A 461373-nucleotide genomic window follows, 5' to 3' on the forward strand; every position below is an offset into this window, starting at 1 on the left:
ATGAGTTTTCCCCTGCCCCCGTGCAGGGGCTTTTTTTTGTCTCCTTAGCCATTGTGCATTACACTGCGCGCTGCAAAACTTTAGTCATTACGATCTGACAGGCGGTAACAGCGATGAACGGAACAATCACAACGTGGTTTAAAGATAAAGGCTTTGGATTTATCAAAGATGAAAACGGCGATAACCGCTATTTTCATGTGATTAAGGTCGCCAACCCTGATCTGATTAAGAAAGATGCGGCGGTGACGTTCGAACCGACGACGAATAATAAAGGCCTTTCCGCCTATGCGGTGAAGGTGATCCCCGAGAGTAAACACCTTTATATTGCGGGCGAGCGCGTGAAGCTCACCTCGATCAAATCCTTCGTGGTGTTCAGCGAAGAAGAGCCGGTTGAAACCAAAATCGACAAAGAAAACGCGGTGCTGTCGGTGGGTCTGCTGATGAACAGCATTAAACCGAAATCCGAGGTAAAATCGGGTGAAATGCGCACCGTGAAGAAGCTGGCGATCACGACCTTCCAGAACACGACGCTGATCTTTACCGAAGATGAAATTGACATTGACGCTACGGTCAAGCTGCTGAAGTGATTTGTTGCCGGGTGGCGGCGATGCCTTACCCGGCCTACGAAAAACCCTCAACGCGGCACGAAACGTAGGCCCGGTAAGCATCGCGCCACCGGGCACAGCCGCACCCGTTTACCCCATCCTGTGCTCGCCCCGTAACATCGCCTCCCGATCAAACACCTTCTGGATCTCCCCGTGTGCCATAAATGCCGCCCGGTCGGACATATGGGCAATCACGTCCGCATCGTGGCTCACCAGCAGATAGGTCATGTCGTGGGCGGCTTTCAGGCGGTTGAGCAGGTTCAGAATTTCCGCCTGCACGGACATATCCAGTGCCGAGGTCGGTTCATCCAGCAGCAGAAGCTGCGGGCGCAACAGCAGCGCACGGGCAATCGCCACGCGCTGACGCTGGCCGCCGGAAAGCTGGTGCGGATAACGTTTCCCCGCATCGGCAGACAGGCCCACCTGCTTAAGCGCATCCGCCACCTTTTCCGCAATATGCGTTTCGCCATGGATGTTCAACGGCTCCGACAGCGTGCGTGCAATGGTGTGGTTCGGGTGCAAAGACGCCCACGGATCCTGAAACACCATCTGCACGTTGCGACGCAGCGTGCCTTGAAAACGTCGCCCGGGCGTTAACGTCTCTCCCAGTAGCGTAATGTTCCCGCGCCACTCGCGCTGCAGCCCCGCCAGCACGCGCAGAAGGGTCGATTTCCCGCAGCCGGATTCCCCGATCAGGCTGAAGGTTTCGCCTTTCGCGATGGTAAAGCTGGCGGCAGAGACCGCCGTCTTTTCCCCGAAGGTGACCTGAACCTGGTTAACCTCAACGAGCGCCATCGTTCGCCTCCTTCCACGGCTGCGAACGGTCGAGCGTCGGCAGCATCTGCCCAAAGGTATTGGCATTTGGCCTGCAGGTCCACAGGGTGCGCGTATACGGATGCGTTGCCTGAGGGAGTTGGCTTGCCGCCATCTCATCTACCTTTTCGCCCTGATACATCACCAGCACGCGGTCGCAGTGTTCCGCCACCAGCGGCAGGTCATGGCTGATTAACAGCATCGCCATCTGGCGCGCTTCACACTGCTGCACCAGCAGTTCGAGGATCTGGTTGCGCAGGCGAGCGTCCAGCGCTGAGGTCGGTTCGTCGGCAATCAGCACCTGCGGGTTGTTGATGAGCGCAATCGCAATCATCACCCGCTGGCCCATGCCGCCGGAAAGTTCGCCGGGATAACGCTGAAGCACATGTTCGCTCAGTCCGACAGCGCGAATGATGTCGTGAATGCGCGCCACGCGTTCTGAACGGGGCAGGCGCTGATGCAGCGTGAGCGCCTCGTCAAGCTGAGCGGCAACGCTTTTCACCGGATTGAGCGCGTAGCGCGGGTCCTGCAAAACCATCGCAATCCCGTTGCCGCGCAGCGCTTGCCAGCGGCGGGCGTTCAGAGTCAGCAGATCGTTGCCCAGCACGTTAAGTTGCCGGGCGCTCACCATGCCGGGCTTACGTACCAGCCCCATCAGGGCGCGGGCAGACATCGATTTACCCGAGCCGGATTCACCCACCAGCGCCAGACGCTCGTTGCCAAGCGTAAAGCTCAGGTTGTTGACCACGCGTGCGGCGGGGTAGTCGATATTCAGCGCATCGACGATAACGCGGTGTTCAGTCATGTTGCGGCTCCAGTACGTCACGCAGGCCATCGCCTAGCAGGTTAAAGGCCAGGCTGGCAAACAGAATGGCTCCGCCGGGAATGGCGGCGATCCACCACTGGTCGAAAATCACCTGCATGCCGTCAGCAATCATTGCCCCCCATTCAGCCATTGGCGGACGGGCGCCAAGGCCGAGGAAACCGAGCCCGGCGGCGGCCAGAATAATGCCGGCCAGATCCAGCGCCAGACGCACAATCGCAGACGGCAGACACAGCGGCAGAATATGGCCGACCAGCAGGCGCGGGCCGCGAATTCCCATCATCTCGGCAGCGGCCAGATAATCGCTGTGGCGCAGACGCTGAATTTCGCTTCGCGCCTGACGTGCATAAGCAGGCCAGGTGGTTAAGGCCAGCGCCAGCGCGCCGTTGACCAGCCCCGGACCCAGCATCGCCACAAACGCGAATGCAAGGATGAGGCGCGGCATCGACATCACCACGTCGGTAAAGCGCATCAGGAGGCGCTCCATCCAGCCGCCGTAGTAGCCGGACAGGATCCCCACCAGCAGCCCGGTGGGCAGGGTAATGACCGTCACTAAGGCCACCAGCCCGAGCGCCGGACGGGTACCGTAAATCAGGCGCGAGAGCAGGTCGCGCCCGTAGCTGTCGGTGCCGAGCCAGTGCTGGCTATTCGGTGCCTGCAGGCGCGAGGCGGCGTCCTGCCAGTTCGGGTCAACCGGTGCAAGCCAGGGGGCGAACAGGGCGATCACCATCAGCAGCACGATGGCAATCAACCCGCAAAAGGCGGCAGGCGAACGGCGCAGGCGACGTATAAAGAGATAAAACGGCATCAGCGCACCCTGGGATTGGTTGCCTGCACAAGCAGGTCGGTAAGGTTATTGATCAGCACAAAACAGATGCCAATCAGCAGCGTGCCGCCCATGACGGCGGTAGTGTCTCCGGCGAACAGGGCGGTGGTGAGGTAGCGTCCGATGCCTGGCCAGGAGAAGACGGTTTCCGTTAATACCGCACCTTCCAGCATGCTGGTGTAGGCCAGCGCAATCACCGTCAGCAGGGTGCTGCAAATGTTCGGCAGCACGTGGCGCAGCAGAATAGTCATCTCCCCGGCCCCCTTGGCGCGAGCGAGCAGGATGTACTCTTTGTTCATTTCGCTCAGACAGGCGGAGCGCGTCAGGCGGGTAATGCTTGCGAGCGAGTAATAGGCCAGCAGCAGCACCGGCAGCACAAGGTGGCTGAGGGCGTTGCGAAACGCCTCGCGATCGCCAGAAAGCCAGGTATCCACCAGCGCAAAGCCGGTGCGTGGTTCTACGGTGAACTGCCAGATGTCATCCAGCCTGCCGGGACCCGCGCTCCACTGCAGCTTCGCGTAGAACAGGGCCAGCATCAGCAGGCCAAGCCAGAAAATCGGCACCGAGTTGCCGAGCAGGGTGAGCGTTCTGAGCGTTAAATCAAGCGGCGAACCGGCATAGCGGGCGCACAGCACCCCGGCAATCACGCCGAGCACGGCGCCGATGATTAAGGCCAGCGTAGCCAGTTCGAGCGTGGCGGGAAAAGCGTGCAGCAAGTCCTGCAACACCGGCTGGCCGGTGGCGCTGGCAGTGCCCAGATCACCGTGGGCAAGGTCTTGCAGGTAGTGCCAGAACTGCACGGGCAGGGGGCGATCTAACCCGAGCTGGTGGCGAACCTGATCGTAGGTGGACTGGCTGGCGTGATCGCCGACGATCTGCAGCACGCGATCGACCGGAGAAAATGCCGAGAGCGCAAACGTGACGAGCAGCAGCCCGAAAAGCGTGAGCAGCAGAGTCAGCAGAGCCTGAAGCACGCGGGTGGAAAGATGTGGCATGGGAGATCTCTTCATGCCGGGTGGCGGCTTCGCCTTACCCGGCCTACAAAACCGAGAACACAGGCCGGGTAAGCGCAGCGCCACCCGGCAACAAAGGCTACTTCGTGACGCGATCGTACCAGACCATGTCCGCGTTCAAGCCCTGCTGATATCCCTTCACGTTATCGCGCACCACGATCTGGGTTTTGCCCTGATCGACGAATACATACGGCGAGCTATGTTGCAGCTGTTCCTGCATTTTCTTGTACAGATCCAGACGTTTCGCCGGATCCGGCTCGGCAACCGCCGCCAGCGTGGCTTTGTTAAGCTCGGGAATTTTCCAGCTATTCAGACCGGCTACGGTACTGGATTTGCCATCGTTCCACGCAAAGGCGCTGGCGTTAGAGTGCGCATCAAAGTAGTCCGGGATCCACAGACGAATCGCCGCCTGATGCTGCTTTGCGCGCACGCGGGCATAGACCTGGCTCCCGGCAGCGGGCAGCAGATCGACCTTCACGCCCCCCTGAGCAAAGCTCGCCTGCATGGACTGGGCGATGGTGATAAACGGCGGCTTGTTCTCCACGTCCAGCGTGAAGTGCGCGTCTTTAATGCCCGCTTTGGCGAGAATTTCTTTCGCCTTAGCCGGGTCAAACGTGAATGGATTCGCTTCCAGCGCGCCCGGCAGACCGACCGGCAGGAAGCTCTGATGAACAAAATACTGGCCTTTCAGCAGGTTTTTGGTAATGCCTTCATAATCAACCAGCCAGCGTGAAGCCTCCCAGAACGACGGGTTGTTGAGCAGTGAGTTAGCGCTGTTGCCGGTGTTAAACACCAGATAATTTTGCTCGGCGGACGGAATGCTCAGCACCTTCACGCCCGGCTTGCCCTCCAGGGCGCTAATCTGATCTGCCCCCAGATCGCGCGCCACGTCGGCATCACCCTGCTGGATCAGCAGGCGGCGGGAAGCCGGATCGGGAACGTTTTTAATGATGATGCTTTTAAGCTTCGGCGCGCCGCCGGGAGCCGATTCGTTGGCTTCCAGCACGATAGCCTGATGCGGCTGATAAACGCGCATTTTGAACGCGCCGCTGCCTGCCGAGTGCATTTTCAGCCAGGCGTTGCCGAAGTCGTTGTCCTTCACGTTCGCCACCACCTGCTTTTCATCGACGATGGAGGCAATCGGCGTGGAGAGAATATTCAGCGCCACCGACGGGCTAACGTCCGCCGTCCAGTGAAGCTGGAGGGTATGGTCATCCACTTTTTTCAGCTGGCTGGCGATGTTGCTCGCGTCCCAGCCCAGCACGTTGAGGATAAACGCCGGGGATTTGTTCAGCGTCACGGCGCGGGTATACGAGAAGATCACGTCTTCCGGGCGCAGTGGGTTTCCGGAAGCGAATTTCGCATCGGGCTTAAGCTTGATGGTCAAGGTTTTTGCTGCCGCGTCGGCTTCCCAGCTTTCCGCCAGAATCGGGGTGATTTTTTCCGGGTTATCGCGGTCCGGTTGCACCAGACGCTGATACAGGCTCGGTACGGTCTGGATGCTGGAGAGCTCGTTGGCTTCGGCCGGGTCGAGGCTTACGATGTCATCAAGCCCCTGGGCAACCACCAGCGTATTCGGCGGAGTAGCGGCGTGGACTGCGTTTGAGAGCGCGGTCAGCACCAGTAACGGCAACAGTTTTTTTGTCATAGCGATCCCTGAAATAACTCTATTGTGATTGTTTTATGCTCCGCTACGTTAGGTCGACTAAGACATTCCGCAAAGTCGAAATTCAGCTTTGCTTATGCCTTCCGGGAATAACGCATACGCTAAGGCTATTAGAATGCGCTGCTTTTCGTCCGCTTTTTAACCTGCTATAACAAACTCCTTACCTTTCAGGGAGTCACCGCCGTGCCCGAAATCAATCAACATGGTCAAACCGTTAACGATATTGTTCCAGACTGGAAATGCGCCCAGATCTTAACCCGCACCCCACTTACCGGTCAGTATTGCCGACTGGAGCCGCTGGATACCGATCGCCATTCGGCTGATTTATACGAAGCCTACGCGCTGGGTGATGACAGTGACTGGACGTGGCTTGCCAGCACTCAGCCGGAAAGCGTTGAGGCCACTGCGCACTGGGTGCTGGGAAAGGTGATGGATGACGATCTGGTGCCCTTTGCCGTAATCGATTTACGCACTGAACAGGCGGTAGGGCTGGTGAGTTACATGGCGATTGAGCGGTTTCTCGGCTCGGTGGAAATCGGGCATGTCACCTGGTCGCGCAAAATGAAGGGCACGCGTTTGGGTACCGAGGCGGTGTGGCTGCTGCTGAAAAATGCCTTTGAGCATAAGTACCGTCGACTGGAATGGAAATGCGATTCAATGAACATTGCCTCGCGCAATGCGGCGGAGCGGCTGGGTTTTGTCTGGGAAGGTCGCCTGCGTCAGAAACTTGTGCGCAAAGGGCGTAACCGCGACAGCGATATGCTCTCCATTATTGATGGCGAATGGCCGCAAAGAAACGCGGAGCTGTGCGCATGGCTGGCTTCGGAGAATTTTGACGCAGAAGGGCGGCAGATTCAGCGGCTTGAGGCATTTCGGTTATAAGTCTTGTATGTAGGGTACAGCTGGAACGGATAATTACTCTGAGGAAATGGCAATTTCAATCAGGTTGGTTTCTCCGGACTGGACACCCATGGCGTGACCAGGACCGCTGGCTGTATGCAAATTGATAAAGCCCGTTTTGCCGGAGGCTTTGGCATAGCCGTCGGCAATGGCAACCACGCTGCTCTTCTGGAGTGCCAAATATATTTTCTACGTCTTCTCTTTCCAGAAGTTCAAGGAAAATATCGGCACCCGTCCGCATATTTCAATCTGATATAGACGTTAATGATTTAATCATGATGACTCCTCATTTAGCGTTATTTAAGGCATGCTAAAATTCTTCCTGCGTCGGACGAACCACAATTTCATTAATATCAACGTCGCCAGGCTGTTCAATGGCAAATAAAACGGCTCGGGCAATGGCGTCAGCCGGAATAGCCTGCTTATAGAATTCGTGCAAAAACGCCAGGCTGTCTTTATCAGAACTGCCGAACTGCAGTTCGCTTTCGACGGCGCCGGGGGAAATAAGCGTCGTGCGGATGGTTTTCCCCGCCTCCTGACGTAACCCTTCGCTCAGGGCGCGAACGGCAAATTTAGTGGCGCTGTAAACGACGCCGCCGGGGGCAAGCACTTTGATACCCGCAACGGAAGCCACGTTAATAAAGTGTCCGCTACCCTGACGCTGGAACACCGGTAACGCCGCGGCAATGCCGTACAGCACGCCCTTCAGGTTAGTATCAATCATCTTGTCCCACTCGTCGGTTTTGCGCTCGCTGATGGGGGCTATCGCCATGTAACCAGCGTTATTGATCAGTACGTCCACGCGCTGGTAGGCCGTCACAGCGGCATCGATGGCGGCCTGAACCTCTTCCTGACGGGTGACATCGGCCTTCACGGCAATCGCCTTGCCGCCCTGCTGAATAATCTGATCCACCAGGGCATTAATCCTGTCGAGGCGGCGCGCCACCAGCACCAGCGAAAAGGCCTTGTTCGCTAAATACAGGGCAATGGCCTGACCGATGCCGCTGCTGGCGCCGGTGATAACGACAACGTTGTTTGCACTGTTATTCATGATCTTATCTCGCTGTTGAGTAATGCAAAAAATAAAAGGCAGGGAGGTGTTAATGAATAATGACAAATTCATTAACGCGGATTTTTGATATATTGTGTATCGGAAATAAAATGATGGCTGTTTAAAACTTAATGGAGTGTGGAAGAGTCTGTCAATATCATATTTTTAATATTTAAACGGATTGCATGCCTAACGTTTATTTCTTATATGTAAGCGAGAATAGTATAAAAAGAAATGGGGTGACGCTGGAGGCCCTGCGAACAAGGCCTAAGGATTAGATTTTGCCACTATAAAGCACCGGGCCTGTTGGCAAGCCAGTGGGTGATCCGCCCTCTGGTTCAAGGCTTATCGCTATCGTGGCGCCAGGAGGAAGCGTTGTGTTCCTGAGGGTCACCTTCGTCGGTATGCTGCTATGCAGCAATCCCAGCGAGACAGGGTTCTGTCCGGTCGGAATCAGCCAAAGCTGCAGGCTGTGCTGCGCCGGGACGGCGGCAGGTCCGAGAGGAGCAATACTCAGCTGCTGACGGCGGCTGTCCGCACTCACGACCCACTGCCCGTGCTGTTGGGCATCGTTGAGCACCATCAGCGGTGCGAGCGTCGGCGCGCGGGTGGAATACCACGTCACGACGCTAAAGGCGGCAAGACCGGCTGCCACCATCCAGGCGAGGTAAGGTCGATGGTTGCGCAACGGCTGTTTAGACGGCAGTTCGAGGGCAATTTTTTTCCACACCGACTCAGGGGGAGGAATGGGGACAAGATGGCTATCGAGCGTGCTGAGCATTTCCTGCCAGTACGCTACGCGGGCGGCCAGAGCGGGCTCATTGGCAAGCCTTTTCTGGAACTGAAGCCGCGCGCCTCCCCGCAGGGTGCCGAGGGCATATTCTGCTGCCAGCATGTCGTCGCGTTTTTCTGCGTTATTCATAGCCCCACACACTCCCGGAGATGATCCATTGCGCGACGTATCCAGCTTTTCACTGAGCCTACAGGCTGCTGGAGCCAGTCGGCAATATCGCTGTGAGACATCCCCTGATAGTAGGCGAGCGTAATGCTCTGGCGCTGCTCGCTACTCAAATGTTCGAGGCAATGCCTGAGCCGTTCTGCCTGCACATCGTCGTGCCAGTTGTTCTGCTCGTCATTCTCGCTCGGCAGAAGCGCGTCGGTATACGGCGTCTCGCGGTCGGCTGCCCGGGTTTGCCCGCAACGCAGCCAGTCAATACAGCGGTTGCGAACAATATGCGTAAGCCAGGTCATCGGGGAACTGAGGGCGGCGTTATAGGTTTCGGCTTTACTCCAGACCGTGAGAAAACAGTCGTGAAGGATCTCTTCTGCCCATGCCCGGTCACGCAACATGCGCAGCGCGACGGCAAACAGATGCGGCGAGGTGAGTCGGTAGAGTTGTTCAAATGCACGGCGATCGCCTTTCGCGACCGCCTGCATTAATTTCTGCTGCTGTTCAGCCAGCGCGTTATCCATGTTTTTCCCGAAAGGCAACGGCACACTTCCGAAGTATAGACAACTACTTAGGCATCAGAACGGTATCAATGACATCGATTACGCCATTTTTTTGATGAACGTCGTAGGTGCTGATGTTTGCCACATTGCCCTGACCATCCTTAAGCTGAATATTGTGCAGGCCGTTGCTCATGATCCACAGCGGCTGACCGTTAACGGTCTTCAGCTCCGCGCGACCACCACCCTGTTTAATTTTCTGCTCCAGCGCTTTCATATCGTAATTACCGGCAACCACGTGATAGGTCAGGATGCTGGTTAGCAGTGCTTTGTTTTCGGGTTTGACCAGGTTATCGACCGTACCGGCGGGTAATTTCGCAAACGCCGCATTGGTCGGCGCAAACACGGTGAACGGTCCTTTGCTCTGTAGCGTATCCACCAGTCCGGCAGCTTTGACAGCGGCCACCAGAGTCGTGTGATCTTTCGAGTTCACGGCGTTTTCAACAATATTTTTGCTCGGGAACATTGCCGCTCCGCCCACCATCACGGTGTCAGACGTCATGGCTGCTGATGCGCCTGCACAGAAGAGTAAAGCGCTGGTTACGAATGCAACACGGGTTAGCTTTTTCATCATCATTCCTCGGATTGGGGAGCAAAGGGGTTGCTCACATACCCATATACGAAGGCAGGGTGGAAACTGGATGCAGGGAAATGAAAAAAAATTTAGGAGACGTTTATTCCCTCTCCCCTGTGGGGAGAGGGTAAGGGTGAGGGGGCACCCTCAGCGGCGAACCGGCGCCCCGTTCGCGACATAATACGCGGCCGTGCTCTTCGCCAGCGGTTCGCGCCCGCGAATGGCGTCTGCAATCTTCTCGCCAATCATGATGGTGGTGGCGTTCAGGTTACCGGTGATGATCTGCGGCATGATCGACGCATCCACCACGCGCAGCCCTTCCAGCCCGTGAACGCGGCCTTCGCCGTCGACAACCGCCATCTCGTCATTGCCCATCTTACAGGTACCGCACGGGTGGAAGGCGGTTTCGGCGTGGTTGCGCACGAACTCGTCAAGCTGTTCGTCGGTCTGGCACTCGACGCCCGGGCTGATCTCGCGACCGCGGTACTTGTCCAGCGCAGGCTGATGCATGATCTCACGGGTGATACGGATCGCGTCGCGGAACTCCTGCCAGTCCTGCTCGTGGGACATATAGTTGAACAGGATCGCCGGATGCTGATGCGGATCGCGCGACTTGATGCGCACGTGGCCGCGGCTCGGCGAGCGCATGGAGCCGACGTGGCACTGGAAGCCGTGCTCTTTTACCGCATTCGAACCGTTGTAGTTAATCGCCACCGGCAGGAAGTGGTACTGAATGTTCGGCCACGCGAACTCCTCGCGGCTGCGGATAAACCCGCCCGCTTCGAAGTGGTTGCTCGCGCCCACGCCGGTGCCGCCAAACAGCCACTCGGCGCCAATCTTCGGCTGGTTCCACCACTGCAGGGCTGGGTAGAGGGAGACCGGCTCTTTGCATTCGTACTGGAGGTACATCTCCAGGTGATCCTGCAGGTTTTCGCCCACGCCGGGCAGGTCGTGCACCAGCGGGATATCGAACTGCTTCAGCAGCTCCGCGCTGCCCACGCCGGAACGCTGGAGGATCTGCGGGGAGGCAATGGCGCCTGCGCTCAGCAGCACCTCTTTGTTCGCCGTCGCTTTCGACGGAATCGTGCTTTCGCCTTCCAGCCACTCGACGCCCACCGCGCGCTTGCCTTCAAAGAGGATGCGGTCGGTCATGGCGTGGGTACGGATGGTCAGGTTCGGGCGTTGCTTTGCCTGGTCCAGATAGCCGCGCGCGGTGCTGGCGCGTCGGCCCTTCGGCGTGACCGTGCGGTCCATCGGGCCGAAGCCTTCCTGCTGATAGCCGTTGAGATCGTCCGTGCGCGGGTAGCCCGCCTGCACGCCCGCTTCCACCATCGCCTCAAACAGCGGGTTCACGCCCGGTTTTGAGGTGGTAACGCTCACGGGACCGTCGCCGCCGTGGTAGTCGTTCGGGCCCACGTCGCGCCTCTCTGCCTTGCGGTAGTACGGCAGGCAGTTGAGATAGCTCCAGTGCTCCAGACCCGGCTCTTTCGCCCAGTGGTCGAGATCCATCGCGTTACCGCGGATGTAGCACATGCCGTTGATCAGCGACGAACCGCCCAGCCCTTTACCGCGCCCGCACTCCATGCGGCGGTTGTTCATAAACGGCTCTGGCTCGGTTTCATACGCCCAGTTGTAGCGCTTGCCCTGCAGCGGGAACGCCAGCGCGGCAGGCATCTGAGTGCGGAAGTCAAAGCGGTAATCCGGTCCGCCCGCCTCAAGCAGCAGCACGGTGGTATTCGGATCTTCAGTCAGTCGTGTTGCCAGTACGTTGCCGGCAGAGCCGGCGCCGATAATGATGTAGTCAAATTGCAAATAAACCTCCCGGTTAAAATATGGACTGGAATTTACCCATCTCAACCTGGATGGACTTCACCTGGGTGTAGCTCTGCAGCGTCATAACGCCGTTCTCGCGGCCAATGCCGGAGTGTTTATAACCGCCCACCGGCATCTCTGCGGCGGATTCACCCCAGGTGTTGATCCAGCAGATGCCCGCTTCGAGCTGATGAATGGTGCCGTGGGCGCGGTTCAGATCGGCAGTGACGATACCCGCCGCCAGTCCGTAGTCGGTATCGTTGGCGCGGCGAATCGCTTCTTCATCGGTTTCATAGGTGAGGATGGACATCACCGGGCCGAAGATCTCTTCGCGCACGATGGTCATCTCGTCGGTGCAGTCGGTGAACACGGTCGGGGCCACCCACGCGCCGTTATCAAACCCTTCGCCCTTCAGCACGTCGCCGCCGCACAGCACTCGCGCGCCTTCTTCTTTACCTTTGGCGATGTAGCGCAGCACGCTGTCGCGGTGCGGGAAGCTGACCATCGGGCCAAAGTTGGTTTTCACATCGAACAGATCGCCCGCGCGGATGCGGCCCACGCGCTCAACGATTTTCTGCTCAAACGCGGCCTTAAATTTCGCGGGCACGAACACGCGGGTGCCGTTGGTGCAGACCTGACCGGAGCTGAAGAAGTTGGCCATCATGGCGATGTCTGCCGCCAGATCCAGATCCGCATCGTCGAAAACAATCAGCGGCGATTTGCCGCCCAGCTCCATCGTCACCTCTTTCAGGGACGAGGCCGCCGAGTTGGCCATCACCTTTTTGCCGCTGGCAACGCCGCCGGTAAAGGAGACCTTCGCGATGCCCGGATGCTCGGTCAGGTACTGGCCGGTCTCCGCGCCTACGCCTGGCAGGACATTAAACACGCCGTCCGGCAGACCCGCTTCGGTATAGATTTCGGCAAGCTTGAGGGCGGTGAGCGGCGTCACTTCGCTCGGCTTGAAGATCATCGCGTTGCCCGCCGCCAGCGCCGGGGCCGATTTCCACAGGGCGATCTGGATCGGGTAGTTCCACGCGCCGATGCCCGCCACCACGCCCAGTGGCTCGCGGCGGGTGTAGACGAATGAGGTGTCGCGCAGCGGGATCTGGCTGCCTTCCAGCGCCGGGATCAGCCCTGCGTAATACTCCAGCACGTCCGCGCCGGTGACGATGTCCACGGTCGAGGTTTCGGAATACGCTTTACCAGTATCGAGGGTTTCCAGCTTCGCCAGCGCGTCGTTACGCTCGCGCAGGATATCCACGGCGCGACGCAGGATTCGTGAGCGCTCCATGGCGGTCATTGCCGCCCAGATTTTTTGCCCGCGTGTTGCGCTTTCCACGGCGCGGTCGACGTCTTCACGCCCGGCGGCCTGAACGCTCGCCAGGACTTCACCGTTGGCCGGGTTGATGGTCTCGAAGGTGCGACCGCTGGTGGCGGGTGTATAACCACCATTGATATAAAGCTGCTGTTCTGCCATTCGGGACATACTTTCTCCTCGGTTATTCGGTCGGTAAATGCTGGCTGATAAAGTGGCTGGTGAGCGACTGGGCCAGCGTTTTATCCAGCGGTTTGCCGCTCAGTGCGGCACGCAGCCAAAGCCCGTCGATCAGTGCCGCCAGCCCGTAGCCCGCTTCCTGCGCCTGCTCGCGCGGCAATTCGCGGCGGAACTCGTACACCAGGTTCGACAGCAGGCGGCGGCTGCTGACCTGCTGCAGACGGTAGAGCATCGGCTGGTGCATGCTGCTCGCCCAGAAGGCCAGCCAGGCTTTCATTGCCGCGCTGCTGATCTGGGTTTCATCAAAATTGCCGCCGACAATCGCCTGTAATCGCTGCTCCGCGCTGCCGTCCGGCAGGGCGTGCAAGCGGCTTAATACCGCATCGCGCAACTGCCCGGTGATGTCGCGCATGGTCGCTTCCAGCAGACCGTTTTTGTCTTTGAAATAGTGACTGATGATCCCCGTGGAAACGCCCGCCCGACGGGCGATCTGTGCGATGGTTGCGTCGTGCATTCCCACTTCATTTATTGCTTCCAGCGTGGCGTTAATAAGCTGCCTGCGCCGGATCGGCTGCATCCCCACTTTGGGCATTGTTGCCACTCCATTCATCAGCGTTGGTAATACATTAAAGCGGTTTTTGATTGGACGTTCAATATAAAATGTGTCTTAATTGTTGCTGATTTGGATTTTAATAGTTACAAAAACAGTGGGGATACTGGATGACAGACCTTTCACAAGACAGAGAAAAAGACAAAATCAACCCGGTCGTTTTTTATACTTCCGCCGGGCTGATTTTGTTGTTTTCCCTGACGACGATCTTCTTTCGTGATTTTTCCGCCGAGTGGATTGGGCGCACCCTGAACTGGGTGTCGAAGACCTTTGGCTGGTACTATCTGCTGGCGGCGACGCTCTATATTGTCTTCGTGGTCTGCATCGCCTGCTCGCGCTTCGGTTCGGTGAAGCTTGGGCCAGAGCAGTCCAAGCCCGAGTTCAGTTTGCTGAGCTGGGCCGCAATGTTGTTTGCTGCGGGTATCGGCATCGACCTGATGTTCTTCTCCGTGGCTGAACCGGTCACGCAGTATATGCAGCCGCCGGAAGGGGCAGGGCAGACGATGGAGGCCGCGCGCCAGGCGATGGTCTGGACGCTGTTCCACTACGGCCTGACGGGCTGGTCGATGTACGCCCTGATGGGGATGGCGCTCGGATACTTTAGCTATCGTTATAATTTGCCCCTCACTATCCGCTCTGCGCTGTACCCGATTTTTGGCAAAAAAATTAACGGGCCGATTGGTCACACCGTTGATATCGCAGCGGTGATTGGCACCATCTTCGGCATCGCGACCACGCTCGGTATCGGCGTGGTGCAGCTCAACTACGGGCTAAGCGTGCTGTTTGATATTCCGGATTCAATGGCGGCAAAAGCGGCGCTGATTGCGCTCTCTGTGATTATCGCCACCATCTCGGTGACCTCCGGCGTGGACAAGGGCATCCGCGTGCTCTCCGAGCTGAACGTCGCGCTGGCGCTGGGCCTGATCCTGTTTGTGCTGTTTATGGGGGACACCTCGTTCCTGCTCAACGCGCTGGTGCTCAACGTGGGCGACTACGTGAACCGCTTTATGGGGATGACGCTCAATAGCTTCGCCTTCGACCGTCCGGTGGAGTGGATGAATAACTGGACGCTGTTCTTCTGGGCGTGGTGGGTTGCGTGGTCGCCGTTTGTCGGCCTGTTCCTGGCGCGAATTTCGCGCGGGCGCACCATCCGCCAGTTTGTGATGGGCACGCTGATTATCCCGTTCACCTTTACCCTGCTGTGGCTGTCGATTTTCGGCAACAGCGCGCTGCACGAGATCATCCACGGCAATGCGGGTTTTGCTCAGGAAGCGATGGCGCACCCGGAGCGCGGCTTCTACAGCCTGCTGGCGCAGTACCCGGCGTTCACCTTTAGCGCCTCCGTGGCGACCATCACCGGCCTGCTGTTCTACGTGACCTCAGCGGACTCCGGCGCGCTGGTGTTGGGCAACTTCACCTCGAAGCTGAAGGACATCAACAGCGACGCGCCGAACTGGCTGCGCATCTTTTGGTCGGTCGCCATCGGTCTTCTGACGCTCGGCATGCTGATGACCAACGGTATTTCGGCGCTGCAGAACACGACGGTGATCATGGGCCTGCCGTTTAGCTTCGTCATCTTCTTCGTGATGGCCGGGCTGTATAAATCGCTCAAAGTGGAAGACTACCGCCGCGTCAGCGCCAGCCGTGATACCGCGCCGCGTCCGATGGGCGCGCAGGACAGGCTGAGCTGGAAAAAGCGCTTGTCGCGCCTGATGAACTACCCGGGCACGCGTTACACCAAACAGATGATGGAGACGGTCTGCTTCCCGGCGATGGAGGAAGTCGCACAGGAGTTGCGCCTGCGGGGTGCCTACGTGGAGCTGAAAAATCTGCCGCCGGATGAAGGCGAAAACCTGGGGCACCTGGATCTGCTGGTGCACATGGGCGACGAGCAAAACTTCGTCTACCAGATCTGGCCGCAGCAGTATTCGGTGCCCGGGTTTACCTACCGGGCGCGCAGCGGGAAATCGACCTATTACCGGCTGGAGACCTTCCTGCTTGAGGGAAGCCAGGGGAACGACCTGATGGACTACAGCAAGGAGCAGGTGATTACGGACATTCTGGACCAGTACGAACGCCACCTGAACTTTATCCATCTGCACAGGGAAGCGCCGGGGAATAGCGTGATGTTCCCGGATGTCTAAACAGATTCTTAAAACTTCATCATGCTGTATATAAATACAGTCAACTGACGCAATATTACTCATGGAAGAGTAATATTGCAGCGACAGCCTGCGCTGATGAGCCAGGCTGTTGTTGTTTTTCGGGAAGGAACCATGGATGAGTCACGCGATAGAATTTATCGAAACTTCACTTTTTACCCGCCAGATCAAAAGCATTGCTACGGATGATGAATTAAAGGATCTCCAAAAGGAACTCATTGCCCGGCCTGATAAAGGTGACCTGATTCAGCATACGGGGGGATTACGTAAAATAAGGCTGGCCGCAGGCTCAAAAGGAAAGAGAGGGGGAGCCAGAGTGATTTACTTTCTGGCAACGGAAGAGGTGATCTATTTCATCATGGCCTACCTAAAAAGCACCAGGGACAGCCTGACTGAGGCAGAGAAAGCTGAACTTAAAAAACTGACTTCTGTTGTGAAAAATACTACTTCCTATGCCATAAATGGTAGGTGTACTATGTACTCCATTCAGGCAGAAGGAGGCAGACAATGAGTATATTCGATGAATTAAAATCTTCGCTTGAAGAAGCCGTTGAGATTCATAGCGGAAGGAAGGCAGCTTCCAGAGTAACCCGCTATGAAGTTGCAGATGTTCGCGCAATCAGAGAACAGCTCAATATCACCCAAAGCGAAATGGCGAAGGCGCTTGGCACGAGCGTTGACACGATAAAAAGCTGGGAGTCTAAACGTCGCAACCCAACCGGACTGGCGGCGAAGGTACTGAATGTGATTCGGGAGAACCCTGCATTTTATAAGGCCCTTGCCGGGCATTAGGTAGCCCTCTTGCCGGGTGGCGCTGCGCTTACCCGGCCCACAAAACGAACCGCCTTCGTTGACATATCTTTAATGATAACTATTTTCATTTAAACATAGCCTGTGCTATACCTTATAGCACGGGCTAATTTTGCTTTGAATTTAATCACCTCGGGAGAGTTCTGCGATGCACCTACTGCAAGGATTGAAGCGTCTGTTGTTCAGCTCGCTGCTACTGACCGCGGCCACCACGGGCGCGCAGGCGGCTGAAAAATTCCAGGTCATCACGACCTTTACCGTTATCGCTGATATGGCGAAAAACGTGGCGGGGGACGCCGCAGAAGTCACTTCCATCACCAAACCGGGCGCTGAAATCCATGAGTATCAGCCGACGCCCGGCGACATCAAGCGCGCCCAGAAGGCGCAGCTGATCCTGGCCAACGGCATGAACCTTGAGCTGTGGTTCCAGCGGTTTTATCAGCATCTGAACGGCGTGCCGGAAGTGATTGTCACCAAAGGCATTACGCCGATGGGGATCGGGGAAGGGCCGTATAACGGCAAACCCAACCCGCACGCGTGGATGTCTCCGGATAACGCCCTGATTTACGTCGATAACATTCGTGACGCGCTGGTAAAGTACGACCCGGCGAATGCGCAGACCTATCAGCGCAACGCGGAAGCCTATAAGCAGAAGATCACCGCCACCCTCGAACCGCTGCGTAAGCAGGTTGCGGAGATCCCGGAAGATAAACGCTGGATGGTCACCAGTGAAGGGGCGTTCTCCTATCTGGCGCGGGATCTGGGCCTGAAAGAGCTTTACCTGTGGCCGATCAACGCCGATCAGCAGGGCACGCCTCAGCAGGTGCGCAAGGTTATCGATCTGGTGAAAAAACATCGCATTCCGGCGGTGTTCAGCGAAAGTACCGTCTCCGATAAACCCGCGCGCCAGGTGGCACGGGAAACCGATACCCATTACGGCGGCGTGCTGTATGTCGACTCCCTGAGCGCAGAAAACGGCCCGGTGCCGACCTATATCGATCTGTTGAACGTCACGACCCGCACGCTGGTGCAGGGCATCCGTGACGGCATGAAGGAGTAACCATGCAGAAGGGGATTGTCGTAACCGATTTGACCGTGACCTACCGTAACGGTCATACCGCATTGCGTGATGCCTCGTTCAGCGTGCCGGGCGGATCGATTGCCGCACTGGTAGGTGTGAACGGTTCCGGCAAATCTACGCTGTTTAAGGCGGTGATGGGCTTTGTACGGGCGGCAAGCGGCACGATCACTATTCTGGGATTACCGCCTCACCGGGCGCTCCGTCAGAACCTGGTCGCCTACGTGCCGCAGTCGGAAGAGGTTGACTGGTCGTTCCCGGTGCTGGTGGAAGACGTGGTGATGATGGGCCGCTACGGACATATGGGTTTTTTGCGTCGGCCAAAAGCGCTGGATCGGCAGATCGTCACCGACGCTCTGAAACGGGTGGATATGCTTGAGCTGCGCCATCGGCAGATTGGCGAGCTCTCCGGCGGGCAAAAGAAACGCGTGTTTCTGGCGCGGGCGATTGCCCAGCAGGGCGAGGTGATCCTGCTCGACGAGCCGTTTACCGGCGTGGACGTTAAAACTGAAGCCAGAATTATCACCCTGCTGCGGGAACTGCGCGATGAGGGCAAAACCATGCTGGTATCGACCCACAATTTAGGCTCCGTCTCCGGGTTTTGCGATTACACGGTCATGGTCAAAGGTACCGTGCTGGCAAGCGGCCCGACGGAAACTACCTTTACCGCCGAAAATCTGGAGCGCGCCTTCAGCGGCGTGCTGCGCCACGTGGTGCTCAGCGGCTCTGAAGATCGCATTATTACCGACGATGAACGCCCCTTCGTGACGCACCGTCAGGAGGTAAAATGAGCGTACTTCTGGAACCCTTCGGCTACGAGTACATGCTGAACGCGATGTGGGTTTCGGCGATGGTGGGCGGGCTGTGCGCGTTTCTCTCGTGCTATCTGATGCTAAAAGGCTGGTCGCTGATTGGCGATGCGCTCTCGCACTCCATCGTACCGGGCGTGGCGGGAGCCTACATGCTCGGGCTGCCGTTTTCGCTGGGGGCGTTCCTGTCGGGCGGGCTGGCGGCGGGCAGCATGCTGTTTCTCAACCAGCGCAGCCGCCTGAAAGAGGACGCCATCATCGGGCTGATCTTCTCCTCCTTTTTCGGTCTGGGGCTGTTTATGGTCTCACTCAACCCGACCTCGGTGAATATTCAGACTATCGTCCTCGGGAATATCCTCGCCATTGCCCCGGAAGACATCGTCCAGCTGGCGATTATCGGCGTGGTGTCGATGCTTGTTCTGCTGTTCAAATGGAAAGATTTGATGGTGACCTTTTTTGATGAGAACCACGCCCTCGCCATCGGTCTGCGTCCTGAACGTCTGAAGATCCTTTTCTTTACCCTGCTGGCGGTTTCCACCGTGGCTGCGCTGCAAACCGTCGGCGCATTTCTGGTGATCTGTCTGGTGGTCACGCCCGGCGCGACCGCGTGGCTACTGACCGATCGCTTCCCGCGACTGCTGATGATTGCCGTCGCCATGGGTAGCATTACCAGCTTCCTTGGCGCATGGGCGAGCTATTATCTCGACGGCGCGACCGGCGGTATTATCGTGGTCGCCCAGACGCTGCTGTTCCTGCTGGCGTTCGTCTTTGCGCCGAAGCACGGGCTGCTCGCCAGCCGCCGTCGGGCGCGCCGGGCGCAGGAGGTCCACCCATGATCGCGCTGCTCCTTGAACCCTTCCAGTTTGCGTTTATGAACAACGCGCTGCTGATTTCACTGCTGGTCGCCGTGCCCTGCGCGCTGCTGTCGGTTTTTCTGGTGCTCAAGGGCTGGGCGCTGATGGGCGACGCCATGAGCCATGCGGTGTTTCCCGGCGTCGTGCTGGCCTGGATGATGGGGCTGCCGCTGGCGCTGGGCGCATTTGTTGCCGGTCTGTTCTGCGCGGTCGCCACCGGATACCTGAAAGACAATAGCCGCATCAAGCAGGATACGGTTATGGGGATCGTCTTTTCCGGCATGTTCGGTGCCGGGTTGATCCTCTACATCGCCGTCAAACCCGAGGTGCATCTCGACCATATTCTGTTCGGCGATATGCTGGGTATTAACGGGATGGACATTCTGCAAAGCGGGATTGTGGCGGGACTGATTGCGCTGGTGATTGGCCTGAAGTGGCGGGACTTTTTGCTGTTCTGCTTTGATTATCAGCAGGCGCAGGCGAGCGGGTTGCGCACTCGCTGGCTGCACTATGGATTACTGTGCATGGTTTCGCTGACCATCGTGGCGACGCTGAAAGCGGTGGGGATTATTCTGTCGATTTCGTTGCTCATTGCGCCCGGCGCGGTGGCGGTGCTGATCACCCGGCGCTTCCACATGGCGCTGCTGGTGGCGGTAGCCGTTTCCGCGCTCGTGTCCGTAAGCGGCGTCTATGCGTCGTTTTATCTCGACAGCGCGCCTGCCCCGACCATCGTCGTGCTGTTCGCGGTCGTGTTTATCGTGACGTTTGTGGTCACCAGCGTGAAGGCCCGTCGACAGGAGAGTGTGACAGCAGGGTGATCGCCTGTTCGCCGTGCTGTTGCCAGTGAACGGTAAAGGCGGTGCCTTCGGGATAGCCCGCGCGCTGGCAGGTCAATGCCAGCGTAAGCGTCTTATCGACGAGCTGCGTGACGCGGGCGCTGTCAAAACCCATCCAGGCCTGCACCTGCGGAAAGAGGGCTTTGAACAGGCTCTCTTTGGCGCTAAACACCAGCGTCAGGGCGAGGGCGAACGGGTAACCCGAGCGGGAAAGGACGCTCTCTTCTTGCGCATCAATAATGCCGTCTTTGATTTCCCGGGCTTCGTTTTCGGGGAGGATCGTTTCGCAATCAATGCCGATAAGCGCAGGGTGGTCGTGCGTAACGACAGCCATGGCCTGCGTGCCGCTGTGGGTGATGCTGCCGGAAACACCCTGTGGCCAGCGCGGTTCCCCGCTGGGGCCGATGCCGGGTACGGTGTTTCCCGGTAAGGCATGCGCGGCGGCGATGCGCCCGGCAAGATGATCGGCTTTGCGTTTGCGTCCGGCGTTTGAAAGCTCTGCGTGATGGGGAAGCCAGAGGAGATCGGCGTCGGTAAAGGAGGTGGGGTCGAAGGTGACCCGGTGAACGGTGCGATCGGCGAGAATGAACGTGCTGTGGGTTGTGTGCATGGTTTTCCCTCACCCTGACCCTCTCCCCGGAGGGGAGAGGGAAGGTTTACTTCAGTGCCTTAAAAATGCGTATTCACACTCATATACCACGTGCGACCCGGCTCATTATACGTATACGCTCCCGCACCGTACATATACGCGCCGGTGGTGGCATTCCCCGTGGTTTGGGCATTACCCGCACGCCACTGGCGCTTGTCGAAGACGTTGTCCACGCCGCCGGTCAGGCTGACGTTTTTGGTCACGTCCCAGGTCGCGCTCAGGCCAACGATGCTGTACGGGCTAACTTCGTCTTTCTCAGACCCGCTCACCGGTTCACCCTTGTAGTTGTACTTCTTCGGCTGCTGCTTGCCGTACCAGGTGAAGGTTGACTGCAGCGACACATCCTGATGCACCTGCCAGCTCAGGGTCGAGTTTAGCGTGTACTCCGGAATGATCGACAGACGGTCGCCGGTCTCCTTGTTCTTACTCTGCAGCATGTAAGTGATGTTATTGGTCCAGTTGATCGTGTCGCTGACCGGCACGTTCAGGGAGCCTTCCAGCCCTTCAACCACCGCTTTCGGGACGTTTTCCCACTGGTAAATATCCGTCTGCACCTTACCGGAAGAGGTGTGGCCAATTGGCGCATAGCCCGCTTCAATCTTGTCGCGGTAGTCGTTGCGGAACCAGGTCACGCCCGCCAGCCAGCCGTCGCGTTTCCACTCCAGACCGATCTCTTTGTTGATGCTGGTTTCGGCTTTCAGATCGTCGTTGCCCATCATGTAGCAGCCGACGCCGTCGCCGCTTGCGTAGCAACCCTGGCCTTTACTGTAGAGCAGATAGTTCGGGTTGGTCTGATACAGGCTTGGCGCTTTGTAAGCCCGCGCAATACCCATCTTCAGCGTGAAGTCATCTCCCAGACCTTGCGACAGGTTAAGTGACGGGCTCCAGTTATTGCCGACGATGGTGTGGTGATCGAAGCGCAGGGCAGGGGTCAGCATGGTGCTGTCGGTCAGCTCCATGTTGTTCTCCGCAAACAGGGAGAAAATCTCCGCCGAGGTGTACGGACTACGGTCGTTGCTCATGCCCGGAATGGTGCCGCCCTGCTGGGTTTGCGTGAAGGAGGTCGAATCCTTCATGCGCTGCTGGTTCCACTCGGTGCCCAGGGTCAGATTCTGGTTAACGAGGAAATCAATCGGCAGATTGATTTCGCTGTGCAGCATCACGTCGGCCAGATCGGTGTCGGTGAATTTATCGCTATTAAACAGACCTTCCGTCCCGCCAGCCAGCCCTTCGCCCAGACGGGAGTTGCGGGTGTGTTCGTACTGCGCCCAGTTGCTGGTGGTAATGCCGTTATCCCAGCCGCCGTTCCAGGTCACCGCGAAATTCTGGCGATAAATACGGTTGGTCTCTTTGCCGTAGTTTTTCTTCACCAGCGCGTTGTCGTTATTGGTGTTCTGCGTGTCGCCCGCATAAAGGTTGTTCTGGCGGCTATAGCCTGCTTCAAACTCCAGGGACTGCATGGGGGCGAAGTCCCAGCGCACGACGCCGTTGATGTCTTTGTTCTCTACACCTTCACGACCTGCGGGCAGGGTGTTGGCGTAGGCGCCGGTACGGTCAGACTGATGGCCCTGGTTGATGTCCCACGCGTCGGCCTGGGTTTTGTCCAGGTTACCGAACATGCGGAAGCTGAAATCGCCGCCCAGCGGGCCGCTCAGGCTGAAGTTGGTGCGCTTAGTGGAACCTTCGTCTTTATGTTCCGGCGCATTCAGGTAGGTGTTCCAGGAGCCGTGCCACTGCTCGTCGAATTTTTTGGTGATGATGTTGACCACGCCACCTGCCGCGCCGTTGCCGTAGCGGGCGGCCGCCGGACCACGGATCACTTCGATGCGCTCGATCATCTCCGGCGGTACCCAGCCGGTATCGCCCCGGGTATCACGCTCGCCGCGCCAGCCCAGACGGATGGAGTTACGGCTGGTAACCGGTTTACCGTCGATCAGGATCAGGGTGTTTTCCGGGCCCATGCCGCGGATATCAATCTGACGGTTATTCCCGCGCTGGCCGCTGGTGGAGTTACCGGTGAGGTTCACGCCCGGCATGGTGCGGATGATTTCCGACACGTCGCGCGCGGGCGGGTTTTTACGGATCTCATCGGCGGTGATGGTCGATACGCCCGGCGCCTGCAAATTTTGCTCGGCGGCGGTGATCACCATCGTGTCTTCGTGCTGCGCGGAGGCGGCGTTGTCGTCTGCCATGGCGGGCAGCGCGACACCATAAATCCCTAAATTGACCAGCAAGGCCAGAGAGTGAATCTTCTTATTCATTGTACGTCCCGCTTTTATGGTTATTCATGAACGCGCTTCCCACAGCGCGGGCATTACGCTATTGCAAATGCAAATAGTTATCAATAATATTATCAATAAAATTTGTCCTGAAACAAAAAAGACTGTTAAACATGAGGTTATAAGGGTGACGGCGTTAACAACGGGCAGTGAAGCGTGGTGGCAGTCGAAAAGCGGGCCTGACTTGAAACCTGAAAACGGTAAATTTCGCGTCACGTTCTGGTGGCGCGATACGAACGGAACGCAGACTTCGTCACCGATTAAACACGTCTGGCTCAATATCACCGGCGTGACCGATCACCATCAAAATGCCCGCCCGCAGTCCCTCAAACGCATCCCGGATACCGACGTCTGGCAGTGGGAGGGAGAGTTCAGTCCCGCGTGGCGGGGGAGCTACTGTTTTATCCCTTCCGTGAATGAAAACGATTTTGCCGACGCGGTGTTTGAAGGCGAGAGTCCGGACCGTATGGCGCTGCGCGAAGGCTGGGGTAAATTGCTGCCGCACGCGGTTTCCGACCCGCTTAACCCGCAGAGCTGGCGCGGTGGTCGCGGTCATGCCGTTTCGGCGCTGGAAATGCCGGGCGCACCCGTTCAGCCAGGCTGGGATCGTCCTGATACGCCCCACCACGCGCCGGTCTGCATTGATTGGGAAAGCGCACGCCTGAAAAACCGCCGCCGAGTCTGGATTTTTACCACCGGGGAGGAAAACCCCGAGCGCCCGCTGGCGGTGCTGCTTGATGGCCAGTTCTGGGCCGAAAGCATGCCCGTCTGGCCCGCGCTGGCCGCGCTTACCCGTGAAGGCAAACTGCCCCCGGCGGTCTATGTCTTAATTGATGTGATTGATACCGCACACCGCAGCCGCGAACTGCCCTGCAACCCCGATTTCTGGCTGGCGGTGCAGGAAGAACTCCTCCCACAGATACAACGCATTGCCCCCTTCAGCGACCGCGCCGACTGTACCGTGGCGGCAGGTCAGAGCTTCGGCGGGCTTTCCTCCCTTTATGCGGGCCTCAACTGGCCGCAGCGCTTTGGCTGCGTGCTCAGTCAGTCCGGTTCCTACTGGTGGCCGCACCGCGGCGCACAGCAGGAGGGGCTACTCATCGGGCAGCTTAAAGCGGGTGAAAAAACCGAACGCGGACTGCGCATCGTCCTTGAGGCCGGGCGCAACGAACCGCTTATCTTCCGCGTGAATCAGGCGATTTACGCCGAATTGCACGCGCAGCAGGTTTACTGGCGTCAGGTTGACGGCGGACACGACGCGCTTTGCTGGCGCGGTGGGCTGACGCAGGGGCTGATGACCCTCTGGCAGCCGCTTATTCAATAACGGAGTCTGTATGGAATTCAGCAATCCTTTCGATAATCCGCAGGGACAGTTTGTCATTTTGCAAAACGACCAGGGGCAGTACAGCCTGTGGCCGCAGCAGTGCGAATTGCCCGCGGGCTGGCGCGTGGTATGCGAAGCGCAGTCTCAGGACGTGTGCCAGCAGTGGCTGGCGGAACACTGGCAGACGCTTGAGCCGTCGTATTTTGCGGGAGAAAACGCATGAGCCGTCTTCCGCTTGTCGCCGCCCAGCCGGGTATCTGGATGGCGGAGCAGTTGTCCGCGCTGCCAAATGCCTGGAGCGTGGCGCACTACACTGAGCTAAAGGGCGATATCGACGCGCCGTTGCTGGCAAAAGCCATTGCTGAAGGCATGATGCAGGCCGATACCCTGCGGATGCGTTTTGCCGAAGATAACGGTGAGGTGTGGCAGTGGGTAGATGAAACCGTCATGCTGCCGGAACCGTCCATCGTTCGCGTGGACTCTCATGATGCCGCCGTGGCGCTGATGGAAGCCGATCTCAACCAGAACCTGCGCGTCGACAGCGGTCAACCGCTGGCGTTTCATCTGCTGATTCAGGTGGGGGAAGAACGCTGGTACTGGTATCAGCGTTATCATCACTTAGTGGTAGATGGCTTCAGTTTCCCGGCGATTACCCGCCAGATTGCCGCCATTTATGCCGCATGGAAAAAAGGCGACCCCACGCCGCCATCTCCTTTTTCACCCTTCGCTGAGGTGGTGGAAGAGTATCAGCGCTATCGTGAAAGCGAGGCGTATGCACGCGACGGTGACTTCTGGGCAGCGCAGCGCAGACAGCTTCCTCCTCCGGTCTCTCTTTCTTCCGCGCCGCTGCCGGGGCGCGCCGCGACAACTGACATCCTGCGCCTGAAAATCGTCGCCGACAGCAGCGCGTTTAGCCAGCTTGCGCAGGCTGCAGGGCAGGCTCAGCGTACCGATCTGGCGCTTGCGCTGGTCGCGCTGTGGCTGGGCCGCCTGACCGGGCGTCTGGACTACGCCGCCGGGTTTATCTTTATGCGCCGCATGGGCTCCGTCGCGCTGACCGCAACTGGACCGGTGCTCAACGTCCTGCCGCTTGCGGTGAATATCGATCCGCAGGAGAGCCTGCCTGGGCTGGCGCTGCGTCTGGCGAGCCAGCTGAAAAAAATGCGCCGCCATCAGCGCTACGACGCGGAGCAAATTCTCCGCGACAGCGGTAAGGCGGCGGGTGATGAAGCCCTGTTTGGCCCGGTGCTGAACGTTAAGGTGTTCGATTATCAACTGGAACTCGACGGCGTAGAGGCCATCACCCACACGCTGGCGACCGGACCGGTGAACGATCTCGAGCTGGCCTTGTTCCCGGACGAGCAGGGCGGATTAAGCATTGAAATTCTCGCCAGCAAACAGCGTTACGATGAAACAACGCTGAAGGGTCACGTCGCGCGCCTGAACGCGATGCTGGTGCAGTTTGCCGCTAACCCGGACCTGCGATGTGGGGAAGTGGAAACCGTGTCAGAGCAAGAGTACGCGCAGCTTGCGCGCATCAATGACACCGGGCTGGCGCTACCCTCCACCACGCTCGCGGAGCTGGTGGCGGAACAGGCGAGCAGGACGCCGGACGCCCCCGCGCTGGCGGATGCGCACATCGAGCTGAACTACCGCCAGATGCGCGAGCAGGTGGTCGCGCTGGCAAACCTGCTGCGTGCGCGCGGCGTGAAGCCGGGCGACAGCGTGGCGGTGGCCCTCCCGCGTTCGGTATTCCTGACGCTGGCCCTGCACGGCATTGTGGAAGCCGGCGCCGCGTGGTTACCGCTGGACACCGGTTACCCGGACGACCGCCTGCGGATGATGCTGGAGGACGCAAAGCCGTCCCTGCTGATTACCACCGATGAGCAGCTTCCGCGCTTTAGCGAACTGCCCATAGCTTCGTTTAGTTACAACATGCTTTTGCCTGCTGCGGGTACTGAGCCTCTGCGCGTGGCGAAACCGGAGCAGACGGCGTACATCATTTTTACCTCGGGTTCAACCGGGCGTCCGAAAGGGGTGATGGTTGGGCATACCGCCATCGTTAACCGCCTGAAGTGGATGCAGAACCACTACCCGCTGACAGCGAATGACGTGGTGGCGCAGAAAACGCCGTGCAGTTTTGACGTCTCGGTCTGGGAGTTCTGGTGGCCGTTTATCGCCGGGGCGAAGCTGGTGATGGCCGAGCCGGACGCGCACCGGGACCCGCAGGCGATGCAGAGCTTCTTCGCCCGGTATGGCGTCACGACGACCCACTTTGTGCCGTCGATGCTGGCGGCGTTTGTCGCCTCGCTGACGCCGGAAAACGTCTACTGCTGCAGGACGCTTAAGCAGGTGTTCTGCAGCGGCGAAGCGCTGCCGACCGGGCTGTGCCGCGAGTGGCAACAGCTCACCCGTGCGCCGCTGCACAACCTCTACGGCCCGACCGAAGCGGCGGTGGACGTGAGCTGGTATCCGGCGTTTGGCCCTGAGCTGGCGGCCGTTGAAGGCAATAGCGTGCCGATTGGTTTCCCGGTGTGGAACACGGGGCTGCGCATTCTGGATGCAATGATGCGCCCGGTGCCGTTCGGCGTGGCGGGGGATCTGTATCTCACCGGCATTCAGCTGGCGCAGGGATATCTGGGGCGTCCGGATCTCACCGCCAGCCGCTTTATCGCCGACCCGTTCGCGCCGGGCGAGCGGATGTATCGCACCGGTGACGTCGCCCGCTGGCTGGATAACGGGGCGGTAGAATATCTGGGCCGCAGCGATGATCAGCTAAAAATTCGCGGCCAGCGTATTGAGTTGGGCGAAATCGACCGGGCGATGCTGTCGCTGCCGGACGTGGCGCAGGCCGTGGCGCATGCCTGCGTGTTCAACCAGGCGGCGGCAACGGGGGGCGATGCCCGCCAGCTGGTGGGATACGTTGTCTCCGAATCCGGTTTACCGCTGGATCGTGATGCGCTGCTGGAATCGCTGAAGGCGCAGCTTCCGCCGCATATGGTGCCGGTGGTGCTGCTGCAACTCAGCGCGCTGCCGCTCAGCGCGAACGGCAAACTCGACCGCAAGGCGCTGCCGCTGCCGGAGTTGACCAGCAAAACCACCGGACGCGCGCCGAAAACGGACACCGAAATCGCCGTGGCGCAGGCGTTTGCCGCGCTGCTGGGTTGCGAGGTGAACGATATCGAAGCCGACTTCTTTGCCCTCGGTGGCCACTCGCTGCTGGCGATGCGGCTGGCGGCGCAGCTCAGCCGCACGTTCGCCCGCAAGGTCACGCCGGGGCAGATTATGGTCGCCTCGACGGTGAGCAAGCTCAGTGCGCTGCTGGACTTAAAAAGGAACGACGAGCAGGTGCAGCGTCTGGGGTATGAAGCCGTTCTGCCGCTGCGTGAAAGCCATGGCCCGACGCTGTTCTGCTTCCATCCGGCGTCCGGTTTTGCCTGGCAGTTCAGCGTGCTGGCGCGCCACCTCAGCCCGCACTGGTCTATCACCGGCATTCAGTCTCCCCGACCGGAAGGGCCGATGCAGCAGTGTGCGGATCTGGATGGGGTGATTGATCATCACCTGAATACGCTCCGTAAGCAGCAGCCGCAGGGGCCGTATTATTTGTTCGGCTATTCCCTCGGCGGCACGCTGGCGCAGGCTATTGCCGCTCGTTTGCGCGCGCAGGGTGAAGAGGTGGCGTTCCTTGGCCTGCTGGATACCTGGCCACCGGAAACCCAGAACTGGGCGGAGAAAGAGGCCAACGGCCTCGACCCGGCAGTGCTGGCGGAAATTGAGCGCGAGCGGCAGGCGTTTATCGCTGCGCAGCAGGGGCAGGGCAGCAGTGAACTGTTTGGCGCCATCGAGGGCAACTACGCCGATGCGGTGCGCCTGCTCACCACGGCGCACAGCGCGCGGTTTGACGGCAAAGCGACGCTGTTTGTCGCCGAGCGCACGCGCACGATGGATCCGCAGGTCGCCTGGGCACCGTGGGTGGCGGAGCTTGAGGTGCATAGCCAGGATTGCGCCCACGTGGATATCATTTCGCCGCAGGCGTTTGAGAAGATTGGGCCGGTGTTGAGGGAAATGTTGGGATAGTGCAAATGCCCGGTGGCGCTGTGCTTACCGGGCCTACGGGAGCTGAATGTAGGCCGGGTAAGGCGTAGCCGCCACCCGGCAGTTACCGCCGACCCAATGGAACCACCAGCGGCGTCCCCGCCACCGGATCGTCAATAATCATGCAGCGCATACCGTAGATCTGCGCGATCAGATCCGGCGTCACAATCTCCTTCGGCGCGCCCTGCGCCACAATCTCACCGTCGCGCAAGGCAATCAGATGCGTCGCGTAGCGGCACGCCTGGTTCAAATCATGGAGCACCGCCGCCAGCGTATACCCTTGGGTGCGGTTCAGCTCGCTCAGCAGCTCCAGCAGGTCAATTTGATGGCTGATATCCAGCCACGTTGTTGGCTCGTCCAGCAGCATAATGGAGGTTTCCTGCGCTAACACCATCGCAATCCACGCGCGCTGGCGCTGGCCCCCGGAAAGGGTATCGACGCTTTGTTGGGCGAGAGCGGTAATCCCCGTCGCCTGCATCGCGCGGTTTACCGCTTCATCGTCCTCTTTACGCCAGCGGGTAAACAGCGGCTGGTGCGGATAGCGCCCGCGCGAGACCAGTTCCTGCACCGTGATGTCCCCCGGCGTGGTGGCGTTTTGCGCCAGCAGCCCGATGCGCCTGGCCACCTCTTTGCTGGCGAAGCGCTGGATCTGCTCTCCGTCCAGAAACACGCTGCCCTGAACCGGGGTCATCAGGCGGCTCAGCGTGCGCAGCAAGGTTGATTTGCCGCAGCCGTTCGGGCCGATAATCGCCGTGAAGTGGCCGTCCGGAATAGCGACGGTTAAATCACGGGCAATGATTTTTTTGCCGTAGCCAAGGGTAAGGTTTTCGCCGCGCAAGCGGGTTGTTGTGTCTGTCATTTCTTGCGTGACTCCTGAACGAGCAAGACGATGAGGTAAATCCCGCCGAGGCTGACGGTTACCACGCCCACCGGCAGTTGATAAGGCATAAACAGCCGCTGGGCGCAGAGATCGGCGGCCAGCAGTAACAGCGATCCGCACAGCGCCGCCTGGGTTAATCCCCAGCGCGCGGTGCCGCTAAGACGCCGGGCGATGTGCGGGGCGACAAGCGCAATAAAAGATATCGGCCCGGCGATGGCGGTGGAGGCGGCGGTCAGTATTACGGCCACCAGCATCAGCATCAGGCGCGAGCGCTCAACGCTCACGCCCAGCGCGCAGGCGCTGTCGTCGCCCATCTCCAGCAGCCGCATGCGGCGCACCAGCAGCAGCGCGCCGATAAACATCAGCAAAATCAACGGCGCGGCGGGCCAGGTTTTGCCCCACGTCAGGCCGTTGAGTGAACCGGCATACCACAGCCCGGCGGAGATCGCGGTGTCCAGCGTGGCCTGCAGTAACAGCCAGGTGTTAAAGGCCATCAGCATGGCGCGCACGCCAATACCGATGATGATCAGGCGGAAGGTATCGATGCCGTTGCGCCAGGCAAGGAGCCAGATAACCAGCGACGTCAGAATACCGCCCGCCATCGCCGTAAAGGTGATGGCTGTCAGGTGCTGGCCGAACAGCACCATCGCCACCAGTACGCCACTCCAGGCTCCGGTATTCAGGCCCATTACGTCCGGGCTGCCGAGCGGGTTGCGCATCAGCGACTGGAAAATCGCGCCGCTGACCCCGAGCGCTGCGCCCACCAGAATCGCCATCGCCACCCGCGGCAGTCGCCATTCGGTGACCACCAGGGTGATATTGCGCGGGGCGCTGCCCGTGAGGGCGTGGAAGACCTGCACGAAATCGAGCGTGACCGCACCGCTTTGCAGGCTCCAGACCGCCAGCATAACCGTGGCGATAACCAGCAGAGATACGCTGGTTATTAAACGACGGGACAGAACCCTCATGCGCCACCTCCGCGTCTGAGTCGTACCAGGACGATCAGCACCGGCGCGCCGATAAAGGCGCTGACCACCGAAACCCGCAGTTCGCCTGGCACCAGTAGACGCCCGAGCACATCGGCAAACAGCAGCAGGGCCGGGGTGGCAAGCAAGGTGACTGGCAATGACCAGCGGTGATCGGCCCCCACCAGCCAGCGCGCCATGTGCGGCATCATCAGGCCGATAAAGGCAATCGGGCCGACCACGGCGGTCGCGCAGCCGCACAGGACGGTGATGGCGAGCAGGCCAACCAGCTGCGTGCGCGCCACGCGGTTGCCGAGTGAGGTCGCGGTGTCGCTGCCAAGACTGAGGCTGTTGAGCGCCCGGCTTAACAACAGCGCCACGGCGGCGGCGATAATGACCGGGAGCGCCACCACTTTCAGCGTGTCGAGAGTACGGATATCCAGCGAGCCGGCCTGCCAGAAGCGCAGCTGGTCGTAGACGTCCGGGTTGAGCAGGGCTATGCCGTTGGATGTGCCTTCCAGCATCGCTGCGAGCGCTACGCCAGCCAGCGTCAGGCGTACCGGGCTTAGCTGTCCACCGCCCTGGCTTCCGGTAAACGCGACCACCAGCGAGGCGGCCAGCGCGCCGCAAAAGGCCATCACCAGTTGCTCAGAAGGTGACGTCAATCCGAACAGCGCCGCGCCGAGCACGATGGCAAAGCTGGCGCCAGAGTTCACGCCGAGAATGCCGGGGTCCGCCAGCGGGTTACGGGTGAGGGTTTGCATCAGGGCCCCGGCAAGACCGAGGGCACCACCGGCCAGCAGTCCGGCGAGGGTTCGGGGCAGACGAGCGTCTAGCACGATAACGCAGTCGGCGCTCTGGCAGCTTCCGGAGAGCGCATCGACAATAACGGATGCGGGCAGGGACTTCGCGCCAACCAGCAGACTGAGTGCAATCGCAAGGATCAACAGCAGCAATAATACGGGCACGGCAATGGCGCGCACCGCAGAAGAGGAAAACGACATAGCAACATCCATGATTTGATAATGATAGTGATTATCGTTATCTATCTTATTTGGCTATGTTAGCATGTGCGCCCATGGAATGGGTAGAAATAGACTCAAGGCTTTGTCATGAATCAAAAATCCTGGCTGCTCAACCTCAGCCTGCTCAAAACGCACCCGGCGTATCGCGCCGTTTTTATCGCGCGCTTTATCTCCATTTTGTCCCTCGGGCTGCTCGGCGTGGCGGTGCCGGTCCAGATCCAGGCCATGACGCACTCCAGCTGGCTGGTGGGGTTATCGGTTACGTTAACCGGCAGCGCAATGTTTATCGGCCTGATGGTCGGCGGCGTGCTGGCGGACCGCTACGAGCGTAAAAAACTGATCCTGCTGGCGCGCGGCACCTGTGGCGTGGGCTTTATCGGGCTGTGTATTAACGCTTTGCTGCCGGAGCCGTCGCTGATGGCAATTTACGCTCTGGGGCTGTGGGACGGTTTTTTTGCCTCGCTAGGCGTGACGGCGCTGCTGGCGGCGACGCCTGCGCTGGTGGGGCGTGAGAATCTGATGCAGGCGGGGGCGATCACCATGCTCACCGTGCGCCTCGGCTCGGTGATTTCGCCGATGGTGGGTGGCCTGCTGCTGGCCACCGGCAACGTGGCGTGGAACTACGGGCTGGCGGCGGCGGGAACCTTCATTACCACGTTGACGCTGCTGCGCCTGCCGTTGCTGCCACCTCCGCCGCAGCCGCGTGAGCATCCGCTGAAGTCCCTGATGGCGGCCATTCGTTTTCTGTTCAGCAACCCGCTGATTGGCGGCATTGCGCTGCTCGGTGGCCTGCTGACCATGGCGAGTGCGGTGCGCGTGTTGTACCCGGCGCTGGCGGGCGAGTGGCAGATGAGCGCCTCGGAAATCGGTATTCTCTACGCCGCCATTCCGCTCGGCGCGGCGTGCGGCGCGTTGACTAGCGGTCATCTGGCGCAGAGCGGGCGTCCGGGGCTGATTATGCTGCTTGCTACGCTGGCCTCGTTTGTTGCCATTGGCTTCTTCAGCCTGATGCCGGTGTGGGCGCTCGGGGTGATGTGTCTGACGATCTTTGGCTGGCTGAGCGCCATCAGCTCGCTTTTACAGTACACCCTGATCCAGACCCAGACGCCGGAGGGGATGCTCGGGCGCATTAACGGTTTGTGGACCGCGCAGAACGTGACGGGGGATGCGATCGGTGCGGCGATCCTTGGCGGACTGGGAGCCATCATGAGCCCGGTGGCCTCGGCGAGCAGCAGCGGGTTAGTGTTAGCCGTTGTTGGCGTGATTTTACTGGCGGTTTTGGTGGAGTTGCGTCGGTTCAGGCAGGAGAGTGCTCCGGTGTGATTTGCCGGGTGGCGGCTGCGCCTTACCCGGCCTACATTTTGCACCCGTAGGCCCGGTAAGCGAAGCGCCACCGGGCGCAGTTATTACCTGAAAATTGCCTCTAAACGCTGTAACACCAACATCGCGCTGTAATAATCCAGGCGGAACGTCTCCGTTCCCAGCGCCCAGACGCGCTTGTTCTGCACAGCTGGCAGATGCGCCAGCAGCGGGTTGGCGTAGATCGCATCCACGTCTTTCTGGTCGCCGGCAAAGACAAACAGCCCTTCGCCGTTTAGCCCCGTCGCCAGGTTTTCCCCGCCCAACTGAATAATGTCGTGGCGTTTCCCCTGGCTTTTCGAGGTATGCAACCCGGCAGGCAGGTCCGCTAGCGTAAAGCCCAGCTGGTGCAGAAGCTTGCCCTGGGCCGATTCCGTGGTCCACAGGTTCGCCGTGTGTGCGGCAGCGGTATAGACGATGGCGTTCACTGGCTGCGGCGGCAGCGTCATCTGCTGCTTCACCTGGGCGAGCTGTTCATCAAATGCGGCAATGCGCTCGGTGGCCTGCTTTTCGTGTCCGGTCATCGTGCCCAGCTGCGTCAGCAGTTCCTGCCAGCTTTTGTCGTCGTAGTTGATGATAACCGTGGGCGCGATGGCCGAGAGCTGATCGTACAGCGCCAGCGCCGAATCCCCTCCGGTGGCGCTGATCAAAATCAGATCCGGCATTTGGGCGGCCACCGCCTCTGCGCTGGGTTCACCAATATACAGCCGCGCAACCTTACGCTGTTTCGCAATGTCTCCCCACTGGCGCAGGAAACCCTGCGCATCCGCGACGCGGTTATTCGGCGTGGTCGCACCGCTGGCGATAACCGGCGCATCAATTGCCAGCAGGGAGCCGGTCAGGGTCACGCTGGTGGAGACAATGCGCGTCGGTTTGTGCTCAAGGGTATGAACGCCACGGCTGTCGGTGACCTGACGCGGCCAGTCGGCGGCAATCGATGAGGTAACGCCTAAAACAAATACGCCTGTTAAAAAAAGGGCATTACGGAAAAGGGCGGGAAGATTCACAGCTCGGCATCCTGTTTTTATTGAAGATAATGCTTCTCATTTTCATGGTTGCCGGGGAGTGATGCAAGCGTTTGTCGAACAAGTTATTTGTCCGGCGGTTGACAGCGGGACGCTGTGGGATTAGGTTAGCCGACGAAAATATAAATGATAATCATTATTGCTTCTTTTATCGTTTGTGGAGGATGATATGGACACGTCCCTGGCTGAGGAAGTTCAGCACACCGCGACCACGCTGCCATCAGACAGCTTTTTCTTTATGTCGCCTTACCGCAGTTTTACCACCTCCGGCTGTTTTGCCCGCTTCAGTGAACCCGCCGTCGGCGGCGACGATCCGGCAGGTCACTTCCAGCAAAAATTAGCCCAGGCTTTCCGGAATGCGAAAGCCAGCGGCATTGCCCATCCGGTGATGGTGGGGGCCATTCCCTTTGATACCCGCAAGCCGTCGTCGCTGTTTATTCCGCAACGCTGGCAGACCTTTTCCCGTCCTGCGCGTCAGCAATCCGCACGTTATTTCTCCGGTTCACAGGCGCTGAAGGTGCAACAACGCACCGAGATCCCTGCGCAGTCCGTGTTTGAAGAGATGGTCGCGCGTGCAGCGTCGCTCACCGCCACCCCGCGGGTGAACAAGGTGGTGTTGTCGCGCCTGATTGATATCGCGGCTGATAAAAAGCTGGACAGCGGTGCCCTGATGGAGCGCCTTATCGCGCAGAATCCGGCCAGTTTTAACTTCCACGTACCGCTGGAGGACGGGGGCGTGCTGCTCGGCGCCAGCCCGGAACTGCTGCTGCGCAAAGAGGGCGCGCACTTTAGCTCGCTGCCGCTGGCAGGCTCCGCGCGTCGTCAGCCGGACGATGTACTGGATCGCGAGGCGGGTAATAAGCTGCTGGCGTCCGAAAAAGATCGCCACGAGCACGACCTGGTCACCCAGGCGATGAAAGCGATTCTGGAACCGCGCAGCCATCACCTGAGCATGCCGTCTTCTCCGCAGCTCATTACCACGCCAACGCTGTGGCACCTGGCAACGCCGGTGGAGGGCGAGGCGCGTGAAAACGAGAACGCCCTGACGCTGGCCTGCCTGCTGCACCCGACGCCTGCCCTGAGCGGCTTCCCGCATCAGGCGGCGAAAGCGCTGATTGCCGAGCTGGAACCGTTTGATCGCGAGCTGTTCGGCGGCATCGTCGGCTGGTGCGACAGCGAAGGGAACGGCGAGTGGGTGGTGACCATCCGCTGCGCGCGGCTGCATAAAAATACCGTTCGCCTGTTTGCCGGCGCGGGCATTGTGCCTGCCTCCTCTCCGGTGGGCGAATGGCGTGAAACCGGTGTGAAGCTTTCCACCATGCTCAACGTGTTTGGTTTGCACTAAGGAAGACTGATGACCATTCCCTTTACCCGCTGGCCGGAGGATTTTGCCCGTCGCTACCGAGAAAAAGGCTACTGGCAGGATCTGCCGCTGACCCACATCCTGACGGACCATGCGGACAGCGATGCCGTGGCGATTATCGACGGCGATCGGCGTATCACCTATCGTAACTTTAATCAGGCGGTAAACAACCTCGCGTCCGCACTTCAGGCGCAGGGGCTGCACCGTGGCGAGACCGCACTGGTACAGCTCGGCAACGTGGCTGAGTTCTACATGACCTTCTTTGCGCTGCTGCACATTGGCGTCGCGCCGGTCAACGCGCTCTTTAGCCATCAGCGCAGCGAACTGAACGCCTACGCTATGCAGATCAAACCCGCCGTGCTGATTGCCGATCGCGATCACGCGCTGTTCGCGGGCGATGATTTCCTCAACACCTTCGTGGATGCGCATCGGTCGGTACGCGTCGTGCTCCTGCGCGGCGATAAGGGCGAACACGCCCTGGACGCGGCGATTACCCGCCCGGCGGACAACGTCATCCCGAACCCGACGCCCGCCGATGAAGTGGCCTTCTTTCAGCTTTCCGGGGGGAGCACCGGCACGCCGAAACTGATCCCGCGCACGCACAACGATTACGACTACAGCATCCGCCGCAGCAACGAGATTTGCGGCATTACCGCGAAGACCCGTTATCTGAACGCGCTGCCCGCGGCGCACAACTACGCCATGAGTTCGCCGGGATCGTTAGGCGTTTTCACGGCGGGTGGCTGCGTGGTGTTAGCGAGCGACCCGAGCGCCACGCTCTGCTTCCCGTTGATTGAACAACATCAGATCAACGTCACCTCGCTGGTGCCACCGGCGGTCAGCCTGTGGTTGCAGGCGATTGCCGACGGCGCGGGGAACGCACAGCTTAAATCTCTCAAGCTCCTGCAGGTGGGCGGTGCGCGCCTTTCCGCCACGCTTGCCGCGCGCATTCCGGCGGAAATCGGCTGTCAGCTTCAGCAGGTATTTGGCATGGCTGAAGGGCTGGTGAACTACACCGCGCTCGACGACGCCCCGGAACGCATCATCAATACCCAGGGCCGCCCGATGTGTCCGGACGACGAAGTGTGGGTGGCAGATGAACACGGCAATCCGCTGCCGCGCGGGGAAGTCGGGCGTCTGATGACGCGCGGGCCGTACACCTTCCGCGGCTATTTTAACAGCCCGGAACACAACGCCAGCGCTTTCGACGCTGAGGGTTTTTACTGCTCCGGCGATCTGATCGCCATCGACGAGCAGGGTTACATCACCGTGCAGGGGCGCGAGAAAGATCAGATCAACCGCGGCGGAGAGAAGATCGCCGCGGAAGAGATCGAAAACCTGCTGCTGCGCCATGAGTCGGTGATCCACGCCGCGCTGGTGAGCATGGAGGACAGCCTGCTGGGCGAAAAGAGCTGCGCGTATCTGGTGGTGAAAAAGCCCCTGCGCGCGGTCGAGGTGCGCCGCTTCCTTCGCGAGGAGGGCGTTGCCGAGTTTAAACTGCCGGACCGCGTGGAGAGCGTGGATGCGCTCCCGCTGACGCCGGTCGGCAAAGTCGATAAGAAACAGTTGCGCCTGTGGCTGGCTGAACGGGCACAGGGCTGAGGAACAGAGTATGGCCATTCCAAAATTAACCGCTTACGCGCTGCCGACCGCTGCAGAACTGCCAGCCAATAAAGTGAACTGGGCGTTCGAGCCAGAACGTGCCGCGCTGCTGATCCACGACATGCAGGAGTATTTCCTGAATTTCTGGGGCGAAAACAGCGCCATGATGCAACTGGTGGTGGCGAATATCGCCAGACTTCGCGCGTACTGCAAAGCGCACAATATTCCGGTGTACTACACCGCGCAGCCAAAAGAGCAGAGCGATGAGGACCGCGCCCTGCTGAACGACATGTGGGGGCCGGGCCTGACCCGCTCGCCGGACCAGCAGCGTATTGTGGCCGAACTGACGCCGGACGAAGCGGACACCGTGCTGGTGAAGTGGCGCTATAGCGCGTTCCATCGTTCGCCGCTGGAGCAGATGCTGAAAGAGACCGGCCGCAACCAGTTGCTGATTACCGGCGTGTACGCCCACATCGGCTGTATGACCACCGCGACCGATGCCTTTATGCGCGACATCAAGCCGTTCTTTATCGCCGACGCGCTGGCGGATTTCACCCGCGACGAGCACCTGATGTCCCTCAACTACGTTGCCGGGCGTTCAGGCCGCGTGGTGATGACCGACGAGCTGCTGCCGTCCATTCCGGCATCGAAAACGGCGCTGCGCGCGCTGATCCTGCCGCTGCTGGACGAGTCCGATGAGCCGATGGATGACGAAAACCTGATCGACTATGGTCTGGACTCGGTGCGCATGATGGCGCTGGCCGCCCGCTGGCGCAAAGTGCATGGCGATATCGACTTCGTGATGCTGGCCAAAAATCCTACCCTCGACGCCTGGTGGGCGCTGCTCTCCCGCGAGGTGAAGTGATGTCGGGATTTGATTTCAGCGGCAAAACCGTCTGGGTGACGGGCGCGGGGAAGGGGATTGGCTACGCGACGGCGCTGGCGTTTGTTGACGCGGGCGCGCAGGTGACCGGGTTCGATCTGGCCTTCCCGCAGGACGACTACCCCTTCGCGACTGAAACGCTGGACGTAGCAAATGCCGCGCAGGTGAGTGACGTGTGTGGCCGCGTGCTGGCTTCGCTTGAACGCCTGGACGTGCTGGTCAACGCGGCGGGTATTCTGCGTATGGGGGCGACGGACCAGCTCTCGCAGGAGGACTGGCAGCAGACCTTCGCGGTTAACGTTGGCGGCGCGTTCAACCTGTTCCAGCAGACGATGGGCCAGTTTCGCCGTCAGCAGGGCGGGGCGATCGTCACCGTCGCCTCTGACGCGGCACATACGCCGCGTATCGGGATGAGCGCCTACGGCGCCTCGAAAGCGGCACTGAAAAGCCTCGCCCTGACCGTCGGCCTGGAGCTGGCGGGCAGCGGCGTACGCTGTAACCTGGTGTCGCCGGGGTCAACGGACACCGATATGCAGCGCACCCTTTGGACAAACGACGATGCGGAGCAGCAGCGCATTCGCGGTTTTGGCGAGCAGTTCAAGCTTGGTATTCCGCTTGGCAAAATCGCCCGTCCGCAGGAGATTGCCAGTACCGTGCTGTTCCTTGCCTCCGATGCCGCCAGCCATATCACTCTGCAGGATATCGTGGTGGACGGCGGCTCCACGCTGGGGGCGTAAATGATCTGGAAACGTCATTTATCGCTCGACGAGCTGAACGCGACCAGCATGAACACCCTGGTGGCGCATCTGGGCATCGTCTATACCCGCCTCGGCGACGACACGCTCGAGGCCGAGATGCCGGTGGATGGGCGTACCCATCAGCCGTTTGGCCTGCTGCACGGCGGCGCCTCAGCCGCGCTGGCGGAAACGCTGGGGTCGATGGCCGGATTTCTGATGACCCGTGACGGGCAAAGCGTCGTGGGCACCGAACTGAACGCCACACACCACCGTGCCGTGGCGCAGGGGAAGGTGCGTGGGGTGTGCCAGCCGCTGCATCTGGGGAGAACCAACCAGAGCTGGGAAATCGTGGTTTTCGACGAGCAGGGACGACGATGCTGTACCTGCAGGTTGAGTACGATGGTGTTGGGGTAAGTCATTTAGCTGAAAGTGATCGGCTTAACACTGTGGTGTAAATCTCTGGTTTGACCACACATTATTGCGTTTCAGAGTTGTTAAATATTTGCCGTTGTTCTAGAAACAAAATGTAACATCTCACTGTTTCACAACAACGGATAACCACGATGAACAACTCAGGGAAATACCTTACATGGGCAGGGCTCTCCGTTGTGGGAGCTTTTGCCCTGGGCTATATCGCCCTCAACCGGGGGGAACAGATCAATGCGCTCTGGATCGTTGTCGCCTCCGTCTGCATTTATCTGATCGCGTATCGTTTTTATGGCCGCTATATCGCGAAAACCGTCCTGGGCGTTGATGCGACGCGCATGACGTCTGCCGTGCGTCATAATGACGGTCTGGACTACGTCCCGACCGACAAAAAAGTGCTGTTCGGTCACCATTTTGCGGCGATTGCCGGGGCGGGCCCACTGGTGGGGCCGGTGCTGGCTGCGCAGATGGGCTACCTGCCCGGGATGATCTGGATCCTCGCGGGCGTGGTGCTGGCGGGCGCGGTGCAGGACTTCATGGTGCTGTTCGTCTCCACCCGCCGCGACGGCCGTTCGCTGGGCGAGCTGGTGAAAGAGGAGATGGGGGCAACCGCCGGGGTGATTGCCCTGGTGGCGACCTTTATGATCATGGTGATCATCCTCGCGGTGCTGGCGATGATTGTGGTGAAAGCGCTGACCCACAGTCCGTGGGGGACGTACACCGTCGCGTTCACCATACCGCTGGCGCTGTTTATGGGAATTTATATTCGCTATCTGCGCCCGGGCCGCATTGGTGAAGTGTCGGTGATTGGCCTGGTGTTCCTGGTCTTCGCCATTATTTCCGGCGGCTGGGTGGCGGAAAGCCCGACCTGGGCACCGTTCTTCGACTTTACCGGTATACAGCTGACCTGGATGCTGGTGGGGTATGGCTTTGTGGCGGCGGTGCTGCCGGTGTGGCTGCTGTTGGCCCCGCGTGACTACCTCTCTACGTTCCTGAAAATCGGTACCATCGTCGGGCTGGCGATCGGCATTCTGATTATGCGTCCGACCCTGACCATGCCTGCGCTGACTAAGTTCATCGACGGTACCGGCCCGGTCTGGACCGGCAACCTGTTCCCGTTCCTGTTTATCACCATCGCCTGCGGTGCGGTGTCTGGTTTCCACGCGCTGATTGCCTCCGGGACCACGCCGAAGATGCTGGCGAATGAAAATCAGGCCTGCCTGATTGGCTACGGCGGCATGCTGATGGAATCCTTCGTCGCCATTATGGCGCTGGTTTCCGCCTGTATTATCGACCCGGGCGTCTACTTCGCGATGAACAGCCCGATGGCGGTACTGGCCCCGGCCGGGACCGTTGACGTCGTGGCGTCTGCTGCGCAGGTGGTCAGCGGCTGGGGCTTTGCGATTACCCCTGAAACGTTGACGCATATCGCTAATGAGGTGGGCGAGCAGTCAATTATCTCCCGTGCGGGTGGTGCGCCAACGCTGGCGGTGGGTATGGCCTACATTCTCCACGGTGCGCTGGGTGGGCTGATGGACGTGTCGTTCTGGTATCACTTCGCCATTCTGTTCGAGGCGCTGTTTATCCTGACGGCGGTGGATGCCGGTACGCGTGCGGCGCGCTTTATGCTGCAGGATCTGCTGGGGGTGATCTCCCCGAACCTGAAGCGTACCGATTCGCTCCCGGCTAACCTGCTGGCGACGGCGCTGTGCGTGCTGGCGTGGGGCTACTTCCTGCATCAGGGCGTGGTGGATCCGCTCGGCGGCATTAACACGCTCTGGCCGCTGTTCGGTATCGCTAACCAGATGCTGGCAGGCATGGCGCTGATGCTCTGCGCGGTGGTGCTGTTCAAAATGAAGCGCCAGCGCTATGCGTGGGTGGCGCTGGTGCCGACCGCGTGGCTGCTGATCTGTACCCTGACGGCAGGCTGGCAGAAAGCCTTCAGCCCGGATAACAAAGTGGGCTTCCTGGCGATTGCCAATAAGTTCCAGGCGATGATCGACAGCGGCAAGATCCCGGCGCAGTACACCGAGTCTCAGCTGTCGCAGCTGGTGTTTAATAACCGTCTGGATGCCGGGCTGACCATCTTCTTTATGGTGGTGGTCGTGGTGCTGGCGTTGTATTCTCTTAAAACCGCGCTGGCAGCATTGAAAGTGGATAAGCCAACGGCGAAAGAGACACCGTATGAGCCAATGCCTGAAAACCTGGAAGAGATTGTCACCCAGGCGAAAGGGGCGCATTAACCAGTGTGCCGGGTGGCGCTAGCGCTTACCCGGCCTACATTTTCTGTGAGACCAGAACGATGTTCGACACCCTCTCCAAAGCAGGTAAGTACCTGGGCCAGGCCGCCAAAATGATGATTGGTGTGCCGGACTACAACAACTACGTTGAACATATGCGCGTCAACCACCCGGACCAGACGCCCATGACCTACGAAGCCTTTTTCCGCGACCGCCAGGACGCCCGCTACGGCGGCAAGGGCGGGGCGAAGTGCTGTTAACCCTCTTTTGGTAAATAGAGGCTGATCTGCTCCTGCTTGCAGCCGTAAATTGCCGCCAGCTTTTCGCGGGTACGTTTTTGCGGGCGGGAGTCCAGCGCTTCCAGCTGTGAGACGGCGGACTGGGTGATGCCGAGTTTCTGCGCCACCTCCTGCTGGGATAACCCGCAATGGATGCGCCACGCGGCCTGCAGGCTGACGTTCTCGTTATGCATGATGTCGCACACTTCCCCCGGTAAACCTACGTCATCATAACAATCGTGTTCGACTTCAATATCCTCCAGATCATCGTCGGTTTCGTCGTCGATTTCTGCCATCTGTAAGCACATACGAAAGTATTCATCATAGGGAATAACCACGTACTGCGTTTTTCCGTCATCGTCCTTAATTAGCTGAACAGCCATAGGGGGCTTTCTCCTCGTGAAGGTAGGTCGTTGTTGTTCTGCGCTTGACGGCCAAAACATAACAATGTTTATCGGGATCGTCCCGAAGTGTAATCAGAATGCGGTAATCGCCAACGCGTAGCCGGAAATGATTTTCTGTCGCCGATATTTTTTTGATATCGGGCTGGGGAGCTGAGCGATCGTCTAGCTCAGAAAGTTTAACTTTGATTCTTCGCTGATATCGGCCATCGATTTTGGAAAACTCTTTCTTTGCATTCTTTGACCAGACAATCTTCATCCGTACCTCCACTGTACGCCCACACAAAATATAAGGAAATAATAAGACTATTAGATAAAATCCGAATTTCTAATGGGGTACTGTAGAGCGGCGAAAAACCGCGAGAAAGCGGCAAAACGCAAACCGTCGAGGCGGCCCGGAAGCGCCTCTGCCGGACGACAGAGGCTTGCAGAAAATATGCGATCAGGCGTTCAAACCGCCGTCCACGTCCAGACCGGTACCGGAGATCTGCCCGGCGGCCGGGCTGGCGAGGAAAGTGACTGCCGCCGCGATGTCTTCCGGCTGACCGTAATGGCCGACCGCAATCATCTGGCGCTGGGCTTCCGCCTGTTCCCCGTCCTCCGGATTCATATCGCTGTTGGTCGGACCGGGATGCACCAGGTTGACGGTGATGCCGCGCGGGCCGAGATCGCGCGCCAGGCCGCGGGTAAGAGAGTTGAGAGCCGACTTGGTCATGGAGTAAACGGCAATACCGGGCATGGCCACGCGGTTTGCCAGGCAGCTGCCGATGTTAATGATGCGCCCGCCGTCAGACATGTGCACCAGCGCTTCCTGAATGGCGATCACCACGCCGCGGATGTTGACGTTGATCAGGGCGTCAATGTCAGCCAGCGTCATGGACTCCAGCGGGCCACCGCGCGCGATCCCGGCGTTGTTGACCAGAATGTCCAGCCCGCCGAGCGCGCGCGCCGCATGGGTGACGGCATCCTGAATCGCCTGCGCGCTGGCGCTGTCAGCCTGTACGGCTTCACCGTATCGGCCAAGCGCTTTTATCTCATCGGCGACCGCCTGGGCTTTATCGGCTGATTTTTCATACGTTATAACCACATCGGCACCGGCGCGGGCCAGCGACAGGGCTATCGCACGGCCCAACCCACGGCTGGCGCCGGTAACCAGCGCTTTCTTACCTGTTAAATCGATCTGCATGATGACCTCGTTGCGAGAGAGTGGTGAGAATCATCATTAGGTATAGACGGTCGGCGCATTTAACGGGGGAATGTTTCCACCTTCTCAAACGCGGCGCGCAGAACGTCAGGGGTTAACTCAACGGGCAGATAATGAATCGACTCCACCGGACGCAGAGTGTGGGTAATAACCTTATCCAGCGCGTCGCGGTTATTAATATCAACGTCCAGTTCGCGTAGCCGGGTCGGCAGGTTAAAGCGTTGATAGGCCGCCACCAGCTGCGCCAGCACGTCGTCCTGGCCGAGCAGGGCGCTTTGCACCAGAATGCCGTAGGCCACCTTGGTGCCGTGCAGGTATTTTTCCGTCTGCGGCAGCACGGTTAAGCCGTTATGTACGGCATGCGCCGCTGCCACGCGGGTGTAGCGCTCGCCCAGACCGCCGACCATTCCACCGCCGGCAACGATCGCATCCACTACGTCCCGGAACGCCTGCGATAACTCGCCACGCTGTTGGTCTGCCAGCGCTTCCTCGCTGCGTTCCAGCAGCACGTCGCGGATCGCCAGCGCGCTGTTGATGCCCAGCCGCACGGTCAGGGGCAGGTTTTCCGGCTCAGGTGCCAACACAACCGCTTCGTACCACTTCGCCAGCGTGTCGCCGATGCCCGCCAGCAGGTATTCCGCCGGGGCATTGAGAACGATCTGCGGCTCCACCAGCACCAGGAAGTTCGCGTCGTCGAAAATCTCAAACTGCAACGCCTGGCCTTCATCGTTGTACCAGACGGAGAGCGGGGTCCACGCCGCGCAGGTCGCGGCGATGGTGGGGATGCCCACGAACGGTACACCTGAACGGCGCGCCACGGCTTTGACGGTATCCATCACCGCGCCGCCGCCGATGCCTATCACCACGCTGACGTCGCTGCCGGCTTCATTCACCAGGTGGCTGACGTCGCGCTCGCTGCAGTGGCCCTTAAACAGCAGGTGTTTTGCCCCCGGCGCGTCAAAGCTCGCTGGCAGGAAAGGGCGCGCGGCTTCGATGGCGCGCTCGCCGTAAATCCACACCGCGCGGGAAAGCTGCTCTGGCGTGAAGAAATCATTGAGATGCGCAAGGCTGCCTGGGTGGGAGAAGTAGTTCGCCGGGCCGGGCACGACGCGGATATCGGTATTGCTCATGGTGTTGTCCTTTTTTAGCACGCGCTAACCCGATGTTATGTCTGGACATCCGGATGGCTAATAATATTTCGCTTTATCTTATGCCTTTTCCGTCGTTGTCAGTCAACCGGCGCTGTGAAAAATTCGATAAATCAGAAGAGTAATGAAGGATTTACGCGGATGGTTTCCAGTCGCCTTGAGATGCGTGGTATCAGCCTGGCCTTTTCCGGCTTTCAGGCGCTGTCACGGGTGGACTTTACCCTGAGCGGAGGGTCGGTGCATGCGCTGACCGGCGCCAACGGCGCGGGGAAATCGACGCTGATGGCGGTGCTGTGCGGAACGCACGATCGCTATGAAGGCGAGATTTGCATTAACAACCAGTCGGTGACGATCCGCGAGCCGCTGGACGCCAAGCGGCTGGGCATTCACCTTGTGCAGCAGGAAGTGGACGTGGCGCTGATCCCGGGGCTGAGCATTGCCGAGAACATCATGCTCGACCAGCTTGCGCAGCCCGTGCACCGCTTCAGCTGGCGTGCGGTTCGTCACCAGGCGAGACAGGCGCTGGCGCAACTGGACGTGTCCATGGATGTTCGGCGATCGGTCGACAGCTGCACGCTTGCTGAAAAACAGCAGATTTTGCTGGCGCGGGCGCTGTCCCATCATTGCCGTTTTTTAATTCTGGATGAACCCACCGCACCGCTGGATGCACACGAAAGCGAGCGCCTGTTTGCGGTGGTGAGACGCCTGCAGCAGCAGGGCATCGGCGTAGTGTTTATCTCGCACCGTATTCACGAGCTGAAAGCCATCTGCGACACCCTGACGGTGCTGCGTGACGGCAAGCTGATTGAGTCCGGCCCGATGGCCGATCTCAGCGGCGAAGCGATCGTTGAGAAGATGCTTGGCCACGTGCTGAGCGATATTTACCCGCCTGCTCGCCCCCCGCACAGCGACGAAACGTTGCTGCGCGTAGAGGGCCTGCACGATGACGCGCTGCTGAAAGATATCTCCCTTCACCTGCGCAAAGGCGAAATTCTGGGCATTGCCGGGCTGGCGGGCGCGGGTAAAACCGAACTTTGTAAGGCGCTGTTTGGCGCCACGAAAAGCCGGGTGGCACAAGGCGAATTGAATTATCAGCCCTGGAAACCGCACGACCCGGCCGACTCGGTGCTGCGCGGGCTGGCGCTGGTGCCGGAGGAGCGGCGCAAGGAGGGCATTTTTATCGACGAGCCCGTGAGCATGAACCTTGCCGTGTGCGCCGATAACAGCTTCTCGCGCTGGAGCCTGTTTGGTCATCGTCAGGCGTGGCGCTGGGCTGAAGAGGTGATCGCCCGCGTCGGCGTGCGTGCGCGGGGGCCGGGGCAGGTGCTGCGCCGTTTATCCGGCGGCAATCAGCAGAAGGTCGCCATCGGTAAATGGCTGCGTAATGATGCCAGCGTGCTGATTTTCGACGAGCCGACGAAGGGCGTGGACGTGAAAGCTAAAACCGATCTGTTCCAGCTGATTGACGGCCTGGCGCGCGAGGGCAAAGGGGTGATTTATGCCTCGGGTGAATTTGCCGAGCTGGTCGGGCTGTGCGACCGCATCTGCGTGCTGTGGGACGGACGTATCGTGGCGGAAATCGCCGGGGCCGAGGCCCGTGAAGAGACACTACTTTATTATTCAACCGGAGGATCGGCGTCGTGAGTAAGGCCCTTTCAGTGACTGCGGCGGCGTCAGGCCGTCAGCATATTTTCGATTTTCTCTACAAGTGGGGGATGTTGCTGACCGTCGTCGCGCTGGTGGCGGTGTTTGGCCTGGCCTCGGACAACTTCCTCGATCCGAACAACATCATCAACATATTGCGCGCGATCGCCATCGTGACGGTGATTGCCATTGGCGTATCGATTTCGCTGACCGTCGGCGGGTTCGATCTCTCCGTGGGATCCACCGCGTCGCTGGCAAACGCGCTGGTGATATCGCTTTTCGTCTGGCACGGCTTCGGCACTACCGAGTCGATTCTGATTACCCTTGCGCTCTGCACGCTGGTGGGGCTGTTCAACGCGTTTCTGATCGTCATCCTGCGTATTCCGGACATGCTCGCAACCCTCGCCAGCCTGTTTGTGATCCAGGGCGTGGCGATGACTTACAGCTATGGCGGGTCGATTACCGAAAACATGGTGCTGCCGAGCGGTGATATGGCGGAAGGGACCATTCCGGCGGCGTTCAGCCTGCTGGGGCAGGTGCCGACCATCGTCATCATCATGCTGGTGGTGACGGTTCTCGCGCAGCTGGGATTGTCCCTCACCACGCATGGCCGACGCATGTACGCCATCGGCGGCAACCCGGAAGCCGCGCGCCTCTCCGGTATTCGCACCACGCGCTACAAGGTGGCAGCTTACGTGATCGCCTCGCTGCTGGCGGGGCTGGGCGGGATTTTGCTGGCCTCGCGCATTGGCTCGTCGCAGGTGAATGCCGGGGGCGGTTATCTGATGGATGCGGTGGCCGCGGCGTGGATCGGCTTCTCGCTGGCGGGTTCCGGCAAGCCGAACGCGCTGGGGACGCTGGTTGGGGCAGTTATTCTCGGCGTGCTGTCGAACGGGCTGGTGATGCTCTCCGTGCCGTATTACGCCATGGACATTATAAAAGGGCTGGTGCTCGCGGTGGCGCTGGCGATGACCTACATACAAAAACGCTGATAACACAACAGGATAAAAAATGAAAAAAATTGCACGCTCATTGGTAGCACTTGGATTATTGACTGCGCTGCCAGGCTTCGCGGCCACGCCCGCACCGGTGCCGGCTGCCATTGCGAACCACGAGGGTCCGATCCGCATCGCGGTGATCCGCAACCTCGGCTCCGACGACAACACCACGCAGTTTGTGGCGGGGGCGATTCAGGAAGGGAAGAAACTCGGCTTTAAGGTCAGCACTTTTTTAAGCAACGGGGACGATGCCAAATTCCAGGACTTCGTGAACCAGGCAATCAGCCAGAAGTACGACGGGATTATCCTGTCTCAGGGGCGCGATCCGTACTCCACCGCGCTGGTGAAGAAGGCGGTGGATGCCGGGATTAAAGTCGCCGTGTTTGATACGGCGGTGAACGGCGAGATCCCGGGCGTAACCGTTACTCAGCAGGATGATGCTTCGCTGACGAACCTCTCCTTCGGCCAGCTGGCGAAAGATTTCAACGGCAAGGCCAATATCGTCAAGCTGTGGGTGGCGGGCTTCCCGCCGATGGAGCGTCGTCAGGCGGCGTACAAGGAACTGCAAAAACAGTATCCGGAGATCAAAGAGCTGGAATCCATTGGCGCGGTCTCCTCTGACGTGCAGGGGGATACTGCCAACAAGGTGGGCGCTATCCTGGCGAAATACCCGAAAGGAAAAATCGACGCTATCTGGGGCACCTGGGATGCCTTCAGCCAGGGCGCGTATAAGGCGCTGAAAGAGAACGGACGCACCGAGATCAAACTCTACAGCATCGATATATCTAACCAGGATCTGCAGCTGATGCGTGAGCCGGGCAGCCCGTGGAAGGTAAGCGTGGCGGTGGATCCGAAGCTGATTGGCGCAACCAACGTGCGTTTGATAGCCAATAAGATTGCCGGAGAAGCGACCCCGGCAACCTATGACTTTAAAGCCGCTGCCATTCCGCAGGGGCTGCTGACCGCCCAGCCGGGTGGGGTGAACGTGGCGTCGCTTGGGAAAATCATTCCGGGCTGGGGCCAGACGGACGATTTTATCGCGCCGTGGTTTGCGACGCTGGAAGCTAAAAATAAATGAGTGTGCTCCCTACGCCCGAATACAGCCGCAATATGCGGCTGATTGGCCATAGCGACCAGGGCGGTCGCCCGGACGGCGTGCAGCTGATGGTGCATCACGGTTTCGCGTATATCGGTCATATGGTGTCGCAGGGTTTTTCCATCGTCGATGTGCGCGACCCGAAAAACCCGAAAGCGGCAGGTTATGTTCCCGCGCCGCCCGGCACCTGGAACGTGCATTTGCAGGCGCATGACGATCTGTTGCTGGTGATCAACGCCCGGGATCTGTTTGCCGATGCCCGCTTTGCCGATGAGAAGGTTTACTACACCCGTCAGGTGGGGGAGACCGTCAGCGACGTGCGGGACAAAGGCTGGAGCGCCGGGCTGCGGGTGTTTGATATCTCTACCCCGGACAAGCCGCGTGAAATCGGCTTTCTTTCGCTGAGCGGCATCGGGATCCACCGCATCTGGTACGTCGGCGGGCGCTGGGCGTACGTGTCGGCGCTGATTGACGGCTTTACCGATTATATCTTTCTGACCATCGACCTGGCCGACCCGCGCAAGCCTGAAGTGGCGGGGCGCTGGTGGCTGCCGGGGATGAACCAGGCCGAAGGGGAAAAGCCCAGTTGGCCCGAAGGGAAGCGCTACGCGCTACACCACGCGATTATCGCCGGCGATACCGCCTATGGGAGCTGGCGCGACGGTGGCCTGACGCTGCTGGACGTGAAAGACCGCACTCAACCAAAGCTGATTAGCCATCGCAACTGGAGCCCGCCGTTTGGTGGCGGGACGCATACCGCGCTGCCGCTGCCGGACCGTTCCCTGCTGGTGGTGCTCGACGAAGCGGTGCTGGATAACCAGGAGGATGGGGAGAAGCTGATCTGGCTGTTTGATATCCGCGAGCCGTCGAACCCGGTGAGTATCTCGACTTTCCCGCAGCCGGATGAAACCGACTACGTGGCGAAAGGGGCGCACTTTGGGCCGCACAACCTGCACGAGAACCGGCCGGGGAGTTTTGTCAGCTCGACGCTGATTTTTGCCACTTACCAGAACGCGGGCGTACGCGCGTATGACATTTCCAACCCGTATCGCCCGGTGGAGACCGGTGCGCTGGTGCCAGCTGCGCCGGAAAGAATGATGGATACGCGGCCGAATCGCCCGCAGGTGATCCAGTCCTGCGACGTGTTTGTGGATGCTCAGGGGATTATCTACAGCACGGATTATAACGGTGGGTTGTCGGTGATTGAGTATTTGGGGTGAGTGCGGATTGGTGTCCTCACCCCGCCCTCTCCCACATGGAGAGGGAGAAAACCAGAAGCACTCAGCTGTACTGCCGCACGCGTGCCACCAGCTCTTCCGCGCTGTCGATGCGCTCGGCAATGACAATCAACGCCTTGCCGAGGGTAATCGCATGGCGCAGGCATTCGTGGCGCATGGCGTCATCCTGAATGGTGTCGATATCCGCGACGTGGGAAAGCCCGACGCTGCGGCGAATCAGTTCGGTGCCGCAGAAACCAATGGCGTCATGCCAGACCTTTTTCAGAAACGCGGAAGCATAGCCCGGCGCACTGAGCGCGGCGTCTCGCGTTTTTTCGTTTGCTAATGCCTGGAAGCGCTCCGCGAAGGTGTTCCACAGCGCCTGAATGTCGATCAGGCGCTGCTCGCGGGCGGCGGCGGCATCGCGAATACCCAGATGCCCCGGCAGGCCGCAGAAGTTGAGCAGCAGGTTGCCAATGGCCGTGCCGACGTCAAAGCCAATCGGGCCAACGTAGCCGAACTCGGCGTCAATGGCCTTCAGGCTGCCGTCCGCCACAAAAATGGAGCCGCTGTGAATATCCCCGTGCAGCAGCGCTTCAGCGTGTGAGAAAAAGCGATGCTTCAGGGAGGCCACGGCAATTTTCAACTGGGCATCGTCGCGCAGGGCGGCGACGTCATTTTCCAGCTCGACCGGGTAGTTGTTGCGTTCGTGGATCTGGTACGGATCGTTGAAGAACAGATCTTCGGTGATCTCACACATCTCCGGGTTGATGAATTTCGCTACCTGCGCTTTTTTCGCGTGCGGATGCAGGTAGAAATCGCTGGTGTGGAACAGCGTGTATGCGAGGTATTTACCCAGCTGACGCGCGGCCTGTGGATAGTGATTGTTTTTAATCAGCTCGCCGCGCCAGATGCGATGGCTGGAGAGATCCTCCATCACCATCACCGCCAGTTCCGGGTCAAAGTGGTGGATTTTCACGGTGTGCTGCGGGCTGTGCTGGTAATGCTCGACCAGGGTTTGTGCCTCCAGACGGGCGCGGTCCAGCGTCAGCGGCCAGGACTCGCCGACGCAGCGCACGTAGGGCAGCGCCTGTTTGACGATGACGCGGCTTGTGCCCTGGGCATCGAAAATTTTGAAGACCAGATTGAGGTTGCCGTCGCCCACTTCCTGCGCCTCCACCAGCGAGGAAGGATCGTCGAGTCCACCAAACTGCCTGGCATACTCCACGGCGTCCTGAGCGGTAAAGGTACGGTATTGCGACATGGCCTGCTCCTCACGAGTTTGCTAATAAAGACATGTAGACGTCTATACATCTGGATTTCATCCTGACACAATGTGCTACAACAACGCAACAGGGAATTAACGACATGCAGACATTACAGACGACCAGCCTGCGGGTGGCGGATAATCAGCTCTTTATTCTCGACCAGCAGGCGCTTCCGCAGGAGAAACGCTGGCTTGAGGCCTCCACGGTAGAGACGCTGGTCGGGCATATCCATGCTCTGCGCGTGCGCGGTGCGCCGCTGATTGGTCTCTCTGCAAGCCTGCTGCTGGCATTGCTGGCGGAAAGCGGCAAAAGCCGTGATGAACTCGCCGTGGCGCTGGAAACCCTGCGCGCGTCCCGCCCGACGGCGGTGAACCTGATGAACAACCTTGACCGTATGAAGCTGGCGCTCTGGCAGGAAGATTTCGTTTCGGCGCTGGTGTCTGAAGCGCTGCGCCTGATTTCTGAAGACAGGCAGTTGTGCGACGCTATCGCCCGCGCGGGCAGCGCGCTGGTGACGCCCGGTAGCCGCCTGCTGACTCACTGCAACACCGGCGGGCTGGCAACGGCGGGCGTGGGCACGGCGCTGGGCGTGATTGCCCGCGCCTATCAGGAGGGAAATGTCAACAACGTCTGGGTGGATGAAACCCGTCCGCTACTGCAGGGGGGCAGGTTGACTGCGTGGGAGCTGGGCGAGCTGGGCGTGCCGTATCGGCTGATTACCGACTCCATGGCGGCAAGCCTGATGGCCAAAGGACAGGTCGACGCCGTGTGGGTAGGGGCCGATCGCATTGCCGCTAACGGCGACGTGGCGAACAAAATCGGTACCTATTCCCTTGCGGTGCTGGCGAAATTCCACGGCATTCCGTTCTACGTGGCTGCCCCGCAAACAACCCTCGACCCGGAGTGCCCGAATGGAGATGCGATCCCGATTGAGCAGCGCGCCGCCAGTGAGGTGACGGGCGTTGCGGGAAGCTTTGGGGCGGTGCAGTGGGCGCCGGAAAACGCCCTGGTCTATAACCCGGCGTTTGACGTTACGCCAGCCTCGCTGATTAGCGGCTGGGTGCTGGATACGGGCGTAGTGACGCCGGAAGAGGTGGCAAACGGGAAATTCGCCTGAGTCCGGCTATCCTTTAAGGGGTTCCCTTTAGAGGACGATACCGTGACGCTTGATCCTGATACTGACTTAAAACTGGAGCGCGTGGTGGATGCACCGCGCGACCTGCTGTGGCTCTGCTGGACCACGCCCGAGCACATCAAAAACTTCTTCATTCCTGCTCCCCATAAAGTGACCGAATGCGACCTCGACCTGCGCGTGGGCGGTCGGTTCAATACCGTATTTGAGGTGGACGGACAGCGGATGGATAACCGGGGTGTGTTTCTTGAAATCGACCCGGGAAAAAAACTGGTCTTTACCGACGGTTATACGGAAGGCTGGAAACCGGCCGAGAAGCCGTTTATGACGGCGATTTTGCTGCTGGAGGAGGTGGGCGAGGGCAAAACCCGCTATACGGCAATTGCGCGCCACCCGACGAAGGAAATTCGTGAGCTGCATGAACAGATGGGCTTCCACGAAGGGTGGGGGATTGTGCTGGATCAGCTGGTGGGGTATGTGAAAGGGCTTAACGCGTAGTGCGCGTTAAGCCCTCACCCCAACCCTCTCCCACAGGGAGAGGGAGAAAAGATTATGCCAGATGTGGATACGCATCCGCGATCGCATCACCGGTAAACTGCGCAACCCAGCCTTCCGGGTTATCAAAAATACGGATCGCGGTAAAGTTCGGCTCTGAACCCATATCAAACCAGTGCGGCGTACCCGCGGGTACGGAGATCAGATCGTTTTTCTCGCACAACACCTGATAGACCTCATCGCCAATGTGCAGGCAGAACAATCCCGCGCCTTCCACGAAGAAGCGCACTTCGTCTTCGCCGTGAGTATGTTCGCTCAGGAACTTTGCGCGCAGCGCGTCTTTTTGTGGGTTATCGGCCCGCAGGCTGATGACGTCCCAGCTCTGATAACCTTTCTCTGCGACCAGTTTGTCGATCGCATGCTGGTAAGCCTCAATCACCGCCTCCGGGGCGGGATCCTGACCTAAATCGCGGTCCGCGTCCCAGCGTTCAAAACGTACGCCTTTGGCGTTGAGCTGCCGGGCGATCTCGGCGGCGTCGGTGCTGTGCCACTTTGGTTGACTGGCGTCTTTATCAGAATAGACAGTTAATGCGCTCATGAAGGGATCTGCTCCGGGTTTATCTCGTCAAACTGGTGGACCTGATGGTGATGGCTTGCCCCGTCATCATCGCCGCGAATCAGCTGCAGGGTACGAAAGCCTGCCTGTTCAGCCGCGTCCAGCTCCTGATGAATATCTGACAGGAACAGGATCTGCGACGGCGCGATGCCCGTTTGGGCCGCAATGTTCTGGTAAGACGCCACCTCGCGCTTGGCGCCGATGTGGGTATCAAAATAGCCGCTGAACAGATGAGTAATATCACCTTCGTCGCTGTAGCCAAATAACAGTTTCTGTGCGGCGACCGATCCCGAGGAATAAACATAGAGATCAATCCCTTGCGCTTTCCATTTTTCCAGCGCAGGCAGGACGTCCGGGTAGAGGTGGCCGGTAAAGTCGCCATTCACGTAGCCATCGTGCCAGATGATCCCCTGCAGCGCTTTGAGCGCCGTGGATTTACGGTCTTCATCCATAAAGGCAAAGAGGGCGTCAATAAGCTCGCTGACGCTGGCGAGCGGGTTACCGATTTCATCGCGCAGATTGTCCAGAATGGATTTGACCGGCTCGGCGTACTGCTGCGCGGTGACGAACGCCGCCAGCCGCTCATGCGCGTAGGGGAACAAAACATCGTGGACAAAACGGATATCGCTGGTGGTCCCTTCAATATCCGTCACAATTGCGCGAATCATACTCTCTCCAGTTGTCGTAAACGCATTTCGCATTCAAAAAGAAATTCCAGTCCCTCCAGATGACGGCGGGCCTCGGCCACATCGCGTCCCCAGCAGGTTAAGCCATGACCGCGCAGAAGAAAACCATAATTAAGCGGGCGTTCCTGCGCGTAATGGGCGATTCGCGAGGCGAGGGCGTCGATATCCTGGTCATTATCAAACACCGGGATGGAGACGGTATCCAGATGGGTGGCCTGTCCGGTAAGCGATTTTTGCATCTCAAAGCCGCTGATGTTCAGCTCGGTTTCCCTGACCAGACGTGACAGCACCGTCGCGTTGACGGTGTGAACGTGCAGGACAGCGTTGGCCTCGGGGAACAGGCGATAAATGAGGGTGTGTAGCCCGGTCTCTGCCGACGGCTTGCGGCCTGACGGCGCACGGTTTGTGGCGATCTCGACCTGCAGAAAATCCGCCGTGGTCAGGCTGCCTTTGTCTTTACCGGATTCGCTCAGCCAGCAGAGGTGTTCATCCTGTCGCACAGACATGTTGCCACCGGTGGCGGGTGCCCAGCCTTTGGCGCCAATCCAGCGGCAGGCGTCGACAAGTTGTGTGAGTTGCAGGTTGTCTGCCATTGCCTTTTACCTCTCGACCAGGAATATTGATATGGTATAGACGTCTAAGCGTCTTGATTGCCAAATGGTAACATCGTGTTATAGTGGCAGCAACATAAGTATTACATGCAGGCACCGCATAATGAGTAATAACGCATTGATTCCTCAGAGTAAACTTCCTAATCTCGGCACCACCATCTTTACGCAGATGAGCGCTCTGGCACAGCAGCACAACGCCATTAATCTCTCTCAGGGATTCCCGGATTTTGACGGACCGGCCTGGTTGCAGGAACGACTGGCGTACCACGTTGCGCAGGGAGCAAATCAGTATGCGCCGATGACGGGCGTGCAGGCGCTGCGGGAAGCCATTGCGGATAAAACGGCGGAATTGTATGGCCATAAACCGGATGCGAATAGCGACATCACGGTGACGGCAGGGGCGACCGAAGCGCTGTATGCGGCCATCACCGCGCTGGTGCGCGCGGGCGATGAGGTCATCTGTTTTGACCCCAGTTACGACAGCTACGCGCCTGCGGTTGAACTCTCTGGCGGCGTGGTGAAACGCGTGGCGCTGCAGCCGCCGCATTTCCGCCCGGACTGGCGGGCGTTCGCTGCGCTGCTGAGCGATAAAACGCGGCTGGTGATCCTGAATACGCCCCATAACCCGTCTGCGAGCGTGTGGCAGAAAGCCGATTTTGCCGCGCTGTGGCAGGCCATTGCCGAACGTGAAATTTATGTCCTGAGCGACGAGGTGTATGAGCACATCTGTTTTACTAAAGAAGGGCACGCCAGCGTGCTGGCCCATCCGCAGCTTCGTGAACGTGCCGTGGCCGTGTCGTCATTTGGCAAAACGTATCATATGACCGGCTGGAAGGTGGGGTATTGCGTGGCACCTGCCGCCATCAGCGCTGAGTTACGTAAGGTGCACCAGTACCTGACGTTTGCGGTGAATACCCCGGCTCAGCTGGCGCTGGCGGACATGCTACGCGATGAACCACAGCATTATCGCGACCTGCCGGATTTTTACCGTGCACGCCGGGATCTGTTTGTGACCGCACTGGCTCAAAGCCGCCTGGAAATTTTGCCTTCCGAAGGGACGTACTTCCTGCTGGCTGACTACAGCGCCATTTCCGATCTTGATGATGTCAGTTTCTGCCAGTGGCTGACAAAAGAAGTCGGCGTGGCCGCTATTCCATTGTCGGTGTTCTGCGCCGATCCTTTTCCGCATAAACTGATTCGTCTCTGCTTTGCGAAGCAGGAATCGACGCTACTGGCCGCGGCAGAGCGTTTGAACACGCTCTGATTATTTCACCGTCCAGGCTTCTGAGTAACGACGGTCTGCAAACAGTTCCAGCAGGCCGTTGATTTGTTTGAGACGCAGCACCTCGTCACCATCCATACCGAGCTCTTCGCTAATTCTTTCATTGCTCCAGCCAAGCTGCGCAAGTTCTCGAACGATTTCAGACATCGCGTTGATTTGATGCCGCCCGCGTGCGCGGTTGTGTCGGATGGTCGAGGCCATGCGGTCATATTTACCGAGTCGTTCCTGACGCAGGCACGTGACAGGCAGGTAACCCTTCAGCTTGCGCTTTAACGCAGCCCGACTTTTGCCAATCTCATGACGATGAAAACCATCCACAATTTCATAATGTTGTGGTTCGTTTTCTGTTACAACAATAGGCTGGGTGAATCCATCAAGTTCCAGCGACTTAATGAGCAACCGTTTTTCCGGTGGGGCCACATTATTGGGGTTGTAATCGTTAGCCGTGATAGCGTCCTGTTTGATCCACAATACGCAGTCGATGGGTTGATCGTTAAACGGGCTATATTTATGCAGTGCCTGGCGAAAGGCATTAATGGCGTTAATTTGGTCCTCTTCAGGAAGTGACTGAAGGTACGTTTCGATTTCGTTGATTATTCTTTGTCGCATAAAATGCCCCACTCCTTGCGTTTTGCCTTCACTCTGTCGCTGTAGCGCTGATAATGTTTGGGTTTGTTTGGGCTGAAAGACAGCGCTCTGCACCAGTAGTCGTTATTAAGTAAAACCTTACAAACGCGGCGCCATGAAGGGATGTCTTTGGCACCGATATCGCCCTCCTGGATATCGGGAATATCCTCCATGCCCCTCTTCTGGTACCAGTGCAGATATATGGCGATTTTATTGCGGTAATGCTCGGCCGTATTCTGCGGCATGCTATCGAGAAGCAGCAGGGCATATTCCCGCCAGCAAAGATGGTCCGGCTTGAGTATTTTGCGGTGGCCGTAAAAATGGTTGTCGTGCCCGGCGTAAATTCCGCCGCTGCGCGCGCCGCTGACGCGTGCACACATGGTCGCCCAGCGTTCGGGCTCTACAACATGATAGAGCCATAAGCCCTGACGCTGTTCCGGGCCAAAAGGTTCGCAGATGCGCATATAGCGCGGTGGTACGCCGGCCTGATACATAAGGTCATAGAGTGTGTTATAGCTATTGCCGGTTTTTGCAAACCAGGTCCAGATATCGGCGGTTTTCCAGTCGTAGAGAGGATAGATATACCAGGCATGCCCACCCGGGGCGACGGTCGTCCAGGGTTTATCATCGGCAAAGCGTTGTTTACGCGCTGATGCGATAGCCAGAAAACGGTTGTATGACTCATCGGCGCGTATCCCGACCATGACGGCGGCCGGGCGGTTGAGAGAGAACCAGTCCGAGAAACTGCGCACAAAGGTCTCAAAAGACATTCCCCCCTGGTAAAAGGGGAAAAAGGCGGGATCTGTTATGGCATCGTCAGGCGGTTGCCGTACCCACTCGGTATTGGGTTCCCAGCATTGCCACTCTGGCTGGAATTGCGACAGGGAATTTTGCGTGGTGAGGGGAAGCGCTACCCACCAGAAACGATCGATGACATCGCTGTATAAGGCGCGCATATGTTCGACATGATTAATGGTGTAAGTAAATTGCGCTTCCCAGTCTATAAAGAGAACGTCTATTTTGCGTTTCATTTTACGGGCGCATAATGCCGTCAGATGTAACATGACGGTGGAATCTTTTCCCCCTGAAAAAGAGACACACACCCTGGATAAATTCTCCAGGGTCCATTTTATTCGCTCTTGCGTGGCATCGACTACGTTTTGATTCAATGGAAATTTGTAAAGTGACATATCAATCCATTACTGAGTGATAATGATCAGATGGCGCATGAATAATGGGGATGATACTCTTAGAAAGAAGATAATTATAGGTAAAAATTAATCATATAATTACGCTAAATACATTTCCCTTGTGAATGCATTAAAAGTAACTGACTGCTGTAAACAGTCAGTTATAATTATTGGGGTAAGTTTAAGTCATCAATAAAATTGGAGAAGGAAGCATTATTCAGTGCTGAGCGATTGTACATCATATAAACCGGGACTGTCGGGAAGGTAATGTCAGTCTCAATCTTACGGAGATTTAATGCCGGGCCATACTGCTCAAAGGCTGGCGTAGGGGCTAATCCAATCAGATCGGAATTGCCTATCATCGACAGCAGTGAGATAAACGAGTCGCTGCGGAACAGGATATTTCGTTCGGGAAGCAGTTGCTCAGTATGCTCCTGAAAATTCTTTACGCTCAACTCATCACTCAGGAAGGCCGTAAATTTTTCCTGAAGAATTTCGTCACGCGTCGCCTGTAAACCCAGGCGGGGGTGATCCTGACGGCAAACCAGCGTAAAAGACATCTGCTGGAACAAGCAGCAGGCCGTTGAACGGCTATTCAGCGGGGCGAAAGAGAAGACAAGGTCCGCTTTCCGGTATGCCAGCAGGTCTTCTGCTGAGTCCGGGGCAAGGAAGACATCATGCAGCTCAACCTGATAGTTATACTTCTCGATCAGGATTTTCATCGGATCCAGCATGATTTTAGGCGTCATAAACTGCGGACCGTAAATGACAAAGCTCTTCTTCAACCCGTTGCTGTGCATCATATTGATGGTTTGCTCAAGCTGATTGAGGTTTTGTTCAAGATGATGATGAAGGTTGACGCCAACCGTAGTGGGGGTGATGCCCTTACCTGAACGAATAAACAAGGGATCGTTGAGTTGTCCGCGCAGACGCTGCAATGACTGACTCACTGCTGAGGGAGTAATATAGAGCGTCTCAGCCGCTTTACTGATACTCAAATGTTGATAGATACATTCAAAAATGACTAGCAGGTTGAGATCAAATTTTTTAAGATCGTAGAGATTTGCCATGTGTCGTCCTGATGATGTCGTGTTTGCATGAGTTATCACATCACTGATAACTATAGTTTGAAGTTAACCATTTACAATCCTTTCGGTTAACTCTCTTAATTTTAAATTAAACGCGTCTTAATATATCACGACGTCAGATTATTAAAATAGTACTTCATAGATGATTAAGATAATTTTATCTCACTAAGAGGCACTTTAATTGACAATTGTCATTTATATATTGAGTTATTTTTATAATAAAAATTAATTTATAACGCCCCGTCATTATGTTCGAAACTGCCTATCACAGCCATAGGCAGGAATGCCTCTCCCGTGGATTGCTCAAGCCTGGCACGGATGGTGTAATTAAACGGCTGTTACCACCTTGATGTTAAGGGCGTAGAGCGCAACGCAACGCCAGCTTAAGCTGGCACTGAATGTACCTGCGGGGAATTCAGGTAAAAGGGCCGCCCGTAGAGGCGGCCTTTTTACTTTTGGCGTTTCCTTTAAAAGGTTCACCTTACTGTCTTGTTGATGTTGTTAGGTATGGCTGATTGATTTGATAAAGCAAACGCATTAGCCCCGATGAGCAAAGTTAGTTACCTTACATCTCAACGAAAACACGGAGGAAGTACAGATGTCTTTGATTAATACCAAAATTAAACCTTTCAAAAACCAGGCGTTCAAAAACGGTGAGTTCATTGAAGTCACTGAGAAAGATACTGAAGGTCGCTGGAGCGTGTTCTTCTTCTATCCGGCTGACTTTACCTTCGTTTGCCCGACCGAACTGGGTGACGTGGCTGACCACTATGAAGAACTGCAGAAGCTGGGCGTAGACGTTTACTCTGTCTCTACCGATACCCACTTCACCCACAAAGCGTGGCACAGCAGCTCTGAAACCATCGCGAAAATTAAATACGCGATGATCGGCGACCCGACTGGCGCCCTGACCCGTAACTTCGACAATATGCGTGAAGATGAAGGTCTGGCCGACCGTGCGACCTTCGTTGTTGACCCGCAGGGCATTATCCAGGCTATCGAAGTTACCGCTGAAGGTATCGGCCGTGATGCGTCTGACCTGCTGCGTAAAGTGAAAGCCGCTCAGTACGTGGCTTCCCACCCAGGCGAAGTGTGCCCGGCGAAATGGAAAGAAGGCGAAGCGACGCTGGCTCCATCTTTAGACCTGGTCGGCAAGATCTAAGTCTGCAAAGCCTGGCGGCGCCGCGTTTGCACAGGCCTACAGTATCGTAGGGCGGGTAAACGAAGTGCCACCCGGCAATCCATGGGCGCGCCCGCGCCCATTTCATTAGCACCATGATGCAAGTTGCATTCAGGCCGCCCCTATAAGGCAGCTTGCATGATGACGTCTTAAGAGAGGGAAGAACAATGCTCGACGCGAATATGAAAACCCAGCTCAAGGCCTACCTTGAGAAACTGACCAAACCTGTTGAGCTGATTGCCACGCTGGATGACAGCGCGAAATCGGCAGAGATCAAGGAACTGCTGGCAGAGATCGCTGAACTGTCACCGAAAGTGACCTTCAAAGAAGACAATACGCTTGCAGTCCGTAAGCCTTCTTTCCTGATCGCCAACCCGGGTTCTGATCAGGGGCCGCGCTTTGCCGGCTCTCCGCTGGGGCATGAATTTACCTCACTGGTGCTGGCGCTGCTGTGGACCGGTGGGCATCCGTCTAAAGAAGCGCAGGCTCTGCTGGAGCAGATCCGCGACATCGACGGTGATTTCGAGTTTGAAACCTATTACTCACTCTCCTGTCACAACTGCCCGGACGTGGTGCAGGCGCTGAATCTGATGTCGGTGCTGAACCCGCGCATTAAACACACGGCGATTGACGGCGGTACGTTCCAGAATGAGATCACCGAGCGTAACGTAATGGGCGTGCCGGCGGTCTATCTGAATGGTCAGGAGTTTGGTCAGGGCCGCATGACGCTGACGGAAATTGTTGCCAAAGTGGATACTGGCGCAGAAAAACGCGCAGCAGAAGCGCTGAACAAACGCGATGCCTACGATGTGCTGATCGTCGGTTCCGGCCCGGCGGGCGCGGCAGCGGCGGTTTACTCCGCGCGTAAAGGGATCCGTACCGGTCTGATGGGTGAACGCTTTGGCGGCCAGGTACTGGATACCGTGGACATCGAAAACTACATTTCCGTGCCGAAAACCGAAGGCCAGAAACTGGCTGGCGCACTTAAAGCGCACGTCAGCGACTATGACGTGGATGTCATCGACAGCCAGAGCGCCAGCAAGCTGGTTCCTGCTGCGGTCGAAGGCGGTTTACACCAGATTGAAACGGCATCCGGCGCGGTGCTGAAAGCGCGTAGCATTATCATTGCCACCGGCGCGAAATGGCGCAACATGAACGTTCCGGGTGAAGATCAGTACCGCACCAAAGGTGTGACCTACTGCCCGCACTGTGACGGTCCGCTGTTTAAAGGTAAACGCGTAGCGGTGATCGGCGGCGGTAACTCCGGCGTGGAAGCGGCTATCGACCTGGCGGGGATTGTGGAACATGTGACCCTGCTGGAGTTCGCTCCAGAGATGAAAGCCGACCAGGTTCTGCAGGATAAAGTTCGCAGCCTGAAAAACGTCGACATCATCCTAAATGCGCAGACCACGGAAGTGAAGGGCGACGGCAGCAAAGTGACCGGCCTGGAATACCGTGACCGCATCAGCGGCGACGTACACAGCGTTCAGCTTTCGGGGATTTTCGTGCAGATTGGTCTGCTGCCAAACACCACCTGGCTGGAAGGCGCGATTGAGCGCAACCGTATGGGCGAGATCATCATTGATGCGAAATGTGAAACCAGCGTAAAAGGCGTCTTCGCCGCAGGTGACTGTACGACCGTGCCGTACAAACAGATCATCATTGCCACGGGCGAAGGTGCGAAAGCGTCCCTGAGTTCGTTTGATTATCTGATTCGCACCAAAACAGCATAAAAAAAAGTAAGACGATACCTGCAGTAGCCACCTCATCATGGGGTGGCTTTTTTATTGGTTTTTTTTATTCTCAATTATTGTCGTGATTGAACGCTTCATGCGTTAACTACCTGCTTCGATCAAAGAAATTAATAAGCCTGCTGATAATATCTCGTCGTTTTCTGTTGATAAATATTTATATTTAACATGAATGATAAAGATATATTCACACCTTCAATATATGAAGCGTTAACACCCTTTGAAATAAAGGGGTTGATGTTTCGTGATTTCTTCAACGCGGCGGATATGACCTCGCGATGCGCCTCGTTACGCTATTTTTTCCCTGAGAGTGAGTCCTGGCCGCAGGATGAGGCGTTAAACGTCGAGTATGACTTTAATGCGCTGTTTGTCGGCCCGGCAACGCTGCTGGCGCCACCTTATGCCTCGGTTTATCTGGACGACGAACCTCTGCTAATGGGGGCGACAACGCTGAGCGTGCGCGAATTCCTGCAGAGCATTGGGCTGTCCGTCACCGCGGAAAATAGCGTCCCCGACGACCATATCAGCTATGAAATTGAACTGGCCGTGATGCTATTAGTGCATGCCAGACATTCACCACAATATCATGAAGCACTTACCCGTTTTGTCCGCGCGCATCTCGAATTATGGCTCCCGGGATTTATCGCAAAAATAAAGGATTGTGCGAAAACAGCCGTAATTAAATGCCTCGCCGTGCTACTGACTAATTGGTTTGATGAATTAAAAACGAGAGTAATATTATGACTATTGATAAAGGGCAGCTTAACCGGCGCTCCTTTTTAAAAGGACTGATTGCGCTAGGGAAGGTGCGAACAAGTTCCTGATATGAGATCATCATATTCATCCGGAGCGCATCCCAGAGGGACATCATGAGCCATCAACTCACCTTCGCCGATAGTGAATTCAGCACTAAGCGCCGTCAGACCCGAAAAGAGATTTTCCTCTCCCGCATGGAGCAGATTCTGCCATGGCAAAACATGGTGGAAGTCATCGAGCCGTTTTATCCCAAGGCGGGCAATGGCCGACGGCCCTATCCGCTGGAGACCATGCTGCGTATTCACTGCATGCAGCATTGGTACAACCTGAGCGACGGTGCCATGGAAGATGCCCTGTACGAAATCGCCTCCATGCGCCTGTTTGCCCGATTATCCCTGGATAGCGCCCTGCCGGATCGCACCACCATCATGAATTTCCGCCACCTGCTCGAGCAGCATCAACTGGCCCGTCAATTGTTCAAGACCATCAATCGCTGGCTGGCCGAAGCAGGCGTCATGATGACCCAAGGCACTTTGGTGGATGCCACCATCATTGAGGCACCCAGCTCTACCAAGAACAAAGAGCAGCAACGCGATCCGGAGATGCATCAGACCAAGAAAGGCAATCAGTGGCACTTTGGCATGAAGGCCCACATTGGTGTCGATGCCAAGAGTGGCCTGACCCACAGCCTAGTCACCACCGCGGCCAACGAGCATGACCTCAATCAGCTGGGTAATCTGCTTCATGGAGAGGAGCAATTTGTCTCAGCCGATGCCGGCTACCAAGGAGCGCCACAGCGCGAGGAGCTGGCCGAGGTGGATGTGGACTGGCTGATCGCCGAGCGTCCCGGCAAGGTAAAAACCTTGAAGCAGCATCCGCGCAAGAACAAAACGGCCATCAACATCGAATACATGAAAGCCAGCATCCGTGCCAGGGTGGAGCACCCGTTTCGCATCATCAAGCGGCAGTTCGGCTTCGTGAAAGCCAGATACAAAGGGCTGCTGAAAAACGATAACCAACTGGCGATGTTATTCACCCTGGCCAACCTGTTTCGGGTGGACCAAATGATACGTCAGTGGGAGAGATCTCAGTAAAAACCGGAAATAACGCCAGAAATGGTGGAAAAAATAGCCTAAATAGGCTGATTCGATGTGTTTGCGGGAAAAAAATCGGCCCAGATCCGCGAAATTTTAATCAGCGAGTCAGCTTGGGAAGAAATGACCTGCTTATTCGCACCTTCCCTAGGTACCGTCGCCGCATTACCCGGCGGATTATTATCCTCCCGATGTGCCATGGCACAACCGCCCATTCCGTTTAACCCGAAAACCTACAAAATCTTCCGTAACGCCTGTCCGCGTAACTGCTATGACACCTGCAGCCTAAAAACGTGGGTGAAAGATGACGTGATTACCTTCGTCGAGGGGGCAAGCGAATCCACCTTTACCCACGGTGCGCCGTGCGTGAAAGGGCTGACCTACCCGCGCCGGGTCTACTCGCCGGACCGTATAAAATACCCGATGATTCAGGACGGACGCGGCAGCGGCAAATGGCGACGCATCTCCTGGGATGAGGCCATGCAGCGGATCGCCAGCAAGATGCTGGAGATCAAAAAGAAAGATGGCTCCCTGCTTGGCCTGGCGCTGACCAAATATTCCGGCAACCTGGGGGTGATGAGCTATGCCGTGGAGGGGATGATGTCCTCGCTCGGCTACACCACGCGTTTTGCCGGTACGCCGTGCTGGCCTGCGGGCATTGACGCACAGCACTACGACATGGGCGACATGTGGTGTAACGACCCGGAAGATCTGGTTAAAGCCAAATACATTATCCTCTGGGGGGCGAACCCGGCCTGGTGCTCCATGCACACCATGAAGTACATCTATCAGGCCCGCGAGAAAGGGGCGAAAGTGGTGGTTATCGATCCGCTGTTCTCGCAAACTGCCGCGAAAGCCGACCTCTATCTGCGCGTGCGTTCAGGTTCGGACGGTGCACTGGCGCTGGGTATGGCGCGCCATCTGGTGGACACCGGCCGCGTGGACCAGGAGTTCGTCAATCATTTCGCGCACGGGTATCCGGAGTTTGAGCAGTACTTGCTCAACAACATCACGGTAGAGTGGGCATCGGAAATTTGTGGTCTGGCGCCGGATGTGATTCGCCAGCTTGCCGAGGAGTTCACGGCGGTTAAGCCTTCCACCGTCTGGATTGGTTACGGTATGCAGCGCCACGTGAACGGCGGCGCGAACGTGCGTGCGATTGATGCCTTTGTCGCCATGACCGGCAATATCGGCGTAGAAGGCGGTGGCGCTCGCTACGGCCATCTGCAGACCTGGGGCTATAACTACCACGCAATGACGCAGACACCCCCGGTGGGTTCTGTAGGGATGGAAGGGGCATCAGGCCCGGTGGGCGAGTTTGTCAGCGATAGCGGCGAAAAGCGCAAGTACTCTGACCGCGCGCTCAACCTGAACCAGACTGCGCAAAGCATTCTGGACGCCAACGATCCCCCTATCCGCATGCTGTGGGTGGCCTGTAAGAACCCGTTTGCCCAGGACTTCGACCGCAACAAGATGAAAAAAGCGTTCGACAAGCTGGAAATGGTGGTGTGCGTGGATCAGTTCTTTAACGAGACGGTTCAGCACGCGGATATCGTTCTGCCTGTCACCACCACCTTCGAGCACTGGAGCGCCTCTTCGTCTTACTGGCACTACTGGCTGACGGTAAACGAACCTGCCATCAAGCCGATGTACGAATGCAAGAGCGACCTGGATATTGCCGTGTTGCTCTCCCGTACCATCAACAAAATGGAACCGGGCTCTTGCACCTTCCCACAGGATGTTGACCAGAAAAAATGGCTGGATCTGGAATTCAACGACGGGCTGGCGAAGCAGTTTGGCATCAGCTCCTGGGACGATCTGCTGAAGGGGCCGGTGAAGGCCAAAATGCCGAGCAGCGCAGCCTGGCACGATCGGAAGTTCAAAACGCCGTCAGGCAAGTATGAGTTTTTATCCGCGCGCTGCGAAGAGAACGGCCATAAAGCACTGCCGGAATATCTGCCAGCCGCAGAAGGTAAACTGCCGTTCCAGCTCTTTACGCCGCACCTGCAGTACGGCCTGCATTCGCAGTTCGTTAACCTTGACTGGATGCAGGTCTTCTGGCCGGAGCCCTTTGTCTATATCCACCCGGTTGCTGCGAAGAAAAAGGGGATCCGAGACCTGGCGACAGTGCGGGTATTCAACGAGATCGGCGAGGTTCAACTGCGTGCCAAAGTCACCACCAATGTACCGGAAGATTTCCTGGTCATGTACGAATCCTGGTTCAACAAGCTCAGCTATAACGTGCAGAACGTGGTGAAAGATACCCCGGCCGATATGGGTAAAATGGCCACCGGTGCACCGGGCGCGGCTATTCACGATCAGTTTGTCGATATTGTCCTCATTGCCAATGAAGGAGCGGACGCATGAGACGCGCATTTTTAGTGAACAGTGATAAATGTATTGGTTGCCGCGGATGCGCCATGGCCTGTAAGAGCTTCAACCAGCTCGAACCCGAACGTTTCTGGCGCTATGTCTACCCGCTGGATAAAGAAATTTACCCGCATGAGGAGCGTGCGTTCTTTTCGCTGGCCTGTAACCACTGTGAAAACCCCGCTTGTCTGGCGGCGTGCCCGGTGGAAGCCTACACCAAACGTGATGATGGCGTGGTGGTGCATAACCCTGAGCGCTGTATCGGCTGTAAAAACTGTATCCGCAATTGTCCGTATGGCGCTCCGCGCTTCAATGAGGAAACGCAGAAGGCCGAGAAGTGCAGCATGTGCTATGAGCGTCTGGATATCGGCTTGAATCCTGCCTGCGTGAACGCCTGTCCGGTTGGGGCGCTGACCCTGATCGATCTGGATGCCGATCCGCTGCCAAATAATGCCGTGCAGTATCCGCCGGGCTTCCCAAAAATGCCGCAGCTTAATCCGGGTACGCGCTTCATTCTGGCACGCCAGCCGAAACAGCCGGGGGACAAATAATGGAAAAGTACGAACTGCCGTTGGTGATTTTTACCGTGCTGAGCCAGATGTCCGTTGGGATGACGCTCCTGTTGAGCTGGCGCACGCTGCGTGGCGAAGTGCAGGGCAACCGTCTTCACTGGCTGATCACGGGGCTGATCCTGGGGGTTGCCTCCATCGCCGCGGTATTGCATCTGGCGCACCCGGAACACGCTTATAATGCGTTAATCAACCTGAAACATGCCTGGCTGAGCCGTGAGATTCTCGGCGCGACGCTGTATGGCGGCACAATTGGCCTGGCTTTCCTTACGAAAGGCAACAAAGGCGCAGCGCTGCTGGCGTCCCTGTTCGGGATACTGCTGGTGGTGGTGCAGGGGATGACCTACGCCGCGCCGGCGATGCAGGCCATTGCCAACGGCATCACCATGATGCTGTTCTTTGCCACCGTCTGGGTGCTGGGCTGTGCAGCTACACCGCTGCTCGGGATGAAAGCGTCAGCTGTCGCACTGCGTCAGGGCATTATCGCCCTGATGGCGCTGCTGATTGCCGCACCGGTACTCTGGCTCAGCGGCGGTACCATCATGAAAATGACCGCTCACGCCTGGTTAAGCTCGCCGCTCTATCTGGGCTGCCTGCTGTGCTGCGTCGTGGGGTTCACGTTGTCGCTAAGGCGCCATCCGATGCAGAAAGCCGTATTTGTTATCCTGCTGGTGGGCGTGGTGCTCAGCCGCCTGACCTTCTTCGGTGATACCGTCAGTACCATCGTCAATATTGGTCATCTGTACTGATAAACAAAACCCCGCGCAAGCGGGGTTTTTTATGGGCAGTTAACGGACCACCATCACCGGAATGTGGGTATGGCGGATCACGCTGGAGGCGTTTGACCCCAGCAGGTGAGTGGTGATGGAAGGATTGCGTGAACCGATCACCACCACGTCTGCATTCAGCTCCGCGGCCAGTTCATTGACGGCATCGCGTACGCTACCGAACCGGACGTGGGTTTTGATGCGCGACGGGTCGATGCTGAAATGCCCGACCATGGTTTGCAGGCGCGTCTCGGCTTCATGCTGTAAGTGCTCTTCGAAGCGACGCACATCGGCGGCAAAGCGGTGCAGACTCAGGCTGGCGGAGCCCGGCAAGACATGTAAAAGGTGAATAATACCGTCCTGCTGTGCGAGAAATTCCGCGTGACGCACTGCTTTGTCACTCAGTTCCATTTCAAAAACATCAACCGGCATAATGATTCTCTGATACATACCCGTTTCTCCTTGTTTATAAACGCTGAAATCATTCAACCACAAAATAGTTATGGATTCTGTAATCACTCCGTCAATTTTGATGACGATCGTGATGCCGCGAAAAAAATCATTGCGCAGAGTGCGGGGCAGAGCGGTGACGTGAGCGTTCACCAGTGGCGTTCAAGGTAAAGCACAGCCGAGACGATGATGGCCACAAAAAGTAAAAAAATGAATGTGATAACCACTATCTCACCCATGACCGTCCCCACGGCACCAAAACAGATTAAGCGTGTATTAAGGGGAATAAGGGTGATATAGGAAAATCAGGTGAATTTGCGGAAAGAGGATGCGGGTGCATCCTCTGTGCAAAGCGAGTGGGCGCTTGTTCAGAAGGGATTAACGCAGGTAATCGCCCGCAGCTTCTGGCTGGTAGAGCAGTTCCAGCACTTCCAGATGAGTGGAGGCCCCGCCCGGTAAATCCCAGTGGATGGTATCTCCTGTGCGCAGTCCCAGCAGTGCGGCGCCGACAGGGGCAAGAACCGAAAGCTGCGCGCTGCTGTCAGTCATCTGAGCCGGGTAAACCAGCGTGCGGGTCAGCTCTTCACCGGTGGTCAGGTTGCGGAATTTTACCCGGCTGTTCATGGTGACCACGTCATGCGGCATTGACTCAGGTGTGCACATCTGCGCGCGGTCGAGTTCCTCATTCAGGGCATCGGCCACCGGAAGTAAGGCGAATTCGGCTTTTTCCAGCAATCGGTCGATACGTTCTGCGTCGAGTTCATTGATGATAATGGTGGGTCTGGACATTTTTTACTCCATGTCGTTAATGCTGCGTCTAACGCAGAAACCAATCCAAAAGAAAACCCTCGCCGTCTGGCAGCGAGGGTTTAACTTACCCGATGATACTGGCTGAACGCTCAAGTTTGAAGTGATGAAGGTCACATTCATGTCCCATATGAATTTTCGCTGAAATTTATTCAGTCTTAATTCCAGGCGGATTGCGTTACGCTGAGTATCCTGAACCCGGGTGTTGCGCGAAGCATTATGCGTGTCTGCCCCATCAACGAGAGAGCACTATGTATTTCTATCAACCGTCTCAGGGGCACGGCCTGCCGCATGACCCGCTGAACGCCATTATTGGTCCCCGTCCGATTGGCTGGATCTCCTCTTGCGATCGGGCCGGTCAGTTGAATCTCGCGCCGTATAGCTTCTTTAACTGTTTTAACTATCGCCCGCCGATCATCGGCTTTTCCAGCAACGGCTGGAAAGACAGCGTGCGAAATATTCACGAGACAAAGGAGTTTGTCTGGAATCTGGCGACGCGCGATCTCGCACATGCCATGAATCAAACCTCGGCTACGCTTCCTCACGATCGGGATGAATTTACCTTTGCAGGATTAACCCCCGCCGCAAGCCAACTGGTGAGTGCTCCTCGTGTGGCGGAAAGCCCGGTCAATTTTGAGTGCCGCCTTTCTCAGTGCATTCAGCTTACCGGAGCCGATGGCACCCCGGTTGATACCTGGCTGGTGCTGGGTGAAGTGGTGGGGATCCATATAGCGGAAACGCTACTGGAAGAGGGGATATACCAGACGGCGAAAGCGCAGCCCATCCTGCGAGCGGGTGGGCCGACGGCGTACTATGGGATCAGTGATGAACACCGGTTCGATATGGTGCGCCCGGTGGTGGGTCAATAACCGGCTTTATCAATGACAAATTGTTTTCCGCAGTTACCAGGATGTGGCTGCGGGGCAAAGGACGTTGCGGAAAGCGGTTGGTTAATGGTGTCTGCTTTCAGGGAAATCTGCATCTCAGTGAGATACGCCGGGTTGCCATTGCAGGTCAGCTTAAAGGCTTTGATGTTTTCTTTGCCCCAGCTTTTGGCAATGGCGTTGTCAAAATCACGACGACTGACGGCTTTACCGTAGTTAGCCGCGAGGAATTGACCGACGGCACTGTTTTTCATTTCCTGATTCATTCTCACCATAGTGCCGAAATAGGCATCGGGATCAAAACCAAAACAGACGCCATGCTTGGCGTATTCGTACCGTTCCAGGCAGGAGTTTCCGCCCGCGCCCGGCATCACCTCGTTAAGTTTTGCCGCACCGGAAAGCGACAGCCCGGTTTCGGCAGCAGCACATTTGCGGCTGGCCTTTGCTTCCGGCATATTCGGGATGGGACGCGTGGCACAACCAAATCGCATCCATCGACGTTCATCCACGCCTCGTGCCGCTATCGATTTCGGCAGACCAGGCCATAACCCGTGGACGGTCAGAAAATCGGCTTTATTTTCGCTCTCTTTTTGCAGACGACATTCATCCGGTTCATTGCGGTTACGCTCAACCATGCTTTGACAAAACCCGGTTTGCCAGGACAGCGCCAGTACATAGCGATCGAAATCGCCATATTGCGTAGCGTTGAGCGGTTCTGCCTGTGCGGAGAAGACACTGAGTGCAAGCGCAACTGCGCCAGACGAGATAACGATATCCTTCCTGAACATGTGATTTCCTGATTGGTTGTGCTCGATTAATTTTTGTGAGTTATTAAAGCACAAAAAGCGCCAGCAGGCGCTTTTTGGAAATCAGGAATTTTACTTAGGCAGCGCCGGGAACCAGCACTTCGGTAGCAATAATGACGATGATCAGGCCAACCAGCACCGGGACTGACGTGCGTTTGACGACCTCAAACGGAGAGATTTTTGCCATACCGGCAACCGCAACGACCACGCCTGAAACAGGAGAGATGGTGCGACCCAGGTTTGAGGCCTGAAGCATAGGAATAGACAGGTAAGCCGGGTTGATGCCAGAGGAGTGAGCCAGCTTAGGGATCATCTCAACGAAAGCGTAAAACGGCGCGTTACCAGAACCGGTGGTCATCGCCGCCAGCATGGTCAGAACGACCAGCACCAGCATCAGGATAATACTGGCTGAGCCGAACGACGTGGCGATGGAGATCAGGCTCTGGATAAAGCCAATAGTGCTCAGACCCTGGGCAAACACGCCTGCCGCAACCAACAGCATCACCACGCCCGCGAAGGCATCCGCCATTCCACGATACGCTACTTCCAGGCCGGAGAAGACTTTTTGCGTGTTGAAACCGCGCACGAATTCCAGCACGGCAGCCAGCAGCATACAGATGACCAGAATAGTAATAATGTGCAGCTGTGGACCCCATTTGCCGTCAAAAATCAGCACGCCGATAATCGGTGTGAACGGCAAAATGGCGTAGAACGCTGGAGCGGTGGTGGTGATTTCGCTGACATCCATCATCTCATGGCTGATGTTCTCTTTTTTATCGAGATAGCGCTGCCAGAAGAAATGCGCGACCCCCATTCCCACAATGGCGACAATCGAGATCGGCAGCGTGGTCTTAAAGGCGAAGTCGATCAGCGACATCTCGGCTGCTTTGGCGGCCAGCACAACGTCGCCAGAGGTTGGGGAAAGAATAATGGCGGCCGGTGATGCGCAAATGGCTGCCGCTGCACCGCGGCTGATGCCCACGTTCACCATCACCGGGAACAGCGTGGCCATTAACAGTACGCCAAGACCGGTGGCCGATGAAACGGCCAGCGACATCAGACAGGCGAGGAAATAGGCGGCAACCATTAACAGATACGGGGAGTTAATATACTGCAGGGGTTTCGAGGCAAGCTTAACCACCATGTCATTAGCGCCGATATGGGTCATGTAGGCGGCAAAACCGCACAGCATCATGATCATCATACCGAGATCGCCGCCACGGCTCATGAGCAGTATTTTAATATATTCAACAATATCCGTGGCAGTATAACCCGTGCTGGCTGCGCTGGCAGGTAATACCTGATGCCCCATTAATGCGCTGACAATCAGGAGAGTTAAGCCGCCAACAAATAAAACGCCCGTGGCTGAGTACCCTTTAATGATGTAGCGGGCTACACCGACAATGACGACGACCCCAATAAGGAGTTCGATAAACGTAAGCATGATTTCCCCTGTATCCTATGCCCTGAGGTAGAAAAAAATTAATAAAATAAGAAGGATGAAAATGTGCCGAATTAATGGCCTGCCCTTGCTGATTAAAATCAATAAATAGACGACTAAAGAACAGTATCACAGCGTTTTTGCCATGGCCCAGGCATTTATGTCATCAGGAAGTTGACCGCCAGAAACAGCGTAACATGTCTCTTTAATGATAACAAAATGTTAAAATTATGTGTTTTCCGGCCTGTTAATCGGGATGGATGAAAATGTTATAGTCATACATATTGTGGGTTTATTTGGGCCAGCCTGAACGCTGCCTTAAGAATATTCCCGAAAAGAGGCCTGATATTTAGGAGTAGTGCTGATGCCGTTAAGACGTGGTTCAACTATTGTGTGGTAAACTTTGCTTCGAATATTAAGAATGGTAATTGCATTGTGAGCTTACGTAATACTTTTTTCTCTCTTTTATTGTTTATTTTTGGTCAGTTAACGTTTTCATCTGTTGCACAGGCAGAAGACAACGCGACGAATAAAGGCTGGTTCTCTACTTTTACGGATAATGTTTCGCAGACCTGGTCAGCACCTGAACATTATGATCTCTATGTACCGGCAATAACGTGGCATGCGCGCTTTGCTTATGACAAAGAGAAAACAGATAAATACAACGAGCGCCCGTGGGGGGCTGGTTTTGGTCAGTCACGCTGGGATGAGAAAGGAAACTGGCACGGCATCTATCTGATGGCCTTTAAAGACTCGTTTAATAAATGGGAACCGATTGGGGGTTACGGCTGGGAGAAAACGTGGCGCCCGCTGGCGGACGAGAATTTCCACGTCGGGTTAGGCTATACCGCAGGGGTGACGGCGCGTGATAACTGGAACTACATTCCGATCCCCGTGCTGCTGCCTTTGGCCTCGATTGGCTATGGCCCGGCAACGTTCCAGATGACCTACATCCCCGGGACGTACAACAACGGTAACGTTTACTTCGCCTGGATGCGTTTTCAGTTTTGACTGAAAAAAGGTTACCAGCTGGTGAAAAAACGCGCAGGCATTGATTCCTAAGCGATAAAAATCTGCCAGTGAAAATTAACGCGACTTTAGTCACTTTTTGTCAAAGATCCGCTGGACAAAAGGTCCCACAATTGTTGTACTGGTAACCGACACAGCATTTGTGTCGTTTTTTAATGTAAAGGTAATTTTGATGTCTAAGATTAAAGGTAACGTTAAGTGGTTTAATGAGTCCAAAGGATTCGGTTTCATTACTCCTGAAGATGGCAGCAAAGATGTGTTCGTACACTTCTCTGCAATCCAGTCTAATGGTTTCAAAACTCTGGCTGAAGGTCAGCGCGTAGAGTTCGAAATCACTAACGGTGCCAAAGGCCCTTCTGCTGCTAACGTAATCGCTCTGTAATTCAGACGCGTCAGCAAGAATTTCAAAACCCGCTCATTGAGCGGGTTTTTTTCGTTATGAATCAGCCAAGCAGGTACATTTTCAGGAAGCTGGCAACGATCAGTACGCTCAACAACACCATTCCTGCGCTCATCAGATTCTGTTTCATTCTGTCACCCTCGTTCAGTATGGCCTCCAGAGTGACAGAGAAAAATTAAGCCAACATTAACGCCCCGACGGTTAATGCGTGCTTACTGAGGAAAATAGCCAAAATGCGATCCCTGTCATCGCGAAGGATCCAAGCATGTTGATCGCGATATTCACCAGCGCCCAGCCGATACGGCCTTCCTGAAAGAGAAAAACCGTTTCCGCAGAAAAGGTTGAGAAAGTCGTTAAACCGCCACAGAACCCGGTGGTAATCAGGACCTTCCACATGGGATCGATGTGCGTCATCCGGTTAAACCAGGCCAGCCCCATACCAATGATAAAAGCACCAATCAGGTTGGCAGCCAGTGTCCCCATGGGAATCGCCTGGTGCAGGGGGTTAAACCGCATACTCAGGAACCATCTCGCAACGCTCCCTGTGCCTCCACCAATAAAAACAGCCAAAAGGAGTTGTAACACGCTAAATACCTGCTATTTGATGTGTAAGAGTAGCGAGTTTAACGCTGTTTATGATGAGGGGACAAATATGTATGTGGCGGTAGGGCAGTTTGCAGTCACGCCTGACTGGCAGGTTAATGCACTACAATGCGTGAACCTGATGACACAGGCCCGGCAGAAGGGCGCGTCGCTGTTGGTTCTCCCGGAAGCGCTGCTGGCAAGGGATGATAATGACCCGGATCTGTCCGTGAAGTCCGCGCAGCCGCTTGATGGCGACTTTTTACAGCCGTTGCTCACCGAGAGCGTGGGTAACGCGATGACGACCATCTTAACAGTGCACGTTCCTTCAGTGCCGGGGCGCGCCGTAAATACGCTGGTGGCTATCCGTGATGGCGTGATTATCGCGCGCTATGCCAAGCTTCATCTTTATGATGCGTTCAGCATTCAGGAGTCACGGCGTGTTGACCCTGGTGACCGCGTTGCGCCGTTAATTGATATTGACGGGTTTAAGGTTGGGTTAATGACCTGCTACGACCTGCGTTTTCCTGAGCTGGCATTGCATCTGGCCCTGCAAGGGGCAGACGTGCTGGTATTGCCTGCTGCATGGGTTAAGGGACCGCTGAAAGAGCAGCATTGGGCAACGCTGCTTGCGGCGCGCGCGCTGGACACGACCTGCTATGTCGTTGCTTCCGGGGAGTGTGGCAATAAAAATATCGGGCAGAGCAGGGTAGTTGATCCACTGGGAGTCACGGTTGCCGCAGCAGCGGAAGCGCCGGTGCTGCTGATGACGGAGATATTTTTAGAAAGAATTGCGCTTGCGCGTCAGCAATTACCTGTTCTTCGTAACCGACGCTTTGCGCCACCGCAATTAATGTGATGTTTTTTTCAACAATGCTTGATTCACCTTGTTACAGATTGCTATTGTGTGCACGCGCCAAATGACCGTTAATACAGTCAGGTTTTGGCGCTGAATGCAGCCTGTTTTATGTAAAGAAGGTATCTATGGGTGAGATTAGTATTACCAAACTGCTGGTGGTTGCCGCACTGGTCGTCCTGCTGTTTGGTACCAAGAAGTTACGCACGCTGGGTGGTGACCTGGGGGCTGCCATCAAAGGCTTTAAGAAAGCGATGAACGACGATGATGCCGCCGCGAAGAAAAGCGCTGAGGACATCCCGGCAGAGAAGCTTTCTCACAAAGAGTAATAGCAATGCCTGAGGGCTTGCGAAAAAAAACCGGCTCATCAGGCCGGTTTTTTTGCATTACTGTAAATGGATATTACAGCACTATTTGACTTCTTCGCCTTTTGCCTGCATATCAGCATGGTAAGAAGAGCGAACAAACGGACCGCATGCTGCGTGGGTAAAGCCCATCGCCAGCGCTTCGGCTTTCATCTCATCAAACTCATCCGGGCTAACGTAGCGCTGTACCGGCAGATGGTGACGGCTTGGCTGCAAATACTGGCCCAGCGTCAGCATGGTCACACCGTGGCGGCGCAGATCGCGCATCACTTCGATGATTTCGTCATTAGTTTCACCCAGACCGACCATCAGACCTGACTTGGTAGGGATATGCGGATGGGCTTCTTTAAAGCGCTCCAGCAGCTTCAGAGACCAGTTGTAATCCGCACCCGGTCGTACCTGACGATAAAGACGCGGCACGTTCTCCAGGTTGTGGTTAAACACATCTGGCGGCGTCGCGGTCAGGATATCCAGCGCACGGTCCATACGGCCGCGGAAGTCAGGAACCAGCGTCTCGATTTTAATGTTCGGGCTTTTCTCGCGAATAGCAGTAATGCAGTCAGCGAAGTGCTGAGCTCCACCATCGCGCAGATCGTCACGGTCAACGGATGTGATGACCACATAACGCAGCGCCATGTCAGCGATGGTTTGCGCCAGTTTTTGCGGCTCGTTAGCATCGGGCGCGACCGGGCGGCCATGAGCAACGTCACAGAATGGGCAGCGGCGGGTACAGATGGCACCCAGAATCATAAACGTCGCGGTGCCGTGATTGAAACATTCAGCAAGGTTAGGGCAAGACGCTTCTTCACAGACGGAGTGAAGGCCATTCTTGCGCATCGCCGCTTTGATCCCCTGGATACGCGAAGAGTCAGCCGGAAGTTTGATTTTCATCCATTCCGGTTTTCTTAACAGCGCCTCGCGCTCGGTAGCCACGTTTTTAACCGGGATAAGGGCCATTTTATCGGCATCGCGGTATTTAACACCGCGTTCCATCACAATGGGTTTACTCATAGCGTGCGTGTTCCAGTTGCGAATATCGAAGGAAAGCGTTTCAATTCAAGGGAATGTTGTATTTATCAACTATTTTTGAACGAACGACAGGCAGTATATCATTGAAACGGCCATGAAAGCAGCCTGCCACGTCGCCAATTTGTAAAATAGTTGTTGTTTTGTGCCTTTCGCCCTGCTTGTGGCAGGGGCTTGTGCTGACACTCGCTGTCAGAAGGCCTGACGGATAATGCGGATGACGTTTTCCAGTACCGGATCGCGCAAACTGAGTTTGTTGTAATGCAGTGAAATCTCGATAGATTCCGCATTGAGCTGGCTGAGCGGAATACTCTCCAGCGACCAGCATTTCCGCAGCAGGTGATACAGGCGTGAAGGCATGATGCACAGCATATCGCTGCTGCCAATCAGGGAGGCGGTGGTAAACATATTGTAACTGCTGAAACTGATCTGACGTTCCGGGAAAATTTCATCAATGCGCTGGCGCAGACCATGGTTGGACTGCCCTTCGGTCATGAAAGACGAGTGGTCGTAATTGCGCAGGTTCTCAATGGTTAACGGCTCGCTGAGCGCGGGATGCTGCTGGCGGCAAACCAAAACCAGATTATCGGCATAAAGCACGTTTTGCCCCAGCGCTCTGGCGCTGAAGCTGCCGCTCTCAATAACCAGATCCGTCTGGAACTGGGCAAGCTGAACGTCAGGTTCGTTGAGTGGTACATTGCGCAGCAGAAGCTGGGGAGCATGCTCTTTCACGGCCTGGTAGATGGCGGGCATGACCAGCACGCCCACTGAAGGAGAGCAGCCGATGGTGATCGTTCTTTGTTTGTCATAGCTCCCGGTTAAATCCAGCGCACCCAGAATCGACTCCAGCCCCTGGCTGATGTATTCGTGGAGGTGGGTCGCATAGGCCGTCGGCGTGACGCCCTGGCCTTTACGGATAAATAACGGGTCAGGAAATATAGCGCGTAGCTTTTGAATCGACTGACTTATTGCCGATGGCGTGAGATTAAGAATTTTCGCAGCGTTAACGATACCCTTATGGACATATACTGCCTCAAAAATAGTCAGTAAATTGAGATCAATATTACGTAAAGTCCGAAAAATTTGTGGCTTGTCTTCGCCACCGGGTTCATTCAGTCGTTTGGCTGGTAAATTAGTAGACTCCACGCTTTCACTCCGTATACATTCACAACATGAATGATAGTTGAATTTATTTATTATGCTTGTAGAGATTCGTAAAGTGTTGGTTTTGTTTCACTTGTTTATCAAAAACAAACAGTTGTGTGATTATCACTCACGTTACTTAGCCTGTGTATGCCGTGCTGTCCGGAGGCTAAATAATATGTAACGGCAATATTCGGGCGCTTCGAAAATATAGAATCTGCGGATTATTGTAAAGCGTAAAAGCGGTAAATAAATAGTTGCCCGTCAAATTAACGGGCTCCCCTGTATGATATATTAAGCAGGGATATATTCATGCGGTGGATTGTTAAGTAGCGCTAACACATTCTTCAGAAGAACAGGGCGTATATTATCTGGCGTGGCGGTATCTACCCACTGGCGCATCTGCGTCATTTCCATACCGGCGTAGCCGCAGGGATTTATGCGCTGGAAAGGCGTCAGATCCATATTAATATTCAACGCCAGACCATGGAAGGAACAGCCTTTACGAATACGTAGCCCCAGCGAGCAGATCTTCATTTCGCCAACATAGACGCCTGGTGCATCAGCCCGCGGATGCGCGTCAATACCATATTCCGCCAGCGTGTTGACGACGGTTTGTTCCAGCAACGTCACCAGCTCACGCACGCCAAGCTTTCTGCGCTTCAGATTAAGCAGGACGTACATCACCTGCTGGCCCGGGCCGTGATAAGTTACTTGTCCACCCCGATCGCTCTGGATCACCGGGATATCGCCCGTCATTAATAAATGTTCCGCTTTACCGGCCTGACCCTGGGTAAATACCGGCAGGTGTTCAACCAGCCAAATTTCATCAGGGGTCGTGTCATCGCGTGAATCGGTGAAGTCATGCATAGCCAGGGAGACAGGCTCATAAGGTTGCAGCCCGAGATGACGGACCAGAATTTTATCCTGATACAAAACAGCGTCTCCGAAGACGAGGAACCAATGATGAGGGGGAGTATATCACAGCGGGGGAGAGGGGTTACCCGGTAAGCCGGGTAACCGCAAAGGGACTACAGCACCATACGCACAATTTCGATATTGCCGAGTTCTTCGTAGAGCGTCTCAACCTGTTCGATATGGGTCGCGGTGATAGTAATAGAAACCGAGTGGTAGTTGCCCTTGCTGCTTGGTTTTACTGACGGAGAGTAATCACCGGGCGCATGGCGCTGTACCACTTCAACCACCTGATCAACCAGCTCAGGTTTCGCCAGACCCATTACTTTGTAGGTAAATGGGGTAGGGAATTCAAGCAGTTCGTTAAGTTTGGTTTTCATGTCAGCTCCGGCGTAACGTCAAAAAGAATAACTCCCACGTCAGGTGGGAGTTATCAGGATACTTAGTATATGGGGATCAAAATCACACTTTCAAGTGTTCGATTTTTAGCCAAACCAGTGATGGAACATCAATTTAATGTAATCAATGATTTTGCCGAAGAAATTGCCTTCAGGAATTTCCTGCAGAACAACCAGCGGACGCTGATCGATAGTCTTGCCATCCAGCTGGAAGTTGATGGTACCCACGACCTGATTTTTCTGCAGCGGGGCATGCAGTTCGGTGCTGTTCAGGACGTAGCTGGCCTTCAGATCCTTCATACGACCGCGAGGAATGGTCAGGTACAGATCTTTATCCACGCCGAGGGAAGCACGGTCGTTGTCGCCGAACCACACTGGCTCAGACGCGAACTCTTTGCCTGCTTTCAGCGGATTCACGGTTTCGAAGAAACGGAAGCCCCAGGTCAGCAGTTTCTTGCTTTCGGTTTCACGACCTTTAAAGGTACGACCGCCCATCACGGCAGAGATCAGACGCATCTGGCCTTCAGTGGCAGAGGCCACCAGGTTGTAACCGGCTTTATCGGTATGACCTGTTTTGATACCGTCAACGTTCAGGCTGTTATCCCACAGCAGGCCGTTACGGTTGGTCTGACGAATACCGTTGAAGGTAAACTCTTTCTCTTTATAGATGGAGTATTCGTTCGGTACGTCGCGGATCAGGGCTTGACCAATCAGTGCCATATCACGTGCAGAGCTGTACTGACCGTCTGCATCCAGGCCGTGTACGGTCTGGAAATGGCTGTTTTTCAGACCCAGCGCGGTGACGTAGCTGTTCATCAGGCCGACGAAGGCGTCCTGGCTACCGGCGGCGAAATCAGCCATTGCTACGCAGGCATCGTTACCTGACTGCAGGTTGATACCCCGGATTAACTGGGAAACCGGAACCTGCATACCGGGCTTCAGGAACATCAGAGAAGAACCTTTGAACACAGGGTTCCCGGTTGCCCACGCATCGTTACCAATGGTGACCAGATCCGTTTCTTTGAATTTACCGGCTTTCATGGCCTGGCCGATAACATAGCTGGTCATCATTTTGGTCAGGCTGGCCGGGTCACGGCGGGCATCGGCGTTCTGTTCTGCCAAAACTTTGCCAGAGTTGTAATCGATCAGGATGTAGGATTCCGCGTCGATTTGCGGAACGCCAGGGATCATGGTCTTGATATTCAGGTCATCGGCATGAGCAGCAGAGAGTGCTGCTGCGCAAAGGGCCGTGGTCAGCGCCATGCGCTGCACAAAACGAGCAGAAAAAGTGGTCTTCATGGTCAGAACTACGACATCCGTGATGGAATTAAAAAAAGTGCCTTACTATAGCAAATGCTATTCAGGCAGGCATCCGACTTTAAGCATGAGTTTGTGAATGCGTTTTACACAAACTGACATTTCGGATACCGCCGATTAATTATTTTGCAACAGTGACGAAGGACTGCAGTTGTGCTTCGCTCTGCAAACGCTGTTGCAGAGACGCTGCCTGCGATTTACTGGCAAAAGGCCCCATCTGAATACGCCAGACCGCGCCGTTCTGCTCAACGCGTCCAGGTACGCCAAACTGCTGGCTTAGACGCTGTTGATACTGCTGGGCTCGGGCCTGATCGCTCACTGCCCCCACCTGAACGACAAAGCCGCCGCTGGCTGCTGCTGGCGCAGCGGCTGCCGCGCTTTGCGTGGTCGCTGGCGCTGTTACCGGCGCTGGCTGCGCCACCGGAGCCGCAACCGGGGCTGGCGTCGGCTCACTGCCTTCCAGCACGCCCGTCGCTAAGGTCGTCGGTGCGCCTAAAAAGCCGCTACTTTTTACCGGTGCACCAGTGGAATCATCACTTTGCAGCGTATCATTGCTGATTGGACGTATTTCTCCCGCTGGCTGAGAAGGCTCTGCCGGAGAAGAGACGCTACCCATTCCGCCGTCAAGATTTGGGCGGTCTGGCAGGGCATAGGTCTGCTTCGCCACCGTCGTACAGGCGGTACCCGGCCCGGACATCGAGCCATCCTGCGCCACGATAATCGGGTCAATGCGAACTTTGGTGTTGTTCGACGTGTTCAGGCGATCGGCAGACGCGCGGGACAGAGAAATCACCCGGTCATTACCATATGGACCACGGTCATTAATACGCACGACGATCATGCGACCATTAGCCAGGTTAGTGATACGCGCGTAGCTTGGAATCGGCAGCGTTGGGTGCGCGGCAGTGAGCTGCATGGGGTCAAATGTTTCACCGGATGCCGTGAGGTTACTGCCCGGTTCTGCATCATAAATGGCAGCAAAGCCCGCCTGGCTGAAGCGGGAAGGGTCCTGCACGATTTTGTAGCTTTTGCCGTCGCGCTCGTAATCCTGATTCGCGCTGGCATTCAGCGGTTCATAAACGGGATCGGCCCCACTGATTTCAACGATCGGACCATTACACACCGCAGGCTGCGGCGGCGCGACGGTTGCCTGTTGCTGACCATCATCACTTGTGCAGGCCGCAAGTAAACTTGCCGCGATGCAGATCCCCAGCCACTGCTTACGCATTCCGATCCCCTTATTTTTAAACGCTTTTTGACAACATTTTTCTGTGGGTATGGATCGACATCACGATCCCAAACCCGGCCATCAACACGATCAGTGCCGAGCCTCCGTAACTGACCAGCGGCAGCGGTACGCCTACTACCGGCAGAATACCACTCACCATACCAATATTTACGAAGACATAAACGAATAAAATCAGCATCAATCCGCCTGCCATGACGCGGCCGAAGGTGGTTTGCGCCCGGGCGGCAATCCACAATCCTCGCATGATCAGCAGCACGTAGAGCGCGAGCAAAATCAGGATACCAACCAGCCCCAGCTCTTCAGCCAGTACCGCAAAGATAAAGTCGGTGTGACGTTCCGGTAAAAATTCCAGCTGCGACTGGGTACCGTGCAGCCAGCCTTTACCGCGCAGGCCGCCGGAGCCAATCGCAATCTTGGACTGAATAATATGATAGCCCGCACCGAGCGGGTCAGTTTCCGGGTCGAGAAGCATCATAACGCGCTGGCGCTGGTAATCATGCATCAGGAAGAACCAGAGGATAGGGATAAACGCCGCAATCAGCACCACAGCGATACCAATCAGACGCCAGCTTAAGCCCGACAGGAAAAGGACAAACAGACCGGAGAGCGCGATAAGGATCGAGGTGCCGAGGTCAGGCTGCGCAGCAACCAGCAGCGTCGGCAGGAAGATCAGCACCAGCGCGATCGCGGTGTTTTTCAGCGACGGCGGACAGACATCACGGTTGATAAAGCGCGCCACCATCAGGGGGACGGCAATTTTGGCAATCTCCGAGGGCTGGAAACGAACAACGCCCAGATCCAGCCAGCGCTGCGCCCCTTTTGAGATGGCGCCGAACGCGTCTACTGCCACCAGCAAAATAATACAGAAGATATAGAGATAGGGCGCCCAGCCTTCATAGACGCGCGGTGGGATCTGCGCCATCACCACCATGATGACCAGACCCATCGCGATCTGGCCGATTTTGCGTTCCATCATACCGATGTCCTGACCACTGGCGCTCCAGATAACCAGGGCGCTGTAAACCAGCAGAGCCAGCAGGATCAGCAGCATGGCTGGGTCGATGTGGATTTTATCCCACAACGATTTTTTGTTTGGATTATCCGTCATGATTATTGGTCCTCCGCCGCAGCGGCGGCCGGGTTTTCAGCCGGCAGTTCGGTGTTGTTATCACCCAGCATAATGTGGTCGAGGATTTGGCGCATGATGGTCCCTACCGCCGGGCCAGCGCCGCCGTTTTCCAGAATCATCGCCACCGCCACCTGCGGGTTATCGTAAGGGGCAAATGCCGTCATGAGCTTATGGTCACGCAGACGTTCAGCAATGCGGTGTGCGTTATAGGTTTCGTTGGCTTTCAGGCCAAAGACCTGCGCCGTACCGGATTTTGCAGCCACTTTATACGGCGTTCCGGCGAAATATTTGTGCGCAGTACCGTTCGGACGGTTTGCTACGCCGTACATACCGTCTTTCGCGATTTCCCAGAAGCCGGAATGAATGTCACCTACGGGCGCTTCATGGGGCTGTACCCACGGCACCTTTTTGCCGTCTTCAACGGTGCTTTGCAGCAGATGCGGGACTTTGACCACGCCATCGTTAATGAGGATCATCATCGCTTTGTTCATCTGAATCGGCGTTGCGGTCCAGTAGCCCTGGCCGATACCCACCGGAATGGTATCACCCTGATACCACGGCTTCTTAAAGCGCTTCAGCTTCCACTCGCGCGTCGGCATGTTGCCGGATCGCTCCTCTGAAAGGTCGACGCCGGTGTAGTGCCCGTAGCCGAACTTGCTCATCCATTCTGACAGGCGGTCAATCCCCATGTCATAGGCGACCTGATAGAAGAAGGTATCCGCTGACTCTTCCAGAGATTTGGTCACGTTCAGATGGCCGTGGCCCCATTTTTTCCAGTCGCGATAGCGTTTTTCAGACCCGGGTAGCTGCCACCAGCCCGGGTCAAACAGGCTGGTATTACGGTTGATGACACCCGCACTCAGCGCCGAGACCGCCACATACGGTTTCACCGTAGATGCCGGCGGGTAAACGCCTTGCGTGGCGCGGTTGACCAGCGGCGTATTGGGATCATTCAGCAGGCCGGAATAGTCTTTACTGGAGATGCCGTCAACAAAAAGGTTCGGGTCATAGCTAGGCATGGACACCATAGCCAGAATTCCCCCGGTACGCGGATCGGTGACCACGACGGCGGCGCGACTGCCCGCCAGCAGGGTTTCAATATACTGCTGCAGTTTGAGGTCGAGAGTCAGATAGACGTCATGCCCCGCCTGAGGCGGAACTTCTTTCAGCTGTCGAATGACGCGGCCACGGTTGTTAACCTCAACCTCTTCATAGCCGGTCTGTCCATGCAGGACATCTTCGTAGTAGCGTTCGATCCCGAGCTTGCCGATATCGTGCGTCGCGGCATAGTTCGCCAGCTTGCCGTCTTTATCAAGGCGGTCAACGTCTTTGTCGTTAATCTTGGAAACGTAGCCAATGACGTGCGTCAGCGCGGAGCCGTAAGGATAGTAGCGACGTTTGTAACCCTTCACTTCCACGCCGGGGAAGCGGTACTGGTTCACCGCAAAACGGGCCACCTGAACTTCCGTCAGATTGGTTTTCACCGGAATGGAGGTAAATCGGTGGGAACGGGCGCGCTCTTTTTTGAAGGCTGCGATATCGTCATCGTTGAGATCGACAACGCTTCTTAGCGCCTCCAGCGTGTCCTGAACATTATCGACCTTTTCCGGCATCATCTCGATTTGATAGATGGTGCGGTTTAGCGCCAGAGGGGTGCCGTTACGGTCGTAGATAATGCCGCGGCTGGGCGCGATAGGCACCAGCTTGATGCGGTTTTCGTTTGAACGCGTCTGGTAATCGGTAAAGCGGACGATTTGCAGATTATAAAGGTTGGCGATCAGCACGCCGGTAAGCAGCAAAATCCCCGTAAAGGCGACCAGTGCCCTGCGCACAAACAGCGCGGACTCAGCCGTATAGTCGCGAAAAGAATTCTGTAGTTTCATCCGCTGCTTAATCTACCCTGGTCAGTCATTACTCGCGGTGATAGGGGTGGTTGGTAGTAATGCTCCACGCGCGATACAGACTTTCTGCCACCAGGACCCGAACGAGCGGGTGGGGCAGCGTCAGCGCGGAGAGAGACCAACTTTGTTCTGCTGCCGCTTTGCAGGCAGGGGACAACCCTTCAGGTCCGCCAATCAGCAGACTAACGTCACGGCCATCCTGCTTCCAGCGCTCCAGTTCGTGCGCCAGCTGCGGCGTATCCCAGGGTTTACCCGGAATATCGAGGGTGACGATGCGGTTCTTGCCAGCGGCAGCCAGCATCAGTTCGCCCTCTTTATCGAGAATACGTTTAATATCCGCGTTCTTACCGCGCTTCCCGGCAGGGATCTCCACCAGTTCGAACGGCATGTCTTTTGGAAAACGACGCAGATATTCAGTAAAACCGGTTTGTACCCAGTCCGGCATTTTGGTGCCGACGGCGACCAGCTGCAACTTCACGCATTAACCCCAGAGTTTTTCCAGCTCATACAGGCGACGGCTCTCTTCCTGCATGACATGGACAATCACATCGCCGAGGTCAACCACCACCCAGTCAGCGGTCGCTTCACCTTCAACGCCAAGCGGTAACAGTCCTGCTGCACGCGATTCCTGAACCACATGGTCGGCAATCGAAACAACATGACGCGTAGACGTCCCGGTGCAGATAATCATGCAGTCGGTGATACTGGATTTACCCTTAACGTCGATAGCGATGATGTCCTGACCTTTCAGGTCATCAATTTTGTCGATAACAAAATCCTGGAGTGCTTTACCCTGCAAGTTTTCCCCCTGGGTGAATAAGATGGTGCAACTATGAATTTGTAGCCAGACAGTATACCTGAACTGGCGCCCTTGTCGGGACAAATGTCACCGGCCGGGATTTTGAAGGCGGGTATCATCCCACCCTCCGCCAGAGATTGCATCGCCATTTTTGTAAAACAATTTCTGTAAAGCAATGACTGGCGGGAAAGTCTGGCAGCGGAGGATAACAGTATGGCTTAACCTGTCAAGGCAGGAGAATCAATAAGCCGCTTTTTATGACGCCTGACTAAACATCTGCGCTTTTCTGATACAACCCGTGCGTATGAATATACGCCAGCACCGGGGCAGGCAGCAGATCGTCACACGTTAAACCGTGTTGTAAACGCTCACGAATAAGGGTGGCGGAGATATCGAACCACGGGGTTTCCGCCAGATAAATCTTCCCGGCGGGCTGGTTGTGAAGATCCTCTACGTTATCGGTAAGATGGTCTTCAAGCCACTGCTGATACTGCTCTTCACGCATGGTCAGCGGATAGCCTGGGCGGCGGCAAACGAGCAGGTGGCTGTTCTCCAGAATGGTTTCATACTTGTGCCACGTGGGAAAGTTGAGCAGAGAATCCTGACCAATGATAAACGCCAGCGGCTGGTCAGGCCCTTGCTCAGCTCGCCACTCCTGCAGCGTTTGCGACGTCCACGAGGGGGTGTCGCGACGCAATTCCCGTTCATCAAGCCTGAAAAGCGGTTTATCCGCAATGGCAAGCGTTAGCATCTCTTTTCGCTGCTCGCTGGTTGCCTCAGGCTGAGGGCGGTGCGGCGGAACGTTATTGGGCATAATGGTGACGCGCTGCAGGCCGATCAAATTCGCCAGAATTTCCACCGGCTTAAGATGCCCGTAGTGTACCGGGTCAAAGGTGCCGCCATACAGGGCCTGTAAAGAGTGCATACTATCCATCAATAAATACGTCAGCCAGCGCCTTGTGGCAGAGCAGCAGGGAAAGGCTTTCCAGCTCCGCCCAGACCGACTGGCCGTAATCTTGTTTTAAGGTGAGCTCAGCGCACATCAGAAGCTGGACAGCCTGACGAAGCTGTTCATGGCTCAGGCGGTTGACGGCCTCGGTGGTCATTGCGCGGCGATTTTGCCATACCCGGTGTTTATCAAACAGCGCGCGCAGCGGCGTATGGGCAGACTGTCGCTTGAGCGTAATCAGCAGCAACAGTTCACGCTGCAGCGTACGCAGCAGAATAACGGGCTCGCTGCCTTCCAGGCGCAGCTGCTGAAGGATATGCAGGGCGCGTTTACTTTTCGCGGCCAGCAATGCATCCACCCAGTGGAACGGCGTGAAGTGCGCGGCGTCATTAACGGCCTGCTCGACGCGGGGGAGTGTCAGTTTGCCATCCGGCCAGAGCAGGGAGAGTCTGTCCAGCGCCTGTGCCAGCGCCAGGAGGTTACCCTCATAGCAGTAGCAGAGCAGTTGATTTGCCGCATCATCCAGCTGAAGGTTGTTCTGCTTTGCTCTTGCGGCCACCCATTTTGGCAGATGCGCCTGCTCAGGTGTCTGACAGGTAACCAGCACCGCGTGGGTCGCCAGTTGAGTGAACCACGCGGCATTTTCCTGCGCTTTGGTGAGCTTATTGCCGCGGACAATTAACAGCAGATCGCTGTGTAACAGGCTCACCAGAGTGGCAAGCTGCTCATTGATGGCCGCGTTAGGGCCGTTTTCTGGCAGCAGGATCTGAATTGTCTGACGCGACGCGAAAAGGCTCATCGCCTGACAGAGTGAGAAGAGGGCGTCCCAGTCGGTATTGTTATCCACCTGGACGGTATGGTGTTCATCAAAGCCCTGAGCACCTGCAGTATGTCGCACGGCATCCAGGCTTTCCTGCAGCAGTAAGGGATCGTTTCCAAGCAGCAGATACGCCGCGCGCAGCCCTTCATTGAGCTGCGCGCGGAGTTGTTCAGGATACAGCCTGATCATCAGTTACCCATAGAGGTAGAAACCGGGGGCGTACTGGCATCCGGTTTTTCAATAATGTCAGAGCCTTCTTTTGTCGACGCGGCAATACCTGGCAGTTTACGGATCAGCTGTTCCGCTGCCTTGTCGTACATTTCGTTGATGATAATCTGCTGTTCGGCATCTTTCGCCAGCGCCGTTTGCGGGTTATCAAAGAACGAACGGTACACTTTTGTGCTGATCGGATAGATGTCTTTACCCGGGATCAGCACGGCTGCGTTAACAGTCATTACCATCTGATACTCTGCGGTACGGCCATCCTGGAAGATAGACGCTGTATCTTTGCTCAGGGTCGTCCCCAGAACGCGGAGAGACGGTACATCCTGGCGCAGCGTGTCTTTCTCAATGAGTTCAACACCGTTCAGGCGCAGCTGGTTACGAACTGCCCGGCTGAATGGGCCATTCGGATCTGATGAGTCGAAAATCATCGTTTTCATCTCAGCAGGCACTGCCGTGGTATTGCGCAGGTGCCAGCCACAGCCAGCGGTGACAAGCACCGCCAGTGATAAGAGTATTGTTGCCAGTTGTCGCACGTTTCCTCCCGCGCTTAGCCAACGACCAGATTGAGCAGTTTACCGGGTACGTAGATCACTTTACGTACGGTAACGCCCTCAAGATATTTCGCGACCAGAGGTTCCTGGCCTGCACGCTCGCGAACCTGTTCTTCGGTTGCGTCGACCGCCACGGTAATTTTACCGCGCACTTTGCCGTTGACCTGGACTACCACCAGCGTGGTGTTTTCCACCATTGCTGCTTCGTCCGCAACCGGCCACGGCGCGTTGTCGATATCGCCTTCACCTTTCAGTTCCTGCCACAGAGTAAAGCTGACGTGTGGCGTGAACGGGTTCAGCATGCGAACGACGGCCAGCAGCGCTTCACGCATTAAGGCACGATCCTGCTCGCCATCCTGCGGGGCTTTCGCCAGCTTGTTCATCAGTTCCATAATAGCCGCAATTGCGGTATTGAAGGTCTGACGACGACCAATATCATCGGTGACTTTTGCAATTGTTTTATGAACATCACGACGCAGCGCCTGCTGATCTTCCGTCAGGGCAGCAGCGTTCAGCGCCGGAGCATCACCCTGTGCGGTATGTTCGTAAACCAGTTTCCAGACGCGTTTCAGGAAGCGGTTCGCGCCTTCAACACCGGATTCCTGCCACTCCAGCGTCATGTCAGCCGGAGAGGCAAACATCATGAACAGACGCACGGTATCTGCACCGTAACGCTCAACCATCACCTGCGGGTCGATACCGTTGTTTTTCGACTTGGACATCTTGCTCATGCCGGTATAAACCAGCTCATGACCTTCAGCGTCTGTCGCCTTCACGATACGGCCTTTCTCGTCGCGCTCTACGATCGCGTCCACCGGAGACACCCAGTTACGCTCGCCGTTCGCGCCAACGTAGTAGAAGGCATCAGCCAGCACCATGCCCTGACACAGCAGCTGTTTGGCTGGTTCGTCAGAATTCACCATGCCAGCATCGCGCATCAGCTTGTGGAAGAAGCGGAAGTAGAGCAGGTGCATGATGGCGTGTTCGATGCCACCGATGTAGATGTCTACCGGCAGCCAGTAGTTGGCCGCGTCAGAATCCAGCATGCCTTCCTGATACTGCGGACAGGTGTAGCGTGCGTAATACCAGGAAGACTCCATAAAGGTGTCAAAGGTGTCGGTTTCACGCAGCGCAGGCTGGCCGTTAACGGTGGTTTTCGCCCACTCAGGATCGGCTTTGATCGGGCTGGTGATGCCGTCCATGACCACATCTTCCGGCAGGATCACCGGCAGTTGATCTTCTGGCGTCGGCATCACGGTGCCGTCTTCAAGGGTCACCATTGGAATTGGCGCGCCCCAGTAACGCTGACGGGAAACGCCCCAGTCGCGCAGACGGAAGTTGACTTTACGCTCACCTACGCCCAGCGAGGCCAGCTTGTCAGCGATGGCATTGAAGCCCTCTTCGAAGCTCAGTCCGCTAAATTCGCCGGAGTTGAACAGGGTGCCTTTTTCGGTCAATGCCTGCTCAGACAGGTCGGGTTCAGAACCGTCTGCGGCCAGGATCACCGGCTTAATAGTCAGGCCATATTTGGTGGCAAACTCGTAGTCGCGCTGATCGTGTCCCGGAACGGCCATCACCGCACCGGTGCCGTATTCCATCAGTACAAAGTTCGCCGCCCAGACAGGAATAGCTTCACCCGTCAGCGGGTGAATCGCTTTAAAGCCGGTATCAACGCCTTTTTTCTCCATCGTCGCCATGTCGGCTTCAGCCACTTTGGTGTTGCGGCATTCGTCGATGAAAGTTGCCAGTTCCGGATTGTTCTCTGCCGCTTTCTGCGCCAGCGGGTGACCTGCGGCCACGGCCAGATAGGTCGCTCCCATGAAGGTGTCCGGACGGGTGGTGTAGACGGTCAGCGTTTGGTCGTAGCTCTCAACGTTGAAGGTAATTTCCACACCTTCAGAACGGCCGATCCAGTTGCGCTGCATGGTCTTAACGGTGTCAGGCCAGTGATCCAGTTTATCCAGATCGTTCAGCAGTTCGTCAGCGTAAGCGGTGATTTTGATAAACCACTGCGGGATCTCTTTACGCTCAACTTTGGTGTCACAGCGCCAGCAGCAGCCGTCGATAACCTGCTCGTTCGCCAGAACGGTCTGGTCATTCGGGCACCAGTTAACTGCAGACGTCTTCTTGTACACCAGGCCTTTTTTGTACAGCTCAGTGAAGAATTTCTGCTCCCAGCGGTAATATTCCGGGGTGCAGGTCGCCAGCTCGCGGCTCCAGTCATAGCCGAAGCCCAGCATTTTGAGCTGGTTTTTCATGTACGCGATGTTGTCGTACGTCCATGGTGCCGGTGCCGTATTGTTTTTTACTGCTGCGCCTTCTGCCGGCAGGCCGAACGCATCCCAGCCGATAGGCTGCAGCACGTTTTTGCCCAGCATACGCTGGTAACGGGCGATCACATCACCAATGGTGTAGTTACGCACGTGGCCCATGTGTAGTCGACCAGAAGGATAGGGAAGCATCGACAGGCAGTAATACTTCTCTTTGCTCTCGTCTTCGGTTACTTCAAAGGTGCGCTTCTCGTCCCAGTGTTGCTGGACTTTTGATTCTATCTCTTCCGGGCGGTATTGCTCTTGCATGGCAGCCAGTGGTCCTGTTTTTAATACAGCTACAAATGTAGCCAATGGATGTGGTAATTCAGATCCGCATAGCATAGCCCAAACGTCCGCGTCAAAACAGCCTTTCGCACAAAAGCACTTTGCAGGAATTTACCGGGTCTGTGCTTCACCTGACAAAGCGGCGGTGAAATAAGGTCTATTATTAGAGTTAGTTACTTACCCGGGAGGCAAAATGATGAACAAGGTTGCTCAATTTTACCGCGAGCTGGTGGCGACACTGACGGAGCGGCTGCGTAACGGCGAGCGTGATATTGATGCGCTGGTCGAACAGGCGCGTGCCCGCGTGACGCAAACGGGTGAGTTAACGCGAACCGAAGTGGAAGAGGTGACGCGTGCGGTACGTCGTGACCTGGAAGAGTTTGCGCGCAGCTATCAGGAGAGCCAGGAAGAGGTCTCGGACAGCGTGTTTATGCGGGTGATCAAAGAGAGCCTGTGGCAGGAGCTGGCGGATATCACCGATAAAACGCAGCTTGAGTGGCGCGAGGTGTTTCAGGATTTGAACCATCACGGTGTGTACCACAGCGGCGAAGTGGTAGGGTTGGGAAATCTGGTGTGTGAGAAATGTCATCACCACATCGCGGTGTATACGCCGGAGGTGCTGCCCTTGTGCCCGAAATGCGGTCACGACCAGTTCCAGCGCCGGCCGTTTGAGCCCTAGGTAAAAGCAAAACGGCAACCCTGTTGCCGTTTTTAGTGTTTGCTCCCTCTCCCCGTGGGAGAGGGTTGGGGTGAGGGCATCAGGCCGCACTATAGTAAGCCAGTCTCTCCGCCAGCAAATCTACAAACGCTTCCCGGTCGATATCCACCATCACCGCAGTATTCGGCTCGTTCCCCGTCAGCGAGTAGTAATCCACCACCGTCATTCCCTGGGTATATTTCCCCTGCGTTTCCACACCAACCCAGCGGTCAACCGTGGTAAACATCTCAGGTTTCAACAGCCAGGCAATCGTGCACGGGTCATGCAGCGGCGCGCCATGGAAGCCCCATTTCTCGGCTTTGTGGTACTCCATAAAGAATTCGAGCAGTTCTGCCACAGTCGTTGCCACCGGATTACCCACAGAGCGGAAGCGTTCAATATCGTCTGCCATAATTTGGGCCCGATGCGTCACATCCAGCCCCGCCATCACAATCGGCAGACCGGACTGGAAAACGATCTCTGCGGCTTCAGGGTCAACATAGATATTGAACTCCGCGGCTGGCGTCCAGTTTCCGAGCCCCATTGCGCCGCCCATGATGACGATCCGGGCGATTTTACCGTGCAGTTCTGGATGGCTGTTAAGCAGCAAGGCCACGTTCGTCTGCGGACCTGTAGCCACCAGCGTCACGGGCTCTGCACTTTCGCGCAGCACCTTCGCCATCAACTCAACGGCGGTGCAGCCTTGTGGCGTGAAGCCCGGTTCCGGCAGTTCAGGGCCGTCCAGTCCACTTTCGCCATGAACGTTATCCGCAATGATCAGCTCGCGCATCAGCGGTTTCACGGCCCCGCCAGCGACAGGAATATCGGTGCGTTTGAGCAGGGTCAGCATGCGCAGCACGTTGCGCAAGGTTTTATCCGGCGTCTGATTTCCGGCGGATGAGGTAACCGCTTTTACGTCCAGTTCAGGGGAGGCAAGAGCGAGGACGAGAGCAATGGCGTCATCATGACCCGGATCGCAATCGAGAATAATAGGCTGTGCCATAGCGTTCTCCATACGTAGCGTTATTTTGTGACAAGGTTAACGCTGCAATGTGACGCCGACGAGAACAAGAGCGCGAAAGCGTGAGGCAGTGCGCAATCCGCAGATTGCGCACTGAGAAGATTAATGCAGGATTTTGGCGAGGAAATCTTTTGCACGTTCGGATTTCGGGTTCGCGAAGAACTCTTCTTTCGGCGAGTCTTCCACGATCTTCCCTTCGTCCATAAAGATGACGCGGTTGGCCACTTTACGGGCGAAGCCCATTTCGTGCGTCACCACCATCATGGTCATCCCTTCGTGCGCCAGCTCGACCATAACGTCGAGCACTTCGTTGATCATCTCTGGATCGAGTGCCGATGTTGGCTCATCAAACAGCATTGCCACCGGATCCATACACAGCGCGCGGGCGATCGCGACACGCTGCTGCTGACCACCCGAAAGCTGCGCCGGGAACTTATCGGCATGTGCAGAAAGCCCAACGCGCTCCAGAAGCTTAAGGCCTTTCTCACGCGATGCTTTTTTATCGCGCTTAAGCACTTTCACCTGCGCCAGCGTCAGGTTCTCGATGATGGAGAGGTGAGGGAACAGCTCAAAGTGCTGGAACACCATACCAACGTGAGAGCGAAGCTGGGCAAGGTTGGTTTTTTTGTCGTTCACTTTGGTGCCGTTAACAACAATTTCGCCCTGCTGCACAGGTTCCAGACCATTAACGGTTTTGATCAGCGTGGACTTACCGGAACCGGACGGGCCGCACACCACCACCACGTCGCCTTTTTTCACTTCCGTGGAGCAGTCGGTCAGCACCTGAAAGTGCCCATACCATTTAGAAACATTTTTCAGGGAAATCATTATACCGTCCTTTTCTTCAGCCAACTGACCAACAGCGACGCGCTTAAACTAATCACAAAATAGACCGCGCCCGCGAAGAGCACCATCTCGACCTGCGTACCATCACGTTCACCGATGGTTGACGCGGTACGGAAGAAGTCTGCCAGACTCAGGACATACACCAGCGAGGTATCCTGGAACAGCACAATGCCCTGGGTCAGCAGGAGCGGAACCATGGCGCGAAACGCCTGCGGCAGAATAATCAGCTGCATGGACTGCCAGTGCGTCATCCCCAGCGCCAGCGCGGCGCTGGATTGCCCGCGGGAGATGCTCTGAATGCCCGCGCGGATAATCTCTGAGTAGTAAGCGGCCTCAAACATTGAGAACGCCACCATCGCCGAGATCAGGCGGATATCGGTTTTCGGCGACAGTCCCAGCACGTTCTGTAAGAAGCCCGGAACAATCAGGTAAAACCACAGCAGCACCATCACCAGCGGGATGGAGCGGAACACGTTAACGTAGGCGGTTGCAAACCAGGCGAGCGGCTTAAAGCTCGACAGGCGCATCACCGCCAGCAGGGTGCCCCAGACGATACCAATGATGATGGCAATAACGGTGATTTTTAAGGTAATCACCAGGCCATCCAGCAGGTAAGGTAAGGAAGGAACGATAGAACTCCAGTCAAATTCGTACATTATTTGCCCCCCAGATTGCCCGGCAGGCGTACTTTGCGTTCAACCAGGTTCATCACCAGCATGATGAAAGCGTTAATCAGAACATACGCGAGCGTGATCGCGGTGAAGGATTCCCACGCGTGAGCGGAGTAATCCAGCAGCTTGCCCGCCTGGGCCGCCATATCGACCAGGCCGATCGTGGAGGCGATGGCCGAGTTTTTCACCAGGTTCATCATCTCCGAGGTCATCGGTGGCACGATAACGCGGTAGGCATTAGGCAGCAGCACGTAGCGGTAGGTTTGCGGCAGGGTCAGACCCATCGCCAGACCCGCATTTTTTTGTCCGCGGGGTAATGACTGAATGGCGGCACGCACCTGCTCACAAACGCGCGCAGCGGTAAACAGCCCCAGACACATCATGGAGGAGACAAAGAACTGCACATTTGGATCCAGCTCCGACTTGAACCACATGCCAATATTTTCCGGCAGCAGTTCCGGGATAACCAGATACCAGGTAAAGAATTGCACGATGAGCGGAACGTTACGGAACAGTTCCACATAGAGAGTGCCCAGTGTTGAAAGAAAACGGTTAGGGACGGTGCGCAGAATACCGAACAGCGAACCGACAAGAAACGCGATAATCCACGCTGTTATCGATAGTGCCACGGTGACCTGGAAGCCGCTCCACAGCCAGCCAAGATAGGTGGTGTTGCCGAACGGGGCTTGTTGCAGGAATATGCCCCAGTTCCAGTCTATTGACATAATAAACTCCAGAAAAAAAAGGGTAGCAGCGCTACCCTCGAAGATTGGTGAGAAGCTCATTTTTCGCGCTGAGTGGGGAACGACCACTCAACGTATAGTCTGTCCATGCTTCCCGACAATCGAGAGGGCAGGAGATCCCGCCCCTGTTGTTCTAATTAGTTAAGAGCCTTGTCATTTGGAGATTTGAACAGCGCTTTCATGTCATCAGACAGTTCAAAGTTCATGTTGAGATTTTTTGGTGGAATCGGGTTCTTGAACCATTTGTCGAACCATTTTTCCGCTTCGCCGGAAGTCTGTACCTGGGCGATAGTGTCATCGATCAGCTTCTTGAACTGCGGATCGTCTTTACGCAGCATGCAGCCGTAAGCTTCTTTTGACTGCGCGGTGCCGACGATATCCCAGTTGTCTGGTTTTTTCGCTTTCGCACGCTCACCCGCCAGCAGGGCATCATCCATCATAAACGCGACGGCACGGCCACTTTCCAGGGTGCGGAAGGAGTCGCCATGGTCTTTCGCGCTGATGATGCGCATATCCATTTTCTTCTCGTCGTTCAGCTTGTGCAGCAGCACTTCTGAGGTGGTACCGGACGTTACGACGACCGCTTTGCCTTTCAGGTCAGCAAAATCTTTGATATCACCGCCTTTCTTCGTCAGCAGACGGGTGCCCACGACGAAGATGGTGTCAGAGAAAGCGGCCTGTTTCTGGCGCTCGAGGTTGTTGGTGGTAGAGCCACACTCAAAATCAAAGGTGCCGTTTTGCAGCAGTGGAATACGGTTCTGTGAAGTGATTGGGATCAGCTTCACCTGCAGGTCAGGTTTGTTCAGCTTTTTCTTCACAGCTTCAACGATGGCGTTGGAGTAATCCTGTGAATAGCCCACGACTTTTTGCGTGTTGTCGTAGTAAGAGAACGGGACGGAAGATTCACGGTGGCCGACCACGATGACGCCGTTTTTGGCAATCTTGTCGAGAGTACTGCCTGCTGCTGGAGCATCTTCAGCGTGAACCACGCCGGCAGACATTCCCATAACCAGCATTGCTGTGGCCAGTTTACGTAATTGCATACCCAACTCCTTTCTTATCAGCGCCAGTGACGCATTGATACCCATTGTGATGTTGTTATATCTCGCGCGATGCGAGTGCAGTGTTATGCAAGCTTGTTAACATTTAGTCTGGCTTAATGTAAAGATTTTGCTGCGTTATTGTTTATTTTTGCGAAGCGCGCCGCACCATTCAGAGGCAAATATCTCCCGTTGCACCGTTTCGGTGCTACCGATGATCTACGCTGGTGCGACAAGGTTGCACGTTAAGCCAAACTGCGTTTGCGTGAATATACAAAGCAACTGGCGTGCCAGATTTGGCACTGGAAGGAATTTGTCGGGTGGCGGCTACGCCTTACGCGACCTACAGGAGTCAAAATGTAGGCCGGGTAAGCGTTAGCGCCACCCGGCAACAGAAGGTAAGATTAGCGACGACGCTGACGCAGGCTCATCAGCACGGCACCGAAACCGAACAGCGCGGTCAGGATCCACAGCGGCCAGTTACCGGTGCGTGCATACGGCGTCAGGCCGGTGGTTGGTGTGACTTTTGTGGTCAACACCTCACGGGTGAACTGCGGGATCATGGCCTGGATTTCACCCTGTGGACCAATCACGGCGGTGATGCCGTTGTTGGTGCTGCGCAGCAATGGGCGCGCCAGCTCCAGAGAACGCATACGCGCCATCTGGAAATGCTGCCACGGGCCGATAGATTTACCGAACCACGCATCGTTGGAGATGGTCAGCAGGTAGTCGGTATCCGGGCGGAAGTTATCGCGAACCTGCTCGCCGAGAATGATTTCGTAGCAGATGGCCGCCGTCAGGGCAAGGCCGTGCGCATGCAGCTGGGGCTGTACGTACGGGCCACGGCTGAAGGAGGACATCGGCAGATCAAAGAACGGAGCCAGCGGGCGCAGAATCGACTCCAGCGGAACAAATTCACCAAACGGCACCAGGTGGTTCTTGTTGTACCGATCCGTGGAGTTGTAGCTGTATTCGCTGTCTTTGCCGAGCGTAATGATGGTGTTGTAGGTGTCATAACGGTTCTGCTGATTCAGACGCGCATCGACAATCCCGGTAATCAGCGTGCTGCCGCGAGCCAGCAGCAAGTCGTTCATCATGTTCAGGAACGGCTGCTGATTGATCTCCAGATCGGGAATGGCGGATTCCGGCCAGATGATCAGCTGCGATTTACCCATCACCTCTTCGGTGGCGTTGGCGTAGATCTTCAGCGTGTTCAGCAGCTCTTTTTCATCCCACTTCATAGATTGCGGGATATTTCCCTGCACCATAGAAACCTGCATGGTGCGCTCGGGCTCAGGCGTGAACCACTGGATATACCGCAGCGGGAAGGGCAGGGCAAACAGCACCAGCGCCACAGCGAACGGTTTCCAGCAGCGCTGGACCAGCGCCAGCACCAGCAGGCCGCTGACCACCATTAGCAGGAAGTTGATTGCCTCAACGCCCATGACCGGGGCCAGGCCTTTCAGCGGGCCATCAATCTGGCTGTAGCCGAACTGCAGCCACGGGAAACCGGTCAGCACCCAACCGCGCAGGAATTCGGTGATTTGCCAGACCACCGGCGCGGCAATGGCGACGCGCAGCCAGGTGGTTTTAGGCCACAGGCGGGAAAGGATCCCTGCGAACAGACCGGTATACAGTGAGAGATATGCCGCGAGCAGGACGACCAGGAAGACGTTAACCGGGCCCGGCATACCGCCAAACTGGGCGATGCTGACGTAGACCCAGTTAATGCCGGAGCCAAAGAGCCCCAGTCCCCAGAAGTAACCGATGGCGGCAGCCTGTACCGGACGCCGGTTCAGGGTCAGACCCTGAAGCCCCATCAGGGAGAGAATAGCCGCAGGCCAGATATCGTAAGGAGAAAAAGCCAGCGTACCGCTGGCTCCGAGTAACAGCGCCAGCAGCAAACGGACGCGCTGGCGTTCAAGTAATGGGGCAAATGCCATTTACATTAATCTTCCAGTTTTGGCACCGGTGAGTCGTCCGGCGTTCTGACATGAACCTGTATAATACGGCGGCTGTCGGCCATTGCCACTTTGAACTGGTAACCGTCGATGTCAACGGTTTCACCGCGCGCCGGAAGGTGGCCAAAGGCCTGCATCACCAGCCCGCCAATGGTATCGACCTCTTCATCACTGAAGTGAGTGCCGAAAGCGTCGTTGAAGTCCTCAATCGAGGCCAGCGCGCGCACGGTCCAGGTGTGGCGGCTGAGCTGACGGAAGTCGATATCTTCCTCTTCGTCATACTCATCTTCGATTTCACCCACGATCAGCTCAAGAATATCCTCGATCGTGACCAGTCCGGAAACGCCGCCAAATTCATCAATAACAATCGCCATGTGGTAACGCTGAGAGCGAAACTCTTTCAGCATCCGGTCCACACGTTTACTTTCCGGCACAACCACGGCCTGGCGTAACACTTTTTCCATGCTGAAGGCTTCGGCATCACTGCGCATAAACGGCAGCAGATCTTTCGCCATCAAAATCCCTTCGATGTGATCTTTATCTTCGCTGATGACCGGGAAACGCGAGTGGGCGGATTCGATGATCACATCGAGGCACTCGTCCAGGGTCTGGTTACGTTTCAGGGTGATCATCTGCGAGCGGGGGATCATGATATCGCGAACACGCTGGTCAGCAATGTCCATCACCCCTTCGAGCATTTCGCGCGTATCTTCGTCGATAAGGTCGTTTTGCCCGGAATCACGAATCAGCTCCAGCAGTTCATCACGGTTCTTGGGTTCGCCGTGGAAAAGCTGGTTCAGAATGAGGGAGAAAAATCCCTTTTTAGTGTTTGTCGTGTCGCTACTGTGTGAATTGTCGTCGCTCATGGCGTTTGTTAAGGGTTCTCTTGTTAGTTCAACATTTACCGCCACGCGAATTCCCTGCGCGGCGGCATAGTCGTCAGTAAGTTAACTGACTATTCTTTCTCGGCAATGTACGGATCCTCATAGCCCAGAGCAAGCATTATCTCTGTCTCGAGGGACTCCATCTCTTCCGCTTCGTCATCTTCAATATGATCGTAGCCAAGCAGATGCAGGCTGCCATGCACCACCATATGCGCCCAGTGGGCTTCCAGCGGCTTTTGCTGCTCTTTGGCTTCCTGTTCAACCACCTGACGGCAGATGATCAGATCCCCCAGCAGCGGCATCTCGATACCCGGCGGGGCTTCGAACGGGAAAGAGAGCACGTTGGTTGGCTTATCTTTCCCACGGTAAGTCAGGTTAAGCTCATGGCTTTCTGCCTCATCCACCAGGCGAATCGTCACTTCTGATTCTTCCTGAAACTGGGGGATAACGGCATCCAGCCATTTCTGAAACTGTGCCTCATCTGGCATACCGGAATTGTCTTCACAGGCCAGCTGTAAATCGAGGATCACCTGACTCATTTCTGTTCTTGCTCCTGCGCGTCGCGCTTACGTTCTGCGGCCAGTTCGGCCCTGCGTTTTTGATCCGCCTCTTCCCAGGCTTCATAGGCGTTAACGATGCGCGCAACCACCGGATGGCGTACCACGTCTTCACTGTGGAAGAAGTTAAAGCTGATTTCATCGACTTCGGCCAGCACTTCAATGGCGTGGCGCAGGCCCGATTTGGTGCTGCGCGGCAGGTCGATCTGGGTAACGTCACCGGTAATGACCGCTTTCGAGTTAAAGCCAATACGCGTCAGGAACATCTTCATCTGTTCGATGGTGGTGTTCTGGCTTTCATCAAGAATGATGAACGCGTCGTTTAACGTGCGACCACGCATGTAGGCGAGTGGGGCCACTTCAATCACGTTACGCTCAATCAGCTTTTCGACCTTCTCAAAGCCGAGCATCTCGAACAGCGCATCGTATAAAGGACGCAGATACGGGTCGACCTTCTGACTCAGGTCGCCCGGCAGGAAGCCCAGTTTTTCACCCGCTTCCACCGCCGGACGGGTCAGCAGGATACGGCGGATTTCCTGACGTTCCAGCGCATCCACCGCCGCGGCAACGGCCAGATAGGTTTTACCCGTACCCGCCGGCCCCACGCCGAAGGTGATGTCGTGGTCGAGAATATTGGCGATGTACTGCGCCTGGTTTGGCGTACGCGGCTTAATGACGCCACGCTTGGTCTTGATGTTGATGGCCTTACCGTAGTCCGGCACACTTTCCGCGCTCTGCTCAAGCACGCGCGCCTCTTTAATGGCGAGGTGAATTTGTTCCGGTTCGATATCCTGAATTTCGCCGCGCATCGGGGCGGTATCGACATACAGGCTGCGCAGGATATCTGCAGCCGCATTGACGCAGATAGGGCGTCCGGTAAGTTTGAAGTGATTATCGCGACGATTGATTTCGATACCCAGACGTCGCTCCAGTTGTTTGATGTTGTCATCAAACGGTCCGCACAGGCTCAGCAGGCGAGCGTTGTCTGCGGGCGTTAGGCTGATTTCACGCGTATCTATGTTCAAACTGTTCCTCTTTGATTGGTTAGCTGACCCGCTGCCACCCGGCGTAATAAAACGGTCATTACCGAAATTATTCACGCCATAGAATAAAGGCGCAAGCATTGCAGATGATATTGGGGACGATGAGAGGAAATACAAGGCCTGCCGAAGCGGCAGGCCCGAAGGATTAAGGCTGGTAAATCCCCACGCCAGAATCGTTTTCTTTGCGGGTACGCGAAATGACGGATTCCGGTGACTCGGCAATACGCAGGCCCATTTCGTCTTCAGTGCGGACCACTTTCGCACGCAGTGAGTTGGTGAGCACTTCGACAATCTCAACGTCCACAAATTTACCGATCATGTCCGGGGTACCTTCAAAATTCACCACGCGGTTGTTTTCTGTACGACCGGAGAGTTCCATAATGCTCTTGCGCGAGGTGCCTTCTACCAGTATGCGCTGGACGGTGCCGAGCATACGGCGGCTCCAGGCGTTGGCCTGCTGGTTGATGCGCTCCTGCAGAATATACAGACGCTGCTTTTTCTCTTCTTCCGGCACATCGTCAACCATATCGGCCGCAGGGGTACCAGGACGCGCGGAGAAGATAAAGCTGTAGCTGACGTCAAAATTCACTTCACCAATGAGCTTCATGGTGCGCTCGAAGTCATCCGCGGTTTCACCAGGGAAGCCGACAATAAAGTCGGAGCTTATCTGGATATCCGGACGCGCTTCACGCAGCTTACGGATGGTGGATTTGTACTCCAGAACCGTATGCGGACGGCCCATCAGGTTCAGAACGCGGTCAGAGCCGCACTGAATCGGCAGATGCAGGAAGCTCACCAGCTCTGGCGTATCGCGATAGACATCAATGATGTCATCGGTGAATTCCATCGGATGGCTGGTAGTAAAGCGAATACGGTCGATACCGTCAATCGCGGCCACCAGGCGCAGCAGTTCAGCAAAGGTGCCGGTGGTGCCGTCGTAGTTTTCCCCACGCCAGGCGTTAACGTTCTGGCCCAGCAGGTTCACTTCGCGAACGCCCTGCGCGGCAAGCTGCGCGATTTCAAACAGAATATCGTCTGCCGGGCGGCTGACTTCTTCGCCACGGGTGTAAGGCACCACACAGTAAGTGCAGTATTTGTTGCAGCCTTCCATGATGGAAACGAAAGCGGTCGGGCCATCTGCGCGCGGTTCTGGCAGACGGTCAAATTTCTCGATCTCCGGGAAGCTGACGTCAACGACCGGGCTACGATTACCGCGAACCTGGTTGATCATCTCCGGCAGGCGGTGCAGGGTCTGCGGGCCAAAGACGATATCCACATAGGGGGCTCTCTGGCGGATCAGCTTACCTTCCTGTGATGCGACGCAACCGCCCACGCCGATGATCAGGTCCGGATTTTTTCGTTTGAGAAGTTTCCAGCGGCCTAACACGTGGAAGACTTTTTCCTGCGCTTTTTCACGAATTGAACAGGTGTTCAGCAGCAACACGTCGGCTTCTTTCGGATTTTCAGTCAGCTGGTATCCGTGGGTGGTGTCCAGCAGATCGGCCATCTTGGATGAATCGTATTCGTTCATCTGACAGCCCCAGGTTTTTATATGGAGTTTTTTAGTCATCGACTTGCTCAGCTCAGGATTGCAAGCCGCGTATTGTAATGCTTTGGTGGGGTTGTGACCAGTATGAAGGTTATGTGTCTCAGGACCGCAAAAATCCGGTAAACTTAAGGGATTCTCCAATAAGGAAAAATGACCATGACACTCCAACACACCGAAGTTGCCGTTGTCGGCGGCGGTATGGTCGGCGGCGCACTGGCGCTGGGGCTGGCGCAGCAGGGATTTGAGGTAACGGTAATTGAACAGGCTGCACCGCCGGCATTCGATCCCGCCAGCAAGCCGGATGTGCGCATTTCTGCTATCAGCGCGGCGTCGGTCGATCTGCTGCGCGGTCTGGGCGTCTGGGAAACGGTGCAGGCGATGCGTGCGCATCCCTACAGCCGTCTTGAAACCTGGGAGTGGGAAAATGCCCACGTTGCGTTTGATGCTGCGGAGCTGAAGCTGCCGCGCCTGGGCTACATGGTGGAAAACAATGTGCTCCAGCAGGCGCTCTGGCAGGCCCTGGAGGCGCACCCGAAGGTGACGCTGCGTGTTCCTGCGTCACTTAAGGCACTTCATACTCACGAAAGCGGCTATTTGCTGACGCTCGACAGCGGTGATGAGCTGGCTGTGAAGCTGGTCGTCGGGGCGGATGGTGCCAATTCTCAGGTCAGACAGATGGCAGGTATTGGGGTACATGCCTGGCAGTATGAGCAGTCTTGTATGCTGATTACCGTCCAGTGTGAGAATTCGCCGGGTGAGAGCACCTGGCAGCACTTTACGCCGAATGGCCCGCATGCCTTTTTACCGCTATTTGATCATTGGGCGTCACTGGTGTGGTACGACAAACCGGCGCGCATTCGCCAGCTACAAGGGCTTTCAATGGAACAACTGCAGCGCGAGATCCTGCAGCACTTCCCGAGCCGTCTGGGGCATATCACACCAGTCGCCGCTGGCGCATTCCCGCTCACGCGACGTCACGCTTTGCAGTATGCCCGTGACGGGCTGGCGCTGGTGGGGGATGCGGCACACACCATACACCCGCTGGCCGGGCAGGGGGTAAATCTTGGGTATCGTGACGTTGACGCGTTACTGGACGTTTTAAGTCATGCGCGCGGGCATGCGGAAGCGTGGTCCAGCCATCAGGTACTGAAGCGTTACCAGACGCGACGTATGGCGGATAATTTTATTATGCAGTCTGGAATGGATCTGTTCTATGCCGGGTTCAGCAATGACTTAGCGCCAGTACGTATTCTGCGTAACATTGGCCTCATGGCGGCGGAACGTGCCGGTGGGTTGAAACGTCAGGCCCTGAAATACGCTCTCGGACTTTAATCGCTGCTTCGACTATTCCCTCGCCCCTTTGGGGAGAGGGGTAGGGTGAGGGGGCATCAGGCCGCACAGACAACAACAACAAAAAAGCCCGCAGAGCGGGCTTATTTGTTTTTAAGTGGCTGGGGTGCAGGGATTCGAACCCCGGAATGCTGGTATCAGAAACCAGAGCCTTACCGCTTGGCGACACCCCAATTGCGTTAAACAAACTGCTTAACGACTTTTTAAATTGGCTGGGGTACGAGGATTCGAACCTCGGAATGCCGGAATCAGAATCCGGTGCCTTACCGCTTGGCGATACCCCAACAATTTGTCTTGATTACCGAAAAATCGACAATCTTAATTTGGTGGCTACGACGGGATTCGAACCTGTGACCCCATCATTATGAGTGATGTGCTCTAACCAACTGAGCTACGTAGCCAGTACTGCAATCTTCGATGGCTGGGGTACCTGGATTCGAACCAGGGAATGCCGGTATCAAAAACCGGTGCCTTACCGCTTGGCGATACCCCAATACCGCGGAGAACCGCAAAATCGAAGAAATATGGCTGGGGTACCTGGATTCGAACCAGGGAATGCCGGTATCAAAAACCGGTGCCTTACCGCTTGGCGATACCCCATCCGTGCAACGCTTACCTGGGAATGGTGCGGGAGGCGAGACTTGAACTCGCACACCTTGCGGCGCCAGAACCTAAATCTGGTGCGTCTACCAATTTCGCCACTCCCGCAAAAAAGATGGTGGCTACGACGGGATTCGAACCTGTGACCCCATCATTATGAGTGATGTGCTCTAACCAACTGAGCTACGTAGCCATCTTTTTTCGCGTTACCTTATCGGCGTTGCGGGGCGCATTATGCGTATAGACCCTTGCAGCGTCAACACCTTTTTCAACGAAAATAGCCGGAATGTGACTGTTTGGTTAGGTTGCGAACAGCGTGACCGAATATTCGGCAATTATTGGTTATTAATCGTTTTTCGAGAGTGAAATGCAAGGCAAAAAAAAGGCCCCAGAGGGGCCTGATTAGAATCGTCGCGATTATTTGTAGGCAGACTGGTGAACGCCTACCGCACGGCCTGATGGATCGTTCATCGCTTTGAAAGATTCATCCCATTCAATCGCTTTGGCAGACGAGCAGGCGACGGATGGGCCACCCGGAACACACTCTGCCGCACTCGGCACCGGGAACAGCTCTTCAAAGATTTCACGGTACAGATACGCTTCTTTCGAGCCCGGCGTGTTGTACGGGAAGCGGAAGCTTGCCGTTTCCAGTTGCTGGTCGGAAATCTGTTTTGCTGCCACCTCTTTCAGGGTGTCGATCCAGCTGTAACCTACACCATCAGAGAACTGCTCTTTCTGACGCCACGCCACGCTCGCGGGCAGGTATGATTCAAAACATTCGCGCAGGATATGTTTTTCCATTTTACCGTTGCCGCACATTTTGTCCTGCGGGTTGATACGCATCGCCACGTCGAGGAATTTCTTATCCAGGAACGGGACACGCGCTTCTACTCCCCATGCCGACATTGCTTTGTTGGCACGTGCACAGTCAAACATATGCAGTGCCTGCAATTTACGCACGGTCTCTTCATGCAGTTCTTTGGCGTTTGGCGCTTTATGGAAGTACAGGTAGCCGCCAAACACTTCGTCAGAACCTTCACCGGACAGCACCATCTTGATGCCCATCGCTTTAATCTTACGCGACATCAGGTACATCGGCGTGGAGGCACGAATGGTAGTAACATCATAAGTTTCAATGTGATAGATCACATCGCGGATTGCATCCAGGCCTTCCTGCACGGTGAAGTGAATTTCATGGTGCACGGTGCCCAGGTGGTTTGCCACTTCCTGCGCAGCTTTCAGGTCAGGTGCCCCTTCAAGACCCACGGCAAAGGAGTGCAGCTGCGGCCACCAGGCTTCGGAGCGCTCCTGATCTTCCACGCGGCGAGCGGCGAATTTCTTGGTGATCGCGGAGATCACGGAGGAGTCCAGACCGCCGGAGAGCAGCACGCCATAAGGTACGTCTGACATCAGGTGGCTTTTCACGGAATCTTCCAGCGCCTGACGCAGCTCGGCTTTATCCGTCACGTTGTCTTTAACCGCGTCATAATCGAACCAGTCGCGCTGGTAGTACGGACGGATCACACCGTCTTTACTCCACAGATAGCTGCCTGCCGGGAACTCTTTAATGGTGCGGCAGACCGGTACCAGAGCTTTCATTTCAGAGGCAACATAGAAGTTGCCGTGTTCATCGTGGCCCATGTACAGCGGGATAATGCCGATATGGTCGCGGCCAATCAGATACGCGTCTTTTTCGCTATCGTACAGGGCGAAGGCAAACATACCCTGCAGGTCGTCCAGGAATTCCGGACCTTTCTCCTGATAGAGCGCCAGAATCACTTCACAGTCAGACCCGGTCTGGAAGGCGTAGCGGTCGCCGTACTCGGCGCGCAGTGCCTGATGGTTATAGATTTCACCGTTAACAGCCAGCGCGTGCGTTTTTTTCTCGTTATACAGCGGCTGTGCACCGGCGTTGACGTCTACGATAGACAGACGTTCGTGAGCCAGAATCGCTTTATCACTGGCGTAAACGCCTGACCAGTCCGGGCCGCGATGGCGCATCAGGCGGGACAGTTCGAGTGCTTTTTTACGCAGTTCGCCCGCGTCAGTTTTAATATCCAGTACGCCAAAAATTGAACACATAACCTTCTCCGTTAACCCTGTTGCTTTGTAATGTTGCTTGCTTATGAAAATGCCGCAAAGGGAGAAGGGGCGCAAGAGATTTACGGGCGAAAACGGAAATAGTGCAATGGTGATTGCGGAATAGTGAAAAAAGAGTACGTCACGGACGCTTTTATTGATGATTATGCAATAAAGTGCACTTTTTGTTAGATATGGTTTTATTTGTAAGGGCTAAAAATGAAAAACCACGCCCTGAGCGTGGTTTGGTATCAGATAATGTCAATTTCATCGACGGAGGGGTAAATCCAGCTTGGTCGGAACGGCATCGAATCAATGTCATCAAGCTGCGAGACGCCGGACAGCACCAGAATGGTTTCCAGACCCGCCTGGAAGCCGGCCAGAATATCCGTACGCAGGTTATCGCCGACAATAACCGTTTCTTCCGAGTGGGCCTGCATTTTATTGAGCGCGGCGCGGATGATCCACGGGCTTGGTTTGCCGACATAGAATGGCTTGCGCCCGGAGATTTTTTCAATACCGGCACACAGCGCGCCACAGGCCGGATAAAAACCTCGACCGTGGGTATCCGGGTTGGTGGCAATGAAGCGCGCGCCGTTGGCAACGAAGAACGAGGCTTTATGCATCATCTCCCAGTTATAGGAGCGCGTTTCACCCACAATCACGAAGTCCGGATTGACATCGGTAATCGTAAAGCCCGCTTTATACAGCTCGTGGATCAGCGCGCCTTCGCCGACCACGTACGCTTTTTTGCCTTCCTGACGTTTCAGAAAATCCGCCGTTGCCATCGCCGAGGTATAAAACACACTGTCCGGGACGTCGACGCCCGCCGTCGCAAAGCGGTTTGCCAGATCCTGACCGGTCTGAGAAGGGTAGTTCGTGAGAAGAACCAGAGGCATTCCTTTGTCGATGATGCGGTGAAGAAACTCCGCAGCACCTGGTACGGCAACGTTGTCGTGCATCAGCACGCCGTCGATATCACAAATTACATTCTTAATGGTCATGGACGTTCCGACATCAAAAAAAGAAGGCGTTACTATAAGGTCCGATCAACTTTCCAGCAAATGCTGCAGCAGAATACCGTTGAGCATGGCGCGTTTCACCAGCGCAAAAGCACCAATTGCCGAGCGATGGTCAAGTTTTGAACGAACCACAGGGAGATTCTGGCGGAATGCTTTCAGCGCCTGGGTGTTAATACAGCCTTCAATCGCGGGGAGCAGCACCTTTTCCGCTTCAACAATTTCTCCGGCTATCACCACTTTCTGTGGGTTAAACAGGTTAATGGCGATGGCGATAGTTTTCCCCAGATGGCGCCCAACCTGCTCAATCACCTCACAGGCCAGCGCGTCGCCTTTATTGGCGGCTTTGCAGATGGTGCCTATCTTGCAATCAGCCAGCGTGACGCGACTCTGGTAACCTTGTTCAAGCAGATGGCGAACGCGCTGCTCAATGGCCGTGTTGGCGGCAATGGTTTCAAGGCAGCCGAAGTTACCGCAGTGGCAGCGTTCGCCCAGCGGCTCGACCTGAATGTGGCCGATCTCGCCGACGTTACCGTTGCGACCAATAAAAATCCGACCGTTAGAAATAATACCTGCGCCTGTCCCGCGGTGGACACGCACCAGAATAGAGTCTTCGCAGTCCTGACTCGCACCAAAGTAGTGCTCTGCCAGTGCCAGAGAACGAATATCGTGGCCGACAAAACAGGTCACTTTAAAGCGTTTTTCCAGCGCATCGACCAGCGCCCAGTTTTCCACCTGAATGTGCGGCATGTAGCGAATCACGCCGCTTTCCGGGTCGACCAGACCGGGTAAAATCACTGAAATTGCAATGAGCTCGCGGATCTTACGCTGACAGCTCTCAATAAAGTGCGCGATGGTATTCAGCAGCGCGTGCTCCAGCGTCTCCTGGGTGCGCTCGGGAAGGGGATAGTGCTCTTCCGCAATCGCTTTGCTGCTCAGATCGTAGAGCGTGAGCGTGGTGTCATGACGGCCCAGCCGAACGCCAATCGCCTGAAAATTGCGGGTTTCGGTAATAATGGAGATAGCGCGGCGGCCCCCGGTAGAGGCCTGCTGATCGACTTCTTTGATCAAACCGCGCTCAATAAGCTGGCGGGTAATTTTTGTCACGCTGGCGGGAGCAAGCTGGCTTTGTTCGGCTATCTGAATTCGAGAGATTGGCCCGTGTTGGTCAATCAGGCGATATACCGCCGCACTGTTAAGTTGTTTAACGAGATCGACATTACCGATTTGAGCTTGTCCGCCTGGTGTCATACTTTTACTTACTCAGTGACGACCTCGTTACCATTAACGATGGTCTTAATAATTTTATAATCGTGTGTGAATGCCGTCAGGTTTGCAACCATACCCGGTGCAATTCCGCCAAGCTGTTTATCCACGCCGATTGCGCGAGCCGGATAAAGGGTAGCCATACGCAGGACTTCATCAAGCGCAATCCCACAGTGCTCAACCAGGTTACGCACCCCTTCAATCATGGTTAAAGAGGAACCGCTCAGCGTACCGTTTTCATCGACACACAGTCCATTGCGGTAGTATATTGTTTTACCGGCAAAAATGAACTGCTCAATATTTGCACCTGCTGGTGCAGTGGCATCGGTAACCAGGCAAAGCTTGTCACCTTTCAGGCGCTTGGCATTACGAATGTTGGTGTAATCCACGTGCATACCATCAGCAATAATGCCGCAGTAGACGTCTGGCTCGTCCAGAATCGCCCCGACCAGACCCGGTTCGCGACCGGTGATATAAGGCATGGCGTTGTAAAGGTGCGTGGCGAAGGTAATGCCCGCGCGGAAGCCCGCTTTGGCTTCTTTCAGCGTGGCGTTTGAGTGCCCTGCTGAAACCACAATCCCGGCGGCAGCCAGTTTGCTGATCACGTCAGTGCCGGTCATCTCTGGTGCCAGCGTCACTTTAGCGATCACATCGGCGTTCGCACACATGTAGTCGACCAGTTCAGCGTCAGGCTTGCGCACGTAATCCGGGTTATGAGTGCCTTTCTTCACGATATTCAGCCATGGCCCTTCCAGGTGCAGACCGAGCGCCTGATTAGGGTGTTTGGCGAGGTATTCGCGCATCACACGGATACCCTGTTTCATCAGGTCATCACTGCTGGTGATGAGCGTTGGCAGATAGCTGGTGCAGCCCGATTTCTCGTTGGCTTTCTGCATGATTTCCAGCGTTTCAACCGTCACCGCCTCGGCAGTGTCATTGAATTGCACACCGCCGCAGCCGTTCAGCTGTACGTCGATGAAACCGGGGGAGATTACTGCTCCATTGAGTGAGCGCTGTTCAATCCCTGGCGGCAGCTCTGCCAGCGGACAAACACGTTCAATCAGGCCATTGGCGATAACAATCGCATGGTCATCCAGAATTTCGTGGCCGGTATAAATCCGACCGTGGGTTAAAGCGTACATAACGACCCCCGGTTAAAAAAAGCGGCCGCCTCTTAGAGAAGAGGCGGTTAATCAATTACAGACCTTTGATGTTCTCGGCTTCTAACTCGTTGAAGTATTTCAGCGTTTTCACTTTCAGCTCCATCGTGGACGGTTCGTCGCAGACGATGACTGATTTTGGATGCAGCTGCAGGCAGCTGATGGTCCACATGTGGTTAACGTTGCCTTCAACGGCAGCCTGGAGTGCCTGCGCTTTCACGCCACCCAGCACCAGAATCATCACTTCTTCGGCATCCAGCAGGGTGCCTACGCCAACGGTCAGGGCGTATTTTGGAACCTGGTTCACATCACCGTCAAAGAAGCGGGAGTTTGCCACGCGGGTGTCATGGGTCAGCGTTTTAATACGCGTGCGGGAAGCCAGGGACGATGCCGGCTCGTTAAACGCGATATGACCATCGTTGCCCACGCCGCCCATAAACAGGTGGATTTTACCGTAAGAACGGATTTTTTCTTCGTACTGACGGCATTCTGCGTCAATATCAGGCGCATTTCCATTCAGCAGGTTAATATTTTCCGCTGGGATATCAACGTGATCAAAGAAATTCCGGTGCATAAAGCTATGGTAGCTTTCCGGGTGGTCTTTTGGCAGGCCGACATATTCATCCATATTGAAGGTCACAACATGTTTGAAGCTAACCTGGCCCGCTTTGTGCATTTCAACCAGGGCTTTATACGCCGTCAGCGGAGTACCGCCGGTTGGCAGGCCAAGAACGAAAGGACGATCGGCGGTAGGCTTGAAGGCATTAATGCGGTTAACGATATGGCGAGCGGCCCATTTACCGACTTGTTCAGCAGTTGCCAGGGGAATCAGTCTCATTGTTCACCTCAAGAGTTAAAGTAGAAGAGTGGGCGGATGGCTACCGGAACCTGATACTTAAGCGTAACCTGGAACCTTTCAGGCTGGATCAATCCGTCTTGATTTTTTGAATGATAAAATAAGTTTTCGCTGTTAGCCAGTGAAAGGGAGGGCTTAATACGATATTTGGTGACAAAAATCACAAAAAATGGGTGTTTAATTTGCGATACGAATTAATTTTTCACACACTCACACTGCCAGTGAATTATCGACGGTACTTATCGTTAGCAACACAATAAAAACATAGTTAATGCGCGAGCCTGGAAAGGGTCTCGTAGGGGGAATAGGATGAATATTTTAGGTTTTTTCCAGCGCCTCGGTAGGGCTTTGCAGCTCCCTATCGCCGTGCTACCGGTTGCAGCGCTGCTGCTGCGATTCGGGCAACCCGATCTTCTCAACGTGCCGTTTATCGCCCAGGCTGGCGGCGCAATCTTTGACAACCTGGCGCTGATTTTCGCCATCGGCGTTGCTTCCAGCTGGTCTAAAGACAGTGCAGGGGCCGCAGCGCTGGCAGGGGCGGTTGGTTACTTCATCCTGACGAAAGCGATGGTAACGATTAACCCGGAAATCAACATGGGCGTACTGGCGGGTATCATTACCGGTCTGGTCGGCGGTGCGGTATATAACCGCTGGGCAAACATCAAGCTGCCAGACTTCCTCAGCTTCTTTGGTGGCAAACGCTTCGTGCCAATCGCGACCGGCTTCTTCTGTCTGGTTCTCGCCGCGATCTTTGGCTACGTCTGGCCGCCAGTGCAGCATGCTATCCATGCGGGCGGCGAGTGGATCGTCTCTGCGGGTGCGATGGGTGCGGGCATCTTCGGCTTCATTAACCGTCTGTTGATCCCAACCGGTCTGCATCAGGTTCTGAACACTATCGCCTGGTTCCAGATTGGTGAGTTTACCAATGCGGCGGGTACCGTTTTCCACGGCGACATTAACCGCTTCTACGCGGGTGATGGCACCGCGGGCATGTTTATGTCCGGCTTCTTCCCAATCATGATGTTTGGTCTGCCGGGCGCTGCGCTGGCCATGTACCTAGCTGCGCCGAAAGCGCGTCGTCCAATGGTCGGCGGTATGCTGCTGTCAGTCGCCATTACTGCATTCCTGACCGGTGTGACCGAGCCTCTGGAATTCCTGTTCATGTTCCTGGCTCCGCTGCTGTACCTGATGCACGCGGTGTTAACCGGTATCAGCCTGTTCGTGGCGACTCTGCTGGGCATCCATGCGGGCTTCTCCTTCTCTGCAGGCGCGATCGACTACGTGCTGATGTACAACCTGCCAGCGGCAAGCAAGAACGTCTGGATGCTGGTGGTGATGGGTGCGGCCTTCTTCGTTATCTACTTCGTTCTGTTCAGCGCGGTTATCCGTATGTTTAACCTCAAAACGCCGGGCCGCGAAGATACCACTGATGACGTCGTGACTAGTGAAGCCAACAGCAATACCGAAGAAGGTTTAACTCAGCTGGCAACCAGCTACATTGCCGCAGTCGGCGGTACCGACAACCTGAAAGCCATTGATGCCTGTATTACCCGTCTGCGTCTGACCGTGGGTGACTCCGCTCGCGTAAGCGATGCAATGTGTAAACGCCTTGGCGCATCTGGCGTCGTTAAACTGAACAAACAAACTATCCAGGTTATCGTGGGCGCCAAAGCGGAATCCATCGGTGACGAAATGAAGAAAGTGGTTGCGCGTGGCCCGGTCGCAGCGGCAGCAGCTGACAGCGCACCTGCGGCAACGGCGACTCCGACCGCGAAGCCACAGGCCGTGCCTAACGCCGTGACGGTGGCGGCTCTGGTCTCTCCGGTAACGGGTGAGGTCGTTGACCTTGAACAAGTGCCTGACGAAGCGTTCGCCAGTAAAGCGGTAGGCGACGGCGTGGCGGTGAAACCAACGGACAAAACCGTCGTCTCTCCTGCTGCGGGTACTATCGTGAAGATTTTCAATACCAACCACGCATTCTGCCTCGAAACCGAAAATGGCGCGGAGATTGTTGTCCACATGGGCATCGATACCGTTGCGCTTGAGGGTAAAGGCTTTACTCGTCTGGTGGAAGAGGGCGCTGAAGTGGTGGCCGGGCAGCCGGTTCTGGAGATGGATCTGGACTTCCTGAACGCCAATGCACGCTCCATGATCAGTCCGGTTGTTTGCAGCAACATCGACGACTTCAGTGGCCTGGTTATTCAGGCAACAGGTCAGGTGGTTGCAGGTCAAACGCCACTGTATGAGATTAAAGGCAAGTAATCGCTCCTGAGTAGAGTCATGCCTTAAGCGGCGGGGGATATCCTCCGCCGCTTTTTTTTGCAGCAAATGCCCCCATTATTTTCATCTGATACGTATTTTCCGTAACTAAGGGTTGTCACTACGTCCGGCTTATAAGATCATATGCCGTTATACGTTGTTTACGCTTTGAGGAATCCACGATGAGTGAGGCTGAAGCCCGCCCGAGTAACTTTATTCGTCAGATCATCGATGAAGATCTGGCCAGTGGTAAGCACACCACGGTGCATACCCGCTTCCCGCCGGAGCCGAACGGCTACCTGCATATTGGTCATGCGAAATCCATCTGCCTGAACTTTGGCATTGCGCAAGACTATCAGGGGCAGTGCAACCTGCGTTTCGATGACACCAACCCAGTAAAAGAAGACATCGAATACATTGAGTCCATCAAGAACGACGTGCAATGGCTGGGCTTCAACTGGTCTGGCGATATCTGCTACTCCTCTGACTATTTTGATCAGCTGTACGCTTACGCGGTTGAGCTGATCAACAAAGGTCTGGCGTACGTCGATGAACTGTCCGCGGATGAAATCCGTGAATACCGCGGTACGCTGACGCAGCCTGGCAAAAACAGTCCGTTCCGCGATCGCAGCGTGGAAGAGAACCTGGCGCTGTTTGAAAAAATGCGTGCGGGTGGTTTTGAAGAAGGCAAAGCCTGTCTGCGTGCCAAAATCGACATGGCTTCTCCGTTCATCGTGATGCGCGATCCGGTGCTGTACCGCATTAAGTTTGCTGAACACCACCAGACCGGTAACAAGTGGTGCATCTACCCGATGTACGACTTCACCCACTGCATCAGCGATGCGCTGGAAGGCATTACCCACTCGCTGTGTACGCTTGAGTTCCAGGACAACCGTCGCCTGTACGACTGGGTGCTGGATAACATCACCATCCCTGTGCATCCGCGTCAGTACGAGTTCTCTCGTCTGAATCTGGAATACACCGTGATGTCCAAGCGTAAGCTGAACCTGCTGGTGACTGACAAGCACGTTGAGGGCTGGGACGACCCGCGTATGCCGACCATTTCTGGTCTGCGTCGTCGTGGCTACACCGCTGCTTCTATTCGTGAGTTCTGCAAGCGCATCGGCGTGACCAAGCAGGACAACACCATTGAAATGGCGTCGCTGGAGTCCTGCATTCGTGAAGACCTCAACGAAAATGCCCCACGCGCGATGGCGGTTATCGACCCGTTAAAACTGGTTATCGAAAACTATCCTCAGGGTGCGAGTGAACTGGTTGCCATGCCTAACCATCCGAACAAACCGGAAATGGGAAGCCGTGACGTACCGTTCAGCGGTGAAATCTGGATCGACCGCGCTGACTTCCGTGAAGAAGCCAACAAGCAGTACAAGCGTCTGGTGCTGGGTAAAGAAGTCCGTCTGCGTAACGCCTACGTGATCAAAGCCGAGCGCGTAGAGAAAGATGCAGAAGGGAATATCACCACCATCTTCTGTTCATACGATGCCGAAACGCTGAGCAAAGATCCTGCCGATGGTCGCAAGGTGAAAGGCGTTATCCACTGGGTAAGCGCTTCTCACGCGCTGCCGGTAGAAATCCGTCTGTACGATCGTCTTTTCAGCGTGCCTAACCCGGGTGCGGCGGAAGACTTCCTGGCGACGATCAACCCGGAATCTCTGGTGATCAAACAGGGTTATGCTGAGCCATCGCTGAAAACAGCTGAAGCAGGTAAAGCGTTCCAGTTCGAGCGTGAAGGTTACTTCTGCCTTGACAGCCGTTACAGCACTGCGGAAAAACCGGTATTTAACCGCACCGTCGGTCTGCGTGACACCTGGACCAAGATCGGCGAATAATAACGCCGCTCTGGTCAATGAGAAACAAACGCCGCTTATTGCGGCGTTTTTTTTATTAATGATCATATCGTTAAAGTGGCGTTGTAAAAATGTCCGCCGTTATTTTTGGTCAATGTGGTGCTACTTATTTTTTTTAAAAAAGTTTGTCTGTTTTTGAAAATGGCAAATTTCGCAAAATACGCGATTTCTAATGTTCTAATACCCTGAAATACGCTGCTACACCCCCGCCAAATCACGCTTCCGGCCAAATGTTACAAAGCACTACCAATTATGTGCACTTCGTCATAATCCTGACTTTTGCCTGATGAAAAGCATTGATAATTCGCGTCGCGAAAAATAACCTAAAGACGGTAGTTAATTCGAGGGTATTTATAACTACCCCTGACCGCCTGGTCTTTTTTATTTTCGCCGTTTTAGGCGCTTTAATTCGTCAAAGAGGAATAATCTATGCGTACGTTCAGTGGCAAACGTAGTGCGCTGGCGCTGGCTATTGCCGGTGTGACAGCAATGTCTGGCCTGGTTGTTACACCTGAGGCGAAAGCTGCGGGTTTCATCGACGATTCTACCCTCACGGGCGGCATCTATTACTGGCAGCGTGAACGTGACCGTAAAGACGTCGCCGAAGACAAATATAAAACCAACCTTTCTCACTCCACATGGAACGCCAACCTGGACTTCCAGTCAGGCTATGCCGCAGATATGTTCGGCCTGGATATCGCTGCATTCACCGCGATTGAAATGGCGGAAAACGGCGACAGCGGCCACCCTAACGAAATTGCCTTCTCCTCCAGCAACAAAGCTTACGATGAAGACTGGTCCGGTGATAAGAGTGGTATCAGCCTGTACAAGGCCGCAGCGAAATTTAAATACGGCCCGGTCTGGGCGCGTGGAGGGTATATTCAGCCAACCGGCCAGACGCTGTTAGCACCACACTGGAGCTTCATGCCAGGTACCTATCAGGGCGCAGAAGCCGGGGCGAACTTTGACTATGGTGATGCGGGTGCGTTGAGCTTCTCCTATATGTGGACCAACGAGTATAAGGCTCCATGGCACATTGAAATGGACAAGTTCTACCAGAACGATAAGAAAACCAAAGTCGATTATCTCCACTCGCTGGGCGCGAAATACGACTTTAAAAACGATCTGGTACTGGAAGCCGCATTTGGTCAGGCGGAAGGCTATATCGATCAGTATTTTGCTAAAGCCAGCTACAAATTTGATATCGCAGGAAGTCCACTGAGCACCAGCTACCAGTTCTATGGTACGCGTGACAAGGTCAGCGATGGCGGCGTCAACGACATTTATGACGGCACCGCGTGGCTGCAGGCGCTGACTTTCGGCTATAAAGTGGGCCAGGTTGATTTACGCCTGGAAGGGACATGGGTGAAGGCGGAAGGGCAGCAGGGCTACTTCCTGCAACGTATGACGCCAACTTACGCGTCATCTAACGGTCGTCTGGATATCTGGTGGGATAACCGCTCAGACTTCAACGCCAATGGTGAAAAAGCGGTCTTCTTCGGCGCAATGTATGATCTGAAAAACTGGAACCTGCCGGGTTGGGCAGTGGGCGCTTCTTACGCTTACGCCTGGGACGCAAAACCTGGCGACATGGCCACACCGGATGCGTACTACGATCCAAATTATCGCCTGAAAGAGTCCTCCTACAGCCTGGATGCTATCTATACCCTGCAGGATGGGCGCGCGAAGGGCACGATGTTCAAACTGCACTTCACTCAGTATGACAACCACTCCGATATCCCGAGCTATGCGGGCGGTTACGGCAACATCTTCCAGGATGAACGTGACGTGAAATTCATGGTTATTGCCCCATTCACCATCTTCTGATGAACCTTCCGGCGGGTTAAGGCCCGCCGGACCGGAGACTGCATATGATGAAAAAAATCGTAATTGTCGCGATGCTTGCATCGGGGCTGGTGGCCTGCGCTCAGCCTCAGGCACCGAAGGAAGATTCCAGGCTGAAGGAGGCTTACAGCGCCTGTATTAATACCGCACAAGGCTCGCCGGAGAAAATTGAAGCCTGTCAGAGCGTACTGAATGTGCTGAAGAAAGAGAAGGCGCATGAGCAATTCGCGACGCAGGAGAATATTCGTGTGATGGATTATCAGGCCTGTATCCAGGCGCGTAAAACGGGTAACGATCAGGAAGTCGCGAAGCGTTGCGATAAGATCTGGAACGAGATACGCAATAACAATAATTAAGTTGCTTTACGCCCGGTGGCGCTGCGCTTACCGGGCCTACAAAGGCGTCATAGTCCGTAGGCCCAGGCGCAGCGCCACCGGGCTTTTTAAGGCAAAAAAAAGCCAGCCTTACGGCTGGCTCAGAGTATGAACGTGACTTATTTTGCGTCGTGCGCGTGTTCATTTTCGCGGCAATCACCTTCAGCGCAGTGACCATACAGGTACAGGCTGTGGTTGGTCAGGCGGATGCCATGACGAGCGGCGATTTCACGCTGACGCGATTCGATGGAATCATCGCTGAATTCAATGACCTTGCCGCAATCGAGGCAGATCAGGTGATCATGGTGATGCTGCTGGGTCAGTTCGAATACAGATTTACCGCCTTCGAAATTATGACGGGTAACAATGCCCGCGTCATCAAACTGGTTCAGCACGCGATAAACGGTGGCCAGACCAATCTCTTCACCCATGTCGATAAGACGTTTATAGAGGTCTTCCGCACTGACATGGTGGTTGTCTGGACCCTGAAGCACTTCGAGGATTTTTAACCGAGGAAGCGTTACTTTCAGGCCAGCCTTCTTTAATGCGGTATTGTTGTCAGTCATGCGGAATCTGTCCTGTTGCTAAACGATTCACTTCTGAAAGAAGTGACAGAAAATGCACCTTGGATATTGCGTCTCATTATAGAACTGCCACGGCTAAATGAAAACTGCAAGTCTCAGGCAAAGTATGCTTATAAAAATGGGGTATCACCGACAAACTTGTGAAATGAAAACCACATTTTACCAGGGAAACATTGTACAGGTCTGCGCGAAAAAGTTAAAAGTTTGTAGCAATTAATTTAATCGGTTTTACCTGGAAAACGGGCGCAACCGCCGTTGCGCCGCGAAAATCAGGCGTTGAGAATATCGTCCAGGTGCAGTTCTTCACGGATCTGCTTAACCCACTTCTCTACGCGCTCAGCGGTCAGCTCAGGCTGACGGTCTTCGTCGATGGCCAGACCCACGAAGTGATCGTCATCGGCAAGACCTTTGGAGGCTTCAAAGTGGTAACCGGCAGTGGGCCAGTGACCGACAATAACGGCGCCGTTCGGCTCAATGATGTCGCGGATGGTGCCCAGCGCGTCGCAGAAGTACTCGGCATAGTCTTCCTGATCGCCACAGCCAAACAGGGCAACCAGCTTGCCGTTGAAGTCCACCTCTTCCAGCGTTGGGAAGAAATCATCCCAGTCGCACTGTGCTTCACCGTAGTACCAGGTTGGAATACCCAGCAGCAGAATGTCGTAGCCCTCGAGATCTTCTTTGCTGCTCTTGGCGATGTCATGCACATCAGCAACGTCTTTACCGAGCTGTTTCTGAATGTTTTTTGCGATATTTTCGGTATTGCCGGTATCACTGCCGAAGAAAATGCCGATGATTGCCATGAGTAAAATAACCTCTTGAAACTTAATGGTATGGTGGCGCAATTCGGCCACGGATAAGGGCAATAATAGCAGAACAGGCAACCCTGCGGAAACCGCTATCGCGCAGGACTGCACTCTGTGCTACATGAAAAGGGTAAAAAAGGGGTTTTTCAGACTTATGCCTGGCTGCGCAATGTCTCAAGCTGGGCGATCAGCATCTCTTCAATGAGCTCGCTGCGGCTGATATTACGCGCTTCCGCCAGCTCGTTAAGCGCATCGACAGCGTCAGCGTTGAGCTTCAATTCGACACGCCTAAGCCCACGATTTTTATCGCGTTTAAGCTGGTTGCGTTTATTAATACGCAGCTGTTCGTCGCGCGAAAGCGGATTCGTTTTCGGTCGTCCCGGTCGACGCTCATTCGCGAACAGATCTAGTGTCGTACGGTCCGTTTGTTCTTTGGCCATGATTCAGAGACTTCGGGGGAAACACGCCGCCCTGCTAATGCCCGGGCGATAAGCGCGCCATCATACATCAGCAAAAACGGCACGCCAACGACTGGAAGCCCGTCGTCTTCCAGTCGCTCTCTTTTTAATCAATTTGCCGTATCAGTGAGATAGCGACGAATGGCGCGCAGGACTGCATCAGGTTTTTCCGCATGTACCCAATGCCCGGCACCGGCAATTACATGGGCGCGCGCCTGCGGGAATTGTGCCAGCAGCGTGTCGCGGTAAGCATCAGTAACGTAAGGCGAGTTACCGCCGCGAATGAAGAGGGTAGGATGCGGCCAGGCGGGGACGGCCTCCCAGCCAACGATGTTATTATACTGGTCCCACAGCACCGGGACGTTAAAACGCCATTGCCCCTCAACAAACGACTTCAGCAGGAATTGCACCACGCCTTCTTCATCAAGATGCTCACGCATCACGGCTGCTGCCTGCTGACGGGTGGAAACGCCGGCCTCCGTCACCGCATTAATTGCCGCGAAGATCTCATCGTGACGGCGAACGTCGTAATCCACTGGGGCGACATCAATCACCACCAGCCCGGAAATTCGCTCAGGTGCCAGTGCCGTGAGCGCCATGACCGCTTTACCACCCATCGAATGCCCGATGAGGGTCACTTTCTGCAGGTTGTGGGCGTCGAGCGTATCCAGGAGATCCTGCGCCATTGCCGCGTAGGTCATCTCGTCTGCGCGCCCGGAAAGTCCGTGGTTGCGCATATCGACCTGTAAAATATCGTGATCGGTAACCAGATCGCGCGCCAGCACGCCCAGGTTATCCAGGCTGCCAAAAAGTCCATGAACCAGTACGATGGGAGAATTATTGTTCGGCGATTGTGCAGTTTGCGCTCGGGTATTCAATTTCATGGCAAAGTTCTTTTTTTACGTTTGTCAGGTTAGGGTATCATGTTGACCATTCTGCCGCCCGGCCGCAAGGTTCCAGTTTAATCTGACTTTTGCCGCCAACCTGGTTTGACGCTATCCGCTGTTGGGATTTGACCTTATAATCCCAATGACTTGTATTCAGATAAGATATCGCACTGGATTAAGATGAAAACAATCGAAGTTGATGACGAACTCTATCAGTATATTGCCAGCCAAACGCGGCATATCGGGGAGAGCGCGTCCGACATTTTACGGCGCATGCTTAAAATTTCCGCCGCTTCACAGCCTGCTACCCCAGTCACCAAAGATGTCGTGTCTCAGCCGAGCGTTGTTGCACAAGCAAAGCCTGCCGTGACGCCGGTAAAAGATAAAGTACGCGCGATGCGCGAGCTGCTGCTGTCCGACGAGTATGCGGAGCAGAAAAAGGCGGTTAACCGCTTTATGCTGGTGCTGTCTACACTTTACTCCCTGGATAACAAAGCGTTTGCTGAAGCGACCGAGTCGCTGCACGGTCGTACTCGCGTCTATTTCGCGGGTGACGAGCAAACGCTGCTGCAAAATGGCAACCAAACCAAACCTAAACATGTCCCTGGCACCCCATACTGGGTGATCACCAATACCAATACGGGCCGCAAGTGCAGCATGATTGAACACATCATGCAGTCCATGCAGTTCCCGGCGGAATTGATTGAAAAGGTTTGCGGTACAATTTAACCCTTGCATCAGAAGGACCCGGTAATGGCAAATCACAGCCGTGCAGGCCAACCTGCACAACAAAGCGATTTGATTAACGTCGCTCAGCTGACCGCGCAGTATTACGTGCTGAAACCGGTCGTGGGCAACGCAGAACACGCAGTGAAGTTTGGTACATCTGGTCACCGCGGTAGCGCGGCACGCCATAGCTTTAACGAACCGCACATTCTGGCCATTGCTCAGGCCATTGCGGAAGAGCGCGCTAAAAACGGCGTTACCGGTCCGTGCTACGTGGGGAAAGATACCCATGCGCTGTCTGAACCGGCGTTCATCTCTGTGCTGGAAGTGCTGGCGGCAAACGGCGTCGACGTGATTGTGCAGGAGAATAACGGCTTCACGCCAACGCCGGCGGTGTCTAACGCTATCCTGGTGCACAACAAAAAAGGTGGCGCGCTGGCTGACGGGATTGTTATCACGCCATCCCACAACCCGCCGGAAGACGGGGGCATTAAATACAACCCGCCTAACGGTGGCCCGGCAGATACTAACGTCACCAAAGTGGTAGAAGACCGCGCAAACGCGCTGTTGGCTGACGGTCTGAAAGGCGTGAAACGCATCTCTCTGGATGCGGCAATGGCGTCCGGTCACGTAAAAGAGCAGGATCTGGTTCAGCCGTTCGTGGAGGGACTGGCGGATATCGTCGACATGGCGGCGATTCAGAAAGCAGGCCTGAAGCTGGGCGTGGACCCGCTGGGCGGTTCCGGTATCGAGTACTGGAAACGTATTGCCGAGCATTACAAGCTGGATCTGACCATCGTGAACGATCACGTCGATCAGACCTTCCGCTTTATGCACCTGGATAAAGACGGCGCGATCCGTATGGACTGCTCCTCCGAGTGTGCGATGGCGGGACTGCTGGCGCTGCGCGACAAATTCGATCTGGCGTTTGCGAACGACCCGGATTATGACCGTCACGGTATCGTCACCCCTGCCGGGCTGATGAACCCGAACCACTATCTGGCTGTGGCGATCAACTACCTGTTCCAGCATCGTCCGCAGTGGGGCAAAGAGGTGGCTGTCGGTAAAACGCTGGTCTCTTCCGCGATGATCGACCGCGTGGTCGACGCGCTGGGCCGCAAGCTGGTGGAAGTGCCGGTGGGCTTCAAATGGTTTGTTGACGGTCTGCACGACGGCAGCTTCGGCTTCGGTGGTGAAGAGAGCGCCGGGGCATCCTTCCTGCGTTTCGACGGCACGCCATGGTCAACCGATAAAGACGGTATCATCATGTGCCTGCTGGCGGCGGAGATCACCGCGGTCACCGGTAAGAACCCGCAGGAACATTACAACGACCTGGCGGCACGTTTTGGTGCGCCAAGCTACAACCGTATTCAGGCGAGCGCGACCTCAGCCCAGAAAGCGGCGCTGTCTAAACTCTCTCCGGAGATGGTCAGTGCTAGCACCCTGGCAGGAGATCCGATCACCGCGCGTCTGACGGCTGCACCGGGTAACGGCGCGTCAATCGGGGGGCTGAAAGTAATGACCGACAACGGCTGGTTCGCTGCACGTCCATCCGGTACGGAAGACGCGTATAAAATCTATTGCGAAAGCTTCATCGGCGCTGAGCACCGTCAGCAGATTGAGAAAGAAGCCGTAGAGATTGTCAGCGAAGTGCTGAAGAACGCGTAAGTGCGTTATCGGTGCGGGCTGATGCCCTCACCCCGGCCCTCTCCCACAGGGAGAGGGAGAAAACAATAAAAACGGCAACCCTCGGGCTGCCGTTTTGTTTTTACCTAACTATGCTTATTCTTCAATTCAAACCGTGGTGACACCAGACCGTACAGCGTCCAGCCCATAAAGGTCACCATTGCCCCATAGAGCATCGCTTCCTGACCGGAAGAGTAGAGCGCATAGAAGCTGTAAATCGCCCCAATGAGCGCCACGATATTCGCAGCTCGTGCTTTACGCGGATCCACCTTCGCGACCTTCTGAATAATCACCAGCGCGGCCATCGACAGAATGTACGGAATGATGTTCGTCACCACCGCCAGGTTGACCAGCACGTTGAACTGGCTGTTCAGCGACGGGCTAATGGTCATCAGCGACAATCCACTCTGGAAAATCACAATGGCCAGCATGCCCTGCACAGGTGCGTCCGCTTTGGTGACGCGGGAGAAGATTTTGGGGAAATAACCTTCGTCAGCCGAGGATTTAAACACCTGCGCGATGGTGAACTGCCAGCCGAGAAGCGAACCGCAGCAGGACATCACCATCAGACCCATAATCACCTTCCCGACTTCCGGGGTGAACATCTGGGCGAAAGCCAGCCCGAACGGTGCCGTGGAGTTAGCCAGATCCATATTCGGCACAATCCCGGCAATCACGTTGGTTGAGACGATATAGATCACCGCCGCCCCCAGCGTTCCGCCAAGTACCGCAATCGGCACGTTCTTTTCCGGGTTCTCAACTACTTCCGCGTTCGCGCAGGCCGATTCCAGTCCGAGAAAAGCCCATAGCGTCATGGCGATAGAAGAGCCCACGGCGGTAAAGAACGGCACATGATGCGGGTTCCAGGAGTTGGCGTAGAGCGTAGGACTAAACCAGAACCAGCCGATGATGCATAAACCGACGACCGGGATAATCACGCCCCAGACGGTGATGCTGCTCAGTTGTCCGGTGATACGCGCGCCGCCGAAGTTCGCCACGGTGCAGATCCACAGCACCCCGATGGTCGCCAGCCCAATTTGTACCGGGGTGAGCGTGGCGCCAAACAGTTCCGTCCCGTAACCCACGGCGGAAATGGCAATCGCCACGTTGGCGATCAGCAGCGATACACCATAGGTATAGTTGGCCATAAAGTTGCCGGACTTGCCAAAAGCGTATTCCGCATAGCCGCCCATCCCGCCGGACTTGCGGCTGAACATCCCGCATTTGGCGAATGCCCACGCCAGCGCCATTGACCCCACCGCCGTCACCAGCCAGGAGATAATCGAAATGGTGCCCACTTCGGCAAGCTTGGTGGGCAGCATGATGATCCCGGACCCCATCATGTTGACCATGGTGAGGATGGTCAGCTGCACCACGCCCATCTTATTGGATTTACTCATAATGTCTCTCCTTTCAGCAGCGCGGGCTGAGCAGCGGGTTGTTTGATGACGTTACAGCGAACCTGTTTGCGACCCTCACACTCTTCAACGTATACGCCCTGCAGCTCAGGCGCGAAGCCTGGTAGCAGGTTGATACCGTCTTCCAGCGCGGCAAAGTAGCGCAGCACGGAGCCGCCCCAGACTTCGCCCGGGACAACGCACAGCACCCCAGGCGGATAAGGCAGGGCGCCTTCAGCGGCAATGCGGCCTTCCGCATCGCGCAGGGAGACCAGTTCAACCTCACCGCGCAGATAGGCGTAGTTTGCGTCCTGCGGGTTCATCATCACGCGCGGGAAGTGAGACTTGCGGAACATCTCTTTCTGCAGCTGTTTCACGTTGTGGCGGGCGTACAGGTCATGCATTTCCTGGCAGATCTGGCGCAGGGTGTAATCCGCGTAACGTTCCGGATGTTGTTTGTAGAGAGAAGGCAGGACCTCTTTCAGCGGAACATCGCTCTCGAGCAGTTTTTCGAAGCGCACCAGCTGCGCCACCAGCTGCTGCAGTTTGCCCATATCTTCCGCAGGGGTGAGCAGGAACAGGATCGAGTTGAGATCGCATTTCTCCGGCACGATGCCGTTTTCACGCAGGAAGTTGGCGAGGATGGTGGCGGGCACGCCGAAATCCTCATACTCGCCGGTGCGGGCGTTAATACCTGGCGTGGTCAGCAGGAGCTTGCACGGGTCGATAAAGTACTGGTGCTCGGCATAGCCCTCAAAAGCGTGCCAGTTTTCACCCGGTACGAAGTGGAAGAAGCGCAGATCGGTGGCAATTTCCGCTGTGTCGAAGCTTTCCCACGGACGGCCATCCACCGTCTCCGGCACAAACGGACGAAGGTACTGGCAGTTCTCCAGGATCAGTTTGCGCGCTTCAATACCGTTAACCACGCAGTCCATCCACATGTTGCGACCGCTCTGACCTTCATGCATACGGGCGTTAATATCCAGCGCAGCAAACAGAGGGTAGAACGGGCTGGTTGAGGCGTGCATCATAAAAGCATTATTCAGCCGCTTGTGGGGTACATAGCGCTGCTGGCCTTTGATATGGCTGTCCTTTTTGTGGATCTGCGAGGTCTGCGAGAAGCCTGCCTGCTGTTTATGTACCGACTGGGTGACCAGAATTCCCGGGTCGTTTTCGTTCAGCTCCAGCAGCAGCGGCGAGCAATCTGCCATCATCGGGATAAACTGCTCGTAACCTACCCAGGCCGAGTCGAACAGGATGTAATCACACAGATGCCCAATCTTATCCACCACCTGACGGGCGTTATAGATGGTGCCATCGTAGGTACCCAGCTGGATCACCGCCAGACGGAACGGGCGTGCATCGCGTGCACGACCTGGCGCCACCTCGGCTACCAACTCGCGCAGGTAGCTTTCCTCAAAGCAGTGCGCGTCAATACCACCAATAAAGCCGTACGGGTTGCGCGCGGTTTCCAGATAGACCGGCGTCGCGCCAGCCTGAAGAAGAGCACCGTGATGATTCGATTTGTGGTTATTACGGTCAAACAGAACCAGGTCGCCAGGGGTGAGCAGGGCGTTAAGGACCACTTTGTTGGATGAGGAGGTCCCATTCAGCACAAAGTAGGTCTTATCGGCATTAAAGACCTTTGCGGCATGTTGCTGCGCAATGCACGGGGCGCCTTCGTGGATCAGCAGATCGCCCATCGCCACGTCGGCGTTACACAGGTCGGAACGGAAAAGCGTTTCACCAAAGAAATCGACAAACTGATTGCCCGCAGGATGACGGCGGAAGAATTGCCCCCCCTGATGCCCCGGGCAGTCAAATGCGCTGTTACCCTGTTTCACGTAGTCTACGAGGGCACGGAAAAACGGCGGTCGCAGCTGGGTTTCGTACTTCTGGGCCGCCGCTTCCAGCTGGCGGCCATAAAAATCGTTGCTGGTGTCTGAATGCTCAAATACGCCGTGAATGCGCGATAAATAATCTGCCGGAATGATCTCTTCTTTATGCGTTGCGACAAAGACGGGAATGCCAAATCCGGTGGCTTCTATTTCTTCCAGTATGCCGCTGGAAATATCGCTAACGGCCAGAACAATGGCTGCGACATCGATATAATCTGAAGCGCGGACATCCACAAGCTCACGCTGGGTGGTAAAGCAGTCCGGACATGCACGGCTGGCCGCGATTTTTAAACTTTTCATCTTTCTCTCTTTATTTTAGGTAATAAGCATCCTTCGATTTCTTGTCAGAAAGAAATCGATAATTTTCCGGAAAAAAAGCAAAGTGTGGCCGCTGATTAAAATCAGTAAATTGCTTTTTGATGATTGAAATTCAGTCCGCCCGGTTGCAGATGAGTCTGAATTAAGTGGAATGAGCGCACGACTTCACAGGCAATGGCCTGTAAAATAAGGTGTTTCAGGATAACCTGTAAGCGAGTGCGCCAGAAGTCGAAGGACTACCGGGCATTAAAGAGGTGAAAGTCAAAGCAGTTTCGGTGGGCAAACATCATGATATGTGTTGTCCGCCTTATATGGGGCATTAAGCGATTGTTGTTTTCCATGTTTCATTTTCCTTTCAGTAATTGAAAGCATGGTCATTTTATCCAGGAAAAAGGGATTAACTGTGAATCAGATCACCCTTAACCGATCATTTCAGAAATAATTAGTCGTTTTTGATGAATAACGCAGATCAAAATGCTGATTTGTTGTTGAAGTGTTAATGATTGGTTTTGTTAATGTTTTAAACGAGCAAAAATAATCCATTGAATAATGTATTGATTATTTTTTTAATATTTATCGGGAGGGTTTTTGATTATTTAGAAAATAATATGAATAGTTATTCAAAGCATAAACCGATAACCGATACCGGTTTCAGTTAATAAATGGCGAGGGCGAGCGGGGTCGACTTCCAGTTTCTGACGAAGGTGACCCATATATATGCGCAAATAGTGACTATGTTCCACCGCGTTGGGTCCCCACACCTGACTCAACAGCTGGCGCTGGGTGAGAACCTTGCCGTGGTTATTAAGCAGCACGGCGAGCAGGCGGAATTCGATGGGGGTAAGATGGATTTCCTCTTCACCGCGCACAATGCGCCGTGCGGCGAGGTCAACCCGAATATCACCAAACGTGTAGGTTGGGTCGGCAGGCGTGGTGGCGCTATGACGACGCAGCGCCACACGCAGGCGAGCCTGCAATTCGCCAATGCCAAAGGGTTTAATCAGATAGTCATCGGCGCCGGCATCCAGCGCGGCGATTTTATCCGTCTCTTCAGTACGCGCAGAGAGCACGAGAATCGGCATCTGGCTCCACTGACGAACCTCACGAATAAAATCGATGCCGTCGCCATCCGGCAGCCCAAGATCGAGGATCACCAGGTCCGGCTTGCGGGTGGCGGCTTCAATTAAACCCCGTTGAAGCGTACCCGCATCGTGAACGCGCAGACCGTCTCCTTCCAGCGCAGCGCGCAGAAAACGGCTAATGGCGATCTCATCTTCGACAATCAGAACGTTAATCACAAATCCTCGGGTAATTCATTCAGTTCTGGCGGGGTTTCCAGAGGAAGTGTAACACAAAAACGCGCGCCGCCTTCCGGACGATTCTCTGCGGAAATGGTTCCGCCATGGACGTCAACGATCGCCTGACAAATCGCCAGCCCGAGCCCAACGCCCGGAATGGCCGACTCCTTGTTCCCGCGCGCGAATTTTTCGAAAATAGCCAGCTCCTGCCCGGCAGGAATGCCCGGTCCGGTATCCCAGACGTCAAGGTGAAGCGTGCCATCCTCTACCATCGCATCCACGCCAATCCGGGCACTTGAGCCGGCATATTTACCGGCATTTTCCAGCAGATTGATCAGCACCCGTTCAAACAAGGGGCCATCGACGTGAATTAAGGTCAGGGGTTCAGGCATGTTCAGCGCGATATGCCGCCCACCGAGGCCGGGCTCCAGCATTTTCAGCGCGCTGCCTACCACTTCTTCCAGCGTGAGCCACTCTTTTTTGAGGTTAAATCCGCCCGACTGAATGCGCGCCATATCGAGCAGGTTATTCACCAGACGGGTGGTATTCAGCACGTGCTGGCGGATTTCGCTGGCCTGAAGGGCGTGTTTAGACCCTTCCGCGGCCAGGTCCAGCGTCAGGATTTCTGACTGACCAAACAGAACGGTCAGCGGTGTCCGCAGGTCGTGCGACAGCGCCGCCAGCAGCGAGTTACGAATGCTTTCACGCTCGCTGGCCAGTCGGGCCTGTTCTTCACTGGCGGTAAGCGCCAGCCGTTCCAGCGCGCTGGCAACCAGCAGCGTAAAAGTCTCCAGCAGCCGCTGCTGCTCGGGGATCATCAGCTGACGCAGGTTTGAGGGCTCAACAATCACCAGCCCCTGATTTTTATCGGCGCTGCGTAACGGCAGAATTTGATAGGGCACGCCGGGCAGGGTGTCGGTCCCTGCGCCCGCAGGTAACCCTTTATCAAAGCTCCAGCGCGCGATGGCTTCGTCCCAGGGCGTCATGCCGGAGGCCGAGGTTAGCGGGCGCAGCTTACCGTGTTCGTCCGGGAGTAAAATCAGGTTGCTGGCATGAAACGTCGAGCGAATAAACTGCTCGCTGGTCTGCACAATATCCAGCGGGGTCCGACCCACCGCCAGCGATTTCGACATTTCATACAGATGCCGCGTGCGCTGTTCGCGGTAGCGGGCGATGCGCGCCTGGTAGCGCACGCCCGCCGTCAGATTGCCGATCACCAGCCCGACGGTGAGCATCACGGCAAAGGTCAGGATGTACTGTACGTCCGACACGGCGAGCGTCCCGCGAGGGGCAATAAAGAACAGATCAAAGCTGATGACGTTAATCACCGTTGCCAGCACCGACGGCCAGCGTCCGTAAAAGAGTGCCACCACCACCACGCCAAGGAGGTAGATCATCACCAGGTTGGCTGCGTCGAAGGCAATCAGCCATTTGCTGGCAATGATCGTGATCAGGGCGCAGAGCACGACGGCCACCAGGCAGCCGCGAAGCTGAATGCGCCATTTATCACTGAAAGTACGGCTGTCCGGGGCGCGGCTGGGAAGGGGCGTGGGTTTATCATCCAGCGCCACGATCACCAGGTCCAGATCCGGCGCGCGGCGGGCCAGTTTGTCGGCAAAGGATTCACGGCTAAACCAGCGACGATGCTGGCGACGGCCAATGACGATTTTCCCCAGGTTATGCTCCCGGGCGTAGCGCAGAATGGCTTTATCTTCCTGAGGATCGGAAAGGGTGGCGGTTTCGGCACCCAGCTCCTGCGCCAGGCGCAGCGAACTCAGAATCGCGCGGCGCTGGTTTTCGGGCAGGGCATGAAGCTGCGGCGTTTCGACATACACCGCATGCCAGACGCTGCCAAATTTGGCGGCCAGACGCGCGGCGGTGCGGACAAGTTTTTCGTTACCGCTGCCGTGCCCCACGCACAGCAGGATGGCATCCCGCGTATGCCAGACGCGTTCCTGGCCCTGCAAATCGCGCCAGGCACGCATCTGATCGTCAACGCGATCGGCAGTACGGCGCAGAGCCAGTTCGCGCAGGGCAATCAGGTTGCCTTTGCGGAAGAAATGTTCGATGGCACGCTCGGCCTGTCCGGCAATATAGACTTTGCCTTCGTGCAGGCGCTGGCGCAAATCATCCGGCGGCAGATCGACCAGCACCACTTCGTCAGCGGAATCGAAGAAAGGGTCGGGCACCGTCTCGCGCACCTGAATGCCGGTCACGCCGCTGACCACATCGTTCAGGCTTTCCAGATGCTGCACGTTAACCGTCGTGAAAACATCAATGCCAGCTTCAAGTAATTCTTCCACATCCTGCCAGCGCTTGGGGTGACGCGAGCCTGGCGCATTGCTGTGCGCCAGTTCGTCCATCAGGATAAGCGCCGGACGGCGGGCGAGGGCGGCATCAATATCAAACTCAGTGACTAAACGACCCCGATGGCTGATGCGGCGGGGCGGCTGGGTGGCAAGCCCCTTCAGCAGCGATGCCGTCTCTTTACGTCCGTGGGTTTCAACCACGCCGATCAGTATATCGAGCCCCTGCGCCCGAAGCCGCTGGGCTTCCGTCAGCATGGCGAAGGTTTTCCCGACACCCGCGCAGGCGCCAAAGAAAATTTTCAGTTTGCCGCGATGGGCTTCAGCCGTCTGTTCAAGCAGCCTGTCCGGATCCGGGCGCATGGGCTCGTCGGTCATTTAGTTTTTCCTTAGCGCGTCCAGCGCCAGATTCAGCTCAACAATATTCACTACCGGCATGCCGATATAGCTGACCAGCGGCTTTTGTGTGTGTTCTGCCACCAGCTTGCTCACCTGTTCAATACTCAATTGACGGGCGGCGGCAACGCGCGGGATCTGCCACGCCACCGCTGCCGGCGTCAGGCTATAGTCCAGCCCGCTGGCTGAGGCGGTGACCAGCTCCACGGGAACCTCGCGGCTGGCCTGTGGGTTGGCGGCGCGCAGGGCGGCCACGCGCTCGGCGACGGCTTTGTCCAGCGCCGGGTTGCTGCCCGCCAGGTTACTGCCGCCGGATGCCATCGGATTATACGGGCTTTCGGCAGTGGCGGAAGGGCGTCCCTGGAAGTAGCGAGCGTCCGTAAAGCTCTGGCCAATCAGGCGCGAACCGCGGTTTTCACCGTTTTGCATAATCAGCGAGCCGTTAGCCTGATCCTTAAACCACCACTGGCCCAGGGCGGTGGTGACCAGCGGGTAGAGCCCGCCGGTAATCAGCGACAGCAGAATAAACAGAAGTATAGCGGGGCGTAACATCGTCATTTGATTCACCTTTTAAACCAGCCCGAACAGGGTCAACAGCAGATCGATAGCCTTGATACCGATGAAGGGCACCACCAGCCCACCCAGGCCGTAAATCCACAGGTTGCGGCGCAGCATGGCGGCCGCCGTGAGCGGCTTGTAGCTCACGCCTTTCAGCGCCAGCGGGATCAGGAAGACAATAATCAGAGCGTTAAAGATTACCGCGCTCAGAATGGCCGATGCCGGGGAGTGCAGGTGCATTACGTTCAGGGCGTTTAATTGCGGATAGGTCGCAGCAAACGCGGCCGGAATGATGGCGAAATATTTCGCCACATCGTTAGCGATGCTGAACGTGGTCAGCGAGCCGCGCGTCATCAGCATCTGCTTACCAATGTGCACGACTTCAATCAGCTTGGTCGGGTTAGAGTCGAGATCGACCATGTTGCCCGCCTCTTTTGCCGCCTGGGTACCGGAGTTCATTGCCACCGCCACGTCGGCCTGCGCCAGGGCAGGGGCATCGTTGGTCCCGTCACCGGTCATCGCTACCAGACGCCCTTCCGCCTGATACTGACGAATCAAGGCCAGTTTGGCTTCCGGTGTGGCTTCGGAAAGAAAATCATCCACGCCCGCTTCGGCAGCAATCGCCGCGGCGGTCAGGCGGTTATCCCCGGTGATCATCACCGTTTTGATCCCCATTTTACGCAGCTGGGCAAAGCGTTCTTTGATGCCGCCTTTGACGATATCCTTCAGGGCAATCACCCCCAGCACATTTGCGCCTTCAGCCACCACCAGCGGCGTTGCCCCCTGACGGGCCACGCTTTCCACCAGGCTATCCACTTCGGGTGGGAAGTGACCGTTATTAGCCTCAATGTGGCGACGGATGGCGTCAACCGAGCCTTTACGGATCATCCGGTCCTGAATATTAATGCCGCTCATCCGGGTCTGTGCCGTGAAGGGCACGAAAGTGGCATGCAGGCTCTGAACGTCGCGCTGGCGCAGGTTAAAGCGCTGTTTGGCAAGAATCACAATGCTGCGACCTTCCGGAGTTTCGTCGGCAAGCGATGAGAGCTGTGCGGCATCTGCCAGCGTTTTTTCATCCACGCCAGGTGCGGGTAAGAAGTCTGATGCCTGACGGTTACCGAGGGTGATGGTCCCGGTTTTATCAAGCAGCAGAACGTCTACATCGCCCGCCGCTTCAACGGCACGTCCGCTGGTGGCGATGACGTTGGCACCGAGCATACGGCTCATACCGGCCACGCCGATGGCCGACAGCAGGCCGCCGATAGTGGTGGGGATCAGACAGACCAGCAGCGCCACCAGCACCGTGATGGTGACCGCCGTACCGCCGTAGGCGGAGAACGGCCACAGGGTCGCGGTTGCCAGCAGGAAGACGAGGGTCAACGCGACCAGCAGGATGGTCAGGGCAATCTCGTTGGGGGTTTTACGACGCTGGGCGCCTTCCACCATGGCGATCATCCGGTCAAGGAAGGTTTCACCTGGGTTAACGCTACACTGGATCACCAGCCAGTCGGAGAGTATGCGCGTCCCCCCCGTTACGGAGGCGAAATCGCCGCCGGATTCACGGATAACCGGGGCGGATTCCCCGGTGATGGCGCTTTCGTCCACCGACGCGCCACCTTCAATCACTTCCCCGTCGCACGGGATAATATCGCCAGCTTCGACCAGCACCACATCGCCTTTACGCAGTTCATCCGCCGGAACGTGGTCCATCTGCGCACCGTATTTTGGTTCACGTAACTTGCGTGCGAAGGCGGTCTTTTTTACCCCTTTCAGGCTGTTGGCCTGGGCTTTACTCCGGCCTTCCGCCAGCGCTTCCGCAAAGTTGGCAAACAGCACGGTAAACCACAGCCACAGGCTAATGGCGCCGGTAAACATCGCATTTCCCGGCATGTGGCCCGTTCCCATGGCAATCGCCAGTGCGGTGGTCAGGACGCTTCCCGCCCAGACAATAAACATCACCGGGTTGTGCCACTGCACGCGCGGGCTCAGTTTTTTCACCGCATCCATGAGCGCCTGACGAACTAATGACGGTTCGAACAGGGCCAGTTGTTTACGACTCATGACAAATTCTCCGCAAAATCAGCGTAAAGAGAGGTATTCCGCGACCGGGCCTAACGCGAGGGCGGGGATAAAGGTCAGGGCACCAACCAGTAACACGGTGCCTGTGAGCAGGCCGATAAACAGCGCGCCGTGGGTCGGTAATGTTCCGGTGGTGGTCGGTTGAATTTTTTTATTCACCAGCGATCCGGCAATCGCTATGACCGGCACAATGATCCCGAAACGACCCACGAACATGCAGAACGCCAGCAGACAGTTCCAGAACGGTGAGTTGGCACTTAAGCCTGCAAAGGCACTGCCGTTGTTGTTGGCGGCAGAGGAGACGGCATACAGCACTTCGCTAAAGCCGTGAATACCCGGGTTAAAGATGCCGCTGCGTCCGGCCTCGGTCATCAGCGCTAGTGCGGAGCCGAGCAGTACGAGGGCAGGGGTTACCAGAATCGCCAGCGCGGTTAATTTCATCTCGCGAACGTCGATTTTTTTACCGAGGTATTCCGGGGTACGACCAATCATCAGACCGGCAATAAACACCGCCAGCATCACGAACAACAGCATGCCGTAAAGACCTGAACCCACGCCGCCAAATACCACCTCGCCAATCTGCATCAGCCACATTGGGATCATTCCGCCCAGTGCGGTGAAGGAGTCATGCATGGCATTCACCGCCCCGCACGAGGCCGCCGTGGTGACCACCGCATAGAGGCTGCTGGCGAGAATGCCAAAGCGGCTCTCTTTACCTTCCATATTGATATTGCTGTTAGCCCCAAGCTGCATGAAATGGCTATTGCCGTTCCATTCAGCCCACATCACCAGCGCAACGCAGACCACGAAGATTAACGACATGGTCCAGAGCAGGGTGCGCCCCTGCCGGCGATCGTTGACGACATCACCAAAGGCAAAGCAGAGTGCGGTGGGGATCAGGAAAATCGCCAGCATCTGCACAAAATTGGTCAGGGCAGTCGGGTTTTCAAACGGATGCGATGAGTTGGCGTTGAAGAAGCCGCCGCCGTTGGTGCCGAGCATCTTGATGGCTTCCTGCGACGCCACGGGCCCCATCGGCAGGAGCTGTTTTGCCCCTTCCAGTGAGGTATAAGGGGTGTATGGCAGCAGGTTTTGCAGGCTACCTTGCTGAATAAAGAACAGCGCGATCAGCAGCGCAATTGGCAGCAATATCCACAGCGTGATGCGCGTCAGATCCACCCACGCGTTACCCAGGGTACTGATTTTCTGACGAGCAAACGCGCGCGTCAGCGCGAAGATCACAGCGATACCGCTGGCAGCCGAGAGGAAGTTCTGGACGGTTAATCCCGCCATCTGGCTGAAATAGCTCAGCGTGGTTTCACCCGCATAGGACTGCCAGTTGGTGTTGGTGACAAAGCTGACTGCCGTATTCAGCGCAAGATGCCAGGACAGACCCGGTAATTGTTGCGGATTCAGCGGCAGACTCCCCTGCAGCATCAGCAGGGTAAAAAGTGCAATCAGCCCAACAATATTCAGCAGCAGAATGGCAAAAAGATATTCACGCCAGCTCATCTCGCGATCGTCTATTCCCAGTACACGCCAGATCCCTTTTTCAACGCTTCCCGTACCAGGCAGGGGGACGTTGTTGATAAGCCTTGCCAGCCCCATTCCCAGTGGCCTTGCCAGAACGAACAACGCCAGTAAGAAGCTGGCAATAAGCAAAAACGCCTGAGCAGCCATCAGAATGCCTCCGCATTAATCAGGGCATAAACCAGATAACCCAATAACAGGAACACCAGCACGATGCCGGCAATAAGACCTGCACTCACAATCCACCTCCGGGTGACTTTTGTTGTTGGGTTAACGGTAGGATTTATGGCGCAAAGATTTCGCAAAAATGAGGAGAGAGGGTGTAAAAAAAGTATAAAAATGGCAAAGCCCACAATTTAACTATTGGTAAGTAAATTGTTAACTTTTTTGTAACTAAATTACGGCGCGAGTGTAAATATTCACTAAACGAATGAAAATAAGTGGTCGGATGAGTAGTAAAATTACACGCAAAGCGATATTATTTTATCCAGGTCACAGATTTTGAATTTTCCGGATGACGTTTCCGGCCAACTATAGGGGAGAAAATATGGATCTTTATAAAGAGTTTCCGGCTCATATCGTGTTCATGCGTCGCACTTTCGCCGTAGTGGCTGGCGTGCTGGCCCTGCCGGTGATGCTGTTCTGGAAAGATCGCGCTCGTTTTTACAGCTATCTGCACCGCGTCTGGGCGAAAACCAGCGAGAAGCCGGTGTGGATGGATCAGGCCGAGAAAGCGACCTGCGACTTCTACTAAAAAAAGAAAGACTACACATAGCAATAAAAAAACCGCCAATAGCAATGGGTAATGCCAGTCAGTTACTTAACTGACTGGCATTACCACCCCCCCGGGCGGCCTTTTTTATTTCATCCCGTCTACACTTCATGGCAAAGTACAGTAAAAGCTCGCCACTTTTTCCTTTGGTGGCGTGCCCTTACGGACATAATGGATATTTGCCTGGAGTTTTATGCCCACCCATCTGGTTTGGTTTCGCGCAGATCTGCGCGTACATGACAACATCGCTCTCGCGGCAGCCTGTCGTTCTGAGGATGCCAGCGTGCTGGCACTGTTCATCGCCACGCCCGAACAGTGGCAGCAGCATGATATGGCACCGCGCCAGGCAGCTTACCTCAAATCACATCTGAACGTTCTGCAACACTCGCTTGCTGAAAAAGGTATTCCGCTAATCTACAAAGAGGTCAGTGATTTTGCCGCGCAGCTTCAGATGCTGCAGGCGATCTGTCAGCAAAACGGCGTCACACACCTTTTTTATAACTATCAGTACGAGCTGAACGAACAGCGGCGGGATCGCCAGCTGGAAAACATGCTGGACGGGGTAGTTTGTGAAGGATTTGATGACAGCGTCATGCTGGCGCCGGGCAGCGTCATGACCGGCAGTCACGAAATGTACAAAGTGTTTACGCCGTTTAAAAATGCGTTTGTTAAACGCCTGAAAGAGGCGCTGCCTGAGTGCGTGGCCGCGCCCGCTGTTCGGGGCGATGCCATAACCGATCTGCCTGAATTAACGTTTAACTATCCCCAACAGTCGTTCGACGATCTTCTGTTCCCTGCCAGTGAGAAATCGGCGATTGCGAAGCTGCGCCAGTTTTGCAAGCAGGGCGCGGGAGAGTACGACGCGCGCAGGGATTTCCCGGCGGTTGAAGGGACAAGCCGATTATCGGCCTGCCTGGCATTGGGCGTGCTCTCTCCTCGCCAGTGTCTGCATCGTCTCCTGGCCGAGCAGCCGCAGGCGCTGGACGGCGGGACGGGGTCGGTGTGGCTGAACGAACTGATCTGGCGTGAGTTCTATCGCCATCTGATGACTTATCATCCCGATCTCTGCAAGCATCGCCCGTTCATTCCCTGGACCGATAACGTAAAATGGCAGCACGACGAGGCGCGTTTACTGGCCTGGAAAAAGGGGGAGACGGGCTATCCGATTGTTGATGCCGCGATGCGCCAGTTGAATGAAACCGGGTGGATGCACAACCGTCTGCGAATGATTACCGCCAGCTTCCTGGTGAAAGATCTGCTTATCGACTGGCGTGTCGGGGAGCGTTATTTTATTTCTCAGCTGATCGATGGCGATCTGGCAGCGAATAATGGCGGATGGCAGTGGGCGGCCTCTACCGGTACCGATGCGGCTCCCTATTTCCGGATTTTCAATCCGACCACTCAGGGACAAAAATTTGATGCTAACGGCGACTTTATTCGTCGCTGGTTGCCCGCGCTCAGGCATGTTCCTGCGAAAGCGATCCACGACCCGTGGGCATGGGCGGATAAACAGGGCGTAAAGCTCGATTATCCCCGCCCGATTGTTGACCATAAACAGGCGCGCGTCGCCACGCTGGCGGCCTATGAAGCCGCCCGTAAAGCTTAAGAGAGTGATGATGAAAAACAGCGAACTGGAAAGCCTGATTAACGAAAAACTCAATACCGCCGCCTTCAGCGATTACGGCCCGAATGGGCTGCAGGTGGAAGGCCGTGAGACAGTGCAAAAAATCATCACCGGCGTGACGGCAAGCCAGGCATTGCTGGATGAAGCGGTGCGTCAGGAGGCCGATGCGATCATTGTTCACCACGGTTATTTCTGGAAAAACGAATCACCGATTATTCGCGGTATGAAGCGCAACCGCCTGAAAACGCTGTTGGCCAATGACATCAACCTGTACGGCTACCACCTGCCGCTGGATGCACACCCGGAACTGGGGAATAACGTCCAGCTGGCGCAGCTGTTGGGGATCACTGTGATGGGCGAAATCGAGCCACTGGTCCCGTGGGGAGAGCTGTCGATGCCGGTTCCGGGTCTGGAGCTGGCCTCGTGGATCGAAGCACGTCTCGGGCGTCGTCCGCTGTGGTGTGGCGACACGGGGCCGGATACCGTTAAGCGCGTTGCCTGGTGTACCGGCGGCGGTCAGGGCTTTATCGACAGCGTCGCGCGTTTTGGTGTTGATGCGTTTATTACCGGTGAAGTCTCTGAGCAGACGGTTCACTCAGCCCGTGAACAGGGGCTGCATTTTTACGCGGCAGGCCACCATGCCACCGAGCGTGGCGGTATCCGCGCCCTCAGTGAATGGCTGACGGAAAATACCGATCTGGATGTGACCTTTATTGATATCCCTAATCCCGCCTGATGAGAGGTGCCCGAGTGCAGAGAGCGCGTTGTTATCTTCTGGGTGAAAGCGCAGTTGTACTGGAACTTGAACCGCCGGTCACGCTTGCCACGCAAAAGCGTATCTGGCGGCTGACACAGCGTCTGGTTGACATCCCGGAAGTGGTAGAAACCATTCCTGGCATGAATAACATTACCGTCGTGCTGCGCAACCCGCAGACAAAGGCGCTGGATGCTATTGAACGTCTTCAGCGCTGGTGGGAAGAGAGCGAAGCGCTGGAGCCGGAATCGAGAATGATTGAAATCCCGGTCGTCTATGGCGGCACGGGTGGACCGGATCTTGGCGTGGTGGCGGATCACTGCGGATTAACGGAGAAGCAGGTTGTTGAGCTGCACAGTTCGGTGGATTACGTGGTCTGGTTTCTGGGGTTTCAACCCGGCTTCCCGTATCTTGGCGGATTATCCCCTCAGCTGCATACGCCGCGCCGGGCCGAGCCACGCCTGAGCGTTCCCGCGGGAACGGTGGCGATTGGCGGCGAACAAACCGGAATTTATCCGCTCACCTCGCCGGGCGGCTGGCAGCTTATTGGGCACACCGCCATGCCATTATTTGAACCGGGGCAGGAGGCACCCATTCTCCTTCGTCCTGGCGATACCCTTCGCTTTATCCCGCAGAAGGAGGGGGTATGTTAACGTTACTTCGCGCAGGGCTTTATACCTCGGTACAGGATGCCGGCCGCTTTGGCCTGCGCCAGTCTGGCGTGAGCTACTGCGGTGCGCTTGATCGTCCTTCGCTGGAGATTGCCAACCTGCTGGTGGGTAACGCAGGCAGCACGGCGGCGTTAGAAATTACGCTGGGTCAGTGCGTGATTGAGTTTGGTCAGGAAACCTGGTTTGCGTTGACCGGCGCAGGTTGTGACGCCACGCTAGACGGCAAAGCGGTGTGGACCGGCTGGCGGTTGCGGGCGAAAGCCGGGCAACGTCTGATGCTGAAACGGCCTCTGCACGGCGTGCGCAGTTACCTTGCGGTAGCGGGGGGCATTGACGTGCCGGAGGTGCTGGGGTCAGCCAGTACCGATCAGAAAGCGGGCATAGGCGGGCATGAGGGACGTTCGCTGCGCGATGGCGATCGTCTGGCGATTAAGCCGTCAACACGCGATTTCTCGACGACGCAGGGCGTAAAACAGTTGCTGTGGGGGAACGTGATCCGCGCCTTACCGGGGCCGGAATATCAGGAGTTCGATGACGCTTCTAAAGAGTCTTTCTGGCGTTCGCCGTGGAAGATTAGCCCGCAGAGTAACCGCATGGGCTACCGCCTGCAGGGGCAGCCGCTGACCCGCACAACCGACCGGGAGTTGCTCTCCCACGGCTTATTGCCTGGCGTCATTCAGGTTCCGGGCAATGGTCAACCCATTGTGCTGATGAACGATGCGCAGACGACGGGCGGTTATCCGCGCATTGCCTGCATTATTGACGCGGATCGCTACCATCTGGCGCAAATTCCCCTCGGTCAGCCGATCCATTTCGTGCAATGTTCGCTGGAGGAGGCGCTGAAAGCGCGGCAGGATCAGCAGCGTTATCTCGAACAGCTGGCGTGGAGGCTTGATGGTAAAGATTGATTTAAATGCCGATCTGGGGGAGGGGAGCCGCGCCGACGCAGAGCTGATGACGCTGGTCTCTTCGGTTAATATCGCCTGCGGCTTTCACGCGGGTGATGCGCAAACCATGCTGGAGAGCGTGCGCAATGCCATTAAAAACGGCGTGGCGATAGGCGCTCACCCGAGCTTTCCCGACCGGGAGAACTTTGGCCGTACGGCGATGGACCTGCCGCCGGAGACGGTCTACGCTCAGATGCTTTACCAGATTGGCGCGCTGGAGGCGATAGTGCGCGCTGAGAAGGGCGTACTGCGCCACGTGAAGCCGCACGGCATGCTTTACAATCAGGCGGCGAAAGATCCTGCTCTGGCGGACGCCATTGCCCGCGCGGTGCGGGATTGTGACTCTCAGCTGATTCTGGTGGGCCTGGCGGGCAGCGAGCTGATCCGCGCCGGGCAGCGCCTGGGGTTAACCACCCGCCAGGAAGTGTTTGCCGACCGGGGATATCAGCCTGATGGCAGCCTGGTGCCGCGAACGCAGGCCGGGGCGCTCATTACCGACGAAGGTAAAGCGCTGGCGCAGACGCTGGAGATGGTGCGCGCCGGGCGTGTCACCGCTGTGGATGGTACATCGGCAAACGTTCAGGCCGATACGGTATGCTTACATGGCGACGGCGAGCATGCGCTCCAGTTTGCGCGGCGCCTGCGGGCAGCGTTCTCTGATGAGGGTATTCTTGTCAGCGCAGAATAATCATTTAAGGACAATAACATGCCAGAAGGTCCGGAGATCCGCCGCGCGGCGGATAGCCTGGAAGCGGCGATAAAGGGCAAACCGCTGACGGATGTCTGGTTTGCCTTTCCGCAACTCAAACCGTTTGAATCACAGCTGCTGGGGCAGACGGTGACCCATATTGAAACGCGCGGGAAAGCCTTACTCACGCACTTTTCCCATAACCTGACGTTATATAGCCATAACCAGCTTTACGGCGTCTGGCGCGTGGTTAACGCGGGTGAACAGCCGCAAACCACCCGTGTGCTGCGGGTCAGGCTGCAAACGGCGGATAAAGCCATCCTGCTTTACAGCGCGTCGGATATCGAAATGTTAACGCCTGAGCAGTTGCTCGTTCATCCGTTCTTGCTGCGCGTTGGGCCGGATGTGCTGGATATGCGCCTGACGGCGGGCGATGTGAAAGCCCGTTTGCTGTCACCCAAATTTCGCAATCGGCAGTTTTCCGGTCTGTTTCTCGACCAGGCCTTTCTGGCCGGGCTCGGCAACTACCTGCGGGTGGAAATCCTTTGGGAAGCCGGGCTGGCGCCGCAGCATAAAGCTTCGCAGCTCAGCGATGAACAGCTGGAAGCGCTGTCCCATGCGCTGCTGGACATTCCGCGTTTATCCTACACGACGCGCGGCGTGGTAGATGAGAACAGGCATCACGGGGCGCTGTTCCGGTTTAAGGTGTTTCATCGGGCGGGGAAAAAGTGCGAGCGATGTGGCGGGATTATAGAGAGGACAATGCTTTCCTCAAGACCGTTTTACTGGTGTCCCGGGTGCCAGATGTAAAAAAGCCGGGTGGCGGCTACGCCTTACCCGGCCTACATTTCGCACTTGTAGGCCCGGTAAGCGTGAGCGCCACCGGGCTTGTTTTTAGCGCTTAATATCAGACTTAAAATCACGCTGCTCGTAGCCGGTATACAGCTGACGAGGACGGGCGATTTTCATGCCTTCGCTGTGCATTTCGTTCCAGTGCGCAATCCAGCCTACGGTACGGGCCATGGCGAAGATTACGGTGAACATGGAAGACGGAATACCCATCGCTTTCAGAATGATACCGGAGTAGAAGTCGACGTTCGGGTAGAGTTTCTTCTCGATGAAGTACGGGTCGTTCAGCGCGATGTGTTCCAGCTCCATCGCCACTTCCAGCAGATCATCTTTGGTACCCAGTTCTTTCAGCACTTCGTGGCAGGTTTCACGCATCACGGTGGCGCGTGGGTCATAGTTTTTGTAAACACGGTGACCGAAGCCCATCAGGCGGAAGGAGTCATTCTTGTCTTTCGCGCGACGCACGAATTCAGGAATGTGCTCAACGGTGCTGATCTCTTCCAGCATCTTCAGTGCCGCTTCGTTCGCACCGCCGTGCGCCGGTCCCCACAGGGAGGCGATGCCCGCAGCGATACAGGCGAACGGGTTCGCGCCTGAAGAGCCCGCGGTACGGACGGTAGAGGTGGAAGCGTTCTGTTCGTGGTCAGCGTGCAGGATCAGGATACGGTCCATTGCGCGTTCCAGCACCGGGTTCACTTCGTACTCTTCGCACGGCGTGGAGAACATCATGCGCAGGAAGTTACCGGCGTAGGAGAGGTCGTTACGTGGATACACAAACGGCTGGCCGATGGAGTATTTGTAACACATCGCCGCCATGGTAGGCATTTTGGACAGCAGACGGAACGCCGCGATATCACGGTGACGCGGGTTATTCACGTCAAGGGAGTCGTGGTAGAACGCCGCCAGCGCACCGGTAATCCCGCACATCACCGCCATCGGGTGAGAGTCACGACGGAACGCATGGAACAGACGGGTAATCTGCTCATGGATCATGGTGTGACGGGTGACGGTGGTTTTGAATTCATCGTACTGCGCCTGCGTTGGCTTTTCGCCGTTCAGCAGGATGTAGCACACTTCCAGATAGTTGGATTCGGTGGCTAACTGATCGATGGGGAAGCCGCGATGGAGCAGGATACCTTCGTCACCGTCAATGTAGGTGATTTTGGATTCGCAAGATGCGGTAGAGGTAAATCCAGGGTCAAAGGTAAATACTCCTTTGGAACCCAGCGTACGGATATCAATAACATCCTGACCGAGCGTGCCTTTTAGCACATCCAGTTCAATAGCATCACCACCGTTGAGGGTGAGTTTTGCCTTTGTATCAGCCATTTACGGTCTCCTTAGCGCCTTATGCTTAAGACTGCGCTTTACCGGATTTGCTTTCAGCTGTTAATCACCGTTACCAGATTGTTATTTGGCTTACCGCTCAGCTCACGAGGACAAACCAGGGTACAGAGCTATGGCGCCTTGCAGGTAAACGAATGAAATATCAGTGAAACAACAGCAAATCAGCGTTTTTGCAGTCCGAATTATTCAAACCTGTATATCACTAATAACTGTCCTGATAACTTCGGTCAATACCATCACACTGTTACATAACTATTTGTCAGGTGAAAGAGAGACCTCATAACTTTTGCGCATTATATGCCTTTTCTGATGACGTTTGTAACAATATTGTTTAACATTTGTCAAATCAGATGATTAAAAATTAAAAAGATGTTGTTATCGTGACCCTGATCACTGTTCCAGAGAAAACCCGACAAACTGTATGTAGGTTAATTGTAATGATTTTGTGAACGGCCTATACTGCCGCCAGGTCTCCGGAACACCCTGCAATCCCGAGCCACCCAGCGTTGTAATGTGTCGTTGAAGCATCTGGAAGCATTGTTTTGCATGACGCGCAGTTATAGAAAAGGAACGCTGCTTGACCCGCATCGCAGTCCGGAGGAAGGAAACAATAAGAACAGCATGTGGGCGTTATTCATGATAAGAAATGTGAAAAAACAAAGACCTGTCAATCTGGATCTGAAAACGATCCGGTTCCCCGTAACAGCAATAGCGTCCATTCTGCACCGTGTTTCAGGTGTAATTACGTTTGTGGCGGTCGGCATTCTGCTGTGGTTACTGGGTACCAGCCTCTCCTCCCCTGAAGGATTCCTCCAGGCCTCTGCCATCATGAACAGCTTCTTCGTGAAATTCATCATGTGGGGCATTCTGACCGCGCTGGCGTACCACGTCGTCGTGGGTGTTCGTCATATGCTGATGGACTTTGGCTACCTGGAAGAGACGTTCGAAGCCGGGAAACGCTCCGCTAACATTTCATTTGTGATTACTGTCGTGCTTTCACTTCTCGCAGGAGTTCTCGTATGGTAAGCAACGCCTCCGCATTAGGACGCAACGGCGTACATGACTTCATTCTTGTCCGTGCTACCGCCATCGTTCTCACCCTTTACATCATCTATATGATTGGTTTCTTCGCGACCAGCGGTACGCTGACGTGGGAAATCTGGAGTGGGTTCTTCGGATCCGCCTTCACCAAAGTGTTCACCCTGCTGGCGCTGTTCTCCATCCTTATTCATGCGTGGATTGGTATGTGGCAGGTGTTGACCGATTACGTTAAACCGCTGGCGATTCGCCTTCCTCTGCAGCTGGCCATTGTCGTTGCACTGGTGGTTTACGTTATTTATGGATTCGTTGTGGTGTGGGGTGTGTAATGAAACTGCCAGTCAGAGAATTTGATGCTGTTGTGATTGGTGCCGGTGGCGCAGGTATGCGTGCCGCACTGCAAATTTCCCAGAGCGGTCAGACCTGTGCGCTGCTCTCTAAAGTGTTCCCGACCCGTTCCCACACAGTATCCGCGCAGGGCGGTATTACCGTTGCGCTGGGTAACTCCCATGAAGATAACTGGGAATGGCACATGTACGACACGGTAAAAGGTTCCGACTACATCGGCGACCAGGATGCCATCGAATATATGTGTAAGACCGGCCCGGAAGCGATTCTGGAGCTGGACCACATGGGGCTGCCGTTCTCCCGTCTGGAAAACGGCACCATCTATCAGCGTCCGTTTGGCGGCCAGTCGAAAAACTTCGGCGGCGAGCAGGCGGCACGTACCGCAGCGGCGGCTGACCGTACAGGCCACGCACTGCTGCACACCCTGTATCAGCAGAACCTGAAAAACCACACCACCATCTTCTCCGAGTGGTATGCGCTGGATCTGGTGAAAAATGCCGATGGCGCAGTGGTCGGTTGTACCGCGCTGTGTATCGAAACCGGTGAAGTCGTTTACTTCAAAGCCCGCGCAACCGTGCTGGCCACCGGCGGTGCAGGCCGTATTTACCAGTCCACCACCAACGCCCACATCAACACCGGTGACGGTGTTGGCATGGCAATCCGCGCAGGCGTGCCGGTTCAGGATATGGAAATGTGGCAGTTCCACCCAACCGGTATCGCCGGTGCCGGCGTTCTGGTAACAGAAGGCTGCCGTGGTGAAGGCGGCTACCTGCTGAACAAACACGGCGAACGCTTCATGGAGCGTTATGCCCCGAATGCGAAAGACCTGGCGGGTCGTGACGTGGTGGCGCGTTCCATCATGATCGAAATCCGTGAAGGCCGCGGCTGTGATGGCCCATGGGGTCCACACGCGAAGCTGAAACTCGACCATCTGGGTAAAGAGGTGCTGGAATCCCGTCTGCCGGGCATTCTGGAGCTGTCTCGTACCTTCGCACACGTCGACCCGGTGAAAGAGCCAATTCCTGTTATCCCAACCTGCCACTACATGATGGGCGGTATTCCGACCAAAGTGACCGGTCAGGCGTTGACCGTGAACGAGCAGGGTGAAGATGTGGTTATTCCTGGCCTGTTCGCCGTAGGTGAAATTGCCTGCGTATCCGTTCACGGCGCAAACCGTCTCGGCGGCAACTCGCTGCTGGACCTGGTGGTATTCGGCCGTGCAGTTGGTCTGCATCTGCAGGAATCCATTGCCGAGCAGGGCGCGCTGCGTGACGCGACCGACGACGAAATTGATGCCTCTCTTGAGCGCCTCAACCGCTGGAACGGCAACCGTAACGGCGAAGATCCGGTGGAAATCCGTAAAGCACTCCAGGAATGCATGCAGCATAACTTCTCGGTATTCCGCGAAGGTGACGCAATGGCCAAAGGTCTTGAGCAGTTGAAAGCGATCCGCGAGCGTCTGAAAAATGCCCGTCTGGATGACACCTCCAGCGAGTTCAACACCCAGCGCGTTGAATGCCTGGAGCTGGATAACCTGATGGAAACCGCATTCGCGACCGCGATGTCGGCAAACTTCCGTACCGAGAGCCGTGGCGCGCATAGCCGCTTCGACTTCCCGGATCGTGATGACGAAAACTGGCTGTGCCATTCCCTGTATCTGCCAGAGTCGGAATCCATGACGCGTCGTAGCGTCAACATGGAACCGAAACTGCGTCCGGCGTTCCCGCCGAAGATTCGTACTTACTAATGCGGAGACAGGATAATGAAACTCGAATTCTCAGTTTATCGTTATAACCCGGATGTTGATGATGCTCCGCGTATGCAGGACTACACCCTGGAAGCGGAAGAAGGTCGCGACATGATGCTGCTGGATGCGTTAATCCAGCTGAAAGAAAAAGATCCGACACTGTCGTTCCGTCGCTCCTGCCGTGAAGGGGTCTGCGGCTCTGATGGCGTGAACATGAACGGCAAAAATGGCCTGGCCTGCATCACGCCCATTTCCGCGTTGCAGCGTCCTGGTCAGAAAATTGTTATCCGTCCTCTGCCAGGCCTGCCGGTCGTGCGTGATTTGGTGGTAGACATGGGGCAATTCTATGCACAATATGAGAAGATTAAGCCTTACTTATTGAATAATGGGCAAAATCCACCCGCTCGCGAGCACTTACAGTCTCCTGAGCAGCGTGAAAAACTCGATGGGTTGTACGAGTGTATTCTCTGCGCATGTTGTTCAACGTCCTGTCCGTCGTTCTGGTGGAACCCGGACAAGTTTATCGGCCCGGCCGGTCTGCTGGCTGCCTATCGCTTCCTGATCGATAGCCGCGACACCGAAACCGAGAGTCGTCTGGAAGGACTGAGTGACGCTTTCAGCGTATTCCGCTGCCATAGCATCATGAACTGCGTCAGTGTATGTCCGAAGGGACTGAACCCGACGCGCGCCATCGGCCATATTAAGTCGATGCTGCTGCAGCGCAGTGCGTAAGTAAAAACGCCGGATGGCGCTGCGCTTATCCGGCCTACGTAACAGTAGGCCCGGTAAGCGTAGCGCCACCGGGAAAATTGCAGAAACCTTTAAAAACTGCCCTGAAGTTTAGACAGTTTCTAAAGGTTCCTTCGCGGGCCAAATGAAAAGAGCTCGCAGGTGAACCCCGGCACGTACACGTGGTGTGCGTGGTAGTTTCTACGGCGAAAGTAAGCATAAAAATGCTTAAGGGATCACGATGCAGAACGGCGCAATGAAAGCCTGGCTGGACTCTTCTTTCCTTTCTGGTGCGAACCAGAGCTGGATTGAACAGCTCTATGAAGACTTCTTAACCGATCCTGACTCAGTGGACGCAAACTGGCGTTCCATGTTCCAGCAGTTGCCTGGCACAGGGGTCAAACCGGATCAATTCCATTCCAAAACACGTGATTATTTCCGTCGTCTGGCGAAGGATGCCTCACGTTACTCTTCTGCGATTTCCGACCCTGACACAAATGCGAAGCAGGTTAAAGTCCTGCAGCTTATCAACGCTTATCGCTTCCGTGGTCACCAGCATGCGAATCTCGATCCGCTGGGACTGTGGCAGCAAGAACGTGTGGCCGATCTCGATCCGGCGTATCACGATCTGACCGAGGCCGATTTCCAGGAAAGCTTTAACGTAGGTTCTTTTGCCATCGGCAAAGACACGATGAAGCTGGGCGAACTTATTGATGCGCTCAAGCAAACCTACTGCGGCTCCATCGGCGCGGAATACATGCACATTACCTCTACCGAAGAGAAACGCTGGATCCAGCAGCGCATCGAATCCGTAGCGGGCCATGCGAATTTCTCAGCAGACGAGAAAAAACGTTTCCTTGGCGAACTGACTGCAGCAGAGGGCCTTGAGCGCTATCTGGGCGCGAAATTCCCGGGCGCAAAACGCTTCTCGCTGGAAGGCGGCGACGCGCTGGTGCCGATGCTGAAAGAGCTGATTCGTCATGCAGGCAAGAGCGGTACCCGTGAAGTGGTACTGGGCATGGCGCACCGTGGTCGTCTGAACGTCCTGGTCAACGTGCTGGGTAAAAAACCGCAGGACCTGTTCGACGAATTTGCGGGCAAACATAAAGAGCACCTCGGCACCGGCGACGTGAAGTACCACATGGGCTTCTCGTCTGATATCGAAACCGAAGGCGGTCTGGTTCACCTGGCGCTGGCGTTTAACCCGTCACACCTGGAGATCGTCAGCCCGGTGGTTATCGGTTCCGTGCGTGCGCGTCTGGATCGTCTGGACGAGCCAAGCAGCAACAAAGTGCTGCCAATCACCATTCACGGTGATGCGGCGGTAACCGGGCAGGGCGTGGTTCAGGAAACCCTGAACATGTCGAAAGCGCGTGGTTATGAAGTGGGCGGTACCGTTCGCATCGTGATCAACAACCAGGTGGGCTTCACCACCTCTAACCCGCTGGATGCCCGCTCTACACCATATTGCACCGACATCGGTAAAATGGTTCAGGCGCCGATCTTCCACGTGAACGCGGACGATCCGGAAGCTGTCGCTTTCGTGACCCGTCTGGCGCTGGACTTCCGTAATACCTTCAAACGCGATGTGTTCATTGACCTCTTCTGCTACCGCCGTCACGGCCACAACGAAGCGGATGAGCCAAGTGCAACCCAGCCGCTGATGTATCAGAAAATCAAAAAACACCCGACGCCACGCAAAATCTATGCTGACAAGCTGGAAAGCGAAAAAGTGGCGACGCTGGAAGATGCGACCGAACTGGTCAACCTCTACCGCGATGCGCTGGATGCGGGTGAATGCGTAGTGAAAGAGCTGCGTCCGATGAACATGCACTCCTTTACCTGGTCGCCGTACCTCAACCACGAGTGGGATGAGAGCTACCCGAACAAGGTTGAGATGAAGCGTCTGCAGGAGCTGGCTAAACGCATCAGCACCGTACCAGACGCTATCGAGATGCAGTCTCGCGTGGCGAAAATCTATGCTGACCGTCAGTCCATGGCAGCAGGTGAGAAGCTGTTTGACTGGGGTGGCGCGGAAACGCTGGCTTATGCAACGCTGGTTGACGAAGGCATTCCCGTGCGTCTGTCCGGCGAAGATGCGGGCCGTGGCACCTTCTTCCACCGTCACGCGGTGGTTCACAATCAGTCTAACGGTTCAACCTATACCCCACTGCAGCACGTCCACAACGGTCAGGGCCAGTTCAAGGTCTGGGACTCCGTACTGTCTGAAGAAGCGGTACTGGCCTTCGAATACGGCTACGCCACCGCTGAACCACGCACCCTGACCATCTGGGAAGCGCAGTTCGGTGACTTCGCGAACGGTGCGCAGGTCGTTATCGACCAGTTCATCTCCTCCGGCGAGCAGAAGTGGGGCCGCATGTGTGGTCTGGTCATGCTGCTGCCGCACGGTTATGAAGGCCAGGGTCCGGAGCACTCCTCCGCGCGTCTGGAACGCTATCTGCAACTTTGCGCTGAGCAGAACATGCAGGTTTGCGTGCCGTCCACTCCGGCTCAGGTCTACCACATGCTGCGTCGTCAGGCACTGCGCGGTATGCGCCGTCCGCTGGTGGTCATGTCTCCGAAATCCCTGCTGCGCCATCCGCTGGCGGTATCCAGCCTGGATGAGCTGGCAAACGGCACCTTCCTGCCAGCCATCGGTGAGATTGACGAGCTGGATCCGCAGGCCGTGAAGCGTGTGGTGATGTGTTCTGGTAAGGTTTATTACGACCTGCTGGAACAGCGCCGTAAGAACGATCAGAAAGATGTCGCCATCGTGCGTATCGAACAGCTTTATCCGTTCCCGCATCAGGCGATGCAGGAAGTGCTGAAACCTTACGCTCACGTTCATGATTTTGTCTGGTGCCAGGAAGAGCCGCTTAACCAGGGCGCATGGTACTGCAGCCAGCATCATTTCCGTGAAGTGATTCCATTTGGGTCCGCTCTGCGTTACGCAGGTCGCCCGGCCTCCGCCTCTCCGGCGGTAGGGTATATGTCCGTTCACCAGAAGCAGCAACAAGATCTGGTCAATGACGCGCTGAACGTCGATTAATTAAAGGATACATAATGAGTAGCGTAGATATTCTTGTTCCCGACCTGCCTGAATCTGTAGCAGATGCGACCGTCGCTACCTGGCACAAAAAACCAGGCGATGCCGTTAAGCGCGATGAAGTGCTGGTAGAAATCGAAACTGACAAAGTGGTACTGGAAGTACCGGCTTCGGCGGATGGCGTACTGGACGCGGTGCTGGAAGATGAAGGTACGACCGTCACCTCTCGTCAGATCCTGGGTCGCCTGCGTGAAGGCAACAGCGCGGGTAAAGAGTCCAGCGCCAAGTCTGAAGAGAAAGCCTCTACGCCGGCTCAGCGCCAGCAGGCTTCTCTGGAAGAACAGTCTAACGACGCCCTCAGCCCGGCGATCCGTCGCCTGCTGGCTGAACATAGCCTTGACCCGGCTGCCATCAAAGGCACCGGTGTGGGTGGCCGTCTGACGCGTGAAGACATCGACAAGCACCTGGCGAAAGCACCTGCTCAGGCAGAAGCGAAAGCCCCTGCGGCAGCGCCAGCAGCAGCTCAGCCTGCTCTGGGTGCCCGCAGCGAAAAACGCGTCCCAATGACGCGCCTGCGTAAGCGCGTGGCCGAGCGTCTGCTGGAAGCGAAAAACTCCACCGCGATGCTGACCACCTTCAACGAAGTGAACATGAAGCCAATCATGGACCTGCGTAAGCAGTACGGTGACGCGTTTGAAAAACGTCACGGTATCCGTCTGGGCTTTATGTCCTTCTACGTGAAGGCTGTCGTTGAAGCGCTGAAACGCTACCCGGAAGTGAACGCGTCCATCGATGGCGATGACGTGGTTTACCACAACTATTTCGACGTCAGCATGGCGGTTTCTACTCCACGTGGTCTGGTCACCCCGGTTCTGCGTGATGTGGATACCTTGGGTATGGCTGACATCGAGAAAAATATCAAAGAGCTGGCTGTTAAAGGCCGCGACGGCAAGCTGACCGTAGACGACCTGACCGGCGGTAACTTCACCATTACCAACGGCGGCGTATTCGGCTCGCTGATGTCTACCCCGATCATTAACCCGCCGCAGAGCGCGATCCTGGGTATGCATGCCATTAAAGATCGTCCGATGGCGGTAGACGGTAAAGTTGAGATCCTGCCAATGATGTACCTGGCGCTCTCTTACGATCACCGCCTGATCGACGGCCGCGAGTCCGTGGGCTTCCTGGTTGCCATTAAAGAGCTGCTGGAAGATCCAACGCGTCTGCTGCTGGACGTCTAGTTTTGCAGTCTTGCCCGGCGGCGTATGGCTGCCGGGCCACTAAAAGCACTACCTAACGATTACCTGAAGGATGGATAGAACACATGAACTTACATGAATATCAGGCCAAACAGCTGTTTGCCCGGTATGGCTTACCGGCTCCGGTGGGTTATGCCTGTACTACCCCGCGTGAAGCAGAAGAAGCCGCATCTAAAATCGGTTCCGGCCCGTGGGTAGTTAAATGTCAGGTTCACGCTGGTGGCCGTGGTAAAGCGGGCGGTGTGAAGGTTGTTAAGAGCAAAGAAGAGATTCGTGCGTTTGCTGAACATTGGCTCGGCAAACGTCTGGTGACCTACCAGACAGATGCAAACGGCCAGCCGGTTAACCAGATCCTGGTTGAAGCAGCGACCGATATCGCTAAAGAGCTGTACCTGGGCGCGGTTGTTGACCGTAGCTCCCGTCGCGTGGTGTTCATGGCGTCTACCGAAGGCGGCGTGGAAATCGAAAAAGTGGCGGAAGAAACCCCACATTTGATCCACAAAGTGGCGATCGATCCGCTGGCAGGCCCAATGCCTTACCAGGGTCGCGAGCTGGCGTTCAAACTGGGTCTGGAAGGCAAGCTGGTTCAGCAGTTCACCAAGATCTTCATGGGTCTGGCGACTATCTTCCTGGAGCGCGACCTGGCGCTGATCGAGATTAACCCGCTGGTGATCACCACCCAGGGCGATCTGATCTGCCTCGACGGCAAACTGGGCGCTGACGGCAACGCGCTGTTCCGCCAGCCGGATCTGCGCGAAATGCGCGACCAGTCTCAGGAAGACCCGCGTGAAGCACAGGCTGCACAGTGGGAACTGAACTACGTGGCGCTGGACGGCAACATCGGCTGTATGGTCAACGGTGCGGGCCTGGCAATGGGCACCATGGACATCGTTAAGCTGCACGGTGGTGAGCCAGCGAACTTCCTCGACGTGGGCGGTGGCGCAACCAAAGAGCGCGTGACCGAAGCGTTCAAAATCATCCTCTCTGACGACAATGTTAAAGCGGTTCTGGTTAACATCTTCGGCGGCATCGTTCGTTGCGACCTGATCGCCGACGGTATCATTGGTGCGGTAGAAGAAGTGGGTGTTAACGTTCCGGTGGTTGTACGTCTGGAAGGTAACAACGCTGAACTCGGCGCGAAAAAACTGGCTGACAGCGGCCTGAATATTATTGCAGCGAAAAGTCTGACGGATGCAGCTCAGCAGGTTGTTGCCGCAGTGGAGGGGAAATAATGTCAGTTTTAATTAATAAAGATACCAAGGTTATCTGCCAGGGCTTCACCGGTAGCCAGGGGACTTTCCACTCCGAACAGGCGATTGCCTACGGTACGCAGATGGTTGGCGGCGTCACGCCAGGTAAAGGTGGCACCACGCACCTGGGCCTGCCGGTGTTCAACACCGTGCGTGAAGCCGTAGAAGCGACGGGCGCAACCGCGACCGTTATCTACGTTCCGGCACCGTTCTGCAAAGACTCCATTCTGGAAGCGATCGACGCGGGCATCAAACTGATCATCACCATCACTGAAGGTATCCCGACGCTGGATATGCTGACCGTGAAAGTGAAGCTGGATGAAGCCGGCGTGCGCATGATCGGCCCGAACTGCCCAGGCGTCATCACGCCAGGCGAATGCAAAATCGGCATCATGCCGGGTCATATTCACAAGCCGGGCAAAGTGGGCATCGTGTCCCGTTCCGGTACCCTGACCTATGAAGCCGTTAAGCAGACCACCGATTACGGCTTCGGCCAGTCCACCTGTGTGGGCATCGGCGGTGACCCGATCCCGGGCTCTAACTTCATCGACATCCTGAAACTGTTCCAGGAAGATCCACAGACCGAAGCGATCGTGATGATTGGTGAGATCGGTGGTAGCGCGGAAGAAGAAGCGGCTGCTTACATCAAAGAACACGTGACCAAGCCGGTTGTCGGTTACATCGCGGGTGTGACCGCGCCGAAAGGCAAGCGTATGGGTCACGCAGGGGCGATCATCGCCGGTGGTAAAGGTACGGCTGACGAGAAATTCGCAGCGCTCGAAGCCGCAGGCGTGAAAACCGTTCGCAGCCTGGCGGATATCGGCGAAGCACTGAAATCCATCATTAAGTAAGTCCTCTCTGCTCCCCGACAGGGGAGCGTTGAAGTAAAAAAATGTCCGTTTCGACATGGTTGGCCGCTGAAAAGCGGCCTTTTTTATTGCCTGCGTTTGGCAACGAGCGTGAACTTGTAATCGTCGGTATTGAAGACGTTGCGACTGTATTCAAATACCCGTCCGTCCTTCAGGAAACCGCGGGAGGCTTTTTCCAGGATCGGTTTGGCCGGATCGAGCGCCAGCGCGGCGATCGCCTCCTCTGATGGCATGATCGGCACCAGCTCCTGCTCGCTGCGATCGATAACCATTTTTTTGATCTGCTCGACGTAGTGGTATTTCGAATTTTCCATCACGTCCCAGGTGAGGTCGGGGAACATTGCCAGCGGCATCCATGTCTCTTCCAGGTTAACCGGCTTCTGCTTGATGAAGCGTACGCGCTTCACGTGCCAGACTTTATCCTCCGGATTGATGGCCAGCGTTGCCGCAAGCCGCTCATCGGCTTTCACCACTTCAAAAATTTTAACATCACTGTGCGTATCGACGTTTCGGTCCGCCAGCTTTTCGTAAAAACCGGTGAGCTGGTAGATATCGTAATTTACGCGTTCCTCTTTTACATAAGAGCCGCTGCCCTGAATGCTTTCGATAATCTGCTCATCAGCCAGCAGTTTCAGGGCCTGCCGGACGGTGACACGGCTAACGCTAAACGTCTCCTGAAGGCTGGACTCCGTCGGGAGCGCGTCACCGGGTTTTAACTCCCCGGCGTTAATTTTCTCGCGAAACGCATCGGCTATCTGCCGGTACATCGGTTTATTACCCATTTGATTGCGCCTGCTTAATACCTTTTCAGGGAATTATGCATTCAACTGATGATTTGTAAATAATACAAATAAAATACAAATTGGCTTATTAGTGAAAGTGATCACATAAATGTATTATAAGATCTGCCAGAATCCATCCCAGACAATAACGATCTAAATGTGAGGATCCCTATGAACCTGACGACCCTGACCGATCCGCGTGCAGTTTGCGTTCAGGCGCGGTTTTCCTGCCGGGATGAGGCAATCCGTCAGCTTGCGACACGTCTGGTGGCGCTGGGCAAAATCGCTGATGCCGATGCTTTTCTTAAAGAAGTTTTCCATCGGGAATCGCTTGGCCCCACCGCCCTGGGCGAAGGGCTGGCGGTGCCCCACGGAAAATCAGCCGTCGTGAGAGAAGCGGCCTTCGCCGTGGCAACGCTGCGCGAACCGCTGGAGTGGGAAGGCGTGGACGGACCGGAAGAGGTTGAGCTGATATTTCTTCTCGCCATTCCTCCTGCCGAAGCGGGGTCGACACATATTCAGGTACTGACGGAACTGACGTCTCGCCTGGCGGATGACGATCTCCGGGCGCGCGTGATGGCAGCCACCACGGCGGAAGATGTGCTTGCTGCCCTGGAAGCGACCCCTGAAGCGCAAGAGGCCGCCGTTGCGGTGAATGCCCCGACGATCGTTTGCGTTACCGCCTGTCCGGCTGGAATTGCGCATACCTATATGGCTGCGGAATACCTGGAAAAAGCGGGACGCAGGCTGGGCGTCAACGTGGTGGTCGAAAAGCAGGGTGCGAACGGCATTGAGGGGCGCATCACTGCGCAGCAGTTGAAGGAGGCGAAAGCATGCATTTTTGCCGCAGACGTGGCGATCAAAGAGCGTGAGCGTTTTCAGGGGATCCCCGCGATTTCCGTCCCCGTTGCGGAGCCCCTGCGCCATGCTGAAGCGCTAATTGAGCGCGCGCTGGCGCTACGGCCTTCATCCGAAGCGGGTCATGAATACGTCGATACCGAAACGAAAACGGGCGTAAAAAGTGAGCTCAAACAGGCGCTCCTCAGCGGGATCTCCTTTGCGGTGCCGCTGATCGTCGCTGGCGGTACGGTGCTGGCCGTGTCGGTACTGCTGGCGCAAATCCTGGGCTTGCAGCACTTGTTCGACCAGGAAAACTCGTGGCTGTGGATGTACCGCAAGCTTGGCGGCGGCATGCTCGGAATTTTGATGGTTCCCGTTCTGGCCGCGTATACCGCTTACTCGCTGGCGGATAAACCCGCGCTGACACCGGGATTTGCTGCTGGTCTTGCTGCCAATATGATCGGCTCCGGTTTTCTGGGGGCTATCGTGGGCGGCCTGATCGCGGGTTACCTGATGCGCTGGGTAAAAAATCACATCCGCCTGAGTAGCCGCTATAACGGCTTTTTAACCTTTTATCTCTATCCGGTCATTGGCGTGCTGGGGGCGGGTAGCCTGATGCTGTTTGTGATCGGCGAACCGGTGGCCTGGCTTAATAACACGCTCACCGTCTGGCTTAATGGTCTGTCCGGTGCGAATGCGCTGCTCCTGGGGGCGCTCCTCGGCTTTATGTGTTCATTTGATTTGGGCGGGCCGGTCAACAAAGCCTCTTACGCGTTTTGCCTGGGCGCGATGGCGAACGGCGTATACGGTCCCTATGCCATCTTTGCCTCCGTCAAAATGGTCTCGGCCTTTACCGTGACGGCGTCAACGATGCTGGCTCCGGGACTGTTTAAACCGTTTGAAATTGAAACCGGTAAATCAACGTGGCTGCTCGGACTCGCGGGCATTACCGAAGGGGCGATTCCGATGGCGATAGAAGATCCCCTTCGCGTCATTGGCTCCTTTGTGCTCGGCTCCATGGTAACCGGCGCGATTGTTGGGGCGATGGGGATCGGGCTGTCTACCCCGGGGGCGGGTATTTTCTCTCTCTTTTTACTTCACGACGCAGGGCTGACCGGTGTGGTTGCCGCGGCGGGCTGGTTTGGCGCGGCGCTGCTGGGGGCCGCTATCTCCACGTTTATTCTGCTGCTCTGGCGACGCCAGGCGGTAAAAAAGGGCAAATACGTCACTGAAGACGCCATACGGTAAAAACTCACACACAGGAAACGAAGATGAAAGCTGTATCTCGCGTTCATATCACACCGCATATGCACTGGGACCGTGAGTGGTATTTCACCACCGAAGAGTCACGTATTCTTCTGGTCAATAATATGGAAGAGATCCTGACCCGCCTGGAGCAGGATGACGAGTATAAATATTACGTCCTTGATGGGCAGACGGCGGTGCTGGAGGATTATTTTGCCGTCGTGCCTGAAAACCGCGCGCGCGTGAAGGCCCTTGTCGAGCGCGGAAAACTGATTATCGGCCCCTGGTATACCCAGACTGATACCACCCTCGTCAGCGGCGAGTCGATCGTCCGCAACCTTATGTATGGCATTCGCGACTGTATGGCGTTCGGCGAGCCGATGAAAATCGGCTATCTGCCCGATTCATTTGGTATGTCCGGTCAGCTTCCGCATATTTATAACGGGTTTGGCATAACGCGGACCATGTTCTGGCGCGGCTGCTCGGAACGACACGGAACCGATAAAACGGAATTTCTCTGGCAGAGCCAGGACGGCAGCGAAGTGACGGCACAGGTGCTGCCGCTGGGCTACGCGATTGGTAAGTACTTACCGGAGGACGAAGCGGGGCTGCGAAAGCGGCTCGACAGCTATCTCGAGGTGCTGGAAAGCGCCTCCGTCACCAAAGAGATTTTGCTGCCCAACGGTCACGATCAGATGCCGCTGCAGCAGAATATTTTTGCAGTAATGGACAAGCTGCGAGAAATCTATCCCCAGCGTCAGTTTGTGATGAGCCGGTTCGAAGAGGTATTTGACCACATCGATGCGCACCGCGATGAACTGGCGACGGTAAAAGGGGAGTTTATCGACGGGAAATACATGCGCGTTCACCGGACAATCGGCTCTACGCGCATGGACATCAAAATCGCCCATGCGCGTATTGAGAACAAAATTGTCAATATCCTCGAGCCACTGGCGACCCTTGCCTGGACGCTGGGCTTCGATTACCACCACGGTCTGCTGGAGAAAATGTGGAAAGAGATCCTCAAAAACCACGCTCACGACAGCATCGGTTGCTGCTGCAGCGACAAAGTGCATCGTGAGATTGTCTCCCGCTTCGAACTGGCTGAAGACATGGCAGACAACCTGGTGCGTTTCTATATGCGCAAGATTGTCGACAACATGCCGCAAAGCGATGCCGATAAGCTGGTGATGTTCAACCTGATGCCCTGGCCGCGTGAAGAGGTGATGAACACCACCATCCGACTGCGTGCCAGCCAGTTCCGTTTGCGGGATGATAAAGGTAACGAGATCCCGTATTTCATTCGCAGCGCACGCGAACTCGACCCCGGTCTCATCGACCGACAGATTGTCCATTACGGCAATTACGAACCGTTTATGGAGTTTGATATTCAGCTCAGCCAGATACTGCCGTCGATGGGGTACCGTACGTTGTTTATCGAACCGAACGTGGCCGGGAAGCAGCGCGCAGCGGTGAAAAACACAGAATCCTTCCTTGAAAATGCGTTCTGGCAGGTTGATTTCAATGAAGACGGCACGTTGCGCCTGCGTGACAAAGAAACCGGGCTGATTTATGACCGCGTACTGGAAATCGAAGAGAGTTCGGATGATGGCGATGAGTACGACTACTCGCCTGCCCGGGAAGAGTGGAGGCTCACTTCAGCACAGGGTGAGCATCAGGTTGAGGTGACGCATGAAGGCTGGCAGAGCAGGGCGGTGATCCGTCATCGGATCGCTGTTCCGGCTAATCTGGCCGAACGCACGGCGCGTCAGAGGAACGGTTCTCTCAGCGCTGAGTGTGAAATCACGCTTAGTCACAACAGCAGACGCATTGATGTGGCGGTTCGTCTGGACAATCAGGCTGACGACCACCGCGTTCGCGTGCTGATCCCAACGCCGTTTACAGCCCAGGAGGTGTTAGCGGATACGCAGTTTGGTACGGTCACGCGTGCTGCGCAGGATCCCGCCATGCAAAACTGGCAGGAGGAGGGCTGGAAAGAAGCGCCGGTTCCCGTCTGGAACTTACTCAATTACGCCGTCCTGCAGGAGAAACGAAACGGGCTGGCGCTGTTCACCGAGGGACTGCGCGAATTTGAAGTGGTGGGCGAGGATAAAAAAGCCTTTGCCGTAACCTTGTTGCGTGGCGTGGGGCTACTCGGCAAAGAAGATTTGCTGTTGCGTCCCGGCAGACCATCAGGGATCAAACTGCCCGTTCCTGACTCCCAGGTTCGGGGCGCGTTAAGCTGTCGCTTTAGTCTCTTCAGTTTCAGCGGTACGCCGGAAAATGCGGGTGTCGCGCAGCAGGCTAAATCGTGGTTAACGCCCGTACAGTGCTACAACAAAATTCCCTGGGATGCCATGAAACTGAACCGCGCACCGTTTACCACGCCGGAAAGTTACAGTTTATTAGCGCTTTCGCCAACGGGATGTGTGCTCAGTGCTCTCAAAAAGGCGGAAGATCGTGATGAGCTTATTCTTCGTCTGTTTAACCCGTCAGCGTCCAGCGCATGTGATGCGACGTTATCTGTGAATCCGACGGTGAAACGGTGCTGCGAAACGGACATGAATGAACAGGTGTTAGCGCAGCATGAAGGCGAGGGCATTGCCGGGGTATTCAGGCCTGGACAGTCACGCACCTTTAGCGTGCTTGTCGGCTGAAAACAGTGATAAAAGGCTGCAGCGTTAGCGGCCTTTTTTCATTGAATAATCACACCGTGGTGTTAACTTATGGGGTGATAAAGGTAAATTAAATGTAATTTCTAAGGGTTGCAGAAAAGCAATGGAAAAATAATCTGGCTCGACTACGCTTTATTGTTGGTCGCGCTTGAAAAGGACAATTTCTCTCGCGTTAATAAAAATCACTTCTGTTTATATTTTTTCCTTCTTCGATAACCTATCACATCCTTGTATGTACATATCGTTAACATGGTTTTTACCATTCTCACCGCGATTAAACATGATTAACATTGCTGCTGGTTTTTGATTTAAATCAATGTTTAATCCTTGGAAAAAGGCGTTGAAAAGCGCTAAATTGTTCCCGATCAAAATGGCCGAAAAGTGGTAATTTTGCTATAAATTGATCGCCGTCGAAAAACGTAAATGTGATTCAATAAAAACCTGTTTATTGTAAGGGTTTTGCAGCGTATTATATTTGCGGGATCAATTTGAGTTTTTTATTAACCTATTTGTAACCTGACGTCATCGTTTTTATCCTTCTTCAGGGTAATAACGACGACCAGGATGCGAATAATTTGTATTGGGGCATGCGTGTGGATCTCTTCTGACGGGGTTCACTCTCGGAGTCTTCATGCGATGAGCAAGGAGTCATAATGTTAGACGTAGTCGAACTGTCGCGCTTACAGTTTGCCTTGACCGCGATGTACCACTTCCTGTTTGTGCCGCTGACGCTCGGTATGGCGTTCCTGCTGGCCATTATGGAAACGGTTTACGTCCTCTCCGGCAAACAGATTTATAAAGATATGACCAAGTTCTGGGGCAAGTTGTTTGGTATCAACTTCGCACTGGGCGTGGCCACCGGTCTGACCATGGAGTTCCAGTTCGGGACTAACTGGTCATATTATTCCCACTATGTAGGGGACATCTTCGGTGCGCCGCTGGCCATTGAAGGTCTGATGGCCTTCTTCCTCGAATCCACCTTTGTAGGTCTGTTCTTCTTCGGCTGGGACCGTCTGGGTAAAGTTCAGCATATGGCCGTCACCTGGCTGGTGGCATTAGGTTCGAACCTGTCCGCGCTGTGGATCCTGGTGGCGAACGGCTGGATGCAGAACCCCATCGCGTCTGATTTCAACTTCGAGACCATGCGTATGGAGATGGTCAGCTTTGCCGAGCTGGTCCTGAACCCGGTTGCACAGGTGAAATTCGTTCACACCGTGGCTTCTGGTTACGTGTGCGGCGCGATGTTCATTCTGGGCATCAGCTCTTACTACATGCTGCGCGGTCGTGACTTCGCCTTTGCTAAGCGCTCCTTTGCTATCGCTGCAAGCTTCGGTATGGCTGCCATCCTCTCTGTTATCGTTCTGGGTGATGAATCCGGTTACGAAATGGGTGACGTGCAGAAAACCAAACTGGCTGCAATCGAAGCTGAATGGGAAACTCAACCCGCGCCTGCTGCCTTTACGCTGTTCGGTATTCCCGATCAGGACGCGCAGGAAAACCGCTTCGCGATTCAGATCCCTTACGCGCTGGGTATCATCGCCACCCGTTCTGTTGATAAGCAGGTCACTGGTCTGAAAGAGCTGATGGTTCAGCACGAAGAGCGTATCCGTAACGGTATGAAAGCCTACTCGCTGCTGGAACAGCTGCGTGCCGGTTCGACCGATCAGGCGGTACGTGACCAGTTCAACGACGTGAAGAAAGATCTGGGTTACGGTCTACTGCTGAAACGCTATACCCCGAACGTTTCTGATGCGACGGAAGCGCAGATCCAGATGGCGACCAAAGACTCCATTCCGCGTGTTGCGCCACTGTACTTCGCATTCCGTATCATGGTGGGCTGCGGCATCATCATGCTGCTGATCATTGCGGCTTCCTTCTGGTCCGTCATTCGTAACCGCATCGGCGAGAAAAAATGGCTGCTGCGCACGGCGCTGTACGGTATTCCACTACCGTGGATCGCTATCGAATCCGGCTGGTTTGTTGCGGAGTATGGCCGTCAGCCATGGGCCATTGGTGAGGTACTGCCAACGGCGGTAGCGAACTCTTCCCTGACTGCAGGCGACCTGATCTTCTCCATGCTGCTGATTTGCGGTCTGTACACCCTGTTCCTGGTGGCTGAACTGTTCCTGATGTTCAAGTTCGCGCGCCTTGGCCCAAGCAGCCTGAAAACCGGTCGCTATCACTACGAGCAGTCCACTGCGACTACTCAGCCGGCACGCTAAGACAGGAGTCATCAAATGATCGATTATGAAGTATTGCGTTTTATCTGGTGGCTGCTGATTGGCGTTCTGCTGATCGGTTTCGCTGTCACCGATGGTTTCGACATGGGGGTGGGGATGCTCACTCGTTTCCTCGGTCGTAATGACACCGAGCGTCGAATCATGATCAACTCCATCGCCCCGCACTGGGACGGTAACCAGGTGTGGCTGATCACCGCAGGCGGCGCGCTGTTTGCTGCCTGGCCGATGGTCTACGCGGCTGCGTTCTCCGGCTTCTATGTGGCGATGATTCTGGTGCTGGCCTCTTTATTCTTCCGTCCGGTCGGTTTCGACTACCGTTCCAAGATTGAAGACACCCGCTGGCGCAACATGTGGGACTGGGGCATCTTCATTGGTAGCTTCGTTCCACCGCTAGTGATCGGCGTGGCGTTCGGTAACCTGTTGCAGGGTGTACCGTTCCACCTGGACGAATACATGCGTCTTTACTACACCGGTAACTTCTTCCAGTTGCTGAATCCATTTGGTCTGCTGGCGGGTGTGGTGAGCGTAGCGATGATCATCACGCAGGGCGCAACATACCTGCAGATGCGTACTGTGGGTGAACTGCACCTGCGTTCCCGTGCGACGGCTCAGGTTGCTGCACTGGTGACGCTGGTTTGCTTCGCACTGGCAGGCGTATGGGTGGTGTACGGTATTGATGGTTATGTCGTGACGTCTGCGATCAACCATACGGCACCGTCTAACCCGCTGACCAAAGAAGTGACGCGTCAGGCTGGCGCATGGCTGGTGAACTTTAATAACATGCCTGCGCTGTGGGCGATCCCGGCTCTGGGGGTACTGCTGCCGCTGCTGACCATGCTGACGTCTCGTCTGGAGAAAGGCGCGCTGGCGTTCCTGTTCTCCTCGCTGACCCTGGCGTGCATCATCCTGACGGCGGGTATTGCCATGTTCCCATTCGTCATGCCATCCAGCACCATGCTGAATGCTAGCCTGACCATGTGGGATGCAACCTCCAGCCATATGACGCTGAACTTAATGACTTACGTTGCTTGCGTGTTCGTTCCGATTGTTCTGGCTTACACCATCTGGTGTTACTGGAAAATGTTCGGTCGTATCACCAAAGAACATATCGAAAGCAACACCCACTCTATGTACTAAGTAAGGAGCTGAATATGTGGTATTTCGCATGGATTTTAGGGACGCTTCTTGCCTGTGCTTTTGGTGTCATCACCGCCCTGGCGCTTGAGCATGTTGAAGCGACGAAAGCGGGTGAAGAAAAACACTGATGAATATTATCGCGACGCTTTACGCGGTAATGGATAAGCGCCCGTTACGGGCGCTTTCTTTAGTGATGGCATTACTGCTGGCAGGCTGCATCTTCTGGGACCCGTCGCGTTTCGCGGCAAAAACCAGCGAACTGGAAATCTGGCATGGCTTCCTCATTATGTGGGCAGTGTGTGCTGGGGTGATCCACGGCGTGGGCTTTCGTCCGAAAGCGGTACACTGGCAGGGCATTTTCTGCCCGCTGATTGCCGATCTGGTTCTCCTCGCCGGTTTGATTTTCTTCTTCTTCTGAATAAGAAATGTCCTATAACGATATGGGCTTACCCGAGCCCATAAAAATTTACTCTCCGTTTACTTTCTCCCATTCCAAACCATCTTTCCCGCGCGTATAGTAGCGAAGTTTGAAAGCTCCAACTTTTCTTGTATTACTGGGATGTAAAGTGAATACAACGCTGTTTCGATGGCCGGTTCGTGTCTATTACGAAGATACCGATGCCGGTGGTGTGGTTTACCACGCCAGCTACGTTGCTTTTTATGAACGGGCACGCACAGAGATGCTGCGCCATCATCACTTTAGTCAACAGGTGCTGTTGGCTGAGCGAGTTGCCTTCGTGGTACGCAAGATGACGCTTGAGTATTTTGCGCCTGCCAGACTCGACGACATGCTCGAAGTCCAAACTGAAATTACATCAATGCGCGGGACCTCACTGGTTTTCACGCAGCGGATAGTCAACGCAGAGAACACCGTACTGAACTCAGCTGAAGTACTGATTGTTTGTGTTGATCCAACCATAATGAAGCCTCGTGCGCTTCCTAAGTCTATTGTCGCGGAGTTTAAGCAGTGACTGACATGAATATCCTTGATTTGTTCCTGAAGGCAAGCCTTCTGGTTAAACTTATCATGTTGATTTTGATTGGTTTTTCAATCGCATCCTGGGCCATCATCATCCAGAGAACGCGTATCCTCAATGCTGCTGGCCGTGAAGCGGAAGCGTTTGAAGATAAGTTCTGGTCGGGTATTGAGCTTTCTCGCCTGTATCAGGAGAGCCAGGGGCGCCGTGAAAACCTGACCGGCTCCGAACAAATTTTCTATAGCGGCTTCAAAGAGTTTGCTCGCCTGCATCGCGCAAATAACCATGCGCCGGAAGCGGTTGTGGAAGGCGCTTCTCGTGCGATGCGTATCTCCATGAACCGTGAGCTGGAAAATCTTGAAACGCACATTCCTTTCCTCGGTACTGTCGGCTCCATCAGCCCGTATATCGGCCTGTTTGGTACAGTATGGGGGATCATGCACGCCTTTATCGCGCTGGGTGCGGTGAAGCAGGCGACGTTGCAGATGGTTGCACCGGGTATCGCTGAAGCACTGATTGCGACCGCTATCGGTCTGTTTGCGGCAATCCCGGCGGTAATGGCTTACAACCGCCTGAACCAGCGCGTGAACAAACTGGAACTGAACTACGACAACTTTATGGAAGAGTTCACTGCGATTCTGCACCGTCAGGCGTTTACCAGCACCGAGAGCAACAAGGGGTAAACCATGGCCAGATCGCGTGGACGAGGTCGTCGCGAGCTCAAGTCCGAAATCAATATCGTTCCACTGCTGGACGTCCTGTTGGTACTGCTGCTGATCTTCATGGCAACAGCGCCAATCATAACCCAGAGCGTGGAGGTGGATCTGCCGGATGCGACAGAATCACAGGCGGTGAGCACCAATGACGATCCTCCGGTCATCATTGAAGTTTCCGGCGTAGGGCAGTACAGCGTGGTGGTAGAAAAAGATCGTATGGATCAGCTTCCACCGGAGCAGGTGATAGCTGAGGCGCAGCGTCGCCTGGAGTCAAATCCGAAAACGGTCTTCTTAATCGGTGGCGCGAAAGACGTACCCTACGATGAAATTATTAAAGCGCTGAACTTGCTACATAGTGCGGGTGTTAAGTCAGTTGGCTTAATGACTCAACCTATTTGATCATCCGCGTAGTTTTTGGGAACCGATAGTGTCAAAGGCAACCGAACAGAACGACAAGCTTAAGCGAGCGATAATCGTCTCCGCAGTGCTGCACGTGATTCTTTTTGCAGCGCTGATCTGGAGTTCGTTCGATGAGCATATTGATGCATCAGGCGGCGGTGGAGGGTCTTCCATCGATGCCGTTATGGTGGATCCCGGTGCGGTAGTGCAAAACTATAATCGCCAACAGCAGCAGAAGGCGAGTGCAAAACGGGCTGAAGAACAGCGTGAAAAACAGGCGCAACAGCAAGCGGAAGAGCTGCGTGAAAAGCAGGCCGCGGAGCAGGAACGTCTGAAGCAGCTTGAGAAAGAACGTTTGCAGGCGCAGGAAGCGGCGAAAGAGCAGGCGGAACAGCAGAAGCAAGCTGAAGAGGCCGCGAAAAAAGCGCAGGAGCAGCAAAAGCAGGCGGAAGAAGCGGCCGCTAAAGCCGCAGCGGATGCCAAAGCGAAGGCTGATGCCCAGGCAAAATTAGCGGCTGAAGCAGCGAAGAAAGCGGCTGCCGATGCCCAGAAAAAAGCTGAAGCCGAAGCCGCGAAGAAAGCCGCTGCTGATGCTCAGAAGAAAGCCGAAGCCGAAGCGGCGAAGAAAGCGGCTGCTGACGCTCAGAAGAAAGCTGAAGCCGAAGCGGCGAAGAAAGCCGCTCAGGAAGCAGAGAAGAAAGCAGCGGCTGACGCTGCGAAGAAAGCGGCTGCTGCCGAGAAGGCCGCGGCTGAAAAAGCGGCTGCGGCTGAAAAAGCTGCTGCTGATAAAAAAGCGGCTGCCGAGAAAGCTGCAGCAGATAAAAAAGCGGCTGCCGATAAGAAAGCTGCGGCTGAAAAAGCCGCTGCCAAAAAGGCCGCTGCTGATAAAGCGGCTGCGGCTGCCGGCGTCGACGATTTACTGGGCGACCTGAGTTCAGGTAAGAACGCACCAAAAGCGGGTGGCGGGGCGAAAGGGAACGGTCAGCCGTCTAAAGACAGCGGGACCTCCGGCGCCAACGGCGGGGCAACGGGTGCAGATATCAGCGCTTATGCGAAGCAGATTCAGGTGGCGATCCAAAGCCGTCTGTTTGATGCGGGCCTGTATCAGGGCAAACAGTGCGTGCTGCATATCAATCTTGCCCCAGATGGACGGTTGAAAAGCGTCACTTCTGAAGGGGGCGATCCTGCGCTTTGCCAGGCAGCGTTAGCTGCAGCAAGATCGGCGAACATTCCTAAACCGCCGAGTGAGGCTGTTTACGATAAGATAAAAGATGCCAAACTAGACTTTAAGCTGTGATCGTCTTTCCTTTGGGAAGTATAGAAAACCGACTATTGTCATAGCCAGGATCGTGTAGTTTTGTCTATTTGAGTTTGTTAACATTCTGCTAAATTATCGTGGGTAAGGTTACCCGGATAAGGGAGATATGATGAAGCAGGCATTACGTGTAGCATTTAGTTTTTTAATGCTGTGGGCAGCTGTGCTGCACGCAGAAGTACGTATCGAGATCACCCAGGGGGTGGACTCGGCACGCCCAATCGGTGTTGTTCCGTTCCAGTGGGCCGGTCCTGGCGCTGCACCTGAAGATGCCGGTGGCATCGTGGCGGCTGACCTGCGTAACAGCGGTAAATTCAACCCGTTAGATCGTTCTCGTCTGCCTCAGCAGCCGGGCAGTGCACAGGAAGTACAGCCTGCTGCATGGTCTGCGCTGGGTATTGATGCGGTCGTTGTGGGTCAGGTTACCCCTAACCCGGACGGCTCTTACAACGTGGCCTGGCAGCTGGTAGATACCGGCGGTGCACCGGGTACCGTTCTGGCACAGAACTCCTACAAGGTCACTAAACAGTACCTGCGCTACGCGGCTCACGCGGCCAGCGATGCGGTATTCGAAAAACTGACCGGCATTAAAGGTGCGTTCCGTACCCGTATTGCTTATGTGGTGCAGACCAACGGCGGTCAGTTCCCGTATGAGCTGCGCGTCTCTGACTACGACGGCTACAACCAGTTCCTGGTGAAACGTTCTTCCCAGCCGCTGATGTCTCCAGCCTGGTCTCCGGACGGTTCTAAACTGGCATACGTGACTTTCGAGAGCGGTCGTTCTGCGCTGGTTATCCAGACGCTGGCTAACGGTGCTGTGCGTCAGGTAGCGTCGTTCCCACGTCACAACGGTGCGCCTTCCTTCTCTCCGGACGGCTCTAAACTGGCCTTTGCGCTGTCTAAAACCGGTAGCCTGAACCTGTATGTGATGGATATTGGCTCTGGCCAGATCCGCCAGGTGACCGATGGTCGCAGCAACAACACCGAACCTTCATGGTTCCCGGACAGTCAAAACCTGGCGTTTACCTCTGACCAGGCTGGCCGTCCACAAATCTATAAAGTAAACATCAACGGCGGTGCTCCGCAGCGTATTACCTGGGAAGGTTCGCAGAACCAGAACGCAGACGTGAGCAGCGACGGTAAATTCATGGTAATGGTCAGCTCCAACGGTGGGCAGCAGCACATTGCCAAACAAGATCTGGTAGCGGGTGGCGTTCAAGTTCTGTCGTCAACGTTCCTGGATGAAACGCCAAGTCTGGCACCTAACGGCACTATGGTAATCTACAGCTCTTCTCAGGGGATGGGATCTGTGCTGAATCTGGTTTCTACAGATGGGCGTTTCAAAGCGCGTATTCCGGCCACTGATGGACAGGTAAAATCACCTGCCTGGTCGCCGTATCTGTAAATAATAATTAATTGATTACTAAAGGAATCATAGAAATGCAACTGAACAAAGTGCTGAAGGGGCTGATGATCGCTCTGCCTGTAATGGCAATCGCAGCGTGTTCTTCTAACAAGAACGCAAGCAATGACCAGAGCGGCGAAGGCATGATGGGTGCCGGTACCGGTATGGACGCGAACGGCAATGGCAACATGTCTTCTGAAGAGCAGGCGCGTCTTCAGATGCAGCAGCTGCAGCAGAACAACATCGTTTACTTCGATCTTGATAAATACGACATCCGTTCTGACTTCGCTGCGATGCTGGATGCTCACGCTAACTTCCTGCGTAGCAACCCATCTTACAAAGTCACCGTAGAAGGTCATGCGGACGAACGTGGTACCCCAGAGTACAACATCTCCCTGGGTGAACGTCGTGCTAACGCTGTTAAAATGTACCTGCAGGGTAAAGGCGTTTCTGCTGATCAGATCTCCATCGTTTCTTACGGTAAAGAAAAACCTGCAGTACTGGGTCACGACGAAGCGGCTTACTCCAAAAACCGTCGTGCCGTACTGGTTTACTAAGAGAATGGCATGAGCAGTAACTTCAGACATCATCTGTTGAGTCTGTCGTTACTGGTTGGAATAGCGGCCCCCTGGGCCGCTTTTGCTCAGGCACCAATCAGTAGTGTCGGCTCAGGCTCGGTAGAAGACCGGGTCACTCAACTCGAGCGTATTTCTAACGCTCACAGTCAGCTTTTAACCCAACTCCAGCAACAACTTTCCGATAACCAAAACGATATTGACTCACTCCGCGGTCAGATTCAGGAAAGTCAGTATCAGCTTAACCAGGTTGTGGAACGTCAGAAGCAAATCTTGTTGCAGATAGATAGCCTGAGCAGCGGTGGTGGTGCAGCAGCACAACCCGCAGCAGGCGATCAGAGCGGAGCGGCGACATCCGCGCCCGCGCCGTCTGCGGATGCTTCCGCCTCCACAGGCGCGCCTGTACAGAGCGGTGACGCGAATACGGATTACAATGCGGCCATTGCCCTCGTGCAGGATCAATCTCGTCAGGACGACGCGATTGCTGCGTTTCAGAACTTTGTTAAGAAATACCCTGATTCAACCTACCAGCCAAATGCCAATTACTGGCTTGGTCAGTTGAATTACAACAAGGGTAAAAAGGATGATGCGGCGTTTTATTTTGCCTCCGTGGTGAAAAATTACCCGAAATCGCCGAAAGCGCCAGATGCGATGTATAAGGTTGGCGTGATCATGCAGGACAAAGGAGACACTGCGAAAGCCAAAGCGGTTTATCAGCAGGTGGTCGCCAAATTCCCTGGTACCGAAGGTGCCAAACAGGCGCAAAAACGTCTGAATTCGATGGGATGATTATCGCATGACCAGAAATCGCGTTATTTCTGGTCGTGCAGCATGATTCGTAAGCAGTTAAGTGATCTTCATCGAAATTTTTGTTGCGCAGAATTCTTAAATCAGTAATATATGCCGCCGTTGCCACGGGATATCAAACAACGTGAAAACAGCGTAAAAGTGGGTCGTTAGCTCAGTTGGTAGAGCAGTTGACTTTTAATCAATTGGTCGCAGGTTCGAATCCTGCACGACCCACCACTTAAGCAGTTCCGGTAGTACAGAGTGGGTGATTAGCTCAGTTGGTAGAGCATCTCCTTTACACGGAGGGGGTCGGCGGTTCGAGCCCGTCATCACCCACCACTCGGGTCGTTAGCTCAGTTGGTAGAGCAGTTGACTTTTAATCAATTGGTCGCAGGTTCGAATCCTGCACGACCCACCAATTTTAATGTCTTACTCAGATATTAAACGTGAAGGATAACGTTGCTTTAGCAACGGCCCGAAGGGCGAGGCGAAGCCGAGTCATCCTGCACGACCCACCACTTAAACGTGGTACCGAGTAAAAATCTTCGAAGTCAGCACCCGAATGGGTCGTTAGCTCAGTTGGTAGAGCAGTTGACTTTTAATCAATTGGTCGCAGGTTCGAATCCTGCACGACCCACCACTTCGAAGAAAAAATCCCGCAAGGGGTCGTTAGCTCAGTTGGTAGAGCAGTTGACTTTTAATCAATTGGTCGCAGGTTCGAATCCTGCACGACCCACCAATGTAGAAAGGCGCCCTAAAGGCGCCTTTTTGCTATCTGCAATTCTATAAATGCTCCACACCTCTATTCCCGGTGACTTTTCACTCCAGATTCGCTATCTTGTTTAGTATACAAAACACAATTGCCATGCGTTTTGCTATGTCAGGCAAAAGAAAGGCAATATTGTTAAGCCCGTAAAACGAGAAGCCATAATGAGTGTGATGTTTGATCCCGAAGCCGCCATCTATCCGTTTCCGCCAAAACCTGTTCCGCTAAGCCAGGACGAAAAACAGTTCTACCGCGAGAAGATCAAACGTCTTCTGAAAGAGCGAGACGCGGTGATGGTGGCGCATTACTACACCGACCCGGAAATCCAGCAACTGGCGGAAGAGACCGGGGGCTGCATCTCTGACTCTCTGGAGATGGCGCGCTTTGGCGCAAAACATCCTGCTTCCACGCTGCTTGTTGCTGGCGTGCGTTTTATGGGCGAAACGGCGAAAATTCTCAGCCCGGAAAAAACCATTTTGATGCCGACGCTGAATGCCGAGTGTTCGCTCGATCTTGGCTGCCCGATTGACGCGTTCACCGCCTTCTGCGACGCCCATCCTGACCGTACCGTGGTGGTTTATGCCAACACCTCCGCGGCGGTAAAAGCGCGGGCAGACTGGGTCGTGACCTCCAGCATCGCCGTTGAGCTGATTGAGCATCTGGACAGCCTGGGGGAGAAAATTATCTGGGCACCTGACCGACATCTCGGCAATTATGTTCAGAAGCAGACAGGCGCTGACGTCCTCTGCTGGCAGGGGGCCTGCATTGTGCACGACGAATTCAAAACCCAGGCGCTGGCACGCATGAAGGCGCTTTATCCTGACGCCGCCATTCTTGTTCACCCTGAATCCCCCAGTCCATTGTCGACATGGCGGATGCCGTGGGTTCAACCAGCCAGCTTATCAACGCGGCCAGAACGCTGCCGCACAAGCAGCTCATCGTGGCGACCGATCGCGGTATCTTTTATAAGATGCAGCAGGCCGTGCCGGAGAAAGAGCTCCTTGAAGCCCCAACGGCAGGCGAGGGCGCGACGTGTCGCAGCTGCGCGCATTGCCCGTGGATGGCGATGAACGGTCTGAAAGCGATTGCCGAAGGGCTGGAGACGGGCGGCGCCGCGCATGAAATTCATGTCGATGCTGCGCTGCGCGAAGGTGCGTTAATTCCGCTTAACCGCATGCTGGATTTTGCGGCTACACTACGTACTTAATTCAAAACGTACCGGGGAAAAGATGGATTTTTTTAGCACACAGAACATTCTGGTTCATATACCGATTGGTGCAGGTGGCTATGACCTGTCATGGATTGAGGCCGTCGGCACGCTGGCGGGTTTACTCTGCATCTGGCTGGCAAGCCTGGAGAAAATCAGCAATTACGCGTTCGGGCTGATTAACGTTACGCTGTTTGCGATTATCTTCTTCCAGATCCAGCTGTACGCCAGCCTGCTTTTGCAGTTGTTCTTCTTCGCCGCCAATATTTACGGCTGGTACGCATGGTCGCGGCAGAACAGCCAGCAGGAGGCTGAGCTACAGATCCGCTGGCTACCCCTGCCGAAAGCCATTGCCTGGTTTGTCGCTTGCGTGGTTGCTATTGGTTTCATGACCGTTTATATCAACCCGGTGTTTGCCTTCCTGACCCGTGTGGCCGTTTCGGCTATGTCCGGTATCGGCCTGAGCGTAACGATGCCAGAACTACAGCCGGATGCTTTCCCGTTCTGGGATTCCTGCATGATGGTGCTGTCAATTGCGGCGATGATCCTGATGACCCGTAAATACGTTGAGAACTGGCTGCTGTGGGTCATCATCAACGTTATCAGCGTGGTCATTTTCGCGCTGCAGGGCGTCTATGCGATGTCGCTGGAATATCTGCTGCTGACCTTCATTGCCCTGAATGGCAGCCGTATGTGGATTAAGAGCGCGCGTGAGCGAGGCTCTCACGCGCTTTCCCGCTAATGGTGATGATGATGTGAATGGTCGGGCTGCGCCTCGTTAAGGTGGCAGTCCGGCCCGTTACAGGCCTGATACTCCATCTGGACGGTGGCGTGGCCAATCTCGTAATGATGTTCCAGGAAATGATGAATGCGTTCCAGTAATGCATCGTGATCGTGAGGTGGGATCACCTGAACGTGTAGCGTCATCACCGGTTTTTCACCTACCTGCCAGACATGCACATGATGAACATTGCGCACTTCCGGGACAGAACGGCGCAGGTTACGCTTCAGCTCGTCAATGTCCATGGATGCGGGTGCCCCTTCAAGCAGTTCATTGACGCTCTCCTTCAGCAGACTCCAGGCGCTACGTAAAACCAGACACGATACCAGCACGGAGAGAATCGGGTCGACTGGCGTCCAGCCGGTATAGAGGATCACCAACGCGGCGACTATCGCCCCGACTGAGCCGAGCAAATCCCCCAGCACATGCAAGGCAGCAGCGCGCACATTGAGGTTCTTTTCCCCGCTGCCGCGATGCAAAATCCAGAATGCCAGAATATTCGCCAGCAGCCCCGCGACGGCAATCACCATCATTGTCGTTCCGGCTATTGGCTGCGGGTGCCTGAAGCGTTGGATGGCTTCCCAGACGATAAGAATAGTAATGACCACCAGCGCGATGGCGTTAACAAACGCGGCAAGCGTAGTCAGCCTCAACCAGCCGAAGGTATGGCGTGCGTTCGGAGGACGACGAGCAAATTGCACTGCCAGCAGAGCGAAGAGTAGCGCTGCGGCATCGGTCAGCATGTGCCCGGCATCAGCCAGCAGCGCCAGCGAGCCGGAGACCAGACCGCCAATGACCTCGATAACCATAAACGTGGCCGTAACGCCGAAGGCCAGCATGAGTCGTTTTACGTTGTCATTTCCGGGAGAAGATGCGTGTGAGTGGGTGTGCGCCATGTCTGCTTTCCTGTTTCGTTATTTTTTAGTGTAGCGTTTTTAACAGGTTACTCCAAAAAGAAAGGAGAGCCTGGGCTCTCCTTTCGCATTTAAAGCACTGACGACTTACTGGGTTGTGCCATCGGTTTTGGTATTGGCATCGTTACCCACTTTGTCGTTAGGGTCGGGACATTTGCCGTCCTTACACATTGAGTTCTTATGAACTTCATCTGAACTCATATTGTCGTGATTCATGGTGCCGGAATCACTGCCGTTCGGATGCAGCATGGTGCCGCCGGTATTGGTGTTGCCGGTATTGATCTGGCTGTTATCGACATTATTTGGGGCGATATTCTGTTTCGCATCAGGGGCGACCTGGCCTGCTTCTGCTGCCGCATTGGCATCACCGTTGCTGTCTGAGGTGCCCGTTTCAGCAGCCAGGACGCTGCCGCTTGCCAGGGTGAGAGTGGCGGTCAGGAAGAGGGTAGCCAGTTTTGTCATTTTCATCATGGTGCTCCTGTTCTTGTCGTTACGCTGGATAACTTTCTCCAACAGTGCATCTTTTTAGAGGCGAAAGATTCCGCCTTACGGACTTACGTCAGTAGGGAATCGCGTTTAGGCGTATAAAATTGGTTGTTACAGTTAAAAAGCTTAGGTTAGATCTCATTTTTCGCTATTTTGTGGCGATTTTTAGGCGAATTCCAGGAATTATCTGCGTGAAGTGTAAAACCGTGTTTACACTTCCTGGTCGACAAGATAGATTGAAAGGATTGCTTTCATTACTAAAGATATGGCAGAGCTGGAAAGAAAATGAATTATCAGAACGACGATTTACGCATTAAAGAGATCAATGAGTTATTACCTCCTGTAGCGCTCCTTGAGAAATTCCCCGCCACTGAAAATGCCGCAAACACGGTTTCTCATGCTCGCAAAGCGATCCATAAGATCCTGAAAGGTAATGACGATCGTCTTCTGGTGGTGATTGGTCCATGCTCTATCCACGATCCTGCTGCGGCAAAAGAGTATGCGGCAAGGCTGCTTCAGCTGCGCGAAGAGCTGAAGGATGAGCTGGAAATCGTCATGCGCGTCTATTTTGAAAAACCGCGTACGACAGTTGGCTGGAAAGGGCTCATTAACGATCCGCACATGGATAACAGCTTCCAGATCAACGACGGTCTGCGTATTGCGCGCAAACTGCTGCTGGAGATCAACGACAGTGGCCTGCCTGCTGCCGGTGAGTTCCTGGACATGATCACGCCACAATACCTGGCTGATTTGATGAGCTGGGGCGCAATTGGTGCCCGTACCACGGAATCTCAGGTTCACCGCGAACTGGCATCCGGTCTCTCTTGTCCGGTTGGGTTTAAAAACGGCACCGACGGCACCATTAAGGTGGCTATCGACGCCATTAACGCAGCGGGTGCGCCGCACTGCTTCCTGTCCGTGACCAAATGGGGTCATTCCGCCATCGTGAACACCAGCGGTAACGGGGATTGCCATATCATTCTGCGTGGCGGCAAAGAGCCAAACTACAGTGCAAAACATGTGGCCGACGTGAAGGTCGGGCTGGAAAAAGCCGGGCTGCCACCGCAGGTGATGATCGATTTCAGCCATGCCAACTCCAGCAAGCAGTTTAAAAAGCAGATGGACGTCGGGGCTGATGTCTGTCAGCAGATTGCCGGCGGTGAGAAGGCGGTGATTGGCGTGATGATTGAAAGCCATCTGGTCGAAGGTAACCAGAACCTGGAAGGCAGCGAGCCGCTGGTGTACGGCAAGAGCGTCACGGATGCCTGCATCGGCTGGGACGATACCGACACCCTCCTGCGTCAGCTGGCGAACGCGGTGAAAGCACGTCGCGGTTAAGTCCTGAGGCAGAAATAAAAAAGCGCGGAAGGCTCCGCGCTTTTTTTATGTCTGGCGAAAATTACTTCGCTTTACCCTGGTTCGCGACAGCCGCGGCTTTCGCTGCGATTTCATCCGCGTTACCCAGATAGTAGTGTTTGATTGGTTTGAAGTTTTCGTCGAACTCATACACCAGCGGTACGCCAGTTGGGATGTTCAGTTCAAGAATTTCGTCTTCACCCATGTTGTCCAGGTATTTCACCAGCGCACGCAGGGAGTTACCGTGAGCGGCGATGATCACGCGCTCACCGCTTTTCAGGCGTGGCAGAATGGTTTCGTTCCAGTAAGGCACAACGCGGTCGATGGTCAGCGCCAGGCTTTCGGTGGTTGGCAGCTCAGCGTCAGTCAGTTTCGCGTAACGCGGGTCGTGGCCCGGGTAGCGCTCGTCATCTTTGGTCAGCTCTGGTGGGGTTACCGCGAAGCCGCGACGCCACTGTTTAACCTGCTCGTCACCGTATTTCTCAGCGGTTTCGGCTTTGTTGAGACCCTGCAGCGCACCGTAGTGGCGCTCGTTCAGTTTCCAGGATTTCTCAACCGGCAGCCAGGCCTGATCCAGTTCGTCGAGCACGTTCCACAGCGTGTGGATGGCACGTTTCAGCACAGAGGTGTAAGCAAAATCAAAGCTGAAGCCTTCTTCCTTCAGCAGTTTACCTGCTGCTTTTGCTTCGCTTACGCCTTTCTCAGACAGATCAACGTCGTACCAACCGGTAAAGCGGTTTTCGTTGTTCCACTGGCTTTCGCCGTGACGCACCAGGACCAGCTTAGTAATAGCCATCTCTTACTCCTCAAGCATTTTTAGAATGATAACAATTCTCATTATATTGCTGTGGCCAGGCCAGCAGCAACGCTTAACCCTAACCATAGCGAAAATAGTCTCCGAGTGTAAGATGCTTGTGAATCCAGGGTTATGATTTTGTCTGCGATCGGCGCTATTTTCAGCAAGGGGAGCAGAAAAAAGCCCTCGATGTGAGGGCCTGTCGTTAAGCGCGCGGAATGAAATGATACTCGGTGACGCTCACGTACTCTTCACCCGGGCGCAGAACGCAATCTGGCTGCGGCCATTCCGGATGATTCGGGCTGTCAGGCAGGAACTCGCTCTCCAGTGCCAGACCCTGCCAGTCGCTGTATTCATTGTGTTCGCGTGCCGTTGTGCCGCCTAGATAGTTACCTGAGTAGAACTGCAGGGCAGGGGCGGTGGTATAAACGGTCATCTGCAGCTTCTCGTCAGCAGACCAGACCTGCGCGGCTGGCTGGCTGAGATCGCCTTTGGCCTGCAACAGGAAAGCGTGGTCGTAGCCTTTCACCTTGCGCTGATCGTCATCACTCAGGAAATCCTGTGCGATAGCTTTCGCATTGCGTAAGTCGAAGCTGGTGTCGTTCACCTGCTTCAGGCCCTGATACGGTATGCCCATTTCGTCAACCGGCAGGTACGCGTCCGCAAGGATTTGCAGCTTGTGGTTGCGCACGTCGCACTGGTTGCCGTCCAGATTAAAGTAGGCATGGTTAGTCAGGTTAACCGGACACGGCTTGTCGACCGTGGCACGGTATTCGATGGCGATTCGGTTGTCGTCGGTCAGCGTGAAGCGTGCGGAGGCGATAAGGTTGCCCGGGAAGCCCTGATCGCCATCAGGTGAATCCAGCGAGAACAGCACTTCGCTGTCATTTTGACGGACAATTTTCCAGCGGCGTTTATCAAACCCTTCCGGTCCGCCGTGAAGCTGGTTCTCACCCTGACTTGGAAGGAGAGGGTACGCCACGCCGTCGAGTTCGAAACGGCTTTTAGCGATGCGGTTGGCATAGCGGCCGACGGACGCTCCCAGAAAAGCCGATTGGTTAACATACTGCTCAGGCGATGCACAGCCGAGCAGCGTTTCACGCACGCTGCCGTCCGGCATCGGTACGCGGGCGGAGAGCAGGGTTGCACCCCAGTCCATCAGCGTAACCACCATCCCTGCGCGGTTGCGCAGGGTTAACAGGCGATACGGCAGACCATCCGGTGCGAGAGTAGGTGTTTCGTTTAGCACTGTCCGGCTCCTTGTGATGCTTTACATACATAGAAGGTTTCTTTAATACCTGTCTTTGCTTCGTACTGCTTCGTCACGGCATCCTGTACGGCAGGGACCAGCTCTTCCGGTACCAGCGCAACGATGCAGCCCCCGAAGCCGCCGCCGGTCATGCGCACGCCGCCTTTATCGCCGATGGTCGCTTTGACGATCTCAACCAGGGTATCAATTTGCGGGACGGTGATTTCAAAGTCATCGCGCATGGAGGCATGCGATTCAGCCATCAGTTCTCCCATGCGTTTCAGGTCGCCTTTCGCCAGCGCGGACGCGGCTTCAACGGTACGGGCGTTCTCCGTCAGCACGTGACGAACGCGTCTGGCGACAACCGGATCCAGCTCATGCGCAACCTTATTGAATTCATCAAGCGTCACGTCGCGCAGGGCGGGCTGCTGGAAGAAGCGTGCACCGGTTTCACACTGCTCGCGGCGGGTGTTGTACTCGCTGCCCACCAGCGTGCGCTTAAAATTACTGTTGATAATCACAACAGCCGCGCCTTTGGGCAGCGGAACGGCTTTGGTGCCAAGCGAGCGGCAGTCGATCAGCAGCGCGTGCTCTTTTTTGCCCAGCGCGGAGATCAGCTGGTCCATAATGCCGCAGTTACAGCCCACGAACTGGTTTTCTGCTTCCTGACCGTTCAGGGCGATTTGTGCCCCGTCCAGCGGCAGATGATAAAGCTGCTGGAACACGGTCCCCACGGCGACTTCCAGAGAGGCAGAGGAGCTTAAGCCTGCACCCTGTGGCACGTTGCCGCTGATCACTAAATCCGCACCGCCAAAGTTCTTGTTACGCTTCTGCAGATGCTTCACCACGCCGCGCACATAGTTAGACCACTGCTGGCTGTCGTGCGTCACAATGGGGGCATCAAGGGAAAACTCGTCGGTTTCGTTACCGTAATCCGCCGCTATTACGCGGACGTTACGGTCGTCGCGCTTTGCGCAACTAATAACCGTCTGGTAATCAATGGCACACGGCAGCACAAAACCGTCGTTGTAGTCAGTATGTTCACCGATCAGATTGACGCGGCCAGGCGCCTGAATAACATGGGTGGCAGGGTAGCCAAATTTCTCAGCAAACAGGGATTGTGTTTTATCTTTCAGACTCATTTTTTAGACTCCTGATTCGCGATAGTGGACGTCACTCACGGCACGCAGACGTTCGGCTGCCTGTTCCGCCGTCAGGTCACGCTGGGTTTCCGCCAGCATTTCATAGCCCACCATGAACTTACGTACCGTCGCAGAGCGAAGCAGTGGCGGATAGAAATGGGCATGCAGCTGCCAGTGTTGGTTCTCTTCACCGTTAAACGGTGCGCCGTGCCAGCCCATGGAATACGGGAAAGAGCACTGGAACAGGTTGTCGTAACGGCTGGTCAGTTTCTTCAGCGCCAGCGCAAGGTCGTCGCGCTGTGCGTCGCTGAGGTCGGTCATGCGCTGTATGTGCGCTTTCGGCAACAGCAGCGTTTCAAACGGCCAGGCGGCCCAGTAAGGTACGACGGCGAGCCAGTGTTCGGTTTCCACCACGGTACGGCTGCCATCGGCCAGCTCACGCTGGGTGTAATCAACCAGCATGGGTGAGCCGTTTTCCTCGAAATAGGCTTTTTGCAGGCGGTCTTCGCGTTCGGCTTCGTTAGGCAGGAAGCTGTTCGCCCAGATCTGGCCGTGCGGATGCGGGTTGGAGCAGCCCATCGCCGCACCTTTGTTTTCAAATACCTGCACCCACGGGTAAGTCTGCCCCAGCTCAGCGGTTTGTGCCTGCCAGGTGCCGATCACCTCTTTCAGTGCCTCAACGCTCAGCTCCGGCAGCGTTTTGCTGTGATCGGGCGAGAAGCAGATCACGCGGCTGGTACCCCGCGCGCTTTCACAGCGCATCAGCGGGTCATGGCTCGCGGGCGCGTCCGGCGTGTCGGTCATCAGCGCAGCAAAATCGTTGGTGAAGACGAAGGTGCCTTTGTAGTCCGGGTTTTTATCTCCGGTGACGCGCGTGTTGCCCGGACACAGGAAGCAATCCGGGTCATGCTGCGGTAGCGTTTGTTTCGCAGGCGTCTCTTGCGCCCCCTGCCAGGGGCGCTTGGCGCGATGCGGAGACACCAAAATCCATTGTCCGCTTAACGGGTTAAAACGACGATGCGGATGATCGACGGGATTAAACGAAGTCATGAAGGATCCTTAGTCCGGATAGCCTTGCGGGTGGCGTGACTGCCAGTGCCAGGTATCCTGTGCCATTTCATCAAGCGTGCGGGTCACACGCCAGTTAAGCTCTTTGTCGGCTTTAGTGGCATCCGCCCAGTAAGCGGGCAGGTCACCATCACGACGAGGTGCGAAGTGGTAGTTCACTGGCTTACCGCAGGCTTTGCTGAAGGCGTTAACCACGTCCAGCACGCTGCTGCCGACCCCGGCGCCGAGGTTGTAAATATGCACGCCCGGTTTATCTGCCAGCTGTTGCATGGCCGCAACGTGACCGTCGGCCAGATCCATCACGTGGATATAGTCGCGCACGCCGGTGCCGTCCTGGGTTGGGTAGTCGTTACCAAAAATCGCCAGCGACTCACGACGGCCTACCGCCACCTGGGCGATATACGGCATCAGGTTGTTCGGGATGCCCTGCGGATCTTCACCCATATCGCCAGACGGATGGGCGCCGACCGGGTTGAAGTAGCGCAGCAAGGCGATGCTCCATTCCGGCTGCGCTTTTTGCAGATCGGTCAGGATCTGTTCCACCATCAGCTTGCTTTTGCCGTACGGGCTTTGTGGCGTGCCTGTCGGGAAACTTTCAACGTAGGGGATTTTTGGCTGATCGCCATAGACGGTGGCGGAGGAGCTGAAGATAAAGTTTTTAACGTTCGCCGCACGCATGGCGGAGATGAGACGCAGGGTACCGTTGACGTTGTTGTCGTAATACTCAAGCGGCTTCGCAACGGATTCACCGACGGCTTTCAGACCGGCGAAGTGGATCACCGCTTCAATGGCGTGGTCGTGAAGGATTTCGGTCATCAGCGCTTCGTTGCGGATGTCGCCTTCCACGAAAGTGGGTTGTTTCCCGCCAAGACGTTCAATCACCGGCAGCACGCTGCGCTTACTATTGCACAGGTTGTCGAGGATGATCACATCGTGACCATTTTGCAGCAGTTGCACACAGGTATGACTTCCTATGTAACCGCTACCACCTGTTACCAGAACTCGCATGATTCGCTCCATTAGGCTTATGGTATGTAATAACCATAGCATAACAGAGACGCTAAAAGTGTGACATGGGATAAAATAGTGGAATCGTTTACACTCGTTTTCAAACTCGCTTTTTCAATCACTCAGACCATTCTAGATCAAAGAGATAGTGTTGTATTGATGCAAGTTATCTGAAAAGAGGAGGGCGGGGCCCTCCACGGTTAGTCGATGTGGCTGAGAAGGTAGCGATAGCGCTCGCCGTCCGGAATGAACTCAAGACGATGGGTGATACAGGAAGGGGCATCCTCGGCATGGTGTGAAACAAACAGCAGTTGGGTTTCACCCTCGGCAATGAGAATATCCACAAAGCGACGAATCAGCTGGCGGTTTAGCGGATCCAGACCCTGCAGAGGCTCATCCAGAATTAACAGTGTCGGGTGTTTTACCAGCGCGCGAACAATCAATGCCAGGCGCTGCTGCCCCCATGACAAACTGTGAAACGGCGCGTCAGCCACCCGGCTATCCATCCCCAGAATATCCAGCCACTGCTGGGCCAGCTTGTGCTGCTTGTCCGACACCGCCTGATAAATTCCGATGGAGTCAAAATACCCGGAGAGGATCACGTTACGTACCGTGGTACTGACCCGGTAATCCAGATGCAGGCTGCTGCTGACGTAGCCGATATGTTTTTTAATATCCCAGATGGTTTCACCGCTGCCGCGACGACGGCCAAACAACGTGAGATCGTTGCTATAGCCCTGCGGATGGTCGCCGGTGATGAGGCTCAGCAGCGTGGATTTTCCCGCGCCATTCGGGCCGACAATCTGCCAGTGCTCGCCCGGATTCACCGTCCAGCTAAGATGGTTAAGGATCGGGCGGTCGTCATAAGAGACGATACCATCACGCAGCACGATGCGTGGCTGGTGAGGATCGAGCGCGTGGCGGGCTGACGGGGCATCGGGTTCCGGAAGGGTGATGCCGTCGAGCTGTTCACTGTGCGCGAGCTGGGCAATCAGCGCCTGCTTAAGCAGCGCCGACTTTTCGCCCGTCTCGGTCAGATGACAGTCGGCCAGCACACCGGCATGCTGGACAAAATCCGGAATCTCATCAAAGCGGTTAAGTACCAGCACAAGGGTATATCCCTGCTGATTAAGCGAGCCCAGCAGATGCGCCAGCTGCGCCCTGGACTGGACGTCAAGGCCGTCGAACGGTTCGTCGAGGATAAGCAACTCAGGCTCGCTCATCAGCGCCTGGCAAAGCAGGGTTTTCCGCGTTTCGCCGGTAGAAAGATATTTGAAGCGTCGGTTGAGCAGGGCGGTAATGCCGAACTGTTCAGCCAGGCGCTGACAGCGGGCAGGATCTTTCACCTCATCCTGGATAATTTCCGCCGTTGTACGGCCGGTATCTTCTTCTCCAGGACTGAGTAAATCGGTATTGTTGCGCTGCCATTCGTCGCTCACCAGCTTTTGCAGTTGTTCAAAAGAGAGGCGCGTCAGGCGCGTAACGTCGCTCTGGTATTCCCCTTTGAGGAGGGTGAGTTCCCCCGCCAGCGCACGGGCCAGCGCGGATTTACCGCTGCCGTTAGTGCCAACAAACGCCCAGCTTTCAGCCGCGCGTATTGTCAAATCAGCAATCGCCAGCGTCCGGGTATCGCTAAGACGAAACGTACCTTGCGAAATATGCAATAATGCCATGATTTATCCCATTTTTTGCAGCAACAGATGTCAGGGATACTCACTGTCAGCGCGGTTGTCAATGCGCTCAGCACAATGTGGCGATAATCACCCGGTCTGCGTTGAAATATGCGGTGACGACAGCACCTTCTTCTAAGCCGTCCGCCTCGCTGCAAGGTACCGTCGCGCAGAGTGATTGTCCGTCCGCCAGCGTCATAAGCACTTCGCATTGCGCCTTGCCGCGTTCAATATGGCTGATTGCGCCCGATAGCTGGTTATCCGCTGCCTGTGCCGTGTCGGGGTTACGCGTGATATTGACCCATGGCGCTTTCAGTAACACCAGCACCTCTTTACCTTCATCCAGGCCAAGGCGCTCTGCACTCTGCGCGGTGATTGCGGCTTTCAGACGCGTTGTTCCATCGGCAAGCAGGATCTCAACATGCTGTTGTATCTGAAGATTATCGCGCGCCGTCACCGTACCAAACCACTGGTTGCGGGCGCTGGTTTGTAACGAGAAGCGGGAAATGGCGGCCAGCAAACTGTCCAGTGGAACGCTATCGTCATCACTCAGAACATCAAACGCTTTTTGCTGGATCTGGCCCAGAAGATCGTAAAGCTGAATCAGGCGCTGGCCGTAGCGCGTCACCCTGGCGCCGCCACCGCCCTTACCGCCCGTGGCTCTGTCCACCAGCGGGTGTTCGCTCAGGGTGTTCATTTCATTGATGGCATCCCAGGCGCTTTTATAGCTGATCCCGGCATTCTTTGCCCCCTGGCTAATCGAGCCCGTTTGTTCTATTTGTTTAAGCAGGGCTATACGTCTGGGGTCGGCAAAAAGCTTTTGCTGTAGTCGGAGAGTAAGAAGAATTTCGGCCTGCATAACAGTGTCCTGGCAAAAAGGATATTGTGACCCAAATGGTGCGGGGCGCAAAGGCTACCGCACAAAAGGGGATGTTTTTCTTACTTTTCAGGGTAGAATAAGCCCTTCACAATATCTGGAGAAAACCATGTTAGAGTTGTTGAAAAGTCTGGTATTCGCCGTGATCATGGTGCCAGTAGTGATGGCCATCATCCTCGGTGCCATCTACGGCCTGGGTGAAGTGTTCAACCTCTTTTCGAACATTGGTCACAAAGACCAGGCTAAAAAGCAGCATTGATTCCCTTCAAAACGCCCGGCTAGCCCGGGCGTTTTGCTCTCAAGCTTTTCTCATTTTCTCCGATAGTATTAAGAATCAGTCCAGCTTACCCCTTGAGCGGTACGATATAGCGCTGGGATCTCCATGAAGATATCGTTATATTATCGTCTATATAACGCTATATACAGGAGCTACAAATGGCACGTTCATGGGTACGTCTTTTCGCTGGGGCAACGCTGACGCTTTCACTTGCCGGGCAGGCGCTGGCGGACGACGGAAAAATTACGGTTTTTGCGGCGGCGTCGCTGACCAACGCGCTGCAGGATATTGCGGCGGCGTATAAAAAAGAGAAAAACGTCGATGTTGTCTCCTCTTTCGCCTCTTCATCTACGCTTGCGCGCCAGATAGAAGCGGGGGCACCGGCGGATCTGTTCATTTCAGCCGATCAGAAATGGATGGATTACGCGGCGGAGAAGAAATCAATTGATCCGGCAACCCGCGAAACGCTGCTGGGGAATAGCCTGGTTGTCGTGGCACCAAAAGCCAGCGCGCAGGCGGATATTACCATTAACAAAGAGACCAACTGGATGAGCCTGCTTAACGGTGGCCGTCTGGCGGTGGGCGATCCGGAGCATGTTCCGGCGGGGATCTACGCCAAAGAAGCGCTGCAAAAACTGGGCGCGTGGGAGACATTGTCGCCGAAACTGGCGCCGGCGGAAGATGTACGCGGTGCGCTGGCGCTGGTGGAACGCAACGAAGCCCCGCTGGGGATTGTATATGGCTCTGATGCCGTTGCCAGCAAGGGTGTGAAAGTGGTTGCAACGTTCCCGGAAGACTCCCACAAGAAAGTGGAATATCCTGTCGCGATTGTTGATGGACATAAAAACGCGACCGTGACGGCCTTTCGCGATTACCTGAAGGGGCCAGAAGCGTCCGCAATCTTTAAACGTTATGGATTTACGACTCACTGATGATATTGACCGATCCTGAATGGCAGGCTGTTCTGCTGAGCCTTAAAGTCTCTTCCCTGGCGGTTGCGCTGAGTTTGCCCTTTGGGATCTTCTTTGCCTGGTTACTGGTGCGCTGCCGGTTTCCCGGCAAGGCGCTGCTCGACAGCGTACTTCATCTCCCGCTCGTTTTACCCCCCGTGGTGGTCGGCTATCTGTTGCTGATTTCGATGGGGCGACGCGGTTTTATCGGCGAGAAGCTCTACGACTGGTTTGGTCTGACGTTCGCCTTTAGCTGGCGCGGTGCGGTACTAGCCGCGGCGGTGATGTCATTTCCGTTGATGGTGAGGGCGATCCGCCTCGCGCTGGAAGGGGTGGACATGAAGCTCGAACAGGCGGCCCGCACGCTGGGTGCCGGGCGCTGGCGCGTCTTTTTCACCATCACGCTCCCGCTTACGCTGCCGGGGATTATAGTTGGCACGGTACTGGCGTTTGCCCGTTCGCTGGGCGAGTTCGGCGCGACCATCACGTTTGTATCGAACATTCCCGGCGAGACGCGAACGATTCCGTCAGCCATGTACACCCTGATTCAAACACCCGGCGGAGAAGGCGCGGCGGCGCGACTGTGCATCATTTCAATCGTCCTGGCCCTGGCTTCGCTGCTGGTGTCTGAATGGCTGGCGCGGCTGAGTCGCGAACGGATGGGGAAATAAGGATGCTGGAACTGAATTTCACCCAGACGCTGGGGAACCACACGCTGACGCTTAACGAGACGCTGCCTGCAAGCGGCATCACCGCCATTTTTGGCGTCTCCGGTGCGGGAAAAACCTCTCTGATTAATGCGATTAGCGGCCTGACACGCCCGCAGTCAGGGCGAATTGTTCTGAATGACCGCGTTCTGAATGACGTGGAGAACAAAATATACCTCTCGCCGGATAAACGTCGCATCGGCTATGTTTTCCAGGACGCGCGCTTGTTCCCGCACTACAGCGTGCGCGGCAACCTGCGCTACGGTATGGCCAAAAGTATGGCCGGGCAGTTTGATAAGCTGGTGACGCTGTTAGGTATTGAGCCTCTGCTCGACAGGCTGCCTTCCTCTCTTTCCGGTGGAGAAAAACAGCGTGTGGCGATTGGCCGTGCCTTGCTGACCGCACCCGAGCTGCTGTTGCTCGACGAACCGCTGGCTTCGCTGGATATTCCGCGTAAACGTGAACTGCTGCCCTACCTGCAGCGCCTGACCCGCGAGATTAACATTCCCATGCTCTACGTCAGCCACTCGCTGGATGAGATCCTCCATCTGGCCGACAAAGTGCTGGTACTGGAAGAGGGCAGCGTAAAGGCCTTTGGCAACCTGGAAGAGGTATGGGGAAGCAGCGTGATGCATCCCTGGCTTCCAAAGGAGCAGCAGAGCAGTATCCTGAAAGTGAGCGTGCTGGAACACCACCCGCATTATGCGATGACCGCGCTGGCGCTGGGCGACCAGCATCTGTGGGTGAGCAAGGTCGACAAGCCGTTGCAGTCCGCGCTGCGTATTCGCATTCAGGCATCGGACGTCTCGCTGGTGCTGCAACCGCCGCTGCAAACCAGCATTCGTAATATTCTGCGCGCCAAAGTGGCGGAGTGCTTTGATGATAACGGTCAGGTGGAAGTGAAGCTTGAGGTGGGAAGCAGGACGCTCTGGGCGCGCATCAGCCCGTGGGCCAGGGACGAGTTAGGTATCAAGCCCGGCCTGTGGCTTTACGCGCAAATCAAGAGCGTCTCGATCACTGCCTGATTACAGCAGGTGGGTATAAATGTACTGCGCGATGCTATCGGTGGTGTTATCGCCAATCACCACGTTAGCGCGCGCTTTCACCGCGTCATCGGCGTTGCCCATCGCCACGCCGGTACCGGCAGCCTCCAGCATACTGATATCGTTATAGTTATCGCCAAAGGCAATCACGTCACGCATCGACCCTCCCTGAGATTCCACGTACTGCGTCAGGCGCTTGCCCTTGCTGTTGCCTTTACGGGCAATATCTACCTGATCGTGCCATGACCATTCACATTCCAGACCCAGGGTCTGTTCAACCTGTTTCGCGAAGGTATTCAGTTTGGTGGTGTCTTCATCCGTCAGGGCGAATTTCCAGATAGCGTCAACATCCTGAGCGGCCTGGCGCAGGGAGGACACCTGGGTAAAGACCGGACGCTGCGCTTCCGGCAGCGAAAGTGCCCAGTTACTGGTGCGCACCACATGGCCGGTAGGGCGCTCGTACAGCATCGCGTTGTCCACATACATCAGGCCATGAATGGCATGCTCATCCAGCAGATCAATCAGTTGCAGCGCCTGAGGAACCGGTAGCGGGTCGGAGGCTAAAACCTTTTTTGCCTGATAATCATACAAATAAGTGCCATTACAACAAATTGCAGGTGTATCTAACGCCAGTGCCTGATAAAAAGGATGAATGGCAACGTGATGTCGACCCGTTACGATAAGGAGTTGATACCCGGCTTCCTGGGCTCGTTTAAGCGCTTCAAGGGAGGAGGGGAGCAGGGTTTTCTGAGGGGTCAGTAATGTTCCGTCTAAATCCAGGGCAATCACACGCGAGGTCATTTGTTCTTCCGGGTTAATGTTGAATTTTAGGTCTCAGGCGATGTTACACCGAGAGTAAATCGCTGCAAAATTCCTGGCTAAAATTCAGCATTCACCGTTAAAAATAATCACTTTCACGCGCAGTGAGGAAAGGAGTATTCATGAAACAAACCGTTTATACCGCCAGTCCTGAAAGTCAGCAGATCCACGTCTGGCGTTTGAATGCAGAAGGTTCGCTCACGCTGGTTCAGGTTGTTGATGTTCCGGGGCAAGTACAGCCAATGGTCGTCAGCCCGGATAAACGTTTTCTGTATGTTGGCGTACGCCCTGAGTTCCGGGTGCTGGCCTACCGCATCTCGCCGGACGACGGTGCGCTGACCTACACTGCCGAAGCGCCGCTGCCGGGCAGCCCGACCCACATCTCGACCGATCGTAAAGGGCGTTTCATCTTTAGCGGCTCTTACAATGCGGGCTGCGTCAGCGTGACCCGCCTTGACGACGGCATTCCGGTCGACACTGTCGACGTGGTGGAAGGGCTGGAAGGATGTCACTCGGCGAATATCTCTCCGGACAACCGCACGCTGTGGGTGCCTGCACTGAAGCAGGATCGCATCTGCCTGTTTACCCTGAGCGACGATGGTCACCTGGTGGCGCAAAACCCGGCTGAAGTGACTACCGTTGAGGGCGCAGGCCCACGCCATATGGTCTTCCACCCGAACCAGCAGTATGCCTATGTGGTAAACGAACTGAACAGTTCGGTAGACGTGTGGGAGTTGAAAGATCCAAACGGTCAGATCGAATGCGTGCAGACGCTGGATATGATGCCGTCTGACTTCTCTGACACCCGCTGGGCGGCGGATATCCACATTACGCCTGACGGCCGTCATCTGTATGCCTGCGACCGTACCTCAAGCCTGATTACCGTCTTCAGCGTCTCCGAAGATGGCAGCGTGCTGGCCATTGAAGGTTTCCAGCCAACGGAAACTCAGCCGCGCGGCTTTAATATCGATCACAGCGGTAAATACCTGATTGCGGCAGGGCAGAAATCCCACCATATCGCGCTGTATGAAATCAAAGGCGTACAGGGTCTGCTGGAAGAAAAAGGACGCTACGCCGTAGGCCAGGGACCGATGTGGGTCCTGGTCAACGCTCACTAAGTGGCCTGAAACAAAAAACCTCGCGAATGCGAGGTTTTTTTATGCCCGGTGGTAGCCGGGTAGAGCACATCAAAACGTAACCAACCTGATTATCATAATGTTGACTTAAGACGATGTAAATTCATCACCAACGAAGAAAAGACGTTCTCAAGCGACGGTGCGCAAAAATAATTAATATAATCAATGAGATATTTGGTTTTTCTTTATAGATTCCTAAACTCTCCATAACTGTTTTTATATACAGTAATGGTTTGATATCATTCTGTTCGTTGGTTTGATGTGTTGCAGTTCCGCAATTCAGGATCCTTTTTAAGTCCTGGCTGTCGGGTGGTGCCGACAGTGCCTAAACTGCGGAGCACATCAAAACATAGCCAACACACCTCTGGTGACAGGCAGCGGAAAGGTAAGGCAGAGGAGAAGTACTCTATACCAAAGGAGTGGCGTATGAGCGGTGTGGAATGGGCAATTCTGTTCCTGCAACTCATGGTTGCAATTATGCAACTATTGGATGCGTATCTTAAGTTTGGTGCCTGACGCATTCAGTCGCAGTAAAAAGGGGGATTAAAATCCCCCTTTTACTCTCATCTTACTGCTTCGGCTCTGCAACCACCTTGCTACCCAGACCGCGGTTGTTGTATTCCCACATGCGGTTGAAGTTCGCGTCATTCAGATTGCGCTGCACGTTCCCTTTATCATCCACCGCACCGGTATTGCCGGAGAACGGACGCTTGGAGATCGCGGCATCAGCCCACGGCTTCGCCATGTTAAAGCCTTCGTTGATCACGCTGTCGCGGATCACGACCTGACCGTTAGTGGCAGAGTCCACATCCAGGGAGCGACCCAGCTGTGCCACGCCGTCGCCGGCAGCGTTAAAGCGGCTGTTAACGGCCAGGAAGCCGTAGAACAGGTTAGACTGTGTTGCTGGCGCAAACACGTAACCTTCCTGCTGAGTGCGCGAGTTCACCACGCGGAAATCGGTGTTTTCAAATACCACCGCACCACGACCGGACACCAGATCCACGTCACCTTCAATGTAGCTGTTGGTTACCAGCGTACGGGTCAGGCGGTTGTTCTGCAGCGTGTTCTTAACATCGCTGTTGGTCACGAAGAAGGTATTCTGACGGCCCAGAATGTTGACGTTGTTAATCTGCACCTTATCGCCATCACTACGCAGCGCGACGGCCTGGTGGGTACCGGCATCGACGCTGTCGCCGAGGGTATTTTGAATGGTCAGGTTTTGCAGCTGCAGACCATTATTTTGGGACCAGAATACCGCCGAGCACATCAGGCCAACGGTTGCGGAACGCTTGCTCTGGCAGTTATCAAACATGTACCACGCCGGTTTACCTGGCATATATTTACCGGCCGGGTTCACCAGGCGACGCCAGGTGGTGCTGTCGATTTCGGAATCAATCGCCAGGCCAATTTTCACGTCGATTGCTTTTTCGCCCAGACCGTAAAGGGTGATGCTGCCTGGTGCGGCCGGAACATACACGGTGCCTTCGTATTCACCCGGCAGGATCGCGATGTACTGGCGAGAGGCGCTGTGTTTGGTAATGGCCGCGTCAACCGCTGCCTGAATGGACGTGTGCGTTACGCCCTGGGCGCCAGCCGGGCCAACCACGAAGTCAGGCTGTTTCGGCAGGTTAATAGAAGACGGTGTCCACGGCGCAGCGTTAGGATCCATCGCTGAGAAGTAGTGGGCACGGTCGAAGTTCTTCGCTTCATCAGCGGACAAAATCGGGCGGGACGCGGTGCCCGGTGCTACCTGCTCAGAAGGCAGCTGATCCGGTGGTGTTGAACTGCATGCGGATAAGGTCACGCCAAAGGCGAGCGCTAACGCCAGACGGGAAATCCTGGAAATGTTCAAGGTGGAGCTCCTGGGTATGCAAGTCTTAAACGGGATAGACGAAATAGCCTGCTTTTTTATACTAAGTTGAGCGAAACGGGAAGATAAAAAGGGTAAAAGTTGCATTTTTTACCCCCGGGAGGCGGGAAAGTCATCACAAATAAATAACATTTTCTACCAGAACGGTTGACAGCAGACGGCGGATGAAAATAAATGTCTATACAACCTATGACAAGTGGAACGCCCATGCAGCTTCATCCTGACGATGTAATATGGCGAAATGCGCGACTGGCAACGATGGTTCCCGATGCCTCCGCACCCTATGGTCTGAAAGCGCAACACGCCCTGGTCGTGCGCGGTCAAACCATCCTGGCCGTGATCCCTGAATCTGACATTCCTTCCGGACACCGTCACTGCATCGATCTACAGGGGCGTCTGGTGACGCCGGGGCTGATTGATTGCCATACCCATCTGGTGTTTGGCGGCGACCGCGCGGCAGAGTGGGAGCAGCGCCTGAACGGTGTCTCTTATCAAACCATCAGCGCGCAGGGCGGCGGGATTAACGCCACCGTGACGGCGACACGCAACAGTTCGCCGGAAACCCTGTTGAAGCTGGCGCAGCAGCGGCTCCAGCGTCTGATGAATGAAGGCGTGACGACCATAGAAATTAAATCGGGATACGGACTTAACGCGGATGCCGAAGAGAAAATGTTGCTGGTTGCTCGCCAGCTTAGTCTGAGTAATCTGGTCGAGATTAGCCCGACGCTTCTGGCGGCACATGCCGTCCCTGCGGAATACCGACAGGATCCGGATGCGTATCTCACGCTGGTCTGCGAGCAGATCATGCCCACGCTGTGGCAAAAAGCGTTATTTGAAGCGGTAGATGTGTTTTGTGAAAACGTCGGCTTTACCCCGTCGCAAACCGAGCGCCTTTTCCAGGCCGCCACCGCGCTGGGTATTCCGGTGAAAGGGCATGTTGAGCAGCTGTCTAATCAGGGCGGTGCGGCGCTGGTCAGCCAGTATAAAGGGCTGTCAGCGGATCATATCGAATATCTCGACGACGCTGGCATTCAGGCGATGGCGCAAAGCGGTACGGTGGCGGTATTGCTCCCCGGCGCGTTCTATTTCCTTCAGGAGCGCCAGCGTCCGCCGGTTGAACAGCTCAGAAAACAGGGAGTGCCGATGGCGGTGGCCACCGACTATAACCCCGGCACCAGCCCGTTTGCGAGCCTGCACCTGGCGATGAATATGGCCTGCGTCCAGTTTGGCCTGACCCCTGAAGAGGCCTGGGCTGGCGTCACGCGACACGCCGCGCAGGCGCTGGGTCGCGGCGCAACCCACGGGCAATTGCAGGCGGGGTATGTGGCCGATTTTATCGTCTGGGATGCTGACCATCCGGTTGAGATGGTCTATGAACCGGGTCGCAATCCGTTGTATCAGCGTATTTTCCGTGGGGAGGCAGTATGAGGTTATGGCGGCCCGTAGCCGAAATGGTCTGGCAGGGGCGTGACGACAGCGCCGAGGCCAGCAATGCAAAGCGTATCTTTCAGACGATACAGCAGCAGGCGCAGTTTACGCCGCTTTCCTCTGGCATCGCGCTGATCGGGTTTGAATGCGATGCAGGGGTTAAACGCAATCAGGGCAGGCCTGGCGCCGTGCAGGCCCCTGATATCCTGCGCAACGCGCTGGCGAATATGGCCAGCCATCAGGGACACGAACGGCTTGCGGATATGGGATCCGTGTATGTCGAAGGTGATGAACTTGAAGCGGCACAGCGGGTTTTAAGCGATGCGGTGACGGCCTGCCAGCAGTCCGGGATGCGCACGCTGATCTTTGGCGGCGGGCACGAGACCGCCTGGGCGCATGGTCGGGGCATTCTCGATGCCTTCCCGAACGAGCGCGTGACAGTGATTAATCTTGATGCCCATCTCGATCTGCGCAAGGCCGAGCGTGCAACATCCGGTACCCCGTTTCGTCAACTGGCCCATTACTGCGAGGACCACGGTCGGGCGTTTCGCTACGCCTGCTTTGGCGTCAGCCGGGCAGCCAACACGCAGGCACTCTGGGATGAAGCGGAACGCCTGAACGTCACGCTGGTGGAAGACTGGCATTTCAGACGCGATGCGTTATCTGCGCTGGAAAAGGTGCTGGCGCAGGCCGATCGGGTCTACCTGACTATTGACCTCGACGTTCTGCCGGCGAGCGAAATGCCTGCCGTATCCGCCCCTGCGGCGTTAGGGGTACCGGCGCTGGATCTTCTGCCGGTTATCGAACAAATCTGTCGCAGCGGTAAGCTGCAGGCCGCCGATCTGGTAGAGTTTAACCCGCAGTACGACAGGGACGGACAGGGCGCGAAGCTTGCCGCTCGTCTGGCCTGGCAAATTGCTCACTGGTGGGCATAACCCTATTTAAGGAGTCATGATGTTTTCACGCTCGCCCCTGGCGCAGTCGAGCCCTCCTGCGCCTTTCTACGAAAAGGTGAAGCAGGCTATCAGCGAAAAAATTGCTACCGGTGTCTGGCGCCCTCACGATCGTATTCCGTCCGAGGCCGAACTGGTGGCGCAATTTGGATTTAGCCGGATGACCATCAACCGGGCGCTGCGCGAACTGACCGATGAAGGTCTTCTGGTGCGCCTGCAGGGGGTCGGCACTTTCGTGGCGGAGCCCAAAGGTCAGTCGGCGCTGTTTGAAATCCGCAGTATTGCCGATGAGATACACTCGCGAAATCATCAGCACCGCTGCGAGGTGCTGGTGCTCGAAGAGACCGAGGCGAGCGCCGAGCAGGCCGCCGAGCTGAATGTTAAAGAAGGGAGCCGTATCTTCCACTCCGTGATGGTGCATTTTGAGAACGACATTCCGGTACAGATTGAAGATCGCTGCGTTAACGCAGAGCGGATACCGGAGTATCTGAGCCAGGATTACACCCAAACCACGCCGCATGCGTACCTCTCGCTGGTCGCACCGCTGACGGAAGGGGAACACATTGTGGAGGCTGTGCGCGCCACGCCGCAGGAGTGTGAACGGTTGCGCATTAAAGAGCACGATCCGTGCCTGCTGATCCGCCGTCGAACCTGGTCATCATCGCAGATTGTCTCCCATGCCAGGCTGCTTTTCCCGGGTAACCGTTACCGGCTGCAGGGCCACTTTATGTCATAAGTTTTATAAGCGTGATCGCTAACGCAATATAACAAAATTGTATCTTTTTTGTTAAAACTGACCTTGTGTGTGCTTGTCTATACAAGTATATCTAAATGCATCATCTGTCCTTTATGAGGAGCACACAATGTCGTCAGGTAAATACCGCCAGCAGGATGTCCGCGCCGCGCGCGGCACCACGCTTACTGCCAAAAGCTGGCTCACCGAAGCCCCGCTGCGCATGTTGATGAATAACCTCGACCCTGAGGTGGCGGAGAACCCCCACGAGCTGGTGGTCTACGGCGGCATAGGCCGCGCCGCGCGTAACTGGGAATGCTATGACGCAATTGTAAAATCCCTGACTCATCTCGAACACGACGAAACCCTGCTGGTACAGTCCGGCAAGCCGGTCGGCGTATTCAAAACCCATAAAAATGCGCCACGCGTGCTGATCGCCAACTCTAACCTGGTGCCGCACTGGGCGACGTGGGAACACTTCAACGAGCTGGATGCCAAAGGGCTGGCGATGTATGGTCAGATGACCGCCGGGAGCTGGATCTACATTGGCAGCCAGGGGATTGTGCAAGGCACTTACGAAACCTTCGTGGAAGCCGGTCGCCAGCACTATAACGGCTCGCTGAAAGGCCGCTGGGTATTGACTGCCGGTCTCGGCGGTATGGGCGGCGCGCAGCCACTGGCTGCCACGCTTGCTGGCGCCTGCTCGCTTAACATTGAGTGCCAGCAGAGCCGCATTGATTTCCGTCTGCGTACCCGCTACGTCGACGAGCAGGCTGATAATCTCGACGATGCGCTGGCGCGCATCAAAAAATACACCTCGGAAGGCAAAGCGGTGTCGATCGCCCTGTGCGGCAACGCGGCAGAGATTCTGCCTGAACTTGTCGCCCGCGGCGTTCGCCCGGATCTCGTCACCGACCAGACCAGCGCCCATGACCCGCTGCACGGTTACCTGCCAAACGGCTGGACGTGGGAAGAATACCAGCAAAAAGCGGAAACCGACCCGGAAGGCACGGTACTTGCCGCGAAACGTTCGATGGCTGAACACGTCTCCGCGATGCTGGCCTTCAGCAAGATGGGCATTCCGACCTTCGATTACGGCAATAACATCCGCCAGATGGCGAAAGAGATGGGCGTGACGAACGCCTTCGACTTCCCGGGCTTCGTGCCTGCCTATATTCGCCCGCTGTTCTGTCGCGGCATTGGGCCGTTCCGCTGGGTTGCCCTGTCCGGTGACCCGGAGGATATCTACAAAACCGATGCCAAAGTGAAAGAGATCGTCGCGGATGACGAACATCTCCACCACTGGCTGGACATGGCGCGCGAGCGCATTAACTTCCAGGGCCTGCCGGCGCGTATCTGCTGGGTCGGTCTGGAGTGGCGGCAAAAACTGGGTCTGGCCTTCAATGAAATGGTGCGCAGTGGCGAAGTCTCCGCACCGATTGTCATTGGTCGCGACCACCTTGATTCCGGCTCCGTTGCCAGCCCTAACCGTGAAACGGAAGCCATGCGCGACGGCTCGGATGCCGTTTCAGACTGGCCGCTGCTGAATGCCCTGCTCAATACCGCCAGCGGCGCGACCTGGGTCTCGCTGCACCACGGCGGTGGCGTGGGAATGGGCTTCTCCCAGCACTCGGGGATGGTTATCGTTTGTGACGGTACCGATGAAGCCGCCGCGCGTATCGCTCGCGTGCTGCACAACGACCCGGCCACCGGCGTGATGCGTCACGCGGACGCGGGTTACGAGATTGCTATTGACTGTGCCAAAGAGCAGGGGCTAAACCTGCCGATGATCCCTGCCACACAAGGAAATCATGAATGAACGCCTTAACACTTACGCCCGGTTCCCTGACGCTTAAACAGCTGCGAAACGTCTGGCGTCAGCCGGTTACGCTCTCGCTTGATGAAAGTGCCCACGCCGCCATTAACGACAGCGTTGCCTGCGTGGAGGCCATTGTTGCCGAAGGGCGCACGGCTTACGGGATCAACACCGGCTTTGGTCTGCTGGCACAAACGCGCATTGCAACGCACGATCTGGAAAACTTACAGCGTTCACTGGTGCTGTCTCACGCGGCGGGGGTCGGCCAGCCGCTGGATGACGAGATTGTCCGTCTGATGATGGTGCTTAAAATCAACAGCCTGGCGCGCGGTTTCTCCGGCATTCGCCTGAGCGTGATCCAGGCGCTGATGGCGCTGGTTAATGCCGACGTCTATCCGTGGATCCCGGCGAAAGGTTCCGTCGGCGCCTCCGGCGATCTTGCGCCGCTGGCGCATATGTCGCTGCTTCTGTTGGGGGAAGGGCAGGCACGCTGGCAGGGCGAATGGCTTCCTGCCAAAGAGGCGCTGAAAAAAGCCGGTTTAGCCCCGATCACCCTGGCGGCGAAGGAGGGGCTGGCGCTGCTGAACGGCACGCAGGCGTCGACCGCCTTCGCGCTGCGTGGCCTGTTTGAAGCGGAGGATCTGTTTGCCTCGGCGGTGGTGTGCGGCGCGCTCACCACCGAAGCCGTGCTGGGTTCGCGTCGTCCGTTCGACGCCCGCATCCACGAGGTGCGCGGCCAGCGCGGCCAGATTGACGCCGCCGCCATGTATCGCCACGTGCTCACCGACACAAGCGAAATTGCGGATTCACACCACAACTGTGAAAAAGTGCAGGATCCGTACTCTCTGCGCTGCCAGCCGCAGGTGATGGGCGCGTGCCTGACGCAGCTGCGCCAGGCCGCAGAGGTACTGCTGATAGAGGCCAACGCGGTATCCGATAACCCGCTGGTCTTCGCCCAGGAAAACGAGGTGGTCTCCGGCGGTAACTTCCACGCCGAGCCGGTGGCGATGGCGGCGGATAATATCGCCCTGGCCATTGCCGAAATTGGCGCGTTGTCAGAACGCCGTATCGCGCTGATGATGGATAAACATATGTCGCAGCTGCCACCGTTCCTGGTGCGTAACGGCGGGGTCAACTCGGGCTTTATGATTGCCCAGGTGACGGCTGCCGCGCTGGCGAGTGAAAACAAAGCGCTGTCGCACCCGCACAGCGTCGACAGCCTGCCAACCTCGGCGAACCAGGAGGACCACGTCTCGATGGCCCCGGCTGCCGGACGTCGTCTCTGGGAGATGGCCGCCAACACCCGCGGCGTGCTGGCGGTGGAATGGCTGGCGGCAAGTCAGGGTATTGATTTGCGTGAAGGGCTGAAATCCAGCCCGCTGCTGGAGCAGGCGCGTCAGGCGCTCCGTGAGCACGTATCGCATTACGATGACGACCGTTTCTTTGCGCCGGACATTGATAAAGCGATGCAGCTTCTGGAAGAGGGACGGCTGGTAGGGCTGCTACCTTCCGTGCTGTGATTCGTGCCCGGTGGCGCTGCGCTTACCGGGCCTACGAGTGCAAAATGTAGGCCGGGTAAGGCGTAGCCGCCACCCGGCTTTTTTTACGAATACATCGCCGTAATCGACGCGCTACCAAGCGAATGGAAATGCACGTTAAAGCCTACCATCGCGCCACTCGCGCCTTCATCGACCTCAATCTTGTCCACATCCAGCGCATGCACCGTGAAGATATAGCGGTGGGTTTCCCCTTTTGGTGGCGCTGCGCCGCCGTAGCCCGCTTTACCAAAGTCAGTGCGCGTCTGAATAGCGCCTTCCGGCAGGGCGACCAGGCCGGAGCCGGAACCCTGCGGCAGCACGCGCGTGTCGGCAGGCAGGTTTGCTACGATCCAGTGCCACCAACCGGAGCCGGTTGGCGCATCCGGGTCGTAACAGGTCACGACAAAGCTTTTCGTGCCAGCCGGAACCTCATCCCACGCCAGGTGCGGGGAGATATTATCGCCCTGATACCCCATGCCGTTGAAAACGTGGCGTTCCGGCAGCTTTTCGCCGTCGCGCAGATCTTTGCTGATGATTTTCATACGGTTTACCCTCGTTAATCACTCGTTCTCGAAGTGTAACGCATAGGGCTAAATCGTGAAATGCGCGGGTATGTTGACCGCGTCGACTACCGCGGCGGTGAGCTTACGCAGCTGCTCAGCAGTGATGATATACGGCGGCATCAGGTAGATAAGCTTGCCGAAAGGCCGCACCCAGACGCCCTGCTCAACGAAGAAGCGCTGCAGCGCCGCCATATTCACCGGATGCGTGGTTTCAATTACCCCGATGGCGCCCAGCACGCGCACGTCCGCCACAAAATGGGCTCCCGAGGCGGCGCTCAGCTCGTCTTTCAGCTGCGCTGCAATCGCCGCGACCTGCGTCTGCCACTCGCCGCTCTCCAGTATGGCGAGGCTTTCACTTGCGACGGCGCAGGCCAGAGGGTTGCCCATAAACGTCGGACCGTGCATAAAGCAGCCCGCGTCGCCGTCGCTGATGGTGTCGGCAACATGACGGGTCGTGAGGGTGGCCGAGAGCGTCATGGTGCCGCCAGTCAGCGCTTTGCCCAGGCATAAAATATCCGGGGCGATACCCGCATGCTCACAGGCAAACAGCTTCCCGGTGCGGCCAAAGCCGGTGGCGATTTCATCGGCAATCAGCAGAATGCCCTCGCGGTCGCACATCTTGCGAATACGCTTCAGCCATTCCGGATGATACATCCTCATTCCGCCTGCGCCCTGCACAATCGGCTCCAGGATGACGGCGGCGATATCATGACGATGTGCCGCCATGAGTCGCGCGAAGCCAACCATGTCCATCTCGTTCCACTCGCCGTCGAAGCGGCTTTGCGGGGCAGGCGCGAACAGGTTTTCCGGCAGGTACCCTTTCCACAGGCTGTGCATGGAGTTATCCGGGTCGCAGACCGACATCGCCCCGAAGGTATCACCATGATAGCCGTTGCGGAACGTGAGGAAGCGCTGGCGCGTTTCGCCTCTGGCGTGCCAGTACTGCAGCGCCATTTTCATCGCCACTTCCACCGCCACGGAGCCGGAATCGGCCAGGAAGACACACTCCAGCGATTCAGGGGTCATTGCCACCAGGCGACGGCACAAATCCACCGCAGGTTGATGGGTGATCCCGCCAAACATGACGTGCGACATCTGGTCAATCTGGGCCTTCATCGCCGTATTCAGGCGCGGGTGGTTATACCCGTGAATGGCCGCCCACCAGGAGGACATCCCGTCGACGAGCTGTTCACCGCTGGCAAGGTGCAGCTCGCAGCCGTGGGCCGAGGCCACCGGATAGACGGGAAGAGGGCGGGTGGTGGAGGTGTAAGGGTGCCAGATATGCTGCTTGTCGAAGGCGAGATCGTCCTGGGTCATAATCGAATTGTAAACCATTTTGAAAAGTTTTAGGTTTACGAGTATAAACCGAACCGAAAATTAACAAAACCCTTTGGAGAAGCCCGATGGCTCACCACGCACGCTGGACGATGTCGCAAGTTACTGAATTATTCAATAAACCTTTCCTTGAGCTGATGTTTGAAGCCCAACAGGTGCATCGTCAGCACTTCGATCCGCGCCATGTTCAGGTCAGCACGCTGCTGTCGATCAAGACCGGCGCCTGTCCTGAAGACTGCAAATATTGCCCACAGAGCGCACGCTATAAAACCGGTCTTGAATCCGAACGCCTGATGGAAGTAGAGCAGGTGCTCGATTCCGCGCGTAAGGCGAAAAACGCCGGCTCGACCCGCTTCTGCATGGGGGCGGCGTGGAAGAACCCGCACGATCGCGATATGCCGTATCTGGAGCAGATGGTGAAAGGGGTGAAGGAGATGGGCCTCGAAGCCTGTATGACGCTCGGAACGCTGAACGAAGAACAGGCGCAGCGCCTCTCGGCGGCAGGACTGGATTACTACAACCATAACCTCGATACCTCGCCGGAGTTTTACGGCAACATCATCACCACGCGCACCTATCAGGAGCGTCTGGATACGCTGGACAAAGTGCGTGACGCGGGGATCAAAGTCTGTTCCGGCGGTATTGTGGGCTTAGGTGAAACGGTGAAAGATCGTGCGGGTCTGCTGCTGCAGCTGGCGAACCTGCCAACGCCGCCGGAAAGCGTCCCGATTAACATGCTGGTGAAGGTCAAAGGCACGCCGCTGGCGGATAACGAAGACGTGGACGCGTTTGATTTTATTCGCACTATCGCGGTGGCGCGCATCATGATGCCGACCTCTTATGTACGCCTTTCTGCGGGCCGTGAGCAGATGAACGAGCAGACCCAGGCAATGTGCTTTATGGCCGGGGCCAACTCCATCTTCTACGGCTGCAAGCTGCTGACCACTCCGAACCCGGAGGAAGACAAAGATGTTCAGCTGTTCCGCAAGCTGGGGCTGAACCCGCATCAGACCGAGGTGCTGACGGGCGATAACGAGCAACAGCAGCAGCTGGAGCAGCAGATTTTCAATGCCGACACCGACCAGTTCTACAACGCGGCAGCAGTATGACCTGGCAGGCACGTATCCAGTCGGCGCTCGACGAGCGTCGGGCGACTGATGCGTTTCGCGTACGCAAGGTGGTCGAAAACGGCGCAGGCCGTTTTCTGACCCGCGACAGTCGGCGTTACCGTAACTTCTCCAGTAACGATTATCTCGGTCTTAGCCAGCATCCGGCTATCGTTCGCGCCTGGCAGCAGGGGGCAGAGCGGTTTGGCGTGGGCAGCGGTGGATCGGGGCACGTTAGCGGCTACACCCCGGCACATCAGGCGCTGGAGGAGGCGCTTGCCGACTGGCTGGGCTACCCGCGCGCGCTGTTGTTTATTTCGGGTTTTGCCGCCAATCAGGCGGTGATTACCGCCCTGATGGGGAAGGACGACCGCATTGTCGCCGACCGCTTAAGCCATGCCTCGCTGCTGGAAGCGGCAAGTTTGAGTCCGGCTCAGCTGCGCCGCTTTGCCCATAACGATGCGGGGCAACTCGCTGCGCTGCTGGATAAACCGTGCGAGGGGCAACAGCTGGTGGTCACGGAAGGGGTATTCAGCATGGACGGCGACAGCGCACCGCTTGCCGTACTGCACGAGGCTGCCAGACAGCAACATGCCTGGCTGCTGGTCGACGATGCCCACGGTATCGGCGTGACGGGTGATGAAGGGCGGGGAAGTGTTCACCAGCAAGGCGTCAGGCCGGAGCTGCTGATAGTCACTTTCGGCAAAGGTTTTGGCGTGAGTGGCGCCGCCGTACTGTGCAGCGAGTCCGTTGCAGACTATCTGCTGCAGTTTGCCCGGCACCTGATCTACAGCACCAGCATGCCACCGGCGCAGGCCGTGGCGTTGTCTGCGTCCCTGGCCGTCATTCGTAGCGCAGAAGGGGAGGAACGTCGCCAGCGGCTGGCAGAGCATATCTGCCGCTTCCGTCAGGGACTGGCGGCGCTTCCTTTCCGCAGTACTGATTCGCAAAGTGCCATCCAGCCGGTGATCGTAGGGGAAAACGCGCAGGCGCTCTCCCTGGCACAAACGCTGCGCGATCGGGAGATGTGGGTCACGGCTATTCGTCCACCCACCGTACCGCCGGGCACGGCGCGTCTGCGGCTCACGCTGACGGCGGCGCACGAGACCGAGGATATTGCTGCACTTCTGGAGGCGCTGCATGTTGCCAGTCAATAAGCAGGCCATTGCGGCGGCGTTCGGCCGGGCCGCGCGCAGCTATTCACAGCACGATGAACTGCAGCGCCAGAGCGCACAGGGGCTGATGACGTTGCTCGGCGAGAGGCGCTTTACCCAGGTACTTGACGCCGGGTGCGGCCCCGGCGGGAATAGCCGACTCTGGCGCGAGGAGGGAAGTCACGTGACGGCCATCGACCTGTCTCCCGCTATGCTGGATGAGGCGCGCCAGCAGCAGGCTGCGCATCGTTATCTGGTGGCGGACATCGAGGCGATTCCGCTGGCGGACGCGCAATTCGATCTGGTCTGGAGCCATCTGGCGGTGCAGTGGTGCAGCAGCCTGCCGCAGGCGTTGAGCGAGCTTTATCGCGTCGCCTGCCCGGGCGGCAAGGTGGCGTTTACCACGCTACTGGAAAGCTCGTTACCTGAGCTCAATCAGGCCTGGCAGGCGGTGGATGAACAGCCGCACGCCAACCGCTTTTTGTCATATGAGCAGGTTACGCAGGCCCTGGCAGGCTGGCGCTATCGCAGTACGGTGCAGACCATCACTCTCGATTTTAGCGATGCTTTAAGCGCGATGCGCTCGCTGAAGGGCATTGGCGCCACGCATCTGCATGCCGGGCGCGAGAAAAAACCGCTGACCCGGGGCCAGCTGCAGCGCCTTGAGCTGGCCTGGCCGCAGCAGCGGGGCCAGTTCCCGCTCTCTTATCAACTTTTTCATGGGATTATTGAACGTGACTGAACGTTATTTTGTCACCGGGACGGATACGGAAGTGGGCAAGACGGTTGCCAGCGCTGCCCTTTTGCAGGCGGCGCGAAAGCTTTGGAAAAACACCGCCGGGTATAAGCCTGTGGCTTCCGGCAGCGAGATGACGGCGGAGGGGTTACGTAACACCGACGCGCTGGCGCTTCAGCGTAACAGCACGCTCGAACTCGCCTATTCAGCGGTGAACCCGTATACCTTTGCCGAGCCGACCTCGCCGCACATTATCAGCGCTGATGAAGGCCGTCCGATTGATTTTGCCGTGCTCTCTGCCGGGTTACGAACCCTGGAAAGCCAGGCCGACTGGGTGCTGGTGGAAGGTGCAGGCGGGTGGTTTACGCCGCTCTCTCAGGACCAGACGTTTGCTGACTGGGTGCAGGCCGAGCAACTGCCGGTCATACTCGTTGTCGGCGTCAAGCTCGGGTGTATTAACCACGCCATGTTGACGGCACAGGCCGTTCAGCAGGCAGGGCTGCGTCTCGCGGGCTGGATAGCCAACGACGTGGTCACGCCGGGCAAGCGACACCATGAGTATCTGACGACCCTCAAACGGGTGCTCCCCGCGCCATTCCTGGGGGAGATCCCCTGGCTTGCAGACGATGCCGAACAGGCCGAAACCGGTCAGTATCTTGACCTCAGCGTCTTGCTTCCAGCGACATCCAGTGGGCAATAAGCTCATCGTTGAGTTCGTTAACGTGGCCCTGTGCCACGTTACGTCCGCGGTAGAGCATGCAAAACCGATCCGCAACCCGGCGGATAAACGACAGCTGCTGTTCTGCTAGCAGCACCGTCATCCCAAGCTCCCGGTTTAGCCGTACCAGCAGTTGTGCAAGCTTATGGGCAAAGCCCTGGCCGGCACCGTGCATAGGTTCATCAAGAATCAACATACGCGGGCGATTGACCAGCGCATTTGCCAGAGCAAGCTGATACTGCGCCTCTGGCGAAAGGGCGTTGCCTCGCGTCTGACGCAGCGCGTAAAGTTCGGGAAAGAGCTCGTACACTTCACTTTTCGCTGCCGGGTCGGATTTATCCATCGCCCGCATGGCAATGTGCAAATTTTCCTCAATCGTCAGCTGAGAAAAAATCCGCCTGTCCTGCGGGACATAGCCAATCCCCGGTCCGGAACGTTGTTCGGCCGTCTGGCTGAGTAAATCACGCGGCGGTGCACCCGCTTCATGCCAGATGATGGTGCCGCTATCCACGGGCACTTTCCCGGCGATGCAATTCATTAGGGTGGTTTTTCCCATCCCTGGCAGGCCAACAACGCCGGTACACATCCCTTGCGGAAAATCTAAATCCACGTTCCATAGCGTATGTTGGCTTCCGTAAAACTGATTCACTGCACGCAGACTCAACATCTTTCTCTCCTTAAAAATGTGTCGGTGACGCTCGGTTTTTGATTGTGCAAAACCCCTGCCAGAAACCGTGAAGTGATTAAAAAAGCGGCTTTTTTAAGAATGTTCCACCACTAAGTGGGGTAAGGAAACCCGGAATTGCACATCGACGGTGCTGGCGGTGTTGAGTCGTGGTGCAGGGTAAAATGGCGGAAATGTGAGCAAGATCCCATCAGGTGGTTATGAATGACGCAACTATTTATCGACAAAAAATAGCGATAAAAATTTTTTGTTACCGTCTCGTGGGAAAATCCGGGAATTTGCCGAGCGGCAGTCTGCATGGGCTGGAAGCAGTTATCCACTATTCCTGTGGATAACCATGTGCATTAGAGTTAGAAAACACGCGATAAGCGAGAGAAGACGCGGCTTTCGCCCAAATTGACGCGAAACGCGGCTTTAGAAAATATCGTTTAAAATTTAATTGCTTAGATAAAAGCAATTACCGTAATGAAAGTGTCACGCGCTACCATAAAACTCTCATTACCTGGCTTGACAAATGTTAAAAAAGAAAAAGTTCTGGGGATAACCCACGTTGACTGGTTTTTTATCTCGTCAGAGTCGAAATTTTATCCATTAACGCGCTAATCCTTAAGCCGCTATGCTAAATATCCTGACATGCTACTGGTTTTTCATCCAGTGTTTTTTACTGGCATTCCTGGCAACAACGAGTAAAATTACTCACCTGCCGCTTATAACGTCATCAGGTCGTCGCCCATGAGTAAACCGTTCAAACTGAATTCTGCTTTCCGTCCATCTGGCGATCAGCCTGAGGCGATCCGTCGTCTGGAAGAGGGGCTGGAAGATGGGCTTGCGCACCAGACGCTGCTGGGGGTAACCGGTTCCGGTAAAACGTTCACCATCGCCAACGTGATCGCGGATCTGCAGCGCCCTACGATGGTGCTTGCCCCCAACAAAACCCTCGCGGCACAGCTTTACGGCGAGATGAAAGAGTTCTTCCCGGAGAACGCCGTTGAGTATTTCGTCTCCTACTACGATTACTACCAGCCGGAAGCCTATGTGCCGAGCTCTGACACCTTCATCGAGAAAGATGCCTCAGTGAACGAACACATCGAGCAGATGCGACTGTCGGCGACCAAGGCGCTTCTGGAGCGTCGCGATGTGGTTGTGGTGGCGTCGGTTTCGGCGATTTACGGCCTGGGCGACCCGGACCTCTATCTGAAGATGATGCTCCACCTGACGCAGGGGATGATCATCGATCAGCGTGCGATTTTGCGCCGACTGGCGGAGTTGCAGTACACCCGTAACGACCAGGCATTTCAGCGCGGAACGTTCCGCGTGCGCGGGGAGGTGATCGACATCTTCCCGGCGGAATCGGACGATATGGCGCTGCGCGTTGAGCTGTTTGATGAAGAGGTTGAACGTTTATCGTTGTTTGACCCGCTAACCGGTCACGTTGAGTCGGTGATCCAGCGTTTTACCATCTACCCTAAAACGCACTACGTGACGCCGCGCGAGCGTATCGTGCAGGCGATGGAAGAGATCAAAGTGGAGCTGGCTGAACGCCGTAAGGTGCTTCTGGCGAACAATAAGCTGCTGGAAGAGCAGCGCCTGAGCCAGCGAACCCAGTTCGATCTGGAGATGATGAACGAGCTCGGCTACTGCTCCGGTATTGAAAACTACTCCCGTTTCCTCTCCGGTCGTGGGCCGGGTGAGCCGCCGCCGACGCTGTTTGACTACCTCCCGGCCGACGGCTTGCTGGTGATAGACGAATCCCACGTCACCATTCCGCAGATTGGCGGGATGTACCGCGGTGACCGCGCGCGTAAAGAGACGCTGGTGGAGTACGGGTTCCGTCTGCCGTCGGCACTGGATAATCGTCCGATGAAGTTTGAAGAGTTTGAGGCGCTGGCGCCACAGACTATTTACGTGTCGGCCACGCCGGGCAACTACGAGCTGGAGAAATCGGGCGATGAGGTGATTGATCAGGTGGTTCGTCCGACCGGGCTGCTGGATCCGATTATCGAAGTGCGTCCGGTGGCGACCCAGGTGGACGATCTGCTCTCTGAGATCCGCAAGCGTGCCGCCATCAACGAGCGTGTGCTGGTGACCACGCTCACCAAGCGTATGGCGGAAGACCTGACGGAGTACCTGGAAGAGCACGGCGAGAAGGTGCGTTATCTGCACTCGGATATCGATACCGTGGAGCGTATGGAGATCATCCGCGATCTGCGTCTGGGTGAGTTTGACGTGCTGGTAGGGATCAACCTGTTGCGAGAGGGGCTGGATATGCCGGAAGTCTCGCTGGTGGCGATTCTGGACGCGGATAAAGAGGGCTTCCTGCGTTCCGAGCGCTCGCTGATCCAGACCATTGGCCGCGCCGCGCGTAACGTCAATGGCAAAGCGATTCTCTACGGCGACAAAATTACCCCGTCGATGGCGAAAGCGATTGGCGAAACGGAACGCCGCCGTGAGAAACAGCAGCGCTATAACGAAGAGCACGGCATTACTCCGCAGGGGCTGAACAAGAAAGTGGTGGATATTCTGGCGCTCGGTCAGAACATTGCGAAGACCAAAGCGAAAGGCCGCGGCAAGGCGCGTTCCGTGGTGGAAGAAGATACCGTCGTACTGACGCCGAAAGCGCTGCAGCAGAAGATCCACGAGCTGGAGGCGCAGATGATGCAGCACGCCCAGAACCTGGAGTTCGAAGAGGCGGCACAGATCCGCGATCAGCTTCATCAGCTGCGGGATTTGTTTATTGCGGCATCGTGAGTTGGTGATGTGTTTTCTCCCTCTCCCTGTGGGAGAGGGCCGGGGTGAGGGCAACAGGCCGCATAAAACGAACCTAACCCAGCGCCTGAATCGCCTTCTCCAGCGCTTCGCGCAGCAGATGGCGGTCGTGGCGGTATTTAATATCGCTGGCCTCCAGCGGCACCTGAATCACCACCCGCTCGCCGATACCGGAGACATCCACCTTAGGCCCAACCACCACGCCGTCGATGATTTTCTTGCCGACGTACTGCTCCATCAGGCTCAGTTTGTCTGCCAGCGACAGGCTTGCCGCCGCCGGGCTCAGCTCACGCCCCAGATTACCGATGTAAACCATCGGAGCAGGGGTGCGACGCAGCGCCTGCGCCAGCTCTTTGACCAGCAGGATCGGCATCAGGCTGGTATAAAAACTGCCCGGGCCAATCAGGATTAAATCCGCTTCGCCAATCGCTTCGACGGCTTCACGCGTCGCCGGTACGCTCGGGTAGGTCATCAGCTCTTTGGGCGGCAGCAGAAGCTGGTCGATATTCACTTCGCCGTACACTTCGTGATCGTCAGCATCAATGGCCATTAAATCCACCGGCTGTTCTGACATCGGGATCAGGAACGCATCCACCTTCAGCAGATTTCGTATCAAATTGATGGCTTCAAGCGGGCGCACGCTCAGGTGATCCAGCGCCTTAAGCATTAAATTTCCAAGGTTATGCCCGGAAAGTTCCCCGTTGCCGCCAAAACGGTACTCAAACATCGCTGATGCGACGCTCGGTTCGGTAATCAGCTGGTTGAGACAGTTGCGCATATCCCCCCAGGCGATGCCGCCTTCGGCACGTCTGATCCGCCCGGTTGAGCCGCCATTATCGGTGGTTGTCACTATCCCTGTCAGCCTTGAGCCCAGTGACGACAAAGAGGACATCACCCGGCCCAGACCGTGGCCTCCGCCAAGAGCGACCACTCGGTCAAGATCCGCAAAAGTGCGATTGCGCATACCAATTCCTTATCACGTTTGATCTGCGTAACACTACCTGAACTACCCCTAAAAGACGATGCCTCATACGAAGCAAAATGACGTATATCAATGCGAAAAGAGGGTTTTTAGGTATTCTGTAGCGAAAATGCACGATTGAGTCGCTATATACATAATTATATAGCGAAAGGCGATGATGGCGAAGTGAGAATTTCCGCGCTACTATCGCCATAACCACGTTTTCGAATTTGAAAACATACACTCTAGCCTTTGTGCCTGTGTCGAAAGATATGGCGCTCTGGCCGTGGCGGATCTGCCACCAGGGTACAGAAAGAAATGACTGTGCCTCCCGTATCTGGAAAGGTGTACATGGCTTCACAACTGACTGATGCTTTCGCGCGTAAGTTTTATTACTTACGTCTGTCGATTACCGATGTGTGCAACTTCCGTTGCACCTACTGCCTGCCCGACGGTTACAAACCGGGCAGCGTCACCAATAACGGCTTTCTCTCCGTGGATGAGGTGCGCCGCGTTACGCGCGCGTTCTCCGGGCTTGGCACCGAAAAGGTCAGGCTGACCGGAGGCGAACCTTCTCTGCGCCGTGATTTCCCCGACATCATTGCCGCCGTGCGTGAAAACGAACATATCCGCCAGATTGCGGTGACCACCAACGGTTACCGGATGGCGCGTGATGTGGCGACCTGGCGCGACGCGGGCTTAACCGCCATCAACGTCAGCGTGGACAGCCTCGATGCCCGCCAGTTTCACGCCATTACCGGCCAGGACAAGTTCCGCCAGGTGATGGACGGCATCGACGCGGCATTTGCGGCCGGGTTCGAGAAAGTCAAAGTCAATACGGTGCTGATGCGTGATGTGAACCATCATCAGCTCGATACCTTCCTGGCATGGATAAAATCCCGCCCCATCCAGCTGCGTTTTATCGAGCTGATGGAAACCGGTGAGGGCAGTGACCTGTTCCGCCGCCATCACATTTCCGGCATGGTGTTGCGCGACGAGCTGCTCAAACGTGGCTGGATCCGCCAGATCCGCCAGCGCAGCGACGGCCCGGCGCAGGTCTTCTGCCACCCGGATTACGAGGGTGAGATTGGCCTTATCATGCCCTATGAGAAAGACTTCTGCGCCAGCTGTAACCGTCTGCGCGTCTCCTCCGTGGGCAAGCTCCATCTCTGCCTCTTCGGCGACGGCGGCGTAGATCTGCGCGATCTGCTGGAAGACGATGCTCAACAGGAAGCGCTTGAAGCGCGCATTTCTGAAGCTCTGACGCACAAAAAACAGACCCACTTCCTGCATCAGGGCAACACCGGCATTACTCAGAACCTGTCTTATATTGGCGGGTGATCAGGCTTAAGAAGGAATCAGAAGATGAGTCAGGTAAGCGCAGAATTTATCCCGACACGCATTGCTATTCTTACCGTTTCCAACCGCCGTGGCGAAGAGGATGATACGTCCGGCCACTGGCTGCGCGAGGCGGCCCATGATGCGGGGCATCACATCGTCGATAAAGCGATTGTGAAAGAGAACCGCTACGCCATTCGCGCGCAGGTTTCGCAGTGGATTGCCAGCGATGAAGTGCAGGTGGTATTGATCACCGGCGGCACCGGTTTTACCGCAGGCGATCAGGCGCCTGAAGCGCTGATCCCACTGTTTGACCGCGAAGTGGAAGGCTTCGGCGAAGTATTCCGCATGCTCTCCTTTGAGGAGATTGGTACCTCCACGCTGCAGTCGCGCGCCGTCGCCGGGGTGGCCAACAACACCCTGATTTTCGCCATGCCGGGCTCGACCAAAGCCTGCCGCAACGCGTGGGAAAACATCATCGCCCCGCAGCTGGATGCCCGTACCCGTCCGTGTAATTTCCATCCCCATTTAAAGAAATAAGCTATGTCACAACTGACCCACATTAACGCCGCCGGCGAAGCGCATATGGTAGATGTCTCCGCCAAAGAGGAAACGGTGCGCGAGGCGCGCGCGGAAGCGTTCGTTACCATGCAGCCGGAAACGCTGGCGATGATTATCGACGGCAGCCACCACAAGGGTGACGTCTTTGCCACCGCCCGCATCGCCGGTATTCAGGCCGCCAAGCGCACCTGGGACCTCATTCCCCTTTGCCATCCGCTGATGCTTAGCAAGGTGGAAGTGAACCTGCAGGCGCAGCCGGAGCATAATCGGGTGCGCATTGAGTCCCTGTGCCGCTTAACCGGGAAGACCGGCGTTGAGATGGAAGCCCTGACGGCAGCCTCCGTTGCCGCGCTGACCATCTACGACATGTGTAAAGCGGTGCAGAAAGATATGGTGATTGGCCCGGTTCGCCTGCTGGCAAAAAGCGGCGGCAAATCCGGTGATTTTAAGGTGGACAGCCATGATTAAGGTGCTCTTTTTTGCCCAGGTGCGCGAGCTGGTGAATACCGACAGCCTGATGCTGGAGGGCTCTTTTGAAAATGTCGCCGCCCTGCGTGCGCATCTGGCCGCACAGGGCGAACGCTGGGCGCTGGCGCTGGACGAAAGTAAGCTGCTGGCCGCCGTGAACCAGACGCTGGTTGAGTTCAGCCATCCACTAACCGCAGGGGATGAAGTGGCCTTCTTTCCGCCGGTCACAGGGGGTTAAGATGGCTGAGACCCGAATTCTGGTGAGCCCGGCGCGTTTTAACGTGGGGGCAGAATATGACTGGCTGGCCGAGCGTGACGAAGACGGCGCGGTCGTGACGTTCACCGGCAAGGTGCGTAACCACAACCTCGGTGACAGCGTAAAGGCGCTGACGCTGGAGCACTACCCAGGCATGACGGAGAAATCGCTGGCGGCCATTGTGGAAGAAGCGCGAGGCCGCTGGCCGCTCGGGCGCGTCACGGTGATCCACCGCATCGGCGAGATGTGGCCAGGCGAAGAGATTGTTTTCGTGGGCGTGACCAGCGCGCACCGCGGCAGCGCGTTTGCGGCAGGGGAGTTCATGATGGATTACCTCAAAACTAAAGCGCCGTTCTGGAAGCGGGAAGCGACGCCGGAAGGGGAGCGCTGGGTGGAATCCCGCGATAGCGATAAACAAGCCGCCAGCCGTTGGTAGTCGGTTGACGTGGATGTGTTAATCTTAACGTGTGTGTCTACTTAATCTTAATCAGGAGTGAATCATGGACCGATTTCCGCGTTCCGATTCAATAGTACAGCAGACCCGTAGCGGCCTGCAGACGTATATGGCTCAGGTTTACGGCTGGATGACAGTTGGCCTGCTGCTTACCGCGTTTATCGCGTGGTATGCGGCGAACACGCCTGAACTGATGATGTTTATCTTCTCCAGCAAAATCACCTTCTTTGGGCTGATTATCGCGCAGCTGGCGCTGGTGTTTGTCCTCTCCGGGCTGGTGCAAAAGCTCAGTGCGGGGATGGCGACCACGCTGTTTATGCTCTATTCGGCGCTAACGGGGCTGACGCTTTCCAGTATTTTCATCGTCTACACCTACTCCTCCATTGCCAGCACGTTTGTGGTAACCGGCGGGATGTTCGGCGCGATGAGCCTTTACGGCTACACCACCAAACGTGACCTGAGCGGTTTCGGCAGCATGCTGTTTATGGGGCTGATCGGGATTGTGCTGGCGTCGCTGGTGAACCTGTGGCTGAAGAGTGAAGCGCTGATGTGGGCCGTGACCTACATTGGTGTGGTGGTCTTCGTTGGGCTGACGGCGTATGACACCCAGAAGCTGAAAAACATCGGCGAGCAGATCGACGTGCGCGACAGTTCAAACCTGCGCAAATACTCGATTCTGGGCGCGCTGACGCTCTATCTGGACTTCATCAACCTGTTCCTGATGTTGCTGCGTATTTTCGGCAACCGTCGTTAAGGTTGTTTTGCCGGGTGGCGGCTTCGCCTTACCCGGCCTACGAAACGCGAACCGTAGGTCGGGTAAGGCGAAGCCGCCACCCGACTTATTCACTTCGCTAACATCCTCTCATTCTTCGCCCGTAGTTTCTTCGCCCGACTCTCCAGCACCAGATAACAGACCGTGGCCAGCGCCAGCGGCAGGAAGTAATAGAGCATGCGGTAGGCGAGTAGGGCGGCAATAATCGCTCCCTGAGAAACATGCTCTCCGGCCAGAAGCGCAATGAACACCGCCTCCAGCACCCCAATCCCCGCCGGGATATGCACAATAACCCCGGCGATACTGCTCACCAGCAGCACGCCCAACACGAAGAAGTAATTCACGTCCTCGCCAATCAACAGCCAGATAATTGCTCCCATCGCCATCCAGTTAGCGCTGGATACCGCCATCTGCAGCATGGCAAACTTCCACGACGGCAATACCAGTTTCTGCCCTCTGAGGGTCATATGACGGCGTTTAGCAAACGCGCAGGCCCACAGATAAAAAGCGATAATCAGCAGCAGCACGATGCCGAGAATACGCAGCGTGGCTTCATCGATGTACCAGTGCGCGGGCAGCTGGACCACGCCGATGGTGAAAATCACCCCGCCGAGCAGAATATAGCCCAGCCAGTTAGTGGTGATGCTCAGGGAAAAAATGCGGGTTATAGTCCCGCCCGGCAGCCCGAGACGCGAGTAGAGGCGATAGCGCATGCCAATCCCCCCGACCCAGGTACTCAGCGTCAGGTTGAAGGCGTAGCAAATAAACGACACCAGCATCACCTGGCGTTTAGCCAGCTTGTGGCCGCAGTATGCCCGGCCCAGCAGGTCGTAGCAGCCGTACATCAGGTAGCTCACGATCACCAGCCCTGTCGCGCCCAGCAGCACCATCCGGTTGTAGTTGCGGATAACTTTCCACACCTCCTCCCAGTCAACTTTTTGGGCGTAAACCACCAGCAGCACGGCGACCGCAATAAAGAACACCCAGGTGAGAATTTTTTTCGCCAGCCGCCAGCGCGGATGTGATTTCGACATCAGGGTTTGCCTCCATCTTCCGCTTCAACGCGGTCCTGGGTTTCCATTTCGGGTTGTACCGGCGGGTCCACCTGCGCCAGCTTCGGCGTATGCGCTGGCAGCCAGCCGACCATCGCCGGGAAATGACGCAGGAAGTGGAACACCACTACGCTGATGCCCAGGTTCCACCAGGTGCGTTTCGGCACCATAGACTCATCCACGCGCACGCAGTCGTTAACAATCAGGGCCTGCAAATTATCCCGCAGGGTCTGATTAAACTGACGATCGTGGATGATCAGGTTAGCTTCGAGATTCAGCGATAAGCTCAGCGGATCCAGGTTGCTGGAGCCGACGGTGGCCCAGTGATCGTCCATCAGCGCGACTTTGCCATGTAGCGGCCGACGGCGATATTCGTAGATCTGAACGCCGCCTTTGACCAGATAGTTATACAGCAGCCGCGCGCCGACTTTGACTATCGGCATATCCGGCTCGCCCTGCACAATCAGCTTCACCCGTACGCCGCGCCGGGCCGCATTACGCATGGCATGCAGCAGGCGATAGCCCGGGAAAAAGTAGGCGTTAGCAATGATCACTTCGCGCTTCGCGTTGGCGAGCATCTTCAGGTAATGGCGTTCAATATCGTCCCGGTGCTCGCCGTTATCGCGCCAGACGAAAAGGGCCTGCGCTTCGCCGGGCTTGCGGTTCTCCTCCGGGCGATGGCGGCGTTTCCACCAGCGGCGAACGGCCTCTTTCCCCGGCAGGTTCTCCAGTTCGAATAATACGATGTCCTGTACTACCGGGCCCTCAATGCGAATGGCGTAATCCTGTTTTGCTTCCGGGCCGTAGTCGGACATATGTTCAGCGGAGTAGTTAATGCCGCCGACAAACGCCACCGCCTCATCCACCACCACAATTTTGCGGTGCATCCGCCGGAAAAGGTTGGTACGCATGCCAAACAGGCGCGGGCCGGGATCGTAGTAGCGGAACACCACGCCCGCAGCGGTCAGTTCATTCACGAACCCGTCGCTGAGGTCCGGTGAGCCATAGCCGTCCAGCAGCGCTTCAATTTTGACGCCGCGCCGGGCGGCACGCAGCAGTACGCTGTGTAACTGTTTGCCCACGTCGTCCTCGAACCAGATAAAGGTTTCGAGGATCACTCTCTGCTTAGCGTTATCAATCGCCTTAAAGACGGCCGGGTAATACTCGTCGCCGTTGACCAGCAGCGAGATCCGGTTGCCTTCCTGCCAGGAACATTTCATAAGTGGATCTCCGCGCTGAGCGGGGCATGGTCGGACAGATGTCGCCAGTTAAGTAAGGCCAGCGCCGTCGGGCTGCTGGCATGGGCATTTTTCACGTAGATACGGTCCAGGCGCAGCAGGGGAAAGCGCACCGGGAACGTCCGTGCCGGGCGACCATGGGCCCGGGTAAAAATCTCCTCCAGCCCTGCATTGACCTTCAGAGGATGGTTCGCGCGCTGCCGCCAGTCGTTAAAATCACCGGCCACGACCACGGGTTCACCGTCGGGAAGCGCATTGGTCCAGTCAGCCAGCATCTGTAGCTGCGCCTGACGGTGGGCTTCGCGCAGGCCAAGATGCACGCAACCGACATGAATGGGCACCGTGAGTGCCGGTGGCGCGATGCGGCAGTATAGCAGCCCGCGCTTTTCGCTCTCACCCACGGAAACGTCCCGGTTCTCATAATGTTCGATAGGAAAACGTGACAGCACCGCGTTCCCGTGATGGCCTTCCGGATAGACCGCGTTGCGCCCGTAGGCGTAATCACTCCACATCGTGTCGGCCAGAAATTCATAGTGCGGCGTATCGGGCCAGTTCTGGAAATGCATGGGATGCACCTCGTGCGCGCCCATCACCTCCTGCAGGCAGACAATGTCCGCGCTGACGGTGCGAACCGCGTCGCGCAGCTCCGGTAAAATGAAGCGGCGATTAAATGCTGTGAAGCCTTTATGAATGTTTATCGTCAGCACTTTAAGCGAGAAATGCTGCATTTTTTGAGTCATAAGCCCCTTCCTGAGTGACTATCCCAATGAAAATAAAGTGTAGTCGGCGTCACAAAAAGATGCGGCGTTACGGAATTTTCCGTAAAGTGCGGTAGTCTGATTAAGCAGATAAAAATCCTTCAGGAGATAAGCCATGAAGTGGCAACAACGTGTTCGTGTCGCAACGGGGTTAAGTTGCTGGCAGATAATGTTGCATTTACTGGTCGTGGCCGTACTGGTGATGGGCTGGATGAGCGGCACGCTGGTGCGTGTTGGCCTGGGGCTATGCGTCCTCTATGGCGTCACCGTGCTGTCGATGTTGTTCTTACAGCGCCACCATGAAGCGCGCTGGCGCGAGGTGGGTGATGTGCTCGAAGAGCTCACCACCACCTGGTACTTTGGTGCCGCGATGATTGTGCTTTGGCTGCTGTCACGCGTGCTGCAAAACAACCTGCTGCTGGCCCTGGCGGGTCTCGCAATCCTTGCAGGGCCTGCGGTGGTCTCATTGCTCACCAAAGAGAAAAAGCTACGCAATGTTGCGTCTAAACATCGCGTACGCCACTGACCCCGTCGTGGCCGCTATGACCAGTAGCGGCCACAAACTCCCCCAGACAATATCCAGACTCGCATCCTTCAGATAGATCTGCTTGGTAATGTCCGTAAAGTGGCGTATCGGGTTTATCCATGTGATGTCCTGCAGCCACACCGGCATGTTCTCGACAGGGGAAACGTACCCGGAGAGCAAAATCGCTGGCATCATAAAGACAAACACGCCGATAAACGCCTGCTGCTGCGTCGAGCACAGCGCCGAAATTAACAGCCCAAACCCCACCAGCGACAGCCCGTAAATCACCATCGTGAAGTAAAACAGCGCCAGCGAACCGGCAAACGGGATTTGATAGGCCCAAATTCCCACGCCCAGCACGATAGTGGCCTGAAATGTCGCGACAATCAGCGCCGGCACCGCTTTGCCAACAAAGATTTGCCAGGTCGCGAGTGGGGAAACCAGCAGCTGATCCAGCGTACCTTGCTCCCGCTCGCGGGCGACGGACAGGGAGGTGACGATCATCACCCCGATGGTGGTGATCATGGCGATCAGCGACGGCACCACAAACCATTTGTAGTCCAGATTCGGGTTGTACCAGTTACGCACCACCAGCTCGCTGTTGTTGGGCTTTGGTTTGCCGTCCATCAGCTCCTGCTGATAATTCTTCACCACCTGCTGCAGATAGTTGGCCGCAATCTGGGCGCTGTTAGAGTTGCGCCCGTCGAGGATAAGCTGCATCGGCGCGGTCTGGAAGGTATCCAGGTTACGGGAAAAATCTGCCGGGAAGCGCACCAGCAGCAGGGCTTTTTGCGTATCGATGGTCGGCTGGATTTCCTGCGGGCTTTTCAGCAGCAGGATATGGGTAAACGCTTTTGCACGGGCAAAGCGCTGCGTCAGCTCGACGGAATGTTTACCGTTGTCTTCGTTGTAAATGGCGATGGTGGCGTTGGTCACCTCAAGCGTCGCGGCAAAGGGGAAAAGCAAAACCTGGATCAGCACCGGCAAAACCAGAATGGCGCGGGTTTGCGGCTCGCGCAGCAGGGATTGCAGCTCTTTTCGTATTAACGTCCATAGTCGGTGAAACATGTTCGCTCCTTAATCCAGACGCCGTTTGGTTTTCAACCACGTCAATCCGATAAACATCACCGCTGACGCCATTAAAAACAGCGTGTTGATAATCAGCACCACCGGAATATTCCCCGCCAGGAACAGGCTTTGCAGCGTGCTCACGAAATAACGCGCCGGAATGATGTAGGTCACGGCGCGGATCACCGCTGGCATACTGTCTATCTGGAAAATAAACCCGGACAGCATAATCGACGGTAAAAAGGCGGCGTTGAGCGCCACCTGCGCGGCGTTAAACTGGTTGCGGGTGATGGTGGAGATGAGCAGCCCCATCCCCAGCGTGCTGAGTAAAAACAGGCTGGTGATAAAAAACAGCACCACCAGCGAGCCGCGGTACGGCACGCCGAGGATAAAGACGGCGACAAGCATACAGAGCAGCATCGCCAGCATGCCGAGGAAGTAGTAGGGGATGAGCTTGCACAGCAGCAGCTCGACGCGCGTCACTTCTGTGGAGAGCAGCGCCTCCATGGTGCCACGCTCCCACTCGCGGGCGATCACCAGCGAGGTCAGGATCGCGCCAATCACCGTCATGATAATCGTCACCGCGCCCGGAATGATAAAGTGCTGGCTGATGGCGGCAGGGTTAAACCAGTAGCGCGTTTGCACGTCGATGAGCGGTTCAAACGTCTCCCCCCGGTCTTCGGCGCGCTGCATCTGCCATAGCTGCCAGATCCCCTCCACGTAGCCCTGCACGAAGTTGGCGGTGTTCGGTTCGCTGCCGTCGGTAATCACCTGGATCGGCGCGTCGGCATTCGCCCGCGCCATATTGGCGGCGAAATCCACCGGGATGACCACCAGCCCGCGAATTTTCCCGGCCTGCATCTTCTGGATCAGCGCCTGCCGGCTATCGCTGATGGTGGCGTCAATGTACGGCGAGCCGGTCATGGCGTGGGTGAAGTCCAGCGCCTCTTCGCTCTGCTGCTCCAGCAAAATGCCGACCCGCAGCTTGCTAGAGTCGAGGTTGATGCCGTAGCCAAAGATAAACAGCAGCAGCAGGGGGATCACCACCGCAATCAGCCAGCTACTCGGGTCACGCACGATCTGCCGCGTCTCTTTTATGCATAACGCGCGCACCCGGCGCCAGGAAAGGGCGTTACTGCGCATGGGCATTCTCCTTATCCCAGTCGTGGATGAGGGTGATAAACGCCTGCTCCATGGTCGGGTCTGGCACGGCATCGTCGGCGGCCTGGTTTTTCAGGTCGTCCGGGGTGCCGTGGGCAATCAGCTTGCCGCGATAGACCAGCCCGATGCGGTCGCAGTATTCCGCCTCATCCATAAAGTGGGTGGTCACCATCACCGTCACCCCTTTCTCCACCATGCTGTTGATATGCAGCCAGAACTCGCGGCGGGTGAGGGGATCCACCCCGGAGGTCGGCTCATCGAGGAAAAGAATATCGGGCTCGTGCATCAGCGAGCAGGCCAGCGCGAGGCGCTGCTTAAAGCCGAGGGGCAGTTCGTCGGTGGCGTGGGAGGCAATATTCGTTAACCCGAAGGCATCGCTCATGCGGCGGATTTTCTCGTTCTGCGCGCGCCCACGCAGGCCGTACACGCCGGAGAAAAAGCGCAGATTCTGCTCGACGGTCAGGTTGCCATACAACGAGAATTTCTGTGCCATATAGCCCAGATGCTGGCGCGCCTTGCCGGAGCTGACTTTGAGATCCATATCCAGCACCAGCGCCTTGCCGGACGTCGGCACCAGCAGGCCACACATCATTTTAAAGGTGGTGGATTTCCCAGCGCCGTTCGGCCCGAGCAGGCCAAAAATCTCGCCGCGTTTTACCGCAAAGTTGACGTTATCGGTGGCGGCGAAATCGCCGAACTTTTTGGTCAGGGATTTGGCTTCAATCACCGTCTCGCCCGGCGTACCTTCAACCGTGTGGAGGATCGCGCCGAGAGGCGATTCCGATGTCCCCGCGCCGCCCAGCAGGTCGATAAACGCATCTTCAAAGCGCGGCGCCGTCTCTGCCATTTCAATTTCAGGCATGCCAGGCGCGCGGCGAATATCCTCGACGGTGGCCTCCTTTTTGAGGATTACGCGCACGGACCTGCCCTGAATCATCCCGTCGCTCACCTGCGGCAGTTTCAGCACTCTCTGCAGCAGCCTGCGGTTGGACTCCTGCGGGCTGTGGAGGAGGAAACTGCGTCCGGCCATGCTCTGCGTCAACGTCGTTGGCTCGCCCTGATAAAGCAGCTCGCCTTCGTTCATCAGCAGCACGTCCCGGCACTGTTCCGCTTCGTCGAGGTAGGAGGTGCTCCAGAGGATCAGCATCCCGTCGCCTGCCAGCTCGTGCACCATCTGCCACAGCTCACGGCGGGAGATGGGGTCCACGCCGACGCCGGGCTCGTCCAGCAGCAGGACCTTTGGTTCGCCGACGAGCGTACAGGCCAGCCCCAGCTTTTGCTTCATCCCGCCGGAGAGCTTGCCCGCCAGCCGGCCGGTGAACGGGCCGAGGGAGGTGAACTCAAGCAGGCGGGCGAAGGTTTTCTGCCGGGTTTCGCCGGTCACGCTGCGCAGGTCGGCATACAGGTTCAGGTTTTCCATCACCGTCAGATCTTCATACAGACCAAACTTCTGCGGCATATAGCCGAGCATGGCGTGGAGCGCGCCGTCGTCTTTGATAGGGTCAAGGCCAAGCACGCTGGCTGCGCCTTCATCCGGCTTCAGCAAGCCGGCCAGCATCCGCATCAGCGTGGTTTTGCCTGCGCCGTCCGGGCCGACCAGGCCGGTCACATAGCCTTTCTGAATGGTGCAGTTCAGCGGGGCGACCGCCGGTTTGTCCATCCCTGCGAAGCGTTTGACCAGATTGTTGAGCTGGATAACCGCGTCATTCATGTCGTTCCCCGTTGTCCACTTTTACGGTAACAGGCATGCCCTGACGCAGCGCGTCGTCCGCATCGGTGACGATGATGCGCAGACGGTACACCAGGTCGGTACGCAGGTCCGGCGTTTCAACGGTTTTCGGGGTGAATTCGGCGGTGGGGGAGACAAAGCCGACTTTGCCGTGATACGGCTTATCCGGACGACCATCGGTATAGAGCAGCAGCTCGCGGCCCGGCTGCATCTGGCCGAGATTTGGCTCGTCAATGTAGGCGCGCACCCAGACCGGGCGGGTCAGGGAGAGCGTTAATACGGTGCTGCCCGCGCTGAGCATGCTGCCCGGCTCCACGGCACGGGTCATCAGCGTACCGTCAGACGGGGCGATGAGGGTTGTATCATGCAGATCCAGCTCTGCCTGGGCCAGCTGCGCCTGCGCCTGTTCAAGGCTGGCTTTGGCCTGGGCAATGTCCTGCGGGCGGTTACCGGTGGTGTACTGGCTTAATTTATCCTGCGCGGATTTCAGCGTCGCCTGCGCCTGGTCGCGGGATGAACGCGCATTCTCCAGATCGTTGGCTGAAATGGTGCGGCTTTTCCACAGCCCCTGCTGACGGTTATAGAAATTCTGCGCGTAGTCGTAGGCAGCTTTCGCCTGCTTAACGGCAGCGGCGGCCTGGGCGATCTCTTCGTCACGATAACCCGCCAGCATCAGGTCATATTGCGCCTGGGCAACGGAAACGCCGGCTTTGGCCTGCATCAGGGCGTTCTCGTAGGGGGCTTTATCCAGCATGCCCAGCGTCTGCCCGCGTTTAATGGCATCGCCTTCGTCAACGCTCAGCGAGGCGAGACGGCCACCCACGCGGAAGCTCATATTCACGGTACGAATATCCACATTACCGTACAGCGTCAGGCCCCGGTCCTGATGGCTCTGATACCACAGCCAGCCACCGACGCCCGCGGCAAGCAAAACAACAACCACCAGAATGATGGCGACAGGTTTTTTCATGACTTCAGGCTCCTTTGCATTAAGCCTTGCAGGATCAGATCGAGATGACAGGTGATGACCTGGCTAATCTGCGCGGCTTTATCCTCATCGAATTGTGTCCAGCCGGTGCGTAACAGGATGGTTTCCCGCCCCAGACGAAAGGCAAGGATTTCACCCAGCAGGGCATGGGTATGCAAAATGGTCACGGTATCGCTGGCGTCCCGCCCAGTATAGGCGGCGATCAGGTGGGTCAGGTGGGTATGCATCGGAGCAATGACCTGATCGTGTACCAGCTGATAGGCAGTTGTAGGGGAGAGCTGCTCGCGGGAGATAAACTTACTCAGGTTGAGCGTATCGTCGTGCGTCAGCAGGCGGATCATATTATGGCAGGCATTCAGGATAAGCCGCCGGATAGCGTCACGATCCGGCGTCGGCTGGCTCAACAGCTCGCTGGCTTCTTCAACGTGCGGACGAAAATGTGTGCCGATAAAATCGGCAATCCACTGGGCGCAGGCGAGGTACAAATCCTCTTTTGAGCCAAAATAGTAGGTGATCGCCGCAATGTTTTGCCCGGCCTGGGCGGCGATATCTCGCGTGGTCGCGTGCAGGCCATACTCGCCAAACTGCGCCAGCGCGGCAGCAATCAGCTGGCTTTTGGCCTGTTCACCTTTGGTTGTCGTTGGGGTCGTATTCATGGCGGCATTAAAAATTAATCAATCGATTGATTAAAAATAGCCCCGAATTGCTGAACCGTCGAGCGTTCGTGCTGGGATATTTTATGCGCCACGTCACAAAAGCTGCTACACTCCGCACCTTCACGACATTGTGGTTTTTGTCCTTCCCCTTTTCGTTATATCTCCCTGAAAACTACACCTGTGATGGTCGGGGCGGTTCGGAGTTTTTATGTCTTTTGATTCCCTTGGCCTGAACCCGGAAATTCTGCGTGCCATCGCAGAGCAGGGCTACGTTGAGCCAACCCCCATCCAGCAGCAGGCGATCCCCGCCGTTCTTCAGGGGCGTGACCTGATGGCCAGCGCCCAGACCGGCACCGGTAAAACCGCGGGCTTTACGCTGCCGCTGTTAGAGCTGCTGGTAAAAAACCAGCCGCACGCCAAAGGCCGTCGTCCGGTTCGTGCGCTGATCCTGACCCCAACCCGTGAGCTGGCGGCGCAGATTGGTGAGAATGTGCGTGACTACAGCCGCTATCTCAACATTCGCTCGCTGGTCGTTTTCGGTGGCGTCAGCATTAACCCGCAGATGATGAAGCTGCGCGGCGGCGTGGACGTGCTGGTGGCAACGCCGGGCCGTCTGCTGGATCTCGAACACCAGAACGCGGTGAAGCTCGATCAGATTGAAATTCTGGTGCTGGACGAAGCCGACCGCATGCTCGACATGGGCTTTATCCACGACATCCGTCGCGTGCTGGCCAAGCTGCCTGCGCGTCGTCAGAACCTGCTGTTCTCTGCCACCTTCTCCGACGAGATCAAGGCGCTGGCAGAAAAGCTGCTGCATAACCCGCTGGAAGTGGAAGTGGCGCGTCGCAACACCGCCTCTGAGCAGGTGACACAGCACGTTCACTTTGTTGATAAAAAGCGTAAGCGGGAGCTGCTCTCCCAGATGATCGGCCAGGGTAACTGGCAGCAGGTGCTGGTCTTTACCCGCACCAAGCACGGTGCGAACCACCTGGCGGAACAGCTCAATAAAGACGGTATCCGCAGTGCCGCCATCCACGGTAACAAGAGCCAGGGTGCGCGTACCCGTGCGCTGGCGGACTTCAAATCTGGCGACATCCGCGTGCTGGTGGCAACCGACATCGCCGCGCGTGGTCTGGACATTGAAGAGCTGCCGCACGTAGTAAACTACGAGCTGCCAAACGTCCCGGAAGATTACGTTCACCGTATCGGTCGTACCGGCCGCGCGGCGGCAACCGGTGAAGCGCTGTCACTGGTCTGCGTCGATGAACACAAGCTGCTGCGCGACATCGAACGTCTGCTGAAGAAAGAGATCCCACGCATCGAAACCCCGGGCTACGAAGTGGATCCGTCCATCAAGGCGGAGCCGATTCAGAACGGTCGCCAGGGCGGCGGTGGTCGCGGTCAGCAGCCGCGTCGTGCTGAAGGCGGCGCGCCGAAATCATCCGGCAAACCCCCGCGTCGCAACAACGACAGCAAACCGGCCGGTGAAAGTCCGTGGCGCAGCGGTGAAGGGAAACCGGCAGGGGAAGGGCAGCGTCGACGCCGCCCGCGTAAACCTGCTAACCCGCAGTAATCTGGAAGCCCGGTCGTAAAGCCGGGCTTTTCTTTTTGCGGCAGCGAAGAGAAAGTGCCACAATAGTGGCTGTTTATACAGTATTTCAGGTTTTTCGATGGCTTTAACCGCGGCGCTGAAAGCGCAAATTGGCGCATGGTACAAGGCGCTACAACAGCAGATCCCCGACTTTATCCCCCGAGCGCCGCAGCGGCAGATGATTGCTGACGTGGCAAAAACGCTTGCCGGGGACGACGGGCGACATCTGGCGATTGAAGCGCCGACCGGCGTCGGGAAAACCCTGTCATATCTCATTCCCGGTATTGCCATCGCGCGGGAAGAGGACAAAACGCTGGTGGTCAGCACCGCCAACGTGGCCCTGCAGGATCAGATTTTCAGCAAAGATTTGCCGCTGCTGCGCAAAATCATCCCCGACCTGCGCTTTACCGCCGCCTTTGGGCGCGGGCGCTACGTGTGCCCACGTAACCTGGCGGCGCTCGCCAGCAGCGAGCCGAATCAACAGGATCTGCTCGCGTTTCTTGATGACGAGCTGACGCCGAACAATAAGGCCGAGCAGGAGCAGTGTGCAAAACTCAAAGCCGAACTCGACGGCTATAAGTGGGACGGCCTGCGGGATCACACCAGCCAGGCCATCAGCGACGACTTATGGCGCAGGCTCAGCACCGACAAAGCCAGCTGTCTGAACCGCAACTGCCACTACTACCGCGAGTGCCCGTTCTTTGTCGCCCGGCGCGAAATTCAGGAGGCGGAGGTGGTTGTCGCCAACCACGCGCTGGTGATGGCCGCGCTGGAGAGTGAGGCGGTGCTACCGGAGCCCAAAAATCTGCTGCTGGTGCTCGACGAAGGCCACCATCTGCCCGACGTGGCTCGGGACGCGCTGGAGATGAGCGCCGAGATCACCGCGCCCTGGTTCCGCCTGCAGCTGGATCTGTTCTGCAAGTTGGTGGCAACCTGCATGGAGCAGTTCCGCCCGAAAACCACGCCGCCGCTGGCGGTGCCGGAACGGCTAAGCGAGCATTGTGAAGAGGTTTACGGCCTGATCTCCTCGCTCAATAACATCCTCAACCTTTATCTTCCCGCAGCCCAGGAGGCGGAACATCGCTTTGCGATGGGCGAACTGCCGGAAGAGGTGATGGAAATTTGTCAGCAGCTGGCAAAGCACCTTGAAAAGCTGCGCGGGCTGGCGGAGATGTTCTTAAACGATCTGAGCGAGAAAACCGGCACGCATGACGTGGTGCGTCTGCACCGTATTCTGCTACAGATGAACCGCGCGCTGGGCATGTTCGAAGCGCAGAGCAAACTCTGGCGGCTGGCCTCAATGGCGCAGGCATCAGGCGCGCCGGTCACCAAATGGGCCACCCGCGACGTGCGGGACGGGCAGGTGCATCTCTTCTTCCACTGCGTGGGCATCCGCGTGGCCGATCAGCTGGAAAAGCTGATCTGGCGCAGCGTGCCGCACGTGGTGGTGACCTCTGCCACGCTGCGTTCTTTGAACAGTTTTTCTCGTTTGCAGGAGATGAGCGGGCTTAAAGAAAAAGCGGGTGACCGCTTTGTGGCGCTGGACTCGCCGTTTAACCACTGCGAGCAGGGCAAGCTGGTCATTCCGCGCATGACGTTTGAGCCGCTGATCGACAACGAAGAACAGCACATTGCGGAAATGGCGGCCTATTTCCGCGAACAGGTCGAGAGTAAAAAATACCCTGGCATGCTGGTGTTATTCGCCAGTGGACGCGCCATGCAGCGTTTTCTGGAACACGTCACCGATCTGCGTTTACTCCTGCTGGTGCAGGGTGACCAGCCGCGTTACAGGCTGGTGGAAACCCACCGTAAACGCATTGATAACGGCGAGCGTAGCGTGCTGGTGGGATTGCAGTCTTTCGCGGAAGGTCTTGACCTGAAAGGCGACTACCTGACGCAGGTCCACATTCATAAAATTGCCTTCCCCCCCATCGACAGCCCGGTGGTGATCACCGAGGGCGAATGGCTGAAAAGCCTTAACCGCTATCCGTTTGAGGTGCAGAGTCTGCCTGCGGCATCGTTTAACCTGATTCAGCAGGTGGGGCGTTTGATTCGAAGCCACGGCTGCTGGGGCGAAGTGGTGATCTACGATAAACGTCTGCTGACCAAAAATTATGGACAGCGGCTGCTCAACGCGCTACCGGTCTTCCCGATTGAACAGCCGTCGGTACCGGAGATAAAAAAACGCCCGGCAAAACAGGCTGCCGGGCGTCGAAAAAGCATCCGTGCTAAGGGGCGCGGTCCTACTGGTAAGTGAAGGTCACCTGAACGACGCTGCTGAACGTGCCTGCGGTAACAGGCATAGCGGTGGCGTAATAGCGTGCGGCCAGCGGGAAGGTGGCGGTATGGTCGTTCTGGTCAATCAGCGCGTTAAAGCTGGCCTGCGGTGCGATGAGTATATGGTCCTGGCTGTCCGCCAGCTCCAGCGCCAGCCCCTTCGCGCTGCCCGTGTTGGCAAATTTGGTTGGGTGCGTGGCATCCGCCTGACCGTAAAAGAAGGCAGTCGCCAGGGCGAGGGATTTCGGACAATGCGTTACCTTCAGGCTGAAGGTTTTCCACGCGCCGGTATCCCCCACGTCGTGGAATTCACTGGAAGCCGCCTGGCCTAAATCAACGGTTAAATCCTTACTGGCGCTGTCCACGAGGCAGGTGTTGGCATAAATGTTACCGACCATTTGCAGCTGAATATCGTCAGCCCGGGCCAGAAAGGTGAGCGTGCTGGCCAGCGCGGCCAGCACAAAGAGACGTTTCTTCATTTTCATCACTTATAGGCCAGAGTAATGGTGGCGACGGCGTTCGCCGGGCCAGGGGTGACTTCATCTGCCACCTGCAAATAGTTCAGCTTGACCGGGATATCCATCGTCTGGTTGGCATAGGCCAGGGTTTCAGTTGGGGTGTAGGTATCGAACGTTGCCAGCTCGTTGTCGATCACCATTTCAATCCCGACCCCCGTTGCCACGCCATCCTCCGGCGTGAGCTTAAGCACCCCCTGATAACCGGGTACGTAGCCGTCGCTGCTGGTGACCTTAAATTCCGGCTGAACGGTGGAGTTACAGTTCACCGTGATGTTGAACTCCTTCGCGGGCATCGCCAGCGTGCCGACCATGTTGAAATCGCTGACCGGGAAATCGCCCATGTTGACGGTCAGGCTTTTTGGCAGTACGGAGCAGGTGACGTTTTCAAGGTTTACGTTACCGGCATAGCTGACATTGTTGGGTGAACCGATGCCTTCGTGACCAAAAACGCCAATGCCAAAAACGGTCTGGCTTTGATTTAGCGTACCGGATTCTACGGCGGTATCCGTTTTTACCAGCTCCAGCGTGACGTTAAAATCGAACGTCTGGTTGCCGTCAGTTGAGACATAGCCAATTGGCGTGCCGCGGGAGTCACAGGTGACCCCGCCCGCACCGCTGATGCGCTGACCTTTGTCATTCATCAGCGCAATACCAACCCCCTTCACGCCGGATTCATAGACCCCGGAAAGGCCGGGAATTTCCGTGCCGTAGCCGTAGTAGCAGGAGACGATCTCCAAACCCTTATCTGCAGCATTATCACAGTGGCCCGCGACGTGTACCGTCTGTTCGGTGCCGGGGATGGTCGCGCCGACGGGAAGCGTGGTGGAGACGGAAACCGTGGACAGGTTAATGGTCTTTGGCATATCCGGCGACGTACAGGTGGCTTTTGCATGCGGCATAAACAGCGATGCGGTTGCCAGTATGAGTAAGAAAAAGCATTGTTTTACAAGCTGCATAGGTGAACCTGCTCGGTTGATTACTGACACTGCGCGGCAGCGTTAATAATGTCTGTTTTCTCTTTTTCATCCGTGAGCGTGTATTCCGCAACGCAGTGGTCGCTGGCTTCCTGTCCCCATGAGACGGAAAGCTTGCCGCGATCGGGCATTCCGGAAAGATAGGTTTGGCCATCAGTGCCGACGATAAATTCGCTGTCCTTATCCTCGGTGGTAACCGTTGCGCCGAAGGGCAGCGGCTTCCCGTTGTGCGTCAGCGTCATCAGGACGCGATGACCCACGCGGGTATTGAAGCTTGCCCGCACCACCGCACCGCGGGTTGGCGTGACGATCTGCGAAGCGTGCGTCACGTCAGCCTCGTCAGGCAGCGTTTCGGTATCCAGCGAAATCGTGTTGTGGCGATAGGCGGTGACAAAGGGCACCACGGTATAGCCGCGGAAGTCAGTTTCCACGCCCGTCTGGTTGGCGATGTGCGTGCCGCTGGCTCCGGGCGCTTTCACCAGCGCGATGGTCTCGCCCAGCGGCTGGCTCAGCGTCAGGCCGTTAGCGTGGGCTATCATGCCCCCCTGCAGACCGACGTTGGTGGTCCGCTGGTATTTGTCCTGGCTGAAACCGCCACTCACTTCCCCGTAGGTGGCTTTATAATCGGCGTTCAGACTGGTAGAGGTACCGTTCTCTGATGAGTCATAGCCTTCCTGCACGTTCCAGTTAAGGTTGTTCTCCTCCAGCGCCGTCCCGTTCAGGCCCAGCGTGTGCGTGGTGCCGTCTTTATTGTTATTCATGTTGTAGGAGGCCCAGGTGTTGCTCATCCAGCGATCCAGCGGTACCGACACGCTCAGCGCGAACAGGTTATCGTTACTGACCGAATCGCCTTCGTCATCACGGCTGTTGGTGTTTTTGTTGAGGCTATAGCTCATGCTGTAGGTGATTCCCTTCCAGCTGTTGTTATAGCTGACGCTCATCGAGGTCATGTCCTGACCCTGGTTCCAGTAGGTCTCTTTGACCAGGCTCAGCGTAAACGATCCCCAGCCTTCGCCGAGGGTTTGATCGATGGTGGCCTCGGTACGCGCGCGGCGCTGCTGCGGTGCTGACCAGTCATCGGCGCGGGTATAGGATTCCATGGTGTCTTCGAGGGTGTAAAACCCTTTACTGTTGTAGCGATAGCCAGCCAGAGCGAAGTTTGTACCCGTACCCGCGAAATCTTTGCTGTAGCGCAGACGCCAGGATTGCCCCTTGCTGGCCTGCTGTTTTTTGAGCAGCGCTTTGGCGCGCGTCACGTCGACAGAAAACGCGCCAAGATCGCCAAAGTTTTTACCGGTGCCCAGCGCCTGTGACTGATAATGGCTGCTTTGCTGCACGCCACCGTAGGCGGTGAATCCGTACGGCAGGCCATAAATGACACTCCCCTGAGCGAAGGGCGTTTTTTCCACGTCTTTGTCATAAGAGCGGTAGCGCCCGGCAGAGACGCTGTATTTCAGGTGCTTTTCGCGCTGGAGGACCGGAACGGAGGCGTAGGGCACCACAAAGTGACGTTCGCTGCCGTCCGTCTCTTTCACGGTGACCTGGAGATCGCCGCTGCTGCCGGTGGGATACAGGTCATTGATTTCAAATGCACCCGGCGCAACGGTATTTTGATAAATCACGTAGCCGTTCTGACGTACCACCACCAGCGCATTACTGTGGGCCGTGCCGCGGATGATCGGGGCATAGCCTTTTTCGCTGTCCGGCAGCATATCGTTGTCGGAGTTCAGCTGCGCGCCGGTATACGGAACGCTGTCAAATACGTCTGCCGGGGAGCTGCTTTGGCCTACGGTCAGATCGCTTTTTAACGCCACGATATCGCGCTGGGCATAGGTGTAGACCGAGTTAAAGGATTGCTCTTCTTCGTGACCGCTGGTGCTGCGACTCCAGGTGGAGTAGTTGCGCAGGCGCCACGCGCCGACGTTCAGGCCCGGACGCAGGTTAACGTACTGGCTGCTGTTGTCCTGCATGCCCTGCTGACGGGCGTGGCTCTGGCTGGCGCTGGCGCTGTAGTTGAGGATGCCCGCCGTGATCCCCTCATCAAATTCTGTTGGGTCAATATAGCCACGGGGAACCTGACCGAGCGCGGACTGCGGAATGCTCAACAGAAGTTGCTGGTTGCTGACGCGAAATGTTGCCGTCGCCGCCGGTATGGCGTGCAAATCCGCGCATGAGCCTTTCACGGCAAGCTGAGGATAGTCGTCAGTTTTAATACCCAGGCTTTTTAAATCGGACAGAGTAAAGCAGGGCTGAAGGGAATTTTCTCCATTATCCTGCTTTTGCAATATAAAGGTCACGTCGCGGGTATCAATTTTATTATTATTGATAAAGATCGTGACCTGATATTTCCCTGGCGCCTGTCCCGGGCCTTTTTCATAAATGGAGAGATCGGTTTTTCCCTGCTGTGGATTATCCACATCCAACAACGCTGGATTAAAATAATCATCCGCCCGCGTTTGCTGCGAAAAACCCACGGCCGCTAACCCGCATAGCAGGGTCAGCAGCGTAAGCATCCGATAAACGGAAGGCAATTGCCTTCTTGGGGTTGAAGAATAGGTAATCATAAGGTGCGTTATTGGGTACGGTATTAATGCACGGATGCAGAGAGCGTTTTGCTGATGCTGCCGTAATCAGTAATAATTGACCAGGACACGGTTGAACCGCCGGTATGTGCAGGCAACGCAAAATGGGTTTCGGTTTTTGGTACGGCCCAGGTCGCTTTATCGACCTTATGACCGTTAAGGGTGACCGACTGGAAATTCATATAAAACGGCGTCGGGTTGTTAACCACTAAATCATTGCCCTCGCGGTGCCACTCAAGCTGATCCGCGACCGTTTCCGGTTTACCCTTGACGGAGGCCGGGCGGTACATCAGCTTAATGCGCGTGTTAACCGCAATTTGCAGGGTATTGACACCCGCCACCTTTTTTGAGGAGGGGATGGCTTTTATATTCAGCCAGAACATCGACTCGCGATCTTCAGGCAAATTTCCGCCGGTACGTACGACGCGCAGAACGTTTTCCTGCTTTGCATCAAGACGAAACAGTGGCGGCGTAATCAGAAAGGGGGCTTTGGCCAGGTCTTTACCGCCAGAATCCGCCCAGGATTGCACCAGATAATCCGTTGCATCTGGGTTTGAAATACCGATAGAGGATTCCTTTTTGCCTCCCTGGTAGACCAGGCGCGTGCCGTTAATAATAACGCCTGCATGTGCCGTTGCAGCTACCAGTAAAAGGGTGCTGAGTAAATAACCGTGACGCATAGTTTTTTCTCAAAATAAGGCGGGACTATCTCTTTTTTGCAAAAGGAAATAGTCCCTGGTGAGCAATATCAGTTATAAATAACCGTGAATGTTGAAACAGAGTTTGCCGGACCCGCGGTAATAGCCGCACCGGTTTGAATATATCGCGCGGCAAACTGCAGATCGTTTACTGCGGTGCCGGAGGCCAGCGGATACTCTTTTGACGGAGTATATAAACTGACGGGCTGCTCAGAAGAGTCGATCAGCTGAATGGCTACGCCGGTTGCGGCATCTGCATCGGGGGTTAACGCCAGGGTGCTGTTGTTATTGGCATCCGGGGTTCCACCGAAGTTGATTGCCGCCGCCGTAACGGTTTCCGGGCAGTTTTTTAACTCAATATCAAACTTCGTGGCGGTGCTGGTGGAGCCGGCACCGGTAAAGACCGTCTTGGAGACTTTGCCTAATGTCACGTTCAACGGGTTACTTAAACCATTCACAACCTGACAGGCGGAATCGATGATTTCGCCCGTAAAGTTGATCTGTCCTTCACCGTCTGTTGCTGCAAAAGCGGATGCCGAGCAGCCAATCACCGACGCGATAAAAAGACCTAACGCAATCTTGTTCATAATAGTTCCTGGTGTGTGGGTAAAAACGTGCCTAAGGTTTTTGCCCGTTGTCCTCAATGATTTCCGTTCGTTATTTAATCAAAGAATGGATGGATAAGAATCTTCTATAGACATCACAAATAATTGAATCAGTGCTTGCATAATTTTTTTCTTCGGTAAAACAGATGGCTCTGGCGGTGGGGATAAAAAGCTACCTGGCAGGTTTCATCGGGGATATAGTGTTAACAAGGTGACGTTTTCAGGAGAGATACCGTGGATTATCGTAAAATTATCAAAGAGGTAGGGCGTGGAAAAAACCATGCCCGCGACCTGGATCATGAGACAGCGCGTGCGCTTTACACCCGTATGCTCAACGGTGAGGTTCCCGATCTCGAACTCGGCGGCATTCTTATCGCCCTGCGCATTAAGGGAGAAGGTGAAGCGGAGATGCGCGGCTTTTATGAGGCGATGCAGGCGCAAACGCTGCGTCTGACGCCACCTGTGGCAAAACCGATGCCGATCGTCATTCCCAGCTATAACGGCGCGCGCAAGCAGGCCAACCTGACGCCGCTGCTGGCTATTCTGTTACATAAGCTGGGTTTTCCGGTGGTGGTGCATGGGGTGAGTGAAGATCCGACCCGCGTGCTGACAGAAACGATTTTTGAACTGCAGGGGATCGAACCCACTCTCCACGCCGGGCAGGCGCAGGCGAAGCTCGATAGCCATCAGCCGGTCTATATTCCCGTTAAGGCGCTCTGCCCGCCGCTGGAAAAGCAGCTCGCAATGCGCTGGCGAATGGGCGTGCGTAACAGCGCGCATACGCTGGCGAAGCTGGCCACGCCGTTTGCCGAAAATGCCGTGCTGCGCCTTTCCAGCGTTTCGCACCCGGAATACGTGGGGCGCGTGGGGAAATTCTTTGAAGAGATTGGCGGCAACGCGTTGCTGATGCATGGGACGGAAGGCGAGGTGTACGCTAATCCGCAGCGCTGCCCGCAAATAATGCTGATCGACGCGGCTGGGACGCGTATCGCGCTTGAACGTGGGGAAGAGAACAGCGGCGTTATTCTGCCGGAGGCGAAAGATCCCTACATCACCGCGAAGTGGATTGAACAGTGCCTTGCCGGAAATGTGCCGGTGCCGCAGTCCATCAGGTTACAGATGGCCTGCTGCCTGCTGGCGACCGGGGAAGTTGACACGGTCGAGGCTGGCATGAAACGGGTTGAGGCGGCATTTTAGGCAAAAAAAAGCCCGTCCAGTGGCGGACGGGCAAGCAAGGGTAACAAACAACAGGGTCAATGAGGGTTGGAGCAGCTCACCAGAGGGTTTGGTGAGGGTACAGCATTCATTCAGGCGATTATTTGTAGATAACCGCAGTACCGCTCAGCTTGTTGTTGGTGTTAGCGGAGGTGATGGTGTATCCGCTTGCACCGGCAGCAGCCGCTTTCTCAGCCAGTTTGGCTTCCAGACCGTCCAGCGTGGTCGCGCCTTCTGCACTCACCACACCGATTTTATTCATGCTCTGCGCCTGAGTAGATGAAACAGGCTCTACAGCGAATGCGCCAAAAGACAGAGCGGACAGGGCAACAGCAGCAACAGCATATTTGATGGTTTTCATAATTAATCTCTCGCAGGTTATTCTGTTAAGGTGACGATGTTCCGTCGATGTGATAAGTATCACGTTTTTTCTGCAGAGATAAAATCGAAGAGAATTGACGTGGTTAATCAAAAAAATTGAATGACAAATAACTTATTGATTATTAATAAATTCAAATTACGGCTTTACACTTCTTGTTGATACGCTTTACAGAAGAAAGATGAATGGCACATTTTGCTACGCGGTTCGCTAAAAAGCGTGAGCGTAAAGGTAAGCATTCGGGCGGTTAACTTAGGTAAAGGAAAGTCAGCGTAACTGGCTGTCTTTCGATCCTCTGCGATTATATCCCGAATGTGAAGCGTTTTTTGAATCTTTATCCTGCTGACAGGTTATACATAACCTTACCCCGGGAATGGCTTTTTGCCGCGCCTCAGGAATGGGCTCTCCGCACTCTTCGCATTCCGTTAAACTTTCGCCGCGCGGAATTTCGCCGCGAGCGCGCGCAACCGCATCTTCAATCGTACTGTTGATCTGTTCGTTCACGGCATCATCATTTGCCCAACCGGAAGCCATCTTGCCCTCCTGATATCGGTTTAAGCCATAGCGTTAATATGGGGTTAAAAAATGCACAATCAAGGTGAGAGGGGAGACAAACTGCATCTGGCAGGCAGATGCAGTCGGGTGAAAGGAAACACGTTATTTATAGATAGTCGCTGTGCCGTACATATGGTTATCTCCACCTGCGGAGTTCACCACGAAGCCTTTAGCGCCTTCCTGGCGAGCTTTTTCAGCCAGTTTATCCTGAAGATCGTCAAGGTTGCTTGCGCGGCTTACCGAGACGGTACCGGCCGGGCGCAGCTGGCTGGTGTCCGTGCTTTGGGTCAGGGACTGAACGGCCATAGCGGAGAAAGAGGCGCTCGCCAGGGTACCGGCGAGAAGAGCAAGGGTTAGATACTTTTTCATAATCACATCCTCATGAGGAAACAACAGGTGATTCCCTATAAGTTTAGAAGCCTGACGAGTGTGATTTAGCGCAAATATTTGATGATGATCTGCTTATTTTTTGAACGATAAAAGCTGACAATCCGCTGACAGATCATAGACATAAAGGTGTTTGATTTATGGCGGTTTTTTAAGGGTTGCAGAGAAAGATTTACCGTAGAGCCAGCACAAGGTATCTTACGCCGCTGTTTAAAGGAGAATGCCATGACTTCCCAAAAGCCGGGATTGCACCCACGAAATCGCCATCGCAGCCGCTACGACATGAACGCACTGTGCCAGAGTTGTCCGGCGCTGCAGGACTATATTGTCGAGACCCCCGCGGGTGAACCGTCGGTTAACTTTGCCGATCCGCTGGCGGTGAAAACCCTGAACAAGGCGCTGCTGGCGCATTTTTACGGTGTGGCGCACTGGGATATCCCGGAAGGCTTTCTCTGTCCTCCTGTTCCGGGCCGTGCTGATTACGTTCATCACCTTGCCGATCTTCTCGCCGACGATCGTGACGGCGCGATCCCCCAGCAGGCTTCAGTCCTGGATATTGGTACCGGGGCAAACCTGATTTACCCCCTGATTGGCGTGCATGAGTACCACTGGCGCTTTACCGGAAGCGAAATCGGTGCCGAGGCGTTTGCCAGCGCGCAGGCGATAATCAGCGCTAACGCTGGCCTGAGTCGTTCCATTCGTTTGCGTCGCCAGAAGGAGGCGACGTCAATCTTCAACGGCATCATTCACAAAAACGAAAGCTATGACGCCACGATGTGTAATCCACCATTCCATGATTCGGCGGCAGCGGCCCGTGCAGGCAGCGAGCGTAAACGCCGCAACCTGGGGCAGGCCGAAGATGCCGCGCTGAACTTTGGTGGGCAGCAGCAGGAGCTGTGGTGCGAGGGCGGTGAAGTCGCCTTCATCCTGCGGATGATTGCCGAAAGCAAACAGTTTGGTCGCCAGGTGAAATGGTTTACCACGCTGGTTTCCCGCGGAGATAACCTGCCGCCACTCTACCGGGCCCTCACCGAAGCAGGCGCGGTGAAAGTGGTGAAAAAAGAGATGGCGCAGGGCCAGAAGCAGAGCCGCTTTATTGCCTGGTCGTTTATGGATGACAACAAACGCCGCAAATAAGGTGTCCCTCAGGCCGGGTAAGGCGAAGCCGCCACCCGGCAACACGGCTACAATGTCGGCTTCTGCGGTGGTGGCATCGATGCCGGTGAAGGCAATACCTGATACGTCTGCACCGGCATCCGCACGTTAGCCAGATCAAAATGTTTTTTCACCATGCTGTCGAGCGCAAAGCGCACCGTCCACTGCTTCAGCGGCTGGGTGGTGAACGACACGCGAAGCGTAAATGCCGTATTCGTCAGCCCGACGATCCCGGCAAATGACGGCTCGCCAATTACCAGGCCGCGAATATCCTCCATCTGCATTAACTCTTCTACTGCGTCCCGCAGCGCCTGCTTCGCTTTGTCCGCATTCTCATGACGATCCACATCGTAGTTCGCCACAACGGAGCCAATCCCGCGCACAAAGTTGGCGAAGGTGGTGATCGATGACCACGGAATAATGTGGTATGCCCCGGTATCCTGACGCACGCCCACCGAACGAATCGACATCCGCTCGACCGTGCCGGTCAGCGGCCCGATGGTTACCAGATCGCCGGTGTTCATTCCGTTCTCAAACTGGATAAAAATGCCGGTAATAATATCCTTCACCAGCGTTTGTGACCCGAAGGAGATCGCCAGTCCCAGCGCACCGGCACCTGCCAGCAGCGGAGCGATGTTTACGCCGATTTCCGACAGCACAATCATGATGGTGATGGTACTGATGATCACCGCCAGCGCATTGCGGAACAGGGTCAACAGCGTGCGCGCACGGGCGCTGGGGAGCGGTCTGCCGTGAATATCGGACACCAGACGGTTCTCGATAAGGCTCGCCAGCAGCGTCCAGCCTACGGCGGAGAAAAACAGAATCAGTGCGATACGAATTAAAATATCAACGGTCTTCTCACCTGCGCCGTTATGCAGCCAGTTCCAGAAATCAAACAGGTTCCACGCATTCAGCAGCAGCATAATCGCCACGCAGACGGTCAGAATGCGCGCCACTTTGAGGGAGACTGACATCCAGCCGTTCACGCGTTTTTGCAGTTCCGGATAATTACGCTGTACGTGCGGGGACAGGGTGATGGTTTTCGAAATCCAGCGCGACAACAGCCCCGACACAAATGCCGCGATGCCGATAATCGCCAGGCTTTTGAACGTTGCCCCCATCATAAATTTCAGGCTATTACCCGGGTCGAACAGCGAGAAGAAGCACAGCACTATGAAGTAAGCGCTTGCCAGCCAGTACCACACCAGCGCGAAGGCGCGAATGAAGAGGCTGAAGAACGACAAAGAACGATCGGCCAGATGCAGCAGACTCTCCGTGATCGCCTTTTTATTGTGGAAGATGAGGTACAGCGACCAGACGGTAATACAGAGCATGATCAACACGTTCGCCAGCGCGCCAAACTGCACGTTGACCTGGTTGGAGATGATCGGCACCGCGACCAGCAGGCCGTAGCCAATCAGGCCGCTGAGCACGCTGAGCCGCACGGCCCAGTATTTCGCGCTGTCATCACTGATATTAAACGGGCGGAGTTCAGGCACGCGCGGGCAAAAGATGACGCGCAGTACCGCTTTAAAAAATTCGATGAGCGCAAACGCGTTCAGAAAGAGCGCCTGCTGGAAGGCAATGGTTTTGTTGCCCGTATTGAGACGGTCCGCCAGCACCTGACCTACAAACAGCGTCAACGCCAGCAGCAGTAAATCAATAATAAAGGCTCCGGCGATCATGGCGGGGAGGTGCAGCCAGCTGTTTTTATGCTGGTTCTTTTTTCGGCCCCAGTAGCCCATCTTGCGGTAAAGCGGCCAGGCACAGAGGCGTACCAGCCAGTAAAAAATAAATACCGCGCCCGCCAGCATCAAAAACTGGGTGGCGGCGGCGCTAAAGGTTTGCGGGTTAAATGCCTTATGGGGCGATCCCATCAGGTTGCGAAAGAGCTGGGCAAAGCGTGTTGAGAGCGCTTCACCAAAGCGTCGGCTCACGTCGGTGACGTTTTCCAGTACGGTTTTTTGTTCCTCTACCTGCGGCGGGGTGAGGGTGGGAACGGTCTCCTTTGGCGGCGTGGCGGCGGCTTTACGCAGCTGATCGATTAACTCTTTTCGGGAGGCATCGTTTTCAAGCACGTCGGCAAGTGCGCCGTAAGCCGCTTTTTTTTGTTCAACATCCGGTTCCGGGGGCGGCGTACTTTGCTGGGACGCGGTCGTTCCGGTGGTCACGCCGGGGATCGCCACGGCGAGGGATGGCGCACTAAACAGGCTTATCAACAGCAGCAGGAACCACGGCACGGCGTCCTCCGACAAAATATCGTGCAAAATGATAAGTATAGAGGGCGCGGGGAGGAGGAGAGTTTTTGGGAACAATCTGGCGTAAAAAAGCCGGGCAAGCCCGGCTCAGCGTGAAGCGTAAGATCAGGAGACGTGCTGCAGGAACTCCTGCAAACGCTGGCTCGGCGGATTGGCAATCAGTTCCTGCGGGTTACCGTCTTCCGCGATACGACCTTTATCGATAAAGATCAGGCGGGACGCGACTTTCTCCGCAAAGCCGATTTCGTGGGTCACGATAACCATCGTCATCCCTTCCTCTGCCAGATCCTGCATGACTTTCAGCACTTCGTGGCGCAGCTCCGGGTCGAGTGCGGACGTTGGCTCATCAAACAGCATCATCTTCGGCTTCACAGCCAGCGCGCGGGCAATCGCGACGCGCTGCTGTTGACCACCGGAGAGCTCGGAAGGGTAGTGGTGCGCACGTTCTGCCAGACCCACTTTTGCCAGCAGATCTTTTGCCAGCGCTTCCGCCGCCGCTTTGCTGGCACCGCGCACGCGCAGCGGGCCGAACATCACGTTTTCCAGCGCCGTCAGGTGCGGGAACAGGTAGAACTGCTGGAACACCATGCCCGCTTCCTGGCGAATCAGGCGCTCGTCCACTTTCGGGTCATTGACCTTCAGACCGTCGACAATCAGATCGCCGCTGGTGATCTCTTCCAGTTTGTTAATGCAGCGCAGCAGAGTGGATTTACCGGAACCGGACGGTCCGATAATGACCACCACTTCACCCTGCGTAATATTCAGATCAATATTGTGCAGCACCTGGGTTGGGCCAAAGTGCTTGGAAACGTTTTTAAATTCAATCACAGGATTTTCATCCTTCTTTCAAGACGACGCAGAACGAAGCTCAGAACCAGAGTAATGATCAGGTAGACAACGGCTACCGCACTCCAGATTTCCAGCGCGCGGAAGTTGCCAGCAATGATCTCCTGCCCCTGACGGGTCAGCTCAGCCACGCCGATAACGATGAACAGCGACGTATCTTTAATACTGATGATCCACTGGTTACCCAGCGGTGGCAGCATGCGACGCAGCGCCAGCGGAAGAATGACGTGGCGGATCGTTTCGCGACGCGAAAGGCCCAGCGCCAGACCCGCTTCACTGAAACCTTTATGAATCGACAGCACCGCACCGCGGGTGATTTCCGCAATGTAGGCGCCCGAGTTGATCATAATGGTCACGACGGCTGCGCTGAACGGATCGATACGCAGGTCGGTGAAGGCCATTGGCAGGGCGAAGTAGATGAACATGACCTGCACGACAATCGGGGTGCCGCGGATCACTTCGATGAAAACCAGTGCGATGTGGTTTGCAATCCAGCCGCCGTAGGTGCGGGCGAAACCGGCGACAAGACCGATAATCAACCCGCCCACCAGACCCAGGACCGAAATCCACAGGGTCATTTTAGCGCCTTCAAGCAAGAGTGGAATGGCAGGCCAGATGGCGCTCCAGTCAAACTGCATGATGTATTCCTGTATACCGTGGTGAAAAACGAAAAATGTAGGCCCGGTAAACGTCAGCGCCACCGGGCGTTACAAACCTGATTTCAGGTGAAATTATTTAGGCTCAGTACCGAACCATTTTTTGTAGATTTCGTTATACGTGCCGTTCTCTTTAAGCGTTTTCAGCGCGCCGTTCACTTTCGTGCGCAGATCGTCGCTGCCTTTCGGGAATGCGATACCGTACTGCTGTGCTTCCAGAGAGTCGCCTACCGCTTTGAACTTGCCGTTACCTGCGGTTTTGATGAAGTACAGGATGTTCGGTGTATCGTGCAGAACAGCGTCAGCACGGTTGGTGCCGAGTTCCATGTACGCGTTGTCGATGTTCGGGAACTGACGCAGGTCTTTGGTTTTAATGTTCGCTTTTGCGTAATCCACGGAACCGGTACCGCCCTTCACTGCGACAACTTTACCGTCGAGGTCTTTCACGCTTTTGACGTCATTGTTATCGGCTTTGACCATGACCAGCAGACCACTTTTGTAGTAACCGTCAGAGAAGTCGATCGCTTTTTTACGCTCTTCGGTGATGGTGATACCCGCCAGGGCCAGATCAACGTTTTTGGTTTGCAGTGCCGGGATGATGCCGCTGAAGTCCATTGGCTTCAGGGTGTAATCCAGTTTGAGTTCTTTTGCGATAGCGGCCCACAAATCAACATCGAAGCCAACGTATTTATCACCCTGTTTGAATTCAAACGGAACGAACGCCGTGTCGGTCGCCACAACCAGTTTGTCGGCAGCCTGAGAGGACACCGCAAAAGCCAGGGTAAGTGCAGCCAGTGAAACTTTTAATACAGACTTCATAGCATTTCCTTTTATATCCACGGGGCGATCCCCTGAGAGAACGACAGGCACAATGAAAAAATCGTGCCAACTTTACAAGCTGTTGTTTTGCAAAGGGGATGGAGTCATGCATTGCACAAAAAACGGGGCAATGATGTTGTGTTGCACCATGATGGAGCACCATTTTGGTGCGCGTCGTTTGGCTCAACTGACGGGGAGATATTTAGCGTAAATTCTGACGAAAAAACAATCTTCCATTAACGGTTGTGTGAGGTGATTATTACAATTTCTTCACTTTTGCACCGTATCAGGCCAAAAGTGTGCACCATAGATGTGCAAAACCCTCACCGGAAGGCGAGGGTTCGATAGAAAAATCGTATGGATTACTCGATGTTAGATTCGATAAACCACAGGAACTGATCCAGATCGCGGGAGGCGGCGGTGAAGATATCTGCCGTATCCTCATCTTTGGCTTCGCTAATCGCTTTACGCACGTCATTGGCCACAATCGCGTAACGGTCTGCCAGCTCTTTCAGGTGATCCTGCACGGTATGGATATCCAGCGGGTAGCTTTTCAGTGGCGTTTTACTGTTAATCACCTGCGTGGTACCCAGCGCAACACCACCCAACTGTACGGCACGTTCAGCCATCGTATCGAGGTGTGTCACCAGTGCTGTGCGGAAGCCATCCAGCATTTCATGAACGGCAATAAAGTTTGCACCGCGCATATTCCAGTGGGCCTGTTTGGTGATCAGCGAAAGATCGATGAACTGGATCACCTGGCGATTCAGCAACTCAATGGTCGCTTTTTTGTCGCTATCCGATACATCGTTACGGGTATAAAGCAGATTAGACGCTTTCGTTTTCACCAGTTTAGCGGTACTCATAATCTCATATCCTCTTGATGTTAATGTCCCAGGTAATTACGGAACTAAGTATAGCACCGGATTTTTTCTCTGCGGTCTGGCTGTGCCTATCGGTTTAATAGCAAGAAGGAGGTTGATAATATAATTTACTGATATAAATAGATTATTTTAGAATTGATACAGATCAATCTTAATTGAGGACAGAGAAAAAAGGCCTGGCAGGATATTTCGATAATATGACAAAGTATGTAAGAAATTATAACGCCTGACGATCTGGCCTTTATTCTGCATGGCCAGAAAGCCATACAGAATATATGGCATCAGTTGATGTCGATTTTCTCAACTTTGGGTTCCGGGCGCATGGTGAGCGTTGACCCCATTGAGGCTGCAATAATAGAGCAGAGTGCCAGCGTCTGGGTAAACGTCAGCGTTTCGCCAAGGAATACCATTCCGGAGATTGCCGCCAGGGCAGGCTCCATGCTCATCAGGGTGCCAAAAATGCGTGTCGGCAGACGCGTCAGAGCGATCATCTCCAGAGAATAGGGGAGCGCCGTTGAGAGCACTGCGACCGCCAGTCCAATGGGCATAACTGACCATTGCCAGATAGACGCCGTGGCCTGCGCCATACCGATCGGCACAAAAACGATAGCCGCAATCACGGAACCCAGGGCGACCGTTGCCGGGCCATGTTCTTCGCCTGCGCGCTGCCCGGTGAGGATATAAACGGCCCAGCAGGCACCGGCTCCGAGAGCCAGCGCGGCACCCGTAAGATCAATCTCAGTGACATTCTGGCCGAGCGGCAACAGGAACCATAAGCCCAGCACCGCCAATACGACCCAGATAAAATCCACCGGACGACGGGAAGAGAAAAGTGCCACCGCCAGCGGACCGGTAAACTCCAGCGCGACGGCGATCCCGAGGGGGATGGTCTGGATGGAGAGGTAGAACATATAGTTCATCGCCCCAAGGGACAGACCATAAAACAGCAGGGGGAGACGTTGCTCTTTTTTGAAGCGCAGACGCCAGGGTTTGAAAATGGCAACCAGTATCGCCGTGCCCAGCACGATACGCAGGGCCGTCACCCCGGGTGCCCCTACCAGTGGAAAGAGCGATTTTGCCAGCGAGGCACCGCTTTGAATGGACAACATGGCAATGAGTATGACTGCTACCGGCAACCAGACCGACGACGTGCGGGATAACCCAGGCATCCTTTCTCCTGTCAGCTTCTGTCAAATGAAGTAAAGGTTGCAGTGTAAAGGAAATATACAGCGACGGTTGAGACTCTGTTGAAAAAAAAGCCCCATGAAAACCGTAAAATGGTTAACTACTGCTGGATTAATCATCTTAAAGATTAGGAATAATCTGGATGAATGTAACAGCACAGACGCGCAATATGGGCGTTTTGTAGGAAAAATCGTATGTGATTTGAAAGAGTTAGCTGAGGTTGGAAACGTTCTGTTACAGGAAAGACCTTGTTAGACATCACGAATCACAAAGAGTTTCGCAAAATTTTTTGATATATTTAAAACTTACGGACTTACTTGAAGCACATTTGAGGTGGTTATGAAAAAAATTGCATGTCTTTCAGCACTGGCCGCTGTACTGGCTGTTTCCGCAGGTACCGCTGTAGCGGCTACTTCTACTGTAACCGGTGGTTACGCTCAGAGCGATATGCAGGGCGTAATGAACAAAACTAACGGTTTCAACCTGAAGTATCGTTACGAGCAGGATAACAACCCGCTGGGCGTGATCGGTTCTTTCACCTACACCGAGAAAGATCGTACTGAAAACGGCGCGTACAACAAAGGCCAGTACTACGGTATCACTGCTGGTCCAGCTTACCGTCTGAATGACTGGGCAAGCATCTACGGTGTTGTAGGTGTTGGCTACGGTAAATTCCAGCAGACCGAAAACCAGGGTCTGAACCGCACTGCAAGCACCAGCGACTACGGCTTCTCCTATGGCGCAGGCCTGCAGTTCAACCCAATCCAGGACGTTGCTCTGGACTTCTCCTATGAGCAGAGCCGTATCCGCAACGTTGACGTTGGCACCTGGATCGCGGGCGTAGGTTACCGCTTCTAATCACTCCGGTGATCGAATAAAAAATCCGCCCAATGTGGCGGATTTTTTTTGTTTGTTCCCTCTCCCCGTGGGAGAGGGTCAGGGTGAGGGCATCAGTCTGACGGCAGAAATCACTTACTCTTAATATCAAAAATATCCGTACCCAGATGGTTATAGTCAACTTTCTGTAACTTGAAGTTGGTAACGTACACTGGGGGCGCTTTCTTGTTGGAGATAAACGGATACGCATTTTTTATCTCTTCGGCTTTAATCCCCGTCCACTGAGAGAAGAACTGCAGGAAATCATTCGCCGAACGGCGCGCTTTAATCACGCGATGCGTTTTATCATCACTCGACAGCACCATAAACGGTACCTGGAAGTTCTGCTGGAACTTGTCGTCATGGGCCAGGTATTGCACTTCTTTGCCACGCTCTTTAAACGCCAGCCCGTGATCCGAGAAATAGACCACAGAGAAACTGTCGCCCGTATTGCGCAACTGATCGTACAGCTTGCTGAGCAGATCGTCGGTTTGCGTCATGGTATAGAGATAACAAGAGGTCTCTTTGGACTGCACGAAATCCGCGTATTTCCCGTCAGTGCGATCGCAGGCCTGCGGGTGTGAGCCCATCAGGTGAAGGACAATCAGCTGAGGCTGGGTGCGTGGTGTGGCAAACACCTGCGCCGTCATTTTCAGCAACGCTTCGTCTTTCGTATTTTTGTCGGCCTCAAAGTCACCGCTCTTCAGGAACTGCACTTCGTCAGCACGCTTCGCGATACTGGCGATGGCCGTATCGTATTCGCCAATTTGCCCCTGATTAGAGAACCACCATGTCTGGAAACCTGCGCGGTTTGCCAGGGTAACAAAGTTATCCTGGTACTGGGGTTTGCCCTCTACCACACGGTTTAGCGTCAGACCCAGCGATTTCTGCGTCGAGCCACTGGCCGCGACATAATCAGTAAACAGGGTGCCATTGACCGAGCTGGCAAACGGCGTGTTATTCCAGTGTCCGCCGAATGCGCCCATTGCGTCGCGACGGGCACTCTCGCCGATCACTACCACGTAGGTATGGTATTTCGGCTTCACCGCCAGCACGTTCCAGGTGTCTTTCTTATTGGAAAGTTCAGCCATGCGGGCCTGCTCGTCGAGCACTTCTCTGTTATTCACGACAACGTCTTTCACGAAGCGGAAAACCGGATAGCCTACGTTAATGAGCCTTAACTTACCGTCCCAGGGAATATTCTGGATGGGGGCGACGAACGCCACGGCAATACTGAATACCAGACAAAGAATTTCGATCTTGCCCCAGGACTTTTTCTCAACTGACTGACGGCGGAGGGCAATAACCCCCAGCGCGAAGATAAAGAGCCCTACCACGTAGCTATACCACGGGAAGATGGTCAGGATCTCCGTCGACTCTTCCATATTGGTCGAGTGCAGCGCGAGCAGGGTATTAAAGTTTGGCGAGCCATAAGCCTGGCCAAACGGGAAATAGAGGGCAGCGACCAGCGAACAGATTCCAATCAGCGTTTTTTGCACGCGCGGAGCGGCCCGCCACAGCACATGCAGAATGCAGGTGAACGCCACCGCATACAGCAGACTGAAGGGATAGCCGAGTGCAAAGTTAATCAGCAATGACTGCAAAAAGTAAAACGCCGTCCACGGGCTTAAGGCCCGGCTACGGGTAACGACAGAATCTATCAGGGTTAAATTCATAGGTCACTATCATGGATAAAAACGCCATGTGCTCACCCTGGCGTCAAGGGTCATAACCTGCCTGACAGTGCGTAGAAAGGGAATGAGGGTCCGCTTCAGCGAGCCGCAAATAGTGCAGGGCTGCAAGAAGATAGTGCGAGCGCAAAATAATAGCAACAGTTGCTCAACAGATGTTTTGCGAAGAGGATTGCAAATCCGTAAAAAAGATCGGGAATAGGGCGGCCGGGAGCCAGTTTACAGCGGGAATGTGACGCAGAGATGAAGCGGCGTACCGCAACGCCGCTTAGTGGGAAGGTTTGTCGTCCTGATGCGGTTTGTTGTTAAACATATCGCACAGCATGTTCAACAGCATCAAGCGCACTTTAAAGGGAGAGTGGGTAAACACGGTCATACACCTCTTGAATTCGTTCATAAGACCTCCTGATTTTTGATCCCTTCGATCCGTGAAGGGTGACTGCATTACATACAGATATAGCACAGGCTATATTGTATAGCTACGGCTATTTCGTTAATTTTTTGTGCTTGCAGAGGGATGGTTTACAATGTGCGCTCTCGATACCGGGCGCTGGAAGCGTCACCCCACTGAGGAAGTACAATGAACCGTCGCGCAGGTAAGCCAACAATCAGAAAAACGACGCAGCTGGTGAATGTTGAAGAACATGTCGAAGGGTTTCGCCAGGTCCGTGAAGCGCACCGTCGTGAACTGATTGATGACTATGTTGAGCTGATTTCCGATCTGATCCGTGAAGTCGGGGAAGCGCGGCAGGTCGATATGGCCGCCAGACTGGGGGTATCACAGCCGACAGTGGCTAAAATGTTAAAACGTCTGGCTTCGGTGGGCTTAATTGAAATGATCCCCTGGCGCGGTGTATTTCTGACGCCGGAAGGGGAGAAGCTTGCACAGGAGAGCCGCGAGCGTCACCAGTTGGTCGAGAACTTTTTACTGGTACTGGGCGTTAGCCCGGAGATTGCCCGCCGGGATGCGGAAGGAATGGAGCACCACGTAAGTGAAGAGACGCTGGTGAAGTTTCGTGAATTTACCCTTAAATACGGTCCCTCCGCTGAATGAAAATCCCCGGACTGAATGCCCTGGCACGCGATCGTTTCTTCCATCTCTTATTAATCATTGGCGCAGGGTTAAGCCTCTTTGTGCCGTTTGCGCCCCGCGCCTGGGTTGCCGCCATTGACTGGCGCACCATCATTACCCTGAGTGGGTTAATGATGCTGACCAAAGGGGTTGAGCTGAGCGGCTATTTTGACGTGCTGGGCCGTAAAATGGTGCGCCGTTTTGCCACCGAGCGCAGGCTGGCGCTGTTTATGGTCTTCTCCGCTGCGGTGCTGTCGACGTTTCTGACCAACGATGTGGCACTGTTTATCATCGTTCCCCTCACGCTGACGCTACGCAGGCTTTGCGAGATCCCGGTCAGCCGGCTGATCATCTTTGAAGCGCTGGCCGTGAACGCCGGTTCTCTGTTGACCCCTATCGGCAACCCGCAAAATATCCTGCTCTGGGGGCGGTCCGGCCTGTCGTTTGCCGCCTTTACCTGGCAGATGGCCCCGCTGGCACTGGTGATGATGCTGTCGCTACTGGCGGTATGCTGGTTTGCTTTTCCGGATAAAAAACTGCAGTACCATAGCGGAACCGCGGGCCCGCAGTGGCAGCCGCGTCTGGTCTGGAGCTGCTTCGGGTTGTACATCGTCTTTCTCATCGCGCTGGAACTGAAGGTTGAGCTGGCGGGTGTGCTGCTGGTCGCCGCAGGCTTTGTCGTGCTGGCACGCCGGGTGCTGGTGAGCGTGGACTGGACGCTGCTGCTGGTCTTTATGGCGATGTTTATTGATGTGCATCTTCTTATCCAGCTTCCGGTGCTGCAAAACGTGTTGCACAGCGTCAGCACGCTGTCTCAGCCGGGTCTGTGGCTGACGGCCATTGGCCTGTCGCAGTTTATCAGCAACGTGCCTTCCACCATTCTGCTGCTCAACTATGTTCCGCCTGACACCCTTCTGGCCTGGGCGGTGAACATTGGCGGGTTTGGGCTGCTGCCCGGCTCGCTGGCAAACCTCATCGCCCTGCGTATGGCCAGCGATCGTCGTATCTGGTGGCGCTTCCATCTCTGGTCTCTCCCCATGCTGGTGTGGGCTGCGGCGATCGGTTTCGGATTATTCCTTCTCATATAGTGCGCAATTTGTCAGTTTTTCCTGGCAAACGTATAGCAACGTCCTAGCTTTAGTGAACGGCATAGTGTGATGCCGCTCACTGACAGGACCGTTGCTGAACTATGGCTGAAGATCAAAAAACGCCTGCTGACGAGCAGGAAAACAACAATAATGAACGTAAGCGAGCGGGCAAAAAACCGTTAATTATCCTCGGCATTGTCGTGGTAGTAATGGTTGTCGTGGCGCTGGTCTGGTGGTTTTTAACCCGTAACGAAGAGACAACTGACGACGCCTTTACCGATGGCGATGTGGTGACGATTGCCCCCAAAACGGCGGGCTATGTCACCGGGCTGCACGTGCGCGATAACCAGCGCGTGAAAAAAGGCGATCTGCTGGTGGTTATCGATCCACGCGATACCACCGCCCAGCGCGATCAGGCTCAGGCTCAGCTTGGACTGGCTATCGCGCAGCTCCATCAGGCCCAGGCGCAGCTGGCGCTCTCAAAAGTGCAGTATCCTGCCCAGCGTGACGAAGCGAAAGCGCAGGTACTGAAAGCGCAGGCCGATCTGGCGAACGCGCAGGCGGAGTACCGTCGTCAACGCGGCGTCGACCCGCGGGCGACCACGCAACAAAGTATTGATTCTGCGAACGCACAGCTGCGCAGCGCGCAGGCTGCACTGGCCAGCGCCCAGGCGCAGCTGGAAGTGGCGGAGCAGGTTCAACTGCAAATTCGCCAGCAGGAAACCAACGTTGAAGCGCGTGAGCGTCAGGTCGAGCAGGCGAAAGCGCAGCTCGAAACGGCCAATCTGAATCTCTCCTACACCGAAGTCCGCGCCCCGTTCGACGGCTTTGTCACCAAACGCAACGTGCAGCCCGGGACGCTGGTGCAGGCGGGCACCGCGCTGTTCTCACTGGTTTCCCCTAACGTATGGGTGGTGGCGAACTTTAAAGAGTCCCAGCTTGAACGCATGAAGCCCGGCGATAAGGTCACCGTCTCCGTGGATGCGTGGCCGGATATGGAACTTGAGGGCCACGTCGACAGTATTCAGCAGGGCAGTGGCTCACGCTTCTCCGCTTTCCCGGCGGAAAATGCCACCGGCAACTTCGTCAAAATTGTGCAGCGCGTGCCGGTGAAAATCGTGATTGATAAGGGACTCGACCCGAATAAACCGCTGCCGCTGGGGCTGTCGGTGGCGCCGAAGGTGACAGTGGAATGACGGATCATAGCCACGACAGCTGGAAACCCGCCAGTAACCCGTGGGCGGTGGCGATTGTTGTCACCCTGGCGGTGTTTATGGAAATTCTGGACACCACCATCGTTAACGTGGCGCTGCCGCACGTCGCGGGTTCGCTCTCCTCCAGCTATGACGAATCGACCTGGGTTTTAACCAGCTATCTGGTGGCGAACGGCATCGTGCTGCCCATCTCGGCGTTTCTGAGCCGGGTGTTTGGCCGCAAGCAGTTCTTCTTAATCTGCATTGTGATGTTCACCGTCTGTTCGTTCCTGTGCGGGATCGCCACCGAGCTGTGGCAGATCATCCTGTTCCGCGTGATGCAGGGTTTCTTTGGCGGCGGGTTGCAGCCTACCCAGCAGTCGGTGCTGCTCGACTACTTCAAGCCGGAGGACCGGGGCAAAGCGTTTGGTCTCTCCTCTATTGCGATTATCGTTGCGCCGGTGCTCGGCCCGACGCTCGGCGGCTGGATCACCGACAACTACTCCTGGCGCTGGGTGTTCTTTATCAACATCCCGGTGGGGATCGTCACGGTACTGGCGATCTATCAGCTGCTGGAAGATCCGCCGTGGGAGAGTAAATCGAAAGAGAAGCTAACCATCGACTGGACGGGGATCGGGCTGATCGCCTTAGGGCTCGGTTGTTTGCAGGTGATGCTGGACCGGGGAGAGGATGAAGACTGGTTCTACTCAAACTTTATCCGCACTTTCGCCGTGCTGACGCTGATCGGCATTATCGGCGCGATCTACTGGCTGGTGTATGCCAGAAAGCCGGTGGTGGATCTGCACTGTATGAAAGACCGCAACTTCGCGATCTCCAGCCTGTTAATGGCTGGGATGGCGATGATTTTATACGGCAGCTCGGTGGTGATCCCGCAGCTGGCGCAGCAGGATCTGGGCTATACCGCCACCTGGTCCGGGCTGGTGCTGTCGCCCGGCGCGGTGCTGATTGTACTCACCATCCCGCTGGTGCTGAAGCTCATGCCGGTGGTGCAGACGCGCTGGATTATCGCCTTTGGCTTTACCTGCCTGGCGGTGTCGTTCTTCTGGTCGCGCACGCTGACGCCGGATATCGACTTCGAAACTCTGGTGCTGTTCCGCAGCGCTCAGTCGATTGGGCTGGGGTTCCTGTTTGTGCCGCTCACCACGATTGCCTTCATCTCGATACCGAGACGGCTCAACGCCGACGCGGCGGCGCTGTTTACCATGTTCCGCAACGTGGCGGGCTCGATTGGGATTTCTCTCTCGACGGCGGCCATTACCGAGCGCTCGCAGGCCCATAGCGCGCATCTGGCGTATCACGCTTCGCCGTTTAACGAGCAGTTTCAGCAGGCGATACGCGAAAGCGCCCAGGCGATCCAGAACTTCACGACTCAGGTGGGTGACCCAACCGGCATTGCCACCGGGCGGATGTACCAGACCATGATCGAGCAGTCGCGCTTCCTGGCCTACATCGACGTCTTCACCCTGCTGAGCGTGGTGGCCTTGTTACTGATTCCGTTTTGTTTGTTGCTCTCGCCGGTTAAGAGCGAGGGGAGTGCAGGAGCACATTGATGATACACAGACGTTTACATCCTCTGATGATAATGCTGCTGCTGGCTGGCTGTGCCGTGGGACCAGATTACCAGCCACCCGCGCCGCCGGCCGTCACGCACTGGAACGATAAGGGCGACAGCGGCGTGAAATCGCAAACTATCTCCGCTGCGACCAACCCGCGCTGGTGGAAAACCTTCGGCTCGCCGCAGCTCGATAGCCTCGTTGAACGGGCTATTGCCGGAAACCTGACCCTGCAGCAAACGGTGCTACGCATTGCCGGGGCACGTGAACAGATTAATCAGGCAGGCGGAGCATTTTTCCCGTCGGTTAACGGCAATCTACAGGCGACGCGCCAACAGCTCGGGCTGGAAGGCGAGCTGAAATCCCACGGCGTGTATGACCAGCTGGATAATGTCGATCCAGCCCTGCGGGGCGCGTTAGGCCCGCTGACGCAGCCGATCAACCTCTACCAGGGCAGTTTCGACGCCCAGTGGGAAATTGACCTGTGGGGCAAGGTGCGCCGTCAGGTGGAAGCCGCGGAAGCCCAGCAGAAGGCGGCTATCGAGCAGCGTAACGACGCGCTGGTGTCGCTGGAAGCGGAAGTGGCGCGGGCGTGGCTACAGCTGCGCGGTGCGCAGAGCATTATCGCCACCCTGAATACCCAGATTGAGAGCGCGCAGCAGACGCTGGATCTCACCGAAAGCCGCCAGCGCGGCGGGCTCTCGCCACAGATGGACGTAGAAAATGCCCGGGCGCAGCTGGGTAATCTGGAAGCGCAACTGCCGCAATATCAGGCGCAGGCGCGGCAGGCGATGAACGGCCTGGCAATCCTCCTCGGCAAGCCGCCGGGCGCTTTGGATGCCGAACTCCAGTCAGCGCAGCCAATGCCTGCGCTGCCGGATATCGTGCAAACGGGCATTCCGTCAACGCTGGCGCGCCGTCGTCCGGACGTGCGTGAGGCGGAGGCGAATCTTCATGCCGCCACGGCGCAAATCGGCGTCTCGGTGGCCGAGCTGTTCCCGAGTTTTACCCTCTCCGGGCAGTTTGGCCTGCGTAACAGCGAAACCAACTGGCTGACCGACTGGAGCAGCCATTTCTACAGCTTCGGTCCGCAGGTTTCTATTCCGATTTTCCAGGGCGGACGACTGGTCTCCAGCGTGAAGGTGGCGCGCGCGCAGCAGGGGGCAGCGGTGCTGGACTATCGGCAGACGGTGCTCACCGCGCTCGGCGATGTTGAAAACGCGCTGGTCAGCTACCGCACCGACCAGCAGCGTGAAGCGGGCCTCGCAAAAACGATCGACGCCCTGCAAAACGCCTTTGACTTAGCCAGCGACAGCTACCGACAGGGCATCGCCAGCTTTATCGACGTACTGGATGCCCAGCGTCAGCTCGCCCAGGCTCAGCAGCAGCGCGCTCAGGCGCAGGTGCAAAGCGCGCTCGATCTGGTGGCGCTCTACAAGGCGCTTGGCGGCGGCTGGGAGCCGTATCAACAGGTGCAGCTCCCGGATTACAGCGTCTTTGGCGACGCCCCGCGCGGATAAATTCAGAGGATTGGGCAAGAAACGGACAGGAACGCCACATTCGCGATGACAGAGGGGCGGGTATAACTAACTGGCACCCATTCGACATGTGAGGAATGACTTATGCGTTATCAAAAACTGGGCAACACCGGTCTGTTTGTTTCTGAACTCTGCCTCGGGACCATGACCTTCGGCGGGGAAGGCGGCATGTGGGGCAAGATTGGCCAGCTGCAGCAGAGCGAAGCCGAACAGCTGGTGGGCCGCGCGCTGGATGCCGGGATCAACTTTATCGACACCGCCGACGTTTACTCGGAAGGGCGCTCGGAGGAGATCACCGGCCAGGCGCTGAAGAACCTGAAAGTTCCGCGGGAGAACGTGGTGGTCGCGACGAAAGTGTTCGGAGAAACCGGCACCGCGGGCGTGAACTCGCGCGGCAGCTCGCGGTATCACATCATCGGCAGCGTGAAGGAGAGTCTGCGCCGCCTGCAGCTGGATCATATTGATCTTTACCAGCTGCACGGCTTTGACCCTGCCACCCCCGTTGAAGAGACGCTCCGTGCGCTGGATACCCTGGTACAGCACGGCCACGTGCGCTATATCGGCGTCTCGAACTGGGCAGCGTGGCAGATTGCCAAAGCGCTTGGCATCTCCGAGCGTCTGGGGCTGGCACGCTTCGCGTCTTTGCAGGCGTATTACACCATCGCCGGGCGCGATCTTGAGCGCGAGCTAGTGCCGATGATGCAGAGCGAAGGCGTCGGGCTGATGGTCTGGAGCCCGCTGGCGGGTGGTCTGCTGAGCGGGAAATACGATCGCAACGGGCAGAGCGAATCGGGCGGGCGCCGTCTGGAGTTTGACTTCCCGCCGGTCAATAAAGATCGCGCCTTCGACTGCGTGGATGTAATGCGCACGATTGCCGAAAGCAAAGGCGTCTCCGTCGCGCAGATCGCGCTGGCGTGGCTGCTTCATCAGAAAGCGGTAACCAGCGTGATCGTGGGCGCGAAACGCGTCGATCAGTTGAATGACAATATCGCCGCAACCGGGATCCGCTTAAGCGAAGACGAGCTTAAACAGCTTGATGCCGTCAGCGCGTTGCCGGGGGAATACCCGGGCTGGATGCTTGAGCGCCAGGGGGAATATCGTCGTAACCAGCTTGCACAGCAATAACCGTCCTCTCCCCGGTGGCGCTTCGCTTACCGGGGCTACTTTCCGTAGGCATTATTTCAATCCATCTCACAAAAAACGATCCTCCCCTTTGATCTCCTTTTCATCTTCGCCTATATGACTAGTCATTAAATTTAAAATGACTAGTCATATAGGGAGAGAGCATGAATACATCGCTGCCAGCCAATTTTTTATGGGGCAACTCGGTCTCCAGCATGCAGACGGAAGGGGCATGGAACGAGGGCGGAAAGGGCATGTCGGTCTACGACATTCGTGAAGCCGGAGAAAATATCTCCGACTGGAAAGTGGCGACCGACTCCTACCACCGCTACAGGGAAGATTTCGACCTGATGCAGGATCTGGGCATGAACTGCTACCGCTTTCAGATCTCATGGAGCCGTGTCTGCCCGCAGGGCGATGGCGCGTTCAACGACGAGGGGATCGCCTTTTACGACCGCTTTATTGACGATCTTATCGCGCGCGGCATCGAGCCGATGATCTGCCTCTATCACTTTGATATGCCGTTGGCGCTGGCGCAGGAGTACAACGGATTTAACGACCGCCAGGTGATGGAGGCCTTTATCCGCTACGGCAAGAAGATGATCGACTGCTTTGGCGACCGGGTGAAGTACTGGCTGACCTTCAACGAGCAGAACATTTTCCATATGCCGGAAGCCTTCCGCATTTCCGGTTACCTGAAAGGGGAGCAAACCCTTCGCGAGCTCTATGAGTTACAGCACCATGCGATGGTGGCGCATATGTCGCTGACCGAGTATCTGCACCAGACCAAACCGGGCCAGCTGATGGGCGGCATGCTGGCGCACCAGCTGATTTACCCGGCCACCTGCAAACCGCGCGATATCTTCTGCGCCCAGCAGTACGATGAATTCCTCAACCAGAACCTGCTGCGCGTTTTTGCGGGTCAGGGTTACAGCCCGGCGGTGATGGCGGTGGTGGAGCAGGAAGGCTTTGGCGATATCTACCGCGACGAAGATTTAGCGCTGCTGGCGCGCACCAAAAACGACTTTATGGCCTTCAGCTATTACGCCAGCAAAACGCTGGACAGCGATGCCATCCCGGAAGGCACGCCGGTCAACTATTACCTGCTACACGGTGAGAAAAATAACCCGTACCTGAAAGCCACCGAGTGGAACTGGCAGATCGACCCTATGGGCTTTCGCACCATCATCACCCGCTACGCCAACGACTGGCGGATGCCGGTCTTCCCGATTGAAAACGGTATTGGCGTGATTGAGTCCTGGGACGGCGTCAACCCGATTGAGGACACCTACCGCATCGATTACCACCGGGCGCATATCGACGCAATGAAAGCGGCGATGTTCGAAGATGGCGCAGAGGTCATCGGCTACCTCGGCTGGGGGTTAATCGACATTCTCAGCTCCCAGGGCGACATGCGTAAGCGCTACGGCGTGGTCTACGTCAACCGAGAAAACCACGACCTGAAAGACCTGAAGCGCGTGCCGAAGAAAAGCTACGCCTGGCTGAAACAGGTCATTCATACCAACGGACGCGAGATGTAAGCCGTACGCTGCCGGGCCGTTTTTGTGACTGATTGATGGGAACTATCCGCTATGTCTGAAACAAAAATCACACCGCATATGCAGTCCTTTGTCGATAAATTTGTTGAGTTCTCGGCGCGCCTGGCAAACCAGGTGCACCTGCGCTCCCTGCGCGATGCCTTCGCCACGGTGATGCCGATTTTCATCCTCGCCGGTCTGGCGGTGCTGGTGAACAACGTGGTGTTCCCGTGGATTTTTGACGGCGACACGCTCACGCAGTTTAAGGTCTGGGGGGAGGCGATAATCAACGGCACGCTGAATATCGCCGCGCTGCTGCTGGCCCCGATGATTGCCTGGTCGCTGGCGCGCAATAAAGATTTCGACAATCCGGTCTCGGCAGTGGTTATCGCCGTCAGCAGTTTTATCATCATGATGCCGATGCGCCTGCAGTTGACGCCCGTCGGCAGTGAGACCACGGTGAACGTCACTCAGGTACTGACGTTCGCCAATATCGGCTCTACCGGGATTTTTGCTGGAGTGCTGATCGGGCTACTCTCAACGGAGCTGTTTATTGCCATTTCGCGGCTCAAGGCGCTGCACATTTCGCTGGGGGAAAATGTGCCTCCGGCGGTGAGTAAATCCTTTACCGCGCTGATCCCAACCATTCTGACATTGTCAGTATTTGCCGTGCTGGCAGCACTGCTGGCAAACGTGCTGCACACGGACCTGATCCATCTCATCACGACCTTTATCCAGCAGCCGCTGCGGCTGATCAACACCAGCCTGCCGGGAACGATTTTTATCTACAGCTTCGGTAACTTCCTGTTCACGCTCGGGATTCATCAGTCGGTGGTCAACAGCGTGGTACTGGAACCGTTCCTGCTGATCAACACCAACGAGAACATGCTGGCCTTTGCCAATGGCCAGCCCATCCCGCATATCATCAACAACATCTTCGTGCCGACGTTTGGCATGGTGGGCGGGACGGGCAGCACCATTTCGCTGCTGATCGCCATCTTTATCTTCTCCCGGCAGAAGTCGGCGAAGCAGGTGGCGCGCCTGTCGCTGGCGCCCGGTTTATTCAACATCAACGAGCCGGTGATTTTTGGCCTGCCGATTGTCTTTAACCTGCCGCTGATGATCCCGTTTGTGCTGTTGCCCGCGATTGGCATTTACGTTGCCTGGCTCTGCACTACGCTGGGGTTAATGTCGCGCTGCGTGGTGATGATCCCGTGGACCACGCCGCCGATTCTGAGCGCCTGGCTGGCCACGGCAGGGGACTGGCGGGCGGTGGTGGTGCAGTTGGCAATCATTGTTTTTGGTGTATTCTTCTACCTGCCTTTCCTCAAGATTGCCGAGCGAGTGGCGTTGAAAAACAGCGGGATAGAAAACTAACTGAAAGGAAGGACGATGGCGGCGAAGTACATCACCATAGCGCGGGAAATTAAAAAACGCATTATCAGCCAGCAGTACGCCGCCAATGAACCACTTCCGGACCAGTTTGCGCTGGCGGCGGAGTTCAGCACCAGCCGGATGACCATCCAGCAGGCGATGCGCCAGCTGATTGTCGAAGGTCTGGTTTATACCCGTCAGGGGCAGGGCACCTTTATCCGCAAAAACTTCCTTCAGCTTTCCCAGTGGGATCTCTCCGGCAGCGACTATTTTGGTGCCACCAAAACCTGGGAACATCTGGGTACGGTCACGAGCCAGGTGGTGCATTTTGAACTGCGCTTCCCGAACGAGAAAGAGCAGGCGTCGCTGATGATTAATGCCGATGCGCCGGTCTATGATTTTATTCGCCTGCGTTTATTAAACGGTGAACCGATGTCGCTGGATTCAACGGTAATGCCGATGACCCTGGTGCCCGGCCTGACGAAAAGCCATCTTGACGGTTCGGTGTTTCAGTATGTTCAGGAGACGCTGGGGCTGAAAATTATGGGGTCATACAGGGTGGTGCGGGCGCTAAAACCCAATGCGCTGGACAGGCAACATCTGGTCTGCGAGGAAACCGATCCGGTGCTGGAGGTGGAGCAGGTCATTTATCTGGAAGATGGCACGCCGCTGGAATATGCCCACTGCCACTATCGGTACGACCACGGCGGGATAGTTATCGTGAATAACGGGTAAAAAAAAGCGGGCATCGAAGCCCGCTTTTTTAATGCTCGTTATTAGTTCAAACGCACCGGCATACCGGAGCGGTTCTGCACGGCCTGGTCAACGATGGTCGTTTCCACGTCAGGCTGAGAGGTCACCGCCTGCACCGCGCTGTTCAGCGTCACAGGGACGACTTCGTTGTTGTTGATCTGGTCTTCGCTGGTAGACAGCGGGTTGTGCACTTCAATGTAACGGCTACCGTCTGGCTCAGTGGTCGCTTTTACCGGTTCGTTAATGAACTGCACGCGCGTACCGACCGGCACGTTTTCGAACAGGAACTTGATGTCGTCGTTACGCAGACGCACGCAGCCGTGGCTTACGCGCAGGCCGATACCGAAGTTGGCGTTGGTGCCATGAATGGCGTACAGACGGCCAATGTACAGCGCGTACAGACCCATCGGGTTATCCGGGCCGGCTGGCACAACGGCTGGCAGCGGTTCGCCGGCAGCGATGTATTCTGCGTGCATTTTGGCGGTAGGGGTCCAGGTTGGGCCCGCTTTCTTACGCTCAACTTTGGTGGTCCAGTTCATTGGGGTGTCTTTACCCAGCTGGCCGATGCCGATTGGCAGCACGATAACGGTGTTGGTGCCTTTCGGGTAGTAATACAGACGCATTTCGGCGCTGTTAATGACGATACCTTCATGAACGGTATCCGGCAGGATCAGCTGCTGAGGAATATTCAGTACGGTACCCGCTTTTGGCAGATACGGGTCAACGCCCGGGTTTGCTTCCAGCATGTTAGACAGGCCCAGCTGGTACTGTGCGGCGAAATACTCCAGCGGCTGAGAGTTACCTTCTGGTACCGTCACCACCTGGTTTTCGCCCACCAGACGGCTTCCGTCTGTCGGCAGGGGATACGTCACCGCAGACGCGGTCTTACAAAAACCTACTACGGCTAACGCCGCCGCAAAAAGCGTTGTTAATTTCATGTTCATGTTGTGCGAGGTATCTAAGCCATTCAGGCGATGAGTTGATAAGTCTGAATCTATGATGGGAGCGCATTATATGTGCATTCCCGCTCGCAGGGAATTCAGATGTGTACGAAATCACATTTTTTTCGATTTTGTTAAAGTTTAGTGGATTGCCGCAACACGGGATCTCAATTCGGAATTGTGGCATAATGCCGTGTTTATCACACTTTTCGCAGGAATCTCCCCGTGTTAGTTACCAGCAACGTCACTATGCAGTTTGGCAGTAAGCCGCTGTTCGAAAACATTTCCGTCAAATTTGGCGGCGGCAACCGTTACGGCCTGATTGGTGCCAACGGTAGCGGAAAATCCACCTTTATGAAGATCCTCGGCGGCGACCTGGAGCCGACGCTTGGCAACGTGTCGCTCGATCCGAACGAGCGCATCGGTAAGCTGCGTCAGGATCAGTTCGCCTTCGAAGAGTTCACCGTGCTGGACACCGTGATCATGGGGCACGCGGAGCTGTGGGAAGTGAAGCAGGAGCGCGATCGCATTTACGCCCTGGCTGAAATGAGCGAAGAGGACGGCTACAAAGTGGCCGAACTGGAAACGCATTACGGCGAGATGGATGGCTATTCAGCTGAAGCGCGTGCGGGCGAGCTGCTGCTGGGCGTGGGCATTCCTGTTGAACAGCATTACGGCCCGATGAGTGAAGTCGCGCCAGGCTGGAAGCTGCGTGTCCTGCTGGCGCAGGCGCTGTTCTCTAACCCGGACATCCTGCTTCTCGACGAACCAACGAACAACCTGGACATCGACACCATCCGCTGGCTGGAGCAGACGCTGAACGACCGCGACAGCACCATGATCATCATTTCGCACGACCGTCACTTCCTGAACATGGTCTGTACGCACATGGCGGATCTGGACTACGGCGAGCTGCGCGTGTATCCGGGCAACTACGACGAATACATGACGGCTGCGACCCAGGCGCGTGAACGCCTGCTGGCCGACAACGCTAAGAAGAAAGCGCAGATTGCGGACCTGCAATCCTTTGTCAGCCGCTTCAGCGCGAACGCCTCTAAGTCTCGTCAGGCGACGTCCCGCGCCCGTCAGATCGACAAAATCAAGCTGGAAGAAGTCAAAGCCTCCAGCCGTCAGAACCCGTTCATCCGCTTCGAGCAGGACAAGAAACTGTTCCGTAACGCGCTGGAAGTGGAAGCCCTTACCAAAGGCTTCGATGAAGGTCCGCTGTTTAAAAACTTCAACCTGCTGCTGGAAGTGGGCGAGAAAATTGCCATTCTGGGGCCAACGGCGTGGGTAAATCCACCATGCTGAAAACCCTGGTTGGTGAACTGCAGCCGGACAACGGCACCGTGAAGTGGTCAGAAAACGCGCAGATTGGTTACTACGCGCAGGACCACGAATACGAGTTCGAAAACGACCTGACCGTCTTTGACTGGATGAGCCAGTGGAAGCAGGAAGGCGACGACGAGCAGGCAGTGCGTAGCATTCTGGGTCGTCTGCTGTTCAGTCAGGACGACATCAAAAAGCCGGCGAAAGTGCTGTCCGGTGGTGAAAAGGGCCGCATGCTGTTCGGCAAGCTGATGATGGAAAAACCCAATATCCTGGTAATGGACGAACCGACTAACCACCTGGATATGGAATCTATCGAATCGCTGAACATGGCGCTGGAGATGTATCAGGGCACGCTGATCTTCGTTTCTCACGACCGTGAATTCGTCAGCTCGCTGGCGACCCGCGTGATCGAAATTACGCCAGAGCGCGTGGTGGACTTCACCGGTAACTACGAAGATTACCTGCGCAGCAAAGGTATCGAGAGTTAAAAAAAGCCGGGTGGCGGCTTCGCCTTACCCGGCCTACGTTCCATTCCCTCTCCCTGTGGGAGAGGGGCAGGGTGAGGGCATCAGGCCGCACTACACCACCCAATCACACCTTTCTTCACCATTCACCAGCAGCTTACGTTTTTCCCCCGTAGGTAACGACACCTTCAGCGCGTTCCATGCCGGACGATAATCACCGCGTGCACTGATGTTCAGGTTGACGGTTGCTCCGTCGCACACCATTTCCCACGCCACCCACAGCGCATTGCCTTTCTGGTAGCCCCAGGACTCGCCGTCATCTTCAAACAGCAGGCCGGACGTGGTGCCGACGCCTTTCACCGGGAACAGCTTCAGCTCGCGGATATCGTCTTTTTCGGCGCTCACGTGACGGATGCGCTCGCTGAGCGGCAGACCGGCACCGGCGCGCACCAGCAGCGGCAGTTTCTCCAGCGGCGCGTCGAGGACGATCGCTTGTCCGCCAGCGAACCATTCGTGAGTGTAGAAATCGTACCAGCCGGTTTCGTTATCCGGCAGCCAGACGTGGCGTTTACGCTGCCCGGCCTCGACGACGCTGGCGACAAGGAGGTCGCGGCCCAGCAGGAAGTCATCGCACTCTTCGAAGGTCCGCGCGTCGTGCTCGTGGTCGAGGAAGGTCGGGCGCAGCATCGGTTCGTCGTCGGCGTGCGCCTGCCAGAGCAGGGTGTAGAGATAGGGCAGCAGACGGTAGCGCAGCTCAATCGCACCGCGAATAGCGGGGGTGACGCCCGGGTACATCCACGGCTCGTTGACCGTGTGGTCATCGTTCCACGAGTGAATGGTAAAGCGCGGATGCATCACGCCGTTTTGCACCCAGCGCACGAACAGTTCGGCGTCTGGCTTGTCGCCGGAGAAACCGCCGACGTCGTGGCCGACGTTGAACAGCCCGGAGAGGCTCATGCCCAGCCCCATGCGGATGTTATAGCGCAGGGTATCCCAGTGAGTGCGGTTATCGCCGCTCCAGGTCTGGACGTAGCGCTGCATCCCGGCGCAGCCGGAGCGGGAAATGAGATACGGACGTTTTTCCGGCGCGAAACGCTGCTGCGCTTCCAGCGAGGCGCGCATCATCAGCAGCGGCATCACCGGGCGAATGTGTTTGATGGCAATCTCTTTGCCGAAGCCAAAACAGCGTGCTTCCCCGTCCCATACTTCATATTCGTTGTTATCGTTCCAGGTCGAGTCTATCCCCATCTCCAGCAGCTGCGTGGTCACGCCGTTCTGCCACCACTGCACCGTCTGCGGGTTGGTGAAATCGAGATGTGATCCTTCGTCATCCCAGAAGCTGGAACGTTCAGGTGCATCAGTTTCTGAGTCGCGAATGAACAGGCCACGTTCCGCCACTTCGTTATAGCGGGGATGATCCTGCAGCAGACACGGCTTGATGTTGGCAGCCAGCTTTAACCCGGCATCGTGGAACGCCTGGCTCATTACCTTCGGCTGCGGCACTTTGTCATGGTTCCAGTTAAAGACGTAGCGCTTGCCGTTAATGGAGGTATAGCCGGAGGAGAGCTGGAACGAGTCGCATGGAATCGCGTGTTCTTCACACAGGCGGATAAAGTTCATCAGCTGGTTTTGCGCGTCCGGCGCGTCGGTATAGTGCATGGTCGAGCCGCTGTAGCCCAGGCTCCATTTCGGTCCGAACAGCGTTTTCCCGGTCAGGCGCACGAAGGCTTTGGTGACGTCCAGTACGCGCTTGCCGGTAAAGATGTAGTAATCGATATCGCCCGCTTCCGCCTGCCAGCGCCGATAGGCGGTGTGGTAGTTGTCGATCTCGTTGCCCAGATCCAGCCAGCAGCTGCTCAGGTTATCGTAGAACAGGCCGTAGCTCACGTCGTCGCGACGGGTAAGGGTGAATGGAATGTGCTTGTACAGCGGGTCGGTGCTGGCGGCGTTGTAGCCCATCGCATCCAGGTTGCGCATCTCGTAGCGTTTACCGTTGCGCTGTAGATCGCCCGCTTTCTCGCCCAGCCCGTAGAAACGTTCGTCCTTGCGACGGCTCAGATAGTGCGCCACGCCGTCACCGTGGGCGTTCAGCAGGTACGCACTGGTCGGACGGTCATTGACCAGCGGCTGCCACTCGCCCGCGTCATTGCGGTAGTGCCACTCCAGCCACAGGGGCTGGTGGACGGTCACCCGAAGCTGCTCCGTCGCCACCGTCACGGTATTTTCCTGCCGCGTCAGCGTCCAGGCCGGGCAGGTAAAGCCACTGACATCGTCACGACGGCGACCTTCCCACGGCACGTCTTGCGCCGGGGCGATGCTCCAGGTGCGGTCCAGCGCCAGTTCACCTTTGCGTTTGATCAGCACGCGGAACAGGTTCTCTTCCAGCACATACAGGCACAGGCGGTGCTGGTTATCCACCAGCAGTTCCAGATGGTTTGCCGACTGCGTATCAACGGTCCAGTTTTTCAGGGTTTTCATATGCAATACATCCACTATCAGGCGCGCTTGGCGCGACGTTCAGCAATAAATGCTACCAGGAAGACAGCGCCAATCAGGTCAAAGAAGCCCATGGCAATAAAGAGCGGGTTAAAGCCGATTTTGTCGGCGGTCACACCGATTAACAGCGAGAACAGGAAGCTGGCGATCCACGCCGCCGAGCCGCGCATGCCGTTGACGGTCGCCATCTGGCCCTTATCAAACGACTCCACGACCAGGGCGCTGAGCATGCAGGAGATAATCTGGTGCCCAAAGCCGCCGATGGAGATCAGCACGATGGTGATATACGGGTCGCGGGTAATGGCGACAATGCCCAGAGAAATCATCAGAAACGCGCCGGTGACGGAGCTGGCGACGACCGAGTTAACGCGGGAGCAGCCGAACAGGCGGGTGTACAATCGCGTCAGGTAGCCACTTGCCACGCTGCCGAGGTCAGCGGCGAGGAACGGAAGCCAGGCGAACATCGCAATCTGCTTCAGGTCCATGCCGTGTTCTTTGGCGAGATACAGCGGCACCCAGAAGCTCAACACCGCCCAGGCCGGTTCCGCCATAAAGGCCGGGATGGCGATACCGTAGAAACGTTTGTTTTTCGAGACGGTTTTCAGCGCGGTCAGGAACGGCAGTTTGACCGCAGGCGGTTCGTTATCCTGCTTGATAAATGCCAGCTCATCCTTGCTCAGGTTCGGGTGCTGCTCCGGGTTGTGGTAGAACGCCCACCAGAGGATCACCCACAGCAGCGCCAGCACGCCGGTAAACATAAACGCACCCTGCCAGCCAAACGACGCGTGAGCAAAGTAGATAATAGGCGGGGCCAGCATCGCACCGATGGAGAAGCCCACGCCCGCCCAACCGGCGGCAACAGGACGTTCCGATTTCGGGAACCATTCACCGATGGTTTTGGCGTTCGCCGGGGTTGCGGCGGCCTCAGACGCCCCCATAAAGAAGCGCAGGATAGCCAGGTGCAGCCAGCTTCCGGCCCCCGCGTGGAAGATACACATCAGCGCCCAGATCCCGGCGCAGACCATAAAGCCAATCTTCAGGCCGATGACGTCAATCAACCAGCCGCACAGGGGCTGGAAAATGGTGTAGGCGATCTGGAATGCGCCGACGATCCAGGAGTATTGCTCGGTGGTGATCCCGAGGCTCTCTTTCAGTTCCGGCGCGAGGATCCCCAATGAGTTTCGGGTGATGTAGTTAACGGTGACGCCCAGTAAAAACAGCACCAGCACGTACCAGCGCAGGTTCTTGATGACGCGACGAGTTTTGCTTGTCGCAACGGTGTTATTGATGTCCTGACTCATTTTACTCTCCATAAGACGGACGCTAAGGGGACGGAGGTTCAGGTGTCACACAGATTGTTATGCCTTTGATTTCTATCCGTTTAGAATGCTTAAGTTGCTATACAACTAGTATGGAAGTTGTGTGACAAGTTCACCTTAAGGGAGAAAATGAGTGGGCAATAGTGGATTTTGTGCAAAGTTTCTCATAACGGGCGCAAACCCTCTGGCATGATGGCCGTTATGCCCTTTATTACCTGACGGATACGCTATGAAAATTTTTTCATTTCGCAAATGGAGCCAGATCACAAAATGGACAAAAGGCTAAAAATCACCGAAATCGCGGCCCGTACGCAACTCTCTATCAGTACCGTTTCCCGCGTGCTGGCGGGCAAAGCGAACACCAGCGAAAAAGCGCGAGCAAAGGTGCTGGCGTGCGCACGGGAGCTGGGGGTGATGGATGGCATGGCGGCGGGGCGTCTGCTGCTTAACAGCCTGGTGGTCTTTGCTCCCCAGCGAGCCTTTGACGAGCGGTCCGACATCTTTTACTACCGCGTGATCCAGAGCGTCAGCAAAGGGCTGGCTTCGCACGAGGTTCGGCTACGCTACTGTGCGCTGGAGGAGAACGACAGCGACGCACAGCTTTTTCTGGCACGCATGAACGAGCCGGATACCCAGGCAGCCATTCTGCTCGGTATTGACGATCCGCATATCCACGATCTGGCGGTGGACGTGGGAAAACCCTGCATGCTAATTAACTGCCGTGACCGCCACATGCGTCTGCCTGCCGTAGCGCCGGACCATCGCGCCATTGGCGAGCGGGCGGCGGAATACCTGTTCGAAATGGGACACCGCGACGTGATGAACGTGCTGTGCCTGCGCCGTTACACCATGGAGCTGCGCCTGGCAGGGATCCGCGACGCGTGGCACGCCCATAACCTGACGTTCAGCGACAAGCGCGATCTGCTGGTGGTGCCGAGCTTTAGCGCGCGCGAAACGGAACAGCTGGTTAGCGAGTGGCTTAACCAGCAGAAGGGAAAAGATCTGCCCACCGCGTTTTTGGTCGGCGGCGACTTTATGGCGGCGGGCACCATCAGCGCTTTGCAGAAACAGGGATTGCGGGTACCGCAGGACGTTTCCGTCATGAGCATCGACGGCTTTAATCTGGCGGCGATTCAGGATGTGCCCCTGACGGCAGTGCATGTCCCGCGTGATGAACTGGGAACGGAAGCGGTACATATGCTCCAGCAGCGGCTGATGCGCCCTGACGCGCCGGTGGGAACCTTGCTGCTGAACGGCACGCTGACCGTGCGGGAATCGGTACGGCGGATACGTCAGGGGAAACGACGTACCGCCGTTGAGCGGGAAGGGCTGTACGACAGTTAAACCATACCCAGCGCGCGCTTGCCGTGGATGTTGAGATCGTTCACGGTAAAGCGGTCCTGCCAGCTTTTTTCATAATCTTCACGCGGGAAATCTCCCGGTGACGCACCGGTTTCCAGCGCTTCCTTCACCTTTTTCGCGTAGTCGAGGTTCTTCTCGCACATCGGCGCGGCAGGGATGTACATCACGTTGCCCCAGCCCTGCTGATTTTCCACCGGAGCGACGGAGTGGATCACATCGCAGTGCCACCACACGGAATCCCCTGCGTCCAGCGCCGGTATGCTGGTTAATGCTTCGATGAGCAGCGGGTGCCATTTTTCCGAAATCGGCAGCACGCGGCCCGGCGCGACGCCGCAGAGTTCATCTTCCGGCACGTCGTCCAGCAGCGGACGCAGCAGAATGTACGCCATCGCTTCCGGGATGGGCACCACGTGCAGCAGTCCCTGGCCCGGGATCATGTCCGACAGCGCCGTCCAGCCCTGGAAAGTACGGAACACCGAACACTTGGTGGTGTTATCCACGGTGTACTCTTCCACTTCGGTGCGGTGCGCGGCGTTCCACGGATCGTACTTATCAATATTGCCGTCAAACACGCGGGCAAACACCTGCTGATAGGCAGGCAGCAGCCAGCGCTCCAGCGCGCCGGAATCGGTGTGCGCGCTCAGCCCTTTAGAGGTGGTGCCCGGTGGGCGGCGGCGAATACGATCCGGATAAATCACGCTGACATCCGGGTCGAACCACTGCTTGCCGTTGCTCTCGAATGTCCATAAACGGTTCAGGAACGACTGCACCTGCGCCATCTCTTCGCTCTGACGCGCCTGCATTTGCGCCTGCGACCAGTAGATCGGGTAAATCTCCGGACGAGAGGCGGTTAAGGTGCCGAAGAAGTTATCGCCCGGCCCTTTATACACCTCGTCAAACTTATTGAGATCGAGATAGTCGAGCATCGACTGATCCCACGCCAGCGCCTGTTCGCGCGGAAAATGACCTTTGATCACCGCGCAGCCCCGACGCTTAACCGCCTCGCGCTGTTCAGCGGTGATTGTGCCGTTTTTCACATCCGCGAACGGGATCGTCGGCCAGACGGGTTGGCCTTTATTCTTGAGGGCGTTGATCTCTGCCACGCGGGTGGCAATGTTGTCGCTGAGCTTGTCGAACACCGCCTGAACATCACCGATCTGGGCGCGTAGCTCGCGCTTCATCTGACGAATTGCCGCTTTGTGGTCCGCTGGCAAAGTTTCACTGGTAAAGGTCATAACTGCCTCGCATCTTTCATTCGAAAGTAAAAATATCTACAAGTGATACTTTAAGTTAAAAATAAGTTAATGCAAGTTTAAAAACTTGACGCAAGCCACAGGACGGAAAAAGAGTGAGAGGCCGGAGCGGGGCTCCGGCGGGAGAGAGATTAGGCGTCGAACGGGGAATGGTTATCGAGCACGGCCTGAATGACGTTCAGCGCGCCCTGATGGTTGTTGTCGTCGGTGCTGTAGCGGGCGATCTGTTTGATGCTTTCTGCCGCGTTGTTCATCGCAAATGAGTATTTCACCAGCTTCAGCATCTCCGCGTCATTGCCGCTGTCGCCAATGGCCACGCACTGCTGCGGGGAGAGCTCCCAGCGCTTCAGCAGGCGGCTGATGCCGTTGGCTTTATGCAGGCCAGGAATGATCAAGTCCACAAACCCAAAACCGCTGGTGACCGGTTTCATAATGCCGTCGAGAGAAACATGCAGCGCGTCGATCAGGTTCGGGATATCGCTGTCGGGCAGGTTCAGTGAGAACTTGAACAGCACATCGTCAATCTCGTGATAATCGCTGACGCGCGTTAAGCGATGGTAGTGCTTAGACATCAGCGCCACAAATTCGTCCGGGGCTTTATCGCTGACGTAAGCGCTCTCCAGTCCGCAGGCCACGAAGTTCAGCGCGTTATCTTTCAGCAGTTCGCCAATGACGATCTGCGACTCATGGCGAGTCAGTTCGCCGTGGAAAACGTGTTCCCCGTGATCGAACACCAGCGCGCCGTTTTCCGCCACGAAGGAGATTCGATCTTTAAGCTCAGGGAAGAAAGAGATGAGCTGATAATACTGATTGCCGCTGGCGACAACGAATTCAATGCCGCGGGCGTTAAGCTGCTCAAACTGTGCCTGGAAGCGGTCACGATCGTACTGCTTGGCATCATCAAGGAAAGTTCCGTCCATATCGGTGACGATAACTTTTACGGTCATACTGTGCTCCTGGGTCACTGCGTTTTGAAACATTCTAATAACAAGGTGACGGGGAGCACAAATTTAATTTCGAATGAAAGTCAGAAGGCCGGGTGGCGGCTTCGCCTTACCCGGCCTACGGGGGGGACAATGTAGGCCCGGTAAGCGCAGCGCCACCGGGCGTTTTTTTACAGCGTATGCTCGGTACGCGCAATAATATCGTCCTGCGCATCCGGCGACAGGGCGGTGAAGAACGCCGAGTAGCCCGCCACGCGTACCACTAAATCGCGGTACTGGTCAGGGTGTTTCTTCGCTTCCAGCAGCGTTTCGCGCGAGACGATGTTGTACTGAATATGCCAGCCTTTATGCACCTCGAAGAAAGTGCGCAGCAGCACCATCAGCTTCTGGCGATCGCTGTCGTTTTCCAGCGTCGACGGGTTCAGCTTCTGGTTCAGCAGCACGCCGCCCAGAATCGCCTCGGTAGGGAGTTTACCCACGGAGCCGATGACCGCCGTCGGGCCGAGGTGGTCGGTACCGGACGCCGGGCTTGCCCCTTCCGCCAGCGGGGTATGCGCCTTACGTCCGTCCGGAGTCGCCATCGTTGCCGCGCCAAACGGCACGTTTGCGGAAATGGAGGAGGTGCCCGCGTAGTAGTTACCGCCAATCGGACCACGACCATAGCGCGGGTTGTGGTACTGCTTCAGCTCTTCAATGTAGGTCTGGTAAGCACGCGTCAGCAGCATATCCACGCTGTCGTCGTCGTTACCGTACTTCGGTGCGCCGTTAATCAGACGCTGACGCAGCTGCTCGTGGGTCAGCCCGTCGAAATCATCCGCCAGCGCTGCCGCCAGCTGCTGTTGACCGATGACGCCCTGTTCAAACACCAGCTTCTTCACCGCCGCCAGACTGTTGCCGAGGTTGGCGATACCCACCTGCAGGCCGGAAACCCAGTCATACTTCGCGCCGCCCTGCTTGATGCTTTTCGCGCGTTCGATGCAGTCGTCCACCAGCGCCGAGCAGAGAATATCGTGCACGTTCTCTTCCAGCATGGTGTCCACCACGTACTCAATTTCGATGGATTTGCGGGTGTAGTAGCGAATCTGCATATCCCACGCCGCCATCACCTCCTCGAAGTTATCGAAGTTACCGGCAGAGAGCGCTTTTTCCTGCGGCAGGAATACCTTACCGCTGGTGGCGTCGCGGCCGCCTTCCAGCGCGGCGAGCATCACGCGGGCAAAGTTGATAAAGCTCATGCCGGTGCAGCGATAGCCCCACTTGCCGCCCACGGCGGTTTCGATACAGCCGATGGCCGCGTAGTCATAGGCGTCATCATGTTCAACGCCGAGCTTGATAAATTCCGGGATAACGATTTCATCGTTGTTGAACGCTGGCATCCCGAAGCCGCAGCGGATCACCTGTACGCAGGCGTCAAGGAAGTCGTTGCTCATGCCTGCGTGGTAACGCACGCTCAGGTTCGGCTGAGTGGAGCGCAGGCGACCGCAGGATTCCAGAATCGCGTAGGAGAGCGGGTTGACCGCGTCCATTGGCTCACCGTTGACCAGCTTCTGGCCGCCGATGGTGACGTTCTGGTACAGCGGGCTACCAGCAGAGGCCTTAGAGTGCGAGCCGGAGCGGATCTTGTTCACTTCCAGCAGCTTCAGCCAGCAGCTGTGCAGCAGCTCAATCGCGTGTTCGCGGTCGAGACTCTGGTTCAGCTCCACGTCGCGGCGGTAGAACGGATAGAGATACTGGTCCATACGGGCAAACGACACGGAGTGACCGTTAGACTCAATCTGCAGGATCAGCTGAATGAAATAGCACAGCTGCAAAGCCTGCCAGAAGGTTTTTGGCGGCTCGTGGGCAATCACGTCGCAGTTTTCCGCCATCGCCAGCAGCTCGTCGCGGCGGCTTTCGCGGGTTTCCGTGGCCGCCATTTCGCGTGCCAGAGCGGCAAAACGTTTGATGTGCAGGCTCACCGCGTCCAGCACGATATCGATCGCTTTCAGGAACTGGTCGCCGTGCAGATCGTCCAGCACCGTCAGGTTGATACGCGAGCGGCGCTCGGCGACTTTAGCGCGCAGGCCGTCGAGACCTTTCTCCAGCACCAGCGGGAAGTTCACCGCCAGGTGCGCGTCGCCGGAGGTCATGTTGCCTTCGGCTTTGATAATACCGGTTTCCAGCAGGCCTTTTTGCTCGTCGGTGAACATGCCGTAGCAGCGATCCTGCACCGTCTGGCCGCGCCACCAAGGGCAGATCGCATGCAGGACGCGCTTGTTCTCTTCGCTCACCGCAAAGCCCGCGCCCGGACGGTCCGCCAGATCGTCGATCTCTTTTTCAATCCAGGAGACGGTGTATTCCGGGAAGATCGGTGCGGCGCGAACTTCGCTTGCCTGGTTACCGATAATCAGCTCGTCGTGTTTGATCCAGATGGTACGCTCAGCCAGATGATGCGCCAGCGCCAGGGCGCGACGCACCGGGATCGGCTTGTCCATGTGCTGCTGGTACATTTCGGTGTAATGCTGCGCGCGCTCGGTACAGACCGGCGGCTTAACGATATGGACCAGCGCTGTTTTGTGCGCCTTGATGCGCTCGCTGAGGGTGTTGAGATTTAAGGTCGTCATAGATTTATCCTCGTAAGGTCGCGGTTAACCCTTTCTGGCAGGCGTACTGCTGCGCGAAGTCCAGCAGGGCAGGGTTATCCAGCGGTTTGTCAGGGGCAGAGTAGGGTTGGCCAAGCAGGGTGTATTTGTTCATGCCCAGCGTGTGATACGGCAGAAAATGAATATCATCGACGCCAAGTTCATCGGCGGCGAAGTTGGTAATGGCGGTTACGGACGCTTCATCGGCATTGAAGCCCTGAATCAGCGGTACGCGAATGGTGATTTTTTTCCCGGCAGCGGCAAGGCGCTTCAGGTTATCGAGGATCCGTTTGGCCGAGCCGTCCGTCCACTGTTTGAACACCTCAGGATCGACGTGTTTCAGGTCGGCGAGGAACAGATCGACGTACGGTAATGAAGGCTCGATATAGTGCCACGGCACGTGAAGACAGGTTTCAACGGCGGTGTGGATCCCCTGTTCGTGGCTGGCTTTAAACAGCGCGTGCGCCAGCTCCGGGTTCATAAACGGCTCGCCGCCGGAAAGCGTAATACCGCCGCCGCTGCGGTCGTAAAAGGGCTTATCGCGCAGCACGGTCGCCATGATTTCGCCCACCTGCTGTTCTTCACCACATACGGTCAGCGCCTGCGTCGGGCAGCAGTCGGTGAGGGCATTGAGCGTTTCTTCACGCAATTTTTCACGGTGGATGACGAGACCATTCAGCGCGCGTTCGATACAGCCCGGCGCCGCCTGCTGACACAGGTCGCAGCCGTCAAGGCACAGGCGCGCATCAAACAGCACGTCCCGGCTACGGGAACGGCTTTCCGGGTTCTGGCACCAGCGACAGCCCAGCGAGCAGCCTTTCAGGAAAACCACGGTACGAATACCGGGGCCATCGTGGGTGGAGTAACGCTGAATATTGAAGATCATGTTTTTACCCTCAGGTTGCATATGAAGATTAAATGACTTTCGAATGAAAGTTATCTTGATGCAGGTCAACTCCTGAGCAGGTTTTCCTGTGATAGGTTAAGTGCAGGCTAATTTTGAGGGTGACATCATGGAACTTTATCTCGACACATCAGACGTTGCGGCAGTCAAAAAGCTGGCGCGTATCTTCCCGCTGGCGGGCGTGACCACCAACCCAAGCATTGTGGCGGCAGGTAAAACGCCGCTGGATGAGCTTCTGCCCGCGCTGCACGACGCGATGGGCGGTAAAGGCCGTCTGTTCGCGCAGGTGATGGCGACGACCGCTGAAGGTATGGTGGAAGACGCGCGTAAGCTGCGCGCGATGATTAACGACCTGGTGGTGAAAGTGCCGGTAACTGCCGAAGGGCTGGCAGCCATCAAGATGCTGAAAGCGGAAGGCATTCCGACGCTGGGCACGGCGGTGTACGGCGCGGCCCAGGGTATGCTCTGCGCGCTGGCAGGAGCAGAGTATGTCGCGCCATATGTGAACCGCGTGGACGCGCAGGGCGGGGACGGTATCCAGACCATGGTTGAGCTGCAACAGCTGCTGACGCTGCACGCCCCGCAATCAAAAGTGCTGGCCGCGAGCTTTAAAACCCCACGTCAGGCACTGGACTGCCTGCTGGCAGGATGCGAGTCCATCACGCTGCCGCTGGACGTGGCTCAGCAGTTTATTACCTCTCCTGCGGTAGACGCAGCGATTGTGAAGTTTGAGCAGGACTGGCAGGGGGCGTTTGGTCGGACGTCGATCTGACGGGTGCGGCCTGATGCCCTCACCCCAACCCTCTCCCACAGGGAGAGGGAGCAAACACTAAAACGGCAACCTGAAGGTTGCCGTTTGCTTTAACCTCCACAAACCTCACACCCCGGATTACGCATCAGCTTCATCTCGCGGAACTGGCAGGTCATCGCGTCAAACATCACGATTTTTCCTGCGGCAGGCGTACCGTAATGTGCCAGCACTTTAATCGCTTCCATCGCCTGCAGCGACCCAATCACGCCGACGAGCGGCGCCATCACGCCCGCCTCAACGCAGGTTAGCGCATTCTCACCAAACAGACGGCTCAGACAGCGGTAGCAGGGGGCCCCCTCCGCATAGGTGAAGACGCTGATCTGCCCCTCCATGCGGATCGCCGCACCGGAGACCAGCGGGGTTGTGTGGGCAAAACAGCCTGCATTAAGCTGGTTACGAACGGCGACGTTATCGGTGCAGTCGAGCACCAGATCGTGCTGCGCAATCTGCGCAAATAACGCCTCGTCATCCAGCATCGCATCAAGCAGGGTGAACTGAACGTTGGGGTTGATGCGCGCCAGCGTAGCCCGGGCGGATTCCACTTTTGGCTGGCCAATGGTCGCGTCGCTGTGCAGCGTCTGGCGCTGCAGGTTAGACACCGATACGGTATCAAAATCCAGCAGCGTCATCCTGCCCACGCCCGCCGCGGCCAGGTATTGCGCAGCGGCGCAGCCGAGCCCGCCGAGGCCAACAACCAGCACGCTGGCCGCCTTGAGTGCTTCCTGTCCCTCGAAATCAAATCCGCGCAGGACAATCTGGCGGTTGTAGCGCATCATCTCCTGGTCGCTCAGTTCCACCGTCATGTCAGCCTCCGAACAGGTGGTTGAAGCGCTCTACCTCAACCCATTCACCCGCTTCCACGTTGCCGCGCTCGCGCTCCAGCACGATAAAGCAGTTGCCCAGGCTGAAGGAGCTGAAAATGTGCGAACCCTGGTGCCCGGTCGTGCTGACTTCCAGCTCACCGTGCGCGTTATGCGCCAGAATGCCGCGCTGGAAATCAAGCCGACCCGGCGATTTTTTCAGGCGCGTCGCGGCGCGCACGCGCAGGCGTTCCGGCAGCGGGCTGGCGGCGTTGCCGGAAAGCTTCGCCAGCAGCGGGATCACCAGCTGGTAAAAGGTGAGTGCCGCTGAGACCGGGTTACCCGGCAGACCGCAGAACCAGCTGTGCGGAAGCTTGCCAAACGCGAACGGTTTGCCCGGTTTGATTGCCAGCTTCCAGAAGGCGATTTCGCCCAGCTCTTCAAGAAGGGTTTTGGTGTAATCCGCTTCCCCCACGGAGACGCCGCCGGAGCTGATGACCACATCGGCGGATTGATCCGCCTCAATAAATGCCGCGCGCAGTTTTTCCGGATCGTCAGGAATGATGCCGAGATTAATCACTTCGCAGCCCAGCTGCTCCAGCATCAGGTGGACTGCCAGCCGGTTGGTGTCGTAAATCTGACCGTCCTGCAGCGGCTGGCCCGGAAGCTGCAGCTCGTCACCGGTGGAGAACACCGCGACGCGCACTTTCCGGATAACGTCAATGTCCGCGATGCCGAGCGAGGCCAGCACCGGCAGCTCCGCCACCGTCAGCTTCTGCCCGGCGGCAAAGACCGTTGCGCCAAGGGTAATGTCCTCGCCGGTACGGCGGATGTTCTGGCCCGCTTTGACGCTGGCGGTAAAACGCACGCCGTCGTCCGTCTGTTCGGTTTCTTCCTGCATCACCACGGCATCGCAGCCTGGCGGAACCGGCGCGCCGGTCATGATGCGCACGCAGGTGCCTACAGGCCATTCACCGCTAAACGGCTGACCGGCAAAGGCTTTACCCGCCACCGGCAGGGCGTTGCCCGTCTGGAGGTCCGCCAGGCGTACCGCATAACCGTCCATCGCGGAATTATCGAACCCCGGCACGTTAAGCGGAGAGACGATATCGCGCGCGGCGATTCGGCCAAAACAGCGCACGAGGGGCAGCGTTTCGACGTCTTGCAGCGGGGAAAGTCGGTCAAGCATCTGCGTGAGTGCCGTCTCAAGCGGCATCAGTCCGGCGGTAAAATCCATGGTGGGCTCCTGAGGAGTAACAACGAAAGCGTCCATTATGGCAGAAAAGTGCGGCTAACTGTATGACCCGATGGGTGTACGCTTTACATCACAGTTGCGTCTTTCTATATTCAAAAATCATCTGAAGTTTCATCGACGATAATGATATTTATAGAAAAAGCCGCGAATCAGGCTAACGGGTGATGCGAATGGTTAATGCGGTAATCGCAATTCATGGTGGCGCAGGGGCAATCACCCGTGCACAGCTCAGTCCTGAGCAGGAAAAGCGTTATATTGACGCGCTGTACGCCATTGTTGAAACAGGTCAAAAAATGCTGGAAGCGGGCGAGAGCGCGCTGGATGTGGTCACCGAGGCGGTGCGTCTGCTGGAGGAGTGTCCGCTCTTTAATGCAGGTATCGGTTCAGTCTTTACCCGGGATGAAACCCACGAGCTGGATGCCTGCGTGATGGACGGCGTCACCCTTAAGGCAGGCGCCGTGGCGGGAGTGAGTCGTCTGCGCAATCCGGTGCTGGCAGCGCGTCTGGTAATGGAAGAGAGCCCGCACGTGCTGCTGACGGGCTCCGGGGCGGAGGCGTTTGCCTTCGGTCACGGAATGGAACCGGTCTCGCCAGATCTGTTTTCCACGGACGCGCGTTTTCAACAGCTGCTGGAAGCCCGTTCGGCGGGCATGACGCAGCTTGACCATACTGCGCCGCTGGATGAAACCACCAAAATGGGCACGGTTGGCGCGGTGGCGCTTGATAAAGCCGGTAACCTCGCGGCGGCGACCTCCACGGGCGGCATGACCAACAAGCTGCCCGGACGCGTCGGCGACAGCCCGTTGCCGGGTGCTGGCTGCTATGCCAACAACGCCACGGCCGCCGTCTCCTGTACGGGCACCGGCGAAGTCTTTATTCGCGCACTCGCGGCCTACGACATCACCGCCCTAATGGACTACGGCGGTTTAAGCCTGAGCGAGGCCTGCGAGCGTGTGGTAATGGAAAAATTGCCTGCTCTGGGCGGCGTTGGCGGCCTAATTGCCGTGGACCGTGAGGGCAACGTGGCCCTGCCGTTTAACAGCGAAGGGATGTATCGCGCCTGGGGTTACGCCGGTGATGAACCGAGCACGGGCATCTATCGTGAATAAGGGGGCCGCGCGTGCCGCACAGTGAAGAGCTGGACAACGGCGAAGTACTGGCTGTCCATCAGCTGAATATTGCGTTTCAGGAAGAGCGGCAGTTCATCCCCGCAGTAGAAAATTTATCGTTCTCGCTCAGACGCGGCGAGACGCTGGCAATTGTTGGCGAATCCGGTTCCGGTAAATCGGTCACCGCGCTGGCGCTGATGCGTCTGCTGGAACAGACGGGCGGGCAAATCAGCAGCGAGAAGATGCTCCTGCGCCGCCGTAATCGTCAGGTCATTGATTTAAACGAGCTGAGCGGCGCGCAGATGCAGGGCGTGCGCGGGGCAGATATTGCGATGATCTTTCAGGAGCCGATGACTTCGCTTAACCCGGTTTTCCCGGTAGGGGAACAGATTGCCGAGTCCATCCGGCTGCATCAGGGGCTAAGCGGCGATGAGGCGCTCAACGAAGCCAGAAGGATGCTGGAGCTGGTGCGCATTCCCGAGGCGCAGGCCATTCTGGGACGTTACCCGCATCAGCTTTCCGGCGGTATGCGCCAGCGGGTGATGATTGCCATGGCGCTCTCCTGCCGTCCGGCGGTACTGATTGCGGATGAACCGACAACGGCGCTGGACGTGACGATTCAGGCGCAGATCCTGCAGCTTATCAAAGTGCTGCAGCAAGAGATGGAGATGGGGGTGATATTTATCACCCACGATATGGGCGTGGTGGCTGACATCGCCGACCGGGTGCTGGTGATGCACAAGGGCAACGCGGTGGAAACCGGCAAGGTCGAACAGATTTTTCATGCCCCTGTGCATCCTTATACTAAAGCGCTGCTGGCGGCGGTGCCGCGTCTTGGCGCGATGAACGGCAGCGACCTGCCGCGTCGTTTTCCGCTGATTTCCCTTGAAGCGACAGGGCAGCAGGAGGATGAACGCGAGCAGGATACCGTGGTGCCGGGCAAACCCATTCTTGAAGTGCGCGACCTGGTGACCCGTTTTCCGCTGCGCAGCGGGATTTTCAATCGCCTGAAGCGCGAAGTCCACGCGGTCGAAAACGTCAGCTTCGATTTATGGCCGGGCGAAACGCTGGCGCTGGTGGGGGAGTCCGGCTGCGGGAAATCCACCACCGGACGCGCACTGCTCCGGCTGGTTGAGACGCAGGAAGGGACAATCACCTTTAACGGCGAACGAATCGACACCCTGCCAGACAACAAATTACAGGCGGTACGCCGGGATATTCAGTTTATTTTCCAGGATCCGTATGCCTCCCTCGATCCGCGCCATACGGTGGGGTACTCCATTATGGAGCCGCTGCGGGTGCATAATCTGCTCGACGGCGAGGCGGCGCAGCGTCGCGTGGCCTGGCTGCTGGAGCGCGTCGGCCTCAAGCCGGAACATGCCTGGCGTTATCCGCACGAGTTTTCCGGCGGGCAGCGGCAGCGTATCTGCATTGCCCGTGCGCTGGCGCTGAACCCGAAAGTGGTGATTGCGGATGAATCCGTTTCGGCGCTGGATGTCTCAATCCGGGCGCAAATCATCAACTTATTGCTCGATTTACAGCGGGATATGGGCATCGCTTTCCTGTTTATCTCGCACGATATGGCGGTGGTCGAGCGCATCAGCCATCGCGTGGCGGTGATGTTCATGGGGCAAATCGTGGAGATAGGTCCGCGAAGGGCAGTGTTTGAGAACCCGCAACATCCTTACACTCGCAAGCTTATCGCGGCGGTACCGGTTGCTGACCCCGCGCATCGTCACGGCCAGCGCGTGCTGCTGCAGGATGAAATGCCGAGCAATATTCGCAAACGCGGCGAGGCCGTGGAGCGCGTGACGCTGCGCGAAGTCGGGCCGGGTCATTTCGTCGCTCCCCCGCGTCAGGACAATGCGTTTTCGCGGTTATAACTTACAACAGGCAGGAGAACACAATGGTTACTTTTGTAGCGCGTAGATGGTTGTTAGCCGCGAGCGTGACGGCAGCCCTGGCCGCTGCCCCCGCGTTCGCTGCCAAAGATGTGGTGGTTGCTGTCGGCTCCAACTTCACCACGCTGGATCCGTATGACGCCAACGATACGCTTTCCCAGGCGGTAGCGAAATCGTTCTATCAGGGGCTGTTCGGCCTGGATAACGAGATGAAGCTCAAAAATGTTCTGGCGCAGGGGTATACCGTCTCCGACGACGGTCTGGTCTATACCATCAAGCTTCGTTCCGGCGTGAAGTTCCAGGACGGTACCGATTTCAATGCGGAGGCGGTAAAAGTCAACCTTGACCGTGCCAGCAACCCGGAAAACAGCCTGAAGCGCTATAACCTTTATAAAAACATCGCCAGCACCGAGGCGGTGGATCCGACGACGGTCAAAATCACGCTGAAAGCGCCATTCTCGGCGTTTATCAATATACTGGCGCACCCGGCAACGGCGATGATCTCGCCTGCCGCGTTGAAAAAGTACGGCAAGGAGATTGGCTTCCACCCGGTCGGTACCGGCCCGTACGAGCTGCTCACCTGGAACCAGACCGATTTTGTGAAGGTGAAGAAATTCCCAGGGTACTGGCAGAAAGGGCTGCCGAAGCTGGACACCATCACCTGGCGTCCGGTGGTGGATAACAATACCCGCGCAGCGATGCTGCAAACGGGTGAGGCGCAGTTTGCTTTCCCCATCCCGTATGAGCAGGCCGCTATTCTGCAGAAAAACAGCAAGCTGGAGCTGGTGGCCAGTCCGTCGATCATGCAGCGCTATATCAGCATGAACGTCACGCAGAAGCCGTTTGATAACCCAAAGGTACGTGAAGCCATCAACTATGCGATTAACCGTCAGGCGCTGGTGAAGGTCGCTTTTGCGGGCTATGCCACCCCGGCGACCGGCGTGCTGCCTCCGGCCATTGCGTATGCGCAAAGCTATCAGCCGTGGCCGTACGATCCGGCTAAAGCGCGCGAGCTGCTCAAAGAGGCGGGCTTCCCGAACGGTTTCAGCACCACGCTGTGGTCGTCGCATAATCACAGTACCGCCCAGAAGGTGCTGCAGTTCACCCAGCAGCAGCTGGCGCAGGTGGGCATCAAGGTGCAGGTCACCGCGATGGATGCCGGTCAGCGGGCCGCCGAGGTCGAGGGGAAAGGGCAGAAAGAGAGCGGCGTGCGGATGTTCTATACCGGCTGGTCGGCGTCGACCGGTGAAGCCGACTGGGCGCTTGCACCGCTGTTTGCTTCGCAAAACTGGCCGCCAACCCTGTTTAACACCGCGTTTTACAGCAATCCGCAGGTGGACAACGATCTGGCCGATGCCCTGAAAACCACTAAACCGGAAGAGAAAGCGCGCCTCTACAAAGACGCCCAGGACCTTATCTGGAAAGAGTCGCCGTGGGTACCGCTGGTGGTGGAGAAACTGGTTTCAGCCCATAACAAAGCGCTGACCGGGTTCTACATCATGCCGGATACGGGCTTTAGCTTTGACGATGCGGATTTAAAATAACACTCATGCTGAATTATGTTTGTAAACGCTTGCTTGGGCTTATCCCGACGCTGCTGATTGTGGCGATACTGGTATTTTTGTTTGTGCATATGCTGCCGGGCGATCCGGCGCGTCTGGTTGCCGGGCCGGAAGCAGATGCCGCCGTCATTGAGCTGGTGCGCAAGCAGCTGGGCCTCGATCAGCCACTGTATATGCAGTTTCTTCATTACATTTGCAACGTTCTGCAGGGCGATTTTGGCATCTCGATGGTGTCGCGTCGTCCGGTAGCGGAGAAAATCGCCAGCCGCTTTATGCCCACGTTCTGGCTAACGATTGCTAGTATGAGCTGGGCAGTGGTGTTTGGGCTGGGCGCCGGGATTGTTGCGGCGGTCTGGCGCAACCGCTGGCCGGATAAGCTCGGTATGGCGCTGGCGGTCACCGGTATCTCTTTTCCGGCGTTCGCGCTGGGGATGCTGCTGATGCAAATCTTCTCCGTTGAGCTGGGCTGGCTGCCGACCGTTGGGGCCGATACCTGGAAGCATTACATTCTGCCCTCTATGACGCTGGGGGCTGCCGTCTCGGCGGTAATGGCCCGCTTTACCCGCGCCTCCTTCGTTGACGTGCTGAGTGAAGATTATATTCGCACCGCGCGGGCGAAAGGGGTCAGCGAGAAGTGGGTCATTCTTAAGCACGGGTTTCGTAATGCGATGATCCCGGTGGTGACGATGATGGGGCTGCAGTTTGGCTTTCTGCTGGGCGGCTCTATCGTCGTGGAAAAGGTCTTCAACTGGCCGGGGCTTGGGCGTCTGCTGGTCGATTCGGTCGAGATGCGCGACTACCCGGTAATTCAGGCGGAAGTCCTGCTTTTCTCCCTGGAGTTTATTCTTATCAATTTAGTGGTGGATGTGCTCTACGCCGCCATTAACCCGGCCATCAGGTATAAGTAAAATGCGATTGTTGAACTGGCGACGTCAGGCCGTTTTAAACGCTATGCCGGGGCTGAAACCGGAGCATATCCGCACGCCGTGGTCGGAATTCTGGCGGCGTTTTCGCCGTCAGCCGGTCGCCATGACGGCGGGGCTGTTTGTGCTGCTGCTGATTGCGGTGGCCATCGTTGCACCCTGGGTGGCGCCGTTTGATGCGGAAAACTATTTTGACTACGACCGCCTGAACGATGGGCCGTCCATGCTCCACTGGTTCGGCGTGGATTCCCTTGGGCGCGATATCTTCAGCCGCGTGCTGGTGGGGGCGCAAATCTCGCTTGCCGCCGGGGTGTTTGCGGTACTGATCGGCGCGGCAATCGGTACCGTGCTGGGTCTCGTCGCCGGATATTACGAAGGCTGGTGGGACCGCATCATCATGCGAATCTGCGACGTGCTGTTTGCCTTCCCCGGTATTCTGCTGGCCATTGCCGTGGTGGCCATTATGGGCAGCGGCATGGCGAACGTGATTATTGCCGTTGCGGTATTTTCGATTCCCGCCTTTGCCCGCCTTGTGCGCGGCAACACGCTGGTGCTTAAACAGCAGACGTTTATCGAGTCCGCCCGCAGCATGGGGGCCAGCGATGCCACCATTCTGTTCAGCCATATTCTGCCGGGAACGGTGTCGTCTATTGTGGTCTATTTCACCATGCGCATCGGCGTGTCGATTATTTCTGCGGCCAGCCTGTCGTTTCTGGGGTTAGGCGCACAGCCACCGACGCCGGAGTGGGGCGCGATGCTGAACGAGGCGAGGGCAGATATGGTGATTGCCCCGCACGTGGCAATCTTCCCGAGTCTGGCGATTTTCCTGACCGTGCTGGCGTTTAACCTGCTGGGGGATGGGCTGCGCGACGCGCTGGATCCGAGGATTAAGGGGTAGGGCAGTGGAATGTGCCGGGTGGCGGCTACGCCTTACCCGGCCTGGAAATGAGGTGCAGTGCGATTAAACCCGGCTACCCCACAGGTCATATTCGTCCGCGTTTTCAACCTTCACGCGAATAATATCACCCGGCTTAACGCGAGTTTCGCCGTTCAGGTACACCGCGCCGTCGATTTCAGGGGCATCCGCCATGCTGCGGCCAATTGCGCCTTCTTCGTCCACTTCGTCAATGATAACCATGATCTCACGGCCCACTTTCTCCTGCAGACGTTCAGCAGAGATCTGCTGTTGCAGCTGCATAAAGCGGTTCCAGCGCTCTTCTTTCACCTCTTCGGGCACCTGATCCGCCAGTTCGTTGGCGGTTGCGCCTTCAACCGGGCTGTACTTGAAGCAGCCTACGCGGTCCAGACGCGCTTCTTTCAGGAAATCGAGCAGCATCTGGAAATCTTCTTCGGTTTCACCCGGGAAGCCGACGATGAAGGTTGAGCGCAGGGTCAGATCCGGGCAGATTTCGCGCCACTGTTTAATGCGTGCCAGCTGACGGTCAACGGAGCCAGGACGTTTCATCAGCTTCAGGATACGCGGACTGGCGTGCTGCAGCGGGATGTCCAGATACGGCAGGATTTTGCCTTCCGCCATCAACGGAATGACGTCGTCAACGTGCGGATATGGGTAGACGTAATGCAGACGCGTCCAGATCCCCAGCTTCGCGAGCTGCTCGCACAGGCCCACCATGCTGGTTTTCACCGGCTCGCCGTTGTGGAAACCGGAACGGTGCTTCACGTCTACGCCGTAAGCAGAGGTATCCTGGGAAATCACCAGCAGTTCTTTCACGCCAGCATCGGCCAGACGTTTAGCTTCCGCCAGCACGTCGCCAATCGGACGACTCACCAGATCGCCACGCATGGACGGGATGATGCAGAAGGTGCAGCGATGGTTGCAGCCTTCGGAAATTTTCAGGTAAGCGTAGTGACGCGGCGTCAGCTTCACGCCCTGTTCCGGCACCAGGCTCAGGAACGGATTGTGCTTTGGTTTTGGCACGTAGTGATGAACATGTTCCAGCACCTGCTCGTAACTGTGCGGGCCAGTGATCTCCAGCACCTTCGGATGCACTTCGCGGATCTGGTCCTCTTTCGCGCCCAGACAGCCGGTCACAATGACTTTGCCGTTTTCCGTCAGGGCTTCACCGATGGCTTCCAGGGACTCCTGAACCGCGCTGTCAATAAACCCGCAGGTGTTCACAATCACCATATCGGCGTTGTCGTAGCTTGGCACCACGTCATAGCCTTCGGTACGAAGTTCGGTAAGGATGCGTTCGGAATCCACCAGGTTTTTCGGGCAGCCGAGGGAGACGAAGCCGATTTTCGGCGGGTGCGTAACATTGCTCATAGGTTAAAAATTGTTCGATTTTTGGAATGGTCAGGCAGGGATTCTACAGAGGTTGGGGGGAAATTTGTACTGAAGAATTGCGCTCGATGCAGGTTTTCGGTGCCAATCGATTTTTCTGGTTAAGAAACGATGTTTTGCTTAGAACAAATACTTGTTGAACGTATGGTTATTGCTTGTAAAATGACCGACAGGAGTGTTTTTTATAATAAGTAGAGTGACTTATGACAAAACGGCTGGCCAAAATGGGGGATAAGACTTCATACGGGAAGATAGTGTCAGCAACATCTGGGTGTATTGATGGTGTAGACCATCTGGTACTGGATGGGGATAAAGCATTTTGCAACCAATGCAAAGGGAGTTTTCCGATACAGGGGAGTGCAAGTGGCTGGCTGAATCCTGGCGCAAAATGTCATGTTGCGCACTGCGATAAGGTTCTATGCAAGTGTCCTGATAATTATGTATTTGCCTCTTCCAACTTTTTCACTGGTGGAGCAGGGTCCCAATCTGCTTCAAACGTCCATTCAGGCTTAACCAGTGTCTTGCAGGAACTAGCTAAGTCTTCTGTTTCCACGATTACTCCTGTTTACGCTAAATCTCGTCAGCGAGGCGAAGGTTGTACCGACGCAGGAACAGATCAGGAATCCGTTGATAATTTCGGTTATGCAGGCTATTTCCGGGCGAGTCCTCAACCGGAACAAACAGAATCGGAACCCGTCCAACACGCGCAGGCTGCAAAGAAACTCAAACCAGCCGAACCGACTCCACCACCAGAAGATAACCGCGCGTGGTATAAGCGCCTTTTCAGTTCCTCGGATGCCCCCAAAGCGTCTGCGACTGCAGGTATGGCAACAGCAAGGGCCGCGACTACAGCAGGGATCGCCACTGATGCAGCAATTGAGGCCGGATACGCAGCAGTGCAGAAAATTGGAGGAAATCTTTCGACGGCTGGTCGCTGGATAGCCCCGAGTCCTCCAACCGTTTTTCTGTTTGGCATGTTCTACTCGCCAAAGCTCAACAGTGGCGAACAGGACTACATTAATAAAATGCGCCTTGAGCAGGCCGCACGGAATAAAGAAGATGTTCCGACCCGTGTTCGCTTTCGCTGGGAGGCTGACCAGTTCGGCATTATGAGGCCGAAAGGCTTCCATGTAAGCGCCGGAGGCGGACTGGACCGAGTGCCAGTGCGCATGCTTCATAAGAACACCACCACCGGGAACTATGAGTTCTGGGAGGATGGCGCAGATAAGCCGATAGTCGTTTGGACTCCTGACGATCCGGGATATTCTTCCCCGACCAATACCGGCAGCCAGGACAACGTCTATATTCCTCCGAATGTACTGGTTTACCCGGAAAGTGAAATCAACAGCCTATGGTCAACAGTTACCCTAGCACCGGGAGAACGTTCATTCCGGGATTATATTCTGGTGCATCCAGCAGGGACCTTTGATCCGATTTATGTCTATCTGAATGCGGATCACAAATACCACACTGCACCAAAAGGGACCCCACCATTACCAGCATTCCCTGATGCGAAAAGAGCACCACGTAAGACAGCTATTCAAGGTGGCGGACAACTTCGGGCAAGATGGAAAGATGCCAAAGGTAAAATTTATGAATGGGATTCTCAACATGGCACAGTCGAAGTTTATGACCGTTCGGGCCGCAACCATTTAGGAGAGTTCAATCACATAACAGGTGAGCAAACCAAGCCAGCAGATCCAACCAGAAAGGTAGAAAAGTGATGGTAATCTATTCTGTGGAAGTCTTTGATAAACAAAGCGAAGAATTGGTTTTAGAGGTTGAGATCCCTAAGAGCAAACTGAAAGGAGTTGCTGCTATTATGGGGTGGGGGTCGGATGACGAAGAGGCATTTGTCAAAGGCATCGCAGGGTTCAATGTTAGCCAAACACAGGCATTGGATTTAGAAAATTTACTCGGCGAAAAATTCTATTCTAAAGACGTTATCGTGCAAATCGCTGGCGGAGAAATATCTTGAAGCGGTCATTTCGTGGCTACACAGAAAGTGAATTCTTGGAGTTTGTTCGTTCAGTCTAAAATGTTGCGGATACTTCAAAATGTGAAGATATCAAAAACATACTGGAGTTTAAGCGCCTGACCCAACATCCTGACGGCTCTGACATCATTTTTTATCCCCGAGATGACCGCGAAGATAGTCCTAAAGGAGTTGTTCAAGAGGTCTAAGGATGACGCAAAGCCAATGTTAAACCGGGCTTTCTTGAGAAATGAGCCTTTGACACTAAGCATTAAATGTTGATTAAAAGCGCCGGGTTTTTATCACGGCGTTTTTGCGTCAGGGTCAGAACTACCGGGGTTTAGAGCCAAGGCAGCAACGTATTATTTTCGCCCTTTAGGCAGCCGAGGGAGACGAAGCCGATTTTCGGCGGATGCGTAACATTGCTCATAGGTTAAAAATTCATCAATTATGGAGTTATCAGGCCGGGATTTTACAGCGTATCGCGTGGGATTTATACACTCTTTGCAAGCGGGATGTGCCGGGCAGAGGTTGTAACATTGTAAATAATGTTAATCAGTTAAGAATAATTGATCTCAGGCATTAAACTGTACAAAAAATGAACTTATTCTGACTGTGCAACATGGCTGACAGAGGAGGAAATAGCATGTCCGTTGACAGACTGAAACGCGATCTGCTTAACAAGCTGATCAACGCCCGAATCGACCTGGCCGCTTATCTGCAGCTCAGGAAGGCCAAAGGCTATATGTCAGTCAGCGAAAGCGAACATCTGCGTGATAATCTGTTTGAACTTTGCAATTTCATGCGTGAAAAAGCACCGATCCTGAGGGCGGAATACGATGAATGCGAGTTAATGGCGCTGCGTCGTGCCGCTGAGGTGCTCTCCATTGCCGGGGTATGTTTGATGAACGGACGCCACGACTGCCCGAATTTTATCGCTGTAAACGCGGAGAAGCTTGAAAACTGCCTGACAACGCTCTCTCTATGCATCATGTGTCTGTCCGAGCACGAGAAGCTTGAACAACACTGAGCCCGGGGGAGGCAACTCCCCCTTCTGATTAAGCTTTTGTAAAAGTGGTAACGCGCCCGGAGGTACTGGCTAATCTTTATGCCATATGCCGAAAAAGGAGCGCGTCATGCCACGATCCTCGTTGATTTTCCTTCCTGCGTTGTGCTTTTCCTTTTCACTTCTTGCGGCGCCAGAGGCGGTGAAGGTCGAGGTGCTGCAAAACCGACTCGATCACCCCTGGTCGATGGCGTTCCTGCCGGACAATAAAGGGCTTCTAGTCACCCTCAAGGGCGGGCAGCTCAAACACTGGCAGACCGGAAAAGGGCTTTCCGATCCCATTGTTGGCGTTCCGAAGGTCTGGGCGAACGGTCAGGGAGGACTGCTGGACGTGGTGCTGGCGCCGGATTTTGCAACGTCGCGCCGCGTCTGGCTGAGTTACGCCGAAGCAGGGCATGACGGCAAAGCCGGAACGACGGTGGGTTATGGCCGCTTAAGCGACGATCTTTCCCGCATCGAGGCATTCCAGGTCGTGTTCCGCCAGATGCCGAAACTCTCGACCGGTAACCATTTTGGCGGACGGCTGGTGTTTGACGGCAAAGGCTACCTCTTTATCGGACTCGGCGAGAACAACCAGCGCCCGACGGCGCAGGACCTGGACAAGCTGCAGGGGAAAGTGGTGCGCCTGACCGAGGACGGTAAAGTCCCTGCGGATAACCCCTTTGTGAACACCGCCGGCGCACGGCCGGAAATCTGGTCTTATGGCATTCGCAACCCGCAGGGAATGGCGATGAATCCGTGGAGCGACACGCTCTGGCTGAACGAACATGGCCCGCGCGGCGGGGATGAAATCAATATCCCGGAGAAAGGCAAAAATTACGGCTGGCCGCTGGCGACACACGGCATTAATTACAGTGGCCTGAAAATCCCCGAAGCCAAAGGTGAACACGTCGAGGGAACCGAGAAGCCGCTGTTTGTCTGGAAAGTCTCGCCCGCGGTCAGCGGCATGGCGTTCTACAACAGCGACGTTTTTCCGCAGTGGAAAAACAAACTGTTTATTGGGGCGCTAAAGGAGAAAGACGTTATCGTCCTGAGCGTGGAGGGCAACAAGGTCACGGAGGACGGGCGCATCCTGGGCGATCGAGATCAACGTATTCGCGATGTGCGGGTGGGGCCTGACGGGTATCTGTATGTGCTCACCGATGAAACGGACGGGCAACTGCTAAAAGTCAGCCCGTCCGGTGCGTAATCAGGTGACCGGAATCATCACCACGTTGCGATACGCCGGACGCTCGCTCAGTTGCTTGAGCCAGCGTTCAAGGTGAGGGCGCGGCGTCCAGTTCAGCCCCATATTGGTCAGGTTCCAGACAAACGGCGCCACGGCAATATCCCCCACGCCGAACGTCTCGCCGGAGAACCAGGCGTGCTTCGCCAGTTCGTCATCCATTATGGCAAACAGGTTTTCACAGGCATCCTGAGCGGCATGAATAGCAGGATAGTCGCGCTCGGCCTCGGGGGTTCTCACCAGTCCCATCAGGATCACCCGGTGAACAGGAGAGAACGTCTGGTTTGCCCAGTCCATCCACTTTTCACCCTGGGCGCGCTGCGCCGGGTTTTCAACCCACAGACGGCCAAGACCGTACTGGGCGGCGAGGTAGCGCACAATGGTGTTAGATTCCCAAAGCGTTGCGTCTGTTTCGTCATCGCGCAGCAGCGGCACCAGGCCGTTCGGGTTCATCGCCAGATAGTCGGCCTCTCTGTTTACCCCGAATGCCATGCCAGCCATGATTTGATTAAACGGTAAATCCAGCTCTTCCAGCGTCCAGAGCACTTTCTTCACGTTGGTCGAATTGTTCCTGCCCCACAGCGTAATCATATTTACTCCTGATGAGTTGTGAATCCGGGTCACCTTTTTCGCCATGGTGAGATAAACCTAACAATTACGCAACAGAAGACAAAAAAATCGCCTGAATCAAAGCGTAAATGAATGTTATTGCATAAACTTTAATAACTTTACCCTCGCTGGGTTTCTTTCACCGTTTTAGTGCGCTATTACTCATCGCTTCTTGCGACACGGTGATGTGACGTAATTTTTGAATGGACACTCGGGTGGCATTTATGACGCGAAAAATGACTTCTCTGCGCAGCCTGGCGGCAGGCTCTGCGCTCCTTTTCCTGTTTGCACCAACTCTCTACGCAGCAGAACAGGCTGCGCCCGAAGCGCCACCGGTGGATGCGCGCGCCTGGATCCTGATGGACTATGCCAGCGGGAAAGTGCTGGCGGAAGGCAATGCCGATGAGAAACTCGATCCGGCCAGCCTGACCAAGATCATGACCAGCTATGTGGTCGGCCAGGCCTTGAAAGCCGGTAAGATCAAGCTGGACGATATGGTCACCATCGGAAAGGACGCCTGGGCGACCGGCAACCCCGCGCTGCGCGGGTCATCGGTGATGTTCCTGAAGCCAGGGGATCAGGTGTCCGTTTCCGATCTGAATAAAGGGGTAATTATTCAGTCGGGAAATGACGCGTGTATCGCGCTGGCCGATTATGTGGCCGGCAGTCAGGATTCTTTCATTGGTTTGATGAATGGCTATGCGCAGAAACTCGGCTTAACCAACACGACATTCAAAACGGTTCACGGCCTGGATGCGCCGGGACAGTTCAGTACCGCGCGCGACATGGCGCTGTTGGGGAAAGCGCTGATCCACGACGTACCGGATGAATACGCGATCCACAAAGAGAAAGAGTTTACCTTCAACAAAATTCGCCAGCCGAACCGTAACCGTCTCCTGTGGAGCAGCAACGTTAACGTGGACGGCATGAAGACCGGCACCACGGCGGGCGCGGGCTATAACCTGGTGGCCTCTGCGACGCAGGGCGACATGCGTTTGATCTCGGTTGTGCTGGGCACCAAAACCGACCGCATCCGGTTTAACGAATCAGAAAAACTGCTGACCTGGGGCTTCCGTTTCTATGAAACCGTGACGCCGATTAAACCGGATGCCACGTTCGTCAGCCAGCGCGTCTGGTTTGGGGACAAGAGTGAAGTGAATCTCGGGGCGGGAGAAGCCGGTTCCGTGACCATTCCACGCGGTCAGCTGAAAAACCTGAAGGCCAGCTATACCCTGACCGACCCGCAGCTCACCGCGCCGTTGAAAAAAGGCCAGGTGGTCGGGACGATTGATTTCCAGTTAAACGGTAAGTCAATTGAACAGCGTCCGCTGATCGTGATGGAAGCGGTAGAAGAGGGTGGCTTCTTCAGCCGGATGTGGGATTTCGTATTGATGAAATTCCACAGCTGGTTTGGCAGCTGGTTCAGCTAATCCATCATGCTTTTCTCCCTCTCCCTGTGGGAGGGGTGAGGGCATCAGACCGCACCCCTCTCAATACATCAACTTCACCTGCTGCGCCTTCGCATGGGCCACAATTTCCTCATCCGGGCGGCAATCGCTGACGATGGCGTCAAACTGCGCCAGCTCGCCCATTCTTGCCGACCGCACTTTGCCAAATTTACTGTGATCGACCACCAGCACATGGTATTGCGCGGCGCTTAAAGCCCAGTGCTTTACCGGCAGCTCCTCCAGGTTAAAGCAGGTCGCCCCCTGACGCACATTCACGCCCGCGGCGGAATAGAACGCGATGTCCGGACATAAGTTGCTGAGCGTGTCCTGCAGGTTGAGCGGCTTAAAGATAGCGTTGCTGGCGTGAAACTCACCGCCGCAGAGGATCACCCGGCACTCGGGTTTCTCCTGCAGCGCCAGAAAGGTGTTCAGGGAGTAACACACGGCGGTAAAAGGAATACTGCTGTCGATGGCTTCGATAATCCACGGCGTGGTGGTGCCGCAGTCAAAAAACAGCGTCTGGTGCGGCTGTACCAGCGTGGCGGCCAGGCGCGCGGCTTTGCGTTTCTCTTCCACCAGACGCGTTTTCTGATCGCTTATCAGATAATGGCTGGCGCTACGCGGCTCAAGCACAATGTACCCGCCCAGCAGTACCACGGGAGCGCTGTCGCTGTTCAGATCACGACGAATGGTCATCTCTGAGACGCCGAGGAGGTTGGCGGCTTCCTTAAGATGCAGCTTATCACTACGCTTCAGCGCCTGAAGCAGCTGAGCTATGCGGTCATCGCGTCGTGTTTCCATAGTTCCTCAGGATAAAAAAAATGAGCCCCCGCAGGGCGGGGGCTCAGTGTAACCTTTCCGGTTGGGGTTAGTCACGTATCCAGCCTTTGCGGATCGGGAGGGCAAAAATGGCGCGATAAAGGGAAGAGAGCCCCCGGTAGAGCGCTTCACCGAAGAGATTCCACAGGATTGCCGCGCTCACGCAGCCAATCAGTCCTACCAGGAAACCGCCGACCATATCCAGCGGCCAGTGGACGCCAAGATACACGCGGGACCAGGCAATCGCCGCGGCTGCCACCATCAGCACCGCACCAGACCACAGGCGATGCCAGAACAGGAAAGCCAGCGCGAAGGTGAAGATAACCGTACCGTGATCGCTCGGGAAGGAGTCATCCGGCGCGTGGTGCAGGAAGGTATAACCGACATGGTCGACAAAAGGACGATCGTGCGGGAACGCATGGCCGAGAATATAACTAACCAGTACGCTGACCCCGAGCGCCATCGCGACTTTGATCACCAACTGGCGCTGTGCCTTCACCTGGCTGCGAGGGCCCCAGAGCCAGAGGATAGCGGCCAGCACAGGCACGATACTAATCAGATCTTTTGCCAGGAAGGTGGCGAAATCAATCATCCACTCTGGCGAGGCCGGTGTGGCGTTGATCAGATAAAACAGCTGATAATTCAGATTCTCTAGCATAGCGTTATCACTCTTTTGCAAACCGGGTGGAAACCAGCCCGTAGACGGCCACCTGGGAAAACCAAACCCACCACCCGGCCCACAGGTTGTGAGAGAAAAAATGTGCCCCGCGCATCACCTGACCGAAGCCCATCGCCAGACCCAGCAGCACGCCGAGGGCAACAAAGCTCCAGGCGAGACGTGGACGCTCGCGCCAGAAGGCAAAAAACAGCCCCATCACCATAAAACCGCTGGAGGCATGGCCGCCGGGGAAACAGCGCCCCGGACCGCTGTCTGTCGGGACGGCGCTAAACAGGGGGTAAGACATCGCCTTCCCGCCATACTCCACCAGATCCCACGGGCAGCTGTGGTGGCTAATGCTTTTCAGTACGCCCACTACCAGCGCGCCAAGCCCCATCAGCAGCGCCGCCGTAACCAGCCTGGCGTTACGTTTGTAAGCGCCGTAAAGCAGCGCCACGGCACCTAAGGCGATGGCGATGTACTTCGCCAGACGATGGTTGAGCAAATCCAGCAGGTGGTCTTTCTGCAGCGGGAAGCTCTGCGTCGCCGCGTCATACCAAAAACCGGTGATCCATCTGTCGAGCGCTTCATCGCGCGAAAGCCACGTAAACACCACGGCAAGGACTAACAGCACGAAAAGCTGATAACCATAAAAGCGGGAGGGTAAGCGGTAAAGTCGTTTTGTCTTATTTGTCTGTAAGTTAGACAATTCTGAACGGCTGGAAGTGAGTGCCATAATTTGGGATCGTTGACGAGTAATCGGGCTATCATAAATCTGTCAACTTAAGGAAACCTTAAACGAAGACGATATGTGCTTTATTTCTGTTTATCCTCGATAAATCACTATCTCGGGCTGCGGCATTTCATTACACTCGTCGCGATTTTGTCATTTTAAAGAGATTGCATGTTAAACCGTTCTTCTTCTGGTTCACGTCTGGGTCGTCAGGCGTTGCTTTTCCCCCTGTGTCTGGTGCTCTACGAATTCTCCACCTATATCGGCAACGATATGATCCAGCCCGGCATGCTGGCCGTTGTGGAGCAGTACAACGCGGGAATTGAATGGGTGCCGACCTCCATGACCGCCTATCTGGCTGGCGGCATGTTTTTACAGTGGCTGTTAGGGCCGCTGTCGGATCGTATTGGCCGCCGTCCGGTGATGCTGACCGGCGTGGTGTGGTTTATCGTCACCTGCCTCGCTACGCTGCTGGCGCAAAACATTGAGCAATTTACCCTGCTGCGTTTCCTGCAGGGGGTGAGCCTGTGCTTTATCGGTGCCGTGGGGTATGCCGCCATTCAGGAGTCGTTTGAAGAGGCGGTGTGTATCAAAATTACCGCGCTCATGGCAAACGTGGCGCTGATTGCCCCTTTACTCGGGCCGCTGGTGGGCGCCGCGTGGGTACATGTTGCGCCCTGGGAAGGGATGTTTATCCTCTTTGCGGTTCTCGCCGCTATCGCGTTCTTTGGCCTGCACCGCGCAATGCCGGAAACGGCGACCCGTCTGGGTGAAAAACTCTCGCTCAAGGAGCTGGGCCGGGATTACAAAGAAGTGCTGAAGAATGGCCGCTTTCTGGCGGGGGCGCTGGCGACCGGGTTCGTGAGCCTGCCGCTGCTGGCGTGGATTGCGCAGTCTCCGGTCATTATCATCAGCGGTGAAAAGCTCAGCAGCTACGAGTACGGTCTGCTGCAGGTGCCGATTTTTGGCGCGCTGATTATCGGTAACCTGGTGCTGGCACGTCTGACGTCACGCCGCACCGTGCGTTCACTGATTATTATGGGTGGCTGGCCGATTGCTGCAGGGCTGATTCTGGCCGCGGTGGCGACCGTTGCGTCATCCCACGCTTATCTGTGGATGACGGCGGGGCTCAGCCTTTATGCATTCGGGATTGGCGTGGCGAACGCCGGGCTGGTGCGCCTGACGCTGTTTGCCAGCGAGATGAGTAAAGGCACGGTGTCCGCGGCGATGGGTATGCTGCAGATGCTGATTTTTACCGTCGGTATCGAGGTGAGCAAGCACGCTTACGCGATGGGTGGCAACGGTCTGTTCAGTCTGTTTAACCTCGCCAACGGCGTGCTGTGGGTTGGCCTGATGATGGTGTTCCTGAAGGACAAACGCGTCGGCAACGCCCTGCAACCGTAATCTGTTTATTCCCTCTCCCACAGGGAGAGGGTTAGGGTGAAGGCACCAGACCGCACGATATCAATTAAACGGTGCCTCCCCGTTCAACACCTTCTCAATCACATCCAGCACACCTTCCTCGTTATTATGCGGCGCTTCAAACCGCGCCACTGCTTTAATATGCGGTCTGGCATTCGCCATCGCGAAGCTGAACCCGGACTGACGCAACATCTCCACGTCGTTGCCGCTGTCACCGAAGGCAACCACTTCACTGTCCTCTATGCCCCAGCGCTGTTGCAGGATCCGCAGACCGTTGGCTTTGTGCACGCCGGGGATAATCAGGTCGATACTGCCGTGGCCGGTTGTCACGGGCACCATAATGTCGTTAAGCTTTTCATGCAGCATCGCCTGGATGCGCGGAATTTCATGGTCTGACACGTTCAGCCCAAACTTGAAGAAAATGTCGTTCAGGTTGTCGAAATCACTCACCATTTCGAGCCGGTGATAGTACTTCGAGGCGATATCCTTAAAGTTATCGTCATAGCATTTCAGCGTATAGGCGCTGTTTTTTCCGCAGGCGATAATCTCAATGCCCGGAACGTCGTTTAATACATTTGCGACGGTCTCGAAATGGGCTTTCGACAATTCACCGTTAAAGACATCCTCTCCGGCGCTCACGACCCAGCCGCCGTTCTCAGCGACGAACGCAATTTCATGCGCAATCTCCGGGAAAAAGGAGATCAGCTGGTAGTACTGGTTGCCGCTGGCGACCACGAAGCGAATGCCTTGCGCCTTCATACGGGCGTACTGCGCCAGAAAGCGCGGGCGGTTATAGATCTTGGCATCGCTCAGGAATGTGCCATCCATGTCGACGGCGATCAGTTTAACGCTCATATCCCTTCTCCAGTGTCGTTTGTTTCGTTTCCGGCTTTGCCACCGCGCGCGCCACCAGCGCTGCGATGATCACCAACCCTAACACCACCAGCATGGCGCTGCGCAGCCCGTAGTGTTCACCCAGGAAGCCGAGCAGCGGCGGCCCCACCAGGAAGGCGAGGTAGCCCGTTGTCGCCACCACGCTGACGCGCGTCGGGGCATCGGGCCCGGTGTCGCTGGCGGCGGAAATGGTCAGCGGGAAGCCGAGTGACGCCCCCAGTCCCCAGAGGATCACCGAGACGCCGGCAATCCAGTCCACGTCCACAAAGATGATCATCGCAATTCCCAGGCCACCCAGCAGGGCGCTGGCGCGCACCACCGCCACGCGGCTGTAGCGGTCGATAAACCAGCCGCCGGTGAAGCGCCCGACGGTCATCCCCAGCGTAAACCCGGCGTAAATCAGCGAGCCGGAGGTCGGGCTAAAGCCGTGACCGTCCACCATCAGCAGCGGGAGCCAGTCGTTGGCGGAGCCTTCTGCAAACGCCATCGCCAGTACCACCACGCCGATCAGCATCAGCTGGAAATCGCGGTAGAAGGGGAGTCCTTTTTCGGCTGACGAGCGTTCGTCAGTGGAGTTATTACCGGTGCCGTCCGGGATGGCCCGGATGCCGGTGAGGATCGGAATGATGCACACCAGCGCCGCCAGCAGGATATGCAGATTGGCGGTCACACCCGTGGCCGTCAGCGCCATCCCCACGCCCGCACCGGCCAGCGTACCGAGGCTATAGAAGCCATGCATCATGGGCAGCACGGTTTTGTTCATCTCACGTTCGACCTCCGCCCCTTCAACGTTGATGGCTACCTCCGCAGAACCGAAGCTGCCGCCAAATACCGTCAGCCCCAGCGCGAACAACACCGGCGAGGCAAACCACAGCGCGATGCTCAATACCACCATCCCGAACACCGCGCAGCACATGGTGGTGCGGATCACTGCTCGCGTACCAAAGCGCTTCACCAGCCATGCGGAACAGAGAATGCCGCTCATGGAACCGATCGACAGGCCGAACAGCACGATGCCCATCTCAGCCGTAGAGACAGACAAAATATCGCGAATGGCGGGCGTGCGCGTGGCCCAGGAGGCCATCAGCAGACCGGGAATAAAGAAGAACATAAACAGCGCCCACATGCGGAGCTGCAGGGTTTTACCGGGAGATGTCAGCGTCATTGGGGTAGCACCAGAAGTACAACAATAGCGACAACACTAGCAAGTTTGTGTACATTTGTACACAAACCACGTGAGGAATTTATGAGCAGACCACCGAACGATCCGCATCGCCGGGAGAAGATCCTGCAGGCAACACTCGATACCATTGCCGAGCACGGTATTCACGCCGTCACGCACCGTAAAATCGCCGCCTGCGCGGGCGTGCCGCTGGGGTCGATGACCTACTATTTCGACGGTATGGAGCCACTGCTGGAGGAAGCGTTCACATGGTTTACGCAACAGATGTCGCAGCAGTATCGGGATTTCTTTGCGGGCGTCACCGGGCCTGAAATGGCCTGCGAGTCCATCACCACCCTGATCCACAGTTCGCAGGTGACGACGCCGCACAACATGGCGCTGATGTACCAGCTTTACGCCTTTATGCACCGCAGCGCGGCGCTCAAAACGGTGATGCAGGACTGGATGAAGATGAGCCAGACTACGCTGGAGCAGTGGTTCGATCCGGTTACCACCCGCGCGCTGGATGCGTTTATCGAAGGGATGACGCTGCACTATGTCACCGACCGTGCGCCGCTAACCCGGGACGAGATTCGGGCGATGGTGGGGAGGATTGCGGGTGAGGGAAACGCTTAGACATCGCTCGTTAAGCCTGGCATTACGTATGCCCACGTTTAGAAAAGCTGGATAACGGGCTTTGGTTATACTTTGTTGGGGTTAATTTAAGGCAACAAAAAACCCATCAACCTTGAACCAAAACGGCGGGGTTGATGGGCTCCACAAATTGGGGACATCAAAGAAAAGCAGTGGCACTAGTTATGACTGCCCCCTGATAAAAAAGTTCTGCGCGTAACAAAAATTTTTTCATTACGCGCAAACTTCAGAGTTATCCGAGTCCTGGCCAGATGATGATGATCAGCGTACCTGCCAGCGTCAGCAGTACGTTGGCGATAGCGTAGGTGCCTGCATAGCCCAGCGCCGGGATGTTGCTGCGCGCGGTGTCGCTGATAATTTCCATGGCCGGCGCACAGGTACGCGCCCCCATCATTGCTCCGAAGAGCAGGGCGCGGTTCATGCGCAGCACGTAGGCACCAAACAGGAAGCAAATCACCACCGGCACCAGGCTGACGATAAGGCCGGAAACCAGCATCTGCCAGCCCACGGCACCCAGGCTGTGTCCAATGCCGCTTCCGGCGCTTAAGCCGACACCCGCCATAAACACCATCAGACCGAACTCTTTTACCATGTTCAATGCGCCCTGAGGAATGTAACCGAACGTCGGATGGTTCGCTCGCAGGAAGCCCAGCATGATCCCGGCAAACAGCAGACCGGCGGCGTTACCAATGCCGAAACTGAAGTTGCTGAACTGGAAGGTGATCATCCCGATCATCAGGCCCACAATAAAGAAGGCGCAGAAAGCCAGCAGGTCAGTGACCTGGCTGTGAATGGAGATAAAGCCGATGCGGTCGGCAACGGTTTTTACGCGTCGCGCGTCGCCGCTGACCTGCAAAACGTCGCCTTTGTTGAGCACGACGTTGTCGTCGATGGGCATCTCAATCTGGCTGCGGATTACACGGTTAAGGAAGCAGCCGTGGTCGGTCAGCTTGAGCTGCGCCAGACGACGGCCAACGGCGTTATGGTTTTTCACCACGATCTCTTCGGTGACGATGCGCATGTCGAGCAGATCGCGGTCGAACACCTCTTTGCCGTTTCGGAAGCTTGGGTCGAGACGGGCGTGCGCGTCCGGGTAACCCACCAGCGCGATGTCGTCGCCCATCTGCAGCACCGCGTCACCGTCCGGGTTCGCCAGAATGCCGTTACGGCGGATACGTTCGATGTAGCACCCGGTCTGGCGGTAAATCCCCAGCTCGCGAAGATTTTTCCCGTCTGCCCATGCCACCAGCTCAGGTCCGACGCGGTAGGCGCGGATCACCGGGAGGTAGACTTTACGTTTGCTGTCGGTATCCAGCCCGCGCTCACGGGCGATTTGCTGGGCACTGGTCTGCAGATCCTGATGCTGCAGTTTTGGCAGATAGCGCGCGCCGACAATCAGGCTCACCAGACCAATCAGATAGGTCAGGGCATAGCCCAGGCTCAGGTGGTCGAGCGCGGTCGAAAGCTGTGCGCCAGCCATGCCCGAATGGCGCAGGGTATCGCCTGCACCTACCAGCACTGGCGTAGAGGTCATGGAGCCTGCCAGCATACCGGCCGTTAACCCGATATCCCAGCCAAACAGCTTACCCAGCCCTAAGGCGATCAGCAGTGCGCTGCCGACCATCACCAGCGCCAGCATCAGATAATTTTTGCCGTCGCGGAAGAAAATCGAAAAAAAGTTCGGTCCTGCTTCCACGCCAACACAAAAAATAAACAACATAAAACCTAAGTTGAGCGCGTCCGTGTTAATGCTGAAGTGCTGCTGGCCTAATAATAAGGAGACGACTAAAACGCCAATGGAATTACCGAGTTGAACCGATCCCAGGCGCAATTTACCCAGGCAAAGACCCAGCGCCAGTACCACAAATAATAACAGGATGTAATTCCCATTTAACAAGTCTGCGACGTTTATATTCACGGAGGCTAACTTCTTGTTTACCAGTAAGTTGTTGAATGAAAGGACTTTTTGGGCTACTGTTTTCTGGGTCAGGGAAAGGCGTTAACGCTCCCTGTTTCCTGCTTTATTCCCTAAAACATTAGCTGGCGTGTAGTTTAATCGCATTAGCTACTGACAGCTACTGATTATCGCATCACCCTGTGCGTACTTTGGCAAGGATTGCCGCATTGCTTTATCTGACTGGGCGTCTACCCGACGAAAGTGTATTTGATAGAGATAAGTCAGGAGGATTGTTTGAATATGAAACGAAACTGGGCGGGGGTGATCAGCTGCTTTTTGCTGTTCACGGTCGTATGCATGTCGCTCGCATTTAATGTGAAGGGCGCATTCAGGGCGTCCGGGCATCCGGAGCTGGGGTTGCTCTTCTTCACGCTACCGGGAGCCGCCGCCAGTTTTCTCTCCCGTAAAGGGGAAGTGGTGAAACCGTTACTGGGGGCGATACTTGCAGCGCCATTATGTCTGCTGCTAATGCGCCTGCTGTATGTTTCAACGCGGAGTTTCTGGCAGGAGCTGGCGTGGTTGCTAAGTGCCATATTCTGGTGCGCCCTTGGCGCGCTCTGCTACCTATTTGTGCGCAGCCTGATTCAGCACCGACGGCACCACAAATAAAAACGCCCTCAGTGTGAGGGCGTCCTTTCATTACTGCTCGGCAAACAGGCCAAGATGTTCTTTGGCGTAGGCTTCAAAGTCGGTGCAACCGCCGATGTGTTTCTGATCGAGGAAGATCTGTGGGACGGTTTCAACCGGCTTACCGACTGTTTTTTCCAGATCGGCTTTGGTGATGCCTTCCGCGTGGATGTCCACATAGCGGAAATTGAAGTCATCGCGTTCTGCGGTCAGTTTCTCTGCCAGCTCTTTTGCGCGCACACAGTAAGGGCACCCTGGACGACCAAAAATTACTGCAAACATTTCTCTCTCCTCAAAAAACAAGCCTGACGGCGAATGACACGTATAGTGCCCCATAACCTGTCGTCATTAAAGAAGGTTTCGCCTGTCGTTATAATACCTATGAGCTATGTTTCGCCAATTACACCGTGCAGATCATTGCCTATACTGGCTGCCATACGTTTTAAGCAAGCAAAGAGAGAGAAGATGACACCCACGATTGACCTGCTCCTTTCCCATCGTTCCATTCGCCACTTCACCGATGAGCCGATCACCGAGGCGCAGCGTACCGCCATTATTAACAGCGCAAGGGCGACCTCCAGCTCCAGTTTCCTGCAGTGCAGCTCCATTATTCGCATTACCGACCCGGCGATGCGTGAACAGCTGGTGACGCTGACCGGCGGGCAGAAGCATGTGGCCCAGGCCGCCGAGTTCTGGGTATTTTGTGCCGACTTTAACCGCCATCTGCAGATTTGCCCTGAAGCGCAACTGGGGCTGGCCGAACAGCTGCTGCTGGGCGTCGTGGATACCGCGCTGATGGCGCAAAACGCCTTTACGGCGGCGGAATCGTTGGGACTAGGCGGGGTCTATATCGGCGGGTTGCGTAACAACATTGAAAGCGTCACCGAACTGCTGAAGCTGCCAAAACATGTACTGCCGCTGTTTGGCCTCTGCCTCGGCTGGCCGGCGGATAATCCGGATCTGAAACCGCGTATTCCTGCGGCAATGCTGGTGCACGAGAACCACTACCAGCCGGTCGATCGTGATGTCCTGAATCACTATGATGAAGAGCTGGCGAATTACTATCTGACGCGTGACAGCAATAACCGCCGCGATACCTGGAGCGACCACATTCGCCGCACCATCATTAAAGAAAATCGCCCGTTTATTCTCGATTATCTGCATAAACAGGGCTGGGCGACGCGATAGTCCATTCTGTATGATATGAAGGCTTTTTCCATGTCTTCAGAGAGGTGCAGGGTGAAAATTGCCATATTGTCCCGGGATGGAACGCTCTATTCATGTAAACGCCTGCGAGAAGCGGCGGCAAAACGCGGACATCAGGTTGAGATCCTTGACCCGATGTCCTGCTATATGAACATCGACCCCGCCGCTTCATCTATACACTACAAAGGCCGCAAGCTGCCGCATTTTGATGCGGTGATCCCGCGTATCGGCTCCCAGATCACCTATTACGGCACCGCCGCGCTGCGCCAGTTTGAGATGCTGGGCAGCTATCCGCTCAATGAATCCGTGGCCATTTCCCGCGCCCGCGACAAGTTGCGCTCGCTGCAGCTGCTCGCCCGTCAGGGGATCGATCTCCCCGTTACCGGAATAGCCCATTCGCCGGACGACACCAGCGATCTGATCGACATGGTGGGCGGCGCGCCTTTAGTGATCAAGCTGGTAGAAGGCACGCAGGGTATCGGCGTGGTGCTGGCGGAGACGCGGCAGGCTGCAGAAAGTGTGGTCGACGCCTTTCGGGGACTGAATGCGCACATTCTGGTGCAGGAGTATATCGAAGAGGCGAAAGGGCGTGATATTCGCTGTTTCGTGGTCGGAAATGAAGTGGTGGCGGCCATTGAGCGTCAGGCCAAAGAGGGCGATTTCCGCTCTAATCTTCACCGCGGCGGCATAGCGAGAGTCGCTGATATTAGCGATCGCGAGCGGGACATTGCCGTAAAAGCCGCGCAAACGTTGGGGCTGGACGTGGCGGGCGTTGACCTCCTGCGGGCGACGCGCGGGCCGCTGGTCATGGAGGTGAATGCCTCACCGGGGCTGGAAGGCGTGGAAAAAACCACGGGGGTCGATATTGCAGGTAAAATGATCACATGGATCGAGCGTCATGCCACGCCGGGCTACTGTCTGAAAACGGGCGGTTAAATGGCATTGAACGCACTTTTTGCGTAATCTATGCGAAGTTTTTATTAGAGAGGCTGCACCGCGATGGATTTACAGGTCGTACCAACACTGGATACGTTACGTCAATGGCTCGATGATGCCGGTATTACGTTCTTTGAATGTGATTCCTGCCAGGCGCTGCATCTGCCTCATATGCAAAATTTCGACGGTATTTTTGATGCCAAAATCGATCTGATTAACGACGTGATCCTTTTCTCCGCGCTGGCCGAAGTGAAGCCGTCTGCGCTACTGGCGCTGGCCTCCGACCTGTCGGCCATCAATGCCAGTTCTTTGACGGTGAAAGCATTTCTCGATATACAGGATGATAATCTGCCAAAACTGGTCGTTTGCCAGTCTTTATTCTCCGGGGCAGGGCTCTCCTTTAAGCAGTTCGCCTGGTTTATGCGCTTGAGTGAAGAGCAAATTTCCATGGTCATGATGGAAGCCAATGCACACCATCTGCTGTATAGCGCGGAAGATGATGCAGAGAATAATGATGCATCTCCCAATTTTCTTCACTAAGGCTGCCTGACTTTTGCGCAGTCGCTGCCATGGCGGCTGCATTAGGCCATTTTTTCTGCTGCTTTTAACCTTTCTTTAAAGAATTTTTCACCTCCCCAAAGGCCGTTTCGGCTTATCACGTAGACTAAACCTGCATAAAAAATTGATAAAAGGCGTTTTTTCGTCTGGGCTATAGCCGGAGACACGGGCTACAGTTATTCTTGCGATGCTTCAAAAAGCGAGCGGATCCTGCCGGGTAAAGAGGTTTCTTTTTATTTTGAGCAGAGCGACAAACTATGCATGATTTTTGCATATATCCAGATTGGACAGTTTTAGTTCGTTTGTTAACGAGCTTTCAGAAGGAATAACACTATGATCGCCTTGAATAAAAAATGGTTATCGGGTCTGGTTGCGGGTGCTCTGATGGCCGTCTCTGCCGGCACGCTCGCTGCGGAACAAAAAACGCTGCACGTTTATAACTGGTCTGACTATATTGCGCCGGATACCGTGGCCAATTTTGAGAAAGAGACCGGCATTAAAGTGGTCTACGACGTTTTCGATTCCAACGAAGTGCTGGAAGGAAAACTGATGGCAGGCAGCACCGGGTTTGACCTGGTCGTGCCTTCCGCGAGCTTCCTGGAGCGTCAGCTGACCGCGGGTGTCTTCCAGCCACTGGACAAGAGCAAATTACCGAACTGGAAAAACCTCGATCCAGAAGTCCTGAAGCTGGTGGCTAAGCATGACCCGGATAACAAATACGCCATGCCTTACCTGTGGGCGACCACCGGTATCGGCTACAACGTGGATAAAGTCAAAGCGGCGCTGGGCCCGGACGTCAAGCTGGACAGCTGGGACGTGGTGCTGAAGCCGGAAAACCTTGAGAAGCTGAAAAGCTGCGGCGTCTCTTTCCTGGACGCGCCAGAAGAGATTTTTGCCACCGTGCTGAACTACCTGGGCAAAGATCCGAACAGCAACAAGGCGGATGACTACACCGGTCCGGCGACCGATCTGCTGCTGAAGCTGCGTCCAAACATTCGCTATTTCCACTCTTCCCAGTACATCAATGACCTGGCGAACGGTGACATCTGCGTTGCGATTGGCTGGGCCGGGGATGTGTGGCAGGCGGCGAACCGCGCGAAAGAGGCGAAAAACGGCGTGAATGTGTCCTACTTCATCCCGAAAGAGGGGGCGCTGGCCTTCTTCGACGTCTTCGCGATGCCAGCTGATGCGAAAAACAAAGACGAAGCGTATCAGTTCCTTAACTACCTGATGCGTCCGGACGTGATCGCCCACATCAGCGACCACGTTTATTACGCCAACGGTAACAAGGCTTCCGTGCCGCTGGTGAGTGAAGCGATCCGCAGTAATCCGGCAATTTATCCGCCAGCGGACGTGTTCGCCAAGCTCTTCACCCTGAAAGTACAGGATCCAAAAATTGACCGCGTACGTACCCGTGCGTGGACCAAGGTGAAAAGCGGTAAGTAACCCTTTGTCACAGGCCGGGCAAGCGAAGCGCCCCCGGCAACAGGCGCACCGTTCTGGTGCGCCTGCACCATGATTTGATTTCTGCCGGAGAGCACCCCGTGAATGACGCGATCCCCCGCCCGCAGGCGAAAGTCCGTAAAGCGCTGACCCCGCTTCTTGAAATTCGTAACCTCACCAAATCTTTCGATGGCCAGCATGCCGTGGACGACGTCAGCCTGACTATCTATAAAGGTGAAATATTCGCGCTACTGGGCGCATCGGGCTGTGGCAAATCAACCCTGCTGCGTATGTTAGCCGGTTTTGAACAACCCACGGCCGGGCAAATCATGCTTGATGGCGTGGATCTCTCCAGCGTGCCGCCGTACCAGCGCCCGATTAACATGATGTTCCAGTCCTACGCACTGTTCCCGCACATGACGGTGGAGCAGAACATCGCCTTTGGCCTGAAGCAGGATAAATTGCCAAAAGCCGAAATCACCGCGCGCGTGGCCGAGATGCTGAGTCTGGTCCACATGCAGGAGTTCGCGAAGCGTAAACCGCACCAGCTTTCAGGCGGCCAGCGCCAGCGCGTGGCGCTCGCCAGAAGCCTGGCAAAACGCCCGAAACTGCTGCTGCTCGACGAGCCGATGGGGGCCCTGGATAAAAAACTGCGTGACCGTATGCAGCTGGAAGTGGTGGATATTCTTGAGCGCGTCGGCGTGACCTGCGTAATGGTGACCCACGACCAGGAAGAAGCCATGACCATGGCCGGACGTATTGCGATCATGAACCGCGGGAAGTTTGTGCAAATTGGCGAGCCGGAGGAGATTTATGAGCATCCGACCACCCGCTACAGCGCCGAGTTCATCGGTTCGGTCAACGTCTTCGAAGGGCTACTGAAAGAGCGTCAGGAGGATGGCCTGGTCATTGAATCGCCGGGTCTGCAGCATCCGCTCAAGGTCGATCCTGACAGCGCCGTGGTGGACAACGTGCCGGTCTACGTCGCGCTGCGTCCGGAGAAGATCATGCTCTGTGACGATCCGCCAGCCGATGGCTATAACTTCGCCGTGGGTGAAGTGGTGCACATTGCTTACCTGGGCGATTTGTCTATCTATCACGTGCGTCTGAAAAGCGGTCAGATGCTGAGCGCCCAGCTGCAAAACGAACATCGCTACCGCAAAGGTCAGCCGACCTGGGGCGACGAAGTGCGCCTGTGCTGGGATGCTGACAGTTGTGTCGTGCTGACGGTATAAGGAGCGGCCAATGAGTACACTTGAACCTCCAGCCCGCGCAGCCAGCTGGCTGACGCGCCTTAAGATGAAGCACGGCCGCAAGCTGGTGATTGCCATGCCTTACGTGTGGCTGATCCTGCTGTTCCTGCTGCCATTCCTGATCGTTTTCAAGATCAGCCTGGCGGAGATGGCGCGGGCGATCCCGCCGTATACCGACCTGTGGGAGTGGGCAGACGGGCAGCTGACGCTGACCTTAAACCTCGGTAACTACCTGCAGCTCACCGAGGACCCGCTCTATATTGAAGCCTATCTGCAGTCGCTGCAGGTGGCGGCGATCTCGACGCTCTGCTGTCTGGTGATGGGCTACCCGCTGGCGTGGGCCGTGGCGCACAGTAAACCCTCGACGCGTAATATCCTCCTGCTGCTGGTGATTTTGCCGTCGTGGACCTCATTCCTGATCCGCGTTTACGCCTGGATGGGGATCCTGAAAAACAACGGCGTGCTGAATAACGTCCTGATGTGGCTTGGGGTTATCGATCAGCCGCTGACGATCCTGCACACCAACCTCGCGGTTTATATTGGCATTGTGTATGCCTATCTGCCGTTTATGGTTCTGCCGATCTATACGGCGCTGACGCGGATAGATTACTCGCTGGTGGAAGCCTCGCTTGACCTCGGTGCGCGTCCGCTGAAAACCTTCTTCAGCGTCATTGTCCCGTTGACCAAAGGCGGGATTATCGCCGGGTCGATGCTGGTCTTTATTCCGGCGGTAGGGGAGTTTGTGATCCCGGAGCTGCTCGGCGGGCCGGACAGCATCATGATTGGCCGCGTGCTGTGGCAGGAGTTCTTCAATAACCGCGACTGGCCGGTGGCGTCTGCGGTGGCGATTATCATGCTGCTGCTGTTGATCGTGCCGATCATGTGGTTCCACAAACATCAGCAGAAACAGATGGGAGACCACGGATGAATAACTTACCGGTAGTGCGCTCTCCGTGGCGAATTGCGATCCTGGCGATCGGCTTTACCTTCCTGTATGCGCCGATGCTGATGCTGGTGATCTACTCGTTCAACAGTTCCAAACTGGTGACGGTCTGGGCGGGCTGGTCGACGCGCTGGTACAGTGAGCTGTTCCACGACGATGCAATGATGAGCGCGGTAGGGCTGAGCCTGACCATCGCCGCACTGGCGGCAACGATGGCCTCTGTTCTGGGCACCATCGCCGCGCTGGTGATGGTGCGTTTCGGCCGTTTTCGCGGTTCGAACGGCTTCGCCTTTATGATCACCGCGCCGTTGGTCATGCCGGACGTGATTACCGGCCTTGCGCTGCTGCTGCTGTTCGTGGCGCTGGCGCATGCCATTGGCTGGCCGGCGGATCGCGGCATGCTCACCATCTGGCTGGCGCACGTCACGTTCTGTACCGCCTATGTCGCCGTGGTGATCTCCTCGCGTCTGCGCGAGCTGGATCGCTCGATAGAAGAGGCGGCGATGGATCTCGGCGCGACCCCGCTGAAGGTCTTTTTCATCATTACCCTGCCGATGATCATGCCGGCGGTGATCTCCGGCTGGCTGCTGGCATTTACCCTGTCGCTCGACGATCTGGTGATCGCCAGCTTTGTCTCCGGCCCGGGGGCGACAACGCTGCCGATGCTGGTCTTCTCCAGCGTGCGCATGGGGGTTAACCCGGAGATCAACGCCCTGGCCTCTATCATCCTCGGCGTGGTCGGAATTGTCGGATTTATTGCCTGGTATTTGATGGCGCGCGCGGAAAAACAGCGCGTGCGTGATATCCAGCGTGCAAGACGCGGCTGAAGCATTTAAAATTTCCAGTGATGTGCCGCGTATCACGCGGCACTGTTTTTCAGGGAAGTAAAACATTGGGATTATTAAAAAAATCACGGCTTACGCACGCTCGTCCTAACGTTCCTGCGCTGGTACAGGTGGCGGCGCTCGCCATTATTATGATCCGCTGCCTGGACGTGCTGATGATTCTGAATACCCTGGGCGTGCGCGGTATCGGTGAATTCATTCACCGCAGCGTGCAGACGTGGAATCTGACGCTGGTTTTTCTGAGCAGCCTGGTGCTGGTGTTCATTGAGATCTACTGTGCGTTTTCGCTGGTCAAAGGGCGCAACTGGGCGCGCTGGGTCTATCTGCTGACGCAGGTGACCGCCGCCAGCTACCTGTGGGCCGCCTCGCTGGGGTATGGCTATCCCGAACTGTTCAGCATTGCGGGCGGATCAAAACGCGAGATTTTGCTCGCGCTGTTTTTGCAAAAACTGCCGGATATGCTGGTGCTGTTCTTCCTGTTCGTGCCTGCGTCCAGTCGACGGTTCTTCCTGTTGCAATAATGTGTATAATCGCAGCCCCCGTTATTCTTAAGGTTTTCATATGCAGTGCGCACTCTATGACGCCGGACGCTGCCGCTCCTGTCAGTGGATAGAACAGCCGGTCTCTCAACAACTCACCGCCAAAATGGCCGACCTGCAACAGCTGCTGGCTGAACACGCGGTGGGGGAGTGGTGCGCACCCATCAGCGGACCGGAGCAGGGCTTTCGCAACAAAGCCAAAATGGTGGTCAGCGGCAGCGTCGAAAAACCGCTGCTGGGGATGCTGCACCGCGACGGCACGCCGGAAGATTTAACCGACTGCCCGCTGTATCCCGCGTCGTTTGAACCCGTCTTTGCCGCACTCAAACCGTTTATTGCGCGGGCAGGGTTAACGCCCTACCACGTCGCCCGCAAGCGCGGCGAGCTGAAATATCTCCTGCTGACGGAAAGCCAGCTAGACGGCGGCATGATGCTGCGTTTTGTGCTGCGCTCGGAAGCGAAGCTGGCGCAGCTTCGTGCGGCGCTGCCGTGGCTGCAGGCGCAACTGCCGCAGCTTAAGGTCATTACGGCAAACATACAGCCGGTGCACATGGCGATTATGGAAGGGGAGAAAGAGATCTTCTTCACCGAACAGCCTGCGCTGGCCGAAAATTTCAACGGCGTACCGCTGTGGATCCGCCCGCAAAGCTTCTTCCAGACCAACCCGACCGTCGCGAGTGCGTTGTATGCCACCGCCCGTGACTGGGTTCGGGCGTTAAACATTCATCATATGTGGGATCTGTTCTGCGGCGTGGGCGGTTTCGGCCTGCACTGCGCCACGCCTGAAATGCAGCTGACCGGGATTGAGATCTCGGCCGAAGCGATTGCCTGCGCGAAACAGTCCGCCGCCGGGCTGGGGTTAACGAATCTCCACTTCCAGGCGCTTGACTCTACCCAGTTCGCCACCGGCCAGGGCAATGTGCCGGAACTGGTGCTGGTCAACCCGCCGCGACGGGGCATCGGAAACGCACTCTGCGATTACCTGAGCCAGATGGCACCGGATTACATCGTCTACTCCAGCTGCAATGCGCAGACCATGGCGAAAGATATCGCCAGCCTGCCGGGCTACCGCATTGAACGCGTTCAGCTTTTCGATATGTTCCCGCATACCGCGCATTACGAAGTGTTGACCTTGTTAACCCGTAGGCCGGGTAAGGCGTAGCCGCCACCCGGCAAGAACCCGGCACAATGTTCAACAAAATGTGAACTCTTCCCCCGCTCGAAATCAGGTAAGCTTACGTCATAAGAAATGATTGAAGGCTGACCCATGAAGCACATCCTGCTGGTGGAAGACGACCACGATATCGCGGCGCTTCTGCGACTCAATTTAGAAGACGAAGGCTACGCCATCACCCACGAGCCCGACGGGGGCAACGCCCTGCAGCGCCTGGAAAAACAGCCGTGGGATGCGGTGATCCTCGACCTGATGCTCCCGAACGTTGACGGGCTGGAGATTTGCCGACGCATCCGTCAGATGACGCGCTACCTGCCGGTCATCATCATCAGCGCCCGCAGCAGCGAAACCGACCGCATTACCGGGCTGGAAACCGGTGCCGATGACTATCTGGCTAAGCCGTTTTCGGTGCAGGAGCTGATTGCCCGCATTAAAGCGCTGTTCCGCCGTCAGCAGGCGATGGGGCAGGCACAAACGGACGGGCAAATTCAGGCGCACGGTTTGACGATCGATCCGCTGGCGCGCAGCGTCCTGCTCCACGGACAGGTGGTGGATCTCACCCCGCGCGAATTCGAACTGCTTTACTTCTTTGCCCGCCACCCTGGCGAAGTGTTTTCCCGTCTGGCGCTGCTGGAGCAGGTCTGGGGTTATCAGCACGAAGGCTATGAGCATACCGTCAACACCCATATCAACCGCCTGCGCATCAAGATTGAGAAGGACGCTGCCGAGCCGGAAATCGTTCGCACCGTCTGGGGTAAGGGATACAAATTTGCGGAGCCAACGCCTGATGCGTCGCTTTAGCCTCAGCCAGCGCCTGACGCTGCTGTTCATTCTGCTGATGATGCTCTGCGCCACCGTCGCCTGCGCGGTACAGCTCTACACCAGTACGCAATACGGCAACGCCATGGTTCAACGGTTGTCGGGCGGACTGGCGCAGCAGATCGTCCAGCGGGAACCGATTCTCGACGCGCAGGGCAGGGTTGACCGCAGTTCGCTGAAACCGCTCTTTGACCGTCTGATGACCTTTAATCCGAGCGTGGAGCTCTATGTTGTCTCACCCGACGGCGACATCCTGGCCGATGCCGCCCCGCCGGGCCATATTCAGCGGCAAAAAATCGATCTGGCACCGGTTCAGACCTTCCTGAGCGGCACCGCCATCCCGGTACTCGGCGACGATCCGCGCAGCCAGAACAAAAAAGTCTTCAGCGCCACGCCGCTGCGTCAGGACGGCGAGCTTAAGGGCTACCTGTACATTATTTTGCAGGGCGAGGAGTCGAATGCGCTGGCGGACATGGCCTGGCATAAGGCGCTGTGGAGCACGGTGCTCTGGTCATTGCTGTGGGTTGCACTGTTCGGCCTGCTGGCGGGATTACTGGTCTGGTACTGGGTGACGCGTCCGGTTAAACGCCTGACGGAAGAGGTCACCGGGCTTGAGCAGGACAGCATTAGCGCAATCAGGCTGCTGGCAGCAGAGCCGCCGGACGTCGCGGCCAATGACGAAGTGGCACGCCTGCGCAACAGTTTTATCGAGCTGGCGCGCAAAATCACCCGCCAGTGGGATCAGCTGGCCGACAGCGATCGCCAGCGCCGGGAGTTTATCGCCAATATTTCGCACGATCTCCGCACGCCGCTGACCTCTCTGCTGGGTTATCTGGAAACGCTATCGCTGAAATCCACCACGCTGACGCCTCAGGAGCACCAGCAATATCTCGCCACCGCCCTGCGTCAGGGGCAAAAGGTACGCCATCTTTCCCAGCAGTTGTTTGAGCTGGCGCGTCTTGAACATGGCGGCATTAAACCGCAGCGCGAGCGTTTCGCGATGGCGGAGCTGATTTCCGACGTGGCGCAGAAGTTTGAGCTCACTGCCCGCACGCGAGAGGTCAATCTGCATATTGACGTGCCTGGGCCGTTGCCGCTGGTCAATGCCGATGTATCAATGATCGAGCGCGTGGTGACCAATTTGCTGGATAACGCAATGCGTCATACGCCGACCGGCGGGGAAATTCGTCTGGCGGTCTGGCAGGAGAATGAACAGCTTCAGGTCGAAGTGGCTGACAGCGGTACGGGCGTGGATGCGTCGCTGCGCGACGATCTGTTCCAGCGGCCTTCGGCGTTGAACACTCAGGCCTCGCGGGAGAACCGCGGCGGGTTAGGGCTGTTAATCGTCAAACGGATGCTGGAGCTGCACGGCGGTGGAATACGGCTGATGGAGTCGGTGAGTGGGGCACGATTCAGGTTCTTTGTGCCGTTGTGAGAATTGCCGGGTGGCGCTGTGCTTATCCGGCCTACAAAACCCCCCTCGTAGGCCGGGTAAGGCGAAGCCGTCACCCGGCAAAACACCTTACTGCGGGAACCACTGCTCGCGGATTTTCTGGTACGTACCGTCAGCTTTAATCGCTTTCAGCGCGCCGTTCAGTTTTGCAAGCAAGGCTTTGTTATCCGGACGTACCGCGATGCCGAGGCCGGTACCGAAGTACTGTGGATCGGTCACTTTCTCGGTCGCCGTGCCCAGCTGCGGGTTGGTTTTCAGCCACTCGTTGACCACGGCGGTATCGCCGAAGACGCCATCAATACGGCCATTTTTCAGGTCGATAATCGCATTCTGATAGCTGTCATAGGCCACGGTTTTCACTTCAGGATGTTTGTCCTGCAGGTATTTCTGGTGCGTGGTGCCGTTTTCCATCCCGATGCGTTTGCCTTTCAGCTCGTCGAAGGACTTATACGCCCCTTTCTTCGCAATCACTACCGCCGAGTTGGCGTAGTACGGGTCGGTGAACGCTACCTGCTTGCTGCGCTCTGGGGTGATGTCCATTCCGGAGATTACCGCATCGTATTTTTTGAACTTCAGCGATGGGATCAGGCTGTCAAAGGCGTGGTTGGTAAAGGTGCAGTCGGCCTGCATCTGTTTGCACAGCGCTTTCGCCAGGTCGATATCGAAACCGACGATCTGGTTGCTGGCATCCAGCGATTCAAACGGCGGATAGGTGGCGGACACGCCAAAATTGATTTTATCCGCTGCGGATGCGCCTGCGGCGAACGTTGCCAGTAATGCGGCCAGAACTAACTTTTTCATGGTAATGCTCCCGTCTGTCTTATTGATGCGCCGTGTCTGCGGCCTGGATGTACAATGCCAGTTAATGAATTTATATGCAATAAAAATGATTAAATATTGTTTTTATGGCACAAAAAAGCGGATAACCAGAAAGTTATCCGCATTGATTAATCACATTTATGCACTTCTTGCCGGGTGGCGCTGCGCTTACCTGGCCTACGATCTGCGCTCAAACGCTAAAGCTTTACGCTCAATCAGGCGCATCATCAGCGTTAACAGGCCGTTCACGACCAGATACACCACGCCCGCCGCGCCGAAGACCATCACGTCATAGGTGCGTCCATACAGCAGCTGTCCGTGGCCCATCACTTCCATCAGGGTGATGGTATAGGCCAGAGAGGTACTCTTGAACACCAGCACCACTTCGTTGGAGTAAGAGGAGAGCGCACGCTTAAAGGCGTACGGCAGCAGGATCGCCAGCGTGTCTTTCTTGCTCATGCCGAGCGCCCCACAGGACTGCCATTGCCCTTCCGGGATGGCACGAATCGCGCCGTAGAACAGCTGGGTGGTATAGGCCGCGCTGTTCAGGGAAAGGGCGATCAGGGCGCACAGCCACGGCTCAGAGAGCAGATGCCAGATAACCGGATATTCCTGCAGCGACGGGAACTGTCCCGGGCCGTAGTAAATCAGGAAGATCTGCACCAGCAGCGGCGTACCGGTAAACAGGGTGATGTAGCCGCGCACAATCCATACCAGTACCGGCGTTTTCAGCGTAAGGACGATGGTGAAGATGAGCGCCAGGATCAGCGCCACGATAATGGACGCCACGGTCAGCGTCAGGCTGGTATGCAGCCCTTTCATGAGCTCCGGGAAATATTCAAGCATCAGCCTGGTCTCCGTTCAAAGCGCGTCGCCCGCAGGTCAATACGCTTGAGGATGTACTGACTGAGCAACGTGATCACCAGGTAGATCGCCGCCGCCACAATGTACCAGGTAAAGGGCTCCTGAGTACGGGTGGCGATGCTTTTGGTTTGCAGCATCAAATCGTTAACGCTGATCAGGCTCACCAGCGCGGTATCTTTCAGCAGCACCAGCCACTGGTTACCAAGGCCCGGCAGGGCATGGCGCCACATCTGCGGCATGACCAGACGGAAGAAGATCGCTGATTTCGACATACCCAACGCCTGACCCGACTCCCACTGCCCCTGCGGCACGGCTTTCAGCGCACCGCGCAGGGTTTGCGACGCGTACGCCGAGTAGAGCAGGGAGAGGGCAATCACACCGCACAGGAACGGGCTGACGTCGAAGTTTTCAATCTGCATCTGCACCGGGATCTGCGCAAAGCCAAGATTGACAGTGAAGCCATCCGACAGCGTAAGCAGCAGCTGCGAGGAGCCGAAATAGATAAACAGGACCACCAGAATTTCCGGTAGTCCACGCAGCACAGTGACCAGCGCGGAGCCTGTCCAGGCGACGGGGAACCATTTCGCGGACTCCCACACCGCAAAGAACATCGCCAGCACCAGGCCGATAATCAGTGCGCAAACGGCAAGGCCGACGGTCATCCCGGCGGCGCTTGCTAAAGGAAAAATTTCATTCATCAGGAATTACTTCTGGAACCATTTTTTGTAGATGGTTTCGTAGGTGCCGTCTTTCTTCACTTTTTCCAGCGCAGCGTTGAACTTCTGCTGCAGCTCAGTGTTGCCCTGACGAACGGCAATCCCCAGACCGGTACCGAAGTAGTCCTTATCGGTCACTTTGTCGCCTACTGGCGCCAGTTTATCGTTCGCTTTCAGCCACTCGGTCACGACCGCGGTGTCGCCAAAGACGCCGTCAATACGACCATTTTGCAGATCCAGCTTCGCGTTCTGGTAGCTGTCATACGGAACGGTGGTGATTTCCGGATGCTTATCCATGATGAATTTCTGGTGCGTGGTGCCGTTCTGCACGCCCACTTTTTTGCCTTTCAGCTGATCAACAGAGGTGAATTTCCCTTTCTGACCAATGAACAGCGCCGAGTTGTCGTAGTAAGGGGTCGTAAACAGCACCTGCTTTTCACGCTCAGGGGTGATGTCCATACCGGCCATGACGGCATCGATACGGCGGAACTTCAGGCTTGGGATCAGGCTGTCAAACGCCTGGTTGCTGAAAGTGCAGGTCGCATCGATCTCTTTGCACAGGGCGTTTGCCAGGTCTACGTCAAAGCCAACAATTTTATTGTTTGCATCAATGGACTCAAACGGAGGGTAAGACGCTTCCGTGGCAAAACGAATGGTCTGGGCTGCGGTAGCGGAAAGGGTAACGCCAGCAAGCAGCACGGCAAGTAATACTTTTTTCATTATATTTCCCCTGACACAATCAATGAGATAAATAGTTTTTGAAGGCATCGGTTTGCGGGTTAGCGAAGCAGCTCGCATCACCTTGCTCAACGATATACCCGTTTTCCATGTAGACCACACGGCTGGCGGTTTTACGCGCCACTTCCACTTCGTGGGTAACGATGACTTGCGTGATATTGGTTTCCGCCAGCTCACGAATAATGCTGACGATCTGAGCGGTGATTTCCGGGTCCAGCGCCGCGGTCGGTTCATCAAACAGCAAAACCGCCGGTTCCATCATCAACGCACGGGCAATCGCCACACGCTGCTGCTGACCACCCGAAAGATGCAGCGGATAACGGTCACTGTAAGGCTTAAGGCGCAGACGCTCCAGCAGCTTTTCGGCACGGCCGATGGCCTGATCCTTACTTAACCCCAGCACGCGGCACGGGGCTTCAATCAGGTTTTGCAGCACCGTCAGATGCGGCCAGAGATTATATTGCTGGAAGACCATGCCGACGTTTTGACGCAGCTCGCGAATCGCTTTATCAGACGGCGTTTTCGCGAAATCAAAATGGTTACCGGCAATCGCCAGCGTACCTGAACGGGGCATTTCAAGCAGATTAAGGACACGCAGAAGGGAGCTTTTACCTGCACCGCTTGGGCCAAGCAAAACCAGCGTTTCGCCTTCCGGGCAGTTCAGCGTGATGTCAAACAGCGCCTGGTGTGCGCCGTAGAAGCAGTTAATGCCGTTTAGTTTAATACTCATCGGGGCAGTCTTTACTCATCCAGGCAATCTATAGCAATTGAGGCCGCAGATAGTACCGTTGACAGAATAGTTATGCAATATTTCTGCGTTAAAAGTTAAATATAACCCGTATTTCCTCTTAAACATAGCACAAAATAGCGAAGGGCAAAGGCGGCGAGTATAAATGTCGGCATTCCGCGAGAAATGCCGGACATTTTACGGGGGTAACATTTTTATAACTGATGATTTAGCGGTTCTCAATCGACTGGCGCAGCGTGCCTGCCGGGGCATGAACGCTGCCGCCAATGTAGCGTACGTCGTCGACAGCCCAGCACTGACCTTCACGGATCATCAGTACCTCATCCTGCCAGGACTGGGTCCCCTGGGTCAGCTTGACGCGCAGCGGAATGTTTCGCGCATCGGTGTTGGGAATGGTAGAAGCGCTGGCCACTTCCGCACTGTCCGGCAGCGTGGTACGGCTGGAGAACGGATCGGATTTAAGCAGGGTATTATGCTGCGGATCTCGGGTGGCGTCGTTGAGCAGTTTTGCCAGACCGTCGCTCAGGTAAGGGCGCAGGCCGGTGAGATCGTTGCTGCGGTGCTGAATGCGGTAATCATAGAACTGCTGCGCCACGGTGTCCGGGCCGCCGTCAATGCAGGGGCCGCTGCGGGTACCAATATCCTTAAAGGCTGGCGTGACCGTGGTGGTACAGGCACTGAGCACCAGCGCGCAGGGCACCAAAAGTGTTAAAGCAGAGTAGCGCATGTTGATTTCCTTATTTATTAACTATCCTTTCAATCATAGCGTAACGAACCGATAATGCTGTGCCTAAGGCATTGAACGCTAAAGAAGGAGAGAAACTATGCAGTTTTCAACAACGCCAACCCTGGAAGGGCAAACAATAACCGAGTATTGCGGCGTGGTGACCGGGGAAGCAATTCTCGGTGCCAATATCTTCCGCGACTTTTTTGCTGGCATCCGTGACATCGTGGGTGGACGATCCGGTGCCTACGAAAAAGAGCTGCGTAAAGCGCGAGAAATTGCCTTTAAGGAGCTGGGCGAGCAGGCCAAGGCGCTGGGTGCGGATGCGGTAGTCGGCATTGATATCGACTACGAAACGGTCGGGAAAGATGCCAGCATGCTGATGGTGAGCGTCAGTGGAACGGCGGTGAAAACCCGGCGATGAAGCGTTCGCTCTCCACTCTCCTGCTGGCGCTGTTGCTGGCAGGATGTACATCGGAAAAGGGCATTGTTGATAAAGGCGCGTACGCGCTGGATACCCGCCATCAGGCGCAGGCGGCCTACCCGCGAATAAAGGTGCTGGTGATCCACTACACCGCCGATGATTTTGACACGTCGCTGGCGACCCTAACCGATAAAAACGTCAGCTCTCATTATTTGATCCCCGCAAAGCCGCCAGCACCGGACGGCAAGCCGCGTATCTGGCAACTGGTACCCGAGAGCGAACTGGCCTGGCATGCAGGTATCAGCTTCTGGCGCGGTACCAACCGAATTAATGATACGTCTGTGGGCATTGAACTTGAAAATCGTGGCTGGCAAAAGTCTGCTGGCGTAAAGCATTTTACACCTTTCGAACCCGCGCAGATTGCGGCGCTGGTGCCACTCGCCAAAGACATCATTGCCCGCTACAACATCAGACCTGAGAACGTGGTGGCCCATTCGGACATTGCGCCGCAGCGCAAAGACGATCCCGGTCCGTTGTTCCCGTGGCGACAGCTGGCTCAGCAGGGGATAGGCGCATGGCCCGATCCCGCGCGCGTCGCATTTTATATCAACGGACGACCACGCTTTCAGGCGGTGGATACCGCAGCGTTACTCGATTTGCTTGCGCGCTACGGCTATGACGTACCGGCCAACAGCACCCCAGCGCAGCAAAAACGTATCATCATGGTATTCCAGATGCACTTCAGGCCTGACCTGTGGAACGGCGTCGCAGATGTCGAAACGATGGCCATTGCTGAAGCGCTTTTAGAGAAATACGGGCAGGGGTAATCCTTCGGATACCCCCGAAAGCGCCAATTACTCCTGATTTACTTGAGATTAATCTTAGGTACAAACTCAATTCATTTTTAGTTAATTGACTTAAAATTATCCGCATTTAAGATAGACACATAGCTTGCTAATTAATGCAGCAAATAAATATATCTCATTCATCTTTTATTTTTCTCCTTGAGCGTATCATCAGGAAAAATATTCTAAGGCCAAGGTTTTTTTTGCTTTGGTCTGCATACTAAAAATTAACATCTTAAATCGGGTATAACAATGTTAAGTATTTACGGTAAAAAGTTACGTCCACAGGACGAAATGAATAGTATTATTTCTGCAACCTCAGGTTTTGAAGAGAAAACCTTAAAGAAATGGCAGAAAATATCCACCTCTGATTCACAATATATTCATATTATCGTCAGCGGCGAAGTTGAATTCCGACGTGAATCCGACGAACTGTGTATGTTCACGGTTACCGGCCAGTGCATTTTTGGTCTCTCTTCGATGTACTACGACGCGACCCATATGTACGGCCTCGTTCGGGCCAATACCGTGGTGCGCTCAATTAAAAAAGAGACCTTCGCACAGCTCATGACGGATAACAATTTATGGCCTCAACTGACCAAAGTTCTCTCCTGGTATATTTGTATGTTGAGCAAACGTGACGATGTTCTGGTTGCCCGCAGTGCCTATTCAGTCGTACGTGAGTTTTTATACGAGATCAATGACCTGATTGTTCATCAGCAACGCGATATTAACGTTTATGATTATATTCAGGAGTACACCAACCTGGCTCGTAGCACCATCATTAAAATTCTTTCCGATCTGAAAAAAGGTCAATATATTGTTGTGGAAAAGGGAAGACTCCTTAACCTGACAGCCTTGCCTGAAAAATATTAACTACTCCAGCCGGTCTCCTTTCTCACTCAAAGGGGACCGGGCATCCACTTTATGATTCACATCCCTCTGCGAATTATCCTGCGTTTCGTCAACCGGCGGCGCGGGAATTTTGCCTTGCGAATAATCTTGCTCTTGTTCTTTTAACGCCTGCTTAAGTAACTCGCTTATAGAAGCGTCATCACTGCCTGTGCTGGCGGAGGCGGCTTCGTGTGCTTCGGTTCCGGGTAACGTATCCCGGGAAGTATCATGGGGCACGTCACCATCAGGTGCCTGCTGCCAGTCGGCATCATCGCTGTTGATGGGCAGATCCTGCATGGCAGGAACATCCGCCTGCACCGGAGCCGGTTTTGGCTGCGGATGCGGATGGGGATGCGGGAACGGCTTGCTCACATACACATAGTGCATATCTGAAAGCTGCGTTTCCGGTTTCGCGGCGCTTGCTTTGACCGGTTCCGGCGCCGGATGGCGCAGGTTCCAGTAAACATGCGCGTACAGCCCTGCCATGATCATGGCGCACAGAGCCACCATCCCTAAAAAGGCATGGCTAACGATGTTTCTCAGACGGGGGAGGCGGTATGAAAACCAGACCGCCTCGCCGGTGGTGTAACTGCGCTGAGCCGCAAGACAGATGGTAGACATTAGGAATGCTTCTCCTGCGTGTTGGCGTCGGGTGTGGCATGCGTGGTCTGGAGCAGTACGCTCGGCGCGGTATGGGTTTCACGCATCAACTGCATCAACGTATCTTCGCCAGGAATGCCATCCACATGCAGATGCATTTTTTGCTGGAATTCGCGGGTGCGTTTCATCATCTCCGCCGTCCAGGTCTGCGAATGGGTTTCTGGCTGGCCAAGCGCCAGGCTCAACTGCTGGTCAAGCCAGCCCATGTCTTTCGTGTCGCTGGCGGCACTGATAGCGTCTTTACCTTCCGGCGTCAGGCGATGCAACTGGGTAAAGTTGCCGGTCGCATGCTGGTTAAACCAGCGGCGACTTACCTGCCAGGTACGGTTATTCATCAGCAGGTCGAGTGACGTATCTCCGACGCGGGCGACCACGGCATAGTTAAGATGATCGCCGGTTTTCAGCTCGCTCACCCACGGATACCCCTCCTGGGCCAGCGCATCGGGTGAGGCATTCCCCTGTTTACACATCAGGTTCACCTTCGCGGCGTTCTGGCACAGGGCATCATCCGCCGAGGCGTCATACCCCCACATCAGGTAGAGCTGGTGCATGGCATCCGGCTGATTAACCATTTCGTTGTCGATGACCGGCACCACCGGTGCTTCAACTTTTGGCGCCTGCTGTTTCCAGCTGACGGGTACCGGGAGTTGAACCGGAAGTTTTCCGGCGATCGACGACGTTAAATACCAGCCGCAGGCGGCGAACAGCACTGAGGCAAAAAGCCCCACGGTTGCCAGGCGCTTACCGTGTTTTTTCGCCGGGAGGATCTCCCCTGCCGCCAGCCGTAAATGACGCGGGCTGACCTGGGCTGCACGTTCGGTCCAGGCAGCCAGCATCGACAGATGCGACAGTTCATTCAGTTTGCTGATATTCCCCTTGGTCAGCGCATGCATTTTACGCACGCGTGCCGGGGATAACGGTGCGTTCTCGCACCCGTGTTCTTCACACTGCGCCTGTACATAGCTGAGATATTCCCGGCAGGTAAGGGGACGCAAAGAGTGGCGAGTATGCGCATATTCACGCAGTTCAGATTGCTGCATCAGAACAACGTCCCGATCCGCCGCGCCCGTCAGCACCACCGACAGGCGAAACGCCAGCTCCTGGGCACGGGTGAGTAGCATCGCCAGCACCTCGTGACAGCTCTCTTTCATCGCCTCGCAATGGCTAACGATCAGTACCTTCGCCCGGTTTTTTTCCGCCTGCCACTGGTGCAGTACGGCATCCACCGCCTGAATCCGGTTCTTGTTCTCTGTGGTTCCCGGGCTGAGCTTGTACAGCAGGCTACTGGCACTCAGTTTTGGAAACGCATTAATAGCAAGCACGTCGGGGTGGGTAGATTTGAGGGCGTCACTGAACTGCCCCAGCAGAGGGGCATCGTCGGAAAAGAGCCCGATAATTCCCGCCTGTTGGGTTTTCTCCTTCAGCAGGTTGAAAACATCCTGATGATAAGGCACCAGAAAATCGCCGTTTGAGCGGACGATCTTCCGAAAGGGCGGATTTTTAAAATTAAAGTGCTTCTGATACATAACGACTTACCGTCTCTGATTGGGAATAGCAACAGGACGAGAAAGTAAAGCAACGTCAGGGTGTGGTCAATTTACACACAGGGTAAAAATATCCACTGGACGACGCCTAACATCTGGATTTTATACGGTCAATAGTTTTCTGTATGAAAGTTAGTGGCAAAGTCAGTGGTCGAATTTACAGCAGCTCATTACTATTTCCTCACATGTTAGCGCAGCACGACGCTGCTTATTTTCGCTTTGCTATAGGCCAGATGAAAAATGAGGTTCTCATTTCTGTCACGGTGGATAACCCCCTGTATTATGTTTGCGCTGTTGCTATTTTGCGGCCAACAAGGGTATCTGACGTTTAAAGATTATAAAAAAGTTACAAATAAGTTGGCTAATTCTGATGTGCAGCCGCTGAAAAAACGTCGCGAAGAAAAATCCTTCACGCTTTTCACGGCTGCTGTTCGCCAGGATAACGTCGAGATAGCGGCAAAAGCGCCGCTGGCAGCGGAGATCGAAGGTATCGTGCGCAGTGATGATGCCTGGCTCTCCTTCGCCGTCATTAAAACCCCCGGAGGGGCGAGAAGCTACCGCGAGGGCGAGCCGTTGACCGGTTTTACCGACGCGTTTGTTCAGGAAATTAATAAAGATAATGTGGTGGTTAATTATGAAGGTGCTACGCAGGTACTCGCATTAAATAAGCCGGATTATTTTAAGGGCGGCGTTGACAGCGGCCCGGTGACGAAATCGACGAAGGATGCAGGCGCGGAAAGCGTGCATCTGGATGATTATCTGGTGTTAAAACCTCTGATCGAAAAAGGCCAGCTGGAAGGCTACAACATTAATCCAAGGAACGCCTCCGCCTTCTTCAGTCATTCAGGACTGGAAAAGGGGGATGTGGCGGTAAAAGTAAACTCTGTCGATATGACCGATGAAGCAAAGGCAAAAAATATTATTGCCAACTGGTCGAAAATGAAAGAAGCGGAGGTCGTCGTCAGACGTCACGCTCACCTTGAAAATATTCGGATTAATGTTCTAAACAATTAACAAGTGTACAGCCATGAAGAAATTTCCTTGGGCGTGCGTGGCGCTGACCGCATTGTCGTTATATTCAGGTTCGCTGTTCGCGGCGAACTTTAGCGCGAGCTTTAAAAATACCGATATTCGGGAGTTTATCGATACGGTAGGCCGCAATCTTAATAAAACCATTCTTGTCGATCCGTCCGTTCAGGGCACGGTATCCGTAAGAACCTATAACGTGCTGACGGAAGATGAGTATTACCAGTTCTTCCTGAGCGTGCTGGACCTGTACGGCCTGTCGGTGATCCCGATGGACAACGGCATGGTCAAAGTGGTGCGTTCAAGCGTCGCCCGCACCGCCGGGGCGCCGCTGGCGGACAGCAGCAACCCGGGCAAAGGGGATGAAATCATCACCCGCGTCGTGCGCATGGAAAATGTGCCAGTACGCGAGCTTGCTCCGCTGTTGCGCCAGCTCAACGACGCAACCGGCATCGGTAACGTGGTTCACTTTGAGCCGTCCAACGTACTGCTGTTAACCGGTAAAGCCTCGGTGGTGAACCGCCTGGTGGATCTGGTTCAGCGCGTGGATAAAGACGGTGTTCAGCGCCGTGAAATTGTGCCGCTGCGCTTTGCCTCTGCCAAAGAGCTCTCAGACATGTTGAACAACCTCAACAACGAAGAGCAGAAAGGGCAGAACGCACCGCAGCTGGCCACGAAAGTGGTTGCGGATGACGAGACCAACAGCCTGGTGATCAGCGGCTCGGAAGCGGCGCGCACCCGCACCCGCTCTCTGATTCATGAGCTGGATCGCGAGCAGAACAACGAAGGGAATACCCGCGTGTTCTATCTCAAATACGCCAGCGCCACCAAGGTGGTGCCGGTGCTGACCGGGATTGGCGAACAGCTGAAAGACAAAGCGGGCGCGCCAAAGGCGAAAACCGCCGCCGCGTCCAGCGATCTGAATATTACCGCCGACGAGTCAACCAACTCTCTGGTGATCACCGCGCAGCCTAACGTGATGAACTCCCTGGAGAAGGTGATCGACAAGCTCGATATCCGCCGTCCGCAGGTGCTGGTGGAAGCCATCATTGCGGAAGTACAGGACGGTAACGGCATGGATCTGGGCGTGCAGTGGACCAGCAAGCACGGCGGCGTCCAGTTCGGATCCACCGGCCTGCCAATCGGGCAGGTCAAAAATGGCACGATGAAAGGGTTGTCGTATACCGGTCTGGCAACCGGCTTCTTTAACGGTGATTTTGGTGCGCTGATGACTGCGCTCTCCACCGGGTCCAAGAACGACATTCTTTCTACGCCAAGCGTGGTGACGCTGGATAACAAAGAAGCGTCGTTTAACGTCGGTCAGGATGTGCCGGTACTGTCCGGTTCGCAAACGACCAGTGGCGACAACGTCTTTAACTCCGTTGAGCGTAAGACGGTGGGGACCAAGCTGAAAATCGTGCCGCAGATTAACGACGGCGACATGATTCATCTGAAGATTGAACAGGAAGTCTCCAGCGTTGACGCTAACGCGACTGAAGACGCCAGCCTCGGCCCAACCTTCAACACTCGTACCATCAACAACGAAGTGATGGTACACAGCGGCCAGACCGTGGTGTTGGGCGGTCTGATGGAAAACGTCACCAAAGAGACCGTCTCCAAGGTGCCGCTGCTGGGCGATATTCCGCTGGTGGGCCAGCTGTTCCGCTACACCTCTGAGGATACCTCTAAACGTAACCTGATGGTGTTCATCCACACCACGGTGCTGCGCGACGACGACAACTACAGTGCGGCGTCGAAAGAGAAATATGACCAGATCCGTGCTCGCCAGCAGCAGCGCATGGAGGAGAAAAAGCTGGGCATCGTAACGAACAGCAATAACCCGGTGATGCCAGCATATCCGTCCGCGCCTTCTGCAGACGCGGTGCCGGTGAAAACCAGCGCAGCCGCAACGCGCAACCCGTTTAAACAGTAAGGCGGAGGGGCAACGTGGACGAACTGAGTAAAACCCTGTGTAGCAGCAGCTATGCAAAAGATAACGGCGTTTTATTTTACAACAATGACGTCTTTATCCGTGAAGACACCCCGGCATTTGCGCTGCTGGAAGTGCGCCGGGTGCTGGGACGCACGTTCGTCCCGGTGACTCTGACGCCAGAGGCCTTTGACGAGCTGCTGGCGAAAATCTGGCAGCAGAGCAGCGGCGTCTCTCAGCAGCTGGTGGACGATATGGACGCGGATATCGATCTGATGGCGTTAACCGAGGAGATCCCGGATAACGAGGATCTGCTCGACAACGACGAAAACTCGCCGGTGATCCGCCTGATCAACGCCATTCTTGGCGAGGCGGTCAAAGATGGCGCGTCGGATATTCATATCGAAACCTTTGAGCGCACGCTGAGCATTCGTTTTCGCGTTGACGGCGTGCTGCGCCCGGTGCTCCAGCCAGCGCGCAAGCTCGCGCCGCTGCTGGTGTCGCGCATCAAGGTGATGTCAAAACTCGACATCGCCGAGAAGCGTTTGCCACAGGATGGACGTATCTCCCTGCGCATTGGCCGTAAGGCAATCGACGTGCGTGTATCGACCATTCCTTCGCAGTACGGCGAGCGTGTGGTGATGCGTCTGCTCGATAAAAGCAATCTGAAGCCCGACATCAACAAGCTTGGCCTGATTGATGAAGAGCTGGAAAAGTTGAAAGGGCTGATTGACCGCCCGCACGGCATCATCCTGGTCACCGGGCCGACTGGCTCCGGTAAAAGTACCACCCTGTACGCCATTCTTTCGGCGCTGAACGGTCACGAACGCAACATTCTGACCGTAGAAGACCCGATTGAATACGAACTGGAAGGGGTGGGGCAGACGCAGGTTAACCCGCGCGTGGACATGACCTTTGCCCGCGGACTGCGCGCCATTCTGCGTCAGGATCCGGATGTGGTGATGATCGGGGAAATTCGTGACGGTGAAACCGCGCAAATTGCGGTGCAGGCGTCGCTCACCGGTCACCTGGTCATGTCTACGCTGCACACCAACAGCGCCGCGGGGGCGATCACCCGTCTGCGGGATATGGGACTGGAATCCTTTTTAATTGGTTCATCGTTGCTCGGTGTCATTGCCCAGCGTCTGGTGCGTCGGCTGTGTACGCACTGCCGGACCACCAGTCCGCTGGACGCCAATGAGAAAGCGCTGTTCAGCTTTATGGACACGCCGCCAAAAGCCATCTACCGCGCGGTGGGCTGTGAACACTGCCGGCAGAGCGGCTACCAGGGGCGCGCCGGTATTCATGAGTTTCTGGTGGTGGACAGCATCATGCGCCGCGCCATTCATGAAGATAAAGACGAAATGTCCATTGAAACGCAGCTCTTTAAGCAGGCCTACAGCCTGCGTGAGAACGGCCTGCTGAAGGTCATTAGCGGCGTGACCTCTCTCGAAGAGGTTATGCGCGTTACCGCCGAGCGTGGAGGAGATGCGTAATGGCCTTCTACGCCTGGACGGCAACGGATGCAGCGGGGAAAACCCAGCGCGGCACGCTGCAGGCTGAGGGGCAAAAGCAGGTTCGCCAGATGTTGCGCGAGCAAAAGCTGATGCCCGTCAGCATCAACGAAACCCGTGAGGCTGCGTCTGCCGGAAAAGCGAAAACCGGCGCAAAGCTCTCTACGCCGGTGCTGTCGATGTTTACCCGCCAGCTTTCCACGCTGGTCAACGCGGCGCTGCCGCTGGAGAGCGCGCTCAAAGCGATTTCCAAACAGACGGAAGACAAAAAGCTGGCGGCGATGGTGGTTGAAATTCGCGAGAAGGTGGTGGAAGGGCACACGCTGTTTGACGCCTTCAGCCAGTTTCCGCGCACCTTCGACAAACTCTACTGCACGCTGGTGATGGCCGGTGAAAAGACCGGTCACCTGGGCGACGTGCTGGAAAAGCTGGCCGAATACAACGAGCAGCGTCAGAAGATGAAAAGCAAGCTGACGCAGGCGATGGTCTACCCGATTACCCTGACGGTAGTGGCCATTGCGGTCATCAGCATTCTGCTGGTCGCGGTGGTGCCGCAGGTGATCGAACAGTTCACCCACATGAAGCAGCAACTGCCGATCACCACCCGCACGCTGATTGCGGTGAGTGATTTCCTGCAGGCTTACGGGATTTATATCGCGGGCGGCATCGGCGGGGGGATTGTCGGTTTCAAAGCCTGGGTCAGAAACGTCAAAAACCGCTTTCGCTGGCACAGCTGGCTGGTGAACGGTTCGCCGATCAAAAAACTGGTGTGCGCCATCAACAGCGCCCGCTATATCCGCACCCTGAGTATTCTGCAGGCCAGTAGCGTGCCGCTGCTGGAGGGGATGTATATCGCGATGGACGGTATCGAAAACCTCTACGCCCGGCAGGTGCTGGAGCAGGCGGCGGATACCGTCCGCCAGGGGGCATCGCTGTATGCCGCACTGGAGCAGGCGAGACTCTTCCCGCCGACCATGCTGTATATGATTGCCTCCGGGGAAGAGAGCGGCGAATTAGGTAATTTAATGGACCGCGCGGCGGAAAACCAGGAATCGGGATTACAGCATCGCATTACGTTAACGCTGTCGGTATTTGAACCGGCGCTGGTGGTATCCATGGCAACGATTGTTTTATTCATCGTGCTGTCAATATTACAACCGCTTCTGCAACTTAATAATATGGTAGGTTAAATCATGGCTTTAAAACGTAAAAACCTGGCTCGCCAGGCGGGCTTCACATTGCTCGAATTAATGGTGGTCATTGTTATTCTCGGCGTACTGGCGAGTATGGTGGTGCCCAATTTAATGGGTAATAAAGAAAAAGCGGATGCCCAAAAGGCGACCAGCGATATTGTCGCGCTCGAAGGTTCGCTGGATATGTATAAGCTGGATAACCACCGTTATCCGACAACCGAACAGGGCCTGCAGGCGCTGGTGACCAAGCCGGAAATCGCGCCAATCCCGAACGGCTACCGCGCGGATGGCTATATTCGCCGTCTGCCGCAGGACCCATGGGGTAATGATTATCTCCTCGTAAGCCCGGGTGAGCACGGTGCGGTTGACGTCTTCTCTTCCGGCCCGGACGGTGAAGCCAATACCGCCGATGATATCACGAACTGGTCTCTGGATAAGAAAGAGAAATAATGAAAAATCAACGCGGCTTTACGTTGCTGGAAATTATTCTGGCGCTGGTGATATTTGCCAGCTGCGCCATGATGGTGGTGTCAACAATACCTTCGCGCAGCGGTGCGGATATATTTGGCCAGCAATTAAAAGCCCTCGTTGATTATGGTTCAGACCGTGCGGTGATGGACGGAAATATCGTCGGACTGGTGATCACCACGGATAACTATCAGCTGGTGACGCTCGAAGATAAAGAGGGCGAGCGTCGCTGGGTACCGTTATCCGCGGGTCGTATCACCACCAAAGGTGATTTCCCGGAGGAGATGCACGTATCGCTCTCGCCGCAGCGCCTGGCCGCGACGCTGACGTCCGATCCGCAGGTGCTTTTTTTGCCGGACGGCGAAATCAGCCGCTTCACGCTGACGCTGCAAAGCTATGACAAAGAACACCATTTCCGCGTGGTGTCGCAAGGCGCGGCGCCCGTATCGGTAGAAAACGATGGCTAACGGTAAGAAAAAGCAAACGGGGATGACGCTGCTGGAGGTCATGGTGGCGCTGGTCATCTTCTCCACCGCCGCGCTGGCGCTGATGAACTCGGTGTCTCTGAACGTGCGTTTCACCCACGGCCTCGCCGATACGCTGCAGGCCAGCTGGGTGGCGGAAAACCAGCTGGCGGAAGTGCAACTGACTAAAAGCGACTTTCCCGATGCCGAAGAACGGGGAAGCGAAACCATGGGCGGGCGCGGCTGGACGTGGCGTAAACAGCGCATCAAAACGGCGGACAACCGCTGGGCAAACGCCATCAGCGTTTATGCGGAAGGCGACGACAGCCAGCCTGTGATATCGCTGCAGATTGTGCCGCCGGGAGAGATCAAGTGAACAAAGCCCGACGCCAGCGCGGATTTACCCTGCTGGAGATCATGATTGCGCTGACCATTTTTGCGGTGATCAGCACCCTGGCCTGGCAGATTCTGGACGGCGCGATGCGCACCAGTTCGGCAACCGACGCCAGCGCGGCGAAGCTCAATCAGCTTCAGCGCGCCTGGAGCCTGATGGAGCGCGATTTTTACCAGCTTCAGGCGCGCGCGCCGCGCAACGAGCCGGACCTGTTCCGTCAGGTCGATGATGCGCTGGAACTGACCACGCTCAACGGCGTGAGCGGTACGGTGCAACTCGAACGCGTGCGCTGGCGGCTGGAAGAGGGGCGTCTTTACCGCGATGTCTGGCCGGTCATTGACAGCCCGGCGGACGTTAAACCGGACGAAGTGCCGATCGTCAGCGAGGTGAAATCCCTGACGTGGCGTTTTTACCGTCAGGGCTGGCAGAAAAGCTGGAGCGACCCGGCGCATCTGCCGGACGGGGTTGAGCTGACGCTGACGATGGAAAACGGTGATACCTGGCGCTGGGTCTTCACGACCCCGGGCGATCTGCCTGCGGTGGCTGCATCGGCACCGGCACCTGCCACCGGGTCAGACGCCGCGCCTGCCGCCGCGCCAGAGGCAGGGACTGCGCCGCAACCCGCGCCACAACCTGCTCCGGAGGCGAAACCATGAGTGCCTTACGCAAACAGAAAGGGGTGGCGCTGCTGGTGGTGTTGATCCTGCTGGTGATGATGTCGGCCCTGGCCGCCAAAATCAGCCAGCAGTTCTGCCGCAACCTGCAGAAAACGCATTATCAGGTCAGCCAGCAGCAGCTGCGCTGGGCGATGCAGGCCCAGGAAAAAGTGGTCAAAGACCGTCTGCAGAGTGACGCCAGCGGCGAGAGCAACGCGCTGTCACCGGAAGGGGACTGGCAGCAGCCGCTGGAAACGCAGGGGGAAGATTACACGGTGGTAAGCCAGGTCGAAGATGCCCAGGACTGCTTCAACGTTAATAACCTGCTGGCAGCAGAAAAGCCTGCCCAGGGGCAAGCGCAGACTGCCGTGCCGGAAAAGCCGCGCAACGAGCGAATTGTTGAGCAGATCCTGACGCAGAGCGGGCTAAGCCAGTCCACGGCGGAAGAAGTTTACCTCCAGCTGGTGGACTACCTCGATGGCGACACGACGACGGCCAAAGAAGGCGCCGAGAGTGATGCCTGGGCAGGCGTCGTGCCTGCCCGTCAGCCGGCTAACCAGATGATGCGCACCATTGCGGAGATCAAACTGCTGCCTGCGTTCCCGGCGGCGGCATATCCGAAGGTAAGCAAACTGCTGTGCGCGTTACCGGACACCGCCAGCAAGGTGGATGTGAATACCCTGAAACCGGAGCAGGCCGCCTTACTGGCCGCCCTGTTCCCGGCGAAATTAACTGAAGATGACGCCCTTCGCCTGATTGAATCACGTCCGGAAAGCGGCTGGGAAAATATGGAGACCTTCAGCAAAGCGCTGGAGCAAACCTTCCCGCAACTGAAAGATGACCTTCCGCAGGTGGCAGAGCTTCTCTCAATAAATAGCCGGTATTTCCGCGTTAACTACACCGGCAATACCGATGAATTAACGCTTCGTGTGGTAAGCCAGCTTCAGGTTAATAACGAAGCCGGTGAGATCGTGACGTGGCAGCGTCGTTACCGAATGATTGAATAAGAAAAGTAGATCGCTATGAAACAGGTACTTTTTGTTCGTCCCGACAGCTTCGAGGGCGGGAAAATAATGTGGTGTGTCTCCGGCACTCAGCAGGTGGAAACCGTGGCTAGCCTGGAGGCACTGGCGGATCATCCGCTGGCGACGCGCGTATGTCTGCTGTTGCCGGCCAGCAGCATGATCTTCCGCCATTTTACGTTGCCGAAAAAGGTCGCTTCTCTGGCGACGGCGTTCTCGTGGATGGCCGAAGAGACGCTGATTGGTGACGTGGACGCGCTTCACTGGACCGTGCTTAGCAAAAAGGGCGCAGAGGTCGACGCGGTGGCGATCGATGCCGACAGTCTTCAGGCGTGGTTAACCCGCTGTCAGGAGGCGGGTCTGACGGTGGTGCAGGCGCTACCGGATGCCTGGCTGCTGCCCGTGACGGCGGGCGGCAGCACGCTGGTTGCCGAAGGTGAAACCTGGTGGCTGCGGTTATCCCCGCACGTCGCGGGTGAAATGGAGGCCAACCTGCTGCCGCTGCTGATGCAGAAAGCCGGAGAGGGTGAGGTCTGCTGCTACGGTGATGCACCTGCCGGTGTGGATGCCGATGTTGTGCTGCCCTGGCAGCATCCGCTGGTGCTGATTCAGCCCCAGTGGCAGGCCTGCCGCGTCACGCTTCTGCACGGGGCGTTCAGCGCCAAAGCCAGCAATGGCAAAGCCGCCAGACGGTTAAACGTGGCGATGGCCGCCGTAGGGCTGCTCTCCCTTAGCCTGCTGCTGGGGCCGCGCATTGCGATGGCCTGGATGCTGGTACAGCAGGAAAATCAGATCCAGCAGGAGATCCAGCAGGTCTACGAACACCATTTCCCGAGCATGCGTCACAAGACCAATATTAAGTACCACTTTGGTCAAAACATGAAGAAGCAGGGTAAAGGGATCTTTCTTCAGTTTGACGATCTGGAGAAAGCCCGACAGGCCGTTCCGGCAATGGAAATCGACCTGCTGGAATACGATGCGCGGCAGAATACGTTGACGCTGAGCGTCAGCGCACAAAACCAGACCGCATTACAGACGTTTGTGAACCAGGCCAGTGAGAAATTTGATTTCACCCTGCAGCCCGTGTCCACGTCAGCACCTTATACCGCCATGATCGCAGGGAAATATAAATGAAACAGCGAATTGCGCAGCTTAAGTCTCGTTACCAGAATTACAGCGCCAGGGAAAAAGTCATTTTAAAAATATGTGCCGCCGCCCTGCTGGGGGCCGCGGTCTATTACGCCGGGGTTATGCCGCTGGATAATATGATTCAAAATAGTGCTTCGACCCTGGCCAGACAAAAAGAAACCCTGAACTGGATGCGCAGTGAAATAGATAAAAACCATTTGCAGGTTCAGGTAACCAAAACAAATAACCCGCGTGCGCTGGTGGAAAATAGCGCCCAGGAGATCCATCTTCCCCTGACGGATGTGCATCAGGATGGACAAACGTTATCGTTCGTGGTCAGCCGCGTGAACGTTTATGAATTAAAGAACTGGCTGCGGGAAATTAACCAGACCTCCGGCGTCAGGCTGCAGAAAATGAACCTTACGCCGGTGGATCATCTCAGCGACGTGAAGGCTGAAGTGCAACTCACGTGGGGTAAAACCGCATGAACAGCGTTGCGCTGATGCGGGACGTCTACCCGGTGGGGTTCGCGATCGCGAGCGCGGTGTTAGGCGGCATGGTGGGCAGTTTTCTCGGCGTTGTCGCCGAACGCGTGCCGGCCATGGTAAGGGAAGAGGAGGGATGCGGAAACCTGCTCTTTCCGTCCTCGCACTGCCCGGTGTGCCAGCACGCGCTGGCGGCCTGGGAGAATATTCCGCTGGTGAGCTGGCTGCTTCTGCGCGGGCGATGCAGCCAGTGCAAAACCGCTATCCCGCTGCGAATCTTTCTGGTTGAGCTGGTTTCCGCCCTGTTTTTTGGCCTGACGGCGTGGTGTATGCCCGACGTTCAGGCGCTGTTTTCTCTGTGGCTGATGGCCGGCTTTTTAGTCCCGCTGACGATGATTGACTGGCGGCATCAATTGCTCCCGGATTGCCTGACCCAGCCGCTGCTCTGGGCGGGACTGTTGCTTCATGCGTTCGATCACCAACTGCCGCTACGCGACGCGCTGCTCGGCGCGGTGGCGGGCTATATGTCTCTTTGGTTGCTGTACTGGGCGTTTCGTCTGGCTACCGGGCGGGAAGGACTGGGATACGGTGATTTCAAGCTGCTGGCGGCATTAGGTGCCTGGTGCGGCTGGCAGGCTCTGCCCTCAATTGAACTCGCGGCCGCGTTGAGCGGTATCGTTGGGTATTTTGCCTTAAATAATTTAAATAAAAATAACCTCACTATTTCTTTCGGACCTTATCTTTCTTTTGCTGGAATAGTTGTGTTTATTGGGCAGCAGTTTGCTTTCATATTTTAAATATACAGGTCAAGCTTTTTTATAAATTTTTTCGGCGGTGGAAGAGAAGGACGTCTCTTTGCGCTCAGTGTATCGTAAAGGATATAAGCTACACGGAATTTGGGCTTGTATCTTTTTATGGAGGAATACAAAGCAGCAAAACGTTTTTTTGTCTCGGTTGTCAGGTTAGTTAAATACGCATTACGCGAAACACGCCATGTTCTCAAGGAAGGCATGGGTATTAACGTTACGAATAAATTTATCAGGAAATAAAAATGAATTTTATGAAGCCTAAATATCTGGCGCTCTTTATTGCGGCGGCAACCAGCTCCGCATTCGCAGCGGCACCAGGCGCACCGTCCATTGGTTCCGGCAATGACAAATTTGCGCTGGTTGAAGTGGATCAGGCCGCTCAGGATTATAACAGTCTGGTTAAAGTCCATAATGACGGCGTAGATGTCAAAGTCGAGTGGAACGTCTGGAGCGGCGATGCGCCAACTTCAGCCAAAGTGCTGTTGGACGGTAAAACCGTGTGGACCGGTGCCGGCGGCGCGGCAGGTTCCGCAACGTTCAAAGTGAAAAAAGGCGGACGTTATCAGGAGCAGGTTGAAGTCTGTAACAACAGCGGCTGTACGAAAAGCGCCAGCAAGCTGATCATCGTTGCGGATACCGACGGTAGCCATCTGCTGCCGCTGAACACGACAATGCACGAGAACAACAAATCCTTCGCGCAGCATACCGATAAAGTGGTTGCGGCCTACTTCCCTGAGTGGGGCGTTTACGACCGTAACTTCCCGGTTGACAAAATTCCTGCTGCGAACCTCAACCACATTCTGTATGGCTTTATTCCAATCTGTGGCGGTGACGGCATCAACGACGGCCTGAAAACCGTAGAAGGCGGCAACAGCTACGGCGTGCTGCAGCGCGACTGCCAGGGACGTCCTGACTTTACCGTGGCGATCCACGACCCGTGGGCTGCCCTGCAAAAACCGCAGGCTGGCGTGTCCAACTGGGACGACCCGTACAAAGGTAACTTTGGTCAGCTGATGGCGCTGAAAAAAGCGCATCCGGACCTGAAAGTACTGCCATCTATCGGTGGCTGGACCCTGTCCGATCCGTTCTTCCACATGGGCGATCCGGCTATCCGCGCACGCTTTGTCTCCTCTGTTAAAGATTTCCTGCAGACCTGGAAATTCTTCGACGGTGTGGATATCGACTGGGAATTCCCGGGCGGCGGCGGTGTGACCGAGACGAAAGGCAACCCGCAGCAGGATAAAGCGACCTATACGGCGCTGATGCACGATCTGCGCGCGATGCTGAACGAGCTGTCTGCCCAGACTGGCCGTACCTATGAGCTGACCAGCGCAATCGGTGCCGGTAAAGATAAGATTGAAGACGTGGACTACACCACTGCTCAGCAGTACCTCGACCACATCTTCCTGATGAGCTACGACTTCTACGGCGGCTGGAGCAACACCGAGCTGGGCCACCAGGCTGCGCTGCATGCGCCAGCATGGCGACCAGACACCAACTACACCACGGAAAACGGGGTTGATGCCCTGCTGCAGCAAGGAGTACAGCCTGGCAAGATCGTGGTCGGTGCGGGCATGTATGGCCGCGGCTGGACGGGTGTACACGGCTACACCGGTAACAATCCATTCACCGGTACCGCGACCGGTATGGTGAGAGGTACCTGGGAACCGGGCGTGGTTGACTATCGTCAGATCGTCAACGAGTACAAAGGCAAACCAGGCTGGGAATACGGCTACGACGCGGATGCAGAAGCGCCATACGTGTTCAACAAAACGACGGGTGACCTGATCACCTATGAAGACGCGCGTTCTACTGCTGCAAAAGGCAAATACGTGCTTCAGAAAAACCTGGGTGGTCTGTTCGCATGGTCTATTGACTCCGATACCGGCGACATCCTGAACGCCATGAACGAAAGCCTGCTGGGTGGCGGCTCTACGCCGGTTGATCCTGTTGTGACCAACCATGCGCCAATCGCCTCTTCTGCAGACCAGAACGTTTCTGGCCCGGCAACCGTTACGCTCGATGGTTCCGCGTCCAGCGATCCAGACGGCGATGCGATTACCTACAAATGGACTCAGGTTTCTGGCCCATCGGTCACCCTGACCAACAGCACCAAAGCGAAAGCGACGTTCAACGTTGCAGCTGCGACCAGCGATCAGACCATGGTATTCCGCCTGACGGTTACCGACGCTAAAGGCCTGAGCAACGCGATTGACGTGCAGGTTGTTAACAAGGCGCCGAAGGCTAACCAGGCACCGGTTGTGAACCCAATGGAAGCGGTGACGCTGCAGGCGGGTGAAACCTATGTTGTGCATGCGCAGGCTGCGGATCCAGACGGTGATAACCTGACCTATACCTGGAGCGTTCCGGCAGATATGCACGCGACCGGTACTGACACCGCGAACGTGACCATCACTGCGCCAGAAGTGGCTTCTACCTCTTCCTACACCCTGAGTGTGGTGGTAGGCGATGGTAAAACCAGCGTGCAGTCTAACGTCCAGGTAACGGTTAATCCGAAACCAGCCGACGTGACGCCGCCAGCTGATGATGTGACTCCGCCGTCTGACGACGTTACACCACCTGCTGATGACGTGACTCCGCCATCTGACGAAGGCACTGCAACCGGCAGCTGCGACGCACCGGTTGACGCCAACGCCGGCAACTACGCCGCGTGGGATTCCAGCAAAATCTACAACACTGGCGATACCGTAAGCTTCGACCATCTGGTGTGGAAAGCGAAGTACTGGACTCAGGGCAACCAGCCTGGCTTCGGCGTGGACGCATGGGAACTTGCGAGCAACGTGAAGATGAACTGGCGTTCTGATCTGGTGTACAACGGCGGCGAAACCACTACTTACCAGGGCAACGTTTACCGTGCCAAATGGTGGACCCGTGGTGACAACCCAGCGAACAGCGATGTATGGGTCAAAGAAGGCCCAGCGACAGATTGCCAATAATCTGAGCTGATAAAGACTCCCCCCGTATAAGGGGGGAGTAAATCAAAAATGATTTTACAGGATGTTGTTAAGGAGAAATAAACGAAACGGTCAGCAGGTAAAAATGAAAAAGTTAATTTTTTTATTATTGATTATCAGCCAAAGCGCGCTGGCAAACTGTTGGGATAAAGCGGCACATTATTATCACGTCGATCCTTATTTACTGTACGCCATTGCCAATGTGGAGTCGGGAATGAACCCGTATGCGGTCGGCAGAAACCATGACGGTACGCGTGACGTGGGGTTGATGCAAATTAACAGCTCACATTTTTCGGCACTGGAGAGCAGGGGGATAGATGAATATCGGCTAATAACCGAACCCTGTACCTCGATTATGGTTGGCGCATCGATTTTATCCAGCATGATTAAAGTGTATGGCTATAACTGGGAGGCGGTCGGCGCCTATAACGCCGGATTAAAGAAAGAGAATTATCCGCAACGCATGATATACGCCCACAAAGTGTGGAAAAAATATCAGGAACTGAAAGCGACAGCAAACGAATGAGTTTTTTATTTTTGAAGAATTCCTGAGGGTGTTCTTCGAAAAGAGAAAACAGCTGTCTGCGGTTTATTTATTAACGGATTAATACATAAGCCTGGATTGTTATTATTTAACTTAAATAAACAGGAATAGTGAAATGAACAAAAGGACGTTACTGAGTGTTCTCGTTGCCGACGCATGCGTAGCACCGTTTATGGCGCAGGCTGCCTCGCTGCAAGCGACCACCAGTGAACCATACACCATGAACGCCAGCGATCTGGCGAAGAAAGAGAAAGAGCTGACCAGCTTCCCGCTGATGGATGCCGTAAAGGAAACCATTAAGACGCTGGACAACGCCCAGGTTGAACTGATTGAACCTGGTCGTGCGGCGAACCCGGAGAACGTGAAACGCGTGGAAGGGATCGTGAAAGCCAGCGACTGGGAATATCTCTTCCCGCTGCGCGCGCAGGCGTACACCTACAGCAACTTCCTGAAAGCGGTTGGTAAATTCCCGGCGCTGTGTAAGACCTACAATGACGGTCGCGACAGTGACGCTATCTGCCGTAAAGAGCTGGCAACCATGTTTGCGCACTTTGCTCAGGAAACGGGCGGTCACGAAAGCTGGCGTCCGGAAGCCGAATGGCGTCAGGCCCTGGTTCACGTGCGTGAGATGGGCTGGAGCGAAGGCCAGAAGGGCGGCTATAACGGCGAATGTAACCCGGACGTCTGGCAGGGTCAGACCTGGCCGTGCGGTAAAGATAAAGACGGCGACTTCCTGAGCTACTTCGGTCGCGGTGCGAAGCAGTTGTCCTACAACTACAACTACGGCCCGTTCTCTGAAGCGATGTACGGTGACGTGCGTACGCTGCTCGACAAACCTGAGCTGGTGGCGGATACCTGGCTGAACCTGGCGAGTGCGATCTTCTTCTTCGCCTATCCACAGCCGCCTAAACCAAGCATGCTGCAGGTTATCGACGGTACATGGCAGCCGAACGATCACGATAAAGCCAACGGCCTGGTCCCTGGCTTCGGCGTGACCACTCAGATCATCAACGGTGGCGTTGAGTGCGGTGGTCCAACTGAAATTGCACAGTCTGAAAACCGTATCAAGTACTACAAAGAGTTCGCGAACTACCTGAAGGTCCCTGTTCCGGCGAACGAAGTGCTGGGCTGCGCGAACATGAAGCAGTTCGACGAAGGCGGTGCTGGCGCGCTGAAGATTTACTGGGAGCAGGACTGGGGATGGAGCGCGGATACGCCAAGCGGTGCAACCTACTCTTGCCAGCTCGTCGGCTACCAGACGCCGTTCAGCGCGTTCAAAGAGGGTGATTACAGCAAGTGCGTGCAGAAGTTCTTTAACGTGAACATCGTTAACGATGACGGTTCCGTTACGCCGGATGAAACCCCGGTAACGCCAACGCCTACGCCGTCAGAAGACGAAACGCCGGCGCCAGCGCCAGTTCCGGATGAAACCCCGGCTGAACCTGCTGTGGTGAACCACGCGCCAGTGGCGCATATCGCGGGTCCAATTGGTGCAGTTGACGCTGGTGCGCAGGTTTCACTGAGCGCGGAAGGCTCTACTGATGAAGACGGCAACGCGCTGACCTACACCTGGCGTTCCCAGGACGGCCAGACCGTAACCGGTCAGGATAAAGCGGTAGTGAACTTCAAGGCGCCTGAATCGGCAACGGCTCAGCAAATTGAAATCAGCCTGACCGTGAGCGACGGTGAGTTGAGCAGCACGACCTCTTATCTGCTGAACGTGAAAGCCAAAGCAGCACCGTCTCAGGACGAAGGTACGTCTGGCGATTACGCGGCGTGGAGCGCGAACAGCAAGTACAAGGCAGGCGATATCGTGAACAACCACGGTAAACTGTTCCAGTGCAAACCGTTCCCGTACAGCGGCTGGTGTAACAACGCCCCGGCATACTATGAACCGGGCGCTGGTCTGGCATGGTCTGATGCCTGGACAGCTCTGTAAAAGCAAACGGCAACCGAAAGGTTGCCGTTTTAGTTTTTGCACCCTCTCCAGCGGTACGGTGCAGTTGTAGACCCGGTAAGGCGAAGCCGCCACCGGGCAACAGGCTAGCGGTGCAGTTTCCCGTGATCCCGTAACCACGCCGCCGTGCGCATAATCCCTTCATCCAGCGTCACCACCGGCCGATACCCCAGTTCGTTCTCTGCCCGTGAAATATCCAGCGTGAAATCAAAGTTGAGTTTTGAGACACCGTAATGCGTCAGCGCAGGTTCTTTGGCCGCTTTACTGCCAAATCGCTCCATGCTGCGGGCAATCATGTCAAGCATGGGGTAGGGGACAGAACGGATGCGGCAGTCGATCTGCAGTTCATCAATCAGCCGCTGCACAATGCTGCGTAGCGTACAGGGTTCGCCGTTGGTGATATTATAGGCGCGACCAGAGATCAGCTTATCGCAGTCCGGCTGGCTGGCCAGCCACATGGCGTGGACGGCGTTTTCGTAATAGGTCATATCCACCAGCGCATCGCCACCGCGTGGCAGCAGCACGCTGCCGTAGTGATGCATCATCTGCGCCAGGCGCGGAATAAACACTTTGTCGTGCGGTCCGAACAGGCTCTGCGGACGCAGTACCGTAAAGCGGGTGTGCGGGTTCGACTGCGCCAGCAGGTCGATCACCTCTTCACTGGCCGCCTTGCTGCGCGCAAATTCACAGGCAAAGCGTGCCGGACGGAAATCTTCCTGCACATCGCGATGGTGGTGATAGTCGAAATAGAGCGACGGGGAGGAGATATGAATAAAGTTACGTACCCCCCAGGCAACGGCCCATTCGCCCAGACGGCGGGTGGCCCGCACGTTGGCGAGATCGAAGGCTTCCTGGGTCCCCCACGGAGAGGTAAAACTGGAGCAGTGCCACAGCGTATCGATTCCGGCGAGCATCACCTTCGCCTGCGAGGAGACCAGCTCCGTCAGGTCGGCATGGACGAACTCTGCGCCCATTTTTTGCAGCAGTTTTCCCATCGCCTCGTTGCGACCGGTAGCCCTGACGCTAATGCCCTTGTTGCGCAGAAATTCGACCGCATTTCGGCCTAAGCCGCTGGTCGCCCCGGTAACCAGTACCTTCATATCAATCCACTGTGTTGAAAAAGAATTTCGTGCGCATTCTTTCGTGAATTACGGCGCTATGCAATGGGAAAGGTGAAAGAAAAAGCGTTTTAATGAGTTATTTTCGTTTTTTGTTCTGCCAGTTGCGCAATTCGTTTCGCCATTCCCCGGAAGATAAAAAGATGGGCGGGGATCATGAACAGCCAGTAAAAAAGGCCCGGCATCCCGTGCGGGTGCCACCAGGCGCGGACGTCCAGTTCCCGGCGATCGCCTTTATCCTTGAGGGTGAAGCAGAGTCGCCCCAGCCCCGGCGCTTTCATACCGAACAACAACGCCAGCTGCTTTTCCGGCTCGACAATGATCACTTTCCAGCTGTCCACCGCGTCGCCCACCTCAAGATACGGTCGCGCCGGGCGACCTTTCGCCAGCCTGTGCCCCACCAGCAGATCCATTGTCCCCCGCGTTTGCCAGAGGAGATTGCCGAAGAAATAACGTTCTTTGCCGCCAATTTGGTTCACCACTTCCCACAGCGCCTCAAGGCTGGCAGAGGTTTTTACCGTGCAGCCCGCCTGTTTCGGGTAATAACCGTACTCCGGCCGCCAGCGGGCAAAGGCCTGCGCGTCATAACCCCAGTCGCTGGAGTTCACCAGCTGCTCTTCTTCTTTCAGCGTATTGCGTACCGCGTCGTCAAACCGGATCAGATCCTGAGGGATTAAGGCGCGCAGCTCGCGATCGTCCGCCAGCAGATCGTGTTTTAGCCCCTGAATCAGCGCCTTGGCGGTGGTCGGCGGCACGGAGGTGATCACATTTAAAAACCAGACTGAGATCCAGCGGGTCGGGAAGGGGATGGGGATCAGCCAGCGGCGGCGTCCGCTGACGCGCATGAAATGTTCGAACTGCTGCTGATAGCTCAGCACTTCAGGGCCTGCTGCTTCAAGCACCCGGTGTTGCTCCGCCGGGTGATCGAGCAATGCCACCAGATAGTGGAGCAAGTTCTCCAGCGCAATCGGCGTGGTGCGCGAGCGGACCCAGCGCGGCGGCGTCAGTACCGGCAGGTTGTAGACCATATCGCGCATCACTTCAAAAGCGGCTGAGCCCGCGCCGACGATGATCCCTGCGCGCAGTTCGGTGACGGGGATATTCGCCCCGCGCAGAGTGTCCGCCGTCAGCTGGCGCGCGCGCAGGTGATCGGACTGCTCGCTCTCAGGCGCCTGGAGCGAACTTAAAAAAATCACCTGCTTCACCGGCGTTTGCAGCAGGGCATCGCGGACGTTCAACGCCACCTGTCGCTCGTGGGCGATAAAATCGCCGCCTTCGCCCATGCTATGGACCAGGTAGTAAAGCGTGTCGACCCCTTCCAGCAGCGCGGGAAGCGTCTTCGGCCAGTTGAGGTCAACGTTGTGGCAGGTGACGCCCGGCAACGCCAGCTTTTGCAGGCGGTCGGTGTTGCGTGCCGCTGCCAGCACCTGATGTCCCCGCTGGCTCAACGCCGTGGTGAGATGCTGACCGATATACCCGCTGGCGCCCAGCACCAGAATGCGTTGCGGCACGTGAGGCTCCTTAGCGCTGTAAAAACGCCTGCCAGTGTTTCACCACCTCTGCCAGCTGTTCGCGGTTCACGTCGAGGTGCATGACCAGACGCACTACCGGAGAGGCGTTGATCAGCACGCCGCGCGCTTTCATAAATTCGCCCAGCGCAGCAGCATGTTCGTCGCCCACGCGAATGAACAGCATGTTGGTGTCGTGGCGCATCACGTCCGCACCGATCTCGCGCAGCTGTGTGGCCATCCATGCGGCGTTATCGTGATCGTCTTTCAGGCGCGCCACGTTATTTTTGAGAGCATACAGACCCGCCGCCGCCAGAATACCCGCCTGGCGCATGCCGCCGCCGGTCATCTTACGCCAGCGATTGGCGCGCTTGATGTAATCCGCATTGCCGACCAGCAGGGAACCCACCGGCGTACCCAGCCCTTTGGAGAGGCAAATGGTGAACGAGTCGCAATATTGCGTAATTTCTTTCAGCTCGCAGCCGTACGTCACTACGGCGTTAAAAATGCGCGCACCGTCAACGTGCAGGCCGAGCTTGCGCTCGCGGGTGAAGTCCCACGCCGCTTTCAGGTACTCGCGCGGCAGCACTTTTCCGTTGTGGGTATTTTCCAGACTGAGCAGTTTCGTGCGGGCGAAATGAATATCGTCGGCTTTGATTTTTGCCGCGACCTTATCGAGCGGGAGTGTACCGTCCGGCGCGGCGTCAATCGGCTGCGGCTGGATGCTGCCAAGCACCGCCGCACCGCCGGCTTCGTAGAGATAGTTATGCGCGCCCTGGCCGACAATATACTCTTCGCCGCGCTCGCAGTGGCTGAGCAGCGCCACGAGGTTCGCCTGCGTGCCGGTCGGCAGGAACAGCGCGGCCTCCTTGCCACTCAGCTCTGCCGCATAGCGCTGTAACGCGTTGACCGTCGGGTCATCGCCGTAGACGTCGTCCCCGACCGGGGCGGCCATCATCTCTTCGAGCATGGCACGGCTCGGGCGGGTAACGGTATCACTACGCAAATCAATCATTTCACATCCCTTTATTTTAAGAGGTCACGTGAAATGTTTTACCTGAGCCAGTTGGTTTTTGCCAGTTCGATCACTTCATCACCTCGGCCGCTGATGATGGCGCGCAGCATATAGAGGCTAAAACCTTTCGCCTGTTCCAGCTTGATTTGCGGTGGAATAGCCAGCTCTTCTTTGGCGACTACCACATCCACCAGCACCGGACCGTCGATAGAAAAGGCGCGCTGCAGGGCTTCATCCACGTCAGACGCTTTTTCCACGCGAATACCGGTGATACCGCACGCCTCGGCAATACGCGCGAAGTTGGTGTCATGCAGTTCGGTACCGTCCGTCAGATAACCACCGGCCTTCATCTCCATCGCCACAAAGCCCAGTACGCTGTTGTTGAAGACCACGATTTTGAGCGGCAGCTTCATCTGTACCACGGAGAGAAAATCACCCATGAGCATGCTAAACCCGCCGTCGCCGCACATGGCCACCACCTGACGTTCCGGTGCCGTCGCTTTTGCGCCCAGCGCCTGCGGCATGGCGTTGGCCATCGAGCCGTGGTTGAACGAACCCAGCAGGCGGCGTTTGCCGTTCATCTTCAGGTAGCGTGCTGCCCAGACGGTTGGCGTGCCGACGTCGCAGGTAAAAATGGCGTCGTCGTCAGCGAAATGGCTGATCTGCTGTGCCAGGTACTGCGGGTGGATGGCTTTGTCGCTTGGTTTGGCGAGATCGTCCAGCCCCTTACGGGCATCGCGGTAGTCACTGAGGGCTTTATCAAGAAACGCGCGATCCGTTTTCTCCTCGAGCAGCGGCAGCAGGGCGGCCAGCGTGGATTTGATATCGCCCACCAGCGCCATATCTACCTTGCTGTGCGCGCCGATGCTGGCCGGATTGATATCGATCTGAATGATTTTGGCATCCGTCGGGTAAAACGCGCGGTAAGGGAACTGGGTACCGAGTAAAATCAGCGTGTCGGCGTTCATCATGGTGTGGAACCCGCTGGAGAAACCGATCAGCCCGGTCATTCCCACATCGTAGGGGTTGTCGTACTCGACGTGCTCTTTGCCGCGCAGGGCGTGAACAATGGGGGCTTTTAGCTTACCCGCGAATTCAAGTAGCTCCTTGTGCGCGCCCGCGCAGCCGCTACCGCACATCAGGGCAATATTGCTGGAGTAACGCAGCAGCTGCGCCAGCTTTTTCAGCTCTTCTTCCGCAGGCGTCACCACAGGCTGCGGGGCGTGATACCAGTGGGTGCTGGCCCCTTCTGGTGCGGCCTTAAGGGCCACATCACCCGGGATAACGACCACCGACACGCCGCGGTTCAGCACCGCCTTGCGCATGGCGATTGCCAGAACCTGCGGGATCTGCTCCGGGGATGAAACCAGTTCGCAATAGTGGCTGCATTCACGGAACAGCTCCTGCGGATGCGTCTCCTGAAAATAGCCGCTACCGATTTCGGAAGAGGGGATATGGGCGGCAATCGCCAGCACCGGCACGTGGTTACGGTGGCAGTCAAACAGACCGTTGATCAGATGCAGGTTACCTGGCCCGCACGAGCCTGCACACACGGCCAGTTCACCGGTGAGCTGCGCTTCGGCTCCCGCGGCAAATGCGGCGACCTCTTCATGGCGGGTCGGCATCCATTCAATGGTTTTCATTTTGTTAAGGCTGTCGCTCAGTCCGTTCAGGGAATCGCCGGTTACGCCCCAGATACGTTTCACGCCAGCCTGTTCCAGGGTTTTCGCTATATATGCAGCCACGGTTTGTTTCATGGGTGTCCTTCTCCTTTTTGTGATATCGCTTACAAGCTTAGAAGAAAGTCGCTGTATTGCCTGCTCAATACCCCTCAATTAACAGGGTTTCCTTGCGCGATAATTCGGCATAATCTGGTGCTGACTCAGGTGAAAACAGGAATCATTTCAAATGGTTAAATCATTGTTAATTGCTGTTAATGAAAAGCTATCGTGCGACGATCTTGGCAAACTCTTGTTACGACTTGCCGTCGGTGGGTTGATGCTCTTTCACGGTTTGCACAAGTTATTCGGCGGCGTGGGCTTTATCAGCGGCATGCTGGTGGAAAAAGGGTTACCGGGGTTTATCGCCTATGGCGTGTTGATTGGCGAAGTGGTGGCACCGATGTTGATTATTGTCGGCCTCTTTACGCGCCCGGCCGCGCTGATGCTGGCGTTTACGATGATTGTGGCATGGCTGATGGTAGGAATGGGTGAAACGTTCGCCCTCGATAAGGTTGGGGCATGGGCGATTGAAAGCCTGGTGTACTTCTTTATTGGCTCGCTGGCGGTGGCATTTTTAGGGGCAGGGCGGTTTGCGCTGGGGAAAGCACCGGCGTGGCGTTGAGGTTTGGGCTCTGGTATGAAGGAAAGGGTCTATGGACCCTTTTTTATTGGCTGTTTGTAACTTATTGATTTTATTGTGCTGAAATGTATGTGAAGAAAAAAGGGATCGAGACGATTTTTTAGGTTATTTCTTTATCTGACAAAGTGATAGGTGTAGATTGTTCCAGTTCACTGCCGTACAGGCAGCTTAGAAAGAAAAGAGTTATGTCACGATGATTAAGAGTCGGTTCACTGCCGTACAGGCAGCTTAGAAAATCGCCGGGGCCGACTGCGTCATCGTCTGCTCGTTCACTGCCGTACAGGCAGCTTAGAAATCATGACGTGAAGGTGGTTTGTTGCCGTGTTGTGTTCACTGCCGTACAGGCAGCTTAGAAAGTTATGACCACTACTGGCCCACTCTTGCCCATCGTTCACTGCCGTACAGGCAGCTTAGAAAGATGACGATGAAGCGGATGCAGGCGGCGCAGCGTTCACTGCCGTACAGGCAGCTTAGAAAAGGGCGCACACGAAGAGAAGTGATTTCATGTTGTTCACTGCCGTACAGGCAGCTTAGAAAGCCGCCAGCGATAGTTGAGATGCCAGCGTTTAGTTCACTGCCGTACAGGCAGCTTAGAAATTTTTTTACGTAAAAAATCACGTAAGGAGTAAGTTCACTGCCGTACAGGCAGCTTAGAAAGCCGGGAACATCCGTCCGTGCGTAGGGTTCATGTTCACTGCCGTACAGGCAGCTTAGAAAGTATTCGAGATCGGCGTCGTAGCTCATAGCGCGTTCACTGCCGTACAGGCAGCTTAGAAACACGGTTCTATTCAAGCTGCGCAAGTTCCCCAGTTCACTGCCGTACAGGCAGCTTAGAAAAAAGTGAACTATGATCCAAATAGTATTAAACGGTTCACTGCCGTACAGGCAGCTTAGAAACACTCGCGAGAATGAGCAAGGCGGCAGTCTATGTTCACTGCCGTACAGGCAGCTTAGAAAATTGTTCCGATCATGGACAATATGAAATTAGAGTTCACTGCCGTACAGGCAGCTTAGAAATAAAACGTGCGAAAGAATATTTCCTTATAACCGTTCACTGCCGTACAGGCAGCTTAGAAAATACTCCGACTCCACCAGGTTGAACCACCATAGTTCACTGCCGTACAGGCAGCTTAGAAAGAACCACGGATGGATAAGCTCGCCCGGGCCGGGTTCACTGCCGTACAGGCAGCTTAGAAAGGAATACTTTCAGGATTCGAGCCGGGGATCCTGTTCACTGCCGTACAGGCAGCTTAGAAAGGTATCTTTCCGCGCACCACGTCGCGGGCGTAGTTCACTGCCGTACAGGCAGCTTAGAAAGTCTTTTGCCCGCATATGCGCGTTTTTATAATGTTCACTGCCATACACGCAGCAACCACATGTAGTTCGGCACAAACACTGTGCCGCCTGATTATAAGCCCGGTGGCGCTAGCGCTTACCGGGCCTACGACGATCCAGCCCCTACAAGGTAGGCCGGGTAAACGCAGTGCCACCCGGCAAAAACGGGGCACCGCGTCAGATTATGCGAGGACCAGATCCCCCTGCGGATGGCATGAGCACGCCAGCACGTAACCTTCGGCAATTTCCGCGTCGGAGAGCGTCATGGTACTGGTGACAGTGTATTCACCTGAAACCACTTTCGTCTTACAGCAACCGCATACGCCCGCACGGCAGGCGGCCACTACCGGCACCTTATTGCTTTCGAGTGCCTCCAGCAAAGTCGTTCCCACGCGGCCAAAGAAGGTCTGCGCAGGCTGTAGCTTAGTAAACTGAATCCCGCTGGTTGCCGCCTCCGCTACCGGCGTGAAGAATTGCTCCTTGAAGAAGCGGGTCACGCCAAGCGCCTTCACTTCTTTCTCGACGATATCCATGTAAGGCGCCGGGCCGCAGGTCATCACGGTACGGTGCGCAATATCCGGCACGCTTTGCAGCAGCTCGCGGCTCAGACGACCGGGCACAAAACCGTGGACCGCATTGTGTTCTGCCACCAGTGTTACCGGATAATTACGCCACTCCTCGGCAAAAATAACATCTTCCGGAGAGCGAACGCTAAAGATCACCTGCACGTCGGCCTGCGGACGGTTTTTCGCCAGCCAGCGGCGCATGGACATAATCGGCGTGACGCCACAGCCCGCCGCCAGCAGCAGGAATTTATCTTCCGCCTTGTCGTTACAGGTGAAATCGCCCTGGGCGTCTGACAGCCAGATATAGTCTCCGCGCTTAACGTCACGGGTCAGCCACTGCGAGCCGGCACCGTCATCAATACGGCGAATGGTAAGCGTGATGTATTCGCTCACGCCCGGCGTTGAGGAGATCGTGTAGGCACGCAGGGTGTCCGCCGAATGGCGGACACTGACCAGCGCATACTGACCGGCACGGTACGGATAGTAATCGTGGCAAATCAGTGAGAGCGTCCACACATCCGGCGTCTCCTGGTGGATGTGATGAACCTGCATCTGCCACGGACATTGTGAGGTTGGCATGGTCATGAATAACTCCTTACGCGCTCAGCAGCTGCTTCATATCATCTTCAACGTTGGTGACGGAGCGCAGGCCGAATTTTTCGTTCAGCACGGCCAGCAGGTCCGGCGTCAGGAAGCCTGGCGCGGTCGGGCCGGTCACGATGTTGGTCACGCCCAGAGAGAGCAGGGTCAGCAGGATGACGATCGCTTTCTGCTCAAACCACGAAAGCACCAGCGACAGCGGCAGGTCGTTCACGCCACAGCCCAGTTTCTCCGCCAGGGTAACCGCCAGAATAATGGCCGAGTAAGCATCGTTACACTGGCCCGCATCGATCAGGCGCGGCAGACCTTCGATATTGCCGAAGTCCAGCTTGTTGAAACGGTATTTACCGCACGCCAGGGTCAGGATCAGGCAATCGTCCGGTACGCTGGTGGCGAAATCGGTGAAGTAGTTACGCTCACCGCGCGCGCCGTCGCAGCCGCCGACGAGGAAGATGTGGCGCAGCTTTTCACGGCTGACGAGATCGATCAGCGAATCTGCGGCGCCGAGCAGGGTTTCTCGGCCGAAGCCGACGGTGATCAGATGCGGAATTTCGCTGTACGGGAAGCCCGCCATTTGCTGCGCTTGGGCAATAACCGGACCGAAATCGTCGCCTTCGAGGTGGCTCACGCCCGGCCAGCCGACGATGCTGCGGGTCCAGATGCGGTCGTCATACGCGCCCACGGTAGGGTCGATGATGCAGTTAGAGGTCATCACGATAGGGCCAGGGAAGCGGGCGAACTCCAACTGCTGGTTCTGCCAGCCGCTGCCGTAGTTACCGATCAGATGTTTGAATTTACGCAGCTCCGGGTAGCCGTGTGCAGGCAGCATTTCGCCGTGAGTATAAACGTTGACGCCAGTGCCTTCAGTCTGCTTCAGCAGGTTGTAGAGATCTTTCAGGTCATGACCGGAGATCAGGATACATTTACCCTCGGTCGCCTTCACGTTGACCTGCGTTGGCGTCGGGTGGCCGTAGGTGCTGGTTTCACCGGCATCCAGAATGCTCATCACGCGGAAGTTCATCTGGCCGATTTCCATTGAGCACTCAAGCAGGGCGTTCATATCGGCAGGCCAGGTACCCAGCCACGCCATGATTTTGTGGTACTGCGCGTAGATATCGTTGTCGTACTGACCGAGAACGTGCGCGTGCTCCATATACGCCGCTGCGCCTTTCAGACCGTACAGGCACAGCAGGCGCAGGCCGAGAATGTTCTCGCCAATCGCCGCTTTGTCTTTATTCGGGGTAAAGTCTGCCGCCTGACGCTGGAGGTCGCCCAGGTCATCACTCGCCAGCTGGAGTTCTGACATCGGGTTGTCCACGCGAGCGTTAGCATCAGCGTTCAGGCACTGCGCTTTCAGCGCTTCACGCAGGGCGATAGCTTCACGGGCATAGCCGACGATGCGAGGGGAATCAAAGTTAACGTTGGTCAGCGTAGAGAAGAATGCGCGCGGCGCGAAGCTGTCGACATAGTGGTCGACGATGCCGTATTCGCGGGCTTTGAATGCCCATGCGGAAAGGCCTTGCAGGGCAGCAATCAGCAGGTCCTGCAGGTCTGATGTTTCTGCGGTTTTGCCGCACATACCCTGCGCGTAAGAGCAGCCATTGCCTGCCGGGGTACGGATGGTTTGTTCACATTGCACACAAAACATAATCACACCTGTTAAAGTTATATTTGATATACATGTTTAAGATTATGCCTGTGCCAGAACGGTGAAAAGCGCTTTCTGCTACAAAATAGAGGGAGATTGATTTAGCGCAATTTTGGCGGCAGGCACCCTACCGCCAAAGAAGTATCAGGCAGAAAAGAAAGCCATCAGAATGGGAACCAGCAAACTCAAAATAAAGCCGTGCACGATGGCTGCGGGCACCATTTCCAGCCCGCCTGAGCGCTGAAGCACCGGCAGGGTAAAGTCCATCGACGTCGCGCCGCACAGACCCAGTGCGGTAGAGCGACTGCGGCGAACCAGCCCCGGGATCAGCATAATGGCAATCAGCTCACGCGCCAGATCGTTAAAGAAGGCGGCGCTGCCGATCACCGGACCGAATGATTCAGTCAGCAGAATACCGGAAAGGGAGTACCAGCCAAATCCGGAGGCCATTGCCAGGCCGGTTTTCAGCGGCAGATCGAGAATAAAAGCATTAATCACACCCGCCACCATTGAGCTGGCGACAACCATTACGGCAATAATCATTCCCCGACGGTTGAGGACAATCTGTTTCAGGGTCATGCCGTTATTTCGCAGCTGGATACCAATCAGGAACAGCAGGAAGATCAGGGTATATTCACTGGCTTCTGTCGCGTGCTGTAAAAATGCCCATCCGGTGAGACCCAGAAGAAAACCGAGCACCACGACGCCGCAGAGTTTTAATGACTCAAGTGCCATCGCAATACGGGAGGGCAGCTTTTCCTGGTGGTGATGGTTTTTCCAGGGAATAGTGCGTTCCAGCCACAGCAGTGCGGCAATATTGCACAGCAAAATAACCGTAACCGTGACGGCTGAATAATGCAAAATGGAGAGTAAATTCGCGGACAGGTTATCCAGGAAGGCCAGGCTGATCCCCATAAAGAAAAGAATGAGGTAAACAATCCCGCTGAGAAAACGGTTGATAAGCCGTAATGCGGATTCCTGACGCAGCGGAATAAGGTAGCCCGCAATCAGGGGCAGCAGAATAATGAGGAGTCCTGAAAACATGAACAGCCGGTCCTTTTGAGTGTCTGTTGAGCGCCAGAGACACTACCCAATAAAGGCTATTCAGTAAAGCGGCAAAAGAAAGCCGGGTGGCGGCTACGCCTTACCCGGCTTGTATGTGCGGTCTGTTGCCATCACCCCGTCCCTCTCCCACGGGGAGAGGGAGGGAAAGATTAATCGCGTTTTTCCAGCAGGGTGCGATACAGCACGCCGCCCAGAATACCGCCGATAATTGGCATCACCCAGAACAGCCACAGCTGCTCAAGCGCCCAGCCGCCCTGGAAGATGGCGACGGCGGTACTGCGTGCCGGGTTAACGGAGGTGTTGGTGACCGGAATTGAAATCAGGTGGATAAGCGTCAGCGCCAGACCAATAGCAATCGGGGCAAAGCCAGCAGGCGCGTGTTTGTCGGTGGCGCCGTGGATCACCAGCAGGAAGCCCGCGGTCAGCACTATTTCAATCACGATGGCAGACAGCATGGAGTAACCGCCCGGCGAGTGCTCGCCAAAGCCGTTTGAGGCGAAGCCGCTGGCGGCCGCGTCAAAGCCGGCCTTACCGCTGGCAATAACGTACAGAACGCCAGCCGCAATAATACCGCCCACCACCTGCGCCACGATGTAGCCAATGACGTCTTTAGCGGGGAAACGACCGCCCGCCTATAAACCTAACGTCACAGCCGGGTTAAAATGACCACCCGAAATATGCCCCACGGCGAAGGCCATGGTTAATACGGTTAAGCCAAACGCCAGCGCGACGCCGACAAAACCAATGCCTAATTCCGGGAACGCTGCTGCCAGAACGGCGCTACCGCAGCCACCAAATACCAGCCAGAATGTACCAAAACATTCTGCAGCCAATTTTCTAAACATAACCACCTCAAATAATTTCCGCGCGCTTTCCCGCGGGCGGGATATATCGCCATAAAGGGATGACGACTCAAAGAGCCCGTATTTTAGAAACCAACAACACCCCTTCGCCACTTAAATAAATTCGATAAATTTGATTTAAGGCAATGTGATGTCATTCCTTGTTCAAATGAGCGGTAAATAGAGCATAGACCAATTCTTCTCAGGGTGAATGTTATGCTGTCGTGACAAGATTCCTCCCGCTATACTGCTGATAACTTAAAGGAAAAAGTGTTCATTTCGCGGGGGATTTATGCTTCTCGAACGTGTGGAAATTGTCGGGTTTCGCGGTATTAACCGCCTGTCGCTGCAGCTTGAGCAGAACAACGTCCTGATCGGCGAGAACGCGTGGGGTAAGTCCAGCCTGCTCGATGCGCTGACGTTACTGCTTTCCCCCGAAGACGATCTGTATCACTTTGTCCACGACGATTTCTGGTTCCCGCCCGGGGACGTGACGGGACGCGAGAAGCACCTGCATATTATCCTGACGTTCCGTGAATCCGAGCCAGGCCGTCACCGCGTGCGTCGCTTCCGACCGCTGTCACCCTGTTGGGTGCCCTGTGACGATGATTTCCACCGGATTTTCTATCGCCTGGAAGGCGAGATGGCGGAAAACGAAGGGGTCCTGACCCTGCGCGAGTTTCTTGATGAAAAAGCCAACCCGATCCCACTGGACAACATCGACGATTTGGCTCGCCACCTGACCCGCCTGACGCCGGTATTGCGGTTGCGTGATGCGCGCTTTATGCGGCGTATCCGTAACGGCACGGTACCGAATATGCCGGAGGTGGAAGTCACCGCCCGCGAGCTGGATTTTCTGGCGCGTGAGCTGGTGTCGCGTCCGCAAAACCTGACCGATGGTCAGATTCGCCAGGGGTTGTCCGCGATGGTACAACTGCTGGAGCACTATTTTTCCGAGCAGGGGACATCGGAGTCGCGCCACCGGCTGATGCGCCGTCGCTCTCATGATGAACAACGCAGCTGGCGCTATCTCGACATCATCAACCGGATGATCGACCGGCCCGGCGGTCGTACCCATCGGGTGATTCTGCTGGGGCTGTTTTCAACACTTTTGCAGGCTAAAGGCACCGTGCGTCTTGACCGGGATGCCCGCCCGTTGCTGCTGGTGGAAGACCCTGAAACGCGGCTTCACCCCATCATGCTCTCGGTGGCGTGGCATCTGCTGAATTTGCTGCCGCTCCAGCGGATTACGACCACCAATTCTGGTGAGCTATTATCCATGACGCCGGTTGAGCATATCTGCCGTCTGGTGCGCGAGTCTTCGCGGGTCTCCGCGTACCGCCTCGGGCCTGGCGGTTTAAATGCCGAAGACGGGCGGCGCATCGCGTTTCATATTCGTTTTAATCGCGCGTCGTCACTTTTTGCCCGCTGTTGGCTGCTGGTGGAAGGGGAAACGGAGACCTGGGTCATCAACGAACTGGCGCGTCAGTGTGGGCACCATTTTGATGCGGAAGGCATTAAGGTGATCGAATTTGCCCAGTCGGGATTAAAACCGCTGATAAAATTTGCCCGCCGGATGGGTATTGAATGGCATGTGCTGGTGGACGGTGACGAGGCGGGTAAAAAGTATGCCTCGACCGTGCGTAGCCTGCTGAATAATGAACGCGAAGAAGAGCGCGACCATTTAACCATGCTCCCCGCGATGGACATGGAGCACTTTATGTATCGTCAGGGGTTTGACGATGTGTTCCACCGCATTGCGATGGTGCCGGTCGATGTTCCGATGAACATGCGCCGCGTGATCGCCAAAGCGATACACCGTTCGTCAAAACCGGATCTCGCGATTGAAGTGGCGACGGAAGCGGGAAGGCGGGGCATGGAGGCGGTGCCCACTCTGCTGAGGAAGATGTTCTCCCGCGTACTGTGGCTGGCACGCGGGAGGGCGGATTAACCTCGGGTCGCCTGATTCACCTGCTGAATCAGGCTGTCCAGCAGTTCGTAGCGACGGCGATATTCGGAACGTTTTTTGCTCGCGATCTCTTCCATCGGTTTACGCGGCATGACAAGCGGCAGCATAAAGTTACCGCTATCCTGCTTTTCACCGCCGAGGGAGAGCCAGAAGCTGTCATAATCAGCCAGCAGTTTTCCCTCTTTTTTCTTGCGGTAACGCCAGCTGCGATAAATATGGGTGTCGTTACTGACGGCGACAATCTGTTCGACCGGGAAAGCGGCGCCGAGCGTCATGGCGGTTTCAACCAGCAGACGTTTCGGGAACAGCCCATGACAGGCCTTCGTCGCTTTCTGGATCCGCTCATGGGGAACATGCGCTTTTGCGCCCTGCAAACCGCCAATGAACAGCGTCGATTTTCCGGCAAAAGGGCAGAGCGTGAAGGTTATCTCCGCCAGGACTGTGTTTTGATCGTCGCAGAAGACGAGGGTGGCTTCTCCCTCTTTATCCATAAACGCATCAGCACACAGGCGAACGGTAAAGTGCTGTTCATCTTTACCGGTTAAGGTCAGCAGCGTGGCACCCTGCTTCGAAAGATAGCCCTGCAGCAGCGTCGCCGGAAGCTGGCGGCTCATGATCTGATAGTGCCAGTTAAGAGACTCCAGCGCGTGCTGACGTTCCATGTTCACCGTCAGCCACGGGCGGTGCATCCGGCAGGGCAGCCCCGGCTGAGCTTGTAATATCTGCATCAGACGCGGCTGTTTTGCCAGGCGCGTCAACAGGCGAGAGGTGGTGACGGGAGCCGCAAGCGACCGTAACACGAACTTGCGCCGATAAGCCGGATTCTGCCATGCCAGTCCTGGGGTAAGCTTACCCAAAGCCAGGTTTTTGAAAAGCTGCCAGCCGGAGGCAGGCTGCGTCAGGGGGGAATAAGGCGTATCGACGATGGAAGACATGATAAATCCTGAATCTTTTGGAATATCACTATTTCAACAAGAGGAATATCAACATCTCGTCAACAAATTAGGACGATTTCGGAGAACAGGGGTTTCGTTAAGGAGTCGTTTAGATAGAATCAACATTTATTATTGCCAGAACATTTATTTGGAATATTTATGAACCTCAAGGGAAAACGCAGAACGCTATTTCTGCTGCTGGCGGTCGTGATTTTAGTCGGTGGATTCTGGTTATGGCAGGTGCTTAACGCACCGGTGCCGCAGTACCGGACACTGATCGTTCGCCCCGGCGAACTGCAGCAAAACGTCCTGGCGACGGGCAAGCTTGATGCATTGCGCAAGGTTGACGTTGGCGCTCAGGTCAGCGGCCAGCTGAAAACGCTGTCGGTAGAGATCGGTGATAAGGTAAAAAAAGGCCAGCTGCTGGGTGTTATCGATCCTGAACAGGCCGAGAACCAGATCCGCGAGGTGGAAGCCACGCTGATGGAGCTTCGCGCCCAGCGTGCTCAGGCGCTGGCTGAACGTAATCTGGCCCAGGTCACGCTGACCCGTCAGCAGGCGCTGGCAAAAACCCAGGCCATTTCGAAGCAGGATTTAGATACTGCCACGACGGAGCTGGCGGTCAAGCAGGCGCAGATTGGCACCATCGACGCACAAATCAAACGCAATCAGGCCTCGCTGGACACGGCGAAAACCAACCTCGACTACACGCAAATCGTTGCGCCGATGGCCGGTGAAGTCACCCAGATCACCACGCTGCAGGGGCAGACGGTAATTGCCGCCCAGCAGGCGCCTAACATTCTGACGCTGGCGGATATGAGCACTATGCTGGTCAAAGCGCAGGTTTCCGAGGCGGATGTGATCCATCTGAAACCGGGGCAGAACGCCTGGTTTACCGTGCTTGGCGACCCGCAGACGCGCTATGAAGGCGTGCTGAAAGACATTCTGCCGACGCCGGAAAAGGTTAACGACGCTATCTTTTACTACGCCCGTTTTGAGGTGCCAAACCCACAGGGCGTGCTGCGTCTGGATATGACTGCCCAGGTGCATATCCAGCTGACCGGCGTGAAGAACGTGCTCACCATTCCGCTCTCCGCGCTGGGCGAACCCGCCGGGGACAATCGCTATAAAGTGAAAGTGCTGCGCAACGGCGAGACGCGCGATCGCGAAGTGGTGATTGGCGCGCGTAATGATACCGATGTGGTGGTGGTGAAAGGGCTGGAAGAGGGTGAGGAGGTGGTTGTCAGTGAAAGCCTGCCCGGAGCCGCGAAATGACCGCGCTGCTTGAGCTGAAGGATATCCGTCGCAGCTATCCGTCGGGCGACGGTCCGGTGGAGGTGCTGAAAGGTATCTCCCTGCGCGTGGAAGCGGGCGAGATGGTGGCGATTGTCGGCGCGTCAGGCTCCGGTAAATCGACGCTGATGAACATTCTCGGCTGCCTGGATAAACCCACCAGCGGGACCTATCGCGTGGCCGGGACGGATGTCTCCACGCTCGACGGCGACGCGCTGGCGAAGCTGCGCCGGGAACATTTTGGTTTTATCTTCCAGCGTTACCACCTGCTCTCACACCTGAACGCGGCGCAAAACGTCGAAGTGCCCGCCGTCTATGCAGGCGTGGAGCGGAAGAAACGTCTTGAGCGTGCGAAGACGCTGTTAACGCGTCTCGGGCTGGCTGAACGCGTGGAGTACCAGCCGTCGCAGCTGTCCGGTGGCCAGCAGCAGCGCGTGAGTATTGCCCGCGCGCTGATGAATGGCGGGCAGGTGATCCTCGCGGATGAACCCACCGGGGCGCTCGACAGCCATTCCGGTGAAGAGGTGATGGCGATCCTCCACCAGCTTCGCGATCAGGGGCACACGGTGATCATCGTTACCCACGATCCGCAGGTGGCGGCGCAGGCGGAACGCATTATTGAGATCCACGACGGCGAGCTGGTCAGCAACCCGCCGCCGCGTGCGTCCAGAGCGGCAGCTCCGAAAGAAGCGCTGCCGGACTCAACCGGCTGGGGACAATTTTCCAGCGGCTTTCGTGAAGCGCTGAACATGGCCTGGCTGGCGATGGCGGCCAACAAAATGCGCACCCTGCTGACCATGCTCGGGATTATCATCGGTATCGCCTCGGTGGTCTCGATTGTGGTGGTGGGCGACGCCGCCAAGCAGCTGGTGCTGGCCGATATTCGCGCCATCGGTACCAATACCATTGATGTCTATCCCGGCAAGGACTTTGGCGACGACGAACCGCAGTATCAGCAGGCGCTAAAGTATGACGATCTGGCAGCGATTCAGAAGCAGCCGTGGGTAAATTCCGCCACGCCAGCCGTTTCGCAAAACCTGCGTCTGCGGGTAGGGAATGTTGACGTTGCCGCCAGCGCCAACGGCGTCAGCGGGGACTACTTCAACGTCTACGGCATGACCTTCAGCGAAGGGGCGACCTTTAATGCCGAACAGCTGGCGGGCAGGGCGCAGGTGGTGGTGCTGGACGCGAACTCGCGCAGGCAACTCTTCCCTAATAAAGCCAATGTCGTCGGTGAAGTGATCCTGGTCGGCAACATGCCTGCCACGGTCATTGGTGTGGCGGAAGAGAAACAGTCGATGTTTGGCAGCAGCAAGATCCTGCGCGTCTGGTTGCCCTACACCACGATTTCCGGGCGGATCATGGGGCAGTCATGGCTCAACTCCATCACCGTGCGCGTGAAGGAGGGCTACGACAGCGCGCTGGCCGAACAGCAGCTTGAGCGGTTGCTCACGTTGCGCCACGGGAAGAAGGATTTCTTCACCTGGAACATGGACGGCCTCTTGAAAACGGCGGAAAAGACCACACGTACTCTTCAGCTGTTCCTCACGCTGGTGGCGGTGATCTCGCTGGTCGTCGGCGGCATCGGGGTGATGAATATCATGCTGGTGTCGGTCACGGAACGTACCCGGGAGATTGGCATCCGCATGGCGGTCGGGGCCAGAGCCAGTGATGTACTGCAACAGTTTCTGATTGAGGCTGTGCTGGTGTGCCTGGTCGGCGGGGCGATGGGGATTGCGCTCTCGATGATGATTGCGTTCGCGCTCCAGCTCTTTTTACCCGGGTGGGAGATTGGTTTCTCGCCGGTCGCCATTATTACCGCATTTTTATGTTCGACCTTTACCGGCATTTTGTTTGGCTGGCTCCCCGCCCGCAACGCGGCGCGGCTGGATCCGGTGGATGCGCTGGCTCGGGAATAACCCGAAAATAAAAATGCCAGCCGATCGGGCTGGCATTTTGACTGCGGGATGTACACAATAAAACAGAGCGCTATGCAACCGTCTCTGCTTCAATGGGTACGATAAGGCTTGCATGATTGCCTTTTGGTCCCTGGTGTACATCGAACCGGACGGACTGCCCGGCTTTGAGCGTTCTGTAACCATCCATCTGAATGGTGGAATAGTGAGCGAAGATATCCTCGCCGCCGCCTTCGGGGCAGATGAAGCCAAACCCTTTGGCGTTGTTGAACCACTTAACAGTACCCATTTCCATGCTTCGACATCCTTCGTAAATCTTATAAGTTAAGATGGAATGAACCGGTGGTGGAGTGGGGGCTGTTCAAAACCTCGCCATCTCACGCTTGTACAATTTAGAGAAACGAAAGACGTCGTCAAGCGTTTGGCGCTGGAGATGGGACAATAATCAACCAAAGTTTGAAGCAGTTAACGCTATTGCAACGGTTTGTGACAGACATCGCGGATGACAGTAATAGATGATTGTTATCTAACATCTGAGGTAGATTCAAAGTGGTTATGCAAAATGGGTAAGACCAACGACTGGCTGGATTTTGACCAGCTGGCGGAAGATAAAGTGCGTGACGCGCTAAAACCGCCATCTATGTATAAAGTTATGTTAATGAACGATGATTACACGCCGATGGAATTTGTTATTGACGTGCTACAAAAGTTCTTTTCTTATGATGTAGAACGTGCAACGCAACTGATGCTTACCGTTCATTATCGAGGCAAAGCCATCTGCGGCATCTTTACGGCAGAAGTGGCGGAAACCAAAGTGGCGATGGTGAACGACTATGCGAGGGAGAACGAGCATCCGTTGCTGTGTACGCTGGAAAAGGCCTGATAAGGCATAAAATTGGGGGAGGTGCCTATGCTCAATCAAGAACTGGAACTCAGTTTAAACATGGCTTTCGCCAGAGCGCGTGAGCACCGACATGAGTTTATGACCGTCGAGCATTTACTGCTCGCACTGCTTAGCAACCCATCTGCCCGCGAAGCGCTGGAAGCCTGCTCCGTGGATCTGGTGGCGCTACGTCAGGAACTCGAAGCCTTCATCGAACAAACCACACCGGTGCTGCCAGCCAGTGAAGAGGAGCGCGACACGCAGCCGACGCTCAGCTTCCAGCGCGTGCTGCAGCGCGCGGTATTCCACGTCCAGTCTTCCGGACGTAGCGAAGTGACTGGCGCAAACGTCCTGGTCGCCATCTTCAGCGAGCAGGAGTCACAGGCGGCCTACCTGCTGCGCAAACACGAAGTCAGCCGACTCGACGTGGTGAACTTTATTTCTCACGGAACGCGCAAAGACGAGCCTAACCAGGCATCGGATTCCAGCAATCAGGTCAATAACAATGAAGAGCAAGCAGGCGGGGAGGATCGTATGGAAAACTTCACCACCAATCTTAACCAGCTTGCTCGCGTTGGCGGTATCGACCCGCTGATTGGTCGCGATAAAGAGCTGGAGCGCGCGATCCAGGTGCTGTGCCGTCGCCGCAAAAACAACCCGCTGCTGGTGGGTGAGTCAGGCGTGGGTAAAACCGCGATTGCCGAAGGTCTGGCCTGGCGCATTGTGCAGGGCGACGTGCCGGAAGTGATTGCCGATTGCACCATCTACTCGCTGGATATTGGCTCGCTGCTGGCGGGCACCAAATACCGCGGCGATTTTGAAAAACGCTTCAAGGCGTTGTTAAAACAGCTGGAGCAGGACACCAACAGCATTCTGTTTATCGATGAGATCCACACCATCATCGGCGCAGGTGCGGCGTCCGGTGGCCAGGTGGATGCCGCTAACCTGATCAAACCGCTGCTCTCCAGCGGCAAGATCCGCGTGATTGGCTCCACTACCTACCAGGAGTTCAGCAACATCTTTGAAAAAGACCGTGCGCTGGCGCGCCGCTTCCAGAAAATCGACGTGACCGAACCGTCCGTTGAGGAAACGGTGCAGATCATCAACGGTCTGAAGCCGAAGTATGAAGCGCACCACGACGTGCGTTACACCGCGAAAGCGGTACGTGCGGCGGTGGAGCTGGCGGTGAAATACATCAACGATCGTCATCTGCCGGATAAGGCGATTGACGTGATTGATGAGGCAGGGGCGCGAGCGCGCCTGATGCCGGCCAGCAAGCGTAAGAAAACGGTTAACGTGGCGGACATTGAGTCCGTGGTGGCCCGTATCGCACGTATTCCTGAGAAGAGCGTCTCTCAGAGTGACCGCGACACGCTGCGCACCCTCGGCAATCGCCTGAAAATGCTGGTCTTTGGTCAGGATAAAGCCATTGAAGCCTTAACCGAAGCGATCAAGATGGCTCGCGCCGGGCTGGGGCATGAGCACAAGCCTGTCGGTTCCTTCCTGTTCGCTGGCCCAACCGGCGTCGGGAAAACCGAGGTGACGGTTCAGCTCTCCAAAGCGCTGGGCATTGAGCTGCTGCGCTTTGATATGTCCGAGTACATGGAGCGCCACACCGTCAGCCGTTTGATTGGTGCGCCTCCGGGCTACGTGGGCTTTGACCAGGGCGGCCTGCTCACCGACGCGGTGATCAAGCATCCGCACGCGGTACTGCTGCTCGATGAAATCGAGAAAGCGCACCCGGATGTGTTCAACATCCTGCTGCAGGTGATGGACAACGGGACGCTGACCGACAACAACGGGCGCAAGGCGGACTTCCGCAACGTGGTGCTGGTGATGACCACTAACGCCGGGGTACGTGAAACCGAGCGTAAATCCATCGGCCTGATCCATCAGGACAACAGCACCGATGCGATGGAAGAGATCAAGAAGATCTTTACGCCGGAGTTCCGTAACCGTCTGGACAACATTATCTGGTTCGATCACCTGTCTACCGAGGTGATCCATCAGGTGGTGGACAAGTTTATCGTCGAGTTGCAGGTACAGCTGGACCAGAAAGGCGTATCGCTGGAAGTGAGCCAGGAGGCCCGCAACTGGCTGGCTGAGAAAGGCTACGACCGTGCGATGGGTGCCCGTCCGATGGCGCGTGTGATTCAGGACAACCTGAAGAAACCGCTGGCTAACGAGCTGCTGTTTGGCTCGCTGGTGGACGGCGGTCAGGTGACCGTGGCGCTGGATCAGGCGAAGAACGAGCTGACGTACGACTTCCAGAGTGCGGCGAAGCACAAGCCGGAAGCGGCTCACTGAGTAGTAAGGTAAAAGCAAAACGGCAACTTCGGTTGCCGTTTTTTATTGTTTGCTCCCTCTCCCTGTGGGAGAGGGCCGGGGTGAGGGCAACAGGCCGCAGAGGAATTTTGCGAGGCGCTTTCCAGTTTCTTTCGATGTCTGTTGCTGGATGAATCCACAGTAATAAAATGGCGGCGCACCTGCTAAATCAGGTGTCGGGATTGGCGTCCTGAAAGTGTGTGCACAGACAATCTTGCGTGCATAAAGGATCACATATGACCGATATTAATGGCTTCACCCAACTCTACACCGAACTCTCCCTCAATCCCGATCTCCCAACCCTTGCTGAGCGCTGCAAACTGCTCACCGAAATCCTCCTCGACTGCAAATCACTCCCGCAGACGAAGCCCGTATGCCGTTGCCTTGGTGCATACCTGGAAGAAATGAAAACCGGCCTCACAGAATCAATGCGTGACTTTCAGGTGGTGGAATTTGAGAACGAAGCCGAACAACCGCGACAAAAAGAGTGGCTGCTGGAAGATACAGAAACGAAATGCGACTACTGCCGGGCATTAAACCATGTGCTGCTGGTATCGCATTTTGACCGCGATATGTTGCCGCACCTGACGGGATTACTGCATGATATGGTTCATTCTATGGCGGTGGATTTAATCACTACTGTACAGCCGTGGATGACAATACATCTTCCGGTACAGCAACACTAGAGCCATAAATAAAAAAGGCCGGGATGATCCCGACCTTTTAAATATTCATCTGCCATTACAGGCGAAAACAATTAGCGACTACGGAAGACAATGCGGCCTTTGCTCAGGTCGTACGGGGTCAGTTCAACAGTCACTTTGTCGCCCGTTAAAATGCGGATATAGTTTTTGCGCATTTTACCGGAGATGTGCGCAGTTACCACGTGACCGTTTTCCAGCTCTACGCGAAACATGGTGTTAGGCAACGTATCAAGTACGGTACCCTGCATTTCAATATTGTCTTCTTTGGCCATCTAATCCTCTGGGGTATCACTACCAAGTTTTGAACCGGCAAGATAATGCCGAAATTCATCAATTAAGTAAAGAATTGCGCGTTTAAAACGCAGCAAAACAGTTTCGGCGCATTGCCCAAGCGTCACGGTACAACCGAACGGAAAGCGCATTCGTAAAGGGGATACAACAGGATAAACGTCAGGACGTTATCTGAAGCGAAGGTCCCAAACGGCGGCGGGGCAACAGGCAGAAGCTACTCTGCGGCATAATTATAACACCCTCACAAAAAATATGCGGAAAACATTTAGGCATTGGGCATAAAGAGCGTTCTCGGTATCCAGAAGTCGCGCGGGAGCTTCTGCTGGCGGCTGGCATCCAGATGCTCGATGTACTGGCGTCGCGGGATCTCAACGGCGCCGAGGGAGGCCGTATGCTCATTGAGGACCTGACAATCGATCAGGTTTCCGCCGCGTTGCGCGAATTCCTGGCAGAAAATGAGCAGCGCGGTTTTCGAGGCGTTCACCGCGCGAGAGAACATCGACTCGCCGCAAAACAGCGTCCCTTGCGCCACGCCGTACATGCCGCCGACGAGTATGCCGTCTTCCCATACTTCGATGGAGTGAGCGTAGCCAAGTTCATGAAGCTGGTGGTAGGCGGTAATAATATCGCGGGTTATCCACGTCCCTTCATGGCGGTCTTGCGCACAGCCTTCAATGACCTGACCAAACGCGTGATTGAGGGTGACGCGATACGGCGATTTGGTATGGAAACGCTTCATGCTGCGGCTGAGGTGAAACTGCGCTGGCCACAGCACGGCGCGCGGATCGGGCGACCACCATAAAATCGGGTCGCCGGGCGAAAACCACGGGAAGATGCCGCGCTGGTAAGCCATCAAGAGCCGTGCAGGGCTGAGGTCCCCACCCAGGGCCAGCAGCCCATTGGGCTCACGTAGCGCTCCCTCCGGCGACGGGAACGCAATGTTATGACGAGAAAGCTGGACCAGGCGCATGACAGCAAAACTCCAGTACGCGAGTGAGGACGCTACAAATATAGTCTACAGACGCTGTTTAAACTGGTAGTAGCGACCCTGTTTCGTCAACAGCTCTGCGTGACTACCTTGCTCAATAATGTGTCCGTTGTCCATCACAATTATCCGATCAAAACTTGCCAGTCCACGCAGGCGGTGTGTGACCATCAGCACGGTTTTCCCTGCCATCACATTCGCCAGTAAATCAAGGATTTGACTCTCAGTCGTCGCATCCAGTCCTTCAGTCGGTTCGTCGAGCAGCATCAGCGGTGCATCATGCAGCAGCGCACGCGCAATCGCCAGACGACGCAGTTCTCCACCGGAGAGCTGACGACCACCTTCACCCAGCCAGCTGTTCAGCCCGTCGTCCTCAAGCAGTTTTTGCAGCCCGACCTGTTCCAGCGTGGCGCGAAGCGCGTCGTCCGAAGCCTCCGGCGCGGCCAGTAACAGGTTATCGCGCAGGGTGGCGCTAAACAGATGCACACGCTGTGGAACGACGCTGACGGTCTTACGTAGCGCCTGCTCGCTGAAATCTGTCAGCAACGTATTATTGAAGCGAATCTGGCCGCGCTGCGGATCCCAGGCGCGGGTCAACAACTGTAGCAGCGTCGATTTACCGCAGCCGGTGCGGCCAAGGATCGCAATCCGCTGCCCCGCATCAACTGACAGAGTGATACCTTCCAGCGCATTCTGCGCCTGTTTGTCATAGGCGAAGGTCACGTCATCAAGCGTCAGCGTCACCTGCTCAGGCACCGCGGTCTGGGCTGCGCTGAACGTTACCTCAGGCTCCTGCTCGGCAATCTGGGTGATGCGCAGGGCAGAGGCGATCACCTGACCAAGATGCTGGAAAGCGCCCGTTACCGGTGCCAGCGCTTCAAAAGCGGCCAGTGCGCAGAAAACGAAGAGGGCAATAAGCGGACCTGGCTGAGGATTACCGCCAACTCCGCCGGAAGCCAGCCACAGCATGGCGATCACCGCCACGCCGCCGATCAACATCATCAGCGCCTGAGAGAAGGCCGTCAGTTCCGACTGACGGCGCTGGGCTTCGTGCCAGTTCAGCTCCGTACTTTCCATCCGGGCGCGATAGCGCTTGCTTGCGCCAAAAATGGTCAGCTCTGCCTGCCCATGAAGCCAGGAGGTCAGCTGCTGGCGGTAATCGCCGCGCAGACGCGTCAGGTTTTCCCCCGTGGATTTTCCGGCGCGGTAAAACAGCGGCGGCAGAATAATGAGCGTTAGCAGCATGATCCCGCCGAGCGTTAGCGCAACGGGAACATCCAGAACAGCCAGCCCCAGCGTGACCACCACAATCACCACAAACGCGCCCACGATCGGGGAGATTACGCGCAGGTAAAGGTGATCCAGCGTATCGACATCCGCAACGACACGGTTCAGTAATTCACCCTGACGAAAACGCGCCAGCCCGGCAGGGGAGAGGGGCAGCAGTTTGCTGAAGGTGTAGATACGCAGATGCTGCAGGACGCGGAACGTGGCGTCGTGGCTGACTAAACGCTCGAAATAGCGTCCGGCCGTGCGGGTAATGGCGGTACCGCGAACACCTGCCGCCGGAAGCATATAGTTGAAGCTGTATAATCCGGCGAACCCCGCCACGGCCGAGGCCGACAGGAACCAACCGGAAAGCGTGAGCAGGCCGATACTGGCGAGCAGCGTCACAATGGCCAGCACAATCCCCAGCGTCAGCATCCATTTATGGCGTTTATAGAGCGCAAGATAAGGCAGCAGAGCACGCATCAGATGTCCTCCTGACGGTTTGCCAGCAAGGCGGCAAACGGCCCCTGCGCGGCAACGAGTGAGGCGTAATCGCCTTGTTCAACAATACGTCCGTTTTCCATCACCCAGATCTCGTCCCAGTCAGCAATTCCTTCCAGCTGATGGGTAACCATCAGCGTGGTTTGTTGCAAGGAGGCGGCGTTCAGCGCCGCCATGACGCGCTGCTCACTGTGTGCGTCCAGACTGGCTGCGGGTTCATCCAGCAGCATCAGCTGGCACGGGTTAAGCAGTGCGCGGGCGACGGCCACGCGCTGCGCCTGTCCAACCGACAGCCCGGCAGACTGGTCGCCGACCACGGTATCTATACCTTGCGGGAGCATCGGCAGAAACTCGCTGACCCAGGCGCGGTCGAGAACCGATTGCAGTTCATCTTCACGCGCATCCGGGCGCGCCAGCAGAACGTTTTCACGCAGCGTAGAGGCAGGCAGTTGAGGATTTTGCCCCACCCAACTGAGCTGTTGACGCCAGGCGTCAGGATCGAGATGACGTAGTTCGGTTTTGTTGATCCGCAGTGAACCGGTGTAGGCCATAAAACCGGATAACGCATTCAGTAGAGAACTTTTCCCGGAACCGCTGGTGCCAACCAGCACCACGCGCTTTCCCGCCGGCAGGGTGAAGTTCAGCGGGCCTGCCAGCACTTTCCCTTCCGGCGAGAGGATGCAGAAATCGCTCGCGTCGAGGGTTACCGGCTCTTTGCTGTTCAGCGTCACGTCACCCCGATCCGGATGCGCCAGCGGCGTCTCCAGGAATGTTTTCAGGCTATCGGCTGCGCCAACTGCCTGCGCTTTGGCGTGATAGAACGTCCCCAGGTCGCGAAGCGGCTGGAAAAATTCCGGGGCCAGGATCAGCGCCAGGAAACCGGCGGAAAGGGTCACTGCCGTGCCGTAATGACCGAAATCCAGCGCGCCCAGATAGGAGAAGCCAAAGTAGACCGCCACGAGGGCAATAGACAACGAGGTAAAGAACTCCAGTACGCCGGACGACAGGAAGGCCAGGCGTAACACCTCCATGGTGCGCTGACGGAAGTCCTGCGATGCCCGACGAATGTTTTCGGTTTCCGCTTCACCACGACCAAAAATGCGCAATGTTTCCATGCCGCGAAGACGGTCCAGGAAATGGCCGCTTAAGCGCCCCAGTGCCAGGAAGTTACGGCGGTTGGCATCCGCAGCACCCATTCCGACCAGCGCCATAAAGAGGGGAATCAGCGGCGCGGTGCCCATCAGGATCAGCGCAGCCATCCAGTTCACCGGGAAGATGGCGATCACAATCAGCAGCGGAACGAAGACGGCGAGCGCCATTTGTGGCAGATAGCGTGCGTAGTAGTCGTGCATATCGTCAATCTGTTCAAGGATCAACGTCGCCCAGCTTCCGGCCGGTTTACCCTGGATCCACGCGGGCCCGGCTTCCTGCAGACGATCGAGCACCTGACGGCGGATCTCGTAGCGGATATGCTGTCCGGCATGGAAACCGACGCGCTCGCGCAGCCACACCACCCATGCGCGCAGGATAAAAATCAGGACCAGGACGATAAAAGGCATCAGGAGCGCTTCGCGCGGAATGTTCTCCATGATCATGTGGTTAAGAATGCGGGCCAGCAACCATGCCTGGGCAACAATCAACAGACCACTGACAAACCCCAGAACACGGGAGATCGTAAGCCAGCGGCGGGAAATAACGCTTTGCTGTTTCAGCCAGCGTGTTAACTCTTGTTGACGGGTTTTTTCCATTGCGTATTTTGCAGGTGACGTTATAAGAAATTAGACATCTGCATGTTACACGCGAGCAAAAATAAAGGCGACCTGTGGCCGCCTTTATTTACGTTTGTTACTGACTTGTAAAGATTATTTACCTTGTTCAGCCAGTCCATCAAGATAGCGTTCTGCGTCCAGCGCGGCCATACAGCCGGTGCCCGCAGAGGTGATCGCCTGACGGTAAATATGGTCCATCACGTCACCAGCAGCGAACACGCCAGGGACGCTGGTTTGAGTTGCATTACCGTGAATACCAGACTGCACCTTGATGTAGCCGTTTTCCAGTTCCAGCTGACCTTCGAAGATAGCGGTATTCGGGCTGTGACCGATTGCCACAAACAGGCCAGCCACGTCCAGCGTTTCGACGTTATCGGTGTTCTGGGTGTCACGAATGCGCAGTCCGCCAACGCCCATCTGATCGCCCGTTACTTCTTCCAGGGTGCGATTGGTGTGCAGCACGATGTTGCCGCTCGCCACTTTATCCATCAGACGTTTGATCAGGATCTTCTCGGCGCGGAAAGTGTCACGACGGTGGATCAGGTGCACTTCAGAGGCGATGTTTGCCAGGTAGAGCGCTTCTTCCACGGCGGTGTTGCCGCCGCCGATAACCGCGACTTTCTGGTTGCGATAGAAGAAACCGTCGCAGGTTGCGCAGGCAGAGACGCCGCGGCCTTTAAACGCTTCTTCAGACGGCAGACCGAGGTAGCGGGCAGAGGCGCCGGTGGCGATAATCAGCGCGTCACAGGTGTACTCGCCGCTGTCACCCGTCAAGCGGAACGGACGGTTCTGAAGATCGACCTTGTTGATATGGTCGAACAGGATTTCAGTTTCGAATTTCGCGGCATGCTCGTGCATGCGCTCCATCAGCAGCGGCCCGGTCAGGTCGTTCGGGTCGCCCGGCCAGTTTTCCACTTCTGTGGTGGTGGTCAGCTGACCGCCTTTTTCCATACCGGTGATCAGTACCGGTTGCAGGTTAGCGCGTGCAGCATAGACCGCCGCGGTATATCCCGCAGGTCCGGAACCAAGGATTAGCAACTTACTGTGTTTGGTCGTGCCCATGAGATCCCCATTGTTGTTGGCAGGCAATGGGCTGGATTGTAGGGAATTTGTTGCCGTAAAAAAAGAGCACTGGAGTTTTGCTTTCGATATATGCAATAGCTACGCCCGATGGATATGACGCAGTGTTATCACGTCTGCTGCTGAAAATCGCGCGTTTATAAGTCAGTAAAATGAGGATTAATACCCCTCCGTAATGAATATCCGGCATCTTGTACTAAAAATCGATGTTTTGCTTTGACAATCCCCTGCGCTTTTGCGAAAACATTCAAGGAAGAAAAAAAACCGCGTTAACCGTATGCCGCATAGGCATGCACGTAAATGCCATTTTTACCGTGTCAGTGAAATCTACGCATGGCGTGGACAGACGCCATACGTGATGTCGGTGACGGCCTTCGGGCAACGGTCTTCTTACCAATAGAACCCGAATCCGCATCGCGTCAAATACATAACCAGGCGATGTGATGACTAACGGGTACAGGCTCTGAACAGTGATGTGCACAGGGTCCAGGCAGGAGTAGGGAAGGAATACAGAGAGACAATAATAATGGTAGATAGCAAGAAGCGCCCTGGCAAAGATCTCGACCGTATCGATCGTAACATTCTTAATGAATTGCAAAAGGATGGGCGTATTTCCAACGTCGAGCTTTCAAAACGTGTGGGTCTTTCCCCGACGCCGTGCCTTGAGCGTGTGCGCCGACTGGAAAGACAGGGTTTTATTCAGGGCTATACGGCTCTGCTGAACCCGCATTATCTGGATGCCTCACTTCTGGTATTTGTTGAGATTACTCTGAATCGTGGTGCACCGGATGTGTTTGAGCAATTTAACGCCGCTGTACAAAAACTTGAAGAAATTCAAGAGTGTCACCTGGTGTCCGGTGATTTCGACTACCTGTTGAAAACCCGTGTGCCTGATATGTCCGCCTACCGTAAGCTGCTGGGGGAAACCCTGCTGCGTCTGCCAGGCGTGAACGACACCCGTACTTATGTGGTGATGGAAGAGGTCAAACAGAGCAATCGTCTGGTTATTAAGACGCGCTAACACGGAACAGGTGCAAAATCAGCGTAGTTTGATTACACTCCTGTTAATCCATACAGCAACAGTGCCGGGGAGTCCCGGCGCTGTTGTCCGTTTTAGCAAACAGGCAGGATATGCCTGATACCTGGAGAGCCTTTCTTGAGCCAGGAATACACTGAAGACAAAGAAGTCACACTATCGAAGCTAAGCAGCGGACGTCGTCTCCTCGAGGCTTTGCTGATTGTTATTGCCCTTTTTGCCGTCTGGCTGATGGCAGCCTTACTCAGTTTCAACCCTTCCGATCCCAGCTGGTCACAAACCGCATGGCATGAACCTATCCATAATTTAGGTGGTGTACCCGGTGCCTGGCTTGCGGACACGCTCTTTTTCATATTCGGTGTGATGGCCTACACCATTCCCGTCATTATCATCGGCGGATGCTGGTTTGCATGGCGTCATCGTCAGAACGATGATTACATCGACTATTTTGCGGTTTCCCTGCGCCTGATTGGCGCGCTGGCACTGATCCTCACCTCCTGCGGGCTGGCGGCGATTAACGCCGATGACATCTGGTACTTCGCCTCCGGCGGGGTCATTGGTAGCCTGCTCAGTTCTGCGTTACAGTCCATGCTGCACAGCAGCGGTGGCACGCTGGCGCTGCTGTGCATCTGGGCGGCAGGATTGACGCTGTTTACCGGCTGGTCATGGGTGAGCATTGCCGAAAAAATCGGCAGCTTTATTCTCACGATCCTGACGTTCGCCAGCAACCGGACCCGCCGCGACGATACGTGGGTCGATGATGACGACTATGAAGAGGAATACGAAGAGGAAGACGAGGCCCCGGTACAGCGTCGTGAATCTCGTCGTGCCCGTATTCTGCGCGGTGCCCTGGCGCGTCGCCAGCGCGTCGCGGAAAAATTTGCCAACCCGCTTGGACGCAAAACGGATGCCGCGCTCTTCTCCGGTAAACGTATGGATGAAGACGAGCAGGTTGAGTACCGCGCCGCGGGTGCCGCTGTCGATCCTGATGATGTGCTGTTCTCCGGCAGCCGTGCTACCCCGGGTGAATTTGACGAATACGATCCGCTGCTGAACGGCCATTCGGTCACCGCACCGGTTGCGGCAGCCGCAGCCGCCACGACGGCCGCGCAGGCGTATGCCGCGCCTGTCGAAGCCGTGATGCCATCCGCGCCGGTTCCACCACCAGAATCCGTTATTCAGCAGCCAAACGTTGCGTGGCAGACCGCGCCCGGTGTTCATACGCCGGAGCCCGTCATCGCGCCTGAACCTGAAAGCTATATTCCTGTGCAGCAGGAACCGTGGCAGCAGCCTTACCAGCCGCCGCAACCTGAGTATGAACCGCAGCACTATGAGCAGCCTGTGGCCCAGCCGTATCAGGAATATGTGCCTGAACCGGTTGAACCTGCGCAGCCATATGCAGAGCCTCAGCCTGAACCTGAGGTGATGGAAGAGGTGAAACCGTCTCGTCCGCCAATGTACTATTTTGAAGAAGTTGAAGAACGCCGCGCCCGTGAACGCGAGCAGCTGGCGGCCTGGTATCAGCCTGTGCCTGAACCCGCGCAGGAGCCCGTTACGAAGGCACCTTCAGTTTCGGTTCCGCCGGTCGACGCGACGCCTGCGGTTGCACCTGTCGCCGAAAGCGTGAAGCAGGCCACCGTGGCCGCTGCTGCTGCCGCACCTGTCTTCAGCCTGGCAACGGGTGGCGCACCGCGTCCTCAGGTGAAAGAGGGGATTGGTCCACAGTTGCCACGCCCTAACCGCGTTCGCGTTCCTACCCGTCGTGAACTTGCCTCTTACGGCATCAAACTGCCATCCCAGCGTATGGCCGAAGAAAAAGCACGTGAGTCGGACTACGAAGATGACGCAGATGACATGCAGCAGGACGAACTGGCTCGCCAGTTCGCGGCACAGCAGAATCAGCGCTACGGTGAAGAATACCAGCACGATGAGCCCGCTCTGGACGATGAAGATGAAGCTGCAGAGGCAGAGTTAGCGCGTCAGTTCGCGGCAACGCAACAGCAGCGCTACTCCGGGGAACAGCCAACGGGTGCCAACCCGTTCTCATTGTCTGATTTCGAGTTCTCACCAATGAAAGACCTGGTGGATGATGGTCCGAGTGAGCCTTTATTTACCCCGAGCGTGATGCCTGAAGCTGAACCTGTGCGTCAGCAGCCTGCTCCGCAGGCCTACGCGCAGCCGCAACAACCGGTTCAGCAGCCGTATGCTCAACCGCAGCAGCCACAACACCAGCCGCCGCAGTTTCAGCAGCCAGCGCCACAGCCACAGGAGAGCCTGATTCACCCGCTGCTGATGCGTAACGGTGACAGCCGTCCGTTGCAGCGTCCAAGCACGCCGCTGCCGTCACTGGATCTGCTGACGCCACCTCCTGCTGAAGTCGAGCCGGTTGATACTTTTGCTCTGGAGCAGATGGCCCGTCTGGTGGAAGCCCGTCTGGCTGACTTCCGCATTAAGGCGGATGTGGTGAACTACTCCCCGGGTCCGGTCATCACCCGTTTCGAACTGAACCTGGCGCCGGGCGTAAAAGCCGCGCGTATTTCTAACCTGTCTCGTGACCTGGCGCGTTCTCTGTCGACCGTGGCGGTGCGTGTAGTGGAAGTGATTCCGGGTAAACCGTACGTGGGTCTTGAACTGCCGAACAAAAAACGTCAGACCGTCTACCTGCGTGAAGTGCTGGACAACACCAAGTTCCGTGATAACCCATCCCCACTGACCGTCGTGCTGGGTAAAGATATCGCCGGCGATCCGGTGGTGGCAGACCTCGCGAAAATGCCTCACCTGCTGGTGGCCGGTACGACCGGTTCCGGTAAGTCCGTCGGGGTGAACGCCATGATCCTCAGCATGCTCTACAAAGCGCAGCCGGAAGATGTGCGTTTCATCATGATCGACCCGAAAATGCTCGAACTGTCCGTCTACGAAGGTATCCCGCATCTGCTGACGGAAGTGGTCACCGACATGAAAGACGCTGCCAACGCCCTGCGCTGGAGCGTCAACGAGATGGAACGCCGCTACAAGTTGATGTCTGCATTGGGCGTGCGTAACCTGGCCGGTTATAACGAGAAAATCGCCCAGGCGATGCGCATGGGACGTCCGATTCCGGATCCTTACTGGAAGCCGGGCGATAGCATGGATGCCCAGCATCCGGTGCTGGAAAAACTGCCTTATATCGTCGTGCTGGTGGATGAGTTTGCTGATCTGATGATGACCGTCGGTAAGAAGGTGGAAGAGTTGATTGCTCGTCTGGCTCAGAAAGCGCGTGCGGCCGGTATTCACCTTGTGCTGGCCACCCAGCGTCCTTCGGTGGACGTTATTACGGGTCTTATCAAAGCGAACATTCCGACGCGTATCGCCTTTACCGTATCAAGTAAAATTGACTCCCGTACCATTCTTGACCAGGGCGGCGCAGAGTCGCTGCTGGGTATGGGGGACATGCTCTATTCCGGCCCGAACTCCACCTCTCCGGTGCGTGTCCACGGTGCGTTCGTCCGCGATGAAGAAGTTCACGCCGTCGTGCAGGACTGGAAAGCACGCGGTCGCCCACAATATGTGGACGGTATTACCAGCGATACGGAAAGCGAAGGTGGCGGCGGTGGCTTTGACGGCGGCGAAGAGCTGGATCCGTTATTCGATCAGGCGGTTAATTTCGTCACCGAAAAACGTAAAGCCTCGATCTCTGGCGTCCAGCGTCAGTTCCGCATTGGCTATAACCGCGCGGCGCGTATCATCGAACAGATGGAAGCCCAGGGCATCGTGAGCGAGCAGGGGCATAACGGTAACCGCGAGGTGCTGGCGCCGCCGCCGTTTGATTAACCTTCAGCGATTGCAAAGAAGGGTAAATCAGCCAAAATTAAGCATTTTCTTCTGTCGCCTGCCTTCGGGCAGGTCCAGAATAGATGACGGAAACCCCATTTCGGGAAGACGTATTTTAAGGAATAACAATGAAAAAAATCGCCATCGCCTGTGCATTACTCACCAGTTTTGTTGCCAGCAGCGTCTGGGCTGATGCGGCCAGCGACCTTAAAAGCCGACTGGATAAAGTGAGCAGCTTCCACGCCAGCTTCACGCAGAAAGTGACTGACGGCAGCGGCAACGCGGTGCAGGAAGGTCAGGGAGATTTGTGGGTAAAACGCCCGAATCTGTTTAACTGGCACATGACTCAGCCGGATGAGAGCATCCTGGTCTCTGACGGTAAAACACTGTGGTTCTTCAACCCGTTCGTTGAGCAGGCCACGGCAACCTGGTTGAAAGATGCCACCAGCAATACGCCCTTTATGCTGATCGCCCGCAACCAGGCCAGCGACTGGCAGCAGTACAATATTAAGCAGAACGGTGATGAGTTTGTCCTGACGCCGAAAGGCAGCAACGGCAACCTGAAGCAGTTCACCATCAACGTCAGCACCAACGGGACCATCAATCAGTTCGGCGCGGTTGAGCAGGACGATCAGCGCAGCAGCTACCAGCTCAAGTCTCAGCAGAACGGCGCCGTGGATGCATCGAAATTCACCTTCACCCCGCCGCAGGGCGTAACGGTGGACGACCAACGCAATAAGTAAGAGGCATGAGTGAGCAATCTGTCGCTCGATTTTTCAGATAATGCGTTTCAACCTCTGGCCGCTCGTATGCGGCCAGAAAATTTAGCGCAGTACATCGGCCAGCAGCACCTGCTGGCTGCGGGGAAACCCTTGCCGCGGGCCATTGAGGCCGGGCATTTGCACTCCATGATCCTCTGGGGACCACCCGGGACCGGTAAAACGACCCTCGCTGAAGTGATTGCCCGCTATGCCAACGCTGACGTCGAACGTATCTCGGCGGTCACGTCCGGCGTAAAGGAGATCCGCGAGGCAATCGAGCGCGCGCGCCAGAACCGTAATGCCGGGCGCCGCACCATCCTCTTTGTCGACGAAGTTCACCGCTTCAACAAGAGCCAGCAGGATGCTTTTCTGCCGCATATCGAAGACGGCACAATTTTCTTCATCGGCGCGACCACCGAAAACCCCTCGTTTGAACTGAATTCGGCGCTGCTCTCTCGCGCCCGCGTTTACCTGCTCAAATCCCTGACCACCGAGGATATCGAAAAGGTTCTGACCCAGGCGATGGACGATAAAGCACGCGGCTACGGCGGGCAGGATATCGTTCTGCCTGACGAAACGCGCAGGGCGATTGCGGAGCTGGTTAACGGCGATGCACGCCGCGCGCTGAATACCCTGGAAATGATGGCCGATATGGCCGAAGTGGATGATGCCGGAAAGCGGGTGCTGAAGCCGGAACTCCTGACCGAAATTGCCGGTGAGCGCAGCGCGCGTTTTGATAATAAAGGCGATCGTTTCTACGATCTGATCTCGGCGTTGCATAAGTCCGTCCGCGGCAGCGCCCCGGATGCGGCGCTTTACTGGTACGCGCGCATAATCACCGCGGGTGGCGATCCGCTGTACGTAGCGCGCCGCTGTCTGGCCATTGCCTCAGAAGATGTCGGCAATGCTGACCCGCGCGCCATGCAGGTTGCCCTTTCTGCCTGGGACTGCTTTACCCGCGTGGGCCCGGCAGAAGGCGAGCGTGCGATTGCGCAGGCGATTGTCTATCTGGCCTGCGCGCCGAAAAGCAATGCTGTCTATACCGCGTTTAAGGCCGCGATGTCGGACGCACGTGAACGCCCGGATTACGATGTGCCGGTTCATCTGCGCAACGCGCCAACCAAACTGATGAAGGAGATGGGCTACGGGCAGGAGTATCGCTATGCACATGACGAGCCCAACGCCTATGCCGCCGGGGAGGAGTATTTTCCGCAGGAAATGGCACAAACCCGCTATTATCACCCTACAAACAGAGGTCTTGAGGGCAAGATTGGTGAAAAGCTCACCTGGCTCGCCGGACAGGATCAAAATAGCCCTATAAAACGCTACCGTTAGTTCGATCGTTGCGGTAATGTTGGCATAGTATCCTTGTGACCGCAGGCTGTGGTCACATTTTCCTATTTTAATTCGATAAGCACAGGATAAGCATGCTCGATCCCAATCTGCTGCGTAATGAGCCAGACGCAGTCGCTGAAAAACTGGCACGCCGGGGCTTTAAGCTGGATGTAGATAAGCTGCGCGCTCTTGAAGAGCGTCGTAAAGTTCTGCAGGTACAAACTGAAAATCTGCAGGCAGAGCGTAATTCTCGATCGAAATCCATTGGCCAGGCGAAAGCGCGCGGGGAAGATATTGAGCCATTACGCCTGGAAGTGAACAAACTGGGTGAAGAGCTGGATCAGGCGAAAGCCGAGCTGGACGTTCTTCAGGCCGAAATTCGCGATATTGCGCTGGCAATCCCGAACATTCCTGACGACAGCGTGCCTGTCGGCAAAGACGAGAACGACAACGTTGAAGTGAAACGCTGGGGTACGCCTCGCGAGTTCGACTTCGAGGTGCGCGATCACGTCACGCTGGGCGAAATGCACGCGGGTCTGGACTTTGCGGCCGCGGTTAAGCTGACCGGTTCTCGCTTCGTGGTGATGAAAGGCCAGATTGCCCATCTGCACCGTGCGCTGGCCCAGTTCATGTTGGATCTGCACACCGAGCAGCACGGTTACAGCGAAACCTACGTCCCGTATCTGGTCAACCACGATACGCTGTACGGCACGGGTCAGCTGCCGAAATTTGCCGGCGACCTGTTCCATACCCGTCCGCTGGATGAAGAAGCAGACAGCAGCAACTATGCGCTGATCCCTACCGCAGAAGTGCCGCTGACTAACCTCGTGCGTGATGAGATCATCGACGAAGACGAACTGCCGATCAAACTGACCGCACACTCTCCGTGCTTCCGTTCTGAAGCGGGATCTTATGGCCGCGACACCCGTGGTCTGATCCGTATGCACCAGTTCGATAAAGTCGAGATGGTGCAGATTGTTCGTCCGGAAGACTCCATGAACGCGCTGGAAGAGATGACGGGTCACGCCGAGAAAGTCCTCGAGCTGCTGGGCCTGCCGTATCGTCGTATGGCGCTGTGTACCGGTGATATGGGCTTTGGTGCCTGCAAAACCTTCGACCTGGAAGTGTGGGTACCTGCGCAGAACACCTACCGTGAAATCTCCTCCTGCTCTAACGTCTGGGATTTCCAGGCGCGCCGCATGCAGGCACGCTGCCGCAGTAAATCTGACAAGAAAACCCGTCTGGTGCATACCCTGAACGGCTCTGGTCTGGCTGTGGGGCGTACGCTGGTTGCCGTGCTGGAAAACTATCAGCAGGCAGATGGCCGTATTGAGATCCCTGAAGTGCTGCGCCCATACATGAAAGGTCAGCAGTACATCGGCTAAATATGTGCCTCAAAACAAAAAAAGCGCCTTCGGGCGCTTTTTTTATGCCTGTGAATTGATACGACGCAATACCCCCTGCCTCTAAAGTAGTAATACTCCTCCGAATGAAAGTCAGCAGAAAAAGCTGATAACGAATAATTTCGTTATATATAAAACTACATAGCGGTTTGTGCCGCCTCTCTTTTCTTTGTGAGCAACCAAAGTGAGTCTCTATGAAAATCAACGCGCCTGAAGAATTGCTGGCTGCCGAGGTCACTCGCCGTGGTTTGATGAAAACCACGGCAATAGGCGGCCTGGCTGTAGCCAGCAGCGCTTTCACGCTCCCTTTTACCCGACTGGCGTCAGCGGCGGATGCACTATCCCCGGTCTCAGTCCCGGAAAAAGTGGTGTGGAGTGCCTGTACGGTAAACTGCGGTAGCCGTTGCCCGCTGCGTATGCACGTAGTGGATGGCGAAATAAAATATGTCGAAACCGACAATACCGGGGACGATAACTACGAAGGGTTACACCAGGTTCGCGCCTGTCTGCGTGGCCGCTCCATGCGTCGTCGCGTCTATAATCCGGATCGTCTTAAGTACCCAATGAAGCGCGTGGGTAAACGTGGGGAAGGGAAGTTCGAGCGCATTAGCTGGGATGAAGCCTACGATATTATCGCCACCAATATGCAGCGGCTGATCAAAGAGTATGGCAACGAATCCATCTACCTGAACTACGGTACCGGAACGCTGGGCGGCACGCTAACCCGCTCCTGGCCACCGGGAAAAACGCTGGTGGCGCGTCTGATGAACTGCTGCGGCGGTTATCTTAACCACTATGGTGACTACTCCTCTGCACAAATCGCCGCAGGACTGAATTACACCTACGGTGGCTGGGCAGACGGCAACAGCCCGTCTGATATCGAAAACAGCAAGCTGGTCGTTCTGTTCGGGAACAATCCGGGTGAAACGCGTATGAGCGGCGGCGGGGTGACCTACTACCTCGAACAGGCGCGTGCTAAATCCAATGCCCGCATGATCATTATCGATCCGCGCTATACCGACACCGGTGCAGGACGCGAAGATGAGTGGATCCCAATCCGCCCAGGTACCGATGCCGCGCTGGTCTCCGCGCTGGCGTGGGTGATGATCACTGAAAATCTCGTCGATCAGCCGTTCCTGGATAAATACTGCGTCGGTTATGACGAGAAAACCCTGCCAGCCAGTGCCCCAGCTAATGGCCACTACAAGGCGTATATTCTCGGTCAGGGCAGCGACGGCGTGGCGAAAACGCCGGAGTGGGCGTCCACCATCACCGGTATTCCGGTCGAGCGTATTGTTCAACTGGCGCGTGAGATTGGCTCAGCCAAACCGGCCTATATCAGCCAGGGGTGGGGACCGCAGCGTCATGCGAACGGTGAAATTGCCACCCGCGCAATCTCCATGCTCTCCATTCTGACCGGCAACGTGGGTATTCATGGCGGTAACACTGGTGCGCGTGAAGGCTCATATGAAGTCCCGTTTGAACGTATGCCAACGCTGGACAACCCGGTGCAAACCAGCATTTCCATGTTTATGTGGACCGATGCGATTGAACGTGGCCCGGAAATGACCGCCTTGCGCGACGGCGTGCGCGGTAAGGACAAGCTGGACGTGCCGATCAAGATGATCTGGAACTACGCCGGTAACTGTCTTATCAACCAGCATTCGGAAATCAACCGCACTCATGAAATCCTGCAGGACGACAAGAAGTGCGAGATGATTGTGGTGATCGACTGCCACATGACCTCCTCGGCAAAATACGCCGACATTCTGCTGCCGGACTGCACCGCGTCTGAGCAGATGGACTTCGCGCTGGATGCCTCCTGCGGCAACATGTCTTACGTGATCTTCACCGATCAGGCGATCAAACCGCGCTTCGAGTGCAAAACCATCTATGAGATGACCTCCGAGCTGGCGAAGCGTCTGGGCGTTGAGCAGCAGTTTACCGAGGGACGTACTCAGGAAGGCTGGATGCGCCATCTGCATGAACTCTCCCGCAAAGCCATCCCAGACCTGCCGGATTTCGATACCTTCCGCAAGCAGGGCATGTACAAACAGCGCGATCCTGAAGGGCATCACGTTGCCTACAAAGCGTTCCGCGAAGATCCGCAGGCGAACCCGCTGACTACGCCATCGGGCAAAATTGAAATCTACTCCGAAGAACTGGCAAAAATTGCGTCTACCTGGGAGCTGCCGGAGGGGGACGTTATCGATCCGCTGCCGATCTACACGCCAGGATTCGAAAACTATAACGATCCGCTCACGGCGAAATTCCCGCTGCAGTTGACCGGTTTCCACTATAAAGCGCGCGTTCACTCCACCTACGGTAACGTCGACGTTCTGAAAGCCGCCTGCCGCCAGGAGATGTGGATCAACCCGATGGATGCGAAAGCGCGTGGCATTAACAATGGCGATCGCGTGCGCATCTTCAACGGCCGCGGTGAGGTACACATTGAAGCCAAAGTCACGCCACGCATGATGCCAGGCGTCGTGGCGCTGGGAGAAGGGGCATGGTACAGCCCTGATGCCAACCGCATCGATCAGGCAGGCAGCATTAACGTACTGACCACGCAGCGTCCGTCGCCGCTGGCGAAAGGCAACCCGTCTCACACAAACCTTGTTCAGGTTGAAAAGGTTTAAGGAGTAACCGATGACAACCCAGTATGGATTTTTCATTGATTCCAGCCGTTGCACCGGGTGCAAAACCTGCGAGCTGGCCTGTAAAGATTACAAAGATCTCACCCCAGACGTGAGTTTCCGTCGCATCTACGAATACGCCGGAGGCGACTGGCAGGAAGATAACGGTGTCTGGCATCAGAACGTGTTTGCCTATTACCTGTCGATTGCCTGTAACCACTGCGAAGACCCGGCCTGTACGAAGGTCTGTCCGAGCGGGGCGATGCACAAGCGTGAAGACGGTTTCGTGGTCGTGGATGAAGATGTTTGTATCGGCTGCCGCTACTGCCATATGGCCTGCCCGTACGGCGCGCCTCAGTACAATGCCGCCAAAGGGCATATGACCAAGTGCGACGGCTGCCACTCTCGCGTCGCGGATGGCAAAAAACCGATCTGCGTCGAGTCCTGTCCGCTGCGCGCGCTGGACTTTGGCCCTATTGAAGAACTGCGTCAAAAACATGGTCAGCTTGCTGCGGTAGCACCGCTGCCGTCTGCGCACTTCACGAAGCCAAGTATTGTGATTAAACCTAACGCCAACAGCCGTCCTACAGGTGATACCACCGGCTACCTGGCAAACCCGAAGGAGGTGTGAGATGGGAAGTGGATGGCATGAATGGCCGCTGATGATCTTCACGGTCTTTGGTCAGTGCGTGGCGGGTGGCTTCATCGTGCTCGCGCTGGCACTGCTGAAAGGTCAACTCACTGCTGAACAGCAGCAGCGTTTAGTGTTGAGCATGTTTGGCCTGTGGGTGCTGATGGGGATTGGTTTTATCGCCTCTACGCTGCACCTGGGCTCACCAATGCGCGCGTTTAACTCGCTTAACCGCGTGGGGGCATCGTCCCTCAGTAACGAGATTGCCAGCGGGGCGATTTTCTTCGCCATCGGCGGGCTGGGCTGGTTGCTGGCAGCGCTTAAAAAATTGCCTGCAGGTCTGCGTAGCCTCTGGCTGATCGTGACCATGGTGCTGGGCGTGGTGTTTGTATGGATGATGGTGCGTGTCTATAACACCATTGATACCGTCCCTACCTGGTACAGCGTCTGGACGCCAATGAGCTTCTTCCTGACGATGTTTATCGGCGGGCCGCTGCTCGGCTATCTGCTGTTGCGCGTGGCGGGGGTAGACGGCTGGGCAATGCGTTTGCTGCCAGCCGTATCGCTGCTGGCGCTGGTAGTGAGTGCAATCGTTGCTCTGATGCAGGGTGCTGAGCTGGCCACAATTCATAGCTCCATTCAGCAGGCCTCTGCGCTGGTGCCGGATTACGGTTCTCTGATGGCCTGGCGTATCGTGCTGCTGGTAGCGGCGTTGGTATTCTGGATCGCGCCTCAGCTAAAAGGCTACCAGCCTGCTCTGCCGTTGTTATCACTGGCCTTTGTGCTGGTGCTGGCAGGGGAGTTGATTGGTCGTGGCGTCTTTTATGGTCTGCATATGACGGTCGGTATGGCCATCGCCAGCTAATCTTATTTTTTGTTATAAAAAGCCGGGACATAGCGCCCGGCTTTTCTTTTTTCATTCATGAAATTTTTCGACTGATGTTTTGTTTTAATTTTTACCATTAATAAATAAAAACAGAGACATAATTAATATCTATAGCAGGCACTGCATTAGCAGGATAAGTTTTTTAAATCGACAGGGAACATATCGTGCGAGCCGGCTAAATCAGTGGATTGACTTTGTTTTTGCCAGTGGCATGATGCGCACGAAATCTGAACTTCCTCACGGTTTTTAATCCATGACCACCTATACCCGGCCAGTGCTACTGTTGCTCTGTGGCCTGCTTCTGCTGACCCTGGCGATTGCAGTGTTGAATACGCTCGTCCCGCTGTGGCTCGCCCATGAAAACTTACCAACCTGGCAGGTGGGTATGGTTAGCTCGTCTTTTTTCACCGGGAACCTGCTGGGCACATTATTAACCGGTAGTCTGATTAAACGCTTTGGCTTTAATCGCAGCTATTATCTGGCTTCGCTGATTTTCGCCGCCGGGTGTGCCGGGTTGGGCCTGATGGTCGGCTTCTGGAGCTGGATGGCGTGGCGCTTTATCGCCGGTGTCGGTTGCGCGATGATTTGGGTGGTTGTTGAAAGTGCGCTGATGTGCAGCGGTACGTCACGTAACCGCGGACGCCTGCTGGCAGCCTATATGATGGTTTACTATGTGGGCACCGTGCTGGGACAACTGATGGTCAGCAAACTGCCAACGGACCTGATGAGCGTGCTGCCATGGGTAACCGGTATGGTGCTGGCGGCGATCCTGCCGCTGCTCTTTACGCGTATCGTGAACCAGAAAAGTGAGCATCAGGAAGCGACCCACATCTGGCCGATGCTGAGGCTGCGCCAGGCGCGTCTGGGAGTTAATGGCTGTATTATCTCGGGGATTGTTCTGGGCTCGCTCTATGGTCTTATGCCGCTCTACCTGAACCATCAGGGCGTCAGCGATGCCGGGATTGGTTTCTGGATGGCGGTCATGGTGAGCGCGGGGATTGTCGGACAGTGGCCGATTGGCCGCCTGGCCGATCGCTTCGGTCGCCTGCTGGTGCTGCGCGTTCAGGTCTTTGTGGTGATCATGGGCTGTCTTGCTATGCTCAGCAACGCCGCGATGGCCCCAGCGCTGTTTATCCTTGGGGCAGCGGGGTTCACGCTTTATCCGGTCGCGATGGCGTGGGCCTGTGAGAAAGTTGAACATCACCAGCTGGTGGCGATGAACCAGGCGCTGTTATTAAGCTATACCATCGGCAGCCTGCTGGGACCAACATTTACCGCGATGCTGATGCAGAGTTATTCTGACAATTTGCTGTTTATCATGATCGCCAGCGTGTCGTTTATTTATCTCTTAATGCTGCTGCGCAAAGCAGGCGAGCATCCAACGCCTGTGGCGCACGCCTGATTAAATAAAAGCCTGTCAATGACAGGCTTTTTTGTCCCTGTCATATATAAGACTTTTACGTATTGTTTGTTTTCCCCGCCCGGCGATAATTCAAATGAGTTCTACCACTAAAAGGCAACAATCATGTCTAAACGTCGTTTTTCCACTACCGCACTTGCCGTAGTGTTGTCTTTAACGTTTGCAGCGGCTCCGGTCATGGCTAATCCAGGAAACGGGAATGGCGGTGGTCACGGCAACGGTGGCGGACAAGGTAATGGCGGCAATCATGGTAACGGGAACTCTGGTAACCATGGTAATAAGCAAAATAGCGGTCAGGATAACCCAGGGAAATCTGATAAGAGCTTTAAAAGCAGCAAAGATGTCGGCAATGATGTTGACGCTCGCGTGAGCTTCGATCATGCCCGTCACCTGGCACTGAATTACGGCTTAACGGGCTATGAGTCTCTGCCTCCGGGTATTGCGAAAAACCTGGCCCGCGGTAAACCACTTCCTCCGGGTATTGCGAAGAAAACCGTGCCAGCCTCTATGCTTGGCCAGCTTCCATCCTACCCAGGTTATGAATGGCGCGTGGTGGGTGACGATCTGGTCTTAATTGCGCTGAGTACGGCGATTGTGACTTCCGTTATTAACGGCGTCTTTAAATAGAATTTAAAAAGGCCCGGTTCTCACCGGGCCTTTTCTTTAATACATGACCTTGTGGCCATACTGCTCAAGAATACCTTTCACGCGCTCCATCGTCTCTTTTTTCGGTGGCTTCACGCCATCAAGTTTGTACTCTTCACCCATCGCCACCCATTTATGTTTGCCGAGTTCGTGATAGGGCAGAAGCTCAATTTTCTCGACGTTGCCCATGTCGCGGGTAAATTCCCCCAGGCGGTGCGCAGAGTCGTCATCATCTGACCAGCCGGGAACAACAACATAGCGGATCCAGGTTTTGATGCCTTTGTCGGCAATGTATTTCGCAAATTCCAGCGTACGGTGGTTGGAAACGCCAACCAGATTCTGGTGGATCTCATCATTCATCTGTTTGAGATCGAGCATCACCAGATCGGTCACTTCGAGCAGTTCATCAATAACCGGATCGTAGCGGCGCACGAAGCCGTTGGTATCGAGACAGGTGTGAATGCCTTCCTTGCGGCAGGCGCGGAACCAGTCGCGGACAAATTCAGCCTGAAGAATGGCTTCGCCGCCGGATGCGGTCACGCCGCCGCCGGACGCGTTCATAAAGTGGCGATAGGTCACCACCTCTTTCATCAGATCTTCCACGGTGACTTCTTTCCCACCATGAGTGTCCCACGTGTCGCGGTTGTGGCAGTACAGGCAGCGCATCAGGCAGCCCTGGAAGAAGGTAATAAAGCGGATACCCGGGCCATCGACGGTGCCACAGGATTCAAAGGAGTGAATGCGACCAATAGTTGACATTGCGGTGAGATCTCCGAATTTGGCCCATCCGGGGGCCTATGTAGTTGCACAGCTCAAAGGCTATGTCGAGTCTGTTTTGGCTGTTATCCATTCAGTATAGATAGCGGACAAAAGAGACTGATGAAGCGAGGGTGTTAAAAAGGCCCCACTTGCGTGGAGCCTTTATTGTACGCCTTTTAACGCGTGATTTCAGTCAATTCCACTTACATGGACTGAGTGAAAGTACGGGTGATAACGTCCTGCTGCTGTTCTTTAGTCAGGGAGTTAAAACGTACTGCGTAGCCAGATACACGGATGGTCAGCTGAGGATATTTCTCAGGATGTTCCATCGCATCGAGCAGCATTTCACGGTTCATTACGTTCACGTTCAGGTGCTGACCACCTTCGATGGACGCTTCGTGGTGGAAGTAACCATCCATCAGACCCGCGAGGTTAGTTTTACGCACTTCGTCATCTTTACCCAGCGCGTTTGGCACGATGGAGAAGGTATAAGAGATACCATCTTTCGCGTAGGCAAACGGCAGTTTAGCAACGGAGGTCAGAGAGGCTACCGCACCTTTCTGGTCACGACCGTGCATTGGGTTAGCACCTGGTCCGAATGGCGCGCCAGCACGACGACCGTCTGGGGTGTTACCGGTTTTCTTACCATACACAACGTTAGAAGTGATGGTCAGAACAGACTGAGTCGGGATAGCGTTACGGTAGGTAGTCAGTTTCTGAATTTTCTTCATGAAACGTTCTACCAGGTCAACCGCCATGTCATCAACGCGAGCGTCGTTGTTACCAAACTGCGGATACTCGCCTTCGATTTCGAAGTCTACAGCCAGGCCGTCTTCGTCACGAATTGGTTTAACTTTCGCGTATTTGATTGCAGACAGGGAGTCAGCAGCAACGGACAGACCTGCGATACCACACGCCATGGTGCGGATAACGTCACGGTCGTGCAGCGCCATCAGAGAGGCTTCGTAGCTGTACTTGTCGTGCATGTAGTGGATAACGTTCAGCGCAGTGACGTACTGTTTAGCCAGCCAGTCCATGAAGTGATCCATACGTTCCATGACTTCGTCATAGTTCAGCACGTCGCCTTTGATTGGCTCAGACTTAGGACCCACCTGCATTTTCAGTTTTTCATCAACGCCGCCGTTGATTGCGTACAGCATGGTTTTCGCCAGGTTTGCACGCGCACCGAAGAACTGCATTTGTTTACCAACAACCATTGGGCTTACGCAGCAAGCGATAGCGTAATCGTCGTTGTTGAAGTCCGGACGCATCAGGTCATCGTTCTCGTACTGCAGAGAAGAGGTGTCGATGGACACTTTAGCGGCGAATTTCTTGAAGTTCAGAGGCAGTTTTTCAGACCACAGAACGGTGATGTTCGGCTCCGGAGAAGGACCCATGGTGTACAGGGTGTTCAGGAAGCGGAAGCTGTTTTTGGTGACCAGCGTACGGCCGTCAACGCCCATACCACCGATAGATTCGGTTGCCCAGATTGGGTCACCAGAGAACAGTTCATCGTATTCTGGGGTACGCAGGAAGCGAACCATACGCAGTTTCATGACCAGGTGGTCAATCATTTCCTGAGCGTCTTGCTCGGTGATTTTACCTGCTTTCAGGTCACGTTCGATGTACGCATCCAGGAAGGTGGATACGCGGCCGAAGGACATTGCTGCACCATTCTGAGACTTAACAGCGGCCAGGTAGCCGAAGTAGGTCCACTGGATAGCTTCCTGGGCGTTGGTTGCAGGACCAGAGATATCGCAGCCGTATTTAGCCGCCATCTCTTTGATCTGACCCAGCGCACGGTGCTGTTCAGCAATCTCTTCACGCAGACGGATAGTTGCTTCCAGGTTTACGCCGTTTTCCAGGTCAGACTGCAGGGAAACAAACTGCGCGTATTTGTCTTTCATCAGGAAGTCGATACCGTACAGCGCAACGCGACGGTAGTCACCAATGATACGGCCACGGCCATACGCATCTGGCAGACCAGTCAGAACGCCAGATTTACGGCAGTTCAGAATGTCTTTGGTGTAAACATCGAATACACCCTGGTTGTGGGTTTTACGGTATTCGGTGAAGATTTTTTTCAGCATTGGGTCCAGCTCGCGGTTATACGCTTTGCAGGAACCTTCAACCATTTTGATACCACCGAACGGGATGATTGCGCGTTTCAGTGGTGCTTCAGTCTGCAGACCAACGATTTTCTCAAGGGCTTTGTTGATATAGCCAGCATCGTGAGAAGTGATGGTGGAAGCAACGGAGGTGTCAAAATCAACTGGCGCGTGAGTGCGGTTTTCCAGTTTAACGCCTTCCATTACGCTGTCCCACAGCTTGGTGGTCGCGTCAGTTGCGCCAGCCAGGAAGGATTCGTCACCTTCATACGGGGTATAGTTTTTCTGAATGAAGTCACGGACGTTGACTTCATTCTGCCAGTCACCTTTCGCAAAACCTTCCCAGGCTGTGGCTAACTTTTCATTAAGCTCGGACATGTAACACCTACCTTCTTAAGTGGATTTTTTATTTACTGCCTGAGATAACCATCAATGATGGTCGTCGCCACGCAGGTAAATGACCCAGTATGTCAACCCAACTAACAGACCCCCACCGATAATGTTCCCGATAGTGACGGGGATCAGGTTATCAGTAATGAAATTCATAATAGTCAGGTGAGAGAAACTTTCCGGGGATGAACCAATTGCGGTCCAGAACTCCGGGCTTGCAAAGTTGCGGATAACAATCCCCATCGGGATCATGAACATATTCGCAATACTGTGCTCAAAGCCGCTGGCAACAAACATCGCAACCGGCAGAACCATAATCATGGCTTTATCCATCAGGCTACGACCAGAATAGCTCATCCAGACCGCCAGGCAGACCATCAGGTTTGCAAGGATGCCGAGAGCAACGGCTTCGATAAATGTGTGGTGCATTTTGTGGTCGGCGGTTTGCAGGACGTTAAGCCCCCAGCCGCCGTTGGCGGTCATGTACTCGCCAGAAAGCCACATCAACAGAACAAAGAGCAGACAGCCAATCAGGTTGCCAACGTAGACGTTAAGCCAGTTGCGCGCCAGTTGACCCCAGGTAATTCTTCCGCTGGCTTTTGCCACGACAATCAGCACCGTTGAGGTGAAGAGGTCGGCACCGCAGATGACGCAAAGAATCAGACCCAGTGAGAAGCAAATGCCGCCAATCAGTTTGGCCATGCCGAAAGGCATTCCGGCAGTACCGGTGGTGGCGGTGATGTAGAAGACGAAAGCGATTGAGATGAACACACCAGCAGTAATCGCCAGATAGAACGTCTTCATCGGGTGTTTCGTTGCTTTATAGACACCCGCTTCTTCGGCAACTTTTGCCATCGCGGCGGGGAGTAAAAGATCAAAAGGGTTGTCAGCTTTCACACTAACTCTCTCTTTATTAAGTCGGCGACGAGATACTAACAAAGCATTATAGAAGAGAAATTGATATAGATCATATCTCGCCTGGCTTATAGGCCCGCAGTGTGTATGGTTTTACAGCAAATGCGGAGTAAGTGATTGATTATCCGTATAAAAATAAATTTTAAAAGTTATGAAAAGAGTTGAATTATTTCGTTCGGCCCCCTCCGAAACAGTTAATTAATATGGAGTATTTACCATAAAAAGTAACAATAAAGCCCGGGTAAAGATTATTATATTTACCCATGTTTAACTTTATTATTACAATCAGCAATCATTACCGAAAAAAATAAAAAACGGGGCAATGAAATTGCCCCGTAATATAGCCCAGACGATTGAATACGCCTACTGCTGCTAATGTTATATGCGCTTATTTTGACCAGTAAGCGGCTTTTGCTTTCTGCAGCTTTTCATAGGCCTTGAGCAGCGACTGATGCGCCGGGAAGGCTTTCAGATCGCTGTCCACGGCCTGCAGACCGTAGAATGGCTCTTCACCGCTGAGCGCCGCGCTGGCGGCTTCAACCGCTTCAGCACCGTACATACGCACGAAAGCGTTCAGGTATTGCAGTGGCTCGCGATCCTCTTCCTGCGAAAGCAGTAGCAGGGTTTGCAGGCAACGGTAATAGTTGGTGCGCTCGGCAGAGAAGACCGACTGGTTGAATTCCATCGTCCATTCCGTCCAGGCCAGGGCCTGATCCAGATCGCCGCCAGCCAGCGCCAGCATCGCTTTCAGCTCCCCGATACGCAGGGTATACCAGCCGTTGTCTTTACCCGTCGCCAGGCCCAGCAGTTCACGCACGCGAGTGAAATCATCGTGACCTTCTTCGTCCAGTTGGGCGATCAGGTTCAGATAATCCTCTTTTTCCCACTCGCTGCCTGGCAGAGCAAGCAGGGTTTCGCGCAGGTGCGCGCCCATGCTGTTGTTCGCCAGCCACAGATCTTCAGCAGGGTAGATGTCGGACATGCCCGGCACAATGATGCGGCATGCGTAAACGCCCAGGTGTTCGTAGTCGGCAATGTAGACTTCCTGATCTTCGGCGTTAAAGATGGCCATCAGCGTGGCGAACTCTTCTTCCGTGGTGCCGGCAAAGCTCCAGTCTACGAACGGATAGTCTGCGTCCTGCTTAAACATATCCCAGGAGATCAGGCCGCTGGAATCGATGAAGTGGGTTTCGAGGTTGGTATGCTCCGCCACTTCTTCATCGTCAAAGGTTGGCGGTGTGAAGACGTCGAGATCTTTCAGGCTACGGCCCTGCAGCAGTTCGGTGACGGTACGCTCCAGCGCCACGCCGAAGTCAGGGTGCGCGCCGAAGGAGGCGAAGCAGGTGCCGTTTTCTGGGTTAAACAGCACCACGCAGATCACCGGATATTTTCCGCCCAGTGAGCCATCGTAGGCGAAGATTGGGAAACCTTCCGCTTCGAGTTTGGCAATGGACTCCACCACGCCCGGGTAGCGCGCCAGCACGTCGGCCGGAATTTCAGGCAGGCTGATAGATTCGGCAATAATGCGGTTTTTAATGTGACGCTCGAACACTTCTGACAAGCCCTGAACGCGCGCTTCGTTGCGGGTGTTACCGGCGGACATGCCGTTAGACACATACAGGTTGCCGACGATGTTCATCGGAATATACACGGTCTGCTCGTCAGACTGGCGGGTGAACGGCAGGGCGCAGATACCACGATCTTCGTTACCAGACTGCAGATCGATCAGCATGCTGGCGGTCAGTTCGTTTTCTGGATCGTAGAACGCACGCAGGCGGGCGTCGAGAATACCTTCCGGCAGTTCATCGTCTTCGGTCAGCGGGAACCATTTTTCGTTCGGATAGTGAACGAATGGGCCGTTAGCGATGGTTTCGCCCAACCAGAAGTCAGCGAAGAAATAGTTGGTGGACAGACGCTCAAAATACTCACCCAGCGCGGAGGCCAGTGCCGCTTTTTTAGTCGCGCCTTTCCCGTTGGTAAAGCACAGGGCACACTCTTTGTCGCGAATATGGACGGACCAGACATGGGGCACCGGATTGAGCCAGGAGGCATCTTCGATGTTAAAACCCAGGTCGGTCAGTTTCTGCTGGAAGCGAGCGATGGAATCTTCCAGAGCGGCGTCTTTGCCGGGGATAAACGTTTGAGTCATGGCGTTCACTTTTATCGTACGTAAAGCGCGCAATGATACGGGTTTTGCGTGACGGGTGCTATCTTCGGCGAAAATAAAAGGCTGGGCTATGCTTAGTGGCAGTAACTGACTGTTAAGGCATAGAAAAATGAAAGCATTTGATCTCCAGCGGATGGCGTTTGATAAAGTTCCCCCCGAGTTTTTAGGCGAAGTGGCTTTGCGGAGCCTGTATACCTTCGTTCTTGTCTTTCTGTTTCTTAAGATTACTGGCCGTCGCGGTGTGCGGCAGATGTCGCTTTTTGAAGTGTTAATCATCCTCACGCTGGGGTCAGCGGCGGGGGATGTCGCCTTTTATGACGATGTGCCGATGGTGCCGGTCTTTATCGTCTTTGTCTCGCTGGCGCTGCTGTACCGCCTTGTGATGTGGCTGATGTCGAAGAGCGAAAAGCTGGAAGATCTGCTGGAAGGGAAGCCTGTGGTGATTGTCGAAGACGGACAGTTGGCCTGGGAAAATGTGCAAAGTGCCAATATGACCGAGTTCGAATTTTTTATGGAATTGCGTCTGAACAGCGTCGAACAACTCGGACAGGTGCGTCTGGCCATTATGGAAACGAACGGTCAAATCAGCGTGTATTACTATCATGATGACGAGGTGAAGCCGGGGTTATGCATCCTGCCGGATATGCTCATTGAGCGATACAAAACCGTCCCCGATACGGGCGAGTATGCCTGTATAAAATGTAGTCATGTGGTGGTGATGAAGGCAGGCGATCATCAATTATGCCCTCGCTGTACGAATCCAGAATGGACGAAGGTTAGCCGGGCTAAACGGATCACTTGACAGCCATTTTGTCGGTTTTGTCCTGGCGAGGCGGCAGATTGTTTTGTGTGATGTGAGCCACATTTCACGGGTCATAAGTTTTAGACATTGCGGCGCGTGTCACTGAATGATAAAACCGATATCCACAGTTATAACTTATGGCTTTTAGCGTGGTGAGGGGAAATGGCTCAAGTCTTTAATTTCAGTTCAGGTCCGGCGATGTTACCGGCAGACGTGCTTAAACAGGCTCAACAGGAACTTTGTGACTGGAACGGTCTCGGTACGTCGGTGATGGAAATCAGCCACCGTGGTAAAGAGTTTATTCAGGTGGCGGAAGAGGCAGAAAAGGATTTTCGCGATCTGCTGAATATTCCCTCGAACTACAAAGTATTGTTCTGTCACGGCGGCGGACGCGGCCAGTTTGCTGGCGTACCGCTGAATATCCTTGGCGATAAAACGACGGCTGACTACGTTGATGCGGGCTACTGGGCGGCAAGCGCCGTTAAAGAAGCGCACAAATACTGCACGCCGAACGTTATCGACGCCAAAGTGACCGTTGACGGTCTGCGCGCCGTGAAGCCCATGAGCGAATGGCAGCTTTCTGATAACGCAGCCTATCTCCACTACTGCCCGAACGAAACTATCGACGGGATTGCCATCGACGAGACGCCAAACTTCGCCAGCGATGTTGTGGTTGCCGCCGACTTCTCCTCCACCATTCTTTCTGCCCCGATTGATGTCAGCCGCTACGGCGTTATCTATGCAGGCGCACAGAAAAATATCGGTCCTGCGGGCCTGACAATCGTCATTGTACGTGAAGATCTCCTGGGGAAAGCCCATAAGTCTTGCCCGTCAATACTCGACTACACCGTGCTGAACGATAACGACTCCATGTTCAACACGCCACCGACGTTTGCCTGGTACCTCTCGGGCCTGGTCTTCAAATGGCTGAAGCAAAACGGCGGTGTGGCGCAGATGGACAAGGTCAATCAGCAGAAAGCTGAACTGCTGTACGGCGTGATCGACAAAAGCGATTTCTACCGTAACGATGTGGCGAAAGCTAACCGCTCCCGCATGAACGTGCCGTTCCAGCTGGCAGACAGCAACCTGGACAACGTGTTCCTGAAAGAGTCCTTCGCGGCAGGTCTGCACGCGCTGAAAGGTCATCGTGTGGTGGGGGGGATGCGTGCCTCTATTTATAACGCGATGCCGCTGGAAGGGGTTAAAGCTCTGACCGATTTCATGATCGACTTCGAACGTCGCCACGGTTAATCGCGCTGTTTCCACCCCCGTAGCCCTGCTGCGGGGTTTTTATTATGTTGAGTTGAGAGTTAAGTTTCATGGAATCCCTGACGTTACAACCTATCGCGCGGGTAGATGGCACCATCAATCTGCCTGGTTCAAAAAGTGTCTCGAACCGCGCTCTGCTGCTGGCAGCTCTGGCAAACGGCACCACCGTCCTTACAAACCTGCTGGACAGCGATGACGTACGCCACATGCTCAATGCGCTGAAAGCGTTGGGTGTTCATTACACTCTCTCTGACGATCGTACCCGCTGTGAAGTGACCGGCAACGGCGGCGCGCTGCGTTCGGGTGAAGAGCTCGAGCTGTTTCTGGGCAACGCGGGTACCGCGATGCGTCCATTGGCGGCGGCGCTGTGTCTGGGCAGCAATAACATCGTGCTGACCGGCGAGCCGCGCATGAAAGAGCGTCCGATCGGCCATCTGGTCGATGCCCTGCGTCAGGGTGGCGCGCAGATTGAGTATCTTGAGCAGGAAAATTATCCGCCACTGCGTCTGCGCGGGGGCTTTAGCGGCGGTGACGTCGAGGTGGACGGTAGCGTTTCCAGTCAGTTCCTGACGGCCCTGCTGATGACCGCGCCGCTGGCACCGCAGGATACGGTTATCACGATTAAAGGTGAGCTGGTCTCCAGACCGTACATTGATATCACGTTGCACCTGATGAAAACCTTCGGCGTCGAGGTCGAAAACCAGTCTTATCAGCGTTTTGTGGTGCGTGGGGCACAGCAGTATCAGTCTCCGGGTAATTACCTGGTTGAAGGCGATGCGTCATCGGCCTCTTACTTCCTGGCTGCGGGCGCGATCAAAGGCGGCACCGTGAAGGTGACCGGTATTGGCCGCAACAGCATGCAGGGCGACATCCGTTTTGCCGACGTGCTGGAGAAAATGGGCGCCACTGTCACCTGGGGCGATGACTTCATCTCCTGTACCCACGGCGAGCTGAATGCCATTGATATGGACATGAACCACATTCCGGATGCGGCGATGACCATTGCCACGGCTGCGCTGTTTGCCAAAGGCACCACCACGCTGCGTAACATCTACAACTGGCGCGTGAAAGAGACTGACCGTCTGTACGCGATGGCGACCGAGCTGCGTAAAGTGGGGGCTGAGGTGGAAGAAGGCGAAGACTACATTCGCGTCACCCCTCCGGCAAAACTGCAGTTCGCAGAAATTGGCACCTACAACGATCACCGTATGGCGATGTGCTTCTCGCTGGTGGCGCTGTCCGACACGCCTGTGACCATTCTTGACCCGAAATGTACGGCGAAAACTTTCCCGGACTACTTCGAGCAGCTGGCGCGCATCAGTACGCTGGCCTGATAGCGTTATGCCGCATCCTTCGATGCGGCATTTCCTTACGCTTCCTGACGAACACTTCCGCTCATTTCTTCTACACTCTGCTTCAATCATTCCGTAATTTGCACGCAAAGGTAACAGTTGCGCACGTTGGCGCGTATAATGCGCGGCGTTCATGTTAACGGTATGCCTTATTTAAGGAGAAAAAGATGACGGCAGTTGCCCCGGTAATCACCATTGATGGGCCGAGTGGCGCAGGGAAAGGTACCCTGTGCAAAGCGATGGCGGAAGCATTGCAATGGCATCTTTTAGATTCGGGCGCAATCTATCGCGTGCTGGCGCTGGCTGCGCTGCATCATCATGTCGATGTCGCCTCTGAAGAAGCGCTGGTACCGCTGGCTGCGCACCTGGATGTCCGTTTTGTGTCTACCGATGGCAACCTGGAAGTGATCCTTGAAGGGGAAGACGTGAGCGGTGAAATCCGTACGCAGGAAGTGGCGAATGCGGCCTCCCAGGTTGCGGCCTTCCCGCGTGTGCGCGAGGCGCTGTTACGTCGCCAGCGTGCGTTCCGCGAAGCCCCAGGGTTGATCGCCGACGGACGCGATATGGGCACCGTGGTATTCCCTGATGCGCCTGTAAAAATTTTCCTTGACGCCTCTTCAGAAGAACGTGCTCAACGCCGCATGCTTCAGTTGCAGGAGAAGGGGTTTAGTGTTAACTTTGATCGCCTTTTATCCGAGATAAAAGAGCGCGATGATCGCGATCGTAACCGCGCTGTCGCGCCACTTGTTCCTGCAGAAGATGCATTAGTTCTGGATTCAACCAGTTTAACTATTGAGCAAGTGATTGAAAAAGCGCTACAATATGCGCGCCAAAAACTGGCACTCGCGTAAACGCGACCGATTTAGCAGTACCCCCGCTGCAATGGATTGACGGCGGGTATGTGAAACAACCCCATCCGGCACGGAGCCAGGTGGACGTTAATATTAACCTGAAGATTAAACATGACTGAATCTTTTGCTCAACTGTTTGAAGAATCCTTAAAAGAAATCGAAACCCGTCCGGGTTCCATCGTTCGTGGTGTTGTTGTTGCTATCGACAAAGACGTAGTACTGGTTGACGCCGGTCTGAAATCTGAGTCCGCCATCCCGGCAGAGCAGTTCAAAAACGCCCAGGGCGAGCTGGAAATCCAGGTTGGTGACGAAGTTGACGTTGCGCTGGACGCAGTAGAAGACGGCTTCGGTGAAACCCTGCTTTCTCGTGAGAAAGCTAAACGTCACGAAGCATGGATCACCCTGGAAAAAGCTTACGAAGAAGCTGAAACTGTGGTCGGTGTTATCAACGGCAAAGTTAAAGGTGGCTTCACTGTTGAGCTGAATGGTATTCGTGCGTTCCTGCCAGGTTCTCTGGTAGACGTTCGTCCAGTCCGTGACACCCTGCACCTGGAAGGCAAAGAGCTTGAGTTCAAAGTCATCAAGCTGGACCAGAAGCGTAACAACGTTGTTGTATCCCGTCGTGCCGTTATCGAATCCGAAAACAGCGCAGAACGCGATCAGCTGCTGGAAAACCTGCAGGAAGGCATGGAAGTCAAAGGTATCGTTAAGAACCTCACTGACTACGGCGCATTCGTTGACCTGGGCGGCGTTGATGGCCTGCTGCACATCACCGACATGGCGTGGAAACGCGTTAAGCACCCAAGCGAAATCGTGAACGTGGGCGACGAAATCACTGTTAAAGTGCTGAAGTTCGACCGCGAGCGTACTCGTGTATCCCTCGGCCTGAAACAGCTGGGCGAAGATCCATGGGTAGCTATCGCTAAGCGTTACCCAGAAGGTACTAAACTGACTGGTCGCGTAACCAACCTGACCGACTACGGCTGCTTCGTTGAAATCGAAGAAGGCGTTGAAGGCCTGGTGCACGTTTCCGAAATGGACTGGACCAACAAAAACATCCACCCATCCAAAGTTGTTAACGTTGGTGATGTAGTGGAAGTGATGGTTCTGGATATCGACGAAGAACGTCGTCGTATCTCCCTGGGCCTGAAACAGTGCAAAAACAACCCATGGCAGCAGTTCGCGGAAACCCACAACAAGGGCGACCGTGTTGAAGGTAAAATCAAGTCTATCACTGACTTCGGTATCTTCATCGGCCTGGACGGCGGCATCGATGGCCTGGTTCACCTGTCTGACATCTCCTGGAACGTTGCAGGCGAAGAAGCAGTTCGTGAATACAAAAAAGGCGACGAAATCGCTGCAGTTGTTCTGCAGGTTGACGCAGAGCGTGAGCGTATCTCTCTGGGCGTTAAACAGCTCGCAGAAGATCCGTTCAACAACTGGGTTGCACTGAACAAGAAAGGCGCAATCGTAAACGGTAAAGTAACTGCAGTTGACGCTAAAGGCGCAACCGTAGAGCTGGCTGACGGCGTTGAAGGTTACCTGCGCGCTTCTGAAGCTTCCCGTGACCGCGTTGAAGATGCCACTCTGGTTCTGAACGTAGGCGACGACGTTGAAGCTAAGTTCACCGGTGTTGACCGTAAGAACCGTGCAATCAGCCTGTCTGTTCGTGCTAAAGACGAAGCTGATGAGAAAGATGCAATCGCAACTGTTAACAAACAGGAAGATGCAAACTTCTCTAACAACGCAATGGCTGAAGCTTTCAAAGCAGCTAAAGGCGAGTAATATCAGGTTCTCAGCATCATTTGAGCTGTAACGCATTTAAAGCGCGAAGGATGAAGAGCAAACTTGACAGATTACAGGATCCGTCCTGTAATCAATAACAAAGGGCGGCTACGGCCGCCCTTGTTTAATGAGCTGTTCAGCTAATTGGTTTGAAAGGAACCGGAGGAATCATGACCAAGTCAGAATTGATTGAAAGACTTGCCAGTCAGCAACCGCATATCCCTGCCAAGGCAGTGGAAGATGCCGTAAAAGAGATGCTGGAGCATATGGCCTCCACTCTTGCCCAGGGCGAGCGCATTGAAATCCGCGGTTTCGGTAGTTTTTCTCTGCACTATCGTGCTCCACGCACCGGGCGTAACCCGAAAACGGGTGATAAAGTCGAGCTGGAAGGTAAGTACGTTCCACACTTTAAACCGGGTAAAGAACTGCGCGATCGCGCCAATATTTACGGCAACTGAGTTTAGCCAGCCGGTTAAACTGGGTTCGAAAGAAAGCACCTGCGGGTGCTTTTTTTGTTCCTGTCGTTTTCTTCTGGAAGGCACCCCGCATTTCCCGCTGCGTTTTCTGCAACCTGTTAAAAACCTTGCTGCGCTTGCTGTAAATCCTTTTCTTCACAACTGACGAGCCGCATCACCCACGAGCATACTGCCCCCTGAAACAGGGAGGTAGCAATGGGAATTCCCGCTTTATGTATCTGCGCCATTCTGGCGATAGCCCCGTTACTCTGGTTACCTGAACTGCCATCACGCTATACCGTCTGGATAATGCTGGCGGGCGGGGTGGTTCTGGGCACATGTCAAAACGTGCGCCTGAAGTATGTGGGGACCGCGCTGTTATTTTGCGCGTGGGGCCTTCTGGCCGCGCAGGAGAGCGTCTGGCCGATGCAGCATTTAACCACGGGAGCCGTGCAGGCCGAGGTAGAGATCACCGCCACTGATGGTGCAACTCAGCATCAGGGAAAGATTCGTACCGTAAACGGCCGGCGCTGGTGGGCGTCCACTGGCGTAACGCTGTATGGCAATTATTTGCCACAGAGAGCATGTGCTGGCCAGCGTTGGGCGATGATGCTCAGGCTAAGACCTGCACACGGCGAGCTGAACGACGGAGGCTATGATCCCCAACGCAGCGCCATTGCCCGACACCAAACGCTGAGCGGGCGCTTCACCCATGCGGAACTTGTTGATGGACACTGCAGCCTGCGAGCGCAATACCTGATGTCGCTGCAAAACCGACTTTCTGATTATCGCTGGGGAGCGGTTATCCTCGGGCTGGGGATGGGAGAGCGTCTGGATGTCCCCCGAGAAATAAAAGACCTGATGCGTGAAACCGGCACACTGCATCTGATGGCGATTTCGGGCCTGCATATCACGCTGGCGGCATCCCTCGTCTGGTTACTCGCGCGTGCGATCCAGTTTATATTCCCCAGCCACCGGGTCCACTGGCAAATGCCACTCCTGGCCGGCTTGTTCTTCGCCGCTTTCTACGCCTGGCTTACCGGTCTGCAACCTCCTGCACTACGAACGGTCATCGCACTTGCCGTGCTGGCGGCGCTGCGAATCGGTTTTCGCCAATGGTCGCCGTGGCAGGTATGGTGTTGCTGTGTCGCGGCGATCCTGATAAGCGATCCCTTAGCCATACTTTCTGAAAGTCTGCTCCTGTCCGCATTTGCCGTCGCGGCGCTGATTTTCTGGTTTCAGTGGCTGCCTCTTCCTCGCTGGCAGTGGGCCCGACGCATACGGCCACTACTTAATCTGATCTATCTGCAGGTCGGCATGCTGGTGTTGCTCATGCCGTTACAGGTGCTGATTTTCCACGGCTTCAGTATCTCCTCTCTGGTCGCCAATCTCTTTGCCGTGCCGATAGTGACGTTTGTCAGCGTACCGCTGATTTTACTCGGTATGTTGCTCCATCTGTTACCGCTGGGGGGAATGGAAAGTGCCATCTGGTTTGCAGCCGATAAGTCCCTTGCCGGGTTGTTCTGGCTACTGATGCGCTTGCCAGACGGCTGGCAGAGTGTGGATCAGCGCTGGCAGTACATGACGCTACTGCCCTGGCTTATTATCATCGGCTGGCGTTTGCGAGCCTGGAAAACCGTTCCAGCCGTGTGTCTGGCTGGGAGTCTGTTACTGGCATTTCCCCTCTTGCGAACGGCTAAAAGTGATGCCTGGACGCTACATATGCTGGATGTGGGGCAGGGGCTGGCCATGGTCATCGAACGGCAGGGAAAAGCGATTCTCTATGATACCGGGCTCGCCTGGCCAGGGGGAGATAGCGCACAGCGGTTAATTATCCCCTGGCTGCGCTGGCACCATCTGCGGCCAGATGGCGTGATTCTCAGCCATGAACATCTTGACCATGCAGGAGGTCTCGCATCGCTGCAAAAAGCATGGCCGGAGATGTGGGTAAGAAGTCCATTACGTCTGGCGGGGCATCGGCCCTGCTTTCGTGGGCAGAGCTGGAGATGGCAGGGATTAACCTTCACCGTTCACTGGCCCCTGGAAAATGACCCGGCTCGGGGAAACAACCGCTCCTGCGTGGTGAAAGTGGACGATGGTGAGCAGAGTATACTGCTGACGGGAGACATTGAAGCGCCAGCAGAACAGGCTATGCTTAGCCATTACTGGCAACATCTGACGTCGACGTTAATCCAGGTTCCCCATCATGGGAGCAATACCTCATCGTCATTGGCGCTGGTACAACGGGTGGAGGGAAACATTGCGCTGGATTCAGCAGCCCGCTATAACGCCTGGCGGTTTCCGTCGGCGAATGTGGTCCGACGTTATCGAAAAGAGGGGTATATCTGGCAAGATACCCCCCATTCCGGGCAAATATCGGTGACATTCTCGCAACATCGCTGGCAAATCCGGCGCTTGCGGGATCAATTTTTACCACGTTGGTATCATCAGTGGTTTGGCGCGCCCGTAGATAACGGGTAGAATATGCGGCTATTTCAACAAATGCTGGTTTTTTGAATGCATAACGACAAAGATCTCTCCACGTGGCAAACCTTCCGCCGACTCTGGCCGATGATTGCACCTTTTAAAGCAGGCTTGATCGTGGCGGGTGTAGCGTTAATCCTCAACGCAGCCAGCGATACTTTTATGTTATCGCTCCTTAAACCGTTACTGGACGACGGTTTTGGTAAAACGGATCGCTCAGTGTTGCTATGGATGCCGCTGGTGGTTATCGGGCTGATGATCTTACGTGGTATCACCAGCTATATCTCCAGCTACTGCATCTCCTGGGTATCCGGGAAAGTGGTTATGACCATGCGCCGTCGTCTGTTCAGCCACATGATGGGCATGCCGGTCTCATTCTTTGACAAGCAGTCTACGGGGACACTGCTGTCCCGTATTACCTACGATTCAGAGCAGGTTGCGTCCTCCTCCTCAAGCGCGTTGATTACCGTCGTGCGTGAAGGGGCGTCGATCATCGGCCTTTTTATCATGATGTTCTATTACAGCTGGCAGCTGTCGCTCATCCTGATCGTTCTGGCTCCGGTTGTCTCCATTGCCATCCGCGTTGTGTCCAAGCGTTTCCGCAATATCAGTAAAAATATGCAGAATACGATGGGGCAGGTAACAACCAGCGCCGAACAGATGCTGAAAGGACACAAAGAGGTGTTAATTTTCGGTGGCCAGGACGTCGAAACCAAACGCTTTGACAAAGTCAGCAACAAAATGCGTCTTCAGGGGATGAAAATGGTCTCGGCCTCTTCCATCTCTGACCCGATCATTCAGCTGATTGCCTCGCTGGCGCTGGCGTTTGTCCTTTATGCGGCAAGCTTCCCAAGCGTGATGGAGACGCTGACGGCGGGTACCATCACCGTGGTCTTCTCCTCGATGATCGCCCTGATGCGTCCCCTGAAATCTCTGACTAACGTGAATGCCCAGTTCCAGCGCGGGATGGCGGCTTGTCAGACATTGTTCAGCATTCTGGATTCCGAGCAGGAAAAAGACGAAGGTACACGCGAGATTGAGCGCGCCCGTGGCGATGTTGAATTCCACAACGTGACCTTCACCTATCCGGGCCGCGATACGCCCGCTCTGCGCAATATCAACCTGACGATTCCGGCGGGTAAAACGGTGGCGCTGGTAGGCCGTTCTGGCTCCGGTAAATCCACCATTGCCAGCCTCATCACCCGTTTCTACGATATCAACGAAGGTGAAATTCTCCTGGACGGTCACGACCTGCGGGAGTACACCCTGCAGTCGCTGCGTAACCAGGTTGCGCTGGTTTCTCAGAACGTGCATCTGTTTAACGATACGGTCGCCAACAACATCGCTTATGCGCGCACTGACGAGTACAGCCGCGAGCAGATCGAGAATGCCGCACGCATGGCCTATGCGATGGACTTTATCAACAAGATGGATAACGGTCTGGATACCATCATTGGTGAAAATGGCGTGCTCCTGTCCGGTGGTCAGCGTCAGCGTATTGCGATTGCGCGCGCGCTGCTGCGTGACAGCCCAATCCTGATTCTGGATGAAGCGACGTCCGCACTGGATACCGAATCTGAACGCGCTATTCAGTCGGCGCTGGACGAACTGCAAAAGAACCGTACCTCACTGGTGATTGCACACCGTCTGTCGACTATCGAGCAGGCGGATGAGATCGTGGTGGTTGAGGATGGCGTCATTGTTGAACGCGGAAGCCACGCAGCTTTGCTGGAACATCGCGGCGTATACGCCCAGCTTCATAAGATGCAGTTCGGCGAATGATTGCACGCATCTGGTCCGGTGAATCCCCGCTGTGGCTGCTGCTTTTGCCGCTCTCCTGGCTTTACGGCCTGGTGAGCGGCATCATTCGTCTGCTTTACCGTCTGGGGATCAAGCGGGCCTGGCGTGCGCCAGTGCCGGTTGTGGTTGTGGGCAATCTTACGGCGGGCGGCAACGGTAAAACGCCGGTGGTGATCTGGCTTGTGGAACAGCTGCAAAAACGCGGTATCCGCCCGGGTGTGGTCTCGCGTGGGTATGGCGGTAAAGCGGCGCAGTACCCACTGCTGCTGGCAGAGAAAACCACCACTGCCGAAGCGGGTGATGAACCGGTATTGATTTTCCAGCGTACTGGCGCGCCGGTGGCAGTCTCCCCGGTTCGCAGCGACGCCGTGCAGGCGCTGCTTGCCGAACACGCGGTACAAATTATCATCACTGACGATGGTCTGCAGCATTACGCGCTGGCGCGTGATAAAGAGATTGTGGTCATCGACGGGGTTCGCCGTTTCGGTAACGGATGGTGGCTGCCAGCCGGCCCTATGCGTGAACGCGCTTCACGTCTGAAGTCCGTTGATGCGGTGATTGTAAACGGTGGTGAGGCAAAAGCGGGTGAAATCCCTATGCACCTGTTGCCGGGACTGGCGATAAACCTGGTGACGGGTGAACGCCGGGCGGTTGCTGAGCTGCCTTCGCTGGTAGCAATGGCAGGGATTGGTCATCCTCCGCGCTTCTTCGCAACGCTTGAGCAGTGTGGTGCCAGGCTTGAAAAACGCATTCCACTGGCTGACCATCAGGCGCTGGTGGCAGAGCAGGTTGATGCGCTCACGGCGTCGGGACAGACGCTCATTATGACCGAAAAAGATGCGGTGAAATGCCGTGCCTTTGCGAAAGAAAACTGGTGGTATCTGCCGGTTGACGCTGAACTCAGCGGCGAGCAGCCGGAACACTTGCTCAAGGAACTGATTGCGTTAGTGCAGTGAGGGCTTACGCGGTTCTGGTGGCGCTTTGACTGACAGGAAAACGCATGTCTTTACCGCAACTCTCGCTTACAGCTGCACGTCATTTACACCTCGCCGCGCAGGGGCTGCTCAAAAAGCCCCGTCGCCGCGCACAGCCTGCCGATATCCTCTCTGCCATCCAGCGCATGTCGCTGCTGCAAATCGACACCATTAATATTGTTGCCCGTAGCCCTTACCTGGTGCTGTTCAGCCGCCTGGGCCACTATCCCTCTCACTGGCTGGATGAGGCGCTCAGCAAAGGGGATCTCATGGAGTATTGGGCGCACGAAGCCTGTTTCCTGCCCCGCAGCGATTTTGCCCTGGTGCGTCACCGCATGCTTGCCCCTGAAAAGATGGGCTGGAAATACCGACAGGCGTGGATGCAGGAGCACGCGGCCGAAATAGAGCAACTGATCGGCCATATTCAGGAAAAGGGGCCAGTGCGTTCCGCTGATTTTGAACATCCGCGAAAAGGCACAAGCGGCTGGTGGGAGTGGAAACCGCACAAACGTCATCTTGAAGGGTTATTCACCTCCGGCCAGGTCATGGTGATTGAACGGCGTAATTTTCAGCGCGTCTATGACCTGACCCAGCGCGTGATGCCTCACTGGGACGACGAGCGTGACCTGCTTACCCAGGAGGCTGCCGAGGCCATCATGCTGGAAAACAGCGCCCGCAGTCTGGGCATTTTCCGGCCGCAATGGCTGGCAGATTATTACCGCCTGCGCCAGCCCGCGCTGAAGCCGCTGCTGGAGATGTGGCAACGCGAACAGCGCGTCATTCCCGTCACGGTAGAAACGCTGGGAGAGATGTGGCTGCATGCGGATCTCCTTCCTTTGCTGCCCCAGGCGCTGGACGGAAAGCTCCAGGCAACCCACAGCGCAGTGTTGTCGCCTTTCGACCCGGTGGTCTGGGACCGAAAACGCGCCGAACAGTTGTTCGATTTCAGCTACCGGCTGGAGTGTTATACCCCGGCACCAAAGCGTCAGTACGGCTATTTTGTTTTACCCCTGCTGCATAAGGGGCGGCTGGTCGGGCGCATGGATGCCAAAATGCACCGCAAAACCGGCACGCTTGAAGTCATTGCGCTCTATCTGGAAGAGGGGGTCAGGGTGACGGCGAGTCTGGAGAAGGGCTTAACGTCCGCCATTAGCGAGTTCGCCCTCTGGCAGGGGGCTCGCGACGTCACGCTGGGACGCGTTCCCGAAGGGTTATTTATATCCTGTCGAAGTGGCTGGGAAACAGACACGCCCTGAAAAAGGAATGTGTTAAGCTTTAGCGATTACCCATACGGAGGAACTATGGATCACCGTTTACTTGAAATTATTGCCTGCCCGGTGTGCAACGGCAAACTCTACTACAGCCAGGACAAACAGGAGCTGATTTGCAAGCTGGACAGTCTGGCTTTCCCGCTGCGTGACGGCATTCCGGTGTTGCTGGAAAACGAAGCCCGTTCCCTGGTGGCAGAAGAGAGCAAACCATGAGTTTTGTTGTCATTATTCCTGCGCGTTATGCCTCAACGCGTCTGCCGGGTAAACCGCTGGTGGATATCAACGGCAAGCCAATGATTGTGCACGTCCTTGAACGCGCCCGTGAATCCGGAGCCGATCGCGTGATTGTTGCCACCGATCATCCGGACGTCGCCCGTGCGGTTGAAGCCGCAGGCGGTGAAGTGTGCATGACCCGCGTCGATCACCAGTCCGGCACCGAGCGTCTCGCCGAAGTCGTTGAGAAATGTGGTTTCAGCGATGATACCGTCATTGTGAACGTGCAGGGCGACGAGCCGATGATCCCGGCCGTTATTATCCGTCAGGTGGCAGAAAACCTGGCGCAGCGTCAGGTGGGTATGGCGACGCTTGCGGTGCCTGTTCACCACGCTGAAGAGGCATTTAACCCGAATGCGGTGAAAGTGGTGATGGATGCCGAAGGCTATGCGCTCTATTTCTCCCGCGCCACCATTCCATGGGATCGCGACCGCTTTGCGCTCTCGAAAGAGACCATCGGGGATTCCTTCCTGCGCCATCTAGGGATTTACGGCTATCGCGCCGGTTTCATTCGCCGCTATGTCACCTGGGCACCCAGCCCGCTGGAGCATATCGAAATGCTGGAGCAGCTTCGTGTGCTCTGGTATGGCGAGAAAATTCACGTTGCTGTTGCCAAAGAAGTACCAGGCACTGGCGTTGATACGCCGGAAGATCTTGAGCGCGTTCGCGCCGAATTACGTTAATACCGCCTGCATCCCTCCTTTCGGAGGGATGTCCTCTCGCCACAATTTTCGCTTTTCTTTTCCCTGATTGATCTCTACCGGGTGACATCTTCATTCTGCGCGCTCATTATAAAAGCAGTAGCATTAATGGGGGTAATCTCATATGGAACAGCTGCGTGCCGAACTTAGCCATCTGCTGGGTGAGAAATTAAGCCGGGTCGAGTGTGTGAGTGAAAAGGCCGATACCGCGCTCTGGTCGTTGTATGACAGTCAGGGAAACCCAATGCCGCTGATGGCGCGAAGTTTCACGTCGCCGGGTGTTGCCAGGCAGCTCGCCTGGAAAATGTCGATGCTGGCGCGGGAGGGGACCGTCCGAATGCCGACCGTGTACGGCGTCATGACGCACGAGGAACACCCTGGCCCCGATATCCTGTTGATAGAGCGTTTACGCGGCGTGCCTGTTGAAGCACCCGCGCGCACGCCGGAACGCTGGGAGCAGCTGAAAGACCAGATTGTCGAGGCGCTGCTGGCCTGGCATCGCCAGGATAGCCGTGGGCTCGTGGGGCCTGTCGACAGCACCCAGGAGAACCTGTGGCCGCTGTGGTATCGCCAGCGGGTGGAAGTGCTGTGGGGAACGCTCAACCAGTTTAATAACACCGGTTTGACCATGCAGGACAAACGTATTCTTTTTCGCACTCGTGAGTGCTTGCCAGCGCTGTTCGACGGTTTTAATGATAACTGCGTGCTGATCCACGGCAATTTTACACTGCGGAGTATGCTGAAAGACTCCCGCAGCGATCAGCTGCTGGCGATGTTGGGGCCTGGAATAATGCTGTGGGCCCCACGTGAATATGAGTTGTTCAGGCTCAGCGACAGCGCGGCGGCAGAAGGGTTACTGTGGCACTACCTTCAGCGTGCGCCCGTTGCCGAAGCGTTTCTCTGGCGGCGCTGGTTGTACCTGCTCTGGGATGAAGTCGCGCAACTGGTCAATACCGGGCGTTTCAATCGCGCAAACTTCGATCTCGCGGCTAAGTCACTCTTGCCCTGGCTCGTCTGAGGAACCTTTCAGCCACTGCCAGAGACGGCCGAGCGTCTCGTAGCCGACGCGATCGCTATGCATCAGCCACATCGGGGAGGGGATCACGCGTTCCCATGGGTTAAGTGGCGCGTTGATTGCCATCTGGTTTGCCGGTGCGGGAAGCGGGTGCAGGCCCTGCTTTTCAAAGAAAATCATCGCCCGTGGCAGGTGTGAGGCGGAGGTGACCAGCAAGAATGGAACATCGCCAATCGCCTGCTTCACCGCAGCGGCTTCTTCTTCGGTATCTTTAGGACTGTCCAGGGTGATGATAGCGGAACGCGGTACGCCGAGGGATTCCGCAACTCTGGCACCCGCTTCAGCCGTACTCACCGGGTTCGTTTTTGCTGCGGCGCCGGTGAAGATCATTTTTGATCCCGGGTTCGCCTGCCACAGGCGAATCCCTTCGTTTAGCCGTGGCAGGCTGTTGTTGATCAGATTCGAGCTGGGGGCCCAGTCAGGATCCCAGGTATATCCACCGCCCAGCACCACGATGTATTCCACTTTCTGATTTCCCTGCCATGTCGGGTACTTATCTTCAATGGGGCGTAACAGGCCATCCGCGACCGGTTGCAGGCTCAGCAGCAGTAAGACAAGCCAGCCGAACGTGATGAGCGTTTTGCCACTTTTCTGAAAGCGGCTGAACCACACCAGCGCCAGCCCTAGCGCGATGATGATGAGCAGCAGCGGAAGGGGAAGCATCATCCCTCCAATGTATTTCTTAAGGGTAAAAAGCATCCTTTTTGGTTCCTTTTTTGACCATACAGCAGGTGATTACCGGTGATATTACACCAGAGAGGTTCATTCTCCGCGCGGGTGTGACAAAATAGCGGTTTTGCAGTTAGCGAGTGGAACTCTCCCAATGCGGGATCGCAATTTTGATGACATCGCGGAAAAGTTTTCGCGCAACATTTATGGCACCACAAAGGGGCAGCTCCGTCAGACGATCCTCTGGCAGGATCTGGACACCATTCTGGCCACTTTTGGCGACCAGACGTTGCGCGTGCTGGACGCCGGTGGCGGCGAAGGACAGACGGCGATAAAAATGGCCGAGCGCGGTCATCACGTCACGCTTTGCGATCTTTCGGCTGAAATGGTCGCCCGTGCGACGCGTGCTGCAGATGAGAAAGGTGTGAGCGACAACATGCATTTTATACAATGCGCCGCTCAGGACATCGCACAGCATTTGGAAACCCAGGTTGATCTGATATTGTTTCATGCGGTGCTGGAGTGGGTGGCCGATCCGCAAAGCGTGTTACAAACCCTGTGGTCGATGTTGCGCCCGGGCGGCACGCTGTCGCTGATGTTCTACAATGCTAACGGCTTCCTGATGCACAACATGGTTGCAGGTAACTTTGACTATGTGCAGGTCGGGATGCCTAAAAAGAAAAAGCGCACGCTTTCCCCGGACTATCCGCGCGATCCGCAGCAGGTTTACGGCTGGCTGGAAGAGATTGGCTGGCAGATTGTCGGGAAAACGGGCGTCAGGGTGTTTCATGATTATCTGCGTGAAAAACACAAACAGCGTGACTGTTTTGACACCTTAACAGAATTAGAAACGCGGTATTGCCGTCAGGAGCCATTTGTCAGCCTTGGCCGCTATATTCACGTCACCGCGCACAAGCCGCAGATGCAAGGATAACCTATGAGTGAATTTTCCCAGACAGTCCCCGAACTGGTTGCCTGGGCCAGGAAAAACGATTTCTCCATCTCGCTGCCGGTAGACAGACTCTCTTTCCTGCTGGCGGTTGCCACGCTGAACGGCGAACGGCTGGATGGCGAAATGAGCGAGGGTGAACTGGTGGATGCGTTCCGCCATGTCAGTGATGCGTTTGAGCAAACCAGCGAAACCATTAGCGTGCGTGCCAACAACGCAATCAACGATATGGTGCGTCAACGTCTGCTGAACCGCTTTACCAGCGAGCAGGCGGAAGGAAACGCCATCTATCGCCTGACGCCGTTGGGTATTGGCATCACCGATTACTACATTCGCCAGCGCGAATTTTCCACGCTGCGTCTTTCCATGCAGCTCTCGATCGTGGCGGGTGAGCTTAAGCGTGCCGCCGATGCTGCAGATGAAAACGGTGATGAATTCCACTGGCACCGCAACGTTTACGCGCCGCTGAAATATTCGGTGGCCGAGATTTTCGACAGCATCGATCTTACCCAGCGTTTGATGGACGAACAGCAGCAGCAGGTCAAAGACGACATCGCGCAGCTGCTGAATAAAGACTGGCGTGCGGCCATCTCCAGCTGCGAACTTTTACTGTCAGAAACCTCCGGTACACTGCGTGAACTGCAGGATACGCTGGAGGCGGCAGGGGATAAGCTGCAAGCCAACCTGCTGCGCATCCAGGACGCGACGCTGGCGCATGACGATCTGCATTTTATCGACCGTCTGGTGTTCGATCTGCAGAGCAAGCTCGACCGCATCATTAGCTGGGGACAGCAGTCGATCGACCTGTGGATCGGCTACGACCGACACGTGCATAAGTTTATCCGCACCGCGATTGATATGGATAAAAACCGCGTCTTTGCTCAGCGTCTGCGCCAGTCGGTTCAGACCTACTTCGATGCGCCATGGGCGCTGACTTACGCCAATGCCGATCGTCTGCTGGATATGCGCGACGAAGAGATGGCCCTGCGCGATGAAGAGGTGACCGGTGAACTGCCGCCGGATCTGGAGTTTGAAGAATTCAACGAAATTCGTGAGCAACTTGCGGCGATGATCGAAGAACAGCTCGCTGTCTACAAAACCAGACAAGCTCCGCTGGATCTTGGACTCGTGGTGCGCGACTATCTGGCGCAATATCCGCGCGCGCGCCACTTCGACGTTGCCCGCATTGTGGTAGACCAGGCGGTGCGCCTGGGTATCGCACAAGCAGATTTCACCGGACTGCCGCCGAAGTGGCAGCCAATTAACGATTACGGAGCCAAGGTACAGGCGCATGTCATTGACAAATATTGAACAAGTGATGCCGGTTAAGCTGGCACAGGCGCTGGCGAATCCGTTATTTCCGGCGCTGGACAGCCAGCTGCGTGCCGGTCGTCACATTGGCTTAGACGAGCTGGATAATCACGCCTTTTTGATGGACTTCCAGGAGTACCTGGAAGAGTTTTACGCCCGCTACAACGTGGAGCTGATTCGCGCGCCGGAAGGTTTTTTCTACCTGCGCCCGCGCTCCACGACGCTGATCCCGCGCTCCGTGCTCTCCGAGCTGGATATGATGGTCGGCAAAATTCTTTGCTATCTCTATCTCAGCCCGGAACGTCTGGCGAATGAAGGCATCTTCACCCAGCAGGAACTCTACGATGAGCTACTGACGCTGGCGGATGAGAGCAAGCTGCTCAAGCTGGTGAACAACCGTTCGACCGGATCGGATCTTGACCGTCAGAAATTACAGGAAAAGGTGCGCTCTTCCCTGAACCGTCTGCGTCGTCTGGGGATGGTCTGGTTTATGGGCCACGACAGCAGCAAATTCCGCATTACGGAATCAGTCTTCCGCTTCGGCGCCGATGTGCGTGCGGGGGATGACGCGCGTGAAGCGCAGCTTCGCATGATCCGTGACGGTGAAGCGATGCCGGTGGAAAACCATTTGCAGCTCAATGACGAGCATGAAGAGAATCTGCCGGATAGCGGGGAGGAAGAGTAATGATTGAACGCGGTAAATTTCGCTCACTAACGCTGATTAACTGGAACGGCTTCTTTGCCCGAACCTTCGATCTGGACGAGCTGGTCACGACGCTCTCCGGCGGTAACGGGGCGGGGAAATCCACCACCATGGCGGCGTTTGTGACGGCGCTGATCCCCGACCTGACGCTGCTTCACTTCCGTAACACCACTGAAGCAGGCGCGACAAGCGGCTCCCGCGATAAAGGTCTGCACGGTAAGCTGAAAGCGGGCGTCTGTTATTCCGTTCTGGACGTCATTAACTCTCGTCACCAGCGCGTGGTGGTGGGGGTTCGTTTGCAGCAGGTTGCCGGTCGCGACCGTAAAGTGGATATCAAACCGTTTGCTATCCAGGGGCTGCCAACCTCCGTGCAGCCGACCGCGCTGCTGACGGAAACCCTGAATGAACGCCAGGCGCGCGTGCTGACGTTACAGGAACTGAAAGACAAGCTCGAAGCCATTGAGGGCGTGCAGTTCAAGCAGTTCAACTCCATCACCGACTACCACTCCCTGATGTTCGATCTGGGCGTAGTGGCGCGTCGTCTGCGTACCGCTTCAGACCGTAGCAAATACTACCGTCTGATCGAAGCGTCCCTGTATGGCGGTATCTCCAGCGCCATTACCCGCTCCCTGCGCGACTACCTGTTGCCGGAAAACAGCGGCGTGCGTAAGGCGTTCCAGGATATGGAAGCGGCGCTGCGTGAAAACCGCATGACGCTGGAAGCGATTCGCGTGACCCAGTCAGACCGTGACCTGTTTAAACACCTGATCAGCGAAGCCACCAACTACGTGGCGGCGGACTACATGCGTCACGCCAATGAGCGCCGCGTCCATCTCGATCAGGCATTAGAATACCGCCGCGAACTGTTTACCTCCCGTAAACAGCTGGTGGCAGAGCAGTATAAGCACGTCGAAATGGCGCGCGAGCTGGGCGAGCACAACGGTGCTGAAGGCGATCTGGAAGCCGACTACCAGGCCGCCAGCGATCACCTGAACCTGGTGCAGACCGCGCTGCGCCAGCAGGAGAAAATCGAGCGCTACGAAGCGGATCTCGATGAGCTGCAAATTCGTCTCGAAGAGCAAAATGAAGTGGTGGCCGAAGCCGCCGAGATGCAGGAAGAGAACGAAGCCCGCGCCGAAGCCGCCGAGCTGGAAGTGGATGAGCTGAAAAGCCAGCTTGCTGATTACCAGCAGGCATTGGACGTGCAGCAGACGCGTGCGATTCAGTACACCCAGGCACTGCAGGCGTTACAGCGCGCGAAAGAGCTGTGCCATCTGCCTGACCTGACGCCGGAAAGCGCCGACGAGTGGCTGGATACCTTCCAGGCTAAAGAGCAGGAAGCCACCGAGAAACTGCTCTCTCTTGAACAGAAAATGAGCGTCGCGCAAACGGCGCACAGCCAGTTTGAACAAGCGTATCAGCTGGTGGTCGCCATTAACGGCCCGCTGGCGCGTAACGAAGCCTGGAACGTTGCCCGTGAACTGCTGCGCGACGGCGTCAACCAGCGCCATCTGGCCGAGCAGGTGCAGCCGCTGCGTATGCGCCTGAACGAACTGGAACAGCGCCTGCGTGAGCAGCAGGAAGCCGAGCGTTTGCTGGCTGAGTTCTGTAAGCGTCAGGGTAAACATTACGATTTCGACGAGCTTGAGGCGCTGCATCAGGAGCTGGAAGCGCGTATCGCTGCGCTTTCTGATACGGTCTCCAGCGCCAGTGAGCAGCGCATGACCCTGCGCCAGGAGCTGGAACAGCTTCAGTCCCGTTCTAAAAGGCTCCTGGAACGCGCGCCGGTCTGGCTGGCGGCGCAAAGCAGCCTTAACCAGCTCAGCGAACAGTGCGGCGAACAGTTCGAATCCAGCCAGCAGGTGACCGAATACCTGCAACAGCTGCTGGAGCGTGAGCGCGAAGCCATTGTTGAGCGTGATGAAGTCGGCGCACGTAAGCGTGACGTCGATGAAGAAATTGAGCGCTTAAGCCAGCCGGGCGGGTCAGAAGATCCGCGCCTCAATGCCTTAGCCGAGCGTTTTGGTGGCGTACTGCTGTCTGAGATTTACGACGATGTCGGCCTGGACGATGCGCCATACTTCTCCGCATTGTACGGCCCATCCCGTAACGCGATTGTGGTGCCGGATCTGTCGCTGATTTCTGACCAGCTCGCCGGGCTGGAAGATTGCCCGGAAGATCTCTATCTGATCGAAGGGGATCCGCAGTCGTTCGATGACAGCGTGTTTAGCGTTGACGAGCTGGAAAAAGCGGTGGTGGTGAAAATCGCTGACCGCCAGTGGCGTTACTCCCGCTTCCCGGAACTGCCGCTGTTTGGCCGTGCCGCTCGTGAAAGCCGTATTGAGAGCCTCCATGCCGAGCGTGAAACGCTGTCGGAACGTTTTGCGACCCTGTCGTTTGATGTACAGAAAACCCAGCGTCTGCATCAGGCATTCAGCCGCTTTATCGGTAGCCATCTGGGCGTGGCGTTTGAAGCCGACCCGGAAGCGGAAATCCGCAAACTCAATACCCGCCGCGGCGAGCTGGAACGCGCCATTGCCAGTCATGAAAGTGACAACCAGCAGAGTCGTGTCCAGTTTGAACAGGCGAAAGAGGGCGTCGCGGCCCTTAACCGCATCCTGCCGCGCCTCAACCTGCTGGCAGATGACACGCTGGCCGATCGCGTGGATGAGATCCAGGAACGTCTGGATGAAGCCCAGGAAGCCGCGCGTTTCGTGCAGCAGCACGGCAATCAACTGGCGAAGCTGGAGCCCGTGGTGTCTGTCCTGCAGAGCGACCCGGAACAGTTCGAGCAGTTAAAAGAAGATTATGCCTGGTCGCAGCAGGTGCAGCGCGAAGCGCGTCAGCAGGCGTTTGCCCTGACGGAAGTCGTGCAGCGTCGCGCACACTTCGGCTATTCCGATTCGGCTGAAATGCTGAGCGGTAACAGCGACCTGAATGAAAAGCTGCGTCAACGTCTTGAGCAGGCAGAAGCGGAACGTACCCGCGCACGCGAAGCGATGCGCAGCCACTCCGCTCAGCTTAATCAGTACAACCAGGTGCTGGCCTCGCTGAAAAGCTCCTTCGACACCAAGAAAGAGCTGTTAAACGACCTGCAGAAAGAGTTGCAGGACATTGGCGTGCGTGCCGACAGCGGGGCGGAAGAGCGCGCCCGTCTTCGTCGCGATGAACTGCATAGCCAGCTCAGCAATAACCGTGCGCGTCGTAATCAGCTGGAAAAAGCGCTGACCTTCTGCGAAGCCGAAATGGATAACCTGACCCGTCGCCTGCGCAAGCTGGAACGCGACTATCACGAGATGCGCGAGCAGGTGGTGACGGCGAAAGCGGGCTGGTGTGCGGTCATGCGGATGGTGAAAGACAACAACGTGGAGCGTCGCCTGCACCGTCGCGAACTGGCGTACCTCTCAGCCGATGAGCTGCGTTCAATGTCGGATAAGGCGTTGGGTGCGCTGCGCCTGGCGGTGGCGGATAACGAGCACCTGCGCGATGTGCTGCGCATGTCAGAAGATCCGAAACGTCCGGAGCGTAAAATTCAGTTCTTCGTGGCGGTTTATCAGCATCTGCGCGAGCGTATTCGTCAGGATATCATCCGTACCGACGATCCGGTCGAAGCCATCGAACAGATGGAAATTGAGCTGGGGCGTCTGACGGAAGAGCTGACTTCCCGCGAGCAGAAGCTGGCTATCAGCTCCCGCAGCGTGGCGAATATTATTCGCAAGACCATTCAGCGTGAGCAGAACCGTATCCGCCAGCTGAACCAGGGTCTGCAGAGCGTGTCGTTTGGTCAGGTGAACAGCGTGCGTCTCAACGTCAACGTGCGTGAAGCCCACGCGACGCTGCTGGACGTGCTCTCTGAGCAGCACGAGCAGCATCAGGATCTGTTCAACAGCAACCGTCTGACCTTCTCTGAAGCGCTGGCGAAGCTGTACCAGCGTCTGAACCCGCAGATTGATATGGGTCAGCGCACGCCGCAAACCATCGGTGAAGAACTGCTGGATTACCGTAACTACCTGGAAATGGAAGTTGAGGTTAACCGTGGTTCAGACGGCTGGCTGCGTGCGGAATCCGGGGCGCTCTCTACCGGTGAAGCGATCGGTACCGGGATGTCCATTCTGGTGATGGTTGTACAGAGCTGGGAAGATGAAGCGCGCCGTCTGCGCGGTAAAGACATCTCTCCATGCCGCCTGCTGTTCCTGGATGAAGCGGCGCGTCTTGATGCCCGTTCTATTGCCACGCTGTTTGAGCTTTGCGAGCGTCTTGATATGCAGCTCATTATTGCGGCACCGGAAAACATCAGCCCTGAAAAAGGGACCACCTATAAACTGGTGCGTAAAGTGTTCCAGAACAGCGAACACGTTCATGTTGTCGGGTTGCGTGGTTTTGCGCCGCAGCCTCCGGAGTCATTGCCGGAAACCACGGCAGACGCTTCCTGAGGCGTTTTGTTACAAAGAGCGGCGCAAAAGCGCCGCTTTTTTTATTCACTTAACTTGTGCTTAGGGCTGCGTTATCTTTAAACTTCTTTACATAAGGTAAGGCAACAGGTTTGCCGTCTACCTATAATAAAAGAAAACCCCACCGTGATGGGCATGTCGTGAAAACAGGGGGCAAGGGATGTTGCTAAAGAAAGAATGTGGTCGTCAGCTGTCTGCGCTGAGTTTATGCCTGGCAGTGATGTTTGCTCCACTGTTAACCGCCCAGGCCGACGAGCCTGAAATTGTGCCGACGGACAGCTCCGCAGCGACAGGCGCGCAGCCGACGTCATTGTCTCAGCCGCTGGAACAGTCTCCGGCGACCGCCGTCATGGCCGGCATTAAGCCGTTGCCGGAAGGCATCGATATCGAATCGCTTAGCCAGCAGCTCCTCTCAGGGTTGCCGTCAGGCTACACGCCCGCCTATATCAATCAGCTCACGCTGCTTTATGCAGCCCGGGACATGAAACCCATGTGGGAAGATCGTGATGCCGTGCGCGCGTTCCAGCAGCAGCTGGCAGAAGTGGCGATTGCGGGTTTTCAGCCGCAGTTTACGAAGTGGGTTGAGCTGTTAACCGATCCAGCCGTCACTGGCCAGGCGCGGGACGTGGTGCTTTCCGATGCCATGATGGGCTATCTGCAGTTTGTGGCGGGTATTCCGGTCAACGGCAACCGCTGGTTATATAGCGATAAGCCCTACAAGCTGGCGACGCCAGCGCTGTCGGTGATCAACCAGTGGCAGCTGGCGCTGGATAATGGCGATCTGCCGCGCTTTATTGCCAGTCTCGCCCCGGCGCACCCGCAGTATGCCACCCTGCATGAATCGCTCCTCGCGCTGGTGGGCGACTCGCGTCCCTGGCCGCAAATGCGGGGTACCGCGACGCTGCGTCCAGGCCAGTGGAGCAGCGATGTTCCTGCTCTGCGCGAAATCCTGAAACGCTCCGGTATTCTTGAGGACGGGCCGAAGATTGCCCTGCCGGGCGACGATCCGCAAAGCGCGGTTGTGAGCCCGTCAGCGCCGGTGAAAGAGAAGAAGGCCGCTCTCCTGAGCGATAAACCTGCGGCATACGATCGCGAACTGGTTGCTGCGGTTAAGCAATTCCAGGCTGCGCAGGGGCTGGGTGCCGACGGGGTAATAGGTCCGTCAACGCGCGACTGGCTTAACGTCTCTCCTGCGCAGCGGGCAGGGGTGCTGGCACTGAATATTCAGCGTTTGCGCCTGCTGCCGGGCACCTTGTCCACAGGCATTATGGTGAATATTCCGGCCTATTCCCTGGTCTATTATCAGGATGGCAGCGAAAAACTGGCCTCGCGCGTCATTGTCGGGCGTCCGGATCGTAAAACACCGATGATGAGCAGCGCGTTAAATAACGTGGTGGTTAACCCACCGTGGAACGTGCCGCCGACGCTGGCACGTAAAGACATTCTGCCAAAGGTCTGGAACGATCCGGGTTATCTGGAACGTCATGGCTATACGGTGATGCGCGGCTGGAACAGTAAAGAGGCGATTGATCCTTACATGGTCGACTGGTCGACGATTACGGCTTCCAACCTGCCGTTCCGCTTCCAGCAGGCTCCCGGGGCGCATAACTCCCTGGGGCGTTACAAATTCAATATGCCGAGTTCAGATGCTATCTATCTGCACGATACGCCGAACCACAACTTGTTCCAGAAAGATACCCGCGCCCTCAGTTCAGGCTGCGTGCGCGTAAACAAAGCCTCGGAGCTGGCCAATATGCTGTTGCAGGATGCGGGCTGGAACGATACGCGTATTTCTGACGCCCTGAAACAGGGGGATACGCGCTACGTGAATATTCGACACAACATTCCGGTCAATCTTTACTATCTGACGGCATTTGTGGGTGAAGACGGGCGCACTCAGTATCGTACAGATATTTACAATTATGATCTCACTGCGCGATCCGGCGCACAAATTTTGCCAAAAGCGGAACAATTAATCAGGTAAATGAAGTAGTTCGGGAAAAATGATTGTCGTAAGTTATGGTGAATAGGGGGCGATATCGCTGTAAGCCGCGTATTCACTGGGGTTGGGCGCCTTGACGTACCCCGTTTTGCCAGTTAAGGTGCCCTTCGTGCGCTAAGCATACTTACGATTTCATTGACCTGTAGACCTGATTATCATGGACAAATTTGACGCTAATCGCCGCAAACTGCTGGCGTTAGGTGGTGTTGCGCTTGGCGCAGCGGCCATCTTGCCGACGCCAGCATTTGCCACGCTCTCGACACCTCGTCCGCGAGTTTTAACGCTCAACAATCTTCATACCGGTGAGTCGCTAAAAGCGGAGTTTTTCGATGGCAGAGGCTATATTCAGGATGAATTAGCAAGACTCAACCATTTTTTCCGTGATTTCCGCGCGAATAAAGTAAAAGCCATCGACCCAGGATTGTTTGATCAGTTGTTCCGCCTTCAGGGCCTGCTGGGCACCAGGAAGCCCGTGCAGCTCATTTCTGGTTATCGCTCACTGGATACCAATAATGAACTACGCGCCCATAGCCGTGGGGTAGCGAAAAAAAGCTATCACACGAAGGGACAGGCAATGGATTTCCATATTGAAGGCGTTTCGTTAGCCAATATTCGCAAAGCTGCGTTATCTATGCGCGCAGGTGGTGTAGGATATTACCCCAGCAGCAACTTTGTGCATATTGATACCGGTCCGGTCCGGCACTGGTAATAACGAAACACAGGAGCAGTATGAACTATCGTATTATTCCGGTTACCGCGTTCTCCCAGAACTGTTCATTGATCTGGTGCGAGCAAACCAAACTGGCCGCGCTTGTTGATCCCGGCGGCGACGCCGAGAAAATCAAGCAGGAAGTCGCCGACAGCGGTGTGACGCTGATGCAGATTTTACTGACGCATGGTCATCTCGATCATGTTGGCGCAGCGGCAGAGCTGGCACAGCATTTTGGTGTGCCGATCATCGGTCCGGAAAAAGAAGATGAGTTCTGGCTGCAGGGGTTACCTGCCCAAAGCCGCATGTTTGGCCTTGATGAGTGTCAGCCTCTGACGCCCGATCGCTGGCTGAACGAAGGAGAGCGCGTTAACGTAGGGAATGTGACTTTAAAGGTGTTGCATTGTCCTGGGCATACGCCAGGCCATATCGTCTTCTTTGATGACCAGTCTCGTCTGCTGATTTCGGGCGACGTGATTTTCAAAGGCGGCGTAGGACGCAGCGATTTTCCGCGCGGCGATCACGGGCAACTGATTCAGTCGATCAAACAGAAGTTATTGCCGCTGGGCGATGACGTGACGTTTATCCCTGGACACGGTCCGATGTCGACGCTGGGCTATGAACGGCTCCATAATCCGTTCCTTCAGGATGAGATGCCTGTCTGGTAAACCTGGATAAATAAAAAAGCCTGCTGAACGCAGGCTTTTTTGTGGGCGTAAATTACAGTACGGCGACAATCGCTTCGCACAGAGGCGCCATGTTGTCAGGCGTCATCCCTGCCACGTTCACGCGACCGGAAGCCACGGCGTATACGCCAAACTCTTCACGCAGACGCAGAACCTGCTCTTTGGTCAGGCCGCTGAAAGAGAACATGCCGTTCTGTTTGATGATGAAGCTGAAGTCACGGTCTGCGCCTTTCTCGGCCAGAGTATTAACAAACAGCAGACGCATACGCTGGATACGCTGGCGCATATCGTTCAGCTCTTGTTCCCAGATCGCGCGCAGCGCATCGTTGCTGAGAATGGTTGCAACAACGGACGCACCGTGTGCCGGTGGGTTAGAGTAGTTCGCGCGGATAACCGATTTCATCTGGCTGAAGGCACGATCGACGGTTTCGTCGTTAGCCGCAACCAGCGTACAGGCACCTACGCGCTCATTGTACAGACCGAAGTTCTTGGAGTAGGAGCTGGCAACGATCAATTCCTGGTGCACGGCTGCAAAAGCGCGCAGGCCTTCTGCATCTTCTTCCAGTCCACGGGCGAAGCCCTGATAGGCGAAGTCAAACAGCGGCAGCCAGCCTTTCTCTACGGAGAGTTTAGCCAGCTGTTCCCACTGCTCAAGCGTCGGGTCGATACCGGTTGGGTTATGGCAGCAGCCGTGGAACAGCACCACATCACCCGCCTGCGCTTCGTTCAGGCTTGCCAGCAGGCCATCAAAGTCGAGAGCATGGTTTGCCGCATCGTAGTAAGCGTATTCGCGCACTTCCAGACCTGCAGAGTTAAAGACGCTCTTGTGGTTCGGCCAGCTTGGGTTGCTCACCCAGACACGCTTAACAGAGGTGTTTTTCGCAAGGAAATCCGCCGCCACACGCAGTGCGCCGGTACCGCCTGGTGTCTGTGCTGTACGCGCACGTTTGTCACTCACAATTGCGCTACCTTTACCGAACAGCAGCTCCTGCGTGCAGCGACCAAATTCAGGAATACCATCAATACCGAGGTAGTTTTTGGTGGTTTCATTTTCCAGCAGATACTGCTCAGCTTTCTTTACGCTGGTCAGTACCGGGGTTTTGCCGGTTTCATCTTTATATACACCAATACCCAGGTTGATTTTGCCAGGGCGGTCGTCGGCACGAAACAGATCGGCCAGGCCCAGAATTGGGTCGGCAGGAGCGGCGGTAATGTTCTCAAACATGACGAAGTTCCATTGTGATTACAGAAGTGAAATCCGCTATCAGGTTAACGGTAGATTTACAAAATGCCAACCGTTTGCGACGAAAAGCGTGCGGCTTTTCAAAAGTCGCCATTATTTTCTGTCAGGCATAAAAAAACAGGGCCGAAGCCCTGTTCATTAAGCATATAACAAAGTGGTGTTCTGATTAGAACTGGTAGGTTACACCCACAGCAGCCATATCGTCGTTGCCGTTCAGACCGCCAACTGCTTTCGCGTAGTCGGTGTCTTTGTCCAGCAGGTTGATGTAGTAGTCAGCCCACACGTTGAAGTTTTTGTTGAAGTAGTAAGTGGTACCCACCTGGATGAATTTAGCCAGGTCTGCATCGCCACCGCTGAAGCCGCCGACGGCAGCCAGGTCTTTACCTTTGGTCTGCACGTAGGAGATGGCTGGACGCAGGCCGAAGTCGAACTGGTACTGAGCAACCACTTCGAAGTTCTGCGTTTTGTTAGCAAAACCAGCATCACCGCTAGAACCGGTACGGGTGGTGTTACGGGTTTCTGCATAGGTGGTTGCCAGGTACAGGTTGTTAGCGTCATATTTCAGACCAACACCCCATGCTTCAGCTTTGTCACCCTGACCATCAGCTTTCTGGTTCAGAGTACGGTTAGCGTTGCTGTAAGATGCGATTGCACCGAAGCCTTCGCCGAAGTCGTAACCCAGGGAGTAACCTACGCCGTCACCGTTAGAGGTTTTAACGTCAGCACGGTCGTTTTTACCCTGGTACTGTACGCCCAGGCTCAGACCGTCAACCAGACCGAAGAAATCGCTGTTACGGTAGGTCAGCAGGCCGGTGCTACGGCTGGTCATAAAGTTATCAACGTAGTTACCGCCCCAGGTCATACCTGAGAAGGACGGTGCCATATCGGTGTATGACTCAACGTCGTAAACGATACCGTAGTTACGACCGTAGTCGATGCTGCCAGCGTCGCCCGCTTTCAGACCGGCAAAGGCCAGACGGTTTTTGTTTTTCTGTGCAGTGTTTTCCGCATCATTGGCCATGAAGCGGTATTCCCACTGGCCGTAACCGGTCAGCTGGTCGTTGATCTGAGTTTCGCCTTTGAAACCGATCTGCGCGTAAGTTGCGTCGTTGTTGTTAGTGTTATCACCAGAGGTCACGAAATCGTGCTCGGCGTTAACTTTCCCGTAGAAGTCCAGTTTGTTGCCGTTCTTGTTATAGATTTCTGCAGCGTTAGCTGCACCGGCTACCAGCAGGGCAGGGATTACCACTGCCAGAATATTGCGCTTCATCATTATTTATTACCCTCATTGGTTTTTTTATGACACTCGCCACTGCCGTCAATAAATTCTGTCAATAAATATTTCCGGAACTATTGATGAGAGTTAGGTGTCTTTATGTATCTGACAGGCATCTTTCCATTCACCGAAGCGTTTCGCTAGCCTGAAAGTGCTACAATTCTCAAGATTGAGTTACAAAAAGAAAATATGTGTAACTAAATGTGTATTTTTCGGAACTTTGTGAACCATCTCAAATTTCAGAACGCCCTGGCGAATTAAACAGCAGATTGTTTCTTATATATATGAATTCCTTATGATTAATTTGGATAAAGGCAATTCCTATAAACAGATGTTAAACGATTCGTTTTTTCTTATGACCGAAAAAAGACTTCTGGATGGCTGAAAAAGTGGTTGAAAATTGTGCTATTGCTTGAGGGTGTAATAATCGCAATAAGAATAGGGTTTATTTTTTGTGGCTAGATGTTTCTCGGAAACAAAACGTAACAGGTAGTGGTTGTGACGGGGTGGTGCTTTAAAAACACTGACTTTGCGCTGACGAAAACTGACAGTGCAGAATAAAATAATGGCCAGCAAATGCTGGCCATGGTCTGTTTTTTTGCTCTTAGAAGCTGGCGTTACGTGGCGTACGCGGGAACGGAATCACATCACGCACGTTCTGAACACCGGTAACGTAGGCGATCAGACGCTCGAAGCCCAGGCCGAAACCTGAATGCGGAACGGTGCCGTAACGACGAAGATCGCGATACCAGCTGTAGTCCGCAGGATTGAGACCCATCTCTTCCATGCGCGCGTCCAGCACATCCAGACGTTCTTCACGCTGAGAACCACCGATGATTTCACCGATGCCAGGCGCCAGGACGTCCATCGCTGCGACGGTTTTACCGTCTTCGTTAAGGCGCATATAGAAGGCCTTGATGTCTTTCGGGTAGTTTTTAACGACAACCGGCGCTTTGAAATGTTTCTCGGCCAGATAGCGTTCGTGCTCAGACGCCAGGTCAACGCCCCAGTAAACCGGGTTCTCGAACTTCTCACCGCATTTCTCGAGGATCGCAACCGCGTCGGTATAGTCCACCTGCGCAAAGTCGGCAGAGACAAAACGTTCCAGACGGGCGACCGCATCGCTGTCTACGCGCTCAGCGAAGAACTTCATATCGTCCGGACGCTCTTCCAGCACCGCTTTGAAGACGTACTTCAGCATCGCTTCTGCCAGACCGGCGACATCGTCGAGGTTAGCAAACGCCACTTCCGGCTCCAGCATCCAGAATTCCGCCAGGTGGCGGCTGGTGTTGGAGTTTTCAGCACGGAAGGTAGGGCCGAAGGTATAAATCTTAGACAGTGCACAGGCGTAGGTTTCGCCGTTGAGCTGACCGGATACCGTCAGGAATGCCTCTTTACCAAAGAAGTCTTTGTCATAGTCCACTTTACCTTCTGGCGTGCGCGGCAGGTTTTCCATGTCCAGCGTCGAGACGCGGAACATTTCACCCGCACCTTCCGTATCGGAGGCGGTGATCAGTGGGGTAGACACCCAGAAGTAACCCTGCTCATCGAAGAAGCGATGCAGCGCCTGAGCCAGCGTATGGCGCACGCGTGCCACCGCGCCGATCAGGTTGGTACGTGGACGCAGGTGCGCCACTTCACGCAGGTACTCAATGCTGTGACGTTTTGCCGCCATCGGGTAGGTGTCCGGATCTTCAACCCAGCCGGTCACTTCAATCGCAGAGGCCTGAATTTCGAAACTCTGGCCCTGACCCGGAGACGCCACAACCACGCCGGTCACAATGACGGAACAGCCGGTTGTCAGGTGCAGAACGTCATCATTGTAATTGGGCAGAGAATTATTAATGACGGCCTGTACAGGATCAAAGCAGGAACCGTCATAGACGGCGAGGAAGGAGATGCCAGCTTTAGAATCTCGGCGGGTACGCACCCATCCGCGCACGGTGACTTCCTGGTCAACGGCGACACGGCCCTGGAGTACGTCGGCTACAGGCACAACGCTCATAATATTCTCTCTGTTAATAGTCGGAAAAAATAAACACTTGTCCACCCTTATGGGGGGATATCTATGTTACCTGCCATCCGCTATCAGACAAGTAAATTTCGCAGTCAAAAGAGAAGAATTGAGAAATAAATAAGGGAAGGGAGCCCTTCAGGCTCCCGTAAGCGCTTAACTGGCTTTTTTGATCTGCGGGAGATCGAAGGCTTTGCGCAATGCGCGGACAAACGCTTTGTCATGGCAGATGGTTTTACCCGGGCTGTCGGAGAGTTTCGCCACCGGCTTGCCGTTACATTCCACCAGCTTTATCACAATATTCAGAGGTTTTACCTGAGGAATGTCGCAGGTCAAACGGGTACCAATCCCGAAGCTCAGGTTCACTCGGGTGTTGAAATGGCGATAAAGTTCAACCGCTTTCGCCAGGTCAAGATTATCGGAGAAAACCAGCACCTTGCTCATCGGGTCAATGCCGAGTTTTTGGTAATGGGCTATCGCCTTCTCGCCCCATTCAACCGGGTCCCCGGAATCGTGGCGTAACCCCTGATAACGCTCAGCAAACTCAGGTCCGAAGTCACGCAGGAAGGCATCCATCGTAATGCAGTCGGTGAGGGCGATCCCGAGTTGATTCGGGTACTCCTCAAGCCATGCGGCGAGGGCCGCGCGCTGGCTGTTAGCCAGATCCGGGCTGATTTGCTGATGCGCCTGGAACCACTCGTGCGCCTGGGTGCCCATCGGCGTCAGGTTGAGGCGACGCGCCAGGTCGTAGTTACTGGTGCCCACGAACCACGGCTCCTGCTGCAGACGTTTAACGATGGCCTGCTGAACCTCGCGAGAGAAACGGCGACGGGTGCCGAAATCCATCAGGCGGAAGCGGGACATATCCAGCCCTTCGGTCAGCGTGGTGAAGGCTGCAAGTTTATTTTCCAGCGAGGCGACCGCCTGGGCGACGCCCATTTCCGGCGAACGGTAGCGGTGAGCCAACTCGCTGATCACTGCCAGCAGCGGCACTTCCCACATGATCACTTCCCGCCACGGACCTTCAAGGCGAATATCCAGCTTGCCGTTCTCGTTGGTCACGGTGACCTGCTCCGGCTTATAGCGGAAATCACGCAGCCAGTTCAGGTAATCGGTTTTAAAGAAAGGCAGGCCAGAAAGCCACTGGTATTCATCGTCCTGCAGCGTCAGATGCTGCATCGCATCGACCTGTTCACGAATGGAGTCTGCGTAGATACCGAGCAAATCGTCACCACGGCAGCGGAATTCCGCCGCGACGTGAACGTCATAGTAATGGTGGAAAACGGCTTGCTGCATATGCAGTTTATACGCGTCGGTATCCAGCAACGTATGCAGAACCGGAGAAGCGAATTGAGTCATAGGTGCGCTGTAGCATCCTCTCACGGGAGCGTTTAGTACAATAAACAACTCCGGAGTATACCTTGTTTAGTGATTTATTGAACCCCGATCACAACATAAGCACACTTTATGGTCGAGGGCATTTTGTGCCCCGTGTTATACAAATGTAGCGAAAAAGGTGTTTCTGCCTGAAAAGATGAACATTCTGCATAGCGCGTTTTGCGCAACAGGAATATATTGAAACGTTACTCGACAAACGATGCATAAGGTTTTCTATGACACAACAGCCACAAGCCAAATACCGCCACGACTACCGTGCGCCGGAATACCTGATTAGCGATATCGACCTGACGTTTGACCTGGATGCCACAAAAACCGTCGTGACGGCGGTGAGTCAGGTGACGCGCCACAGTGCGACTGCCGTGCCGCTGCGTCTCGATGGCGAAGACCTGACGCTGGTCTCCCTGCATATTAATGATGAACCCTGGTCAGACTATAAAGAAGAAGGCAACCAGCTGGTCATCGACAACCTGCCGGAACGCTTTACGCTGCGCATCGTGAATGAAATCAGCCCTTCAGCCAACACGGCGCTGGAAGGGCTTTACCAGTCAGGCGTGGCTCTATGTACCCAGTGTGAAGCCGAAGGTTTCCGCCATATCACCTGGTACCTGGACCGCCCGGACGTCCTGGCGCGCTTCACGACGAAAATCATCGCCGATAAAACGCTTTATCCGTTCCTGCTCTCCAACGGTAACCGCGTCGGTGAGGGCGAACTGGAAAATGGTCGTCACTGGGTGCAGTGGCAGGATCCGTTCCCGAAACCGTGCTACCTCTTTGCGCTGGTGGCGGGTGATTTTGATGTGCTGCGCGATACGTTCAAAACCCGCTCCGGGCGTGAAGTGGCGCTGGAGCTGTTTGTTGACCGTGGCAACCTTGACCGCGCACCGTGGGCGATGACCTCGCTCATCAACTCCATGAAGTGGGACGAAGAACGTTTCGGCCTCGAATACGACCTCGACATCTATATGATCGTCGCCGTCGATTTCTTCAACATGGGCGCGATGGAGAATAAAGGTCTCAACATCTTTAACTCCAAATACGTACTGGCACGTACCGACACCGCTACCGATAAAGACTACCTTGATATCGAACGCGTCATCGGCCACGAGTATTTCCATAACTGGACCGGTAACCGCGTCACCTGCCGTGACTGGTTCCAGCTGAGCCTGAAAGAGGGACTGACCGTCTTCCGCGATCAGGAGTTCAGCTCCGATCTGGGCTCTCGTGCGGTAAACCGTATCAACAACGTCCGCACTATGCGCGGCCTGCAGTTTGCGGAAGATGCCAGCCCAATGGCGCACCCAATCCGTCCGGATAAAGTCATTGAGATGAACAACTTCTACACCCTGACGGTGTATGAGAAGGGCGCTGAAATTATCCGTATGATCCACACCCTGCTGGGCGAAGAGAACTTCCAGAAAGGGATGCAACTCTATTTTGAGCGTCATGACGGCAGCGCGGCGACCTGTGACGATTTTGTGCAGGCGATGGAAGATGCCTCTAACGTGGATCTCTCGCACTTCCGCCGCTGGTACAGCCAGGCCGGGACGCCGATTGTCACCGTTAAAGACGACTATAACCCGGAAACCGAGCAATACACCCTGACCATCAGCCAGCGCACGCCGCCAACCGCCGAGCAGGAAGAAAAACATCCGCTGCACATTCCGTTCAGCATTGAGCTGTATGACAACGAAGGCAAAGTGATCCCGCTGCAGAAGGGCGGTCATCCGGTACACCACGTACTGAACGTAACCCAGGCAGAGCAGACCTTTATCTTCGATAACGTCTATTTCCAGCCGGTGCCTGCGCTGCTGTGCGAATTCTCCGCCCCGGTGAAGCTGGAGTACAAGTGGAGCGATCAGCAGCTGACGTTCCTGATGCGTCACGCCCGCAACGATTTCTCCCGCTGGGATGCCGCGCAGAGTCTGCTGGCGACCTACATCAAGCTGAACGTGAACCGTTACCAGCAGGGCCAGCCGCTGACGCTGCCGGTGCATGTAGCAGACGCGTTCCGTGCGATCCTGCTGGATGAATCTATTGATCCGGCGCTGGCGGCTGAAATTCTGACCCTGCCGTCGGCAACTGAAATTGCCGAGCTGTTTGACATCATTGACCCGATTGCCATCGTGGCCGTGCGTGAAGCGCTGACCCGCACGCTGGCTGCTGAACTGGCGGACGAATTCCTCGCCATCTATAACACCAATAAGCTTGATGCTTATCGCGTTGAGCACGCGGACATTGGTAAACGTTCTCTGCGTAACACCTGCCTGCGTTATCTGGCGTTTGGTGAAACCGAGCTGGCGAACACGCTGGTGAGCACGCAGTATCATAAAGCGGACAATATGACCGACGCGCTGGCCGCGCTGGCGGCGAGCGTTGCCGCTGAACTGCCGTGCCGCGATGCGCTGATGCAGGAGTACGACGACAAGTGGCACCAGGATGGTCTGGTGATGGACAAATGGTTCATTCTGCAGGCGACCAGCCCGGCGGCCGATGCGCTCAGCAAAGTCCGCAGCCTGCTGAAGCACCGTTCGTTCACCATGAGTAACCCGAACCGCGTGCGTTCCCTGATTGGTGCGTTTGCCAGCAGCAACCCGGCCGCGTTCCACGCGGAGGACGGCAGCGGTTATCAGTTCATGGTGGAAATGCTGACCGAACTGAACAGCCGTAACCCGCAGGTGGCGTCGCGTCTGATTGAGCCGCTGATCCGTCTGAAACGCTACGATGCGAAGCGTCAGGCGAAAATGCGTGCCGCGCTTGAACAGCTGAAAGGGCTGGAAAACCTGTCCGGCGATTTGTACGAGAAGATCGCGAAAGCCTTAGCGTGATGTAAAAAAGCCCGGTGGGCAGGTAAAAGCAAAACGGCAACCCAGGTTGCCGTTTTTTGTGTTTTCGCCCTCTCCCTGTGGGAGAGGGCCGGGGTGAGGGCATCAGGCATTAGCCTTAACTCGCTGTAACTCCGTTCCCCCGCGCTTCATCACCCGATCCAGCACTTCTGCCTCCAGCTCCGCCAGCCTTGCCGAACCGACACGGCGTGGCCGTGGAAGGTCCACCGTCAGATCCAGACCAATTTTTCCGTCTTCTATTAACAGCACCCGGTCGGCCATCGCCACGGCTTCGCTGACGTCATGCGTGACCAGCAGAACCGTGAATCCATGCGTCTGCCACAGGGATTCAATCAGATCCTGCATTTCGATCCGCGTTAAGGCGTCGAGCGCGCCGAGCGGCTCATCAAGCAACAGCAGGCCCGGACGATGAATCAACGCCCGTGCCAGCGCCACGCGCTGCTTCTGCCCACCCGACAGCGCAGCAGGCCATTCACCGGCGCGGTTTTCCAGTCCGACGGCGGCCAGCGCCTGACGGGCTTCATCCCGCCAGTGTCCTTTGAGCCCCAGCCCGACGTTATCAATCACCGTCTTCCAGGGCAGCAGTCGCGCATCCTGAAACATCATGCGGGTATCGTCCTGAATAGTGGCCAGCGGCGTTGTCCCTGCCAGAATGTCGCCGCCGTTAGGGGATTCTAGTCCGGCCAGAAGGCGCAGCAGCGTACTCTTGCCGCCGCCGCTGCGCCCGACAATGGCCACAAACTGCCCGGCGGGAATATGCAGATCCAGAGCGTTAAGAATGGTGTTTTCGCCGTAGCGTTTGGTCACGCCGTTTAGCAGTAACGGTGTCCCCTGATTCAGTCGTGCCGTATTCATGCTTTCGCCTCCTGAAGGGTATACGCCGGGTTCCAGCGTAGCCAGCTGCGTTCCAGCCACTGGGCGCTGACGTCGGCCAGTTTGCCGAGCAGGGCATAAAGGATAATGGCAACCACCACGACGTCCGTTTGCAGGAACTCGCGGGCGTTCATCGCCAGGTAGCCGATGCCAGAGTTAGCCGAAATGGTTTCCGCGACAATCAGCGTCAGCCACATCAGGCCGAGGGCAAAACGCACCCCGACCATGATGGAGGGCAGGGCGCCCGGCAGGATCACGTGTAGAAAGAGCGAAAAACCCGACAAGCCATAGCTCCGCGCCATCTCCACCAGGCCGCGATCGATATTGCGGATGCCGTGCCAGGTATTAATGTAAATCGGGAACAGCGTGCCCAGCGCCACGAGGAAGATCTTCGCGCTCTCATCAATCCCAAACCACAGAATGACCAGCGGGATCAGCGCCAGATGCGGCACGTTACGCAACATCTGAATGGAGGTATCCAGCAGCCGCTCACCCCAGCGGGAAAGACCGCTGATCAACCCCAGCACCAGCCCGATGCTGCCGCCAATAGAGAACCCAATCACCGCGCGCCAGGAACTGATCGCCAGATGCTGCCACAGCTCACCGCTGACGCTCAGCGACCAGAACGCTTCTACAACGCCCTCAGGAGAGGGCAGAATACGGCTCGACAGCCAGCCGGTGGATGATGCGAGCTGCCAGAGAGCCACAATGCCGACGGGTAAAAACCACGGCGCGGCGCGCAGCAGCCATTTTTGTGAGGTGGCAGACATGGTCACTCCTTAGCTTTGCGCGGCTTTTCGAGGGATAAATTCGTTTGCCACCGCTTCTCCCTGCAGCTGAAGCTGCTGTGGCTGCGGTATTTCCGGGATGGCCACATCCAGATGCGGGAATAACAGCTCGCCCACTTTGTAGGCCTCCTCCAGGTGCGGATAACCGGAGAGAATAAAGCTGTCGATACCGAGGTCCGCGTATTCATTAATCCGCGCTGCCACGGTCGGGCCGTCCCCGACCAGCGCCGTGCCCGCACCGCCGCGAACCAGGCCAACGCCTGCCCACAGGTTCGGGCTGATCTCCAGCTTCTCGCGCTTGCCGTTGTGCAGGGATGCCATTCGGTGCTGTCCGACGGAGTCGGTTTTGGCAAACGCGGCCTGCGCCTTTGCGATGGTCTCATCGTCCAGATGGGATATCAGACGGTCTGCCGCCCGCCAGGCCTCTTCAGTGGTTTCGCGAACAATCACGTGCAGACGAATACCGAAGCGCACCTTGCGGCCATGGGCGGCCGCTTTAGCGCGCACCTGGGCAATTTTCTCTTTCACCAGCTCAGGCGGTTCGCCCCAGGTCAGATACAGATCGACCTGCTCGGCAGCCAGATCCTGGGCTACATCCGACGACCCGCCGAAATAGAGCGGCGGGCGTGGCTGTTGTACCGGCGGAAAATAGAGTTTCGCGTCACGAACGTGGATATGCTTGCCTTCGAAGGTGACGGTTTCACCTTCAAGCAGGCGCCGCCAGACGCGGGTGAACTCGGCAGAAGCCTCATAGCGCTCGGTGTGGTCGAGGAACACGCCATCGCCTGCCAGTTCCTGCGGATCGCTGCCCGTCACCAGGTTAAACAGGGCACGACCGTTGGAGAGTCTGTCCAGCGTTGCCGCCTGACGCGCTGCCACGGTGGGGGAGACCACGCCTGGACGTAACGCAACCAGGAACTTCAGACGCTGGGTGACCGGTATCATCGACGCGGCGACCAGCCAGGCATCTTCACATGAACGCCCGGTTGGGATCAGCACGCCGGTGAAACCGATGCGGTCCGCCGCCTGTGCAATCTGCTGCAGGTAGCCATGGTCAACCGGGCGGGAACCCTCTTCAGTGCCAAGATAGTGGCCATCTCCGTGGGTAGGTAAAAACCAGAAAAGATTCAGACTCATGATTTAGCTCCTTCTTTGCCTGCGGGTTGCCAGATGCGTTCGCGAATATCGACCTGTTTTGGCACCAGGCGGTTTTGATAGAAGAGGTCAGCGGTTTGTTGCTGTAGCGCGGCGACGTGCGCATCCACGGGTGAAATGGTGGTCGGCGGACGGTGGCTGAGGTAGCTCGCAATCACCGGTTCAGGTAAGCCCATGGTTTTCGCCAGCAGCGCTATGCTTTCCTGACGCTGGCTTTGGGTCAGCGTGTCGGCCTGCGTAAAGGTATCCAGTACGTTCTGAATAAATGCACCATTCTTTTCCGCGTAAGGACGCGCGGCAAGGTAGAACGAGCCGGTCTGTTTCAGCGTCGTGCCATCCTTCAGCACACGCACGCCTCCTTGCAGTAATGCTGCGGAGTAGTACGGATCCCAGATAGCCCAGGCATCAACATTCTTCTGCTGGAACGCGGCACGAGCGTCGGCTGGGGTCAGGTAAACAGGCTGAATGTCCGTGAATTTCAGCCCGGCCTCCTGTAAAGCGCGCAGCAGCAGGTTGTGTGAACTGGAGCCTTTCTGAAAAGCGACCTTATGACCTTTTAGGTCGGCAACGCTTTTAATCTCGCTGTTTTCAGGCACCAGAATCACTTCGGCCTTCGGTTTAGGCGGTTCAACGCCGACATAAACGAGGTCCGCCCCCGCAGCCTGGGCGAATATCGGCGGAATATCGCCTGTGCTGCCAAGATCGATACTGCCTACGTTTAAGGCTTCCAGCATCTGAGGGCCGGCAGGAAACTCGATCCAGGCAAATTTGGTGTCCGGGAAGCGTTTTTCCAGAAGCTGGTGACTTTTTGCCAGCACCATACTGACGCTGCCTTTCTGATAGCCAATGCGTAAACTGTCCGGCGCTGTTTCTGCGGCCTGAGCCAGCCCGGTCAAGGCCATCAGGCCAGCCAGCCCGAGGCGGGTTAAGGTTTTAAACATGTGCGACTCCTTGAGGCTGGCCAAACGCAGGTGCCTGGATATCCCGGCGATGCAGCGCGTGCCAGAAGGTTTCCAGCGCAGCATCGAGGCGCGTTTGCAGATTCGGCGTAAAGTGCGGCTTGTGTTGATAATCAATGACCTGCGAATCGTCCGCGAAAACCCCATGAAGAATCTCTTGTGCTTTCAGGGCATTCAGGACCGGTTTCAGGGCATAATCCACCGCCAGTAAATGGGCAACCGTTCCGCCCGTTGCCAGCGGCAGCACCACTTTGCCGTCCAGTGCGCGCTCCGGCAGTAGATCGAGCAGGGTTTTCAGTGCGCCAGAAAAAGAAGCTTTATAGATCGGTGTCGCCACAATTAAACCGTCTGCCTCTTTCAGTTGCTCTGTGAGGGTTTTCAGCGCAGGGCTGTCGAAACGGGCGTACAGCAAATCTTCGGGTTCGAAGTTATGCAGATTCCAGTGGCACACTTCCACATCCAGCGCATTGAGCTTTTCACGGGCATATTCCAGCAGGGCGCTGGAACGCGAAGGGAATCGTGGACTTCCGGCCAGGGTAATGACGCGCATACTTCCTCCTTATAACCAATTGTTTGCTTTTATCTAACATTCATAACAATTTTCAGGAGTGTGACACCGCGCGGTTATTCCACTAAATGATTTATCTGCAATTAAAATGCGAAAAAGTGCATAAGAAAGAGACCGGGAGGTAAACGTTTGCGTTTTACGCTGATTTTTTTGCCGCAGGTCAATTCCTTTTCGCCGCGGGATCGCCCATAATCCCCTCCCGGTTTGCACACCGGGAATCCAGGAGAGTTCATGTACTACCCCTTCGTTCGTAAAGCCCTTTTCCAGCTCGACCCTGAGCGCGCTCATGAATTGACATTCCAGCAATTACGTCGCATTACCGGAACGCCTCTGGCGGCTCTGGTGCGCCAGAATGTGCCGGAAAAACCTGTGCAGTGCATGGGTCTGACCTTTAAAAACCCGCTAGGTCTGGCGGCCGGTCTGGACAAAAACGGCGAGTGCATTGATGCCCTGGGCGCAATGGGCTTTGGCTCCATTGAAATCGGTACCGTTACCCCGCGTCCACAGCCGGGAAATGATAAGCCGCGTTTGTTCCGCCTGGTGGAAGCCGAAGGGCTAATCAACCGCATGGGCTTTAATAATCTCGGCGTTGATCACCTGGTCGAGAACGTGAAAAAAGCCCATTTCGATGGGGTGCTGGGCATTAATATCGGTAAAAATAAAGACACGCCGGTTGAGCAAGGTAAAGATGACTATCTGATTTGTATGGAAAAAGTCTACGCCTATGCCGGTTACATCGCGGTGAATATTTCATCGCCGAATACCCCGGGCCTGCGTTCTTTACAATATGGCGAAGCGCTGGACGATCTTCTCAGCGCCATTAAAAATAAACAAAATGAACTGCAGGCGATCCACCATAAATATGTTCCGGTCGCGGTGAAGATCGCGCCGGATCTTTCGCCTGAAGAATTGATCCAGGTTGCCGACAGTTTAGTTCGCCATAATATTGATGGTGTTATTGCGACCAATACGACGCTCGATCGCTCCCTCGTTCAGGGAATGAAAAACTGTGACGAAGCGGGTGGGTTAAGTGGCCGTCCGGTACAATTAAAAAGCACCGAAATTATTCGTGCTCTGTCTGCAGAATTAAAAGGGCGCTTGCCGATTATTGGTGTCGGCGGTATCGACTCGGTGATTGCTGCGCGCGAGAAGATGGCGGCAGGGGCATCGCTGGTGCAAATCTATTCCGGCTTTATTTTTAAAGGACCACCGCTGATTAAAGAAATCGTTACCCATATCTAATCTTTTCTCTTAATCAGACAACCAGGGCTTTATTTCCAGCCCTGGTTGTTTTATATTCCGTCACTGTTGCTTATTTAGACATTCTGGTCTTTTATTAATGGTGTTATAAACGAAGCGACAATCAGGACATTTTTAGTACAGGACGTTTGGGGACGGGAGAGAAACATGCGAATTAAACCTGACGATAACTGGCGCTGGTATTTTTGCGACGAGCACGATCGTATGATGCTCGATTTAGCCAATGGCATGTTGTTTCGTTCTCGTTTTGCCCGCCGAATGTTAACCCCGGACGCGTTTTCACCCTCGGGCTTTTGCGTTGACGATGCTGCACTTTATTTCTCCTTTGAAGAAAAATGTCGCGATCTGGTGCTCTCTAAAGAGCAGCGTGCCGAGCTGGTATTAAATGCGCTGGTGGCGATTCGTTTCCTGAAACCGCAAATGCCGAAAAGCTGGCATTTCCTGCCGCACGACATGAACTGGACGCCAGCAACGGGTGATGCGGCCAGCGTCAATCTGAGCGATACCGCCGAAGAGGTGAGTTTGTTAGTGGTGGAGCCGGGCGAAAATGCTGCGCTTTGTCTGCTGGCGCAACCCGGCGTGACGATTGCCGGGCGCGTAATGCAGTTAGGGGATGCGATCAAAGTTATGAATGACAGGCTGAAGCCACAGGTGCGTGTCGATTCCTTCAGCCTCGAACAGGCGGTTTAAGCTTCCAGCTGTACGGATGTTTTCGGTACGCAGCTACAGCACAGAATTGTGCCGTCGTTTCCCACTGCCGATTTCTTCAGCGCAGTCACTTCTCCCTCTACCAGCTTGATGCGACAGCATCCGCAGATTCCCGCACGACAAGAATACGGTACGCGAATACCGGCCTGTTCCAGTTGCTCCAGCAGCACCTGCTGATTGTTGCCACGAATAATTTTGCCCTGCCAGTGAATATCCACGGCAGAGGCGACGTTCGTCTCAACTTCAACGCTTTCTTCTTCCTGACCGGCGCCGTACACTCTCGCAGGCCCGCGGGCGAGGATTTCGACCTCATCGCCCACGCGGATCACACCGCTGGAGCGGGGGATCAGGTTCTGGCCGAAATCGACATCGCCGTTATCCTGGGCGGTGCGGAACGATTGCAGCGTTTTCAGCGGTTCGCCAGAGGGGTGCTTTTGCCCTTTTTCCGGACTCACGGTGGTAAAGATACAGCGGCTGCACGGCTTGACGACATCAAAGATGACGCTACCAATGCGGATCGTTTTCCAGGTGTCTTCTTCCCACGCATCGGCACCGGTTACCACCAGGTTCGGACGGAACTGCTCCATCTGCACGCTGGCTTTACAGCGGTTTTGTAAATCACGCAGCGACGCCTCGTTGGTCAGCAGGAACGGGAAGCCGTCGGCGAAGGAAAGCGGAACGGCATCGTGGCGCTTCACGCGGCGCGTCAGTTCAGGCCCCACCCAGCGCAGCTGCACGTCACGGGAAAAGAAGCCGCTTAGCCAGCGGTTAATCTCTTCCGGAGCGATGCGCGCGGTAAAATGGTTACCCCAGACTTCCGTTGGCGCGTCGACGGGCGCAAAATCAGCAAAGCGAATCACCGTGCTGGAACCGTCCGGCGCGGTCAAATGCAATCCGTCATGAAGCGGGGAAGGGGTAAAGCGAACCATCTGCGGGAACTGGCGCGCGGTGATGAACGTACCGTCAGGCTCGGTGACCATAAAAATACGATCGAAGGCAAATCCGCTCATGTCTGCCAGTGCGTGAGAAACGCCAATGCCGCGCATGGATTTCACCGGATGAATAAAAAGCCTGGATAACGTCGCCACTGCATACTCCCGCAAATGAAAATAAGCCTTCAACTTTATGACATACACGCCATATTAGCTATAATGCGCGACAATTTTCTAAGAGTAAAAGTGACGATATGAATTCTCTGTTTGCCAGTACGGCCCGTGGGCTGGAAGAGCTGTTAAAAACTGAACTGGAAGCCCTGGGTGCGCAAGAGTGCCAGGTAGTTCAGGGTGGTGTCCATTTTGAGGGCGACACGCGGCTTATTTACCAGAGCCTGATGTGGAGCCGTCTGGCGTCGCGCATCATGCTGCCGATGAAGGAGTGCAAGGTCTATAGCGACCTTGACCTCTATACCGGCGTACAGATGATCGACTGGACAGAGATCTTCACCCCAAATGCCACCTTTGCGGTGCATTTCAACGGCGTGAACGATGAGATCCGCAACAGTCAGTACGGTGCGCTGCGCGTGAAAGACGCCATTGTGGACTGCTTCACCCGTAAGAATAAGGAACGCCCTAATGTCGATCGCGAAAATCCGGACCTGCGTATCAACGTCTGGCTGAACGGCGACACGGCGAGCATTTCTCTCGATCTGAGCGGCGCGGGTCTGCATTTACGTGGCTATCGCGATCGCACCGGGATGGCGCCGATCAAAGAAACCCTTGCCGCAGCCATTGTGATGCGCTCCGGCTGGCAGCCAGGCACACCGCTGCTCGATCCGATGTGTGGTTCCGGTACGCTGCTGATTGAAGCCGCAATGCTGGCTACCGACCGTGCGCCAGGGCTGCACCGCGGTCACTGGGGCTTTAAAGGCTGGGCGCAGCATGATGAAGCCCTCTGGAAAGAGGTCAAAGATGACGCGCAGAGCCGTGCGCGTAAAGGCCTGGCAGAGTACACCTCGCATTTCTATGGTTCGGACAGCGACCCGCGCGTGATTGAACGTGCGCGAAGCAACGCCCGTCGAGCGGGTATCGGTGAGCTGGTCACCTTCGACGTGAAAGATGTCGCGAACCTGACCAACCCGCTGCCGAAAGGCCCGTACGGTACCGTCATCAGTAACCCGCCATACGGTGAGCGTCTGGACAGCGAACCGGCGCTGATCGCCCTGCACAGCCTGCTGGGCCGCAATATGAAAGACTATTTTGGCGGCTGGAATCTGTCTCTGTTCAGCGCGTCGCCGGAGCTGTTGAGCTGTCTGCAACTGCGCGCCGATCGCCAGTTTAAAGCGAAAAACGGTCCGCTGGACTGTGTGCAGAAAAACTACCATCTGGCAGAAAAAGCGGCGGACAGTAAGCCAACCGGCGTGGCGGAAGATTACGCCAACCGTCTGCGCAAGAACCTGAAGAAATTCGAGAAGTGGGCGAAACAGGAAGGGATTGAATGTTACCGCCTGTACGATGCCGACCTGCCGGAGTACAACGTGGCGGTTGATCGCTACGCCGACTGGGTCGTCATTCAGGAATATGCTCCGCCAAAAACCATTGATGCACAAAAAGCGCGCCAGCGTATGCTGGACGTGATTGCGGCCACCATCGCCGTGCTGGGCATTGCGCCGAACAAGCTGGTGCTGAAAACCCGCGAGCGTCAGAAGGGCAAAAACCAGTACCAGAAGATGGGCGAGAAGGGTGACTACATTGAAGTGGGCGAATATAACGCCCGCCTGTGGGTTAACCTGACCGACTATCTCGATACCGGTCTGTTCCTTGACCACCGTATCGCCCGCCGTATGCTCGGCCAGATGAGCAAGGGGAAAGATTTCCTCAACCTGTTCTCCTATACCGGCAGCGCGAGTGTGCATGCCGGCCTCGGCGGCGCGCGCAGCACCACTACCGTGGATATGTCGCGTACCTACCTGGAGTGGGCTGAGCGTAACCTGCGTCTGAACGGTTTAACCGGGCGCCAGCATCGCCTGATGCAGGCTGACGTGCTGGGCTGGCTGCGTGATACCGATGAACAGTTCGACCTGATCTTTATCGATCCGCCGACCTTCTCCAACTCTAAGCGCATGGAGGATAGCTTTGACGTTCAACGCGACCACCTGCGCCTGATGACCGACCTGAAGCGCCTGTTGCGTAAAGGCGGCACCATTATGTTCTCGAACAACAAACGCGGCTTCCGTATGGATCACGACGGTTTAGCAGCCCTGGGACTGAAAGCACAAGAAATTAGCCAAAAAACGCTGTCTCAGGACTTCGCCCGTAACCGTCAAATCCATAACTGCTGGTTGATTACCGCGGTCTGAAAGGAATAATAAATGTCTTTAATTAGTATGCACGGCGCGTGGCTCTCTTTCAGTGACTCACCGCTTCTCGATAATGCAGAGCTGCATATCGAAGATAACGAACGCGTCTGTCTGGTGGGCCGTAACGGCGCGGGTAAATCCACGCTGATGAAAATCCTCAACCGCGAGCAGGGGCTGGATGACGGCCGCATCGTGTACGAGCAGGATCTGATTGTCTCCCGCCTCCAGCAGGACCCGCCGCGCCATGTCACCGGCAGCGTGTACGACTTCGTGGCGGAGGGGATCTCTGAGCAGGCGGAATACCTGAAGCGCTATCACGAGATTTCGCATCTGGTCATGACCGACCCGAGCGACAAGAATCTCAATGAGCTCGCAAAAGTGCAGGAGATGCTCGATCACCACGGCCTGTGGCAGCTTGAAAACCGCATTAATGAAGTGCTGGCACAGCTTGGTCTGGAAGCGGATATGGAGCTGTCTGCGCTCTCCGGCGGCTGGCTGCGTAAAGCGGCCCTGGGCCGCGCGCTGGTCAGCGGGCCGAAAGTACTGCTGCTGGACGAACCGACGAACCACCTGGATATCGAAGCCATTGACTGGCTGGAAGGGTTCCTGAAAACCTTCAGCGGCACCATCATCTTTATCTCGCACGACCGTTCGTTTATTCGCAATATGGCGACCCGTATTGTCGATCTCGACCGCGGTAAGCTGGTCACTTATCCTGGCGATTACGATACCTATCTGCTGGAGAAAGAAGAAAACCTGCGCGTGGAAGAGCTGCAGAATGCTGAGTTTGACCGCAAACTGGCGCAGGAAGAGGTCTGGATCCGCCAGGGCATCAAAGCCCGCCGTACCCGTAACGAAGGCCGTGTGCGTGCCCTGAAAGCGATGCGCCGCGAGCGCAGCGAACGCCGCGAAGTGATGGGCAGCGCCAAAATGCAGGTTGAAGAGGCATCCCGCTCCGGCAAGATTGTCTTCGAAATGGAAAACGTTAACTATCAGGTTGACGGCAAAGTGCTGGTAAAAGATTTCTCTGCTCAGGTCCAGCGCGGCGACAAAATTGCGCTGATTGGCCCCAACGGCTGCGGCAAAACCACATTACTGAAGCTGATGCTGAGCCAGTTGCAGGCTGACAGCGGCCGTATTCACTGCGGCACCAAACTTGAAGTGGCCTACTTCGACCAGCACCGCGCGGAGCTGGATCCGGACCGCACGGTAATGGATAACCTCGCTGAAGGTAAGCAGGAGGTCATGGTAAACGGTAAGCCGCGCCATGTGCTGGGCTACCTGCAGGACTTCCTGTTCCATCCGAAACGTGCGATGACGCCGGTTCGCGCCCTGTCCGGCGGGGAACGTAACCGCCTGTTGCTGGCACGTCTGTTCCTGAAGCCAAGCAACCTGCTGATCCTCGATGAACCGACGAACGATCTGGATGTCGAAACGCTGGAATTGCTGGAAGAGCTGATCGACGGGTACCAGGGAACCGTGATGCTGGTCAGCCACGATCGTCAGTTCGTTGATAATACCGTGACCGAGTGCTGGATCTTCGAAGGGGAAGGGCGAATTGGACAGTATGTGGGCGGGTACCACGATGCAAAAGGGCAGCAGTCACAGTCTCTGGCGCAAAAACAGTCAAAGTCCAAAACAAGTGCTGAACCTGCTGTAACAAAAGCAGAAACAGTCAAGAAAAGCTCGGCTAAACTAAGCTATAACCTGCAGCGCGAACTGGAGGGGCTTCCTCAGCGTCTGGAAGAGCTGGAGGCGGCGCTTGAAGATCTTCAGGCACAGGTTGCTGATGCCTCATTCTTTACCCAGTCACATGACTATACTCAGAAAGTATTGGCTGAACTGTCCGCGGCTGAAAAAGCCCTGGAAGAAGCATTTGAGCGCTGGGAGTACCTTGAGTCTCTGAAGAACGGCGCATAAACAGGGATAACATATGTGTGACCAGCACCATGCCGACAGGCATATATTATGCTCGCAATGCGATATGCTCGTGGCGTTGCCAGAGCTGGGTCACGGACATAAAGCCCTGTGTCCACGTTGCGGCGCAACGCTGACGACCGAGTGGGACGCGCCAAGGCAGCGTCCCACTGCTTACGCACTGGCGGCATTATTTATGCTGCTGCTCTCCAATCTCTTCCCCTTCATCTATATGAAGGTGGGGGGGATGACAAGCCAGGTGGATCTGCTTGAAATCCCGGGCGTGATGTTCTCGGAAGATTACGCCAGCCTCGGCACCTTTTTTCTGCTGTTTGTCCAGATAGTCCCGGCGTTTTGCCTGGTGGTCATTCTTCTGCTGGTCAACCGCGTCAGGATGCCGACATCACTGAAAATCCGGCTCGCGCGTGTCCTTTTCCAGCTCAAAAGCTGGGGGATGGCTGAGATCTTTCTGGCCGGGATACTGGTCAGTTTCGTGAAGCTGATGGCGTATGGCGATGTCGGGATTGGCAGTAGCTTTGTGCCCTGGTGCCTGTATTGCGTCCTGCAGCTGCGCGCCTTCCAGTGCGTGGACAGGCGCTGGGCGTGGGACGATATCGCCCCGGCACCGACGCTTGCACAGACGGTGAAGGTCGGTGTGCCGGGTATCCGCCAGGGGCTGCGTTCCTGTCCGTGCTGTACCGCCGTGCTGCCCGCCGATCTCGACGTGTGTCCGCGCTGCGAAACGAAAGGCCACGTCCGTCGCAAGAACAGCCTGCAGTGGACAATGGCGCTGCTGGTGACATCCGTCATGCTGTATCTGCCCGCCAATATTCTGCCGATTATGATCACCGACCTGCTCGGCGACAAAATGCCCTCGACGATCCTCGCGGGGGTGATCTTGCTCTGGGGCGAAGGATCCTATCCGGTCGCCGGCGTGATTTTCATCGCCAGTATTATGGTACCCACCTTAAAAATGATCGCCATTGCCTGGCTCTGTTGGGATGCAAAAGGTCACGGAAAGCGCGACAGCGAACGCATGCATCTGATTTATGAGGTGGTCGAGTTTGTTGGTCGCTGGTCAATGATCGACGTGTTTGTGATTGCCGTTCTTTCTGCGCTGGTGCGGATGGGCGGTTTGATGAGTATTTATCCCGCGATGGGGGCTTTAATGTTTGCGCTGGTCGTGATTATGACCATGTTTGCGGCCATGACCTTCGACCCTCGTTTATCGTGGGATCGTGAGCCTGAATCAAGCCATGAGGAAGAGTAAGAGCATGGAAAATAAGAGTGGAGAGGCGAAAGTGCAGAAGGTCAAAAACTGGTCACCGGTGTGGATTTTCCCCATCGTGACGGCGCTGATCGGTGCCTGGATCCTGTTTTATCATTACAGCCATCAGGGACCGGAAGTGACGCTGATTACCACCAATGCCGAGGGGATTGAGGGCGGTAAAACGACCATCAAAAGCCGCAGCGTGGATGTGGGCGTGGTGGAAAGCGCAACCCTGACCGACGATTTAACCCATGTGGAGATCAAGGCGCGCCTGAATGCCGGCATGGAAAAACTACTGCATGGCGATTCTGTTTTCTGGGTGGTTAAACCGCAGGTGGGGCGTGAAGGGATCAGCGGCTTAGGAACGTTGCTGTCAGGTGCCTATATTGAACTCCAGCCGGGTACAAAAGGTAACCAGCCGGGGCAATATCAGCTTCTGGATTCACCGCCGCTAGCTCCGCCGGATGCAAAAGGTATCCGCGTGATTTTAGACAGTAAAAAAGCGGGTCAGCTTACGGCGGGCGATCCGGTGTTGTTCCGCGGTTATCGTGTGGGTTCGGTTGAGAAAAGCACGTTTGACCCACAGAAAAGGTCCATCAGCTATCAGCTGTTCATCAATGCACCTAACGATCGTCTGGTCACCAGCAATGTCCGTTTCTGGAAAGACAGCGGCATCGCGGTCGATCTAACCTCGGCAGGCATGCGAGTTGAAATGGGCTCCCTGACAACGCTGTTTGGCGGTGGCGTAAGTTTTGACGTGCCGGAAGGTCTGGATCTGGGACAGCCGGTTGCGGAGAACACCGCTTTCCGCCTGTTTGACGATCAAAAAAGCATTCAGGATGCGCTCTACACCGATCACGTTGACTTCCTGATGTTCTTTAAAGACTCCGTTCGTGGCCTGCAGCCGGGGGCGCCGGTTGAGTTCCGCGGCATTCGTCTCGGTACGGTTGGGCAAGTACCGTTCTTTGTGCCTGGTCTGCAGCAGGTCCTGGATGATGATTACCGCATTCCGGTGCTGATTCGTATCGAACCAGAGCGTCTGATCAACCAGATTGGCGAGAACCAGGATATTGCCACGCATATCTCTCAACTGATGGAACGTGGTCTGCGCGGGTCGTTGAAGACCGGCAACCTGGTGACCGGCGCGCTGTATGTGGATATGGATTTCTATCAGAAAGCACCGCCGATTACCGGCATTCGTGAATTCGGTGGCTATAAAATCATCCCAACTGTGAGCAGCGGACTGGCTCAGATCCAGCAGCGTCTGATGGAAACGCTGGATAAGATTAACAATCTGCCGCTGAACCCAATGATTGAAGCCGCGACAGGTTCGTTACATCAGAGCCAGGCGACGATGCAACGCCTGCAAACCACGCTGGATAACATCAATAAGCTCACTGCAAGCCAGAGCATGCAGCAGTTGCCGCAGGATATGCAGAAAACGCTGCGCGAGCTGAACCGCAGTATGCAGGGCTTCCAACCAGGCTCGGCGGCGTACAACAAGATGGTGGCAGATATGCAGCGTCTTGATCAGGTCTTGCGCGAACTGCAGCCGGTTCTGAAAACGCTCAACGAGAAGAGCAACGCGCTGGTGTTTGAAGCGAAAGATAAAAAGGATCCTGAGCCGAAGAGGGCGAAACAATGAAAAAATGGCTAGCGATTGTAGGAGCGATGGTACTCACGGCCTGTAGCTCAGGAAGTGAAACGAAAAGCTACTATCAGCTACCGCTGATGGCGCAGGCAGCTACCCAGAGTACCGCTTCGCAAGGCAACCGTCTGCTGTGGGTTGAGCAAGTTGCCGTGCCGGACTACCTGGCCGGCAACGGGGTGGTCTACCAGACCAGCGATGTACAGTACACCATCGCCAACAATAATCTGTGGGCCAGCCCGCTGGATCAGCAGTTGCGCAATACGCTGGTGGCAAATCTGAGCAGCCAGCTTCCGGGCTGGGTTGTCGCTTCCCAGCCACTGGGTAGCGATCAGGATACGCTGAACGTCACGGTAACGGGCTTCCATGGTCGGTATGACGGTGCCGTTATCATCAGCGGAGAGTGGCTGCTGAATCATCAGGGACAGCTGATTAAACGTCCTTTCCATCTGGAACTGAAGCAGCAGAAAGATGGCTATGATGAAATGGTGAAAGTCCTTGCTCAGGGTTGGGCGCAGGAGTCAGCCAGTATCGCCAGGGAGATTTCCCGGCTACCATAAGTAAAATTCATCATCAAAAACCGCAGTTAGCCTGTCGCTGATTGCGGTTTTTTTTTCGTTTTGGCTTCAGGTTGTTACTTGTGCCGGGTCACACTTTTTGTACAAATGATCTTCTGGCTAGCTCACAAATATGACACCCGTATGAATTTTGAACATTGACGCTGCAATGAATTCGGGGTATTCGTTATCTGTGCCTGTACATTTAGTGCAGACACTGTTTTCTTTCCACCAGACAAAAGAATGAGGGAAACGAGGCATGAAGAGACAGAAACGAGATCGCCTGGAACGGGCTCATCAACGTGGTTATCAGGCCGGCATCGCTGGACGTTCTAAAGAAATGTGTCCTTATCAGACGATAAATCAAAGGTCACAATGGCTTGGAGGCTGGCGAGAAGCCATCGGCGACAGGGCACTCATTGCCTGATAACGTCTCTTTAAAGAAAGAAACCTCCGCACTGCGGAGGTTTCGCCTTTCAGGGAGGGCTTAACGCAAAATCAGAATGCGGAAGTGTCCTGGAACAGGCCCACTTTCAGGTCGTTCGCGGTATAGATCAGACGACCATCTACCAGCACTTCGCCATCCGCCAGGCCCATAATCAGGCGACGGTTAACAATGCGCTTGAAGTGAATACGATAGGTCACTTTCTTCGCTGTAGGCAGAACCTGGCCGGTGAATTTCACTTCGCCCACGCCCAGTGCGCGGCCTTTGCCTTCACCACCCAGCCAGCCCAGATAGAAGCCAACCAGCTGCCACATGGCATCCAGGCCCAGGCAGCCAGGCATTACCGGATCGCCAATGAAGTGGCAACCGAAGAACCACAGGTCCGGGTTGATATCGAGTTCTGCTTCTACGTAACCCTTATCGAAGTTGCCGCCGGTTTCGGTCATTTTCACGACACGGTCCATCATCAGCATGTTCGGGGCCGGTAACTGTGGGCCTTTCGCGCCAAACAGTTCACCGCGACCAGAGGCAAGAAGATCTTCTTTTGTATAGGATTCGCGTTTATCTACCATGTTCTCAGTAAGCCTTATTTTAGTGAAGGACGCAGGATAGCTAACACGTGTACGCTGAACAAGTCCGATCAGTTTGAATTAAACCAGCCCAGCCAGCGTAACGGCCATGGATAACGGTGGCGAGCATCTTGCTGTGTCGCCTGAGCAATTCGCTCCTGGATGGTCTGCATCAGGGTCGTCTGCCCCTCGCCATCCCATACCAGGTTTGTCAGTAAGGGTAGTGCATCCTCAATCCCTTCGATGGCCCAGATGGCGAATTGTTCCTGCTCAACCGCGTCCAGAATAGCCTGGCTAAGGCTTAAATGGCGTACATTGGGTGCTGGAATAATCACACCCTGTTTGCCGTTTAAACCACGCTGCTGACAGATAGAGAAGAAGCCTTCAATTTTTTCGTTCAGACCGCCAACAGGCTGAGCACGACCGAACTGATCGACCGAACCGGTGATCGCGAGGTTCTGGTTGATCGGCACGTCTGCCAGGGCGCTGATCAAGGCGCAGAGCTCCGCCATAGAGGCGCTATCGCCATCCACTTCGCTATAGGATTGTTCAAACGTCAGCGAGGCGGAGAAGGGGATTTGCTGCTCAAGCTGCAGCTCAGACATCAAAAACGCCTGCATGATCATCATGCCTTTGGCGTGAATGTTGCCACCCAGCTCGGCTTTGCGTTCAATATCGGTGAACTCGCCATCGCCAACATGCACAACACAACTGATGCGTGAGGGTTCCCCGAACGCGCGCGGGTGGCCAGGGAATTCAATCACGGACAGGGCGTTAATCTGGCCGACGCGTTCACCTTCGGTCTCGACCAGAATTTGTTCCAGCAGAATTTCATCCTGCATACGGTCAGCAAGATAGCCTTCGCGCCACTCACGCTGCGCCAGCATCTGCGTGAGCTGTTCGCCAGTAAACGCACCTTTACCGCTGATCACACCCACTTCACGCAGCTGCTTGCCTATCCAGAGTGGACTAAGCGGCAGGGTTTCCTGGTCACCGGTATAACGAACCGCTTCGCGGATCAAACCCGGCCACGCGTCAGCGGCAGGCATTGGCAATGCAAAGCGTTCCGCAACGGCCAGCACCCACTGACACCACTGCGCCATGTCATCAGCATCGGCTACCTGGATGTTGTCTTCGTATTCGCTGTAAACCGCCAGCTCAGCCAGTTCCGGCTCCATTTCCTGGAAGTCAGCCAGCGATTCACGATCGCCCGTCAGCACGACGGTCAGCGACAGCGGCATTGACGGCACGGAGACCGGCAGAGGGCGAGACTCATCGTAACCGACCCAGTCAAAGCGTTGCTGGGTCACAATCGTTTTCAGGCGCATCCACAGCAGCGGCTGCGAGAGCAGGGTGCGCAGAGAGATGATCAGCACGCCGCCGTTTGCGCGATGTACCAGACCCGGTTGCAGTGAAAGCTCACCGTTGAACTGACGCAGACAGCCAAAGAGTTGTTCAGCCTCGACCCAGTTAGCGGTAATGACTTCACCTGTCGCTGCAAAACGGTCATCGGCCTGGTCCGCCGGTTCGAAGGCGATCTTATCTCCCGCGATACGATACTGGCCGCCAAAGACCGCGTTCGCTTCCGGGCGCAACTGGCGCATAGCGTCCCCGAGAAGCGTCAGATATTCCGCCTCTTCGGGGGCTTTCAGCAGCATGAAGGGCGATGTCGCCCATGGGCTTAACGCCTGCTCCAGCGCATAATGCAAACGGGGTTGCGTATCGCTAAGGATGAATGGATGTTCTGTTGCGAGTTCGGGCTGTGAAAACAGGTCCTGATAGCTCTCGGTATCCGGAACAAGGTCACGCCATGCAAGTTTCGTAATCGTCAAAGTTGATGTTTTTTAGTCAGATGTAAAAGCGTGGAGTATACCGTAAGCGGGGGGATCTACCCAAGCAGGATTGGGTATTTCGACAGCGGGAATGGCTGCATTGACTCACAGGATATGATTTCTTTTCAGCAGATTGCCAAAAAACTGATATTCTGAACAGAGTTACGTGGTAACACTGAGATCGCAATGAAATATCAACAACTGGAAAATCTCGAAAGCGGCTGGAAATGGAAGTACCTGGTCAAAAAGCACCGTGAAGGGGAGCTGATCACCTGCTACATCGAAGCCAGCGCTGCACAAGAAGCCGTGGATATTTTGCTGACCCTCGAGAATGAACCGGTACAGGTTAACGGCTGGATTGAGAAACACATCAATCCCGCGTTGTTAAACCGGATGAAGCAAACGATCCGCGCGCGACGCAAACGGCATTTTAATGCTGAGCATCAGCACACGCGTAAAAAATCAATCGATCTGGAGTTCGTGGTCTGGGAGCGTCTGGCTGGGCTGGCGCAACGGCGTGGTAAAACGCTGTCGGAAACCATCGTGCAGTTGATTGAGGATGCCGAACATAAAGAGAAGTATGCTAACCAAATGTCGTCGCTGAAAAACGACCTTCAGGCGTTGCTGGGCAAAAAGTAGATTTGTGTTTTTCTTCAGATAATAAAAAACCCCGCATTGCGGGGTTTTTTTATAAGACGATAACTTATGCCGCTGGCTGAGTTACAACGTCTTTAACGCCTTTAACTTCGATCTCTACGCGACGATCTGGAGCCAGGCAGTCGATCAGTGCAGCGCGAGCTTTCACGTTGTCACAGGTGTTGCCAGTAACTGGGTTAGATTCGCCCATACCACGTGGGGAGATCTTGTTAGCTGGGATACCTTTAGAGATCAGGTAATCAACAACAGACTGAGCACGTTTCTCAGACAGTTTCTGGTTGTAAGCGTCAGAACCGATACGGTCGGTGAAGCCCAGAACCACTACGGAACCGTCTTTAGGATCCAGGTTGCTCAGCTGGGTGTACAGCTGATCCAGTGCCTGCTGGCCTTCTGGTTTCAGAGTCGCTTTGTTGAAGTTGAACAGAACGTCAGACTTCAGAGTGAAGTGCTTGGTCTGTACTTCTGGAGCTGGAGCCGGCGCTGGAGCAACAACTGGTGCTGCATCTTCCTGCTGGCCGAAACGGTAGGAAACACCTACGCTCAGCATGCCGTTGTCTGGACGAACGCCAACGGTAGCACCGTCGCCGATGTTGTTAACCCACTGGTATTCCAGACGGGTAGCGATGTCACGGGTCATAGCCCACTCAACGCCACCAGCGAATACTGGGGAAACACCGGTGTCATGGTCGTCGCCAGCGATGCTGTTGCTGGAGTCAGCGCGCCATACCATACCACCCAGACGGGTGTACACGTCCAGATCGTCAGTTACTGGGTAACCCAGTTTAGCGGTCAGCTGTACGCCTTGAGCTTTAAAAGCGCCATTAACGTTGTCGCCTTTGTATGGCATACGACCTAACCAGTCGTAACCCATTTCAAAACCAACATACGGGTTAACCTGATAGCCACCGAACGCACCTGCACCAAGCTGGCTCTCGTGAGTAGGGCCATCATTGTTCAGGCTGCTGTTGTACCAGCCGGTGTCGTGGAACTGAGACCAGCCCAGTTTACCACCTGCATACCAGGTATTATCTTTCGGAGCGGCCTGCGCTACGGTAGCGAAGCCAGCCAGTGCCACTGCAATCGCGATAGCTGTCTTTTTCATTTTTTGCGCCTCGTTATCATCCAAAATTCGCCATGAATGTCTCAAGTAGAGAATCACGGTTAAATCCTTCACCGGGGGGCGTGGTCAAATATAAATCTACCGATATCTTCGGCTTAGGCCGAGCACCCCTGGCGATGTAAAGTCTACAACGTAGCTGAAAACTTACAAGTGTGAAGTCTGTCAGGCATATGAAAAAAAAAGTTCCGTATACCTATTATTTAACATTTTTAGAACGAATTTTGTGCAGTAAAATTAAGGAGAACCGCTCCAGACGCGCCTTGCCGCAATTTTGACGCCGGGAACTAAATCCGTATCTTGCGGTCAAAAAAAATTCCAGGAAAAATCTTAATTTCGCTCAATGATACAAATTTGAGTGAATTTTTAGCCCAGAAAGTTGTCCTCTGCGATAAGAATCTGGACGAACCGGGCGCATGATGAACCCGATCGCATTCCCTTCTTCAGCCGCTTCAGTCAGACGAAAATGTTCCTCTTCCGTCAGTTCTTCGGGTAACCAGCCGATCACCACGCTGTAATTTCCGGTGCGCAACGCGCGAACCATAGACTCAACGGTATCGCAGGGAGAGAGTTGGTTAATCTGCATCACCTTAGCCAGCGGCAGGCCTGCGGACTGAACCCATTCACGGCTCAATTTTTGCTGTGGCGTCAGCCAGAGCTGCCAGCGCGATTGCTGACCAAGCTGCTGTAATAAAGGCAGTAGCAGGAGTTGGGTCAACAGAGGCTGGTCTTCACGATAAACCACTTCACTAATAAGCCCCGTCGAAACACCCCCAACGGTGTTGTGCGCGACAGTGCCCGCGGTAGAGGAGAGAGAAGTTGAGCGATTTGCATAGCCTGAAGTGTACATATTCATTCCAGCTCTGTAGTTACTGTATGGATATACAGTAACCCCTGTATGCATAAAGATCAACCTCATTTTCGGAAAGCGACTCGCAAAATTCGTTCAATGTTGATGCCCCTCGAAAAATCATCTTGCTCAACGGCGCTAAGTTGCCTATTTTCCTGCTAACGGATCCGCTAGTAAGAAATTTCGCTGTTACCTTATGATTTAGAAGGGAAATATCATGAAAAAGATATCTTATGAACGGATTTATCAATCCCAGGAATACCTCTCACCGCTAGGAGAAATTCATCATCGCGCACTGTTCGGTGGCTATACCCTGGCGATAGATGACGCGGTTTTTGCCATGGTGTCAGATGGCGAGCTGTACCTTCGCGCCTGTGAAGAAAGCGCGAAATACTGTGTAAAAAATGCCGCCTCTTTTTTGACGTTAATGAAACGAGGCCGCCCGGTACTTCTCAACTATTACCGTGTCGATGATGGACTGTGGCAAGACAGGGAACGGCTGCTTCAGCTCTCCTCTTTCGCGCTCAATGCGGCGAGGAAAGAGCGCTGTCAGCGCCATCAACGAAACCGGCTTAAAGATCTGCCAAACCTGACCTTTCAGCTTGAGGTATTACTTTTTGAAGCTGGCATTACTAACGAAGAGACGCTGCGGGCACTGGGTGCCAGGGAGTGCTGGTTAAAGATGCGGGCTAAAAATAGGGCACTCGGTATTAGAGTGCTCTTCGCCCTTGAGGGGGCTATTGAGGGTTTGCATGAGGCGGCACTCCCGGCAGGCACTCGCCGGGAGTTGACGGAGTGGTTTAATGCGCTGCCTGAGCCACAGAAGAATCACTCCTCCAGGTAGCGATTTGCTGTTGTAACCGGCAAATTTCTGGCAGCAGAGCGATAAGCAGGCCAATCTGCTGTAGCACCAGCGGCGCTTTGCTGTCGTTTCCTGGCTCAAGACGCGCGATACGTTGAGTCAGTTCATCCAGCGACTGTCTCACTTTCGGTTCATCGGCTGGCCGGTGATGCAGTGCATCATCGACGTAGCAGACCGCGTCATCCAGCAGGTTGAGTATGCCCGGGTTGACCAGTTTCTCGCGGTGTGCACCCAGCGTGGAAATATAGCTGGTGAAGGTATGGTTGAGGCAGAGCAACCGGAAAGCCGTCTCACGCATCTCGGCCGTGGCACGAGGCTCCGTTGACATGTTAGAGACAACCGAAGCCAGTTCAGCATCACTGTTGTGCGCATCGCGGCGGGCTATCCGATAAGCCAGACGGTTATCGCGTCCCTGGTGGTACTGCTCAAGGATGGCATCCAGGTATCGGCAGTTGGCGTTCAATGCCCTGTCTAACACCCGCGGTAAATTACGGAAACGCCAGTCCGGCCAGATAAAGCTCACCGCTGCCCAGGCAATCGCACAGCCGATCAGGGTATCGAGCACGCGAGGCAGGGCGACCTCGAACCCTTCACCCAGCAGGTTAAAGCAGAGCAGCACCAGCAGCGTGATGAACATGGTGGCATGAGCGTACTGCACGTTGCGAAACGCGAAAAACAACACGCCGGTAATCACAATCAGCACCAGCTGCCCTTCAACAGAAGGCACGAAGTACAGCACGGGAAGTCCAATCGCGACACCGACCAGCGTACCGATAATACGCAGCGCAAGGCGGTGCCGGGTGGCGTTATAGTTTGGCTGGCAGACAAACAGGCTGGTCAGCAGGATCCAGTAGCCATGCTGCAAACCGGTTATCTGGATAAAGGCATAACCGACGCATAGCACCAGAGACATTCTCACCGCGTGGCGAAAGAGCGCCGACTCTGGCGTAAAGTTGCGGCTCAGCCGTAGCCACATATCGCTAAAGCTATGCACGCTGTCATCAGCCAGCTGATTTTCCACATCATTACCCGGTAGCGCCATCGCCTGTTCGGATTCGATGGTCGCCAGCTGAGCATCTATAGCCCGCAGGTTGTTGAGCAGAAAACCCAGCGCTTTGATATGTTCCGGTGATGTTCCGCTGGCCTGAACGCGGTCGAGCGCCGCATCAAGATGGCTAAACACGCGTTCGAAACGGGGGTCATGCTGATAGGGCGTGCGCAGCAGAATGGATCGCGAGAGCTGCTGGCAGGCCAGGGACTGCATGGACAGCAGGCGCTGGAAGCGGAACATCACGTCGCTGTAACGAAACTTTTCACGCAGGGCGGCGTACTGAACATGCGAGGAACTGGCGCGTTCATGAATGTCCTGGGCGGCAAAATAGTAGTGTAAGGTTCTTCGCGTTCCACGCTGACCGCGATCGCCGCGCAGACGGGTAAGCAGTGAGGCTTTCGTCTGGTTAAGGGTGGTGACCAGCTGACCGTTTGCCAGCGCCAGATCGTAAAGCGGCGCCTGGCTTTCTTCTTCAATATCCGGGTCAAACAGCCGGGATTTCAGTTCCAGATAATGGGCCAACTGCTCAAAGCTACGGGCAAGGTTATCCTGCAGCGGGCGAACCGGGAAGATAAGATGGCCGGTTAACGTCAGCAGGTTATACCAGATGGCGCCCAGCAACAGCAGTAGAGGTTGCTGGTACCACTGGTCGTAAAGTGACACGCCCAGCATGGTATAGATGGCGATCAGTAAGGCGCCGAAGGCGATGGTGGCATAGCGCTGCCCCAGTCCACCCAGCAAAATAAACCCGCTGGTCGAAAGCGTCAGGCCCAGCGCAAACAGCCACGGCCAGGGGAAGAGCAACTCAACGGACGCTGACGCAATAAAAAAGCAGACGAGCGTAATCACCAGATTACGCAAACGACCGGCCAGGCGATCGTCCAGATCCGCAAGCGCCCCGGCCACCACCCCCAGCGTGAGCGGGATGGTGAGTTTGACGTCATTCAACCACCACGGCAGGGCTACCGTGCCGCAAAGCGCGATAAAAATCCTGACGTTGTAAAGCCAGGAACTGTTCCAGGTATAACGGCGAAGCAGTGGGCTTAGCATAAACGCGGCCAGTCCTTATTTACTGAAAACGACGGCGTGCGTTCGCTTCACGCGCCGCCTGGGCCACTTCAACCGGAACAACTCTGCGCCCGACGGGCCAAAGGGCGATGGCGGCGATCTTAAAGTTTGCGAGCCCTACCGGAATCCCAATAATTGAGATGCACTGTGCAATACCGGCAAAAATATGCATGATGCATAGCCACCAGCCAAAGAAAATCAGCCACAGAATGTTCAGCAGGGTTCCACCCGTGTTCATCAGGGCGTTCTTACTTTCCGGGTTCAGTTCGTCAACGTGGATGGCTTCGTTACCGTAGGGGATTAACGAGAGTTTGGTGATTTCCCAGCAGGAGCGGGTCAGGGGGAGTGTGAAAATCAGGACGATGCTCACCAGTGTGGCAAAAAGCCAGGAAAGGGTGGTGGCAAAACCGCCCAGCACAAAATTCAACACATTCAGAACGGTACGCATAAACCCTCACTTCCTTTCGATAAAATTAACGCCCAATGATTGTAACGTTTTTTTAGGCTGGAGCACCTTAAAACTGGCAGTTAAACTGTCAGGTAAATTATCTCTTCGTGGATTTGGCGGGACATGGAACTGAAAGCAACTTCATTAGGCAAACGCCTGGCGCAACACCCTTATGACAGCGTTGTTTTGCTCAACGCCGGGGTGAAAGTCTCCGGAGAACGCCACGAATACCTTATTCCGTTTAATCAGCTTCTGGCCATCCACTGCAAGCGTGGGCTGGTATGGGGTGAGCTGGAGTTTGTTCTGCCAGACGATAAAGTCGTGCGTCTTCACGGCACCGAGTGGGCGGAAACCCAGCGTTTTCATCACCACCTGAACGCCCGCTGGCAGCAGTGGAGTCACGACATGAGCGTGATTGCCGCCCAGGTTCTGCACCAGGTGCTGGACGAGATCGCCCAGAGCAACGCGCAACAAACGTGGTTGACCCGCCAGCAGACTGCCGGGCTGCAGCAAAAGATTCGCCAGGCTCTCTCGGCCCTGCCGATTGCCGTAACGCGTCTTGATGAGTTCGACAACTGTCGCGACGCCTGGCGTCAGTGTCAGGCCTGGCTGAACGATAGGGATAAGAGTCGGCTGGCGCATAACCAGGCCTGGACAGATGCCATGCTGACCCAGTACGCCGACTTTTTCAGTACGGTGGAATCTTCGCCGCTCAACCCTGCGCAGGCTCGCGCGGTGGTCAATGGCGAGCAGTCGCTGCTGGTGCTTGCGGGGGCAGGAAGCGGCAAAACGTCGGTACTGGTGGCGCGTGCAGGCTGGCTTCTGGCGACCGGCGAAGCGGTTGCCGATCAGATTCTGCTGCTGGCTTTTGGCCGTAAGGCTGCTGAGGAGATGGACGAACGCATTCAGCAGCGTCTGCATACCCGGGATATTACTGCCAGAACCTTCCATGCCCTTGCGCTGCATATCATTCAGCAGGGCAGTAAAAAAGTGCCTTCCGTCAGTAAACTGGAAAACGACACGCAGGCGCGCCAGGCGCTGTTTATCAAAACGTGGCGTCAGCAGTGCAGTGAGAAAAAAGCGCAGGCGAAAGGGTGGCGTCAGTGGCTGGAAGAGGAGCTCAACTGGGCAGTGCCGGAAGGCAGTTTCTGGCAGGATGATAAACTGGCGCGTCGGCTGGGATCGCGTCTTGACCGTTGGGTCAGCCTGATGCGGATGCACGGTGGCTCACAGGCTGAAATGATTGAAGGTGCGCCAGAGGGGATCCGCGATCTGTTTTCGAAGCGGGTCAAACTGATGGCACCGCTCTTAAAAGCCTGGAAAGCCGCGTTGAAGGCGGAAAATGCCGTCGATTTTTCCGGTTTGATCCATCAGGCGATCGTCATTCTTGAGAAAGGACGTTTTGTCAGTCCGTGGAAACATATTCTGGTGGATGAGTTTCAGGATATCTCACCCCAGCGCGCAGCACTGCTCTGTGCGCTACGGGCGCAAAATAAACATACCTCGCTGTTTGCGGTGGGGGATGACTGGCAGGCTATCTATCGCTTCAGCGGCGCACAGCTTTCACTCACGACCGCGTTCCACCACTATTTTGGTGAAGGGGATCGCAGCGATCTGGACACCACGTATCGCTTCAACTCCCGGATTGGTGAAATCGCCAACCGTTTTATCCAGCAAAACCCGCATCAGCTGACCAAGCCGCTTAACAGCCTGCGGCCTGGGGATAAAAAAGCCGTCACCCTGCTGGCGGATGACCAGCTGGAACCGCTGCTGGACAAGCTCAGCGGCTATGCGAAGCCCGATGAGCGTATCCTGGTGCTGGCGCGTTATCATCACCTTAAACCCGCAGCGCTGGAAAAAGCCGCTACCCGCTGGCCGAAACTGCAGCTTGAATTTATGACCATTCACGCCAGCAAAGGGCAGCAGGCCGATTATGTGATTGTGATGGGGCTGAAAGAGGGCAGCGACGGTTTCCCGGCTCCGGCCCGTGAATCGGTGATGGAACAGGCCCTACTGCCGGTGCCGGAAGATTTCCCGGATGCCGAAGAGCGACGTTTGCTTTATGTGGCAATGACGCGCGCACGTCACCGCGTCTGGCTGCTGTTCAATAAAGCGGAGCCATCCGTGTTTGTCGATATTCTGAAGAGTATTGATGTGCCGGTAGCGAGAAAGCCGTAGCGACGACGGGCAAGGATGGGTAGGCCGGGTAAGGCGAAGCCGCCACCCGGCAAAAAAGCTACTTCAGTCTCTCAGAAAGATAACGCTGATAGTCCGGAATCAGGATATCAACTGGCGAATTGAACTGCGGTGATTCGATGATGAAATCCGCCGTCGAGAGGTTTGTCGCCACCGGAATATTCCACACCGTCGCCAGACGCAGCAGGGCTTTAACATCGGGATCGTGCGGAACCGCGTTCAGCGGATCCCAGAAGAAGATCAGCACGTCAATCTTCCCTTCGGAAATCTGCGCGCCGACCTGCTGATCGCCGCCCATCGGGCCGCTCAGCATCGCATTGACCTCCAGACCCGTTTCGCGCTGGATCAGGTTTCCGGTGGTGCCGGTCGCTGAAAGGGCATGCTTTTCCAGCAAAGACTGATGGCGGCGCACCCAGTTAAGCAGCATTTGTTTACAGTGATCGTGCGCCACCAGTGCAATGTGTTTGCGTTCAGGCAGCGTGCGTGTTGTCAGTTCCATAATCATATCCATCAGGTTAACTGACTACACGATGACGGGAAGCGCCTGACGCTGCAAGCGTCAGGCGAAAAAAATGTGGCTTAGGATGAAGGTTGTTGCTTTGCCCACTGTAAAAATCGGGCCCGCGTGTCGGGATCGGCCTGCTGGAACCAGAATTTCAGGCGCTGTTCCGTCAGCGTCTGGGACTGAGGCGGGATAACATCCAGTTCCGATACGCCGGAAAGCAGCGTACTGTCGTCGGCCATCAGGGTGGCAAACTGCGGAAGGGAGGCACGTTTACCGGCTTTGTTATAAACCTGCGTAGCCGCCTCGTAATCCGGGCCTTTCGGGGACGTGGTTAATGCCAGAATATCCAGCTTCACCGGGATCGGCATCGCATCGCCGTCCAGCAGTTCAATGCGCGGCGAGGCGTCAAAGGCCGCCGATTCCTTTTCTGTTTCAAGGCGAGGCAGGGTAATGTTCACCTGACTGATTTGCCGGGTATTAAAGCTGATAATCAGCGGCGGAGAGATGTACAGTCGTTGCTCATGGTTAGCCAGGCCGATCGATTTTTCTACCCGAAAGACCAGTTGATGGGGGCCGTTATCTAATTCGATGCTGTCAGCACCGCGTAATAATGAGCTGGACACTTTTTTTCCGTCCAGTACCAGAAGATCAATGTCGCCAGAGAGCCGAAGCGTGGTAGCAAATACGCAAACCGGCATCACTAACGCAATCAGAGCCGTGGCAATACCGGTTTTCATAGGAGGCTCCCGTCAGACATACTGTCGCCGCATTAATGTATCTAAATTTTTCGATAATCACGTTTACTAACATATAGACATATTTTGCCGTTTTGCCCTCATGCATCTGTATGGGATGGATGGTTGAGATGTGCGCTTTGGCATACACTTTTAAAAAAGCCAGGAGAAAAACCATGAAAGAGAATGATGTTGCTGAGATTTTGACATCCACGCGGACCATTGCGCTGGTGGGCGCGAGTGATAAACCCGATCGTCCCAGCTATCGGGTGATGAAATACCTTCTCGATCAGGGTTATCACGTCATCCCGGTCTCGCCAAAAGTGGCGGGGAAAACGTTGCTGGGCCAGCAAGGGTATGCGACGCTCGCTGACGTACCCGAAAAAATTGATATGGTCGATGTCTTCCGTAATTCCGAGGCCGCATGGGGCGTAGCGCAGGATGCTATTGCCGTCGGGGCGAAAACCCTGTGGATGCAGTTGGGTGTGATTAACGAGCAGGCGGCCGTGCTGGCGCGTGAAGCGGGTCTGAAGGTGGTCATGGACCGATGCCCGGCGATTGAGATCCCCCGTCTGGGGATGGCGAAATAATAAAAAAAAGCCCGTTATCGGGCTTTTTTTACACGCTTAGTTCCGCAGGCGCGGAGCCTGTAGCTGTTTACGGATGGTCTGAGCAAGTTCATCCATCGTAGGTTGCTCCGGATGCTCTTCCTGCAACTCACTACTCAGCTGCGCTTCGGCAAGGTAGGTATGAACGGGTTGTCCGTCGTCACCTTCCATCACCACATGGTACCAGGGCGCAGCGCGAAGCTCGGCGTTAACCGCCAGCTCGTCTGCTGACGGTTCATCAAGGGAATACTCCGGGTCGATATCGACGACCACACCCAAATACCCTAGCAAAGTGTGGCGGACCTGCTGGCCGATACCGAATTTGCTGGCAATCATAGTCACCTCCCGGGAAATACGACTTACACGTTATGTGTGGTCAATATTTCTCTTTTCAAGTTACATGACGCGACAGGCAAACCCTTTCAGATACAGCCCTTCCGGGTAGGTAGCAATCACGGGATGATCGGCTGCCTGACGGAACTGCTCTATAAATTGTACATCACGACCAGCATCTATTGCGGCATCGGCGATGATTTTCTGAAATAAATCTGTGGTCATCAGACCGGAGCAGGAGAACGTCAGCAGAACGCCACCCGGGTTCAGCAGCTGGATGGCCAGCATGTTGATATCTTTGTACCCGCGGCAGGCGCCCATCAGCTGGCTTTTATTCTCCACAAACTTAGGGGGATCCATCACGATAACGTCGAACTTCTCGCCCTGATCGCGATATTTACGCAGCAGCTTGAAAACGTCGTCGCGTACAAACTCCGCTTTGCTCAAATCCAGCTTGTTTAGCTCGACGTTTTGTTTTGCCACGTCAAGCGCTTCCTGTGACGTATCAACGCTGACGACCTGCGCACAGCCACCCATCAGCGCCGAAACGGCAAAACCGCCGGTATAGGAGAAGCAGTTAAGTACGCGCTTGTCGGCGACGTACTGGCGTGTCGCCAGACGGCTGTCGCGCTGGTCAAGGTAATAGCCCGTTTTGTGACCGCCCTGAATATCCACCAGCAGCTTCATGCCATGTTCTTCAATGGGCAGCAGGGCTGGCGGCAGTTCGCCCGTTACTGGCCCCTGAGTCAGCTCCATGCCCTCTTTTTTGCGCACTGCCACATCGCTGCGGTCGTAAATGGCACACTGCGGGAACAGCGTTTGCAGCGCGCTAATCAGCGCGGCACGCTGGTATTCCGCTCCGGCGCTCAGGAGTTGCAGCACCAGGAAGTTGCCGAAGCGATCGATGGTCACACCCGGCAGGCCGTCGGACTCACCGGCGATCAGACGATAGCTGTCCAGACCGTCACGCTTTGCCAGCCACTCACGCCACTGCTGCGCCTGCTGCAGGCGGCGAATGAAGAAGTCGATATCAATGGTTTCATCTTTGTCGAAGGTCCAGACGCGAGCGCGGATCTGGGACGCAGGCGAGTATGCGCCTCGCGCTAACCATTTCCCCTGATGGTCAACGATATCAATGGTTTCACCGAGGCTGGCTTTGCCTTCCATGCGGGCAACTGCGCCAGAAAAAACCCAGGGATGACGGCGCAGTAAGGATTTCTCGCGCCCTTTGGCTAACACTAAACGTACACTCATAATTTGCTGTTCTGTCGATTTCAGGGAAATGGCGCGTAGATTATCACATTCAGCAAGTCGCAATCATCTGTGGATGCCTTTGAGCGTTTCGGCACAAAATCAAATCGCTTAAGCACATTACGGTATGGCCGCGTGCCTTACATTGGGGCTTCCCGTTCAGCAAAGGACTCCCCCATGAAAAAGCGCAGTGTAATAGCAACAACCGCTCTGGCGGCGATAAGTTTTCAGGTTTTAGCGGCAACGCCTTTCAGTATCACCAGTCAGGATATCTCCGGGGAGCACCGTTTAGCGCAACAGCAGGTGTTCAACGGTTTTGGCTGCCACGGTGATAATCAGTCTCCGCAGCTTGCATGGAAACATCCGCCAGCCGGTACGAAAAGTTTTGCCATCACGGTATATGACCCCGATGCCCCCACCGGCAGTGGCTGGTGGCACTGGACAGTCGCCAATATTCCTGCGAAAACAATGGCACTGCCTGCGGGCGCGGGTAACCCAAAGAGTGAGAAATTACCCGCTGGCGCGGTGCAGGGGCGTAATGACTTCGGTTATTCTGGATTTGGCGGCGCATGTCCACCTGAGGGAGACAAACCGCACCGTTACCAGATTACCGTCTGGGCGCTGAACGTGGACACACTGCCCCTTGATAACAATGCCAGCGGCGCGCTGGTCGGTTATATGATAAACAGTCACGTTCTGGGAAAAACGCAGTTAACCGCAACGTACAGCAGATAAGGATGACCCGGTGCAGGAGTTTTACCTTCAACATAAACAGCTGACGGCGGGCGAAGTCAGTGCCAGCAAAATGCATCGCCTGCACCAGGTTAAACTTTTTTTTCCGGCCATTTGTCACATTACTCACGGCAGTAAGGTCATTGTTCAGGATGACAATCGCCTGGTGGCAACGAGGGATGCGCTGATTATTATCCCGGCCAACACGTCAATGGAGATTATTAATCAGCCTGCGAACGGCATGTTTCGATCGGACTTGCTGATGTTGTCGCCAGAGATCCTGGCCGAGTTTAGAGCACATTACCTGAAATCCTGGCCGGGCACGACGTTACATTCCCTTTGTGTCCCGTTGAGCGAAGGGCTGGCGTTTATGTGGGATAACCTGCTGCACGCCGTGCGTCAGGATTTACCGGAGGCGTTACAAAAACATCAGGCCTTCGGTCTTTTGCTGGCATTGCTGCATGAAGGCGTGGCAGGTCCGCTGCTTATTGAGCGAAGCAGTAACCTGACTGAGCAGGTGCGACAGTTCATCATGCTATCGCCGGCCAGATCCTGGACTGCGCAGGATATCGCAAGCCGTCTGGCCTTAAGCGTGCCGACGCTGCGCAGAAAGTTGCGTGAAGAGTCGCAGAGTTTTCGCCAGATCGTGGAAGAGGTGAGAATGGCCGTTGCGCTGTCACAGCTGCAATCGACCCGATTACCCATTGGCGAAATCGCATTACAATGTGGGTATCTTTCCAGTTCTCGTTTCACCGCCCGTTTTCGGCAGCACTACGGCTGTTTGCCGAAAACGCTACGTTAAGGAGAAGAAAAATGTCAAAAGTTTGCACTATTGCCTGGGTTCACGGCATCGTTCAGGGCGTCGGGTTCCGCTACAGCACCCAGCGTGAGGCTCTTCAGCTCGGGATCACGGGCTATGCGCGAAACATGGATGACGGCAGCGTTGAGGTGGTCGCCTGTGGCGACGCGGAGCAGGTAGAAAAACTGATGGTGTGGCTGAAAGCGGGTGGCCCGCGCAGCGCGCGGGTTGACAGGGTGCTAACAGAACCGCATCAACCCGGCCGGGAATACGAGAACTTCAGTATTCGTTATTAAATGCACTTCACCGGCTTTGGCAGGCCAGCAATTTTGGTGGCCTGTTTTGCCGGGCCTTTCGGAAACAGACGATACAGATAGCGGCTGTTGCCTTTCTCTTCGCCAAACTTATTGGCCATCGCTTTCACCAGCATGCGGATCGCCGGAGAGGTATTAAATTCGAGATAAAATTCGCGCACAAAACGCACGACTTCCCAGTGTTCGGGGGAGAGGGTGATACCCTCTTTCTCAGCAATCACTTCTGCCAGCGCTTCACTCCACTGGCCACTCTCTTTGAGATAACCGTCGTTATCGGTCTCGATCTCTTTGCCTTCAAAACTCAACATAGTCATTCACGCGTCAGTCAAAAACCGCAGCAGTGTAGCAAAAAACAAAGCCCCGCATAAGCGGGGCTCGGTTCACAGCGCTATGGATTAATCCCGGCTGGCGAAGCCCAGAATGCTCAGCAGGCTGACGAAGATGTTGTACAGCGATACATACAGGCTCACGGTGGCGCGAATGTAGTTCGTCTCACCGCCGTGAATGATGTTGCTGGTTTCATACAGGATCGCGCCAGATGACAGCAGGATAAACACCGCGCTAATCGCCAGATGCAGAGCAGGCAGCTGCAGGAAGATGTTAGCCACCATACCAATCAGCACCACCACGATACCCGCCATCAGCATACCGCCGAGGAAGGACATGTCCTTACGGGTGGTCAGCACGTAGGCCGAGCAGCAGAAGAACACCAGCGCGGTACCGCCCAGCGCCATGCCAATCACGTCGCCCATACCGGCAGACAGATACGCGTTCAGAATCGGCCCCAGGATATAGCCCAGGAAGCCGGTGAAGGCGAACGCGGACAGAATACCGACCGGTTTATCCGCGGTTTTGTAGGTCAGGAACATCAGCCCATACATCCCCACCAGCGTCAGGATCAGCCCCGGAGACGGCAGCATCAGCACGGTGCTGGCGGTGGCAGTGATCGCCGAAAACGCCAGCGTCAGGCTGAGCATGAAATAGGTATTGCGCAGCACCTTGTGGGTACTGAGTAGCGATGTGCGGTCGCGCGAAGAAGTAATAATACGATCCATGAGTCACTCTCTTATGACAGATGTAATTAGCGGAAAGAATAGGAAACGGCGAGCCAGTCTCAAAGTGGTTTTACCCATCTTTACTCAGCACGTTAGCGAAGGAGATGGTTATTTCTTCTGCAGAAATGCATTTCACCAGAATGAACAGCGGTTTGAGAAAATTTACCAGATCAACCTCTTATAGGTTACTGAAAAATATTGCGTTATTACCCTTAGGGCGCTAAGAGTTATCTCCGGATCGTCATAAAACAGACAATAAGGCGAAGGACATGAAACCACAAACACGCACGCGCTTTACACTCTCTTTACTTACCGCCGGGATCCTGTGCGCCAGTACGGCATCCTGGGCGGCCAACGTCCCGGCAGGAACCGCGCTGGCAGAGAAACAGGAACTGGTCAGAAATAATGGCAGTGAACCGGCTTCGCTCGATCCGCATAAAGTCGAAAGCGATGTCGAATTCAATATTATCAGCGATTTATTCGAAGGTCTGGTGAGTGTCTCCCCGACGGGTGAAATTCAGCCCCGGCTGGCGGAAAAGTGGGAGAACAAAGACAATACCGTCTGGACGTTCCATTTGCGGCCGGGCATCACCTGGAGCGACGGGACAGCGATTACCGCAGAAGATGTGGTCTGGAGCTGGCAGCGCCTGATCGATCCTAAAACGGCGTCACCGTATGCCAGCTATCCGGGCAACATGCATATTGCCAACGCGGCCGATATCGCCCAGGGGAAAAAAGCCCCCGATACGCTGGGGGTAAAAGCGATTAACGATACCACCCTGGAAGTGACGCTCACGCAGCCAAACGCGGCTTTCCTTGCGATGCTGGCGCACCCGTCGCTGGTACCGGTGGACAAAGTGCTGATTGGGCGTTTCGGCGATAAGTGGACCAAGCCGGAGCATTTCGTCAGCAGCGGGGCGTATAAACTTTCTCAGTGGGTGGTCAACGAACGCATTGTGGCGGAGCGTAACGCGCGGTACTGGGATAATGCGCATACCGTTATCAACAAAGTGACGTATTTACCCATCACCTCTGAAGCTTCAGATGTGAACCGCTATAAAGCGGGTGAAATTGATATTGTCTACACGGTCCCCATTAACCAGTTTGCCCAGCTGAAGAAAACCCTTGGCAGCGAGCTGGACGTTTCACCGCAGCTCGCGACCTATTACTACGAGTTCAACACCACGCGCCCGCCGTTCAACGACGCGCGCGTGCGTAAGGCGCTGAATATGGCGCTGGATAAAGACATCATTGCCGGGAAAGTGTTAGGGCAGGGGCAGCGTCCGGCGTGGCTGATTAGCCAGCCGGACATCGGTGGGGTCAAGCTGCAGAACCCGGATTACGCCAGCTGGCCGCTGGACAAGCGCATCGCGGAGGCGAAAAAACTGCTCAGCGAAGCGGGGTATAACGAAAGCCATCCTCTGCGCTTCAACCTGCTTTATAACACCTCTGAATCGCACCAGCGCATCGCGATTGCTGCCAGCTCCATGTGGAAGAAAAACCTCGGCGTGGACGCGAAGCTGCAAAATCAGGAGTGGAAAACCATGCTGGATACCATGCACACCCACAACTTTGACGCGGTGCGTTACGCATGGATTGCGGACTACGACGATGCAGCAACCTTCCTGAACAACTTCCGTACCGGCGACAGCGAAAATACCAGCCAGTACAGCAATCCGGAGTACGACCAGGCCCTGATCAACGCCGCGAAAGCGAAAACAGCCGGGGAACGGGGTAAGTTCTACCAGCAGGCGGAGGATCTGCTTGGCCGTGATGTGCCAGCCATTCCGGTTTATCACTACGTTCGTACCCACCTGGTCAAACCGTGGGTAGGGGGATTCACACCGGATAAGCTCGGGTACTATTTCACAAAAGACATGTACATCAAAAAGCATTAAGAGGGCGGGCTGAATGTTATGCTGTTAAAATCGCCGATATGTCGTCAGTTCAACCGATTAAACGCGTTTTGGCTATTTTTACAGCGAACGATTGCAGCCACTCTTTACAGCACGCGGTGAGGTGTTTATAGTTCGCCTCACTTAGGAAGTGTGGCCGAGCGGTTGAAGGCACCGGTCTTGAAAACCGGCGACCCGAAAGGGTTCCAGAGTTCGAATCTCTGCGCTTCCGCCAGATATAAACCCCAGCTTACTCGTTAAGCTGGGGTTTTTCTTTTGGCGTGAATTTAAAACCTGACGTTTATGAACGGATAAACGCAAGAATGTCCGCGTTGATGGTCTCCGCATGCGTGGTGTGCATCCCGTGCGGGAAGCCTGGATAAATTTTCAGCACGCTGTTCGCCAGCAGCTTGTCCTGCAGAAGGGCGGCATTCTTATACGGTACGACCTGATCGTCATCGCCCTGCATTACCAGAACGGGAACCGTGATGGCTTTTAAGTCCTCCGTCTGGTCAGTCTCTGAAAACGCCTTAATCCCCTCATAGTGCGCTTTGGCACTGCCAATCATTCCCTGACGCCACCAGTTCTGAATCGTACCCTGTGAAACCTCCGCGCCATCCCGGTTAAAACCGTAAAAAGGGCCGCTGGCTACGTCGAGGTAAAACTGCGCGCGATTGGCTGCCAGCGCACTACGGAAGCCGTCAAACACCTCGATGGGTGTCCCGCCGGGGTTATCCTCTGTTTTGACCATCAGCGGGGGAACGGCGCTGACGAGCACCGCTTTGGCGACGCGCCCCTGCGGCTGGCCGTATTTCGCTACATAGCGGGCGACCTGGCCGCCGCCGGTAGAGTGACCGACATGCACGGCATTGTGCAGATCCAGGCTTTCAACCACGGCCGACGCGTCGGCCGCATAATGATCCATATCGTGACCTTCACTGACCTGATCCGAACGTCCATGACCACGACGATCGATAGCGATAACGCGATAGCCCTCTGCAAGGAAGAAGAGCATCTGGTTATCCCAGTCATCGGCACTCAATGGCCAGCCGTGATGGAAAACAATGGGTTGAGCTTCTTTCGGACCCCAGTCTTTGTAGTAAATGTTGACGCCGTCTTTCGTTGTTACGAATGCCATACCGCAGACTCCTCTGTTAAAAACAACACGACCCCTAAAGTGTAGGAGAAATCATATCAGCGGTGGGTTTCATTCCCGTGAAAGGTATTCATTTTGCATTCAGGGCTCTGGTGCGGCGCGCCAGAGCCCCCAGGGCGGGGTCATACAGCGGGGCTTAGCGGTTCTCTTCAATATAGCGGGCGAGATCTGCCGGGGTCTTCAACACCGTCGCTACGTCAGTTGGCGGGATCATACAGCCGTAAACGTCCTGCACTTCCAGCACCATATCGACTGCCAGAATAGAGTCGAGAATATCAGATTCAATCAGTTCATCGTGAAAGCCCACTTTACGGGATAATACTTTTTCGAACAGGGCGAGAATTTCGTTTTCCATTATGTTTCCTGGATAATTAATGAGTGCGGGCGTAAGCGTCCAGCAATTTGCGGTCAATTTTGCCGTTAGGGTTCAGCGGCAACGCGTCTTTTACGATAATTTGTGAAGGCACCATATAGTGGGGAACCACTTTCGACAGCGAGGTTTTGATCGTGTCCGGTGCCATTTCCGTCACGCAGAACGCGGCAATACGCAGCACGCTGCCGCAGGGTTTCATCAGCGGCATCACTACCGCTTCATTAATGCCTGACATGGCCAGCAGACGGTTTTCGATCTCGTTGATTTCAATACGGTAGCCATTCAGTTTGACCTGACTATCGTTGCGACCCTGGCAATAGATCATCCCCGCTTCGTAACCCAGATCGCCGGTCCGGTAGCCGCGACACGCGTCATCTTCCCGATGCAGTAATTTTGCCGCGTTCTCCTGCGGCAGGCCGAGGTAGCCGCGCATGACGTTTTTACCCCAGATAATCAGCTCGCCCTCGGCGGAAATGTCCATTCTGCTCTCCGGCATCATGACCCCCACCGGCAGCACGGCGCTGTCCTGGTTGAGGATCTCATCCGTAATTTCAACCACCGTCGTCGCAATGGTCGCTTCCGTTGGGCCATAGGAGTTGATGATTTTGGCCTGCGGGAAACGGCGGCGCAGCTGTTTAACCAGCGCTTTATTGAGCACTTCACCAATGAAGATAAAGACGCCGAGTTCAGGCAAATACTCGCTGTTAAACTGCGGGGACAGCAGCTGCTGGTAGGCAAAAGAGGGCGTGGAGACCCAGGCGGAGACCGCGTTGCTTTTGAGTCGCGCCAGCCAGTTCTCTTTCTGAATAGCCTCTTTGGCGTTGAGCACGATGTGTCCGCCCATCGCCAGGTTCGCCAGCAAAGGGATCAGGGAGAGGTCAAAGCTGAACACCGCGTGGTTCATCAGCACCGGTTTTGCCGGCAGGGAAAAGTCCCGGCTGACCCATTTCATGAAGTGCCAGACGCTCTCGCGTCCAATCTGCACGCCTTTCGGTTTGCCGGTGCTGCCTGAGGTAAACATGATATAGGCGAGATCCTGCTCTTCCAGGACCTTGCCCGCTTCACCGGTGGCAATAAACTGCCGGGTTGCCACGTCGTAATAGTAAGGGACACTGGCCAGGCTACAAATCTCCCGGAGCCGCTCCTGCGGGTAGATGCAATCCACCGGGATGTACGGAATGTTGTGCAACAGGCAGCTATAAATCGCCACGGCGAACTCGGCCTGCTGATGACCATATAATACGACCGGTGTGCCTTCGATAGGCTTGCAGCGTTGATAGCGTTCCGCCCAGTCCATCACGGCGGCGGAAAGCTGTAGCCAGCTGAGGGTTTCGTCGCTACCAGTTATGGCCAGCTGCTGCGGGGAGGCGGGATCGCGCAATGCCGCACGTAAGAAATCCTGCAGTTCCTGCAGATCGGTGTGATTTTTCATAGAGGAGACATTCCACTAAAGATGTAAAGGGATCCTGCGGCGCTGCCCAGCGTCAGAATTCGCCCCAAAAACGCCACTGCCGGATACTGCAAACCGCGGTGTAATGCCGGGCTGCGTTTGGCTGACCACAGCAGCATGTTGTGTGCGACAGAAATGGCGCCAAACAGCGCGCCGCTGATGACATAATGGCGTTCCAGGCCATTCCATGCCCCCATGCAGAACAGGGTGCAAAAAATACCGATATTTTGCGCCAGCGTTTTGTTCTGACGGAAAAAGTTGAACTTCATCAGGTTCATATAGACGGGCATAAACACCACATCGCGCAGCCATTCAGACAGGCTGATGTGGAAGCGCCGCCAGAAGTCCTGAGGGTTCTTTGCAAGCAACGGCATATTGAAGTTTGCCGGAATATTCAGCCCGAATAAGCGCCCGGCACCGATGGCCATATTGCTGTAACCCGCAAAATCAAAGTACAGATAGGCGCTGTAAGCAATCGACATCACCACGCCGACGGTCAGCGAAAACGGCTTATGGCTCCAGGGCTGCACCACAAGCGAATCGATCAGCATGGCAAACAGGAACTTCTGGATGATACCGGTGACGATCTGCTCTAACGCTGTTAAACATTGTTCACGGTTAAGGGTGAATGCGGGTTTATTCACATCGCTCATCCATGTCCGCCAGCGGTACATCGGCCCGGCCAGAATAATAAAGGGCATAAAGAGGTAGCAGAAATAGTGCAGAATATTCTGGCCCTCTTTTTTACTGCGATACAACAGCACATCCACCGCGCGAAAGGTCATAAAAGAGAGACCGATCATGCCGAGATGGTGATTAAAATGTAATTTCACCAAAAACAGGGGCAGCAGCGTTAACACGATCGCCTGCCAGGTTTTTAACCATCCTTTTTCTTTTAACGCGGCGAAAAGATAAAAACAGCCAAATACGATCGCCGGAATACGATAATCGCCCTGAAAAATATAGCCCCAGCCCAATGTTGTCAGGACGGCCAAGGACGATAACCAGGTCAGGCGATGGCGCAGCAGGCGATTAATCAGCGCAAATACCAGTGCCGATGAAAATAAACAGACAAAAAACAGTCCTGAGCTGTACATCATTCGGCCTCAGAATTTCTGATATTCAAAATGCAGTTGCATACTCATGCTGTCATCGACAGCGGTCCACGCGACGATGGTGATCCCAAGCAGGAGATAAAGGAAAAACAGACGGATCGCGATTTTCATTATTTAAAACTCTGTGCAATAAAGCGAAGCATAGGCACCCAGGCCAGTTCAGTCGGGTGCAGTCGGTCCCAGTTCCAGCCATTCTGATAAGGCATAGCGTACATATCTAAATAAGGGATCTGGTTCTCTTTCAGAATGGATTGAATTTGCTTATCGTACGGGCGGAAAGTGTCGGTATGGTAAAGCGCCCACGGGTTAACCGGGTCGACGATAGCAATGACCTGCACGTTATGTGCCTTCAGCAGCTGGACGGTTTTCCTGAACGCAGCGAATTGGCCGGGCACCACCGGCGTGTCATCCCACTGCTGCGGCTTACCGTCCTCTTCGTAAATCGTTTTGTCCATCCACAGGGTCGCCGCGCTTTGCTGGCGAACTTTATTTAATTCACGGGCATTCGCCAGCTCTTTATTCCAGTCCGGAGTCATGTGGGTGGTTGGCTGTTGCGGCCAGGGTTGCGCCGTCTCAGGCCTGATATTGAGCAGCGACAGCCAGTCGTTTTTTATCAGGGTACAAAAATTAGCGAACTGGAAACCGATCTCATCCCAAATCAGATCGGGGTGCCAGCCGAAGACACGCATTTGCCCAAAGGTTAAATGGCTTATCTCTTTAGCATCAATATGTTTTAAATAATTCACGAGGATCGGACGTGCCTGCGGATCCTTCATCAGGGGATCAAAAACAGAGCCCGGAAAATTATCCGCATAGATAGCGGGTGGCAGACCTTTTGAGTAAAAGCTGTCAGGTGCCAACAATAAAACCACTTTACTGTTTGCGTTAAGGCTATTTTTAAAACGTGAAAACAGTAAAAATTGTGTTTCATCATCGACAAACGCATCGCCATACGCCACGACGGGTTGGTGTAATTGCTGATTAAAATAATGATAGACCGCGTAATGTTCATCTTCGGAGGTGGCAACTTCAGAGGCACCAATGAAGAAAATGGCATTCCCCTCCAGGGCATGGGAAATGGTGGCAATTTTTTCCGCTTGTTCTTTCGGTGTGCCCGCCATGGATTTGATCAGCGGCTGGAATTTAAGCGGCGGATCAAAGCTGGTCACCAGCGGATGAATGCTGAGGAATAAAATGGCCAGGGCTGCCATCAGGATATGTAAGCAAAACGTATTTTTGATTTTCATCATTAACCAGTAAGACTACATGGCGGCAATTTTCTAAAATCCGTTGATAACCGGCTTTATAACAATTACACAACAAATGGCCGTCTATTTTGGGGCATTCTATACCAGAGCGATTTAGAAGGATGAGCGTTGCCGTGTAACGGTATGTACAAGTGGGAGAGAGCGACGCGGGGATCGGGGAATGAGCGATTTTTTGCGCAGTTAAACGCCAGGGCGTAGAAATAGAAAAATTCCTGCTTTACAAGGCGCTAATAGATGTTTATAGTGCGCCTCACTTTGGAAGCGTGGCCGAGCGGTTGAAGGCACCGGTCTTGAAAACCGGCGACCCGAAAGGGTTCTAGAGTTCGAATCTCTACGCTTCCGCCAAATTCGAAACCCAGGTCGTTATGCGACCTGGGTTTTTGTTTGTTAAAACCGCCTTAACCGGGAATTCTGGTGCCGGAGTTACTCCGTCGATACTGCAGCGGCGTCTGACGCATCATCTTTTTAAAGCAGGTAATGAAATAGGTCACCTCGCTAAACCCCACTGCCAGTGCAATGGCGTCAACAGGCTCATCGCTGTACCGTAACAGATCGCAGCTGCTTTTAATCCGCCGGGTCAGCAAATATTCGTGGATGCTACCGCCGGTCTGCTGGCGGAAAATGCGTGAGGTATAGCTTCGCGAGAGCCCCAGGTCGTGCGCTAACCGATCGAGCGAAAACTTGCTGGCATAGTGGGCTTCGACCCAGCTCATTATCCGCGAGGCGACGGTCTGCTGGCGCGGCGGGTAGGGCTGCGGCTGCTCGGGCAGACATGTCATCAACTGCATCACCAGAAATGCCACCTCGCAGGCCTCGGTCTGCGCGTTGTCCTCCAGGCGCTGAAACTGTTCAAGTATTCTCTCAATAAACGCCGCGTGCGTGCTGAGATCGTAAATTTGTGCCGGGAGATTGCTGGCGGCCAGCGAGGCGAAGCGGGCCTGATGGCGCGGAAAGGTGCTGAGCGCACTTTCGACGACCGATTGCGCAATGTGCATGGTGGTGCGGTGGTAGGGGTTCTTATCGCTATGATCGACCTGCACTTTGTGCAAACGGAAGGGCGGGAAAACAAATAAACGCCCCGGACGGGCGGTGTAGTGCTGATTGTCCACCACCACGATGCCATAACCGCTGGAAATATAGAGCAATTCAACGCACTGATGCCAGTGGTAGTAAACCGCGCTGGTGGTGTACATGCGGTTAAATGAAATGGCCTGCCGATCGAGCGTAATGCGTTCCAGCAGTTGCGTTTCACCCATTTTCCCTCCAGGACAACAGATTTAAATTTTTAGACCATCATTTATAATTTATCCCTCTCTCGATCGACAAAATCCAGAAAAAATGAAATGCCGGTTTAATTTTGTGAGTCTGCTCACTCAGCACCGGGAATAAAAGCGGTTACTCTTCATTCAGACGTCGCACTCGTGGCTTTAAAAAGCCAAATAACAATAACTTATCTCTACCCTCGTGTTATGCGGGAGGACCCTGTGCAACCTGAAAATATTCATCTGGATAACCCACTGACGAGCCGTGATGAGGTACTGCGGCTGGTTAACGATATGCTGAACGCGGTGACGCCTTATTTTAAAAAAGACGCCAGCCGTATTGATTTAGCGAACTTTACCGCTCACTACGGCCAGCAGGTCGCGAGCATGGAAACCTTTTCCCGTCTGCTGTGGGGCATCACGCCATTGTTGGCTGGCGGCAGCGAGCCGCAACACTTCTCTTTCTATTTACAGGCGATAAAAAACGGCACCAATCCGCAGCATGCTGATTACTGGGGCGATGTCGGTCCTTTCGATCAGCGAATCGTCGAAATGGCGGCTTACGGGTTACTGCTGGCGCTGGCGGGCGAAACCGTACTGGCACATTTCACTGAGACGGAGAAAGAGAATCTATGGCGCTGGCTAAAGCAGTGCGAGACCCAGGATATCCCCGATAACAACTGGCACTTCTTTCCGATTCTGGTGCAGGTTGGCTTCCATTATTGTGGCATGCCGACCCATCCGCAGGCGCTGGAAAATCACTTCGCTGCCATGGAGCACTACTATCTTGGCGATGGCTGGTACTCCGATGGTCCGGGCCGGCCGCGCGACTATTACATCTCGATGGGCTTCCATTTCTATGGACTGATTTACGCGAAGCTAATGGCCGATGTCGATCCAACGCGGTGCGCAACCCTGCGCGATCGCGCCGCGCGTTTCTCCTCTGACTTCATTCATTTCTTTGCCGAAGACGGCGCGGCGATCCCGTTTGGCCGTAGCCTGACCTACCGCTTTGCCGAGGCGGCGTTCTGGAGTGCGGCGGCTTTCGCCGGGCTGGAGGTCTTTTCGCCGGGCGTGATTAAGGGCATCGTGCTGCGCCATCTGCGCTGGTGGCTGAAGCAGCCGATATTCGACCGTGACGGCATACTGAGCGTCGGCTACAGCTACCCGAATCTGGTGATGGCGGAAGACTACAACGCGCCGGGTTCACCGTACTGGGGCCTGAAGACCCTGCTGGTACTGGCATTAGATGAGGGCGACGCCTTCTGGCAGGCGGCCGAGCTGCCGCTGCCGCCATTGCCCGCGCAGCACACGATAGCCCACGCGGATCAGGTGGTGGTGCATCAGGCCGATCACCTGTGGATGCTGACGTCCGGCCAGCTGGAGCTGAACAACTTCGTGAATACCGAAGCGAAATACTGCAAATTTGCCTATTCCACCCGCTTTGGCTTCACCCTCGAACGCGGGCGCTACGGCCTGAACCATGCCGCACCCGATTCGATGCTGCTGCTGGCCGAAAAAGATAACTACTGGCGTGGTCGCCGTGAATGCCAGCACGTGGTCACCGCTGACGGCACCATTTACAGCCGCTGGCTGCCGTGGCGCGACGTGGTGATTGAGAGCTGGCTGCTGGCGCTGGGCGACTGGCAACTGCGCGTCCATCGTATCAATACTCAACGCGCGCTGGATTGCGCGGAAGGGGGCTTTAGCCTCGCGAACCGCCCACAGCCGCAGGCGCAGGAGATGGAAAGCGCCTGCTGGTTACGCAATGCCCAGGATGCCTCAGCCATTTTCTGTTTACATCCGCACGCCCGCCGTGGCGAAACGGTGGTGACGCCGCCAAACAGTAATCTGTTGTTTGCCGAGCGCGCGGCAGTGCCGCTGCTGCGCGGTGAACTCGATCCCGGCACGCATTTGCTGATAAGCGCGGTGTGGGCGGGAAATGCCGCAGGCTTCGATCCGCAACACTGCCCGCAGGCCTTCATTAGCGATGACGCGGTACGCTTCGTGATGGCACGACAAGAAACGACGCTCGTTCTGGCCCAGGAGACATCGCTATGAGCACATCATCGTCCGTACGCGCCGCACAGTACAAAATGAGTACCTTTATTTTTCTCTACTTCTTCACCTGGTCATCCAGCTTTGGCCTGTACGCCTTGTGGCTGAGCCAGAAAGTGGGCCTCGATAGCATCACTATCGGTAGCGTGTTCGCCATCAATGGCGTCTTTGCGGTGGTCCTGAAGCCGGTGTATGGCTACATCATGGACAAAATCGGCATGAGCAAGTGGCTGCTCTATTTTGTCTGCGCCATTTCTGCGCTGATGGCACCGTTTTTTGCGCTGGTGTACCAGCCGCTGCTGGAAAGCCATGCGATGGTCGGGATTATCATCGGCGCGCTGTATCTGAGCCTGGGCTGGTATGCTGGCGTGGCGGCGTCTGAATCTTACGCTGACCGCTTTAGCCGCCTGTACGGGCTGGAGTTTGGCCGCATCAGAATGTGGGGTTCGCTGGGCTGGGCGATGGCGGCTTCGGTCTCCGGGCTGTTGTTTAACGTCACGCCGCTGGCCAACTTTCTGCTCAGCAGCGGTACCTCGGTACTGATGCTGCTGGTGCTGATTAGCCTCAAAATCGGCGATGAGCAGCTGCGTAATAACAGCGTTATTTCCGCCAATAAGATTGTCTTCGCCGATGTGCTGATGCTCCTGAAAAACCGCAAATTCTGGATGTTCAGCCTCTACGTCGCCGGGGTGGCGTGGATGATGTTTATCGCCGAACAGCAATTCCCGCGCTACTTCGTATCATTCTTCGCCACCAAAGAGCAGGGAAATGCCTGGTACGGCTACCTGAGCACCGTCCAGTCGGGTATGGAATTCCTGATGATGATGTGTATCCCGTGGCTGGTGAATCACTACGGCGCCAAGCGCGGCCTGGTGTTCTGCGGCTGCGTGGTCGGGGCTCGGCTGATCGCCTCCGGACTCACCAGTGACCCGATAGTGATCTCTATCATCAAACCGTTTTATGGCGTCGAGATCGCACTGCTGCTGATCTCGGTCTTTAAATACATCGCCGAACACTTCCATCGTCGGGTTAACGCCACGATGTACCTGCTGGGCTACCAGGCGATGATTTACGTGGGGTCGATTGTGGTCGCCCCACCTGCTGGCTATCTGTACGACAGGATAGGCTTTGAGCATACCTATCTGCTGATGGGCTGCTGCGCCCTGATATTTACGCTGATTTCCGCCTTTACGCTGTCGCGCTGCCAGTCGAAGTGCGATGTCTCACGCCCCTTTGCTCCGGCATTAGATTCCGCCCCGGTTGAACCGGCCAAACATTAATTCAGGAGTTGTTATGACCAAATCTGTTATCACCGAAGCGCTGCGGCCGATCGAACTGTATCAGGTCGATCGCCTGGCCCTGAGCCAGAAGCTGGAAGCGGCGTTAACCCGCGTAACGCGCAAGCTCGACAAAAATATTGTTGCCTTCGGCGATAAATTCCCCGGCGAAGCCTGTGAGAAGGGCGTCTGGCCGCGCACCGATAACGTGGAATGGACCACCAGTTTTTGGCCAGGCCAGCTGTGGCTGGCGTGGGAGATGACGGGCAAAGCGCATTATCGCGACGCCGCCGAGCGCTATTTACCGTCGTTCGCCCGGCGTATTGAGCAGCGTATCGACACGGCAACGCACGATCTTGGTTTTCTCTATTCGCTCTCCTGCATCAGCGCCTGGCGCCTCACCGGCAACGAAGCCGCTCGCCGGTCGGCGCTGCTGGCAGCCGAGCGCCTGATGGAGCGTTTTAACCCAACGGCCAGGATTATCCAGGCATGGGGTGATTTAAACGACCCGGAGCAGCAGGGGCGAATGATCATCGACTGCAACATGAACCTGCCGCTGCTGTACTGGGCCAGCGAACAGACCGGGGATCCGCGCTATGCACAAGCGGCGACGGCTCACGCCGGACAGGCTGCGAACTATATCGTGCGGGAAGATGCCTCGACGTATCACACATACTATATGGATGTCCAGACGGGTGAGCCGCGCTTTGGTAATACCCATCAGGGCTACAGCGACACCTCGTGCTGGTCGCGCGGGCAGGCATGGGGCATTTACGGCTTCCTGCTCAGCTATCAGCACACTGGCGATAAGCAGATGGTTGAGCTGTCACGCAGCCTGGCACATTACTTCCTCAACCGTTTGCCGGAAGATGATGTGTGCCACTGGGATCTGGCGCTGCTCGGCACCGACGCCGTGCGCGACAGTTCAGCGGCGGCGATTGCCGCTTGCGGTCTGCTGGAGCTGGTCAAGGCGCTGCCGACGCTCGACGCAAACCGTGCGCATTACGAAGAGATGGCGCTGCGTATTGCGCTGTCGCTGACCGATAACTACCTTGCCCACGACGACGATCCGACCGAAGGGCTGCTGCAACACTCGGTTTATCATATGGGCAGCGGCAAGGGGGTCGATCAGTGCTGTAGCTGGGGAGACTATTTCTATCTTGAGCTGCTGGCGCGGCTGCGACAGATTTGGCACCCGTACTGGTAACCCTGAAGCCATGGAGAGCAAAATGAAAAGCGTAGCCGTGCTATTGGCCCCCGGTTTTGAGGAGGGGGAAGCGATCGTCACCATTGATATCCTGCGTCGCCTGAATATTACGGTGCAGACGATTGCCTGCGGCGAGAGCCGCGAAGTGGTGAGCTATCACGCCATCTCAATGGTGGCGGACAGCACCCTGAAGGCCAGTTTCGATTGCACCTTTGACGCCGTGGTGTTACCGGGCGGCCCGGAGGGCAGCGTTAACCTGGCGAAAAGCGCGGAGGTCATCGCCTTCGTCCGCCGCCACGATGAAATGGGCAAATATATCTGCCCGATTTGTTCCGCCGCCGCCCGTGTGCTGGGCGGTAACGGGCTGCTGAAGGGGCGCCGCTACGTCTGTTCCGGCGATCTGTGGAAAACAGTCAGCGAGGGCAGGTACGTCGATGCCGAGGTGGTGGAAGACGGCAATCTGCTGAGCGGTCGCGGCCTGGGTAACGTATTTGATTTCGCCTTTACCCTGGCGGCGCGATTACAGGGCGATGATGCCCTGGCGCGCGAGCAGGCCAGCCATATTGAGTACGCGTGGCAGGATAGCGATCCCGTTTACGGGCTGGCAAAAAGCGATGCGTGAGTTTCGCCCGGCGGCGCTACGCTTGCACGGGCCTACAATGAATAGTGCAATATATTGATATTGTTACGGATTGTAGGCCGGGTAAGCACAGCGCCACCCGGCAAGAAGGCCCGCTAAAATGTTGATGTCGTTTTACAGCCCAATCACCAGCTCCCCCGAATGGCTCCGCGAGCAGCACAGCGCCACCTGCTGGTTTGTTGCGCCTTTTTCCGCCTCCGACTGCACGCTGTCCCGGTGATCCACCACGCCGTCAATCACCGGCGTCAGGCAGGCGCCGCAGATCCCCATTTCACAGGACAGCGGTACGTCTACGCCGTTTGCCTGTAAGACCTGGGCAATGGTTTTATCCGCAGGCACCGGCCAGCGCTCCCCGGTGGAGGCCAGTTTAACGGTAAAGATCTCGCCGGTTTCATGACCAGCGGCAGGCGCAGCAGGCTGAAACGCCTCGCTGTGAATGTGGGCGTTATCCCATCCCTTCGTCGTTGCCACATTGCGGACTTTCTCCATAAAACCCGCAGGTCCGCACACCCAGGCATGCAGTCCCGCTTCCGGTATAGGGAGATGTTCTGCCAGCGCTGAGCGGGGGCTGAGGGTATGAATGATGCACTCACCGTACTTTGAGAGTTCCCGAACAAACGCCGCGCTTTCGCGATTTTTAACGTAATAATGCAGCGTAAACGGCGTTCCGGCCGCCTTCAGCTGCAGGGCCATCGCAAACAGCGGCGTAATGCCAATGCCCGCAGCCAGGAGTAAAACCCGCTCTGCCTGAACGAGCGGGAACAGATTGCGTGGGGCGGAGATCGTGAGTTTCTGTCCAGGCCGCAGCGTCTCGTGAACGTAGCGCGACCCGCCGCGCGAGGCGGTTTCGCGCCCCACGCAGATAAGATACCCTTCGTCCTCACAGGCTCCGGTCAGGGAATACTGGCGCACCAGGCCGCAGGGCAGGTGCACATCAATATGCGCGCCGGGCTGCCACGCCGGTAGCGCGGCGCCGTTTTCCGCCACCAGCCTGACGGCGAGGCTTTTATCCCCCTCACGCCACAGCCCATCAACGATAACGCTCAACATATTGGCCTCCGTCATACCAGGAAAAATTCGCCGAATCCCATCTTTTTCAGTCCCCGACGGTAGGCAATCGAGCTTTTATCCGCCGGGATATGGGCTTCGAGCGTCAGATCCAGCGGCAGGCTTTCCGGGCGCTGGGTTTCGACCATCAGACGGTCTTCTTCAAAAATGCGCAGATTGAAGGCATGCACATCTTCCACCGGAATATGCAGATCGAAGTTGCGCGCGATAGGGGCGAACATCCGGGTCACCCGCGATGATACCGGCGACGCGGCGTTCATAATCACCAGTCGGGATTCCCCCGGGAAATGGATCGTCAGCGTGGCGGTAAACGGCAGATGCATTTCAAAATGACGCAGCCACTGGAAGCCCTCCGGAGCCTGGACGTCTGAACTGGCGGGATAGTTGCTCACGGAACTCCAGTAATCGGCCACGAAACCGAACGGCGTCTCCTGCGGCTGATAGGTGGGAACCAGCTGATTATTGGGATCGGCAAAGGTATCGGTGTGGATCCAGGCAAAGTGCGCCACGTCCAGAAATCCTTCCACCTGGCGACCGGCGAAGCCATTCACCTCGAACGCCGGGCAGTTAATCTGCTGGAATCCGTCGTCATCCCAGTGCGGCATGGCGGGCAGCGGTACCGGATTGTCCGGGTCAAAGGCCAGACAGGTCCAGATCAGGCCAAAGCGCTCCTCCACGGCGTAGTTAATCAGGTTCAGCTTCGCCGGAACGGGCTGGTCGGGGCTGGACGGGATACGGTTGCAGCGCCCGTCCTCTCCGAAGCGTAAGCCGTGGTACGGACAAATAATGCCGTGCTCATCGTGAAAGCCCAGCGTCAGCGGCACGCCACGGTGCGGACAGACATCCCGGGCGACCACGACCTGGTCGTTAATCCGGTAAATGACCAGCTGTTCATCCAGCAGGGTTGCTTTAACCGGTGCCGGGCCGATGTCGCAGGCGCGTGCAACCGGATGCCAGCATTTCGCCAGGCGCAGCCAGTCCTCTGGCTCAAAGGTGCAGTGGGCGGGTGGAGTCGGTTCTCTTTTCATCGTTGTCCCTCTTGTTCAGCCTAACGGGCCGCCCTGAATGGTCTCGCACAGACCGTTGATGATGCGCTCCCCGGTCTCCTCTTTCAGCTCCTGATACCAGGCCTGCGTCAACGTCATGTCTTTGCCGTGGGTGACGTCGCAGCGTTTGCGCGCCTTCAGCACCAGGTCACGCACCCGGTCGCAGCGCAGCGCTTCGTACTGTCGCAGCGCCAGCGTAATGTTGTGGTTCTCTCGCAGGCATTCGCCCAGCACCACGGCATCTTCCATCGCCGCACAGCCGCCCTGGCCGATATCCGGCGTGGTGCTGTGCCCGGCATCGCCAAGCAGCGCGACGTTGCCGCGCACCAGGGTATCGAACGGTTCGATGTCGTGGATTTCAATCCGGTTAGTGGTGTCAGGATCGAGCGCGGCGATAAGCTTTTGCACCGGCGGCGCCCAGCCGCGGAAGTAGCCCGTGAGATCGGCACGCAGGGTGGTGCGATCTTCTGCCAGACCCGCAGGGAGCGGCACGTCAAAGAAGAAGTAGAAGCGTCCGCCGGAGACGGGCATCAGCGATACGCGTTTGCCCTCACCAACGAAGGTGGTCCACTGGTGCGCCGGGGCAATCTCTTCATCAATCTTCACCAGCCCGTTCCAGTTCACGTAACCGGCGTAGCGGCGCTCCGGCGTATAACCCAGCACATACGGACGAACCGCCGAGTGGCTGCCGTCGGCGGCAATCAGAAAATCCCCGGTTGCCGCGGTGCCATCGGTGAAGGTGACGCTCACGCCCGCGTCATCTTCCCGGACACGTTCGACGCGCTTGCCAAACTGCACGTTATCGCGCCCCCAGAAGTCCAGCATTTCGCGCTGAAGTTCCGCGCGCGAGACGGGGCAGGGACGCCCGCCGGTGCGCTCGACCAGCGGCGCGAGGCTAAAGCGGGTCAGGGTATCGCCGCGCCGGTAATCTTTGTAGGCCATAAAACGCATCGGCCCGCCGTACGTCTCGATGATGTCGCCCATGCCGAGGTGCTGCATGCATTTCACGCCGTTAGGCCAGATGGAGATGGCCGCCCCGACGGGCTTGATCGCTTTGACGGCTTCAAACACGGTACAGTCGATGCCCGCTTTCTTCAGCGCAACAGCGGCGCTCAGGCCGCCAATTCCCGCACCAATAACGATTGCTTTCATGCTTCTCTCCTTTTGCAGGGTGTAAAGCCATTCAGCAATTTGCGTACCAGGCTGCAACGGGGTGAAAACGGCGTTGTGAAGGGCAGGTTTGCACTGCTAAGGTGCGCAGACGTGGTGAGCTTGCCTTTTTTTGAATCAAAAATTTCCAGTTGAGCTATACGGAATCAACTGTTTCACGCTCAGGCAAAGGAGTGGCGTGGTTTGTGCAATGACCTGAAAGAGGATAATCAAGGAGATACTATGATCGCACTGCACGACTTTAATCGGCTTCCTGAGAAAGAGGCTCTCGCGCGGCTCCACCCCTGCGTGGCGATCCCCGGCTGGGCTGAAGCCCTGGTGCGCGGGCGGCCCTATTCCCGCCGGGAAGACGTGTTCAGTACGGCACTGGCGCTGGCGCAACGCTGGGATGAGACGGCGTTAACGCAAGCCCTGAGCGCCCATCCGCGTATCGGGGAAAAGCCAGCGGGTTCCCAGGCGGAGGCAGCACTGTCGCGGCAGGAACAGGGCGCGGTGAATGACCGCGATGCTGCCCTGACGCAGGCGTTACGGGAGGGTAACGCCCGCTATGAAGCCCGTTTCGGACGGGTCTTTCTTATCCGCGCGAAGGGCCGCAGCGGAGAAGAGATCTTACAGGCGCTGAACGCGCGGCTGGAAAACAACGATACGCAGGAAGTATTGACCGCGCTGGAAGAGCTGCGGGAAATTACGCTGCTGCGGCTGGAAGGAGTCATTAGCGAATGAGCACACTCAGCACCCATATTCTCGATATTTCAACGGGGAAACCCGCCGAGGGCGTGACGGTTCATCTTGAGCGGGACGGGGAGAACATGGCGACTGGCGTCACGAACGCCAGTGGGCGCATCACAGAATTCGTCCCGAACCTGGCAAAAGGCCGCTACCGGCTGGTGGCCGAAATCGGTAAGTGGTTTAGCGACACAGGCCGCGAGACGATCTATCCCTGCGCGCAGATTGAGTTTGTGACGGGAGAATCGGCAGACGAGCATTTCCATCTGCCGTTTGTGATTGCGCCCGGTGGCTGGTCAACCTACCGGGGCAGCTGACCACACCTGCACGCCGTTGACCCAGGTTTCGCTGATGTTGCGCTCATCGCCCAGGGTCATCAGCACAAAGAGCTGCTCGTAAATGTCCTGGCAGCGGCGATTGCGCAGGCGCTGCAGCGGCGTTACGTCCGGGTCGATGACGACGAAATCCGCCTCTTTGCCGGGCGTGAAGTTGCCAATCTTCTCGTCAAGCCGGAGGGCGTGCGCGCCGCCCAGCGTGGCGTGGTAAAACGCCTCGCTGGCGCGGAGACGGTAGCTCTGGAGCTGACCCACCTTGTACGCTTCCCCCAGGGTACGCAGCATGCTGAAGGTGGTGCCCGCACCCACGTCAGTGCCGATGCCCATCCTCACTCTGTGCTGCCAGCAGGCGGGCAGGCGAAACAGCCCGCTACCGAGAAACAGGTTCGAGGTGGGGCAAAACGCCACCGCCGAACCGGTGTCATGCAGGCATTGCCACTCGCTGTGGTGCAGGTGGATGGCGTGGGCAAACACGCTGCGCTCGCCGGTCAGGCCGTAGTGGTGATACACGTCCAGATAGCGTTCATGCTCCGGCCAGAGGTCGTTCACCCAGGCCACTTCGTTTGGGTTTTCGCTCAGATGGGTTTGCAGCCAGGTATCCGGAAACTCCTCTCTCAGCAGGCTGACCGCGGCGAGCAACTCGGGGGATGACGTCGGGGCAAAGCGTGGCGTAATGGCATAGCCCAGCCGCCCCCGGTGATGCCAGCGCTGGATCAGCTCACGCGTCTGCCGGTAGCTCTGTTTCGCGTCCTCGCTCAGGTAGTCAGGCGCGTGTCTGTCCATCATCACCTTCCCGGCGATAAGGCGCATGTTGAGGCGCAGCGCCTCAGTAAACAGCGCCTCGACCGATTCCGGATGCAGCGTGCAGAACACCAGCGCGGTGGTGGTGCCATTGCTCACCAGCTGGTTAATGAAAAATTCGGCGATCTCTTTCGCGTAGGCTTCATCGGCAAACTGGCTCTCCACCGGGAAGGTATAGGTGGTCAGCCACTCCAGCAGCTGCTCGCCAAAGGCGCCGATCATCTCCGTTTGCGGATAATGCACATGGGTATCGATAAAACCGGGCAGCAGCAGCTTGCCGCGCAGGTCAGTGTAGCCTTTGTGCGGGTCAAGATACTGCTCGCCCTCCTGCCACGCCATGTGCGCCAGAATGTGGCCATTCTGAATAAACAGCAGCCCGTCCTCAAGGTAGCGCGCGTGTTCGGCAATGGTGTCTGCGCTGTCGCAGACCTGGGCAATGTCAAAAAATGTACCGCGTATCGCAGTCTGGTATTCCATCATGGTTCCTGCCTTCGTGTTTGCGTAGCGGGGTGAGAAAGCGCAGCAAGAACAGTGCCAGAATGAACGGGCCGCAGTTACGCTGCGGCCAGAGGAGGAGGGAAGGGTTACTCTTTTTGCGTTGCCACGCGGGAGCTGAACGTCGTCGCGCCTGCCGTCTCGCGATCTTCCCGCGCCAGCCAGCGGTAGGTCACGCCGCCGAGGAAGACGCCGATAAACCAGCTGAAGTTCGCCACCTCATGCAGGGCCGGGATAAAGCTAATCACCAGGCCCACGGCAACGGACGGGATCAGCGCGCCGATGGCTTTCGGGTTAAAGCCGTTGCGATACCAGTATTTGCCCTTTGGCGTGTCATCGAACAGGTCGTCAACCGACACCTTGCCGCGTTTAATCAGGTAGAAATCGGCAATCAGTATGCCGAACAGCGGGCCGATAAACGCCCCGAGCACGTCCAGGGTGTAGTGGATTAACTCCGGTGAGTTGAACAGGTTCCACGGGGTGAGCAGGATCGAGCCGACGGCAGCAATCATTCCCCCGGTGCGGAAGCTGATCTTCTGCGGCGAGCAGTTAGAGAAATCAAAGGCTGGCGAGACAAAGTTCGCCACAATGTTAATCCCGATGGTGGCGGTGATCATCGTCAGCAGGCCAATCGCCACGGCCAGATCGTTACCCACGCGGCTGACGGTTTCAATCGGGTCGGTGATCATGCGGCCAAACAGCGACTGGGTACCGGAGACAATCACCACGGTGACGATGGAGAACAGCAGGAAGTTAAACGGCAGACCCCAGCGGTTACCGCGGCGGATCTCCCCCATGCTTTTCCCGTAGCGGGAGAAGTCACCAAAGTTGAGCAGCGGGCCGGAGAAGTAGGAGACCACCAGCGCGGTCGCGGTGATCATCTGCCAGGTTTGCTCGCCCGCGGTCAGGGATTTGCTGGCGAGGGTAAAGGAGATCCCGTCAAAACCGGTCTTGTATACAATCCAGCCCGCAAGGGCCAGCATCACTACGTAGACCGCCGGACCGGCGATATCAATGAAGCGCTTGATGGCGCTCATCCCGTGCCAGAAAACCATCGCCTGCAATACCCACATGATGGCGAAGCAGATCCAGCCCAGATGTGACAGGCCGAGGAACGCGCCGGTGGTGAGTGAAGAGAGCGACGGCCAGAACTTCAGTGCCACCAGCATCAGGGCGTTGGCGGCCAGGTAGGTCTGGATGCCATACCACGCAAAGGCGATAA

416 protein-coding genes, 14 tRNA genes, 3 pseudogenes, 1 CRISPR repeat array and 1 riboswitch (1 of these 435 only partly in view) are annotated in these 461373 nt (G+C 55.9%); of the genes and pseudogenes, 228 read left to right on the forward strand and 205 right to left on the reverse strand.

Annotation, left to right across the window (positions count from 1 at the left end; genetic code table 11):
* Positions 1–113: 113 nt before the first annotated feature.
* Positions 114–587, forward strand: a complete 474-nt coding sequence (locus G0034_RS05680; protein WP_014882920.1) for a cold-shock protein — start codon at positions 114–116, stop codon at positions 585–587.
* A gap of 108 nt (positions 588–695) precedes the next feature.
* On the opposite strand, the gene G0034_RS05685 is transcribed toward G0034_RS05680, so the two are convergent.
* From G0034_RS05685 to G0034_RS05705, 5 genes are all read right to left on the reverse strand, one after another.
* Positions 696–1400, reverse strand: a complete 705-nt coding sequence (locus G0034_RS05685) for an ABC transporter ATP-binding protein (protein WP_050862761.1) — start codon at positions 1398–1400, stop codon at positions 696–698.
* Positions 1387–2223 (reverse strand): ABC transporter ATP-binding protein, encoded by an 837-nt coding sequence (locus tag G0034_RS05690; protein ID WP_014882922.1) that lies wholly within the window; start codon positions 2221–2223, stop codon positions 1387–1389. Before G0034_RS05690 ends, G0034_RS05685 begins: the two co-directional genes overlap by 14 nt.
* Positions 2216–3049: an ABC transporter permease gene (locus G0034_RS05695; protein WP_023332327.1), complete on the reverse strand. Its 834-nt coding sequence runs from the start codon at positions 3047–3049 to the stop codon at positions 2216–2218. Before G0034_RS05695 ends, G0034_RS05690 begins: the two co-directional genes overlap by 8 nt.
* Positions 3049–4062, reverse strand: coding sequence for an ABC transporter permease (locus tag G0034_RS05700; protein WP_179120603.1), 1014 nt, complete (start codon positions 4060–4062; stop codon positions 3049–3051). The genes G0034_RS05695 and G0034_RS05700 overlap by 1 nt, the downstream gene beginning before the upstream one ends.
* A 97-nt stretch (positions 4063–4159) precedes the next feature.
* Complete coding sequence (locus G0034_RS05705) at positions 4160–5728, reverse strand: ABC transporter substrate-binding protein (protein WP_179120604.1); 1569 nt, start codon at positions 5726–5728, stop codon at positions 4160–4162.
* A gap of 201 nt (positions 5729–5929) precedes the next feature.
* On the opposite strand from G0034_RS05705, the gene G0034_RS05710 reads away from it, so the two are divergent.
* Complete coding sequence (locus G0034_RS05710) at positions 5930–6628, forward strand: GNAT family N-acetyltransferase (RefSeq protein WP_032637241.1); 699 nt, start codon at positions 5930–5932, stop codon at positions 6626–6628.
* A 33-nt stretch (positions 6629–6661) separates the two neighbouring features.
* Here G0034_RS05710 and G0034_RS23300 read toward each other — a convergent pair whose 3' ends face one another.
* The 8 genes from G0034_RS23300 to betI all read right to left on the reverse strand — a co-directional run bounded on the left by G0034_RS23300 (position 6662) and on the right by betI (position 13679).
* Entirely contained in the window at positions 6662–6826 is a 165-nt protein-coding gene (locus G0034_RS23300) for a hypothetical protein (protein ID WP_193971606.1), read from the reverse strand.
* Between the two features lie 130 nt (positions 6827–6956).
* Entirely contained in the window at positions 6957–7697 is a 741-nt protein-coding gene (locus tag G0034_RS05720; protein ID WP_023332331.1) for an SDR family oxidoreductase, read from the reverse strand.
* 274 nt (positions 7698–7971) lie between these two features.
* On the reverse strand, positions 7972–8619 hold the full coding sequence (locus G0034_RS05725; RefSeq protein ID WP_179120605.1) for an anti-sigma factor: 648 nt from the start codon (positions 8617–8619) through the stop codon (positions 7972–7974).
* A complete protein-coding gene (locus G0034_RS05730) occupies positions 8616–9170 on the reverse strand; it encodes an RNA polymerase sigma factor (protein ID WP_023332333.1) in 555 nt (184 codons plus the stop codon). Before G0034_RS05730 ends, G0034_RS05725 begins: the two co-directional genes overlap by 4 nt.
* 43 nt (positions 9171–9213) lie before the next feature.
* Entirely contained in the window at positions 9214–9777 is a 564-nt protein-coding gene (locus G0034_RS05735; protein WP_014882930.1) for a fasciclin domain-containing protein, read from the reverse strand.
* Between the two features lie 150 nt (positions 9778–9927).
* Positions 9928–11592 (reverse strand): choline dehydrogenase, encoded by a 1665-nt coding sequence (betA, locus tag G0034_RS05740; protein ID WP_179120606.1) that lies wholly within the window; start codon positions 11590–11592, stop codon positions 9928–9930.
* A gap of 13 nt (positions 11593–11605) precedes the next feature.
* On the reverse strand, positions 11606–13078 hold the full coding sequence (betB, locus tag G0034_RS05745; RefSeq protein ID WP_050862767.1) for a betaine-aldehyde dehydrogenase: 1473 nt from the start codon (positions 13076–13078) through the stop codon (positions 11606–11608).
* Positions 13079–13091: 13 nt separating this feature from the next.
* Positions 13092–13679 carry a transcriptional regulator BetI gene (betI, locus tag G0034_RS05750; protein WP_014882933.1) on the reverse strand — a complete coding sequence of 196 codons (588 nt, stop codon included), beginning with the start codon at positions 13677–13679 and terminating at the stop codon, positions 13092–13094.
* Between the two features lie 128 nt (positions 13680–13807).
* Here betI and betT point away from each other — a divergent pair, with 128 nt between their 5' ends.
* The 7 genes from betT to G0034_RS05785 all read left to right on the forward strand — a co-directional run bounded on the left by betT (position 13808) and on the right by G0034_RS05785 (position 20228).
* Positions 13808–15841 (forward strand): choline BCCT transporter BetT, encoded by a 2034-nt coding sequence (gene betT, locus G0034_RS05755; protein WP_032637235.1) that lies wholly within the window; start codon positions 13808–13810, stop codon positions 15839–15841.
* A 136-nt stretch (positions 15842–15977) separates the two neighbouring features.
* Complete coding sequence (locus G0034_RS05760) at positions 15978–16370, forward strand: type II toxin-antitoxin system RelE/ParE family toxin (RefSeq protein ID WP_179120607.1); 393 nt, start codon at positions 15978–15980, stop codon at positions 16368–16370.
* Positions 16367–16651 (forward strand): NadS family protein, encoded by a 285-nt coding sequence (nadS, locus tag G0034_RS05765; protein WP_014882936.1) that lies wholly within the window; start codon positions 16367–16369, stop codon positions 16649–16651. Before G0034_RS05760 ends, nadS begins: the two co-directional genes overlap by 4 nt.
* A 166-nt stretch (positions 16652–16817) precedes the next feature.
* A complete protein-coding gene (locus G0034_RS05770) occupies positions 16818–17729 on the forward strand; it encodes a metal ABC transporter substrate-binding protein (protein WP_269836577.1) in 912 nt (303 codons plus the stop codon).
* 2 nt (positions 17730–17731) lie between these two features.
* Positions 17732–18538 (forward strand): iron/manganese ABC transporter ATP-binding protein SitB, encoded by an 807-nt coding sequence (gene sitB / locus G0034_RS05775; RefSeq protein ID WP_063861205.1) that lies wholly within the window; start codon positions 17732–17734, stop codon positions 18536–18538.
* The gene (gene sitC, locus G0034_RS05780; protein WP_179120608.1) at positions 18535–19392 is read left to right on the forward strand and encodes an iron/manganese ABC transporter permease subunit SitC; all 858 of its coding nucleotides are present in this window, start codon (positions 18535–18537) and stop codon (positions 19390–19392) included. The genes sitB and sitC overlap by 4 nt, the downstream gene beginning before the upstream one ends.
* Positions 19389–20228, forward strand: coding sequence for a metal ABC transporter permease (locus G0034_RS05785; protein WP_014882940.1), 840 nt, complete (start codon positions 19389–19391; stop codon positions 20226–20228). Before sitC ends, G0034_RS05785 begins: the two co-directional genes overlap by 4 nt.
* Here G0034_RS05785 and entD read toward each other — a convergent pair.
* A complete protein-coding gene (entD, locus tag G0034_RS05790; RefSeq protein ID WP_087530052.1) occupies positions 20182–20856 on the reverse strand; it encodes an enterobactin synthase subunit EntD in 675 nt (224 codons plus the stop codon). The two genes, G0034_RS05785 and entD, sit on opposite strands and share 47 nt — an antisense overlap.
* 59 nt (positions 20857–20915) lie before the next feature.
* Entirely contained in the window at positions 20916–23156 is a 2241-nt protein-coding gene (locus tag G0034_RS05795) for a TonB-dependent siderophore receptor (RefSeq protein WP_179120609.1), read from the reverse strand.
* Between the two features lie 145 nt (positions 23157–23301).
* On the opposite strand from G0034_RS05795, the gene fes reads away from it, so the two are divergent.
* The 3 genes from fes to entF are packed head-to-tail and all read left to right on the forward strand — an operon-like array spanning position 23302 to position 28575.
* Positions 23302–24498 carry an enterochelin esterase gene (gene fes / locus G0034_RS05800; RefSeq protein WP_179120610.1) on the forward strand — a complete coding sequence of 399 codons (1197 nt, stop codon included), beginning with the start codon at positions 23302–23304 and terminating at the stop codon, positions 24496–24498.
* 10 nt (positions 24499–24508) lie between these two features.
* Entirely contained in the window at positions 24509–24721 is a 213-nt protein-coding gene (locus tag G0034_RS05805; RefSeq protein WP_047344421.1) for an MbtH family protein, read from the forward strand.
* Complete coding sequence (gene entF, locus G0034_RS05810; RefSeq protein WP_179120611.1) at positions 24718–28575, forward strand: enterobactin non-ribosomal peptide synthetase EntF; 3858 nt, start codon at positions 24718–24720, stop codon at positions 28573–28575. Before G0034_RS05805 ends, entF begins: the two co-directional genes overlap by 4 nt.
* 82 nt (positions 28576–28657) lie before the next feature.
* Here the strand turns inward: entF and fepC are convergent, their stop codons facing one another.
* The 3 genes from fepC to fepD are packed head-to-tail and all read right to left on the reverse strand — an operon-like array spanning position 28658 to position 31442.
* A complete protein-coding gene (gene fepC, locus G0034_RS05815; RefSeq protein ID WP_047027593.1) occupies positions 28658–29452 on the reverse strand; it encodes an iron-enterobactin ABC transporter ATP-binding protein in 795 nt (264 codons plus the stop codon).
* Positions 29449–30441 (reverse strand): iron-enterobactin ABC transporter permease, encoded by a 993-nt coding sequence (fepG, locus tag G0034_RS05820; RefSeq protein ID WP_047027592.1) that lies wholly within the window; start codon positions 30439–30441, stop codon positions 29449–29451. The genes fepC and fepG overlap by 4 nt, the downstream gene beginning before the upstream one ends.
* Positions 30438–31442, reverse strand: a complete 1005-nt coding sequence (fepD, locus tag G0034_RS05825) for a Fe(3+)-siderophore ABC transporter permease (RefSeq protein WP_179120612.1) — start codon at positions 31440–31442, stop codon at positions 30438–30440. The genes fepG and fepD overlap by 4 nt, the downstream gene beginning before the upstream one ends.
* A 108-nt stretch (positions 31443–31550) precedes the next feature.
* Between fepD and entS the strand changes: the two genes are divergently transcribed.
* Complete coding sequence (gene entS / locus G0034_RS05830; RefSeq protein ID WP_179120613.1) at positions 31551–32786, forward strand: enterobactin transporter EntS; 1236 nt, start codon at positions 31551–31553, stop codon at positions 32784–32786.
* A gap of 83 nt (positions 32787–32869) precedes the next feature.
* Here the strand turns inward: entS and fepB are convergent, their stop codons facing one another.
* Complete coding sequence (gene fepB, locus G0034_RS05835) at positions 32870–33829, reverse strand: Fe2+-enterobactin ABC transporter substrate-binding protein (RefSeq protein WP_179120614.1); 960 nt, start codon at positions 33827–33829, stop codon at positions 32870–32872.
* 187 nt (positions 33830–34016) lie between these two features.
* Here fepB and entC point away from each other — a divergent pair, with 187 nt between their 5' ends.
* The 7 genes from entC to G0034_RS05870 all read left to right on the forward strand — a co-directional run bounded on the left by entC (position 34017) and on the right by G0034_RS05870 (position 41358).
* Positions 34017–35192, forward strand: coding sequence for an isochorismate synthase EntC (entC, locus tag G0034_RS05840; protein ID WP_032637224.1), 1176 nt, complete (start codon positions 34017–34019; stop codon positions 35190–35192).
* Between the two features lie 9 nt (positions 35193–35201).
* Complete coding sequence (gene entE / locus G0034_RS05845) at positions 35202–36812, forward strand: (2,3-dihydroxybenzoyl)adenylate synthase EntE (protein WP_179120615.1); 1611 nt, start codon at positions 35202–35204, stop codon at positions 36810–36812.
* 10 nt (positions 36813–36822) lie between these two features.
* A complete protein-coding gene (locus tag G0034_RS05850) occupies positions 36823–37677 on the forward strand; it encodes an isochorismatase (protein WP_179120616.1) in 855 nt (284 codons plus the stop codon).
* A complete protein-coding gene (gene entA / locus G0034_RS05855; RefSeq protein ID WP_179120617.1) occupies positions 37677–38432 on the forward strand; it encodes a 2,3-dihydro-2,3-dihydroxybenzoate dehydrogenase EntA in 756 nt (251 codons plus the stop codon). Before G0034_RS05850 ends, entA begins: the two co-directional genes overlap by 1 nt.
* Complete coding sequence (entH, locus tag G0034_RS05860; RefSeq protein WP_023332361.1) at positions 38433–38846, forward strand: proofreading thioesterase EntH; 414 nt, start codon at positions 38433–38435, stop codon at positions 38844–38846.
* Positions 38847–38995: 149 nt separating this feature from the next.
* Positions 38996–41101, forward strand: coding sequence for a pyruvate/proton symporter CstA (gene cstA, locus G0034_RS05865; RefSeq protein WP_179120618.1), 2106 nt, complete (start codon positions 38996–38998; stop codon positions 41099–41101).
* Positions 41102–41160: 59 nt separating this feature from the next.
* Positions 41161–41358 carry a YbdD/YjiX family protein gene (locus tag G0034_RS05870; protein WP_179120619.1) on the forward strand — a complete coding sequence of 66 codons (198 nt, stop codon included), beginning with the start codon at positions 41161–41163 and terminating at the stop codon, positions 41356–41358.
* On the opposite strand, the gene G0034_RS05875 is transcribed toward G0034_RS05870, so the two are convergent.
* From G0034_RS05875 to G0034_RS05890, 4 genes are all read right to left on the reverse strand, one after another.
* Positions 41355–41759 carry a helix-turn-helix domain-containing protein gene (locus tag G0034_RS05875; protein WP_014882956.1) on the reverse strand — a complete coding sequence of 135 codons (405 nt, stop codon included), beginning with the start codon at positions 41757–41759 and terminating at the stop codon, positions 41355–41357. The genes G0034_RS05870 and G0034_RS05875 overlap by 4 nt on opposite strands.
* Positions 41740–42036, reverse strand: coding sequence for a type II toxin-antitoxin system RelE family toxin (locus G0034_RS05880; RefSeq protein ID WP_179120620.1), 297 nt, complete (start codon positions 42034–42036; stop codon positions 41740–41742). Before G0034_RS05880 ends, G0034_RS05875 begins: the two co-directional genes overlap by 20 nt.
* A gap of 183 nt (positions 42037–42219) precedes the next feature.
* Positions 42220–42963, reverse strand: coding sequence for an SDR family NAD(P)-dependent oxidoreductase (locus G0034_RS05885; protein WP_014882958.1), 744 nt, complete (start codon positions 42961–42963; stop codon positions 42220–42222).
* Between the two features lie 59 nt (positions 42964–43022).
* Entirely contained in the window at positions 43023–44111 is a 1089-nt protein-coding gene (locus G0034_RS05890; RefSeq protein WP_023336901.1) for an oxidoreductase, read from the reverse strand.
* Between the two features lie 159 nt (positions 44112–44270).
* Between G0034_RS05890 and G0034_RS05895 the strand changes: the two genes are divergently transcribed.
* From G0034_RS05895 to G0034_RS05910, 4 genes are read left to right on the forward strand one after another with little or no spacing between them, the layout of a single operon-like run.
* Positions 44271–45773 (forward strand): sugar ABC transporter ATP-binding protein, encoded by a 1503-nt coding sequence (locus tag G0034_RS05895; protein WP_179120621.1) that lies wholly within the window; start codon positions 44271–44273, stop codon positions 45771–45773.
* A complete protein-coding gene (locus tag G0034_RS05900; protein WP_023332366.1) occupies positions 45770–46765 on the forward strand; it encodes an ABC transporter permease in 996 nt (331 codons plus the stop codon). The genes G0034_RS05895 and G0034_RS05900 overlap by 4 nt, the downstream gene beginning before the upstream one ends.
* A 19-nt stretch (positions 46766–46784) precedes the next feature.
* Complete coding sequence (locus G0034_RS05905) at positions 46785–47849, forward strand: sugar ABC transporter substrate-binding protein (RefSeq protein ID WP_045268262.1); 1065 nt, start codon at positions 46785–46787, stop codon at positions 47847–47849.
* Positions 47846–49087 carry an LVIVD repeat-containing protein gene (locus G0034_RS05910; RefSeq protein ID WP_045268261.1) on the forward strand — a complete coding sequence of 414 codons (1242 nt, stop codon included), beginning with the start codon at positions 47846–47848 and terminating at the stop codon, positions 49085–49087. The genes G0034_RS05905 and G0034_RS05910 overlap by 4 nt, the downstream gene beginning before the upstream one ends.
* A 61-nt stretch (positions 49088–49148) precedes the next feature.
* Here the strand turns inward: G0034_RS05910 and mtnK are convergent, their stop codons facing one another.
* Positions 49149–50348 carry an S-methyl-5-thioribose kinase gene (mtnK, locus tag G0034_RS05915; RefSeq protein WP_179120622.1) on the reverse strand — a complete coding sequence of 400 codons (1200 nt, stop codon included), beginning with the start codon at positions 50346–50348 and terminating at the stop codon, positions 49149–49151.
* A gap of 104 nt (positions 50349–50452) precedes the next feature.
* On the opposite strand from mtnK, the gene mtnA reads away from it, so the two are divergent.
* Both mtnA and G0034_RS05925 read left to right on the forward strand, forming a co-directional pair.
* A complete protein-coding gene (mtnA, locus tag G0034_RS05920) occupies positions 50453–51469 on the forward strand; it encodes an S-methyl-5-thioribose-1-phosphate isomerase (RefSeq protein WP_179120623.1) in 1017 nt (338 codons plus the stop codon).
* Positions 51470–51511: 42 nt separating this feature from the next.
* The gene (locus tag G0034_RS05925; RefSeq protein ID WP_179120624.1) at positions 51512–51982 is read left to right on the forward strand and encodes an SRPBCC family protein; all 471 of its coding nucleotides are present in this window, start codon (positions 51512–51514) and stop codon (positions 51980–51982) included.
* A 52-nt stretch (positions 51983–52034) separates the two neighbouring features.
* Here the strand turns inward: G0034_RS05925 and G0034_RS05930 are convergent, their stop codons facing one another.
* From G0034_RS05930 to G0034_RS05940, 3 genes are read right to left on the reverse strand one after another with little or no spacing between them, the layout of a single operon-like run.
* On the reverse strand, positions 52035–52577 hold the full coding sequence (locus tag G0034_RS05930) for a 1,2-dihydroxy-3-keto-5-methylthiopentene dioxygenase (RefSeq protein ID WP_050863296.1): 543 nt from the start codon (positions 52575–52577) through the stop codon (positions 52035–52037).
* The gene (gene mtnC / locus G0034_RS05935) at positions 52574–53263 is read right to left on the reverse strand and encodes an acireductone synthase (protein WP_179120625.1); all 690 of its coding nucleotides are present in this window, start codon (positions 53261–53263) and stop codon (positions 52574–52576) included. The genes G0034_RS05930 and mtnC overlap by 4 nt, the downstream gene beginning before the upstream one ends.
* Positions 53260–53874 (reverse strand): methylthioribulose 1-phosphate dehydratase, encoded by a 615-nt coding sequence (locus tag G0034_RS05940; protein WP_014882969.1) that lies wholly within the window; start codon positions 53872–53874, stop codon positions 53260–53262. Before G0034_RS05940 ends, mtnC begins: the two co-directional genes overlap by 4 nt.
* Before the next feature lie 121 nt (positions 53875–53995).
* Between G0034_RS05940 and G0034_RS05945 the strand changes: the two genes are divergently transcribed.
* Positions 53996–55156, forward strand: a complete 1161-nt coding sequence (locus G0034_RS05945) for a pyridoxal phosphate-dependent aminotransferase (protein ID WP_014882970.1) — start codon at positions 53996–53998, stop codon at positions 55154–55156.
* On the opposite strand, the gene G0034_RS05950 is transcribed toward G0034_RS05945, so the two are convergent.
* The 3 genes from G0034_RS05950 to citR all read right to left on the reverse strand — a co-directional run bounded on the left by G0034_RS05950 (position 55157) and on the right by citR (position 58061).
* Entirely contained in the window at positions 55157–55783 is a 627-nt protein-coding gene (locus G0034_RS05950) for an IbrB-like domain-containing protein (protein WP_014882971.1), read from the reverse strand. It abuts the gene before it with no gap.
* Positions 55768–56991 (reverse strand): phosphoadenosine phosphosulfate reductase, encoded by a 1224-nt coding sequence (locus tag G0034_RS05955; protein WP_045268256.1) that lies wholly within the window; start codon positions 56989–56991, stop codon positions 55768–55770. The genes G0034_RS05950 and G0034_RS05955 overlap by 16 nt, the downstream gene beginning before the upstream one ends.
* Before the next feature lie 167 nt (positions 56992–57158).
* A complete protein-coding gene (gene citR, locus G0034_RS05960; protein WP_045134270.1) occupies positions 57159–58061 on the reverse strand; it encodes a DNA-binding transcriptional repressor CitR in 903 nt (300 codons plus the stop codon).
* A 616-nt stretch (positions 58062–58677) separates the two neighbouring features.
* On the opposite strand from citR, the gene ahpC reads away from it, so the two are divergent.
* The 7 genes from ahpC (at position 58678) to G0034_RS05995 (ending at position 66548) form a co-directional block, all read left to right on the forward strand.
* Positions 58678–59241: an alkyl hydroperoxide reductase subunit C gene (ahpC, locus tag G0034_RS05965; protein ID WP_014882974.1), complete on the forward strand. Its 564-nt coding sequence runs from the start codon at positions 58678–58680 to the stop codon at positions 59239–59241.
* 185 nt (positions 59242–59426) lie between these two features.
* Positions 59427–60992, forward strand: coding sequence for an alkyl hydroperoxide reductase subunit F (gene ahpF / locus G0034_RS05970; RefSeq protein ID WP_014882975.1), 1566 nt, complete (start codon positions 59427–59429; stop codon positions 60990–60992).
* A 186-nt stretch (positions 60993–61178) separates the two neighbouring features.
* Positions 61179–61754, forward strand: coding sequence for a TorD/DmsD family molecular chaperone (locus G0034_RS05975; protein WP_032645219.1), 576 nt, complete (start codon positions 61179–61181; stop codon positions 61752–61754).
* Between the two features lie 125 nt (positions 61755–61879).
* Positions 61880–62860 (forward strand): IS5-like element ISKpn26 family transposase, encoded by a 981-nt coding sequence (locus G0034_RS05980; RefSeq protein WP_000019473.1) that lies wholly within the window; start codon positions 61880–61882, stop codon positions 62858–62860.
* Positions 62861–62983: 123 nt separating this feature from the next.
* Positions 62984–65227, forward strand: a complete 2244-nt coding sequence (locus G0034_RS05985; RefSeq protein WP_179120626.1) for a molybdopterin-dependent oxidoreductase — start codon at positions 62984–62986, stop codon at positions 65225–65227.
* A complete protein-coding gene (locus G0034_RS05990) occupies positions 65224–65781 on the forward strand; it encodes a 4Fe-4S dicluster domain-containing protein (protein WP_014882978.1) in 558 nt (185 codons plus the stop codon). Before G0034_RS05985 ends, G0034_RS05990 begins: the two co-directional genes overlap by 4 nt.
* Entirely contained in the window at positions 65781–66548 is a 768-nt protein-coding gene (locus G0034_RS05995; RefSeq protein WP_014882979.1) for a dimethyl sulfoxide reductase anchor subunit family protein, read from the forward strand. Before G0034_RS05990 ends, G0034_RS05995 begins: the two co-directional genes overlap by 1 nt.
* A gap of 39 nt (positions 66549–66587) precedes the next feature.
* Here G0034_RS05995 and uspG read toward each other — a convergent pair whose 3' ends face one another.
* The 3 genes from uspG to rnk all read right to left on the reverse strand — a co-directional run bounded on the left by uspG (position 66588) and on the right by rnk (position 67805).
* Positions 66588–67016, reverse strand: a complete 429-nt coding sequence (gene uspG, locus G0034_RS06000) for a universal stress protein UspG (RefSeq protein ID WP_014882980.1) — start codon at positions 67014–67016, stop codon at positions 66588–66590.
* Positions 67017–67165: 149 nt separating this feature from the next.
* The gene (gene yldA / locus G0034_RS23525; protein WP_350028918.1) at positions 67166–67255 is read right to left on the reverse strand and encodes a small membrane protein YldA; all 90 of its coding nucleotides are present in this window, start codon (positions 67253–67255) and stop codon (positions 67166–67168) included.
* Positions 67256–67394: 139 nt separating this feature from the next.
* A complete protein-coding gene (rnk, locus tag G0034_RS06005; protein WP_071922484.1) occupies positions 67395–67805 on the reverse strand; it encodes a nucleoside diphosphate kinase regulator in 411 nt (136 codons plus the stop codon).
* Positions 67806–68074: 269 nt separating this feature from the next.
* Here rnk and G0034_RS06010 point away from each other — a divergent pair, with 269 nt between their 5' ends.
* A complete protein-coding gene (locus G0034_RS06010) occupies positions 68075–68692 on the forward strand; it encodes a flavin reductase family protein (RefSeq protein WP_023336911.1) in 618 nt (205 codons plus the stop codon).
* Here the strand turns inward: G0034_RS06010 and rna are convergent.
* Together rna and dcuC are read right to left on the reverse strand one after the other, a co-directional pair.
* Positions 68686–69495, reverse strand: a complete 810-nt coding sequence (gene rna / locus G0034_RS06015; RefSeq protein ID WP_032637201.1) for a ribonuclease I — start codon at positions 69493–69495, stop codon at positions 68686–68688. The genes G0034_RS06010 and rna overlap by 7 nt on opposite strands.
* Positions 69496–69589: 94 nt before the next feature.
* Positions 69590–70957 (reverse strand): anaerobic C4-dicarboxylate transporter DcuC, encoded by a 1368-nt coding sequence (dcuC, locus tag G0034_RS06020; protein WP_014882984.1) that lies wholly within the window; start codon positions 70955–70957, stop codon positions 69590–69592.
* A 432-nt stretch (positions 70958–71389) separates the two neighbouring features.
* Between dcuC and pagP the strand changes: the two genes are divergently transcribed.
* Together pagP and cspE are read left to right on the forward strand one after the other, a co-directional pair.
* Positions 71390–71965 (forward strand): lipid IV(A) palmitoyltransferase PagP, encoded by a 576-nt coding sequence (gene pagP / locus G0034_RS06025; RefSeq protein ID WP_014882985.1) that lies wholly within the window; start codon positions 71390–71392, stop codon positions 71963–71965.
* A gap of 190 nt (positions 71966–72155) precedes the next feature.
* Positions 72156–72365, forward strand: coding sequence for a transcription antiterminator/RNA stability regulator CspE (gene cspE / locus G0034_RS06030; protein WP_002439184.1), 210 nt, complete (start codon positions 72156–72158; stop codon positions 72363–72365).
* 219 nt (positions 72366–72584) lie between these two features.
* Here the strand turns inward: cspE and crcB are convergent, their stop codons facing one another.
* Positions 72585–72968 (reverse strand): fluoride efflux transporter CrcB, encoded by a 384-nt coding sequence (crcB, locus tag G0034_RS06035; RefSeq protein WP_014882986.1) that lies wholly within the window; start codon positions 72966–72968, stop codon positions 72585–72587.
* Positions 72969–73035: 67 nt separating this feature from the next.
* On the opposite strand from crcB, the gene G0034_RS06040 reads away from it, so the two are divergent.
* Together G0034_RS06040 and tatE are read left to right on the forward strand one after the other, a co-directional pair.
* Entirely contained in the window at positions 73036–73824 is a 789-nt protein-coding gene (locus tag G0034_RS06040; protein WP_050862828.1) for a deaminated glutathione amidase, read from the forward strand.
* 125 nt (positions 73825–73949) lie between these two features.
* The gene (gene tatE / locus G0034_RS06045) at positions 73950–74150 is read left to right on the forward strand and encodes a twin-arginine translocase subunit TatE (RefSeq protein WP_014882988.1); all 201 of its coding nucleotides are present in this window, start codon (positions 73950–73952) and stop codon (positions 74148–74150) included.
* Between the two features lie 81 nt (positions 74151–74231).
* Here the strand turns inward: tatE and lipA are convergent, their stop codons facing one another.
* From lipA to leuS, 14 genes are all read right to left on the reverse strand, one after another.
* The gene (gene lipA, locus G0034_RS06050) at positions 74232–75197 is read right to left on the reverse strand and encodes a lipoyl synthase (RefSeq protein WP_008501032.1); all 966 of its coding nucleotides are present in this window, start codon (positions 75195–75197) and stop codon (positions 74232–74234) included.
* Positions 75198–75404: 207 nt separating this feature from the next.
* On the reverse strand, positions 75405–76358 hold the full coding sequence (locus G0034_RS06055; protein ID WP_014882989.1) for a YbeF family transcriptional regulator: 954 nt from the start codon (positions 76356–76358) through the stop codon (positions 75405–75407).
* Between the two features lie 291 nt (positions 76359–76649).
* Positions 76650–77291, reverse strand: coding sequence for a lipoyl(octanoyl) transferase LipB (gene lipB / locus G0034_RS06060; RefSeq protein WP_179120627.1), 642 nt, complete (start codon positions 77289–77291; stop codon positions 76650–76652).
* A gap of 95 nt (positions 77292–77386) precedes the next feature.
* A complete protein-coding gene (gene ybeD / locus G0034_RS06065; protein WP_003858718.1) occupies positions 77387–77650 on the reverse strand; it encodes a DUF493 family protein YbeD in 264 nt (87 codons plus the stop codon).
* Positions 77651–77755: 105 nt separating this feature from the next.
* On the reverse strand, positions 77756–78967 hold the full coding sequence (dacA, locus tag G0034_RS06070; protein ID WP_014882991.1) for a D-alanyl-D-alanine carboxypeptidase DacA: 1212 nt from the start codon (positions 78965–78967) through the stop codon (positions 77756–77758).
* A 139-nt stretch (positions 78968–79106) separates the two neighbouring features.
* Complete coding sequence (gene rlpA / locus G0034_RS06075) at positions 79107–80213, reverse strand: endolytic peptidoglycan transglycosylase RlpA (RefSeq protein ID WP_063861172.1); 1107 nt, start codon at positions 80211–80213, stop codon at positions 79107–79109.
* A 16-nt stretch (positions 80214–80229) separates the two neighbouring features.
* Positions 80230–81342 (reverse strand): peptidoglycan glycosyltransferase MrdB, encoded by a 1113-nt coding sequence (gene mrdB / locus G0034_RS06080; RefSeq protein WP_014882993.1) that lies wholly within the window; start codon positions 81340–81342, stop codon positions 80230–80232.
* Positions 81343–81344: 2 nt separating this feature from the next.
* Positions 81345–83246: a peptidoglycan DD-transpeptidase MrdA gene (mrdA, locus tag G0034_RS06085; RefSeq protein ID WP_014882994.1), complete on the reverse strand. Its 1902-nt coding sequence runs from the start codon at positions 83244–83246 to the stop codon at positions 81345–81347.
* A 28-nt stretch (positions 83247–83274) separates the two neighbouring features.
* Positions 83275–83742 carry a 23S rRNA (pseudouridine(1915)-N(3))-methyltransferase RlmH gene (gene rlmH / locus G0034_RS06090; protein WP_003858701.1) on the reverse strand — a complete coding sequence of 156 codons (468 nt, stop codon included), beginning with the start codon at positions 83740–83742 and terminating at the stop codon, positions 83275–83277.
* 3 nt (positions 83743–83745) lie between these two features.
* Positions 83746–84063 (reverse strand): ribosome silencing factor, encoded by a 318-nt coding sequence (rsfS, locus tag G0034_RS06095; protein ID WP_003858696.1) that lies wholly within the window; start codon positions 84061–84063, stop codon positions 83746–83748.
* A 268-nt stretch (positions 84064–84331) separates the two neighbouring features.
* A complete protein-coding gene (nadD, locus tag G0034_RS06100) occupies positions 84332–84997 on the reverse strand; it encodes a nicotinate-nucleotide adenylyltransferase (protein ID WP_041163044.1) in 666 nt (221 codons plus the stop codon).
* Positions 84990–86021 (reverse strand): DNA polymerase III subunit delta, encoded by a 1032-nt coding sequence (gene holA, locus G0034_RS06105; protein ID WP_045268248.1) that lies wholly within the window; start codon positions 86019–86021, stop codon positions 84990–84992. Before holA ends, nadD begins: the two co-directional genes overlap by 8 nt.
* Entirely contained in the window at positions 86021–86590 is a 570-nt protein-coding gene (lptE, locus tag G0034_RS06110; RefSeq protein ID WP_014882997.1) for an LPS assembly lipoprotein LptE, read from the reverse strand. The genes holA and lptE overlap by 1 nt, the downstream gene beginning before the upstream one ends.
* A gap of 14 nt (positions 86591–86604) precedes the next feature.
* Positions 86605–89187 (reverse strand): leucine--tRNA ligase, encoded by a 2583-nt coding sequence (leuS, locus tag G0034_RS06115; RefSeq protein ID WP_014882998.1) that lies wholly within the window; start codon positions 89185–89187, stop codon positions 86605–86607.
* A 214-nt stretch (positions 89188–89401) separates the two neighbouring features.
* On the opposite strand from leuS, the gene G0034_RS06120 reads away from it, so the two are divergent.
* Positions 89402–89884, forward strand: a complete 483-nt coding sequence (locus G0034_RS06120) for a zinc ribbon-containing protein (RefSeq protein ID WP_014882999.1) — start codon at positions 89402–89404, stop codon at positions 89882–89884.
* A 79-nt stretch (positions 89885–89963) separates the two neighbouring features.
* On the opposite strand, the gene rihA is transcribed toward G0034_RS06120, so the two are convergent.
* The 10 genes from rihA to miaB all read right to left on the reverse strand — a co-directional run bounded on the left by rihA (position 89964) and on the right by miaB (position 100238).
* A complete protein-coding gene (gene rihA / locus G0034_RS06125; protein WP_071922478.1) occupies positions 89964–90905 on the reverse strand; it encodes a pyrimidine-specific ribonucleoside hydrolase RihA in 942 nt (313 codons plus the stop codon).
* Between the two features lie 120 nt (positions 90906–91025).
* Entirely contained in the window at positions 91026–91751 is a 726-nt protein-coding gene (locus G0034_RS06130) for an amino acid ABC transporter ATP-binding protein (protein ID WP_014883001.1), read from the reverse strand.
* A complete protein-coding gene (gene gltK / locus G0034_RS06135) occupies positions 91751–92425 on the reverse strand; it encodes a glutamate/aspartate ABC transporter permease GltK (protein WP_032637193.1) in 675 nt (224 codons plus the stop codon). The genes G0034_RS06130 and gltK overlap by 1 nt, the downstream gene beginning before the upstream one ends.
* Positions 92425–93165 (reverse strand): glutamate/aspartate ABC transporter permease GltJ, encoded by a 741-nt coding sequence (gene gltJ, locus G0034_RS06140; protein WP_014883003.1) that lies wholly within the window; start codon positions 93163–93165, stop codon positions 92425–92427. The genes gltK and gltJ overlap by 1 nt, the downstream gene beginning before the upstream one ends.
* Before the next feature lie 155 nt (positions 93166–93320).
* Positions 93321–94226, reverse strand: a complete 906-nt coding sequence (locus G0034_RS06145) for an amino acid ABC transporter substrate-binding protein (protein ID WP_014883004.1) — start codon at positions 94224–94226, stop codon at positions 93321–93323.
* Between the two features lie 401 nt (positions 94227–94627).
* Positions 94628–96166: an apolipoprotein N-acyltransferase gene (gene lnt / locus G0034_RS06150; protein ID WP_045281608.1), complete on the reverse strand. Its 1539-nt coding sequence runs from the start codon at positions 96164–96166 to the stop codon at positions 94628–94630.
* A gap of 5 nt (positions 96167–96171) precedes the next feature.
* Positions 96172–97050, reverse strand: coding sequence for a CNNM family magnesium/cobalt transport protein CorC (corC, locus tag G0034_RS06155; RefSeq protein ID WP_014883006.1), 879 nt, complete (start codon positions 97048–97050; stop codon positions 96172–96174).
* An 89-nt stretch (positions 97051–97139) separates the two neighbouring features.
* On the reverse strand, positions 97140–97607 hold the full coding sequence (gene ybeY, locus G0034_RS06160; protein ID WP_008501052.1) for an rRNA maturation RNase YbeY: 468 nt from the start codon (positions 97605–97607) through the stop codon (positions 97140–97142).
* Positions 97604–98650 carry a PhoH family protein gene (locus G0034_RS06165; protein WP_014883007.1) on the reverse strand — a complete coding sequence of 349 codons (1047 nt, stop codon included), beginning with the start codon at positions 98648–98650 and terminating at the stop codon, positions 97604–97606. Before G0034_RS06165 ends, ybeY begins: the two co-directional genes overlap by 4 nt.
* 163 nt (positions 98651–98813) lie before the next feature.
* Positions 98814–100238, reverse strand: a complete 1425-nt coding sequence (gene miaB, locus G0034_RS06170; protein WP_014883008.1) for a tRNA (N6-isopentenyl adenosine(37)-C2)-methylthiotransferase MiaB — start codon at positions 100236–100238, stop codon at positions 98814–98816.
* Positions 100239–100373: 135 nt separating this feature from the next.
* Here miaB and ubiF point away from each other — a divergent pair, with 135 nt between their 5' ends.
* Positions 100374–101549: a 3-demethoxyubiquinol 3-hydroxylase gene (gene ubiF / locus G0034_RS06175; RefSeq protein ID WP_179120628.1), complete on the forward strand. Its 1176-nt coding sequence runs from the start codon at positions 100374–100376 to the stop codon at positions 101547–101549.
* 116 nt (positions 101550–101665) lie between these two features.
* Here ubiF and G0034_RS06180 read toward each other — a convergent pair.
* The 12 genes from G0034_RS06180 to nagB all read right to left on the reverse strand — a co-directional run bounded on the left by G0034_RS06180 (position 101666) and on the right by nagB (position 108529).
* A tRNA-Gln gene (locus G0034_RS06180) sits at positions 101666–101740 on the reverse strand.
* Between the two features lie 36 nt (positions 101741–101776).
* Positions 101777–101851: transfer RNA gene (locus G0034_RS06185), tRNA-Gln, on the reverse strand.
* A 40-nt stretch (positions 101852–101891) separates the two neighbouring features.
* Positions 101892–101968, reverse strand: a tRNA-Met gene (locus G0034_RS06190).
* A gap of 17 nt (positions 101969–101985) precedes the next feature.
* Positions 101986–102060 (reverse strand) — tRNA-Gln (locus tag G0034_RS06195).
* Between the two features lie 32 nt (positions 102061–102092).
* Positions 102093–102167 (reverse strand) — tRNA-Gln (locus tag G0034_RS06200).
* A gap of 23 nt (positions 102168–102190) precedes the next feature.
* Positions 102191–102275 (reverse strand) — tRNA-Leu (locus tag G0034_RS06205).
* Positions 102276–102283: 8 nt separating this feature from the next.
* Positions 102284–102360 (reverse strand) — tRNA-Met (locus G0034_RS06210).
* A 224-nt stretch (positions 102361–102584) separates the two neighbouring features.
* Positions 102585–104249: an asparagine synthase B gene (gene asnB / locus G0034_RS06215; RefSeq protein ID WP_179120629.1), complete on the reverse strand. Its 1665-nt coding sequence runs from the start codon at positions 104247–104249 to the stop codon at positions 102585–102587.
* A gap of 248 nt (positions 104250–104497) precedes the next feature.
* Positions 104498–105250, reverse strand: coding sequence for a ribonucleotide monophosphatase NagD (gene nagD / locus G0034_RS06220; RefSeq protein WP_008501057.1), 753 nt, complete (start codon positions 105248–105250; stop codon positions 104498–104500).
* A gap of 45 nt (positions 105251–105295) precedes the next feature.
* The gene (nagC, locus tag G0034_RS06225; RefSeq protein WP_014883011.1) at positions 105296–106516 is read right to left on the reverse strand and encodes a DNA-binding transcriptional regulator NagC; all 1221 of its coding nucleotides are present in this window, start codon (positions 106514–106516) and stop codon (positions 105296–105298) included.
* 8 nt (positions 106517–106524) lie between these two features.
* Complete coding sequence (gene nagA, locus G0034_RS06230; RefSeq protein ID WP_032637190.1) at positions 106525–107673, reverse strand: N-acetylglucosamine-6-phosphate deacetylase; 1149 nt, start codon at positions 107671–107673, stop codon at positions 106525–106527.
* A gap of 55 nt (positions 107674–107728) precedes the next feature.
* On the reverse strand, positions 107729–108529 hold the full coding sequence (nagB, locus tag G0034_RS06235; RefSeq protein WP_008501061.1) for a glucosamine-6-phosphate deaminase: 801 nt from the start codon (positions 108527–108529) through the stop codon (positions 107729–107731).
* A gap of 327 nt (positions 108530–108856) precedes the next feature.
* Between nagB and nagE the strand changes: the two genes are divergently transcribed.
* The 4 genes from nagE (at position 108857) to chiQ (ending at position 114875) form a co-directional block, all read left to right on the forward strand.
* The gene (gene nagE, locus G0034_RS06240; RefSeq protein ID WP_179120630.1) at positions 108857–110809 is read left to right on the forward strand and encodes a PTS N-acetyl glucosamine transporter subunit IIABC; all 1953 of its coding nucleotides are present in this window, start codon (positions 108857–108859) and stop codon (positions 110807–110809) included.
* A 179-nt stretch (positions 110810–110988) separates the two neighbouring features.
* On the forward strand, positions 110989–112656 hold the full coding sequence (glnS, locus tag G0034_RS06245) for a glutamine--tRNA ligase (protein ID WP_179120631.1): 1668 nt from the start codon (positions 110989–110991) through the stop codon (positions 112654–112656).
* 447 nt (positions 112657–113103) lie between these two features.
* Positions 113104–114501, forward strand: coding sequence for a chitoporin ChiP (gene chiP, locus G0034_RS06250; RefSeq protein ID WP_047344393.1), 1398 nt, complete (start codon positions 113104–113106; stop codon positions 114499–114501).
* A 47-nt stretch (positions 114502–114548) separates the two neighbouring features.
* The gene (gene chiQ, locus G0034_RS06255; RefSeq protein ID WP_014883016.1) at positions 114549–114875 is read left to right on the forward strand and encodes a ChiQ/YbfN family lipoprotein; all 327 of its coding nucleotides are present in this window, start codon (positions 114549–114551) and stop codon (positions 114873–114875) included.
* 137 nt (positions 114876–115012) lie between these two features.
* Here the strand turns inward: chiQ and fur are convergent, their stop codons facing one another.
* From fur to ybfF, 4 genes are all read right to left on the reverse strand, one after another.
* Positions 115013–115459: a ferric iron uptake transcriptional regulator gene (fur, locus tag G0034_RS06260; RefSeq protein ID WP_003858655.1), complete on the reverse strand. Its 447-nt coding sequence runs from the start codon at positions 115457–115459 to the stop codon at positions 115013–115015.
* Between the two features lie 287 nt (positions 115460–115746).
* Positions 115747–116277, reverse strand: coding sequence for a flavodoxin FldA (fldA, locus tag G0034_RS06265; protein WP_008501067.1), 531 nt, complete (start codon positions 116275–116277; stop codon positions 115747–115749).
* Positions 116278–116432: 155 nt separating this feature from the next.
* Entirely contained in the window at positions 116433–116720 is a 288-nt protein-coding gene (gene ybfE / locus G0034_RS06270) for a LexA regulated protein (RefSeq protein ID WP_088127009.1), read from the reverse strand.
* Between the two features lie 128 nt (positions 116721–116848).
* Entirely contained in the window at positions 116849–117622 is a 774-nt protein-coding gene (gene ybfF, locus G0034_RS06275) for an esterase (RefSeq protein ID WP_032637188.1), read from the reverse strand.
* Between the two features lie 183 nt (positions 117623–117805).
* On the opposite strand from ybfF, the gene seqA reads away from it, so the two are divergent.
* Together seqA and pgm are read left to right on the forward strand one after the other, a co-directional pair.
* Positions 117806–118354 carry a replication initiation negative regulator SeqA gene (seqA, locus tag G0034_RS06280; protein WP_014883019.1) on the forward strand — a complete coding sequence of 183 codons (549 nt, stop codon included), beginning with the start codon at positions 117806–117808 and terminating at the stop codon, positions 118352–118354.
* 24 nt (positions 118355–118378) lie between these two features.
* The gene (gene pgm / locus G0034_RS06285) at positions 118379–120019 is read left to right on the forward strand and encodes a phosphoglucomutase (alpha-D-glucose-1,6-bisphosphate-dependent) (RefSeq protein ID WP_179120632.1); all 1641 of its coding nucleotides are present in this window, start codon (positions 118379–118381) and stop codon (positions 120017–120019) included.
* A gap of 104 nt (positions 120020–120123) precedes the next feature.
* Here the strand turns inward: pgm and potE are convergent, their stop codons facing one another.
* The 9 genes from potE to kdpF all read right to left on the reverse strand — a co-directional run bounded on the left by potE (position 120124) and on the right by kdpF (position 132056).
* Positions 120124–121437 (reverse strand): putrescine-ornithine antiporter, encoded by a 1314-nt coding sequence (gene potE, locus G0034_RS06290; RefSeq protein WP_022647448.1) that lies wholly within the window; start codon positions 121435–121437, stop codon positions 120124–120126.
* Positions 121434–123632 (reverse strand): ornithine decarboxylase SpeF, encoded by a 2199-nt coding sequence (gene speF, locus G0034_RS06295; RefSeq protein ID WP_179120633.1) that lies wholly within the window; start codon positions 123630–123632, stop codon positions 121434–121436. Before speF ends, potE begins: the two co-directional genes overlap by 4 nt.
* Before the next feature lie 254 nt (positions 123633–123886).
* Positions 123887–123991: a leader peptide SpeFL gene (gene speFL / locus G0034_RS06300; protein ID WP_003858645.1), complete on the reverse strand. Its 105-nt coding sequence runs from the start codon at positions 123989–123991 to the stop codon at positions 123887–123889.
* 279 nt (positions 123992–124270) lie between these two features.
* Positions 124271–124948 carry a two-component system response regulator KdpE gene (gene kdpE, locus G0034_RS06305; protein ID WP_008501074.1) on the reverse strand — a complete coding sequence of 226 codons (678 nt, stop codon included), beginning with the start codon at positions 124946–124948 and terminating at the stop codon, positions 124271–124273.
* Entirely contained in the window at positions 124945–127632 is a 2688-nt protein-coding gene (gene kdpD / locus G0034_RS06310; protein ID WP_023336921.1) for a two-component system sensor histidine kinase KdpD, read from the reverse strand. Before kdpD ends, kdpE begins: the two co-directional genes overlap by 4 nt.
* Positions 127633–128208, reverse strand: a complete 576-nt coding sequence (kdpC, locus tag G0034_RS06315) for a potassium-transporting ATPase subunit KdpC (protein ID WP_045281604.1) — start codon at positions 128206–128208, stop codon at positions 127633–127635.
* Positions 128209–128220: 12 nt separating this feature from the next.
* Positions 128221–130269, reverse strand: a complete 2049-nt coding sequence (gene kdpB / locus G0034_RS06320) for a potassium-transporting ATPase subunit KdpB (RefSeq protein ID WP_023332411.1) — start codon at positions 130267–130269, stop codon at positions 128221–128223.
* A gap of 18 nt (positions 130270–130287) precedes the next feature.
* Positions 130288–131967, reverse strand: coding sequence for a potassium-transporting ATPase subunit KdpA (kdpA, locus tag G0034_RS06325; protein ID WP_179120634.1), 1680 nt, complete (start codon positions 131965–131967; stop codon positions 130288–130290).
* A complete protein-coding gene (gene kdpF, locus G0034_RS06330) occupies positions 131967–132056 on the reverse strand; it encodes a K(+)-transporting ATPase subunit F (protein ID WP_014069365.1) in 90 nt (29 codons plus the stop codon). The genes kdpA and kdpF overlap by 1 nt, the downstream gene beginning before the upstream one ends.
* A gap of 308 nt (positions 132057–132364) precedes the next feature.
* Between kdpF and G0034_RS06335 the strand changes: the two genes are divergently transcribed.
* From G0034_RS06335 to nei, 7 genes are all read left to right on the forward strand, one after another.
* Positions 132365–132571, forward strand: coding sequence for a YbfA family protein (locus tag G0034_RS06335; RefSeq protein ID WP_028019445.1), 207 nt, complete (start codon positions 132365–132367; stop codon positions 132569–132571).
* A gap of 211 nt (positions 132572–132782) precedes the next feature.
* Positions 132783–134195, forward strand: a complete 1413-nt coding sequence (phrB, locus tag G0034_RS06340; protein WP_014883029.1) for a deoxyribodipyrimidine photo-lyase — start codon at positions 132783–132785, stop codon at positions 134193–134195.
* Positions 134196–134205: 10 nt separating this feature from the next.
* Positions 134206–134949 carry a type 2 GTP cyclohydrolase I gene (locus G0034_RS06345; protein WP_179121311.1) on the forward strand — a complete coding sequence of 248 codons (744 nt, stop codon included), beginning with the start codon at positions 134206–134208 and terminating at the stop codon, positions 134947–134949.
* 14 nt (positions 134950–134963) lie between these two features.
* Positions 134964–135620 (forward strand): 5-oxoprolinase subunit PxpB, encoded by a 657-nt coding sequence (pxpB, locus tag G0034_RS06350; RefSeq protein ID WP_023336926.1) that lies wholly within the window; start codon positions 134964–134966, stop codon positions 135618–135620.
* On the forward strand, positions 135614–136546 hold the full coding sequence (pxpC, locus tag G0034_RS06355; RefSeq protein WP_023332415.1) for a 5-oxoprolinase subunit PxpC: 933 nt from the start codon (positions 135614–135616) through the stop codon (positions 136544–136546). The genes pxpB and pxpC overlap by 7 nt, the downstream gene beginning before the upstream one ends.
* Positions 136533–137273 (forward strand): 5-oxoprolinase subunit PxpA, encoded by a 741-nt coding sequence (gene pxpA, locus G0034_RS06360; RefSeq protein ID WP_023332416.1) that lies wholly within the window; start codon positions 136533–136535, stop codon positions 137271–137273. Before pxpC ends, pxpA begins: the two co-directional genes overlap by 14 nt.
* An 18-nt stretch (positions 137274–137291) precedes the next feature.
* Positions 137292–138083, forward strand: coding sequence for an endonuclease VIII (gene nei / locus G0034_RS06365; protein WP_059372972.1), 792 nt, complete (start codon positions 137292–137294; stop codon positions 138081–138083).
* A gap of 84 nt (positions 138084–138167) precedes the next feature.
* Here nei and G0034_RS06370 read toward each other — a convergent pair whose 3' ends face one another.
* Positions 138168–139451: a citrate synthase gene (locus G0034_RS06370; protein WP_014883035.1), complete on the reverse strand. Its 1284-nt coding sequence runs from the start codon at positions 139449–139451 to the stop codon at positions 138168–138170.
* A gap of 639 nt (positions 139452–140090) precedes the next feature.
* Here G0034_RS06370 and sdhC point away from each other — a divergent pair.
* The 8 genes from sdhC to sucD all read left to right on the forward strand — a co-directional run bounded on the left by sdhC (position 140091) and on the right by sucD (position 149737).
* Positions 140091–140495, forward strand: a complete 405-nt coding sequence (gene sdhC, locus G0034_RS06375; protein ID WP_020684965.1) for a succinate dehydrogenase cytochrome b556 subunit — start codon at positions 140091–140093, stop codon at positions 140493–140495.
* A complete protein-coding gene (sdhD, locus tag G0034_RS06380; protein WP_008501088.1) occupies positions 140489–140836 on the forward strand; it encodes a succinate dehydrogenase membrane anchor subunit in 348 nt (115 codons plus the stop codon). Before sdhC ends, sdhD begins: the two co-directional genes overlap by 7 nt.
* Positions 140836–142602 (forward strand): succinate dehydrogenase flavoprotein subunit, encoded by a 1767-nt coding sequence (sdhA, locus tag G0034_RS06385; RefSeq protein WP_014883036.1) that lies wholly within the window; start codon positions 140836–140838, stop codon positions 142600–142602. Before sdhD ends, sdhA begins: the two co-directional genes overlap by 1 nt.
* Before the next feature lie 15 nt (positions 142603–142617).
* Positions 142618–143334: a succinate dehydrogenase iron-sulfur subunit SdhB gene (sdhB, locus tag G0034_RS06390; RefSeq protein WP_014883037.1), complete on the forward strand. Its 717-nt coding sequence runs from the start codon at positions 142618–142620 to the stop codon at positions 143332–143334.
* A gap of 238 nt (positions 143335–143572) precedes the next feature.
* Entirely contained in the window at positions 143573–146380 is a 2808-nt protein-coding gene (gene sucA / locus G0034_RS06395; RefSeq protein ID WP_014883038.1) for a 2-oxoglutarate dehydrogenase E1 component, read from the forward strand.
* A gap of 14 nt (positions 146381–146394) precedes the next feature.
* Positions 146395–147618: a 2-oxoglutarate dehydrogenase complex dihydrolipoyllysine-residue succinyltransferase gene (odhB, locus tag G0034_RS06400; protein ID WP_014883039.1), complete on the forward strand. Its 1224-nt coding sequence runs from the start codon at positions 146395–146397 to the stop codon at positions 147616–147618.
* Positions 147619–147701: 83 nt separating this feature from the next.
* The gene (gene sucC / locus G0034_RS06405) at positions 147702–148868 is read left to right on the forward strand and encodes an ADP-forming succinate--CoA ligase subunit beta (RefSeq protein ID WP_006809579.1); all 1167 of its coding nucleotides are present in this window, start codon (positions 147702–147704) and stop codon (positions 148866–148868) included.
* Positions 148868–149737, forward strand: a complete 870-nt coding sequence (gene sucD, locus G0034_RS06410; protein WP_008501094.1) for a succinate--CoA ligase subunit alpha — start codon at positions 148868–148870, stop codon at positions 149735–149737. The genes sucC and sucD overlap by 1 nt, the downstream gene beginning before the upstream one ends.
* Before the next feature lie 83 nt (positions 149738–149820).
* On the opposite strand, the gene G0034_RS06415 is transcribed toward sucD, so the two are convergent.
* Positions 149821–150537, reverse strand: a complete 717-nt coding sequence (locus G0034_RS06415; protein WP_014883040.1) for a GntR family transcriptional regulator — start codon at positions 150535–150537, stop codon at positions 149821–149823.
* A 171-nt stretch (positions 150538–150708) separates the two neighbouring features.
* Here G0034_RS06415 and mngA point away from each other — a divergent pair, with 171 nt between their 5' ends.
* The 20 genes and pseudogenes from mngA to pnuC all read left to right on the forward strand — a co-directional run bounded on the left by mngA (position 150709) and on the right by pnuC (position 167565).
* A complete protein-coding gene (gene mngA, locus G0034_RS06420; RefSeq protein ID WP_179120635.1) occupies positions 150709–152625 on the forward strand; it encodes a PTS 2-O-a-mannosyl-D-glycerate transporter subunit IIABC in 1917 nt (638 codons plus the stop codon).
* Between the two features lie 23 nt (positions 152626–152648).
* A complete protein-coding gene (gene mngB / locus G0034_RS06425) occupies positions 152649–155279 on the forward strand; it encodes a mannosylglycerate hydrolase (RefSeq protein ID WP_023336932.1) in 2631 nt (876 codons plus the stop codon).
* Positions 155280–155950: 671 nt separating this feature from the next.
* On the forward strand, positions 155951–157519 hold the full coding sequence (gene cydA, locus G0034_RS06430; RefSeq protein WP_014883043.1) for a cytochrome ubiquinol oxidase subunit I: 1569 nt from the start codon (positions 155951–155953) through the stop codon (positions 157517–157519).
* Positions 157520–157534: 15 nt separating this feature from the next.
* On the forward strand, positions 157535–158674 hold the full coding sequence (gene cydB, locus G0034_RS06435; RefSeq protein ID WP_023332425.1) for a cytochrome d ubiquinol oxidase subunit II: 1140 nt from the start codon (positions 157535–157537) through the stop codon (positions 158672–158674).
* Between the two features lie 14 nt (positions 158675–158688).
* On the forward strand, positions 158689–158802 hold the full coding sequence (cydX, locus tag G0034_RS06440) for a cytochrome bd-I oxidase subunit CydX (protein WP_003858598.1): 114 nt from the start codon (positions 158689–158691) through the stop codon (positions 158800–158802).
* Positions 158802–159092, forward strand: coding sequence for a cyd operon protein YbgE (ybgE, locus tag G0034_RS06445; RefSeq protein ID WP_010428735.1), 291 nt, complete (start codon positions 158802–158804; stop codon positions 159090–159092). The genes cydX and ybgE overlap by 1 nt, the downstream gene beginning before the upstream one ends.
* A gap of 148 nt (positions 159093–159240) precedes the next feature.
* Entirely contained in the window at positions 159241–159645 is a 405-nt protein-coding gene (gene ybgC, locus G0034_RS06450) for a tol-pal system-associated acyl-CoA thioesterase (protein ID WP_003858593.1), read from the forward strand.
* Positions 159642–160334, forward strand: coding sequence for a Tol-Pal system protein TolQ (gene tolQ / locus G0034_RS06455; protein WP_008501101.1), 693 nt, complete (start codon positions 159642–159644; stop codon positions 160332–160334). Before ybgC ends, tolQ begins: the two co-directional genes overlap by 4 nt.
* A 3-nt stretch (positions 160335–160337) precedes the next feature.
* Positions 160338–160766 carry a colicin uptake protein TolR gene (gene tolR / locus G0034_RS06460; protein ID WP_003858589.1) on the forward strand — a complete coding sequence of 143 codons (429 nt, stop codon included), beginning with the start codon at positions 160338–160340 and terminating at the stop codon, positions 160764–160766.
* Positions 160767–160794: 28 nt separating this feature from the next.
* On the forward strand, positions 160795–162063 hold the full coding sequence (tolA, locus tag G0034_RS06465) for a cell envelope integrity protein TolA (protein ID WP_014883046.1): 1269 nt from the start codon (positions 160795–160797) through the stop codon (positions 162061–162063).
* A gap of 130 nt (positions 162064–162193) precedes the next feature.
* Complete coding sequence (tolB, locus tag G0034_RS06470; RefSeq protein WP_013097529.1) at positions 162194–163486, forward strand: Tol-Pal system beta propeller repeat protein TolB; 1293 nt, start codon at positions 162194–162196, stop codon at positions 163484–163486.
* Positions 163487–163521: 35 nt separating this feature from the next.
* Positions 163522–164043, forward strand: coding sequence for a peptidoglycan-associated lipoprotein Pal (gene pal, locus G0034_RS06475; protein WP_003858578.1), 522 nt, complete (start codon positions 163522–163524; stop codon positions 164041–164043).
* Positions 164044–164052: 9 nt separating this feature from the next.
* Positions 164053–164850, forward strand: coding sequence for a cell division protein CpoB (cpoB, locus tag G0034_RS06480; RefSeq protein ID WP_023332428.1), 798 nt, complete (start codon positions 164053–164055; stop codon positions 164848–164850).
* Between the two features lie 161 nt (positions 164851–165011).
* Positions 165012–165087: transfer RNA gene (locus G0034_RS06485), tRNA-Lys, on the forward strand.
* Positions 165088–165113: 26 nt separating this feature from the next.
* Positions 165114–165189, forward strand: a tRNA-Val gene (locus tag G0034_RS06490).
* 3 nt (positions 165190–165192) lie between these two features.
* Positions 165193–165268 (forward strand) — tRNA-Lys (locus G0034_RS06495).
* A gap of 146 nt (positions 165269–165414) precedes the next feature.
* Positions 165415–165490 (forward strand) — tRNA-Lys (locus G0034_RS06500).
* 23 nt (positions 165491–165513) lie between these two features.
* Positions 165514–165589, forward strand: a tRNA-Lys gene (locus G0034_RS06505).
* 191 nt (positions 165590–165780) lie between these two features.
* Positions 165781–166823 (forward strand): annotated as a pseudogene (gene nadA / locus G0034_RS06510) (quinolinate synthase NadA).
* A 22-nt stretch (positions 166824–166845) separates the two neighbouring features.
* The gene (gene pnuC / locus G0034_RS06515) at positions 166846–167565 is read left to right on the forward strand and encodes a nicotinamide riboside transporter PnuC (RefSeq protein WP_014883049.1); all 720 of its coding nucleotides are present in this window, start codon (positions 166846–166848) and stop codon (positions 167563–167565) included.
* Here the strand turns inward: pnuC and zitB are convergent.
* Positions 167562–168500 carry a CDF family zinc transporter ZitB gene (gene zitB, locus G0034_RS06520; RefSeq protein WP_023332431.1) on the reverse strand — a complete coding sequence of 313 codons (939 nt, stop codon included), beginning with the start codon at positions 168498–168500 and terminating at the stop codon, positions 167562–167564. The two genes, pnuC and zitB, sit on opposite strands and share 4 nt — an antisense overlap.
* 105 nt (positions 168501–168605) lie before the next feature.
* Positions 168606–168986, reverse strand: a complete 381-nt coding sequence (locus tag G0034_RS06525) for a protein YbgS (protein WP_014883051.1) — start codon at positions 168984–168986, stop codon at positions 168606–168608.
* A 303-nt stretch (positions 168987–169289) separates the two neighbouring features.
* Here G0034_RS06525 and aroG point away from each other — a divergent pair, with 303 nt between their 5' ends.
* Positions 169290–170342, forward strand: coding sequence for a 3-deoxy-7-phosphoheptulonate synthase AroG (gene aroG / locus G0034_RS06530; RefSeq protein ID WP_014883052.1), 1053 nt, complete (start codon positions 169290–169292; stop codon positions 170340–170342).
* A 61-nt stretch (positions 170343–170403) separates the two neighbouring features.
* On the opposite strand, the gene gpmA is transcribed toward aroG, so the two are convergent.
* The 7 genes from gpmA to modE form a co-directional block, all read right to left on the reverse strand.
* Positions 170404–171156 (reverse strand): 2,3-diphosphoglycerate-dependent phosphoglycerate mutase, encoded by a 753-nt coding sequence (gene gpmA / locus G0034_RS06535; RefSeq protein ID WP_008501111.1) that lies wholly within the window; start codon positions 171154–171156, stop codon positions 170404–170406.
* A gap of 205 nt (positions 171157–171361) precedes the next feature.
* Positions 171362–172405: a galactose-1-epimerase gene (gene galM / locus G0034_RS06540; RefSeq protein WP_179120636.1), complete on the reverse strand. Its 1044-nt coding sequence runs from the start codon at positions 172403–172405 to the stop codon at positions 171362–171364.
* Positions 172399–173547, reverse strand: coding sequence for a galactokinase (gene galK, locus G0034_RS06545; protein ID WP_014883054.1), 1149 nt, complete (start codon positions 173545–173547; stop codon positions 172399–172401). Before galK ends, galM begins: the two co-directional genes overlap by 7 nt.
* A gap of 3 nt (positions 173548–173550) precedes the next feature.
* Positions 173551–174597, reverse strand: a complete 1047-nt coding sequence (gene galT, locus G0034_RS06550; RefSeq protein WP_023332433.1) for a galactose-1-phosphate uridylyltransferase — start codon at positions 174595–174597, stop codon at positions 173551–173553.
* 9 nt (positions 174598–174606) lie between these two features.
* The gene (gene galE / locus G0034_RS06555; protein WP_023332434.1) at positions 174607–175623 is read right to left on the reverse strand and encodes a UDP-glucose 4-epimerase GalE; all 1017 of its coding nucleotides are present in this window, start codon (positions 175621–175623) and stop codon (positions 174607–174609) included.
* Between the two features lie 200 nt (positions 175624–175823).
* A complete protein-coding gene (modF, locus tag G0034_RS06560; RefSeq protein WP_032637161.1) occupies positions 175824–177296 on the reverse strand; it encodes a molybdate ABC transporter ATP-binding protein ModF in 1473 nt (490 codons plus the stop codon).
* A 67-nt stretch (positions 177297–177363) separates the two neighbouring features.
* Positions 177364–178152 carry a molybdenum-dependent transcriptional regulator gene (modE, locus tag G0034_RS06565; RefSeq protein ID WP_023332436.1) on the reverse strand — a complete coding sequence of 263 codons (789 nt, stop codon included), beginning with the start codon at positions 178150–178152 and terminating at the stop codon, positions 177364–177366.
* Between the two features lie 127 nt (positions 178153–178279).
* Here modE and G0034_RS06570 point away from each other — a divergent pair, with 127 nt between their 5' ends.
* From G0034_RS06570 to modC, 4 genes are all read left to right on the forward strand, one after another.
* Positions 178280–178429 carry an AcrZ family multidrug efflux pump-associated protein gene (locus G0034_RS06570; RefSeq protein ID WP_014883059.1) on the forward strand — a complete coding sequence of 50 codons (150 nt, stop codon included), beginning with the start codon at positions 178280–178282 and terminating at the stop codon, positions 178427–178429.
* 176 nt (positions 178430–178605) lie between these two features.
* Positions 178606–179379, forward strand: coding sequence for a molybdate ABC transporter substrate-binding protein (gene modA / locus G0034_RS06575; protein WP_014883060.1), 774 nt, complete (start codon positions 178606–178608; stop codon positions 179377–179379).
* A complete protein-coding gene (gene modB, locus G0034_RS06580; protein WP_032637160.1) occupies positions 179379–180068 on the forward strand; it encodes a molybdate ABC transporter permease subunit in 690 nt (229 codons plus the stop codon). The genes modA and modB overlap by 1 nt, the downstream gene beginning before the upstream one ends.
* 2 nt (positions 180069–180070) lie before the next feature.
* Complete coding sequence (gene modC / locus G0034_RS06585; protein ID WP_014883062.1) at positions 180071–181129, forward strand: molybdenum ABC transporter ATP-binding protein ModC; 1059 nt, start codon at positions 180071–180073, stop codon at positions 181127–181129.
* Here modC and G0034_RS06590 read toward each other — a convergent pair whose 3' ends face one another.
* Positions 181130–181948: a pyridoxal phosphatase gene (locus G0034_RS06590; RefSeq protein WP_032637158.1), complete on the reverse strand. Its 819-nt coding sequence runs from the start codon at positions 181946–181948 to the stop codon at positions 181130–181132.
* A gap of 140 nt (positions 181949–182088) precedes the next feature.
* On the opposite strand from G0034_RS06590, the gene pgl reads away from it, so the two are divergent.
* Both pgl and tisB read left to right on the forward strand, forming a co-directional pair.
* Entirely contained in the window at positions 182089–183084 is a 996-nt protein-coding gene (gene pgl, locus G0034_RS06595) for a 6-phosphogluconolactonase (RefSeq protein ID WP_023338174.1), read from the forward strand.
* A 444-nt stretch (positions 183085–183528) separates the two neighbouring features.
* Entirely contained in the window at positions 183529–183618 is a 90-nt protein-coding gene (tisB, locus tag G0034_RS06600; RefSeq protein WP_023332440.1) for a type I toxin-antitoxin system toxin TisB, read from the forward strand.
* Positions 183619–183670: 52 nt separating this feature from the next.
* On the opposite strand, the gene G0034_RS06605 is transcribed toward tisB, so the two are convergent.
* A complete protein-coding gene (locus tag G0034_RS06605) occupies positions 183671–184954 on the reverse strand; it encodes a putative acyl-CoA thioester hydrolase (protein WP_014883065.1) in 1284 nt (427 codons plus the stop codon).
* Positions 184955–185179: 225 nt separating this feature from the next.
* Between G0034_RS06605 and hutI the strand changes: the two genes are divergently transcribed.
* The 5 genes from hutI (at position 185180) to hutH (ending at position 191422) form a co-directional block, all read left to right on the forward strand.
* Complete coding sequence (gene hutI / locus G0034_RS06610) at positions 185180–186400, forward strand: imidazolonepropionase (RefSeq protein ID WP_032637154.1); 1221 nt, start codon at positions 185180–185182, stop codon at positions 186398–186400.
* Positions 186397–187335, forward strand: a complete 939-nt coding sequence (hutG, locus tag G0034_RS06615; RefSeq protein ID WP_179120637.1) for a formimidoylglutamase — start codon at positions 186397–186399, stop codon at positions 187333–187335. Before hutI ends, hutG begins: the two co-directional genes overlap by 4 nt.
* A gap of 19 nt (positions 187336–187354) precedes the next feature.
* Positions 187355–188089 (forward strand): histidine utilization repressor, encoded by a 735-nt coding sequence (locus G0034_RS06620; RefSeq protein WP_014883068.1) that lies wholly within the window; start codon positions 187355–187357, stop codon positions 188087–188089.
* Between the two features lie 127 nt (positions 188090–188216).
* Positions 188217–189905, forward strand: a complete 1689-nt coding sequence (gene hutU / locus G0034_RS06625) for a urocanate hydratase (protein ID WP_014883069.1) — start codon at positions 188217–188219, stop codon at positions 189903–189905.
* Positions 189902–191422 (forward strand): histidine ammonia-lyase, encoded by a 1521-nt coding sequence (gene hutH, locus G0034_RS06630; protein WP_045281106.1) that lies wholly within the window; start codon positions 189902–189904, stop codon positions 191420–191422. The genes hutU and hutH overlap by 4 nt, the downstream gene beginning before the upstream one ends.
* Positions 191423–191505: 83 nt before the next feature.
* Here the strand turns inward: hutH and G0034_RS06635 are convergent, their stop codons facing one another.
* Both G0034_RS06635 and bioA read right to left on the reverse strand, forming a co-directional pair.
* On the reverse strand, positions 191506–191982 hold the full coding sequence (locus G0034_RS06635) for a kinase inhibitor (RefSeq protein WP_014883071.1): 477 nt from the start codon (positions 191980–191982) through the stop codon (positions 191506–191508).
* A gap of 48 nt (positions 191983–192030) precedes the next feature.
* Positions 192031–193320, reverse strand: coding sequence for an adenosylmethionine--8-amino-7-oxononanoate transaminase (gene bioA, locus G0034_RS06640; protein WP_072251790.1), 1290 nt, complete (start codon positions 193318–193320; stop codon positions 192031–192033).
* Between the two features lie 86 nt (positions 193321–193406).
* Between bioA and bioB the strand changes: the two genes are divergently transcribed.
* From bioB to bioD, 4 genes are read left to right on the forward strand one after another with little or no spacing between them, the layout of a single operon-like run.
* The gene (bioB, locus tag G0034_RS06645) at positions 193407–194447 is read left to right on the forward strand and encodes a biotin synthase BioB (RefSeq protein WP_008501133.1); all 1041 of its coding nucleotides are present in this window, start codon (positions 193407–193409) and stop codon (positions 194445–194447) included.
* Positions 194444–195601 carry an 8-amino-7-oxononanoate synthase gene (gene bioF, locus G0034_RS06650; RefSeq protein WP_014883073.1) on the forward strand — a complete coding sequence of 386 codons (1158 nt, stop codon included), beginning with the start codon at positions 194444–194446 and terminating at the stop codon, positions 195599–195601. The genes bioB and bioF overlap by 4 nt, the downstream gene beginning before the upstream one ends.
* Positions 195585–196340, forward strand: coding sequence for a malonyl-ACP O-methyltransferase BioC (gene bioC, locus G0034_RS06655; protein ID WP_045281105.1), 756 nt, complete (start codon positions 195585–195587; stop codon positions 196338–196340). The genes bioF and bioC overlap by 17 nt, the downstream gene beginning before the upstream one ends.
* Complete coding sequence (bioD, locus tag G0034_RS06660; RefSeq protein WP_045269738.1) at positions 196333–197034, forward strand: dethiobiotin synthase; 702 nt, start codon at positions 196333–196335, stop codon at positions 197032–197034. Before bioC ends, bioD begins: the two co-directional genes overlap by 8 nt.
* Here bioD and G0034_RS06665 read toward each other — a convergent pair.
* A complete protein-coding gene (locus tag G0034_RS06665; protein WP_023332449.1) occupies positions 196997–197719 on the reverse strand; it encodes an ABC transporter ATP-binding protein in 723 nt (240 codons plus the stop codon). The two genes, bioD and G0034_RS06665, sit on opposite strands and share 38 nt — an antisense overlap.
* 750 nt (positions 197720–198469) lie before the next feature.
* Between G0034_RS06665 and uvrB the strand changes: the two genes are divergently transcribed.
* The gene (gene uvrB / locus G0034_RS06670) at positions 198470–200485 is read left to right on the forward strand and encodes an excinuclease ABC subunit UvrB (protein ID WP_014883077.1); all 2016 of its coding nucleotides are present in this window, start codon (positions 198470–198472) and stop codon (positions 200483–200485) included.
* Between the two features lie 73 nt (positions 200486–200558).
* Here the strand turns inward: uvrB and yvcK are convergent, their stop codons facing one another.
* Positions 200559–201467, reverse strand: a complete 909-nt coding sequence (yvcK, locus tag G0034_RS06675) for a uridine diphosphate-N-acetylglucosamine-binding protein YvcK (RefSeq protein WP_045281104.1) — start codon at positions 201465–201467, stop codon at positions 200559–200561.
* Positions 201468–201693: 226 nt separating this feature from the next.
* Positions 201694–201828, forward strand: a riboswitch (molybdenum cofactor riboswitch).
* Here yvcK and moaA point away from each other — a divergent pair.
* The 6 genes from moaA (at position 201816) to G0034_RS06705 (ending at position 205295) form a co-directional block, all read left to right on the forward strand.
* The gene (moaA, locus tag G0034_RS06680) at positions 201816–202805 is read left to right on the forward strand and encodes a GTP 3',8-cyclase MoaA (RefSeq protein ID WP_045281103.1); all 990 of its coding nucleotides are present in this window, start codon (positions 201816–201818) and stop codon (positions 202803–202805) included. (Overlaps the previous riboswitch by 13 nt.)
* A 24-nt stretch (positions 202806–202829) precedes the next feature.
* Positions 202830–203342, forward strand: coding sequence for a molybdenum cofactor biosynthesis protein B (gene moaB, locus G0034_RS06685; RefSeq protein WP_179120639.1), 513 nt, complete (start codon positions 202830–202832; stop codon positions 203340–203342).
* Between the two features lie 3 nt (positions 203343–203345).
* Positions 203346–203831: a cyclic pyranopterin monophosphate synthase MoaC gene (moaC, locus tag G0034_RS06690; protein WP_179120640.1), complete on the forward strand. Its 486-nt coding sequence runs from the start codon at positions 203346–203348 to the stop codon at positions 203829–203831.
* On the forward strand, positions 203824–204069 hold the full coding sequence (gene moaD / locus G0034_RS06695) for a molybdopterin synthase sulfur carrier subunit (RefSeq protein WP_179120641.1): 246 nt from the start codon (positions 203824–203826) through the stop codon (positions 204067–204069). The genes moaC and moaD overlap by 8 nt, the downstream gene beginning before the upstream one ends.
* Before the next feature lies 1 nt (position 204070).
* The gene (gene moaE / locus G0034_RS06700) at positions 204071–204523 is read left to right on the forward strand and encodes a molybdopterin synthase catalytic subunit MoaE (protein WP_179120642.1); all 453 of its coding nucleotides are present in this window, start codon (positions 204071–204073) and stop codon (positions 204521–204523) included.
* Between the two features lie 64 nt (positions 204524–204587).
* Positions 204588–205295, forward strand: coding sequence for a Bax inhibitor-1/YccA family protein (locus G0034_RS06705; protein ID WP_014883084.1), 708 nt, complete (start codon positions 204588–204590; stop codon positions 205293–205295).
* Positions 205296–205384: 89 nt separating this feature from the next.
* On the opposite strand, the gene G0034_RS06710 is transcribed toward G0034_RS06705, so the two are convergent.
* The 3 genes from G0034_RS06710 to G0034_RS06720 are packed head-to-tail and all read right to left on the reverse strand — an operon-like array spanning position 205385 to position 208343.
* Positions 205385–206347 (reverse strand): lysylphosphatidylglycerol synthase transmembrane domain-containing protein, encoded by a 963-nt coding sequence (locus G0034_RS06710; protein ID WP_014883085.1) that lies wholly within the window; start codon positions 206345–206347, stop codon positions 205385–205387.
* On the reverse strand, positions 206347–207585 hold the full coding sequence (gene clsB, locus G0034_RS06715) for a cardiolipin synthase ClsB (RefSeq protein ID WP_023332453.1): 1239 nt from the start codon (positions 207583–207585) through the stop codon (positions 206347–206349). Before clsB ends, G0034_RS06710 begins: the two co-directional genes overlap by 1 nt.
* On the reverse strand, positions 207582–208343 hold the full coding sequence (locus G0034_RS06720; protein WP_179120643.1) for an endonuclease/exonuclease/phosphatase family protein: 762 nt from the start codon (positions 208341–208343) through the stop codon (positions 207582–207584). The genes clsB and G0034_RS06720 overlap by 4 nt, the downstream gene beginning before the upstream one ends.
* Positions 208344–208476: 133 nt before the next feature.
* Here G0034_RS06720 and G0034_RS06725 point away from each other — a divergent pair, with 133 nt between their 5' ends.
* Positions 208477–208887 carry a YbhQ family protein gene (locus G0034_RS06725; protein ID WP_014883088.1) on the forward strand — a complete coding sequence of 137 codons (411 nt, stop codon included), beginning with the start codon at positions 208477–208479 and terminating at the stop codon, positions 208885–208887.
* On the opposite strand, the gene G0034_RS06730 is transcribed toward G0034_RS06725, so the two are convergent.
* Genes G0034_RS06730 through cecR form a run of 5 tightly spaced genes read right to left on the reverse strand, consistent with a single transcriptional unit; the run spans position 208849 to position 214489 of the window.
* Positions 208849–209955 (reverse strand): ABC transporter permease, encoded by a 1107-nt coding sequence (locus G0034_RS06730; RefSeq protein ID WP_023332455.1) that lies wholly within the window; start codon positions 209953–209955, stop codon positions 208849–208851. The genes G0034_RS06725 and G0034_RS06730 overlap by 39 nt on opposite strands.
* A gap of 9 nt (positions 209956–209964) precedes the next feature.
* Positions 209965–211098: an ABC transporter permease gene (locus G0034_RS06735; RefSeq protein WP_014883090.1), complete on the reverse strand. Its 1134-nt coding sequence runs from the start codon at positions 211096–211098 to the stop codon at positions 209965–209967.
* Complete coding sequence (locus G0034_RS06740) at positions 211088–212827, reverse strand: ATP-binding cassette domain-containing protein (protein ID WP_058690464.1); 1740 nt, start codon at positions 212825–212827, stop codon at positions 211088–211090. The genes G0034_RS06735 and G0034_RS06740 overlap by 11 nt, the downstream gene beginning before the upstream one ends.
* Positions 212820–213815: a secretion protein HlyD gene (gene hlyD, locus G0034_RS06745; RefSeq protein WP_179120644.1), complete on the reverse strand. Its 996-nt coding sequence runs from the start codon at positions 213813–213815 to the stop codon at positions 212820–212822. Before hlyD ends, G0034_RS06740 begins: the two co-directional genes overlap by 8 nt.
* Entirely contained in the window at positions 213812–214489 is a 678-nt protein-coding gene (gene cecR, locus G0034_RS06750; protein ID WP_179120645.1) for a transcriptional regulator CecR, read from the reverse strand. Before cecR ends, hlyD begins: the two co-directional genes overlap by 4 nt.
* A 208-nt stretch (positions 214490–214697) precedes the next feature.
* On the opposite strand from cecR, the gene rhlE reads away from it, so the two are divergent.
* Together rhlE and dinG are read left to right on the forward strand one after the other, a co-directional pair.
* Positions 214698–216062 carry an ATP-dependent RNA helicase RhlE gene (rhlE, locus tag G0034_RS06755; protein WP_069601833.1) on the forward strand — a complete coding sequence of 455 codons (1365 nt, stop codon included), beginning with the start codon at positions 214698–214700 and terminating at the stop codon, positions 216060–216062.
* A gap of 97 nt (positions 216063–216159) precedes the next feature.
* Complete coding sequence (dinG, locus tag G0034_RS06760) at positions 216160–218337, forward strand: ATP-dependent DNA helicase DinG (protein ID WP_014883095.1); 2178 nt, start codon at positions 216160–216162, stop codon at positions 218335–218337.
* On the opposite strand, the gene G0034_RS06765 is transcribed toward dinG, so the two are convergent.
* The 5 genes from G0034_RS06765 to G0034_RS06785 form a co-directional block, all read right to left on the reverse strand.
* Positions 218324–218836, reverse strand: coding sequence for a fimbrial protein (locus tag G0034_RS06765; protein ID WP_041163089.1), 513 nt, complete (start codon positions 218834–218836; stop codon positions 218324–218326). The two genes, dinG and G0034_RS06765, sit on opposite strands and share 14 nt — an antisense overlap.
* A 5-nt stretch (positions 218837–218841) precedes the next feature.
* Positions 218842–219831, reverse strand: coding sequence for a fimbrial protein (locus G0034_RS06770; RefSeq protein ID WP_045134229.1), 990 nt, complete (start codon positions 219829–219831; stop codon positions 218842–218844).
* Positions 219832–219851: 20 nt separating this feature from the next.
* Positions 219852–222362 (reverse strand): fimbria/pilus outer membrane usher protein, encoded by a 2511-nt coding sequence (locus G0034_RS06775; protein ID WP_266073441.1) that lies wholly within the window; start codon positions 222360–222362, stop codon positions 219852–219854.
* A gap of 74 nt (positions 222363–222436) precedes the next feature.
* Positions 222437–223111, reverse strand: a complete 675-nt coding sequence (locus G0034_RS06780; RefSeq protein WP_047026667.1) for a fimbrial biogenesis chaperone — start codon at positions 223109–223111, stop codon at positions 222437–222439.
* Positions 223112–223179: 68 nt separating this feature from the next.
* On the reverse strand, positions 223180–223716 hold the full coding sequence (locus G0034_RS06785) for a fimbrial protein (protein WP_014883100.1): 537 nt from the start codon (positions 223714–223716) through the stop codon (positions 223180–223182).
* Positions 223717–223968: 252 nt separating this feature from the next.
* On the opposite strand from G0034_RS06785, the gene ybiB reads away from it, so the two are divergent.
* Positions 223969–224931, forward strand: a complete 963-nt coding sequence (ybiB, locus tag G0034_RS06790; RefSeq protein WP_179120647.1) for a DNA-binding protein YbiB — start codon at positions 223969–223971, stop codon at positions 224929–224931.
* A 118-nt stretch (positions 224932–225049) separates the two neighbouring features.
* Here ybiB and ybiJ read toward each other — a convergent pair whose 3' ends face one another.
* The 3 genes from ybiJ to mcbA form a co-directional block, all read right to left on the reverse strand.
* Positions 225050–225310, reverse strand: a complete 261-nt coding sequence (gene ybiJ / locus G0034_RS06795; protein ID WP_014883102.1) for a DUF1471 family protein YbiJ — start codon at positions 225308–225310, stop codon at positions 225050–225052.
* Between the two features lie 285 nt (positions 225311–225595).
* On the reverse strand, positions 225596–225862 hold the full coding sequence (locus tag G0034_RS06800; RefSeq protein WP_014883103.1) for a DksA/TraR family C4-type zinc finger protein: 267 nt from the start codon (positions 225860–225862) through the stop codon (positions 225596–225598).
* Positions 225863–225985: 123 nt separating this feature from the next.
* Complete coding sequence (gene mcbA, locus G0034_RS06805) at positions 225986–226252, reverse strand: DUF1471 family periplasmic protein McbA (protein ID WP_014883104.1); 267 nt, start codon at positions 226250–226252, stop codon at positions 225986–225988.
* 243 nt (positions 226253–226495) lie between these two features.
* Between mcbA and rlmF the strand changes: the two genes are divergently transcribed.
* Positions 226496–227407 (forward strand): 23S rRNA (adenine(1618)-N(6))-methyltransferase RlmF, encoded by a 912-nt coding sequence (gene rlmF, locus G0034_RS06810; protein WP_014883105.1) that lies wholly within the window; start codon positions 226496–226498, stop codon positions 227405–227407.
* Positions 227408–227454: 47 nt separating this feature from the next.
* Here rlmF and ybiO read toward each other — a convergent pair whose 3' ends face one another.
* From ybiO to rhtA, 6 genes are all read right to left on the reverse strand, one after another.
* Positions 227455–229668 (reverse strand): mechanosensitive channel protein, encoded by a 2214-nt coding sequence (gene ybiO, locus G0034_RS06815; RefSeq protein WP_179121312.1) that lies wholly within the window; start codon positions 229666–229668, stop codon positions 227455–227457.
* Positions 229669–229791: 123 nt separating this feature from the next.
* Complete coding sequence (gene glnQ / locus G0034_RS06820; protein WP_045134224.1) at positions 229792–230514, reverse strand: glutamine ABC transporter ATP-binding protein GlnQ; 723 nt, start codon at positions 230512–230514, stop codon at positions 229792–229794.
* On the reverse strand, positions 230511–231170 hold the full coding sequence (gene glnP / locus G0034_RS06825) for a glutamine ABC transporter permease GlnP (protein WP_003858462.1): 660 nt from the start codon (positions 231168–231170) through the stop codon (positions 230511–230513). The genes glnQ and glnP overlap by 4 nt, the downstream gene beginning before the upstream one ends.
* 93 nt (positions 231171–231263) lie before the next feature.
* Positions 231264–232007: a glutamine ABC transporter substrate-binding protein GlnH gene (gene glnH, locus G0034_RS06830; RefSeq protein WP_014883108.1), complete on the reverse strand. Its 744-nt coding sequence runs from the start codon at positions 232005–232007 to the stop codon at positions 231264–231266.
* A gap of 362 nt (positions 232008–232369) precedes the next feature.
* Positions 232370–232873, reverse strand: coding sequence for a DNA starvation/stationary phase protection protein Dps (gene dps, locus G0034_RS06835; RefSeq protein ID WP_008501171.1), 504 nt, complete (start codon positions 232871–232873; stop codon positions 232370–232372).
* Between the two features lie 299 nt (positions 232874–233172).
* Entirely contained in the window at positions 233173–234060 is an 888-nt protein-coding gene (gene rhtA / locus G0034_RS06840; RefSeq protein ID WP_014883109.1) for a threonine/homoserine exporter RhtA, read from the reverse strand.
* A 355-nt stretch (positions 234061–234415) separates the two neighbouring features.
* Here rhtA and ompX point away from each other — a divergent pair, with 355 nt between their 5' ends.
* Positions 234416–234934, forward strand: a complete 519-nt coding sequence (gene ompX / locus G0034_RS06845; RefSeq protein WP_014883110.1) for an outer membrane protein OmpX — start codon at positions 234416–234418, stop codon at positions 234932–234934.
* Positions 234935–235044: 110 nt separating this feature from the next.
* On the opposite strand, the gene G0034_RS06850 is transcribed toward ompX, so the two are convergent.
* Both G0034_RS06850 and mntS read right to left on the reverse strand, forming a co-directional pair.
* Positions 235045–236628, reverse strand: coding sequence for a phosphoethanolamine transferase (locus G0034_RS06850; protein WP_014883111.1), 1584 nt, complete (start codon positions 236626–236628; stop codon positions 235045–235047).
* A gap of 283 nt (positions 236629–236911) precedes the next feature.
* On the reverse strand, positions 236912–237040 hold the full coding sequence (gene mntS / locus G0034_RS06855; protein WP_014831181.1) for a manganase accumulation protein MntS: 129 nt from the start codon (positions 237038–237040) through the stop codon (positions 236912–236914).
* A 183-nt stretch (positions 237041–237223) separates the two neighbouring features.
* Between mntS and mntR the strand changes: the two genes are divergently transcribed.
* From mntR to G0034_RS06900, 9 genes are all read left to right on the forward strand, one after another.
* Positions 237224–237697, forward strand: coding sequence for a manganese-binding transcriptional regulator MntR (gene mntR, locus G0034_RS06860; RefSeq protein WP_014169260.1), 474 nt, complete (start codon positions 237224–237226; stop codon positions 237695–237697).
* Entirely contained in the window at positions 237694–238803 is a 1110-nt protein-coding gene (locus tag G0034_RS06865; protein WP_179120648.1) for an anion transporter, read from the forward strand. The genes mntR and G0034_RS06865 overlap by 4 nt, the downstream gene beginning before the upstream one ends.
* Positions 238804–238904: 101 nt before the next feature.
* Entirely contained in the window at positions 238905–239999 is a 1095-nt protein-coding gene (locus tag G0034_RS06870) for an HlyD family secretion protein (RefSeq protein WP_179120649.1), read from the forward strand.
* Positions 239996–241567: a DHA2 family efflux MFS transporter permease subunit gene (locus G0034_RS06875; protein ID WP_047624354.1), complete on the forward strand. Its 1572-nt coding sequence runs from the start codon at positions 239996–239998 to the stop codon at positions 241565–241567. Before G0034_RS06870 ends, G0034_RS06875 begins: the two co-directional genes overlap by 4 nt.
* Positions 241567–243090, forward strand: a complete 1524-nt coding sequence (locus G0034_RS06880) for an efflux transporter outer membrane subunit (RefSeq protein WP_023332473.1) — start codon at positions 241567–241569, stop codon at positions 243088–243090. The genes G0034_RS06875 and G0034_RS06880 overlap by 1 nt, the downstream gene beginning before the upstream one ends.
* A 102-nt stretch (positions 243091–243192) precedes the next feature.
* The gene (locus G0034_RS06885) at positions 243193–244233 is read left to right on the forward strand and encodes an aldo/keto reductase (RefSeq protein WP_048997236.1); all 1041 of its coding nucleotides are present in this window, start codon (positions 243193–243195) and stop codon (positions 244231–244233) included.
* Between the two features lie 161 nt (positions 244234–244394).
* Positions 244395–245771, forward strand: a complete 1377-nt coding sequence (locus G0034_RS06890) for a glycoside hydrolase family 1 protein (protein WP_179120650.1) — start codon at positions 244395–244397, stop codon at positions 245769–245771.
* 51 nt (positions 245772–245822) lie between these two features.
* Positions 245823–247145 (forward strand): PTS sugar transporter subunit IIC, encoded by a 1323-nt coding sequence (locus G0034_RS06895; protein ID WP_014883117.1) that lies wholly within the window; start codon positions 245823–245825, stop codon positions 247143–247145.
* Positions 247146–247160: 15 nt separating this feature from the next.
* Positions 247161–247877, forward strand: coding sequence for a GntR family transcriptional regulator (locus G0034_RS06900; protein WP_014883118.1), 717 nt, complete (start codon positions 247161–247163; stop codon positions 247875–247877).
* A gap of 41 nt (positions 247878–247918) precedes the next feature.
* On the opposite strand, the gene ldtB is transcribed toward G0034_RS06900, so the two are convergent.
* Positions 247919–248839 carry a L,D-transpeptidase gene (gene ldtB / locus G0034_RS06905; RefSeq protein ID WP_014883119.1) on the reverse strand — a complete coding sequence of 307 codons (921 nt, stop codon included), beginning with the start codon at positions 248837–248839 and terminating at the stop codon, positions 247919–247921.
* A 222-nt stretch (positions 248840–249061) separates the two neighbouring features.
* Between ldtB and G0034_RS06910 the strand changes: the two are divergent.
* A pseudogene (locus tag G0034_RS06910) lies at positions 249062–250656 on the forward strand (ABC-F family ATPase).
* A gap of 90 nt (positions 250657–250746) precedes the next feature.
* Here G0034_RS06910 and G0034_RS06915 read toward each other — a convergent pair.
* Both G0034_RS06915 and G0034_RS06920 read right to left on the reverse strand, forming a co-directional pair.
* Positions 250747–253110: a glycoside hydrolase family 31 protein gene (locus tag G0034_RS06915; RefSeq protein WP_179120651.1), complete on the reverse strand. Its 2364-nt coding sequence runs from the start codon at positions 253108–253110 to the stop codon at positions 250747–250749.
* Between the two features lie 17 nt (positions 253111–253127).
* Positions 253128–254429, reverse strand: coding sequence for an MFS transporter (locus tag G0034_RS06920; RefSeq protein WP_014883122.1), 1302 nt, complete (start codon positions 254427–254429; stop codon positions 253128–253130).
* 288 nt (positions 254430–254717) lie between these two features.
* Between G0034_RS06920 and G0034_RS06925 the strand changes: the two genes are divergently transcribed.
* The gene (locus G0034_RS06925; RefSeq protein ID WP_023332477.1) at positions 254718–255791 is read left to right on the forward strand and encodes a LacI family DNA-binding transcriptional regulator; all 1074 of its coding nucleotides are present in this window, start codon (positions 254718–254720) and stop codon (positions 255789–255791) included.
* On the opposite strand, the gene G0034_RS06930 is transcribed toward G0034_RS06925, so the two are convergent.
* The 4 genes from G0034_RS06930 to G0034_RS06945 all read right to left on the reverse strand — a co-directional run bounded on the left by G0034_RS06930 (position 255788) and on the right by G0034_RS06945 (position 261513).
* Entirely contained in the window at positions 255788–257044 is a 1257-nt protein-coding gene (locus tag G0034_RS06930) for a DUF1479 domain-containing protein (RefSeq protein ID WP_179120652.1), read from the reverse strand. The genes G0034_RS06925 and G0034_RS06930 overlap by 4 nt on opposite strands.
* 149 nt (positions 257045–257193) lie before the next feature.
* Positions 257194–258009 (reverse strand): Cof-type HAD-IIB family hydrolase, encoded by an 816-nt coding sequence (locus tag G0034_RS06935; RefSeq protein ID WP_032637121.1) that lies wholly within the window; start codon positions 258007–258009, stop codon positions 257194–257196.
* A gap of 167 nt (positions 258010–258176) precedes the next feature.
* Complete coding sequence (locus tag G0034_RS06940) at positions 258177–260609, reverse strand: formate C-acetyltransferase/glycerol dehydratase family glycyl radical enzyme (RefSeq protein WP_179120653.1); 2433 nt, start codon at positions 260607–260609, stop codon at positions 258177–258179.
* 4 nt (positions 260610–260613) lie between these two features.
* A complete protein-coding gene (locus G0034_RS06945; RefSeq protein ID WP_014883127.1) occupies positions 260614–261513 on the reverse strand; it encodes a glycyl-radical enzyme activating protein in 900 nt (299 codons plus the stop codon).
* 127 nt (positions 261514–261640) lie between these two features.
* On the opposite strand from G0034_RS06945, the gene fsa reads away from it, so the two are divergent.
* A complete protein-coding gene (fsa, locus tag G0034_RS06950; protein ID WP_179120654.1) occupies positions 261641–262303 on the forward strand; it encodes a fructose-6-phosphate aldolase in 663 nt (220 codons plus the stop codon).
* A gap of 89 nt (positions 262304–262392) precedes the next feature.
* On the opposite strand, the gene moeB is transcribed toward fsa, so the two are convergent.
* The gene (moeB, locus tag G0034_RS06955) at positions 262393–263145 is read right to left on the reverse strand and encodes a molybdopterin-synthase adenylyltransferase MoeB (protein WP_179120655.1); all 753 of its coding nucleotides are present in this window, start codon (positions 263143–263145) and stop codon (positions 262393–262395) included.
* 1 nt (position 263146) lies between these two features.
* On the reverse strand, positions 263147–264379 hold the full coding sequence (gene moeA / locus G0034_RS06960) for a molybdopterin molybdotransferase MoeA (protein WP_179120656.1): 1233 nt from the start codon (positions 264377–264379) through the stop codon (positions 263147–263149).
* Positions 264380–264567: 188 nt separating this feature from the next.
* Here moeA and iaaA point away from each other — a divergent pair, with 188 nt between their 5' ends.
* From iaaA to gsiD, 5 genes are read left to right on the forward strand one after another with little or no spacing between them, the layout of a single operon-like run.
* Positions 264568–265506: a beta-aspartyl-peptidase gene (iaaA, locus tag G0034_RS06965; protein ID WP_023336973.1), complete on the forward strand. Its 939-nt coding sequence runs from the start codon at positions 264568–264570 to the stop codon at positions 265504–265506.
* Positions 265507–265517: 11 nt separating this feature from the next.
* Positions 265518–267389 (forward strand): glutathione ABC transporter ATP-binding protein GsiA, encoded by a 1872-nt coding sequence (gsiA, locus tag G0034_RS06970; RefSeq protein ID WP_179120657.1) that lies wholly within the window; start codon positions 265518–265520, stop codon positions 267387–267389.
* Between the two features lie 23 nt (positions 267390–267412).
* Positions 267413–268951, forward strand: a complete 1539-nt coding sequence (gene gsiB, locus G0034_RS06975; protein WP_047026679.1) for a glutathione ABC transporter substrate-binding protein GsiB — start codon at positions 267413–267415, stop codon at positions 268949–268951.
* A gap of 5 nt (positions 268952–268956) precedes the next feature.
* Entirely contained in the window at positions 268957–269877 is a 921-nt protein-coding gene (gene gsiC, locus G0034_RS06980) for a glutathione ABC transporter permease GsiC (protein ID WP_179120658.1), read from the forward strand.
* A gap of 1 nt (position 269878) precedes the next feature.
* On the forward strand, positions 269879–270790 hold the full coding sequence (gsiD, locus tag G0034_RS06985; RefSeq protein ID WP_014883135.1) for a glutathione ABC transporter permease GsiD: 912 nt from the start codon (positions 269879–269881) through the stop codon (positions 270788–270790).
* Between the two features lie 63 nt (positions 270791–270853).
* On the opposite strand, the gene rimO is transcribed toward gsiD, so the two are convergent.
* Entirely contained in the window at positions 270854–272179 is a 1326-nt protein-coding gene (rimO, locus tag G0034_RS06990; RefSeq protein ID WP_045134211.1) for a 30S ribosomal protein S12 methylthiotransferase RimO, read from the reverse strand.
* Between the two features lie 221 nt (positions 272180–272400).
* On the opposite strand from rimO, the gene G0034_RS23305 reads away from it, so the two are divergent.
* The 5 genes from G0034_RS23305 to G0034_RS07015 all read left to right on the forward strand — a co-directional run bounded on the left by G0034_RS23305 (position 272401) and on the right by G0034_RS07015 (position 276427).
* A complete protein-coding gene (locus G0034_RS23305; RefSeq protein ID WP_200923393.1) occupies positions 272401–273921 on the forward strand; it encodes a colicin E3/pyocin S6 family cytotoxin in 1521 nt (506 codons plus the stop codon).
* Positions 273921–274175 (forward strand): DUF7683 domain-containing protein, encoded by a 255-nt coding sequence (locus G0034_RS07000; protein ID WP_023332492.1) that lies wholly within the window; start codon positions 273921–273923, stop codon positions 274173–274175. Before G0034_RS23305 ends, G0034_RS07000 begins: the two co-directional genes overlap by 1 nt.
* A gap of 101 nt (positions 274176–274276) precedes the next feature.
* On the forward strand, positions 274277–274381 hold the full coding sequence (locus G0034_RS23600) for a bacteriocin immunity protein (protein WP_487249874.1): 105 nt from the start codon (positions 274277–274279) through the stop codon (positions 274379–274381).
* 437 nt (positions 274382–274818) lie between these two features.
* Entirely contained in the window at positions 274819–275202 is a 384-nt protein-coding gene (bssR, locus tag G0034_RS07010) for a biofilm formation regulator BssR (protein ID WP_023332493.1), read from the forward strand.
* Between the two features lie 106 nt (positions 275203–275308).
* On the forward strand, positions 275309–276427 hold the full coding sequence (locus G0034_RS07015) for a PQQ-dependent sugar dehydrogenase (RefSeq protein ID WP_179120659.1): 1119 nt from the start codon (positions 275309–275311) through the stop codon (positions 276425–276427).
* Here the strand turns inward: G0034_RS07015 and G0034_RS07020 are convergent, their stop codons facing one another.
* Positions 276428–277054, reverse strand: coding sequence for a glutathione S-transferase family protein (locus G0034_RS07020; protein ID WP_179120660.1), 627 nt, complete (start codon positions 277052–277054; stop codon positions 276428–276430).
* Positions 277055–277296: 242 nt separating this feature from the next.
* Here G0034_RS07020 and dacC point away from each other — a divergent pair, with 242 nt between their 5' ends.
* Positions 277297–278502 carry a serine-type D-Ala-D-Ala carboxypeptidase gene (gene dacC / locus G0034_RS07025; protein ID WP_045268580.1) on the forward strand — a complete coding sequence of 402 codons (1206 nt, stop codon included), beginning with the start codon at positions 277297–277299 and terminating at the stop codon, positions 278500–278502.
* Positions 278503–278562: 60 nt separating this feature from the next.
* On the opposite strand, the gene deoR is transcribed toward dacC, so the two are convergent.
* The 3 genes from deoR to G0034_RS07040 all read right to left on the reverse strand — a co-directional run bounded on the left by deoR (position 278563) and on the right by G0034_RS07040 (position 280733).
* Positions 278563–279321 carry a DNA-binding transcriptional repressor DeoR gene (gene deoR / locus G0034_RS07030; protein WP_014883141.1) on the reverse strand — a complete coding sequence of 253 codons (759 nt, stop codon included), beginning with the start codon at positions 279319–279321 and terminating at the stop codon, positions 278563–278565.
* A 67-nt stretch (positions 279322–279388) separates the two neighbouring features.
* The gene (gene ybjG / locus G0034_RS07035; protein ID WP_023338185.1) at positions 279389–279997 is read right to left on the reverse strand and encodes an undecaprenyl-diphosphate phosphatase; all 609 of its coding nucleotides are present in this window, start codon (positions 279995–279997) and stop codon (positions 279389–279391) included.
* A 7-nt stretch (positions 279998–280004) separates the two neighbouring features.
* Complete coding sequence (locus G0034_RS07040) at positions 280005–280733, reverse strand: phosphatase PAP2 family protein (RefSeq protein WP_023332498.1); 729 nt, start codon at positions 280731–280733, stop codon at positions 280005–280007.
* Between the two features lie 168 nt (positions 280734–280901).
* Between G0034_RS07040 and G0034_RS07045 the strand changes: the two genes are divergently transcribed.
* Positions 280902–282134: an MFS transporter gene (locus G0034_RS07045; protein ID WP_014883144.1), complete on the forward strand. Its 1233-nt coding sequence runs from the start codon at positions 280902–280904 to the stop codon at positions 282132–282134.
* A 60-nt stretch (positions 282135–282194) separates the two neighbouring features.
* On the opposite strand, the gene G0034_RS07050 is transcribed toward G0034_RS07045, so the two are convergent.
* The gene (locus tag G0034_RS07050) at positions 282195–283007 is read right to left on the reverse strand and encodes a Cof-type HAD-IIB family hydrolase (protein WP_179120661.1); all 813 of its coding nucleotides are present in this window, start codon (positions 283005–283007) and stop codon (positions 282195–282197) included.
* Positions 282997–284211, reverse strand: a complete 1215-nt coding sequence (locus tag G0034_RS07055; protein ID WP_179120662.1) for an MFS transporter — start codon at positions 284209–284211, stop codon at positions 282997–282999. The genes G0034_RS07050 and G0034_RS07055 overlap by 11 nt, the downstream gene beginning before the upstream one ends.
* A gap of 81 nt (positions 284212–284292) precedes the next feature.
* Between G0034_RS07055 and G0034_RS07060 the strand changes: the two genes are divergently transcribed.
* On the forward strand, positions 284293–284844 hold the full coding sequence (locus G0034_RS07060; protein WP_014883147.1) for a TetR/AcrR family transcriptional regulator: 552 nt from the start codon (positions 284293–284295) through the stop codon (positions 284842–284844).
* Between the two features lie 250 nt (positions 284845–285094).
* Here the strand turns inward: G0034_RS07060 and G0034_RS07065 are convergent, their stop codons facing one another.
* Entirely contained in the window at positions 285095–286780 is a 1686-nt protein-coding gene (locus G0034_RS07065; RefSeq protein WP_014169303.1) for an aspartate:alanine antiporter, read from the reverse strand.
* Positions 286781–287059: 279 nt separating this feature from the next.
* Here G0034_RS07065 and G0034_RS07070 point away from each other — a divergent pair, with 279 nt between their 5' ends.
* Complete coding sequence (locus tag G0034_RS07070; protein ID WP_014883148.1) at positions 287060–287428, forward strand: inner membrane protein YbjM; 369 nt, start codon at positions 287060–287062, stop codon at positions 287426–287428.
* 30 nt (positions 287429–287458) lie between these two features.
* On the opposite strand, the gene G0034_RS07075 is transcribed toward G0034_RS07070, so the two are convergent.
* The gene (locus G0034_RS07075; RefSeq protein ID WP_014883149.1) at positions 287459–287728 is read right to left on the reverse strand and encodes a GrxA family glutaredoxin; all 270 of its coding nucleotides are present in this window, start codon (positions 287726–287728) and stop codon (positions 287459–287461) included.
* Between the two features lie 183 nt (positions 287729–287911).
* Between G0034_RS07075 and nfsA the strand changes: the two genes are divergently transcribed.
* The 11 genes from nfsA to G0034_RS07130 all read left to right on the forward strand — a co-directional run bounded on the left by nfsA (position 287912) and on the right by G0034_RS07130 (position 298597).
* Positions 287912–288634, forward strand: a complete 723-nt coding sequence (gene nfsA / locus G0034_RS07080; RefSeq protein WP_014883150.1) for a nitroreductase NfsA — start codon at positions 287912–287914, stop codon at positions 288632–288634.
* A 51-nt stretch (positions 288635–288685) separates the two neighbouring features.
* Positions 288686–289588: a 30S ribosomal protein S6--L-glutamate ligase gene (gene rimK / locus G0034_RS07085; RefSeq protein WP_032628797.1), complete on the forward strand. Its 903-nt coding sequence runs from the start codon at positions 288686–288688 to the stop codon at positions 289586–289588.
* Positions 289589–289651: 63 nt separating this feature from the next.
* Positions 289652–290128, forward strand: a complete 477-nt coding sequence (locus tag G0034_RS07090; protein ID WP_003858385.1) for a YbjN domain-containing protein — start codon at positions 289652–289654, stop codon at positions 290126–290128.
* 351 nt (positions 290129–290479) lie between these two features.
* Entirely contained in the window at positions 290480–291592 is a 1113-nt protein-coding gene (potF, locus tag G0034_RS07095; RefSeq protein WP_014883152.1) for a spermidine/putrescine ABC transporter substrate-binding protein PotF, read from the forward strand.
* Positions 291593–291690: 98 nt separating this feature from the next.
* Positions 291691–292824 (forward strand): putrescine ABC transporter ATP-binding subunit PotG, encoded by a 1134-nt coding sequence (gene potG / locus G0034_RS07100; RefSeq protein WP_023336982.1) that lies wholly within the window; start codon positions 291691–291693, stop codon positions 292822–292824.
* A 10-nt stretch (positions 292825–292834) separates the two neighbouring features.
* Positions 292835–293770 (forward strand): putrescine ABC transporter permease PotH, encoded by a 936-nt coding sequence (gene potH, locus G0034_RS07105; protein ID WP_014883154.1) that lies wholly within the window; start codon positions 292835–292837, stop codon positions 293768–293770.
* A complete protein-coding gene (gene potI / locus G0034_RS07110; RefSeq protein WP_014883155.1) occupies positions 293767–294612 on the forward strand; it encodes a putrescine ABC transporter permease PotI in 846 nt (281 codons plus the stop codon). The genes potH and potI overlap by 4 nt, the downstream gene beginning before the upstream one ends.
* A 20-nt stretch (positions 294613–294632) precedes the next feature.
* Entirely contained in the window at positions 294633–295151 is a 519-nt protein-coding gene (locus tag G0034_RS07115; RefSeq protein WP_059372056.1) for a YbjO family protein, read from the forward strand.
* Positions 295152–295191: 40 nt separating this feature from the next.
* Complete coding sequence (rlmC, locus tag G0034_RS07120; RefSeq protein WP_023336984.1) at positions 295192–296331, forward strand: 23S rRNA (uracil(747)-C(5))-methyltransferase RlmC; 1140 nt, start codon at positions 295192–295194, stop codon at positions 296329–296331.
* A 105-nt stretch (positions 296332–296436) separates the two neighbouring features.
* The gene (locus G0034_RS07125; RefSeq protein ID WP_023332505.1) at positions 296437–297144 is read left to right on the forward strand and encodes a response regulator transcription factor; all 708 of its coding nucleotides are present in this window, start codon (positions 296437–296439) and stop codon (positions 297142–297144) included.
* Positions 297128–298597: a sensor histidine kinase gene (locus G0034_RS07130; protein ID WP_045281115.1), complete on the forward strand. Its 1470-nt coding sequence runs from the start codon at positions 297128–297130 to the stop codon at positions 298595–298597. The genes G0034_RS07125 and G0034_RS07130 overlap by 17 nt, the downstream gene beginning before the upstream one ends.
* 87 nt (positions 298598–298684) lie before the next feature.
* On the opposite strand, the gene artJ is transcribed toward G0034_RS07130, so the two are convergent.
* The 6 genes from artJ to G0034_RS07160 form a co-directional block, all read right to left on the reverse strand.
* Complete coding sequence (gene artJ / locus G0034_RS07135) at positions 298685–299416, reverse strand: arginine ABC transporter substrate-binding protein ArtJ (protein WP_045134891.1); 732 nt, start codon at positions 299414–299416, stop codon at positions 298685–298687.
* Positions 299417–299611: 195 nt separating this feature from the next.
* Positions 299612–300280, reverse strand: coding sequence for an arginine ABC transporter permease ArtM (gene artM, locus G0034_RS07140; RefSeq protein ID WP_014883161.1), 669 nt, complete (start codon positions 300278–300280; stop codon positions 299612–299614).
* Complete coding sequence (gene artQ / locus G0034_RS07145; RefSeq protein WP_014883162.1) at positions 300280–300996, reverse strand: arginine ABC transporter permease ArtQ; 717 nt, start codon at positions 300994–300996, stop codon at positions 300280–300282. The genes artM and artQ overlap by 1 nt, the downstream gene beginning before the upstream one ends.
* Positions 300997–301002: 6 nt before the next feature.
* Entirely contained in the window at positions 301003–301734 is a 732-nt protein-coding gene (artI, locus tag G0034_RS07150; RefSeq protein ID WP_008500032.1) for an arginine ABC transporter substrate-binding protein ArtI, read from the reverse strand.
* A 19-nt stretch (positions 301735–301753) separates the two neighbouring features.
* Positions 301754–302482 carry an arginine ABC transporter ATP-binding protein ArtP gene (artP, locus tag G0034_RS07155; RefSeq protein ID WP_014883163.1) on the reverse strand — a complete coding sequence of 243 codons (729 nt, stop codon included), beginning with the start codon at positions 302480–302482 and terminating at the stop codon, positions 301754–301756.
* Positions 302483–302708: 226 nt separating this feature from the next.
* Complete coding sequence (locus G0034_RS07160) at positions 302709–303227, reverse strand: lipoprotein (RefSeq protein ID WP_014883164.1); 519 nt, start codon at positions 303225–303227, stop codon at positions 302709–302711.
* 97 nt (positions 303228–303324) lie between these two features.
* Between G0034_RS07160 and G0034_RS07165 the strand changes: the two genes are divergently transcribed.
* The 3 genes from G0034_RS07165 to G0034_RS07175 all read left to right on the forward strand — a co-directional run bounded on the left by G0034_RS07165 (position 303325) and on the right by G0034_RS07175 (position 305369).
* On the forward strand, positions 303325–303648 hold the full coding sequence (locus G0034_RS07165) for a heavy metal-binding domain-containing protein (protein ID WP_023332507.1): 324 nt from the start codon (positions 303325–303327) through the stop codon (positions 303646–303648).
* A complete protein-coding gene (locus G0034_RS07170; RefSeq protein ID WP_014883166.1) occupies positions 303645–304475 on the forward strand; it encodes an N-acetylmuramoyl-L-alanine amidase in 831 nt (276 codons plus the stop codon). Before G0034_RS07165 ends, G0034_RS07170 begins: the two co-directional genes overlap by 4 nt.
* Positions 304476–304745: 270 nt before the next feature.
* Positions 304746–305369, forward strand: a complete 624-nt coding sequence (locus G0034_RS07175; RefSeq protein WP_014883167.1) for a helix-turn-helix domain-containing protein — start codon at positions 304746–304748, stop codon at positions 305367–305369.
* Here the strand turns inward: G0034_RS07175 and G0034_RS07180 are convergent, their stop codons facing one another.
* Positions 305370–306008, reverse strand: coding sequence for a type II secretion system protein GspB, cryptic system variant (locus G0034_RS07180; protein WP_045268550.1), 639 nt, complete (start codon positions 306006–306008; stop codon positions 305370–305372).
* Positions 306008–307573 (reverse strand): ExeA family protein, encoded by a 1566-nt coding sequence (locus G0034_RS07185; protein WP_179120663.1) that lies wholly within the window; start codon positions 307571–307573, stop codon positions 306008–306010. Before G0034_RS07185 ends, G0034_RS07180 begins: the two co-directional genes overlap by 1 nt.
* 300 nt (positions 307574–307873) lie before the next feature.
* On the opposite strand from G0034_RS07185, the gene gspC reads away from it, so the two are divergent.
* The 15 genes from gspC (at position 307874) to G0034_RS07260 (ending at position 324138) form a co-directional block, all read left to right on the forward strand.
* Positions 307874–308605 carry a type II secretion system protein GspC gene (gspC, locus tag G0034_RS07190; RefSeq protein ID WP_014883170.1) on the forward strand — a complete coding sequence of 244 codons (732 nt, stop codon included), beginning with the start codon at positions 307874–307876 and terminating at the stop codon, positions 308603–308605.
* A gap of 13 nt (positions 308606–308618) precedes the next feature.
* Positions 308619–310550: a type II secretion system secretin GspD gene (gene gspD / locus G0034_RS07195; RefSeq protein ID WP_014883171.1), complete on the forward strand. Its 1932-nt coding sequence runs from the start codon at positions 308619–308621 to the stop codon at positions 310548–310550.
* Between the two features lie 14 nt (positions 310551–310564).
* Positions 310565–312043 (forward strand): type II secretion system ATPase GspE, encoded by a 1479-nt coding sequence (gene gspE / locus G0034_RS07200; protein ID WP_179120664.1) that lies wholly within the window; start codon positions 310565–310567, stop codon positions 312041–312043.
* A complete protein-coding gene (gene gspF, locus G0034_RS07205; protein ID WP_014883173.1) occupies positions 312043–313251 on the forward strand; it encodes a type II secretion system inner membrane protein GspF in 1209 nt (402 codons plus the stop codon). The genes gspE and gspF overlap by 1 nt, the downstream gene beginning before the upstream one ends.
* Before the next feature lie 3 nt (positions 313252–313254).
* Positions 313255–313704, forward strand: a complete 450-nt coding sequence (gene gspG, locus G0034_RS07210) for a type II secretion system major pseudopilin GspG (RefSeq protein ID WP_014883174.1) — start codon at positions 313255–313257, stop codon at positions 313702–313704.
* Positions 313704–314189: a type II secretion system minor pseudopilin GspH gene (gspH, locus tag G0034_RS07215; protein WP_014883175.1), complete on the forward strand. Its 486-nt coding sequence runs from the start codon at positions 313704–313706 to the stop codon at positions 314187–314189. Before gspG ends, gspH begins: the two co-directional genes overlap by 1 nt.
* A complete protein-coding gene (gene gspI, locus G0034_RS07220) occupies positions 314182–314562 on the forward strand; it encodes a type II secretion system minor pseudopilin GspI (protein WP_023332514.1) in 381 nt (126 codons plus the stop codon). Before gspH ends, gspI begins: the two co-directional genes overlap by 8 nt.
* On the forward strand, positions 314559–315236 hold the full coding sequence (gene gspJ / locus G0034_RS07225) for a type II secretion system minor pseudopilin GspJ (protein ID WP_179120665.1): 678 nt from the start codon (positions 314559–314561) through the stop codon (positions 315234–315236). The genes gspI and gspJ overlap by 4 nt, the downstream gene beginning before the upstream one ends.
* On the forward strand, positions 315233–316243 hold the full coding sequence (gene gspK, locus G0034_RS07230; protein WP_179120666.1) for a type II secretion system minor pseudopilin GspK: 1011 nt from the start codon (positions 315233–315235) through the stop codon (positions 316241–316243). Before gspJ ends, gspK begins: the two co-directional genes overlap by 4 nt.
* Before the next feature lie 15 nt (positions 316244–316258).
* On the forward strand, positions 316259–317392 hold the full coding sequence (gene gspL / locus G0034_RS07235) for a type II secretion system protein GspL (protein ID WP_179120667.1): 1134 nt from the start codon (positions 316259–316261) through the stop codon (positions 317390–317392).
* Positions 317389–317874, forward strand: a complete 486-nt coding sequence (locus G0034_RS07240; RefSeq protein ID WP_014883180.1) for a type II secretion system protein M — start codon at positions 317389–317391, stop codon at positions 317872–317874. Before gspL ends, G0034_RS07240 begins: the two co-directional genes overlap by 4 nt.
* The gene (locus G0034_RS07245) at positions 317871–318668 is read left to right on the forward strand and encodes a prepilin peptidase (protein WP_179120668.1); all 798 of its coding nucleotides are present in this window, start codon (positions 317871–317873) and stop codon (positions 318666–318668) included. The genes G0034_RS07240 and G0034_RS07245 overlap by 4 nt, the downstream gene beginning before the upstream one ends.
* Positions 318669–318922: 254 nt before the next feature.
* Positions 318923–321637 (forward strand): glycosyl hydrolase family 18 protein, encoded by a 2715-nt coding sequence (locus tag G0034_RS07250; protein ID WP_045134883.1) that lies wholly within the window; start codon positions 318923–318925, stop codon positions 321635–321637.
* Positions 321638–321740: 103 nt separating this feature from the next.
* Positions 321741–322181 (forward strand): type III secretion system invasion protein IagB, encoded by a 441-nt coding sequence (iagB, locus tag G0034_RS07255; RefSeq protein ID WP_014883183.1) that lies wholly within the window; start codon positions 321741–321743, stop codon positions 322179–322181.
* Positions 322182–322314: 133 nt separating this feature from the next.
* Positions 322315–324138, forward strand: a complete 1824-nt coding sequence (locus G0034_RS07260; protein WP_179120669.1) for a glycoside hydrolase family 19 protein — start codon at positions 322315–322317, stop codon at positions 324136–324138.
* A gap of 104 nt (positions 324139–324242) precedes the next feature.
* Here G0034_RS07260 and G0034_RS07265 read toward each other — a convergent pair whose 3' ends face one another.
* From G0034_RS07265 to poxB, 4 genes are all read right to left on the reverse strand, one after another.
* Positions 324243–325256: a 3-beta-hydroxysteroid dehydrogenase gene (locus tag G0034_RS07265; RefSeq protein WP_023338198.1), complete on the reverse strand. Its 1014-nt coding sequence runs from the start codon at positions 325254–325256 to the stop codon at positions 324243–324245.
* An 89-nt stretch (positions 325257–325345) separates the two neighbouring features.
* Positions 325346–326785 (reverse strand): SDR family oxidoreductase, encoded by a 1440-nt coding sequence (locus G0034_RS07270; protein ID WP_179120670.1) that lies wholly within the window; start codon positions 326783–326785, stop codon positions 325346–325348.
* 10 nt (positions 326786–326795) lie between these two features.
* Entirely contained in the window at positions 326796–327797 is a 1002-nt protein-coding gene (ltaE, locus tag G0034_RS07275) for a low-specificity L-threonine aldolase (RefSeq protein ID WP_014883187.1), read from the reverse strand.
* Positions 327798–327835: 38 nt separating this feature from the next.
* Positions 327836–329554, reverse strand: a complete 1719-nt coding sequence (gene poxB / locus G0034_RS07280) for a ubiquinone-dependent pyruvate dehydrogenase (RefSeq protein ID WP_050861602.1) — start codon at positions 329552–329554, stop codon at positions 327836–327838.
* 151 nt (positions 329555–329705) lie between these two features.
* Between poxB and G0034_RS07285 the strand changes: the two genes are divergently transcribed.
* Entirely contained in the window at positions 329706–330140 is a 435-nt protein-coding gene (locus tag G0034_RS07285; RefSeq protein ID WP_023338201.1) for a DoxX family protein, read from the forward strand.
* 165 nt (positions 330141–330305) lie between these two features.
* Positions 330306–331475: a CRISPR direct-repeat array (repeat unit 28 nt; unit sequence GTTCACTGCCGTACAGGCAGCTTAGAAA).
* A 200-nt stretch (positions 331476–331675) separates the two neighbouring features.
* Here the strand turns inward: G0034_RS07285 and hcr are convergent.
* From hcr to aqpZ, 4 genes and pseudogenes are all read right to left on the reverse strand, one after another.
* A complete protein-coding gene (gene hcr, locus G0034_RS07290) occupies positions 331676–332644 on the reverse strand; it encodes an NADH oxidoreductase (protein ID WP_179120671.1) in 969 nt (322 codons plus the stop codon).
* Positions 332645–332654: 10 nt separating this feature from the next.
* Positions 332655–334307, reverse strand: a complete 1653-nt coding sequence (hcp, locus tag G0034_RS07295) for a hydroxylamine reductase (RefSeq protein WP_179120672.1) — start codon at positions 334305–334307, stop codon at positions 332655–332657.
* Between the two features lie 144 nt (positions 334308–334451).
* Entirely contained in the window at positions 334452–335351 is a 900-nt protein-coding gene (locus G0034_RS07300; RefSeq protein WP_032637084.1) for a LysO family transporter, read from the reverse strand.
* A 170-nt stretch (positions 335352–335521) separates the two neighbouring features.
* Positions 335522–336217: pseudogene (aqpZ, locus tag G0034_RS07305) on the reverse strand (aquaporin Z).
* A gap of 289 nt (positions 336218–336506) precedes the next feature.
* On the opposite strand from aqpZ, the gene G0034_RS07310 reads away from it, so the two are divergent.
* Positions 336507–338165, forward strand: coding sequence for an ATP-dependent endonuclease (locus G0034_RS07310; protein ID WP_179120673.1), 1659 nt, complete (start codon positions 336507–336509; stop codon positions 338163–338165).
* Here the strand turns inward: G0034_RS07310 and G0034_RS07315 are convergent.
* Complete coding sequence (locus G0034_RS07315; RefSeq protein ID WP_023332528.1) at positions 338162–339118, reverse strand: VirK/YbjX family protein; 957 nt, start codon at positions 339116–339118, stop codon at positions 338162–338164. The genes G0034_RS07310 and G0034_RS07315 overlap by 4 nt on opposite strands.
* A gap of 159 nt (positions 339119–339277) precedes the next feature.
* Here G0034_RS07315 and macA point away from each other — a divergent pair, with 159 nt between their 5' ends.
* A complete protein-coding gene (gene macA, locus G0034_RS07320) occupies positions 339278–340393 on the forward strand; it encodes a macrolide transporter subunit MacA (RefSeq protein ID WP_179120674.1) in 1116 nt (371 codons plus the stop codon).
* Positions 340390–342330: a macrolide ABC transporter ATP-binding protein/permease MacB gene (gene macB, locus G0034_RS07325; RefSeq protein ID WP_179120675.1), complete on the forward strand. Its 1941-nt coding sequence runs from the start codon at positions 340390–340392 to the stop codon at positions 342328–342330. The genes macA and macB overlap by 4 nt, the downstream gene beginning before the upstream one ends.
* Before the next feature lie 70 nt (positions 342331–342400).
* On the opposite strand, the gene cspD is transcribed toward macB, so the two are convergent.
* The gene (gene cspD / locus G0034_RS07330) at positions 342401–342622 is read right to left on the reverse strand and encodes a cold shock-like protein CspD (protein ID WP_008499993.1); all 222 of its coding nucleotides are present in this window, start codon (positions 342620–342622) and stop codon (positions 342401–342403) included.
* 267 nt (positions 342623–342889) lie between these two features.
* Between cspD and clpS the strand changes: the two genes are divergently transcribed.
* From clpS to G0034_RS07345, 3 genes are all read left to right on the forward strand, one after another.
* Positions 342890–343210, forward strand: a complete 321-nt coding sequence (clpS, locus tag G0034_RS07335) for an ATP-dependent Clp protease adapter ClpS (RefSeq protein ID WP_006174393.1) — start codon at positions 342890–342892, stop codon at positions 343208–343210.
* A gap of 27 nt (positions 343211–343237) precedes the next feature.
* Positions 343238–345517 (forward strand): ATP-dependent Clp protease ATP-binding subunit ClpA, encoded by a 2280-nt coding sequence (gene clpA / locus G0034_RS07340; RefSeq protein ID WP_014831269.1) that lies wholly within the window; start codon positions 343238–343240, stop codon positions 345515–345517.
* 254 nt (positions 345518–345771) lie between these two features.
* Entirely contained in the window at positions 345772–346221 is a 450-nt protein-coding gene (locus tag G0034_RS07345) for a hypothetical protein (RefSeq protein ID WP_179120676.1), read from the forward strand.
* A gap of 71 nt (positions 346222–346292) precedes the next feature.
* Here G0034_RS07345 and infA read toward each other — a convergent pair whose 3' ends face one another.
* The 5 genes from infA to trxB all read right to left on the reverse strand — a co-directional run bounded on the left by infA (position 346293) and on the right by trxB (position 352116).
* Positions 346293–346511 (reverse strand): translation initiation factor IF-1, encoded by a 219-nt coding sequence (gene infA / locus G0034_RS07350; RefSeq protein ID WP_002211347.1) that lies wholly within the window; start codon positions 346509–346511, stop codon positions 346293–346295.
* Between the two features lie 284 nt (positions 346512–346795).
* Positions 346796–347500, reverse strand: a complete 705-nt coding sequence (aat, locus tag G0034_RS07355) for a leucyl/phenylalanyl-tRNA--protein transferase (RefSeq protein ID WP_179120677.1) — start codon at positions 347498–347500, stop codon at positions 346796–346798.
* A 45-nt stretch (positions 347501–347545) separates the two neighbouring features.
* Complete coding sequence (gene cydC, locus G0034_RS07360) at positions 347546–349267, reverse strand: heme ABC transporter ATP-binding protein/permease CydC (protein ID WP_179120678.1); 1722 nt, start codon at positions 349265–349267, stop codon at positions 347546–347548.
* Entirely contained in the window at positions 349267–351033 is a 1767-nt protein-coding gene (gene cydD / locus G0034_RS07365; RefSeq protein WP_023332534.1) for a heme ABC transporter permease/ATP-binding protein CydD, read from the reverse strand. The genes cydC and cydD overlap by 1 nt, the downstream gene beginning before the upstream one ends.
* Positions 351034–351147: 114 nt before the next feature.
* Positions 351148–352116 (reverse strand): thioredoxin-disulfide reductase, encoded by a 969-nt coding sequence (gene trxB, locus G0034_RS07370; protein WP_014883202.1) that lies wholly within the window; start codon positions 352114–352116, stop codon positions 351148–351150.
* Between the two features lie 544 nt (positions 352117–352660).
* Here trxB and lrp point away from each other — a divergent pair.
* From lrp to G0034_RS07420, 10 genes are all read left to right on the forward strand, one after another.
* Positions 352661–353155, forward strand: a complete 495-nt coding sequence (gene lrp, locus G0034_RS07375; protein ID WP_000228469.1) for a leucine-responsive transcriptional regulator Lrp — start codon at positions 352661–352663, stop codon at positions 353153–353155.
* A gap of 135 nt (positions 353156–353290) precedes the next feature.
* Positions 353291–356980: a DNA translocase FtsK 4TM domain-containing protein gene (locus tag G0034_RS07380; RefSeq protein WP_179120679.1), complete on the forward strand. Its 3690-nt coding sequence runs from the start codon at positions 353291–353293 to the stop codon at positions 356978–356980.
* 128 nt (positions 356981–357108) lie between these two features.
* Positions 357109–357723: an outer membrane lipoprotein periplasmic chaperone LolA gene (gene lolA, locus G0034_RS07385; protein WP_014883204.1), complete on the forward strand. Its 615-nt coding sequence runs from the start codon at positions 357109–357111 to the stop codon at positions 357721–357723.
* A 9-nt stretch (positions 357724–357732) separates the two neighbouring features.
* Positions 357733–359076 carry a replication-associated recombination protein RarA gene (gene rarA / locus G0034_RS07390; protein ID WP_023338207.1) on the forward strand — a complete coding sequence of 448 codons (1344 nt, stop codon included), beginning with the start codon at positions 357733–357735 and terminating at the stop codon, positions 359074–359076.
* Between the two features lie 92 nt (positions 359077–359168).
* The gene (gene serS, locus G0034_RS07395) at positions 359169–360461 is read left to right on the forward strand and encodes a serine--tRNA ligase (protein ID WP_179120680.1); all 1293 of its coding nucleotides are present in this window, start codon (positions 359169–359171) and stop codon (positions 360459–360461) included.
* A 212-nt stretch (positions 360462–360673) separates the two neighbouring features.
* Complete coding sequence (gene dmsA, locus G0034_RS07400) at positions 360674–363118, forward strand: dimethylsulfoxide reductase subunit A (protein WP_087529469.1); 2445 nt, start codon at positions 360674–360676, stop codon at positions 363116–363118.
* 10 nt (positions 363119–363128) lie between these two features.
* On the forward strand, positions 363129–363746 hold the full coding sequence (locus G0034_RS07405) for a DMSO/selenate family reductase complex B subunit (protein ID WP_014883208.1): 618 nt from the start codon (positions 363129–363131) through the stop codon (positions 363744–363746).
* Position 363747: 1 nt separating this feature from the next.
* Positions 363748–364611: a dimethyl sulfoxide reductase anchor subunit family protein gene (locus G0034_RS07410; RefSeq protein WP_014883209.1), complete on the forward strand. Its 864-nt coding sequence runs from the start codon at positions 363748–363750 to the stop codon at positions 364609–364611.
* A gap of 274 nt (positions 364612–364885) precedes the next feature.
* A complete protein-coding gene (locus tag G0034_RS07415; RefSeq protein ID WP_014883210.1) occupies positions 364886–366034 on the forward strand; it encodes an MFS transporter in 1149 nt (382 codons plus the stop codon).
* 123 nt (positions 366035–366157) lie between these two features.
* On the forward strand, positions 366158–366679 hold the full coding sequence (locus tag G0034_RS07420; protein ID WP_023332541.1) for an anti-virulence regulator CigR family protein: 522 nt from the start codon (positions 366158–366160) through the stop codon (positions 366677–366679).
* A gap of 36 nt (positions 366680–366715) precedes the next feature.
* Here the strand turns inward: G0034_RS07420 and pflA are convergent, their stop codons facing one another.
* The 4 genes from pflA to ycaO form a co-directional block, all read right to left on the reverse strand.
* Complete coding sequence (gene pflA, locus G0034_RS07425; protein ID WP_014883212.1) at positions 366716–367456, reverse strand: pyruvate formate lyase 1-activating protein; 741 nt, start codon at positions 367454–367456, stop codon at positions 366716–366718.
* Between the two features lie 203 nt (positions 367457–367659).
* Positions 367660–369942 carry a formate C-acetyltransferase gene (gene pflB / locus G0034_RS07430; RefSeq protein WP_023338210.1) on the reverse strand — a complete coding sequence of 761 codons (2283 nt, stop codon included), beginning with the start codon at positions 369940–369942 and terminating at the stop codon, positions 367660–367662.
* 51 nt (positions 369943–369993) lie between these two features.
* On the reverse strand, positions 369994–370851 hold the full coding sequence (focA, locus tag G0034_RS07435; protein WP_032637072.1) for a formate transporter FocA: 858 nt from the start codon (positions 370849–370851) through the stop codon (positions 369994–369996).
* Positions 370852–371257: 406 nt separating this feature from the next.
* On the reverse strand, positions 371258–373018 hold the full coding sequence (gene ycaO, locus G0034_RS07440) for a 30S ribosomal protein S12 methylthiotransferase accessory factor YcaO (RefSeq protein ID WP_286079236.1): 1761 nt from the start codon (positions 373016–373018) through the stop codon (positions 371258–371260).
* A 127-nt stretch (positions 373019–373145) separates the two neighbouring features.
* Here ycaO and G0034_RS07445 point away from each other — a divergent pair, with 127 nt between their 5' ends.
* The 13 genes from G0034_RS07445 (at position 373146) to G0034_RS07505 (ending at position 388071) form a co-directional block, all read left to right on the forward strand.
* Positions 373146–373838, forward strand: coding sequence for a DUF421 domain-containing protein (locus G0034_RS07445; RefSeq protein WP_023332544.1), 693 nt, complete (start codon positions 373146–373148; stop codon positions 373836–373838).
* Positions 373839–374000: 162 nt separating this feature from the next.
* Positions 374001–375089, forward strand: a complete 1089-nt coding sequence (gene serC / locus G0034_RS07450) for a 3-phosphoserine/phosphohydroxythreonine transaminase (protein ID WP_023332545.1) — start codon at positions 374001–374003, stop codon at positions 375087–375089.
* A 68-nt stretch (positions 375090–375157) separates the two neighbouring features.
* A complete protein-coding gene (gene aroA, locus G0034_RS07455; protein WP_045282258.1) occupies positions 375158–376441 on the forward strand; it encodes a 3-phosphoshikimate 1-carboxyvinyltransferase in 1284 nt (427 codons plus the stop codon).
* Between the two features lie 185 nt (positions 376442–376626).
* The gene (cmk, locus tag G0034_RS07460) at positions 376627–377310 is read left to right on the forward strand and encodes a (d)CMP kinase (RefSeq protein ID WP_013097305.1); all 684 of its coding nucleotides are present in this window, start codon (positions 376627–376629) and stop codon (positions 377308–377310) included.
* A 111-nt stretch (positions 377311–377421) separates the two neighbouring features.
* Positions 377422–379095, forward strand: coding sequence for a 30S ribosomal protein S1 (rpsA, locus tag G0034_RS07465; protein ID WP_008499966.1), 1674 nt, complete (start codon positions 377422–377424; stop codon positions 379093–379095).
* Positions 379096–379265: 170 nt separating this feature from the next.
* On the forward strand, positions 379266–379553 hold the full coding sequence (gene ihfB, locus G0034_RS07470; RefSeq protein ID WP_008499965.1) for an integration host factor subunit beta: 288 nt from the start codon (positions 379266–379268) through the stop codon (positions 379551–379553).
* A gap of 213 nt (positions 379554–379766) precedes the next feature.
* On the forward strand, positions 379767–382031 hold the full coding sequence (locus G0034_RS07475) for a ComEC family protein (protein ID WP_087529470.1): 2265 nt from the start codon (positions 379767–379769) through the stop codon (positions 382029–382031).
* A 36-nt stretch (positions 382032–382067) separates the two neighbouring features.
* A complete protein-coding gene (gene msbA / locus G0034_RS07480) occupies positions 382068–383816 on the forward strand; it encodes a lipid A ABC transporter ATP-binding protein/permease MsbA (protein ID WP_014883220.1) in 1749 nt (582 codons plus the stop codon).
* Complete coding sequence (gene lpxK / locus G0034_RS07485) at positions 383813–384790, forward strand: tetraacyldisaccharide 4'-kinase (protein ID WP_023332548.1); 978 nt, start codon at positions 383813–383815, stop codon at positions 384788–384790. The genes msbA and lpxK overlap by 4 nt, the downstream gene beginning before the upstream one ends.
* 44 nt (positions 384791–384834) lie before the next feature.
* Entirely contained in the window at positions 384835–386064 is a 1230-nt protein-coding gene (locus G0034_RS07490) for a winged helix-turn-helix domain-containing protein (protein WP_176260480.1), read from the forward strand.
* 45 nt (positions 386065–386109) lie between these two features.
* The gene (ycaR, locus tag G0034_RS07495; RefSeq protein ID WP_006174474.1) at positions 386110–386292 is read left to right on the forward strand and encodes a protein YcaR; all 183 of its coding nucleotides are present in this window, start codon (positions 386110–386112) and stop codon (positions 386290–386292) included.
* A complete protein-coding gene (kdsB, locus tag G0034_RS07500) occupies positions 386289–387035 on the forward strand; it encodes a 3-deoxy-manno-octulosonate cytidylyltransferase (protein WP_014883223.1) in 747 nt (248 codons plus the stop codon). The genes ycaR and kdsB overlap by 4 nt, the downstream gene beginning before the upstream one ends.
* 142 nt (positions 387036–387177) lie before the next feature.
* The gene (locus G0034_RS07505) at positions 387178–388071 is read left to right on the forward strand and encodes a YcbJ family phosphotransferase (RefSeq protein WP_179120682.1); all 894 of its coding nucleotides are present in this window, start codon (positions 387178–387180) and stop codon (positions 388069–388071) included.
* On the opposite strand, the gene elyC is transcribed toward G0034_RS07505, so the two are convergent.
* The gene (gene elyC, locus G0034_RS07510; RefSeq protein WP_047343761.1) at positions 388048–388827 is read right to left on the reverse strand and encodes an envelope biogenesis factor ElyC; all 780 of its coding nucleotides are present in this window, start codon (positions 388825–388827) and stop codon (positions 388048–388050) included. The genes G0034_RS07505 and elyC overlap by 24 nt on opposite strands.
* 124 nt (positions 388828–388951) lie before the next feature.
* Between elyC and cmoM the strand changes: the two genes are divergently transcribed.
* The 7 genes from cmoM (at position 388952) to G0034_RS07545 (ending at position 399590) form a co-directional block, all read left to right on the forward strand.
* Entirely contained in the window at positions 388952–389731 is a 780-nt protein-coding gene (gene cmoM, locus G0034_RS07515) for a tRNA uridine 5-oxyacetic acid(34) methyltransferase CmoM (protein WP_014883226.1), read from the forward strand.
* 3 nt (positions 389732–389734) lie between these two features.
* Positions 389735–391057 (forward strand): chromosome partition protein MukF, encoded by a 1323-nt coding sequence (gene mukF / locus G0034_RS07520; protein ID WP_014883227.1) that lies wholly within the window; start codon positions 389735–389737, stop codon positions 391055–391057.
* Positions 391038–391742, forward strand: coding sequence for a chromosome partition protein MukE (mukE, locus tag G0034_RS07525; RefSeq protein ID WP_008499954.1), 705 nt, complete (start codon positions 391038–391040; stop codon positions 391740–391742). The genes mukF and mukE overlap by 20 nt, the downstream gene beginning before the upstream one ends.
* A complete protein-coding gene (gene mukB / locus G0034_RS07530; protein WP_023332552.1) occupies positions 391742–396193 on the forward strand; it encodes a chromosome partition protein MukB in 4452 nt (1483 codons plus the stop codon). The genes mukE and mukB overlap by 1 nt, the downstream gene beginning before the upstream one ends.
* A gap of 178 nt (positions 396194–396371) precedes the next feature.
* Positions 396372–398195, forward strand: a complete 1824-nt coding sequence (gene ldtD, locus G0034_RS07535) for a L,D-transpeptidase (RefSeq protein WP_179120683.1) — start codon at positions 396372–396374, stop codon at positions 398193–398195.
* A 175-nt stretch (positions 398196–398370) separates the two neighbouring features.
* Entirely contained in the window at positions 398371–398922 is a 552-nt protein-coding gene (gene mepK, locus G0034_RS07540; protein WP_014883230.1) for a peptidoglycan L,D-endopeptidase MepK, read from the forward strand.
* A gap of 20 nt (positions 398923–398942) precedes the next feature.
* Positions 398943–399590, forward strand: coding sequence for an MBL fold metallo-hydrolase (locus G0034_RS07545; protein WP_179120684.1), 648 nt, complete (start codon positions 398943–398945; stop codon positions 399588–399590).
* 52 nt (positions 399591–399642) lie between these two features.
* Here the strand turns inward: G0034_RS07545 and aspC are convergent, their stop codons facing one another.
* The 4 genes from aspC to pncB form a co-directional block, all read right to left on the reverse strand.
* Entirely contained in the window at positions 399643–400833 is a 1191-nt protein-coding gene (gene aspC / locus G0034_RS07550) for an aspartate transaminase (RefSeq protein ID WP_014883232.1), read from the reverse strand.
* Positions 400834–401017: 184 nt separating this feature from the next.
* Complete coding sequence (locus G0034_RS07555) at positions 401018–402124, reverse strand: porin (RefSeq protein WP_014883233.1); 1107 nt, start codon at positions 402122–402124, stop codon at positions 401018–401020.
* Between the two features lie 607 nt (positions 402125–402731).
* Complete coding sequence (asnS, locus tag G0034_RS07560; RefSeq protein WP_014883234.1) at positions 402732–404132, reverse strand: asparagine--tRNA ligase; 1401 nt, start codon at positions 404130–404132, stop codon at positions 402732–402734.
* A 165-nt stretch (positions 404133–404297) separates the two neighbouring features.
* A complete protein-coding gene (gene pncB / locus G0034_RS07565; protein ID WP_023332556.1) occupies positions 404298–405500 on the reverse strand; it encodes a nicotinate phosphoribosyltransferase in 1203 nt (400 codons plus the stop codon).
* A gap of 254 nt (positions 405501–405754) precedes the next feature.
* Here pncB and pepN point away from each other — a divergent pair, with 254 nt between their 5' ends.
* Entirely contained in the window at positions 405755–408367 is a 2613-nt protein-coding gene (gene pepN, locus G0034_RS07570; protein WP_047028046.1) for an aminopeptidase N, read from the forward strand.
* 102 nt (positions 408368–408469) lie between these two features.
* Here the strand turns inward: pepN and ssuB are convergent, their stop codons facing one another.
* The 5 genes from ssuB to ssuE are packed head-to-tail and all read right to left on the reverse strand — an operon-like array spanning position 408470 to position 412710.
* Positions 408470–409240: an aliphatic sulfonates ABC transporter ATP-binding protein gene (gene ssuB, locus G0034_RS07575; protein ID WP_014883237.1), complete on the reverse strand. Its 771-nt coding sequence runs from the start codon at positions 409238–409240 to the stop codon at positions 408470–408472.
* On the reverse strand, positions 409237–410028 hold the full coding sequence (ssuC, locus tag G0034_RS07580; RefSeq protein WP_014883238.1) for an aliphatic sulfonate ABC transporter permease SsuC: 792 nt from the start codon (positions 410026–410028) through the stop codon (positions 409237–409239). Before ssuC ends, ssuB begins: the two co-directional genes overlap by 4 nt.
* 9 nt (positions 410029–410037) lie before the next feature.
* On the reverse strand, positions 410038–411183 hold the full coding sequence (gene ssuD, locus G0034_RS07585; protein ID WP_032637061.1) for an FMNH2-dependent alkanesulfonate monooxygenase: 1146 nt from the start codon (positions 411181–411183) through the stop codon (positions 410038–410040).
* Positions 411180–412142, reverse strand: a complete 963-nt coding sequence (locus G0034_RS07590; RefSeq protein WP_047626943.1) for a sulfonate ABC transporter substrate-binding protein — start codon at positions 412140–412142, stop codon at positions 411180–411182. The genes ssuD and G0034_RS07590 overlap by 4 nt, the downstream gene beginning before the upstream one ends.
* Entirely contained in the window at positions 412135–412710 is a 576-nt protein-coding gene (gene ssuE, locus G0034_RS07595) for an NADPH-dependent FMN reductase (protein ID WP_014883241.1), read from the reverse strand. Before ssuE ends, G0034_RS07590 begins: the two co-directional genes overlap by 8 nt.
* A 249-nt stretch (positions 412711–412959) precedes the next feature.
* Here ssuE and pyrD point away from each other — a divergent pair, with 249 nt between their 5' ends.
* On the forward strand, positions 412960–413970 hold the full coding sequence (gene pyrD, locus G0034_RS07600) for a quinone-dependent dihydroorotate dehydrogenase (protein ID WP_014883242.1): 1011 nt from the start codon (positions 412960–412962) through the stop codon (positions 413968–413970).
* A 165-nt stretch (positions 413971–414135) separates the two neighbouring features.
* On the forward strand, positions 414136–414678 hold the full coding sequence (gene zapC, locus G0034_RS07605; RefSeq protein ID WP_014883243.1) for a cell division protein ZapC: 543 nt from the start codon (positions 414136–414138) through the stop codon (positions 414676–414678).
* Here the strand turns inward: zapC and G0034_RS07610 are convergent.
* A complete protein-coding gene (locus G0034_RS07610) occupies positions 414675–415784 on the reverse strand; it encodes a YcbX family protein (RefSeq protein WP_032637058.1) in 1110 nt (369 codons plus the stop codon). The two genes, zapC and G0034_RS07610, sit on opposite strands and share 4 nt — an antisense overlap.
* A 98-nt stretch (positions 415785–415882) precedes the next feature.
* Between G0034_RS07610 and rlmKL the strand changes: the two genes are divergently transcribed.
* From rlmKL to rmf, 6 genes are all read left to right on the forward strand, one after another.
* Positions 415883–417991: a bifunctional 23S rRNA (guanine(2069)-N(7))-methyltransferase RlmK/23S rRNA (guanine(2445)-N(2))-methyltransferase RlmL gene (gene rlmKL / locus G0034_RS07615; protein WP_023332608.1), complete on the forward strand. Its 2109-nt coding sequence runs from the start codon at positions 415883–415885 to the stop codon at positions 417989–417991.
* A 12-nt stretch (positions 417992–418003) separates the two neighbouring features.
* A complete protein-coding gene (locus tag G0034_RS07620) occupies positions 418004–419911 on the forward strand; it encodes an ABC transporter ATP-binding protein (protein WP_014883246.1) in 1908 nt (635 codons plus the stop codon).
* A gap of 13 nt (positions 419912–419924) precedes the next feature.
* Positions 419925–421178 carry a membrane integrity-associated transporter subunit PqiA gene (pqiA, locus tag G0034_RS07625; protein WP_014883247.1) on the forward strand — a complete coding sequence of 418 codons (1254 nt, stop codon included), beginning with the start codon at positions 419925–419927 and terminating at the stop codon, positions 421176–421178.
* A gap of 4 nt (positions 421179–421182) precedes the next feature.
* Positions 421183–422823, forward strand: a complete 1641-nt coding sequence (pqiB, locus tag G0034_RS07630; RefSeq protein WP_014883248.1) for an intermembrane transport protein PqiB — start codon at positions 421183–421185, stop codon at positions 422821–422823.
* On the forward strand, positions 422820–423386 hold the full coding sequence (pqiC, locus tag G0034_RS07635; protein WP_179120685.1) for a membrane integrity-associated transporter subunit PqiC: 567 nt from the start codon (positions 422820–422822) through the stop codon (positions 423384–423386). Before pqiB ends, pqiC begins: the two co-directional genes overlap by 4 nt.
* 256 nt (positions 423387–423642) lie before the next feature.
* Positions 423643–423810, forward strand: coding sequence for a ribosome modulation factor (rmf, locus tag G0034_RS07640; RefSeq protein WP_013097261.1), 168 nt, complete (start codon positions 423643–423645; stop codon positions 423808–423810).
* A gap of 71 nt (positions 423811–423881) precedes the next feature.
* Here rmf and fabA read toward each other — a convergent pair whose 3' ends face one another.
* Together fabA and G0034_RS07650 are read right to left on the reverse strand one after the other, a co-directional pair.
* On the reverse strand, positions 423882–424400 hold the full coding sequence (gene fabA, locus G0034_RS07645) for a bifunctional 3-hydroxydecanoyl-ACP dehydratase/trans-2-decenoyl-ACP isomerase (RefSeq protein ID WP_000227926.1): 519 nt from the start codon (positions 424398–424400) through the stop codon (positions 423882–423884).
* A 68-nt stretch (positions 424401–424468) separates the two neighbouring features.
* Positions 424469–426229 carry an AAA family ATPase gene (locus tag G0034_RS07650; RefSeq protein WP_014883250.1) on the reverse strand — a complete coding sequence of 587 codons (1761 nt, stop codon included), beginning with the start codon at positions 426227–426229 and terminating at the stop codon, positions 424469–424471.
* 186 nt (positions 426230–426415) lie between these two features.
* On the opposite strand from G0034_RS07650, the gene matP reads away from it, so the two are divergent.
* Positions 426416–426868 carry a macrodomain Ter protein MatP gene (matP, locus tag G0034_RS07655; protein ID WP_179120686.1) on the forward strand — a complete coding sequence of 151 codons (453 nt, stop codon included), beginning with the start codon at positions 426416–426418 and terminating at the stop codon, positions 426866–426868.
* 64 nt (positions 426869–426932) lie between these two features.
* Here matP and ompA read toward each other — a convergent pair whose 3' ends face one another.
* Together ompA and sulA are read right to left on the reverse strand one after the other, a co-directional pair.
* Positions 426933–427988, reverse strand: coding sequence for a porin OmpA (gene ompA, locus G0034_RS07660; RefSeq protein ID WP_014883252.1), 1056 nt, complete (start codon positions 427986–427988; stop codon positions 426933–426935).
* A 355-nt stretch (positions 427989–428343) separates the two neighbouring features.
* A complete protein-coding gene (gene sulA, locus G0034_RS07665; RefSeq protein ID WP_014883253.1) occupies positions 428344–428853 on the reverse strand; it encodes an SOS-induced cell division inhibitor SulA in 510 nt (169 codons plus the stop codon).
* A gap of 217 nt (positions 428854–429070) precedes the next feature.
* On the opposite strand from sulA, the gene G0034_RS07670 reads away from it, so the two are divergent.
* Positions 429071–429697 carry a TfoX/Sxy family DNA transformation protein gene (locus G0034_RS07670; RefSeq protein WP_179120687.1) on the forward strand — a complete coding sequence of 209 codons (627 nt, stop codon included), beginning with the start codon at positions 429071–429073 and terminating at the stop codon, positions 429695–429697.
* Here G0034_RS07670 and yccS read toward each other — a convergent pair.
* Together yccS and G0034_RS07680 are read right to left on the reverse strand one after the other, a co-directional pair.
* A complete protein-coding gene (gene yccS / locus G0034_RS07675; protein WP_179120688.1) occupies positions 429654–431816 on the reverse strand; it encodes a YccS family putative transporter in 2163 nt (720 codons plus the stop codon). The genes G0034_RS07670 and yccS overlap by 44 nt on opposite strands.
* Positions 431817–431835: 19 nt before the next feature.
* Positions 431836–432282, reverse strand: coding sequence for a YccF domain-containing protein (locus G0034_RS07680; RefSeq protein WP_014883256.1), 447 nt, complete (start codon positions 432280–432282; stop codon positions 431836–431838).
* A 123-nt stretch (positions 432283–432405) separates the two neighbouring features.
* Between G0034_RS07680 and helD the strand changes: the two genes are divergently transcribed.
* The gene (gene helD / locus G0034_RS07685) at positions 432406–434460 is read left to right on the forward strand and encodes a DNA helicase IV (protein WP_179120689.1); all 2055 of its coding nucleotides are present in this window, start codon (positions 432406–432408) and stop codon (positions 434458–434460) included.
* A 58-nt stretch (positions 434461–434518) separates the two neighbouring features.
* Here helD and mgsA read toward each other — a convergent pair whose 3' ends face one another.
* Together mgsA and csgI are read right to left on the reverse strand one after the other, a co-directional pair.
* Positions 434519–434977, reverse strand: a complete 459-nt coding sequence (mgsA, locus tag G0034_RS07690) for a methylglyoxal synthase (RefSeq protein ID WP_008499922.1) — start codon at positions 434975–434977, stop codon at positions 434519–434521.
* Positions 434978–435057: 80 nt separating this feature from the next.
* Complete coding sequence (csgI, locus tag G0034_RS07695; RefSeq protein WP_023332617.1) at positions 435058–435720, reverse strand: curli synthesis inhibitor; 663 nt, start codon at positions 435718–435720, stop codon at positions 435058–435060.
* Between the two features lie 173 nt (positions 435721–435893).
* On the opposite strand from csgI, the gene G0034_RS07700 reads away from it, so the two are divergent.
* Entirely contained in the window at positions 435894–436307 is a 414-nt protein-coding gene (locus tag G0034_RS07700) for a CoA-binding protein (protein ID WP_179120690.1), read from the forward strand.
* 36 nt (positions 436308–436343) lie between these two features.
* Here the strand turns inward: G0034_RS07700 and hspQ are convergent, their stop codons facing one another.
* The gene (gene hspQ, locus G0034_RS07705) at positions 436344–436661 is read right to left on the reverse strand and encodes a heat shock protein HspQ (protein WP_008499919.1); all 318 of its coding nucleotides are present in this window, start codon (positions 436659–436661) and stop codon (positions 436344–436346) included.
* 60 nt (positions 436662–436721) lie between these two features.
* Entirely contained in the window at positions 436722–437912 is a 1191-nt protein-coding gene (rlmI, locus tag G0034_RS07710; protein ID WP_045134648.1) for a 23S rRNA (cytosine(1962)-C(5))-methyltransferase RlmI, read from the reverse strand.
* Between the two features lie 174 nt (positions 437913–438086).
* Here rlmI and G0034_RS07715 point away from each other — a divergent pair, with 174 nt between their 5' ends.
* From G0034_RS07715 to yccX, 3 genes are all read left to right on the forward strand, one after another.
* Positions 438087–438644, forward strand: a complete 558-nt coding sequence (locus tag G0034_RS07715; RefSeq protein WP_014883261.1) for a kinase inhibitor — start codon at positions 438087–438089, stop codon at positions 438642–438644.
* A gap of 70 nt (positions 438645–438714) precedes the next feature.
* The gene (locus G0034_RS07720) at positions 438715–439443 is read left to right on the forward strand and encodes an AraC family transcriptional regulator (protein WP_228037255.1); all 729 of its coding nucleotides are present in this window, start codon (positions 438715–438717) and stop codon (positions 439441–439443) included.
* An 11-nt stretch (positions 439444–439454) separates the two neighbouring features.
* The gene (gene yccX / locus G0034_RS07725) at positions 439455–439736 is read left to right on the forward strand and encodes an acylphosphatase (protein WP_045269356.1); all 282 of its coding nucleotides are present in this window, start codon (positions 439455–439457) and stop codon (positions 439734–439736) included.
* Here yccX and tusE read toward each other — a convergent pair.
* Both tusE and yccA read right to left on the reverse strand, forming a co-directional pair.
* Positions 439733–440062, reverse strand: coding sequence for a sulfurtransferase TusE (tusE, locus tag G0034_RS07730; RefSeq protein ID WP_014883264.1), 330 nt, complete (start codon positions 440060–440062; stop codon positions 439733–439735). The two genes, yccX and tusE, sit on opposite strands and share 4 nt — an antisense overlap.
* An 87-nt stretch (positions 440063–440149) precedes the next feature.
* Entirely contained in the window at positions 440150–440809 is a 660-nt protein-coding gene (gene yccA, locus G0034_RS07735) for an FtsH protease modulator YccA (RefSeq protein WP_013097244.1), read from the reverse strand.
* A gap of 269 nt (positions 440810–441078) precedes the next feature.
* Between yccA and G0034_RS07740 the strand changes: the two genes are divergently transcribed.
* Together G0034_RS07740 and G0034_RS07745 are read left to right on the forward strand one after the other, a co-directional pair.
* The gene (locus tag G0034_RS07740; protein WP_023338218.1) at positions 441079–442707 is read left to right on the forward strand and encodes an ABC transporter substrate-binding protein; all 1629 of its coding nucleotides are present in this window, start codon (positions 441079–441081) and stop codon (positions 442705–442707) included.
* Between the two features lie 144 nt (positions 442708–442851).
* Positions 442852–442939, forward strand: a tRNA-Ser gene (locus G0034_RS07745).
* Between the two features lie 66 nt (positions 442940–443005).
* On the opposite strand, the gene G0034_RS07750 is transcribed toward G0034_RS07745, so the two are convergent.
* The 5 genes from G0034_RS07750 to G0034_RS07770 form a co-directional block, all read right to left on the reverse strand.
* A complete protein-coding gene (locus tag G0034_RS07750; protein ID WP_023332629.1) occupies positions 443006–443842 on the reverse strand; it encodes an alpha/beta fold hydrolase in 837 nt (278 codons plus the stop codon).
* Between the two features lie 154 nt (positions 443843–443996).
* On the reverse strand, positions 443997–444215 hold the full coding sequence (locus tag G0034_RS07755) for an acyl carrier protein (RefSeq protein WP_023332630.1): 219 nt from the start codon (positions 444213–444215) through the stop codon (positions 443997–443999).
* A gap of 16 nt (positions 444216–444231) precedes the next feature.
* Positions 444232–445665, reverse strand: a complete 1434-nt coding sequence (locus tag G0034_RS07760; protein WP_176260492.1) for an AMP-binding protein — start codon at positions 445663–445665, stop codon at positions 444232–444234.
* On the reverse strand, positions 445662–446780 hold the full coding sequence (locus tag G0034_RS07765) for an MBOAT family O-acyltransferase (protein WP_179121314.1): 1119 nt from the start codon (positions 446778–446780) through the stop codon (positions 445662–445664). Before G0034_RS07765 ends, G0034_RS07760 begins: the two co-directional genes overlap by 4 nt.
* A gap of 128 nt (positions 446781–446908) precedes the next feature.
* On the reverse strand, positions 446909–448045 hold the full coding sequence (locus G0034_RS07770; protein WP_063861063.1) for a D-alanyl-lipoteichoic acid biosynthesis protein DltD: 1137 nt from the start codon (positions 448043–448045) through the stop codon (positions 446909–446911).
* Between the two features lie 278 nt (positions 448046–448323).
* On the opposite strand from G0034_RS07770, the gene G0034_RS07775 reads away from it, so the two are divergent.
* A tRNA-Ser gene (locus tag G0034_RS07775) sits at positions 448324–448411 on the forward strand.
* Between the two features lie 53 nt (positions 448412–448464).
* Here the strand turns inward: G0034_RS07775 and G0034_RS07780 are convergent.
* The gene (locus tag G0034_RS07780; protein ID WP_032637038.1) at positions 448465–449322 is read right to left on the reverse strand and encodes an AraC family transcriptional regulator; all 858 of its coding nucleotides are present in this window, start codon (positions 449320–449322) and stop codon (positions 448465–448467) included.
* Positions 449323–449550: 228 nt separating this feature from the next.
* Here G0034_RS07780 and G0034_RS07785 point away from each other — a divergent pair, with 228 nt between their 5' ends.
* Genes G0034_RS07785 through G0034_RS07800 form a run of 4 tightly spaced genes read left to right on the forward strand, consistent with a single transcriptional unit; the run spans position 449551 to position 454492 of the window.
* Positions 449551–451389 carry a DUF2264 domain-containing protein gene (locus G0034_RS07785; RefSeq protein WP_063861061.1) on the forward strand — a complete coding sequence of 613 codons (1839 nt, stop codon included), beginning with the start codon at positions 449551–449553 and terminating at the stop codon, positions 451387–451389.
* Positions 451386–452666 (forward strand): oligosaccharide MFS transporter, encoded by a 1281-nt coding sequence (locus G0034_RS07790; RefSeq protein ID WP_179120691.1) that lies wholly within the window; start codon positions 451386–451388, stop codon positions 452664–452666. Before G0034_RS07785 ends, G0034_RS07790 begins: the two co-directional genes overlap by 4 nt.
* Before the next feature lie 13 nt (positions 452667–452679).
* Positions 452680–453870 carry a glycoside hydrolase family 88 protein gene (locus G0034_RS07795; RefSeq protein ID WP_045134639.1) on the forward strand — a complete coding sequence of 397 codons (1191 nt, stop codon included), beginning with the start codon at positions 452680–452682 and terminating at the stop codon, positions 453868–453870.
* Positions 453871–453892: 22 nt separating this feature from the next.
* The gene (locus tag G0034_RS07800) at positions 453893–454492 is read left to right on the forward strand and encodes a DJ-1/PfpI family protein (RefSeq protein WP_045134638.1); all 600 of its coding nucleotides are present in this window, start codon (positions 453893–453895) and stop codon (positions 454490–454492) included.
* 132 nt (positions 454493–454624) lie between these two features.
* Here G0034_RS07800 and G0034_RS07805 read toward each other — a convergent pair whose 3' ends face one another.
* Genes G0034_RS07805 through hpxO form a run of 3 tightly spaced genes read right to left on the reverse strand, consistent with a single transcriptional unit; the run spans position 454625 to position 457776 of the window.
* The gene (locus G0034_RS07805; RefSeq protein ID WP_023332639.1) at positions 454625–455560 is read right to left on the reverse strand and encodes a PDR/VanB family oxidoreductase; all 936 of its coding nucleotides are present in this window, start codon (positions 455558–455560) and stop codon (positions 454625–454627) included.
* Positions 455561–455571: 11 nt separating this feature from the next.
* On the reverse strand, positions 455572–456606 hold the full coding sequence (gene hpxD / locus G0034_RS07810; protein WP_014883280.1) for a molybdenum cofactor-independent xanthine hydroxylase subunit HpxD: 1035 nt from the start codon (positions 456604–456606) through the stop codon (positions 455572–455574).
* A 15-nt stretch (positions 456607–456621) separates the two neighbouring features.
* On the reverse strand, positions 456622–457776 hold the full coding sequence (gene hpxO / locus G0034_RS07815) for an FAD-dependent urate hydroxylase HpxO (protein WP_023337051.1): 1155 nt from the start codon (positions 457774–457776) through the stop codon (positions 456622–456624).
* A gap of 240 nt (positions 457777–458016) precedes the next feature.
* Between hpxO and uraD the strand changes: the two genes are divergently transcribed.
* Together uraD and uraH are read left to right on the forward strand one after the other, a co-directional pair.
* On the forward strand, positions 458017–458517 hold the full coding sequence (uraD, locus tag G0034_RS07820; protein WP_179120692.1) for a 2-oxo-4-hydroxy-4-carboxy-5-ureidoimidazoline decarboxylase: 501 nt from the start codon (positions 458017–458019) through the stop codon (positions 458515–458517).
* Positions 458514–458837, forward strand: coding sequence for a hydroxyisourate hydrolase (gene uraH / locus G0034_RS07825; protein ID WP_179120693.1), 324 nt, complete (start codon positions 458514–458516; stop codon positions 458835–458837). Before uraD ends, uraH begins: the two co-directional genes overlap by 4 nt.
* Here the strand turns inward: uraH and guaD are convergent.
* The gene (guaD, locus tag G0034_RS07830; RefSeq protein ID WP_045269370.1) at positions 458817–460133 is read right to left on the reverse strand and encodes a guanine deaminase; all 1317 of its coding nucleotides are present in this window, start codon (positions 460131–460133) and stop codon (positions 458817–458819) included. The two genes, uraH and guaD, sit on opposite strands and share 21 nt — an antisense overlap.
* Positions 460134–460240: 107 nt before the next feature.
* Positions 460241–461373: the 3' portion of an NCS1 family nucleobase:cation symporter-1 gene (locus G0034_RS07835; protein ID WP_023332644.1), read on the reverse strand. It continues 364 nt past the right edge of the window; the window shows 1133 of its 1497 coding nt (coding positions 365–1497); its start codon lies beyond the right edge, outside the window — the gene reads right to left on this strand; its stop codon occupies positions 460241–460243.

The sequence above is a fragment of the Enterobacter sp. T2 genome, assembly GCF_010692925.1.
GTDB classification, from domain to species: domain Bacteria; phylum Pseudomonadota; class Gammaproteobacteria; order Enterobacterales; family Enterobacteriaceae; genus Enterobacter; species Enterobacter kobei.

What these genes read in the sequence shown, in the direction of transcription:
- G0034_RS05680 (WP_014882920.1), top strand. Translation starts at nt 114, where the DNA reads ATGAACGGAACAATCACAACGTGGTTTAAAGATAAAGGCTTTGGATTT.
- G0034_RS05685 (WP_050862761.1), bottom strand. Translation starts at nt 1,400, where the DNA reads ATGGCGCTCGTTGAGGTTAACCAGGTTCAGGTCACCTTCGGGGAAAAG.
- G0034_RS05690 (WP_014882922.1), bottom strand. Translation starts at nt 2,223, where the DNA reads ATGACTGAACACCGCGTTATCGTCGATGCGCTGAATATCGACTACCCC.
- G0034_RS05695 (WP_023332327.1), bottom strand. Translation starts at nt 3,049, where the DNA reads ATGCCGTTTTATCTCTTTATACGTCGCCTGCGCCGTTCGCCTGCCGCC.
- G0034_RS05700 (WP_179120603.1), bottom strand. Translation starts at nt 4,062, where the DNA reads ATGCCACATCTTTCCACCCGCGTGCTTCAGGCTCTGCTGACTCTGCTG.
- G0034_RS05705 (WP_179120604.1), bottom strand. Translation starts at nt 5,728, where the DNA reads ATGACAAAAAAACTGTTGCCGTTACTGGTGCTGACCGCGCTCTCAAAC.
- G0034_RS05720 (WP_023332331.1), bottom strand. Translation starts at nt 7,697, where the DNA reads ATGAATAACAGTGCAAACAACGTTGTCGTTATCACCGGCGCCAGCAGC.
- G0034_RS05725 (WP_179120605.1), bottom strand. Translation starts at nt 8,619, where the DNA reads ATGAATAACGCAGAAAAACGCGACGACATGCTGGCAGCAGAATATGCC.
- G0034_RS05730 (WP_023332333.1), bottom strand. Translation starts at nt 9,170, where the DNA reads ATGGATAACGCGCTGGCTGAACAGCAGCAGAAATTAATGCAGGCGGTC.
- G0034_RS05735 (WP_014882930.1), bottom strand. Translation starts at nt 9,777, where the DNA reads ATGAAAAAGCTAACCCGTGTTGCATTCGTAACCAGCGCTTTACTCTTC.
- betB (WP_050862767.1), bottom strand. Translation starts at nt 13,078, where the DNA reads ATGTCCCGAATGGCAGAACAGCAGCTTTATATCAATGGTGGTTATACA.
- betI (WP_014882933.1), bottom strand. Translation starts at nt 13,679, where the DNA reads ATGCCCAAAGTGGGGATGCAGCCGATCCGGCGCAGGCAGCTTATTAAC.
- betT (WP_032637235.1), top strand. Translation starts at nt 13,808, where the DNA reads ATGACAGACCTTTCACAAGACAGAGAAAAAGACAAAATCAACCCGGTC.
- G0034_RS05760 (WP_179120607.1), top strand. Translation starts at nt 15,978, where the DNA reads ATGAGTCACGCGATAGAATTTATCGAAACTTCACTTTTTACCCGCCAG.
- nadS (WP_014882936.1), top strand. Translation starts at nt 16,367, where the DNA reads ATGAGTATATTCGATGAATTAAAATCTTCGCTTGAAGAAGCCGTTGAG.
- G0034_RS05770 (WP_269836577.1), top strand. Translation starts at nt 16,818, where the DNA reads ATGCACCTACTGCAAGGATTGAAGCGTCTGTTGTTCAGCTCGCTGCTA.
- sitB (WP_063861205.1), top strand. Translation starts at nt 17,732, where the DNA reads ATGCAGAAGGGGATTGTCGTAACCGATTTGACCGTGACCTACCGTAAC.
- sitC (WP_179120608.1), top strand. Translation starts at nt 18,535, where the DNA reads ATGAGCGTACTTCTGGAACCCTTCGGCTACGAGTACATGCTGAACGCG.
- G0034_RS05785 (WP_014882940.1), top strand. Translation starts at nt 19,389, where the DNA reads ATGATCGCGCTGCTCCTTGAACCCTTCCAGTTTGCGTTTATGAACAAC.
- entD (WP_087530052.1), bottom strand. Translation starts at nt 20,856, where the DNA reads ATGCACACAACCCACAGCACGTTCATTCTCGCCGATCGCACCGTTCAC.
- G0034_RS05795 (WP_179120609.1), bottom strand. Translation starts at nt 23,156, where the DNA reads ATGAATAAGAAGATTCACTCTCTGGCCTTGCTGGTCAATTTAGGGATT.
- G0034_RS05805 (WP_047344421.1), top strand. Translation starts at nt 24,509, where the DNA reads ATGGAATTCAGCAATCCTTTCGATAATCCGCAGGGACAGTTTGTCATT.
- entF (WP_179120611.1), top strand. Translation starts at nt 24,718, where the DNA reads ATGAGCCGTCTTCCGCTTGTCGCCGCCCAGCCGGGTATCTGGATGGCG.
- fepC (WP_047027593.1), bottom strand. Translation starts at nt 29,452, where the DNA reads ATGACAGACACAACAACCCGCTTGCGCGGCGAAAACCTTACCCTTGGC.
- fepG (WP_047027592.1), bottom strand. Translation starts at nt 30,441, where the DNA reads ATGAGGGTTCTGTCCCGTCGTTTAATAACCAGCGTATCTCTGCTGGTT.
- fepD (WP_179120612.1), bottom strand. Translation starts at nt 31,442, where the DNA reads ATGTCGTTTTCCTCTTCTGCGGTGCGCGCCATTGCCGTGCCCGTATTA.
- entS (WP_179120613.1), top strand. Translation starts at nt 31,551, where the DNA reads ATGAATCAAAAATCCTGGCTGCTCAACCTCAGCCTGCTCAAAACGCAC.
- entC (WP_032637224.1), top strand. Translation starts at nt 34,017, where the DNA reads ATGGACACGTCCCTGGCTGAGGAAGTTCAGCACACCGCGACCACGCTG.
- entE (WP_179120615.1), top strand. Translation starts at nt 35,202, where the DNA reads ATGACCATTCCCTTTACCCGCTGGCCGGAGGATTTTGCCCGTCGCTAC.
- G0034_RS05850 (WP_179120616.1), top strand. Translation starts at nt 36,823, where the DNA reads ATGGCCATTCCAAAATTAACCGCTTACGCGCTGCCGACCGCTGCAGAA.
- entA (WP_179120617.1), top strand. Translation starts at nt 37,677, where the DNA reads ATGTCGGGATTTGATTTCAGCGGCAAAACCGTCTGGGTGACGGGCGCG.
- entH (WP_023332361.1), top strand. Translation starts at nt 38,433, where the DNA reads ATGATCTGGAAACGTCATTTATCGCTCGACGAGCTGAACGCGACCAGC.
- cstA (WP_179120618.1), top strand. Translation starts at nt 38,996, where the DNA reads ATGAACAACTCAGGGAAATACCTTACATGGGCAGGGCTCTCCGTTGTG.
- G0034_RS05870 (WP_179120619.1), top strand. Translation starts at nt 41,161, where the DNA reads ATGTTCGACACCCTCTCCAAAGCAGGTAAGTACCTGGGCCAGGCCGCC.
- G0034_RS05875 (WP_014882956.1), bottom strand. Translation starts at nt 41,759, where the DNA reads ATGGCTGTTCAGCTAATTAAGGACGATGACGGAAAAACGCAGTACGTG.
- G0034_RS05880 (WP_179120620.1), bottom strand. Translation starts at nt 42,036, where the DNA reads ATGAAGATTGTCTGGTCAAAGAATGCAAAGAAAGAGTTTTCCAAAATC.
- G0034_RS05885 (WP_014882958.1), bottom strand. Translation starts at nt 42,963, where the DNA reads ATGCAGATCGATTTAACAGGTAAGAAAGCGCTGGTTACCGGCGCCAGC.
- G0034_RS05890 (WP_023336901.1), bottom strand. Translation starts at nt 44,111, where the DNA reads ATGAGCAATACCGATATCCGCGTCGTGCCCGGCCCGGCGAACTACTTC.
- G0034_RS05895 (WP_179120621.1), top strand. Translation starts at nt 44,271, where the DNA reads ATGGTTTCCAGTCGCCTTGAGATGCGTGGTATCAGCCTGGCCTTTTCC.
- G0034_RS05905 (WP_045268262.1), top strand. Translation starts at nt 46,785, where the DNA reads ATGAAAAAAATTGCACGCTCATTGGTAGCACTTGGATTATTGACTGCG.
- G0034_RS05910 (WP_045268261.1), top strand. Translation starts at nt 47,846, where the DNA reads ATGAGTGTGCTCCCTACGCCCGAATACAGCCGCAATATGCGGCTGATT.
- mtnK (WP_179120622.1), bottom strand. Translation starts at nt 50,348, where the DNA reads ATGTCGCAATACCGTACCTTTACCGCTCAGGACGCCGTGGAGTATGCC.
- mtnA (WP_179120623.1), top strand. Translation starts at nt 50,453, where the DNA reads ATGCAGACATTACAGACGACCAGCCTGCGGGTGGCGGATAATCAGCTC.
- G0034_RS05930 (WP_050863296.1), bottom strand. Translation starts at nt 52,577, where the DNA reads ATGAGCGCATTAACTGTCTATTCTGATAAAGACGCCAGTCAACCAAAG.
- mtnC (WP_179120625.1), bottom strand. Translation starts at nt 53,263, where the DNA reads ATGATTCGCGCAATTGTGACGGATATTGAAGGGACCACCAGCGATATC.
- G0034_RS05940 (WP_014882969.1), bottom strand. Translation starts at nt 53,874, where the DNA reads ATGGCAGACAACCTGCAACTCACACAACTTGTCGACGCCTGCCGCTGG.
- G0034_RS05945 (WP_014882970.1), top strand. Translation starts at nt 53,996, where the DNA reads ATGAGTAATAACGCATTGATTCCTCAGAGTAAACTTCCTAATCTCGGC.
- G0034_RS05950 (WP_014882971.1), bottom strand. Translation starts at nt 55,783, where the DNA reads ATGCGACAAAGAATAATCAACGAAATCGAAACGTACCTTCAGTCACTT.
- G0034_RS05955 (WP_045268256.1), bottom strand. Translation starts at nt 56,991, where the DNA reads ATGTCACTTTACAAATTTCCATTGAATCAAAACGTAGTCGATGCCACG.
- citR (WP_045134270.1), bottom strand. Translation starts at nt 58,061, where the DNA reads ATGGCAAATCTCTACGATCTTAAAAAATTTGATCTCAACCTGCTAGTC.
- ahpC (WP_014882974.1), top strand. Translation starts at nt 58,678, where the DNA reads ATGTCTTTGATTAATACCAAAATTAAACCTTTCAAAAACCAGGCGTTC.
- ahpF (WP_014882975.1), top strand. Translation starts at nt 59,427, where the DNA reads ATGCTCGACGCGAATATGAAAACCCAGCTCAAGGCCTACCTTGAGAAA.
- G0034_RS05975 (WP_032645219.1), top strand. Translation starts at nt 61,179, where the DNA reads ATGAATGATAAAGATATATTCACACCTTCAATATATGAAGCGTTAACA.
- G0034_RS05980 (WP_000019473.1), top strand. Translation starts at nt 61,880, where the DNA reads ATGAGCCATCAACTCACCTTCGCCGATAGTGAATTCAGCACTAAGCGC.
- G0034_RS05985 (WP_179120626.1), top strand. Translation starts at nt 62,984, where the DNA reads ATGACCTGCTTATTCGCACCTTCCCTAGGTACCGTCGCCGCATTACCC.
- G0034_RS05990 (WP_014882978.1), top strand. Translation starts at nt 65,224, where the DNA reads ATGAGACGCGCATTTTTAGTGAACAGTGATAAATGTATTGGTTGCCGC.
- G0034_RS05995 (WP_014882979.1), top strand. Translation starts at nt 65,781, where the DNA reads ATGGAAAAGTACGAACTGCCGTTGGTGATTTTTACCGTGCTGAGCCAG.
- uspG (WP_014882980.1), bottom strand. Translation starts at nt 67,016, where the DNA reads ATGTATCAGAGAATCATTATGCCGGTTGATGTTTTTGAAATGGAACTG.
- yldA (WP_350028918.1), bottom strand. Translation starts at nt 67,255, where the DNA reads ATGGGTGAGATAGTGGTTATCACATTCATTTTTTTACTTTTTGTGGCC.
- rnk (WP_071922484.1), bottom strand. Translation starts at nt 67,805, where the DNA reads ATGTCCAGACCCACCATTATCATCAATGAACTCGACGCAGAACGTATC.
- G0034_RS06010 (WP_023336911.1), top strand. Translation starts at nt 68,075, where the DNA reads ATGTATTTCTATCAACCGTCTCAGGGGCACGGCCTGCCGCATGACCCG.
- rna (WP_032637201.1), bottom strand. Translation starts at nt 69,495, where the DNA reads ATGTTCAGGAAGGATATCGTTATCTCGTCTGGCGCAGTTGCGCTTGCA.
- dcuC (WP_014882984.1), bottom strand. Translation starts at nt 70,957, where the DNA reads ATGCTTACGTTTATCGAACTCCTTATTGGGGTCGTCGTCATTGTCGGT.
- cspE (WP_002439184.1), top strand. Translation starts at nt 72,156, where the DNA reads ATGTCTAAGATTAAAGGTAACGTTAAGTGGTTTAATGAGTCCAAAGGA.
- G0034_RS06040 (WP_050862828.1), top strand. Translation starts at nt 73,036, where the DNA reads ATGTATGTGGCGGTAGGGCAGTTTGCAGTCACGCCTGACTGGCAGGTT.
- tatE (WP_014882988.1), top strand. Translation starts at nt 73,950, where the DNA reads ATGGGTGAGATTAGTATTACCAAACTGCTGGTGGTTGCCGCACTGGTC.
- lipA (WP_008501032.1), bottom strand. Translation starts at nt 75,197, where the DNA reads ATGAGTAAACCCATTGTGATGGAACGCGGTGTTAAATACCGCGATGCC.
- ybeD (WP_003858718.1), bottom strand. Translation starts at nt 77,650, where the DNA reads ATGAAAACCAAACTTAACGAACTGCTTGAATTCCCTACCCCATTTACC.
- dacA (WP_014882991.1), bottom strand. Translation starts at nt 78,967, where the DNA reads ATGAAGACCACTTTTTCTGCTCGTTTTGTGCAGCGCATGGCGCTGACC.
- rlpA (WP_063861172.1), bottom strand. Translation starts at nt 80,213, where the DNA reads ATGCGTAAGCAGTGGCTGGGGATCTGCATCGCGGCAAGTTTACTTGCG.
- mrdB (WP_014882993.1), bottom strand. Translation starts at nt 81,342, where the DNA reads ATGACGGATAATCCAAACAAAAAATCGTTGTGGGATAAAATCCACATC.
- mrdA (WP_014882994.1), bottom strand. Translation starts at nt 83,246, where the DNA reads ATGAAACTACAGAATTCTTTTCGCGACTATACGGCTGAGTCCGCGCTG.
- nadD (WP_041163044.1), bottom strand. Translation starts at nt 84,997, where the DNA reads ATGGATAGTATGCACTCTTTACAGGCCCTGTATGGCGGCACCTTTGAC.
- holA (WP_045268248.1), bottom strand. Translation starts at nt 86,021, where the DNA reads ATGATCAGGCTGTATCCTGAACAACTCCGCGCGCAGCTCAATGAAGGG.
- leuS (WP_014882998.1), bottom strand. Translation starts at nt 89,187, where the DNA reads ATGCAAGAGCAATACCGCCCGGAAGAGATAGAATCAAAAGTCCAGCAA.
- G0034_RS06120 (WP_014882999.1), top strand. Translation starts at nt 89,402, where the DNA reads ATGAACAAGGTTGCTCAATTTTACCGCGAGCTGGTGGCGACACTGACG.
- rihA (WP_071922478.1), bottom strand. Translation starts at nt 90,905, where the DNA reads ATGGCACAGCCTATTATTCTCGATTGCGATCCGGGTCATGATGACGCC.
- G0034_RS06130 (WP_014883001.1), bottom strand. Translation starts at nt 91,751, where the DNA reads ATGATTTCCCTGAAAAATGTTTCTAAATGGTATGGGCACTTTCAGGTG.
- gltK (WP_032637193.1), bottom strand. Translation starts at nt 92,425, where the DNA reads ATGTACGAATTTGACTGGAGTTCTATCGTTCCTTCCTTACCTTACCTG.
- gltJ (WP_014883003.1), bottom strand. Translation starts at nt 93,165, where the DNA reads ATGTCAATAGACTGGAACTGGGGCATATTCCTGCAACAAGCCCCGTTC.
- G0034_RS06145 (WP_014883004.1), bottom strand. Translation starts at nt 94,226, where the DNA reads ATGCAATTACGTAAACTGGCCACAGCAATGCTGGTTATGGGAATGTCT.
- lnt (WP_045281608.1), bottom strand. Translation starts at nt 96,166, where the DNA reads ATGGCATTTGCCCCATTACTTGAACGCCAGCGCGTCCGTTTGCTGCTG.
- corC (WP_014883006.1), bottom strand. Translation starts at nt 97,050, where the DNA reads ATGAGCGACGACAATTCACACAGTAGCGACACGACAAACACTAAAAAG.
- ybeY (WP_008501052.1), bottom strand. Translation starts at nt 97,607, where the DNA reads ATGAGTCAGGTGATCCTCGATTTACAGCTGGCCTGTGAAGACAATTCC.
- miaB (WP_014883008.1), bottom strand. Translation starts at nt 100,238, where the DNA reads ATGACTAAAAAACTCCATATAAAAACCTGGGGCTGTCAGATGAACGAA.
- ubiF (WP_179120628.1), top strand. Translation starts at nt 100,374, where the DNA reads ATGACACTCCAACACACCGAAGTTGCCGTTGTCGGCGGCGGTATGGTC.
- asnB (WP_179120629.1), bottom strand. Translation starts at nt 104,249, where the DNA reads ATGTGTTCAATTTTTGGCGTACTGGATATTAAAACTGACGCGGGCGAA.
- nagD (WP_008501057.1), bottom strand. Translation starts at nt 105,250, where the DNA reads ATGACCATTAAGAATGTAATTTGTGATATCGACGGCGTGCTGATGCAC.
- nagC (WP_014883011.1), bottom strand. Translation starts at nt 106,516, where the DNA reads ATGACACCAGGCGGACAAGCTCAAATCGGTAATGTCGATCTCGTTAAA.
- nagA (WP_032637190.1), bottom strand. Translation starts at nt 107,673, where the DNA reads ATGTACGCTTTAACCCACGGTCGGATTTATACCGGCCACGAAATTCTG.
- nagB (WP_008501061.1), bottom strand. Translation starts at nt 108,529, where the DNA reads ATGAGACTGATTCCCCTGGCAACTGCTGAACAAGTCGGTAAATGGGCC.
- nagE (WP_179120630.1), top strand. Translation starts at nt 108,857, where the DNA reads ATGAATATTTTAGGTTTTTTCCAGCGCCTCGGTAGGGCTTTGCAGCTC.
- glnS (WP_179120631.1), top strand. Translation starts at nt 110,989, where the DNA reads ATGAGTGAGGCTGAAGCCCGCCCGAGTAACTTTATTCGTCAGATCATC.
- chiP (WP_047344393.1), top strand. Translation starts at nt 113,104, where the DNA reads ATGCGTACGTTCAGTGGCAAACGTAGTGCGCTGGCGCTGGCTATTGCC.
- chiQ (WP_014883016.1), top strand. Translation starts at nt 114,549, where the DNA reads ATGAAAAAAATCGTAATTGTCGCGATGCTTGCATCGGGGCTGGTGGCC.
- fur (WP_003858655.1), bottom strand. Translation starts at nt 115,459, where the DNA reads ATGACTGACAACAATACCGCATTAAAGAAGGCTGGCCTGAAAGTAACG.
- fldA (WP_008501067.1), bottom strand. Translation starts at nt 116,277, where the DNA reads ATGGCAATCATCGGCATTTTCTTCGGCAGTGATACCGGCAATACCGAA.
- ybfE (WP_088127009.1), bottom strand. Translation starts at nt 116,720, where the DNA reads ATGGCCAAAGAACAAACGGACCGTACGACACTAGATCTGTTCGCGAAT.
- ybfF (WP_032637188.1), bottom strand. Translation starts at nt 117,622, where the DNA reads ATGAAATTGAATACCCGAGCGCAAACTGCACAATCGCCGAACAATAAT.
- seqA (WP_014883019.1), top strand. Translation starts at nt 117,806, where the DNA reads ATGAAAACAATCGAAGTTGATGACGAACTCTATCAGTATATTGCCAGC.
- pgm (WP_179120632.1), top strand. Translation starts at nt 118,379, where the DNA reads ATGGCAAATCACAGCCGTGCAGGCCAACCTGCACAACAAAGCGATTTG.
- potE (WP_022647448.1), bottom strand. Translation starts at nt 121,437, where the DNA reads ATGAGTAAATCCAATAAGATGGGCGTGGTGCAGCTGACCATCCTCACC.
- speF (WP_179120633.1), bottom strand. Translation starts at nt 123,632, where the DNA reads ATGAAAAGTTTAAAAATCGCGGCCAGCCGTGCATGTCCGGACTGCTTT.
- speFL (WP_003858645.1), bottom strand. Translation starts at nt 123,991, where the DNA reads ATGGAAAACAACAATCGCTTAATGCCCCATATAAGGCGGACAACACAT.
- kdpD (WP_023336921.1), bottom strand. Translation starts at nt 127,632, where the DNA reads ATGACCGACGAGCCCATGCGCCCGGATCCGGACAGGCTGCTTGAACAG.
- kdpC (WP_045281604.1), bottom strand. Translation starts at nt 128,208, where the DNA reads ATGACGATGTTACGCCCCGCTATACTTCTGTTTATTCTGCTGTCGCTG.
- kdpB (WP_023332411.1), bottom strand. Translation starts at nt 130,269, where the DNA reads ATGAGTCGTAAACAACTGGCCCTGTTCGAACCGTCATTAGTTCGTCAG.
- kdpA (WP_179120634.1), bottom strand. Translation starts at nt 131,967, where the DNA reads ATGGCTGCTCAGGCGTTTTTGCTTATTGCCAGCTTCTTACTGGCGTTG.
- G0034_RS06335 (WP_028019445.1), top strand. Translation starts at nt 132,365, where the DNA reads ATGGATCTTTATAAAGAGTTTCCGGCTCATATCGTGTTCATGCGTCGC.
- phrB (WP_014883029.1), top strand. Translation starts at nt 132,783, where the DNA reads ATGCCCACCCATCTGGTTTGGTTTCGCGCAGATCTGCGCGTACATGAC.
- G0034_RS06345 (WP_179121311.1), top strand. Translation starts at nt 134,206, where the DNA reads ATGAAAAACAGCGAACTGGAAAGCCTGATTAACGAAAAACTCAATACC.
- pxpC (WP_023332415.1), top strand. Translation starts at nt 135,614, where the DNA reads ATGTTAACGTTACTTCGCGCAGGGCTTTATACCTCGGTACAGGATGCC.
- pxpA (WP_023332416.1), top strand. Translation starts at nt 136,533, where the DNA reads ATGGTAAAGATTGATTTAAATGCCGATCTGGGGGAGGGGAGCCGCGCC.
- nei (WP_059372972.1), top strand. Translation starts at nt 137,292, where the DNA reads ATGCCAGAAGGTCCGGAGATCCGCCGCGCGGCGGATAGCCTGGAAGCG.
- G0034_RS06370 (WP_014883035.1), bottom strand. Translation starts at nt 139,451, where the DNA reads ATGGCTGATACAAAGGCAAAACTCACCCTCAACGGTGGTGATGCTATT.
- sdhC (WP_020684965.1), top strand. Translation starts at nt 140,091, where the DNA reads ATGTGGGCGTTATTCATGATAAGAAATGTGAAAAAACAAAGACCTGTC.
- sdhD (WP_008501088.1), top strand. Translation starts at nt 140,489, where the DNA reads ATGGTAAGCAACGCCTCCGCATTAGGACGCAACGGCGTACATGACTTC.
- sdhA (WP_014883036.1), top strand. Translation starts at nt 140,836, where the DNA reads ATGAAACTGCCAGTCAGAGAATTTGATGCTGTTGTGATTGGTGCCGGT.
- sdhB (WP_014883037.1), top strand. Translation starts at nt 142,618, where the DNA reads ATGAAACTCGAATTCTCAGTTTATCGTTATAACCCGGATGTTGATGAT.
- sucA (WP_014883038.1), top strand. Translation starts at nt 143,573, where the DNA reads ATGCAGAACGGCGCAATGAAAGCCTGGCTGGACTCTTCTTTCCTTTCT.
- odhB (WP_014883039.1), top strand. Translation starts at nt 146,395, where the DNA reads ATGAGTAGCGTAGATATTCTTGTTCCCGACCTGCCTGAATCTGTAGCA.
- sucC (WP_006809579.1), top strand. Translation starts at nt 147,702, where the DNA reads ATGAACTTACATGAATATCAGGCCAAACAGCTGTTTGCCCGGTATGGC.
- sucD (WP_008501094.1), top strand. Translation starts at nt 148,868, where the DNA reads ATGTCAGTTTTAATTAATAAAGATACCAAGGTTATCTGCCAGGGCTTC.
- G0034_RS06415 (WP_014883040.1), bottom strand. Translation starts at nt 150,537, where the DNA reads ATGGGTAATAAACCGATGTACCGGCAGATAGCCGATGCGTTTCGCGAG.
- mngA (WP_179120635.1), top strand. Translation starts at nt 150,709, where the DNA reads ATGAACCTGACGACCCTGACCGATCCGCGTGCAGTTTGCGTTCAGGCG.
- mngB (WP_023336932.1), top strand. Translation starts at nt 152,649, where the DNA reads ATGAAAGCTGTATCTCGCGTTCATATCACACCGCATATGCACTGGGAC.
- cydA (WP_014883043.1), top strand. Translation starts at nt 155,951, where the DNA reads ATGTTAGACGTAGTCGAACTGTCGCGCTTACAGTTTGCCTTGACCGCG.
- cydB (WP_023332425.1), top strand. Translation starts at nt 157,535, where the DNA reads ATGATCGATTATGAAGTATTGCGTTTTATCTGGTGGCTGCTGATTGGC.
- cydX (WP_003858598.1), top strand. Translation starts at nt 158,689, where the DNA reads ATGTGGTATTTCGCATGGATTTTAGGGACGCTTCTTGCCTGTGCTTTT.
- ybgE (WP_010428735.1), top strand. Translation starts at nt 158,802, where the DNA reads ATGAATATTATCGCGACGCTTTACGCGGTAATGGATAAGCGCCCGTTA.
- tolR (WP_003858589.1), top strand. Translation starts at nt 160,338, where the DNA reads ATGGCCAGATCGCGTGGACGAGGTCGTCGCGAGCTCAAGTCCGAAATC.
- tolB (WP_013097529.1), top strand. Translation starts at nt 162,194, where the DNA reads ATGAAGCAGGCATTACGTGTAGCATTTAGTTTTTTAATGCTGTGGGCA.
- pal (WP_003858578.1), top strand. Translation starts at nt 163,522, where the DNA reads ATGCAACTGAACAAAGTGCTGAAGGGGCTGATGATCGCTCTGCCTGTA.
- cpoB (WP_023332428.1), top strand. Translation starts at nt 164,053, where the DNA reads ATGAGCAGTAACTTCAGACATCATCTGTTGAGTCTGTCGTTACTGGTT.
- pnuC (WP_014883049.1), top strand. Translation starts at nt 166,846, where the DNA reads ATGGATTTTTTTAGCACACAGAACATTCTGGTTCATATACCGATTGGT.
- zitB (WP_023332431.1), bottom strand. Translation starts at nt 168,500, where the DNA reads ATGGCGCACACCCACTCACACGCATCTTCTCCCGGAAATGACAACGTA.
- G0034_RS06525 (WP_014883051.1), bottom strand. Translation starts at nt 168,986, where the DNA reads ATGAAAATGACAAAACTGGCTACCCTCTTCCTGACCGCCACTCTCACC.
- aroG (WP_014883052.1), top strand. Translation starts at nt 169,290, where the DNA reads ATGAATTATCAGAACGACGATTTACGCATTAAAGAGATCAATGAGTTA.
- gpmA (WP_008501111.1), bottom strand. Translation starts at nt 171,156, where the DNA reads ATGGCTATTACTAAGCTGGTCCTGGTGCGTCACGGCGAAAGCCAGTGG.
- galK (WP_014883054.1), bottom strand. Translation starts at nt 173,547, where the DNA reads ATGAGTCTGAAAGATAAAACACAATCCCTGTTTGCTGAGAAATTTGGC.
- galT (WP_023332433.1), bottom strand. Translation starts at nt 174,597, where the DNA reads ATGACTTCGTTTAATCCCGTCGATCATCCGCATCGTCGTTTTAACCCG.
- galE (WP_023332434.1), bottom strand. Translation starts at nt 175,623, where the DNA reads ATGCGAGTTCTGGTAACAGGTGGTAGCGGTTACATAGGAAGTCATACC.
- modF (WP_032637161.1), bottom strand. Translation starts at nt 177,296, where the DNA reads ATGGCATTATTGCATATTTCGCAAGGTACGTTTCGTCTTAGCGATACC.
- modE (WP_023332436.1), bottom strand. Translation starts at nt 178,152, where the DNA reads ATGCAGGCCGAAATTCTTCTTACTCTCCGACTACAGCAAAAGCTTTTT.
- G0034_RS06570 (WP_014883059.1), top strand. Translation starts at nt 178,280, where the DNA reads ATGTTAGAGTTGTTGAAAAGTCTGGTATTCGCCGTGATCATGGTGCCA.
- modA (WP_014883060.1), top strand. Translation starts at nt 178,606, where the DNA reads ATGGCACGTTCATGGGTACGTCTTTTCGCTGGGGCAACGCTGACGCTT.
- modB (WP_032637160.1), top strand. Translation starts at nt 179,379, where the DNA reads ATGATATTGACCGATCCTGAATGGCAGGCTGTTCTGCTGAGCCTTAAA.
- modC (WP_014883062.1), top strand. Translation starts at nt 180,071, where the DNA reads ATGCTGGAACTGAATTTCACCCAGACGCTGGGGAACCACACGCTGACG.
- G0034_RS06590 (WP_032637158.1), bottom strand. Translation starts at nt 181,948, where the DNA reads ATGACCTCGCGTGTGATTGCCCTGGATTTAGACGGAACATTACTGACC.
- pgl (WP_023338174.1), top strand. Translation starts at nt 182,089, where the DNA reads ATGAAACAAACCGTTTATACCGCCAGTCCTGAAAGTCAGCAGATCCAC.
- tisB (WP_023332440.1), top strand. Translation starts at nt 183,529, where the DNA reads ATGAGCGGTGTGGAATGGGCAATTCTGTTCCTGCAACTCATGGTTGCA.
- hutI (WP_032637154.1), top strand. Translation starts at nt 185,180, where the DNA reads ATGCAGCTTCATCCTGACGATGTAATATGGCGAAATGCGCGACTGGCA.
- hutG (WP_179120637.1), top strand. Translation starts at nt 186,397, where the DNA reads ATGAGGTTATGGCGGCCCGTAGCCGAAATGGTCTGGCAGGGGCGTGAC.
- G0034_RS06620 (WP_014883068.1), top strand. Translation starts at nt 187,355, where the DNA reads ATGTTTTCACGCTCGCCCCTGGCGCAGTCGAGCCCTCCTGCGCCTTTC.
- hutU (WP_014883069.1), top strand. Translation starts at nt 188,217, where the DNA reads ATGTCGTCAGGTAAATACCGCCAGCAGGATGTCCGCGCCGCGCGCGGC.
- hutH (WP_045281106.1), top strand. Translation starts at nt 189,902, where the DNA reads ATGAACGCCTTAACACTTACGCCCGGTTCCCTGACGCTTAAACAGCTG.
- G0034_RS06635 (WP_014883071.1), bottom strand. Translation starts at nt 191,982, where the DNA reads ATGAAAATCATCAGCAAAGATCTGCGCGACGGCGAAAAGCTGCCGGAA.
- bioA (WP_072251790.1), bottom strand. Translation starts at nt 193,320, where the DNA reads ATGACCCAGGACGATCTCGCCTTCGACAAGCAGCATATCTGGCACCCT.
- bioB (WP_008501133.1), top strand. Translation starts at nt 193,407, where the DNA reads ATGGCTCACCACGCACGCTGGACGATGTCGCAAGTTACTGAATTATTC.
- bioF (WP_014883073.1), top strand. Translation starts at nt 194,444, where the DNA reads ATGACCTGGCAGGCACGTATCCAGTCGGCGCTCGACGAGCGTCGGGCG.
- bioC (WP_045281105.1), top strand. Translation starts at nt 195,585, where the DNA reads ATGTTGCCAGTCAATAAGCAGGCCATTGCGGCGGCGTTCGGCCGGGCC.
- G0034_RS06665 (WP_023332449.1), bottom strand. Translation starts at nt 197,719, where the DNA reads ATGTTGAGTCTGCGTGCAGTGAATCAGTTTTACGGAAGCCAACATACG.
- uvrB (WP_014883077.1), top strand. Translation starts at nt 198,470, where the DNA reads ATGAGTAAACCGTTCAAACTGAATTCTGCTTTCCGTCCATCTGGCGAT.
- yvcK (WP_045281104.1), bottom strand. Translation starts at nt 201,467, where the DNA reads ATGCGCAATCGCACTTTTGCGGATCTTGACCGAGTGGTCGCTCTTGGC.
- moaA (WP_045281103.1), top strand. Translation starts at nt 201,816, where the DNA reads ATGGCTTCACAACTGACTGATGCTTTCGCGCGTAAGTTTTATTACTTA.
- moaB (WP_179120639.1), top strand. Translation starts at nt 202,830, where the DNA reads ATGAGTCAGGTAAGCGCAGAATTTATCCCGACACGCATTGCTATTCTT.
- moaC (WP_179120640.1), top strand. Translation starts at nt 203,346, where the DNA reads ATGTCACAACTGACCCACATTAACGCCGCCGGCGAAGCGCATATGGTA.
- moaD (WP_179120641.1), top strand. Translation starts at nt 203,824, where the DNA reads ATGATTAAGGTGCTCTTTTTTGCCCAGGTGCGCGAGCTGGTGAATACC.
- moaE (WP_179120642.1), top strand. Translation starts at nt 204,071, where the DNA reads ATGGCTGAGACCCGAATTCTGGTGAGCCCGGCGCGTTTTAACGTGGGG.
- G0034_RS06705 (WP_014883084.1), top strand. Translation starts at nt 204,588, where the DNA reads ATGGACCGATTTCCGCGTTCCGATTCAATAGTACAGCAGACCCGTAGC.
- G0034_RS06710 (WP_014883085.1), bottom strand. Translation starts at nt 206,347, where the DNA reads ATGTCGAAATCACATCCGCGCTGGCGGCTGGCGAAAAAAATTCTCACC.
- clsB (WP_023332453.1), bottom strand. Translation starts at nt 207,585, where the DNA reads ATGAAATGTTCCTGGCAGGAAGGCAACCGGATCTCGCTGCTGGTCAAC.
- G0034_RS06720 (WP_179120643.1), bottom strand. Translation starts at nt 208,343, where the DNA reads ATGACTCAAAAAATGCAGCATTTCTCGCTTAAAGTGCTGACGATAAAC.
- G0034_RS06725 (WP_014883088.1), top strand. Translation starts at nt 208,477, where the DNA reads ATGAAGTGGCAACAACGTGTTCGTGTCGCAACGGGGTTAAGTTGCTGG.
- G0034_RS06730 (WP_023332455.1), bottom strand. Translation starts at nt 209,955, where the DNA reads ATGTTTCACCGACTATGGACGTTAATACGAAAAGAGCTGCAATCCCTG.
- G0034_RS06735 (WP_014883090.1), bottom strand. Translation starts at nt 211,098, where the DNA reads ATGCGCAGTAACGCCCTTTCCTGGCGCCGGGTGCGCGCGTTATGCATA.
- G0034_RS06740 (WP_058690464.1), bottom strand. Translation starts at nt 212,827, where the DNA reads ATGAATGACGCGGTTATCCAGCTCAACAATCTGGTCAAACGCTTCGCA.
- hlyD (WP_179120644.1), bottom strand. Translation starts at nt 213,815, where the DNA reads ATGAAAAAACCTGTCGCCATCATTCTGGTGGTTGTTGTTTTGCTTGCC.
- cecR (WP_179120645.1), bottom strand. Translation starts at nt 214,489, where the DNA reads ATGAATACGACCCCAACGACAACCAAAGGTGAACAGGCCAAAAGCCAG.
- rhlE (WP_069601833.1), top strand. Translation starts at nt 214,698, where the DNA reads ATGTCTTTTGATTCCCTTGGCCTGAACCCGGAAATTCTGCGTGCCATC.
- dinG (WP_014883095.1), top strand. Translation starts at nt 216,160, where the DNA reads ATGGCTTTAACCGCGGCGCTGAAAGCGCAAATTGGCGCATGGTACAAG.
- G0034_RS06765 (WP_041163089.1), bottom strand. Translation starts at nt 218,836, where the DNA reads ATGAAGAAACGTCTCTTTGTGCTGGCCGCGCTGGCCAGCACGCTCACC.
- G0034_RS06770 (WP_045134229.1), bottom strand. Translation starts at nt 219,831, where the DNA reads ATGCAGCTTGTAAAACAATGCTTTTTCTTACTCATACTGGCAACCGCA.
- G0034_RS06775 (WP_266073441.1), bottom strand. Translation starts at nt 222,362, where the DNA reads ATGCTTACGCTGCTGACCCTGCTATGCGGGTTAGCGGCCGTGGGTTTT.
- G0034_RS06780 (WP_047026667.1), bottom strand. Translation starts at nt 223,111, where the DNA reads ATGCGTCACGGTTATTTACTCAGCACCCTTTTACTGGTAGCTGCAACG.
- G0034_RS06785 (WP_014883100.1), bottom strand. Translation starts at nt 223,716, where the DNA reads ATGAACAAGATTGCGTTAGGTCTTTTTATCGCGTCGGTGATTGGCTGC.
- ybiJ (WP_014883102.1), bottom strand. Translation starts at nt 225,310, where the DNA reads ATGAAAACCATCAAATATGCTGTTGCTGCTGTTGCCCTGTCCGCTCTG.
- G0034_RS06800 (WP_014883103.1), bottom strand. Translation starts at nt 225,862, where the DNA reads ATGGCTTCCGGTTGGGCAAATGATGATGCCGTGAACGAACAGATCAAC.
- mcbA (WP_014883104.1), bottom strand. Translation starts at nt 226,252, where the DNA reads ATGAAAAAGTATCTAACCCTTGCTCTTCTCGCCGGTACCCTGGCGAGC.
- rlmF (WP_014883105.1), top strand. Translation starts at nt 226,496, where the DNA reads ATGACTTCCCAAAAGCCGGGATTGCACCCACGAAATCGCCATCGCAGC.
- glnP (WP_003858462.1), bottom strand. Translation starts at nt 231,170, where the DNA reads ATGCAGTTTGACTGGAGCGCCATCTGGCCTGCCATTCCACTCTTGCTT.
- glnH (WP_014883108.1), bottom strand. Translation starts at nt 232,007, where the DNA reads ATGAAGTCTGTATTAAAAGTTTCACTGGCTGCACTTACCCTGGCTTTT.
- dps (WP_008501171.1), bottom strand. Translation starts at nt 232,873, where the DNA reads ATGAGTACCGCTAAACTGGTGAAAACGAAAGCGTCTAATCTGCTTTAT.
- rhtA (WP_014883109.1), bottom strand. Translation starts at nt 234,060, where the DNA reads ATGCCTGGGTTATCCCGCACGTCGTCGGTCTGGTTGCCGGTAGCAGTC.
- ompX (WP_014883110.1), top strand. Translation starts at nt 234,416, where the DNA reads ATGAAAAAAATTGCATGTCTTTCAGCACTGGCCGCTGTACTGGCTGTT.
- G0034_RS06850 (WP_014883111.1), bottom strand. Translation starts at nt 236,628, where the DNA reads ATGAATTTAACCCTGATAGATTCTGTCGTTACCCGTAGCCGGGCCTTA.
- mntS (WP_014831181.1), bottom strand. Translation starts at nt 237,040, where the DNA reads ATGAACGAATTCAAGAGGTGTATGACCGTGTTTACCCACTCTCCCTTT.
- mntR (WP_014169260.1), top strand. Translation starts at nt 237,224, where the DNA reads ATGAACCGTCGCGCAGGTAAGCCAACAATCAGAAAAACGACGCAGCTG.
- G0034_RS06865 (WP_179120648.1), top strand. Translation starts at nt 237,694, where the DNA reads ATGAAAATCCCCGGACTGAATGCCCTGGCACGCGATCGTTTCTTCCAT.
- G0034_RS06870 (WP_179120649.1), top strand. Translation starts at nt 238,905, where the DNA reads ATGGCTGAAGATCAAAAAACGCCTGCTGACGAGCAGGAAAACAACAAT.
- G0034_RS06875 (WP_047624354.1), top strand. Translation starts at nt 239,996, where the DNA reads ATGACGGATCATAGCCACGACAGCTGGAAACCCGCCAGTAACCCGTGG.
- G0034_RS06880 (WP_023332473.1), top strand. Translation starts at nt 241,567, where the DNA reads ATGATACACAGACGTTTACATCCTCTGATGATAATGCTGCTGCTGGCT.
- G0034_RS06885 (WP_048997236.1), top strand. Translation starts at nt 243,193, where the DNA reads ATGCGTTATCAAAAACTGGGCAACACCGGTCTGTTTGTTTCTGAACTC.
- G0034_RS06890 (WP_179120650.1), top strand. Translation starts at nt 244,395, where the DNA reads ATGAATACATCGCTGCCAGCCAATTTTTTATGGGGCAACTCGGTCTCC.
- G0034_RS06895 (WP_014883117.1), top strand. Translation starts at nt 245,823, where the DNA reads ATGTCTGAAACAAAAATCACACCGCATATGCAGTCCTTTGTCGATAAA.
- G0034_RS06900 (WP_014883118.1), top strand. Translation starts at nt 247,161, where the DNA reads ATGGCGGCGAAGTACATCACCATAGCGCGGGAAATTAAAAAACGCATT.
- ldtB (WP_014883119.1), bottom strand. Translation starts at nt 248,839, where the DNA reads ATGAACATGAAATTAACAACGCTTTTTGCGGCGGCGTTAGCCGTAGTA.
- G0034_RS06915 (WP_179120651.1), bottom strand. Translation starts at nt 253,110, where the DNA reads ATGAAAACCCTGAAAAACTGGACCGTTGATACGCAGTCGGCAAACCAT.
- G0034_RS06920 (WP_014883122.1), bottom strand. Translation starts at nt 254,429, where the DNA reads ATGAGTCAGGACATCAATAACACCGTTGCGACAAGCAAAACTCGTCGC.
- G0034_RS06925 (WP_023332477.1), top strand. Translation starts at nt 254,718, where the DNA reads ATGGACAAAAGGCTAAAAATCACCGAAATCGCGGCCCGTACGCAACTC.
- G0034_RS06930 (WP_179120652.1), bottom strand. Translation starts at nt 257,044, where the DNA reads ATGACCTTTACCAGTGAAACTTTGCCAGCGGACCACAAAGCGGCAATT.
- G0034_RS06935 (WP_032637121.1), bottom strand. Translation starts at nt 258,009, where the DNA reads ATGACCGTAAAAGTTATCGTCACCGATATGGACGGAACTTTCCTTGAT.
- G0034_RS06940 (WP_179120653.1), bottom strand. Translation starts at nt 260,609, where the DNA reads ATGACGACCTTAAATCTCAACACCCTCAGCGAGCGCATCAAGGCGCAC.
- G0034_RS06945 (WP_014883127.1), bottom strand. Translation starts at nt 261,513, where the DNA reads ATGATCTTCAATATTCAGCGTTACTCCACCCACGATGGCCCCGGTATT.
- fsa (WP_179120654.1), top strand. Translation starts at nt 261,641, where the DNA reads ATGGAACTTTATCTCGACACATCAGACGTTGCGGCAGTCAAAAAGCTG.
- moeB (WP_179120655.1), bottom strand. Translation starts at nt 263,145, where the DNA reads ATGACGGTGGAACTGAGCGACCAGGAGATGATGCGCTACAACCGCCAG.
- moeA (WP_179120656.1), bottom strand. Translation starts at nt 264,379, where the DNA reads ATGGATTTTACCGCCGGACTGATGCCGCTTGAGACGGCACTCACGCAG.
- iaaA (WP_023336973.1), top strand. Translation starts at nt 264,568, where the DNA reads ATGGTTAATGCGGTAATCGCAATTCATGGTGGCGCAGGGGCAATCACC.
- gsiB (WP_047026679.1), top strand. Translation starts at nt 267,413, where the DNA reads ATGGTTACTTTTGTAGCGCGTAGATGGTTGTTAGCCGCGAGCGTGACG.
- gsiC (WP_179120658.1), top strand. Translation starts at nt 268,957, where the DNA reads ATGCTGAATTATGTTTGTAAACGCTTGCTTGGGCTTATCCCGACGCTG.
- gsiD (WP_014883135.1), top strand. Translation starts at nt 269,879, where the DNA reads ATGCGATTGTTGAACTGGCGACGTCAGGCCGTTTTAAACGCTATGCCG.
- rimO (WP_045134211.1), bottom strand. Translation starts at nt 272,179, where the DNA reads ATGAGCAATGTTACGCACCCGCCGAAAATCGGCTTCGTCTCCCTCGGC.
- G0034_RS23305 (WP_200923393.1), top strand. Translation starts at nt 272,401, where the DNA reads ATGACAAAACGGCTGGCCAAAATGGGGGATAAGACTTCATACGGGAAG.
- G0034_RS07000 (WP_023332492.1), top strand. Translation starts at nt 273,921, where the DNA reads ATGGTAATCTATTCTGTGGAAGTCTTTGATAAACAAAGCGAAGAATTG.
- bssR (WP_023332493.1), top strand. Translation starts at nt 274,819, where the DNA reads ATGTCCGTTGACAGACTGAAACGCGATCTGCTTAACAAGCTGATCAAC.
- G0034_RS07015 (WP_179120659.1), top strand. Translation starts at nt 275,309, where the DNA reads ATGCCACGATCCTCGTTGATTTTCCTTCCTGCGTTGTGCTTTTCCTTT.
- G0034_RS07020 (WP_179120660.1), bottom strand. Translation starts at nt 277,054, where the DNA reads ATGATTACGCTGTGGGGCAGGAACAATTCGACCAACGTGAAGAAAGTG.
- dacC (WP_045268580.1), top strand. Translation starts at nt 277,297, where the DNA reads ATGACGCGAAAAATGACTTCTCTGCGCAGCCTGGCGGCAGGCTCTGCG.
- deoR (WP_014883141.1), bottom strand. Translation starts at nt 279,321, where the DNA reads ATGGAAACACGACGCGATGACCGCATAGCTCAGCTGCTTCAGGCGCTG.
- ybjG (WP_023338185.1), bottom strand. Translation starts at nt 279,997, where the DNA reads ATGCTAGAGAATCTGAATTATCAGCTGTTTTATCTGATCAACGCCACA.
- G0034_RS07040 (WP_023332498.1), bottom strand. Translation starts at nt 280,733, where the DNA reads ATGGCACTCACTTCCAGCCGTTCAGAATTGTCTAACTTACAGACAAAT.
- G0034_RS07045 (WP_014883144.1), top strand. Translation starts at nt 280,902, where the DNA reads ATGTTAAACCGTTCTTCTTCTGGTTCACGTCTGGGTCGTCAGGCGTTG.
- G0034_RS07050 (WP_179120661.1), bottom strand. Translation starts at nt 283,007, where the DNA reads ATGAGCGTTAAACTGATCGCCGTCGACATGGATGGCACATTCCTGAGC.
- G0034_RS07055 (WP_179120662.1), bottom strand. Translation starts at nt 284,211, where the DNA reads ATGACGCTGACATCTCCCGGTAAAACCCTGCAGCTCCGCATGTGGGCG.
- G0034_RS07060 (WP_014883147.1), top strand. Translation starts at nt 284,293, where the DNA reads ATGAGCAGACCACCGAACGATCCGCATCGCCGGGAGAAGATCCTGCAG.
- G0034_RS07070 (WP_014883148.1), top strand. Translation starts at nt 287,060, where the DNA reads ATGAAACGAAACTGGGCGGGGGTGATCAGCTGCTTTTTGCTGTTCACG.
- G0034_RS07075 (WP_014883149.1), bottom strand. Translation starts at nt 287,728, where the DNA reads ATGTTTGCAGTAATTTTTGGTCGTCCAGGGTGCCCTTACTGTGTGCGC.
- nfsA (WP_014883150.1), top strand. Translation starts at nt 287,912, where the DNA reads ATGACACCCACGATTGACCTGCTCCTTTCCCATCGTTCCATTCGCCAC.
- G0034_RS07090 (WP_003858385.1), top strand. Translation starts at nt 289,652, where the DNA reads ATGGATTTACAGGTCGTACCAACACTGGATACGTTACGTCAATGGCTC.
- potF (WP_014883152.1), top strand. Translation starts at nt 290,480, where the DNA reads ATGATCGCCTTGAATAAAAAATGGTTATCGGGTCTGGTTGCGGGTGCT.
- potH (WP_014883154.1), top strand. Translation starts at nt 292,835, where the DNA reads ATGAGTACACTTGAACCTCCAGCCCGCGCAGCCAGCTGGCTGACGCGC.
- potI (WP_014883155.1), top strand. Translation starts at nt 293,767, where the DNA reads ATGAATAACTTACCGGTAGTGCGCTCTCCGTGGCGAATTGCGATCCTG.
- G0034_RS07115 (WP_059372056.1), top strand. Translation starts at nt 294,633, where the DNA reads ATGTGCCGCGTATCACGCGGCACTGTTTTTCAGGGAAGTAAAACATTG.
- rlmC (WP_023336984.1), top strand. Translation starts at nt 295,192, where the DNA reads ATGCAGTGCGCACTCTATGACGCCGGACGCTGCCGCTCCTGTCAGTGG.
- G0034_RS07125 (WP_023332505.1), top strand. Translation starts at nt 296,437, where the DNA reads ATGAAGCACATCCTGCTGGTGGAAGACGACCACGATATCGCGGCGCTT.
- artJ (WP_045134891.1), bottom strand. Translation starts at nt 299,416, where the DNA reads ATGAAAAAGTTAGTTCTGGCCGCATTACTGGCAACGTTCGCCGCAGGC.
- artM (WP_014883161.1), bottom strand. Translation starts at nt 300,280, where the DNA reads ATGCTTGAATATTTCCCGGAGCTCATGAAAGGGCTGCATACCAGCCTG.
- artQ (WP_014883162.1), bottom strand. Translation starts at nt 300,996, where the DNA reads ATGAATGAAATTTTTCCTTTAGCAAGCGCCGCCGGGATGACCGTCGGC.
- artI (WP_008500032.1), bottom strand. Translation starts at nt 301,734, where the DNA reads ATGAAAAAAGTATTACTTGCCGTGCTGCTTGCTGGCGTTACCCTTTCC.
- artP (WP_014883163.1), bottom strand. Translation starts at nt 302,482, where the DNA reads ATGAGTATTAAACTAAACGGCATTAACTGCTTCTACGGCGCACACCAG.
- G0034_RS07160 (WP_014883164.1), bottom strand. Translation starts at nt 303,227, where the DNA reads ATGCGCTACTCTGCTTTAACACTTTTGGTGCCCTGCGCGCTGGTGCTC.
- G0034_RS07165 (WP_023332507.1), top strand. Translation starts at nt 303,325, where the DNA reads ATGCAGTTTTCAACAACGCCAACCCTGGAAGGGCAAACAATAACCGAG.
- G0034_RS07170 (WP_014883166.1), top strand. Translation starts at nt 303,645, where the DNA reads ATGAAGCGTTCGCTCTCCACTCTCCTGCTGGCGCTGTTGCTGGCAGGA.
- G0034_RS07175 (WP_014883167.1), top strand. Translation starts at nt 304,746, where the DNA reads ATGTTAAGTATTTACGGTAAAAAGTTACGTCCACAGGACGAAATGAAT.
- G0034_RS07180 (WP_045268550.1), bottom strand. Translation starts at nt 306,008, where the DNA reads ATGTCTACCATCTGTCTTGCGGCTCAGCGCAGTTACACCACCGGCGAG.
- G0034_RS07185 (WP_179120663.1), bottom strand. Translation starts at nt 307,573, where the DNA reads ATGTATCAGAAGCACTTTAATTTTAAAAATCCGCCCTTTCGGAAGATC.
- gspC (WP_014883170.1), top strand. Translation starts at nt 307,874, where the DNA reads ATGTTTGCGCTGTTGCTATTTTGCGGCCAACAAGGGTATCTGACGTTT.
- gspD (WP_014883171.1), top strand. Translation starts at nt 308,619, where the DNA reads ATGAAGAAATTTCCTTGGGCGTGCGTGGCGCTGACCGCATTGTCGTTA.
- gspF (WP_014883173.1), top strand. Translation starts at nt 312,043, where the DNA reads ATGGCCTTCTACGCCTGGACGGCAACGGATGCAGCGGGGAAAACCCAG.
- gspG (WP_014883174.1), top strand. Translation starts at nt 313,255, where the DNA reads ATGGCTTTAAAACGTAAAAACCTGGCTCGCCAGGCGGGCTTCACATTG.
- gspH (WP_014883175.1), top strand. Translation starts at nt 313,704, where the DNA reads ATGAAAAATCAACGCGGCTTTACGTTGCTGGAAATTATTCTGGCGCTG.
- gspI (WP_023332514.1), top strand. Translation starts at nt 314,182, where the DNA reads ATGGCTAACGGTAAGAAAAAGCAAACGGGGATGACGCTGCTGGAGGTC.
- gspK (WP_179120666.1), top strand. Translation starts at nt 315,233, where the DNA reads ATGAGTGCCTTACGCAAACAGAAAGGGGTGGCGCTGCTGGTGGTGTTG.
- gspL (WP_179120667.1), top strand. Translation starts at nt 316,259, where the DNA reads ATGAAACAGGTACTTTTTGTTCGTCCCGACAGCTTCGAGGGCGGGAAA.
- G0034_RS07240 (WP_014883180.1), top strand. Translation starts at nt 317,389, where the DNA reads ATGAAACAGCGAATTGCGCAGCTTAAGTCTCGTTACCAGAATTACAGC.
- G0034_RS07245 (WP_179120668.1), top strand. Translation starts at nt 317,871, where the DNA reads ATGAACAGCGTTGCGCTGATGCGGGACGTCTACCCGGTGGGGTTCGCG.
- G0034_RS07250 (WP_045134883.1), top strand. Translation starts at nt 318,923, where the DNA reads ATGAATTTTATGAAGCCTAAATATCTGGCGCTCTTTATTGCGGCGGCA.
- iagB (WP_014883183.1), top strand. Translation starts at nt 321,741, where the DNA reads ATGAAAAAGTTAATTTTTTTATTATTGATTATCAGCCAAAGCGCGCTG.
- G0034_RS07260 (WP_179120669.1), top strand. Translation starts at nt 322,315, where the DNA reads ATGAACAAAAGGACGTTACTGAGTGTTCTCGTTGCCGACGCATGCGTA.
- G0034_RS07265 (WP_023338198.1), bottom strand. Translation starts at nt 325,256, where the DNA reads ATGAAGGTACTGGTTACCGGGGCGACCAGCGGCTTAGGCCGAAATGCG.
- ltaE (WP_014883187.1), bottom strand. Translation starts at nt 327,797, where the DNA reads ATGATTGATTTGCGTAGTGATACCGTTACCCGCCCGAGCCGTGCCATG.
- poxB (WP_050861602.1), bottom strand. Translation starts at nt 329,554, where the DNA reads ATGAAACAAACCGTGGCTGCATATATAGCGAAAACCCTGGAACAGGCT.
- G0034_RS07285 (WP_023338201.1), top strand. Translation starts at nt 329,706, where the DNA reads ATGGTTAAATCATTGTTAATTGCTGTTAATGAAAAGCTATCGTGCGAC.
- hcr (WP_179120671.1), bottom strand. Translation starts at nt 332,644, where the DNA reads ATGACCATGCCAACCTCACAATGTCCGTGGCAGATGCAGGTTCATCAC.
- hcp (WP_179120672.1), bottom strand. Translation starts at nt 334,307, where the DNA reads ATGTTTTGTGTGCAATGTGAACAAACCATCCGTACCCCGGCAGGCAAT.
- G0034_RS07300 (WP_032637084.1), bottom strand. Translation starts at nt 335,351, where the DNA reads ATGTTTTCAGGACTCCTCATTATTCTGCTGCCCCTGATTGCGGGCTAC.
- G0034_RS07310 (WP_179120673.1), top strand. Translation starts at nt 336,507, where the DNA reads ATGCTTCTCGAACGTGTGGAAATTGTCGGGTTTCGCGGTATTAACCGC.
- G0034_RS07315 (WP_023332528.1), bottom strand. Translation starts at nt 339,118, where the DNA reads ATGTCTTCCATCGTCGATACGCCTTATTCCCCCCTGACGCAGCCTGCC.
- macA (WP_179120674.1), top strand. Translation starts at nt 339,278, where the DNA reads ATGAACCTCAAGGGAAAACGCAGAACGCTATTTCTGCTGCTGGCGGTC.
- macB (WP_179120675.1), top strand. Translation starts at nt 340,390, where the DNA reads ATGACCGCGCTGCTTGAGCTGAAGGATATCCGTCGCAGCTATCCGTCG.
- cspD (WP_008499993.1), bottom strand. Translation starts at nt 342,622, where the DNA reads ATGGAAATGGGTACTGTTAAGTGGTTCAACAACGCCAAAGGGTTTGGC.
- clpS (WP_006174393.1), top strand. Translation starts at nt 342,890, where the DNA reads ATGGGTAAGACCAACGACTGGCTGGATTTTGACCAGCTGGCGGAAGAT.
- clpA (WP_014831269.1), top strand. Translation starts at nt 343,238, where the DNA reads ATGCTCAATCAAGAACTGGAACTCAGTTTAAACATGGCTTTCGCCAGA.
- G0034_RS07345 (WP_179120676.1), top strand. Translation starts at nt 345,772, where the DNA reads ATGACCGATATTAATGGCTTCACCCAACTCTACACCGAACTCTCCCTC.
- infA (WP_002211347.1), bottom strand. Translation starts at nt 346,511, where the DNA reads ATGGCCAAAGAAGACAATATTGAAATGCAGGGTACCGTACTTGATACG.
- aat (WP_179120677.1), bottom strand. Translation starts at nt 347,500, where the DNA reads ATGCGCCTGGTCCAGCTTTCTCGTCATAACATTGCGTTCCCGTCGCCG.
- cydC (WP_179120678.1), bottom strand. Translation starts at nt 349,267, where the DNA reads ATGCGTGCTCTGCTGCCTTATCTTGCGCTCTATAAACGCCATAAATGG.
- cydD (WP_023332534.1), bottom strand. Translation starts at nt 351,033, where the DNA reads ATGGAAAAAACCCGTCAACAAGAGTTAACACGCTGGCTGAAACAGCAA.
- trxB (WP_014883202.1), bottom strand. Translation starts at nt 352,116, where the DNA reads ATGGGCACGACCAAACACAGTAAGTTGCTAATCCTTGGTTCCGGACCT.
- lrp (WP_000228469.1), top strand. Translation starts at nt 352,661, where the DNA reads ATGGTAGATAGCAAGAAGCGCCCTGGCAAAGATCTCGACCGTATCGAT.
- lolA (WP_014883204.1), top strand. Translation starts at nt 357,109, where the DNA reads ATGAAAAAAATCGCCATCGCCTGTGCATTACTCACCAGTTTTGTTGCC.
- serS (WP_179120680.1), top strand. Translation starts at nt 359,169, where the DNA reads ATGCTCGATCCCAATCTGCTGCGTAATGAGCCAGACGCAGTCGCTGAA.
- dmsA (WP_087529469.1), top strand. Translation starts at nt 360,674, where the DNA reads ATGAAAATCAACGCGCCTGAAGAATTGCTGGCTGCCGAGGTCACTCGC.
- G0034_RS07405 (WP_014883208.1), top strand. Translation starts at nt 363,129, where the DNA reads ATGACAACCCAGTATGGATTTTTCATTGATTCCAGCCGTTGCACCGGG.
- G0034_RS07410 (WP_014883209.1), top strand. Translation starts at nt 363,748, where the DNA reads ATGGGAAGTGGATGGCATGAATGGCCGCTGATGATCTTCACGGTCTTT.
- G0034_RS07415 (WP_014883210.1), top strand. Translation starts at nt 364,886, where the DNA reads ATGACCACCTATACCCGGCCAGTGCTACTGTTGCTCTGTGGCCTGCTT.
- G0034_RS07420 (WP_023332541.1), top strand. Translation starts at nt 366,158, where the DNA reads ATGTCTAAACGTCGTTTTTCCACTACCGCACTTGCCGTAGTGTTGTCT.
- pflA (WP_014883212.1), bottom strand. Translation starts at nt 367,456, where the DNA reads ATGTCAACTATTGGTCGCATTCACTCCTTTGAATCCTGTGGCACCGTC.
- pflB (WP_023338210.1), bottom strand. Translation starts at nt 369,942, where the DNA reads ATGTCCGAGCTTAATGAAAAGTTAGCCACAGCCTGGGAAGGTTTTGCG.
- ycaO (WP_286079236.1), bottom strand. Translation starts at nt 373,018, where the DNA reads ATGACTCAAACGTTTATCCCCGGCAAAGACGCCGCTCTGGAAGATTCC.
- G0034_RS07445 (WP_023332544.1), top strand. Translation starts at nt 373,146, where the DNA reads ATGAAAGCATTTGATCTCCAGCGGATGGCGTTTGATAAAGTTCCCCCC.
- serC (WP_023332545.1), top strand. Translation starts at nt 374,001, where the DNA reads ATGGCTCAAGTCTTTAATTTCAGTTCAGGTCCGGCGATGTTACCGGCA.
- aroA (WP_045282258.1), top strand. Translation starts at nt 375,158, where the DNA reads ATGGAATCCCTGACGTTACAACCTATCGCGCGGGTAGATGGCACCATC.
- cmk (WP_013097305.1), top strand. Translation starts at nt 376,627, where the DNA reads ATGACGGCAGTTGCCCCGGTAATCACCATTGATGGGCCGAGTGGCGCA.
- rpsA (WP_008499966.1), top strand. Translation starts at nt 377,422, where the DNA reads ATGACTGAATCTTTTGCTCAACTGTTTGAAGAATCCTTAAAAGAAATC.
- ihfB (WP_008499965.1), top strand. Translation starts at nt 379,266, where the DNA reads ATGACCAAGTCAGAATTGATTGAAAGACTTGCCAGTCAGCAACCGCAT.
- G0034_RS07475 (WP_087529470.1), top strand. Translation starts at nt 379,767, where the DNA reads ATGGGAATTCCCGCTTTATGTATCTGCGCCATTCTGGCGATAGCCCCG.
- msbA (WP_014883220.1), top strand. Translation starts at nt 382,068, where the DNA reads ATGCATAACGACAAAGATCTCTCCACGTGGCAAACCTTCCGCCGACTC.
- lpxK (WP_023332548.1), top strand. Translation starts at nt 383,813, where the DNA reads ATGATTGCACGCATCTGGTCCGGTGAATCCCCGCTGTGGCTGCTGCTT.
- G0034_RS07490 (WP_176260480.1), top strand. Translation starts at nt 384,835, where the DNA reads ATGTCTTTACCGCAACTCTCGCTTACAGCTGCACGTCATTTACACCTC.
- ycaR (WP_006174474.1), top strand. Translation starts at nt 386,110, where the DNA reads ATGGATCACCGTTTACTTGAAATTATTGCCTGCCCGGTGTGCAACGGC.
- kdsB (WP_014883223.1), top strand. Translation starts at nt 386,289, where the DNA reads ATGAGTTTTGTTGTCATTATTCCTGCGCGTTATGCCTCAACGCGTCTG.
- G0034_RS07505 (WP_179120682.1), top strand. Translation starts at nt 387,178, where the DNA reads ATGGAACAGCTGCGTGCCGAACTTAGCCATCTGCTGGGTGAGAAATTA.
- elyC (WP_047343761.1), bottom strand. Translation starts at nt 388,827, where the DNA reads ATGCTTTTTACCCTTAAGAAATACATTGGAGGGATGATGCTTCCCCTT.
- cmoM (WP_014883226.1), top strand. Translation starts at nt 388,952, where the DNA reads ATGCGGGATCGCAATTTTGATGACATCGCGGAAAAGTTTTCGCGCAAC.
- mukF (WP_014883227.1), top strand. Translation starts at nt 389,735, where the DNA reads ATGAGTGAATTTTCCCAGACAGTCCCCGAACTGGTTGCCTGGGCCAGG.
- mukE (WP_008499954.1), top strand. Translation starts at nt 391,038, where the DNA reads ATGTCATTGACAAATATTGAACAAGTGATGCCGGTTAAGCTGGCACAG.
- mukB (WP_023332552.1), top strand. Translation starts at nt 391,742, where the DNA reads ATGATTGAACGCGGTAAATTTCGCTCACTAACGCTGATTAACTGGAAC.
- ldtD (WP_179120683.1), top strand. Translation starts at nt 396,372, where the DNA reads ATGTTGCTAAAGAAAGAATGTGGTCGTCAGCTGTCTGCGCTGAGTTTA.
- mepK (WP_014883230.1), top strand. Translation starts at nt 398,371, where the DNA reads ATGGACAAATTTGACGCTAATCGCCGCAAACTGCTGGCGTTAGGTGGT.
- G0034_RS07545 (WP_179120684.1), top strand. Translation starts at nt 398,943, where the DNA reads ATGAACTATCGTATTATTCCGGTTACCGCGTTCTCCCAGAACTGTTCA.
- aspC (WP_014883232.1), bottom strand. Translation starts at nt 400,833, where the DNA reads ATGTTTGAGAACATTACCGCCGCTCCTGCCGACCCAATTCTGGGCCTG.
- G0034_RS07555 (WP_014883233.1), bottom strand. Translation starts at nt 402,124, where the DNA reads ATGATGAAGCGCAATATTCTGGCAGTGGTAATCCCTGCCCTGCTGGTA.
- asnS (WP_014883234.1), bottom strand. Translation starts at nt 404,132, where the DNA reads ATGAGCGTTGTGCCTGTAGCCGACGTACTCCAGGGCCGTGTCGCCGTT.
- pncB (WP_023332556.1), bottom strand. Translation starts at nt 405,500, where the DNA reads ATGACTCAATTCGCTTCTCCGGTTCTGCATACGTTGCTGGATACCGAC.
- pepN (WP_047028046.1), top strand. Translation starts at nt 405,755, where the DNA reads ATGACACAACAGCCACAAGCCAAATACCGCCACGACTACCGTGCGCCG.
- ssuB (WP_014883237.1), bottom strand. Translation starts at nt 409,240, where the DNA reads ATGAATACGGCACGACTGAATCAGGGGACACCGTTACTGCTAAACGGC.
- ssuC (WP_014883238.1), bottom strand. Translation starts at nt 410,028, where the DNA reads ATGTCTGCCACCTCACAAAAATGGCTGCTGCGCGCCGCGCCGTGGTTT.
- ssuD (WP_032637061.1), bottom strand. Translation starts at nt 411,183, where the DNA reads ATGAGTCTGAATCTTTTCTGGTTTTTACCTACCCACGGAGATGGCCAC.
- G0034_RS07590 (WP_047626943.1), bottom strand. Translation starts at nt 412,142, where the DNA reads ATGTTTAAAACCTTAACCCGCCTCGGGCTGGCTGGCCTGATGGCCTTG.
- ssuE (WP_014883241.1), bottom strand. Translation starts at nt 412,710, where the DNA reads ATGCGCGTCATTACCCTGGCCGGAAGTCCACGATTCCCTTCGCGTTCC.
- pyrD (WP_014883242.1), top strand. Translation starts at nt 412,960, where the DNA reads ATGTACTACCCCTTCGTTCGTAAAGCCCTTTTCCAGCTCGACCCTGAG.
- zapC (WP_014883243.1), top strand. Translation starts at nt 414,136, where the DNA reads ATGCGAATTAAACCTGACGATAACTGGCGCTGGTATTTTTGCGACGAG.
- rlmKL (WP_023332608.1), top strand. Translation starts at nt 415,883, where the DNA reads ATGAATTCTCTGTTTGCCAGTACGGCCCGTGGGCTGGAAGAGCTGTTA.
- G0034_RS07620 (WP_014883246.1), top strand. Translation starts at nt 418,004, where the DNA reads ATGTCTTTAATTAGTATGCACGGCGCGTGGCTCTCTTTCAGTGACTCA.
- pqiA (WP_014883247.1), top strand. Translation starts at nt 419,925, where the DNA reads ATGTGTGACCAGCACCATGCCGACAGGCATATATTATGCTCGCAATGC.
- pqiB (WP_014883248.1), top strand. Translation starts at nt 421,183, where the DNA reads ATGGAAAATAAGAGTGGAGAGGCGAAAGTGCAGAAGGTCAAAAACTGG.
- pqiC (WP_179120685.1), top strand. Translation starts at nt 422,820, where the DNA reads ATGAAAAAATGGCTAGCGATTGTAGGAGCGATGGTACTCACGGCCTGT.
- rmf (WP_013097261.1), top strand. Translation starts at nt 423,643, where the DNA reads ATGAAGAGACAGAAACGAGATCGCCTGGAACGGGCTCATCAACGTGGT.
- fabA (WP_000227926.1), bottom strand. Translation starts at nt 424,400, where the DNA reads ATGGTAGATAAACGCGAATCCTATACAAAAGAAGATCTTCTTGCCTCT.
- matP (WP_179120686.1), top strand. Translation starts at nt 426,416, where the DNA reads ATGAAATATCAACAACTGGAAAATCTCGAAAGCGGCTGGAAATGGAAG.
- ompA (WP_014883252.1), bottom strand. Translation starts at nt 427,988, where the DNA reads ATGAAAAAGACAGCTATCGCGATTGCAGTGGCACTGGCTGGCTTCGCT.
- sulA (WP_014883253.1), bottom strand. Translation starts at nt 428,853, where the DNA reads ATGTACACTTCAGGCTATGCAAATCGCTCAACTTCTCTCTCCTCTACC.
- G0034_RS07670 (WP_179120687.1), top strand. Translation starts at nt 429,071, where the DNA reads ATGAAAAAGATATCTTATGAACGGATTTATCAATCCCAGGAATACCTC.
- yccS (WP_179120688.1), bottom strand. Translation starts at nt 431,816, where the DNA reads ATGCTAAGCCCACTGCTTCGCCGTTATACCTGGAACAGTTCCTGGCTT.
- G0034_RS07680 (WP_014883256.1), bottom strand. Translation starts at nt 432,282, where the DNA reads ATGCGTACCGTTCTGAATGTGTTGAATTTTGTGCTGGGCGGTTTTGCC.
- helD (WP_179120689.1), top strand. Translation starts at nt 432,406, where the DNA reads ATGGAACTGAAAGCAACTTCATTAGGCAAACGCCTGGCGCAACACCCT.
- mgsA (WP_008499922.1), bottom strand. Translation starts at nt 434,977, where the DNA reads ATGGAACTGACAACACGCACGCTGCCTGAACGCAAACACATTGCACTG.
- csgI (WP_023332617.1), bottom strand. Translation starts at nt 435,720, where the DNA reads ATGAAAACCGGTATTGCCACGGCTCTGATTGCGTTAGTGATGCCGGTT.
- G0034_RS07700 (WP_179120690.1), top strand. Translation starts at nt 435,894, where the DNA reads ATGAAAGAGAATGATGTTGCTGAGATTTTGACATCCACGCGGACCATT.
- hspQ (WP_008499919.1), bottom strand. Translation starts at nt 436,661, where the DNA reads ATGATTGCCAGCAAATTCGGTATCGGCCAGCAGGTCCGCCACACTTTG.
- rlmI (WP_045134648.1), bottom strand. Translation starts at nt 437,912, where the DNA reads ATGAGTGTACGTTTAGTGTTAGCCAAAGGGCGCGAGAAATCCTTACTG.
- G0034_RS07715 (WP_014883261.1), top strand. Translation starts at nt 438,087, where the DNA reads ATGAAAAAGCGCAGTGTAATAGCAACAACCGCTCTGGCGGCGATAAGT.
- G0034_RS07720 (WP_228037255.1), top strand. Translation starts at nt 438,715, where the DNA reads ATGCATCGCCTGCACCAGGTTAAACTTTTTTTTCCGGCCATTTGTCAC.
- yccX (WP_045269356.1), top strand. Translation starts at nt 439,455, where the DNA reads ATGTCAAAAGTTTGCACTATTGCCTGGGTTCACGGCATCGTTCAGGGC.
- tusE (WP_014883264.1), bottom strand. Translation starts at nt 440,062, where the DNA reads ATGTTGAGTTTTGAAGGCAAAGAGATCGAGACCGATAACGACGGTTAT.
- yccA (WP_013097244.1), bottom strand. Translation starts at nt 440,809, where the DNA reads ATGGATCGTATTATTACTTCTTCGCGCGACCGCACATCGCTACTCAGT.
- G0034_RS07740 (WP_023338218.1), top strand. Translation starts at nt 441,079, where the DNA reads ATGAAACCACAAACACGCACGCGCTTTACACTCTCTTTACTTACCGCC.
- G0034_RS07750 (WP_023332629.1), bottom strand. Translation starts at nt 443,842, where the DNA reads ATGGCATTCGTAACAACGAAAGACGGCGTCAACATTTACTACAAAGAC.
- G0034_RS07755 (WP_023332630.1), bottom strand. Translation starts at nt 444,215, where the DNA reads ATGGAAAACGAAATTCTCGCCCTGTTCGAAAAAGTATTATCCCGTAAA.
- G0034_RS07760 (WP_176260492.1), bottom strand. Translation starts at nt 445,665, where the DNA reads ATGAAAAATCACACCGATCTGCAGGAACTGCAGGATTTCTTACGTGCG.
- G0034_RS07765 (WP_179121314.1), bottom strand. Translation starts at nt 446,780, where the DNA reads ATGTACAGCTCAGGACTGTTTTTTGTCTGTTTATTTTCATCGGCACTG.
- G0034_RS07770 (WP_063861063.1), bottom strand. Translation starts at nt 448,045, where the DNA reads ATGAAAATCAAAAATACGTTTTGCTTACATATCCTGATGGCAGCCCTG.
- G0034_RS07780 (WP_032637038.1), bottom strand. Translation starts at nt 449,322, where the DNA reads ATGGGTGAAACGCAACTGCTGGAACGCATTACGCTCGATCGGCAGGCC.
- G0034_RS07790 (WP_179120691.1), top strand. Translation starts at nt 451,386, where the DNA reads ATGAGCACATCATCGTCCGTACGCGCCGCACAGTACAAAATGAGTACC.
- G0034_RS07795 (WP_045134639.1), top strand. Translation starts at nt 452,680, where the DNA reads ATGACCAAATCTGTTATCACCGAAGCGCTGCGGCCGATCGAACTGTAT.
- G0034_RS07800 (WP_045134638.1), top strand. Translation starts at nt 453,893, where the DNA reads ATGAAAAGCGTAGCCGTGCTATTGGCCCCCGGTTTTGAGGAGGGGGAA.
- G0034_RS07805 (WP_023332639.1), bottom strand. Translation starts at nt 455,560, where the DNA reads ATGTTGAGCGTTATCGTTGATGGGCTGTGGCGTGAGGGGGATAAAAGC.
- hpxD (WP_014883280.1), bottom strand. Translation starts at nt 456,606, where the DNA reads ATGAAAAGAGAACCGACTCCACCCGCCCACTGCACCTTTGAGCCAGAG.
- hpxO (WP_023337051.1), bottom strand. Translation starts at nt 457,776, where the DNA reads ATGAAAGCAATCGTTATTGGTGCGGGAATTGGCGGCCTGAGCGCCGCT.
- uraD (WP_179120692.1), top strand. Translation starts at nt 458,017, where the DNA reads ATGATCGCACTGCACGACTTTAATCGGCTTCCTGAGAAAGAGGCTCTC.
- uraH (WP_179120693.1), top strand. Translation starts at nt 458,514, where the DNA reads ATGAGCACACTCAGCACCCATATTCTCGATATTTCAACGGGGAAACCC.
- guaD (WP_045269370.1), bottom strand. Translation starts at nt 460,133, where the DNA reads ATGGAATACCAGACTGCGATACGCGGTACATTTTTTGACATTGCCCAG.